Source organism: Paenibacillus sp. MER 180, from assembly GCF_023713665.1.
GTDB lineage: Bacteria > Bacillota > Bacilli > Paenibacillales > Paenibacillaceae > Paenibacillus_B > Paenibacillus_B suaedae.
Genome location: NZ_JAMAVT010000001.1, coordinates 1 through 461373 on the forward strand (window position 1 = coordinate 1; position 461373 = coordinate 461373).

A 461373-nucleotide genomic window follows, 5' to 3' on the forward strand; every position below is an offset into this window, starting at 1 on the left:
TTTCACGGGAGAGAGTTTCCGCTTCAAGCAAGCGATGGAACGGGTTCCTTTGTAGCTTTGCAGGTGGATGGCAAGTGCTTTGGCATTTTTGGCTGCAAAATTGAGCATTTTTCACTTGCAAAAAACAACCGGGTAGCGTTAAGAATTTTGTGTAAATTAAAATATCCTTCCCTTATAGAAGGCTGTGTTAGTCTCTAGTACTGTACATGGCTTGGAGTTCAGCCCGTGCTCGGTCAAAACCAATATGGCATTGAGTAGCAAATCATTGGTTGTAGCTCTCGAACTGCGATACCAGAAACTTCTCTAGTGCTTCTTCATGCGGAAACTGCTCTTTTCGCTTTGTACACTTCTTAGTTTGTTTGTTAAATGACTCAATTAGATTGGTTTTTCCAAATTGGCTATGGAAAGCTATACAACGTAAAGATGTATGGGCTATCACGCAGAGATTTAATTACCTTAGGATAAACGGCTTTCCACTTCTCACAAAAAGTCACTAGAGCAGCTTTCCCGGACCGCTCATCTTCTGCTCAGTACACAGCTTTGAAATCATCACAGATACTTGCTCGGGCAGATACACGTACTTTATGAGCAATATTACATGCTACGTGTACGCAGCATGATTGGTATTTGGCCTTTGGATATACTTGCTCAATTGCTGCCACAATGCCCTTCAATCCATCTGAGGCGAACAACAACTTCCTCTACACCATGCTCCGTCACTTCCAGCAACAGCTCATTCCATACATAGGCGATTCGGTTGGAGCAATGGTGTACGTTAATACTTCCTAAGAACCATCTTCACGAATACCAACTGCAATATACACAGCCTCTTTGGAGGCCGTTTCACGTTTAACTGCAATATATGTAGCGTCGATGTAGACGCAACCATATCGCTTAGCTAGTTCCCGCTTAGCGAAAGCGTCGACTTGCTCGACCATAGTCTTCGTCATATTTAATATGGTTTGTGGCTGATGGCCGTATCAGATCGCACCATTGTTTCAAGGAAGTAGAGCTTGTACTTCCTCGGTGTTGATGACTTACACCGTTACCTAGACGGAACCATGCCTGTTAAGCTAATTGATAACGTTAAGCACTACATGCGAATTATCAATCTATCCAGCTCTCATCATTGCAGTGATGGATTTGATGGGCGTTTTATACATCTATCACTTGTCACCGGATCAAACATGCTTCCTAATTTGACACTGAAGCACCATATTGAAACAGGCGCCGAGCAACTTCAATTTATTAACATATATATGACTCCCAAAAGGGCACACCAGAAGATAGCTCCTGTTATGAAGGAAATAATCCAGCCTCGTCCTACTTCAAGTTGTTCATCATCTTTTTCATGAAAGTGAGGCATAAAAACAACTCCCCAAATGTGAAATGTATTCACAGTGTGGGGAGAGTATCGCTATATCTATACATTTGATTGCGAAATAACCGCTTTACCCTATCAATAGGCATTTTTATTCATGAACCCGTTCCAAATCGTTCTCCAGATAATCTTAATATCAAATAATAAAGACCAATTTTCAATATAGAAGATATCGTAACGAATCCGTTCCTCTATAGATGTATCACCGCGTAGGCCATTGCTTTGAGCCCAGCCTGTAATTCCAGGACGCACATGATGTTTAACCATGTACTTCGGAATTTCTTCCTTAAATTGTTCTACGAAAAACGGTCGTTCCGGCCTAGGGCCAACAATACTCATATGACCAAAAAGTACATTAAAAAACTGCGGTAGTTCATCCAAGCTCGTCTTGCGGAGGAAGCTACCAAATTTCGTACGTCGAGGGTCATTTTCGGTTGTCCACACTGTATCCGATGTTTTATCTGAACTGACCTTCATGGAACGGAACTTATACATCATAAAATTACGCCGGTTGAGCCCGACACGCTCTTGCTTAAAAATTACTGGCCCTGGCGATGTTAACTTAATCCCTAAAACAACGAATATCATAACGGGAAGTGTCAATATTATTGCAAAGAGTGAAAAAGCAATATCGAAAGCTCGCTTGAATACCTGGTTACGCAGCATATCTAGCGGAATATCTCGCACGTTAATCATCGGCATTCCAGCAAAGTTATCGAAATACGGACGCGATGGCAAATAGTCGAAAAAGTCTGGGATGATAAGTGCACGGACACCAGCTTTTTCACAAAGATCAATAATATGTGGGAACTTATGATGGGCATCAAGTGGTAGTGCTAGTATGACCTCATCAATAAGACGATCGCTTAATAATTGTTCCAGATCACCCAATGCACCTAATATCGGTTTAAATCTTTTCGTTTCTAAGGTATCCCACTCTGCGTTATCATCAAGAAACCCAATGACTTCATAACCTAGTTCTGGATAACTTCGAAGGTTCTCATAAAACCGCTTGCCAAGCGTACCGGCCCCGAGAATTAGAATGAATTGTTTATTATAGCCCTTTTGTCGTATCGAACGCAGCATAACTTTAACCGAGTATCGATAAAATACCGTACCTAGCGTAGAGACCGTTACGAATATTGCCAGAAATTCACGGGAAATGTGAATCTGCTTAAAGAAAAACAACAATCCCAACAAAATGAACAGACTAATAACATGTGTCTGAATGATACGTATTAACTGGTCGGCGAATCTCTTTTTCCTGTGAAAATGATACAAAGAGGAAATGGCTCCTACGACAAGGACTGCTCCTGCATAGACTGCCCCCCAACCGACATATGTAGAGAACGGCAACGGAGTATCATTATCCAGCCAATTGCTCATAAATTTCAATATCCACGCGATGCCAAACGCCAACATCATCGCAATAACGTCAAAAATCATATAAATCTTCGACAAAAACTTTTGATTTTTGCGAATCATTGTGCAAACCTCTTTTTCAAAGGATGTAGTAACAGAACCATTATACTAGAAATGATCATGTAAGTTAAGGTGGAAGGGAATGATTGTTAATTATTTTTCATTTTCTGTCGAATTGCCGTCGTCCCTTTTGCTAATGCGTTAAGAAGAAGTGCAACTGACATTTTCAACCCCATCCCAGCATACATAAGCCCATTTACCCAGAAAGGGTACTTTTTACGAAAATGCTTGTTATAGAGTACAAAGAAGGCCCTATGAAATTCATACGTAATCTTAAATGGTTTATTACGACTACTGGCTCGTTTATAATGAATAATTTGCGTCTTTGGATAATAATAATTCACCCATCCCGCTTGCTTAATGCGGTAGCACCAATCGACATCTTCCCCGTACATAAAGAAATCCTCATCCAACATCCCCACTTGATCTATAACCTCTCGTCTTACCATCATAAATGCACCTATTAAGCAATCGATCGGATACTCCTCGTCGGGATCTAAATCTTCACGGTGATAGGCGTTGATCCGCGGATTCTTCGGAAAGAGCTTAGATAAGCGCGACACATAGTAAAATGTGGCCGATGGAGTAGGAAATCCTCTGCGGCATGCCTTGTCTAAGGAACCGTCAGGCAGTACTACTTTGCATCCAGATACACCTACAATTGTGTTGGCATCCATAAAGTTTATCATTATATCTAATGTATCACGATCGATTATTGTATCTGAATTCAGAAGGAGTACATACCTGCCTTTGGCGATTTGCATCCCCTGATTATTAGCCTTTGAGAATCCTAAGTTATCTTTGTTAGTAATTAACTTTACTTGAGGATACTGCTCTCTAATTACATGTACAGAGTCGTCATATGAAGCATTGTCTATAAGAATAACTTCGAATTGATAACTAGTTAATGATTTATAAACAGACTCCAGGCAGTTTAGTGTCAATTGCATTGTATTATAGTTAATGATAATAATGGTTAAGTCCATAATTCACCTACTTCATGGAGATACTCTCATTGTAACATATATAATAACTCCAAATAATGAAAAGACTGCCTAAGCATCTGATGCTCAGCCAGTCTATATGTTTAATCAATGTATTTTCCGAGGAATTTTACTAACGATTCCCTCCATGGAGGTAAATCCACAAAATTATTAGATTTAATCGACATGTGCTCCATTACAGAAAAACGAGGTCTTGGAGCAGGTCGAGGAAATTCTTCAGTAGTGCACGGATGGACTGTGATATTAATCGACTTCTCCTCAAAGATAGCACAAGCAAAATCGTACCAGGAGCACTGTCCTTGATTAGAGGCGTGATAAATACCGTATTTATCAGTGCCTATTAATTGTTCTATGAAGTACGCTAAATCCTCAGTATAGGTTGGTGATCCAACTTGATCAGATACAACCTTCAATTCATTTAACTCTTTCCCTAATTTTATCATGGTTTTAACGAAATTATTTCCATTTGAACCATATACCCAAGATGTTCTTACGATATAATATCGTGAACATAAAGACTGAGTTAAAATTTCCCCGGCTCTTTTGGATTTTCCATAGATAGTTACCGGATTAGTATTATCATATTCATGGTAGGGTTGTGTAGCCGTTCCATCAAACACATAATCTGTACTAACATAGCAGAATTTTATACCCATTTTTTCTGCAATAGCTGCTAAATTTCGTGTTCCATCTGCATTAACCCTATATGCTTCCACAATATCTTGCTCTGCTTTATCGACAGCTGTATACGCTGCACAATGAATGATTACATCTGGAGATAACAGTGTCACTACACTATGACATTGGTTCGAATCTGTAATGTCCATATCATCTCTGCTCATACCAAAAACTTCGTGCTCCTTCTGAACAAAGAAACGAGCAACGTCAGACCCTAATTGACCTTTAACACCTGTTACAAGAATCTTCATAACTAATTCCCCAAACGCATACCGTATTGCTTTTCATAATACGTTTGATACTGTCCAGATTGAATTCTCTCCCACCAAGCCTTATTGTCTAAGTACCATTTTATTGTTTCCTTTATTCCCGTTTCAAACGTATGTCTTGGATTCCATCCTAATTCCGTTGAAATCTTAGTAGCATCAATTCCGTATCGACGATCATGACCAAGACGATCTTCTACGTACTTGATCAAAGACTCTGGTTTATTTAACTCTTGGAGGATCGTTCTCACAATTTCAATATTAGTACGTTCATTATTACCACCAATATTGTAAACCTCGCCACTAACACCCTTATGAATGACAAGATCGATTGCACTGCAGTGATCTTCTACGTACAACCAGTCACGAACATTTAGTCCATCCCCATATACAGGCAGTTGCTTATCATTCAGAGCATTAGCAATCATAAGTGGAATCAATTTCTCTGGGAACTGATATGGTCCATAGTTATTAGAACAACGTGTTATATTAACCGCCATCCCAAATGTTTCATGATAAGCACGTACTAATAAGTCTCCCCCTGCTTTACTCGCGGAATATGGACTATTCGGAGTAAGTGGCGTTTCTTCTGTAAAGAGCCCCGTTTCTCCAAGAGTCCCGTATACTTCGTCGGTCGAAACTTGTACAAATTTGGTTATTGCGTACTTTTTGGCCATATCAAGAAGAACTTGAGTACCCAGCACATTCGTTTTCACAAAAATCTCAGGCTCCAAAATCGAGCGATCAACATGAGACTCAGCTGCAAAGTTGACAACAATGTCAGCCCCTTGCTTAAAGATAGCCTCCATAGCACTAGTATCTGCAATATCAGCTTTTACAAATGAATAATTACTATTCTCTTGTACACTTTGAAGATTTTCAAGGTTTCCGGCATAAGTCAGCGCGTCTACATTGACAATCTGATAATCAGGATATTTATTCAACATATACATGACGAAGTTACTTCCGATAAATCCAGCTCCGCCCGTTACAAGTAATTTCACCTTATATCCTCCTACTCAAAATTATTATCAGCATCAGCTAATGTAGGATGCTGCTTATCTTTATCTGATAAGATTGGGAATGACACTGGCCAATCAATCCCCAGCTGCGGATCATCCCAACATATTCCCCGGTCATACTCAGGTGCATATAGTGCATCTACTTTATACTGCACCTCAGTATTAGGGACAAGGGTACAATAACCATGAGCAAAGCCTTGGGGAACAAGCAACTGTCGCTTGTTATGCTCACTCAAAATAACACCAACCCATTTCCCATAGGTGCTGGAGTTCTTTCTAATATCAACAATAACATCATAAATAGCACCGGATGTCACTCTAAGAAGCTTGGTTTGTGCCTTGGGATTAAGCTGATAATGCAGTCCTCTTAATACACCAGCCTCCACTGAAAGAGCATGATTGTCTTGAATAAAAACCGTGTCTATTCCATGCTGAGCGAATACCTCACTGTTGTAACTCTCCATAAAAAATCCTCTAGTGTCTCCAAACACCTTAGGCTCAACTAATAAAGCACCGTTCAGCGATAAAGGAGTAACAATCATCAATATGCCTCCTTATAATTTTAATTTCCCAAACTCTTCGCTGAATGTTATTTCCTTCGCCAGTTCATTTGCGCGCTGGAGTGAAGCATGAGTACCAGCATCAGTCCACCAACCATTCAATACATCAAATGTTAACTCTTTGCGTTGAATATATGCATTATTAACATCTGTTATTTCCAATTCTCCGCGGCCTGATGGCTTCAGCGTCTTAATAATTTCGAATACCGCGCTATCAAACATATATATTCCTGTTACAGCAAAGTTACTCTTAGGCTGTTTAGGTTTCTCTTCGATGGATACAATGATATCGCCTTCTAATTCAGCAACACCATAGCGTTGAGGATCATGAACTTCCTGCAACAATATCTTTGCCCCATTCTTTTGAACACGGAAGTTTTCAACGTAATCAGTAATATCATCCTCAAACACATTATCGCCCAAAATAACGATCATCTGATCATTTCCTACAAAATGTTCAGCAAGATCGAGGGCTTGTGCAATTCCACCAGCTTCATCCTGTACTTTATAAGTAAAGCATACTCCCATATCACGACCACTGCCTAGCAAGTTAACAACTTCCCCCATATGCTCTTTACCGGTTACAATAAGTATATCCTGAATGCCTGCTTGCTTTAATTTATTTACAGAGTGGAAGATCATAGGATACTTTCCCACTGGCAGCAAATGCTTATTCGTCACCTTTGTTAGTGGATATAATCTTGATCCCGTACCGCCTGCTAATATAATACCTTTCATATCGACACTTCCTTATGTAATATTTTAAATATAGAATTTCTTAATACTCTCAATAACTTTATCAATATCATTACGGGAGATATTGTAGTATAACGGTAATCTTAACAGTTTTTCACTTTCAACTGTTGTATATCTATCTTCACCATGGAAATATCCGAATTTCATTCCAGCTTCAGAAGAATGCAAAGGAACGTAATGGAAAACAGATTGAATATTCTCATCCTTTAAATACTTCATTAATCTTGATCTTTCATCTAAAGAGCCGCATTTTATATAAAACATGTGCGCGTTATGAGTACAACCTTCAGGGATAGTAGGTAAATTTATATATCCTTTGCTCTCAAGCTCCCCTAGACCTAAATAATATCTATTCCAGCTCTCTAAACGATTATTATTAATTTCCTCTGCCTTTTCTAATTGAGCGTATAGAAATGCAGCATTAATCTCACTAGGTAAATAGGAAGAACCAATATCAACCCATGTATACTTATCTACTTGCCCTCTAAAAAACCTAGAACGATCTGTTCCCTTTTCACGTATAATTTCCGCTCGTTCTATGTAGTTCTCATGGTTGGCTAATAAAGCTCCGCCCTCGCCACAATTATAGTTTTTTGTTTCATGGAAACTGTAACAGCCGAGATGTCCAATTGCCCCCAAATGACGGCCCTTATATTGACTCATAACCCCTTGAGCAGCATCTTCAATGACAATCAAGTTATGCTTATTCGCTAGATCCATTATCTTATCCATCTCACAAGAGACGCCAGCATAATGAACGGGTACGATTGCTTTCGTTTTTGGAGTAATAGCGGCTTCTATTAACGATTCGTCTATATTCATGGTGTCGGGACGAATATCTACGAAAACAATCTTGGCACCTCTTAATACAAAAGCATTAGCAGTGGAAACAAAGGTGTATGAGGGCATTATTACCTCGTCACCTTCCTTAATGTCTGCTAACATAGCTGCCATCTCTAAAGCATGAGTACAGGAAGTAGTCAACAAAACCTTTGCTGAATCAAAATTTCTCTCCATCCACTCATTTGAGATTTTCGTAAAGTGACCGTCACCGGAAAATTTTCTTTCCATTATCGCTTGTTGAATAAATAAATGTTCATTGCCTGTTATTGCAGGAACATTAAATAATATCATACGATTTCTCTCCTTTTAACAACCACTGCCGGGTTCCCCATAGCTACAGAATAAGGTGGAATACTTCTCGTTACAATGGAGCCAGCACCAATTATACTGCCTTCCCCAACAACGACTCCAGGTAGAATAGTAGAGTTACCACCAATCCAAACGTTGTCTCCAATCACAACAGATTTCGCTGTATCTGGGAGGTTTAAATATTTATAATCGTGAGAAGCTGAGAATATAGTTACATTAGGCCCCAATGCAATATTATCGCCAAAAATAATTTCTGCTTCTTTAATATGATATGATCCGAACAATTGACATCCTCTATTTATCCATACGTTATTTCCTATCCTTATCTTGGATGGATATCTAAAATATGTTTTATAATCAATATTATTTTTCTTACCATACTTTTTAAACATCACTTTAAAAGTAAGCTGTCTTAATAAAGGAGGCATTACCTCAAGTAATATAAATAGGAAGTTGAATAAATAAGAGTATGAACTAAATAGAAACCTTTTCATAGGTTGAAAACTATCACTCCTACTACAATTATCATTGTTGATAAAGCTTTTTGTCTCGTTAAACGTTCTCTCAACATTAAAGCTGATAATATCAAAGTACATACAAAGTTCAATGCTATTACAATTGTTAAAGTTTTAAAATTGACATAATTTAGAAGGAGCACCGACATGATCGTAGATAAAAAAAATAAAGAATATCCTAAAATAGTTTCAACATTTAGAAAAGATACTATTGATCTCCCGTTTATTTTAAGAGCGCCTTTCTTGAGTAAGATTTGAGCAAAACTATTTACTAGAATTAAAGATACAATTAAAATAACACTCATGTTTCCTCACACTTTATATTTTGCACAACTATCCCTATCATGATTATTGACACTCCCAAAATATTTGTAAAAGTAATTTCCTCATTGAAAATTGCATAACTCAAAATAAGAATAAACAAATTATTAATTGCTGTTAATGGGTATGCCACTGATAGATCAATTTTCCTAAGAGTTAGCTGCCAAAATACAGACTGTATCAACAACGAGACAATAGATAGTAAATAGAACTTATTTACGATTAACTGAAAAATATTGTTACCTTGGTAATCTATTGCTGCAAACTTAGAAAACATAAATGATAATGACTGAAATAGTATACTCAACAAAAGAAATAAATAATTATTTTTAAATTTCACTTTCCTCCTGCCTTCCCCATATATAAAATGCAGAATCAGGCCCGTTATGAAATAATAAGTCCAGTATAGTTACATAGTGATCAAATGGGGGGTGAAATTGCTCATACTCTTTGTAGTTGGTGTAATCTTTATACACAAGTTCAATCCCCTCATTCTTAAATCTATCGTCATCTATGTAACTTTTTGCTGCTGGTCCTGAGATATAGGATGTTGCATCTGCCGCTTTAAGGAGGTTGATGAGTCTCTCTAACCTCTTACCTTCAGTATGGAACTCACGAGAATCCATGAACTCCGTGGTAATTCCTAAGAACTCACGAGATATATAAGTTATCAAATACTGATTAAGTTCAGATAAGCTCTCCCATTTCCGCTCTATATAAACATACTCAAGAAACTCATTATACTCTTTAAAGAATGGCGCCTTAGAATATAGCGCTGTAAGAGTCTTGTAGTGTTTAGACGTCCACTGCAAATTTTGAAAACCTGCTTCATGAATCAATGACTCACTTGAAGCACTTACAGGTATGGTAATCCACTGAGTTCCTTGGGGAGTTTTTACCTTGTTTCTATTTCTCCAATCATTTTTTGTATACTGTACATCATCGTAAAAAATAAAGAGATCCACATCATTAATGATATCGAAATAGCCTTTCCAAGGGATGTAGTTAGATTGAAGCACTGCAACTTTCTTTGTCATGACTTTATTCCTCTTCTATAGAATATTGTTCCCGCCTTAATAAAGGCATTATTCCCCACATCATTAGAGTCAATTATCGTCGTTCCCGCACCTATGAAGCAATGATCTCCCACTTTAGAGAATCCACACATTGTAGTCCTTGGAGAAAGGAAATTGTTATTCCCTACAACGCAATCATGATTAATAATTGAACCAGGCCATATAAATGTCAACTCACCAATTTGAGTATTCAAATCAATGATACTGCCTGTACATATTATGGTTCCAGCACCTAGTTTGACTGATTCATGAACGAACGCATTGGGATGAACTAATGATAGTACTTCATACCCTGAACGTATAACTTTTTGGTATACGTCCCAACGAGCATTTAAATTGTTATAGCCAATAGCAATAACAATTTTATATTCTTCACTTCTAAATGTCTTCTTGACTTCATCAAACGTACCAATTATGTGTTCACCAGTGTGGAAGTCATCAATGAATCCTGCAACATTATGCCCGCAAGTAATCGCGAGTTCTTTAACATAACTAGCAAATAACTGCGATCCGTAAATAATAACATTTTCCACTTAAACAACCCCAAGAATTAATTATATATTTTTTTCACTACTGTTATTGGTCTTTGCTTGGACTCGTTATAAATCTTAGAAATATAAATCCCCAATGTTCCTATTGAAAAGAGGATAATCCCACCCAAAAACCAAACAGACACCATCAAACTGGTCCAACCACCAATTATTGAATTAATAAATATTCTTCTGAAAATCAAGTAAATTGCATATACTATTGACATAGACGACAAAGTTAATCCAGTTAACATAATGATAGATAGCGGCTTACTACTAAATGAGGTAATAGCCTCCGTCATTAATGCTATCTTTCTAAGAAAATTATAAGATGATTTACCTTTGTATTTTTTTGTTATCTTATATTCTTTCTGCTTATAACCAACATGTTCAAATAAAGCAGCTAGAAACACATTCTTATCTTGTAGAGAAAGCAATGCATCTACATATCTGCGACTCATTAATCTAACTGTACATATATTTTCTTTGATTTTCGTATCTGAAAGGCTATTAAATATTTTATAAAATAAAGACCCTGCTACTTTTTTATAGTAAGAGCCATCTCTTATATCTTGTACACCATATATTACATCATACTCTCGGTCTTTTTCCCATTCTTGATAGAAGTCAACTAATAGCTCTGGCTCTTCTTCCAGGTCACAATCTATAAGATAGATAATCTCACCCGTAGCATAAGAGAGTCCGGTTAGTATTGCTTTGTGATGACCGAAATTCCTAGATAAATCAATTACCTTTACTGCAGAGTCTTTATCTCTAATCTTCAAAGCAGTATCAAGAGAATTATCTGGCGACCCATCATTAACCATGATTATTTCATGCTGCATATTCAATTGACTCAAAGCTTTCTTAATTCGTTCGTGAAACTCAACTAAGTAAGCTTCTGATCGATATAATGTTGTTACAATGGAAATCTGCATGTAAATCCCCCATCATCTACTCTACACTAATATTAGTTACATAAATCCCTAACTCACGTTCATCAGCATTTATATTTAGGTCCTTAGGTACAAAGGAATCACTTAGGGTAATATTCACCTCTACATCTTGATTTATAGGCAATGAATCTACTTTAATATTAAAGTCCCCTGATTCAAGTCGTCGTGTGTCTATGATGTTATTATTAATGCTAATAATTATATCAATCGTGCTGTACACTTCTGGAACTTGACCTTCAATTGTGATTCTTCCTTTTTCTCCTGATTCTAGTTTTAGTTTTGAATGTTTGGACATCCATCTTGCATTATTGTTCTCAGGCTCATACCAACCTTCCAAGTATTCCATACTTTCGACGTTAACAAATTTATTATACTCTTTGTATTCCGCAACATTACTTATATCGATCAAATAAAACATTTTGTCTTTTATAATAGTTGTATCAGGGTCAAGTTCATAATTTTTTATTACTTTCATAACTTCCTTATACTCACCTGAAACATTGTCGTAAGGCATAATGAAGTATTTCACATTGGCCCATTTTACATACTTCAAAAAGTTTTCTTTGGTTTTAATTATTTCAAAATTGCCATACCTAGAGTTAATATGAGGCACGTCTTCAAATCGACATGATAATTCATTTAATGTTTGTTCTTTACCGAATCCTAAGCAGTTATAGTTTTTGCCTTCCTTGATATACTGTTCAATTTCCCATAAGCCTTCCTGTTTAAAAAGAGTTTCCTTTCTTATTACCGATTCAAAGTCCGTTTTGGTCAAATCAGCATTAAAAACAGCGGTTCCCCAACTCCAAGAAAAATGAGAAACGAACATGAGCGAAGTTTGAACAATTAAAAAGAGAATTAAGGCTATTTGAAAGATCCTGATTTTACCAAAAATTGGATCAATTGTGTTTAGAAATACGATAGAACAAAGAATAATAGGGCCGATAAAATAATTTCCATCCCCACCTTCAGGTATAGTCGATACATAATAAATCACAGATAACATAATTGGTATCAAGCTAATAAATAGAAACAACGCTTCAGATTTAATATGATTTTTGAAAAGTACAATTACGATCACAGTGGCTAAAAATAAAAACACATACAGGTTACTAGGCCAAACCATTATGTAATGTGTATACTGTGCAGGATTAAAAATGATATTAGTCCAGTGTAGTACCATATCAAAGAAGCTTAGCTTAGTACTCAACAGCTCCATATCTGTTATGAAAGGATATTTCAGATCGAAGCCCATCATTCCCCACAAAGACCCTGCAACCGGATATATAGGATAGCCTGTTAACTTAAGTGTTCTGTAGCATACCAACAACCAAACCAAAATTGAAACAATCAATAGTATGCTACCCATCTTATGTTTTTTAACACTTACTAGGTCTATTAGTAGATGCTTATTCATTTTCTTGAAACAAATTATCGCAATAAGAAAACCAATATACAACAATGGGACATATAAATAGCTTGTTAGTTTTCCTCCGAATGAAATAAATGCTGCACATAGCGATAAAATAAAATAGAGACCTGATTTCTTATGTATCCATAAGAATAGATAATATCCCACTAATACAATAAAAAATGTCGTAAATATATCTGTCTTCGCAGTGGAAGCCATGTTACAGATGGCTGGTATACTAGCTAATAAACCAGTGTATAGTATTGACTTATTTTCGCTGAGGTTAACTGTTTTAAAAAATAGATAAATAAGTAAATATAGTAAAAACAAAAAAATAGTTGTACCAGCATAAATAAAACTGTGATCCCCCAAATTACTAATTGGTGCCAAGAACAATTCAAATAATTTAGGATAATAATGAACGTACATAGATAAACCTAATGAGTCAAAAAAAGAGTTCTGTCCAATCAATACCTGCTCGGGTCTCAATCCATACCATATTGAATCATAGTCTAATGCTGAATTCGATTTTGCAAATTGGATTAGTACAAGTATCCATATAAACAAAGAACCTATTTTCAAAAAATTTGATGCAGAATGGAACTTTACAAACAACTCATAAGATACCAAAGAGAACTGTCTATTGAAAATTATGCTAATAGATAATAAAACAAGAGTCAGGATTCTCAGATCCCAAAATGTCCCCTGACCAAGTATCGATAATAATAATGCACAAATTGACCAAATGGAGAAACCAACCATAAAGGAATTAATAATACTAAAGAGACATTTTTCTTTATATTGATTCAATTTAATTAATAAAGTCTTTCCAATAAAGAATATAATCTCTATATATAGGTAAACTGTTAGAACTGGAAGAAGTACTTGATGGAGCTTTAGATAAACAATAATTAATAAAATATTTACCCCTAATGCTACTTTTCGTTCTAGATTAACAACAGTGTTAAATACTATCATACAAAAAAGCAGTACAATTAGCTCTAATCCACCCTGAATGGTTTCCGGCTGTACGAAATGCCAACGATATACTCCGTATAAAATATTTTTTATAGAAAAAAAATTAAAGACTATAGATAAAAATAACAATGTAAAACTAGCAATAATGTATTTTTTCTTTATACTCAACATGACCCCTCTTCTTTCTCATCACAGTCAATCTTTTGTATTAATTGCTCTGTTCTCACTACATCATCTTCTGCTACGTATTCTCCAACTTGAACCTCGATTAAATGTAGATCTATCTTTCCAGGATTCTCGACTGAATGCTCGTCACCCATACGAATAAAAGTCGACTCGTTTGTACGCAGAAGAGATGTGTTTCCATTAACCGTAATAAGTGCTGTTCCACTAACAACGATCCAATGTTCATTACGATGGTAATGCATCTGCGTGTTTAACTTTTGTCCAGGTTTGATAACCACTTTTTTAATTTTATAGTTATCCTCATAGTCTAGAACTGTGTGGTTTCCCCACGGTCTATAAGCAGTCGTATGATTATCACATAGCGGAGAATGGTTCTGCTTTAATTGCTCTACGACCAATTTCACATCCTGTGACGATCCTTTTTTCGATATCAAAAGTGCATCTGGTGTATCCACGATAATGAGATCCTGTACATCTACGGTGGCTACATAGCGATCATTGGAAATGACTAAGTTATTGTTGGAGTTAACTTGATTATAACTAGCACCAAGTGTATTCCCTGATTCATCCTTCGGAAGTTCTTGATATAAAGCTTCAAAGCTACCTAGATCAGACCATCCTATTTGAGCAGGAATCATCTTAACACATTTACTCTTCTCCATAACTGCATAGTCAATGCTATCTGATGGAATCTGAATCATATCTTCTTTCTGAATACGTGTAACATATTCATATGTCTTCGCACTTTCAAAGGCCTGACGGCTTGATTCATATATTTCGGGAGCGTGATTTTTCAACTCATTAAGGAAAATACCTGCTTTGAAAAGAAACATGCCACTATTCCAATAGAAATTCCCTTGCTCTATGTAATGTTCTGCTGTGGTTAGATCAGGTTTCTCCTTAAATGAAACTACGTCGTATCCATTTGCCTCGATATATCCATATCCCGTTTCCGGGTATTCTGGGTGTATTCCGAAGGTAACGATAGCTCCTGTCTCGGCAATACTCGTAGCATCCTTAACGCATTTCGAATACTCTTGATGGTTCTTAACGATATGATCTGATGGAGTAACAAGCACAAGTTCTTCTTCATCAGCCATCATACAGGCTAAAGCAATAGCAGGAGCAGTATTTCGTCCAATTGGTTCCAAAAGGAACCTGGCACCTTGATAGCCAAGCTCCTCTACATGATCCAATGCTAAAAAATACTGCTCCTCATTAGAAACAATCAAAGTGTCCTTACACAATGTACGGTTACGTTCCAATGTCATTTGAAAAAGAGAACGCTCACCAATTAGCTTATTAAATTGTTTTGGATAAAGTGTGCGGGACAACGGCCATAATCGTGTTCCATTGCCACCGCATAGTACCACATTAATCATTACAATCTCCCTTAGTCGAAATCCATTGATATAACCGCTTTAGCTGCTTTCTCTGTAAAATGTTCCTCGATGTATTTACCCGAGTTTCCAGAAAGTTCATCCCATTTAGATTTATCTGAGTAAACATCAATCGTTGCAGCAGCAAACATATCTTCGTCATCTGTAATTCTTAAAGATGATCCTACTGCTTCTAGACCTTCTGCACCAATCGTTGTTGTTACAGTAGGTACTTGATGGTACATGGCCTCTACTACTTTTCCTTTTACGCCTGCACCAAACCTTAGAGGAACCACAACAACTCTACATTGATTATAGTAATTCGTTAATTGCTCGTCTGTCACATACCCCGTTACAATAATATCATCTGATTGTAGGGATTTAATGTCATCCGGTGGATTTGAACCAACAATATAGAATTTGATATCAGCATGGGCTTCCTTTATTTTGGGCCAAATTTGATTAATAAACCACATTACTCCATCATGATTAGGCTTATGGTTAAAGCCTCCTACGAACAATAAATGTTTTCTATTTTCAAAATCAGAAGCATGCTCATAACGTGTCGGATAGATGAATAATGGAATATTTCGAACAAGCTTACTCGGGAACTCTTGCTTTAAAACTCCCTGTTCATAGTCTCCGACCACATGAACTACATCGGATTTAGTAATTAATTCGAATTCTTTCTGTTTCCATTCTTCAGCTGATTTTAATAAAGCTGAATTCCCGGTTATTTCATAGTTGCGCATTTCTCTAATATAATGAAGATCGTGGCCAAAATATATGACTTTCGCTTTAGTATATTTTTTGAATACATCAATGTACTTTATAGAAATATGCGGCCTATTCAAATAAACATAATCAAAGTATTGGCCGTTGTTTTTAATCCACTGCATTATATTTTTGGCATACCAATTTCCATACAGAACTTCAATTCCAAGCTGTTGAAGTTCTGCAGTATAAGGTTCGTGTTGGTAGAAATTATCGCCGATAAATATGACTTTGTAGCCTAATGAAACAAACAGCTTGGAATAGAAATACGTACATCTACCCCCTGCATCCTTATCATAGTGCGGTACATAATGATCTACGATAACAATAACCTTTTTATGCTTGCTTCTGTCTCGGGCTAGAAATACATGTTCTGCATTATTAAAATGCTGTTCATACAATGTATCTGCCCACTTCTCCAAGAACTTTTCCTTATTTTTAAGCTGATAGCTCTTAATTCCACTACCGGTATCTGTCCCATGTGAAATTCCTTCAAAATGTACTACAACAGAACTTGGTTGAAATACAACCCTGTAGCCTAATCTCCTAACTTCAAATGCTAAGTCAGTATCCTCAAAATATGCAGGTACATATCTTTCGTCAAAGCCTCCAAGTTGATTCCAAAGCGACTTTCTTATCATAATAGCAGCGCCTGATATATAATCCGATTCTTTGACATAGTTGTATTCTGGCTTGTGTGGATCATCTAATCGACCATAGTTCCACCCACTCGCATCATTCCAAATGATTCCGCCAGCTTCTTGTTGCCTGCCATCAGGATAAACTAACTTTGAACCTGACAACCCAATCGTAAGATCATTTTCCATTAGATTTACTAACGAAGAGAGCCATTCAGGTTGAACGTTCGTATCATTATTCAAGAAGAAAATATATTTCCCCTTCGCATGTTCAGCAGCATTGTTGCAATTAAGCAAGAAGCCTCTGTTTTCTCCATCACGAACAACTGTTACATTTTCCACATATTCTTTTAAGTTAACCGTTTCATCCGTGGACATATCATCTGCTACAATTACTTCATAGGATATGTCTTTCGTGTTTTCCAAAATAGAAGTTAAACAAGCATAAGTATAATTCCATTGATTATAGACAGGAATTATGATCGAAACCATTGGATTAATTGGATTATCAAATATCAATTTCGAATAAATTTCGCCCTCAAATAATTGAAGGTTTTTAATTTCTCCGACCTGTGTATTTCGATCGATGTAAGTATCAATCCGTTGTTCTAACCTTGATAATTCTTCAGTTTTCGAATAATAGATCACTTTTTTGAGGTTCTCACGATTAAGCTTTGATAGCATTCTTTTAGGGTTTTTCAAGGCTTTTATTGAGAGTTTAGCTACTATTTTCCTTCTGCTGTTATTAGGTAACAAAATATCCCTTACTCGATATAATTTACAAAGAAACGACCATCCTGTTGAATCCAAAATTTGATGAAGTCTTCTTTCTTGAACAAGCAGAAGTTCGATATGACCTTTTTTATTATTTATTTCGGTTATATAATTGGATATTTCTCCATCCTTATCACTTGCTTCTTTTTGCGCTTCCACCAATTGGTTCTCAACGTCAATTAATTGAGAACGCTTTACCTTTAATTGATCTGTTATGTCAGATAATTCATGAACTAACCTTTGATTCTCCTCATTTTTTGATTGCAACTCTACTTGATGTTTAGCAATTCGATAATCGATAACTTTATTCTGAATATCTATTGTTGACTGTAGTGTATTGTTTTCTTCAAATTTCAACCTCAAAAATGAAATTTCCTCATCTAAAGTTTTAATATGTTCATTACGTTCAGCAACTTCATCTTGTAAGTCTAGTATCCGATCAGTCATTTGGTCATATCTACTTGGGTAAGGTGCCACTGAGGCTAATTTTATATTTTCTATTAGTGTTGAATTTGAACATACAGCAATCATATATTTTTCTAAGTAGTTATCATCTGTTGATTCTACACAGGCTTCCCAAGAATGCTGACAGTTGCCTTTAGGATTATCGTTAATAACTGAAAGCACTTCATATCTTTGCGAGAAGAGCTTCATTTCATTAAAATAAGTACCCAGAAACTCTCTGAATTCATTCTTATAAAATTCTTTTATATGAAATTGATTGTTATAGTTATATTTATCCGAATAGAGTTCTTTGTTAGGTGTTGATATTATTAAGAGGCCCTCTGGAACCAGAACTCTCTTAATTTCCTTCAAAAATTCATGCTGCACATGTTCATCTACATGCTCAATCGTTTCGAAAGATATGACTACATCGAATGAATCTAATTCAAACGGCATTGAATCAATCGAAGAGACCATATATATTAGATTTTTTTGTTTGTATTTCTGACTTGCTTCTATGATAGAGTTCTCATCAATATCTATGCCTACCACTTTATCAGCAGTAGAAGCCATCAAATATGAACCATACCCTTCCCCACAAGCAGCATCCAGTACACGTTTACCTTTAACTAGTTCTACGATCGTAAAATACCTTTGTAAGTGCTCAATTTTGATTTGGGGATCAGATACTTCAGGTAAATATCGTTCTCCTGTAAACTCCATTTTTTCACCTATCTTCTATAATACTTTTTCAAACTCTACATCATCCAAATATAAAATACCGCTCAGACTATAATCATTTAACGTTATGACTTGGCATACTAAGGCATCGTGCACCCAGCTATGCTGAATATGATTTTCTTGGGTACCTGAAGCTATTGCAGGAGATATCGTATATTGGCCATGATTTAGGTGTGGAAAAGTAAAACGGAAACCAAAAATATATTCTTCTCCCCCAGTAAGCGTAGGAATTCCTTGTCCCAAAACATAACTGTTAGTTTGGGTAATAATATTCCCCAATCTATCTCTTACTGAAAAACCTACAATAGCACTGTCTATCGATTGGAAAACCTTCACTTTTATTAGCAACTTAATAACCTGAAGAGGTTCTATAACTGTTGTCTTTAGGCCCGATAACTCATCATACATCGCTATCCCTGTTATTAATGCTTTATCATCTCCCATTACATCCAACTGTTCTGAGAAATCCTCCACTATTACGCTTCTTTCATTTTCTTCAGATTTGACAAGATTACTAAAAGTCAGGGTGGATAAATTAGCCCCTATCATAAAAGCTTGATATTTTTTGGATATCTCTAATGGGTTTCCGTCAGCAATTAATTGTCCTTCGTTGATCCAGATAACTCTATCACAATATTTATTAATAGCAGTCATATCATGAGTCACAAAAATCACAGTTGCTCTGGATTTCAGTTCTTCAATTTTACGATAACATTTCTGCTGAAACCGGATATCTCCAACACTCAAGGCTTCATCAACAATTAAGATATCTGGATCTACATTTATCGCTACAGCAAATGCTAGTCTTACGAACATCCCACTAGAGTATGTTTTTACTGGCTGGTATATAAAATCTCCTATATCAGCAAATTCAAGTATCTCTTCTAGTTTTTCATCCATTTGCTGCTTTGAAAAGCCTAATAGTGTTCCATTCAAATAGATATTTTCGATTCCAGTAAAGTCTGGATTAAAGCCAGCGCCCAATTCAAGCAGTGCCGATATTTTCCCACTAATTTGAATATCACCTGAAGTCGGCGTTAAAACTCCTGTGATCATTTTAAGTAATGTAGATTTCCCCGAGCCGTTTTTCCCTATAATTCCTATGCACTCATTTTTATTCACTGTTAATGATAGATCTTTAACAGCAATAAAATCTTTGTGGTAATTACGTTTAAAAGGATTAATTACTTCCTTAATTCTATCTGCATTTTTATCATAGATTTTATAAATCTTAGACAAATTACTTACTTTAATAGAGTAGTCGCTCATGTTTTGTAAACTCCTCACAAGACATCTGCAAAATGTGGCTTCATTTTTTTAAATAAATAGAAGCCTAACATTAACATTATTAATGCAAATGACCAGAAATAAATACCACCAGATAGTTCCCAAAACCATTTATGGTATATAAATGTGTTTCTATAACCTTCAGTTATATATATCATTGGATTCAATTTATAAATATATTGATATTGTTCAGGTATTAATGTAATTGGATAAAATATCGGCGTTAACCAAAAACCAAACTGTATCAGCATCGCTACCACTTGAGCTGTATCCTTCAAAAACACCATTAATGAGCTTGTGATCCAGGAGAGACCTAGGATCAGAACAAAACTTGCCAGTAAGTAATAAAAAACTTGAAGATAGTAAACCGAGAAACCATACCCATATATCAGGAACATCACTAAAAGAAATACAATAAAAAATAGATGCACGAACAAAGCAGCATATACTTTAGAAACGGGTAAAAATTCTGATTTAAAAACCATTTTTTTTATCAAGAAGTTATTTTCCATTATTGAGTTCGTTGAAGATTGAACTGCTTCAGCAAAAAAATTCCAAGGAATTATTGCACACGATAACCACAAAATAAACGGTACATCATCAATAGGGGTATTTCTAAAACCGACTTGGAAAACAAACCAAAATAGTAGTATGGTGATTAATGGTTGAATAAATGCCCATGTAATACCCAAAAAAGAACCAAAATAACGTTTTTTAAAATCATTTTTAGCTAAATTTAGAATCATTTTTTGATGTGTAATTATTTTTTCGATCATAAACCACTTCTCAACTTTCTTAATTTAAAATAGTAACCTGATATGATAATATTAAACGTACATTTACAGTAAAGGAGCGTAAAAATTGTCGACTTATGGATATAGCGGCTCGAAAGCCAAAAAAAACAACGAAAGCTCCAAAGCGCCTTGGTTGATGCTTGGAGTTATCATTTTATTTTTACTCTGGTCCTCGTTTAGAGTTGCATTATTTAATGCCCAAATCTCAGAATATGAGCACCCAATATATTTAACGGCGCTAATATCAGCTCTACTAGCCATCTTTGCTATTGCGATATCTTGGAAACAACTGAAATGGACTAGTCATAAAGATACTTTGTCTATTTTAGTGTTTATGTTGCCAGCAACTTACGCGTTATCGATGATTAACGCAGTTTCGCAGTATTTAGCAGTTAATATGCTGCTTATAATGTTCGTATACGGTATATTTTTTGTTGCTTCATCTATTATAGCGCAAGATGGTGCCCTTAATCGAATATTAAATCTATCTTTGATGATAATTTCTTACATTATTGTATTCTTCGGACTATTCCATTGGCTAGGTAATGGCCCAACTGTTACATTACTTGTGAAGTGGCTTGGTGTGCCTTTAACTGATTCTGGTGCATACTTCAATGCTGTTATGCTTGACTCTAACGGCGCACGATTAGCCTCCGTCTTCCAATATGCGAATACATATGCCGGATTTTTAATGGCATTTCTTCTAGCAGCATTGTTCTTTGTAGGAAAATCCCGTACATGGTGGGGAAAGTCTGGGCATGCCTTAATGCTGGTTCCAATACTTCTATCTATGCTCCTAACTTTGTCACGTGGTGGATTGCTTCTTCTACCTGTAGCATTCATAGTCGTCCTGGTCTTTTTAAAGCCGTATCGACAATTGATGTGGATTCTTCACTTGGCTGTAAGCGGAATTATCACTTTACTGATTCTTAATCCTGTTACAGAGATTGGATTAGCAGTTCAAAATGAGTTTTCATCTTCTGCATCATTCAAAGGATGGACATACGTTATTCTTGGGTCTGCTCTTTCAGCTGCGGTTTCTTATGTACTGGAACGTTGGGCTGCACCTTGGCTGGAAAATCTTACTTCAGGATTGTCTAAGAAAAAGTGGGGTACGTTGCTCATTCCTGTTGGCGGGGCCTTGCTTGCTGGAACACTATTGTTCATATTAATTGGCACTAATGCAAAAAGTATGCTGCCTGAAAATATCTCAACTCGATTAGAAACAATCAACTTGAAACAGCACAGCGTATTGGAACGGATAACCTTCTATAAGGATTCCATCAAAGTTCTCGCAGACTATCCACTGCTTGGCGCTGGCGGTGGAGCATGGTACGGACTATTTGAAAAGTACCAAGATTACTCCTATACTTCTCGCCAAGCACACAGCTATTTCATGCAGTACTTGGTTGAAACAGGTATTGTCGGTATACTGATTTTATTTGTTTTTCTTATCTATACCTATTGGAACTATATTCGTACTTATATTAAATCTGATGAAAATAAACGTGATTCTCACTTCTTGTATTTCATTATTGCAACAAGTATTTTGATTCACAGTTTAATGGACTTTAATATGAGTTATGTCTTTATCGGTATACTTGTCTTCATCTCTATTGGAGGAATGGCTGCATCTATTGATGCAAAACCGATTAAGATGTTCAAACCAACTTCACTTCGTATTACATTTGCGAGTATACTCGGAGTTGTTGGGATAGGATTATTCATTACTTCTCTTCTATTCGTACAAGCTTCAAGTGCATATTCCAATGCTGTACAAACAGTAAGAGAAACTCAAGACTTTAATAAAACCATGGTTCACTTAAAAAAGGCAATGGATTTACGTCCTACCCATCCTGAGTATGCTGCTTTTGAAGCTCACTTGTTCTTCGAAGTTTACAAACAGCAAAAGAATGACCAATTCTTTGATGAAGCTATACGAGTATTGAATAAGGCTATTCCAGCAAATCCATACCATAAACAACCGTTATTACAACAATTAATCGATGGTTATAAGATTAAAGGTATGGATGAGCAGATATATACTATCTATTCCGATAATGCGCCCAAGTTCCCATGGGATATGAACTGGTACAATGAGTATATGGATTACACTGTACGGGAAGGTTATAAAGCTTTCTCAACTGCGCCAGACAAAAAAGGCAAATATCTTGATGAAGTTATTGCCGCATATGAGCATGTAAAGGCAAATGTTGAACGCTTAAAAGCTTTGCCAAAAGAGATTACTCCGAACAAGGAATTCTATATGAAAACTCAAATGGCAATGAATGCAGGACGTGCTTACTTTATGAAGGGCGAACCTGGGCAAGCCGCAGAAGCGATGAAACCATATCTACAAGAGGATGTAACAGATCCTAACAATAAAGATTTAGCTCGCTGGTATGTAGCAGCAACCATTCAGCAGGGGCAAATCGATCAGGCTTGGTATGATAAGTTGATTGCTGTGAGTCCAGATGAAAAGGCTCAAATTGATCAAATCGCTGAACTTAAATTCAAAGCTGAATAATCAAATTGACTATAACAAAAAAGGAACGTTCCGATGCCGGGACGTTCCCTTTTTCTGTTACCTTTATTTATTCACATTCAACAATCATTCGCTTCATATAATCCAACAAGTCTCCCCGCAGCTCTGGACGCTGCAGTGCGTAATGCAGCGTCGTCTCAATAAAGCCGAGTTTCTCACCAACGTCATGCCGTTGACCATCAAAATGATAAGCTAACACACTTTGTTCTGCGCTTAGCTGTGCAATCGCATCCGTGAGCTGTATTTCTCCATTGACTCCAGCCTCCTGCTGTTCAAGCAGTTCAAATATACGCGGAGTCAGTATATATCGTCCCATGATGGCCCAATTCGATGGAGCCAACTCTTTGTCTGGCTTCTCTACTAGCTGTTCTGCGCGAATGAGTCGCTCTTCTACAGAAGAGCCTGCTACGAGTCCATAACGCGACACATGCTCCCAAGGGACTGGCTGTACGCCAACAATTGAGGATTCGTAACGATCATATACGTCGATCATTTGTTTCAAGCAAGGCACCTCGGCTTGAACAATATCATCTCCGAGCAGTACTGCGAACGGTTCATTTCCGATAAATTTTCGAGCACACCATATCGCGTGTCCTAACCCCCGTGGCTCTCTTTGCCGGATATAATGAATGTTGGCCATCTCGGAGGATTTCCGTACTTCCTCTAACAGCGCTAGCTTATCTTTCTCCAACAGGTTATGCTCGAGTTCAAAGTAATTATCAAAATGATCCTCGATAGCACGCTTTCCCCTACCTGTAACAATAATGATATCTTCGATGCCGGAGTCTACTGCCTCTTCCACAATGTACTGAATCGTCGGCTTATCGACAATCGGCAGCATTTCTTTTGGCATTGCTTTTGTTGCAGGCAAGAAGCGCGTACCCAGCCCCGCGGCTGGAATAATTGCCTTTCTAATCTTCATCTCAAGCCTCTCCAATCTCAATTGTTCATCTTTCTCCGTTCATACCTGATGCTATCTTTAGTATACATGAAAAGCTATCAATAAATATACTTCCCAAGGTATACGCCATTAGATATTATTATTCATTTAATTTATTCCTCCTATCCAAATACATACGTAACCGGATATAAAAATAAAAACACCCGCAACTTAAATTAATCTATTATTTCGAAAGGGAGTGTATCACTTACCAGCCAAAATATAATAGCTTCAAAGATTCATCGCTAAGGTTATAGGGGACTGTATTCGGAAGAAATAGACGCTTCCCTAACAAAAAGACCCGAACCCAGATTTCCATGCAGTTTCCTACATATTTCATCTGGTTCGAGTCCATTATTGTAGCTTTACGTTATTAAGTTAATAACAACTACTTACTTCACCAACTGCCCACGCGTTACGCCGAGCTGGTTCGTTGCCTTCAGCTTGCGCCATACTTCCGTGCCGCTGATTTCGCCGCGAAGCGCACGTCCGTAAAGGTCGATAACTTCCTGCACTTGTTCTGGCGTTTCCTCCAAGAACTCGACACGGTATGTGCCAACACCAAGCTCCAGGAAGTTAACCAAATACTCCGCGCCCGATTGCTCGATCGCGTTGTACACGGTATTGCGGCAGCCTTCGTCTACCCGAACAGGGTGAGACATGCCAATGCGATCACGCAGCGATACACGGTGCTCCTCGCATGGACGGCCGCAGTTCGTGTAATCTGTTCCTTCGCTCAGGAATGTGCAGTACACGCAGTGCTCGGTATGGAACATCGGCAAATGCTGATGGATAACAATCTCCAGCATCGACGTATCTGCGTGACGCAGCATATCGACCATTTGCTGAATGTTCAAGTCATATGAAGGCGTAATGCGATCCAATCCCGCTTCTTTGAACAGCTGTACCGTCTTATGGTTCGCCACGTTCAAGGAGAAGTCCCCGATCAGCTGCGGGAACATTTCGCCTTCTGGCTTGCTCGGGCAGATGGCCAGCTGCGGATCATTTGCAGCCTGCTCCATAACCTCTTGGCTAGGCATCCCTGATGACGCCCTCTTGCTCTCCCAATCCGCCTTCTCCAACTGGTAGTAATTCAGTGCACCCGTGTTGCGTACGAGCACTGCATCCGGCTTCAAGTTCAAGATGTTACGATGGTATCCGTTCTCGTTCGGCATATGAATGCGCGGCGTTACCAATGCAATCGGCTTGCCTGCTGCGCGGCATGCTTCAATAGCAGCCGGGAACTGCTTAATGAATTCAAAGTCAGCATAGATCAACGATACGTCTGTCTTCACAGCAGCCTGTACCTGCTCCAAGTTGCGGCACAACGCTGTCAACTGAGCACCGCCAAACGGTACAGGCGTCTGCTCCTTAACGGCATCTCCCATAGCCACGATATTGTGCTTCACGTATACCGGAGGCTTCGGACGCTCGCCTGCAAGCTCCTCCACGGCATGGCGGCGAATCGCATTCAATTCGCGCATCGGAACGATGACGTCACCTTCCAGCGCCGATTCCAATACCTCAAGCTGATACACTGTACCGCCCAGACGCCCGAGCTGCTCACGCAAGAGTGCCTCGTCCATCGGTCGCTTTTGTGCAACCTCAAGCGGAAGCTCTGAATCCACTTGAACGACTGTCCCCTTCTGCACATCCGTCCACCATGTGCGCAATGGTTCACCAGCACGACCTTCTACGCGCACATGCACAGGGAAGACACGGTATGGCTTGTCCGTCTCAAACGTGGCACGCATGCGCTTATCGAGCGCCTGGTCGCTCGTCTTCCAAATGCGATCCCCAACATGAACACGGCGCAAGTCCACATCATTACGTCCTGGCACGATGTCCACGATCCAGCCTTCCTCCGCTTCTCCCCCCAGCTTCACGCCTTGACGACGCAAATCGTAAATGCGTCCGCCTTCTTCCTTCTTCGTCGGATCACCGGCATCAAAGCCAATGCCGTCGCCGCGCTTCAGAGGTGCTTCCAGCTTACATACGACACCGTCACGCAGCACCTGCTGCACCGTACCAACATATACACCACGGCTCTTCGGGAACGTTCCGTCTACAAGCTGCTTGTTGTTCGTCCCCTTCAAGAAGCCGTGCGTGAAGCCGCGAGAGAAGCTTTGTTGAAGCTCGCGTACTTCTTCCTTCGAAGGGCCATTCCAGTTACCATCGAAATAGTCATCGATCGCTTTGCGGTACTTGCTCACCACGTTCGCCACATATTCCGGCTGCTTCATACGTCCTTCGATTTTGAAGGACGTAACACCCGCTTCAATCAACTCCGGCACAATATCAATCGCCGCCAAATCCTTCGGCGACAGCAAATACGTCACATCGCCCATCGGCTGGTGCTCCCCGTCAACCATCATGTCATACGGCAAACGGCAAGCCTGCGCGCATTCCCCTCGGTTCGCCGAGCGGCCGCCCCACATTTCAGACGTCAGGCATTGTCCTGAGTAGGACACGCACAACGCGCCATGCACGAAAACTTCCATCGGTACGTTGGCCTTCTCGCCGATTTTCTGAATTTGCTTCAGGTTGTTTTCGCGGCCAAGCACGACACGTTCCATCCCATATGGCTTCGTAAATTCAGCCGCTTCTGGCGACGTTATCGTCATTTGTGTTGAACCATGAATCGGGAAGTCAGGCGAAATTTCACGAATCATTTTTACCAAGCCCAAGTCCTGTACGATAACCGCGTCTACACCCGCATCGATACAAGCCTCGATAAGCCCCTTTGCATCCTCAAGCTCATTTTCAAACACCAATATATTAAACGTCAGAAATCCTTTAACCCCATAACTATGCAAAAACGCCATAATGTCCGGCAAATCATCCATCCGGAAATTGTTCGCACGCGCACGTGCATTGAACTTCTCTACTCCGAAAAAGATCGCATCCGCGCCATTTGCCACTGCGGCACGCATGCAATCCCAATCGCCAGCCGGCGCCAGCAGCTCAATATCTCCACGCTGTATCCCTTGCTTCATTGTCGACATGCTCATCCTCCAAGCTAATTTATCCATTGCCGCATGATGCGGTCATCTCTATCTACTTATTTAAATATGCTTCAATTAGTATAGCGATCTTTACGCCGAAACTCCAGCATAGGCTAGAACTTCCTGCTCACTATGCCGCATACCTACACGTAAGCTTGCTCGAAGCAGAGTCGCGTAAGGACATTTCCACCTACAACTAGACAACCAGCCTGCACACGTAAGAACAAGAAAAGCATCCCGCCATAGCTTGGCTAGGATGCTGTCTGCATCATGACTTCTTATTCGTCACTTGCTCCGTAAATTGAAAGGATTCCATCGTACGCTTGAAAGAGTCAAGCAGTTCTGGCGTTCGGGCCGTATCATCCACGGAGTACACGAGTGAGAACACCTTGCCTTCACGCGCTATTAACAGCAAATTCACGGTGAAGCTCAATTGACCGGCCTCGCTGAATACTTTCATCTCGACCGCATAAGCTTTATTGCCTTGAACCGTCGTCTTCTCTTGCTTCACGATCTCAACCTTAGTGTCGCCTTCCCCTTTATAGTAATCTTCCCATCTTGCAAGCGCCTCTTCTACTGTTCGCACTTGATCGACATACACGGAGAAATCACTATCCGGCCGTGAATAATAAGCAATCATGCCTTCGTCCAATTCAACATCATAGTTCTCTTCTCCCCAAGCATAGAACCCGCTCGTCCACCAATCCGGTACCTGCAAGGTAAATCCATAATTCGGAGCTTTGCGAGGTGAGCTGACAGACCAGTCCTTGTACCAGTCTTCCCCTTTCGGGAAGTCTTCGGGACTTTCAAGATCTTTCTTCACACTTCCATCAACCTTCACCGAGGAAAACAAGCGGTTTCCAAGAGAAATACCCTCTGAATTTTCCGGACAATGATAGATCATCAAATATTGCACACCTTGATCGACAACGAGCAAATGCATGCTCACCTTCCAGTTCTTCTCGTCGACTTTGCTTTTTATTTTAATGGATTTTGCCATTTTCCCATCTGCAAGTTTTACGTCCTGCTCAGGATCGACCTGCAAATACTCAGACTTGGTGGTCTTTTTCAAATAAGATAAATGATTTTTAGCAAACTGGTCGAGCGTCAAACCAGGTGCAGCAGTCGCAATATTGTAATTGACAGACTGTTCCCAATTTTTCGACCCATACGATTGGAAATACGTATCAGACGATGCCCAATCTACCGGCAAATCCATTGTCAGCCCTTTGCCCCACAACTCCGTATTGCGGTAGCCGTCCTTCACCGAGCTGATATTGGTTGCAGCACCAGCGGAAAAGCTCGGACGGAACGTATTTATGAACGGGACGTACTGCAGCATCTGCTTCGGTCGTTGCGCATTTGCATCAAATATACGGATGATATATCGCTTGCCGTTGGAGCTGAACACACGCGCTAAGTACATATCCTCTTCATTTATAAAGACAGATTGTGCATATGCAATCCCATCAACCTTGCCCGTGCTCGCTTCATACATTCCTGACTCATCGTCTAACTCTTCCGCTTGAAGATACTCCATTAATTGCTGTTCCGACGCTTGCCCCTTAAATGTATCTGCCCAATGCTCAAGCGGCTTCGATGCCCAATCCAGCGCATTGATTGTTACATAGACATGTTCTGTTGGATCCGTAAAAATAACAGCGAACTCCTCAGGAGATAAGCTTTCATGCGTCCAACCCTTAGGAAGAACCATATTCCATTGATAGTAGGAATCTCCGACACGTGCAGCCTTTGCACTCACATCTACAGCAGCACCTGCAAGATTCCCTGCCTGTTTCCAGCGCAATATTATTGATTTATCCTTATCCACCGAATAAGTTGCACCAAATGCTTGTGCCAGCTGCTTCAGCGGCACCATCGCTGTACCGCCAGTCATTTCCGGGGCTACTGCCAGATTGACAAGCTTGCCGTTCAGCATCGCCTGCTTCTGACCGATTCGCATCCGAATAGAGATAGCATCGCCTTCCAATATCACTGCATTATCCTTTTCCCACTTCAAGGCCGCTTCGAACACATTCGTGAAGATACTTAGCGGCACCATCGTTGTTCCTTGACGAACGTATGGCTTTACAATCGCTAACTTCTCACCGTTCCATGTCGCACTCGTACTGCCCACTTTCAATCGGAGCATCTCCTGCTGCCCAGCCGCGGCAGTTGCTGCCGCAATCGGAGACGGAGACACATTCCAAGCTGCCGCACCTGAAACAACAGCTGCTATTGTCATAATCGCTACACTCTTCCGCCAATGATGGCTCGAGAACGGATATCGAATCGTTTTCCCCATATGAAGCACTCTCCCCTTAGCTCTTCATCTATAAAACATACCCTTCAGTTTTTCATGCACTTCTACTTCTACTTTACTTATCAGCTTCTGCTGACTTCTCCTTAACAGCAGGCTTTACTGCTTCACTCAGCACTACCATCTTCGCAACAAGATTCCCCTTCGACTGCATCGTCAGTTTTACTTGCTGCCCTGGCAAAAATGACTTCAGTGCCTCATGCACATCGACAAGGGTCTTTACTGGCTTACCGTTAATGGCATACAGCACATCACCTTCCGTTATGCCTGCCTTCTTCGCCTGGGCGCTTACAACACTCGTAACCTTGATTGGAACATCTGTCGGCAATCCAACATACGCAGCCCAGCTCTCTTCCAGTTCAACGCCAATCGAGGCCCGCTTCACCTTGCTATATTTGAAAAAGTGCTGCACAATCAGGTTTACCGTGTCAGACGGTATCGCGAATCCCATGTTCTCAATCCCTACAGCAGCGAACTTCAACGTATTAATGCCAATCACTTCACCACGCATATTCACGAGTGGCCCCCCGCTATTGCCAGGATTAATAGCCGCATCCGTCTGAATCAGCTTGTAACTTGAATCAACAGCCCTGTCGATACCGCTAATAATCCCGGAAGTCGCAGAATTTCGCAGGGTAAAAGACACAGGTGTTCCAAGTGCAACGACCCCTTCGCCCACCTTAAGTGTTGGGTTCGGACGCACAAATGTGGCAGGCTTCATGTTTTGTGCATTGATTTTAATCAGGGCAATATCACTTTCCTCATCAGCGAACCATTTGCTTACCGGATAGGATTTCCCTTCCGGCGTTACGACTACTGGCTTCTGCAGAGCCAAAATGACATGCGCATTCGTAACAATCCAGCCATCCTTGCGCACAACGACTCCCGTTCCGTGAGACAGCCAGTTGTCTGAATCATCTTCTGCATCGATCTGACGGCCAATAATCGATACAACGGATGGGCTTACCTTTTCCACAATAGTAGGAATATCATTAGGCTTGTACTGATATGTATTCGACTTGCTATCATATGTACCTTTGCCGCCGGCTACCTGCTCAAGCGCCTCCGCTTCTACATATACCTTGTCCTTCACCTTTACGGCTCGAAATGACGCCTCAGCACCTGCCGCAGTTGGCAGAACAGATGCTCCAACCAGCAAGGAAATGATAAAAAGCACAACTCTGTTTCTTCCCATTCTTCTAGATAACTTCACTTCTGATGCATGATTTATATGTATTCTCTTCCCTTGCCCAACCATCCGGTTGCTCCTCCTCTTGCCCCCTATGAAATCAGGGCATTCCAATCTATGCTTCCATTCTCCTCCAACCTCAGATCATATGCAAGAAAAAAAGACTCCTTGATGTTATCCACCAAGGAGTCTGTCTGTAGGACATGTATGTATCGCCTTATGTGATATGTGAAGATCAATTGTTCAAAGGCTTGATGGCGATTACCAACCCTGCACCATTACCCAATCCGCATATAAAAATACAAGCAAGCTCACAACGGCGAAGCCGAGCGCAAATAGGTTGCGAGGACGCTGCTTGACTTGGCGTAGAACTGCCCAGATCAAGAGTAAAGTAAACGCAATCATAAATAGATCAAAATGCTGATAGGTGCTTTCGCTCTGTTGTGCTGCTTCGGCCAAAAACATGGTGTGACCTCCCTCTACACGTTCATTATACTCATATGCATCTATGTTATATTTACCCAGCAAAAGAATCAAGGCAAATTTTTCATATTTAACAAGATTGTCACCAATATTTCATGATTTATCCCTTGTCAATGAAACCCTGCATGATAGATGTCATTGAGTGAGAGATTAGATGGACATGTTTTCGCCACATCATTCCGTACCTGTGCCTTTCACTTTACTTGGCTTACTTCTCCCGATGCCATTCATAAGAGAAATTGAATGCATTCATCAGAAATTGTAATAGCACTTGTCTTCACCATGCATTGTCGCCTTGCTGGAAATATGTTACGATTACCTCACTAATAAAACATACTATTTATATCGGAATAAACAAGTTAAAGGAAATGAGGGACTGCCAATGGCTTATGATCCAATTTGGATGCAAGACCCTGCAAAGCTGAATAAATTCGAGTTTGTCAAAATGGAGAAAGACGGTCTTGATGTCATTCGCGATATTATCGAGACGTATGCGCAGCAAGGCTATGAATCCATCCCCGAAGATGACAAAGGTCGTTTCAAGTGGGCTGGTGTCTATGAGCAAAAGCCGAAGGACGGACATTTCATGATGCGCATCCGCATCAATTCCGGTATTATGTCCGCCGCACAAGCTCGGACCCTAGCCGATATCGCTGAGCTATACGGCCGAAGCCTGATGGACGTAACGACACGCCAAGCGATTCAGTACCACTGGCTGAGAGTCGAGTACTTCCCCGATATCTTCAATCGCCTTGAACAGGTTGGACTCTATTCTTATGAGGCTTGCGGCGACTGCCCGCGAACGATTGTCGGCAACCCGCTTGCTGGCATTGATCCCAATGAATTAATGGATACAACCGATCTCGTAAATGAAGTTAATGATTTTTTCCTCTTGAATCGAGACTTTTCCAACTTGCCGCGCAAATACAAAATGTCGATTTCCGCCAACATCTATAACAATGCGCATGCTGAAATAAATGACTTAGCCTTCACCCCTGCCGTCAAAATCATTGATGATGAAGAAGTGATTGGCTTCCACGCCCATGTCGGAGGTGGATTGTCCGCCAAGCCGCACTTGGCGCAAAAGCTTGATATGTTCGTACGCCCTGAGGAAGTGCTCAAGGTCGCCATCGGCGTAACGACACTATTCCGTGACAACGGATTCCGTGAGAAGCGCCATCATGCCCGTCTGAAGTTCCTTATTGCAGCTTGGGGTGTAGAGGCTTTCCAGAATCGCTTAGAAGAGCTGATTGGCAAGTTCCCTACTCGTGGCGAAGATAAAACCGTCGGCTGGCAAGCAGCTTACTTCGACGGCGTACATCCGCAGAAACAGAACGGTCTCTTCTATATTGGACTCAACGTTCCAATCGGCCGGTTGGATAGCCACGAATTCCGCCAGCTGGCTGACGCAGCTGAACAATACGGTGACGGATTACTGCGGACAACGATGTCCCAGAACATTGTTCTGACTGGCATACCTGAATATCATATTGATGAGGTTCTTACTTTACCCATGCTGCAGCGCATTACGCCACATCCTAAGCCATTCATGAGCCGGACGGTATCATGCACAGGCAACGAATTCTGCAACCTGGCGATCGTAGAAACGAAGGAACGCGCGAGGCGCGTAGCTGACTATTTGGATGAGCATATCACCGATCTGAATGAACAAATTCGCATTCACTTCATTGGCTGTCCGAACGCCTGCGGTCAGAAGCATGTCGCTGACATCGGCTTACAAGGCTCTCTCGTGAAGACGGAGCAAGGCATGGTCGATGCTTTCGATATCGCAGTCGGCGGCATACTCGGCCCGAATGCCCGTTTCAACACAACGTTGAAAGGGCGTGTAAAGGGCGACGACGTCCCATACGTCCTAGAACAGCTCCTTCGCTTCTATAAAGAGGAGCGCAAAGCGAATGAGACATTCCATCATTTCTTCCTCCGTGTCGGTGCAGACGCGTTCCAGCAGCGTCTGACCGAGATTCTAGCTGCTCCTATCGGCTAAGCCTAATGAGAGAGAATACATCCACCCCGCACCAGCCTCCCCTGTTATGAACAAGAGACCAACCTTAGCTAAGCGCTCTGGTTGGCCTCTTCATTTCACAGCATATGATTTTTTGTGAAAAGTTCCACATTAGTATATGATTTCGTCAAGCATGCACCATACTCTGCGATATACTGCAGCCTTTCGCACGATTAATTGCCTTAGCTAAACATGACTTGCCTAACATTACTTAGCGTAACATGATTCAGCCTAACATGAGATGTAAGTTGCCTTATGCCTCTTATTCTTCCTTCAGTTGAATCTCCTCGTAAGAACGAATCATTACATCTGCGGATTCAGGAGCTGTCTCGAATTGATTCGCCTCATCAATGAAGATTTGAAGACTTGAGCCAGCAGCGTATCCCATTTCCATATCCCCAACCGAATCTCCGATCACAGCTATCTCATGTGGTTCCAGTCCGATCTCTCGGCAGGCCAGCTCCACCATGTCCGGATAAGGCTTACCTTGCGCTACACAATCATCGCCAACGACCGCATCGAAATAATGGCGGATTCCCATCTTCTCCAAATGCTGCTCTGATGGCCCCTTATCATCTGCGGTCACAACCGCCATCTTGAGTCCATACTGACGGCAGAGTTCCAGAAACGGCACAACGCCTGTTACCGGAATAATATTAGCATGCTCTAGCAATTGCTCATTCGCCTGCTCAAATACCGCTGTTACCCGCTGCACAGCGCGGTTCCACGGCACTCCTTCTTTATAGAGCAAATAAGTCGCGATCGAAATCATTTGCGTCGGAGACCCCATCGCCAGCGGCCCTTGCCGATCATGCGAACGTATCGATCCATCTGGCTCGATGTGAACGCCTAAAATATATCCCGGATCTTCCGGCAAAGAGCCGCCTTCTTGCTTCAGCTCCTGTTGCAATCCTTTCATTACCGTCTCCGCCCACCAGCCCCATAGGCTAATGAACTGCAACAGCGTTCCATCCTTGTCGAACAAAATACCACGCACCTTCGTGCTGCAAGAACCTACTTGAAGCTGTACCATCTGCACCATCCTCTGCAAGATCATTATCGTTGCCCTACCATTTCGGCACACATAGCTCGGTCTCCTGCTGCGCTCCCTAACTGCTTCAACATTTCTGCCATATGGGATCGGGATGTTATAAGACAATTCCATTTGGCACGCATCCAAAACATATCTATAAACACATTCTGAAACACGAACACCAAAAAGCACGGTCGGCTGTTAATAGCCGTACCGTGCCTGTATCGTACATAAATGAAATTGAAATTACGCTGATTCTACACTTGCTGCGCTTCCCGATCCTTCTTCGTTAACTGCTTCGTACGGTCCGCATCGCGCTCCAAGATCGGCTTCAAGTACTTGCCTGTATAAGACGCAGGTACCGTGACGACTTGCTCCGGCGTTCCGTGTGCAACGATTGTTCCGCCGCCGCTGCCACCTTCTGGACCCAAGTCAATAATGTAGTCCGCTGTCTTAATGACATCCAGATTGTGCTCGATAACGAGCACCGATTCACCGGAATCGACAAGTCGATGCAGCACTTGCAGCAAGCGATCAATATCCGCAACATGGAGACCTGTAGTCGGCTCATCCAAAATGTAAATCGTCTTGCCAGTGCTCCGGCGATACAACTCAGCTGCCAGCTTCACGCGCTGCGCCTCACCGCCAGACAATGTTGTCGCAGGCTGTCCGAGTTTCATGTAGCCAAGGCCGACATCAAGCAATGTCTGAATCTTGCGATGGATACGAGGAACGTTCTGGAAGAACTCAACTGCATCCTCGATCGTCATTTCCAGCACATCTGCGATGTTTTTCCCTTTGTATTTCACTTCCAGCGTCTCACGATTGTAGCGCTTGCCCTTACATACCTCACAAGGTACATAGACGTCAGGCAGGAAGTGCATCTCAATCTTAATAATCCCGTCTCCACGACATGCTTCACAGCGTCCGCCCTTCACGTTGAAGCTGAAGCGTCCCTTCTTGTAGCCACGGATCTTCGCTTCATTCGTTGAAGAGAACAGGTCACGGATATCATCAAACACACCTGTATACGTGGCTGGATTCGAACGTGGCGTTCGTCCAATTGGGGATTGATCGATATCAATGACTTTATCGATATGCTCAAGTCCGCGAATTTCCTTGTGCTCACCTGGGCGTACCTTTGCCTTGTTCAAATCTCGCGCCAGCGTTTTGTACAAGATCTCGTTGACGAGTGTCGACTTGCCTGAGCCGGATACGCCAGTTACTGCGGTGAAGACGCCCAGTGGAATCTTTGCATGAACGCCGCGCAAATTGTTCTCCTTCGCACCGCGAACCTCCAGCCAGCGTCCATCCGTCTTGCGGCGTTCCTCAGGTACGGGGATAAACTTGCGACCACTCAAATAAGCCCCGGTAAGCGAGTTCTTATCCTTCATAATTTGCTTCGGCGTGCCTTCAGCTACAACCATACCGCCATGGATACCAGCGCCAGGACCGATATCGATAATATAATCGGCTGCAAGCATCGTATCCTCGTCATGTTCAACGACGATAAGCGTATTCCCGAGGTTGCGCATATGCTCCAACGTCTGGATTAAGCGATCATTATCTCGCTGATGCAGACCGATACTAGGCTCGTCCAAAATGTACAGAACCCCCATCAAGCTAGAGCCAATCTGCGTCGCTAAACGAATGCGCTGCGCCTCTCCGCCAGATAGCGTTCCCGCTGCACGGTTCAAGGTCAAATACTCAAGCCCGACGTTCACAAGGAAGCCGAGACGCGAATTAATCTCCTTCAGAATGAGGTGCGCAATCAACTGCTCTTTCTCTGATAGCTCTAAGCCGCTAAAGAAACGCTGCGCTTCTCCGATAGAGAGCGAGGTGACATAGGCCATGTTCTCGCTGCCTACTGTAACCGCCAAGCTTTCCTTGCGCAGACGATGCCCTTTGCAGGAACCGCAAGGCTTCGCACTCATAAACCCTTCAATATATTCACGGATGCCCTCGGATGCCGTCTCACGGTAGCGGCGCTCCAGATTATGAACGATACCTTCAAACGGCACAAAGGCTTCCTTCTTATGACCGAAATCATTCTCATATCGGAAGCGAACCTTTTCACCGCCCGTACCATTCATCAATTTGGACATCTGTTCCTTGTCCAACTGTGATACCGGAACATCCGTAGAAATTCCATAATGCTCGCATACCGCAGCCAAGAACTGCGGATAGTAGTTCGACGTGCTGCCTGCCCATGCTTCAAAAGCGCCATCCTCAATCGTACGCTCACGATCCGGCACCAGCAGTTCAGGATCAACAATCATCTTCATACCGAGTCCATCACATTCCGGACAAGCACCAAATGGACTATTGAAGGAGAACATGCGGGGAGCAAGCTCATCGATACTGAAGCCGCATTCTGGACAAGCCAGATTCGAGCTGAACACCAACTCTTCCTCGCCGATAATATCCACAATCAGCTTGCCGTCTGACAACTTCAACGCTGTCTCAATCGAATCGGCAAGTCGTGATTGTACATCTTCCTTCACGACAATTCGGTCTACAACAACCTCGATATTGTGCTTGCGATTCTTCTCCAGCTCAATCGTCTCGGACACATCACGCAATTCTCCATCCACACGAACCCGTACGAAGCCTTGTTTTTGAATATCTGCAAATACCGTCTTATGCTCCCCTTTGCGTCCAGAAATGACTGGGGCTAGCAATTGCAGCTTCGTACGCTCTGGGTACGACATGATACGATCCACCATCTGTTCCACGGTTTGCGACGTAATCTCTATACCGTGCTCTGGACAATGTGGATGGCCGACACGTGCGAACAATAGACGCAAATAGTCGTAGATTTCCGTAACCGTACCAACCGTTGAACGCGGATTGCGGCTTGTCGTCTTCTGATCGATTGAGATGGCTGGAGATAGCCCGTCGATGGAATCGACATCCGGCTTCTCCATTTGCCCGAGAAATTGACGCGCATAAGCGGATAGGGACTCCACATACCGGCGCTGCCCTTCGGCGTAAATCGTATCGAAGGCTAATGACGATTTGCCCGAGCCGCTAAGACCCGTAAGTACAACGAACTTGTCGCGCGGGATCGTCACATCGATATTTTTCAAGTTGTGGGCACGCGCCCCCTTAATCACAATATGTTCACTAGCCAATGGATTACCCCTCCTGCTCGTTCAGGTTCACTCGAACCACGTACGGCATCTAAAATTACTGCTCTATATTAGTCCATCGCCTTCAATTCCAACAAAGCATCACGCAGTTCGGCTGCCCGTTCGAATTGGAGGTTCTTCGCGGCATCTTTCATCTCCGCTTCCAATCGCTGAATGACCGACTGACGATCCTTCTTCGACATCTTCTCGACGGACTTGCTGATATCGTACCCTTCCTTCGACTCCGCTGTCTTCGTCGCCTCGATCACATCGCGCACTTTCTTGCGGATTGTCTGCGGCGTAATGCCGTGTTCCTCATTGAACGCCATCTGAATCTTGCGGCGCCGTTCTGTTTCCGTGATGGCTTTATGCATCGAATCCGTCATTTTATCCCCGTACATGATGACACGACCTGATGCATTCCGCGCCGCACGCCCAATCGTCTGAATGAGGGAGCGTTCTGCACGCAGGAAGCCTTCCTTATCTGCATCCAAAATCGCAACCAGCGATACTTCCGGCAGGTCGAGTCCTTCACGCAGCAAGTTGATGCCGACAAGCACATCGTACACGCCCAGCCGCAAATCACGCAGCAGCATCATCCGTTCCAAGGTTTTAATATCAGAATGCAAATAACGCACCTTAATGCCGATTTCCTTCAAATAATCGGTTAAGTCCTCGGACATCTTCTTCGTTAACGTCGTCACAAGGACACGCTCGTCTTTATCCAAGCGAATGCGAATTTCTTCAATTAAGTCGTCAATCTGCCCCTTCGTAGGCCGTACTTCAATAACTGGATCTAGAAGGCCCGTCGGACGAATAATTTGCTCTACCATCTTCGGAGTATGCTCAAGCTCGAACGGCCCCGGCGTCGCTGATACGAACACAGCCTGACCTACTTTCTGCTCGAACTCCTCAAACTTGAGCGGTCGATTATCCATCGCCGACGGCAAGCGGAATCCATGCTCAACGAGCACTTCCTTCCGCGCTCTGTCGCCGTTGTACATCGCACGTACCTGTGGGAGCGTAACATGAGACTCATCGACCACGACAAGGAAGTCGTCAGGGAAATAGTCAAGCAACGTATACGGTGTTGCACCGCGTTCACGGAATGTGAGCGGTCCGGAGTAGTTCTCGATCCCCGAACAGAAGCCCATCTCCTGCATCATCTCGATATCATAGCGAGTACGCTGCTCCAAACGCTGTGCTTCTAACAGCTTGCCCATACTGCGCAATTCTTCTAACCTTTCTTCCAATTCACGCTCTATATTGACGAGAGCCACCTTCATTGTCTCTTCTCGCGTTACGAAGTGAGACGCTGGGAAGATTGCGATATGTTCTCGTTCACCAATAATTTCACCAGTCAGCACATCAATTTCAGTAATTCGCTCGATTTCATCACCGAAAAGCTCCACACGAACTGCGTTCTCACCGTTCGAGGCTGGGAATATCTCAACAACATCGCCCCGCACGCGGAACGTGCCGCGTGTGAAGTTCATATCATTGCGCTGGTATTGAATGTCAACTAGCTTGCTAAGAATCGCGTTCCGCGGCTTCTCCATCCCCACCCGAAGCGACAATACGAGGTTGCCGTACTCCATCGGGGAACCCAAGCCATAGATGCACGATACACTCGCCACAATAATAACATCACGGCGTTCGAACAAGGAGCTGGTAGCAGAGTGACGAAGTTTGTCGATCTCTTCATTGATACTGGAATCCTTCTCAATATACGTATCGGAAGAAGGAATATAGGCTTCAGGCTGATAGTAATCGTAGTAGCTGACGAAATAAGACACAGCATTGTTCGGGAAGAATTCCTTGAATTCACTGCACAGCTGTGCAGCGAGTGTCTTATTGTGAGCAATAATTAACGTAGGACGATTCAACTGAGCTATCGTCTGGGCGATGGTGAAGGTCTTCCCTGTTCCTGTCGCTCCGAGCAGCGTCTGATACCGTTTCCCTTGATGGACGCCTTCAACCAATTGTTCAATCGCCTTAGGTTGATCTCCTTGAGGGGAGAACTCGGATACTAGCTCAAAAGGTCTGTCTTCCCTTTCAAAGTCCGTCACAACTTCACCACTTTCTACTTAATATCATGTACATTTTATATGATGAACTGTATCTGTCAGAGCTTAGAACTGCATCATGCAGCCGTACTCCGACCTGTACAGCAAAACGCTACTGTAATGAAAATAAATTCCTGCCTCATTCTCTGTTTATAGGCATTTCATCCTGCTTATTCGCGCAATAAACGCTCGTTCTGGGACACTCTAGGACTCCTGACTCAAAACTTTGGTACAGCTCCGCAAGCGCCCTCTTCCCCTAAACTTTACCCAATTTCCACCCGATAAACATATCAGGTACAGCATGGCGAAACAATGGGTTCGCTCAGGTCTGTTGCCATGATATAGTATGGATGCTGAAATCGTTGCAAAGAAGGATCCCGCATGAGGCGGACATCATCTTTACATATGAAAAATAAGAATGTTTGTTCCCTTTTCCATTATACTCTTTTCATCGATTGGATGCAAATGGGAAACAATGAACGGGAGAGAGGATTATCTATGGACAAAACAACTGTAATTGGCATTCTTGCCGGCTTAGCTGCACTCATCGGAGGCTTCCTGTGGGAAGGTGGACAGATGGGTGGCCTATGGGAGAAAACGGCTGCACTCATCGTCTTCGGTGGAACGATTGCCGCTGTCGTCATCAGCTTTCCAGGCAATCGGCTGCGCAGTATCCCGAACGCACTTAAGATGGCGTTCGGCCGCAAATCAACAAACGCACAGCAATTAATCGACGACATCGTCGCTATGAGTACTGTCGCTCGCAGAGAAGGTGTCCTCGCCTTGGAGAACGATGCTCACAAGCATGAGAACGGATATTTGCGTGATGGCATCATGATGATTGTAGACGGAACTGATCCCGAGCTCGTGAAGCAGATGATGGAGCTGGAGATGGACGCCATCGAAGAAAAACATGAAGGCTATGCAAAAATATTTGAAGCAGCTGGCGGTTATGCGCCAACAATGGGGATTATCGGAACCGTTATGGGTCTTATCCACGTCCTCGGCAATTTGTCAGATCCGTCTTCGCTCGGACCATCCATTGCCGTTGCCTTCACAGCCACCCTATACGGGGTTGCAACCGCGAATATCATTTACTTGCCGATTGGGAGTAAAATTAAAGCGCGCAGCATGGAAGAATTACGTGTCATGGAAATGATCGAATATGGAATTTTAGCGGTACAAGCCGGCGAGAACCCGCAAATTATTCGCAAAAAACTCGGCTCATTCCTGCTCGCCGAAGACTCCTTCGAACCGCTCAAGTTGGTTCCAGAAGCAAAGCGGGGGATGATTCATGAGACGCAGAAATAGAAAATCAGGAGCACGCGCTGAGAATCACGAGCGCTGGCTTATTACGTACGCGGATCTCATCACCCTGCTCATGATCTTCTTCGTCGTCATGTATGCCATGAGTAAGATTGATGTGGATAAATATGAGTCTCTGTCTGAAACACTGCAGGTATCCTTCCGCAATACGGATACGTCCTTAAAGGGCTCCACCATTCTGGATGGATCCTATGCAAAGCCAGGACAAACAGGAGACAAACAAACCAAGCAAGACGGAGCCGACGGCAAGGACAAGGAAGAAAAAGCCGTGGCAATAGGTACAATTACGAACAAGGATCTGGCCTTCCGCAAGCAAGAGGCAGAGCTGAAAAACTTCATGGGTGTCATCCAGCAATATATCGATGAGAACAAACTGGGCAGCCAAATCACCGTATCTGATACGCCAAAAGGAATCGCCATCCGAATGAGCGATCGACTGCTGTTCGATTTAAGTCGTGCAGAATTGAAGGATGATGCACTCCCTCCACTGAAGAAGCTTGCTACCTTACTTCCGAAGCTGAGTACATCCATTAGCATTGAGGGACACACGGATAACTTACCGTTCGCCCAAGGTGGCCGCTATAAGGATAACTGGGAGCTGTCCGCTGCACGAGCCCTATCCGTTCTTCGTTACTTCGTAGATGATAACAAGCTCGATGCCGCACAATTCCAAATTGCCGGCTATGGCGAAACTCGTCCACTTGTGGATAACGACACAGAGCAACATCGTCAACAAAATCGACGCGTAGAAATCATTGTTCTGCGGAAAATGGTGCAATAGACGTTCGTTAGCTGATTCAAGCGCATGGTTATCCAACAGTTATTCACAGGATAAACCGTACTTATCCACGTTATTCACGGACTTATCTACAGAATGTTAACAACTTGTCGACAAAATCATATATTTCAATCCTATTATCCACAATCCAAAAAATTAGATATATTTGAGTTCAAAAACAAAGGGATTAATCAGAGCAGCTGCACAACTGACTCTGATTAATCCCTTTTTGTTATATGCTTATTCCTGATTCACGTATACAAATCCCACTCAGTCCGCTGTATATCCCCAAGAACAATTGAGTAGATTAGATTCCCGAAAATTTTTATCCTTACTATGCTCGATTATCCACATCTGTAGGCATTGATGCATTCGACGTCTTCGCAGCCTCACCCATGTTGTCTGCAGACTGCACATCGCTCTCTGCTTGCTCGCGCAGCTTACGCTTTGCTCCGCGCTTGGAACGGATCCAAGGCACTAACAAGTATGAAAATAATGAAGGAGCCCGTGTAACTGCTACATATTCAACCCGATCATCGGGAGCAAGCAGCACGCCCAACTGATGGTGCTCACCAGCATAAATAGCCCGCTGCAAGAAACGAACCTCGCCTGATAAGTTATTCACTTCCAGCTTACAGAACGCGGAATTCATACGGAGTGCCTGATGCAGCTCCGCCTTCGTCCTTACCTTCACACCGTTCACCTTCACAATCACTTCACCTTGCATAATACCAAGCTCCGCTGCAGGACTGTTCGGCAGGACAGCCAAAATGCGGAGTCCACCAGCATCTTGGGTGAACACCGGACTATGTTCCGCTTCTTCTCTACGACTCAACCAGATTAAGCCCTCATGCATGCCGATGGCTGCAATTGCAGCCACAGGCACAAGCGGCGCCCACCAAGCAGCAGCTAATGAAATCGCAAGCAGCAGTGCCGCATACGCGAACAAACGCGTACTGCTTAGCGTTGCTTTCTGCTGTGGAAGCTTCGTAAATGTCAGCTCGGAGAAGCCAATCACGATCGGAAACGCAATGAGCGACCAGCCATGCTGCCACAGTTCTCCACCGAACAGCGGCGTCCAAGGCAAAGCTGCTCCCTCATCCGCTGGAAAGAGTAGAAGCAGCGGAACTGGCCACATGCTCTGCATGCGATAGGCACCAACGACGCGTCCACGCTTGCTCTCCATGAACATCGGTCCAGCCATACGAGCTGCCTGCTTGCGAATAAGGACAGCCTCAGCCGCATGCAGCAGTGCGACAAGCACCAGCAGCCCAGCAGCGTCCATCCCACGCACCGAAGCAACGGTATCCCCTAGCCATCCATCTGGATTCCATGCTGTCACCCATGTATTTAATACAAATTGTATAATGGCAAGCAAGCCTGCCGCATAAGCAAGACACAGAAATCGAACACGGATAAGCAACAGCACGAGAGCAATGATCCACAGCAGCACGATTACTTCCCGTGTTAGAGACACGCCGAGCCCAATTGCAGCAAACGTTACGAGGATGCCTGAAATCAAGCCACCGAGCCATGCATGCCAGGTATGGGTGATCCAGCTGTGCATTTTCACCGCGAACAGTCTTCGCTCCAGGATCACTTGCCTGCGATAATGCATGGCAATGAGTAGAATGGACAGCCAATAAAACGGCGAGATCAGCCATTGCAATACAGCCTCGCCTACCCGAATACTGATATCCACCAGCAGGTTCACATGATTCGCCCCTCTCCACCACCAATTAGACTACGTACTCTATCTATGCTGAACACGTACCCTCTAGGCTGCCCGCCTGCAGCCATTCTTGTCTTCAAGCTTACTAACCATCTTGCCTTCAAACCAAATACCTACTTTCTATAACCCTTTATAACCTTAATGGAGACGAACTTTAAACGAAATACTTACTCACGTATCCATTTACCCGAAAACCCATTCTTGCAATCAAAAGCAAAAGAAGGCCGAAGCCGAAGCTTACGACCTTCTTTATATTCGACAGCATTTAGCGGATTTCCTTCTTCAGTACATCAACCGCCTTATGCAGCTGTGCATCGTTCTTCGGATCCCGCATGGCCTTAACAATCGCCTGCTCAAGCTGTTCTCCCGTCTTCGCGTCAACCTTGCCCGTGACTGTCAGCTTGGATGCTTGCTGGAACTCCTTAACGGCAGCCTCTGTCTCTTTGGAGAAATAGCCATCCTTACGGCCTGGCTTGTAACCAAGTCCATCAAGCATAATCTGAACATTCTTGACATTCGCATCGTTCATATCAAATGCGAGCGTCTTATCCTTCGGAACAGGAGCGACATAATAGAAGTCAGGCTGCTGAATCGCAACATCCGGCTCAATGCCTTTCTGATGAATCCAATTGCCTTGCGGCGTTAACCACTTCGCAATTGTAATCTTGATCAGACCGCCATCTCCAGAATTATAGCTCGTCTGCACTGTTCCCTTGCCGAATGTATGCTCACCGATGAGTTTCGCTCCAGCAGATTCCTTCAACGCGCTTGCCATAATTTCAGAAGCACTGGCGCTGCCCTTATTCGTCAGCATAGTGACTGGATATGGCTTCAGCTTCGCAGTCCCCTTAGACAAGTAGCTGCTGCGCTCTTTGTTCCGATCCTCCACTTGAACAATGGACTTGCCTTCTGGAACGAACAGCTCTGTCATCTTCTGCACAATATCGAGCACCCCGCCCGGATTGTTACGCACATCGATAACAAGCCCCTTCATTCCCTGCTTCTCCAGCTTCTCAAGCTCTTCCTTGAAGCGATCGAACGTATTCAATGAGAATTGACGAATCTCAATATAACCAATACTTCCATCCAGCATCTTCGGATATACAGTCTCCATATCTACTTCATCTCGCACAACGACGAGCTCAAGTGGAGCTGTTTGCCCTGCCCGCTTGATAAGTATTTTGGCCTTCGTACCCTTCGGGCCGCGGATTTTCGCTACTGCCTCGTTTAGATTTTTGCCCTCCAGACTCTCGCCGTTTACGGAAATCAGCACGTCCTTCGGCTTGACGCCAGCCTTCTCAGCAGGTGATCCCTTAATCGGCGATACTACCGTCACTTCGCCGTTCTCCATCGTCACTTCCGCGCCAATCCCAGTAAAAGCACCTTCAATGCTATGATTGAATTGCTCCGCTTCCTCTTTCTCCATAAAGGAGGAGTAAGGATCATTAAGCGCGGCGATCATGCCATGAACAGCGCCATTTACAATCTTGTTGCGCTCAACGGCGGTAACGTATTTATTCTCGATAATGCCTAACGCCGAGTTCAGCTTCTGCATCTCGCTCGCTGATAAACCATTGCCTGTCGATGCAGCTTGTCCACCACTCGCAAATATCGGCAAGTCCATCACTGTAAACGTTAAGGCACTGCCTGTCAGCATAGCCGCTCCGACGAGCAGAGCAACGGTCCGCCCTTTGAATGACATAGAATCACCGCCTTTGTCTTCCCTATGTTCCTACGCTTACTTAGTCAACATTCATCTTAGTATATGTCGAAACTGCCATTTTTATTTCAAATAAGGTTCTGGATCAACCCGTTCTCCATCCACGCGAACTTCAAAGTGGAGGTGGTTGCCTGTTGCCCGGCCTGTTGCTCCTACCTCTGCAATCTTGTCGCCACGTGAAACTTGGTCACCCTTCGATACTTTAATTCCACCGTTGCGGATATGTCCATACAGGGACCACACGCCATTTCCATGATCGATGACGACACAGTTGCCGTATCCAGACCACCATTCAGCAATAAGAACTGTACCTGATTCAGCAGCATAGATATCTGTACCTCCCGGCGTGGCCATATCGAGACCGCTATGGAACGCTCCTTGTTTCCCAGTAATCGGATCCGTGCGCGAACCGAATCGTGAAGAAATATAATAATCGTCATGAAGAGGAACCGCAAATTTGCCGCCCGCGTACGCTGAGTTCGACGAATTCGAATTGCTTCTTGGCTTCTTCGGCTTTGGCTTCTCCTTCGGCTTCATCAGCTCATTCTTCTTACGGAGCAGCTCGGCACGCTTTTTCGCAAATTCAATGAGCAGTCTGTCCTGTTCCTCACTCGCGTCGTCTGACTCGTCAATTTGCTTATTATAGCTTGCAATCATGACTTCTTTTTCTTTTTCCTTCAGCATTAAGTCCTTCTTCGCATTATCGAGCTTCGCATACAGCAATTTTACTTGCTTCAGGTTCGTCTCGATCTCCTGCTTCTTCTGGACTACGAGCTGCTTGTCACGCTTATGCTCCGCCAATATTTCCTTATCCTGTTCAGCAATCGATTGCAGCGAATCGAACCGATCCAGGAAATCAGAGAAGCTTGTCGCACTAAACAATACATCTATGTAGGACACGACACCGTTCGTATACATCAATCGCACACGCGTATCGAGCAAATCCTCACGTTCATCAATTCGTTTGTTGACCTTCTGCAGTTCATCTGCTGACTCAGCCAAATTTAATTCTGTTTCATCTATTTGATGAGCGACATTCGCCATCTCATTAGCTTTCTTATCAATCTCAGACAGAAGATAGTCCATATCCTTCTGCGTCTTCCCAAGCAACTTCGTTGCTTCGGCCTTCGTGGACTTCGCTTCTTGCTGCTTATTCTCCGCTTGACGCATCTCGGTCTGAAGCTGCTTCAATTGCTGATTGACCTTGTCCAACTCAGATGCTTGTCCCGTTGAAGGCGGCGCCATCGAGAAGAGAATTGCAAAGCTTGCGATTAACATAATCCACTTCTTCAATCCAGTACTCCGTTTCAATCCGGTTCCTCCTATCTTCCCCGATTCGGGCCTGTCGTTCACGTTCTGCATATCGTCGATGCTATACTTTCAAAAATTTACGAATGGAAATCGTACTTCCCCATGTGCCAATCAAAATGCCTAGTCCCACTAGAGTGCTGCCAACAAGCAGCCATGCATCCTGCAGTGGAATAAGCTTGACCATCTGCAAGCCCAGCTCAAAATTCGTCACGAGCTGCTGATATCCGTAAAATAGCAGTCCAACGGTAATCAGTGACCCTACAATGCCAAGGAGAGCCCCTTCGACGAAGAACGGTCCTCGAATGAAGGAATTGGTTGCCCCAACAAGCTTCATAATGCTAAGCTCGCGCTGACGAGCCATAATCGTAACTTTAATCGTATTCGAAATAAGGAACATCGCTGTCACGGCTAGGCCGGCTACAATAAAAAGGCCGAAGTTGCGTACGGTTGCCGTTACCTTCAGCAAGGTATCGACCGTTCCTTTCCCGTAATTGACCTTCCACAGCGGCTTCGCGCTATTCGTATCATTAATGGCACTAATCTTCTTCGCGACCATGCCAATCATTGCTGGATCGTATACCTCAACCGTGAAGGAATCCGGAAGCGGATTCGTATCCTTCGTATACCCGTTAAGCAGTTCCTTGCCGTCCTCACCCAAGTTCTTCTCCAGCAGCTTCATGCCCTCTTCCTTGGAGATCGGGATAACCTTGCTTACCTCTGACATATTGCCGATATCTGTAGCAACTAGTTCCTTCTGCTCTTGTGTTGCATCAAGCTTCATATAAACTCGAATTTGAACCTTGTTATCAATTTGCTTCGTCATCTCGTTTACATTCAAGGACAATAACATGAACACACCTAATATAAACAACGAGATCACTATCGTACTAATCGATGCGAAAGACATCCATCCATTGCGGAAAATACTCTTGCTTCCTTCTCTGACATGGCGGGAAAGTGAATTAAAAATCATAGCCGTATTCCCCCCGTGCCTCGTCACGAACAATAAGTCCCTGCTCGATCGCAATAACCCGCTTGCGCATCGAGTTGACGATATCCTTGTTATGAGTAGCCATGACAATCGTCGTGCCGCGGAAATTAATTTCCTCAAGCAGCTTCATAATTCCCCATGATGTCTCTGGATCGAGGTTCCCCGTTGGCTCGTCAGCTACAATCACTGATGGATTATTCACGATTGCCCTTGCAATCGCGATTCGCTGCTGTTCTCCCCCAGACAGCTGTGCTGGCAGACTACCCATCTTATGCTTCAATCCAACCAGTTCCAGCACCTCAGGCACACGGCGCTTAATAACCTTCTTCGGTGCTTCGATAACCTCCATCGCGAAGGCTACATTCTCATAAGCAGTCAGCTTCGGCAAAAGCCGGAAGTCCTGGAACACGACACCGATATTGCGCCGAACGAACGGAATCTTGCGTTGCTTCAGCTTGCCGATATTGAATCCACTTACGAAAATTTGCCCCTTTGTAGGCACTTCTTCTCTATAGATCAATTTCATGAATGTCGATTTCCCTGCTCCCGACGGACCAACCAAATAGACGAATTCATCCTTATCGATTTGGACGGATATGCCGCGCAATGCGTGAGAGCCGTCTTGATACGTTTTCCATACATCTTGCATTTCTATCAAATGATCACACCCTAAGTTTAAAAGATCAGCTAATATACATTCGACATAAGTGCTCTAAATCCTTTAAAAGAAAGGAAATTTCAACATCTTTTTACGCATAGCACCACATTCAGCTATCATTCAGCGTTCTATAGCAGCTAACGCCGTCGGAAGCAGTCCCGCCCTTGCTGTAGTCCTCCCCTCCAACCAGCTAACGCAATTGTTCCCGTGTTCTCTACACTCATCAAGTCAAGTTTACTATGCAAGTCGCATATAGTATGAAAATGAATAAATCAAATCTTCTCGTCCTAAGGCTTCCTTCAAGCAAGGACGCTCTTCTTCATTTTTTCATAAGCAGGAGGCTATTGCAGTGAAAAAAATCCATGCACTATTTATAACCGTTGCCTCGCTCTTGTTGGTAGGTACTGCGATATGGGGCTTGGCTCACAGCTATGCATCACAGCCAACAATCCCTCCCAACGTACATCTGTCCACCTGGAATATCGGCTCTCAATCCATGGACGCCTTCCGCGAGCAATTAAAAGCAAAAATTGAGCAGTTGGAGCAAACGCCATTCGAATTCTCCTTCGACGGCACAAACGTTGAACCAGTCAAAACTACACTTGCTGATCTCGGCGTTACATATGATGCTGAGCCTATTTTACGCGCACTCGACAAGATGAAGGAAGGCTCTCTCTGGGAACGAATTCAAGCACGCTACTATTTCCCGACATCGTGGACACTTCAATTCCGCTGGAATAAGGACGTGTGGGCGAAGCGCTTGACTCCAGACTGGGAGGAAAAGACATTCAGCAAGCCCGTAAATGCACAGCGGGAAATTACAAAAGACGACACCGTTCGCTATACACCTGAAAAAACAGTCCTTCGCATCGACCGATTACAGCTGGAACAACTCATCCGCACCTCCATCCCCCACACGTGGAACGAAGGGCAATCCATTGCTCTACAGGTACCACTACAAAAAACAGCCCCACCAGTCACGATAGCATCGCTGAAAGCGGAGGGAATTGAACGAAAGATTATTGAGTTCTCAACCAGCTTCGTGCAAGCCAGCGACGGCCGCACCCATAATGTCAACGCAGCTGCCCAGACCATTCATGACATGGAGCTGAAGCCTGGTGAGGTTTTCGACTATGATAAAGTCATTGCTGAAACGGAAAAGAAATACGGCTTCAAGGAAGCTCCCGTCATCTTCAACGGCAAGCTTGTGCCCGGCATTGGCGGAGGCATTTGCCAAGTATCGAGCACCTTATACAATGCAGTACTTCGCACTGGTCTGGAAATCGTCGAGCGACGCAATCATTCATTACCTGTCTCTTATTTACCAATTGGGTTAGATGCCACCTTCTCTCAGGGCTATATTAATTTCCGCTTCAAAAACACAACCGGCAAGCATCTTATTATTCGAACTGCTGCTGAGAACGATCGGCTCATTATTAAATTTTTCGGCACAATGGATAAGGATGTATCCTATCGGATGGAGACCAAGACCTTGAAGGTACTGGAACCAACGATTAAATATGTGAAAAATCCAAATCTCCCTATCGGCAGCCATGAGACGATCCAGAAGGGGAAACAGGGCTATACGGTAGAGTCCTACCGGATCAAGCTCGTTAACGGCAAAGAGGTCGAACGCAAAAAAATGTTTGTGGATACGTATAGACCACAGCCGACACTTATAGCGGTCAATACAGGCGGATCGGATCAGTCTTCTTCGAAGAAGGATCAAAGCCCGATTTTAGAGGATGGTGTCAACGGGCCGGTATTCAACGATTAGCTAACTGGGGAAATATGCTGAGGTTCAATAGTAAGAGCCCTCCTTCAGCCATTGATGAGGAGGGCTCTTATTCGTGTAAGCATAAAACTATATTGCGGCAAACCAATGATGGACGTAAATCAATCACCATCTATGCAAAATTAGAAAATGCGGTGAGGCATCGGCCAAGCGCCACGTCCTCCTATAGAATGAAGTTGGATCCGGATGCAAGGCGAGATCATTCAATCTACGCCGCCATACCCAGCATTGAAAGGAGTTTCTCCCTTTCGAGGTACAGAACATTGCATTACGCATCCCGCTTCGTTCGCTGCTGCGGCATATCTGTAAGCTGATTGACCGATACGATGTCATGCCGTTTTTTGCGTGGTGGTGTCCAAAACTGTTCATTTCCTGGCAAATCATCGAACCAAGCAGCTTCATCGGGACAATCAAGCTCCATGAACGCTCCATAATTGCCCTCTCTTGATTGATGATACTTTAGAAAAGCCTTTCCGTTCTCAATCGCCAAAATTTCAATTTTGCCTGATGTATGACTCATGGATAGCCTGACCCGCTTACCAAGACCTGAGGTCTTCGCCTTGGCTGCTTCAACGAGTTGGTACGCCTCCTTTAATGGGAGGACGAATTCACTATTGCCAGCAACCGGCCGGTTAATAAAGAAATAATACGGGGTTACCCCAGCCCATGACAGCTTATCTAGCAGTTCTCCGAGTACATCCGCATCATCATTAATCCCCCGCAATACCGGCGTCTGATTGACTACGATAGCTCCAGCTTCGTGCAGTGCTTGGAATCCGCGCTTCGCTTCTTCTGTAATTTCTCGTGGATGATTAATATGGGCCATCACATAAATCCGGTGGTCAGGTGTTGAAAATTCACGAATCGTCTCCAGCAATAACTCATCTTCATAAATCCGCATCGGATTGAAAACGGGCAGCTTGGATCCCAATCGAATAATCTTAACATGAGGGATATCGCGCAGACGTTGTAAAATCATGCGCAGCTTCGGGGTGGCTAGAATCAGACTGTCTCCGCCGGTAAGCAGGACATTGTTAATCTCGGGATGTTCGGCAATGTAAGTGAGTCCGGGATTCACATCGGACATCGCTTCTTTGACATCGTTGCGGAATAGTCGCTTGCGGAAGCAGTATCGGCAATAGGCGCCGCATACTTCCGATACAATTAATAGTGCGGTAGATGAATACTTGTGCTGGCAGCCAGGAACTACGTAGTTCGTGTCCTCGTCTGAGGCGTCCCATCGTCCATACTCTTTCAGTTCCCCGGTATTCGGGATAACAAGCTTCCGAATCGGGTCATTGGGGTCGTTCCAATCAATGAGGTTCAAATAATAATCGTTGACGCGGAATACAAATTTCTCGGTAATCTGCTTGAGCCGTTTCCTTTCCGTCTCGGGCAACTGTGTGACCTTGTCGATATCGGTGACGTACTTCGGCTGAGGCATTAGCATTCCTCCTTATGAAGTTTGATCGTGCATATGCACATTGTTAATTATACACATATTTACATATTCAGGCAATGGAAGGGGTGAAGCCTACGAAGCGAAACCTCCCTTCAAATGCAAAAAAGCACAAGCGCGTCAGCGCCTCACAGGACGCTATTAACGCGCAGTGCTCATCGATAAGTTGAATTACATGATTTCATGTCGATGCTGAATACTATCGCTGATCATCCTATCCAACAGAAATCAGCCTGCCGTCAACTCTTCCCCTTATGCTAGCTTGATCCCACCGTTGGCTTCAATCCAGAGCGCCTTCTGTGCCAACGCTTGTTCTGCCCGCCCAATGGCGGCCTCCACCTGCACCGTTGCTGTTCCGCCGTATACGTTGCGTGCATTGACAACCTGCTCAGGTTGAAGGACAGCATAGATACGATCATCGAACAGTTCAGAGAATTGCTTAAACTCCTCCAGAGTCAGATCAAGCAGGTATTTGTTCTGTTCAATACAGTACAGCACCGTCTTGCCGATAACTTCATGCGCCTGACGGAATGGCAGTCCCTTGCCAACGAGGAAATCTGCAATGTCAGTTGCGTTAGAGAAGTCCTGACGCACTGCCTCCCGCATGCGGCTGCGATTCACCTTCATCGTAGCGATCATCGGTGCAAATAAGCGCAGTGCTCCGTCCAGCGTATGCACAGTGTCGAACATGCCTTCCTTGTCTTCCTGCATATCCTTGTTATAGGCTAGCGGCAGTGCCTTGAGTACCGTCAGCATGCCCACGAGATTACCGTATACCCGCCCTGTCTTTCCACGAACTAGTTCCGCGACGTCTGGATTTTTCTTCTGTGGCATAATACTGGAACCCGTGCAAAACGCATCGTCCAGCTCCACGAATTGAAATTCAGTGCTTGACCAGAGCACAAGCTCCTCACACAAGCGGGACAAGTGCATCATAATCAGGGAAGCGTTCGACAGGAATTCCACGATGAAATCCCGATCGCTCACTGCATCAAGACTGTTCTCATATACGCGGCTGAAGCCAAGCTGCTTCGCGGTGTAATGACGATCAATCGCAAATGTCGTCCCCGCGAGCGCACCCGCTCCAAGTGGAAGCATATCAATGCGCTTATAGCTGTCCGTCAAACGCTCGATATCGCGCTCGAACATTGCGACATACGCCATCAAATGATGAGCGAATAGAATCGGCTGTGCACGCTGCAAATGCGTATAGCCAGGCACGATTGTCTCTACGTTCTCCTTCGCCTGCGCAATAAGTGCTTCCTGCAGCTGCACAAGCAGCTCAACAAAGGTGACCACACGCTTGCGCAAGTACAAGTGCATATCGGTCGCCACTTGGTCGTTGCGGCTGCGTCCAGTATGCAGCTTGCCGCCCACCGGGCCAACAAGCTCAATGAGCGCTTTTTCAATATTCATGTGAATGTCCTCATCGGATACGGAGTAATCCAGCTCCCCACGGCGGATCATACTCGCGACCTGATGAAGTCCATCCGTAATCTGATCTACATCCTCCTGCGGCAATATACCGCAAGCCCCCAGCATCGCCACGTGAGCAAGGCTGCCATGTATATCCTCTTCTGCCATTGCTTTATCGAATGTAATCGAAGCTGTATATTGTTCAACGAGTTGATCCGTCTGTTTCGTAAACCGACCGCCCCATAGTTTGCTCACGCTGCTCTCCCCTTCCTGTGTTACACGCCCGCTTCTTGCAAGGAAGCCCCATGGACCTTCGTACCATGCACGCCGGCAGCGACCTTAAGACGCAAGGCATTCAAATGAATAAAGCCTGTTGCATCATTTTGATCGTATGCCTGAGATGGGTCTGCCTCCATCGTTGCGATATCTGGATTGTATAGACTCACCGGACTCTGTACGCCAGCGCCCATCACATTTCCCTTGTACAGCTTAAGCCGTACGCTACCCGTCACATGCTTCTGACTTTCGTTGACGAGTGCTTGAATCGCAAGCCGCTCCGGTGCGAACCAGAACCCATTGTATACTGCAGCACTGTACTTCGGAATAAGCGAGTCACGGATATGCATTACTTCGCGATCCATCGTCAACGATTCCATGATGCGGTGTGCCGTAAATAGAATCGTACCGCCCGGTGTCTCATAGACGCCGCGGCTCTTCATGCCGACGAAGCGGTTCTCTACCATATCGACACGACCAATGCCGTGCTTGCCGCCAAGCTCATTCAATGTCTCCATTACCTGCAGAGGGGAGAGCGCCTCTCCGTTAACCGCAGTACAATTACCTTGCTCAAATGTTAATTCGATGAGTTCAGACTCATTCGGCGCATCCTCTGGGGAGACACTCAGCACGTACATGCCTTTATTCCAATCTGCTGTTGCGTCAAACCAAGGATCCTCCAGCATGCCGCTCTCGAAGCTAATGTGGAGCAGATTGCGGTCCATCGAGTATGGTTTGGCCGCAGAAGCCTGCACCGGAATCCCATGCTTCTCCGCATAGGCGATCATCTCAGCGCGTCCTGGGAAGTCAGCGCGGAATTGCTCCGAGCGCCAAGGCGCGATGACTTGAATGTCCGGTGCCAGCGCCGCTGCCGTCAGTTCAAAGCGGACTTGGTCATTCCCTTTGCCAGTTGCACCATGCGCAATCGCCGTTGCGCCTTCCATACGAGCAATCTCAATCATCCGCTTCGCAATGAGCGGACGCGCAATGCTTGTGCCGAGCAGATATTGCCCTTCATACAGCGCACCTGCCTGGAACATTGGGAAGATGAAGTCCTGCGCAAACTCTGCGCGCAAATCGTCAATGTAGACTTTGGATGCACCTGTTGCGATTGCCTTTTCTTCAAGGCCGTCCAGTTCTTCCTTCTGTCCAATGTCCGCGGTAAACGTAATGATCTCTGCGTCATAGGTTTCCTTTAGCCATGTTAGAATGACGGATGTATCTAAGCCGCCTGAATAGGCCAGCACAATTTTGTTCTTTGCCACGATGACTCCCCCGTTCAATATGCTTCAATATGCTGTAGAGGCTACTCTCCCATCAAGGAAGCCATGATCGCCTTCTGCGCATGCAGACGATTCTCCGCTTGATCGAAAATAACAGAGTGGCCTCCATCAATAACACCTTCACTGACTTCTTCACCACGATGTGCAGGCAAGCAGTGCAGGAATATATAATCAGGCTTCGCATATCGAGCTAATTCTTCATTCACTTGGAAGTTGCGGAACGCTTGCTCACGCTTCAACTGCTCCGCCTCGAACCCCATGCTTGCCCATACGTCTGTATAGACCACATCGGCGTTCGCGATTGCTTCCTTCGGATCACTCGTAATGAGCACTTGAGATCCTGACTGCTGCGCCTGCTCGCGGCTTTGCTTCACAATGCCTTCATCCGGCATATATCCTTCGGGCGATGCGACAGCGACATGTATCCCCAGCTTGCTTGCTCCCATCAGCAGTGAATTCGCCATATTATTGCCATCCCCGATATAGGCCAGCTTCAAGCCTTGCAGCGTTCCTTTTTTCTCATATATCGTCTGGAAATCGGCCAGCGCTTGGCATGGATGATTCATATCCGTCAATCCATTAATAACCGGTATGGTAGCGCCGCGCGCCAAATCTATGACCGTGCGATGGGCAAACGTTCGGATCATAATGCCATCCACGTAGCGAGACAGCACCTGGGCGGTATCCCATATTGGCTCCCCGCGGCCAATTTGCAGATCATTTTTACTCAAAAACAATGCCTGGCCGCCGAGCTGGTACATCCCTACTTCGAATGATACACGCGTGCGGGTGGATGACTTCTCGAAGATCATGCCGAGTGTCTTCCCCTTCAGCGGCTGATACACCTCGCCTGCCTTCTGCTTCCGCTTCAGCTCAATCGCGAGATCGATCAAGTATTGCAATTCTTCCATTGTATAGTCAGCGAGCGCAATAAAATCGCGTCCGCGCAAATCAATAGTAGATGCTGTTGTTGCCATCAAGGCCACCTCCGTATATAGTCGCTGTCTTCCCATCCGATCTGTGCACACGCTCCGATTGCCATCTATGCCGTAGCAACAACCTCTGAACGCTTCACTAATACATCGTGGATAATTGCCACAGCCTCTTCGATTTCTTCGTCAGTTACGAACAGATTCGGAAGCAAACGAATCACATTCGGACCAGCGCTAATGAATAGCAAGCCTACCTGCTGTGCCTCCTTAATCACATCCGCCACAGGTTCCGCGCACTCGATACCAACAAGAAGCCCGAGACCTCGTATATCCTTCACTAGCGGTACATCGCTCAACTTCACCCGCAGCGCGTTAAGCAAGGTCGTCCCCTTCTCCGCCGCCCGCTGCGCAGCCTTCTCTTCCAGCATCGTCTCCAGTGTGCCTACTACAGCTGACATCGCGAGCGGGTTGCCGCCGAAGGTCGAGCCATGTGTGCCCGGACTGAACGCTGCCCGCAGATGCTCCTGCGCCAGCATAGCTCCTACTGGGAAGCCGCTCCCGAGCCCCTTGGCCACGGTAAAGATATCCGGCTGAAGGCCGTAATGCTCATGTGCGAACAATGCTCCTGTACGCCCCATTCCCGTTTGTACTTCATCCACGATGAGAAGAAGTCCGTGCTCCCTGCACAATGCAGCTACTTCTTGAGCGAATGATGCCTTGATCGGGAAGACGCCGCCTTCTGCCTGCACGATTTCAAGCATGATCGCTGCTGTATTGTCCGTTATCGCAGCTTTCAGCGCTTCACTATCGTTAAACGGTACATAACGGAATCCTGCTGGCAGCGGCGCGAATCCATCCTTCACCTTGTCTTGACCAGTTGCTGTCAGCGTTGCCAACGTGCGGCCGTGGAAGGATTGATGGAACGAAATGATTTCCGTCCGCCCTGTCTTAGCAACTGCTGCATGATAGCGTCGCGCCAGCTTAATAGCTGCCTCGTTCGCTTCCGCTCCACTATTGCAGAAGAATACAGCATCTGCACATGTATTTGCGGTCAGCAGTTCCGCCGCTTGCTCCTGCTGTGGGATATGGAACAGATTCGAAGCGTGCCATAACGTATCCAGCTGCTCTTGTACACGCGCCTTGACCCGCCCCGGCACATGTCCCAAGTTCGTTACGGCTATGCCGCTCATGAAATCCAAGTAGCATTTCCCCTCATTGTCCCATACGCGGCTTCCTTGCCCCTTGACCAGTGCAATTGGATAGCGGGCATACGTTGGGAACAAAGCGCTAGCTTCCTTCCCGGCATCTATATTCTTCGTCATCGTCTCCACCCCTTCGTTCAGTCTGGTACTCCGTTCACAGCCTCTCAGCTGCAGCATACTGCTATCTAAATCTTTACTTTTCGATTTATTCCATGTTTTAATAGGTCATCTATGACCTAACAATTCGAGTTCCGATCACTTCCCCGGCCATCAATCGGCGCAGCACATCAGGTTCAGATCCGTCAGCAATAACAACCTCCTGCACGCCGCCCTCCAGACATTTCATCGCAGCCTGCACCTTCGGGATCATCCCTCCGTAAATATCGCCACTCTCGATCATCGCCTCAACTTCCTCAGTCGTCACAACGGGAAGTACAACTTTCCCTTCTGGGCCGTTCCTCATAATGCCGGGTACATCCGTTACCACAATAAGCTGCTCTGATTCGAGATAAGCCGCTACAGCACCTGCTGCAGTATCAGCATTGATGTTATAGCGTTGGCCTGCACGATCCAGTCCAACTGGCGCAATGACTGGCATGTGATTCATGTCGACCAATCCAGCCAGCAAGGATGCATTGACATGGGTCACATCTCCGACAAAGCCTACTTGTGCCGCGTTAGGTACCGGCTCCGCCTGAATGAGTCCACCATCTGTTCCCGACAGCCCAATCGCCTTAGCCCCTACTTGTGTGAGGCGCCGTACGATTTGCTTGTTGATCTGTCCGGCAAGGATCATTTCGACGACGTCAAGCACAGCTTCATCAGTCCTACGAAGCCCGCCGATGAACTCGGACTCGATACCGAGCTTATCCAGCATGCCTGATATCGCAGGCCCACCGCCATGCACGATTACAGGAACTGTACCTTCCTCCTGAAGCTGATGAAGCTGTTCATAGAACGAATTCGGCAATGCTGCCAAGGTGCTTCCCCCGCACTTCATGACGAACAGCTTTACAGCTGTAGCCGCCGATGACTGCTCTATGCCCTGAGTTTCTGTCGTTGCCATACTCCCACGCCGCTCCTTCCCACTCTTGCTTTACACCGCTTAATGAAACTTTACACTTGCTTGCAGCTTATCTAGCCTCTCCGATTCTCTCTCTTATTTCCTATCCCAATACTGTGCGCAAAAAGAAATCCGCTGCTCGTAGCGCTGCTGTTGCTATGTCACTGCAGTCCAGTTACTGCAACAGATCACGACCTCCATTTGCCTCGCTCTATGTTCGGTACGCCGCATTGATGCGCACGTAATCATAAGTTAAGTCACAACCCCATGCCTTGGATTCGCCAGCTCCCATATGTAAATCAACGTGGAAGATGACTGTATCTCCCTTCAAATAGGCAAGCGCCGCCTCTTCATCAAATGCAACCGGTGTTGACTGCTGAAGCACAGTGATTGGCCCCATATGAATATCCAACGTATCGGGATTAACCGGCTGCCCCGCATAACCCACAGCTGCTATAACCCGGCCCCAGTTCGCATCTGCACCAAATACAGCTGATTTCACAAGACTTGATCCAACAATCGACTTGGCAATCGCAGATGCCGCCTCATCTGATACAGCTCCAGTGACACGCACCTCAATCAGCTTCGTCGCTCCTTCTCCATCGCGAGCGATCGCTTTAGCAAGCTGTTCACACACATAGTGGAATGCTGCTGCGAACGCTTGCCATGCTTCATGCTGCTCATGGAGAGATTCATTGCCTGCCATGCCGCTCGCCATTGCGATAAGCATATCGTTCGTGCTCGTATCCCCATCCACCGTTATCATATTGAATGTCTTGTTCGTTGTGGAACGAAGCAAGCCTGCCAGTGCCTCTTGGCCGATTGATGCATCAGTCGTTACGAATCCAAGCATCGTAGCCATGTTCGGATGAATCATTCCCGAGCCCTTGGCGCACCCCGCAACCGTAACTTGCTTGCCATCGACCATGACGACCGCACATGCTTCCTTCTTCACCAGATCTGTTGTCAAAATCGCTTGAGAGAACTGCTCCGCACCTTCTCCAAGCTCCGTCAACTTCTTAGGAAGCTCCACGATCCCTCTCTCCACGCAATCCATCTTCAGCGGCTCGCCGATGACTCCTGTGGATGCAACAGCCACGTAATGCGGTGCAATGCCAAGCTGCTCTGCAAATGCGCTGCGCATCCGGTAAGCATCCGCTTCCCCTTGCTTGCCTGTGCAGGCATTCGCATTTCCACTGTTCACAATAATGGCTTGCACCTTGCCCTCTTCCTTCAAACTTGCACGCGTTACGGCAAGCGGCGCTGCTTGGAATACATTCGTTGTATACACGGCAGCTGCTGCAGCAGGAACGTCGCATACGATAGCTCCCAAATCATTGCGTTCGGATTTCTTCAAGCCGCAATACAGCCCACTGGCCCGAAATCCATGAGGTGTTGTTACTGATCCATCGATAATGTTAAATAATTGCACCTCTGTGCTCAGAGCTTGCGTTTGCATCCCTATCAACCTTCTTCTTTATCAAAGTCGTACATCTTTTTCATTGAATAGCTTCATGCTATTCGTATTTATGTTCACGTTACGGGTACACCGGTGTGAGCATCAGTCCCGTCGTCTCGTCCCATCCCATCATATGATTCAAATTCTGTATCGCTTGGCCTGCCGCGCCCTTGACGACATTGTCGATAACGGAAATAATCGTTACCCGCTTCGTTCTCCGATCTACGGCAAAACCGATATCACAGAAGTTCGATCCGAACACTTCTTTCGTTGCCGGCCACTGCCCTTGTGGACGAATGCGAACGAATCGCCGTCCTGCATAATACTCTTGATAGTGAGATATAAAGTCCTCTTCGATGTATGTCCCTGCAAGCGTCGCATACATCGTGCACATAATGCCGCGAGTCATCGGCGTCAAGTGCGTGGTGAACGTCACCGTAACCGGCTGCTGTGCAACCTCGCTAAGAACCTGCTCGATTTCCGGGATATGCTGATGCTTGTTAACTTTGTAGGCCTTGAAGTTTTCATTAATCTCCGCATAATGAACACCTAAGTTTACGCCTCGACCAGCTCCGGATACGCCGGATTTCGCGTCAATAATGAGACTGTCAGGTTGAATCCATCCTGCTTGCAGTGCTGGAATGAGTCCGAGCAGCGTTGCCGTTGGGTAGCAGCCTGGATTGGAAATGAACTTACGCCCTTCTGCATATCCACGTTCCGGGTACAACTCACACAAGCCGTACTTGGCTTCCGCTAGCCACTCTTCCGGTGGAGCAGCGTGCTTATACCATGTCGTATATAGCTCGCCATCCTTAATGCGGAAATCCCCGGACAAATCGATAACGGCGAGTCCTGCCTCCAGCAGCTTCGGCACCAGCTGTCCGCTCACGCCGGAAGGAGTTGCTGTAAACACAACGTCTGCCTTCCTTCGCATCTCTTCCACATCCACTCCGTCCAATGTATCGCACATCACTTCATGCAAATGCGGGTATCCATCTGCAATGGGTGCTCCTGCGCTCGATGCTGAAATGACTGATGTGATCGTGACATTCGGATGATTCAATAACAGCCGGATAAGTTCGACACCGCCGTAGCCAGTGGAACCAACAATGGCTACTCGTACATGCTTCTCTTGATTCATTCCACTCTCTCCATTCCTCACTACTCTCGTATAAGCTCCTGAACGTATGCTTCGTTGTGATCGGTATAAACTCTGAGGTATTGCTACTGCCCTGAAATAACTGACACGTATAGGAAAATGATTCCTCATGAATAATATGTATCATTATACAACTGTATTTATATAAATACAACGACTTTCCCATGAAATTTCATTTTCTTTACGAAAAAGATAAAAGGATGGATCATGATACTAAGGGGAGATATCGTCCAAAACCCATGCTACATAGGGATAGCGGAGATAAATGATCTGACTTTGCAATGAGGATAACTCGAACGCAAATAAAAAAACGCAGCTCCCTCTACATACATGCGGGGCATGATATGCAGAATAGAACTGCGTTTTATGAATAAAATCGAACAGCTTATGCAACGAATGAATATCTTGTAGACCTTATTAGGCATAAGTGTGGCTTGCTCTTCTTGCTCTTTTTACGCTTGCACCTTGAATCCCTCGCCTAATACCTCATTCGTATCACTAATAATGACAAATGCCTGCGGATCCACTGAGCGGACGATCGCCTTCAGCTTATATACTTCGCTCTGACCGACGACGACCATGAGCACGGTACGTCCTTCGCCCGTGTAGCCGCCTTCGCCCTGCAGCTTCGTCAATCCGCGATCGAGATCATGCAGAATCGTATCCGTAATTTTATCGGCTTCATCACTAATAATGAATGCAACCTTCGTATAACCCAAGCCTACCTGAACCACATCGATCGTCTTGCTCGTTACGAACAAAGCGATGAGCGCATACATGGCGTTTTCAAAGGAAAGCATGAATCCGGCAAGCAAAATGATAACCCCGTCACAAATCGCGACAGACAGTGCAATATTGATTTTACCGAAAGTACTCAGCAACTGTGCGGTAATGGCATTGCCTCCGGTAGAGCCACGACCGCGGAATACGATACCTAGACCCAAGCCAATCCCTATTCCACCGAAAATAGCCGCAAGCAGCGGATTATCCGTAGCAGGCCCTAAATGTTGTGTGAGATAGATAAAGGTCGGCAAGGAAACGGAACCTACAAGTGTCCGAATCCCGAACTGCTTGCCTAGCAAGCATACCCCTAAAATGAAGAGCGGTATATTGAATGCATACTGCGTAATTGCAGGGTTCCACCCAAATTGACTCTCCAGCAAGATGGATAGACCCGAAATGCCCCCTGATGCGATCTTGTTCGGCAGCATTAATGTATTGAACGTAAGCGCCATAATAAAGGCTCCAAGGAAAAGCAGGGCGTAATCCATTACTGCCCGCATGGGATGATCATATGGAAGCAGTAAGCCATTGTTGTTACGCCGAGGTTTCCTCGATTGAGAAATAGATGAATCCGATGTATGGGGCATAATGTCTCTCCTTCGTAATACACAGTATGGTATAGCAGCTATGGTAACGTGGTACTCGGTGGTGTCACATAATTCTCTGGAGTGCTGCCGTTTTTCCAGCGTTGAACCATTTGGCGTTGGTGCAATACTTGGCAGTGCCGTAGTACTTGGCGGAGTCACACTACTTCACATTATCCCAGAACTCCGCGGTGAGCATTACTTGGCAAGAAATCTGTATCCTGTGCCATGAACCTATCTTATTATGTGCACTCTCTAGCATGGTAAAGCATTCAAGCACAACAAAAAACCTGCCCCGATCAAAGATCGGCGCAGGTTTTCGCAGTCGGTACCAACATATTTATGCTTCAGATGATGGTTGAATTAAGGTTCTCAAGTACGCGTCAATAAACGTATCCAAGTCGCCGTCCATCACGGCGCCGACATTTCCGGTTTCCACCTGCGTCCGGTGGTCCTTGACCATGCTGTACGGATGGAATACATAGGAGCGAATTTGGCTTCCCCATGCGATTTCCATCTGATCACCACGGATTTCTGCTAACTGCTTCTGTTGTTCCTCAATCTTGCGCTCATACAACTTGGAACGAAGATGAGTCATGGCACGCTCACGGTTCTTGATCTGCGAACGCTCCGTCTGACATGTCACGACGATGCCCGTTGGAATATGGGTAATCCGAACAGCAGAATCCGTCGTATTGATGTGCTGACCCCCCGCACCGCTCGCACGGTACGTATCAACTTTCAAATCCTCTGTACGGATTTCAATTTCCGCGTCGTCTGTAATCTCAGGCACGACGTCGCAGGATACAAATGAAGTATGTCTCCGGCCAGAGGAATCAAATGGCGAGATACGAACGAGACGATGCACACCCTTCTCCGTCTTCAAATAACCGTAAGCGTTATATCCTTTAACAAGCAGCGTCACGCTCTTAATGCCTGCTTCGTCGCCTGGCAGATAATCCAGTACCTCGACCTTGAAGCCGCGCTTCTCTGCCCAGCGTGTATACATGCGCAGAAGCATTTGGCCCCAGTCTTGAGACTCGGTACCGCCTGCACCTGGATGCAGCTCCAAAATGGCGTTCATTTTATCATAAGGCTCGCTCAGCAGAAGCTGAAGCTCGAAATTCTCAATACTGGCCAGGAGTTGTTCAACATTCGCTGTCAGTTCCTCAGCTAGTGATTCATCGTCTTCTTCCTCTGCCAGCTCGAGCATCATTTCATTGTCGTCATAATCCTGCTTCAGCTTCCCATACTGGTCGACAATGCTCTTGATTGCATTCATCTCAGAGATAAGTCCTTGCGCTTTGTCATTGTCATCCCAGAAGTCCGGTGCAGCCATCTTCTCCTCGAAGTTGGCAATCATCTCTTGCTTCAGATCGAAGTCAAAGAGACCCCCTAAGGTTTGTAAGTTTAGCTGCGATGCTGCGCATATTGTGACGTACACTTGCGTCGATCATCATAATACCACCTCGGCAAAATTGGTTAGGAAGGGAGCAGTGTCGCTTCCTTCTCCCGAACAACGGGCGGCTATACGGCCGCCCGTTCGGGTCTATCATGTGGAGAGCTGCGCATTGGCCTCTATCCACCATGAATATGCTGTTTATACTGTCTATGCAGCGGTGTATATCCGATGCAAGAGTATTCATGACTATAATCGGCATAAAACTCGTTCAACCAATTAGTCTTGCTTACCGTGACATTGCTTATATTTCTTGCCGCTTCCGCAAGGGCACTGGTCGTTGCGGCCAACCACTTCGCCCCTTACAACAGGACGCTTCTCAGCAGGCTCTGCATTCGTAGACATCTTGCTCTCTTCTATGACAGCTTGACGTTCTACATTCTGCTCTACTTGAGCCTTCATAATGTATGTGGACACTTCTTCTTGGATCGAAGCTACCATGCTGTTGAACATTTCGTAGCCCTCGAATTGGTATTCGCGCAGCGGATCCGTACCGCCGTACGCACGAAGGTGAATCCCTTGACGCAGATGATCCATCGCATCGATATGATCCATCCACTTGGAGTCTACGGCACGAAGCACGACAACCTTCTCGAATTCACGCACAAGTTCTGGCCCGATGCGCTCTTCGCGTTCTGTATATTTCTCCATAACCTTGCCGAACAGGAATTCCGTAATTTCTTCTTTTTCCTTGCCCCACAGGTCATCCTTCGTAATTGTACCCTCGTCAAGCATTTGACGATGCATGTAGTTCACGACTTCTTCCAGATCCCAGTTCTCTGGGATATCTTCTTCATTACAGTGCGCATCTACGACGCGCTCGATGCATGGCTTGATCATATCCAACACGATTTGGCGGATATTCTCGGAATCAAGCACTTCAAAGCGCTGCTTGTAGATGATACCGCGCTGTTGGTTCATAACGTCATCATACTGAAGGACGACTTTACGCAAGTCGAAGTTGTTGCCTTCTACTCGCTTCTGTGCAGATTCCACAGCACGCGTAATCAGCTTGGACTCGATAGGCTGATCCTCTTCAAATCCAAGACGCTCCATCATGCCAAGCACGTTATCCGCACCAAAGCGGCGCATCAATTCGTCTTCCAAGGACAGATAGAACTGCGAGGAACCTGGATCGCCCTGACGTCCAGCACGTCCACGAAGCTGGTTATCGATACGACGGCTCTCATGGCGCTCCGTACCGATAATGTGCAAGCCGCCTGTTTCCTGTACGCCTTCACCCAAGATAATGTCCGTACCGCGACCCGCCATGTTCGTGGCGATAGTTACTTGGTTTGGTTGACCTGCGCTAGAAATGATATTCGCTTCCTCCGCATGGTACTTCGCATTCAAGACTTGGTGCTTCACACCCTTGCGGCGGAGCATGTCAGACAAGCGCTCCGAGTTCTCGATCGACACCGTACCTACCAAGACTGGCTGACCATTTTTGTGGCGCTTCACGATTTCTTCTACAACCGCGTTATATTTCGCATTTTCCGACTTATAGACGACATCCGGAATGTCTTTGCGCTGGTTCGGCTTATTCGTCGGCACTTGGATAACTTCCAAGCCGTAAATGCTCTTAAATTCTTCTTCCTCTGTCTTCGCTGTACCCGTCATGCCGGCAAGCTTGCGATACATACGGAAGTAGTTCTGGAATGTAATTGTTGCGAGCGTCATGCTCTCATTTTGCACCTCAAGGCCTTCTTTCGCCTCGATTGCTTGGTGCAAGCCGTCGCTGTAGCGACGGCCAGCCATCATGCGGCCTGTGAACTCGTCGACAATAACAATCTCGCCGTCATTTACGACATAGTCAACATCCAGACGCATAATCGCGTGAGCCTTCAACGCTTGTTGAATATGGTGATTCAACGTTACGTTCTTTACATCGAACAGGTTCTCCACGCCGAGTGCTTTCTCCGCCTTAGCCACACCTGCTTCTGTAAGTGCAACTTGACGCGTCTTCACATCAATCGTGTAGTCCTCTTCACCTTTCAAGCGGCTAACGAACCGGTCTGCAACGAAGTACAGCTCTGTCGACTTAGCAGCTTGTCCAGAAATGATAAGCGGCGTACGCGCTTCGTCAACGAGGATGGAGTCCACTTCATCAATGATTGCAAAGTTCAGTGGACGCTGAACCATTTGCTCTTTATAAAGCACCATGTTGTCACGCAGGTAGTCGAACCCGTACTCGTTGTTCGTACCATACGTAATATCGCACGCATATGCTTCCTGCTTCATGTTGTGATCCATGCCAGACAGGTTCAAACCAACAGTCATGCCCAGGAAGTTATATACTTGAGCCATAATCTCGCTATCGCGGGATGCCAAGTAATCGTTGACAGTAACGACGTGAACGCCTTTCCCTTCCAACGCATTCAAATATACAGGAAGTGTTCCGACGAGTGTCTTACCTTCCCCTGTCTTCATCTCAGCGATCTTGCCTTCATGAAGCACCATACCACCGAGCAGCTGTACATCATAATGACGCATGCCCAGCGTACGCTTCGCAGCCTCACGCACTGTAGCAAAAGCTTCTGGCAAGAGCTGATCCACTGTGTCGCCCTTTGCAAGACGCTCACGGAATTCTACCGTCTTCGATTGTAATTGTTCATCGGATAATTTCTCGAATTCGGGTTCCAGACCGTTAATTACCTCAACCGTCTTCAAGAGCCGCTTAACTTCGCGTTCGTTGGCATCGCCGAATATTTTCTTTACAAGTCCTAGCATGCTTAACCCCTTTCACGCAAATCCGATCGTGATTTTATGGCCGTTCTCTATCCTTCATTCAAGCTTTTACACAAGAACGGTAACATCGACTCGTTTTGCAATAAATTGTAACAGTTTCAACAGGGTCCCGCAACCGCCGCTGGGCATGTTTTCGGCGATCTTTCATCACATTTTCACACGAATGTAGCGGCATACCGTGGGCTATCCTGCTTACAGCAACAAAAAGAAAATTTACACTATATTAATAGAAGGCATTTGAAAATGAGGTACAAATCGCACCTTCTTAAAACTCGTACTATTATATATACGTGAAAAGAGCCCATTCCGTTGTGGAAATAGGCTCAGTCCTTTTTTGGTAATCGGGTGAGCTCTCTGCCCTACATGGCAGCTGAGAACTCAATGTGCCCGTTCTTAGCCTTGTTCAATCAATCCGTAACGACCGTCATCGCGGCGATATACAACATTGACTTCCTTGCTCTCCGCATTCGAGAATACGAAGAAGTTGTGGCCAATCATATTCATCTGCAGGATTGCTTCTTCTACGTCCATCGGCTTCAGTGTGAATCGCTTCGTCCGTACGACTTCCAGCTCATCCTCTTCCTCCACCGCAACTGGTGCTGCTGTAGACTGTTCACGGAACAGCTGCTCTGCCGCCGCACCAACCTGACGGAACTTGCGGTTGGCTTTCGTTTTATGCTTGCGGATCTGCCGTTCCAACTTGTCTACGACGCCATCGATCGATGCATACATGTCCTTGCTTCGATGTTCGGCCCGCAGCAGCAAACCCGGTAATGGAATTGTTACCTCAATACTGTGTACATCCTTAATGACGCTGAGTGTAACGTTAGCGCCTGAAGCAGGGGGAGTTTCAAAATACCGTTCCAGTCGGCTCAATTTCTTCTCGACATAGTCAAGCAGTGCGTCTGTGACTTCAATGTTCTGACCTCGAACTTTATATTCCATATAGCACTCCTCCTTTGGATACCTTTATTATACCATAGCTATGATGGAGGAATCAAAAAAACGGTTACAATCCGTTTACAATTCCGTATCTTTATTTACCCTTATCCTTAGGTTATAAAACGGCTTATATGGTTGTCGATGAGCTGGAATCAGAACTCCGGGATAGGTACCGGCAAGTCTTGTTACATCATGTTCATGTGGTTTCACTTTACAGCTCATTAAAGCTCATTAAACAGCTATAAAAAGGATCTTGGACAACCACTGAACATAACAGTAGCAATTCGAAATAACAGACCATGAAAAACTAAAAACCCCTGGCACTGAGCCAGGGGTGTGTAGCTAATCGGAATCATATATAATTCGACTCACGTCGGTATGATTACAGTTTGATTACGTTAGCCGCTTGTGGACCGCGAGCGCCTTCCACGATATCAAATTCTACGGATTGACCTTCTTCCAAAGTCTTGAAGCCGTCAGTTTGGATAGCGGAGAAGTGTACGAATACGTCGTTGCCTTCTGCAGTTTCGATGAAGCCATAACCTTTTTCAGCGTTGAACCATTTTACTTTACCTTGCATGTCGATAACATTCCCTTCATCTTCAAATGCCGTGGAGTTTTTATCCTTCACAAGTTCGACTATATCACCGGATGGAAGCGTTGTCAATGAGGAAAGGGATATTTTTCTTATTATTCAATAATACAGTTCCTACACTTCTCATACTCTAATTATATTTATGACGTAAATAGTTTAAAATTCTTATTTTTCAATGGATAAATCACTCTCTGTTATCGTTTGAAGCAATTGAACAGCTAAATCGGAAGACGTGAATTGCTCTTGTTCTTTAAGTTGAAGCTTTTCAGTAATACTTGATTCATGAGCTATTGGCTGCGAAGCGGAAGGATTAGTTTGGAAAGCGACATCTTGCCATGGCCCAGCACCAAGATGATTGACAGCTCTTATGCGAAGTTGATATATGGAGTCTGGTGTCAAATTTACAAAATTCGCAGTTCGGGTCAAAAGCGTAAAGGATTGCCCATTGTTCTCGATTTCATACATAAACGCATGAGGGACAGCGTTCCAGCTTAATGTTGCGGTCTTGTCCGAGATTGCAGTTAGAGAGACCTGTGGAGCTTCCTTAGGGATAGCAATCGGTTCGGATGTATTATTGACCGTAACTTGAGGAACTTCAGCCTTCGAGTAGTAATAAGGATTTAAACCGGAATAAAAATCTACGACTTTTCCAGTATCCGCATTGATGACTAAATACGAAGTGGGGTCAAAATCTTCTGTGTAACGCGGAGTTTCTAGCCCGAATACATCGGTTCTTTTTATTACCCATTGTCCAGGGCTTGTTCCAGATTGAGAATAGCTCATTTCACTATTAATCATATGAACAGTTTTGACCTGTAAAAACAATGCTTTTGGGATAAGGCCTGTATATGGAGAGTTATAAGTCCCATCGACTGCCGCTACTATAGAACTCTTTCCATTATGATAACCAATTGACTGGGAGCGTCTGAAGGAACCACCGGACCACGAATTTTCAAGAACTCGTTGCCAGTTCATATTTCCTTGTTGCGAAATTTTCTCTCCGTTCACATAGAGATCTCCTGCATCATCTTTGATTAAGATAACAGAGGCGTCTGGCGCAATGTAAAGCACTTGTGCAGAGGCAGCATAGGCTTGTGTCAAGCCTAATGAGCCGGTTCCAACTAATACACATAAAGTAAACACAATAATTCTTGCAAAACTAGTTTTTAACTTCATATTAATCCTCCTATAGTATTGGATGATGCCAAATGTTCTGAGAGGTAATTTCTTACTATATTGTAATATAAAGATGCGCATCTAGTAATAGTTCAATGGTCACAAGTTAAGAGCCATCAGGAGTAAGATAATGATACGCACAAAAAATCCGCTACCATTTTAGGTAGCGGATTTTGCGGACGTGTTAATTAATTATAAGTATACTTCAATGTATTACTAGACTGCCCGTCAGGGTTTACCACTTTGATTTCGATCTCTCCTGTACCGGCTGGAGCTTTAGCACGCAAACGGTAACCTGATTCAACTACAACGGTTGTTGATTCATTTTCACCAAAGTAAACCTTTGCCCCGTCTACAAAATTATCTCCCGTAATGTAAACGTAATTGCCACCCGCCTGAGTGCCGGACTTAACATTCAAAGAATCAAGTTTTGGCGGTGGTCCAAGCGGTGGCTTTTCATATTTAAACATAGCTGTTGCACTTTCACCGTTTTTAAGTGTAACAACGATCGGAACCAGTCCTTCTTCTGTCGCTGGCGGAGTGACGATTCGTACTCTAGATGTACCATCGAATGTTGCAATCGGAACCGGAGCGCCATTTACAGTCACCGTCATATCTGTTTCAAAGTTAGAACCATAAATATAGACACTGGTTCCGCCTTTGAGAGGGCCTACTGCAGGCGAGATACTTGATATCGCAGGCTGAACCAATGTGTAGGTATAGGCTCCTGGCAATGTAGCAGTTCCTTTATCTGGATTAGTAACAGTGACATCTACACTACCAGTAGTTGAAGCAGCAGGTGCAAGTACACTCAATCTATAATTGCTCACTGACTTTACAACCGCTGACTGCTCTCCGAATTTAACAATAATCCCATCTTTAAAGTTATCACCGTTAATATACACATAATTTCCGCCTGTTGCCAATCCCTTATTTGGAGTAACTGAAGAGATGGATACAGGTTCCGGCTTTGGCTCCTCATACTGGAAACCAATGCTTTCTGCAGATTTTTGGCTATCTGCATTTACAACACTTACGTTTACTTTATCTGGAGTCGCCCAAACTGGAGTTTTTACTCGCAGTTGCGTTTCTCCAAGGTAAGTTGTTGCCAACTTCATCTCATTAAAGAACACCGTAGAAGCACCATCAAAATGTTCGCCAATGACAACTACGGTTGTACCGCCTTTCATAGTACCAGATGCAGGAGAAATAGAAAGTACCTTAGGTGCTGGAACTGGTACTGGTTCAGTATACGTGTATCCGTTATCTAAGACTGCTCCTTTATCATCCGGATTTACTACCTTAACATCAAATGTTCCGAAAACATCAGAACTTGGAACCTTAACAGCTATCCGGAAAGCACTTGAAACCGTTACTTGAGATGCCTCTTTATTATTAATAAAGACCTTCAAACCTGCAACGAAGTTTTCCCCATTGATATAAATCGTATTTCCTCCTGCCATTTCCCCTTTATTAGGAGCGACAGATGTAATTTTAGGTTCCGGATACTCAGGCATTTGGTACGTGTACGCTTTGGTTAGAGTGGATTCTTGCTGATCTGGGTTAAGAGCTTTAACATCTACCACTTCACCAAGCTTTCCAGCAGGAACCTTTAACTGTATACGATTCGCAGAAATATATGTAACCTGCGCTTCATTGGCACCGAAATAGATCTTAACATCCGGCGAGAAGTTTTCCCCTAATGCAAATATCGTTTCGCCACCTGCTGGAAGTCCGCTTGCTTGTGTGATTGAAACGAGTGATAATTTCGGTTTTTCTGGTTCTTTGTACGTAAACCCGCCAGGAATAGTTAACGTCATGCCTCCCGGATTCGTCAATACGATATCTACAGTACCCGCTTTTTCTACTTTCGGTGTATTGACCGTTAAATATTGCCCTGTAGAATTCGTTACGATTGTTGCTGGGCTGTCCCCAAACTTAACTGAAATTCCGCTAGTGAAATAGTTGCCCTTAAAAGCAACAAGCGTCCCACCGCTGATTAACCCTTCGTTAGGAGTGTAGGAAGTCACTTCCGGCTTAGCTGCATACTCATAGTCTATCATTGCTTTCTGAGCATCTGGATTCACCACAGAAACCTTAACCTTGCCTAACTTACCTGATGGAGCTGTTGCTTTAATAAGCTGTGCATTTTCTACTGTTACATTAGTAGCCTCAGTTTTATCAAAGTAAACTTTAGCACCCTGTTTAAACTTATCACCATTAATAGTCACTACTTCGCCACCATTGGGATGACCAGCAGGTTCAACAATCGAGGTGATTACCGGTGCCGGCAGTTTTACTTTAATTGTTTGGTTCAATATGTTTTTGGATCTGCTAGAGCCTGCATAATCCTTGTACGTCACAATCGACTCAGAGGTAGATACATCAAACATACCAGTTGCATCTTTGCTTTTTGCTCTTATTTTGTATGTAAACTTCAGGTTTTTATTTTTTAGTTCCTTGAAGCTCCATACCAACTTATTGTCAGTAACTGTCGGTTGTGGAATATTGTCAACATATGAATTTGGAACAATTTCAAATTTATCGTTTACGTAATCTGTAACCGTAATGTCATATGCACTTGCTATTCCGATCTCCTTGACAATTTCCGCGTAAATTTCTTTCAAACCTGTAGATCCCAATACAAAATGATGGTGATCGGAAGTTGTGGCCATTTGTCTCAACAATAAGTTCGGGCCACTTTTATCAGGATCTTCATTTTCATTCAATAGTGCGATGGTGTAAAAAACAATTCCGGCATCCTTCGCTTCATTTGCCTTTTTCAGAGCATATTCATAGGCTGTTCCAGATGGTTCAGTTGCATCTCCGTCTGTCATGATAACGATTACTGGCTGCGTATCCGGCCGAGGATTGCTTTGCAATTCTTTGATAGCAGCATCGATTGCGTCACCTGTAGCAGTTCCGCCGTTAGCCTTAAGCGTATCGATGTAGTCTTGCGCCTTTTTCCCATCCGTGGTCAATGGCAATTGACTTATGCTATTTTTAGAGCTATAATCAACAACCCCTACACGATGGGCGGATAAGTCCATTAGCTGTACAAAGCCTTTTGCCGCATCGATAGCATGCTGCATTTTGTTCTTCATACTTCCGGACTTATCAATAACTAACATGACGTCGTTAGGTTTTACTACATTTACGGGAGGTGTGCCTTGAATATTCAATTCAACAGTTGCTTCCTCCTCAGTAGTCATTTCCATAGGTGATACAGTTCTAGTAACTTGAAGATAGTCATTAACCGATGCCGCGCTCACAATATGAGACAAACTCATATTAGATACTGAGACCAAAGCAACTAGTAGTAGCACGAGCGCCTTTTTCATCTTTTTCACGCTAAAGTTCCCCTTTACTTAAACTTGTCCAACATTAATCCAGGTTCTGCAGAATTACTTTCATACTGCGTCTTAAGTCTTTTACCTCGTTGAATTTGTTCGATTTTCTTGCCTAAATTCAACTTTCGCAACGAGAGTATGGTTTGGATTTCCAACTCCATGTCGTAACATTTGGAATATGCCTCTTTTACAATCACCTCCTCAAAATCTGTAAGTTGGCCAAGCATCTGCAAGGAGGATACGAGGAACTGCTGTTTACTATAGTAAGCTTCATATTCTAATTCGTCTTCCTCGTCAATGCGAAGTTGATTTAAATATTCGGCCGTACTAGAAACCAGTTCTCGGGATAATTCCACTGAACTACTATACGTCATTTTTTGTTCACCATCTTCATTGCTTCGTGCCAAGTATCCCTTAGTTCCGTTATCATACCCAGTATTTCTTCCAAAGCTTCTTGATCCAAATGAATACTTACATACAAGAGTCTTTCTTGAAAATAAATATATAAGGACTCAAGCTGCTTTGAGATTTCATATTCCATGTTTAGCGTAGCTTGTAATTCATTAATAATATTAATAGCTTTTGATATTGCTTGGCTTTTGCCGTTCACATCATTCACCAGCATGAAATTGTGGGCTTGCTTAATAAAACGAATACATCCGTTATAAAGCATTAGAGTTAATTCTTCTGGCGTAGCTGTATTTATCTGAGTTTCATAGTATCGATTTAGAGCCTGCTGCACGCTGAATTACCTCTTTTCATCAATAATTGAACCAACCACAATTTCCTGCAAGCGTTGAACCAATTCCACTATTTTTTCAGGCGGAATTTCCCTGATTAACTCGTTAGTTTCCTTGTTATAGATTTTTACGATCATGGATCCCGATTTTTGATGGACTTTAAATTCAAATCTCTGAGGGGTACCTTCCAAAGTTTTATTGACTTTATTAATGGCATTAAGAACTGCTTTTTCTGCAACAGTCAATCCGCTTTGGGTCTTTTGTTTCGTTATCAGGATTTGTTCTTCGGGACCAATATGTCTAGGTACAAATTTCGAAGGAACTGCAGTATTGGAAAATAATGATCCTCTAACTCCAGCAACCTGCATACGTACGTCAACCTCCTAATTATTTCATGTTTTGCATGAGGAAATTAAGCTGACTGTTATTGTAGGCGAGTGCCTTTTCCATCGCAGCAAACTTCTTGTAATAGTCGTCTTCCTTTTTAGTTAACTTCATTTCTAATGATTTATAGTCCAACTCCATGTCACTATACTTCTTCCCAAGCTCTGTACTTGCATCTAAGTATGATCCGCCGAGTTTGCCAGATTTCTTGTTAATAGAAGTAATTGTATCGTTCAATTTACTATACAGTTGGTGAAGGAACCCGGCATCTTCCGTTTTCGTACTGGATTTCGTCAACAACTCAGTCACTGCTTCCGGAGATTCTTGAAGCGCTTTTGTCAACTTTTCTTCATCCAACACAATTTTTCCAGAATCCTCCATAAATTTAGCCTTGTTGCCTTCATACTTAGTTGTCCCAAATCCGATTTTAAATAGCGCATCATAATCGCTATTACTTACCGCATAACTTTTACTTAGCATTGTCCGTATACCGCTCATAAACGGCTCAAGCAGCGAATCATTTTTGAGCAAGCCTTGCTTCGTTTTCTTTTCCCAGTTTTTAACTTCGTCTTCGCTCAATTCTTTCTTTTGCTCCGAAGTCAATGGATCGTACCCTCTTAATTTATTCTCGCCTGTCATTTTATTAATAAGGCCAACCGCTTCATTATAAGCAGATACGAATTTTTTTACTTTGTCTACTACCCCTGAAACATCAGCAGTATTGGTAACCGTTACGCTATTAGGGGATTCTTGAAGTAATGTATACGTAACCCCATCTTGAGTAAACGTATTAGAATCTCTTGTTGAAGTGATTCCATTGATCTCTACTTCTGCGTCTACCCCTTCTGCAACTTTCGATAGATCGAAGCCCATTGAGGACAATAAATTCCCCGACTTATCCTCGAGTTTAATTTTGGCATTGCTCCCCATGTCCTTAGTCGTCATTGAAAATCTATCTGCTGCTGAATCATAACTAATATTGACTCCCGCTTTAGAACCGTTAATTTTATTCATAATTTGCTGTACGGAGTCATCTGCGCTATATTGAATAGAAACGCCATTAATGCTAATCTCGTAGTTACCACCCGAAGTTACATTCAAACCGTTCAAAAATTTACCTTTGTTCTCCAGTAAGCTCGTTTCAAGATTCAATTTATAAGACTGGTTATTTTGAAAACCTAAGCTGCTTAGCGCATTTACATCCACCAATTTGACCTGAGCAGATGTCAACGGTTTGATGTTGATAGCACTCCCATTCATCGAGACTTCTACTTTATTAACTCCGATTTCCGAATCGATTTTCTTCTGCAATTCCTTGCCAAGTTCATCAGGAGTATACGATTTTGCTTCTAGTTTAATTTTTTTGCGAGAGCCATTATAATCAATAATAAATTCGTCATTAGCCCCCGCCGAAACTGTCACATTTCCTCCTACTGCTGAACCTTGAAGACCTGTATTTGACACAGTTCCTTGAGAAGAAGTCGTGGCAGATTGAGCTAACTTATTCACTTTAATTGTGCTGTTCATTGCATTCTGTCCAGCACCACTAACTTTTACAATCGACTCATTGGAAGAATTCAACTTAAAGGAAGATAAATTCGCACTATACCTCATAGAGCTAACAGACTCTCTTAACGAGTATAATTTCGAGCTTACTTCACGGTACAAATCCATTCTAAATTGAAGCAAGTCCTTCTTCTGTCCCTTCTTAACAAGCGGCATTCTTTCAGCTTTCATGAGATCTTTAACCATCAGATCAATATCCATGCCTGAAGACATACCGTTAATGCGCATTGGCATTGCTATCCCTCCTCAATTTTAATTAGTCGTTCTGCAGCAGGCTTATATAAATATCGGATTTTTTCATAGTAATATTTAGCTCTATCCAGGTTATTAGCGAGCTCGTAATATATGCCCAGATTGTATGCAGCTAAATATGATCCTACTCCTGGTGTTGTCGAATACTTCGTAGTGTCACCTATTCGAAGAGCCTCAAGATAACTTGACTCCATCAGCTCTACATTGCCTGCTTCCATATAAAGCGTGCCGAGCTGAAAACTTATATCGGGATAATCCTTGTATTGTTCTTTACCGCTTCTAAGCATCATGATAGCGTCTTCAACAAGCCCCACTTTATGCAGAACCTTACTAAATTCAACTATCATGGCAGCATGATATAATGAAGGTGTATCAGCATGTTGCAATGCTTGCAAAAAAGCTCCACAAGCTTCCTCATAATGCTGAACAGCCGTTTCTAGTTTCCCTAATTGATACCATATGTATCCGTCTGCTTCATTTTTCAAAAGTTCTTTCTGGTATAAATCTTTATAGAACGTATATTTATTTTCGGAATAGTCGGTATGATTATAACCAAAATGATTGATAGCAATATCACTCATTCTAAACTTGGCCACTTGTGAATTTTTGTATAGTTTTTCATGAACTGCACCAAAAAAACGAAATTCCGCCTTATTGGGGAATAATCTAACCATTCTGTGAACCGTGTCTATTTGGTTACCGTCTATATTATTGATGACGATGGCTGCAGGTTCATCGGGAGTAGATGTAATATATCGTGTTATTTGCGTATAAGTATCTTCTAGAAAACATTCATCAGTGTCTATCACAAAAATGTGGGTACCCGTAGCTTGGGTAAGCGATTCATTCCGCGCCTCTGAAAAATTACTTGTCCATGGGTAATAAGAAAGTCGTACATTTGAATACTGCTTCGCTATATCAATGGTTCGATCTGTAGAGCCTGTGTCAACTAATATAACTTCACAAAAGCTTGGAATACTATCCAGACAACGTCCAATATGCTTTTCTACATTTTTGGCAATCATGCAAATACTAAGCTTCAATTCAATTCTCCCCACTTATTAAGAAAGGAGCCCACCTTGACAGTGGACTCCGACTGTAATTGTTCAGTCAACTTAGCGCAACAATTGCAATACGCCTTGTGGAGCTTGGTTAGCTTGTGCCAACATTGCAGTAGATGCTTGTTGCAAAATGTTGAATTTCGTGTAGCTCATCATCTCTTTAGCCATGTCTGTATCACGGATACGAGATTCTGCTGCTTGAAGGTTCTCAGCAGTCGTACCGATGTTGTTATACATATGCTCGAGACGGTTTTGGAACGCACCCAATGTAGAACGTGCAGAGTTTACTTTTCCGATTGCAGTATCAACAGCTTTCAATTCAGCTTTAGCAGTTGTTAAATCTGTCAAACCACCAAGGCCCAAAGCGGAAACATTAACTTTTGCAAGGTCAACTTCAATCATTTCTTTTTCATTTCCGCCCAATTGGATGTTGATTTTGCCGCCAGTACCATCCAACAATTTAATACCGTTGAATTCTGCAGTCTTTGCGATTTCTGTTGCTGCAGAAGTCAGTGCACCGTATTCAGCGTTCATGGACTCAAGGTCACTTGCGTTGTATGTCGTATTCGACGCTTGAACAGCAAGTTCTTTCATGCGTCCGAGCATATCGGAAATTTCGTTCATTGCGCCTTCAGCTGTTTGTACCAAAGAGATACCGTCTTGCGCGTTACGCATACCTTGGTTCATTGCACGAACTTGTGCACGCATTTTTTCAGAGATGGACAAGCCTGCTGCATCATCAGCTGCACGGTTAATGCGATAACCGGAAGAAAGCTTCTCACTGGACTTTCCTTGTTGAGTATTGTTGAAAGACAGGTTGCGATGAGAGTTCATTGCGTTAAGATTGTGGTTGATAATCATTGAATATTCCTCCCTGAGTATAATAGTTACATCCTTGTATGTAGGCCTTATGCCTTACATACAATATATCGGAAGGAATTCGAATAAGTTTATAGTTCTGTATAAAAAAATCATCTTTTTTTTGCTTTTTTCAACAATTGTATATCAAACATCTGTGCAGCAGCCTCTTGATTGCTGGTCACAATCTCTTCAACCAGTTCTTTTCTTAGCACCACGACATCTTTAGGAGCCTTGATTCCTATCTTCACTTGATCCCCTTCAACACTTGCAATATGAATCTCTATGTTCTGGTCGAGCATAATAGATTGTCCCTTTTTCCTTGTCAAAATCAGCATCGTTAATTTCCTTCCTCTGAAAAGTTCATCAGAAACGGGGATCTGCTGGAATATGTCTTCCCCCCCTGTATGACATGCTGCAGTGCTTTACCATTTACGACATTAAGAATTAAGGGTGCAGAATAATTTACAGTTGAATTAGAAAAAGGGGTTCTTAAGGTGACAATGTTAAGAACCAGAGCATCATTAGGTTCCTGCAATTCCAACTCAGTAATTACTTGTTCTGTCAACTCCACTTCATATTTTGTCATCCAGTCAAATGGATTAATAACAACGAATTGGATATCTTTCTCTTCCAATGATTGTAGTTGATAGAATGCTGTATCAGGAATCAAATTAAGACTAAACATGTCCAAACGTTCGAACCCAAGGATGCTGCCACGAAAAGAAAAATTAGATTGCATGAATGAAATCCCCCTACAAAAAAAGCTACAGCTTGCCGCTATAGCTTTCATTTAAACATATTTATCAACCAGATGCACATCAAACTTAATCCAGTTCTGTTGCCGCATATAGGTTTTTACTTCCCCCATGCTGTATGAAACCTCTGGTTTGTACGACTTGTATTGAATATCTGTATTCCCGGAAGTCCATGACATATCATTGCGAGATGGCTTATATTCGAGCTTCACATTATTATAAGAAGCTTCGCCTGTGTACTGAACCAAGGAAGTCTCTTGGAATCGTTGACTCGCGATTTCAGCTATTGCGTTGGAACCATCTGAAAACTTGGCTAAACGATTTCCTTCTTCCACGATACTCCCCAGGTTATTCAAATACTGTTGATCCATTTGACTGTAGACAAGCTTTAACCAATTCAAATGCTTCCCTTTACCTAGTGCCATCCATGCATCCGAACTATCGATATTAAGAGACCCGGGCTCCACATTATTAGTCATTTGTGTTTGTGCACGTTGAATCTCCAGCTCGCCTTTAGGAGATTGGACTTCCAATCTCCCTTGTGTAGTATTTAAACCAATTTGCGCGAATTGTTGTTCAATACGTATGCGAGGAATCATTACCGCAACACATCCATTTAATTTATCTCAAATAATCAAGCAGGCTAGTTTGAATAATTCTTGCACCCGTCGCAAGGGATGCTTGATATACACTTTCATCCTGTTTAACTTTTAGTATCGTTTCTGCCATATCAGCATCTTCCGTCTTGGCTTGCATATCTGTAAGATTAAGCTCAAGATCGGTTAAACGTGTCGAGATTAAGTCTATTCGGTTTATTTTTGCTCCGATAGTTGAACGTGCCTCATTGACTTTTACCAATCGGGACTTTAGGTTATCTAATTCACTACGAGCTGCGTCTTGATTCCCTGATCTCAAAGTATCTTGCAATTTTTGAAGTACAAGAAATAGATTATCTCCTGCTTTCGGTTCCCCAAACACTTCATTCCCCGTAATATTAATATTCAACCCTGCACCTTCGGCAAATCTATATTGAATACTCATATTATCTGTTTTTTGGATACTGGCAGTGGCTAAATCATATGGTCGGACATCCGTTAATTGACCATTGAAGATATATTTATCGTTCATTTGTGTGTTTCCTAGAGACACTACTTGCTCGTATATTTGTTTTAATTCAATAGCACATGCATTCATCGCCTCTTGCGGATTTGTTCCATTCACAGCTTGAGTTAGTAATTCATATGCCCGCTGGGACATGTCATTCACTTGTGTTAGAACTGTATCCGTATAATCTAACCATGATTTCGCAGTATCAGCATTACGCTGGTATTGATCATTTATGGACAGGTCGCTTCGGTAACGCAATGAATAAGTAATACCTACTGGATCATCAGATGCTTTGTTCAACTTCATCCCTGTCGACAACACATTCTGTCTATTGTCCATCCTTGTTAGATTGGAGTGCATATTCCGTACCATCTGTCTATGCATCATCCCTGGCGTAACACGTAAAGCCATATCCACATCCTCCTTATCTATCTACCTACTACACCCATGCTGTTGATAACTTTATCTAAATTTTGATCTATCGTTGTCATAAAACGAGCAGCCGCGCCGTAAGCATGTTGGAATTTAATAAGATTGGACATTTCCTCGTCCAAAGACACACCGCTTACAGATTGTCTACGCCCCTCCACTTGATCAACCAATAAACTATTATTCTCTTGTTGACGAAGAGCTTCTTTGCTTTCTACTCCAAGTTGTCCAAGGATCGATCTATAGTAGTCATCAATTGTCCCCTTAGTTATACCATTATTGCTTCCGATAGGATTGAATTTAAAGGGGTTTTCTTTTAGCTGCGACATCAACAAAGCAAGAGTGTTATTTCCTTTGACCGCAACATCACCTTCTGGTTTTGATTCAACTCTCATGGAAGATGCAATAAGATTCGGATCTTTTTCGATATTAGGGTTTAATCGAATGCTACCGGCAGTTATTGGCCCGCCATCCTTAGATGTGAAGAATACCTCCCCCTTTTGGGCAGGTTTCGTGAATGTATAACCTAACTGGTGCAGTCCATTCAAACCCTTAACCGTTACGGTTAAATCAGAAGTCAATTGGCGATTTGTACCTGAATAAGTGATGTCATTCAACACTGTACCTTCTGGAAGAATGCTTCCACTTGGAATTGTAATTGTGACCTCTCCATTAGCCATTGTGTTAGCTAATTCATTCAACTGACTAAGATAATCATTGACCAGAACATCACGTGATTTGATGGTACCGAACATCTCTCCGCTGCTTAGAGCATTGCCATTATAAGCGCCTTCCCAGTCTGCAGCTGTAGTCTGGGTCGATTCTCTTCCGTTGACTAGCTCTATTCCCCCACCAGTAACCACATAGCCATTCTCTTCTTCGCGGACTGTAACATTAACCATCTTTGATAATTCATCTATTAGAAGATCACGTTGATCACGTAAATCATTCGCATTATCCCCTAAGCCTTCAATACGATAAATTTCATAGTTTAATTGAGCAACTTGATCCGTTAGTGTATTCAAGTGATCGGCCTTGACCGTAACGCTTCTGGCCAAATCATTTTGCATGTCTGTCATTTTTTTGCTTGTTTCATTGAAAGCATCCATAAGAGCCATTGCATTCTCTCTTACAATTTTCCGAGAAGTAACATTTTCAGGATCCTTACTTAATTCAGACCATGATTTCCAAAAGTTATCCAACACTGTACGAATGCCAGAGTCAGATGGTTCATTAAATACTTTTTCCAACTTTGTTAATGTATCTGCCTGTATTTCCCATTCACCTAGAGAACGATTTGCATTCCAAAACTGTTCATCAAGAAATTTTTCACGAACACGCATTATGCTGTCATACTCAACACCCATACCCAGCTGACCAGGCATTCCTGATTTTGAGAAACCAGGAGCTTCGATTGGTCTAGAGGCAACCAAATTCACGACTTGTCTAGAGTATCCTGGTGTATTTGCATTTGAAATATTATGCCCTGTTGTATTCATCCATGCTGTATGAGCGTATAGACTCCGTTTAGCTAATTCTATTCCATGGAATGTAGATCTCATGGTACTCCTCCTCTAGCTATGCCTTCGTGTCAAATAATTTATTACGCTGATGTCCATATGCTTGTGCAGAATCAGCCCGATAGATACCGTCGTCTTCTGCTCCCATAAAAATGTTTATCGAGAAATCGATAAACTCTAGCGATTGTCTCAGCAAGTCTTGATTCTGATCATTTTTAACCTTAAGCTTATTAATAGTATTCGAGAGATTATCACGCAGGCTTACTATTTGTTCACGTTCTTCAGCATTAAACACTAACCGCGTGATTTCCGTCACCGTCAAATTCAACTGGGATCGTATGCCCTTCTCCAGTATGAACTCCTGTGCTGCCTGTAGCCGATCCTCATCCGCCTCCGCAACCCGCTTCAATAATCTGGATTCCTTCGTCATCAGCTGCGACAAGCCTTCCACGTCATTCTTGATAATCACTTGCTTCTTCTCTTCTGCAATATCAATCAGCTGTTTATGTAGATCATTCAGAAGCGATAGTGACTCCATGATTCGCTGTACACTCACACCTGTTCCTCCGCTCATTCGTTCTCTTTACGGAACAACGGAAGCAGCTTCTCTGCAATCTTGTCCGCTTCCACATGATAGGTTCCGGTGGATACCGCCTTCTTCAAATCTGCAATGCGCGCATTGCGTGCAGGATCGTTTACTCGGTTCTGTGCTTCTAGCATTTCCTGCGCTTCAGTCGAGATGATCAGCTCATCCTTACGGGAAGGCTTCTGTGATGCACGATTCATTGCCTGTTGTTTCTGAGAATATTGGATCGCGCCAAGACGCTGTGTTTCATTAATTTTCATCCCATTCACCTCGTTCCATAAGACAAACTTATATCGCTATCCATCATTGATGAAGCACCCATTACATCTTTCAATTGCCTGTTGACTGCTCCATTACTACTTCATTCCATCTTATCAATAAGAAAAGCCGATAACCTTTACTAAGATTATCGGCGCAGTGTCAAGAATTATTTAGATGTAATGTCATGAATATTATGAACTTAATCTAAAAAATCTCATTACAGAGAGGTTTGTTATTGACAAACTCCAAATTTGAATTAATCACGATCCCGTTTCGTATCAATGACCCGGTAGGCGCCATCCCCTATGCGAGGAGCTTCCTTCACCTCTTCTGCACCGACTACTGTCTGTGTTAACTCCTTCACAAGGCGACTTCGACAAGATTCGCACATATTCCCATCGCGAATCGGCTGGCTGCAAATTTCACATTCATAGGCCAAGTTCGGTGCTTGGTATGTAGAAATGCGTCCTTCTTTAATAAAACGCGTGATTTGACGAACGCTTACTCCTGTTGCTTCACTCAGCTCCTGCATCGTGGCTTGACGCGTTTCACGCAGATAAGCAACACAGCGTTCATACTCCTGTTCGATTTCTTTCAAGCAGTTTGGACAGAGATCACGGAACGCCTTGGCATAAAGTTTTCCGCAGCGCAGACAATTGCTCAGCTCCATGTCATTCGCCTCCTTCGATGCTTCATTTCTTCATCATATATCAATATTCGGCAGATGACGAGCAAATTTTTATTCATAAGCCTTGCACTCTTTACATACCAGCTGAAACAGCCTCTTAGAAGCTTGGGGACGCAGTTCATTCCCCAACCTTCCACACTGTAATTATCGCTTATCCCCTAGACAGGTTGTCGCACTGCGTCCCCCTTCTTTTATGCCCTCGCCCACGTATAGCTGACAATTGAGACCGGACAGTCAAGATCCCTGCATAAGGACGATAGCTTACGAGAGCAGGCTCTTAACGTACTCCCCGTTGTGTATACATCATCAATAAGAAGTAGACGCAATTCAGCCACAGGACTCCCTTCTCTTGCCTTTAAAGCACTCCAGACCTCCTGTAGGTTTCTCCCCGCCCATTGATGCAACTCGAACGCATTAGACATGCTGCACTCCCTACCTATTCGGGATTGCTTACTCTGCTTCTCTGCATCCTGTGCGCGCGTCAGAAGCTCTACGACCTGCCTTCCCCATTCTCTCCCCAGCGCCCGTGCAAATTGCTCTGCCTGATTGAATCCGCGAACTTGGATACGCTCCCGAGTAGATGGTACATATGTAATGAGATCTGGTAGAATCGCCTCCTGCTGACCCTGGAATAACGAAGGGATCCCACCACCTATAATGATTGGTCTCCGTTCCCACACGGTGGACAGCAGCGGTTCATAGGCAAGCTGCATCATCCTGACCATGAGCAGCTCATACACCCGATCCCCCTTGAATTTATACTGAGACAGCCATTGCTTCATTTGTTCGTCATATCGCACCACGCTTCGATTGGCTCTTAGACCGTCATTTCGCAAAGGATGACGCTGACAATCTGGACAGCGGATCGCTCGCCCGCAATATGCACAGCCTAATTCACGAATCCATGGGATTAAATTGACACATTTATAGCACACCAGAGACATAAGGCTCTGTTCGTAGGGATAAAGTGGACGTAGAGCTGTATCGTTCATCCGAATGGATCTTTTGCAAATGATACATGCCTGCTGACTCGGACTAAGCATCCCGCCATATACCTTCTCCAGCAAGTCACCCCATCTCATTCTTCTACCCAATCCGCTGTCTCCTGACCGCTCCTGACAACAAATATCCTTTTCTGGCTGCAATTCGATTCATGTCCCGAATTTGCCGAACTGCTGACCGCTGTGATCGATTCCACTGCGGGGAGCCAAACACGACCAATCCTGCAGGATCATCCTTCGAACGCCCTGCTCTGCCCGCCATCTGTACTAGTGAAGCTGCATCGAACAAGCGATCGTCTGCATCAAGAATGAATACATCACTCATCGGTACCGTTACACCTCGTTCCAGAATCGTTGTCGTGACGAGCACACGAATATTCCGTTCCCGAAATTGAATTACCTTATCCCCTCTACTCTCATCTGCCGCTGACGTACCATCGATATGAACACCGGGAATACGTTCGCGCAGCAAGCGCACAAGCGGGTCTACTTGACGAATACGAGAAAGGAACACAAACAGCTGGGCACCTCTACGTACCGAATGATTCATGCGCGCCAGCAGTAGTGCTGGCAGCCCATGTGCAGATAAGCACTGATCAACCGAAGGCATTGTGATTCTCATCGGGATAGGAAGTGGATGACGATGGAAACGCACTGGCACCCTCGCATGAGAGAGCTTGCCTCTTCGAACATCCCGCTGCATCGCATCTGGCGGTGTTGCGGATAAATAGACGAACACACCCCCAGGCCTACAAGCACGTTCAGCTGTACGCTGCAGCATCGGATCATTATGATACGGGAATGCATCCAGCTCATCGATAATAGCTAATTCGAAGGCCTCCTCGAAACGAATCAGTTGGTGGGTGGTTGCAATAGTAATGTCTCCCTCTCCCCACCGCTCCGAACTGCCTCCATACAACGTAACGACCTTCTGTGCAGGAAACGCCTTCTCTATCCTCGGCTTCAATTCCAGTACAACATCACGTCGCGGCGTAGCAATCAATACACGTCCACTATGCAGCAGCGTATCCTCTACGAGTGGAAAAATCATCTCCGTCTTACCAGCTCCAGTTACGGCCCATAATAAGAAGGCCCCCTTACGCAAATTGCCCCTTGTTCCCTGTACCGTACTTTTACGTCCAGAAATTTTCATCTCAGACTGCCTAGCAGCTCGGTTCCTTGTACGAACTCCATCAATATAATCCAACGCCTGTCTGCTCGCCTCTAACTGTGCTGGAGCAAGCCCCCACTTCTCCAGCTGCCCCTCCCGATTCGGAATAAGCGTTATGGCACTATCGTCACCTCGATGCAGTTTCCCAGCAATCAAAATAGCACAAGAACGGCAGCGCCCCACATTCAAGCATTGTGTACACGTCCAACATTGTACGGAATGACAAGTCGAGCAGGAAGAGCTGCTAAGTCCCTCCGAACTCCCACAACGACCACAACATATCGTGGCCGACGATTTATAGAGGGATCGCACCACTCGTCTCAGCGAAGAAATGCGGCTGCCATCAGGCAGTTTACCGCCGTCATCCTGACGGGTATATGACATACCTGCCCTCAGCTCCAGCCAGCCACGCAGCAAGCCCCACTGGATGAGCGAATATCTGCACGAAACCAAATGTTCTGCTCCCGCATCGCGTAGGAACTGAATCAATTCTTCATCCAAAAGCAATCGTCCACGAATTCCATAGGCGATACGATAGGCATCAGCATGCAGTACGGGATGAGCTTCTGCCTGTGAAACACTACCCTCCCCAAGGAGAGAAGCAGGCAGCCCAGATGGTTCCGCATTCCACTGTGTTGTTGCATAGGCTACGGATCGCTCTGCGACCCGATACACAGGCTTCTGCTTCTCCATGACAAGCAGATTGGAGGTCGGCTCCGAATATGGCGCCTCGATAATCGCAACAGCTAGATGCTCCTGCATCAGCCTCCGCTTAGCTTCTTCTTCAAACTCCTCCACACACGGGGAAAGAATATCAGCAAAATAACGAACCCAGCCCTGTTCTCCCCAACGCTCCATAGCTTCGCTTGGCATGAAATGTTCCAATACAGCGATGCCAACTTGAATCGGCAGCTGCTGATGCAAAACAACGAGTTTCGATCCACGGGGCAGACTCCCTTCCCCTGCTAACCAATAGCGCACATCTATGCGCCAATCTACAGTGATCCCCGAGTGCCATCCGTACTCCGTGCGCACGGCATAAATTCTTACTTGCATGACCATTCCCTCTCCTTCGCCATACGGCTCACCGGAGCATGCTTGCTGCTTGATATCTGGATGCGCATCTGCTCAAATTACGCAAAAAAAGCACACCCCACCCGTGGAATCGGGTGGCATGTGCTTCATGCCCAGCGCCTTATCGTATTTGTATAAAATTGTATACGAATCGACGGATTCTGACAACCCTAAACTTCAGTAAACTTCCCAAATTTAACTGTATTTGTAGTATTTTCGGTTCAATATATTCCATATTTCCCCGAACAACACCGCTTACAAGGCACTTCGAGCCTTGAAGGGAATTTTCCGCCAATCCTCTGTACTCCGTGGCTCAATTACAATTAATGTCTCTTCCGCTGCTCGCTGCTTCAAGCCCTGCAGTGTTGCCTCCAGCTCATTCCTTTGAATCACAAGTAAGTTCCAGCTCACATCGTAGACGCTCATTACACGTGAAGCAATCGGAAACGTAGCGTCCGTGGAACCGCTATCGACAAACGTGAAATGCAGCTTGCGTCCTTTCAGCCAAGCAAACCAACTATACGCACGAATCACCCATTCGATATGGCGTTCATCATTTTCCGTCACAAGCACGACATGCATCCAAGGCGCAGGTCTAGCGCCGCGTACGAGCTGCCTCCATTGATGAGCCAGATGAACGGCTGCTACCGCGAGTCCGAAGCATCCCACAATCCAACATAGCATTGCGATCATGCGGCCACCTCCTTACTACCAAGTGTATGCCGCAATAGATGCCGAGGTGACGGACAAACGCCAGCTAGCCTTGTGATTCAGTTCTAGGGACGGTGTGCTATAAGGTTACCCAACCGTTCTTAATGGAATTGATGACCGCTTGGGTTCGATCATCAACCTCCATTTTCTGCAGGATGCTGCTGACATGATTCTTAACGGTTTTCTCACTAATAAATAGGAATTCACCAATCATTTTGTTGCTCTTGCCTTCCGCCATCAAGCGAAGCACTTCGGCTTCACGTCTTGTCAGTGGATTATCTTCTGCAGCAATGAACTTCACGCCTGCATCTCTCGATTGACTGCTCACAATTCCGTTACCATCAAGCAGTGTCATCCGTCGAAGCTGCTGGATAAGCTTGCCCGTTACCTTCGGATGGATGTAAGCGTACCCTGTCACAACCGAACGAATAGCATTAATTAAAGACTCCGCTTCCATGTCTTTCAACAGGTATCCGGAAGCCCCTTTCCGCAGCGTTTCGAATACGTAGCTCTCATCATCGTGTATCGAAAGGATGATCACCTTCACATCCGGAAAAATATCACGCAATCGTTCTGTAGCAATCACGCCATTCTCAATAGGCATATTAATATCCATTAGAACAACGTCCGGCACTTCCTTATTGCAAAATTCCAGCACCTGAATGCCATCGCCGCATTCGCCAATGACCTCCAGATCGTCCTCCATATTCAATATACGCTTCAAGCCCTCACGAAAGAGCTGGTGATCGTCAGCAAGGAGTACTTTTATTGTTTCTATGTCCTTCTTACGATTCTCCATAAGGTTGCTTACTCCTCTCTCTTCTCCACATTCGTCGGAATTTGTATCACGATGCGAGTTCCACGGTTCTCCGCCGAATGAATTTCCATACGGCCTTCGAGCAGCTCCACCCGCTCCTGCATGCCCAGCAGGCCAAAATGAGCGTGCTCTTTCGATTTTTCTTCCAGAGACTCTACCTTGAAACCAAAGCCATTGTCACGAACGATTACACGTACTTCCTCTTCGTCATACGTCAATTCACATGTAACGTAAGATGGATGCGCATGCTTCGCTGCATTGGTGAAAGCCTCCTGAACCAACCGGTAAATAGCTGCTTCCATCGCAGAACGCAGCCGACGTTCCTGCCCTCTAACCTCGAATGAAGTCTTAATTCTGTGCTTATCTTCATAGTCATGTATAAATTTGCGCAGAGTCGGTACAAGCCCTAAATCATCCAATGCCATTGGACGTAAATTGAAGATCACCTTGCGGATCTCTTCTAAGCCGAAACGAACCTGCGATTTTAAATCTACTATTTCGTTCTGCACCATTTCAAATTCCTGCTTATTTAGCATTCTTTCTACAATTTCCGTCCTAAGCACTAGATTAGCAAGAGACTGTGCAGGGCCGTCATGAATTTCACGTGCGATCCGCTTCCGTTCTTCTTCCTGTGCCAGAATGATCTTCAATCCGAGCAGCTGCCGAGTTTTGGCGGATTCCAAAATACGTGTTACCTGACTCAAATCACCGGATAAATATTCAAGCGCAACGCTCATCTGAGAGCCAATTGTCTCTGCTCGTTCCACAGAGCCCTCAATCGCGCGCAATCGTTTCTGAATATCGTCCCGCCGTGTCTTCAGGTAACCTTCCTTCTCCCGATACATCATCAGCTCAAGCTGCATCTGCGTCGCCTTTTCATAGGCCTGCTTGATATCTTCCTCGGTGTACCGGACAAAATCACGGCTCACATCTGTCAAACGCAGACGAGCTAGACGATAGTTCCGCTCCAGCTCGTCCACCTTATCACAAATTTCAGCAGTCTGATCCATAACCATCTGCAGTTCTGCGTTCATAGCAATCGCTTCATTCCGAGACGAATCCAATATTTCGTAAATCTGATATTTGCTCTCTTCCATCACTTTGATGGCGTTCTTAATGACGCGATCAATGACATCGACTTGATTATCCACTAACGTTCGGTCTCCTCGTTCATAAAAGGATGAATGGAATTTCATCCTTAATGATACCACATCAATGGATAGTAATGGACTTCGTATTTTGCTCCCATTTTACAGTTAGGCCTAATTGTTCCGATACGAAGCGAAGCGGGACTAAAGTCCGTCCTTGTCGAATAATAGGTGCGACATCCGATGCAAGTCGAGAGCCGTTGCGAACGAATGCTTTTTGGTTCACGATCATTTCAAGGAAACGTTCGCCGCGCATTACAGTAACCGTCTGTGCTGGGCCATTCCAGAGCGCCTCGCCCCCAAATGCATCAAGCACAACTCGTACCGGAACGTAGGTAGAACCATTCAACACGATTGGTGCCACGTCCAGCTTCTTCACAGCACCATTCACCTTGGAAGACTTGCTGTTCACAGTCAAATCCATTGTAGCTGTAGGGAAAATATCCGATGAACCAGCAGGGAGCTGTGCGATCAAGTTATCAAACGCCACTGTTCCTTCTGTTGCACGTTCGTCCTGATCTTCCTTGAAGTTGACCAAATACAATCGTTTCAGCTTAGCTGGATAAGAAACTCCCAGTGACGATAGATCAACTTCTACCGTCTTCCAACCTTCCCAATTGATCGATTCTACTACATTTACATAGTGAATTTTCTTATTCGCGTCATGGATCTCTAGTCGCAAATTGGTAAAGCTCTTGTCTCCATAGACGTCGAACTTCAGACCGCTAGTGCCATTAGGAAGTTCCATGCCTGTAGAACCATTCAATTCTGCATAGGCAAACTTATCAGCGCTGCCGCCTGCATTCATATCATAGGACAGCTTCAATACTTTGTCATTCGCACCGCGGCCGCCAAATCCGCCTTCGATGCTGACTTGCCCCTTCGTGCTGCCCTTCGGCAATCCAGAGAAGGAGACACCCATATTTGTTTGATTGAAATTCTCTATTAATTTCTCCGATCCAAGTGTCAGAGGTATCATTGTTCTCAAGCCATCATAGCTTGCAATGGCATAGCCAATCTTCGTTCCTTCTGGAACCGAATTCACTTTAAGCACGCCATCCTCAACCTTACCATTGAAGCCGCGAATCTCCCATTTCACAGCAGATGAAGGTACTGTCGCCTGATTGCCATTCAGCAAGGTAGCCTTCACGGGAACAGGAACACTTGCGCCGGCACTTAGTGGAGCTGAGCCGGTAGCGATTTGCAGGCTGGATAAGTCCTTCGCTCCGATGATCGTTACCTCTGCAGTCGTTTTCGCTCCTCCGGATGTAGCTACAATGGTAGCCTTGCCTGAGGATTGAGCGACGAAGGCATCCTTATCCCACTTCATCTTGCCGTCCGCAGAGCTCCATTTCACATCCAAGTTAGAAGCATCTACCGGATTGTAATGCTCATCATAGGCCTTCATGCTGTATGTTGCACGCTGCCCGATAAATAGCGTTTTTTCTCCACTTAGGGTCATGCCCTTCACTTTGCCTGCTGGAGCTGTCGTGAACACACCGAGACCGTTGACAACAGAACGAACATTGTTACCTCCTTCTTTGGTTTCATGTGTCAGCTTCGTATCGAAATCGCCTAATGGCCGATTCGTCATCGTTGTGGAACCACCGCCGTCCAGGTTTACCGCTTTCCAGATACCTGCCTGTACAAGCGCCTGCTGGAATTCCTTCAATGTAAAGCCCGAGCTTACACTGTTCGATTCAGCTGTTACGATGTAAGCGTAACGACCATCCTTCGAGTAGCCGACTGCTGTACGAGCTGTTACACCACTGCCGCTAATGCCACTCGTATCACGCGTGAAGCTGGATGCCTTGCCGTTCTCAACGAGCAGCGTATGACCGCTTATCATCATTTGGAAGGAGGACGGATCTACGGATTGGCCTGTCGACTGAGACAACAGTTTGTAATCAATCTTGAGAGATGTGCCTACCTGCATTGTGCGGCGCATGAATTCCGCAGCCTGCCCGTGTCCACGCAAAATAACGCCATCCTCAGGAACTTCCATTGGTAGCGCACCCATATCAGAGATTTGCTCTACGACCCCATTGCGTACAAGTACTTCTGTAGGCGTTGTGGTCGTATCATTCGGCCGCTTCATTCCTTTCCAAGCACTTGTATAGACATACATTGCATTTATATGGCTATGCTGCTTCCCAGGCTCTTTATCGTACTTCATCTTATTGATGCCGGACAGCGGGAACGATTGGCCATCCGCCAAGGCCACATTTCCTGTGAAGCGATACTGATCAATGGTAGGCGTACCACTCTTCGTGACGGCAAAGGCATACATGCCTGTCAGCTCCGCAGGGCTTGTAATCATCTCTCCCTTTGAAATGGAACCTCCCATTGGAACTTGGTCGGAGCCCATCATCCAATAGTCCCCGTTTACACCTGCAACTGCCCCAGTTTCCTTCGTCATCTTCGTGACTGGGTTCCCGGTAGCTGTCTTGCCGTCCTTTCCTGTCATGACATCCAGCTTAATATAGGGATTGCTTAAGTCGGCCTCAATCACGTTCATTCGAGTCTTATACGTTTTCGTGCCCCGCTGCAGCGCGTATTGATAGGTAACCAATCTAGCACCTGAGGTAAGAATCTCTTCACTGAGCTTTTGCAATGAATTCAACGGTGCTGCATACGTATTCCCACTAGTCGATTCTACTGGTGCATCCGCATAAACATAGTTTCCCCATCCAAATGCAGGCTGAATAAACAGTGCGCCGGATAGCACAACTGCTGCCGCCTTTTTCCCCATCCGTCTTGAGTTGATGTGGCGGACAGTTTGATTTGATTTGCCCATGTGTCTCTCTCCCATTTCGTCCTATTATGTATAAATGTCAATATGTTCGCGTGTCAACTCTACTATTATATAGACTACCAAAATCGACAAAAAGTTGCGATTTTGTTACGTATTTGGTGGATTTTACGATATAATGCCTGATCAAAGCCATGATGAAAACAAAAGAAGCCCTGCCTTCCGGGCTATTCGCCGTTAGTAGACAGGACTTCCTTCTTGTTATTTATTAATCCAACGTAATATAATCTACTTTTTTCAATAATCGAACTAGTAGAATGGCTGCCTGTGCACGTGTTGCTGAACCCTTAGGCTGGAAGCGGTTCGTGCTAACCCCTTGAATGAGTCCATCCTGTACGGCCTGTGCCACGATTGTTGCGCCTGCACGTGTAAATTCCTTATTGTCCTTGAATGACTTCAGCACATCTGTCGATGCAGCGGACATCCGATATCCTGCCGCTTGTGCAGCACGAACCATCATAAGCGTAATCTGCTCGCGTGTCACAAATTGCTTCGGCTTGAATGTTCCATCTGGGAAGCCCGTAATTACACCTGCACGGATGGCCGCACCAATGTAGGCTCCGGTCATATCTCCTTGATTCACATCGCGGAAACGTTTGACAGCTTCACTATCTGGTTCAAGACCTAGCGCTCGAGCAATTGAGACAGCAAATTCCTCACGCGTAATCGGCTTGTTCGGCTCGAACTTGGTGGTGCTGCGTCCACTCATAATCATTTTGGATACGAGGGCAGTCACATCCGCTTGTACCCAATGTCCCTGCAAATCGATGAAGGATTGCTTCCCTACCGTAAAGAGAATAATCTTTGTGCCCACCATGTTTGTAATGGCTACGGTATCTAATCCTGCACGAGACACCTTGGTTGGCAAGTATCCTAATTTCGAATAATTCTTCATCCACTCTACTAATGCTGCCCGGCTGGCAGTTACTGACTGGGAAGATTTCATTTTTACAACGGTATCGATATTCAGCGCGCTACCCGCACCACTGTTAACTACATTGAACAGCGAGAATTGATAAGCCTTCACCATTGCTGTTGCTTGTGCACTTGCAAGCTCGTTCGTAATCGTCGCTGTTTCATTGACCGGATCGATTTCAAAGAGAAGCGAAGAATTCGTGATTGATCCTTGCGTTCTTTGGATGATCTTGCTCATAGTATCGCGATTAAGCGATATTCCGTATACAGCTTCCTTATACTTCACGGTAAACCAGATCGCATCGGTTCGCGAATATGCCTTTTCAAAGGCGGCTAACGGTACCACGACCCGCGCGCCTGCTTCTGTGGATGGCACTTCAAATCGAAGCTGCTTATCCGAATCCAAAGATTGGCCAGCAAACTCAAATGCCGTCTTCACCTTAGTAGTATCAAGCGTATAACGATTGACCGTTACTCCGCTGCTTGTCCGGTCAGTAGTAATTTGAGCTGTATTCTGAAGCAGAACATACGCATAGTCTCCGAAGGAGCTGTCCTTGTCGCTTTTTACAAAGTAGCTATCCAGCGACCCTGCTGTTGTTCCACCTGTACCCGTTGCCCCTACTTTCAAGTTGGAGAATGTCTTGATTTCGATTCCGGCCTCTGATTGAAGTGGTTTGGAACCTGTATTGTAGGTCACACTTAAGTTGCTTCCATCTGTTGGCGGGTACATTAACTCGATCGTCACTTGCGTTCCGCTGACTGTTACTTGTTTAATACTCATCGCCTGATTGCCTGACGTGACCAGAAACTGCGGATAATAGGACGCCGACATCGATTCAAGCCGCTTGTTAAACGTCAAGATGATCGAAGGGGACTTCCAGGTTGCCGATTGGACAGTCGCAGCTTCACTATCTGTCGAATTTGAAGCAGATACAAGGTTCAAGTTGGAAGCATAGTTGTAATTCCAATCGCGCAGCGGCGGATTCCCTCTCACATACGATACGGTTACATTATCTGTTTTCAGTACCGCCGATTGCAAAGTCAGTTCCACCCGGTTTTCCTTAATCTCGACCTTCGTGACGTAACGTGCCTTCTCATTCACGAGTACCGAGAACTGGTTCTTCATCGGAATGTTGTTCTTATCCATCGGTTTGTTGTACTTCAGAATCATCTTCGTTCCAAGCACCGTTACCTCTTTCAGTTCCGGCGGCTTATTGTCATAACTGTTACGAACGAAAAATTCCTCGATCGTCCCTACCTTGCTACCACGGGTATCCTCTAGTGGATAATCGCCTGGCGTGTAGCTGACCTTGACAACATCTCCGTTCGATACCGAACGGTTTAATGACAATGTCACGGTAGACGAGCTGCTGTTATGCGATAATTTATCAATTCCTACAGTGGAATCATTGTATGTGACGGTAAATTGACCGTCTGCATAGGAAGAAACGCTTTTCAGAGAATCTGTAAAATATAAATATAAAGTAGATCCGGAAATGTACCCATCACGCAACTTCGTCAGCGTCGTATCTACCTTATTCTCAACGGCACGGGAGCTAAAGCTGGAAGCTACGTTACCTACCGTATCACGTACCATGCGGAAGCGTGCCGCATAGCTAATCTTGACGTCTTGACCTACTGCAACGCCACTCTCCAGTGACACATAGACATAATTGCTAGAGGTATACGCGCTGCTGACACGCCGCTCCTCGTTATTCACTAGTACGGTGAATTCGTTGGAAGGCGGATTCGCGTTGTTATCTAGCGTCTTGTTATATCGAATTTGAATTAACGAGTTGTTGTACATCGTCACATCTTCTACTGTTGGTGGATTCCGATCCGTAATTGCCGTAGAAAATGCCCATTCAGACAAACCTGCAAATTCATTGCCGGCTGCATCCTTAACGGCTCCCCTTGCAATGCTGACCGTATACACGGTATTTTCCTGCAAATTAGAGGCAGGGTAAATCCACAGCTCCTTCGAGTTGCGTACGTTCACACTGGCCGATTCTGAATAGGAATAGGATTTACGCCGCAAATCCACACCTTTACCCGTATACACGATCGGTTTACTGAAGGTTATAATTAACGTCTTGTTCGCCGGTACAGACACACTGCCTGACGAAGGATCGAAGCTGACAATCGTAGGCGCGGTTGTATCCGTTGATTGAGTACGGAACGCCCATTCTACACCGTCCATCAGATTGCCAGCAGCATCCCGGAATGCTCCCTTCGGTATGGAGACCGTATAGGTACGATTTGATTCCAGAGACAGAACATTGGTAGACTGAATAACCGCAGAGCCGCCTCCCATTATCGCTGAGGTAACAGGGAGCACAATATCCTGGCGTCCATCTGATTTAATCACAATATTGCCTGTCACTTGATAGACCGACTTATCGAATGTAAGTTCTAAGCGCGTCTGCGGGGGCACAGCTGTCCCATCCAGCGAGCGCTTTGTTATTTTGGGTGGATTTGTATCCACACCTGCCTTTGTAGTAAAGTTCCAATACGTCTTGCCCGAAAAGCCTGCTACTGGCGTTCCATCATCCAAATCGAGAAATGCACCTGCATCCATCGTGACATAGTACGCTGTTCCAGCTTCTAATCCATCCAATTTCGTCGTTGCTGTAAGTCCATTCACTACGAAATCCTTCGCAACGATTGTCTTCACGACACTGTTGTCACTGAACTTATTGATCTTGATGCTGCCTTGGCCCGCTTGGACAGGACGGCTAAACGTAATTTGCGCATCTGCAGGCAAAGCAATTCCTTGGCCTTGTGGCGAGAAGGATGCCGCTTCCTGCTGGGATTTAGTTGAAAATGCCCATTCTGCAGGTGTGGACAGTTCTTTAGAAGCTTCACCCAAAAAGAGCTTTCCATCTACTCTCACAACATATCTTGTTCCAGCTTCAAAAGGCTGCAGCCCTTCCAACTGAAACGTTATATTATCAGTTGTTGCTATTTTTCCGATTCCATTCGCACTTGATTCAGCAAAGCGCTGCTGTGCACCCGTTTTTTCGTTCGTTACCGTAATGTACCCATTCGTCATGGATACTTTTTCGTTGAACGTAAATTGTATGCTTGATGGATTGATTGAGACTTCCTGCGCACCGTTAGCTGGCAATGAGCTGACTATCGCAGGAGGGGTAGCTGCGTGCACTTCGGGCACTCCTCCCCATCCGAACACTCCTAAAAAAAGGACAAAGGCCATTGTAGCCGCAATCCATTTCTTCATTCTATATGCTCCTTTCATTCCGAAGACAGTTGTACTCTATTTGTCGGTAAAAAGGAGGAAATAGTTTAGATTCATCACCGCTAGCACGCAAAAAAGACCTCCTCCTAAGCCTGACAGCCCAGAAAGAGGTCTTGTATAAGCGCTGAAATAATAAAGGGTTAGATTACAAACCCGCTTGCTCACGCAGCGCATCTGCTTTGTCTGTACGTTCCCAAGGCAAATCCAAATCTGTACGGCCAAAGTGTCCGTAAGCAGCAGTCTGCTTGTAGATTGGTTTGCGCAGATCAAGCATTTTAATAATGCCTGCAGGACGAAGATCAAAATGAGATTGAATCAGTTCAACAATCTTCTCTTCATTCACTTTGCCTGTTCCGTAAGTATCCACGTTAATGGATACTGGTGTAGCTACACCAATGGCATAAGCCAATTGGATTTCGCATTTGTCAGCCAAGCCAGCTGCTACGATGTTCTTCGCAACATAGCGCGCTGCATAAGCTGCAGAACGGTCAACCTTCGTTGGATCCTTACCGGAGAACGCTCCGCCGCCATGGCGTGCATATCCGCCGTACGTATCCACGATGATTTTACGGCCAGTCAAGCCTGCATCACCTTGTGGTCCGCCGATTACGAAGCGGCCAGTTGGGTTAATGTAGTACTTCGTCTTATCGTCGAGCCATTCACTAGGAACGACCGGAGTAATAACCAACTCTCTGATATCACGTTGGATTTGCTCCAATGTTGTATCTTCCGCATGCTGTGTCGACACGACAATCGTATCTACACGAACTGGCTTATCTCCATCATATTCAATCGTCACTTGTGTCTTACCATCTGGACGAAGGTAAGGCAATGTGCCGTCTTTGCGTACTTCGGACAAACGACGAGCAATACGGTGTGACAATGCGATCGGAAGCGGCATGAGTTCTGGCGTTTCGTTCGTTGCAAAGCCGAACATCAAGCCTTGGTCGCCTGCACCGATATTCTCGGTTTCTTGCCTGGCATCTTCTGTACGTGTTTCAATGCCAGCGTTAACCCCCTGAGCGATGTCTGGAGATTGTTCGTTAAGCGAGGTCAATACTGCACAGGTATTATAATCAAAGCCATACTTCGCGCGTGTATACCCGATATCTTTGATCGTGTTGCGTACGATAGATGGAATGTCAACATAATCTGCCTTTGTGCTGATTTCTCCTATGACGAGAACTAATCCCGTGGCTACGGATACTTCACATGCAACCCGAGCATTCGGGTCGTTCGCCAAAAAGGCGTCCAATACCGCGTCCGAAATCTGGTCGCATATTTTATCCGGGTGTCCTTCAGTAACGGACTCGGACGTAAACAAGTGGCGTCCTTTCAATGACATAGGACTCGACCTCCTAACCTATAATATGGCTCTCCCATGAGCAGCCTAAACAAAAAATGAACCTTTCCCGAATGGAAAAGGTTGTTATAGCAGCCTTCGAAAAATCATATTACTTTATTTGTCCGGTCCTGTCAATGAAAGCGTCAAAAGTTGGATTACCTATTTTTGCTGCAATGCTGTAGCAACGAGACGTTTTGTTATTTCGCCACCTACCGAACCAGCATCACGTGAAGATAAGGTACCCCAATCTGCATGACTAGTCGTATGTTGAACCGGAACGCTGCCGAGTTCGGAGGCGAACTCTGTATCCATTCCAATATGTGCTCCGTGATGAGAAACCGGAAGTCCGAATTCGGCTGCTATCTCATATTTCATGCGGTATAAAGCGTCTCTGCTGGCTGGCACTAACGTTTTTTTGCTCACGGTAATATCCTCCCTCGTTATATATGCATCAGTGATACTTATTGTGCCTCTTTCGGAAGGATACACCCGCAGGAAATGTTGCCCGCCCTGCCAGCTCATGTTAATTATTCTGCCTTTTGTACTACTGAATAACCACCGCGAACCATAACAATCAATCCATTCTCCTGCTGCGGATCTGGCATGACACCACGTCCATCACGAGGGAACAACAACAAATGGTTCGTCGCAACCGCTTGTCCACTCTTGATATCTGTGCCTGCCGTTACATCCGGCACTCCATTCTCATCCGGGCTTGTAATGACTGCTTTCCCGTTCCGGACAATGACTTCAGTTCCAGCTTTGGCAACAAGCTTCTGGCCACTTTTAACCGTTACGACTTTAAGTTCCGTATTGCTCGTTGTATCACCCTCAGGCTGATCCTTCTTCGGGTTATCTTTGTCCTTGCTCGTAGTATCATTACCTGTATTGCCTTTCTTCAATTCAGCTTGGATAAGGGATTTAACTTGTTGATCCACATAACTCTTCGTTACAAGTGGATCTGAAGATGTTCCCGGCGTTGTATCTGCTGCGAATGCATTCACGCCCAAAATAGAACCTGCCACAATTCCCCCTGTTATTAATGTTGTAGATAAAATAACCTTCGTAAATTTGTTCATTTTTTCCTCCTCCTACTTCTTATGCCAAAAACTCCCCTCTGCGAGGGGAGTTTTCTTTATTGTTTTAGTCCGCTGTTTTTGCGTTTCTAATGTTGTACGCACTACCATGGCTAGCTAGCTTGATCTTCTCTTTATCGAACACATCATAAAGGGTTAGCTGGAAGCCACCGTTCTCGATCTTCTCAAAGAATGCATCCGAAATAGAGGTTGAGAATGACTTATTCTTGCCTTCTGTAAATTCTTTAACAAAGTCAATCTCTTTTTCAAACCTCTTGCCACTTGAATCTACAATTTCAATGACTAACTTATGACCGTAGTCTCCCATGTTGTATTCCAATTGGCGAGCCATATCGTAAGAGAACTCGATAGACAAGTTCGATGATCTGTTAGCAGTCACGTAGAAATTGTATAAAGTCAACGAATAAGGGAATAGATCAAGATTTATAAAGTCTCGTTGAACCGTAGGCTGTACGACTTTCAAATCCATTGCTACTGCATTGATATATCCATCAGACTCACCCTTTGGAGGTGTCAGTTTATTCTCGGTAATTCCCTCACCGATAATAAGCTGCAAATCTGTTTTATTAACCGTTTTCGGTACTTTCACCCATGCCGTTACGACATTCAATCCTTGCGGACTCGTAGGGCCCTGCACTTGGGAAAGATTCGCTTTATAGTAACGTCCATCATCTGATCGATAGTATGCTACCATTTGAGATAAAATCGTTTGGCGCTCTTCCTGGCTCTTCATAACAAGATCCGTATAAATGATTTGTTCAACGGCACCTTCATACACCTTGCTGTTCTTTACTTCAATATCCGCTTTGCGTCCTTGAGTAGTAAGATTGTATACTTTACCAAATTCAACGACAGGCAACTTGCTTAACTTGCCTCCATTCGTGAACTGAATGATTGGGGCACTATCCGTTTCTCCTATTTTTTCCATAAGCGCCGTCTGGACTTGAGAGAAGTCCATATAACTTGGTACCTTCGTTACGATGTATACATCGACGACTTCCCTCGCTCCGATGATTAAAGCGCCATTCGAACTTATTACCTGAGTTTTACCAGATACACCAGCAGTATCTAATTTAAAGACACCTTCTAAAGCTGGCAACTGAATTGTTTTCGTTTCTTTGTTTTTAATTTTTAATTTTGCTGACAGTACATCCCCGTCTAACCAAGGTAGACGCTGTAGAGATTCTATTGTGATTCCAAGGTTGCCTTTGCTATGCTGCACATCGTATTCAATTCCCGTTTGATTGCGCATGGATTGAAGATCAGGCAATTTATAAGTTCCTTCTGGGAACTTAAAATTCGAGTCCTTTTGATTCGTTTCGGGCTTAGTTGGATCCTTTTGTTCGGAATCTCCAGGCTTATTGAGTTGAAGCTTTAATTGTTCAAGAGGTACGTCAGTAGTTACCATCGCACTCAATGTGATTGGTCGTTTCTCCATCGCTTTCAATGTCAAATTATCGAGTGATTTTGTTGGGATTGGTACAGAGAGTCCGTTTGGCCCTTTTAAAACAAATTCATATTTTGGTATCGTCACTGGACGATTTGATAAATTTTCAAATTGGAAAGTCAATGTAATATCATTATCTTCAAAACTTTGATTTGCCCAACCGTTCAAAATTTTTGTGCTGACCTTTGCCTTGTCGATCGTTATTACTTGCTCTTTATTCGCTGGAATAACAGAAGTGGCTGCATTCGAAGCTGGCAACTTTAAGGTTGCTACAGGCAGATTAATTTTTGCAGTCTCATCCTCTGTCAGTAGTTGAAGCTCCAAGTTTTTGATAACGACACTCTTAGGAATTGCCGTCATGAAATTCAATGTCTTTTTCTCGCTAGGCTGCAGCTTATACTCCTTACTTGCGCTATCTGGTACAAGAGGGTAACTGCTTCCGCTTGCTGTTTTAATTACGTATTTGTAAGTTGGATTCTCCAACGCTTTAAATCCTAAATTTTCTACATTTACTGCAACATTTACATAATTCATGTCTTCATTAAGCATCGAGGTTACTCGATCAATGCTTGTTTTTATAGGAATGTCATTCATTCGTACTGTGCTGCTTTTTCCAACTACAGTCGATGCAGTCATCCATGTAGGAATTTGAAAAGAACCCAATCTGTTTTCAAAACCAGCTTTGCTAAAATCCCACTTTATGATATCAAAAAATAAATCATTAATGGTAAGACCCTTCGCTACTTTTGCATAATAGGTAACACTCATCTCAGACAAACCTGGTACTGTTTTTTTCTCTTTATCCTTTGTAGTCAATACACTAGAATACACCGTACCACCTTTTGTCCGAACCTTCGTCCAGTAATCAATAAGCGGCAAGCTGCGCTGATCATTATTATAATAAGTTAACGTATACGTCAAAATATTACTTTCATCTTGTTTATACATGTTTACATCTGTCAGCTTAACTGCACTTTTAGCAGTCAAGCGAATTGGCTTTAACTCACTAAGCGTATGTACTGGCGTCGGTTTAGCCGCAGGTTTTGTTTGCTTGCTGGTGCTTTGTTGTTTAGAAGCTTTTGTATCTGCAGCATAAATATTTGCCGTTGGGAAGGCTGACGCCCCTAAAATGAGGGACAACGATAACATTGTCGCAATGGCGGTTGTTCTTTTCAATCTACTTTCCTCCTATGCGTAGAATCTACATATATAGTATAACGCATAATGATAAGAGAAAGTTGCGATTTTCAGCAAGTTGGAGGGTTACATTGTTGTAAGCTTTATATAAAAAAAGAAAGCCCCGAAGGGCTTTCTTTAAAGGTTATTACTTAGTTGCAGGAACAAATTCTACTTGTGCATCGAAACCTTTCAATGCTACTGGTTCCTTAGCAGTTAGTGTGCGAGCATCAACGATGTGCTTGTTTACGTTATTTTTCGAATCGGACAAAATAACATTAACAATATCATCTTTCTTAAGCTCAGCCTTAGCATCAGTAAACTTAAAGCTAACGATCAATTCTTTAGAGTTATTAGGGTTAACTTTAACGTCTACTACCTGAGTTACTTCCTTATCATTTACAAGTACTTCAAATGCATTATTAATGTTCTTTGTTTCAAGAACACTAATATTAGTGTCTGCAGTAATGGATGCTTCATAAGTTGCACCTGTTACAGATTTAACAGACATGGAGTTAAGAAGCACTTCTGGTCTAACAGCGTCGAAGTTTTTAATAGGTGTTTCTCCTGCTTTAACACGAACATCCAAAATGTCGGCAGTAGTTGCATTTTTTACAACATGCAGCTTAGCATCGGCAAGGCTGGATGGAAGAATGCGGTTGCCTGTATAGTTCAATGTAAGCACTGTGCCATCATTGCTCAACGTTCCGTCAGTAGCGTAAAGTTTAGAATCGCTACCTCCAATCGTGATGTAGAAGTCATCAGTGTTTAAGTAGTTGATTTTCCCAGCAAATTGAACTTTTACTTTTTCACGGGATTCAACTTTTACATCATCAACCTTAATGCTGTTGTCATACTTCTCTTCCAAAGTACCACTATACTTCAAAGTATAGTTATCATTTTGTTTAAGGTAGTCACCTTTAACATTTTTCACTTGGCTTACAGAAAGTTCGTATACTTTCTTAGCGTCTTTTTTGTCGTCGTCAGTAACAAGTTTTCCAGCCTTCGAAGTGATGCGAACTGTATCACCATTTACCATAGCGATATCGTAGTCAGTGATTGATTTATTATTAAAGATATACTTTTCTTTAATCAATACACTTCCGTCACCATCAGTTCTCATATCTTCCTTGTACTGAACGTAAAGGTTTTGTTCGCCACCACTCTCAGTGAACCAAGAACGTACGATTCCAGTTTGAGCAGTTTGCTTAGCTGTAAATGTTTTTGTGTATGGTGCCATTGTGTTTTGCAATGCAGCCACATCACGCACACCAGTAACTTCCAAGATGTAATCAGTTTGATTGGACAACTTACCATTCAAGTTGATTGTTACTTTATTGTCTTTTTCAACATAAGAAGGTTTAGAAGTTGGATGACCATCACGATCTACACCTTTGAAGTCTTTAATGATGTTTCCATCACTGTCTTTCAAAGTGTAGTTCTTGCTGTTTTCTGCAGATTCTTTCTCAAGTTTTTTATTAAACTCAAGAACCAATTGATGGTTGTTCAATGTGCCAGCTTCTTTAAGCTCGAAGCTCACAACTTCTGGACGAGTTTGATCCAATGTAGGGTTTATTTTGATTTCGCGGTCAGCTTTGTTTCCGCTGTAGTCAGTTGCACCTTTTACATAGATCGTGTTGTCGCCATTGTACATCTTATTGTTGAATTCAACTTTAACTTTGTTGTCTTTGTACGTAATTTTACCAGTGTTGCCAGAAGTGTTATGGTAAACTTTTTCGATAGACTTTACTGTTTCGTTAAATTCAATCTCAAGCTCGTTCAAATCGTTAGTTTTAGCAGATACGATTTCAGGTGCTGCTGTATCTTCAGCAATCGTGAACTCTTTGTCTGCTGGGATGCTCTTCAGGCCAGAGAAGTCAGTGATGTTGCTTGCAGTCACTTTGTGAGTGCCAACAGACAACTCTTTCTTAACGATTACTACATTTGGATACATGTAGTCAACGCTACCTGCTACCATAGCACCGTCAACTTTGTAGTTGCTGGAAGCAACTGCATCGCCGCGTTTAACTGGCTCAGAGAATACGATCTTGAATGCTTTCGTACCCAAGCCAACAACTTCTTTGATTTCAGGTGTTTTTACGTCAACTGGAGTGAATTTCTTTGTTTCGTTGAACGTTTTAGAAGAATCTTCGTTCTTAACGTTTTTGATTTTCACTTCAGTTTCTTTTTGGTTCTTCAAGTCGGAACCATTTTCCTCAAGCAAGATTGTAACGGAGTTTTTGTCATCAGACATTGTTACGCTATCAATCTTCATATCTTTAACTTCATAGTTGTTTTTGTTCTCAGCTGTCTTCTTGTCAAGAGAACCGTCAAATGCTACAACAACTTCTTTCAAGTTTTCAGCTGTAACGGATTTGATGCTTTGAGCAGAAGTAATAGTGTAAGTCACTTTAGTAGTGATCTTGAACTCTTTACCTGCTTTGTCTTTGTAAGTGAATGTTACTTCAGTTTCTTTGTTAGCTTCAAGAGCTTTTTCCAAAGTTACTGTCGCAACTTCTTTGTCGGACATAGTGAATTCAACTGTTTTGGAGTCCTTTACTTTGTAGGAAACTACTTTAGGACCTTTAGTCAATTCGTCAGCTGCATATGCTGCTTCTACCAATTGAGTGCGAGTTGCGTTCGCTTTAGGGTTTGCATCTTTGGAGAACAAACCAGCGTCAACTGCTGCTTGGAAGTAGCCTTTAGCCCATGAAGAAGCGTTGTTTTGAGCGTCTTTAACTTCTTCAAGTTTCAAAGCGTTAACCAAAGTTTTAGCTGCTTCTTCAACTGTGATTTTGCCGTTGAAGTCGAACAACTTCTTCTCCAAATCTTTACCTTGCATCAAGCCTTCTTTTGTTACAGCTTCGATGAATGGAGCTGCCCAGTTTTTAGCACCATAGTTTTTATCTTTGTAAGAATATTCACCATGGATTTCTTTCAGACCGAACAATTTCACGAGTACTTTCGCGAATTCTGCACGAGTCATGTCTTTATCAAGGCCAGCGGATCCATCTGGATAACCGTTGAATACACCTTGAGTTTTCAATGCATCAAATTTCTCTTGAGTTGTTTTAGCTGCGTCAGCACCGAAAGCTACGTTTGCGAACATAGAGAACGCCATAGCAACGGAAAGCAGAAGGGCCAATCTTTTCTTCATAACCTTTTTTTCTCCTCCTCTAAATTGCTTCGTTTGTTTAGTTTGTTGCGTAGAAGTTTGATAGTTCATTTCCCTCATTCGCCGATTCACCCCCTTCCTCAGAGTGAGCGAAATGTAATCTAAAAAGAAGTCTGCAACATAAGGACATGCCACAGAAACTAGTAATCGATTAGGAACAAATGAAAATAAATAGAAATGCTCATACCACTCTAGACATTATACAATGTCAACTGCCTAGCGTAAAGTATATTTTTGTGAAATACAGGGAACAATAATTAAATTAACCACTGTATTCGAGCTTCATCATATTAAACGCACAGGTTTCGAAAAAGTTGCGCTCTACGGAAAATTATTTTTAAATTTTTTCGCAGATTTCAGACAATGTCTTGCTCATTACATTCAATAACGCATATACACGGATATGCTATACATATTGCAATACTTGAATTCATCTATATGTATGCATGAACGAATACATCTCCTAGTATAGCGCCAAGCTAAGAAGGAGTCACTGGCTAATGTTTTCCACTGAATGACAGATCACCCATGAATATGATCATAGGTAGATTCATTACATGTTTACCAGATCAATGATCCTAATAAAACGAATATCTTCTATTATATAAAGGAAGAGAGCCGAGCAAAATCGGCTCTCTCCTTATTACCCGAAGATGTACACGCTGAATCTATGTTACATCTTCGGCAGCTTCTTCAAATCAATCATAGCACGCGCCATAATGAGAGCAGCGTCGCCACGGAGCATATTCGCAGATGGCTGGAATACATAACCCTTCTTCGGATCAGATGGGTCAATCGGAACTCCTGTAATGAAGCCTTTCTTCGCGATAGCAAGTACCGCTGGCTGTGCATAGTAATCTATCTTGTCCGCATCTTGGAAATACTTCAACAGATCCTTGCGAACTTTATCACGCTTCGTCTCAAGCTTCATGTTCAAAGCTTTCGCAAGCATTACCGCTGCATCCTGACGGATAATAGAGTAATCTCCACCAAATTCATTCGGAGAAACACCACGAACGATACCATCACGTGCAGCCGTCTCCACATAGCGGAAGTCCCACAGCTGATTCACATTAATCGTATTCATCTTATCAGCCGCCGGTACAACGACGTCATTGAAATGTTTCTTACCGTCATAATTCAATGGCATCTCTTTCGCACGAACAATCATACGAGTGAATTCGCCACGAGATACATACATATCTGTACCAAACATGGAGAATGGATCAAATGGATTCATAACGCCTTTTGCAAATATCGTTTCAATGAAATCACGTGCATATGGATGCTGTACCACATCATGATAAGAGTAAGACATCTTACCAACAACATAGTATCCAAAGCGCGTAATTGGAACGGTTACGGTATGTTTCTTCGAATCTACAACACCGCCAATGTTCTCCCATTGCTGTAATTCCGAATCAAAACGGAACACACTCACAGTGCGACCACCATCATCGGTTACGTTTTTATCATAGCTCAGTGTTAATTTACCTGGTTTAGACATGATAAGCTCATTACGCAAGTCGCGCTTATAGAACATCTCAATTGGCGAACCTGGATATTGATAAGGCTCAACACCATACTTAATTGGGTCATAAACAGACTCTGTCTTGATGTCATCCGCTTGACCTGGATCCATCCAAATAACTGGACCAGCCTTAATAAAGCGTTCAGGGAAGCTTGCTTCAAAAATGTTCTTTGCTTCTATCTTCGCCAAGTCATAGTTCGCTGGCTGATACTCAAACTCACGGCGATCTACTTCACCATCGAATGAATTCGCAATCGCGAACAGTAGATTATGGCCACTAAAAACTTGGTTTTTGAAGTTTTGCGGCACATTATAGTCGCGTCTTACGAGATTCGCACCTTTTTCGAAGGTCAAGTTTACTATTCCTTCAAATACCTTATGTGATTTTTTCATTGGCTCCATATACTGAGCCCCTGGAATTGACGTAGGTACGTACTTCACCGTAATCGTATTTTTGAAGGTATCCTTGCCTCTTGAAATGGCAATTTCAATCTTATTATCTTTATTTGCTTTAAGTCCTACGACAAATGCACGATAGGCATTTTCATAAGGCTTTTGTGTCTTGTCATAGCTTGGGTAGTAAATAATTTTTTCTGCTGGAATTTTATTAATAACTACCTTTTCTGCACCTGGCGAGTCAATAATGACTTCAACAAAGTTTTGGTTAACCACTCGCTTTTCAAGCGCTGGCTTCAAAATCGTGTAAGGCACATCTACCGGCACAACTTCCAAACGGTATGTTGCACGAGGGCCACCTTCGCCACTGTTAAATACAGTCATGTTCATTGCGACAGGAGTTCCATCACCCGGAAGATTTATACCCTTAATAATAAAGCTGAAGAATTGTTTATCATTATCGTAGTAAACAGAGATTCCGTTAACTACTGCACTCGAATTGTACGTATCCCCATTTTTGTCGGTGAACATATTCTCCAGTGTCCACTCGATTTTACCTAATGGGTTTTTGTCGTTTTTCAATACAGGCGATTGAATGACTAATTTATAATTTTGAAGCTCATTTTTTGTAGTACCACTGCCCCGCAAGCTAGTAAGCTTTCCTTCAATTTCAGCTTTATTTTTCCCGAGATCAACAAAGTCGAATGTACCGTATACATTCATCTGCGCTTCACGGGTCAGATAAACTCCGCCTTTTTTCTCAAAGCGAGGGTCATTTGGCTTCGGATCTGGATATGTTGTGCTGTATGGATAGATTCCGTCTGTCTCAGGTGCTGGAATAACCGGCAAGTTAGTCGGAATGAGCGTTACCGTGATTGTGTTCTCGTAATGCGATTTTTGGGAACGGAAAACAAATTTGATTTTGTTGTCTCCCATATACAACGCATTAAAGGCGTCTTTCTGGTTTACTAATTTGAACTTACTTTTGTTTGTTCCGCTTATTGGAGCCAGTTCCAAGGTTGTATTATTAATACTGAAAAATACCGTTTGATCTTTCCCTGAGTATTTAAGCTCTTCTTCGTTGGCAATATTGTAGATTTGACCCGCCAAGTCCTGCAATTCTTTCATGACTTGATCTTGACGATTAGCATCTGTTGTGTCCGTATAAATTTTTTGGCCGTCAAATGCTCCGTCGTATTTTACATATGGCCCGTACAAAAGTGTAACCGTTGCCGTATATGTTTCATTGGAGCCATCCAAACGAAACACAATCGTCTGTTTCCCTGTGCTTGGCAACTTATCAATCAGGTAAACAACCCGACTCATGGATGTCGGTACCCCGTTAATATTTTGGATTGTAACATCCTCGGCAACTTTCTTAGGATCTAAATTGTAAGAAGTAGTAGGTTGCTTGTTGCCTAATGCATCTGTTACAGATTCAATTGAAATTCTAGGACTGCTTCCATTAGGCACTAAAAATTGAATCGCAGCCGGCATGGAGAATAACTGCGCACCGTCCAGCTTACCGCCTTGCAGCGCCACAACTTCCCCTGGCGTCATTGTGTTGTTATATCCACTCAAATAATTAGCTGCGTAGATATATGGTTGGTTCGCATCCTTCAACAATACGGAAAATCCGGACATACTCTGCAGTGATGGAGTAGATAAGGCATAGTTCGTTGAAGTCAAAGTAATGTTGGTACGAACATCTTTTGTGACTGCACCTGCTATTTCAAATGAGTACTCCACAAATTTCGGATTCGAGGAAACTTCAACCACATTCGTTGCATTTCCGTTTGTTTTATTACCGCTGCCCGTTTCAATCATTTCATATGCGACACCAACGCTAGTCGGCTTCGCCTTGGTTGCATCGTAAGGGATAAGAACGCGACCATAAATTACACCATCAGTTGAGGCAGTAATCGTAGGACTTTGCGATAAATCATATTTCGTTGCTCCGCCATTTTCCTTCATGTGTACATCGTGGAACGTTACATCACCATTGAAGAATGCTACTTCTCTTGTTGTTTCAACCGATTGTGTACCGTTAAATACTTTAATCTTAACTAAGTTCCGTCCTTGCTCAATGGCAATTGGAGAAGCAAAGAACGTCCAGTCATTGCTTTTGGATACACCGAAAGACCAGCTGCGCCCGTTCACTTCGATTTGTACCTTATCTGCATTCGGTGCTTTACCCGAGATGCTGACGTTCACTGATTTTTTTCCTTGAGAAGCATCCGAGTAAACAATTGTCGACTCATCTTCTTTCAAGTTGTAGACATTCCCATCCAAGGATACGGACATGTCGTACATCGTTGGACCATTACGGTACTCGATGAAGATGGAGTCATACACATCCGACATGCCTTGCAAGCCTTTGAATGTAACTTGGTTCAATCCAGGATACAACTGCAAATTATACAATTGGATTTTCGAACCATTGATCATAATGTTGGCCGTTTGGCCTTCACGTTTGTCGTTTTGATCCACTAAATATTTATCCGTCGCGTTTGGATCAGGATTTTTATTTAGCTTGTACACGCTATAAGATATTGAATTTCCGTTAACGCCATTCAATGTTCCTTCTAGCGTCACACGTTCACTATTTGTTATACGTGCAGATGTAGGAGAATACTGTTCATTCGGAAATACGAAGTGGTTGGCGCTTGCTGCGAATGCCGTCGATACTGCTGTACCGAGAGATGCCGGGATAAGCGTAACGACAAGCGCGAGCGTCAACAGTATGGATACCAGTTTCTTCAACGCTAATAGCCTCCTTATTATAGAACCGTAGTTGAGTTGCCTCCATCGGCTCGTTCTTACTTGTTATTTCTGTTATCGGCTAATTTCGTTCTAAATTTTAGTCAAAACTCCGAAGTTAGTATTGATAACAGACAAAGAGAAGAGAAAGGACACTTACTTGGTGCTCACAGAAGTGGAACTCTCAGTAAGACTTTAGTGAAAAGGCACACATTGAGGGCAATTATTGAGCACTTACAGATGATAAAAAAAGATTTAACAGACCTACTTACAAGATACTTGTAGAGGTTCTTTTTGAGGTGTTTTAAAAGGGGAATAGCGAAGTAGTTGAATTGAATAGATTCGCACCGCACTTCAATGGTCAACTAAAGAAGTTCATAACGATCCTATATGAGGTTGTTAAGAAAGAGGAAGAATAACACTATAGAAGATAGGGTTCTAATGGTTGATATAGAACCAACAGCCCGACATAGAAGTACATATCATATTGAAATGCATATTGGACACTATAGACGAGTATAAAAAAACCTTTGCCCCGAGTAGTTCAGGACAAGCCTGATCCACTCAAGTGCAAAGGTTCTGTTTACAACATATATTATAATTGCGTTCTTACTTCATCAAAGTCCCCATAAAAGAACTATCGCTAATGTTATTTCGAACGTGATTCAGCGTGTACCTTCATGCGCAAGCGGTGCAGGATGTTCAGCATCGGCTTTCTGGTCTTACTTACGATACCAATCACCTCAGCCCCAAGCTGGAGCGATACGAGCAACACACAGATGACAACGAGTGTTACCCAGTTCGCATCATGCGATGCGGCTACGGATTGGATAACCGCCAGCAATCCGAAGAATGCAGCAATCCCGTAAATGATGAGCACTGTCTTGCGATGGCTGAAGCCCAGTTCGCGCAGGCAATGGTGCAAGTGACCTTTGTCTGGTGCGAAGATCGGCTTCTTCTGCAGCCAGCGGCGTACAATCGCGAAGAATGTATCGGACAGCGGCACACCAATAATAAGCAATGGTGTAATGAACGACATGATTGCAATCTGCTTGAAGCCCAGCATGGACAAGACAGCCAAGCTGAAGCCTAAGAACAAGGAACCGGAATCCCCCATAAAGATCTTAGCTGGGTGGAAGTTAAAGAACAGGAATCCAATAATACTTCCAAGCAAGATCGCGCAGAGCAAGATGATTACCGGATTGCCCATAAAGATCGCCATGACGAGGATGGTAGCAATGGCAATAGCGGAAACACCAGCAGCCAGTCCATCCAAGCCATCAATCAAATTAATTGCATTCGTCACACCAACGATCCAGAAGATCGTAAGCGGAATTGCAACCCATGTTTCAATGAATAAATATTTATCGCCAAACGGCACATTTACAAAGTCTACAGTTAGATCAAATCCGAAAACCACGACACATGCAGCTACAATCTGACCGAGCAGTTTCGCTTTCGCAGACAACTCAACACGATCATCTAGTGCACCAATCAGAATAATGATGGAGCCTCCGGCAAGCATTGCCTTCACAAGATTCGCATCTCGCGATGAACCAAGCAGTGTATCAGGAATAAATAACATAAGCCCAAGCAGCGTCAGTACGAACGCCGCAAAAATAGCCAAACCACCCATGCGGGGCATGATGCGCGTATGCACTTTCCGCGCATTCGGTACGTCAACCGCACCTACTTTGATCGCAAACTTCTTCACTAAAGGCGTTAATCCTGTGGCAAGCAGCAGAGCTGCCAGGCAGCCACCAATTGCGTATACGGTCATCATCGGTAGTTTCAACCCCCATTTATGTTACCGGATCGAATTATACTCCGTTCAAAATGGAAACACCAATGCCGGATTTATGTGAAAACTTACGAAAATGAAAGATTAAGCGTCATTTTACTGCACTTTTGTGGGCTTATCTTTATCCCGCATCACTTTCCAAGCAAATTTAGGCAATGCCATCATTCGCATGAAGCGTTTCGGTTCCTTGACTAAGCGATACAGCCATTCAATACGCAGCTTCTGTACCCACATTGGTGCCCGCTTGGCCTTGCCTGAAATAACATCAAAGCTTCCCCCAACACCCATCATAAAGGGAACTTGCAGCTGTTGGCGATATTTTGCAATCCAAGGATCTTGTGTGTCGGCTCCGCGAGCAACGAACAATAAGTCAGGATTCGCCGCACGAACTTGTGCAATAACCTCTTCATCTTCATCACTTTTGAAAAAGCCATCTCGGTATCCGACAATGGAGATGGACGGATACTGTTCTTGTAACCGTTCTGCTGCCGCTTGAACCACCTCTGGAGCTGCACCCAAGAGATACACCTTCCACTTGCGCGGTTCACCCATCTTCAGCATCTCATGCAGCAGATCGAAGCCCGTTACTCGTTCAACGACAGGATCACCGAACTTATTAGCTGCCCAGACAATGCCTGTTCCATCTGGAACAACCAAGTCCGCCTGCTTCATGACGGCCATATTCTTATCATTCTCCAAGGCGGCCATCACCATGATGGGATTCGCTGTAATCACCTGAATGGAGCGCCCAGCGTCAATATGATCAACAAGAAGCTTTACGGTATCTTCCATATTCAACTTGGAAAAGGGAATGCCGTAAATCGAAACCTTAGGTACATCCTTCATTTCTAACATATCACAAACCACCTTACGCCTTATGACGCAGCCATTGCACAATTTGTTGCGCCGGCTGTTCTGCTTCTTGCTTCAATAAAGTTATTGCTTTTTGATGTTTCTCGCGCCAGCCATCTACATCATCGAGCAAGCAGCACATATGAGATGCAGCACGAGCAGCATCTAGCTTGGCTGTTGTGCCAATCGCCTCTTCCTGCAGTCGATGCAGGAATTGGTCGATCTTCGGATCATAAGAAATACCCGCAAGCGGCACCTCTTGGGAGGCCGCATAAATGAGAGAATGCAATCGCATTCCGACTAACACCCTGCATTGACTTACTTCCTGCAGCATGGACTGAGGATGCTCAAGCGGAGCGCATAAGCTCATCACTGTGCCAGCTTCAGAAGCAGCAGCTGATGGGTCGCCGCACAATCCATCTACTTCGGAAACCTCATCCTCAAGCTTCTTCATGACATAACGGGATGCCTCTTCATCACTTGCTCCATGGAACGGCAAAAACCGCAAATGGACTTTCCGCATCCGACTAAGCTGAAGCAGCATATCAGCGATCGCATCCATATCGGATCGATCTTGATTCCAGAATCGAAGGGAAACCCCAACATAGGGGCAGCCTGCCGCATCGAACCCTGTCCCATAATCGAGTGCGGGCTGCCCAGGCTTAGATGACGGCAACCGAAGACCCATTACTGGATCAGGTACAACATGGATCGCATCTTGCCCTACTCCCATTCGCATCAAGAGCTCTGCAGACTCCCGATCACGTACAGACACATAAGCAGCTCGGTTAAATACGTGACGAATGTACGGATAGAAAGACTGGCTGTTTACCGGACCAACTCCTTGCGAATAAATGAACGTCGGCTTACGGAACCACTGTGCCAGTTTCAGCACACCTAAGTAATAAGGAATCGTCTTCGAACTGGTCGCATCCTGCAGCAAGCTTCCGCCGCCGCTAATCAACCCATCGCTGCTGCGAATCGCGGCCAGCAAGGCTCCGGGCTTCATTCGATGCACTGCTTCTACCCCATACAACCGAGTCGTTGTCTCTGGATCACCAGACAATACGACAGGCTCGATTGCCATGCCAGCTTCTTCGCCAGCACGTTCCAAGGCGGTCAGTATCGACAACAGAACCGCCTCGTCACCACTATTATTGAATCCGTAATATCCGGACAGTACTATTCTTGTAGCTTTGGACGCCATGCATCCCAACACCTTTCAATGATAGTCCATACGAAAATGCCAATAATTCCGATAACCAGTCCAAGGCCAAGACCCAGGAGTGTGCGAATTGTCGACATGATGATCGGCGTATGGATATGAGCGAACGTATCAACCATAGACAACTGGCCAATAACAGCGATGATGAACGCATATAGAGCTATCCGATAACGGTATGCTGCAAATGCCGCAATCAAGAACAACGGGTGCGCCATCAAGAACTCTTTATTTCGCGGACGAACACCCAACGTATTCTCAAGCAAGGAACGGAATGATTTCTCCAAGGAAGATACGTTTCCAGCGTTCCCCGTACGCGATAGGTAGTACATTCCAACTACGCCCGCGATGCCAGCAGCCACGACCATCAATACCGTAACCGGCATCTTAAGCCAACGATTGGCTTCCTTCACAACAGAATCTCCACGGTAGAGGAAGATATACAATGCGGTAAGGCCAATCGGCAGGAAGTGCAGCAGACTGACTCCACGGAATTGAGTTATTACAAGGCTGTACGTAATGTTGTTAAGCAATGCAATCACGAACGGAATAGCCATCAGCGACAACACCGTCGTGCGCAAGAACAATCCAACCGATTTGCCAAAGCGAGCCTTGAAGCTTGTAACCGGAGGACTCATGTCCACTCTTCGAACAGCGAGCACCATCGCAATCGTTGGCGCACTTATCGCCACCCCAAGGGCAAGCACTTGCTCGAAGAAGGCTGGCTTCAATACGTACATTCCTGCGCTTCCAATCAAGCCCAGAACGAAGGCAGGAAGCATCACAGCCGGCACAAAATAAGAAAGCATCAGCGCGATTAATGCTACGCCGCCAATAACTACGATGATCTTCGCAATTTTCTGCCATGAAGCGTCAAATACCGTAAATGGCTCAGCTGTGCCCATTATAAATCCGTTTTTCTCAATCGATGCAATTGCATCTCCAGGCTCTTTCAGTGTGTGAATCAGATTATCAATGGAAGTCACAATCTCAGACTTCTTCATATCTTTTTTCACACCTGCGTTCAAATAAATCATCCGAATATTGCGATCCTTCGTAGCAAGCGAGAAGCGATCAGCTAATACATCGATTTCATTGAATGACTCCTGATCGTTAATCGAATGAAGTCGAACTACATTATATTTCGTCAAATAAGCAAGCTTGTTCATCCCCTGCTGCGGCTTCTTCAAGCCTTCAATGGCAGCAATACCGATGTTGTGCTTATTTAATAAATCAGCAAAGCCTGTCAAACTTTTTTTCTCTGCATCATCATTAAAGCCTTTAACTGCATCGCCATCAAAGAGAATACGCGTTACGCCCAATGAATTGTAGTATTGCAGCAGCTCATCCATTTGCTCTTGATCATATTCCGAGCTGTCGGACAAACGCGGCATAATTGTATATCCTTTATCCACAAGCTTCTGAATTGTGATTGGATCCTGTGGCATTGACTTCATTACTGCGGATTCAACCGGAGTTTCCAAGATCAAACCATTGTGGCCTTCATACTGCCACGTACGAACCTCTACACCTAAACGAAGGAAAGTCTTCTCAATCATAGGAGAAAGCTTCTGTTCGTTCTCAGATGACGTGAACAAAAGATATGTATAATTTTCATTCAGAGGCGGAAGCTTCTTCTGCAGCGCTGCTGCATCGCTAGAGTTGTAAATCAACAATCTTCGTGCGGACTTCATATCCGACAAATTGCTTTCGAACAACGCCATCGTGTGAACGCCTGCATCTTTTAAGCGTCCCAACTGCTCATCAATAAACTCATTTGGCTTGGGCATCAGCGTAGACATATCGACCAAATTTCGATAATTGAATACAATTTCAACCTTATTTGCCGACTGTTCTGTCTGTACGCGCTGCACTGCTACAGGAATAGCAGCTACCAGTCCGACAATGACCACAAGCCATAGCCACTTTTTCATTTGTCGGTTCCATTTCTCTACCTGTTGAAACACTTGTTTCCCTCCTTAAGCCATTCCGAATACATCATCATGTGGAATATCACAATGCTTCTACCGTGCATCATTCGATGAGTTCCGAGTCCATTCGACACCGATGGCACACAGCTAATGTTCAGCTCCGGTTATCCTTAGAATAACCGAACTCTCTGCATTCATTGCAAATGATTCCGCCTGTGCTGTATTCTACTCGCGGTCCGACAATGCGAACATCAATTCACCTTCAGCAACGACCTTATCGCCAACCTTGGCTGTTGCCTGTCCCTTGCCGATCGTTCCCTTTAAGCGTGTGATATCTACTGTAAGTGTAAGCGTATCGCCAGGCACGACTTGCCCACGAAAACGGAAATTGTCGATTCCAGCAAAGAAAGCAAGTTTCCCCTGATTTTGCTCCAATTTCAAAATAGCTACTGCACCAACCTGTGCGAGCGCTTCAACAATGAGAACTCCCGGCATAACCGGATAACCAGGGAAGTGACCTGCAAAATGCGGCTCGTTCATCGTAACATTCTTAATTCCGACGGCACTCTTGCCTTCTTCTACTTCAAGAATACGGTCAACGAGCAGAAAAGGGTAACGGTGTGGAATAATTTCCTGAATTTGCTCAACTGTCAACATAAATACAAACTCCTCTCTTCCTCTGTCGTATAAGACGACAGCTATGCGTCAATACTAAGATCATCCTTCATGACTGCAGGCCTGAAGGTTGAGATAAGGGGCTTCCCGCAGCTTCGGCTGTTCGGGGAGCTCTCTTCTTAGAATCAGAATGCGCAACTTCCATGCAAGTCATTCTGTCTTAGCAAGACAAGTAAAGACAAGTAACTTGAACGTAAAACAAATGACGAATCGTCATCAAGGTAAAAATAAGACATTTCTTTCGTTGTCCCACAAGAGACATGCCTGCATCATACCCGATGCTCAGCTTCTGCCTCTTCCTTGCGATTGATTCGAATAAACAAGAGCGCATACATAAAGGATGTAAGGAATGAGAATACGATAACCACCCATAAGAGCTCAACTGCATAAGTCCATTGGAAGTAGACGAACAGGATCGCGATATAATAGAAGACTGTCGTCAATTTCCCCATCCAATTCGCAGGCACTGTCTTCTTTCCCTTGAAATGAAATAAAGCGGAACATGCAATCATCCCTGCATCTCGAATCAGCATCGCTACAGCAGCCATCCATGGCATATCTCCAGACCATAGCAAAGAAAACATGACGGTCAACATCATAAGCTTATCTGCCAATGGATCCAACATCATGCCGATATTCGTTACTAAATTATGTTTGCGCGCGATATACCCGTCCAGAATATCGGTCAGTCCAGCGAGCAACCAAACTCCGAATGCGGCGTACCGCTCACCTATGAAGAACAAAGCCACATATACGGGGATGAGAACGAATCGAATCATCGTCAACATATTCGGTAAATTCAACCTCAAAACCCCCAGTTCCCCCCATTTTCATTGTTCCTCCAACTCATTATACATGCCCGAAAACAAAAATGAAACTTTATCAAATCGTATAGCTCCCTATAGCCCTCAAGGGAGGAGCGATGACGGACAAAGTCCTTTCGGCCACCAAACAAGCAAAAAATCCCCACAAAGTGGGGACTCCGCTATCCGAACACAAGTTGGAACAAGTGTGTCCATGTATTTATATTCAGTGCATCTGTAAAAGAGCCCTTACCTAACACGACAAATCCGGCAACCATTCCGCCGAATGTGGCAAGCACGCATAACAGTGGGACAATGGCCAGTCGAAAAATCCACTTCCCTGCCTTCGAACGACGAACCGGCTTCTGCTGAGGTGGCTGAGGTTCTTCCTGCTCCACCTCAGACGCTGGCTTAGCAGCATCCTTACCCTTGCGCAGACGCTGCTTGCGCCGCTCTTCGAATACTGGCTGCTGAGCAGGCTTGCCCACTACCGGCAATTCCTCATGAACGTCGGATTCGGCCTCCGTCTTCGTCTCCACATCCTCTGGTTCCGAGCCGGAATGAGAGCGGTGCAGACGCGCTAACGATATATCCTGTTGCAGCGGCTCGTACTCATAATCGAGCAGCTTCTTGTCTTTCCCTTCTTGGTCACTCATTATCTCACCTGCTTCGTTTACGCGCGAAGGTTATTCGCAAGCCCCCACATCGCGTCTCCGGAAGTCAAGGCCCGAGCGGACATCTGATACGCTCGCTGCGCTTGAATCAAGTCATTCATCTCGTCGATCAGCGATACATTCGATTGCTCAATCATGCCTTGCCGAACGTGAACCGCTTGGTTTTGTGTAAGATCAAGATCCTCCACAATAGCATTGCGGTTCGTATTTGGGGCCATTACGTAATAGTTGTTCTCTGTCTGAATAAGGAGTTCTGGGCTGATCGGCTTTACTACCTTCAGCGTAGCGATCGGATTCGGAACAACCGTCAAGCCGTTCTTCGTCGCGAATACTTGCCCCTTGTCATTAACCTGTATCTCTTGATCCAGTCCAATTCGGATCTCAGCGCCGTCTTTGTCCAGCACCTTATCCCCTTGAGCCGTCACAAGCACCTTTTCCTTCGTATTCGGATCAATCGTGTAATGAAAAGCGCCTTCTCGAATCCAAGCAGATTGACCATTGTCCAGTTCGAGCTCGAATAGCGCGTTGCCTTCCAACGCAAAATCCGTGCTTACACCTGTTTGCTTCAATGCCCCTTGCGTGAAGTCTCGACTTAATGCAGTCAAATAAGATCCATAGCCAAGCGTATATCCCATCGGGGTCGCTCTTCCTGGTTGGCGGTAATCTTTATCATGCTGTCTTACATTCGTAAGCACATCAGCGAATGTCGCTGACTTCCGCTTATAACCGTTCGTATTTAAGTTCGCCATATTGTCCGCGACGATATCCAGCTTGTGCTGAATGCCATTCATCGAAGAGGCTGCAGAAATCATAGACTGGTTCATATCGTTCCTCCTATTCTAAGCGCTTAGACGCGCCCTACCTCATTGACCGTCTTTTCCAGCGTCTTATCAAAGAATTGAACGACTTTCTGATTCGCCTCATAGGCACGGAAGGCCGTCATCATATCCGTCATCGATTGCGTAGGATCTACATTAGAACGCTCCAAATAGCCTTGCTGTACTTGAATTTGCTGCTGATCCCCAGCGGTCCACGCGACTGCCGCTGCTTGACCACCACCTGCCGCATCCAATCGGAAGCGGCCATTACCCGTTCTAATGAGTTGATTCGGATTGTCGATCCGGGAAATGAGCAGATCTGCCCCTGCAATCGCAGCGTTCGTACGCGCATCATACATCCGACCTGTCCCATCCAGCTTGATATCATCTATCGATACATTTGCCGGCAATACAATTGGAGCTTGATTCCGGTTCAGCACAAGTGCTCCGTCTGCCGCCGTCAGCTCATGGCGGGCATTCAAGCGAAAATGACCATCACGCGTAAACCGCAACTCATCGCCTTCCCGAACCGTAAAGAATGCTTCCGGCTTATAAACAATATTGCCTTGCGCATCCCGTCCCTTGCCTGAAGCATCAAAGACCACTCCCAGGACACCCAAATCCGCCAACAGCGCAAAGTCGCCTGATTGATTCGTCTGCATCAGATCGCCTTGGCTGAACAGCATACGGCTCTCTTCCGCGAATACCCCTGTATTCAAGCGGCCAATGGTACGACCTGCCCCTTGATCTCCGCCCTGTAAGGACAGCATCATCTCAGGAAATGAACGCACTGCCCCTGTTACTGACTTGAACCCGGGCGTATTGATATTCGTTATATTATTCGTAACCGTATCATGCCGCCGTTGTTGGGTCATCATGCCCGAGGCAGCTGTATATAAACCTCTAATCATGTCGTTTCCTCCCGATCTGTCAAAGCATATACAATGTATATCGGATTAAACGAATGATTTCTTAACGACCTTGTCCAAATTATCCAGCATGATTCCGGTACCTTTGACGACGCAGTGCATTGGATCCTCTGCAATAAGCACAGGAACCTTCAATTCGTCAGCCATCAGCTCGTCCAATCCATCAAGAAGCGCCCCGCCGCCAGTCAAAATGACGCCGCGATCGATAATATCCGCCGACAATTCTGGCGGTGTCCGTTCCAATACCGACTTCGCAGCAGCGACAATCGAAGAAATTGGATCCCACAAAGCTTCTCGAACTTCATCGGATGTGATCGTTACGGTATATGGGAGGCCCGAAACCATGTCACGTCCGCGGATGTCCATTTCCCGTTGTCCACCTTCACGCACCGTCCCGATGTTAATCTTAATATCTTCAGACGTACGCTCTCCGATTAGCAACTTATACTTGGATTTTATATATTTCATGATGGAGCTGTCGAACTTGTCCCCAGCAATTTTAATAGAAGAGGCGGTAACGATGTCTCCCATGGACAATACCGCCACGTCCGTCGTTCCGCCGCCGATGTCAACGACCATGTTGCCGCTCGGTTGGAAGATATCCATACCCGCGCCAATTGCCGCCGCCTTCGGTTCTTCTTCCAGGAAAACATCTTTGGCACCGCTCTTCTCAGCCGCTTCGCGAATTGCCTTCTGTTCTACTGAAGTAATATTTGTCGGCGCGCAAATCAAGATGCGTGGGTGCGAGTACCATTTGCGACCGCCGACTCGTGAAATAAAGTGCTTCAGCATTGCTTCCGTAACTTCGAAGTCAGCGATGACTCCGTCTCTAAGCGGGCGGATGGGTACGATATTGCCCGGTGTCCGACCAACCATTCTGTGGGCTTCTTCACCCACGGCGAGGACTCGCTTTGAATCGCTTTCGATTGCTACAACCGAAGGCTCGTTCAAGACGACCCCCTTCCCCTTGACATGGATGAGAACGTTTGCCGTTCCCAAGTCAATTCCAATATCCTTGCTAAGCATAAGTTCGAGAGCCTCCACATTCATTTTTCATGTCTAAATCGAGAAATTACGACCGTTTTCTGCAAAATATTTACTCATCGTTTACCATATCATACTTTCTCTGCTACGTTCAATGACAGATTGGAGGGCAGCTCACATTTTAAAAAGTTATTGGAATGGGGTGGTGGTTTAGGATTTACCGGCCGTCATCACCTCACGTTTTTTTGAAGTCGTCTTCTTATATTTGATCTTCGTTGCTTCTCCACCACGCAAGTGACGAACGGACTTATGGTATTCGAGAATGTGCTTCACCTGATCAGCCAGATCGGGGTTAATCTCAGGCAGCCGTTCGGTCAAATCTTTGTGCACCGTGCTTTTAGACACGCCGAACTCTTTAGCGATAGTACGAACCGTATGCTTCGTTTCGACGATGCAGCGGCCGATTTTGATGGTCCGTTCTTTGATGTAGTCGTGCACGTTCCCGCCTCCCTACTCGGTTTAATTGGTACATTATATGAGTGGGTCGCACACTTATGCGTTGTAACCGAGCCTGACAAGCTTGGCTTAACCGATATTTTTGCCAAGGCTCTCATCGGACAAGTCGAACAACAAGGCAATCCAAGCAAAGTTAAAACAGGAAAAAAAGCTTAGTCAAGCGGAATTCCGCTTCTTGGTAATCCGTGAATTCGATCATTCATCATTGGAGTGGCGAGAGCAAAAAAATATTAGAAAAAGTTCGTTTCAATTCCGCTATTCCTCCTACAAATAAAAAACGGACGAATGCCCTTAAGACATACGCCCGATGTTGTTACCATGTTTAACTGAATTAGTTTTTAACCAGAACCGTTGTCGGATTTACTGGCTTATTCTCATTGTACACCTCAAAGTGAACATGAACGCCCAGTTCCTTCTCCAATTCACTGCGACCTGCTGTAGCTAGCGCGTCGCCCTTCTTCACAACATCGCCTTGCTTCACTTTCACATCAGCCAAGCTCTGATATACTGTCTTCATGCCATTGCCATGATCCACTTCGACAACAAATCCATTCGTCGCATGCTGTTCAGCACGTGTTACTTTACCGCTCATTGCAGCTACTACATCAAATGCCTGCTTGTCCTTGCGCGCCAAGTCGATACCTACATTCGGAGTAAAGGTTTGCTTGTACTGCACCATTGCTGCCGCTTGCTCTTCCTTCGAAGCCTTCTCGTCATAGTACGGCATGACGACATCTACATCACCAGAATTCGCCACTGGCCAACCGAGTGTTTCGTTGGTTGCAACTACTTCGACTGCGTCCTCTTTGGTTCCAGCTGTTGTACCTGCAGTTGATTCGCCTTGCTTGATTGTTTGCCCTGCTTGCGTCGCATCCTTGTTTGGGTCGAGCGGTTTGTGATTCAAGTCTTGATAGACCCAGACTAGAGTTAGGATAATTGCTGCTGCGGCCATGTACAAAGCGGGGAATACCCATTTCTTCGACAACAGCTTTCTCCATGAGGATGTGTGAACCGCTTGAGCCCCTTGCATCGATTTGGAGGCTTCAGACGGATTTGCTGTGCTTGTCGTAGATGTATTCATCGTTGTTTTGTTTTTTGAGTTTTGATTTTGGTTTTGTTCACTCATTTGTGATCACCTCAGTAACCATTGTTACCGAGGCTAGTACTTTTATACGTAGAAATGCTAATTTTTAAGATATGAAGCTACCAATGCTTCTGCCAGAAGTCTAGCTCCTTATATAACAAGGGTTTCCCCTGCCTCTCTGCATAATTGATCTGCGTCTTGCTGAACTATCCTTTTAGTTTAGCCGATGCTAACTTCGAAGCTTTGTCCACCTTCACACCTTTATAATAGTACGTTACGATTTGTTCGGCAGTAGCCCCTTCCTTGGCCATTCCTTGCGCACCGTACTGGCTCATGCCAACACCATGCCCGAAACCGTACGTAGTAATGACTAGTTTTCCATCCACCATGCTCCAATCGAATGCACTCGATCGCAGCCCTAGCTTCTCTCGAATTTCGCGACCTGTGAACTGTTCTGTACCGACTTGAACTTGACCAACTCTCTTACCGGGGGTACGGGATAAGATCCGGAGCTGATTCCGAATGGCTTGCGCGGATCCGGACTTATTTGATGTCCCGCCACCGGATTGCAGCTTCAATGCTTGCGCGGATACACCTAGTTCTGATAGAAGCGTATCTACCTTATATGTAGTGCTCTCCGCAAATCGCGGCGCTACCCGTTCATCCCAAGGGCTTGCCACACTTTTCAAGTAAGCGACCGGGTTTCCCCAATAATCCTCGGCATTCTCGGTATATCCATTACTTGTGGAGAAAAATGCAGCCATAATCGGTTTGCCTTCATACGTAATGATCTGATCCTCTGTTTCCTCTACGGCCCGGCTCAGCTTCGCCGCCGCTTCCTTCGGCAGCCGCTCCATCTCCACGAGCGGCTTATAGGCTTGATGGGCGACGGTATCGGTTACGTCGGCCCCCTCAGGTGCGCCGCTTGTATCCTGCGCCAGCAGGCGGCGCATAATGTACGTACGGGCGGCCATCGCCTGCGCCTTGAGCGCTTCGAGCTCGAAGCTGCTCGGCATCTCTGCTGCGAGGACGCCGCGCACGTACTGCTCCAGCGCGACGCTCTCAACTTGGCGCGTGCCGCTCAGGTACACGCGCACCGTGGGCTGCGCCGCCGCTGTGCTGGGCGGCGGCGACACCTTCGGCGCTTGCGGCGCCGCGCGCTCGCTACGGGCGCTCGTGCTTACCCCCTGCTGGTGCTCTTGCACCAGCAGGAGCGGCACGAGCAGCGCGAGCGCAATAAGCGCGCCAGCCCATAGGGCGGTGCGCGCTAGCAGCGGCAGGGGGCGTCTTCGCAGGCCCCAGCGGCCCCTGCCGCCAAGGCGCAGGCGCGGCTTCAGCCAGCGTGCGAGCCGCCGCGCCTGCGCAGATAACATCGGTTGCGTTGCCATTGGTCTCACTCCTCTTTCTATTTTAACGATTCCTCTCACTTTCTTATCTAGCATTTCACGAAAAGAACAGAATCAATCCTCCTCTTTCTCTACCCTATGCTTTTTTAAGAGAAGACAGAACCACATACCCTCGTATCCCTTCCTGATTACGTGTAGAAGGTTTCTAGGTTCGATACGGATAACTACCAGCAACTCGTCATCTACACATGCGAATACATTCGAAAAATCGTATACGTACCAGGAAATCTTCATACAAAACAGCACATACTCAAAACATCTGCACCTAAAATCATATACACGCAAAAAAGCCGCCTCTTCACGAGGCGGCTTTATATCTAGCCGGTACACCTTTTCTATCGATGCAATTGTCTATATGATCCGGGTGGAAGCTCCTTCTCCAGCTTTAGCTCACGATAGGCTTACGCCCAAGTTGGCTGTGCTCGAAAAGTCCCTTCTTCCTTCTCTTCTTTCACGCCTTGTGGCTCTTCATTCATCTTAACGCGGTAGATATCTGCTCCGAGCGATGACAGCTTCTCTGCTAAGTGCACATAACCACGATCAATATGATGAACGCCTCCGACTTCTGTTGTGCCTTCCGCAATCAACCCTGCACAGATCAATGCAGCTCCAGCACGCAAGTCAGTTGCCGTTACCTTAGCACCTCTTAGCTTAGCCGGGCCTGTTACGACAGAAGTACGGCCTTCAACCTTGATGTTTGCATTCATCAGGTTGAATTCATCCACATGCATGAAGCGGTTTTCGAATACCGTTTCGGTTACTACAGATGTGCCTTCTGCTGCAAGCAGCAATGCCATCATTTGCGACTGCATGTCTGTCGGGAATCCAGGGTATGGAAGCGTCTTTACGTCGACAGCCTTCAACGGCTGTTCCGCACGGACGCGGATACCATTCTCATCCGGATCAATCGTAATGCCCATCTCTTCCATCTTAGCAATAACAGGACCAAGATGATCTGCAATCGCACCTTCCACATACACATCTCCGCCTGTCATCGCTGCAGCAACCATATAAGTTCCTGCTTCGACGCGGTCAGGGATAACCGTATGCTCAGCACCATGCAGATGATCCACACCTTCAATGCGGATAACGCCTGTTCCTGCACCGCGAACGACTGCGCCCATCTTGTTCAGATAGTTCGCCAAGTCGACGATTTCCGGCTCACGAGCAGCATTTTCAATAATTGTTGTACCTTCGGCCAATGTAGCGGCCATCATAATATTTTCCGTCGCACCGACACTCGCATAGTCCAAGTAAATCTTGGTACCCTTCAGTCGGCCGTTCACTTTCGCTTCAATATATCCTTGTCCAAGACCGATAACCGCACCCATAGCTTCAAAGCCTTTCAAATGCTGATCAATCGGACGACTCCCAATAGCGCATCCACCAGGCAGAGAAATACGCGCCTGTCCTGCGCGAGCCAACAATGGGCCCATGACGAGGAATGATGCTCGCATCTTACGTACCAACTCATATGGGGCTTCAAAAGAATGAAGGTTCTCCGCATTCACACGAATGGTTTCGTCGGCATATGTAAGGCTTGCACCTAATTTTTCTAGTACATTGTGTATCGTTTTCACATCGTCAAGTGGAGGTGCATCGCAAATTACGCTAACGCCTTTTTCTCCCAGTAACGAAGCAGCGATGATCGGAAGTACAGAGTTCTTCGCGCCACTAACACGCACAGTACCCGTCAATCGGTTGCCTCCGCGGACGATAAATTTACTCATCATGTTTCCCTCCGCGCTTTATTTCGCCCCATTATCCGTATATCTGTAAAAAATGGTACGTTCTTTTGATTTCCAAATTACATCATACCACTGCTTTACAGCTATGGACAAGCGATATTTTTCGACAGACCCTTCCACATTTTCCTTGGGGCTATCATCCAGTGTTGACATCTTCATTCGATGTTATTCGACAAGTGCTTGAACCCTTGCCGGACGGGGTTTAATCAAGAGGAAATTACGGTATTAACCCCGTCGGTGTACCGCCGTCCAATTCCTCTTAACCATTATTGATGGTTTCAAAACAAAAAACGCAGTGATTGTGTCCAGCTCCAATAATCGACAAAAAACTGTGCCACTGCCCGGCCAACCAAAATGGCTAAAATCAAATGAACCATTTTGCCTTGTGGGCTCTGCGGATGCCGAATGAACAAATCGATCTTTACATTTTGCAGTGCCCACCACGCGAGTGCAATGCACATCAGTGTAATGATCATTTGAATCGCGCCACTCCAGCCTACAGACGAGGTGACCTGTGTCCATGTTTCATTTCCGCCCACTTAGACTCCTCCTTACGATTTCCTATCCAAGGCAACGAGGAGCATCGCTGCGAACTCAGCCCGAGTCGCATCGCGATCCGGCTCGAACGTATTGCCTTCATAACCATGCACGTACCCTTGTCGCTTCATCTCAGCCAGCATAGGGGCTGCCCAATGGACAGCAGGAACATCCGCAAATGGCCCCGTGCTTATCGCTCCAGCCTTCAGATGAAGTGCATTGCCGATCATTACCGCCATCTGCGAACGCTTCACCTTCTGGTTGGGCGCGAAGCGCTGGCCACCAACACCCCCCGCAATACCGGCATTGGCAACTCGTGATACCGCAGAATACGCCCAATGCTTCGAAGTGACATCCTTGAATGAAGTTGTCTGCTTTCCCTTCGCATTCAACTTAAACGCATTGGCGAGAATGGACGCAGCCTCTGCACGAGTGATCGGCCGATCCGGGCCAAATTCCGCTTCAGGATAACCGTTAATCCAGCCTGACTTGACTGCTCGGACGATTGAATCCTTAGCCCAATGCTCCCCTATGTCTCGGAACCCAGCCACAAGTGGATCTGCCTGCACAGATAAGGAATAGAACTGTGTATCGAACTTATCGCTTGTCGTGAGTCGAACGTAGTACGTGCCCGGCTCCAGCTCAGCGCCCAATTCTACAGCGGATTCACCCAACCGGTTGCGTGCTGAGGCAAGCACCTTCTGCTCTCTCGACAGAACGGACATCGTCACCACACGATTCGAAGGCACATTGCCTATCCGAAAGTGCCCATACGCCTGCTCCTTCACTTTCCATTGGAACCAATCCACATCATTATCCTCATGAAAGACACCTTTATATTCCGTTCCTTCACTCATTGTGATCGCTTCGTATACTTTATCATTCGGCTCATTCGGATCCGTAAACTGAGTCAGGTATTCAATATGCAGCTTATACTCTCCCGCCACTGCTTCAGGACGAGCCGTTACTGCATTCTGCACCAATATATAATACTTGCCCGCAGGCAAGTCAGACAGAACTACCGATTCAGCTTGGCCTTCCTTCTGTTCATCCACCCATCGCGTTTCCATCTGTGAACCGCGAATCTCTATCGCAGGGTCAATACGCACGGTGTCTGTGTCTAGTTTCAACCGAAGTGTTGCCTTGGTCGGCAGTTGAATCGTATACCAATCCAAGTCGGAAGCATGACTGAATGTCCCTACAATATCCTGCGTCCGTGCAGGCAGGGCATATGCTTGAAACTGCTTGTCATTCGGTTCGAACGGATCCTCATAAATGAGAAAGCGTGACGACAGTTTGTAAGATATGGCTGCGCCAGCTTCTTCCGCATAGAATCGAAACACATTCTTCCCTTTTTTAACTGGAACGGTGAGCGGCTTGCTAATAGGGTGACTATACGCGGTACCCGAACGACTATCTGCTAAGAAATGTGTGATTCCGATTTTGCTAGTTCCTTGAATTCGCTGCACGTTCAACTCTAGTGTTCCATCGTAGGGTGCATCTACGACGAACCAGTTATTCTTCTTCTTCCCGTTCAATTCTGCTGCTAAGGAAGTGTCAATCGGGAACATCCTTGCCTTATCACGAGTTGTATTCGTCCCAAATGGATCCTTCTCTACCGGATTCAAGAGCGCTTGATCGGCACGCAGCATCCCGTATCCGCTAAGCTGGTCCCAGCCTTGGGCTTCGATATCTTTCGCCGTCTTCCGCAAATGCTGACGAATTTGATATGGCTTCAGTTCAGGATATTGGCTCCACAGCAATGCCGCCACTCCAGCTACTTGGGGAGCCGCCATCGAGGTGCCTTCCTCAGCAGCATAGCCACCACCTAATGCTGTGGTAAATACATGCCACGGTGCAACGAGATCCACTTCTGGCCCCGTATTCGAACGCGGCTCTACCCGCTGCTGTCTTGTGTTTCCACCGATGGCGAGCACCGTAGGATAAGCAGCTGGATATTTGACCGCGATTTTCTCTCCAAAGCGTTTGCCATCATTTCCAGTAGCTGCAATGAGTAGAACACCTTTCTGCTCGGCGTAATTCACAATCTCTTCCATGTACTTTGAATATCGGTACAGTCCAACCGACATGACAACGATTTTGGCACCGTGATCGACAGCGTATAGAATGCCCGCACCTAATTTATCCTCATCGCCATAGCCTCTAGCGTCAAGTGCCTTAATAGGCATGATCTTGGCTGACCATAGAATTCCGGTTGTCCCCTTGTTATTATTGCCTACTGCTGCGATGACGCCGGCAACGCTAGTACCATGACCGTTATCATCTTGTGGGATACCTGTATCTAGCAGGTTAACCCCCTTCACGATATTCGGCTTCAAATCGGGATGGTTAAAGTCAACTCCCGTATCAACCAGCGCAATTGTAGTAGACAAATTGCTCCTTGTCTTCGTCCATGCCGCTTCAATTCCGATTTGCTGCAAATAGTGCTGCTGCCCGTATAAAGTATCATTCGGCTTTATCACCGATTGCAGCGTTCGAACCGTATGATTCGGCTGGATGTATTCGATATCGTCCGAGCGCTTGGCATCGCGAAGCCAATCTTCCGACTTCTCTTCTTCCTTAGGTCGAACAACCATAATTCCTACTGATTCCTGTTCTGATTCTACTATACTTCGACGCAATAATACGTCATCCTGTGCCCCTTGTTTCCACTTAATAATCCATGAGGTTGCTTCCTCCTCATGGTTCTCATTCCTGACAAGACTCGCAGATGGCGATAGCTGCTCATTCGTCCAGCTTCGCTGCGTCGCCTCCTCCAACCTTACCTCGTATATCGGCGAGATCGCTTGGCGCATGCCTGACGCTTCTATCAGCAGCATGCTTGATAGTACAATGATGGTGCCAGTCACGACGACGCGAGGCAATCGTTTCATAATGAATCCCTTCCTATTCTTGTTCCGAAGGCCTGTGCTAGAGGGTGTTAAAACATGATTCCACGAGAAGATGACCAAATTCGTCGCCGAATCCAATTCTTCCGACCTCTACCTTGCTCTTTATTCACGTCAATGAATGGTAAAGACAAGCAATCAACGTTTCTCCCATCCATTCAATCACAATATACCTTTACACGTTAAACGTTATAAAGTTTCGCCATGGAGACATGCTTTCCTGTTCGTATTGATCAATTTGAGTCCTGAGTCCTACATTTACAAAAAAAAGAATCGAGGTCTCTCGTGAGAGACCTCGATTCTCCGCTAGCACATACTAGCCTATACGCCATTCCATGCTCCAACTAACCTGTGTTCCGATTACATGCGGATCAGCAAATCTACTCCAATTGAGAACACATGTTGAATGACCTTCACGACGAAACCAGGGAGCACACCGAGCAGCAGTACAATCAATACGCATAAGGCGATGACTGCTCGTTGAGTAATCGATATACGAACTTCATCCTCATTGCCAGCACGCATATACATCTGGCGTATGAAGCCGAAGTAGAAGTAGAAGGAGATTACGCCTGTTACCATCATGAGCACAGAGAGCCATACCGCATGGCTGGCAGCTGCTCCAAAAATGATGTACAGCTTACCCATGAATCCGGCTGTAACTGGGATTCCTGCAAGTGACAGCACAAGTACGGTCATCGCTACAGCTAGCCACGGAGAACGATAATACAGGCCGGCATATCCCTTCATTTCATCATGGCCTGCAGCGCGCTCCATAACCGTATGGACGGCAAACGCACCGATCGTCGTAAATAAATAGGCCAACAAGTAGAATAGGAACTCCGAGAAGTTCGATGAATGCCACGATCCATCCAACATATCGAGCCCAATCGGCACAAGCAGGTAACCTGCATTCGCAATACCAGACAAGGCTAGGAGCCGCTTGACATTCGACTGCTTGAGCGCCATTGTTGTCCCGATCACCATAGACACCGCTGCTAGCACGAGAAGAATCGTTGCGAAGTCGTGATAGATGAGCATATCCCTATTGGCACCCAGACCAAAATACAAACTATAGAATATGCGGAACAAAATTGCCAAGCTCGCACCTTTGGATACAACTGCCAAGAAGGCAGCGACAGGTGTTGGCGCACCCGCATATACATCAGGTGACCAGGCATGGAATGGTGCTGCTGCAACCTTAAAACCGAAGCCCACCAGCATGAGTAGAAAGCTGACATAGATGAGCGGTTCGAAGGAATGAACTTGATCCGCCAAGCCTCTTGCAATCGCACCAAGCTGCGTACTTCCTGTCATGCCGTATACAAAGGACATCCCGTATAAAATAAATGCAGACGCTACACTTCCCAGTACCGCGTATTTGAATGCACCTTCTGATGACTTCCGGTCATTCTTCTTCAACCCAACGAGAATGTAGGAAGTAATGCTCAACAATTCCAGACCAACATAAAGCGTAATTAGATCTCCTGATGAAGCCATGATCATCGCGCCAAGTGCAGCTGGAAGCAGCAAGTAATAATATTCGCCGCGATGCGGAATCTCCTTATCTCTTATATTGCCAATACTCATTAGCAGTATGAGTGCCGTACCGGTAAGAAATACAATTTTGAGCAGCAGGGCAAAATCATCAACGCGATAGCTTTGATTGAGCAGCTGCATAGATCGAGCCGCTTCCTCGTTAAGTAATGTTCGTTGATACAACTTCCATACGACGAAGCCAAGCGAAATTAGAACGCCCAGCAGGGACAGCCCCCCGATAATATCCCGGTTCACACGACGGGGCAGCGCCAAATCAATGAGCGAGATCACAATCGCTGCAATAACAAGCGTCAGCTCAGGTGCCAGCAGTGCGAGATCGCCCAATTGCAGCAGTTTAACTGTAGTCGCTTCCATGGGCCTACCCCCTCACCTTGAATAATTCAATGACATGCTCGACGCCATTATCAATCGGAGCCGTAACGAATGATGGGAACAATCCGATTAAAATAATGCATGCCGTCAGCACCATGATCGGCACAGCTTCGACAAGTCTGGCATCCTTCAAGCTTGCATAACGATCGTCTCTTGGCCCATAAGAGATTGCCAGTACCCCACGAAGCACATAGACACTGCTTAATATAATCCCAAGTGCAGCAAGAATGGCTGCCCATTTCATCGTTCCGAACAGACCAAGCAGAGACAGAAGCTCTGCTACGAATCCCGACAAGCCTGGCAAGCCTAACGACGCCAAGCCTGACAGCAATAAGATGCCGCACAAGAATGGCATGCCCTTCGCTAATCCACCCAGTTCGCCAATTCTTGTTGTTCCTGTACGCTCCAATAATGCGCCTACCAGCAGGAAGAACAACGCAGAGATAAATCCATGCGAGACCATCTGCACAACAGCACCTTGAAGCCCAATGTCATTCATCGCTGCGATACCAAGCAGAACGAAGCCCATATGACTAATACTAGAATAAGCTAAGATAAGTCTAAATTCTGTCTGCACAAAGGCGAGTATGGCCCCATACAGCACATTAATAACACCCAGTACTGCTAGTAGTACAGCCCAAGATGCGGTCTCCTTCGGAAGCAATGCTGTTCCAAACTGAATAAGACCGTAAGCACCCATCTTCAGCAATATTCCTGAGTGCAGCATCACCACAGGTGCCGGAGCTTCAGCATGCACACGCAGCATCCATGTGTGGAATGGGAAGATCGGGAGCTTCACACCAAAGGCTACAATGAGCAAGAAAAAGACAAACGTCCGCATGCTGTCAGACAAATATACGCCGCTCTGCTCTTGATATATAAAAGAAGTCGCATCATTAATGTTCTTCATAATGACATCAAGATTGCCCGTATATACGTAATGGCCATTCGCCGCCATGTCCGGGTTAGGTGCAAAGCCTGCTGTCACCGTAAGTACAATGAAGGCAACTAAGAGAAGCGCAGAACCGAGCCCATTGTACAGCAGAAATTGATTCGCAGCCTTCTCGCGATGCATATAGCCCCAGATACCAATAAGGAAGTAAGTCGGTACCAGCGTCCATTCGAAGAACATGAAAAATAAGAACAAATCACGTGCCATAAAGACACCCAGCATTCCAACTTCAAGCAGCAGGAAAAGAATAAAATACGACTTCCAGCGTTTCTTCACATACAAGGAAGCAAACGCCGCCATCGAAGCTATGATCGTGGTCATTACCACGAGCGGCAACGATAGGGAATCTATCGACAAATGATATTGAATCGTAAATGCCCATGAGCTTAGCCCTTCAATCAATTCTGAATTGAGCGGAATCGATATCCATGACCATTGCTCTGCTATGGTTTTGCCTTGCTCGAGTGCATCGTAATTGCCATAAATGATAAGCGCCAGTAGAAGAGGCACGAATGTCGTTACAATGCCTGTCACCTGAATCGCACGTGTACGCCCCTGCGGAATGCACAGAAGCACAATGACTCCAAGAAGCGGAGAGAAGGTCAGCAGCGTTAGCAGCGGCATCGAAGAAAGTATATTCAGCATCTACCAGAACCTCCTTCCAAGTGCCAGCACGAGCAGAATCAATCCGACAAAGCCAAACAGGGATACCAGGCCATAAGTTTGCAGTTGACCGTTCTGCACACGCAGCGATGTTCGGCCAACACTGACTGTAAACCATGCTACCAAGCGTACCAGACCATCTATTACCCATTTATCGATTGCCTTCAGCAGTTGCCCAATACCCGTTAGGCTACGAACAAATACGATTTGATATAGTTCATCAATATAATATTTGTTGGCAAGCAGACGATAGACAGGTGCTGCCGTATGTTCGAGCGTATCTTGACGCTTGCTACCAGGTCCGTACATGACATATCCAAGTCCAATACCCAATACACCGATAAGCGCCGATACAATCATCACCATGATATTTGCGTGCTCACCTACTTCTTCGCCTGTGAGCCAGGTGCCGAAGCTGCCCCCGAACGGAGTGTTGACGAATCCTGCAACCACAGCCAGTACACTGAGCACGATCAATGGCACTGTCATAGACAATGGCGATTCATGCGCACTGGAAGCCTCGCTGTCTGCTGATGGAGCCCCCGTAAATACGAGAAAGAACAAACGCGCCATATAAAAAGCGGTAAAGAATGCAGCAACTGCACCAATAATAAATAAGAGCCAATTATTCTGATCCCAAGCCGCTGTCAAGATCGCATCCTTAGACCAGAAGCCGGACAGAGGTGGAATACCAGACAGTGCCAGTGCGCCAATACCGAATGTCCAAGCTGTAACCTTCATATTGCGGCCAACGCCGCCCATCTTGAATATATCTTGTGTATGTACAGCATGAATGACGCTTCCCGCTCCGAGGAACAGAAGCGCTTTAAAGAAGGCGTGCGTAATCAGGTGGAACACCCCTGCGGTCACAGCCCCAAGACCAAGCGCCATCATCATGTAGCCGAGCTGACTAACCGTTGAGTATGCAAGGATGCGCTTCAAATCGCGCTGTGCGATTGCAATCGTCGCTGCAAAGATCGCAGTAAATCCTCCAACACTCGCGACAATCGTCATTGCCGTAGGCGACATGTGGAAAATATCAAACGTACGTGCAACGAGATATACCCCTGCCGCAACCATCGTAGCCGCATGGATGAGTGCTGAGATCGGTGTCGGCCCTTCCATGGCATCTGGGAGCCAGGTATGCAGCGGGAATTGACCCGACTTGCCAACCGCTCCTACGAATATGAGAGATGCAATCCATGTCGTCAGTCCGGCAGATATACCGCTCTGTGCCAGTGCATCTGCATTGCTGAACACATTGCTGATCGATCCGAAGTCAAGCGCATGACCCGGCATGTACCAGAACAGAAGCAGCAGTGCTATAAATAAACCAACGTCTCCGATCCGTGTGACAATGAAGGCCTTCTTAGCCGCAGCACGTGCTGCAGGACGCTCATACCAGAATCCAACGAGGAGGAATGAGCATACCCCTACAAGCTCCCAAAAGATATAGAGCTGGAGTAAGTTTGGAGACAGCACAAGTCCAAGCATCGAGCTGGTAAAGAGCGCAATATAGGCGTAGAACACCGTTTGCCGCTCATCACCATGCATGTAGCCTTTGGAATATACATTTACTAGTAAGCTGACCAGCGTGACAATGACGAGCATTAGCGCGTTCAAGTTCGTCACATCGAATCCGAACTCCAGGCGGATGTCACCGAAGCGAATCCAATCAAAGCTCCGGGTATAGTCCTCCATCGTTCCGGACACCCGCTCCCACAAGAGGAGCGCAGATAGAATGAACGCAGCAAGAGAGCTGATGACACCGAGCAGAACGGCTGCGCCTTTCATCTGGCGGCCAAATGCCGTCAGTATGAGGAACGCGAGCAGCGGAATGACCGGGATAGCCCATGCGAATTGCGAAAAGACGGATTCCATTGTCGTATCCTCCCTACCGATTATCTCTTCAAGTCGTCAAATTCGTCCACGTTGGCCGTTCCGCGATTCCGGTACAACGCGATAAGGATGGCGACACCAATTGCCGCTTCTGCAGCTGCAATCGCAATTGTAAAAAGAGAGAAAATTTGCCCCTTCAGGCTCGGTACGACCCCGTATTTCGAAAAGGCAATCAAGTTCAAGTTCGCCGCATTGAGCATCAACTCAATGGACAGCAGCACAATAACTGCATTGCGCTTTGTTAATACACCATATAAACCAATACAAAACAATATAGCAGCAAGTGTTAAAAAGGAAGCAAGCATCGTACTCATCCTTCATCCGCCTCCTTCTTAGCCAGCACAATTGCTCCGATAAAGGCCACCGTCAACAGAACAGACAGCAGCTCGAACGGAATGACATGCTCTGTGAACAGTTGCTTCCCGATATTCAGCGTATTATCCTGAACCAATGCAGCGTCTTGATGTACAGGAAACTCAGAGCTGCGAATAGAGAAGAATAGCACTCCAAACAGGGCAATACAGCCTATCGCGGCTAACGCTTCCTTCCACGGCTTGACCAATGCCTCATCCTGCTTATCGTGCTTGGTCATCATAATTCCGAAAATCATGAGTATCGATATCGCGCCTGTATAAACAAGTACCTGTACAAAAGCAACAAATTCAGCATCCAACAGCACGTACATCCCTGCCAACCCTAGGAAGGAGAAGGCAACAGAGACGACCATATGTACAACCTTCGTAAAGTTAAGCATCAATACCGCGCCGGAAATAATGCAGATCGCCAACACGAAGAAGACTATCGTCCCCCCCGTCCAATCCAAAGAGAAGTTAAACACTTTTCTTCGCGCCCCCCTTCGGCATGGCGGAGTTGTTCTCTTGACGAACATTGACATTATTGTCGTTCAGCCAGTTCAAATTTTTGAACAAGTCATCGCGACTGTATGTCGCCAGTTCAAAATTGTTGGTCATGACAATCGCTTCGGTCGGACATACTTCCGTACAAAGATCGCACAAAATGCAAATCTCAAAGTTAATATCGTACGTGTCGATCACTTTGCCCTTCTTCTCTGGATCTGGATTCGGTTTGCCTGTCAACGTAATGCATTCCGTTGGACAGATACGGGCACATTGATTGCATACGATGCACTTATCCGGATCGAAATGCTGTATGCCGCGAAAACGGTCAGGCATTTCAAGCGGAACATCTGGGTATTTGTAGGTGACCTTCTTCGACGTCATCGCCTTGAATGTAACGCCTAGACCCTTCAACAGTCCTTTCACGGATCTCACCCCTAGCCTATTTGTTGAAAATTTCGATGTAAAACGCCGTCAAGAAGACGTTAAGCAGGGCAAGCGGCAGCAGCACCTTCCACCCAAAGCCCATCAATTGGTCTACGCGTATACGTGGCATCGTTGCACGCAGCCAGAATAGGAAGAAGACGCAGAATGAAAATTTCAGGATGAACCACAGCAGCCCCGGAATGAAATCGAGGAACGGAAGCGGTGGATGCCAACCGCCTAGGAACAAGACCGTCGTCAGTGCCGAGAGTGCGAATACATACACGTATTCCGCCAACATGAAGAAGGCGAATCGGAAGCCGCTATATTCAACATGATAACCCGCAACAAGCTCTGATTCTGCTTCTGGCAAATCAAATGGGGTACGATTCAACTCAGATACCCCCGCGATAATGAAGACAATGAATCCGATAATTTGCGGGATAAAGTTCCATTCCCAAAAATAGTTGCCTTGCCCTTCTACAATGGTACGCAAGCTGAGCGATCCGTTCAACATGATTATACCCGCGACTGAGATAACGAGCGGAATTTCATAGCTAATCATTTGCGCCGCTGAGCGCATTCCGCCAAGCAGAGAGTATTTGTTGTTGGACGCCCACCCTCCTAAAATAATACCAATGGTAGAGATGCTGGACAATGCGGCATAATATAACAATCCTACATTTAGATCAGCAAAGCCTAGATTAGCGGCATAAGGAATCGTCGCAATGACCGCAAATGCCGGTACATACGTGATGACTGGAGCCAAGATGAATAGTGCTTTATCAGCCTTGCGAGGTATTGTGTCTTCCTTGAGTAGTAGTTTCAATATATCAGCAACCGTCTGCAGCAGTCCCAGAGGACCTACCCGTGTAGGACCATGACGCAGCTGCATCCAGCCGATGACCTTGCGTTCGAAGTAAATCGCATAGGTTACGAAGCCAAGGACGACGAAAAGAAGAACAACTCCCCATGCAATAAAAATTAGACCATTCTGCCACGTGAGCGTCTGATTCAACAAGTCCCCCACTATGCATCCACCTCCCCGACGACGATATCGATCCCGCCCAGTATAGTAATCATATTCGTCATCGTTTCGCCTACGAGCAGCTTCGGCAGTATTTGCAAATTAACGAAGGACGGCCGACGGAACTTCAACCGGAACGGCTCCGCCTTGCCCTTGGATACGATATAGCAGCCAATCTCTCCGCGCGGAGATTCAATACGAGCGTATACTTCACCAGCAGGCGGACGTATGACGCGCGGCACTTTGCCCATTGTCTCTCCCTCGCTCGGGAATTGCTCCACAGCCTGCTCCAAAATGCGTAAGCTTTGCCGTATCTCTTCAACACGAATTAAATACCGTTCATAGCAGTCCCCACGGGTTCCAAGTGGAACATCGAATTCGAATCGATCGTACAGGCTGTAAGGCTCCTGCTTCCTCAAATCCCAATTCACTCCCGTGCAGCGTAGATTGGCACCGCTAAGTCCATATGCGATTGCCGTTTCCGCATCATAAGTACCGATTCCTTTAATGCGGGTCAGGAAAATTTCGTTGCCGCTTACGAGCTTGTTGTATTCATCCAGCCTTTTGCGCATGTATGGAACAAACTCGCGGACTTTGTCGATCCAGCCTGGAGGCGCATCCCACTTGACGCCGCCGACCCGCATGTAGTTGTATGTCAGTCGTGCCCCGCATAGTTCGTTGAACAAATCGATAATGATCTCCCGGTCGCGGAACGCAAATAAGAACGGGCTCATCGCCCCAATATCAAGCAAATACGTCCCCCACCATACCAAATGGCTTGCTACGCGTTGCAATTCCATAACGATAAGTCGGAGAAACTCTGCTCTCTCCGGAACTTCCAGCTGCATCAGCTTCTCAACGGCATGCACGAGTACATAGTTGTTCGTCATGGCGGACACATAATCCATACGATCGGTATAAGGAATAATTTGCGTATAGTTCAAGTTTTCCGCAAGCTTCTCCGTTCCGCGGTGCAAATATCCCATTACCGGGGTCGCTTCCTTGATCACCTCGCCATCAATCTTGACGACGATGCGGAATACACCGTGAGTACTCGGGTGCTGCGGTCCAACATTAAGCAATAGTTCTTCTGTACGAATCACAGGGTTACACCTCCGAATCTAACGGCACGTAGTCTTTGCGAAGCGGATGTCCAACCCAGTCATCCGGCATCATGATGCGACGCAAGTCGGGATGTCCCGGAAACGAAATGCCCAACAAGTCGTAAACTTCGCGCTCATTCCAGTTCGCAGTAGGCCATATAGGCGTTACCGATGCGATGGAAGGCACCTCGCGATCTGTCTTTACACGAACAGCAACCTCTGCTTTCGTGCTTAAATTGATAAGATGATAGATTACTTCTAAATGAGTTTCCTGGTCAATGCCGGATAAATTACGCAAATAGTCACACGACCAATCTTTATGTTCACGAAGCAGCTGAGCTGCTACCAGCCAATGTTCATTTTTCACCGTTACCGTTGGCAAATGATCATTGACTTCATTGATAGCCGCCTCTTCAACCGCATCCTCTGCGACTTCGGCCTTAAGCAGGACTATGAGCTGATCAAGAACTGGCTGTTTGGGTGAGGGCTCTTTCGGCTTTGGCGGTTCTTCATCTGCCTTAACCCGAGGCGCTCGTGCGGGCCGTTCTGGCTTCTCCGCAGCATCCCCTGCACCGTCTTCCTTCGCACGCGCTCTTGGTGGACGAGCTGCTGCATCGGCTGTAGTCGATGTTTCACCACCGCCTTCTGCTGCCTTCGCCCGCGCCGCGCGCGCCTCAGCAGCCGCTTGAATTCGCGCAGCCTTCTCCTCTTCCGTCAAAGGGGCACGCTTCGGCTTCTCCGTTTCCGCTGTTACGGAAACCTCCTTCGTCGCATCCGCATGCTCCTGGGATTCAGCAGATGCAGGAGCCACTGGATCATCTTGTAGTGCTTCCGCTTCCTTCTGCTCTTCTACTGTCCCTTCGACCGTCTCTAGCTTCTGCGCTGGCACTTCAGGGACGGTCTCCACATCTGATGCCTCCCGAACTGGCACTTGCGGTTCATCCGCTTTCACTTCGGACTTTTCTCCTGCTGCGGTCTTGATTCCTTCACTTGCTGTTGCTTCATCTAAATCCGGTTTTGAACCTAGATTCGATTCTGGTTTCGACTCTGGAATCGAATTAGATTCCGTATTTGATTCTTGCTTCGATCGTTGCTCAGAGGATTGTTCTTCAGCTGTCTTGTCCTTCTCTTGTTCCTCGCTCATCGATTCGTCACCCGCTTTCCGGTTTTCGCCTCATAGCGGATTTTCTCTTGCAGCTTGTTGATGCCGTAGATAAGGGCCGCAGGATTAGGCGGGCAGCCTGGAATATAAACATCAACAGGCACTATCTGATCCACGCCCTTGACGACTGAATACGACTTCACGTACGGCCCTCCAGCCGTCGCGCATGATCCCATTGCGATGACCCATTTCGGCTCCGGCATTTGATCATACAGACGCTTCAAGAGCGGCCCCATCTTCTTCGTGACTGTACCAGATACGATCATAACATCCGATTGTCTTGGAGACGTTCGAAAGATAACACCGAAGCGATCCAAGTCGTAGTGCGACGCTCCCGTCCCCATCATCTCGATTGCGCAGCAGGCAAGACCGAACGTAAGCGGCCATAATGAATTACTGCGAGCCCATGCCTTCAACTGTTCAAGCGTGCCAAAGAACACATTGCGTTCCAACTCCTGCCGTTCTTCCGGCGTAATTGATTCTAAAGTGAGTCCCATTGAAGCACCTTCTTTTTCCAGGCGTAAATTAATCCAACCAACAGCAATCCGACGAAAATCAACATTTCGACAAGTGCAAACAATCCAAGCTGATTGTATGCAACCGCCCATGGATACAAGAAAACGGTTTCGACATCAAAAATGACAAACATGAGCGCAAACAAATAGTACCGTACGTTGAATCGGACTTGTCCGACACCAACAGGTTCGTTACCGCTTTCATAAGTTGTTTGCTTCATATCTGTCGGCTTCTTTGGTCTAAGCCATCTCCCTACCGTCAGTGCGACAACCGGCAATAAAATACCGAGTGCAATAAAAATGGCCACAATGACGTAATTGTTGATGTACTGTTCCAAAAGTCATCCCCTCCGCCGCAGCAACTGCCATTTTGCAAAAAAATAGAGAATTTTGTAATAAACCCGCCACAATTATAACAAAACCTACCAACTCCGTCTATGCAATTAATACCACCTTTTGGACAGTTTTATGAAAAGTTGTTCGGTTTTGGTTATATACATATTCACATAAGGAGAACGATAGAAGATCAGCTGGTGAATGTTTTATGAACTTCTGGGAGCTCGAGCAGCTCTGGAGCCTCAGGAGAGTAACCAATCAGCTGATATGCTTCTTTCCTCTCACTGAATGCGACCACTGGCTGAGCTATGGAATTATATCTTGTAAAAACCAAAAATGCACTCCTTATAGACATTCATTAGATATGACACAGAGCTGTCTACCCAATGACTACTATAAAGAGTGCACTTCAGATTAGCAGATCCAAGAAGCGGCTCAGCTTACTTCAACTATCGCGTGCATGCTGCTGTCGCTGTTCCATTATCTATCGTTTGGTTTATTTCAATGTAATGCCAAATTCCGAGCCCGGTGTACCAGCAAAGACGATTGTGCCATTCTTAGGCAGCGTCACTTCGTTTTTGCCGCTGACAACTGTAAAGTTAACTGGTAGGCCTTGCTCGTTATAGACCACGAATCCACCCTTCGCCGGTAGCGCAACAGTCATCGTCTTGCCCACGGCTACATCCGGAACTGTATACCATCTAGCGTGCCCGTTCGCTTGCAGCGTGGCAGTTGAGCTTTTTCCTGCATAGAGGGGATTAACGTTCGCACCGCTGATATACAATTTGCCGGCTTCCTCCATGTATTCGACTCCGTCTTGCCTGAAGAATATAGATTCCGCCAGATCCCGACCGCCTAGCATGCCCGGAATATTAAGCTCGCTTGCGGCCGTGTTTGGACCTGTAATTTTTTTGTCCCCCAGATAACCCGGCAGTTCATCAGTAAGGGCTATTTGTATCGTCGGTTTCATCAAGAAATACAGAATGGAGGTATATTTCTCGTTTACTTGATAGAACGTAATGCCTTTTCGCTTCTCCCAAGTCTCAGCAGTCTCCTTAGAGAGCTTGTTCTCTTCCAATTTTTCTGCTGCATAGTGCGACAGTACAAACTGTCCCAGACCTGGCATTGTCATATATTCTCTCACCCAGATGTATGTGCGGCCATTCTTCTCGGTTACAAAACTGACCTTGGAAGTTCCATTCTCATTGATGAAGCTTCCATCCGATGTGTACACATACTTTTCTTTCGAATGATCAATGAGAGTCATTAACGGCAAAGTCAGTTCACCGTCCTTCTTGATCTCAACCTTCACTTGCTGATTTCTAGTACCATAATAACCAGCCTGATTCGCCACCTCAGCAGGCATTCCCGCCTTTACCGGCTTGCCGAAGGATTTCTCCGGTTTTATCGTTTTAATTGCCCCCTTCTCCTTCAGCGCTTGCAGCAGCAAGTCGTTCGCCAGCATCTCATTAGTCATGCTAGAACCGCCAGAAGTCAACACTGCTGCTGCCATCTTCAGTTCTGGAAGCACGACGAGGGAAGCATGATACAGCATCGTATCGCCGCCTTTAGCTAATCCCTTCAATCCATATTCATTGAATGGGAACAGCTTCACGCTGTCCCAGCCAAGTCCGTAGTTGAAACTATTGTCTGTATCTTCTGGCCATAAACCTTTCTTGTATTCCTCATTTGCCATCGCCTGCACCGCTTTATCAGATAGGATACCCTTCGTCTCACCTGTAAAGAGTTGCGAGAATCGCACCAAATCTTCCGCCGTGGAGTATATCCCCCCTGTACCAATCATATTCACAGTTTCATTAGGAAGCTGACCTGGGTAGAAAGGGAAATAGAGCCCCGCCAACTTGTCTTGTTCCAGTACGTCCTGCGATGTCTTCGTATGGCTCAACTTCAATGGTTCCGTAAAATTGTTATGTATAAATGCTGTAAAGCTCATGCCGCTAACTCTCTCTACCAGAATCTCAGCCAATGTGAAGCCATCGTTACAGTAAACAGAAAACGCGCCTGGGTTCGCTTTTAAGCTTTGTGTTGATAATTGTTTCAACAGCGTATCATGCGAGTAAGTGTCATTATCCTCGAACAGGAAGGCGTTGCCCATGCTGGTGCCTTGCAGGCCGGAGGAATGGTTTAGCAGCATGCGCGGAGTAATCTGCTTGTACCGTTCATCCTTCATTGTGAAGTCGGTGATATAGTTAATCAAGGGCGCATCGAGGTCAATCTTTCCCTCGTCTGCCAGCTTCATGACGGCTGCGGCCGTGAACACTTTGCTCGTTGAGCCGATGCCATACATCGTATCCTTGGTCAACGGCTCCTTCCCTTCTCTATCGTTGATGCCAGCCTGGCCGGACACCGTAATCTTGCCGTTGTCAATCAGTGCATATTGTACACTGACTGTCCCCATTTTAGTGAGAAGAGCAGCTTTCTCCGCCGCGATCTGTTCTAGTCTCTGAGTGACTGCTGCGACATTACTATTGCCTGTTGGGGACGCCATTACTGCTGACGGCACAATCATCGACAGCGCAAGGGTTAGTGCAAGTATCCTAGGGAATCTTTTTCTCATTACAAATTCCTCCTTATTGCGAATCTGTAATTAGTACGATTTTCCTTTTCGATTCGTTCATTTCAAAAGTAAAAACAGAGAAACAACAAAACCCCTTTCTGATCCTCAGATCAAAAAAGGGGCCAATAAATGCCCGCATTCCACGGGCCAGCTTCGACGTCTTCCAGTACAAGTTACATTCAACTTATATTCAACTTATATTCAACTTATATTCAACTTATATTAAACTCATATAGCTCATTTTCAATTCAGCTCAGCCCTAACCTAGATTCACTCTATTGAGCAGTGACCATCCATTTAGCTGGGCGTGGAAATGAGGGCAAAAAAAAGAGAGCTGCGATCCGGCCACAGCTCACGGAGGATGAGGAAACTACCTACAATTAACCAACCTACTGAAAATCAAAAGAACCAAGAAGAAGGATATTTCACTTGATGTGACGGTCCAAGAAGCAGCCTTCCCGAACGTTCACTTGATGAGGTTAATTGATAACCTTCATTTGAGAATGATTATCAATATTAACTGTCTTTATTATAATCAGACCCCGTACATGCGTCAAGCAATAAAATGATATTTTCCAAAATTTATTTTCCGATGAATGACGGGTTATGTGAAAAATGGTTTTGAACTCTGCTACATATTCGGTTTACAATATCCATACATCGGATCATACAACAAGGGGTTGAACGATAATATGACACAACCGATGATTTGGATCGTCGGCGCCGGCTGCGGCATCGGACTTGGCATTGCCAAGTCATTTGGACAACGTGGTTACCTTCCCGTTCTCATTACGCGTGAATCGAATACGCTAGAGCAAATGAAAGACATCTTGCATGATATGAATATTGAAGCGACAGGGGCTGTCGCACTTACTAGCGACGAAGCTGCTCTTCGTCAAGCACTGTCAGCACTTAAAACAGAGTACGGCACGCCTGAGGCCGTCGTATACAACGCCTCTGCCCATGCACCTGGACTTCCCTCTGAAGTACAGCCTTCTGATATGATCGAAGACTTCAAGGTTAACGTAGTAGGTGCGCTGACGACTGCTCAATGTATTCTTCCGGGCATGAAAACGAGCGGTACAGGTTCATACCTGCTGACGGGTGGTGGACAAGCACTGCAGCCGACAGCATCACTGGCATCTCTCGGTGTCGGGAAATCTGGTCTGCGCAGCCTTGCCCTCAGCCTACATGATGAGTTCAAGCAATACGGTCTCTATGCTGGCACATTGACCGTCTGCGGCTTCGTCCAGCCAAATACCTCCTTTGACCCACAATTGGTCGGAGAAGCCTTCTACAGCATGCATACGAAGCGCTCTGAGGCTGAGGTTATGTTGAAGCCATAATCAAGTTCATATGAATGATGAAAAAATAATCCTTATGAAAAAAGAGCTGTTCCAAAACCTGAGGGGTTCTGGAACAGCTCTTCTTCGATTTATATCATGATTACCATTCTTTTTGCGAGACTTTAATCCGCGTCACGGCACGTTGGAGCGACAATTCCGCACGACGGAAGTCCAGGGAATCCTGCTTGCTCCGTGCAGCCATCGCCAGACGTTGCTCCGCCCGGGCTTTCGCTGCCTTGGCACGTTCCACATCGATGTCTTCCGGCATTTCCGCGCTTTCTGCAAGCACTACGACTTTGTCCTTACGTACTTCGACAAATCCGCCATGAACCGCAATCCAATGCTCCTTGCCGCCTTCCTTGATCTTCATTGGACCAATGCGAAGCGGCGTAACCATCGGAATATGGTTCGCCAAAATACCGAGATCTCCTTCGACGCCCTTGACGCTAATCATGTCCACCTGCTGTTCGAACACTTTGTGCTCTGGTGTAACGATTTCCAACAAAAAGGTGCTCAACTGCGGTTTCCTCCTTCCGTTCTGCCCACCGCCATGCACTGGACAGCCCGTTTCACGTCAAGCCGCTTACAGCGTCTTTGCTTTTTCCACAGCATCTTCAATCGTACCAACGAAATAGAAAGCTGCTTCTGGAAGGTCATCATGCTTGCCGTCCAAAATTTCCTTGAAGCTGCGTACCGTTTCTTTAATAGGCACGTATTTGCCCTTGATGCCCGTAAACTGTTCTGCCACATGGAGTGCTTGCGATAAAAAGCGCTGAATTTTGCGCGCACGAGCAACCGTCAGCTTGTCTTCTTCGGATAACTCATCCATACCAAGAATTGCAATAATATCTTGCAGTTCTTTATAGCGCTGCAAAATACGTTTAACGCCTTGTGCAACTTGGTAGTGCTCTTCGCCGACAATTTCAGGTGTCAAAATCCGGGATGAAGATGCAAGCGGATCAACCGCAGGGAAGATACCCATCTCGGAAATTTTACGCTCCAAGTTCGTCGTTGCATCCAAGTGAGCAAACGTCGTAGCTGGAGCCGGGTCTGTGTAGTCATCCGCAGGAACGTAGATCGCCTGGATGGATGTAACAGAACCTTTTTTCGTTGAAGTAATACGTTCTTGCAATTGACCCATTTCTGTAGCCAATGTAGGTTGGTAACCTACCGCGGAAGGCATGCGGCCAAGCAAGGCGGATACTTCGGAACCCGCTTGTGTAAAGCGGAAGATGTTATCGATGAACAAGAGAACGTCCTTGCCTTCTTCATCACGGAAATGTTCAGCCATTGTCAGACCCGTCAAGGCAACGCGCAAACGTGCTCCTGGCGGCTCATTCATCTGACCGAATACCATCGCCGTTTTGCTGATAACGCCGGAATCCTTCATTTCATGGTACAAGTCGTTACCTTCGCGCGTACGCTCGCCGACACCCGCAAATACGGAAATACCGCCGTGCTCCTGCGCGATGTTGTTGATCAGCTCCTGGATCGTTACCGTCTTACCTACGCCGGCACCGCCGAACAGACCGATCTTACCGCCCTTCACATAAGGAGCCAACAAGTCGATTACTTTGATCCCTGTTTCGAGAATTTCAGCTTGCGTGGAAAGCTCGTCAAACTTAGGAGCTTCTTTATGAATCGGGCTAACTGTTTCTTTCACAACCTCGCCCGCATTATCAATTGCTTCTCCAAGCACGTTGAATACACGACCCAACGTCACTTCGCCTACCGGTACTGTAATTGGAGCGCCAAGATCTGACGCTTCCATGCCGCGAATCAAGCCGTCTGTAGAAGACATCGCAACGCAGCGAACTACGTTGTCACCCAAGTGAACCGATGCTTCCAACGTCAAGTTGATGTCAGGCGCGCCGGCAGTTGTCGACTTCTGCTCAATCTTGATCGCGTTCAAAATTTCAGGCAGTTGTCCACGTTCGAACTCAATGTCGACAACCGGACCCATTACGCTAATCACGCGTCCTTTACTCATCTCGTTCCCTCCTACTGTCAAACATGCATTTCCGATTAAGCCTGAGCGTTTGCCCCTGCTACAATTTCCGAAATTTCCTGCGTAATCGCCGCTTGGCGTGCACGGTTGTACACGAGCGTCAGCGAGTTGATCATCTTCGTTGCGTTCTTCGTCGCACTGCCCATCGCGGTCATCTGCGCGCCGAACTCACTTGCCTTCGCATCGAGGAGCGCACTATAAATAAGTGTCTCCGCATACTTCGGCAGCAACTGCCCGAGCACTTCTTCAGCAGAAGGCTCATATTCATACGATGTTACTGGACCGTTAAACGCTTCATCATCAAGCGGCAAGAGTTTTTTCTCTACCGGCACCTGTGTGATTGCGTTCACGAATTCGTTATAGAACAGAATCAGTTCATCATACTTGTGCTCTTCGAAATATTTCACGGCGTTGTATGCGATAGACTTAATATCTGCAAATGTAGGCGTGTCCGGCAACTCCGTAACAGCCTCCACGATATTAAATCCTCTTCTGCGGAAGTAATCACGACCCTTGCGTCCGATGACGAATAATACGATATCATCCTTCGTCAGCTTGTTTTCCTGCATCGTCACCATGACCTTACGAAGCACGTTGGCATTGTAGCCGCCCTTCAAGCCACCGTCGGATGTGATAACGAGATATCCCGTCTTCTTCACAGGACGCTTCTCTAGCATCGGGTGGGAAATCCCTTGCGTACCAGCCGCAATGCTGGAGACGACCTCCTTCAGCTTATCCGCATAAGGACGAGCTGCCTCAGCCTTCGATTGTGCGCGGCGCAGCTTCGCCGCACCAACCATCTCCATCGCCTTCGTGATCTGCTTCGTGCTCTGCACGCTCTTGATCTGGCGCTTAATCTCGAGAATTCCTTTAGCCACTTCCATCTCACCTGCCTTTAGCGCTTTGCGCAGGGCAAAGCGGACTTCTTCGAATGCGCACCGGGAGCCCTGAGGCTTCCCAGTTGCAGTCAACTTCTATCTATTACACGGACACGGCGAAGCTCTTTTTGAATTTCGTTACCGCTTCAACCAGTGCGTCTTCGTTTTCTTTTACCAAGTCTTTCGTATCGCTGATCGATTGGTAGATGCTATCTTGGTTACTTGCCAAGTAAGCATGGAATTCATTCTCGAAGCGTTGAATATCTGCAACTGGAATTTCATCCAGGTGCCCTCTCGTCGCTATATACAAGCTGACAACTTGCTTCTCTACTGGAAGCGGCTGGTTGACACCTTGCTTCAGAATTTCCATCAAGCGCTCACCACGGTTCAAGCGGGCAAGCGTTGACTTATCCAAATCGGATCCGAATTGGGAGAAGGCTTGCAATTCACGATATTGTGCCAAGTCGAGACGAAGTGTACCTGCTACCTTCTTCATCGCCTTGATCTGTGCGGAACCACCAACACGGGATACGGAAATACCTACGTTAATCGCTGGACGTTGACCGGAATAGAACAGGTCAGCTTCCAAGAAAATTTGTCCATCGGTAATCGAGATTACGTTCGTCGGAATGTAAGCCGATACGTCAGATGCTTGTGTTTCGATAAATGGCAATGCAGTCAAAGAACCGCCGCCATTCTCGTCGCTCAGCTTCGCAGCGCGCTCCAGCAAGCGGGAGTGCAAGTAGAATACGTCACCAGGATATGCCTCACGGCCTGGAGGACGGCGAAGGAGCAAGGACAATTCGCGGTAAGCCGCAGCTTGCTTCGACAAGTCATCATAGATTACGAGCACGTGCTCGCCTTTGTACATGAAGTACTCGCCCATGGAGACGCCTGCATATGGAGCCAAGAACAGAAGCGGTGCTGGCTCGGATGCCGATGCTGTAACCACGATTGTGTACTCCAATGCGCCATGACGACGAAGTGTTTCTACAACTTGTGCAACTGTAGATTGCTTTTGGCCGATTGCGACGTAAATACATTTCACGCCGTTGCCTTTTTGGTTAATGATCGTATCGATTGCGATCGTTGTCTTACCTGTTTGACGGTCACCGATGATCAGCTCACGCTGACCGCGGCCGATTGGAACCATGGAGTCAATCGCTTTAATACCCGTTTGCATCGGCTCATGTACCGATTTACGGTCGATAACGCCTGGTGCATTGGATTCGACTGGACGGAATTCCGTCGTAGCGATTGGGCCTTTGCCGTCTACTGGCTGGCCGAGCGGATTGACAACGCGTCCAAGCAGCGCTTCACCGACTGGAACTTCCATGATGCGGCCTGTACGCTTTACTTGGTCACCTTCGCGAATGTCTTTGTAAGGTCCAAGAATTACGATACCAACGTTATTCTCCTCCAAGTTGAGGGCCATACCCATAACGCCGTTAGAGAATTCGAGCAACTCGCCGGACATACATTGCTCTAGTCCGTGTACACGGGCAATACCGTCACCAACATTAATGACTGTACCGACTTCCGCCACTTCGATCTCCGATTTATATTGTTCGATTTGACTTTTAATCAGTGTACTGATTTCATCAGGTCTGATGCTCAACTCGCTTCACCCCATTCTTCCGTGCTAAATAGTAAATGAGTGTTCAAAAACGGACTTCTTGAACAGTCTCGATAAGAACTAACGTGCTTGCGATTTCAATGATCTATTTAGGCGTTCCAACTTGCCGGACAAGCTGCCGTCATACAGGTGATCCCGAATGCGGACTTGCAAGCCTCCGATTACGGCTGCGTCAACAACGTTATGAACGCGAATCGTCTTGCCTAGTTTCTGACCGAATTCAGCAGCGACAGCTTCCTTCTCCGATTCATCAAGCGGATAAGCGGATGTCACTGTTGCATCCAGGATGCCGAGTGCTTCGCCAGCAATGCGAACATAGCTGTCCGCGATCTCGCGCAGTGCATCAATGCGCCCACGTTCGATAAGCAGCTGAACCATGTTCAACACGATATCAGATACGTGACCGTCCAGTACTTTGCTAAGTACTGCTGACTTCTCGGCATGACCAATATTCGGCGACGTCAGAATAAGGTACAATTCATGATTGGCTTTCACCAATTCCGCAGTATCTTTCAACTGCTGTTCCGTTTCTGAGACCAGTTGACGCTCCTGAGCAAGTTCGAACAACGCTTTGGCATAACGCTTGGCGATTACGATGTTCTGGCTCATTGTTTGCCTCCTACCTCTTTCAGGTATTGGCCGACCAATTGCTCTTGATCTTTCTCGTCAACTTGCTTCTCCAAGATCTTCGATGCGATTGCCACGGACATGTTGCCCACTTCTTCGCGAAGAGCGGCAACTGCCTTGTTCTTCTCGCTCTCGATATCGCGAGCTGCTTCTTCCTTCAGACGAACAGCCTCGCTCTTCGCGCCGCCGATAATCTCGTCTGCTTGACGAACGCTCGTTTGTTTCGCTTGTTCGATGATGTCATACGCATCTTTGCGCGCTGTAGCAAGAGCTTCCTTCTGTTCTTCTACGTATACTTGTGCCTGTGAACGGCTATTCGCCGCTTCATCCAATTGCTGCTGCACGAGCTCGCGGCGTTTCTCCATCACGTCGAACAATGGTCCGAACGCGTACTTTTGAAGTAAGAAATATAGGATTAAGAAAGCAAGGATCGCCCACACGAAATTTTCCCAAACAAAACTCACTACAGTCACTCCTTTCCGTTAACATGACGTGCTAACAAAACGAAGGCGCGGATGGCATCGGCCTTCCCCGCCAAACCGTTTGTCTATTCATTAAGAGAACATTGCCAAGAAAGCGATAACTGTAGCGGCGAGTGGAATAACCTCGACGATACCAACACCGATAAACATTGTCGTTTGCAACATGTTACGTGCTTCTGGTTGACGAGCAATCGACTCAACTGTGCGGCTAACGATCATACCGTTACCAAGACCTGCGCCCAAAGCGCCCAAACCTACTGCAATTGCTGCTGCGATCAAATTCATTAGAAAAGTCCTCCTCAAAATTCATGTATTATTGAATTGCTTTGTTTATATGTCTCACCCGAAGTTGCCCATACGAGTATGGGTCTCGGCAGAGTTTGTTAATGTTCTTCATGTACAGATGCCTGCGCGATGTATACCATTGTCAACATCGTGAAGATGAAGGCTTGGAGCGCGCCGATAAATATACTGAAGCCTTGCCATGCCGCGAGGAACGGTAGACCGAATACCCCTGCTCCAATGAGCGTGGATATCAGTACCTCACCCGCGAAGATGTTCGCGTACAACCGGATACCAAGCGCAATTGGCTTCGCCAAGTTCTCCACGATATTCAATGGAAGGAAGATTGGGAATGGCTCGATATAGTGCTTCAAGTAGTGCTTCCGATTGTTCTTGAGGCCTAGGAAGTTCACGATAATGAAGACCAAGAACGCCAGACCGAATGTTACGGATACGTCAGCCGTTGGCGACTTATACCACAACAAGTGGACGTGTTCAGGTTTACCCTTAGCTGCAAGCTCATCGAATGCCGCCTGACTAGTTGCTACAATCTCGTGACCGAAGATAGACACCGGATGGTGCGCTTCGGTAATCACTGCGAACGGCAATCCTAGTACGTTAGATACGAAAATAAACAAGATAAGCGTCATCCCTAATGAGATGAATGCCTTCCCCTTCTTCAGTGGCATCGCACTACCGATAATGCCGTGCACGAATTCGACAACCCACTCCAAGAAGTTCTGCATCTTGGAAGGCTTTTCAACCGAAAGATTGCGAACAGCGAGCCGGGCAATAATAAAGGTAATGATTCCGCTGAGAAGTAGCGTGAAGATGATGGACAAATCCAGGTGCAGTCCCATAACCTCGATAATCGGTGCTGAGTGCATAAATGTGTTCACCCCTTTCCAATAGACTGCTTACGCTTTCTTTTTGCTTGCCCAAATTATACTAACGAAAATCGACAATAACTGAGTAATGAAAAATCCGACAATTGTCGCCACAAGGGATATGTGCTGTTCGAACTTAATGGCGAACATGACTGCCAAGAGTACAATGCACATCCGAGTTACAAATCCAAAGCTGTACCGCCTCTTCTCTTGACTAGCAGCCATCTCTGCAATCTGTCTAACTTTGATAGACAAATAGTGAGCATAGGCCAGCCCTGCCGCAGTTCCCAGTGTCAGTCCAGCCGTATATGTCCGGTATTCCGGCGCTACAGCCCAACCGAGGATGAACGCAGACAACAAGAGAAGCGTTACTCTCGTAACGGCACGAACCATGGAAGCCATATCATTCATTTTGTTCCCCCATGAACTTCTTTACTAAGTAGATGATATTGACGATGCCAAGGCATAGCCCGACGATACTCCCTACTCCAAGCCAGAGCTTGGACCCATTAGACGCATTCGCGATCCACTTCCCCGCGTAAAAGCCTAAGAGTATGTACAAGGCAAGCAAGACACCCGCTCCACTAATAGAGAGGGCGACCAGCCATGGGCGATCGTTACGATTCGACATTTTCACAGCCTATAATTCCCATTCATTTTACTTAAGATTACGAGTCTTTGTCAATTGATAAAAACCGCGTAACAACAAGGATGAAAACGATATACATTCGCTTTCAAGCTTTGAAAATCCGCGTAAACCGTACAGTATCACTGTATGCTGGTGCCTTCCCTCATAGAAGAGTGTCATCTATCAATTTGTGAACTTTGTGTGAAATGGCTCCGGACGCTCTTCTTGAACCCCAAAACTGTGAAGAATCGCACTGACGATCCTTTGGGACGCTTTGCCATCCCCATAAGGGTTTGCAGCCTTGCTCATACGTGCATATGTCGCTTCGTCCGACAACAGCGCCTTCGCACGCGCATACACTTTCTCTTCATCCGTGCCGACCAACTCCAGTGTTCCTGCATCAATGCCTTCCGGTCGTTCGGTAGTTTCGCGGAGGACAAGCACAGGAATGCCAAATGACGGTGCTTCCTCCTGAAGACCGCCTGAATCGGTAAGGATGAGGTGCGTGTGCGGATAGAAGTTGTGGAGGTCAACCACATCAAGCGGTTCTATCAGCTTAATGCGCGGGTGATCTCCCAGCATCTCATGAGCCGGTTCACGTACAGCCGGACTTGGATGTACCGGATATACGATAGCGATGTCTTCAAATTCGTCTGCAATACGGCGAACAGCACGGAAAATGTTGCGATGCGGCTCACCTTGTGATTCGCGGCGATGTGCAGTCATCAATACTAGACGTTTGCCTTGCGCCCAATCGAGCACCTCATGCTTGTAGTCAGATCGTACTGTATATTGAAACACATCTGTAACCGTGTTGCCTGTGACAAATATCGATGCATCTTGCTTATTTTCTTTACGCAAATTGCTTGCCGACCAATCGGTAGGCGCAAAGTGCAAATCAGCCAAAACGCCTGTCAATTGGCGATTCATTTCTTCCGGGAACGGAGAAAGCTTATTCCATGTACGAAGTCCCGCTTCAACGTGCCCTACCTTAATCTGCTGCATGAATGCTGCGTAGCTGGCGAGGAACGTCGTCAATGTGTCACCATGTACAAGCACAATATCTGGCTTCGCTTCACGCAATACAGGCTCCAATCCTTGAAGGACACGCACGGAAATATCATTCAGCGTCTGACGCGCCTGCATAATGTCCAGATCATAGTCTGGCTTAATATTGAACACATCGAGCACCTGGTCCAACATCTGACGATGTTGGGCCGTGACGCATACGATGGATTCGATGTGTTCCGGATGCTTCTGTAATTCCAGAATAAGCGGCGCCATCTTAATTGCTTCTGGACGAACACCGAATACCGTCATTACTTTCACTTTGGACATAGTCTTATCCTCCGTCTTTCTTCTTGCATAATAGTCAATACATTATTGGCTCTAAAATCATTTTTTTGACCTCAAAAAGATCGCTTTTCAGCACCGAGAAGGTTGCAAGAACTCGAAGCCGAGCTTCCGAAGCGAGTTTTGCCGAGCAAAACTTGTAAGGAGCAGCAGAGTGCAGACAAAGACTACATGAGCAGATAAAATGTTTCCGCAGGAAACATACTTCGTAAGCATAAGTTCTTCGAGAGTGAATGCAAGATTCGATGCCGAATTGCCTCTTGAGTTGCTTCGTGATCAAAAGCGAATTCTTCTACTTTGTGCCGAACAAGCGGTCGCCGGCGTCACCCAAACCTGGAACAATATAGCCGTGATCGTCCAGACGCTCGTCCAATGCCGCCAAATAAATGTCGATGTCCGGATGTGCTTCTTGAACAGCCTTGACACCTTCCGGCGCTGCAATGAGACACATCAATTTAATTTGCGTGCAGCTGCGCTTCTTCAGCACATCAATAGCCGCAATCGCCGATCCGCCTGTAGCAAGCATTGGATCAATAACGATCAATTGACGCTCAGTCACGTCTGTAGGAAGCTTCGTATAGTACTCAACCGGTTGAAGCGTCTCAGGATCGCGGAACAAGCCCACATGTCCGATCTTCGCACCTGGAATCAGCTTTACAACGCCTTCTACCATACCTAGTCCAGCACGCAAAATAGGGATTAGTCCCAGCATGCGGCCAGCGATCATTTTGCTCTCTGTTTCGGCAACTGGCGTTTCGACTGTCACCGTTTGCAATGGCAGTTCACGTGTAATCTCATACGCCATCAAAGTTGCTACTTCGTCCACGAGCTCGCGGAAGTCCTTCGTCGTTGTCTTTTTGTCTCGAATCAATGTCAATTTGTGTTGAATCAGTGGATGATCGCAAATGACCAGTTTACCCATATTTCGTGTCCCTCCGCCTTTTACTCTCGTTGCTTTTAATCTCAATACGTGATGATTTGAACTGATATTCCTACTTTGAACAGCCGTACATGCCAAGCTTATCCGGCTTCATCTAAGCTAAACAGGCTCTATTATAACATTCCGAGCCTATCACTGCACGTTTTGCAGGCACTTTTGAGGTATTTTTCACATTTCCGACAACTCGGTGCAAAAGGATCACACTGTACTATTTCTAAGCATGTTGAAGACAGCTTATACATGGTCATGCAGCAAACATCGGAAATTGTCGAGATTCTACTCTGCTGAGGCTCTCGCACACTACCTAGGCATCCTGTACTGAAATCGAGAGTTCTCCCTGCCTATTTACGCAAAAAAGAGCAGGTGATCATCTTCAAGAGTGATTACCTGCTCTGTCAATTAAATATGCAATAAAAGAGTCCTACCCGCCAAAAGGGCGTGTCTTCCACCTAATTAATATTTCAATGTAGAGTACAACGGGAACTGAGCTGTCAGATCGCTGACCATACCGCGTGCTTTGTTTAATACAGCCTCATCCTGTGGCTGCTTCAATGTCATAGCAATGACTTGGCCAATAACGCGCATTGCTGCTTCATCCATGCCTCGGGATGTCGCCGCTGGTGTTCCGATACGAATACCGCTCGTTATGAACGGGCTTGTCGGATCGAATGGAATGGCGTTCTTGTTCACGGTAATGCCAACGGAATCCAATACTTTCTCCGCATCTTTACCCGTGATATTGATATTGCGCGTATCAATCAGCATCAGATGGTTGTCTGTACCGCCAGATACAATACTCAAACCTTCCTCAACCAGCGTACTTGCCAATACTTGCGCGTTCTTGATCACTTGCTCAGCATACTGCTTGAACGATGGCTGCAGTGCTTCGCCCAATGCAACAGCCTTAGAAGCCACCACATGCATAAGCGGGCCGCCTTGTGTGCCTGGGAATACAGCCTTGTCGATCGCTTGTGCCCAAGCTTGACGGCACATAATCATACCTCCGCGCGGACCGCGCAGTGTCTTATGTGTTGTCGTCGTAACGAAATGAGCGTGCGGTACTGGGCTTGGATGAAGTCCTGCGGCAACCAATCCTGCGATATGCGCCATGTCTACCATGAACAGAGCGCCTACATCGTTCGCAATTTGGCCGAGTGCTTCAAAATCGATAATACGTGGATAAGCGCTTGCGCCTGCCACGATCATTTTCGGACGATGCTTAAATGCTGCCTTGCGCACTTTATCATAATCAATACGGAACGTATCTTCTTCCACACCGTAAGCCACAAAGTTGTACAGCAAACCAGATGCATTCACAGGGCTTCCGTGAGTCAAGTGTCCACCATGCGCCAAATCCATGCCAAGCACGGTATCTCCTGGCTTCAATGCTGCCAAGTACACAGCCATGTTCGCTTGCGCACCGGAGTGCGGCTGTACATTAACATGCTCAGCGCCGAAGAGTTCCTTCGCACGGTTGCGGGCAATATCCTCAACAATATCCACATGCTCGCAGCCGCCATAGTAGCGTTTGCCTGGATAACCTTCCGCGTATTTGTTCGTCAGAACCGTCCCCATCGCTTCCATAACCGCCTCACTGACGATGTTTTCAGAAGCAATCAGCTCGATATTGTTGCGCTGACGCTGCAACTCCAAGTCCATTGCTTTCAACACTTCAGGATCTGCTTGTCGTAAATGATCTACCATTGGCATAGCCCTCCCACATTTTCATTCCCTTATTGCAATGTATGACAACGCATCTGCGTTAAGGTTCTATCGTAGCGGTAATATAAGTGCAGCAGCGGTTCACCCGCTCCACTGCAAATAATTGTGAACAGCCGACATTCAAGCGCTGCTCCTATTCACATGAAGACAATCCATCCTCAGTTGGAAGCTGATAGACTGCCCGCTCCCCACCTATAAGCTTCGGCCGCGTCTTCGCCATATTGACACGCGCCTTGCCAATATATCGTACTTCTGTACGCAGAGGAACAGCTACCCGGCGCAAATGCATGCCAATAAGCGTCTCGCCGATATCGATGCCAGCATGGGCACATATCTCTTCTGCGAGACAAGCATCAGTCAGCTGGCGATACGCATAAGCGGCCATCGAGCCTCCCGCCTTCCGTACCGGAACTGCCGATACTTCCACCAGCCGGAGCCGCTCCAATGTGTGGCGTTCAACGACAAGTGCGCGGTTCAAATGCTCACAGCATTGGAATGCAATCTCGAGGCCATAGCTTGAGCGGAGCACGTCGAGACCGGCAAATATCGCCTGTGCGGTATCCGTTGCGCCCGAAGTTCCAATGCGCGCACCTGCTACCTCGCTTGTACTGCAGCCAATGACGACTAGCTGCCCAGGCTTGAGCCCTGCCTCGCGAACGAGGGCATGTGCAGCTGCCTCTGCCTGCTCGCGAACCTGCCCCATTTTCAAGAATGACGATGCTGGACCTTGATGTTCGTTCTTCTCGATCTCATTCATACTGCCCATTCACCTCCACTCGCTACGCTTGCGAGTGATATTTATGTTCTACGTCTGCGACTTTGCGAAGACGTCCGATATGGCGCTCTCCTTGGCTGAATTCTGTACCCAGCCATACGCGTACAATCTCTTCAGCAAGCCCAGGTCCAATGACACGCTCGCCCATAGCAAGTACATTCGTATCATTATGCTCTCTCGTTGCCTTAGCAGAGAATAAATCATGAACAAGCCCACAGCGGACGCCTGGCACCTTATTCGCTGCGATGGACATCCCAATCCCGGTACCACATATGAGCACGCCTCGATCTGCTTCGCCTGAGGCAACCATCTCTGCAACAGGTACCGCATAATCCGGATAATCTACTGATGTTGTACAATCACAGCCTACATCAACGACGTCATGACCGAGCTCCTTGATGACTTGTACAATCCCTTCCTTAAGTCGTACGCCAGCATGGTCTGCACCAATGGCAATTTTCATTGTCGTACCCTCCATCCGTTGTCTTCAATTGTGCTCTCCGTCCATGTTACCATGCTCGGTATGCTACGGGTCTATTATAACGAATTTCCCGCAAATTAGACGAGCCAATTGCACGTTACTCCCAGTGTAACATGTCTCATTGATTGAAAAAAAGAGCATAGCACGGCTCTCTATCCGTACACTGCTCTTCTGCCCAGGCGACCGGCCGTATGCTCCGATGCTCCACCGTGGTTCCCCACTTCCGTCGCCAGTTACATCGGATCCTCTCCATATAGAACGATCATAATGGATGTCGCAACCAATTGCAACCGTTATTTTCCTGCCCATTCATACACAGCATCCTACTGCTGCATTTGGCAGTGCCATAAACCCAACACTTAAACCGTCTATGGCCGAAGCTTATCAAGCAACCTAGTCAGCGCAGCCTGAATCTCCGCCGCTGTCATCCGATACTGCTCCAAAGAACCGCCATACGGGTCTGCCACATCCTGATTCGGCATAAGCCGCTGCAATTCAGCAAGCTGTACCAGCTCGTCTTCCGTTGGAGCTTGTCCCATAGCAAGCTTCAATTGAAGATCCGCAGCCAATGATTGCAGCTGTTGATATTGCTCCTGCTCTGAATCCGGATTGCTCACATATTCCTTAAGCGCAAATGTCTTGCTCGTTGCACCCGGGAACTGTTGAAGCACATGACGCTTGTGGCTAGTCGTCAATGTCAATATAAGATCTGCCCAATGCACACGCTCTTCATCCAGTGCAGCCGATCGAAAATCTCGATGATTGGCAATATTCTGCTCCTCCAGTACAGTGGAAGCGTGCTGTGACATCGGTGTGCCGTCCCATGCTGCTACACCTGCTGACTGAACATGAATGTCCAAGCCGCGTTCCTCTGCCATATGCTTCAGCATAGCCTCTGCGATTGGACTTCGGCATGTATTGCCTGTACATACAAATAAAATGCGTATCATATGACCCCCTCCCTTCATACCATGAAACCTATCTATAGGGTCGCGCATCTTCATCAATCTCATTCCTGCTTGCTTTGAATTCGCTCCAAAGCTTAGAAAGCTTAGAAAGGCAGTAAAAACAATACCCCAAAGGTAAGCAGGATCGCCCCACCTGCAGCCTCCCCGTACTCACCGAAATGCTTGCCTGCGTGGTGGCCAAGCAGTAAGCCAAAGATCGACATCGCACCGCCGAACAATCCAAAGGCAATGATCGTCATCAACCAATCAGAGCCGAACATGCCGAGCGATATTCCAACGGAAAAGGAGTCTACACTCACACTGAGTGCGAACAGCAGCATCCCCCATACCGTTGAAGTATTAATCATTTGCGAGGATTCACCCTTCAATGAGCTGTATATCATATGCCCCCCTAGCATAATAAGAAGGCCTCCCGCTGCCCATGTGGTTACTTCACCGAGCAGCAAGCTCATATACATGCCTGTTGCAACACCCGCCAGCGGCATCAGTACATGGAACAATGCGATAACTCCGCTAATGCGAACTGCATCTCTTCGCCGTACCCCTCTCATACCGATACCTAGACACAGTGAAAAGGCATCTGAGCCCAATGCTGCCGCCATCAAAAAAATCGTGATCCATTGGCCGATTGGTGCTGCCGTTTCCCACATTGCCCCCACTCCTCGTCCCATAGCGTCTGTATCCAACGTATGCGGACAAGGATAGTTTCATGACAGGCAGCAAGGAGATAACAAGGCTTGTCTCTTATAAGCTACATTACCCAAACAAGGTTCATTCACACCAAATGATACGATGACCTGCAGCCTTCATCATACGGTTCATCACTGCAAGACCGATGCCTTCTGTAGTGCAAGCTTCTGCCAGTATATAAGTTGCGCCCGCTTCATCGAAATGCCGCAGTGCGTCATATAACAGTGCAGCTGCCTCTTCTAATGCATGCACACTGCCAATCGTTGCTACAATATCAGCTCGGTATTGTTCTGCATGCTCTGTGAAGGCAAGTACACCCGTTGTCTCCCCACGCTGCTGCGCTTCATGCAACATACGCTTCATGCATTCGGTCACTTGTTCCGCAGACTTCCCTTGCACGATATGCAGCTGACCTTGGGGAGCATAATGGGTATATTTCATTCCAGGTGAGCGAGGCGCGTTCATCTGGATGTCTTTCGCTTGCCCCATATGCCCCGAAGCAGCTTGAGGAGATACCGACTCATCGCTAATCATGCCGCTCGCTGCTGCCGAAGGATCTGCTTCCTTGTTCACCAGCGGCGTAGACAAGGAATCTCGATCCCCCAGCGCAGATTCTGGAGTTTGTGGAACCTGCGCATGGATCATTCCCCCATTGGGATCGACCGCTGGATCAATCGTTACCTCGGAGGCCACCTCTTGCAGCATCGCTGTTGTTATCCCACCCGGGCGGAGGACATGCACACGACTGCCTATTAATTCTACAACAGTAGACTCTACCCCTACGCCTGTCGCACCGCCATCGACAATACCGTCGATAAGACCGTCCAAATCCTCCCGTACATGCTCCGCACGCGTCGGACTAGGACGTCCTGAACGGTTGGCGCTTGGAGCTGCCACGGGACATCCAGAAGCACGTATAAGAGCCAAAGCTGTATCGTGACCCGGCATCCGTACACCAACCGTATCCAGTCCCGCCGTCACGCGAGGGGATACAGCCCCCATTCGCACTGGCAGCACGATCGTCAACGGACCCGGCCAAAAGCGTTCCATAAGACGAGCAGCGATATCACTATAAGGCAGGACAAGCTCATCAAGCTGATTCCGTTCAGCAATATGAACGATTAGCGGGTTGTCGGATGGACGCCCCTTGGCAGCAAATATACGTTCAACTGCCTTCGTATCACGGGCATCCGCGCCAAGCCCATATACCGTCTCCGTTGGAAAGGCAACGGTGCCGCCGGCAGCTAGAATTGCCGCCCCCTCTGTTATTCCATGCTGCTTTTCGAGCGGCATATGTTCGTCTACCGACCACCACTTCGTGTGCAAACGTTGAGCGCTTCCTTCCGTCACGGCAGTCGCGCTGTCCTTCTGTTCCCGTTCATGTCGAGTATTCATTGAGTACATCCCTTACTTCGATATAGAGTGTATGCTCTCCCGCCCCGATGTCGACATCGACACTAAAAAAAAGAAAAGGCGGAAGCAACGCAAGAAAGATGCCAAAGGAGCTTCGGCATCTTCATAAATTGAAGTTTCACACGTATTCGTACTTAATTCAAATCTATAAATAACTGTTGCTTATTTTAGTTGTACCATAATGGCGGCAACACGTCCAGACGAGTGGAAGGCACACCTAGTGCATACAACTACTCGATTAGATTACCCAAATATTGCACTGAAAATGGAACCAATCAAACGAAACAATGCCTCTAGAGCCTCCCACAGGAAGAACTTCACTTCTGTCTCGCCCGATTCCATCGCGGCATGGGCTTGAGCCTTCCCGTCTGCAGCCTGAGCATCTCCCTCAGCTGATAGAGCGCCCTTGTCTTGTTCTCCACTCTTAGATGGCGCAGCTGACTTGGACTTCGCATCACCAGCTTGTGCTTGAGCCGTACTCCCATCGACGAAGCAGAGCGGCGGGAACAGGACACACCACCAATTCTGTCCGCTTCCCTCGCCTAATGTAACGAGCAATGCTTCATACATCCCGGCAGGATATACTTCGCCTCCATACCACTTGGCCGGGAAGGATACTTCTCCAAGCTTCACCTTGACTCCATACGCCAGTCCTTTTTCGTTTAACACTTGCTCTGCCGTCTGCTTCAGTTCGTCCAAATGCCCTGCTATCAGCTCGCGTGCCTTTTCACGAGTATCCGGCTTCTTTTCTGTCTTAAGCCAGCCGTTAATCTGCTCCACAATCCGATCCCGAACCATGCGCTTCACACGCTGATCGTTATCAACGTCTGAGTTGGCCAATATTCGCAGCCGAATCGCATCCTCAGGAATATGATCCTGCTTCTCTATCTTTTGCTTCTGAATATTTTGATTATCAATGGCCTCCGCATGGCCATTTTCCCAACGCATCAAAGCTCCCGCTGCCAGTACGGCAATCGCGAGACCGAGTACGAACACGCGTAAGTTCATGTTCATCCTGCTCCTTGTGAGGTTGGGCGCGCCTCTTGTCTATCAGTATGTCCGCGAGCAGGATCCTTAAACCTATCAATAATGTTTTTTTTGATAGATAGATTCGTCAGAGTCTTAGGTGAAACTGGTGGTTATCATGCGGCCTATGAACCGATACCCCACTTTTTAATGCATAAAAAAGGACTGTCCTAGTCGCAGATATGTTCTGCGTCATGGAACAGTCCTTATAGAGTTAAATTTCTCCTAAGCCTCGAACACCAATCACATGGCGCTCAATACCAGCCAGGTCAGGCACAATGATCAGCTTCTCATCATAACCAGCTTGCGCGAGCATTGCCGCCACATCTTGCGCTTGTCCTTGACCCACTTCAAAGCCAATCATTCGAGGAGCCTTGCCAAGCTCGGACAGCATGGTGACAAGCCGTCGATACGGCTCCAAACCATCCGCTCCACCATCCAGTGCCGTACGCGGCTCATAGTCGCGCACCTCACGCATCAGATCCGCGATATCACCAGCCGGAATATAAGGTGGATTGGATACGAGAATGTCCAATTCACTACCAGCGAACGGCGCCAGCAGATCCCCCTGTTTCCACGACATCCGCTCTGCAACGCCAAGCCGCTCCGCATTTCGCTTCGCGACAGCAAGCGCCCCTGGCGAGATATCGCCAGCCGTGATATGCCAATGTGGACGCTCATGTGCCAATGTACAAGCAATTGCACCGCTGCCGGTACCAATATCCACAACATGAAGTGGTTCATCTTGCGACCAGATCCGGTCAGCTTCAGTCAGTATCGCCTCCACGAGGAGCTCTGTCTCCGGTCTTGGGATAAGCACATCCGACGTCACTTCGAACGGCAAACCATAGAAGTAAGCATCCCCAATAATATATTGGGTCGGCTCACCCGCAGATCGCCGTGTCACTGCCGATTCAAAAGCATGGATTGCATCTTCAGGCATCAGCTCTGTCAATGCAACTAAGTAAGCGACTCGCTCCATACCCAGCACATGCCGCAGCAGCAGTTCGGCATGATGTGCAGCATCATCGACTCCATTCTCTGCTAAAAAAGAAGAAGCCTGTACCCAGGCTTCTCTTATTGTTGCAGGCCATGCGAGGCGATATGGAGCTCTGTCTGCCGCATTTAGCTGACCACGCTCCTCATTCCGTCCGCAAGGCTCACTCATGCTTGATTCTCCCTTTCCAGCAGCTCTGCTTGTTCAGTCAGCGTAAGCGTTTGGATGAGTTCCTCCACATCGCCGTTCATAATTTGATCAAGCTTATGCAGAGTCAAGCCGATACGATGATCTGTCACACGGCTCTGCGGATAGTTGTACGTCCGAATCCGTTCACTGCGATCACCCGTTCCGACCTTACTCTTGCGCTCGCCAGCGTACTTGGCTTCTTCCTCTTGCCGCTTAATTTCATAGATGCGGGCACGCAAGACTTGCAATGCCTTCGCCTTATTATCGTTCTGAGACTTCCCGTCCTGACACGTAGCCATGATCCCTGTCGGAATATGTGTAACACGTACCGCCGACTTCGTTGTGTTGACGGACTGGCCGCCCGCGCCAGAAGAGCAGAATGTATCAACACGAATATCTTTATCGAAGATCTCGACTTCTACTTCATCTACCTCTGGCATTACAGCTACAGTCGAAGTTGACGTATGAATACGTCCGCCTGATTCAGTTGCCGGTATGCGTTGAACGCGGTGCGCGCCGCTCTCATACTTCAGCTTGCTGTAAGCACCCTTACCGGATACCGAGAAGATAACTTCTTTGAATCCGCCCAGATCGCTCATGTTCGCTTCCATCAGCTCTGTACGCCATCCTTGTGAATCCGCATAGCGCGTGTACATGCGGTATAAATCAGCAGCGAAGAGCGCAGCTTCATCACCGCCTGCCGCACCGCGAATTTCCACGATCACGTTCTTGTCATCATTCGGATCCTTCGGCAGCAGCAAAATACGAATACGTTCCTCAAGTTCCGTTTGACGCGCACTCAGTTCCTCGATTTCCATCTTCACCATTTCGCGCATCTCATCGTCAAGCTTCTCTTGCATCATTACCTTCGCCGCATCCAGTTCGCTAAGTACATTTTTAAATTCCATAAATGCTTCATAAGCTGGCTGCAGATCGGATTGCTCCTTCGAATACTCACGAAGCTTCTTCGGCTCGTTCGCCACATCCGGGTCACATAGCAATTCACTCAACTTCTCATAGCGATCCGCAAGGGATTGCAGTCTATCTAACATCATACACGCTCACCTCTCTTCTCCAATTCGATACTACCACGTATATTCATGAACCTTGATTTGCGCAATCATGGTTCGTGCTTCAATATAATGAATGATTACGGCATTCCACCATAACCATTTCCACAACCATTCCCTCGCTCAACCTACATTACAATGCGAAGATGATCTCACTGCATTAGCTAAGCAAGCGAAGAAGCAGAAGCGCTATACGTTGAAGCGGAAATGCATAACATCGCCGTCTTGAACAACGTATTCCTTACCTTCCAATCTTAGCTTACCCTGTTCCTTCACCGCATTCATAGAACCGCCAGCAACTAGATCATTATAAGAGACCACTTCGGCACGAATGAAGCCGCGCTCGAAGTCGGAGTGGATAACACCTGCCGCTTGCGGGGCCTTCATCCCTTTGCGAATCGTCCAAGCGCGTACTTCTTGTACACCAGCAGTAAAGTACGTATACAGACCAAGCAAGCGATAGGCAGCCTTAATCAAGCGGTTCAGACCGGACTCATCCAGTCCAAGCTCTTCAAGGAACATTTCCTTATCTTCGCCCTCAAGCTCAGCAATTTCTGCTTCTACCTTTGCGCTAATCGGCACAACTTCCGCATTCTCAGCTGCGGCAAAGTCACGTACCTGCTGTACATATGGATTGCTATCCGCATCCTTTACGCCATCTTCGCTTACGTTCGCCGCATACAATACTGGCTTCATCGTGAGCAAGTGCATGTCGCGTACAAGCACCTTTTCTTCGTCGCTCAGTTCCAAGCTGCGTGCTGGCTTATCATCGTACAACGCCTCTTTCAAGCGCTCCAATACAGCAGCCTCTGCCGCATACTTCTTGTCGCCGCTCTTCATGTTCTTCTTTGTGCGATCAAGACGCTTCTCAACCGATTCCAAATCCGCCAGAACGAGCTCCAAATTGATCGTTTGAATATCGCTAACTGGGTCAACCTTTCCGTCAACATGCGTAATATTTTCGTCTTCGAAGCAGCGCACAACGTGTACGATTGCATCTACTTCACGAATGTGAGCCAAGAACTTGTTCCCAAGCCCTTCGCCCTTGCTCGCACCACGTACCAGGCCGGCAATATCAACAAATTCAAACGCTGTTGGAACTGTACGGTTCGGAACAACCAGCTCCGTCAGCTTATCCAAGCGCTCATCTGGAACCTCAACCACGCCGACATTCGGATCGATCGTACAGAACGGATAGTTCGCCGATTCAGCCCCTGCTTGTGTAATCGCATTGAACAACGTCGATTTGCCGACGTTAGGCAGCCCAACAATACCTGCTTTTAATGCCATTTATAAGTACAACTCCTTAGACCGTATATTTGAATAACCATTGTTTCGAACATTACCTTACTATAAACCTAGTCTATCAATTATGTTTCATGTATCGTTAAGATGCGTGTAAAAAACACGCAAAAATTCCTTAACCATTATAACCAACAACGCAAAAAAAACCTAGTCATCGACTAGATTTTTTCCGTATTGTCAACTTTTGCTCACTTCAGGAGAGCAGAAAAGCACTAAAGACTTCTGCGATCTTAGCAATTTTTATTGTTCGGAATAATAAATCCTTACTCAAGAGCTGCTTGTCTGAAGCCAAGTACGTATCCATCCACTTGCAGCCAGATATTAATTTTTTTGGAGGTAGCGTTGTCTGATATTTATCTATGTCAACCGTTTCCTTTACCTTGCCTTGGCTCTCCTCGGATAAGGAGACTGTGCACCGAACATACTATTGCTGTAGCTGGATCCAATATTCAATTTTCATCATTTTTGAGTAAAGTGAGGGGTACAACTATGGAGAATAAATCGCATCGTGGCAATTATAAAGGCACTACGGCAATGAAAGCGAAAAATCAAGATATGGCGTTCGTAAATGACACTATTGAAGGAGCAAAATCCGTAACACCTTTCTCCGAGAAAAAGAAAAAGACGGACTAGTTCCGTCTTGCCAGCTTCAATGTCCAATTGTGTATTCACATCATAACTTGTCCAATCGATCTACCTGTTTCACCGAAGGTAGGCTTAACCTAGCAAGGGTTCTCTTATGTGATGAATCGATACAGCGAACGAATCGTCATACCCGCTCCGTAGCGTTCTGCATTCGGCATATCGACTTGATTTTGCAAGCATACCTTAATGACACGTGCAGCTGCAGGATGGATCGATACCGTTCCATCTTCCTGCTTCTGCATAACGCTACCGTCTTGACCTGGCGTCTGGAATAAAGAATACAGCATCCCATCTGCGACAAGCATCGGGCTGTTCCAGTTCCATTGCAGCCACTCCTCATCCCACTGAACCGTTGACTCACCTATCTCCCATACTACCTGCCGTGAGCGGCGCTGATGAGCAGATATCGTCTTCTCCAGTGCTTCTTTCCAAAAAGCAGCTCGTTCGTCCAAGGTTGTCCCCTTACTTAAGGAGCGACATGCAGCTTGCGCACATACCGACGCAATAGCGCCGTCCGCCCACGGAAACTGAATGCGATCCATACGAGGCAGCGTACACCCCGATATGAGCTTGCTCATCTCCAGAAGACCGAGTGACTCAGGAGCGGTAACAGCTACGCATACAGCGCGAATCGCTTCGTGAAGCTCATCGTCTTGATGCTGTCCGAACGCTATGGATGGGTTGAATGGCTTACCGATACGGTGCCGATAATCTGCCAAAGCAAGCAAGCCATTAAGTCGCACACGTGCTGTAAGGCCATGGAAGGAAGCCTCCTGCAGCGTATCCTCAACAGCCTCATCTGTCCATTGGAGCAAATGCAGCACATAAATCACCTGCACTGCTGTTCGATCATCTTCGTGAATGAGAGACGTCCAATCTGCATAGCGCTCGCGAAGTACGTGAAGCCAGCTCTGCTCCACCTGAGAGGCAATATCTCTAGTCTCCGCATCATCAGCATGTCGATATCGAGAGGGTGTCACCCCAAATGGGAGATGGCTGTCTATCACCGTTCGCAGTACTTGCGCAATCCCATTCAAGATGGATGCCTTCGCAACCGACTTATATCGTACGGTCAAAATATCCAAGAGCGGCTCGATTAGCGCACTAGTTGCTTCATGGACACCATGCTCCATGCACAACTGCTCGAATAATGCTTGAGCCGCCTCCGCCGATTGCTCCATCGATCCGTTCTCCATGACACAGAGCAATTCCGGCACATTGTCTTCTGAGCCGAACGAATATACCGATCCTGCCCCATTAGCCAAGCCCATTTTCTCTACGCCTCCATAAGCCGCCCGAGTTACAGGGGCTGTGGTTTTAATTTCCATTATATCATCTCATGTCAACTTTGGAATGGTTTTATCGAAATATGTCGAAAAAAAGAATACAATAGCCGAAACAGCCCGCAGCCGTGCAAGTGTGTGTTAAGAAATCATATTCAAAGATGATTCAAATCATCACTGATTGGTGAATGATAAGTAGCATGACATTCTCCCCCTTTAGATGAATAGGCAATACAAAACAACGCCCCGGAAGGCTCATCCAGCCATCTGGGGCGTTGTTCGGCATCTCCAATTTAAACCAAGCCGATCGACGACAAGAAAATCAATATTATGAGCACAGGAGCTATAATGCGCATCGTGAACAGCCATATACTTCTCCATACGGGAGGGAGACCCGTCTCTTCTCCGGACTGCTTCCATGCGTATCCGACAAGCAGCGTTACGAACAAACCGCCCAGTGGCAGCATTACATTCGAGGTCAGGAAATCTATCCATTGGAAGAAGTTACGGCCGCCCAGCGTCGCTCCCTCAAGAACCCCTCCTGCTGCCAGCGTGCACGGAAGACCGATGATGTACATGGCAGCAATCACATAAAAGGTTGCCTTGCCGCGCCCCAAGTTGTAGCGGCGCATGATATAGGCTACAGGCACTTCCGCAAGAGCCAAACAAGACGTAACTGCAGCAATTGCCAGGAGCAAGAAGAACAAGCCGCCGAACAATGCCCCATAAGGCATCGAGGCGAATGCTGCAGGGAGAGCAACGAAAACAAGTCCCGGCCCTGAATCCGGTTCAATTCCAAATGTAAATATCGTTGGGAAGATGATCAACCCTGCAATAAGCGCATAGATTAAATCACCCGCTCCTACTGCAATAGTTGCTAGTGGCAGCGATTGATGCTTGTCTACGTATGCACCATACGTCAGCATGGCCCCCATACCAAGCGACAAGGAGAAAAATGCAAGCCCCAATGCCATCAGTGCGGAATGGAAGGTCAATTGTGAGAAGTCAGGCTTCAGGAAATAAGAGATTCCTTCAGCAGCGCCGTCCAGCGTAAGCGTACGCACCATCATAACCAATAGAATGATGAGCAGGCCTGGAATAACAATCTTATTGAACTTCTCAATACCACCAGATATCCCTCTGGCAATGATGAATCCGGTTAAGGCAAACACGACGATCTGCCAGACAATCGGCATCATCCCTCCGGTAAAGACCTTGAAGTGTTCCGCATAATCGCCGCTTTGGAACAAGATTCCGGATACCGACTCAAATGCATAATGGAGCGTCCATCCCGCAATCGTGCTGTAATACGTCATAATCAGGAAGGCAGCCAATACGGCGATGAAGCCCAGTACGCCCCATCCTCTTTTGCGTGATAAAGTGGTGAAAGCAGAGACTGCGTCACCGCGTCCGCCACGTCCAACAGCCAGTTCGCCAAGCAATACTGGCAAGCCAACAATTAAGAGACAGGCGATGAATAATAGGAAGAATGCTCCTCCTCCATTTTGCCCCGTAACGTATGGGAACTTCCACATGTTGCCCAGCCCGACTGAACTCCCGATAGCGGCCAATATAAATCCTGCAGAGCTGAATTGCTCCGACTTATTTCCCTTCTGAGGATCCTGCTGTGATTGCTTATTTGACATAAATGGGTATGCCACTCCTTCTTTCCTGCTGTATTTTCTAGGGTGCCCCAAGGACTGAGATAAACTCCATTTTATTCAAAAATGCGCTCCGAATCGAATGTAATATTTCTCAAATCCTCCAGCCTACCTCAAGCATAGCAATCTCCATGCAGCATCCATATGAAAAAAGGCACCCCTTGTGCTGTGTGAGCAGCCAAAGAGCGCCTTAGATCGAGCTATTCACATCCGTGCAGCCAAGAGTGGCTCTTACTTAATTCCTGAGTGCATGAAGCTGCTAATAAATTTGCGCTGGAACAGCAAAAATCCAAGAATCAGCGGCCCTACAACAAGCAATGTTGCCGCACTTACTTCTGCCCACTGCGCCCCCGTCTCGAAAGACTGAGCAAACATAGCAAGCCCTACGGTAAGCGGACGATTCTCTACGGAGTTCGTCACAATCAGCGGCCACAGGAAGTTATTCCACTGATAGCTAACAGATACAACCGCAAATGAGATATATACAGGGGCAGACAACGGCACGAAGATGCGCCACAAAATGCCCAGGCGAGAGCAGCCTTCCACCATCGCTGCTTCTTCCAATTCAAGCGGCAGCTGCTTAAATGTCTGGCGGAGCAGAAATATCCCGAACGCTGATGCGAAGTACGGCAGCATGATGCCCAGCTTCGTATCTAGCAAACCAAACTCCTTCAATACATGGTAGTTCGAGAAAATAAGAACATCCGCTGGTACCATAAGTTGTACCAAGAACAGCATAAATACAGCGTCTTTCCCGAAGAAGCGCAGGCGTGCAAATGCGTAAGCAGCCAGTGTTAGGCTGAGAAGCTGCGCAAGCAGCACTCCTCCTGCAATCGTGAAGGTGTTCAAATAATACTGGGCAAATGGAGCACCTTCCCATACCTTTGCAAAGTTAGCTAACGTCCACTCCCATGACCAGAATGAATTCATGCCCGCATCCTTGGGACGGAACGCCGTCCATAACATCCAGATGAGCGGCACAAACCATACGATGCTGACCACGAGCATAATCGCATGCCAGAGCCACTGCTTCATCCGTCGCTTCGTCCGTTCGATCTTCAAGGCTCGATCCGATAAAGGCGGCCTACGGCCTACGGCGCCTGTACTAAATTCTGTGTTGATCCCAACTGATTTGTCCATAAGGCGCCTCCTTTATTGATAATGGATCTTGCGATCCCAGCCGAAAAATTGTAGTGATGATAGTACCAAGAGCAGTGCGATCATAATGACAGTCATGGTCGCCGCCATTCCTTGATCGTAGAAGCTGAAGGCTGTGTCATAAATGTGATACAGAAGCAGGCTGCTCGCATTGTCTGGACCGCCCTTGGTCATAATCCACAAATGATCCACAAGCTTGAATGCATTCGTCAGCGCTACAACTGCTACAAACAGCGTAGTAGGCATCGTCAATGGGATTGTAATCCGTGTCGTTACCTTCCAAGTACCAATGCCGTCTACCGAGGCCGATTCATATAAGTCCTTCGGAATATTCTGAAGTCCGGCCAAGTAGAAGATCATGAAGTATCCTGCTTCCTTCCAGATCATCATGACGATCATAGCCCACATGACCGTATCGGGATGCCCCAACATATTCATGTCCGCCGACTGTCCAACCCACTTCGCCAGTTGAGCCAACAAACCATACTGAGGTGTGTATATAAACAGCCAAATATTCGCTACCGCGATCATTGGAATCATATTCGGATAGAAAAATGCCACACGAGAGAATGAACGTCCCGCTAGTGCCTTATCAGCGAACAGCGCCATAATGAAAGCAAGCGCCATGGAAGTAGGCACTGTGCCAATCGCAAACCATATATTATTGCTGAATACTTTCTGGAATACAGGGTCTTGGAACAGTGCGGTAAAATTATCAAGCCCTACAAATATCGGCTCTGGTGTAGCCAGGTCGGATTGATACATACTGAGCCAGGCTGTCTTCAGCATTGGATAATAGGTGAAGAGCATGAGGAACAACAGGGACGGGAGCAGCAGCGCCCATGCCAATGTATTGCGGGATAGACGTTCTTTCCATTTGGCGGTCATCATCCTGACCTCCTTCTCCAATGAATTCTAGTAAGTTCATGATGTATATAAATCGGCAGGGCCTAAGCCCTGCCGATACAGCACGCACATAAGGCATGCGATTGCATCTGAGCGTGTATTACTTGTTGAACGGCTTCAGTGCGCGATCAGCCTCTTCCTGCGCCTTCTTCAATGCAGATGCCGGATCCGTCGTGCCTGTCAGCACCGCTTGCACTTGATCCGTCAATGCTTTGGAGACTTTACCATTGTTGTGCGTAGACAATTCCGCGTAGGCGTGCTCCAATTGATCACGTGCAACAACTGCTTGCGGGAACTCAGCTGCATATTTCTTCATCACATCTGTGTCGTACGCTGACTTGCGAACGCCAACATAGCCCGTATCAATACTCCATTGAGCAGCTTGCTCCGGCTCTGTCATGAACTTGATGAATTCCCAGGCTGCTGCTTGTTTCTTCGAATCGATGTCCTTGAAGATATACAAGTTGCCGCCGCCTGTAGGTGAACCGTACTGCTTGTTCATCGGCAGGAATGCAACACCGAAGTCGAATTTAGCGTTATTCTTCACATTCGTCAGGTTGCCCGTAGTATGAATCATCATAGCAGTCTTCTGCTCTAAGAAGTCTGTAGGAACCGTTGCCCATTCTACAATACCTTCCGGCATTACCTTATGCTTCTTCGACAGGTCTTGCCAATACTGCAATGCTTCTACATTCTCTGGTGTATCGAAGAATACTTTCTTGCCGTCTTGGGACATGAGGTTGCCTTTTGGATCAGCCATGTTCTGCAGGGAGAACAGTTGGAACATCCAATAAGCAAATCCGGATCCTGGCACCTCGATGCCTTGGCGACCGTCTTTTTTCAGCTTCGTTGCATATTCTGTAAGCTCAGCCCAAGTCTTCGGCGGTTGATCCGGGTTTAGGCCAACTTCTTTGAAAGCATCCTTGTTGTAATAAAGAACGATAGTACTGCGTTGGAAAGGGATACTGTATGTCTTGTTCTCAACTTGCGAGTTCGCCATGAAAGCCGGGTAGAAATCATCAAGGAAACCGTTGCCTTCCTTCGCGATAAAGTCATCAAGCGGAAGGATTGCGTTCGTATCCAGCATGCTGAACAGTTCCGTAGACAGCATAACCGCTACATCCGGCGGCTGCTTGGCTTGGATGCCAGCCTGAATCTTCGTCGTCGTATCTGCATAGCTGCCTGTATAAACTGGCTTCACTGTGATGTTCGGGTGCTTCGCGGTGAACTTCGCCGTCATACCCTCAACCACTTTCGTCAGTGGACCACCAACTGCGATAGGAAAATAGAATGTTAACTCCACATTCTCATCCTTCGATGTGGTTGCGTTATCGGCTGGAGCTGTTGTCGCCCCCTCCTGCGTCGTACCTTTCTCTGGCGTCTGTGTTCCTCCTGCTGTCCCTGACTGGCCACAGCCGACCAGCAGCGTAAAGCACATAAACAGAAGTAGCATCCACTTAGAGCGCATTTGCATATCCCGTGTTCTCCCCTTTTTCAATATCGTCCTTATTGAGATGGTATGTCTCACACCACCCTTTCATACCATAACCTTGCTCTAGCAAGAGAGTGTTAATTCCATATAAATGTTTTGTTAATGATAGATTCTCAAGTAGATTCCTACGATTCTATTGATTCCATGATCCGGTATCAAAAAAAGAAAACACCCTCCCGGGTGTCCCAAATAGTCATGCACAGCATCATGCATGCTCTATCCTAGAGGAACCCAAGAGGGTGTATATACATTACGATTCCTTCGTTACGAATTCGTTAAAATGGATACCAAAATGTCCCGAACCCTTGCACTCGCCATATAATCGCTGCAGCAAGCACGAGTATGCTGACGATGACCACGATATAATCCTCACGATGCCATTTCGTCGACGAGAACCACGTACGCTTCGAATGCTTCCCGAAGCCGCGCAAATCCATTGCATTGGATATCGTCTCAATGCGATGCAGCGAGGAGAGTACGAGCGGTGTCGTGATGGATACAAAATGCTTAAGCCGCTGCACAATCGTGCCCTCGCCCTTGCCGAATCCAAGTCCACGCGCCTGCATGGCATTCGAGATATGCCGGAATTCCGCCTGCAAATCTGGAATATAGCGGAATGCGATACTGAACGCATAGGCGATTTTGTAAGGAATGCCGATTCGATTCAAGCTGCTCGCCATCCGTGTCGGATGCGTCGTATAGATGAACAAGACGGTTATCGGCATAAGAGACATATACTTCATGGACAATGTAAATACATAGATAACAGTCTCCAGCGTTAATACGTTGTAGCCCATATCGAGAAGCACAGTAGTCGTACCTGTCAATGTACTGCCATAAGCCGGTGTAATTAATAAACTGAATAAAGAATTGAATATATTAAATACGATCATCAGCCAGACGAGCAGCCGAATTCGCTTCCATGGCAACTGCGCATTGATAAGAAGGACAAGACCAATCCCAAACAGGGGCACGAAAATTCGTAAATCCTGAAATAAAAATACGATTACGGTCCACACAGCCAGCACAAGCATCTTCGCTGCTCCATCCATACGATGGAACAGCGTATCCCGTTCAATATAGAGCATACCTGACTTACTCATGATGCTTCACCCGCTTCTCGTGGTCGATGAATTTACGCACAAGCGCCTCCGGCTCGCACACGCCAGTCAGACGGGCAAGCGTGCCAAGTGAAGTCTCCTTCACATTGGCTCGTTCAATCGCCTCCATATGGGTCAGCACATGAGCGGTATCGCCAATTGCAATCAGTTCCCCATTGCATAATACAGCTGCACGCTCCGTATATTCCAAAGCTAAGTGCATATCATGGGTAATGAACAGGAAGGACATGCCGCTGTTCGCCAGCTCAGAAATAAAACTCATAAACTCCGTATAGTGCTTATGATCTTGACCTGCTGTCGGCTCGTCCAGAATCATAAGACTCGGCTTCATGGCTAAAATCGAAGCAATGGTCACCCGCTTCTTCTGACCATAACTGAGCGCAGATACCGGCCATTCCCGATATCCGTATAGACCGCATATACGCAGTGTCTCCTCAACGCGCGCCATGACCTCTTCTTCCTTCATGCCTCGCATACGCAGTCCGAAGGCCACTTCTTCACGAATCATAGGTTGTGTAATCATGTGGTTCGGGTTCTGCATCACATAGCCGATATGTCCGCCCCTTTTTCGAATCGACCACGAGCGGATATCTTCCCCATTTAGCTTGATCGTGCCCGCCGTCGGCGCAGCTATTCCCGTCAACAAATGCGATAGCGTGGACTTGCCTGCGCCATTGTTCCCGAGCAGTGCAATTCGCTCGCCAGCACCAATCGTCAGCGATACTCCCCGAATCACTTCCCGTTCGCCATCATAAGAGAAGCGAACATTATCCATCTCCAGCATCGAAGTCCGTTCTGTCTGGCGAGTGGCATCCCCTTCCCCAGCGACCCAATTGGAAAGGCATTCCCTTGCCTCATCATTGTTGCTAATCGCAAGTAGAGAAGAAGGCTTGTCCTCAGGCTTGCATACATAGCCAGCATATTTCAGCGCAGAGACATATAAAGGCTCTCTTAATCCATGCTGCTGCATGATAGAAGAAGCCAGCATCTCATCGGGCGTTCCAATCTGAACAATACGACCTTCTGACATGAGGACAATGCGATCAACATGCTGCTCCAGTACATCCTCAATCCGATGCTCAATAATAATAATCGTCTTATTTGTCTCGCTATGGATATGATCCATCAACTCGATGGCCTGCTTGCCGCTTGCCGGATCCAGGTTCGCAAGCGGCTCATCGAACAGCAAAATATCCGCATCCATCGACAGCACACCAGCCAGCGACACACGCTGCTTCTGACCGCCCGACAGTTCATGCGGACTATGATCGATATAAGGAAGCATGTCCACGACTTCCAATGCCTTCGTTACCTTAGGCTTCATATCCGCCGTTTTCATGCAATCATTTTCAAAAGCGAACGCTACGTCTTCCCCGACCGACAGACCAATGAACTGTCCATCCTGATCCTGCAGAATCGTCCCAACGCTGCGGCTAATCTCAAAAATGCTAAGCTCTGAGGGACGCTTCCCCTTAAGCGTGTACTCTCCCGTTATCGTTCCACTGTACGTAAAAGGAATTAGCCCATTCATACAATGGGCCAAAGTCGATTTGCCGCAGCCGCTTGGGCCGGCAATTAATATTTTTTCTCCTGGGTAAATATCCAGGTTCACATTTCGCAATGTCGGTTCGGACAAACTGCGGTATTGAAAGCTAAAATCTCGAAACGAGATAAGCGGTTCTTTCATTGAATCTGTAGCTCCTGTCTTCAAACTTGAGCGCTGCATTATTTCTGCACTCGCAGATTCGAGTTGTTGCGATTCATTTGAAGCAGTGCCAGCACAGCCAACAATCCAAGCACCAAGTGAACGCCAATATTCGCCAGCGTGGAAGCCGTGAACTGTACCCACATCTTATCTGCCGGCTCTCCGAACAAATACACATCTAAAATACTGGACACACCAAAGCCAACAGCAAGCGCAAGCGATCCGGTTATCGCCAATGCTACAATGCTGCCCTTCGAGGAGCGTCCTTCCTTAATGTTGAATGACGAATTCAAATACACAAGTCCCATCCCAAAGCCGGAAATAGCCGACCCGAGCACCCATGTCCACCAGATTGTTCCGCCGCCCCAAGTCAAATCAGTAATGATATGCCCGATGGCTCCACTCAAAAATCCAACGATCGGCCCAAACATGGCACCGAAGATGGTCAGAATGGCAATTGCCGGACGCAATCCGGTCTGCGGCACTAACGGAATAGTGACTGTGCTTAGCAAGCCGTACAATGCTGCCCCGATGCCGATGGCGACTACCGTTTTGGTGTTAAAGTCGAAAATTGATTGCTTCATCCTTATGCAACCCTTCCTTCTCACTCAAAATAGGTATCGACGCTCGCCCGTTCGAGAGGTGGCCTCATCACGATTTATTAAATCCGAACGTTAGATTGTGATTCCAATCATAATATAAAGGATTTTCCATAGTATGGATACAGGTTTTTATTTCCAAAACCGAGTTTTTCTAGCCTTTTGCACCGAAAACTAGGGATTATTGGGAGGAAACCATATATTTTATCTATAAAAGCAATAGATATAACGATATTATTCCGTTTATCCCGAATTATGCCGATCAGATATTCAATCCACGGTGACGATTACAGCAGCCGAACCAAACGTTCGGTATGACGCAGTTCTTGTATCGTACGCACCCCAATGCCGAACATGGCAATCCGCAGCTCAGCTTCCACCTGAGCCAGAACCTGATCAACCGCTTCTTCGGAATCTGCTGCTGCAGCAAGCAGTGAGCGCCCGAAACCAGCCACGTCGGCACCAAGAGCAATCGACTTGGCCGCATCGACTCCTGTATGTAATCCGCCGCTCGCGATAACAGGCTGATTCGGCAGTGCTTTGCGTACCTGCTGCACACTGACTGCGGTCGGAATGCCCCAATCGGCAAAGGCCTCCGCGGCACGCTGCATGACAGCATCGCGAGCACGCAGTTTCTCAACCTGGCTCCATGAGGTTCCACCCGCCCCTGCAACATCGATGAAGGCTACGCCTGCTTCCACAAGCTGCTTCGCTGTATCCGGCGCAATGCCCCAGCCAACCTCTTTCACGCCGACCGGCACGTCCAACTCGCGGCATAGCTGCTCGATACGGCGAAGCAGACCGGAGAAATTGACATCCCCCTCCGGCTGGAACACTTCCTGCATCGCATTCAAATGCAAAATAAGCCCGTCCGCCTCGACGAGCTCTACCGCACGGCGGCACTGCTCAATTCCCATCCCAACATTAAGCTGAACGGCACCAATATTGGAGTATAACGGAATGGTAGGGGCTAGGTCGCGGATGCGGAACGTACCCGCGACCTCGGGATTCTCCACCGCAGCGCGTACGGAGCCTACACCCATCGCCCAGCCCCGGGCTTCCGCCACGACAGCCAGCCTGCGATTGATTGGCGCCGCATGACTGCTTCCTCCAGTCATAGAGCTAATCAGCAGCGGTGTGCGAACTTCCTTGCCAAGCCATTCTGTCTTCAATTCGATCTCCCGAAAATCAACTTCGGGCAGTGCCTGATGGACGAAGCGATATTGCTCCAGCCCTGTTGTTATCCCTACTCCGTTCACTGGTTGTTCGAGACATATTCGAATATGCTCTGTCTTGCGCTGCTCGGTCAACGATGCCGAATCTGACTGACGTTCCCGCATCGGCGCACCTCCTTACCTGATCGTATGTGCAGTATATGGCTTGTCAGTTACAGTTTGCATACTTACTTCATCACCTGTTCAATCACAGCTGTTGTACTACTTCCTGATTTCCCTAAGTCTTGCGCCTATTCGATTAAGCTGTTTGATTAAGCTCCCCGATTAAGCCTCTTCCTTCGATTCTTCCTCACCGAAAATTTGCCGCTTCAATCGCTCTCCCGTTGGCGTAACCGCAAGCCCTCCGCGCGCCGTCTCCCGCATCGTCGATGGCATCGTCTGCCCAATGCGGAACATCGCCTCAATCACCTCATCGCACGGGATGACACTCTCTACACCCGCCAGTGCCATATCTGCTGCGACCATGGCAATCGCTGCGCCCATGGCATTTCGTTTCACACACGGCACTTCCACGAGACCTGCAACAGGATCGCATACAAGCCCCAGCATGTTCTTCAGCGCAATTGCCATCGCATGCGCGGATTGCTTAGGGCTTCCCCCTGCCAATTCAGCAATTGCTGCCGCAGCCATCCCAGCTGCTGATCCGACCTCTGCTTGACAGCCGCCAGCTGCTCCGCTGATCGATGCATTGTTCGCAACGACAAGTCCGAACGCACCAGATGTGAACAAGAATTCTACCATCTGCTCGCGGGTAGGATTTAATTTGTCCTTCAATGCGAACAAGGTTCCTGGAACAACTCCAGCCGAACCCGCGGTCGGCGTGGCACAGATAAGCCCCATCGCAGCATTGACTTCATTCGTTGCGACCGCCTTGCTCACGGCATCCAGCAGCGTGTCCCCACAGAGGGACTGTCCAGATTGAATATATTGTTGAAGCTTTACCGCATCGCCGCCGGTCAGCCCAGAATGGGAACGAACGCCTGCTAAGCCGCGCTCAACTGCCTGCTCCATCACATCCAAGTTCCGCGTCATCTGCTCGATCACCTTCTCACGCGAGCATTGACGCACTTCCATTTCCTGCTCAATCATCACATCGGAGATTTTACACTGTCGTTCTTCAGTAATTGCGATTAATTCTGCCACATTGCGAAACATAACTGCTCCTCCTTCCTTCTATCGTATTTAGTCTTCCATTCGAAGCACACGATTTACTCCAGGGAGCTCTCGAATTTGCTGAAGGATTGGTTCGGCAATTGCCTCATCCGTCTCAATGACCATGAGCGCCATCTTCCCCTTCTCCTTGCGGCTTACTTCCATATGACCGATATTCACCTGTTCTCCGCTCAATATATTGGTCACACCTGCAATGACTCCATATCGGTCATGGTTCATAACGAGTATCGCAGGACACTGTCCAGAGAGCTTCAGACGGAACCCGTCAAGTTCTGTAATTTCAACCTTCCCGCCACCGATTGAAATTCCTGCAACCTCCATCTCATCGTGCTCGTCCGTCATCCGGATGCGGGCAGTGTTGGGATGCTCCGGTACAGCTTCCTCAGGTGTGATGATAACCTCCATCCCTGCCTCTTCTGCATATTTCAATGAGTCCGGCAATCTTGCATCGTTCGTATCGTAATCGAGCACACCCGCAACAATGGCAACATCTGTCGCATGCCCCCGGTAAGTCTCAGCGAATGAGCCGTATAGGGAGATATGAACCCGCTTCGGCTGTCTGCCGAAAATACTTCGTGCCAATCTACCAATCTTCGCTGCTCCCGCTGTATGCGAGCTGGATGGCCCCACCATGATTGGTCCGATAATGTCAAATACACTGCGATATTTCATCGCGCTTCCCCCTTCGTCGACATCCCCTTCTCATCATGCACACACTTGGTCACGATCTATCATTACATAGCTATTAGCGCACGAACAGCGTAGGATTGAGATGCAATAAGATCCGCTCCTGCTTCTCACCTATCTGCTAATGCGCTGCAATGCTGTCGTTATCATTCCGTGCTAGGATTAGGTTCCACTACCTTCTATATTGTACGCAATCACGGCAGCTTTCTCTACGGCTAAAACCATCCAATACCAGCTTATTCAAAACTCATCCTAGCAGGGCTATCGCCGGATGACAACCCTGCTTCGGAACAACAAAGGATCAGAATGTGGACACGAATTTGTTTATGATAATTTCTCTACATGCTGCCCTCACTTGGATGCCATCGTGTAACTGTTCATGTCATGCGAAAACAATAGGGTCGAAGCCTACAGGATTCGATCTCCAAGCAGGGTACCAATCAACTCCAGCGCGAGCCGTGCCGTGCGATTGTCTGTATCCAGCGAAGGATTCACCTCGACGAATTCAGCGGAAGTCACAATACCAGACTCATGCAGAAGTTCGAGCGCAAGATGGGCTTCCCGATAGCTTACCCCACCCCGTACCGGTGTACCCGTTCCCGGAGCCTCAACAGGATCCACACTATCTACATCGAAACTCAAATGAACCCCGTCTGTGCCATCACTGGCAATTCGGATGGCCTCCTTCATCACATGCAGCATGCCATAGCGATCAATATCATGCATCGTAAAACATGCAATTCCTTGCTCACGAATATAGGAGCGCTCGCCAGGATCTAAATCTCGGGAGCCAACAAGCACAATGTTCTTCGGATTTAGCGACTTGCCAGGCCAATTCCATTGACCTTCGGTCAAACTTGCTCGTCCCAGCGCCACAGCCAGCGACATTCCATGCACATTGCCTGACGGACTAGTCTCTTCTGTATTCAAGTCTGCATGTGCATCGAACCAGATCACACCTAATTGCTGATATTGCTGTGTCAGGCCTGCCAAGGTTCCAATGGCGATACTATGATCTCCGCCCAGCACCAGAGGGAAGCGTCCCGACTCTATAGATGCCTGTACCTGCTCGGACAAGGCGTCGCTCATCGCAATGACTTCATCAACATACTTGGCCTTGCGTACCGGGGCTGCGGTTGCTGCTGCCTCCGAATGTACAGCGGCAGCCGTACAGCCCACACGGCGTTCCTCGCCCACAGTAATCCCTAATTGATTGAGATGCCGCACCAGTCCAATCTGCATCAGGCATTCCGGTCCCAACTCCGCACCACGCCGTCCTGCCCCTAGACCGAATGGTACTTGAATAATAGATAATGGCATGTTCATCTGTCTGTCCTGTGCTGTCATACTGATCGCTCCCTTCGATATGACAATCCTGGAATATCCGTTCGAACTTCTACTTATTCACTGCGTCTATGATCACATCTATTACCTTCTCTAACTAAATAGGCATGACTTAAACCTTCTATTGAGTAAGCAGATTGCGATGTTGTCACCCTCTTGTTGTTCAAGCAATAATCGCCCCTGAGACCAGCACACTGCGAATACGCTCTACTGCCCAATCCAGCTGTTCTTCCGTGATGACCAGCGGCGGCGCAAAGCGAATGACCGTGCCATGCGTCTCCTTACAGAGCAGACCAAGACGCATAAGAGCCTCACAGTAGAGCCTGGCCCCCTCCGTTAGCTCCATGCCAATCAGCAGGCCACGACCACGAATTTCCTTCACAATCGGGCTGGATATGCTGGCAAGCTGCTTCTGGAAATATGCCCCGAGCCGTTCGGCGCGCTCTGCCAACTCTTCTTCGTCAAGTACGGTAAGCGCCGCTGAGGCCACCGCACAAGCTAGCGGATTGCCGCCGAAGGTTGAGCCATGCGAACCTGGCTCAAAGACGGATAAGATCGCTTCGTTTGCTGCTACAGCAGAAATCGGAAGCACACCTCCACCAAGTGCCTTGCCCATAATGTACATGTCCGGTATCACCTGCTCCCAATCGCAGGCGAAGCGCTTGCCGGTTCGTCCGAATCCCGTCTGAATTTCATCTGCAATGAACAGCACATGATGACGGGTGCAAATCTCTCGCACCTTGCGCAAATACCCATCTGGCGGCATTACAATTCCGTTCTCTCCTTGAATAGGTTCTACGAGGAATGCAGCCGTGTTCGGCGTAATTGCACCTTCCAGTGCCTCGGCATCGCCGTATGGAATGATCGTGAAGCCTGGTGTAAAGGGGCCGAAGTCTTCTTTGTATTCTTCACTGGAAGAGAATGAGGTAACGGTAATGGTACGACCATGAAAGTTGCCACTGCATACGATAATATCCGCTTGGTCGCGTGGAATGCTCTTATGGCGATATGCCCAGCGTCGTGCCGCCTTGAGAGCAGTCTCAACTGCTTCAGCGCCCGTATTCATAGGCAGTATCTTGGACTTGCCTGTATATGCTGCCAACTGTTCGCTCAGACGAGATAACGGTTCGCTATGGAAGGCGCGTGAGCACAGCGTCAATTGGTTCGCCTGATTCACAAGAGCTTCGATCAGCTTCGGATGGCGATGACCATGGTTCAAGGCAGAGTAAGCGCTTAACATATCCATGTATTGGCGCCCTTCTGGATCTTCAACCCACACTCCTTCTGCCTTCTCGATTACGACAGGAAGCGGATGATAATTCCTCGCTCCGAATCGTTCCGCTGTCTGTATAATTTCCTCTGACCGTTTCATGTTCCGTCCTCCTCTGTCCTCAAAATCGATACTTCCCTACATCCTATTCCACAAGGGGTGTACACTCTCCTTTTCTCATACAGAAAAAGTTCCCATCATATTCCTTCTACGGAACATTTGGGAACCCTCCTGTACACAGCCCATTTACGAATATCTTACTTTCAAATCGCCGATTTCTCGGTGTCCTGCTTGCGCTTGGACGTCGAGCCAACGGTATGAGCCATTCCATACAAAAGGATAGCTAGCGATAGCGCGCTGAAAATCAGTACCATGTAAGGCAAGCCTATCGTATCCAGACTGAACCCTGCCGCAAGAAGCACCACTTGAAACATGACCCGATCCAGCATCGTCCTGAATGAGAAGAAGCGGCCATGCAGTTCTTTCGGAATCGACTTCTGAAAATACGTAGACAACAAGGGGAAGAAGAATCCAGCTGCAAAGCCAAAGAGTCCGAAAGCCACAAGCGTCATCCATTTCACATGAGCGAAGAACAGCAGCCCTTGCGCAGCTGCAATAATGAAGGACAGTGCGAACAATTGCTTTAATAGATCGCGCTGACCGGATAAGCGTTTCACGAAGAATGCAGCCAGTATGAAGGCAACGCCTTCAGCTGCGTAGAGCCAGCCCTTAATTTGCGTATCCTGATGCATTTCGCTAATATTAATGACCATCAAGTTGAAGCTCCCAATAAAGAATCCTGGAATAATCGATAGACAGAGCGCCATAAGAGCAACTGGCATCCCTTTGAGCATCGGGACAATTTCCTTAAATCCGCCGCCTTGCTTGTCTTTACGCTTCTGGCTGCGGTCTTCCTTAGCCCCCTCATCAATATCAAGGAAGTACGTGGAGACAAGCAGAAGTCCATAGGCGACGAGCGATGCCGTGTACAAGGCAGACAAGCTCATGACAGACAGCATCATACCGGCTGCCACCGTTCCGATAATACGGGCAATCGTAGATGCGTTCATATGGACTCCGTTCAATGCGATAAGATCTTTATCTTGAACGATAAGTGGAATGACCGATTGAAGCGCCGGAAAATAAAATGCCGCGGATATTTGCAGACACACTGCAAATAGAATCATCCACCAGACCGAGCCTTGTGCAATGGCGAGAAACATGAAGCAAACACTTATCATCCGTCCGATACCCGCCCAGATAAGGACACTCTTCTTGCGATGCGAATCGATCACTTTCCCTGCATATGGCCCAATGAGCACACCTGCGAGAAGGCCAGTGAATAATATCAATGACTTCATAAAGTCTGATGGCACATAATGCTGCATAAATTCCAAATTCGCGATAATGGACGTCCAAAGCCCCAGGCCGGCAATAAATTCGCCACAGAGCACAATCCATACGTTACGATTGCTCCACAAATGAATGTCCCTCCGATGATCATATGTCATAATTAATAGTCCAAGCATATCAGTTGGAAAAAGAAGGGGCAATAAGGGTGCAAAAAAAGCCGTCTGGCAACGCCAAACAGCTTCTTAGATTTCCCCGTCCACATCTTTCTAAAGTTCCGTATTTCCTTTATACAGCACTTGATTGCAGCATTGTGTTCGCTGCGCACTCATCCTTGCGTTCACAACGTTCACCGCAGATGCGCCCTTTGCCGCGCGGCACGCACATCGGTGTACCAAACAGCGGATCATCGCATACGATGCATTCCATGCAGAATACGTCCCTCACCATGTCGACCGTCAGCACATCTTCTGGAGCTCCCTGTGAATGAATGCCCTTATTGCGCACAGCTATAATATGATCCGCATACCGGCAAGCCAAGTTCAAATCATGAAGAACCATCACGATGGTACGGCCCTCATTCCGGTTCAAATCATACAATAAATCCAGTATCTCGATCTGATGGCTCAAGTCCAAATACGTTGTCGGCTCATCGAGCAGAACGATATCCGTATTCTGCGCAAGCGTCATGGCGATCCACGCCCGTTGTCGTTGACCGCCGGACAAGGCATCTACTGGCCGATCAGCCAATTCCTCAAGGCCTGTCACCTTGAGCGCATGGCGTACAAGCCGCTCATCCTCTTCCGACCACTGCTTCAGCCAGGTCTGGTATGGATAACGTCCTTGCTTCACAAGCTGATGAACCGTCAACCCTTCTGGCGCTGTTGGACCCTGAGGCAAGATCGCCATCTTACGCGCAACTTCCCTCGTTCTGGAACGATGAATATCTTTACCATCCAGCAGAACCGTACCAAGCGTAGGCTTCAGCAAGCGGGCAAGGGAGCGAAGCAGCGTCGACTTGCCGCATCCGTTGCTGCCAATCAGCACCGTAATCTTGCCTTCAGGTATACTAACCGTTAAATCTTCTATAATAGAGGTTTCCCCGTACGATAACGTAAGAGAGCGTGTGTTCAATACAGACATGATCGTTCCTCCCGCATTCCATAGATAATGAAAATCGTTCTCAAAAGGAGTTCTACCTAATCATGCCACAAACCACACATAGAGTCAATCTATTCCAACTACCACTGTAGTCCACTTAGGCCTACAGCAGTGGTGAGAATAGACGTGCGGCCGATTCAAGAAAGCGCGTGAACACTTTTTTGCGTGCGAACTGTTCTTCTACGATCGGTGCGGCCGACTGTAGATCAAGCTCGAACTCCTCTACGAGCTGCTGAACACTCTCTGTACGCATCAGCAGTGCATTCACTTCGAAGTTCAAGTGGAAGCTGCGCATATCCATATTGGCCGTTCCGATCGTCGCCATCTTTCCGTCCACAATAATGAGCTTCGAGTGCAGGAAGCCCTTCTCATATTCATAGATGCGAACCCCCGCCTCCATGAGTCCCGGGAAATAGGAGTGCGATGCCAGGAACGGCAGCCACTTATCCGGCTTAGCCGGGAACAACAGCTTCACATCCACACCAGACAACGCTGCTACACGCAAGGCTGTAAAGATATCCTCATCCGGAATAAAGTAAGGCGTTGCGATCCAGATTGATTTCTTGGCCGAAGTCAGCATCGAGAAGAATACATTTTTCATCGTTTTGAATTCTTGATCGGGGCCGCTTGCGATCATCTGGACCGCGCCTGAGGCCGACTCCGTAGGCTGTGGAGTCAAGTATTCTGGATCGTACAACTTGCATCCTGTCGTATGGCACCAATCTTGTAGGAAAATGATCTGCATCGTCTTCACCGCTTCGCCTCGGACGATCATATGAGTATCGCGCCAGAAGCCATACGTCTTGCTGCGGCTTAAATACTCATCTCCTACATTCAATCCGCCGATAAAAGCGACGTTGCCGTCCACGACAACAATTTTGCGATGGTTCCGGTAATTCACCCGATTCGAGAACAGCGGGAATTTCACAGCACCAAACACCGCCACCTCGACCCCGGCATTGCGCAAATCCGCCAAGAATGTCTTCGGCAGATGCATGCTTCCTACCGCATCCACCATAAAGCGAACCTTAACCCCAGCAGTTGCCTTATCAATCAGTATTCGCTTAAGCGATCGTCCGATGTCGTCATCTCGATAGATATAATACTCCATATGAATATGATGCTGCGCCTGGTTCAATTCCGTAATGAGCGCAGAGAACGTCTCTTCCCCATTGTTCAAAATCCGCGTATCGGAGCCGAAGGATATCGGGCTCTTACTAAGTCGGCTCGTCAGTCGCAGAAGCTGGCGCTCATCAGGATTGAAGGTAGCGAATACCTGCTCCCTTCGTGTCAGCGATTCATTATCAATGAAGGCATACCCCTGCCGATCCTGGACAGCCTTGCGGGCATAACGGCGCCGCTTGCGATAATTTTGACCAAATAGCATATAGAAAATAAATCCGACTACAGGAACGAGTGCCAGCACCAGAATCCATGCAACCGTGCTGGAAGGATGCCGATTTTCCATAAAAATAATAACGGCAAGCGTAATGACCGCGAGTGTCGTCATAATACTTAAGGATGTAGCGATGGTATGCCCGAACGTATCGTTTATGTATAGACCTAGCGTCATCAATAAGATCAGAAACAAACCTACCTGCAATGCTCTCCTCATCCGCATGCTCCCCCATCTCTAAATATCTGTATCTAACATGCTTCTATCCTTATACAGCATCCTACTATATAATCCTGCAATATGTCTTAATCAAGAGGTGAAGGAAGAACAATCCATATTGAATTACTATACCCGAATTCTCCGCTTTCAAATATGTCATTGACAACGATTTCAACCGTGTGACATAATTTCGTCGAACGAACGATAGGTAGTTATGGAACAGCGAAGAATGGAGGGTTTCCCTTTGACTGCCAACCGCATTCAACTTATCGCTCTATCCCATTTTGCCAAATATGGCTATGCCGGGACTTCCTTGTCCAAAGTTGCCGAGGAAGTCGGCATTAAGAAGCCATCTATTTATGCGCATTATAAGAGCAAGGAAGATCTGTTTTTGCACGTGCTGCAATCTGTATTTGTCGATGAGTTAAACTGGATCACGGACTTTTTCCACAAGCATGAGCATTTGCCGCTCTACGATCAGTTGAAGCTGCTGCTTGACTCCTACCGTCACCGGTACAGCCAGTATGATGTGCTCAAATTTATGCTGCGGGTCGCCTTTTTCCCGCCTCCATCGCTTCAAGAGCCTGTCCTTGAACGCATGCACTCCTTCATCGAGCGGCTGGAGAAGGGGCTCATCCCCCGCATGGCACAGGCGCTGCGCTCACAAGAAATTCACGGTGTTCATCCCGAGCAGGCAGCCAAGGCATTCATCTCGATATTGGACGGGCTGTTCGTACAGCTTCTGTACGGAGGCGTAAGCCGATTCGAGAGCAATCTTGAAGCCGCTTGGACGATCTATTGGCGCGGCATTACGTGCAAGTCCGTATAGAGAAGAAGGGACCTTTGTGTGGAAAGGTCCCTTGTCATATGCATAGATCTCGATTTCGTTCTATCTTACTGCATCAATATCGATACAGAATGTGCAACTATGCGATCTTCATCTGTTCTGCCCATGCGGCTTCTTTAGCGATGAACTCTCTTAGCAGCATTCCAATTGCCTTATAAATTGGATGTTCAGCATGCTGTGCCAAGTCCTCTGCGAAGCGTGGCGCCCAGCTCTTCAGATGATCCAGCACGAATTCGCGCTGGCCATTCATATAACGCTCATAACGCTCCTTCGAGGCCACATTGTTCATCATCTTCTCGATGAGAACAGCCATGAATTCCAATTCTATGGAAATATGGTCGTCAGGCTCTCCGTTCATCTTCTTGAAATATAAACTGAATTCAGCATACATTTGCCGCACATCATGAGCGTATGACTTAGGCAACATTTGCTCGCTCGCACGATACATGGTCTCGCAAGGCGCTACAGGCAGCTGGCCTGAAGAGCCGAACAAGCGCAAATACTCGTCTCGCAGCGAGGAGTATACGGCGTACATTTCGTTAATCGACATGTTCGTGAGCATACTGCACAGCTTCTGGGCTCCTTCGGAACTGGATGACAACAACTTAAGCTCCTGCCCGTTCCGCCATGCCATGATGACATCTAGTGTTGGAACTTCTCCCAGGAAATCAGCCAGCAATTGATAAGCTGCCTTGCGCGTCTCCATTCGCTCCACGGTATCACCACTCCACTGTTCCAGCTGTTCTGCCGTTAACAACATCGTCCGTCCCCTCCATATGATGATTTCCAGCTTCCATCCATATTGTCCCATAACCGGACGATCAATTGCTGTGACGAATTGTGAACAACATGGCTGCTGAAAGCGTTATATGTGACACTTATGTGAATTCGAACTCAATTGCCCGGTAAATTGATACGATTCAACTGCATACATACTTTGTTCGTAAAACCGATTTATTTAGATACTAAAATACTGGTAAATTTTATTGTAACAAACGTCATAGCAAAGAGACAGTTCCAATTGTTGCCTCACTTTACAGTTGATCTTCACATTTTCCAGGGAAGAAATCAGAGGAGAAACCATGAAAAAAACACTTAATAAAGGCTTTCTATTTGATCTTATTGTCGTAGCCTCCCTAGCATTGATTATCATCATTATTTTCCTACTTGGAACAGGTAAAGAAAGGGAGACTCGCAGCCTGATTTCGAAGCTGGAAAATATAAAGCCAAAAACGACGATCGATTTGTCACAGAACGGTTATCAAATTATTGAAGGAAAAATGACAGCTGCGGCTCCAACAGGAGATTCCGATTACGTTCAGCCTGCATTTGCGCTGCTGCAAAGAGAAACTTACGTCCCCAACAAAAGGAGAAACAGAAACTATCCTAGTACTCCCGATGAGATTAACTACTGGCTCGCAAAAGATGCAGCCGTAGCTGGTTACCCGATTCGTTCTAATGAATGGCTGCTGCTGACTGGACATCTTATATTAAGACCAGCGATGGTGCATGGAGCGGAGATTCAGGAAGAAATATACCTGATATGCAATGACGGAATTTTTTCAAAAGAAAATAGATGTGCCTATCGAGGCATTCGGCCTGGCAGAAGCTCAATTATTGCCGTCCACGTGCAGGAGGGACAGCTCGTCCCGCTCAAGGAGAACAAAACCCTTCTCGTCTCTACCGATCAAGCTACTCTGCTAGCACAGTTAGAAGAGGATGCTGATCAAACTCGATCGTGGTATGTGGGGGCAGGTGTTTTCGCAATAATTTTCCTCTACGCCATTGGCAAGCATATCCTTTCGCCGAATAAGGAGGATTAAGAGAGATCAGGGCCATACTGCGAAGAATCAGAACTTCGCTACGCAGCTGCATTTCAACCAAGCATCATGTTAGACATACGTATGGTACACAAAGGAGTACATATGATGAATGCGAGTCCTATAGCATACAAAAAAGCAAATCATGCGCTCAATATATACGCCACCCAGATCGACTGCGGGCCTGTGCGCTATCGTGTCCATTACTGGGGCTTCATGCCCCAACATTACCATAACACGCTGCATCGACATTCTTTTTTTGAAATGTGCTACGTCATGGAAGGGAGCGGAGAATATATCGACGATGGCAAGCATTATCCGCTATCCTCAGGAACCTCCTTCTGTTCCCGACCTGGCATCTGGCATCAGATTCGCAGTGACGAGGGTCTTGCGCTATGTTACGTCGCCTTCGACATCATCGAATCAGATTCGGCAGATGCTTACGCTCGTGCCTATCAAGTACTGGCGCAAGATGCCGTCCCTGTTATTCCTTCAGCTGAGAAGTCAGCAACAGCAGCGCTGTGGGGCGCCTTGCTGTACATGTTCGATAACGCGAATGGGCAGGGACAAGCCGCTTACCCGATTGCGGTACTGCAATCGACAGCTGGGGCACTGCTGTATTCGATGCTGCCGCTATTTGCGCCGCATACCTACCAGCTCCCGGAAGTGTCCATAGGCGCCGCGAACATGTCTATCGGCACGAATGATCTGTTCCGCAGAGCCTGTCTGTACTTAGCGGATAACCTTAGTGAACCGCTGTCGCTTGAGATCGTAGCACAGCATTTGCACATTTCTCCCCGTCATCTATCCCGACTGTTCATGCAGCATGGCGGTCAGACGTTCGTCCATTATGTACAAGAACGGCGCATCCAATTGGCGAAGGAGCTTCTACTCGATACTGATGCAGCCATTAAGCATATCGCTGCGCAGTGTGGCTTCGAGTCGGTGCATTATTTTACAAGAGTATTCACTCAGTTGCTTGGAGTATCTCCTGCACGTTACCGTCGCCGTGATCTCCACCGCGCTCGTCCCGATACAGATCCGAGTCAACGTCCCAACGTATAATGATGTCCGTATTTTACAAAAACAAAGCCAACCAGTCCAAATACAACCTTCCCACCATTTCTTACAATGAGGGCATACAGGAGAGAAGACAGGGGGACACAATCTCTGCTCTTCGCTGCCATGTCACTGACCTTCTGAAGCCGGAATGGAGCGGAAGGTTTCTTTCATTACTTGTTACTAGCTGAAATGGAATTGGAGGCCTTACATGATGAACATCGAACAGCATATCGCACGCGCGGTAACCCCATCCCCGAAGCGGACTTGGACCATTTATGCGATACACCACTCCCATACGGACATCGGATATACGGAACGCCAGGAGAAGATCGAGCGTTATCACGTCGAATTTATTCGGCAGGCGCTGAACATCGTGCAGCAAGCATCGAACGGAACGAAGCCGGAATGGAGGGGATTTCGTTGGACCTGCGAGACATTCTGGGCAGTGGAACGATTCTTGGAGCACGCTTCGGAGGGTGAACGCGAGCAATTCGCGGAGGCTGTGCGCAGCGGCAGCATCGAGCTGTCCGGTACGTATTTGAATATGACGGAGCTGCCGGACTATTCCTTATTGCATAGCATTCATCGTAAAGCACAGACATACGCAGAGTCGATCGGGCAACATGTGGACTCAGCGATGACTGCTGACATTAACGGCTATGGATGGGGGTATGCCCAGAGCCTCCTCTACAATGGCATCAAGCATTTATTCAGCTGCATCCACACCCACCACGGCATGTTCGCACTTGGCCGCAAGCAGACTCCCTTCTGGTGGCAGGCGCCGAATGGCGAGAGATTGCTCGTCTGGAACGGAGAGCACTACATGTTCGGCAACGAACTTGGCTTATGTCCCGATGCACTCGGCAAATATATGATCCAAGACGAATTCGATAACCAGTTAATCGATGCGCATCATGACGAGATTGCCCGCATCCGTATGCACCGTTATGTATGCCGGCTTGAGGAAGAAGGGTATCCCTATGACTTTGTACCGGTCATGCTGTCTGGTCTAGGTACAGACAATGCCGCACCCAACGGCCGAATTATGGAGTTCATTCGTAATTGGAACGATCAATACGGCGATTCGATACGCATCGAGATGACGACGCTTCATGATTTCTTTGCTAGATTGAAGCAGGAAGATGTTGACCAATTGCCGGTCTATACAGGAGATTGGCCGGATTGGTGGTCTGACGGCGTCAGCTCAACTGCCATGCATACACAGCTGTTCCGTGACGCACAGCGCACACTGCGCAAGGTGAAGCGCCTCGATCCTAAGGCTAGCATCGTGGACATCTCGAAGCTGAATCAAGTCGAGCAAGCACTTGTCATGTATGCGGAACATACATGGGGCTACCACTCCTCCATCTATGAGCCATGGCACCCGAACGTACAGCTGCTCGAAGTACGCAAGCAGGCCTATGCAGCCGAGGCCAGCCGCCTTGCGCACCAAGCGCTGGATCAGGTGCTGTTCGCGCAAGGTGCTGCACCTCTATATCCTGAGCGTCCATTCCGCTATCGCATTGTGAACACGGAGCATGCACCCGCTGCCAAGCTTGTCACCCTATCCTTAGACGGATGGGAGCCTGCTCTATTCGAAGGTGGATTGGAAGTCGTACATGAGGGAACCGGGAATGTGCTTCCGCACCAGTCCCCTCACCCACAGTCCGTTGTCGTTCAAGTCACGCTCGCTCCAGGTGAAGAGTGCTTCCTGAACCTTCGTAAGGCACCAGCTCGCCCTACAAATCTGACAACATCCAATACCCGCCTGATGGGAAGTGATCGAGTCTATGATATGGAGGACTTGCATGCAGAAGAGTCTGCACATGGTCCTATTCGTATTGCTCAGCATTCGATTGAATCACCCTATGTACGGATTGAATGGAAAGAAAACGAGGGCATTATCTCTTGGATCGATAAACAAACGGGATGCGAAATGCTGGCAGCCAATCGCGAGCACGGTGCATTCACACCCATTTACGAGGTCACTCCGGCTGCTGATTCAAGCGATCAGAGCCAAGTCTGGGCTGTTCGCAGCCGGATGGGACGCAATCGCAAGGGTATAAACGTAGAGCGAAGCACCGGTCGCCTCGTCCGTGCACGTCCAATCGAGAATGGTCCGTTATATGCGACAATAGAGCTGACTTACGTGATCGAAGGAATGAGCTATTACGCACTATTCCTGAAGGTACATGCTGCATCGAATCGGGTCGAGATATCTGTTCGGCTTCACAAAGACAGCGTATGGCTTCCCGAGAACGTATATGTCGCACTGCCGTTCACGACTGGCGAACATCACAAAGATACCTTGTATGTAGAGAAAGCAGGAGCCATCGTACGTCCATGGATCGATCAGCTGCCAGGCACGTGCCTGGATTATACGTGCATTCAAGAAGGTCTGGCATGGTGCAATCATACGCATGCATCGCATCCTAATTCAGCTGATCCTAGCGATAAACCTCCAGTGACAGACTATACAGGTTCACAGTCCGAAGAGCTTACACTGCTTCTCGCTATGCCCGATACACCGCTGCTGCAACTGGGATCGCTTGAGCATGGCCGCAGACTTGTTCATACCCAGCAGTCGCTGGACGCTAAGCCGTCTACCTATGCTTGGTTAATGACGAACTATTGGGAAACGAATTTCAAAGCCACACTTGGAGGTTTCTACGAATTCTGTTATGCTGTGGAATTGCGTCATGATATAAGCGCAGCGCAATTGTCCAATGAAATTTCCACGCTTGCCACATCGTTTACTGTCGCTCGCATGAGTTAAGGCTGCCGTATCTTTCAAAGTGCAGTATCATCCGCCCCCTGATATCCACTCCCATCAAGGCATCAGGGGATTTACCCTTCATTAGCCATCACACACAACCTTGTCTCCTTAATAAAAAAAGACCCAAACGGGCTCCATTCTCTCCCATTCAGGCCTTCTTGGCATATTGTAAACTTACTCATGTACACGCTGATGCTGCAATTCAAATGCACACTGTACGGGTACTATGAATGTACGAGTACGTTGTACGGGTACTATGAATGTACGAGTACGTTGTACGGGTACTATGAAAGTACGAGTACGTTGTACGGGGGTACGATTCGTTCGTTCAACGTGCGGGTTCTACGTTTGCTTACCAGCAGGCTTGACTATCGGATCAACCTTCTGCCTTCGCAATTTCTGCATCGAGATCGCGGCTCGTCAGGTCAGCGTTCATGAACGCTTCGGTCTCAGGGAAATGCATATGCACCTCTGACGGCTTGCCTATCTGCACGATGCCTGATTTAAGCTGCAAGTCCAGCACATGCCCGCCGCCTGTGCGCGCATCATCAACGAAGTGATGGTGATAGCCCGCTACAGCTATTCCTTGAGCAAATGCCGGCATGCGGAACGCTGCTACAGTCCCCTTTTTCTTCTCCAATGTGAATGTTGGCTGAGATTCGATTGCCTCCAAGAACGGGCGGAATGGCGGCTTCTGCTTCGCAACGGTACGTGTTACTACACATTCGAACTCCCCGTCAATACGAATCGCATAGAACAGGTTCAGGCTCGGGAGCAGGCTGTCTATCAGCTGCTCTAGCTGGCTGCGGCTCATTGGCTGGTTCACACGGAATGTCTTGACTGGCTGGAAGAACGTTACGGAAGCAAATGGAGTTCCGTCTTCCGGCTTCACGGGCGTTACACTGCTGTCGGAGCGCAGGCGATAATAGTCTCCATCGAAGGCGATTAATTCCCCATCCAATTCATTGAATGTGCCTATACCGAAGTCGCCATGCTGCTTCAGCTCAGCCATTGTCATGCTTCCCTCGAATACACCGTCGAGCAGGGCGCTCATGGTAGATGTCTGGAAAATGGCGCTCGGCTTCTCTGAGCGGTGTTCCGCTTCTCGTTCCGTTGTTGTATATGAGTCCGATGGACGTAATGTTTCGTTGACTGGATGTTCCAATACGGCATTCATCTTATCTGTTCCTCCTTGTTGCAAGCTGTACTTTTCTTGCGCTGCCAGATGCATTCTTAGTGGAATTGGTCTGGGAGCAGCGTATCTCCAAGCGCGATATTATCACTGTAATCGACCGGAATGTCGATAACGACAGGCCCTTCTGCTTCAAGCGCCTTCCTCAGTGTCGGTACCAGTTCGGCAGGATCCGTGACACGGTAGCCAGTAGCTCCGTAGCTCTCTGCATACTGCACCATGTCCGGCTGGCCGAATTCGACACCTGCAGTCCGGCCATATTTCATTTGCTGCTGGAACGCAACCATATCGTACGTGCCGTCATTCCAGACGAGATGGACAATTGGCAGCTTCAAGCGTACGGCTGTTTCAAGCTCCATCGCAGAGAACAAGAAGCCCCCATCCCCTGATACGGATACCACCTTCTCATTCGGACGAACCAAGGCAGCAGCAATGGCCCAAGGCAAGGCGACGCCAAGTGTCTGCATGCCATTGCTGAACAGCAGGCGGCGCGGCTCATAAGAGCGGAAGTAACGCGCCATCCATATATAATGAGAGCCCACGTCACACGTTACCGTAACGTTGTCATCGATGACGCTGCGCAGACCATGAATAATTTGCAAGGGATGAACCGTTCCCGGCTTCACCTTCTGCGGCGGCTCGCACGCCTCTACCAGCTTCGCAAGCAAGGAATCGCACAGCACCTTCGCTTCTGGCGTCCGCTGCAAGCCGGCCAAGTGCTTCGTCAATTCCTGCACGGTACGATCGATGCTTCCGAGCAGCTCCATCTCAGGCTGGTAATCATGATCAATGTCGGCTTGGACATCATCGAGATGAATGATGTGGCGCTTGCCATCATGATTCCAGAACTTCGGATCGTATTCCACAGGATCGTACCCGATGGTCAGCACAACATCCGATTGTTCAATCAGCTCATCCCCCGGCTGATTGCGGAACAATCCGATACGGCCGAAGAAGTGAGCCTCCAATTCGCGAGAGATAGCACCTGCTGCTTGGAAGGTCTCTACAACCGGAATGTTGGTATGTGCGACCAACTGCCGAATCGCATAGACTGCTTCCGGCGAGCTTGCCCGCATCCCAAGGAGAATGACCGGGATGCGCGCACTGCGCAATGCTTCAGCCGCCTCGGCTATTCCTTCGGAAGGAGCCGCTCCGAGCCGTGGCGAAGGCAGCGGGCCAATCGCCGATACCTCTACCGGGCTAGTAATTACATCCTGCGGCAGGCTGACGAAGGCTGCACCCTGACGCGGCGAGGTCGCTGCACGGAAGGCATTCGTCAGCACCTCCGGCAGGTTGTCCGGATGCTGCACTTCTGCGCTGTACTTCGTTACCGGCTGGAACAGTGCTGCATTATCCATGGATTGGTGTGTCCGCTTCAAGCGATCTGCACGAGATACAGCGCCACCTAAGGCAACCACCGGATCACCTTCCGCCGTTGCGGTAACAAGACCTGTTGCCAAGTTGGATGCCCCTGGTCCAGATGTCACCAGGCACACCCCAGGTTTGCCTGTTAATCGCCCTACCGCGGCAGCCATGAACGCTGCGTTCTGTTCATGCCGACACACAATTAAAGAGGGGCCACGATCAACAAGTGCGTCAAAAACGCTGTCAACCTTAGCCCCTGGAATTCCAAATATATGAGTGACGCCTTGACGATTCAGGCAGTCTACGACAATGTCTGCTCCACGCATAGTGAATGATTGTGAATGGGTAACGGAATCAACTCGATGGTTTTCAACGCGTTCGCTTGCTTGATGGTTCGTGCGAGTCTTCGTATTGTTCATGACGGTCATTCCTTTCCTCATGGCGATAATTGGCATAATACTAGTACAGTATAAAACACATGTTGTGAAAACACATGAAAATAATCAGTCTGTATTATATATAATACTCCTTTTTTAGATTTTGTCTATTCGCATTTTTCAATCGGCCATGGTACATTCGAGAATAGAAGCCTGGCTAATGATCCTAGACTACCTTATACTACCGAACGAAAGGATAGATTTTCGATGAATGATAAATGGAACAAGCTCCATTCCGCCATGGAGCAAAGCGGCATTGACGTGATGCTGATTACCGATCCGAAGCATGTCTATTATTTGACTGGCTTTGCTTGTGATCCACATGAGCGCTTCCTTGGAATCGTAGTCCCTCAACAGGGCGAACCAACACTGATTGTACCTGTACTGGACGGGGACAAAGCAGCCGCTGTATCTGTGGTGCAACAGATTGCTACCCATACAGATACAGACAACCCTTATGACATCCTGAAGCAGCATCTGCCACAGCAGGCAGCTCGCTTCGCGATCGAGAAGGGACATATGTCCGTACAGCGCTATGAAGCATTAACGAGTGCCACAGCAGCGAAAAGCTTCGTAGATGCGGGCCCAATCCTGCAGGCGATGCGTGTCATCAAGTCGGAAGAAGAAGTCGTTCGTATGAAAGAAGCAGTTCGACTTGTCGAAGCTGTTCTGCTGGAAGGCGTAAGCCGAGTTAAAGTGGGCATGAGTGAAATCGAAATGGTGGCAGAGCTTGAATATTTGATGAAGAAGCTTGGTTCAGACGGCCCATCCTTCAGCACGATGGTGCTGGCTGGAGAGAATGCAGCACTCCCCCACGGAGTACCAGGTTCCCGCAAAATAAAGGAAGGCGAGCTTCTCTTGTTCGATATGGGCGTATACGCGAACGGGTATGCCTCTGACATTACGCGCACATTCGCCGTAGGTGAAGTGAATGATACTTGCAAGGAAATTTACAATACGGTGCTCGCGGCGAACATGGCAGCCATTGAAGCTGTGAAGCCAGGTGTTACGTTCGGCAGCCTTGATCGCACAGCACGCAAGGTCATTGCGGACAAAGGCTACGGCGATTATTTCACCCATCGTCTCGGTCATGGCCTCGGCATCGATGTCCATGAGTACCCATCTGTACATGAGCGCAACGAGGATGTGCTTGAGCCGGGCATGCTGTTCACGATTGAACCGGGCATCTATGTGCCGAAGGTGGCTGGCGTGCGCATCGAAGATGATGTCATCGTAACCGCAGACGGTGTTGAGGTATTGACTTCTTATCCGAAGAAACTAACGATCATCGGCGGGTAACGCATTTCTGTTCTAACCGATTCCATACACAACTTGGAGAAGCATTGTATGTACCTTACAAACCTCCAAAAACAAACACCCACCCTCCTGCTCATCTCAGGCATGGAGGGTGGGTGTTCTTCTGCATATTCGATTAACCTCAACATTGTCCCAAATTTGAACAAAGACTACCATCGATTATCCATCAATCATTCATCACTCATGATTCATATTCTCGTTACCATCGACAGATTCCCGGTTCGGGACATCCTTTAGGCGGTAGCTGAGCATGACGAACACGTATTCATCCTTGGTCGTCTGCTCTCGCAATTGTTCATCATTAGCAATCGAGGACTCGTCTGGATTGAAAGGTGGCGGCGTGTAATTAGCTGAGGTTGCTTGCTGTACATAATACGCTTTCTCCGCCCATTCCATCGGCGTCATGGACGAATAGGCAATCTTTGCTTCCGCAAGCAAGTCCTCTCCGTACTGACCTTTTCGCATTCCGTCCTCGATTACATCTATACCTTGATGGGTAATGCGCAGAAGCTCTTGTACAATCAGACTGGAATGCTCCTGTGATAATTCCTTCCCCAACGTATAGCTACGCTTCTCTTGATTTGCAAGATAATACTTCTCGATTAGATTCCCCTGCTGCTTCGTCTCAACGAGCTCCAGCAGCCCAGCCTCCTCCAGCTTTTTCACATGGTAATACAGTCTGGATGGCTTCTCATCCATTATCTCTGCCATCTGCTTCACCGTAATCGGCTCGTCTTGCGCAAACCGCAATATTTGCATCCGGCGTGGATCCAGCATGATCTTCAACAGCTCGACATCGTTAATTACTCGCTGCTCTTGCAAGCTGTCCCCTCCCTTAGTCTGAAGAAGACATCGCCAGGTCTCCTCCCGTCATTTTCGCTTCGTTCGTAGTCCGAAGTGCTTGGTTATATTTTAACAGAGGGAAAATGACAACGACAATAATAAGCAGCAATCCGGCAAGCGCGGTGGCCAGCAATACGCCGAACATAGAAGCGAATAACCCACCTATGCCTATGCCAAGAACCGTGCCAGCTTGCGACACAGAATCGAATACTCCCGATCCGCGGCCTCTCATTTCATCTGGCATAATGGTAATAAACAAACTGCTGAGCGGCACATTCGTGCAGGCCATTGATACACCAAGACCAATCGACCATACATATACGCTGAGAACCCCGCTCGCTTGGTACAGCGAGTGCAATGGAACAATGAGCAAGCAGAACAGGCCGATAACCCCTACTGCCCCGAGCAGCAGAACATTGGAAGCCATTCGCTTCATGAGATGAGGTGCAGCGAGCGCCCCTAATATGCTTCCCACGGCTACCATACTGGAGATGAAACCAAAGTGCTCGGCCGGGATGCGGAAGGTTTGCAGCAAAGCCGCATTCAAGTTTGTATTAATAACACCCATGACAAGCATGATCGGCACAAGCAGCAGAAGGAGTGCAAATAATCCATCGTGGCGGTAAATCGTGCGCAGCCCCGCCTTCAAGGATTTCCAGTACGGTTCCTTCTCAGCAGCTGACTGCTTGCGCACCCCGCGTTCATCTTGGATATCTTCATGGGTTCGATCAGGAGTAGGTATTGCTTTGGACATCGCATAAATAAACAAAGCAGACAGCATAAACGTAAGTCCATTAAAAAGGAATAGCCGGTCAAAATGACCTAGTGGAATTAACAGCCCCGCAATCGATGGCCCCACCAGCCTCATAGCCATATAAGTAGCCTGCGAGAAGGAAACGGCCTGCGGGATATTCTCTTTCCCAATAAGACTGGGCACAATAGCGGAACGCGCAGGCTCAAAAAACACGGTGCCGATGTTTTGCAGCAATACTAAAGCATAAATTCCGTATAAATTGTGCTGGGATGCGATAAGAAGGACAACAATGATCGCACGGTAGATATCAGCGGCCATCATGATGTGGCTGCGCTGGAAGCGATCAGCGATCGGGCCTACGAATGTTCCAAGGAGCATGCTTGGCAGTACATTAGCGAGTACGACAAGACTAATAGCCAGCGGATCGCTTGATAAATGAGCGACAAGAAAGATAACAACGAGCCGTGTAATACCGTCACCAAGCTCAGAAATGATTTGGGCAAGCCATAGAAATCGGAATGCGCGATTGTTTATGAGCAGCTTCATAAGGAACCCTCCACTAAGGTTATTTTTATCGTTAAAATTTATTTTAGCGATAAAAATGTTTTTGTAAAGGGGTTATTTTCCTGTTCGCAAAATAAATATGAATTGCTGTGCAAGCTCATCTGACAACAAAAAAGACGCTTGCGAGTCTTCGCAAGCGTCTTCCCTATGATCATACGTATTATTTTTGGATACCGAGCGAGAAGATCTCAGCACTACTCAAGGCAACACTTACTTCACGGTTATTCGTGGAAGCAATGTTCTCTTGAACTTCTTCCATGATATTGCTGCGGTAGAAGCCTTTCGCAGCTTCTGGAAGCGATACGTTCAGAGCAGCTTCTTCATGCTTGAAGTTGAACCAGCGGCCGACCATGTCGCCTGTCTCTTCTGCCATCTTCAAGGAGGAGAACGCTACGCCTTCGCCGTTCCATGCCAGGAATGCATGGTTCACTGGGAACTTGCCTTCCTGCACTTCTACTTGGCGTACAACCCAAGGCACTTGGAACGAATGTGCTTCCGCGTAAGCGCCAGAAGCAACTACGTCGCCAGCATGCGGGATGATTGCATATTCAGCCGTATGAACGCCGATGCACTGCGCTTCTGGTGTCGGGAAGTAGCCCCAGTCGCCAAGCTCGCCGGAAGAGCGAAGCAGCGTAACTGCAATCGTGTTCTTGTTGTCTTGCGATACTTCGTATTCGAACAAGCCTTTGTTCGCAACCGTCAAGCCCAGCTTGCCGTCGCTTACGCTGACAAATGTGTGCTGATGCTGATCGTTGCTTGGGTTCTCCCATTCCTTCGCTGGAATGTTGTTGCGGCGTGCCGCTTCGAAGATCGATTCCGCCAAGTGTGTTTCGGACTCAAAGCCGCTTGGGAACAACGCTCTTACGCGGTGATCCTTGGACTTGTTGTCCATCGTTACATGAACATCGACGCGCTTCGCACCACGATCGAGCGTATAGCGAGTAATGATGCGGAATGTAACCAATTCAGTCGAGCGCTGTGCCTTGCGAAGGTTGAAGTCCACAATGTCGCGGCGCTCTTCTTCCAATTTATCGTCAGCGGATACCGGAATGCTCCAGTTATGCGCCACTTCGATTACCGCACGGTATGGCGTATTTTCTACAACCTTGCGCTCTGCCTTCAGCCCTGCCGTCGTAAGCGGCTTGGAGCCTGCAGGCATGCGGAACATGTACTCGTTCCCGATGTCGCCTGCATCTTCATATACGTTCAGGCCAGCATGCGTATGGCCAGTCGACTTGTCTGTCAATGTAAGCGAGCCATCTTCCGCAACGACTGCCTTCAAGCGATCATTTTCAAGTGTGAACTCGCCTGTCACAAGGCTAGCCTCTTGCTCCTTCGATGCACCTGTCACCCAAGCAAGCGTCTTATAACCGAATGCAGGGATGTCTTGTACTTGCAAGCGCACCTTCACTGCACGCGCCATATATGGCTGACGGAACTTATCCTTCGGCAAGTCATAGCCGAAGACTACGCCCGCATCTTCCCATTCGCAATCCAGCACGTTGCCGTCTGCGTCGACAACTGCGCCTGGTACGATTGGATCCTTCTTCATTTCCGCTGCCAGCTTCATCGGATGAGCTTCGCGGAAGTAGCGGCGAGACAATTCGATTGTCACTTCCACTACGCCGTCGCGATTGTATCCTGTCGAGTTGAATACGGTAAATGGCACAGCTTGCTTGCCGCTATATACGGATGTATCAATCTGCTTCAGCAGGCTGTCTACCGTTTCATTAATAATTGTCTCTGTTGTATGCTTCGACTTCTCGAAGCGTGTCACCATTTCACGGTGCACTTCGTCCACGCTGCAGCCGCAAATGCTATCATGCGGATGGTTCTGCATCAATGTCTTCCACGCATACACGAACAGGTGGTGTGGGTATGGCTTGCCTGCTTGGTGCGCAATTGCCGCAAGCGGCTCTGCTACCTTCTCAAGCAGCGTCTGGTTCTCTGCGTTCATTTGCTTCAAGTACACACGGGAGGACGCTGTATTAACGAGCGTATACCAGCCGTCTGTACGTTGGCTGCGCAATTCGCCGTGTACTGTCTGAAGGTTCTCAGGCAGCTCCTTGCGAAGCTCATCTACATAATCGTTGAAGTTGGAATGAACGAAGTCCACATCCGGGAACAGCTTCTTCGCCACTTCAATCGCTTTGGACAGATCCGTTTGAATCGGCTGGTGGTCACACCCGTTCATGAACAACAAGTGGCGTGTAGATGCGAATTTCTCCGCATTCGGAATTTGCTTGTCCCAATAAGCGACTGCCTGCGGCTCATCAACAGGTACTTCCATTCCGTTACAGTACCAGTTCGCGAACAAAATGCCGATGACGCGCGAGCCGTCTGGGGATTCCCAGATCATCTCGGAGAACGGCGATTCATATGCTGCATCTTCCGATACTTGGTTGTTGAATCCAGTTGGCTTAACACCGCGGCCGAATACAGCCACATCAATGCCGGATTGCTTCAAAATCTGCGGCGCTTGGCCCATATTACCGAATGAATCCGGGAAGTAGCCAACCTTGGAAATGTTGCCGCCATACTGCTTCGCATCGCGATGACCGATTTGCATATTGCGCACATTCGCCTCGCTGCTTGTCAAGAACTCATCCTGCAGGATGTACCAAGGGCCGATATGAATGCGGCCTTCTTGAATGTACTTCGTCAGCTTCTCCTTCATTTCAGGGCGAACCTGCAAGTAGTCTTCCAACATGATCGTTTGTCCGTCCAGATGGAAGCTCTTGAAGCCTGGATCGTTATCGAGTGTATCAAGGAGCGTATCCATCAATTCAATCAATAAAGTGTGATGATACTCGTAAGGCATATACCATTCGCGATCCCAGTGTGTATGAGAAATGATATGGGCTGTCTTTTTTGTCATGTTGTTTCCCTCTCTTCCATGATGTGTGTGATAGAGGTGCCAGTATTCCTAATGATCTGACATTGCTGCATGAGCAATTGGCTTGCTTATTGCTTATTCCCCTTTAAGCCAATGTTCGCGGAAAATCAGTTCTGAGAACAAGCTGTTCGACCAAGCGAACCATTCACGTGTGAACTGTGCAGGATCATCCACATGGAAGCCTTCATGCATGTAACCTGTGCCTGCATCTGTCGTTGTGAGTAGCTCGATCAGGGAAGCAATCTCTTCCTGCGAGTTTGCTGTCAAGCCTTGCATCGACAAGGCAATATGCCAAATGTATTGATCCGGCGTATGCGGACTGCCGATACCCTTCGCTGCTTTACCGGAGTAGAAGTAAGGATTCTCTTCACTCAGAATGAAGCGGCGTGTATTTTGATAGATTGGATCGTCTGCCGTTGTATAACCAAGGTACGGAATCGCGAGCAAGCTAGGCACGTTCGCATCGTCCATCAGGTTATAGTTGCCGAAGCCATCTGTTTCATAAGCATAGATTTTGCCGTATTTCGGGTGGTGGAAGATGCCGTACGCTTGAATGCCTTCGTCGATTTCTTCCATCAGTGCGCGAGCCTTCGCGGCAAACGGCGCATCTTCATAGACCGTTGTTGCGATTTCTTCCAAGTACCGCAGCACAACAACCGCGAACATGTTGGAAGGAACCAAATAGCCAAAGGTGCACGCATCGTCACTTGGACGGAATGCAGACCATGTCATGCCTGTATAGTTGACCGGCATACCCATGCCATTGTTCTTGAGCGTATCTGTCTTGCGGCAATCCATCCGCTCGAAGCGGTAAGGCGATTGCGCAAAGTGACGCTGTTCCGTCGTCCACAGATCCATGATGATATGGGCAACCGTCTTATATTCACCGTCAAATAGGGAAGTGTCCCCTGTCTCTTTCCAATACAAATAGGACAATTGAAGCGGATAGCAGAGGGAGTCAATCTCATACTTGCGTTCCCATACCCAGCCGTTCAGCTTCGTTTGGTCACGGTGATGAATTTCATCCAGTGCTACTTCTTGTTCATTAAATGCATTTGCATAAGGGTCGATTTGAATATATTTCAGCTGCTTGCGCACTAATCCGGCAATGACGCGTCGCACATCCGCATCGTCCTTCGCAAGCGGCATGTATTGGCGTACCTGAGCGCTGGAATCGCGCAGCCACATGGCTGGAATATCTCCAGTAAAGACGTAGGATGTACCGTCTTCATGCAGCTTAGTTGTTGTTTGCAGCGTATTCGGGAAGCAGTTCAGGAACTGCTCCATCAATTTCGGGTTATAGGCCAATTTCGTCTTTGCTTCTTCCATCACGCGAAGCACGGCTTGTGGTAGACGTTCCATGTCGGCTCTCTCCTTTTCACTTATGATCACAACGCAAGTGAATTATTTGTATTATAGCAAATAAGATAATTAATATATCAATTATATTGTAATGATTAGGATGTGAAAAAACAACCAATTATTTGTCCAAAATAGTACACAATCAGGTGAAGCGAAGCGCTCCACCTGATTGGATACAAAGGGCTATTCATTTCGCTCTGCACGTTGTTGTCGCCATGCTCTAGTTGTCAAATCTGCTGCTGGGCGAAATTCAATCATGCCCCGATATTGATTACTTCTTGGATGCTTTCCACTCATCCAATTGTTTTTGCATTTCAGCCATTACTTTGTCCAAGCCAGCTTGCTTGAACTTCTCTACTGCTTTAGGAACGTAAACTTTAGGGTCTACAGAACCTGTATACAGAGATGCATAGAACTCTTCTTTTACGTTTGTCAAAGCCGTAATCTCAGTTTTCACGCTGTCAGCGTTGAAGTGGAAGCCGAGAAGCGGCGCATTTTTCGCGGAATCGTTGAATTTCGCGAATTGTTCCCATTTGTCTTTAGGGTCAGAAGGCAACTTATCCAGGATGAAGAAGTTACCAAGTGTAAATGCTGGCATATCGTAGCCTTCTGTCTTAGCAGGCAAGTATTCTACTGTGCTATCATCGATACGTTTGTAGTGGACATCTTCGATACCGTTATTCACCAGGTTGCGCAAGTATTTGTCAGAGTTGAGCAAATTCAAGAATTCCATTGCTTTCTCTGGGTACTTGGAGTTCGCGGAAATACCGTGCATGGAACCCATTACAGACCAGTTATACACATAAGGCTCTGTATAAGGCGTTGATACAACTGGATATCCAAGCGTTTGAGACCATTGGTTGTCTGCGAACGGTTGAGTGTCCGGCATGTCAACGAACCATTTGCCCGTTTTCATTTCATCGCCGTTTTGTGCTGTAGCTGCGTCTTTCTTTACGTAACCTTTTTTGTAGTATTCATGCATCGTCTCGAAGTTCTTCATCATGTCTGGTTGTTCCAGAATGTTAACGAGTTTCAAGTCGTTCGTATCCGTCAATGCTACACCGATTGGCAAGTTTTCGTTAACCAAGTCGTAAGGAACACCGAACTTGAATTGCTTGTCAGCAGACACTGGATACAATCCAGGCTCGCCAGCTTTTACTTTTGCAAGAACTGGCTCCAAATCGTCCAAAGTCTTGATGGAGTTGATGTCGATGTTGTACTTATCAACATATTTCTTGTTGAAGCGGAATACTTTTTGAGCTGGTAGCTCTTTATTTACAGGAATCGCGTATGTTTTACCTTCGATTTTAGCACCTTCCAAGAAGGATGGATGAACGTTCTTTTTAATATCTTGACCGTATTTGTCTAGCAGCTCATCCAGTTCATAGAACGCGCCTTTTTTCGCGTTCTGTACATAATCAAATGCCCAAGAGGACGTGAAAGCGATGTCAAAAGGTTCCCCAGAAGCGGCGATTACCTGCATCTTTTGGTTGTAATCGCCCCAGTCGAACATTTTCATTTTGATTGTAGCGCCGATTTTTTCTTTCGTGTACTCGCTGACTTTCTCCATTACCTTGTCAACGTCTTTTTGCGGAGTACCGATCGTGTACCAGATCAGTTCTACTGGCTTTTCGTCTTTTTTGTCTCCTGCTGTGCCAGCCGCTTCATCTTTTTTATTTCCGCAACCTGCGAGAACCAAAGATGCGACCATGATGAGGCAGAATGTCATCATCAGCATTTTTTTTGCCTTAGCCATTTTGTTACCTCCCCTTTTTGTACCACGCTGAATGTTTATATTATTTCCAGAGGCGGCAATGATCATCGCCGCCATCCGGGAATAACCATAGGGTAAAGAGTTATTCTTTTACCGCACCAATCGTCAAGCCTTGAACGAAGTAGCGTTGGAAGAATGGATAAGCACATGCGATTGGCAATGTTGCCAGTACGACAAGCGCCATCCGAGTTGCTTCCTGCGGCAATGTCCGCAGCATTTCGAGCGATTGACCGGAAGAATTCAATTGTGCGTTCGACAGCAAGAACTGCATACTGTTCTCAATGCGCATCAACATGGACTGCAATGGTACGAGCGACGGATTGTCGATATAGAGCAAAGCGTTGAACCAGTCGTTCCAGAAGCCGAGTGTCGCGAACAAACCGATTGTGGCAATCCCCGGTAATGAGATTGGAAGTACAATCGTAATGAATGCCCGCAATTCACCAGCACCATCAATTTTAGCAGATTCTATAATCGCGTCTGGTACCGTCGTATTATAGAAAGTACGCATGATGAGTACGTAGAACGCGTTCATGATGAGCGGCAAGATAAGCGCCCAGATCGAATCCTTCAACCCCAACACTTGCGTAATGACCATGTACGTTGGTACGAGACCACCGTTGAACAGCATTGTAAAGAATGCGATGAAGGAGAAGAATCCCCGGTACTCGAAGTTTTTGCGAGATATCGCATAAGCATACAAGCTGATAACAACCAAGCTAATCAACGTACCAATTAACGTAATAAATATCGTAATACCGTAGGAATTGAGCAACTGATCCCCAGCCTTGAAAATGTACTCATAAGCCGAGAAGCTCCATTTTTCAGGAAACAGTGTGTATCCCTTACGTGCCAATGATTCTTCATCCGTTAACGAGATGACGATAACGAAAAGGAACGGATAGACACAGAGTAGAGCGAATCCACCGGCGATAATATTGAATAAAATGTTAGTACCTCTGGACAACTCATGAACGTCGCGATGTTTAGTCTTACGCAAAGTCATTCCCCCCTAGCCTAGAACAACGCATTGTCTTTGTTGAATTTTCGAACGATCCAGTTCGAGGTCATGACAAGAATGAATCCGACTAATGATTGATACAAGCCAGCTGCCGTACTCATTGAAATTTCCCCTGTCGCCTTCAAACCGCGATATACGTAGGTATCGATTACGTTCGTTACCGCATACAATGGACCGGAGTCACGCGGAATTTGATAGAACAAACCGAAGTCTGCATAGAAGATACGTCCCACGGCGAGCAGCGTCAAAATCGTAATGAGCGGTGTAATCGCTGGAAGCGTAATGTGGCGAATTTGCTGCCACTTGTTCGCGCCGTCAATCATCGCTGCTTCATAATACGTCTTGTCGATACCAACAATGGCTGCCAAGTATACAACACTGGAGTAACCGACACCCTTCCAAATATTCAGGAAGACGAGAATGTAAGGCCAATACGTCGTATCGGAGTACCAGGATACAGGGTCTTTGCCCATCCAAGTAAGGAATTGGTTCATTACCCCTTTATCTACACTCAAGAAGCTGAATGTAAAGTAACCGACGATAACCCAAGACAAGAAGTGAGGCAGGAACATCCCGGTTTGATACAATTTTGCCAACCGTTTATTCACAATTTCGCTCAAGATGATTGCCATTGCTACGGCACATACAAGACCGATAACGATGAAAACTACGTTGTATAGTATCGTGTTTCTTGTGATGACATAAGCATCATTCGTTTTGAAAAGGTATTCAAAATTTTTAAAACCTACCCATTCGCTTTGCTGCAAGCTGGCAAGGAAGCCGTCTCGGCTGAAACGATAGTCCTTGAAAGCGATCACAGTTCCGAACATCGGCAGGTAGGAGAAGAACAAAAACCACAAGGCTCCCGGAAGAACCATTAGCAGAAAGATTCGATTGCGGTTTAAGCTCCGAAAGGCATTTTTGATGAATTGCATCCCATCATCCCCCGTTGCTATGTTGTACTTATAGGGTAACTCAACTGATGCGCTTCCAATAGTCAATAAACTTTAGATTTGGTGTACAAAATAAAGAAAGGGCTTACACAGCGTCACTTCGCCATGGATGCCCTTTCCAATGCTGGTTATTATGCCAATTCATTCGCTGCACTATGGATCTCTCGATACTCTTTTGGAGAAATGCCAACATACTTTTTGAACTGCTTGTAGAAGTAGCTTTTATCCCAGTAACCAACCTTGGCTGCAATATCCGTCATCCGATAATTTGTTCCTGTCAGCATTTCCTTCGCCTTGTTAATCCGTGTCTTATTCAAAAAATCAGAGAACGTCGACTGGACTTCCTTCTGGAATAACTGCCCCAGATATACAGGGTTAATATTATACACTTGGCTGAGTGTCTTAAGTGAAAGTTCTTCCGCGTAGCGTTCTTGGATATCATGCAGCACCTGTCTGACGACAGGACTCATGTCCTCCGGTTCACTCATCAATTCAATCACATGTGCCGCCACTTGTAGAACATGATCCTTCAAGGCATCAAGCGTCTGAATATGATACACGTCATCGAACCAATCGCGTTCATCATTCAATTGCAGCACCGCTGACCCCTTCACAGACTGTTTCCATGCGATGAGCAGCTCTACAGCGAAGTTCCGCATATCGCGCGGCGTGACACCGTCCGTATCCGACAAACGCTCGAAATCTGCTTCAAGCTGTTCGCGCAGCCCTTCCTTATTTCGTGCATAGAGCAGCTTCACGTAAGGTTCCGTCTCCGGCTGTACCGAAGAAGGACGCGAGGATCGATAACTCTCAATTTCATCACAATCTATAATACTGTCATCTACTCGAACGAGATGGTATGGCTGCACCTGCTTCGCATGATCGAAGCTAACAGAGGCTTTGGCATACCCCTCCTGCACGCTGCCGACAGTGACTTCCAGCACCGATTGCAGATTCTGCTCCGTCTCTGCCTTCCATTGCACCAGCTTCTCTATCGCTTCCTGCTTGTCCTCGCGATTATATAAGCCAAGAACAATCGCCGTTTCTCCGTCCCACTCGCGCACGCAAAATCCACCGAACTTCTCATCCAACAGATGCTTCGCCTGAGAAGCAACCTCATCCTGCTTCATATAGTCCATTTCATTGTCCTTCCGAACCTCAGGACGAACAAGAACGACCATATAATAAGGATGCACGAAATGAATATCCAACAGATCCGCACGCTGCTGCAGCTCCTCCATATGAATGCGGTCACGCAGCCAGCGGAACAGCACGTTGTCGCGCAGGATGTCCCGATTGTGCAGCTCCACCATATGATGCATGCGGGATTGATCCAGCTTCTGAACTGTATTCTCCAGCGTAGAGCGGAATTCATCAATGTTGATTGGCTTCAACAAGTAGTTCTCAACCCCGTGCTTAATGCCTTCCTTCACGTAGACGAATTCATTGTACCCGCTCAAAATAATAAAACGTGTATGCGGATGCGCCTGCTTCACCTTCTCAATCAACTGCAAGCCTGTCATCTTCGGCATCATAATATCAGTCACAACCAAATCGACAGGGTGATCTTTCAGAATGTCCCAGGCGGCCTCTCCATTCTCCGCTTGCCCAACAATACGGAGACCGTAATCATTCCACTCTAATATAGATTGCAATCCTTCAATAATAAACGGCTCATCATCGACTAAGAATACATCGTACATCTATATCCCCCCAACCCTAGTCACACGAAAGTTTGTCTGCTTTCCATTATGAAGTGGTACTAGAAGTGTTCACCACGCTATTATTGCAGCGGCACCCGAACGGTTGCCGTCGTACCTACATGCAAGGTACTGTCTATCGTCAATCCATATTCATTCCCATACAGAATGCGGAGGCGCTCCTGCACATTCTTCAGACCAAGCGAACCGTGATCCTGGATTTGCGGCTGCTCCAGATCATTCTGAATCTCCTGCAGCCGTTCTGGTTCAATCCCCTTGCCATTATCGCTCACCCGAATGATCAGATCTCCCTGGTGCTGCGTAACCTCAATGCGGATATGATTATCCTTCCGATCCAAGACAATGCCATGTACGAGATAATTCTCGATGAGTGGCTGAACCGACAGCTTCATCGTATTATAGCCGCCAAGCCGCTCATCCATATGAATGGTGAATTGCAGCTTGTCTCGATATCGTATCCGGGTCAGCTCCAAGTATCGGCGGCAGTTCTCAATCTCTTCGTTCACGGTAATGATCGTCTTGTCCTTGACCATATGACGGAACATCGCTGCCAGGCTGTAGATCATTTCCCCGACATCATGAGCGCCCTTGGATACTGCCCGCATCCGGATAACCTCTAACGTGTTATATAGGAAGTGCGGCTTAATTTGCGCCTGCAGCGCTATCAGTTCCGCGTGTTTCTGCTTCAATTCGGACTTATACACCTTATTAATGTACTGCTTCAAATCCTCACACATCTGATTGAAACTACCCGCGATGAGACCGAGCTCATCTTCACGCGTAACGGGCAACCTTGCGTTCAAATTGCCTTCCTGCACTTTCTTCATCGCCATCACAATCGTCTGCGTACGGCGGGATAAATGGAGTACCGATAAATAGGTCACCATCAGAACGGCAAATATACAGAGTATCGTCACAATGCCAATCGTATTCTTCAGTCCAGACAAATGATCGGTAATGGCTGCCTCCGGCAATGCGCCTACGACATACAGTCCCAGCTTATTCGTCTGAGAGACCGTTATATAGGAGGACTTCCCATCTACCTGAATCGACTGCGGCTTATTGCGCTCGAGCTTGGACAGTTCCTCAACATCGGCCCATGTCGACGTCCCCTGTGATTGGGAAGCCGGATAGATGATCTCGCCTTTTTGATCCAGTACAATCCATTGCTCACCTCGAAGGGAATACCCAATCTGACGCCCAATTCCGTTCGCATTGAAATCAATCGTAATGTGTCCTGCTGTCAGCAAAGATTCTGGACTGCTCACTCGATTCGTGAAGCTGATAAGCGGCAGCTTCTCCGACTCTGACTTAATCACATTGGTCTTTGTAGGAATAGGAATAGAAGCCTGAGCCTGCTTCTCTAATCGCTTGGATCCATCTTGGTCAAGCATATCGACCAAGCGATCCGAGTGGCGCAGTAACGGTATATCTTGTATATCGGCTGAAGTTTCTTCCTTTTTACTCTGATTCGTATAAGAAGAGACGCGTTCACCATAGCGATTCATCTTCCACTGCGTATTCATCTGCGGATCTTGGCTCCAGTCATAGAGCCCGCCCTTCACTCCATCACTTGTATACATATAAGCGAACTGCTTCGTAGGGCTGATGAGATTAATATTTTGCAAATCGGGATCCTTCCAGAACTGGAGCATGAAGAATTCCTGCATCTTGCGCACATAGAACATGTTGCTCGAGCTGTAGGCATCCAAGCGATAGCGGATATATTGTTCATATCCCTCATTCAGCAAGTAGACGGTATCCTGGATGAGCAGATTATCCTGATACACCTGCTGGACGATCGCCTGGGCTAGATCATTCTTCTGATCAATGTATCGGTTAATGGTATCTACCGTGCGCTGCTGCTCCATGAGTGCGTTGCTGACATCCTTGCGCGCAAAGAACTCATAGGCAAACACAGATACCGTCACTAAGGAAGCAACTGCAATGAGTGAATATATCGCAATTAATTTATTGAATAATTTCTTCTTAAAGTGCTTCTGATACATCTGGTGAAACGGTTTCAACAAGGCCTATACCCCCCATCCCTTGTCGGCACACGAGCACGGTAGCGGTTCGGTACCGCTTTCTTTTTCCTGTACTTCACATTCACAGCTAAGGATGATCACCCTATTCAGCTGCATGTCTTCAAGCTTTATAATATCATAATCAATATATTGAACATAACTCAAAGTGTGAATCTATTGTTGCATGAGATGGATCTTCGTCCTACCTCTATGATTACATATATACGGCACAAACGATATCTTTTAGAATTATTAATATATTCCAATTGAGTATGTATGAAGAAACCCAGCATCCTATAGAGGGTGCTGGGTTTTATTGCGGCTTCATTCATTCGTTCGCAAGCCGATCAGCAAAATACATTTCAATCTCTTTGTTCACCAGTCTTAGCAGTGTACAAGTAGTCCGCACTGCACTGAATACTTCGTCGCGTTCTTCCTTCTGAAGTCCAGCTGCTGTTATGTGAAATGTAACGTACAGGAGCTTGCCCTGATCACTCACTTCATCCACCGCATCGACTTGAAGGGACTGTAAATCCCATGCTTTCTCCGTTGCATAACTGCGAATCGATTCCGCAACCGCGAATGCTAAGCTCATCATCCATAGGTCGAAGGGCCTATTTAATGTAGCAGATCCAGACGAATCTGCCTGTTGCCTGATCATGATTTGATTATTGCCGCAACTACCGATCCATTCATGTGGTTTCATTTCCTTTACATGGACTTGCAAGACTGTCACCTCTCCTCTGCTCTATTTCACTATTACAGCGTTCTCCGCGCCAGGACTGAGTTTGCTGCACCTGTTTTCAGTCGAATTTCGAATAAATTGCAACAGAAATAACATCTACTTACATTTCCATTATTATTTCTTTCACAATTTGTATTCAGTTCAAATTCCTCAAATCCCTTGCTGTATAAGGGTTAACACTTCGGTTACAGTTTAGTTACAGTTTTGTCATTTTTAATACTTCCAGACTATTGCCAGCTTTTTTAAAATTATGTTAGTCTGGTTTTGTCGATTTTTTAGTAATCAATTTACATTTTAACAGCTGAGGAGGAGATGTAGTGAAAACCGCCATACGGACTGCTCTTGCAGCAAGCGCAGTCATCGGATGCTTGCTGTTTGCAGATAGCACACTAGGTACGAAGGCTTTTGCTGCCGACGCGCCTAAGCAAGCCACGATCCACGTCAACGGTAATGCCTTACAATTTACCGATATTATTCCCATTATTGATGAAAATCAAAATATGTATGTCCCAGTCCGCGCCTTCGCGGAGCAAATGGGTTACTCCCTGTCTTGGTCCGCTGTCAACTCCAGCGTGAACAACATTGAATTCTCGAATGGTACGACGACTGTCCGTTTCCGTACAGACAGCGCTTCTGCCGATGTGAATGGCGAGACGATCGACATGGGTGGCAAGCCTTGGACATACAGAGATAATACATATATTCCGTTTCGTTTTTTGATGAACGCTTTTGATTTGGATTTTGAGTGGACACCCGATTATTTGAGGAGTATTCCTCGCGTCGATCGCGTTCCGCAAAAGAAGTCTGTCACGACCGCTTCTGTACAAAGCGCAGCTTCTCGCATCATCAACACCGGACGCAGTTACCTCGGCGTACCGTATGTATGGGGTGGATCAACGCCTAGCGGCTTCGACTGTTCTGGATATATTCAATATATATTCCGTAAGAACGGCGTATCGCTGCCAAGGACATCCCGAGAGATGTATAATGTCGGATATCGCGTAAGCAATCCAATACCTGGCGATCTCGTATTCTTCGCGAACAATGGCAGCACAATCTCTCACGTTGGTGTCTATATCGGCAATAACCAATACTTGAATGCTTCCTCAGGCAGTGCATACCAAGTCGTAGTGACCAGCATGTCATCTTCATGGTCCAAGCGCACGTATGTCGGTGCCAAGCGCGTTCTATAGTCATCCTACGAGACATTCTTCAGCCCGCAGCTTTTGCGGGCTTTTTATTTTCCCGCTGCCAATCTCAATATGTGCAATCGTCCGTATTCTGAAGATACAGTGCGTTCAAGTATTCATTTAATATGAAAACGGTGTCATTATGGCGAATTTAGCACATTGTCCACGCTTACACAATCTGCTACTCTCGAATCAAACTCACTTCCCATACCATCTCACAGATGAAATACCGAGTTTCAAGTTCATTATTCCCAAGATACGAAAGCAAGCTCATCACCTTTCGCATAAGGAGGAACAGCATGAAACTATCTATTGGCGGATTTTCGTTCAATAATTTGCGAGTTGAGGGCAAGATGGATATTTTCGCGTATATTGCAACTGTCCATAAACGGTACCAATTGCAGTCCATTGATTTCTGGAACGCCTTTTTTGCAGATACGACACGCCCGCTATGGCAGGTTGTGGATGATGATATGCTGCAGCGAATTCGTGACGCACTTACGGAACGAGAGATGGCTCTCGTGAATATTGCGGTTGATCGAGCCCACATCTGGGATCCCGATCCAGAAATACGCGAGGCACTGCATCAGAATGCACTTGCCCATCTGCGCGCAGCCGAAATCATGGGGGCACAGTCTGTACGTATTGATGCTGTTCACCATGGAGATGATGTGCTCAGCGATGAGGCATTTGAATACATCACGATGCGATACCGTGAGTACGCACAGCGCGCTGCTGAGGGAGGGTACTGGGTTGGGCCTGAGAATCATACCGGCTGTGCGCTGCAACCTGACACGCTGGTTCGCATATCTGAAGCAGTAAATCACCCGAACTACGGAATTCTGCTTCATCTTGGGCGATGGAAGCCTACGGGAGATTCCTTCTCACTTCGCATGACGTCATCGGACACATTAGACGCTTATGCCGCGGAAGGCGACCTGCAGGCTGCGCCATGGGTACGACATACCCATGTTGATTATCGCTTGATTGAATCACCGCAGGCCAAGGAACGATTGGCATCATTGAAGAACGCTGGTTATGACGGGTATTGGGCAATTGAGTACAATGCGCCACATGAACAGCTAACTGCTATGGAAGAGGCTATCGGGAAGCTGAAGGGTCATCTGGCTTCATTGCCCGCCTAACAGGGAGAGCTCCGTGTAATTCCTGTTACGCTGCGCCCCCGCAACAGCGCTCCCGCATGCAGATGCAGCCTAGCTGCTTAGAACAGAGTACCAAGGGGGAGAACGATGGAATCAAAACGTATTGCCATCATTGGCGTCGGACAAATCGGCAAGCATCATCTGGATGAATACGCCCGCGTCAGCGGTGCAGAAATCGTTGCTGTGTGCGATGTGAATGAAGCAGAAGCTCGGAAAGTAGCCGAGCAGTATCAAGTCCCGCATGTGTATACGGACTTCCGCGAGCTGCTGAAGCGTGCTGATATCGAGGCTGTTGATGTATGCCTGCACAACAACTTCCATGCGCCAATCACCATAGCAGCATTGGAAGCAGGCAAGCATGTATATTGCGAGAAGCCGATTGCCGGTTCTTATTATGACGGTGCAGCCATGCTTGAAGCTGCTAAGGCAACCGGACGCATGCTGCATATCCAGCTGGCTACCTTATATAACGCGGAGACGAAGGCCGCAAAGACGCTAATTGAGGATGGGCAGCTAGGCAAGCTGTACCACGCTCGTTCAACGGGCTTCCGCCGTCGTGGACGCCCTTATGTTGACGGCTATGGCACTCCGTCCTTCACGCAGAAATCCATCGCTTCTGGAGGCGCCCTATACGATATGGGCGTATACCATATCTCTCAGCTGCTTTACTTGCTTGGTATGCCTCGGGTAACACGGATTAGCGGACAGACCTATCAAGAGATGGAGATGCTCCAGGAACGCCGGGAAACTAGCAAATTCGACGTTGAAGAGCTCGGCCTCGGCCTCGTAAAATTCGAGGGAGGCTTAACGCTCGATATCATCGAAGCGTGGGCGATCTACTTGGATGGTTTCGAAGGAAGCAGCATAGTGGGCTCCAAGGGCGGACTTCGCATGCCATACCAAACGAGCCAAGGACAGCACCCGTTCAGCTTCCATCATACTGTGTCAGATATGGATATCAATGCAACAGTGGACGTCCAAGCGATGAATCGTCGCAGACACCTTCTTAATCCGAATGAATGGGCTTATGATTCTTCCCAAGGTCATTGGATTGCAGCGCTGAACGGGATTGTACCGCTGCTTCCTACCGCAGAGCTGGCACTGAATACGATGCTGATCAGCCAGGGTATCTATATGTCCAGTGCGCTAGGACGCGAAGTTACTACCGATGAGATTATCGCTGAATCGGTATCTACCGCAGTTCGTCTATAGGAATAGGGATCGGATAATAGGTTGCATAAATGGCAGAAAGGCAGGATCGGTAGTGAACTGCACCCCAATTGTTAGACACCATCTAGCGATTGGAGGTGCAGTTCATAGCGCTGTTCCTGCCTTTCCTGTTCATTCCGTATACATGATGAAGATGCTACTCCATTCCCTCTCAGGACTCCGACATCATCTCACGCATCATCTTTCACGTACAAGCAGCTTATGATTTCACATTACTCCATACATTAAGGGCAAATACCAAAGCCGCCAGCACTGAAATCACTCCGCCCCCGGTCAACAAGACCGTCGCCGCTGCTACCTCATTAACCGCTAATGCTAATCCAACGAGGAAAATTGGAAGTCCGATGTTGTGCAGCCAGAAATGCACGTTGCCAAGCGAACTATCCCCCGCCTTTGGGAACTTCACGTATACAAGTCCGCTGATGGCGAGCGATACCCATCCCAGCAAGCCGATATGCGCATGAAGTGACGCATATTGAAATTGCTTCGTTGCGCCTGCAATCAGTCCTGCAAGTACGCCGATAACGAAATAAAAAGCAGCCACCTTAATAAATCGCGCTCCTACAGCCATCCTCATCCCCATCCTTTACGTAATCTCGTGATTATACGTATGAATGAAGAAAATCTATTATTCCACACCTCTTGATAAGTTCATTCTGCCTGTCTTTACATCTGATTCCATTACTAGATAGAATCCTTACCCCTTACATAAAAGAAAAAGACCGGACTCTCCGCAGAGAATCCGGTCTTGTGGGCAGCTCCATCAATGAGCTGTTGCAATGCAACTTAAGCCTAGCGGCTAGCCAATAGTCAGCACTTCATGACTGGCTGCAAGTTCGACGAACGTACCCATGCCAGAGATTTGTCCTGCTGCCAGCTTGTCTGCAATTCCATAATGATCAGCACATGTCTTGCAAGCAAGCACTGGCACACCGAGCTTCTCCAACTCAGCAAGCTGCAAGGATGCGAGCGATTGAGAAGTCAGCGCGAGCACCCCGCGATTCATGCAGAACACTGCGGCTGGAAGCTGTTCCTGCTGCTTCACAAGTGTCAGGAATGTCTCCAGAATCGTTGCTCCAAGGCCATTCTCAGCAGCACCAATTGTATCTGATGTTAATAATACGACTTTGCCTTTCATCGAAAGACCTCCTTCATCTTCACGCCTGCTAGATGCACTGTTCACTATCGATCATACAGCACAGCAGCAGGTGTCTATCGCGTCAAGATGCGGCGCTATAGGGGACACAAGGTCACCCCCGTTATTTCTTACTGCTTCGGTAATGCGAACGAGCTCTTCAAGGATACCGTCAAGTTGAACACAGGCTTGCCTGGTTCTGAGCTTCTCGGATCCACATTGAAGTACCCGTGACGGAAGAATTGGAACTTGTCATGCGGCTCCACATCCTTCATATTCGGCTCGATGAAGCCTTGCTCCACCACGAGAGAGTTCGGGTTAATGCGCTCCAAGAAGGATGCGGACTCGTCCTCTTCCTCTTGCTCATCAAGAATGAGCGGCTCGTACAATCGGAACTCAGCCGGAACTGCATGTGTAGCATCCACCCAGTGAAGGGTCCCTTTCACCTTACGGCCAGTAAACCCGCTTCCGCTCTTCGTCTCAGGGTCGTACGTACAATGGATCTCTACTACATTGCCGTTCTCATCCTTCACGAAGTCGTTGCATTTGATGAAGTAAGCATGCTTCAAGCGCACTTCATTGCCTGGGAACAGGCGGAAGTACTTGTTCGGCGGATTCTCCATGAAGTCATCTTGCTCAATGTAAATCTCGCGAGAAAATGGGATCTGACGAACGCCCATTTCCGGGTTCTCCGGATTTACTTCCGCATCCAGCCATTCTACTTGTCCCTCCGGATAGTTCGTAATGACGACCTTAAGCGGCTTCAATACGCCCATTGTCCGTGGCGCCTTCAGCTTCAAGTCTTCACGCAGGAAGTGCTCCAAATATTTAAAATCAATAACACCGCTCGACTTCGTTACCCCGATCTCGCGACAGAACGTACGGATCGACTCTGGTGTAAATCCACGGCGGCGAAGACCGGATACAGTCGGCATGCGCGGATCGTCCCAACCGTCTACAACATTCTCGTCTACGAGCAGCTTCAGCTTGCGCTTACTCATCACGGTATTCGTCAAGTTCAAGCGCCCGAATTCATACTGATGCGGTGTCTTCTCCATCTCGCTTTGCTCGACGACCCAGTCATACAACGGACGTTGATCCTCGAACTCAACCGTACAGATCGAGTGCGTTACGCCTTCAATTGCATCCTCAAGCGGATGTGCGAATGCATACATCGGATAGATGCACCAAGCATCGCCTGTATTATGATGGGTAGCGTGTGCGATACGGTAAATAACCGGGTCACGCAAGTTAATGTTCGGTGACGACATGTTGATTTTGGCACGAAGCACCTTCTCGCCGTTGCCAAATTCGCCAGCCCGCATACGAGCGAACAGATCAAGATTCTCTTCTACTGAACGCCCCCGGTACGGGCTGTTCTGTCCAGGCTCTGTGAGCGTACCGCGTGTCTCGCGAATTTGATCCGCAGACAGATCGTCTACGTACGCAAGCCCCTTCTTAATCAGCAATACTGCACGATTGTACATCTCTTCGAAGTAGTCAGACGCGAAAAAGAGTCCGTCCCACTTAAAGCCGAGCCACTCCACATCTTTCTTAATGGACTCGACGTATTCAGTATCTTCCTTCAGCGGATTCGTATCATCGAAGCGCAGATGCGCACGGCCTTTAAACTCACGTGCCAGCTCGAAGTTCAAGCATATCGACTTCGCGTGTCCGATATGCAAGTAGCCGTTCGGCTCAGGCGGAAACCGTGTAACGATATCGTTTACGCGGCCTTCCTTCAAGTCATCAACAATGATGTTGCGTATAAAGTTGGAGCTATGATTTGGATTCGGATTGTCCACCAGTCATCAACCTTTCTTTGCCCTAACACACTTTGTTAATAAATATACCCGTATCGTCCAGCGAGTTCAACACCGATTGTCCACTCCTCGCGTACTGCGAGTGCAAACTTGAACCCTCGAACACTTCTATCATCCAAGTACTATCCGATTACACCAGAAGATCGAACAGCGTCTTGTCTTTGTTCACCTCAATGTATTGGATGCCCCTCTTGTTCATCCGCTCAATGAGCGGCTCATAATCTTCCTTATACTTCAGCTCAATGCCGACAAGCGCAGACCCATTGTCCTTGTTATGCTTCTTATTATACTCGAAGCGCGTAATATCATCGTTCGGACCGAGCACATCCTGCAAGAACTCACGGAGAGCTCCTGCCCGCTGCGGGAAGTTCACCGTGAAGTAGTATTTCAGGCCTTCATAAATGAGAGAACGCTCTTTAATTTCCTGCATGCGATCAATATCGTTGTTGCCTCCGCTAATAACACATACGATATTTTTACCGCGAATCTGTTCTCGATACAGATCCAAGGCTGCAATCGGCAGGGAGCCCGCGGGTTCAACTACAATCGCATTCTCGTTATACAACTGAAGAATTGTCGTACAGGCCTTGCCTTCCGGTACCTGAATCACATCATCCAGCAGATTCGAGCAAATTTCATAAGGCAATTGTCCAACCCGCTTGACCGCAGCGCCATCGACGAACTTATCGATCGTATCCAGCGTAAGTACTTCCTTGCGTTCCAATGCAGCAGTCATCGACGCTGCTCCCTCTGGCTCCACACCGATGATGCGAGTTGTTGGACTAACGGTCTTCACATAGGTGCTTACCCCCGCCGCCAAGCCGCCACCGCCAATCGTTACGAACACATAGTCTGCCGCGCCTTCCAGCGACTCCATAATCTCCATGCCTACCGTTCCGTTGCCCGCCACGATATAAGGATCATCGAACGGATGGATGAACGTACTGCCCTTCTCGTCACAGATGTTCATAGCTGCCTCGTACGCATCGTCATACGTATCCCCAGTCAGCACGACATTGACATATGATCCACCGAAACGCTTCACCTGCGTTACTTTCTGGCTTGGCGTCGTGCTCGGCATTACGATCGTGCCTTGAATTTGCAGTGCTTGGCAGGAATAGGCGACTCCCTGCGCATGGTTGCCTGCGCTTGCACAGACAATACCGCGCTCAAGCTCCTCCTCCGTCAGGTGGCGAATCATGTTATAGGCGCCGCGAATCTTGAATGAGCGGACAATCTGCAAATCCTCACGCTTCAAGTACACGTTGCAGTCATACTTAGCGGACAATATGGGGTCACGCTGAAGCGGTGTCCGAACGATGACTTCTTTGAGCACGTGATGTGCACGAACGATATGTTCCATAGTAACTGCAGGTGCTGCTTGGGTCGTTTCCATTGTCGGTTCCTCGCTTTCGATCGAATATACGTATTTTGTACACAGTGATAATGAAAGTACAACCTCTACAAATAGAAAAAACTCATCCCTAAGAAGGGACGAGTTTGAGCTCGTGGTACCACCCTTGTTCTGCAGCTGTACATCGCTCCCTCTTCGGAAATCGACCTGTTCTGCTGCAGCGCTTGGCCGCGTATTCATCGCGAATCCGGGTAACGGTGGAACTGCCGTCCTTGCTTACTCACACATCTGTGCCCCGCAACCCCAAAGAATAGGAGGCGCACAGTTCGCATTCAGCAGGGAATCTCGGAGAGGATATTCGGCCATGTCAGCCATCGACTCGCACCACCCGTCGACTCTCTTCAGACTGCTTCATAGCGTACTCGTTCTCGTCATCAATTGTTGACCTGTCTTACAACTATTATCCCTATATTATGAACACGCGGCGTACCCAATGTCAATGGGCCGCCGCAGTTGTTCCGATATTCTATTCGAGCAAGATTCGTGTATGTCTGTTACGGACAAATAGAATCAGCATCTCTCGTATTGAAAAGCATTAGCCTTCCGTACCTGTCGTCCGCTGAAGCGAATCATTCGGTGATGGCTTGCGCGTAAGCAAGATTGGAAGCATCACGAGAATACCCAATATGAAGAGCACGGTTGCTACCTCATATATAAATACAATAGAAGTAAGCTGCTTAATACCTCCTGATAATGACATCGTCAGTACCATGGCACCCGTGAACATCGGGCTAAGAATACCATTAACGCGACCGATGAAATCACCTTCAGTATTTTGCAAAATCATCGTGTTAATCCCGATTTGAATGCAAGGCAAGAACAATCCACTGATGAACTGAGCAACCAGCGTCAGCCACAACTGCGTAGAGAGGCCTGCCATCAGCATGCCTCCGCTGCTCATCAGCATCCCGACAGCCAGCATGTGCTGCGGAAGCAGCTTCTTCGAAATGCCCATGGCTAGCGCACCGCCAATAAGCATTGCACCGCCGTTAACCATCACCAAGTAACTAAGATTCTCCTTCGGCAACCCAAGCCGTTCAGTTACAAGGAAGGCACCCATCGGTTGAATCAATCCAATTGCCAATCCAGCAAAAGCAAAACAACCGCCAAGCGGCTTCAATAGGCGACTCTTCATGACATAGCGGAAGCCTGCCGCCAGTTCCTGCGCCACATTCGTTTGCTTATGCTTCTCTTTGTCCTCTGCATGATCAGCAGGAAGGAACAGCAGTGCTACTGCTGACAGAATGAACGCAATCCCTGTAATCACAAGCGACACTTGTATCCCATAATGTTGGAAGATGGTCGTGCCGATTGCCGGACCTAGAACCATGAACAAGGCGACCATCGTCTGGAATATCGACATGCCGGCCTGCAGCATCTCCTCTGGTACGTGCTGCTTGAACAGCTTCATGGATGAAGGCTGCGAGAATTGAGACAAAATAGCTGAAATAAAGGTCGTGAAGAAAACGGCATGCCAATCTCCTAAGACGATCGTCCACATCACGGCGAACACAGACAAAGCACTTAGGAAGTCACACCATATCATGGTCCGCTTTGGACGCCACCGGTCTGCGAATGTTCCTCCGATAAAGGAAAAAATAAAGATAGGCGCAAACTCAGCTACGGATACCATTGAGACGGCGAACGGATCTCCATTCGTCATTTCCATGACAAACAAAAGGACAGCAAAGTTCCGTACCCATACCCCAATTTGCATAAATAGACCCGCAACCATAATCGCTTGGACAAAGCGATTGCGGAACAAACTAAAGACGGACTTGTTCTCGCCCGACTGTACATTCCCAGATTGTGCATGAGTCATAGACAACTCTCCCTCCACATATAACAAATAGCAGTTCATTTATCTCTAATTTGACATGAACTTTATTAGTGTATAGTAATCAGGCAAAGATCACATCAGTTCGAAGACGGATATTATTAGTAATTTTTGTAAAGAACACATCGTACGTTAAAAATACAAAGAGGTTGAGCGCTACAGGAAATGATTGTACGTTGCCATGGTAAAGTGGTAATGTTTTAATTAGGTATCATAGTGACGCAAACGTAAAGTTGAAATAAAGGTGGCATCAGACGATGAATGCAGTACTACTATCATTGGCAATATTATTCGGATTAAGTATGCTTCGCGTACATGTTGTACTTGCGATGCTGACAGCTACTGTTGTAGGCGGGCTAGCAGGAGGCCTTAGCATATCTCGCGTACTCGATGTCTTCGGAGAAGGACTGAAAGACAATGCCGGAATTGCTCTAAGCTACGCACTGCTGGGGGCATTCGCCGCTGGCTTGACGGAAACAGGATTGCCGGACAAGCTGGTGCGCGGCGCGGTAAGCTTAGTACAGGGAAAGGATAGCACGAAGGCTCCTCGTGCCGCTGCACGGTATCTCGTGTTGGCCGCCATTGCACTCATTGCTTGCATGTCGCAAAATGCTGTTCCCGTGCATATCGCCTTCATTCCCGTGCTCATTCCACCGCTGCTCGTGCTGTTCAATTCACTGCACATCGATCGGAGAGCCGTTGCATGCGCGCTTACATTCGGTCTTATTACACCATACATGCTTCTGCCTGTTGGATTCGGGGCAATCTTCCACGACACCGTAGCAGGCAATATAACCAAGAATGGCCTTGCAGTCGATGCATCACTGCTCCCACGAGCCATGCTGATTCCGGCTGTTGGTATGGTGATCGGACTTATTGTCTCACTTGCAATCTCTTATCGCAAGCCACGTCAATACACAACAATAGAAGGAACAACGCAGTCTGGATCTTCTCCCATTCCAGGTCAAGACGGAGTGACAAACAAGTGGGCAGCTTGGTCAGGACTCGCTGCTATCGCGGCAATGCTGACGGTACAGCTCAGCACGGGATCTATGATCTATGGGGCGGCAGCCGGATTGGCAATCCTCATCCTATCACGTGTCATTCCATGGAGCAGAGCAGATCGTGTCCTAACAGACGGCATGCGGTCGATGGCCTATATTGGCTTCGTCATGATGTCAGCCTCTGGCTTCGGCGCTGTACTGCGAGATACGGGACATATTGAGACACTTGTGCGGGCTTCAGTGGAGGCAGTTGGCGACAACCGAGCAATAGCTGCGCTGTTAATGCTTGCGATCGGTCTGCTTGTTACACTTGGCATCGGTTCCTCATTCTCCACCATTCCGATTATCGCCACTGTATTCGTGCCGCTGTGCATCGGACTAGGATTCAGCCCGCTAGCCACTGTTGCCCTTATCGGAACAGCAGGTGCACTGGGTGATGCTGGTTCACCTGCCTCGGACAGTACACTTGGTCCTACGGCCGGCTTGAACGCAGATGGGCAGCACGATCATATTTGGGATACCTGCGTGCCAACTTTCCTCCATTACAATGTGCCGCTGCTTGTCGCAGGCTTCATTGCTGCAATGGTGTTGTAATTGATTGTAAAACATCATGCGGCAGGCTGCTGCATGGTACCACCACCTCATAAAAGCAAGGGATTGTCTGTGCTTCGTCGGAGCATTGACTCGTATGGACAATCCCCTGTTAAGTACCCATAAATACGCCATCTACATAAATCAGCGAATTCCTATCTACAATCATCTATCCTTATTGACTAAGCTAAGCAGCATGCTTGCTGCATCAACATGTGTCCTTTCTACCTTTATACCCCGTAACAGCGCTGCGCATTCGCACGCAGCAGCCTCGAAGCTTCCAATATGTCCATACCTTGCAGCGCAGCCCACTCGATGGCAACATCGCGCGCCATAATGGGCATCGTATGTCGGCCTGTATATGTCCCTTCGAATGGCCACGGCCCATCCGTTTCCGTCATCACCTGCTCCACTGGATACTGTCTGGCCAACGCGCGGATCTCATCTTCATAATGGATATCTGGCGTAAATGAGATGAAATAACCGTTGTCAGCCATGCGGGATATCGTCTTCCCATCTCCTTTGAACCAGTGAAAATGCGCGCGACGCACACTATATCGCTCAAGTAAATCAACGACAATCGGTGCGTCATCGTATACGGCGTGAAGCACAATTGGCAAATCCCATGCAGCAGCCCGCTCTACAAACAATTCAAGCAGCTCTATATAGGGCAAGCGGTCAAATGAGTCGCCGCGCTTCTGCGACTCCTCCCGCATATAATACGGCAAACCAACCTCACCAATGGCAATCATGCTCTTCTTATGCAGCTCAAGCCAAGCCAGCAGCCCTTCCTGCTCGTCAGCACTTGGAAGTGCTTGCTCAGGATGGAATCCGTATGCAGGGAGTACCTTGCCGGGATAACGATTCGCCCATTGCTCGGTGTGGTGGCAAGAGGCAAGATTCATAGACACCGCAATCACATAATCCAAGTATGGATGGTTTAGTGACGCTTCCAGTTCTGCGACTGCTGCTTGCTTATATCCATCAATATGCATATGTGCATCCACAACATGCACTTCATATTCGTTCATTGTGTTCAACCCCCATCTCAAAAAACGCCGCAGGCGTCACGTCTTAGACGAGTATCCTGCGGCGATTCACTTCAAAGGCTACGGCCTTGCTTTCTTTACATTTCTCCGGCTCTCAATTTACTTGCCTCATTCGAATTTCCGCCACGACCCTGACCTTGATCCCCTCGAATCATCCGAGCATTCCCCATAAGCGCAATACACACAAGCGCACATGCTACTGGGATGAGGGCCCATTGGAAGGTGCTAGCAATCGAGTCCGCGAGAGCTGTTGTCAGACCTCGGGCCACTTCAGGTGGAAGATCGCCCATCTGCCCGCTCATTAGTGTCTCGGGTTTAAGCTCCATCGCTGCACTGCCCGCAGGCATTACCTCCTGTAAACGCCCTTGGAACATATGCGACTGGATCGTACCGAACAAGGTGATACCAATCGTCATCCCAAGCGAGCGTGAGAAGGAAGCGGTCGAGTTCGCTGCGCCACGCTGATGAAACTCCATGCCGTGCATAGAGGACATGCTGAGCAAGGAGAAGGAGAAGCCGACACCAAGTCCCGTTAAGACCATATACAGCGTCAACAACGTACGCGGTGTATCTGTCGAAATCGTACTGAGCGCGAACATACCGCCGATGAAGAAAATACCGGATACGATCATCAAACTGCGGTAGCTGCGCTTCGCAACCATAATACCAGCAATCGAACTCGTCACAACGGAACCGATCATCATCGGTGTCAAGACGAGACCACTATCTGTTGCCGAGCCTCCATATACCCACTGGACAAACAGCGGGATATATACGGTAGCAATCACGAACGACACCCCGTAGAAGAAGCCGACACCCTGGCTTGCCGCAAACAAGCGGCGCTTGAACAGATTGAACGAAATAATCGGTTCCTGCACCCGTGTCTCAATGATCAAGAAGGCGATCAAGAACACAAGGAATATCGCAAATAGACTTATAATAACTGTTGAATCCCAAGCGTACTCTTTGCCTCCAAGCTCAAGCGCGAACATAAAGCTGACGATTGCAACGACGAGTGTAATGGCTCCGCCCCAGTCAATGCGCTGCTTCTTGGTCGTAGTCTTCTCCTTATAGAACTGCATAATGAACCATAGGGAGATAAGGCCAAGCGGCAAGTTGATGTAGAATACCCACTCCCAACCGATATATTGGGTAATGTATGCGCCAAGCAGAGGGCCCGCCACACTCGATACTCCGAACACCGCACCAAATAGCCCCGTCATCTTACCCCGCTTCTCAGGCGGGAACACATCGAAAATAATCGTAAACGCGATCGGCATGACGGCACCGCCGCCAATCCCTTGAATCGCACGGTAAATTGCAAGCTGAATCATGCTGTCCGCTGTTCCGCACAGCGCACTGCCGACCAAGAAGACGAGCAAACCAAACACATAGAACCGTTTGCGGCCATACATGTCGGACAGCTTTCCGAAAATCGGCATCCCTGCCATTGTCGCTACCATGTAGGCTGACGTCACCCACACGTACAAATTAAAGCCGCCCATCTCGCCTACAATCGTTGGCATCGCCGTTGCAACAATCGTATTGTCCATGGCTGCCATCAGGATACCAAGCAGCAGGCCGGCAACGACCATCCGCAGATTGCTTTCTTTCGTAATCATTTGAATTCATTCCTCCTCAGGACACACCGTCATCTCTATACAGCAATGCACAGAGTTGCGGCTATCCATGTCTAACGAGATTTAATTATAATCTTTGCCTCTAACTTTTTCCACCAGAAAATGAACAGCGGGTCATTCCAGGCAGCGGGCAGGATACATATATAAGATTTGAGATGGATAGATAATAAGGGATTAGAAAGGGCTGCATCTCATCTCTATATTCTCCCCAAAAAAAGCTGCCTCTTATTAAGAGACAGCTTCACGCTTCAACGTATAGGAGATGAAGATTGTATACTACGCAGCAGATCGGACAGTTCGCGCTTCATGCGGACGAACTCGGCCTCAGAAGCCAGCGCTTCCGTTCGCGGCCGCGCGAACGGAACAGTAACTCGCTCTAACACTTGCGCGGGGCGGTTGGATAGTACATATATCGTATCTGACAGCAGCAGCGCTTCCTCAATGCTGTGTGTAATGAACAGCACCGAGCGGCGATTGCGTTCCCACAGGTCAATGAGCCAGCGCTGCATATCACTGCGTGTTAGCGCGTCAAGTGCACTGAACGGCTCATCAAGCAGCATCAGCTCATGGGGGCTCATCATTGCGCGTAGGAAGGCGACACGCTGCTGCATGCCACCGGACAGCTCATGCGGATACGAGCGTTCATAACCCGTCAATCCAACATTGCTTAGCCAGCGGCGCGCTTGCTCCCGCGCCTCCTTCTTCGGCTTGCCTGCAATTTCTGGAGCGAGGATAACATTGTCCTCCACCGTTCTCCATGGGAACAACGCGGGCTGCTGCGGCATATAGCTGATATGGCCTGTCTGACCAACCACGTTCTGCCCATGGACGAGAATATCCCCTTCTGATGGACGAAGCAGACCGCCAATGAGATGGAACAGTGTGCTCTTCCCCGATCCGGATGGGCCAATAATTGAGACGAACTCTCCTGCTTGCACCGTAATGGATACTTGATCGAGCACATGAAGCCGTCCCGCTCGACCGTCAAATGACATGCTGACATCACGCAGCTCAAGAGCGGCCTGCTTCTGTACTGCCTCATGCTGATGCACATGATCAGCATCTCGCTGGGCAACTGGCTGTTGTTCGTTTGTTGTGATCATCTTTAACGCTCCCCCTTCACCCCTGTTTATTGTCACGGCGCCAATGAATGAGCAGCCGTTCCAATGCACATACGAGGCCGAACATGGCCAAGCTCAATAGAATGACAACTGCGATTGCCACGAACATGCGATCCGTGCGATAGGCTGCTTTTTGCAGTACCATGTAGTAGCCGATCCCTTTGTCCGTCCCGAGCCACTCGGAAATAATCGCACTCATCACGCTATACGTCCCTGCTATTTTCAAGCCTGAGAAGACAGATGGAAGTGCATGGGGCAGCTCCAGCTTCCAGAACAGCTGCGACCGGCTCGCGCCCGCCATACGCATATAATTCATCATCGTGCGGTCTGTCTGGGCAAGACCATCCAGGGTAGCCACGCATACGGGGAAGAAGCATACCAGCGTAATGGTGACAATCTTCGGCATGAGACCGAAGCCGAACCAGATCATCAGCAGCGGCAGCAGCGCAATCGTCGGGATATTCTGACTGACTATGACAAGCGGATAGATCGCCCGCTTCAGCCACGGCATCGGATGAAGCGAACAAGCCAGCAGCAGGCCGACAGCGGTGCCTACACAGAAACCAATGAGCGTCAATTGAACAGAAGCCCATGTATGCATAAGCAGACCGCCACCATTGCTTACGGCCTCTTGTACAATATCGAGCGGACTGGGCAGCATCCACTTCTCAATGCCTGACACCATTACTCCTGCCTGCCATATGGCGAGGAATATGATAAATGCAATGATCGGAGGACCGATCTTCGCGATTCGACGTCCACTCATGGCCGGTACTTCACCGTCAATTCATCCATCGTAATGCCGGAAGGCTTATACACAATCTTTACTTGCGACAATACATTGATGCTTCCCATCTCAATCATGGCCTTGTTCATATCCTCAATAATACGGAAGAGTTCACTAAGTTCGCCTTCCATCGTTGTCTCCAGTGGATTTACCTGATATTTCACACCCGATGCTTGAATGACTTCGATTGCACGATCTACATAGGGAATTACGTCTTCCCCATTTTTCGTCTTCGGAATGATCTGAATGCTTACTAAACTGTTCGCCATCTTGCTTCTCCTCCTCTTTCTCAATCCTCATGTAATGATCAACTTGTAACGGTCTTGGTGACGATTATCTCGTATCGATATCCTATAACGATATACACAGGTAACGATATACAGCAAAAGGGCGCATATGCGCCCATTGCCTATTCCTATAACCGTATAGGCTTATGAAGCTGGCAAGAAGTCATTCGTAAACGCCTTGTCTACATCGATGCTCTTATCCATTAATTTGTTCTCCACGAGCCAATTCATGTAATTTGCCCATACGTCACGCTTTTGCTCGCCCCAGCGAGGTGCATCGTCTTTATACTTCGGACTGAGCCATTTCTGGCTTGCGATAACCAGGTCTTTGTTCAAATCCGGCACAGCTTTAAGCAGCAGGTTGGCTGCATCTTCCGGATTGTCAATCGCATATTGATAGCCCTTGGACGTAGCACGCATGAATGCCTTAATCAATTCAGGATCTTCCTTGATCAGCTTCTCGCTTGTCGAAAGAACCGGCGTATAATAGTCGAGTTCCTTCGCATATTGATTGACGTACAGCATATCAATCGGCTCACCGCGAAGCTCTGCTTCAATACCTGTCCAAGCGTAAAAGATCCACGCGAAATCAATATCCTTCTTCACGGCTGTAAAGTAATCGGCATTGCCCATGTTGACGCTCTTCAGCTTGCTATAGTCGCCGCCGTCCTTTTCCATAATCGTGCGGATAATCATCTCCTCAACCGGAGAACCCCAGCCGCCATACGTTTTGCCTTCAAAGTCCTTAGGTGACTTGATGTTCTTGTCCTTCGGCGCGGCAAAGCCTGATGTATTATGCTGAATGATCGCACCAATCGACACGATCGGAACATTTTGTTGTCGAGCCATCGTAATACTTTCCTGAACACTAACACCGAATTGCGCTTCTCCCGATGCGATCATCGCATCTGATGCGCCAGTACTCGGCTGCAATATCTCGACATTCAGACCTTCTTCCTCATAGTAGCCCTTCTCCTTGGCTACATACAAGCCGGTATGATTCGTATTTGGCGTCCAATCAAGCACAATCTTAACATCGCGCTTCTCCTTCGCTTTATCCGTTCCTTGCTCCTGTGCCGTGTTCCCCTCTGTCTGGCTCCCTTGTCCTGCTTCCTGACCCTTGCCGCCGCAAGCAGCGAGCGCAAATGTCATCATGATAACGAGCGCCAGCATCAACCCTCGTGTAAAGCGTGTCCGTTGCATATGATGAATCCCCCTTCTCTTCCTTCCCTCACTAGTGGAGAGCCGATCATGAATTTAGAAAGTGCTTCGATAACGCCTGCCGCATTCACCAGTTGGACGATCCGCTCGATCGTATATGTATGGATGAGCAAGTTCCCGTCCCGCCGTCCTGCAACACGATTCAGATCCACAAAAAAAAGCGCCCCCTCTGGGACGCTTTGTGTGCCGTTCTACGCGTATATGCGAATGTGCATCATACGATGAATCACGTCAATAAGGTCATCCGGCATTCGTTCATCCGTACAGCAATTATGTCCATTCTGCCCAAAGCAGCGCACATTCATGCAGAGCATGACGAATAAGCAAGCAACCTAATTATAACAATAATGACGCGGTTCAACGTCTTTCCTACGCTGGCATTACCCAGATCAGGTGTAAGGGTCGGTATCTTAATGGGATACAATCTCAGCCGGCCAAATTCCAGCACCCCTAGCGTGCATATGCAGTTATCGAAGCTACCATATTACACGGGTAATTATAGTCCTCATCCATCAGAAAGTCCAGTGACAAACAGAAATTGCAAAGTGTCCGCTGATCATTGGGGCAATGCTTATATCTCCCATCAACTTCGTTATTCGTATGCTTTATGACAGCAGATTGCTCATATTCACTAGATTCCTGTCGAAAAAAGTTCCATGTGAAACAAGGGACAATCTTCCATTTTAACTCAAAATAATTACCTCATTGATTTCTTGGCGTAGAGGATGTCTGTATGATACGATCGCCAAAATCGTGATTGCATTCGGCCTGCTGCTTGGCTGCTTCGTGCTGCTGTGGCTGGAGCATTCCCTGCCTCATATGGATTTGGAGAATCCGAATCAACGAATTCGCATCAATATCGAACAGAAATCATTCCTTATCATTGCGGCCATCACCCTTGATTGACGGACTGGTTCTAGGCATAATGCTTCTAGACAAAATGCTTCTAGACAATGGTGACCATACTAGAGTACATATACAAAAGACCCCAACACCATATCGGTATCGGGGTCTTCTTTATATAATGAAGTTAGAGCCGCTTTACTAAGTCAACCAATGTGCGCTCCCTACTTCGCTTGCTGCCCTTCCACATCTCCACGAACAGGGAAGCTTCTAGCCCAATATAGAACTGGTGTCGACAACACCGAGATGATGAGCTTAATGACATAAGTAGTAATAAAGATTTGGAACCATACATCCCAAGGCACCATGCCAGCAAACGCAATCGTACAAAATACGAGCGAATCCGCCATTTGGCTAATTCCTGTACTACCATTGCTTCGAATCCACAATTGGCCTGCCTTCGGGTATCGTTCCTTCACCCAACTAAAGAGCTTCACATCTAAGAACTGACTGACGAAATACGCGGTCAAGCTTGCTACGACAAGGCGCGGCATCAAATCAAAAATATTCGACAGCGATGCTTGTGCCGTACGCGCCATATCAGAAGCCTCAGGCGTAAAGCGAAGAGCCATCTGCATAATAATCGTCGTCATAATCAACGTGAAGAATCCGAACCACACTGCGCGCTTCGCTTCCTTACGGCCGAACTTTTCATTCAACAGATCCGTTGTCAAGAACAGCGTTGCATTCGCCGTGTTGCCAAGTGTCATGACAATGCCGAACATCTCAATCGTCTTGCCAACTTGGATATTAGCGATGACCGTCATTACACCAATCCAAGCATATAGTCCCGACTTGCCAAATGCCCGGTAGCAAATCAAGAAGAAGGCAAAGTTCGCAAGGACGAACAGAATGCCCCAAGTAAAGTTGAACATATAATAAAATTCCTCCCTAGTTTTGATTACGCGGGATGGTTACGAACCGCGGCGCTTAGGCGCAAGCCATAACTTTACCATATGCATATCGTTCATGCCAATAGAAAAATATCACTGAACAGCGATGCAATTATCCCTTATATTAAGTGGAAGCAATTATTTTACATGGATGGATGAACGTTACCGATGCCCCTCTCGTATATTGTGAGCGATATGGAGGGAATATATTGTCATACATAGCCGCATCGTCAATGCCAGCTAATAAACAGTCGTGGAAAAAGTTTGGTTTAGTTAAAGATTTACCCTTTATGTGTGATATATATCACATTAAATAGAGGGAGTTAATGTTAAAATGACATTGTAAATCGGTTAGTTATAATTTTCACAAAGTAATTTTGAACTAAAGAAAAGGTGGGGACTCTTTATGAAAAAGAAACTTGTACTGTTACTATCCGCAGTATTGGTAGTAGGTATGTTGGCTGGTTGTGGAGATAAGAAAGAAGAAGCTGCAAAACAACCTGAAACAAACACATCAACAGAAGCGAATAAAGACGCTGCTCAAGTAACATTGAAAGACGGCGACTTCCATGCAGAATCTCCTGATTTCGATGAGAAATCCGGTTGGAAAGAAACAATGGACATCACAGTTAAAGACGGCAAAATCACAGCTGTAAACTGGGATGGCGTTCATAAAGATGGCGGAGATTCCAAGAAAAAGCAATCTCAAGACGGCAAATACGGTATGAAAGCTGGCGGTGCTTCTTCCGAATGGCACGAGCAAGCTGAAAAAATGGAGCAAGAACTTATCGCTAAGCAAGATCCAGCTGCGATCGCTGTAAACAACGAAGGTAAAACAGACGCTGTATCCGGCGTATCCATCCACGTTGGCAGCTTCGTGAAACTTGCTCAAGAAGCACTGGCTAACGCGAAGTAAGATAAGTCTACTCCTTCCTTGATCACATAGAGATAACACGGAAGCTCCGCAGTAGGAAAGCAAAATGGGCACAAGCAGCGTATGAATGCTTGAGAGCCATATATCGCTTTTTTATTCGCGGAGCTCCCTTGTTCGCATTAGATAGTTCAATTTTTAAATATCGACAAATAAGCATTACAACGGGGTGAAACCATGAAAGAGATCGTTGTATTGGGCGGCGGTTATGGTGGCGTACTGACAGCGAAAAAGCTGGCGAAGCGTCTGAAGAAAGACAAAGACATTCGCATTACGCTCATCGACCGTAAACCTTTCCATACGATGATGACGGAGCTGCACGAGGTTGCAGCATGCCGCGTCGAAGAAGAAGCAATCAAAATGGACCTGAAGCAAATCTTTGCAGGTCTGAAAGTAGACGTTGTGCTGGATGAGATCGAGAACATTGATTTCAACGGACAGAAGCTGCATGGCAGAAAGAAATCCTACAATTACGACCATCTTGTTATCGGTACAGGTTGTAAGCCATCCTTCTTCGGTATCGAGGGTGCAGAAGAGAATTCCTTCTCCCTCTGGTCGTTCGAGGATGCAGTTAAACTGAAACAACAAATTCGTCAAATGTTCATGGACGGGACGAAGATTTCAGATCCAGAGCTGCGCAAGCAAATGCTTACATTCGTCGTTGTTGGCGCCGGCTTCACTGGTGTCGAAATGGTCGGCGAATTGGCGGAATATCGCGAAGAGCTGTGCCATGAGTTCCATGTGGACGAATCTGAGGTTCGCCTCGTCGTAGCAGATATGGCTCCGAAAATCCTGCCAATCCTGCCGCAAAAGCTCATTGACAAAGCGGACAAGTATCTCCGCAAAATGAAAGTTGAAATTATCACAGGTGCGAAGATTTCCGGCGTTACGCCGAATTCCGTTGTCCTTGGCGATAATGAAATCAAATCGAGCACGGTTATCTGGACTGCTGGTGTCGAAGGTTCTGACCTTGTAGGCAACCTCGATGTTCAGCAGCAAGGACGCAAGCGCATTTTGACAAATGACAAATTGCAGTCCGTTGATCACAAAAATGTGTATGTTGTCGGCGACAACATCTTCTATATTCCCGAAGGCGAAGAGCGTCCTGTACCGCAAATGGTTGAGAACGCCGAGCACTCTGCTGGTCTTATCGCACATAATATCGTGGCTGACTTGAAGAATGGCACACATAAGTCGTATAAGCCAACCTTCCACGGTACGATGGTATGTATCGGTGGACGCTACGGGGTAGCCGCTATCGGCACGCCGAAGAAAATGTTCCACTTCACTGGCTTCATGGCCATGTTCTTCAAGCATATGATTAATATTGTGTACTTCTTGCAAGTACTTGGCTTCCATAAGATCTGGTCTTACATGATGCACGAATTCTTCCATGTGAAGAATCGCCGCAGCTTCGTCGGTGGACATTTTGCTAAGCGTTCCCCGAATTTCTGGCTTGTTCCGCTTCGGATCTATATCGGTTTCATGTGGTTATCCCAAGGTTGGGAGAAGGCATCGAAATTGCTGAAGGATCCTTCGCAGATGTTCCTCATCCCGCCTAAGGCGATGGATGGTGTGACTGCAGCTTCTCAAGCGGTTGATGCAGTTCATACAACGGTTGACGCACAAACAGCAGCATCCGCTGTTGAAGGTGCAAGTACGGCTATCAAGGCGATTCCAGTGCCTGATTTCGTCAAGGGCATTGTCGATTGGTCGATGGATTTGATGTTCTATACAAACGATGGCGGCTATACAGCAATGGCTTACATCTTCCAAGGCTGCATGGTTGCAGCTGAGGTTATCTTCGGTATTATGTTGATCTTGGGCTTGTTCACAGCGATCGCATCGATCGGAACTGTTGCGATGGGCGTCATGATCTACACGTCCGGTATGGCTCCTTATGAAATGTTCTGGTACTTCTTCGGCGGCATCGCGCTTATCGGCGGTTCCGGCAGCACGTTCGGTCTGGACTACTACCTGTATCCACGCCTGAAGCGCATTTGGAAGAAGATTCCGTTCGTGAAGCGCTGGTACCTGTATACGGATTAATTGCTCAACAAGAATAGATGGTATGGTGTACTGGAAAAGTAATGTGTACTTCGTGTCACATTACTTTCCTTATTTCTGAGGGAAGCGGGGGGTTCCCATGAATCGGCAACTATTGAATCAAACAAGTGACCTTCTGGCACAGCATCTCCCGCCGATCACCGGCATTCAATTGGCGGCTGGAACGGATGAACATCTGCTGCTCGACATGGCTCGCATGCTGAATGCGTACGATATGCAGCAGCAGGAACGTCAAGTGCTGCTCGGCTGCTACTGGCTGCTTCGTCAGGCACTGCGTACACATCAACATGTCCCGCAGGATGAACAGCTCGCGGGCAAGGCTGTGTTGGACGGTGATTTCCTGCTCAGCCTGTACTATCAATTCGCCGTTCGCCACGGAATGACGCAGCTCATTATAGACTTGGCAACGACGAACAAGCGCATCCAGATTCGCCGTGTCGAGGGCACTGCCTCGGATATGATGCTTCATCAACGAATGGGCCGTTTCGTGTCCACTCATTATAAGCAGGTGGCTTCCTATGGCATCATTTAACGGTACGCTGAGCGATCAGCTGAACATCTCCCTAAGGCGAATTAATCGGGATTTGGAACGCGTTATTCTGCACGATCCGGATGTCCCCTCCCGATCCATTGTCGCGAAGAGCGTGTTGGATCTCATCCGTGCAGGAGGCAAGCGTCTTAGACCTATGATGACAATCGTAGGCAGCCGCTTCGGCACAGACGTGGAATCCGAAGATGTCTACCGACTTGCCTCTGCTGCCGAGCTTATTCATGTAGCGTCACTTATTCACGACGACATCCTGGATCAGTCTGATACGCGCCGAGGCCAGCCAGCGCTGCACTGCAAGACAGGCATTTATGACGCGGTTCACATTGGCAACTACATTATGTGCCGTGTCATCGAATTGCTAACAGCTAGCGGCAAGGATCATGAGCCTTACGCACATGATCTGGCGTCGATTACAACGACGCAGCTGTGTCTAGGTGAATATCAGCAGCTGGAGTTAAAATACAATTTCGACCTGTCGCTTGATGCGTATTGGGAGAAGACGCGCAACAAGACGGCACTCTTGATGGCAACTTGCCTGCAGCTAGGTGCGAAGGCAGCAGGCGCTGATGAACACGTAATCGATCAGTTGTATGCATTCGGCGATCAGCTCGGGATGGCATTCCAAGTCAGAGATGACATTCTCGACTTCACCCAATCTTCGGAATCACTCGGCAAGCCTGCCGGGGTCGATCTGCGGAACGGACATGCAACGCTGCCGGTCATTTTGGCCATGCGTGACGCATCGATCGCAGCGAAAATACATGAGTTGAAGGCAGATTCACCAGATGATGCATTCGATGAAGCCCTTGCGCTTATTCATCGCAGTGGTACATTGGATGAAGCACTTCAAATGAGTCATGAGTTCATGAAGCAGGCTTGGAATATAACGGAGCAGCTGTCTTCTTATCCTGCCCACCGGGATTTGAAGGCATTGTGGCATTATTTCGAAGCCCGCACCTACTAGTAAACTTTTGATCACGAAGCAATATCAGAGGAGTAATTCGGCGTCGAATCTTGCACTCACCCTCGAAGAGCTTATGCTTTCGAAGTATGTTTCCTGTGGAAACATTTCAGGTGCTCATGTAGTTTCGACTACACTGCGCTCCTCCCTAAAAGTTTTGCAGAGCAAAACTCGCTTCGAAAGCGTACGCTTCGGGTTCCTGCAACCTTCTCGGTGCTGAAAAGTTTGCCTCACGTTAAATGGCCGAATCCTTGTTCAAATAAGGGTTTGGCTATTTTTTTAGTATCAATTGTTTACAAATTGTACCGTTTACTCTTTTGTGCGTTAGGGCAAGGTGGTATTATAAATATGTACAGGCTGCTTGTCTGTCACTTACACCATAGATGAAGGAGGTTGAGGTACGACGATGAAGCCTCGCCAATTCGTAATAGAAGCAGTCATGCTGGCGGTCTATGGTCAACTGTCTGTGCCGACGCGTCCAGTCGAATATATAATTCCATACACGACGATACTCGAGCTGTACGAAATGCGTCTGGAAGGTGACCAGGTCATGCCTGATCCCGAGGAAGACGTATATGCCAAGCAGCAAATTGAGGAGCTCATCTCCTACTTCGAGAGCGAGCTGAACAAGAAGAAGATCGAACGTGCACTGACAGCCCCTTGGCGCCACAGTCCACCGCTTATTTTGCAGGGCAACGTATCCTGCATTGTCGTCAATGCGATGGATAACGCCCGCTATGGCGAGACATTTGACCCCGTCGAAACGGAACTTATCCTTACCGCTATACGTGAACAGGCTCCCTTACTTACTGATCAGTTCGAATATGTAGATCGCCTGATTACGAACGAAATCCCGATTCCCATTTACGATATCGATGATTTTGAATATGCAATGGAGCACGAAGAAGTGTCCGGTGATTCCAGTACGAAATAACAAGAAACCTGCCCCTATTGTTAAGGAGGCGGGTTTCTTGTTTTATGTGGCTCTACAATTCGGAGCAAATGGCCACAGCATTTGAGAATATGAAGTGCTTAACCGTCCTGCTCACCTGTTCAACGATTTTCTTCTGAGTATCCGATTCCCCCATACTCCAGGTATCTTCATCCCATTCCCACTTACATACACTTGCTTCTCTCTGCTTTGAAGCGTATTCCAGTTACCATCCAAAACACCCAATTAACAGCATCAAAAAAAGAGTGATGAATACCTCAGTCATGTGGAATAGTAATATTGGAAGAAGCATATTTATTTTTACTTATATTGCTATCTGTGGATGGTTGCTGTAAAACTGCAACAAGTATTATAATTAATTTAGACTCATTATTATACAAATTACTGCAGCAGGATATCGACATCAAAGGAGAGTTGTTATGCCCAATTATGATAAGAAGAAGATAATAGAAAGTGTCCCACAACAAGGGTTTTTTGGACATCCTAAGGGCCTTTTCACCCTCTTTTTCACTGAGTTCTGGGAGCGTTTTTCCTACTATGGGATGAGGGCAATCCTTGTATTTTTTATGTATTATGAGGTGACGCAGGGCGGACTTGGGTTACCGGAAGACATCGCGCTTGCCATCATGTCCATTTATGGATCACTCGTATATATGTCAGGAATCATTGGAGGTTGGTTGGCTGACCGAATATTCGGTACGTCGAAAGCGGTTTTTTATGGCGGAGTCTTGATTATGTGCGGGCATATCGTGCTGGCCATACCGGGAAATACCGCGCTTTTCTTTGTATCTATGATCTTGATTGTATTAGGTACAGGACTGTTGAAACCCAATGTATCCAGTTTAGTGGGAGATATTTATAAGGAAGAGGATATCCGCCGAGATGCGGGCTTCAGTATTTTTTATATGGGGATTAACCTAGGAAGCTTTCTCGCTCCTCTGGTTGTAGGAACAGTTGGGATGAATAATTTCCATCTTGGCTTTGGTCTTGCCGCTGTCGGGATGCTGCTAGGTCTAATTGTTTTCGTAGTAACTCGTCCTAAAAATTTGGGTATTGCCGGTACAGTCGTCGTTAACCCGCTGTCACCTGCCGAGAAGAAAAAGGTATTTACCATTCTTGGTGTAAGCATTATTGTTCTCGCTGCCTTGATTACGATTGCGATACTATTAGGCGCACTTACGTTTGACACCTTTATCAAACTTGTTGGCGTGTTGGGAATAATGATTCCAACCTTGTATTTTGTCGTGATGTACCGCAGTCCGAAAACAACACCCGTTGAGCGTTCCCGAATCATTGCGTACATTCCTTTGTTTATTGCTGCGATTATGTTCTGGGCCATTCAGGAGCAAGGATCTACGATTCTGGCTAACTATGCGGACAAGCGTACCCAATTGGACTTCGCGGGTATTCATCTTTCACCGGCTTGGTTTCAATCGTTGAATCCACTATTTATCATCCTATTCGCACCTGTATTTGCGTGGCTGTGGGTTAAGCTCGGCAATCGCCAACCGACTGTACCGCAGAAGTTCTCTCTGGGCTTGCTGTTTGCTGGTTTGTCCTTTTTGATTATTTTACTGCCGGCTTACTTTGGCGGTGCTGGTTCGCTCGTTAACCCATTGTGGCTCGTCCTCAGCTACTTCGTCGTTGTACTCGGAGAGTTGTGCTTGTCGCCAGTTGGCCTCTCGGCTACCACGAAGCTTGCACCTGCGGCCTTCTCGGCTCAGACCATGAGCTTATGGTTCCTGTCCAACGCCGCTGCTCAAGCCATTAACGCACAGATTGTGAAGTTCTATACGCCCGAAACTGAGATGCTATACTTCGGAGTTATTGGTGGGGTGGCCCTCGTGCTGAGTCTGGTGCTTTATTTGCTGTCTCCTAAGATTCAGGGCTACATGAAAGGTGTAAAGTAAGCAGAGCAGCTCCACTGTCACTATCGTGTAACTAGTCATTACGAATGCCAAATAAGTAAGCGCTGCTAGCTAGTACGAAGAAGTATTTAGTTATATACCGATAAAAAAGTTGAACCCGCCTTCATTCATGAGGCGGGTTTTTTGTAGTAAATGTAGGATCGAACCAGTGTATCCTTCTTCAGTAGGACATTACAAAACCATCCTTACGAAAGACTATATTCAGAGAAGATGCTGATCTCTCGATCAATTTAGTAGGGTTGCTCAGCTTATATTAAGAGTAGGAATATGTAAGCTCATACATCATCGGGCATTAATTTAGCCGAGATAAGTTTTGGTTTTGTAAACCACCATCGACTTTCATACATAATAAAATAGTTTTTATTCACCTTCAACGTGTGAACAATTTCATCAGTACTGTCTATTACAATTCGCTCTTCTTCCCTATTTATAAATACTAGTGATTTCTTATTTTGATCTATTTCGATAAGAGTTGCAACAGCGCCTGTTGTGTCTGTGCTCAGTAAAAATGGCATTATAACAAAAAGGAAAAAGCACAGAACAAATAATACAAAAAAATTCCTTCTGATAAAATAACCTCCTAAATATTTACAATATACATTATACTAAAAAATCGGCATACACAATTTTACAAATTAGGAGGGGTTTTATTGAAATTCTTATCGCGTCAATATGTTTTATCAGTTGTTGCAACAGTCCTTTTGTTCAGTTCATTTTTTTCGTCGAATGTAAAAGCACAATCACAAGTAGAAGCACTTAAAACATTTACGCTCAACAATGTTAGTGTTCAACAATTTGAGGATGGGTATATCAAAGGAATTACTGCGCCTCAAGAGCTATCTGTAGATCAAAAAGACGCAATTCTCAAACTTTTAAATTTCACTGATGAAGATATTATTGATTTGCCTGATTCATTAAAAAATCAACTCCTCAAAGAAGGCGGCGTTAAAGTTAAATAACATATCTTTGGACACACGCCTGTTGATTATCCAATAAAATACAATTTTAAAATAGCAAAAAGGCCGCTCATTCGGTAAAATGTTTGTACCCCTACAAACTTCCGAAACGAGGCGACCTCATGAAAAAGTTCTACCATGTTGCAGTCATTACTTCAATCCGTACTGTCCGAAGAAGAAGTCATGAAGGTAGCTTAATTGGTAGGATACCATGAGACAGCTCGTAAATTTTCGGTCTACACCCTACTACAATACTGGACACAAGCTGCTTTTGAACAATGGAATGGCTTTCGAGACGGTGCTAACCGTGCCATTACCTGTGGACTTACCCAAGTCGATTATTCGACTTTTTCAAAGAAAGCTAAGGCTGTTCCTTTCGCGATGTTCAAAAGATTATTTCATCTTGTGCTTCAAAAATGCAATCGGCGGGCTAAACGTCAATTGAAGCTCCCAAAGGAATTATTGCTTATCGATTCAACTACGGTCACCGTTGGTAAGACTCGTCTGCCTTGGGCTCCATTTCATGGAGAACGAGCTGGGATTAAGCTGCACATTGCCTTCCACACTGCCAGTGGTCAGCCACAGAATGTGATAGAGACAGTTGGCTCCCGTCATGATGGGCCTGTTGGCGAGGAACTTGCGGATTCGGCATATATTATCGTGCAAGATCGTGCGTACGGAAAAATCGAACGATTTGATCGCTATAAAACGGAAGGTCAATCCTTTGTCATTCGACTGAAAGAGAATGTACAGATCGTATTTCCACATTCCTTGCGTCGTCAGAAAACAAACGATTCCTCTGTTACCAAAGACATCACTTGTTTACTCGGAACAACTCAATGTCGATCCCAAGAGCGGCATAGAGTCGTTATGTTTCAAGATGGGCATGGACATGAAATTCGGGTAGTTAAGGATCTAAGAACGATCTCTGCAGAACAAATCGCTGGCAGATCGAGCTTTTCTTTCGTTGGATAAAGCAGCATCTGAACGTTCCAACTTTATTTGGTACGACGGAAAATGCGGTATATGGACAGCTTTATTCGGCATTGATTGTCTATGTGTTATTGAAATTTCTCTATGATACAGGCAGTTCAGTGGTGCCACGTCATGCCACCCTTGCTTTTGCGAAGTTTTCGCGAATTTTACTACATGACCAACTGCCTGAGATTTGGCTTGTTAAGCTTTCACTTTTTAGGGAGAAGTCTGCCCATTTCTATACAGCATTATAAACAAGAACTTGTATCAATACGATTGTCATAAAAGAGACAGCACCAACAATTTTAGCAGGATGTGTAAGCTTGTAATTATGGAAAGGAGCAATTCGATTGGCAATGAACCCAAACAAAAGAGTGCCTACAAACAAAAATAAGCTGCTTAGTATCATATGATTCATTGAATTCGCAATGCTAAGTGTATGATTGATAAACAGAACCCACAGGTAACCAAGAAAAGCATGGATAACGATCGAAAGCATTCCTTCTTTGATATTCATACACACCTCTCCTTTTTGACTATATCAATTTGTTTACCTAGAACAAGTAAAAGCAGATGATCTACATCTGCTTTTACTTGCTCCAATACTACTTACAAAATTGATGCATGAAGGGTTACTACTCCTCAACAGGACATCTGGTATTCCATCGTCCCTCTGCACAAATTTTGTATGGTGGAACATAACACCCTATCACAGTAGCTCCAGCACAAATAATTCTTCCAAAAGGAATTTTATCAGCAAACACACAAGCTCCGCCAACAATTGCTGCACATGTACCTTCATAAGTATCTCCGTATTCCTCGTATCTTGTACAAGTCCAACAATAACGATCTACCAAAGTTACATCACTATCATATGATTTTTTTAGTTTTTCAGCTTTATCTGTTAATGACGTAAGGTAACTTCTCAAATTTTCATTTTCGTTAACTTGGTAAGAAGCTTGAATATCACCTGCATGATCCCTTACATATATTTTTCCGTCTGAATACGATTTGCTATAATCGATGATCAGAGTATCAACTTGCTTTTTCTTTACATCATAAGTGAAAGTCAATAGAGAAGCCAATTGAATCGTTTCTTGCACATCATAACCATACTCAAATTCAAATTGAGCAATATATCCGTAAGGCTTATTATTCTCATTTCTAAGATAGTTCACTAATTTCGGTTCACTTTTAATTAAGTCATTTTTGTATTTTACATAATTGTTATCATTCGTTACCATTTGCAAAAAATCTTCTTTACTTAGTAATTCATCACTCGCAATCGCAAATGAATCTGCACTGATAAAGAAACTGCTTAGCACAAACACAGTTAGTAACATTACGATCGTTGTTTTAGTTATGTTTTTCAAATAAAGTCTCCTCCATTATTTTATGATCGTTCAATCTATTTATATACCTTGTTGTCATAAATTTAAGAATAGGAAACTGAAAAAAAATTCTCTCGTTATTTTTCCGAATCATTATCAAGTCTAAAAGCTAATAGCTTGAATGTCATACATGAATTTATAAAATCTAGATTTTTGTGTTAATAGTGATAATTTGGAAAGTGTTTGTTTTCAAGTAAAAATTCATGGGGAAAAAAATTATGGATTATTTCTGGAGAGTTATTACTGGCACAGAATTTGAGTTTTTGAATTCAATCATAAGTTCATCCAGTATCCCCCTTTCTATGACACTAGTAATGAGATGCAAAAATATAAATTATGTTAATATATTGAGCCTATTAATAACATGACATATTTTAACTCATATGTCAATTTCAATGAAACAACTTCTTAATATAAGTGATAAACGCTTCAAAAACCATAAAGTCGGGACTATCAATAAATAAAAAAGGACCCGTTTCAAGGCCCTCCTCTATTTATCCTATTTAGTGCAAGAAAAAATCAGCCATCGTACAGAACAGAATGGTCATGCTGATGACTTGATTCAAGTTGTACGACGCGACATTCATCCGTTTGCGGCTGGATGGCTTGATGATGTTGTGTTCCAGCATCAGCAATATGACCGCGATACCGATGCCGATTAAGTAAACGGTGCCTAATCCGCGAATGACATACAGTACGAGCAGCAGCACGACCATGATCGTATGCAATGAACGCGCGATGAAGAGCGAATCTTCATAGCCAAAGATGCTCGGCACCGACCATAATCCGGTCTTGCGGTCGAACTCAATATCCTGCGTCGCATAAATGATATCGAATCCCGCAATCCACAACATGACGATTGTGCCCAAAATAAACGGCGTCACGGCGAACTTCCCAGTCACGGCGAACCAAGCACCAATAGGAGCTGATGCAATCGTAAAGCCCAAGTACAGGTGGCACAGCCAGGTGAACCGCTTCGTAAACGAGTACGAGCAGATAAGTACAATCGCCACAGGCGACAGCCATAGGCAGAGTGAGTTCAGCATCCCAGCCGCTGCGATAAAGATCGCAAAGTTGATGATGACGAACAGCGTCACTTCACGCCCATGCAGCAGCTTCTGCGGCATATGCCTATGCGCCGTGCGCGGATTCGCTGCATCGAATGGCAGATCGGCCAAGCGATTGAACGCATTCGCTCCGTTGCGGGCTGCTACGAGCGCAATGAGCGACCAGAGCATGACATGGAAGGAGGGAACCCCTCCTGCTGCCCATACCATCGAGATGATGGCGAACGGCAGTGAGAACAGCGTATGGGAGAACATAACCAGTTCTCCGAACATGCGCGTTTTGCGAATAACCTTTTGAATAATAACCATAGCTTACATACACCCCATGAGTGTTCAAATATCTATATCTATTGTCCTTAACAGGCACAATTCCAACCTGCTAGATGCGATCATGTTGCCCTGCTATGAGCTCTCTATTCAACAGAGTCAAATGGACGTTTCCGAATCGAGGCGAAGCAGCCTATTGAACCGCCTCCGCCAATACTGCATCCAGTTCCTTCAGCATCCCCTCAATATCTTGCTCGTTCATCACGAGCGGCGGCTGGAAGGCTAGCACGTTGCGGCCAATGCCGTTTTTCCCAATAATATAGCCGCGATCCTTCATCGCTTCCAATACGTGATCCGTAAGTGCCGCGCTATCTTGTTCGTCTGTACCGTGCAGCTCCGCACCAAGCATCATGCCCTTGCCGCGTACATCAACGAGTACCGCATGCTTCGCCTGCAGTGCCTGCAAGCCTGACTTCAACTGATTCCCGAGCCGTTCTGCACGGCCTACCAAGTCTTCCTGCTCAATATAATCGAGTACAGCCAGCGCAGTAACAGAAGATACCGGATTACCGCCAAATGTCGATGCCGACGCACGGTTGAAGCTTGCCGCGATCTCATCTGTTGTCGCAAATGCACCGATTGGCACACCGTTGCCTAGTGCTTTTGCCATCGAAATAATATCTGGCACAACGCCGTAATGCTCCATGGCAAATATACGGCCTGTACGACCGAAGCCGGTTTGGATCTCGTCGGCTATCATCAATACGCCATGCTCCTCAAGAAGCGCCTTCACCTCGCGGAAATACCAATCTGGCGGTGCAATCATGCCTCCATTGCCTTGAATCGGTTCCACGAGCATCGCTGCAAATGTATCTCCCTTCTCCTCCAGCACCTGCTTCAGCGCCTCAATCGAGCGGCGTGCCGCCGTCTCATCGTCTGTCTCTGGATCGTATGGACGCGGGATGAAGGTCACTCCGCTGTCCAAATAATCATCAGCACGCCACATCGGGATGCCCGTTACGCCCATCGTCAGGAATGTGCGCCCGTGCAGGCCATACTCCAGCGCAATGAAATTGCGGCGCTTCGTATGAAGTCTGGCAAGCAGCATCGCACCCTCATTCGCTTCCGAGCCGCTGTTGCAGAAGAAGGTACGCTTCAGATCACCCGGCAGGATGCCGTTCGCGAGCCGCTCCGCCAAATCGACCATCGGCTGCGTCAAGTAAATCGTTGTCGTATGCTGCAGCGTCTCCAGCTGCTTGATCGTCGCTCCCGTAATCGCTGGATTGCAGTGACCGCTCGCCACGACTGATACCCCTGCGAAGAAATCAGTATATTGTGTGCCCTTCTCGTCGTACAAATACTGCATCGAGCCGCGTACAATTTGCGGTGGATTGCGATAGAAGTGATGCGTGCACGGGAAGAAATATTGCTTCCGCTTCTCTATGATACCTTCTGGTCCGATATAGGTCGTTTGCTCCTTGCTCACGTCATTGCCACCCTTTCTCTTCTTGAACTGGAGAAACGGCAGACTGTAACTTGGCCATTCAAGTCAAGCCCTGCCGCTTCTTGTTCTCTCTACTCCATTACTGCCTTTATTCTCTTATTTATCCATCATTACTTTATCTCTATTCATGATATCATGCGTACTTCCAACTCATCCGTTCATCCGAGATTAGGAAAGAGAAGAAGCGCATTTTCTACCACAGGTACAGAACCGATATAGAAAAACTATTTAGGACACCGTAATAGCAAAATAAGAAGCCTAAGCCCGCCGCTATAGATCTATTAAGAATGCAAACTAAGCATGAACTGGCTGCAAATCAATCGACAGCGCTTCGCCGAATTGCAGAGACCCTAGTGTGTAGCCTGCATATTCCGGCTTCATGCCGGCATACAATTCACCACAGAGCGACAAGTCCTGCAGCGCTGTACGGTACGTGCCTACGATGCTGCGCAGCTGCTCAGTTGTGTACGACTTGCCCTCGATACGGAAGTGGTTCACGCCCGCTTCATGCAGTTCCTTCAAGAACGGCAAGTAACACAGTTCTTTGGCCAATGCCAAGTGGTTGCGTCCGCTCCAATCGCGGTACACCGGATTCTCGCCCTTGTCTGTCATCAGCACCAGGTGCTGATTGTCGACGTACTTGTTGTCCTCCTGCATGATCGGCTCTATCGCGACTGTATTTTCATACAGATCCAATTCCAGATACATGGCGATTGGCGAGCCGTGAACGATCATCTCGACCGGCACCTTCTCCGTCTCTTGCAGCAGATTCGCTAGGTCGTTCAGCGGAAGCTCTAGAGACGCATGTACGCGCTCCAAACCGAAGTGTTCATGGTACAGCTTCGCCGACATATGATTATATACGTTTAGATTGAAATCGCCAACCATCGGTAGAGCGATGTCACGGAACTTATGCATAGCTCCGATATTGGTGACGAGCAAACCATCAAGCCCATATTGCCCGCCCCGCAGGAAGTGATTGTATTGCTCCATGTGCAGTTCATTCATCATGCGCGGCATACCAAGAATGATTTGCGAAGAGCCCTTCATCTCAACCAGCATCTCAATATCATGGCGTGTGAATGGCATATCTGGCTGGAATACGTCTCCTGTCAAATAGACAATGTCTGCACCCGCTTCGAGCACCGTCTTCGCCTGCTCCACATTGTTGACATGTACAGACAATTGCGGCTGCTTCATCTTCTCCGGCTGTCGAACTCCCGCCAAGGCATCACGAACCTGTTCCAGTCGCTCTGGCTTCACTTCACGCTCAGCTGTTGGTGTACTGAATACTTTACCTGTGCTATAAAATTTCCCCGTTCCTTCATAGCGCGTGTTGATATAGTCAAGTCCTGGCTTGCCGAACGCGTAGGCTGTCGAGAAGTCGCGCTTGCGGTTCTCATACAGCGTGTCGCTGTTCTCCTTCCGATCGTAGCCAAGCGGATCCGCAATGTAGCGATCGATTGCATCGCCATAGCTGTTGACAATCATCTTCAGGAACTCCAAATCCCGCATCCGTCCCTCTAGCTTGAATGAAGTAATGCCCGACTTGATCAGCTCTGGAATATGCTCATACATGTACATATCCTTCGCCGCAAGCGGATATTCCGTTGGATATACATTGCCGTCCTTCTTCACCCGGTAATCCCAGCGGCATGGCTTCATGCAGCGTCCACGATTCGCACTATTGCCATACAACATCGAGCTGTAGAAGCAGTTGGCTCCGTGTACCGTACACATATCCCCATGGACGAAATATTCAAATTCCATGCCTGTCTTCGCTTGCAGCAGCTCCGCAGTATGCAGATCCATTTCACGGGACGCGACAACACGTGTAACGCCCATTTCCTTCAATGCCTCGATCATTTCTAAGTTGTGCACATTCATCATGACAGAGGAATGAACGGGTACATTCGATAAATTCATTTCTTGGATGAGTGGGAATACGGCCAAATCTTGTGCAATAATCGCGTCTGGACCTACTTCGTTCAAGAACGTCAGGTAACGCTTCGCTTCGTCCAAATCGCCTTCATTGAGCAAGTTGTTCACAGTAATATAGGCGCGCTTGCCGCGTTCATGCGCCATGTTCACGGCTTCACGTACTTCTTCATAGCTAAGATTGTAGCCCTTGCGCATCATCCGCATGTTCAGAGACGGTCCCCCGAAGTATACAGCGTCGCAGTTCATATCAATGACAGCTTTGAAGATGTCAAACGTTCCGGCAGGTGCCAACAATTCAATTTCTTTCCCATTAAAATATCTAGCCACAGTCGCTCTCCCCCAAGTCCATTCGTTTCAAGTAGTAGTCACTTCTAAGGTATCGCCTTGCGTTCTTTCGAATAACCAAATATTTATATTCTAAATATAACATATTTAAACTGTTATTGTGACAATTTTCACAATATATACAATAAATACGCGCAATCCGCTGCCGCTCCTCTCTTTCTTAGAGGAAAGCAACGGATTGCGCACCGATCTACCATAGTAGAATAAGCACTAACATTCCAATAAATAACGCCATGAACCAGGTATCAGCCTGCTTCCATTTCAATTGACGCAGCGACGTACGCGGTGCATTCAGTACATAGCCACGCGCCTCCATCGCCTGTACCAGTTCCTCCGCACGGCGGAAGGCACTCACGATGACTGGCACCATTAGTGTCATAACCAGCTTGCCCTTCTGCGTGAAGGACAAATCCGCGTAATCCGCTCCACGCGAAGCCTGCGCCTTCATTACCTTCTCCGCTTCCTCGAATATGGTTGGAATGAAGCGCAGCGATATCCCTATCATCATCGACCAGCGCTGCGGAGAGCCTCCTACGAATCGAATTGGCTTGAGCACGCGCTCAAGTCCTAAATTCAGCTCAACCGGAGCTGTCGTGAACGTTAATATCGCAGTCAGTGTCACGAGCAGTGCCATTCTCCATACGGCATATGCCCCATAAGTTACGCCGCCTGTCGTAATCTTCAAGCCGCCTACTTGGACAAGTGCACTGCCGCTTGAATCAAATAGAAGATAGAAAATAAACATGAAGGCCATAATGAGCCACAGCGGCCGGGAGGCGCGGAAGTAGCGGTACAGCGAGATACGCGAGCTTATCATCATGAGCAGCGCGAACACCGTAAGCGCCGCAAGCTCAGCGAACTGCTCTGCAAGAATGACCGCGATTAGATAGATGACCATCGCAGTCAGCTTGGCGCGCGGATCAAGACGATGAATCCATGAATCGGCTGCCACGTAGCGGCCGAGCATCATTTTCGCCTGCATAAGGCTACTCCTCCTTCTCCTCCAATGAATCGGCCTGCTGCTCCAACTGCTTGCCTGCAAAATGTGATCTTCCTTCGAGCCCTACGCCTGCAATCGTGGCAGCGAGCCATTCCGTCCATCCCTCTACCGAGCAAGGAAGCTGATCCATTGGCACACCTGATCGCTCCATAACAAGTGCTGCTAGACGCATCGTTGCAGGCAGAAGAATTCCTGCCTCCTCTAGTCGTTCCGGCTGCGCCATGAGCTGCGAACGCGTGCCTTGAAAGGTTACTTGCCCATCCTTCATTAAGGCGAACGAATCTGCATAGGCAAACAGCTCATCCAGACGATGCGTTACCATAATGATCGTCTTTCCCTCTTCCTTACAGAGCTTATGCAGCAGCTCAATGAGCTCTGCTCTGCTCACCGGATCAAGGGTAGCCGTCGGCTCATCAAGTACGACAATCTCGGGATTCGAGGCGAGAACGGTCGCAATCGCTACCTTGCGAATCTGTCCGCCGCTTAGCTCAAATGGACTAACCTGCAGCAGCGATTCAGGCATACCTACCTGCATCATTGCCCTGCGAGCGGATGCCTTCGCCTCCTCCTCACTCTGTCCGAACTGCAAGGGGCCGAACAAGACATCCCGCTCCACTGTTTCCTCGAACAGCTGCTGCTCCGGAAATTGAAAGACAAGCCCAACACGGCGCCTAAGCTCCTTCAAGCCGCGCTCTGGCGTGCCTCCTTGGAAGGTGAACTCTAATACCTTCAAGCTTCCGGAAGTCGGCTGTAAGATCCCGTTCAAATGCTGAAGCAAGGTTGACTTGCCCGAGCCGGTTGAACCGAGAAGCGCGATGAATTGTCCTTGCTCGAACGTGACATTCAATTCATCTAGTGCGGAGACACCGTGCGCCCCTTGCCCTTGATAGCGATACGTGACCCGTTCCGCAGTTATGATCGCCATAGTGCATTCACCAGCTCTCTCTCGTCATTCGTATCCGGCACATCTATGCCTCTTGCTTGCAGCGCCTTCGCCAACTGGAGGGTAAATGGCGCCTGCAAGCGGCACTCCTTCATGAGTGCTTCGTCTGCGAACAGCTCAGAGGGCGTTAGATCCGCCGCTATCGTTCCGTCCTTAACGACAATAACCCGATCCGAAGCGAGTATTTCCTCCGCATCATGCGTAACCGATAGAATCGTGTAGCGCCCAGATGCATGCAAGCTCTGAAGCTGAGCGGTCAGCTCCCGCTTCGAACGCTCATCCAGCATCGAGGTCGCTTCATCAAATATCAAAATGTCCGGATTCAGTACCATCATACCTGCGATCGCCACACGCTGCTTCTGTCCCCCCGACAGTTCTGCGGGATGCCGATCGAGCCATTCCCGCACACGGTACTCATCTGCTACCTGCTCAAGTCGGGGTTCCATGTCAGCAAGCGGCAATTGGCGGTTCTCCATGCCGAACGCAATATCATCCCGGACCGTTGTGGCGAAGAACTGATTGTCTGGGTTCTGGAACAGAAAGCCGACTTGGCGGCGAATATCTGCAACGCTCTCTTCATTGAGGTGCTCCCCGTTGACATAAATTTGCCCAGCATGCGGAGTAAACAATCCATTGATAAGCTTTAACAGTGTCGACTTGCCCGAGCCGTTAGGCCCGATTACAGATATCCATTGCCCCCGCGGAACTTGAAGCGATATCCCATGGAATAGCGGAGAGCGGTGCGGATATTGGAAATGGATGTTCTCCATAAACACTGCATTTTCATATGCAGAACTGGCATGGGCAGTACCAACATCATTGGCAGTGCCCGCAACAGTAGCAGTAACATTAGCGGCACTATCAGCACTTGTCTCCTTGCCATGCGCCACCCCAATTTGCGGAGCAAGCGAGTCGAACAGCGGCAGCTTCGCCAGTGCTGCGACAATGTATTTCACCGCGATGCCGATAAAGATGCCTGTTACAACACCCGTAATAAGCAAGACCGGCAAGTAGTAGAAAATATTTGCCGTACCAAACACAATATACGCCGCAGTCAGCTGACCGGCGTTGTGCGCGGCGCCGCCTACGACGCTAATACCTATCAGGCTGACGTTATCGCGGCCAATTTTCAAGATGGCGTACATCACCATGAAGCTGAACAAAGATCCTAAGAAGCTAAATAGGAAGGCAGAGAAGGTTCCCAGCATGAGCGTCATGAGCAGCGTCTTCAAGATGACGAGCGTCAATGCGTCCCTTCCGTTCAAGAAGTATAAGCATGCCAAGATCATAACATTGGCTAATCCGAGCTTCGCCCCCGGGATAGGCAGAATCGTCTGCACCGGGAGCATGGCCTCTACGAAGCCGAGAACAACAGCAACAGCGCTGAATATGGCGATAATGACCGCCTTCTTCAACGCTTCGGACTGTTTGGACACGGCAATACGATTCTCATTATTGTACGACGGCATCGATGTCACTCTCCTGGCCAGCATCGCCCTCGCTGAACAGCTCGACAAGCACGCGATGAGGCAAGCATACGATTGTATCATTCGGTCTCGATACGAAGCCGAACGACAGGCATACCTTGTCGGAGCAATCGGCATCAATCATTTCGATCCCCTTATCATGCACCTTCAATAGGTTGAAGCCATGATCGGTTTCGACGCGAATAGTTTGTTCTTCCTCTGTTAATTCCACTTGTTTATAAGGTTTCCCATCTACGGAAATATGAGCGACCACCTTGGAATTGTGCAAATTTTCACTTTCGTTTTGAAAGAACCACTTCGGCACAAGAAATGCGAGCGCCGCGACAATAATGACTCCGATGAGAATCAGATCTCCACGTTTCATCTTGTTGACTCCTCGGGTTACATTTTAATTTTGAAGCTATTTTTATTATACCTCTTCGTGAAAGAAGGTTCAATGTTCGTCCATGTCATAACCGTGAACTTCAGCGGAATATACACGTGATAGACCGCATTTCTGTGATATGCTTGATTTGCAACTTTTTGGGGAACTGCTATAATAAAATGCTTGGTTACGAGCCTATTTCCTTAATACAAGGATGTTCAAATCCTGTCTATTTCATTACACATATATATGGAGGAATCGCCTTATGATACGTTCACGCAGCCTGCTTCGCAGTGCCATCGTTCTGTTCTCTGCTTGCGCCCTTATTTTGAGTGGTTGCGGCAGCAGTAAAGATGCATCTGGAACTAGCGATACTGCAAGCCAGAAATCCGCCATTAAGCAGCAATCCTACTTTATCTTTGATACGATCGTTACCGTTAAGATTTATGATGAGCGAGCGGATCAAAAACAATTCAAAGATATCGAGAACCTGTTAAAAGAAATCGACTCCCGCCTGAACCGTACGAAGGACACGAGCGAGCTAGCGAAGATCCATGCTGCATCCGGCAAGCAAGCTGTCGCGGTTACGCCAGAATCCTATGATCTGATTGCCAAGTCGCTCGATTACGCGAAGCGTACCGAAGGGCGATTCGATCCAACCGTCGGCCCAATCGTGGACTTATGGAATATTGGCCATGAGAATGCGAAAGTGCCGAATGCGAAGAAACTCGCAGAAACCTTAAAGCTGGTTGATTATAAGGATGTTACGCTCAACCCGGACAAGCATGAAATTAAGCTGAACCGTGAAGGAATGGAGCTGGATATGGGCAGTATCGGCAAAGGCTACGCTGCAGACCGTATTGCTGACTACTTGCGCACGAACGGCTTCCCTAGCGCCATTATTGACCTTGGCGGCAATATTTTTGCCGTTGGACCGAAGCCTGGCGGTTCCGACTGGACCATTGGCGTCCAAGACCCAGATGAATCTCGCGGCAACCAAATCGGCAAGATGAGGGTAACTGATAAGACGATTGTTACATCTGGCGTCTATGAGCGTTACTTTGTGGAGAACGGAAAACATTACCACCACATTCTTGACCCTGCTAACGGGTATCCGGTTGACAATGGTCTTAGCAGTGTAACGATTGTGACGAACAACTCGACAGATGCCGATGCGCTGTCTACTTCTTTATTCGCACTCGGTGTAGAGAAGGGGTTGAAGTTCGTCGAGGCAGATCCGAATATTGAGGCCATCTTCATTACTGCGGATCATAAGGTGTACGTTACATCAGGCATTAAGAAAATTTTCGAGCTGACGAACGATAAGTACAAGATCGTCAACTAAATCGAATCTAGTAAATAAGTTCTAACAAATGAGCGCCCACTTCCATGGAAGTCCATGCTTCACGCAGACTGCCAGCGATAGTGGGCTTTCTTGATTACCTGCCCCTTTTTACGCTGTTGCCCATCATTCACTTGTACTCCTCACCACTTTATCAAAACAGCATATGTTAGGTAGCAACAGGTTTACCCTATTTTCATAATCGCATGGTGCAGAGAGGAAATCATGCATGAAGAAAACTTCTCAATTCAGACGTATCATCCAATCACCGGAACTGGATTTCATCATGGAAGCTCATAATGGATTATCGGCTAAAATTGTGGAAGAAAGCGGCTTTAAGGGAATATGGGCCAGTGGGTTATCCATATCTGCTTCTTTAGGCGTACGGGATAATAATGAAGCATCATGGACTCAAGTCCTAGACGTCTTGGAATTTATGAGCGATGCTACAACCATCCCTATACTGGTAGACGGAGATACGGGGTACGGGAACTTCAATAATGCCAGACGTTTTGTGCAGAAACTGGAGCAGCGCCAAATTGCTGGGGTATGCATTGAAGATAAGTTGTTTCCAAAGACGAATTCCTTCCTTGACGATAACGCCCAATCATTGGCACACATCGAGGAATTCAGCGGCAAAATTAAGGCCATGAAAGATACACAGCAGGACGATGATTTTACAGTCGTAGCTAGAGTAGAGGCCTTTATTGCGGGGCTGGGACTTAAAGAAGCGTTAACACGAGCAGAGGCCTATCGTCGGGCTGGAGCAGACGCGATTCTCATGCATAGCAAACGTTCAGATATTAGCGAAATTGAAGCCTTTATGAACGAATGGGCAGACCGGCATCCCGTCATTATCGTGCCTACGAAGTATTATTCGACCCCAACGCAGCGGTTTCGGGAAATGGGAGTTCATGCCGTTATCTGGGCGAACCATAATTTACGGGCATCCATTGATGCCATGCAGAGAGTATCGCAGAAAATCTATCAAGACAGCAGTATCGCTGAAGCCGAGAGCAGCGTCGCCTCGTTGGATGAAGTTTTTCGCCTGCAGAACACCAACGAGCTGAATCAAGCTGAGGAGAAGTACCTCCCTCCCCCATCACGGACAATAGGTGATCTCAAATGATCATAACCGAGCAATTTGGAGCAGAACTGAAGAAATTGAATTTCTCCTTTTATAGCGGGGTGCCTTGTTCCTATTTGAAAAATCTGATCAATTACGCAATCAATGACTGCAATTATATCGCAGCAGCGAATGAGGGAGATGCCATCGCGATTGCCTCCGGCGCCTGTCTAGGCGGAAGGAGATCCGTTGTCCTCATGCAGAATTCAGGGCTAGCCAATGCCGTATCACCACTGGTGTCCTTGAATTATCCATTTCACATCCCCTTGCTTGGCCTCGTAAGTCTGCGCGGTGAACCAGGCGTGCCGGATGAACCGCAGCATGAATTGATGGGATGCATCACGACTCAGCTTCTGGAACTCATGGATATCGAATGGCAATACTTATCCCCTGATATCGATCAAGCCAAGGAGCAATTGCAGCAAGCCGTCCAGGTACTGGATCAGAATAGATCCTTCTTTTTTGTCGTTAAAAAAAATACGTTCAGTAAAGTGCAGCTTCATAAGCATGAATTTACAACCAATCGGAACCTGTTCAAGACAAAGAAAGAAAAGGGCGACCAGCTGCCATCCCGACTGGAAGCCTTATCCGTCATCAACGCCAGCAAAGATAAGACGACTGTCCAGATTGCAACAACGGGAAAAACAGGACGCGAGTTATATGAGATCGGCGATAGCAACAGTAACTTATACCTTGTAGGCTCGATGGGATGTGTCAGCTCCTTGGGTTTAGGCATGGCGCTCACTCAGCAGAAGCATGACATTATCGTCATTGATGGGGATGGCTCACTTCTTATGCGGATGGGAAGTCTGGCTACCAATGGATTTTACGGAACGCCTAATATGCTCCATATCTTACTGGATAATAACGCACATGATTCTACAGGGGGACAGCGTACTGTATCGAACCATGTGGACTTCGTAGATATAGCTGCTGCATGCGGATACGGCAACTCGCTCTACCTTCATGGCTTGAATGAGTTGGATCATCACATCTTAGATTGGAAACGTACAAAAGGATTAACCTTTCTTTATATAAAGATAGCCCAAGGTTCAAAAGAGACCCTCGGACGACCTCACATTAAGCCCCATGAAGTAACAGCACGTTTGAAGAAATACCTTGGATGTTATCCGCGCCTTTTAATGAAGGGAGAGTAATGATGCGACCCGTCATGCGCAACATACTGCTTAACCCTGGGCCGGCTACCACGACGGACACTGTGAAATATGCACAAGTGGTGCCCGACATTTGCCCACGCGAGGAAGAATTCGGCCTGTTGATGGAGAGCATTACCGACGAACTAACCCAGCTTGTAGCAACAAGCCCCGCATATACGTCTGTCTTATTTGGGGGATCTGGAACCGCTGCAGTAGAATCCATCATCAGCTCTGTCGTCGGAGACGATACCATCATAATTATCAATAACGGAGCTTATGGGCGCCGAATGTGCGAAATTGCGCACACCTACGGCATTTCTAACTTGGAATACTCATCTCCGCCCGATCAGGCGATTGATATCGGTAAGCTAGAGCAGCTTATCCTAAGCTGTTCTGGAACGGTGTCGCATCTTGCTGCAGTTCATATGGAAACGACAACAGGTCTTCTCAATGATGTATATGCAATCGGGCAGCTTTGCAAGTCCCATGGCATTGATTTTATCGTTGATGCCATGAGCTCCTTTGGCGCGATTCCGATCCAGATGGATGAGATGAACATCAGCTATTTGGCAGCAAGCTCTAACAAATGTCTCCAGGGGATGCCTGGTGTAGGCTTTGTTATCGGAAATACAAATAAAATCGCTTCGCTCCAAGACAGAAAACCACGAAATTATTATTTGAATCTATTTCAGCAGCATCAATATTTTGCAAAGACCCGTCAAATGAGATTTACGCCGCCCGTCCAAACCCTATACGCGCTTCATCAGGCGATTGAGGAATTGAAGCAGGAAGGTGTGCATACACGATACAACCGATATCGGCAGTCATGGGAAACATTAGTTGTAGGCCTTGAAAGGCTAGGATTAACTTATATCGTGGATAGGGAGCATCACTCAAGGCTCGTCACCTCCATTCTTGAGCCGGAATGTGTGCGATACGATTTTCAACAGATGCACGACTATCTATACGCGGCCGGCTTCACGATATATCCAGGCAAGCTGGATAACCGAGGTACATTCCGTATTGCAAATATAGGCGATATTTCACACCAAGACATCACTGCATTCCTGCATGCTTTGGAAAATTATCTGCAAATAATTGACTTCTTGTGAAAGGATTGTGATGGGCAATGAGCGGTGCGGATAAAATGAGGAAAAACAGCTTCATGAAAAAGGAGCCTCTTCTGCGAGGGCACATCCCTATAACATCAAGGGCAACTACACAGCGCATCAATGAACTGTTAGATCAGCATAAAGACATTATTATGAAACCCAATAACGGCAGCGGCGGTAAAAGTGTATATCGTGTTACTGACCTCGGAAACAATCGATACCGAATCCATCATGAATCATCGCGAACCAATGTTCACTCACGCAAGGAGGTATTTCGCCGTCTCCGTATTCAGCAAAAATCGCGGCTTTACCTGGTGCAGCCCCGAATCAAATTAGCGCAAATAAAGGGAAGACCTTTTGATTTAAGGGTCATTGTTCAGCGAAAGAGATATTCGAATACATGGCAAGTAACCGGCAAAGCAGCAAAAATAGCAGGTAGAGGTTATATCGTAACCAACATAACGAGAAGTGGAGGATATCTCCAGCATGTGGATAAAGCTCTTAGCAATAGTTCACTACCGGATTCGGTGAAACGTTCCCTAATTCCCGCAATCAATCAACTGGCGATTGCTGCCGCCACCCGCTTAAATAAATTATATCGGCATCAGCGAATTTTCGGTATTGATATGGGGGTCGATCGTTCAGGGCAATTATGGATTATTGAAGCGAATCGGCGGCCGTCCATGTCACACTTCATAAAGTTGGGGGATAGCGCTATGTACCGGCGAATCCAATCCTTTAAGCGATAGAGTATGTTAAAAACCCCGATCCCTCACCCAATATTTCCATCTCAATGCTTCCTCACCATAGGAGATCCGAGCCGTATACGGCCCGGGTCTCAATACTAGATCCTTGGTTTTGGTCAGTACCCTCCCTGCCAATGCCCTGAAAAAACCTGAGGAAAAGCAGACAATGGACTTAGCAGCGTTACGACTGTGACGAATAGCTCTACTGATGCCGATGCACTCTCCACTTCCTTGTTCGCTCTTGGCGTGGACAAGGGGATGAAATCCGATGAAGACTCACCACATGCTGATCAAGGCCATGCCGGCTGCTACTACCGCCGATGTCGCAATTCTCGTCCAGCCCTGCTGTTCCTTCAACACAACGATGCCTAGCAATGTCCCGATCACAATGCTGAATTCACGAATGGGCGCCAAGTGCGCAAGCGGACCAAGCGTCATCGCGAACAAGAACAGCAAATAGGAGCCTGGCGAGACGACGGAGCCAAGCACAATCGTGCGCCAATTGATGCGCCATTCCTCGCGCAGCCGCTTCGTTCTTAGGACAGAAGGCGCTAAGAATAGGAGTGCACCTAAGTTCGAAATTTGAATCAGACCCAAGGGGCTGAAGAACTGCACCACCATCTTATCCGTCAGCGTATAGCTGGCCGTACACAATCCTACCGTCGTCGTAATTGCCAAGGTAAGCCACCATGTCCTGTCACGCGGCTCCTTCGAGGAGAACATGCCGCTTAGTGCGAATAAGCCTCCAACAATGAGCAGCCAGCCGAGCCAGCCAACAAGAGACAGGCTCTCTTGGTATATCACCACACTAACAATTGGCACAATGAGTGCGGCCGTTCCGCGCATCATCGGGTATACCTTGGACAGTTCCCCAATCTGATAGGCTTTGGAAACGAGCCAGAGGTATATCCCTTGCAGCAGTAAGGACACAACAAGCAGCAAGCCATTCGTCCAAGTCCAGTGCATGATCACAAGATCATGGATGAAGAACGGCATGAACACGACGGTTGCCAACCCATGTAAGCAAAATAAAAAGGATTCCTTATGAATGCTCCGCTTCGCGAACATATTCCAAGCTGCATGCGCGAAGGCTGAAGCAATAACTAGCAGGAGGGCGTATATAGCCAATCTAGCATCTCCTTTGCAGCAGATATCTTCCATCATCCGATTTCACACAGTATAAAAGGTGAAGCTCCATCATGCCTAGCACCACAACAACAAGAAAACCCGGGTCGTAACCGACCGGGCCCCCTCGCTGTTGTATACAGCAGCCTATTACCATAGTTCGCTGTAGCAGCATCGTGCTTGCCATCGAACCGTGCACATGTCTCCTGCAAGCACGATAAGGTATTTACATCCCATTGACTTCGCTGCCTGACGATATTAGATTGCCGAGAACACGGTACCCGTCACCATGCGATGGAAGAACGGCTGATGCGCTATGCGATCCCCCGCCACTGGATCTTCACTGTAGAATGGCAGACGTTCTGCATCAAGCTCCTCCAAGCGATCTACGCGGCCTTCCACGAAGTCGAGAATCCGATCTTCCGCCGACTGCAGCCGTGCAAGCACGGTACCATAGCGGCTGTCGAGCACTTCCCAGCCGAATGGCTTGCTTGTCGCCATCCATAATGCACGATGCGCCTTGCGCGCTTCATCGACCAGCGGACGAACGGACGGAATGACATCAGCGGCAATGCGGCGAAGCTCATCCTTATCACCATTCTGGTACGCGCGCGTGACCTGCACGCCAAGCATCGACTTTGCGCCAACAGCCTTGGACAACTTCGCATACATATCAAACACGAGCGCATGATCGCCTGCGGTATTGTCACGTGCAGCCACAAGGCGTTCAGCAAGCTCACTGTAATGCTTCGGCAGCTGCGACTCCAGCTCCTCTGTCAAATAGATATCAAACAACCCAATTAGCGTATCTTGGAACAACAGGAACTTCGAACCGTTCGAACCGTGCATGTTGTTCTTCGCTACACCCGGTGTCTCATCCAAGTAAGTAAGCTGCCAGTAATCATCGAAGCTCTGTCCGGTGCACAGCTGGAAGCGTTCCTTCATCTTTGCTTCATCGACTTCCCCTTCGGTGTAGCCATGCTCAGCGAACAATTGCAAGCCTGGCAGAATTGTCATATGATTCGTCTCCTGCCCGTTGTCGCCCCATGCTGTCGCGAACACTTCCTTAATGCCCTTCGACTTGCAGGCAAGCAGCGCTGGATTCGTATTCTGCCACGTCTTCCCGTAGTTCGGACTCATCGCGCCCCATACCCATACGCCGCCAGCGAATACCGGATCAGAGCCCAGTTGGCGATGCTTCTCGATAAATTCCTCATAGAAGCCTTGATCATCATGGTAGTAATCCCAGTAGACGAATTGTACGCCCTTCGGAATTTGATCAACAACTTCATTCGAGAAGTTAATGTCGAGATCATAGTAGTGGCCGCCGTTTTTCATAAGCAGGTGGAAGTACATATCACTCCACATCATCGGCGTAAGGCCATGTTTGCTCGTAATTTCCAATACGCGCGCCAAATGCTCGTTCATAATATCGAACCGTTCGCGGAAGCCATGCTTGTGCATATATTTGCCCAGACCAAGCCCGAACGCCTCATCCATCCCGATGTGAATGCGCTTGGAACGCAGCGGCTTCGTTGACGCTACAATCATATCCTCAATGAATCGATAGGTCTCCTCTTCTCCTACAAGAAGAACGTCCTCCGTATCCTTCATCTCATTCGCATAGTCCCACTTCAGCGCCTGCGCCAAGTGACCAAGCGTCTGAATGCATGCCACTACCTCAATTCCGAACAACGCGGCATACTGGTCAATCTCATAGAGTTCCTCCGCGGTATAGCGTCCGCGCATGTAGCCGAAATACGGACGGCCTGGCACCTCATACGTATCTTCGGTATATATCATTGCGCCGTTCAAGCCCATTAACGCCATTGAGCGCAGCGTCTGCTTCATCATATGTACATTCGGAACTGCGTTCCGAGATGCATCAATCATCGTTCCGTTATACGTGAATTGCGGATGCTCTATAATATCGAATGGCTGCCCCTTGCGCAGCTGCTCAACGAACAAGCCCAGTGCACGGAAGAAATGAATATCCGACTCATAGCGGATCAAGCCTTCTATACCATCCCATGCAGCACGAAGCGGCCCCTCTCCCTGCTCTACGCGAACTGTAGTGCCTTCTGTCCCCACTTCCACCTTCAATAATGACTTCAATTCGAGAATCCCTGGTAATACATGTTCGATACTGCCCGTAAAATGCAACTTCACAGCCAGATCCCTCCCCACGAGTTAGTTGGATACGCTTACAGATACAGCGAGGTATCGGTATCTTTTTATAGAATGCGAAATGCGGAAATAAATTTGTCACCCGTAGTTTACCACATCTATCCCCTGCGAAAGTGACAAGCCCGTGAATTCCTATGAAAAAAACGTCATATCGATGACGCAAAAAAGGCCCAGCCTCGATGGACTAGACCTTACCTATCTTCTTTTTCAACATCACTTGGCATTTGCCAATCCCAATACCCTCTAATGGACAGGCGCACTTGCACTTCCTGACGATGCCACCTTGCTTGCATTGCCCACTTCTTGCACATTCGTTGATGCGTTTGATACACCTGCCGCAGCTGCCTGCTTCTGCTCTTGCTGCGAACGCAAATATACCATATAGTAAGCCCCTGCAACGAACACGACTCCTCCAACCAAGTTGCCTAGCCATACCGGTACGAAGTTCGTCATATATTGTCCCCAGCTAAAATGCCCCTCAAAGATCGCAGCCGGAATTACGAACATATTCGCTACAACGTGCTGGAAGCCAATCGCAACGAACGCCATCGTCGGGAACCATATCCCCATGATTTTCCCGCTGAAGCTCTTCGCTCCATAGGAGAGCCATACCGCAAGTGCAACTAACCAGTTGCAGCCAATCCCACTTACAAAGGCTTGAATGAAACTATCGTCCAGCTTATGCGCAGCCACATCTACTGTCTTCTGCAAATAAACGCCGGAGCCAGTCAAACCGACCACATGACCGAAGAAGTATGCCACGAACACCGCACCTAAGAAGTTGGCAATCGTAATGACGACAATATTGCGAATGGCCTCTGATGTGGTTATGCGTCCCTTCATCCGAGCAAGTGGCACAGCCATCATATTCCCTGTCAACAGCTCACCGCCTGCTAACAAGACTAGAATAAGACCAACCGGGAACAGCGACGCTCCGATTAAGCCATTGATGCTTCCCCATTCCGCAGGTGCTCCAGCTGTTACACGTATATATAAGAGATAACCAAGCGCAATAAATGCGCCGGCAAGGAATCCTAGAATCATCATGGCGGACAATGGGTTCTTCGCCTTACTTGTTCCGGTATCTACTGTCGCTTCCGCAATTTGCTGCGGCTTCAAATAACCTGACATCGACATGACCTCCTGCTTATGCTTATTCGGATGCAAGCCCCATCATTTCCAAGGCCACACCCCATCCGCACCTACTCAGATACGAATAATTCCAGTTGGAATGTCAGCTGAACAGGTTGCAAATTCATTGTAACGGAGCCCTAATTCCGATGTTGTGCATTTTATCACAAAGTATCTTTCAAATATTGTCCATTTTGCGTATAACCCCCTGCATGACCGATCTACGCAAAAAAGCCAGTAAGTCTCACGATCGACTCACTGGCCATAAGCTGTATATGTTGTTGACCTGCAATGTGAAATTATGCCTCGCGCTTTGCAACAATGCTCCGTGCAATGTGCACACCTGCAGCACCCGCTTGTGCGAGCCCACGTGTAATGCCCGCGCCATCCCCACCGCAGTACAAGCCATCAATTTCGGATTCCAATGTCGTATCCAGCTTCGGACGAGCGGAGTAGAATTTCGCCTCAACCCCATAGAATAACGTGTGCTCAGAAGCGATACCTGGTGTTACGCGATCAAGCGCTTCAACCATTTCGATAAGACTTTTCATCGTATTATACGGAAGCACAAGACCCAAATCTCCAGCAACAGCTTCTTTCAAGGTAGGCTCCAAGAAGCCCTCTTGAATGCGCTTCTCTGTGGAGCGGCGGCCGCGAATGATATCCCCGTACTTCTGAACGATAATCCCGCCTCCGGACAAATCATTCGCACGCTTGCAGATTTCACGAGCGTACTCATTTGGCTTGTCGAACGGTTCCGTGAACTTGTGCGAGACAAGCAATGCAAAGTTCGTATTCGCAGAGCCAAGCTTCGGATCCTTGTAGGAGTGCCCGTTGGCACACATGATCCCACTGTGGTTCTCAACCACGACATGGCCGGATGGATTGCTGCAGAAGGTACGCACTTGTGTGCCGACAGACGTGTTGAACACGAATTTCCCTTCATACAGGTGCTCGTTGATTTCGCGCATGACGATATCCGATGTCTCTACCCGCACTCCAACGTCCACTTGGTTGTTGTACATTTTCAAGCGGCGCTTCTTCAATATCTCCGTCAGCCACGCAGAACCGTCACGTCCTGGTACGATGACCACTTGATCCGCTTCATGCTTCTCGCCGCTCTTCAGTTCAATCCCCTTCACAATATGGCGTCCATCCTGCTTCTCAGTAATCAGATCCGCTACTTCGGTCTTATAGGCCATATCGATACGAGTCTTCAAATATTCATAAATGGATTTCAAAATCTCCAAGTTCTGCTCAGTGCCCAGATGTCGAACTTGTGCGCGCAGCAGCTTCAAGCCAGCAGAATATCCAAGCTGCTCAATACGGCGAACCGTTTCTGTCGTTGGATCGGTAATGTCCGTCGTCGCTCCGTGCTCCAAGTTGATTGCATCTACATATTTAATCAAGTCCAGTACTTGCGAAGCTGGCAAGAAATCTGTCAGCCAACCCCCGAACTCTGTAGTTACGTTAAATTTCCCATCACTATATGCCCCTGCTCCACCGAAGCCGTTCGTAATCGAACAAGCTGGAAGACAGCCAGCAAAGTCCTTCTTCCCTGCCGCTGGAGGACACTTCTGAATCTTCTCCTCCAAAATCGGACAGTTGCGGCGATAAATATCATGTCCCTTATCTACAAGCAAAACCTTCAATTGCGGTGCCTTCAAAGATAATTCATAACAAGTGAAAATACCGGCCGGACCTGCTCCTACAACAATTACATCATATTTACTCATTGTTTCCTCCTCGATGCTCACGATGTCTCGGTCTATTTCTCTTCTATCCGATGAGCCTGCACCTATTTTGGGCAAAAAAATATCCCGTTACGTTCAGGTATGCCAAAGCATACCTACTCGTAGTCAGGAATTTACGGCTCCTGGTAGAGACCCCTAGACCTTATCTCTGGGATATACGAACAGGATAAACAAAAAAAATGGCCAATCAATCCTTGCCACCCACTTCTGTGGGAGCAACCTTATTGTATCGGAATTTGGCGAACAAGTCAACGCCGTTTGCGCCCAATGTTCGTGAATTATTTTTAATTATTATTTCAATCCATTATAGTAGATAGTTAAAAAGGTAAAATCCGAACATTAATACGTATCCTCTTTGAGGAGTTTCTTACCATAGAAGAGTAAATACATCGTTAGTCAGGTTAGCATCTACCCAAATCTAGGTTCTCGATATATCATTTACCTATATGATCTAACTCACACCAATGAATGGGCATACGGATTGGAGGTTCGCGTATGAACACGCAGGAACCCCCCTACGGGGAAGGACTTATTATTGATAAGTTATATGTGACGAAGGGCAATTCCACACTTTTAGATGCGCTGAGCGTACAAATACATCCCGGACAATGCATTGCAGTGCAAAGCAACCATATTACGGGACAGTTAATTATCGATTTGCTTATGAATCGCGCTAAGCCCTCTGCCGGCAGTGTAACCTGGCGTGGAGTGCCACTCTCCTCTGCCTCACTCGCCACCAAGATCGGCTGGATTCGGCAGGGCGATCCCCTCTACGAGCGATTAACACCGAAGGATGCCCTTATCTTCTATATGAAGATGTATGGAGCCTACCATAAAGATCGACTTGAGCAGCTATTGAAGCTAACCGGTCTGCATGAGTGCGTGAATACGCCGCTTGGCAAATGTACGTTATCTGAGCAGCGCCGATTCCACTTGGCGAGAGCCGCCGCTCATCGCCCGGAACTAATCGTCATCGAGGATCCCGAATTCCATATGGACTTGGAGAGCAGCTACCTGCTTCGGCAATGGATCAACACCATGTGCGAAGAAGGCGCTTCAATCTTCATGACCGTGCCTTCCTTAGAAAGCGCGCTTACGATGACCAATCATGTCGTTCGCTTAACACCATCGGGCTTCAAGTCCGTTGTCATTGAGGATGAGGTGCCTGTAACAGGAACACTTCAGGAAGTCGAGATATTAGAAGCGCATGGGCATACAAGCGATGCTGAAGAGCAGGTGTTCGTGGCGGAAGCCGAAGATGGTGGACAAGAAGGCACCGGAACGACGGAGTCTCTGAATGAAGATGTTAGCAGCCAGCCATCAACCAAGGACAAGAAGTCCACAATACAAGCAGCTGAGAACGAAGAGGATGAGCCTGAATCCGCTTCAGCTGGAGCTGGACAACGCTTCGTCCCTCAAATCAGCTTCGATAAGATTCCAGCGCGCATCGAAGACAAAATCGTGCTTATCGATCCACTGGAACTGAATTATATTGAAAGCCAAGACGGGGCTTCCCAGCTTCATATGCATTCGGGTTCCCTCCCCTGTACAATGACGCTGACGGAACTGGAGCGTAAGCTTAAGGCATTCGGATTTTTCCGCTGCCACCGTTCTTACTTGGTCAACCTGCAGCGTGTACGCGAGGTCATTATTTGGTCGCGCAACAGCTACAGCCTTGTGCTCGATGATGAGAATAAGAGCAAGGTACCACTCTCCAAGAATAAATATGAAGAAATGAAGGCCATTATGGGGATCGGATAATTCATCATCTGCGCCATTCATCAGAAAAAGCTGTATTATCCACTCTCTCATTGGTTCCATTCCCCCCGCGAAATGCTCCATTCAACCTCTGGAGCACTCTATTCGCGGGGTTTTTGAGGTGATGATCACCCTTTTGCGATACGATAAGGATGTCGACAGGGACGGCAACGCGGCAATGAGCCGACTCAGCCGCAAGCGAATAATAGCGGCACCGGCATTCACATCGTACACAATATCATTTATATAAAGCGAGGGTGACTCACATGGAACCAATTATCGAAGTGAGAGCAATGACCAAGACATTCGGCAATAAGCAAGCCATCAAGCCAATTGACTTCACAATTGAACGCGGTGAAATCTTCGGATTTCTGGGACCTAGCGGCTCCGGCAAGACGACAACCGTTAAGATACTGACTGGTCAACTGCTTCCTACGTCAGGCACAGCCCGCATATTTGGCGTAGACATCGCAAAGATGAAGGATTCGGAACGCCAGCAGCATCTGTCTCGCATCGGCATATTAACGGATAACAGTACCTTGTACGATCGGCTCACCATTGAAGACAACCTTGTATTGTTCTGCAAGCTGTATAATGTGCCAACGAGCCGAGTACAGGAAGCGCTGGAGCAGGTTAACTTAACGAATGAACGCAAAACGGCTGTTAAACAGTTGTCCAAAGGGATGAAGCAGCGGGTAACACTCGCACGCGCCTTGCTCCATAAGCCCGATATTTTGTTCTTAGATGAACCGACATCTGCTCTTGATCCAACAAATACGAAACGAATTCATGAGGCTTTACGCGAACTTAACCGCATGGGCACAACCATTTTCCTGACGACACATGACATGGAAGAAGCAGAATCGCTGTGCGATCGCATTGCATTCCTCCATAATGGATGCATTGCTGCCATGGATACACCTCAGCAGCTGCGGCTAGCCCATATGGATCATGGCATTACGGTTGTTACAACAGATGGAACCCACACCGTTGAGCGCGACGAGAGTGGAGCCAAGCGCATTCATGACTGGATGACTTCCGGCAAGCTAGTATCGATCCATTCGAACGAACCGACATTAAGCGATATTTTCATTAAAGTGACTGGAGGCGTATTACAATGACATTTTCGATAAATCGTGTATCTGCAATGATTCAGAAGGAATGGAAAGACGCTCTGAAGAATCAAATGCTTTTAATCACTGCCGCTTTGCCGCTTATTTTCGCTTTTATGTTCAGCAAAGGAGAAGCCAGTGATGGCGCCACTCTTCTCATGATGCCAGTTAATATGGCGCTGCTCATGACCTGTTTATTTGTTCAATCTATGATCGTTGCGGAAGAGAAGGAGAAGCATACGCTGCGCGTACTGATGCTGTCCCCTGCCAAGCCGATCGAAGTATTGCTGGGCAAGAGCGCAATCTCCGTATTCTTAACCGTATGTGCGCTTGTCGCAACATTTCTGATTGCAAATACACCAGCTCTTCCGCTTGTCGGTCTTGTTATGCTGATTGTACCAAGTCTGATCATGTATGTAGCATTCGGAACTCTTACCGGTTTGCTTTCCCGTACGATGATGGAAACTTCTTTTGTAGGTATGCCGCTGATGATCGTCTTCTTGATGGGGCCAATGTTCAAGTCTATCTTTAATAGCACCCTGGTAAATACGATTGTGGATTACTTGCCAACATCTCAATTGTCAGCAGCAGCCGAGAAACTATGGGATGGACAAGGAGTATCATCCATTTTAATCCATACTGGCATCATCTCCATCTGGATGGCTGCAGCGATTATCATTACATTGATTGTATATCGCAGCAAGCGTTACGACGCATAATGAGCTTGTCCGACAGGAACACCATTATTTCCCGAGAAATATACGGCGGCTTTCTACTCAAGCTGCAACACGAACAGCACAGCCCTGGAAGAGTACACGCTCTCGGCTGTGCTGTCTTTGTGTAATGCAGGTATTACTTGGATTGCTCTTCTACAGATTGACCCTCCTGTTTGCGTTCGAACAAGTCACTAAGACCCCATCTGCTCTTCTCCGCGGTCGATTCATCGATGCCAAAATGCTTCACAGCCCTCACGCACGGCTCAGAAAGCAGCTTCTCCAGCAGCTTATCGATATGCCATGTACGGCATTTCAATGTTACCTGCAGCAGCACACAGCAATGGCTATCTAGTTCACTTGAGTCCTCTACTAGTGGATAGACCGTTGCTCTAGCCTCTAATCCTCGTTCCACAGGTTCAATGGAAATGTCCGATATGGCAATGTTCTGTTCCTTCAGAATAAATAGAACCTTCCCGATATGGCGCGGTCCGTCCGCAATAACAAGTGCAAGCTGTCTTACGGAAGCAGATTTCGAGAAGCGCGAGAACTTCTTCTCCAGCTTATTCAACATGAATAAGCTGAAGAATGCTGTAAATGCGGTCAGTAGCGCTCCGTAGTAGAAGCCTGCTCCAACCGCCAAGCCTATCGCGGCAACTACCCATAAAGAGGCTGCAGTCGTCAGTCCTGATACGGTCATGCCCGTCCTAAGTATCGTTCCCGCACCAAGAAATCCGATCCCACTAATCACTTGAGCTGCTAGCCGGGCAGGATCCATGCGTACATTCGTTTCATAAATAAAGCTTGAAAAGCCATAGCTCGACAACATCATAATGAGCGCAGAACCAAGACAAACGAGAATATGCGTACGGAATCCAGCCGCATGCTCCCCAAATTCGCGCTCCAATCCGATTGCACCGCCCAACACAACGGCAATAATGACACGCAGGGTAAGCTCCAGCATGCCGATTTGCCATACTTCTGGATGAACGCCTAATTCCATAATTCGTATCAGCCTCATTCGTAGATGCCCTGTTCCAACCGCAGATCAAATAGTGGAGTATGAGTATGGGCACATTAATATTATTTTTTGTAAGCGCTTCCTATAAGGGATCTGTTAACTCCTCTCACCCCCGCACTACATCTGGATGCAGCTTCTCAAGCAATATCCATGTTGAACATCATCGTCTCTTCGAATAAACCTTAGAGTTCCTGCTCCATATAAGTAAGGCGGAAAAATCGAGTATATAATCTGGATTATATGCGCTTGTCTCCAAAGTAGAACGAATCGTTTATTATTCTTCATTCGATAACATGACACTTGAAGCTATGAAGCGGTTCATACATTCGCAGTCCTATTGTTGCGTATTTTCTCGTCTATTAAATTCCTGTTTCTCCCATGTTAGAATAATATTGATCATAAATTATCGAAAAATGAGAGAAGGTGTCTTATTGGATGGTACAAATATTGTCCATAGGTGAACTCATCCACACGTACAGACACAAGCAAGGCATGGCGTTGTCCCAATTAACAACATTGACAGGTATACATAAAGCTACCATATCCAAAATCGAAAACGGCGAGGTCAGGCGACCCGAATATGCGACTATCCAGCCGCTGGCCCGTGCGTTGAACGTTCCGTTAAAAGAGTTCATCGAACTATACGTCACTGTTGAGAGGCGGGCAGAACCCCTCCTACGTGTGCTGAAAGATGTGCTCCAACAGGGGGAGAACGCCGCGCTTGTGCGTACCGTTGGAGCCGCATTTCTGGCATCGACAAGCGACGATAGCTACACTCTAGTCGAACAGTTACATGACTTCAGCACCACTGTGGAACTGAAGACGATGCGATTGACTCTGTATCAACTGAATCGTAGACTATTCTCGCGACCATGGCATTATGCCATTCTTAGCGAGAGGGTTATATCAGGTCTACCTGATTGAACGAGACGATTTTACCCGACTTCGGAACGTTTATGAAAGCGGTAAGCATATTGTGCAATATGCGAACTTCTTAGGCATCGAAGATAGAATCACTTTGTACTACAAATTGGCTGTTCATGCGTTCAATTTATTTTTATACCGGCAAAGCATTGATCTCAGTCTTCATGTTCTTCAAGAAGCAGATGCAGACAATTGGTATTACATCAATGCACTTGGCGTATTGCAGGATTCATATTTCTATATTGAGGACTATGATAAGTCTGAATACTACTCACATCTTTACACGCAATATAATTACCCCCACATCAAGGTAAATTCAGTCCTTATGGGAGCATTGCTAAACGCCAAAAAAGGAAACTCTGCTGTTTCCATCGAACAGCTTACTTCCTTTCTGGAAACGTGCAATCAGGATGATGCTCTTCATGCTATTAATCAATTAATGTTATTATATTTGCAGGACAACCAATTAGATAAAGCGGAACAATTGCTTGCATACCCAATATGTCTACAATCCATCAGCACAAATAACCCCAACATCATCTCGCAGCTAGCCGAATATTATTATCACCGAGCTGAATACTTTATTACCATTGGCGACCTTGATCAAGGAATATCCGAATGCCTGGAAGGTGCGTTCCATTTCTCGAGAGTGAATGATACGGATCAAGAAAAAGAATGCATCAATCAAATCGTGTGTAGTCACCTGCAACAAAACGTTACCCTGTCTATTCGCACCTTAGAAAAAATGAAGACGTATTACAAACGCAGCGCAGCTAAAGAACATAAATTGGAGGGGTTCATATGAAACGTTTAAAGGCAATGCTATACAGCAGTCTCTTTTGCTCTGTCCTCATTGAGATGATCCAGTTGTCGGGGAATGTTGGAGGGACACATCCATGGTAAGAGCACTCGAAAGTGCTCTTTTTTCTTTTTTAGTTGCCTTTTATTGGATTTATTCAAAAACCAACAACCCATTGTATACTTGTTTGTAAATATAAGGAACAAATAGTGATGGGATGGTAAGTATCGAGTGGATAAATTTGCGCATTTTAGCGTAGGCGACCTAACACCTGTTTAACTGTATATCGTACTAAAAGTAGAATGCAATACACGATAAAGACATTTACCGCATATAAATCAAGCCTCCATGAACATTCTACTGCATTTCTCCATAAAAAAACTTCACTTGCATGACTTAACGGCTCCTTTGGACCATAAAAAACAAAGGGAACCGGAAACCCCAATTGTTTTCCATTATTTTCAATTAGTAATAAAAGAAAAGGCAAGATCAAGCTAACAACTAAAATAAATTTACTATTCCGCATTCTACAATCTCCTTAATTAGAAATTTATCTCACACACCATTGAAATTTACATATAAAACAAAAAAATTAGGAGGGTATTACATGTCTAAAAAACTTACTTCATTGTTTTTTTCACTAGTTCTGATTTTTTCACTGGCAAGTTCTGCGTTTGCGGAAGAAGGGAAAAACGTTTTAACGTTCGACCAGAAAGAGCAATTGAAGGCTATTGAAGAAAAGTATGACGGCGATGTTGAAATTTTCTTTCCTGATTCAGAATCCTTAAACTCTACTGATTCTTCGGAAAGAATGAAATTCAATTCCGTGGAAGAACTCGAAGCATTTATTGATATTTTAAAATCTGAACAAACAAATGAAGACTTTAATACTTTGGGGTCATCTCCATTATATACTGGACATGTCAAATGGTATGCAGCTTTATTGGGAGGAACGTTTTCTTGGAAAAACATCGAGTATAAGTATGATGTCAGTTTTGATAGAAAAGGTAATGGGTACATGAGCAGAATTTATGATGTTAGCTCTTATTTAACTGGCATCCAAATTGGACTTTCCTATACTCAATTAAAAGATAGATCGTGGGTAAGTGGTGATACTGCTCACCTTATTGTTGATGGTACGTATTTAGTAGGAGCAGACATTTTTGGTGTCCCTATTGGAGTTAAAGTTGAGACTACTTGGGAAAAAACTGACACAAAGGATATGCCAAGTCAAGCTTAGCTAGATTCTTTCGAGACGGAGTAATACAAATGTAATACACGCCGTTAAATTTGTTTGCAATAATGTATTACAAATGTGTTTTGAAAAAAAGTTTTTCAACCGGTGTGCTACGGCGCAAAGAAGCCCAGGTATTTTAATCCTTGGGCTTCTTGCAATTACGGCTCCGATTCGTCCTGCAGCCGTAATTCCCGTCTTTATCGATAGCATAGCGTAGTCGTAGCAAGAAATCAACTTGGCTTAATCTACTTGATATTCACGGCAGTTTTCATCGAGCATGATCTTGGCCGTGGATCTATCCGGATTAACTCGTGTAATGAACTCGTCGCCTTCCTGGCGATAATTATACGGAATACCTGCAGCTCGTGCTTTTACTATAGCCTATGCAGCTCAGCGCTTCTGCTCTACTGCTCCGCTGTTCGTTATTTCAAATATGTTTCCATTCCCCCCTCCTATTGCGCCTTTTAACCGACAAAAGGTACTTTTCAACCGGAATATAAGGAATGGACGTATAGATGCCTATAGAATAAGGGTATCAAATCAATCGAGGGGACGTTGAAACAAATGATGAAGAAGCAAAATGAAAAGAACACTTGGACTTGGAGCGCATTGAAATCGAAGAGAGCATTTTGGTTATATTCCGGAATCGCATTAGGTGCGGTTTTGGGTCATCTTACTAATAATCTGGGTACATTCGTGGCTGTTGGCTTATGTACCGGTGAGGCCATGTGGAAGACGTATCAGAGACAAGTTAGCACACAGCATGCAGAAGGATAAGCTGTACATAAATGAAGCGAGACTGCCGAACACGGCGAACGGTCTCGCTTTTTTAGTGTTATCAGCCCTGCTTAACCGCCTTATTTCTGAAATAAGCGCGCTTGCAGGCTCGGATCTGCCTTCGTAGGACGGAAGGCAATATAATGATATTCCGCCACGTGATGTACAAAGAAAGGATCCTGCTCGATATAAGAGCGAGCTTCCTCCTCTGTCTGCGCATCAACGACGATAATTCCGCCTGTACGAGGCTCCTTCGGCCCGGATAGCAGAAATACACCTCTCGAATAATGCTCGTCCAAAAAAGCACGATGGGCATCCAAATGTACATCCACATCGCTCATCGGCTTCGTATAGCTTAGCTCTACAACATACATGCTTGTACTCCTCCCTGATCTGCTTCATACACAGAAGCAGCCGATGCATCAAGTATTTCGCACGAACCGAATGAAGTCAAGAACTGCTCTGTTGACTCCTAGATACACCTCGCAATGAATGACTTAGAAGAGATTATCAAAACATAGAAAATACAGGTGTGCTGCACCTTATTTTATTGTCACTTTTTGCTAACCATTCAACTCTTGGAATTCAACTCTATTTGTATTAAAGTAAACGATGTTGCATAAATATACCGCACTCCAAGGAGACTTATTTATACATGATAGCTAAGAAAGACAACAATCAGCAAGATCCCTTGCATTCCCAGCAATTGAATATGGGTGGACTGCTGCATTTCGCAATTCCATCCTTGCTCGGATTGCTTCTCTTCGTCATTCCGATTCCATGGAATGGTGAAGTGACCGTACCTATTGCATTTCTGGCCAAGCTCATCGGACAATGGCTTGCGCCGTGGCTCCCGCTTGCCGCCACAGTCATCATTGTATTGGCGTGGCTGGGGACGGCTTATACTTACTTGCGGAAGCCGGCTAATCTGCTGCAACTGCCGTTATGGAAGGCACTGTTCGCCATCTCTCCCTTCTGGTTCGCCGCACGGACGGTGGGCATGATATTTGCCATCATCACCTATTTCCAGATTGGACCTGAATGGATATGGTCGGAGCATACTGGAGGCATGCTGCTTACGAGCTTGATTCCAGGCTTGTTCGTCGTATTTATGCTCGCTGGCCTGCTCCTGCCGCTATTGGTTGATTTCGGACTGCTTGAATTTTTCGGTACGCTTATGACCAAGATTATGCGGCCTATCTTCACCTTGCCGGGCCGCTCCTCCATCAACTGCATGGCATCATGGCTTGGCGACGGTACAATCGGAGTCATGATGACAAGCAAACAGTACGAGGCTGGGTACTATACGAAGCGTGAAGCTGCCGTAATCGGCACAACATTCACAGCTGTATCTATAACTTTCAGCTTCATCGTTTTAAGCAACGTGAACCTGGCGCATATGTTTCTTCCGTTCTATGTGACGGTCACATTAGCTGGCATGATCGCAGCCATCATTATGCCGCGCATACCGCCGTTGTCGCGCAAGCCAGACACGTATGCGCCAGGCGCAACCCCAGCAGAGGATGAATCGATCCCATCTGCATGGAGCCCTTGGCAATGGGGACTTCGTCAAGCGGTAAGCAAGGCACGACAACATGAAGGAGCCGGTTCCTTCATGCGGGAAGGCTGTAAAAATACGATTGACCTATGGATTGGCGTAATTCCCGTTGTTATGGCCATCGGCACCATCGCCGTAGCCATTGCAGAGTATACCCCAATCTTCCAATGGCTCGGCGCACCGTTCATCCCGATTTTGCAGCTGCTGGGACTCCCCGAAGCAGCAGCGGCTTCGCAGACGATATTGGTTGGATTCGCGGACATGTTTCTGCCTACGGTGCTGGGTTCCGGCATCGAAAGTGAGATGACCAGGTTCGTCATTGCCGCTCTATCCGTCACGCAGCTCATCTATATGTCTGAGGTAGGTGGATTGCTGTTAGGCTCCAAGCTGCCTGTTAATATGAAGGATCTATTTATTATTTTCCTGCTCCGCACCTTAATTACACTGCCGATTATCGCAATCGCTGCACATCTACTGTTCTGATTGTGAAAATCTAAGATATGGCCCTGTCTTGCGAGATATTTTCTAATTTTCTCCAAGATCAGGGCCATTTTCTATATTGCAACAATGATCAAAAACGATTATCGTTACATCATTCCATCCTTATGACAATCGTTCACCTTAGAAATAGATTTCCTCTCACCCTTGAAACTTCATCTCATTAGAATTATGAACCACCGGCTGAGCCGACAAGGCAGCTCTTTCGCCTGATTTCCAATGTCGATCACTGCTCTGCTATGGATTCGCCTTAGGAAAGGAGTTCTTCCATGGACAACAAATCATCTTCATCATCTATTGCAGCATCCTCGCAGGGACATTCGCCGTCACGAACGGAGTCCCCAAGCTTGGAGCCAAAAGCACATCTTCAAGCGGACACCATATTCCGTATTCTGCTTGCGATCAGCTTCGTACACTTATTCAACGACTCGATTCAGGCTGTTATTCCAGCAATCTTCCCTATCCTCAAGTCATCGATGAATCTTACATACGCCCAGATCGGTTGGATCTCCTTTGCGATTAACGTGACTGCCTCCCTGCTTCAGCCTGTGGTTGGGTATGCTGCGGATCGCAGACCAACACCTGCACTGCTCCCAATTGGCATGTGCTTCACCTTCGCTGGTGTATTGCTGCTTGCCTATGCACCGAATTATATTCTGGTGCTGCTTGCCGTTGTGCTCGTCGGCTTCGGATCAGCCGCCTTCCATCCAGAAGGGATGAGAGTAGCCCATATGGCTGCCGGCGCCCGCAAAGGGCTGGCCCAATCCATCTTCCAAGTTGGCGGCAATGCAGGGCAATCCCTTGCACCGATGCTGACCAAGTGGATATTCATCCCCTTCGGGCAATCAGGCGCGCTCGTATTTACATTCGTTGCAGGGGCAGGTATCGCGGTACAAACCTATATTGCACGCTGGTATCGAGCGATGCTCGATAGCGGCTATGCATTCAAGAAGCGGCACCAGGCACGCACGATGGATCCATCGAAGCGCAGCCGTATTCAATCCGCTACGATTATTTTAGTTGTACTCGTCTTCGCGCGTTCTTGGTACACTGCCGCCATTGGCAGCTATTATTCGTTTTACTTGATGGAAGCCTATCATTTGACGCTCGATGATGCGCAAATTTATATTTTCTTATTCCTCGGAGCAGGGGCAGTGGGAACATTCTTCGGTGGCCCGCTTGCTGATCGTTTTGGAAGACGCAATCTCATTCTAGCATCGATGCTCGGCACAGCTCCCCTTGCCCTTGTACTGCCTTATCTGCCGCTGTTCTGGGCCGGTGTTGTGCTCGCGATTACAGGATTCATCCTCCTATCCAGCTTCTCCGTTACCGTCATATACGCGCAGCTGCTGCATCCCGGCAACATCGGAACCGTATCGGGGCTAATTACGGGATTTGCCTTCGGAATGGGCGGGATTGGCGCATTGGCACTTGGTTATTTCATTGATACATGGGGGATTGAAGCTGTAATGATCGTGTGTGGATTCCTCCCCTTAATCGGCCTCCTGACTTGGATGCTGCCAAGCGACAACACGCTCCATCAATGGGCAAAAGAAATATCGTAGCATGTCGTTGTCAGCTCCAATGAACAACAACACACCTCTTATGTCCCGATGCTATCCGGCACTTGATCGAACAGGTGCTGGGTAGCATCGGCTATTCGTGCAAATTCACCCTTGAACCTTCCCCTACAGCATATCGAATTAAATAATTATTAGAAAATGGAAGCCCGCTTCCCCTTGCCCCAGACGCGATGTAGGTCTACAATATTGTCAACTTCACTTGAGGGATTATTGCCATTCATTGCAGTCTAAGAGACGATGTCCTCCCATAGATAAGTGAAGGAATGAACCCGAAACCGGACACATAACGATGAGGACTGATAAGGTATACACGTCAATCCATCATTTCAACAATCATGGATTTGCAATACAATACAGACAACAATGGAGTACATCATGGAGGTGATGGAGGATGCCACAAGTAGACAATGAGGAACGAGAACAAGCCACGGTGAATGAACAGCCGAGTGAGACCGCTGAAGAGCAAGCCACAGCTGAGGAAGTAGAGGCTAGAGTCCGTCTCCAAGAGGCGATTCATCACGTGAATGAATTATATCAGAAGCAGAGATACAAAGAAGCATTGGAGGAAGCGATGCGTCTGCAGCAGCAGTATCCAGAGCACCCGACCGTCATGGCGCTGACAGCAGTCGTCCATAAGCCTGTCGCACCCGATCAAGCGCTCTATTGGGCCTCTGAAGCGTTGAAACGCGATACAAGACTGCCTGACGCCTGGCGCGTGCGCATGTCCATCTATTACGAGCGTCAAGAATGGCCAGCCTTCGAGACTGCTGCGAGGCAGCTTGCTGCGGTAACCGAGGAAGATCCTACGCCTCATCTGCTGCTTGCACAGTACCAGCTGCGCAAAGGCGCGCTGGATCAAGCGCTCCTGTCGCTGGAACGCAGCATTGATATCGAGCCTGCCGGCATTGCTTACGCTACCTATAGCTATGTGCTGGCGCAATTGAAGCGTTATCCAGAATCCCGAGAAGCAGAACGCCAAGCATTAGCATGGCAGGAGAGACATTCCTACACGCTTATGCAGCTTGCTTGGGCAGCGGATCAGCGCGGTGAGCCCGAACGCGCCATGCAATTCATGCAAGATGCCATACGTCTCAATCCTGAAGATAATCAGGTAAGAGTAGAATATATGGATGCCCTGCAGAAATCTCACCCTTGGTTCCGCTTCGTATGGTGGCCTGCGCAGATGCTGCAGAAGCTGTCTCCATGGATTCTAGTCATATTATGGGCTGCATTTGCAATTATTCAACCAACATTGCTTATCGCATTTATCGTGCTTCATGTATCGACATATTGGATTAGCCGCGGATTCGTAAATTGGAAAGTATATGGCAAGTTATGGGTGTCGTGAACGACACCCCACTCTCCTCAAAATCTCGACAGCATGCCATCCCATCATCTAAGCACATAAGATAACATCCGAACAACGCTCCACACTTCAGTACAAGCTCATAACTCAAGCAGCTCGATTTGAAGCGTCAGTCCGAATGCAACCCGTTTCCTCATATCCCTTTGACTCGGTAAGCACTCTCCCAGCGCTTCTCCACAGCGTCACCTTCTCTTCACTCTCCCATTCAGCTCTATCACATCTCAAGCCCTTTTGAACTCACTTAGCCGACTGCTCAACTGCCCTTGCAATGCTCTTTATAAAATAGGAAAATGTTCGTAAATGAAAATCGACCATTTACATCCACTCTGGGGAACGATATACTAGTGAACGTTTTGGAAAATGATCGACTCGAATGATGATCCAACGTACGCAAGATATTGTTACAGGATTCGATCCTTCCTCACTACTTATTTATGGCTAAAGGAGACGTTCACATGACTTCATGGAGAAAACGGACGATGCATTGGACGCCTGCCCGTGTGCTGGTTCTTGGTTTTTTGTCCATTATAACAATCGGGACATGCATCTTGATGCTGCCGATATCATTGGCAGCTGGACACTCCCTTTCCTTCATTGATGCCTTGTTCACCGCTACTTCGGCGGTATGCGTAACCGGTCTGGTTGTTGTTGATATTGGGACAACCTACTCTGCATTTGGACAAGGCGTAATTATTTCACTCGTACAAATCGGCGGCATCGGCTTCATGTCCGTGGCCCTGCTCTTCTATCTCATGCTCGGCAAGCGCATTTCCTTGCGGGAACGACTTATTTTGCAGGAGTCGATCAACGCAAATAGCATGGAAGGCATTGTACGGACCATTCGCCGCGTAATTATATTTGTTTTTATCATCCAGGGAACGGGAACCATTATACTGACATTGCGCTGGGCATTCGACATGCCGCTGCTGCAATCCTTCTATTACGGACTTTTCCATTCGATCTCCCTGTTCAACAACGGGGGATTCGATCTGTTCGGTTCCAGCTTCCAATTGCATGTTGATGATTTCGTAACGAATGTAGTTGCCACCTTCCTCGTGCTATCTGGCGGACTTGGCTTCATCGTACTTGCAGAATTGTATGAATTTCCAAAATCGCGACGTTTGACGCTGCACTCGAAGGTGGTATTGTCCATGACCGGTATTCTGGTCGTCGCAGGAGCTATCTTCATCTTCATCTTCGAGTTCCAAAATGCATACACGCTAGGATCGCTCAATTGGGACGGCAAAATATACGCTTCCTTCTTCCAGTCCATCTCCGCTCGTTCATCGGGAACGACAACGGTAGATGTGTCTCATATGAAGCAGGTCACACAGTTCGGTCTTATTATTCTTATGTTCATCGGCGCCTCTCCAGGCTCTGCAGGCGGCGGAATTAAGACGACGACGTTCGCTATCCTCTTGGCCGCCGTATATGCGATGCTGCGCGGACGCGAGGATGCGGTGCTGTTCCGTCATCGGCTTGCTAAGGATCAGATCATCAAGGCGTTGACGATTATCTTCCTTGCCATCTTCATGGTACTCGGTGTATCCATGCTGCTGGCGATAACGGAAGATCAGCCGTTTATTACCTTGCTCTTCGAGACAGTGTCCGCTGTAGCAACCGTAGGGTTGTCTATGGGGCTTACACCTGAAATGTCGGCATTCGGCAAGTTCGTCATCTGTGCCACCATGTTCATCGGCCGGATTGGTCCAATGACACTCGCCTATGCGCTCGGCAACCGCAAGGAACAGTCTCTGTATCGTTACCCAGAGGGCAAAATCATGATCGGATAGAATAACACAGCAAAAGGCAGCAAGCATCGCTTGCTGCCTTCTTTATTTCTCTGTATATATGACTACTATCGAATTACGCCAGACGTACTTCAGATTGAACCATAAGCACACAAGGTTCTACTAGGCCGTCTGTTCCCCGCCAGAACCCACCACAGTGGATTCCGCCACACCCTTCTTCTTGCCGCTTGGGATGACCAAATTCAGAATCAATGCCGCCAGCGCCCCGACAGTAATACCGGAGGACAATACGTATACCGCGAAATCAGGCAGCCCCGTCAAGGCGCCCTCAGGAAGTACAGTTACAGCCATCGTAAGCAGGATTGGCACGCCGATAATCATCATTGCACGCTCATCCAAGTCAACGAATTGAATGACCTTCAATCCATTCACGACAATGGCTACACAGACAACACCGAATATGCCGTTAATAACCGGCTCTGGAATGCACGTAATCGCTGCAGACAGCTTCGGCATCAGACCCAGCGCTATCAAGATACCGCCGCCTGCCATAATTGCCATCCGGCTTCCTACGCCTGTAACCGCGATCAGTCCTGCATTGGAAGAATAGCCTGTCATTGGCGTTCCACCGAACAATGCCCCAACGAAGCAGCCTAGCCCTTCCCCAGCCGCTGCACGGTTCAAGCGCTCATCCGTGAGCTCCTTGCCTGTAATGGAAGAAATAACGAACCACGTTCCTGTTGTTTCAATCAGAATGATGAAGTAGACGAACATCATCGTCATAATCGCACTGAGATTGAATTCAGGCGCACCGAATGGGAAAAAGCTAGGAATCGAAAATGCGTCAGCCTCTGCTACCCGTGAGAAATCAACCTTGCCAAACATGGATGCAAACAGCGTACCCGCGACAATAGCCACAATGACCGAAATAAGACGCGATACCGTACCCAGCTTCTTCGACTGGCGTCCAAGAAGCATACAAACAATAAGAATCCCCGCCGATACAGCAGCGATGAGAATATTCGTCCACAAGTCTCCTTCTGCACGATAAATATTGTTCATTCCCGTTGGCATCAAGGAAATACCGACAATTAGTATTACGGTTCCCCCTACCAGCGGCGGAATCATACGGCGTACAGCCTTCGCGAACCATTTCATCGGCATGCCGAGCAGCATCATGAGCAATGCCCCCGGTATTAAGCTCCCTGTCATGGCCCCTAATCCAAGCTTGCTTCCAATCGCCCCCATTGCGCCAATAGGCACATAGGACGGCCCCTGCACGACTGGCAGTCGCAAGCCGAAGCCCGTTTGGATTAAGGTCGCAATTCCTGTTCCGATAAAGCACATTTGAATAAAGAATGATGTGTCTGTTGCATTCAGTGACAGCAAGCCTGCAATAATGATCGGTGCGATGTACAAATCCATAGCCAACACGTGCTGGAGTCCTAATAGAAAGGCCTTCCCGGCGCCAATCTTATCATCTACCCCAACGACAAGCGTGTTCGACTTCGCTGATTGTTCCATGTGTGCTCGTTTCCCCCCACGTATGCTGTAACGTTCGTTATGATTTTGATCACACCCTGATTATAGAGGGAACATTTCGTTTTGTATAGACAAATTACGAATGTTTATTATTTATTTTTATTTATTGTTCGTGTTTTATGTTGACTCCCTCCGATATATTTCCTAAAATAATAGTATAAGAAGCAATAATACGAAGATTTCATGTATTACACCCAATAGATTAAGAACATTACATTCGGATTCAGCTATGGATACCCGGATCATTAAAAAGGAGACTGTCTACATCATGATCGTAAATGATGCCGTATTGCGTAATGAATGGATTGTTGCTTGCCGTGCACAGGATGTGCAGGAGAAGCCGCTGCAGGTGCTGATAATGGGAGAACGTGTCGTCATTTTTCGGACAGAAGAAGGCGTGCATGCGTTCAAGGATTTGTGTGTGCATCGCGGGGCTGCACTGTCGCTAGGCTGCGTGAAGGATGGGAAGCTTGTCTGTCCGTATCATGCATGGGAGTTCGAGGGCTCCGGCGCTTGTTCACGCATTCCACAGCTGCCAACGGATCAAGCCATTCCGAAGAAGGCGCATGCGATTACGTACGGTTGTGAGGAGCGTTATGGTCTTATATGGGTCAATCTCGGGAACACGGATACACCATGGTTCCCATTTGAAGAGTTCGGTGCCGAGGGCTGGCGCAATGTAATATGGGGGCCGCAATCCGTAGAAGCCAAGCCGCCGCGCATTGTAGAGAACTTCCTAGATGTGGGTCATCTCGCTGTCGTCCATGAGGGCTACTTAGGCGTAGAAACGCACACAGAGATTGGGGATTACCGGGTTCATCGTGTACCGGAGGGCATCCGTTCCGAGGAAATTGAAGTATTTCAGCCCGATCCAGACGGTTCCGGTCAAGCGAAGAATGTCTATTATACGTACGAGATTGCCCGTCCGCTTACAGTGAAGTTCACGAAGCGGGATAAGGAGACGCGTCATCTCATGTCCATTCTGCTTACGGTGCAGCCGAAGGATGCAACGACCTCTGTGGCTTACGGGGTTCTGTCCTTCAATTATGATCCAGGCCTATCGGACGAAGATATCGTAAAGTTCCAAGACATGATTTTCGCGCAGGACAAGCCAATCGTAGAAAATCAGAAACCAGAGGATCTGCCGCTTGATTTGCAAGTCGAGCTGTCACTGAAATGCGACCGTGTCAGCATCGCCTACCGCCAATATCTGAAAGAGCTTGGTGTTGTGTGGGGAACGGCGTAACGTAACCGGAATGTTGAGATGTCTATCCTATCATTCCTTGTTACGGTTAACTCTTGTTGCAGGGAAATAGAGAAAAGCCTGGGAGTGGGGTTCCCAGGCTTTTAGCGTTACATACAATCGCAGCATTTCTGCTGTGACAAACATTAGCTTAGATTTATGGATATGGATTAGCTCAAGCTCCCAGGTACAGACTTGGACAAGCGTCCTGTCTTGATGGATGTCGGCTTCGCTGCTGGACGAATCACTTTCACTTTCTTACTCACCTCCTTGCGATCAATGGATGTTCAGCATATGGAAGACCCGCTGTCAGAATGACAAGGCCTAGATCGTTATAGTTACTGAATAGCTGACAAGTGCTCCACAGATTGAAGCCAAATCGTACGCAGCACCTGCTTAATCTGCCGCTTCTCATAGGAGCATGGCCGCTCGCCCGACCGCATCCGATATAAGGGGCAGTGGTTGCCCTGACAGGCTGGGCGGAAGAAGCAGGATTGACAGTTCTCATCTGTTTCTTCACCGGAAGTGGTCCAGACGGCCATTTTGTCCATATCGAGCTCTAGTGTCCCATCCTCATGAATACGCCCCAGTTGATTGTTTGCTTGTTCAAGCGCAACCGAGCACTTGTACAGATTGCCATCTGATCCGACAATCATCGAGTTCGGCTTCGCCGCATAGCAGACCGCCCCTGTCGGCAGCAAAATGTCCTTAATGAAGGAGCTTACTTGCAGTCCTGCCTGGATGGCTTCTTCATTCAATGCCCATATCTCCTTATCCTTAGTGCGGACATCACATACCGGGAGCGTCAGATCATTCTCTCCCCCCATGCAGCCGACTGGACGGAAGTAGACGGAGAACCGCTTGTCATCGCCGAACAAGTCATGCAGCATAGGAATGAATGCATGAACCGCATCCAGATTGCTGTTGTCAAAGTTCACGCGAATGTTAATCTCGAATGGGCGCTTCACCTGCTTAAGCGAGAGCAAATTCGCGATGATTCGCTCATAAGTATCTCCGCCCCCAAATAATCCTCTTCGCGCATTGTGCACTTCAGCAGGGCCATCAATCGTAACCATATACCGATCAATATGTAAATCTAGCAGTTGTTCGAATAGCTCCCGTGTTAAGTAATATCCATTCGTGGATATTTCCGCTTGATAAGCGACATCGTATTTGTCGCAAACATCGATGAACGCGCTCGACAGCTGCTCGATTACATGCGGAGCAAGCAGCGGCTCTCCTCCATGCCAGCTGATGGTCAAGAAGTTGAGCGTCTTGGCCCGCTGCTCCATATAGGCAATTAATCCCTCTACGACTTCGTTCCGCATATTGCCCCGTGGGAAGTATTCGTAACAGTAGTTGCAGCGGAAGTTGCACGCTTCTGTTACAAGCAGCACCAAATGCATCGCATCAAGCTGGTGCATCGCCTGATGAAGGAACTGTGCGCGCCGCATCTCGTCCGTGTCAGCCGGAACAAGGAAGCCATGCTCCAATAAATCGCGATAGACGGCATTTTTCGGTTCCACCTCAGCCTGTCCCGGCCGCAGCCAAGACAGCACTCGTGTCTGTTCTTCCGCAGAGAACGAAGCAATTGCTCCAGAATAGCTGTTATATAGTACGAGCCCTCCATCATCAACCTTCGTCTGCGCATTGAACCTTGAAGGACGCCATGTCACCATAGGCTGACTAGAAGAAGCCTTGTCAGCTGCATATTGGCCATTACAATGAGTGGTTGAAGTTGAAGCTCCTTGTGAACAGGTATAGGCGCCCTCATTGTTTCCTGAATTCGGCTCTTGCTTCGCGCAAGCCGCACCCTGATAAGGCTGCTGCATGTTAGATGAGGAAGCTTGCCGAGAAGTATGCTGTGAGTCTTGTTGTGCCATGTCGTAATCCCATCCTTTTTCCTGTTAGCACACGTGCTTCTAGTCCTTCCATGATGACGCACACCACGCAGCAGGACAATGACGCCCGTCACGTTCTCGTGGATAGATATTCAAATCCAGCTATCATCCGTCCGTTTAACACAATGCAAAAAAGCTGCACCCAACCTTACTCCATGAAGGCGGGTACAGCCTCTAATTTACCTTAACCTCAACAATTGTTACTGCTCCACTCTCTCTGCCATCAGCTTCTTATACTGCATCATCATAGCCAAGCGCCATGGCAGCAGCATGCCGAATGCCAGGATGAAGAACATGGACGCACTCTGTGAGATCGACACATACTGCTCCACAACATCGTGCAGAATGAGCCGCAGTACGAGCAATCCAACAATGACGACAATGAACATATTCGATCGCTTCAAATATACTTCCTCGCCTATTCGTTCGAACCGGGATGTGCGAATAAGCGGATAGGCGAAGATCAATGCCCCTGCGAGAAAAGCTCCGATCGCCCATAGCCACGGAATACGCATCGCAGGGACGATGAACATACCGAATCCAGTTGCCATACCGATGGGTGGCATAATTATCTTCTTCATTGAGGTCGGCTTGTTCGCCGCACGCAGACGCAGTATGATTACCCCCGTCCCCGCACACAAGGACACAATCAGTGACATCAACTGTGATGACACGAGTGCATGTGACATGCAACATCACCTCCACTAAGTACAAGCCTATAGTTATCGTTATTACTGCTCACTATTCATTAGACCCGCTGGTCATTTCCTGTAAGATCTATTATATCGAATTTTACATTCACATACCAATAGCCAGCGAGGGATCTTAACATTGCATGCTATATCTTATCCGGAGCCGGTCTGGTGCGCCGGGTTGCAATCGCCTCCAGGGGATTATCCGGCCAATAATGTTTGGGATAGCGCCCCTTCAAATCCTTCTTCACGTCAAAATAAGTCGTCGCCCAGAAGCTGGCCAAATCCTGCGTTACCTGTACAGGCCTCTGTGCTGGCGAGAGCAAATGCATCGTCAGTGCTACTCGTCCGCCCGCAATGCGCGGCGTATCATGCAGGCCGAATACTTCCTGCAGCCGTACAGCCAGCAGCGGACGATCAGGATCCTGATAATCGACCGCAATGCGCGAACCGCTGGGCACTGCAATATGTGTCGGCGCCTCCTTATCAAGCTGCTGGCGCTGTTCCCACGTCAGCATCGACTCGAAGACCGTCGTAAGGCTTAGCTTGCCAAGATCATCACGGCTGCGCATACCATATATATGCGGGCCAAGCCACTCCTCCAAGGTGGCTAAGAGGGCTTCTTCACTGGCATCCGGCCATTCCTCAGGCAGGTGCCGGTGCATGAATTGGAGCCTCGCCTGCCACTGGCGCGCCGGCTTCGTCCATGGCAGGAGGGCAAGCCCCTCTTGGACGATGCCTTCCAGCAAGGCATGCTGCACCGCATCTGCATCAGGTGCGCTGTGCGGCATATCCTTAAGCGTGAGCGCCCCTAGACGAACGCGTTCCCGAGCTCGAACCGACTGGGTCGTCCGATCCCAAGCAATCAGGTCTTCCCGTGTAAACTCGCTCGCGAAGTAACGCTCCAGCACCGCCCTGCCAAGTGACACTGCAAGCACAATCCGACCATCGGTGCCAGCATCGTCAAGCTGTACCGCCACAATATAAGGCGACTGTGCCAGCAGGGTTCCGCTTGCAGCAGCTTGCGTAAAGGCCGCGCCGCGTCCATTGCGCAGCAAGTAGCGCCCATCTGAACGACGCTCGGCAATCCGATCCGGATAAGCGAAGGCAGCAAGCAAGCTCCATGCATCCTCGTCGGCCAAATCCGCATTGCGCTGTACTTGTTGCTTATCATCCTGTCCCATACGGAAGGCCAGTCTGTACTGCTTCGCCTGCTCATGAATCCGTCGCAGCACACTCTCATCGACATCCCCTTGACAAGAATGACGTGATGGTGAATGTGTTCCTAGCGTCAACAGTTCCATGCGCAGTCCTAAATCGGGGTTCAACGCTGCAGGTGTCTGTCCCGCTTGCCCGAATCCCCCCCTTGAGTTAGCACTGCTACCACTATGGCGAATGACATCCCGCTCCTCCAGCAGCGCAGCAAGCGTACATGCTGCTTCTCCCAGTCCAAGCTCCATCCCCTTCACGATCATATGTGCGAAGCGAGGATGAAGCCCCAACTTGGCCAGCGTACGACCATGCGAAGTCAGTGTGCCAGACTCGGACAGCGCTCCGAGCTGAACGAGCAGTTCTTCCGCTTGTTGAAGTGCTGCAGGAGGCGGTGGAGTCAGCCACTTCAGATCAGATGCCTCCGTCCCCCATGCAGCCAGCTCCAATGCTAACGAGGCGAGATCAGCCGCAAGTATCTCCGGCACATGATGTGCAGGGAGCTGTCTCTCTTCTTTTCTCGTCCACAATCGGTAACAGACCCCAGGTCCAAGACGCCCCGCGCGACCACGGCGCTGATCGGCTGAAGCACGTGACACCGGAACCGTCTCCAGCCGCGTAAGGCCTGTACGTGGAGAGAAGCGCGGCACACGCATCTGACCGCTGTCGATCACGATCCTTACTCCTTCCACGGTTAAGCTCGTCTCTGCTATGGCAGTAGCCAGCACGATCTTGCGCATCCCATTCGTTGAGGGGCTAATCGCAGCATCCTGTGCAGCCGCCGACAGCTGTCCATATAACGGGGCAATATATGCACGTTCAATCCACCCGTTCTTCGTCAACTCCTGCTCCAGAGCAGTCTGCACGCGCCGAATCTCCCCCGCTCCAGGAAGGAATACCATGATGTCTCCTTCATGACGATGAAGCGCCAGCATAATCGTCCTTACGATACGCGGCTCAAGTAGAGTATCTTCACGCCGTTCAGCATATATCGTCTCGACCGGATAACTGCGACCCTTGCTGACCACTATTGGCGCTCCTCCCAGCATGGCCGCGACTGGTTCTGCCTCAAGCGTCGCCGACATCACGAGGATACGGAGATCCTCGCGCAAGACAGATTGTGATTCGGCGGTGAGGGCCAAGCCGACATCTGCATGCAAATGCCGCTCATGGAACTCATCGAATATAACGAGTCCTACCCCTTCCAAGGAAGGATCCTCTTGGAGCATGCGAGTCAGAATTCCCTCCGTAATGACCTCAATGCGCGTCTTTTCACTTATGCACGTATCCAAACGCACACGATATCCTACTGTCTCACCGGCCTGCTCACCCAGTGCACGAGCCATGTAGCGTGCAGCAGAACGCGCTGCAATACGCCGCGGCTCCAGCATGAGAATCCGCAGTCCTTGGAGCCATGACTCATCCAGCAGCGACAGCGGTACACGGGTCGTCTTCCCCGCACCTGGCTCAGCTACCAATACCGCCCCTGTATGGCTGCTCAGCGCCGATTTCAATTCTGGCAATACATCATCTATCGGTAAATGATTCCCACTCATTTCCATCCTCCATACGATAAAAAAGCTGTCTCATCCATCATAGACGAGACAGCTTCCCTACATCAAGATTATCGAAATTACACTTCATTGATTCCGATCATCAATTATTATATACGCTCTTGCCGTTAGCCTTCATCGTCTGCACTGGTTCTACTCCGCTCATGCTTATGGAGAAGGTCTGCTTATGGCGGCGCTTCAGCAAGCTCAAGCCGAACACGGCTGATACAATGATCACGCTGATGACAATGAGCGAGGACGACACTGGCAGCGCATCCGTCAACACTCCTCCAGCGATTGGTCCAAGCATCATCCCCGCCGCATGAATCATATTGAATAGGGCGTATGCCACCCCATAATCACCGCCCGATGAATCGCCATCCACGATGGCACCTAGTGTTGGCAATGTCGGCGACAGCGTAAACCCTACTGCTGCCCCTACCAAGCAGCCTGCCATCATCAATAGAGTCACATTGCCTGCAAATGCGATTAATGGCAACGTAAGCGCCAAACCAACAAGCCCAATTAGCATGAGTCGGAAAGGATTATGCTTGGCTGTAAGTGTTCCCGCTATTGGAGCGATCATTCCATAGCTCAGTGTCATGACACCGAACAGCATGCCAAGCGCAAGCGGAGACATCTGGAATTGCTCAGTAACATAGACCGGAAGGAGCGGCTCCAGCATTGTCAATGTCGTCTCAGCAAGCAGGATAATCGAAGCAACGAACAGAATCGTCCGCTGCCGCAGCAGGGAGAACGTGCCTCCTCCTTCGGCCTGACGCTCCTCTCTGACAGGTTCGCGCAGTGCAAACACGACAATGATCGAAATAACTGCCGTCAATGCTGCTGCGAACCAGAATGGCGTATGGTGATCGCCAATCTCAAACAACCAGCCTCCAATTGGAGCACCGAGCAGGGAGCCCGATGATATCCCTGTCATGGCGAAGCCCATTGCCGCTCCACGTACCGGCCCAGAGAACAGATCAGCCAGCAGCGCCATTGCTGCTGTCCATGACGCAGCCGCAGCTAAGCCTTGCAGGAAGCGAGCCGTAATGAGCATTGCCGTCGTTTGCGAGAATACGAACAGCATGGTAGATATCATCATGAACACAAGACCCGTTAAGATCGTCTTGCGTCTGCCAAATTTATCTGCAACCCGCCCGAAAAAAGGCGTGGTAATGAACAGAGCTGCTGCATAACTGCCGAACAGAATACCAAGTGTGGTCGAAGACATCGCATACTCGGTTGTAAAATACGGCACGACTGGAATGAACAAACTGTACAATAACATGTCAATAAATAAAATACCGATAACGAGCACGAGGCCAATCCACTGTGCGCGACTAATCTGCCTCATGAAAGACATAATCCCACTCCTAAAACTAATTTGTTTTTATAAGTTTTCTTAGGCAAAAGACTGAGGCTAATGGTTCAGTCGATATAACCTGATGATTCCAACATGAACGACCTCATGTCCCCAGTGTGAAGCATGAGCCTTGAATTAGCGATAAGATAAATCCCCTTGCATGGATTATCTCTGTTCCTCAGATTGATCTCTAGCAACAAGCCCATACAGCATAATATCTGCAATCGACTTTAATGCATCCGGCAGCGAAATGTTCTGCTTAGCAAAAAATCGCTGATCCAAGGTTGAATTGAACGCATCCGTAATTACCTTCACGATAAAGGCCGCATTATGCCTTAATATGATGCCTTCCTCCATCCCCTGCTCCAGCAAGATTCGCAGCATCTCCCAATCATCCCGGAGAGCCTTATCAATCTTTGACCACTGCTCAGGGTATACGCGCTTCATTTGCTCCAAGATTCGGTTGTCATACAGCTCAAAGTGATTCGGAAGCACGGTCATTACCGCTTTCAATTTATCCAGAAGCGACAAGGTGTCATTCTTCATGATTTCTTCAGTCTTCGCATCACTTTCGTGCATCGTCTGTTCTATGATCGTATCTAGCAGTTCCGCTTTTGAAGAGAAATGCTCATACAAAGTGCGCTTGCTCATCCCAAGACGACGCGCCAAATCATCCATCGTGAATTTGATCCCTTTGTCTTGCAATTCCTCTATAAATGCCTTCATAATCCGTTCGCGCATGAAATTCCCTCCATTCACGCCGACATAAAACTATAAAAACAAAAGTAGTTTTCTTAGTTGATGTCATCATTATACCTTACCTTTTTGACAACAAGCAAGGCCTCGCACCCCTCTTTTTTACACAGAAAAGCAAAGAAAACACACTCCGCACGATAAGAAGTGTGTCTGCTCAAGCCCAATTTGATAGGTAACACAAAAAGAGCCTGCCCGTCTTATGACGGAACAGGCCTTAAGGTAGGAGCAGGAGCCTTCCCATGAACTGAAATCACCTTGCTGTGGACCAATGCATATGTTGGAGTACATCTTACCAGCTACATGACTTATCGAATCGGCTTAATTGCAGATACCGCTTCAACTTTCCGTGCTGTCATCTGGATGCCCTGCGGAGATTGCGGCTTCGCATCACTCTGAATGACCTTGATTGGGCTGCTGACCTTATTCATCTGGTTGCAGAAGCACATCATCTGTCACCTCCATTCCCTATATCCGTTTCTAGCATATGCAGTCTCTCACTAGATGGATTGGACATGTCGACATCTGCCAAGCGGAAAGGAGAATGTATGATGATCACCTGGATTGAGCTGTTCATATTAGCGCTGGCTTCCTTTCGCCTGACCCATCTGCTCGTCTATGACGACATTATGGAATGGCTGCGCAAGCCTTTTTTGTCTGTTACGTATGTAACCGATGAGAATGGCAATGTGTCGCGAATTACGGAACCAAGAGGCAAGGGGCTTCGCTATTGGCTGGGCTCACTAATAAGCTGCCATTGGTGTACAGGCATTTGGTGTGCCACCTTGCTGACAGCACTGCAGTTCTACGCCCCCGTCACCTATCCATTTATCGTATTATTAGCTGTCGCTGGCATTGCCGCGCTAATCGAGACCTACTTGCTGCGAAAGATGTAATGTTGCACGCTTGCTAGGCAAGCACACAAAAAAGGAGCCCAAGCTTAGCTTGAGCTCCTGTCCTATTCATAAAACGATCATTATCGTTTGTTCTTGCCCAGTCTTGCGATCATCGGCAAGATCAAGCCTAAACCAAGCAATATGAATGGCGTAATGACGTTCAACAATAGCTGGAAGTACCATTCTGACGTAAATGCTTCAACTTTAGGGAACATCCCCATAATACAAGCGAATGCCGTAAAGACGAAACACCACAAGCCGATCATGAAGCCAATCTTGCGATTTTTCACAAATTTATAATCGGATTGGAACTTGTCCCCTAGCTTCATGAGCGCCATGAAGGCTGCAAATACCCATAGGTAACGAAGCGGCATTACGATCGAGTTCAGATCAAGCAGCCAGTTGAAGAGCGAGTTCATGTTACCAATTCCGATCGCAGGAATAACAATCAGAATCCCTACAAGTACAGCTGTCATAATGTATCCATTGACTGGCGTGTTGCGCTCGTTCGTCTTCATCAGTTTCTGAGGCACGAACTTCTTGTCCGCATCAAGCAGCAATACTTTCAGCGGTGCATCGATAGAGAAGGCCAACGCCGAAATTTGCGCAAGTGTGTTCGCAATCGCATACAGCACGAGGAATGTATTGCCGATTCCATAATATTCACCAAGCATCTTGAACGCATAATACTGTCCGTTCATCTTCAAATCTGCTGGAATGTTGTTCGAATCGAACATCATGCCCATCGCGAACGAACCGAGCAAGGCACATACAGCAACCATCCCCGCCAGAATCAGCATCCCACGAGGGAATTCCTTCGAAGGATTGTTCGTATTGTTGACGTATGGTGAGATTTTCTCCGCTCCACCTACGGCAAATACGAGCATGGACAATGTTGTGAAGTATGCGAAGTTGAAGTCCGGAATAAACGAGCTGACCGACATATCTGCCGTCGCAATCGTCGCGCCCGTCAGTGCAGGTGCTGTCACCGCAAGCACAATGTACAGAAGCGACATAATGAAGATGGACATCCCTGCAATCGTACCGATTTTCTTCAAGGAATTGAGCCCGCGGGAAGCTACCCACAGAAATACGAGAAATACGGCTAAGCAGATAAGCTGCAGCGTCAATGTGGAGAACTGATTAATAAAGTTCCCACTGCCTGTTACTGTCCAGCCGAGTGCGATCAGGATCCCTTGCGGCTTCTGAGCCAGATATGGGATGTGAACAACCCAGTACGTCCAAGCAGCCAAATAAGCGACTGTAGGTCCCATCGTTTCTTTTACCCAGGAACTAACGCCGCCTTGATCATTTTTAAATGTTGAACCCATTTGTCCAACCATGAGTGCGTAAGGCACGAAATACAGCGCGATAATAAGTATCCAAGATGTTACAACCGTTAACCCTTGGTTTGCATAGTTATTAACAACGTTGCCAAACCCCCACACGGAGACGAAAGCTATCAAGGCAATGTTATACCATCGAAGCTTTTTGTTATCGTCGTTGCGGTTCATGTTGCAAAAGCTCCTCTCACTACTTGTGGAAATGTATTACAATTATGTGTGAAGACACTTTATTAGTATACAATTATCAAGATATGGATTCATAAAGAAACTTCTTCATTTGTTGGATCATATTGGGGCATCCACATTACCTATAAATTGCCCAGTTCGTGTACACTTTATGCCACTACGACCACTCCTAGCCTATCAGACGACTTACAACAAATAGGGGTTTGATCCGAATTCAAAAATATAAAAAAGCCCCGGAGCTGAGTTCCGAGGCTTTTCCTTACGATATTGGATTCCTGCCAACAACCTTAGTGGGCCGGGAAGAAAGCCATTTGAATAGCGAAGATTACGCCAAATACATATAGAATCGGATGTACTTCTTTCCCTTTGCCGCTAAATAGCTTCATAAGCGGATACGTAATGAAGCCGATCGCAATCCCTGTAGCAATGCTGGATGTAAGCGGCATACTGATCAGGATTGCAAATGCCGGGAAAGCTTCATCGAAATGCTTCCATTCAATACGCGCCAATCCATCCATCATGAAGCAGCCAACAATAATAAGCACTGGAGCTGTAATCGCTGGCAAGGATGAAATCCCTGCGAGAACCGGCGAGAAGAATAGGGACAGGAAGAACAACCCCGCTACAACAACGGAGGTCAATCCTGTACGTCCACCAGCAGCAACACCTGCCGAAGATTCAATGTACGCACTGGATGGTGTCGTTCCCATCAAAGAACCTGCTGTTGTCGCAAGCGCATCCGCCATCAATGCCTGTTTCGCACGCGGAAATTGATTGTTCTTCATTAGACCTGCCTGCTCCGCTACCCCAATCATCGTACCCGTTGTATCGAAGATCGTAACGAGCAAGAAGGCAAATACAACTGTGTATAGGCCATGAGAGAATACACCCGCTATATCCACATCGAACAGCACTGGTGCTGTTGGAAGCGCAATAAAGCCGTCAAACTTCATCAAGCCCATGAAGTAACCGATAATCGCCGTAGCTGCCATACCGATGAACAAGGCACCCTGTATCTTACGGGCCATCAGGATAAGCGTGATGAACAATCCCGCCAAGGTTAGCACCGTTACCGGTTTATGCAAATCCCCGAAAGCAACCATGGTTGCCTCATTCGGCACGACAATACCGGAGGATTTCAAGCCGATAAAAGCGATAAAGAGGCCAATGCCTGCCGTAATCCCAAACTTCAACGAACTGGGAATTGACTCAATAAGCGTTTCACGCAGCTTCGTAAACGTCAGCAACAAGAAGATAATACCTGCCAGGAACACTGCTCCAAATACAGCCTGATAGCTCACACCCTGTGAAGCTACTACAGAAGCAAAGTATGCATTCATCCCCATTCCTGGTGCTACAGCAATTGGGTGATTCGCGAACAAAGCCATATATAACGTACCGATAATTGCCGAGATTACCGTTGCGGTAAACACTTGCTGGAATGGAACTCCAGCACTCGACAATATCGCTGGATTCACGACAACGATATATACCATCGTTAAGAACGTTGTAATGCCCGCCGTCACTTCTGTGCGCGCGTTCGTTCCGTTTTCTTTCAATTTAAACCATTTTTCCATTGGATCAAGCTGCTCCTTTCATAAGCAACAAAACTAACACTTAGGCATCTTATTAGAAAGGCGATTCTTTGTCAATAAATTTGTACATTTATTCGTTTTTAGGTCACATATATTCCAATATAACACAGAAAATTAGCCAGATAACCCAGCTAAATACGAACATTATGCTTATCAACCAATTTCATCACAAGCCGAGTAAGCCCATCTTTACCAATTGTGACTAAATGAAACAACGATCTATATAAGTGTTCCCTTCCTTGCGAGAGAGATTCTTCAATGCTTGCCTGCTCCCCTTATGGATAGTATGTCTACAATTGGAGTCCTCACATTCTTCAAACACCGTTTTTCCGGGGCATTCCGACAATGTCCGCTTAGAGTCATCAGTACTATTCATCCACCGAACCGCTCCATTCACCCCAGAAGCTGCTCTATTCAAGCAGAATATACGGCAATTGCCTTCCATTTAGGATATGCTTGGATCATCAACGACACGAGAGGAGCCCGGGAGTTTATGAACAAGACTATAACGAAGATGGGTCTGCAATTCTTGCTTGCTTGCGGAGTATCAATACTTGTCGTATACGTCATCAAACATATGGCTTAAATCAATCTATTCCTGCTACAATCATATTCACCGGTATTTCCCGGAAAATAATATCAGTTTACATACTCATCACTATAAATCGTAAGGAGACATCATTTTATGAAATCATTTTCGACGACTTGGAAACGAAAAAGCATTCCTGTATTGTTTGCATCCGTCATTGCGTTAGGCTCAATGCTTAGTTGGCAGTCAACTGTACATGGTCAAGCCGCAACAGCAGCAACTAGCATGCAAAGCACAACAATTGCCGGAACATCTTCAACAAAATTTACAGAGGATTGGCACAAATGGATTAAAAATAATGCTTATACATTAGATACCATTACCCCAGAGAGCACGAAAGACGGGGCCGTCACAGGCGAGCGTTTCAAAGACTTGGACATGCTGAAACCGCTTTTGTCGGATAAACGCATCGTATACTTGGGCGAAAGTTCTCATGGTGTAGGCGAATTCAATTCCGCCAAGACACGATTAATTCAATTTCTCCATCAGGAGCTTGGGTTCAATGTCGTCGCCTTCGAATCACCGCTCGGCAATGCAGCAACCGCGTTCGGCAATGTAAAGACAAGCGAGGCGGAGCAATTGATGAAGAAATCCGTATTTCCACAATGGTGGGCTAAAGAAACGACTCCATTGTTCCAATACATCCAAGATTCACAGTCAACGGAAACGCCGATTAAGCTTGCTGGATTTGACATGCAATCCTTGGGACCATTTCTCAACGGAGAGATCCTGAAGGATGAAAAGCTGGCAACGCAATTTGCTGAAACCGAGAAGAAGCTGTTCCGCTGGACCAATTCCGAAGACCTTGCTGCTTACTCCGCAGTGAAGCCGGAATTGCAAAAGCTGTACAAAGACGTTAAGACAAAGGTTGCAGCCAACGAAGCTCAGTTGAAGGCCCTGTACCCGGACAATCCGCATATCGTTGCAATGGTGAACCGAACCCTGGATGACCGCCTTCGCGTCGTAGATGAGTACATCGAGCTGTCGATCAAGTCGAATATTGCTGCGCAGACTGGCGACTATGCAGTAGCGACGAAGATGATGGAATGGCGGGATAAGGCGATGGCCGACAATCTGCTCTGGCTGGCAACTGAAATCTATCCAATGGAAAAGATTATCGTCTGGGGACACAATGCCCATATCAGCAAAGCTGAATCTAAAATGGAGCAATCATTCATGCCTGTCGCAGGGCGATTCATGGGTGAACTTATGCAGGAATCGATGTTCGGTCCTTATAGCTACACAATCGGTCTATATGCAGGAAGCGGAACAACACATGACAATATGGGAGACCCTCTTGAGGTTCAGCCGCTACCGCCTAGCTCCATCGAATCCATTATGAAGGCAGCCAATCAGCCCTATTCCTTTGTCGATATGCGATATGCAATGAAGGGCTCTGGAACATCATGGATGGACGAGCCGCGTACCGCACTGTACTTCGGATTGCTGCCAGAGGTATTCGTACCTCGCGAGCAATACGACGGGATTCTCTACATCGACAAGGTACAGCCGCCAACACCGATTAAGTAACAACTGCTTGCACCGATAGATGTTTCAAAAGATTGAATGAAACCGCAGCCGGCAAGCGAACGATGGCAACACAATGAATCGCAGCTGCGATACCTAACACTTGGAGGACAATCCGATGAAATCAAAAAAAGGCACATGGAAACGCCAAAGCTTATCTCTAGCTCTCGCTTCCGTTATCGCACTTGGCACAATGCTCTCCTTCGGAGCCCCTATACATGCTCAGGCTTCATCTGATAAGCAGGGAGATCAGCTGGAGCAAGCACGTACCAGCCCACAAACACGTGAAGATTGGAAGAACTGGCTGAGCGACAACGCAGTCTCGCTGAATTCGATCAATCCTGAACAGACTGAATCAGACGCACGAATCGCACCCAAGAAATTTGCCGATTTAGAGGCCTTAAAGCCATTACTGCAAGACAAGCGAATCGTCTATTTAGGCGAGAGTTCACATGGGGCAGCTCAATACAACTCCGCCAAAACACGTCTCATTCAATATTTACATCAGGAGCTTGGGTTCAATGTCATCGCCTTCGAGACGAACTTAGGCAATGCAGCCGGCGCTTATGGCAATGTAAGCTCGCAAAAGCCGATTGCGACAATGAAGGATTCCATATTCCGCATCTGGCAAGCACAAGAGACCGTGCCACTGTATCAATACATTCAAGATACGAAGCGTACCGATAAGCCGCTCATGCTGGCCGGCTACGATATGCAGCCGCAGGGCGTCATGTTCGCTGCCGATTGGATGGGCGATGCGAAGCTTGCCAAGCAGTTCCAGGAGATTGAACTAGCACTGGACGAATGGGAAATGAGCTCGGATCTGGAGGGGTATCAGAAGGTAAAACCAAGCTACTTGAAGCTGTATGAGCAAATAAAAGCGACCATTCCAAAGCGTGAACAGGCGCTGCGCAAGCAGTTCCCGGACAACCCGCATATCGTACAGCTTGTACAACGCGCAATCGACAACCGAATTCAAATTGTTCGTGAATACATGGAACTGACAATTAAGTCTACTCTATATATGGAGGGCAAAAACCTCGATTATATGTCCATGATCCAATCGTGGGAGTATCGCGACCAGATGATGGCTGATAACTTAGTATGGCTTGCTGACAACGTCTATAAAAATGAAAAAATCATCGTATGGGCACACAACGGACATATTAGCAAGGCACATTCCAAAGAGTTCGGCATAGCATTGCCGCTTCGCAATATGGGCGAGATTATGCAGACAACCAAGTATAAAGACCAAGGATACGTGATGGGCTTATTCCTAGGCAAAGGACAGAACGCGCATGTCACACGTGAAATCTATGACGTACTTCCGCCTATGCCGCATTCTATAGAGGAACTTATGACAAGCATCGGCAAGCCTTACTCGTTCATCGATATGAGCCATGCTCCAGCCGTTCCAGGCACTACATGGATGTCGCAGCCAATGACGTCATACGTAACAGGCATCTCGCCAATAAGCAGCATTCCGAGCGAGCAATATGATGGCATCTTGTTCATCAACGACGTCACACCTCCAACATATTTGGAGAAATAAGTAGTTATCAAGCTCCGAAACTTCATCATTAAGAAGCTTGCAGCTAGGTACGCTGATAAGCAATCACGTCCCAGCTTATGCAGCATTGTAAATGCATAAAAAAATTAGGATAGAGGGATTCAACTGCTTCTGAATCCCCTATCCTTCATTAATCCACTGCTACTAATCGATTGCGGCCAGACTGCTTCGCCCGGTACAGCTTCTGATCCGCCTTGGCAACCAGCGTATTCGGTTCTGAGTCCTGAATATCCTCAATGCTGCAGGATGCAACACCAAGCGAGCAGGTCACAACTAGACTCACCTCTGAGCCAGCGTGCGGTACTTTAAGCGACTCTACATGAAGACGAATTTGCTCACCGATGGCCACAGCCTGACGAAGATCCGTCATTGGCAATATCACGCCGAACTCTTCCCCACCGTATCTGGCAACAACGGCAAGCGGCGTTGTAACCGTATTCTGAACTGCCTGCGCTACTCGTCGCAAGCATTCATCCCCAGCTAGATGACCATACGTATCGTTATATTTTTTGAAATAATCGACATCGAGCATAATTAGTGATAGTGGACTCTTCTGCTTCTTAACCCGCTCCCATTCCTGATTCATCATCCGATCGAAGTATCTGCGATTGTAAACCCCGGTCAACCCATCGGTATAGGAGAAATCAGTTAGGAGCCGATTCGCCATCTGCAGCTTTTTATTTGCTTCCTTCATCTGCTCTTCCGCTACAATCCGTTCAGTTACATCATGGAAGTACACCGACACCCCGTTGCGAGACGGAAATACGCGATTCTCCAGCCATCTGCCATGCAGCTGATCAAACTCCGTAATCTCCGCCGGTTCTCCCCGCTCCATGACTTGGTGGCACACCTCGTACAGCTTGGTCTGCTTCAAGTGGGGATTAATATCCCAAATGGACCGTCCTTTTACAACTTCGAAGGAGAACTCCAGATACTTCTCCGCTTCCTTATTCATATACGTATAGCACCACTGCTTGTCTACTGCAAGAAAAGCATCGGTAATGCTATCAAGAATAATTGCAATTTGTTCCTGCGAATTGTGGAGCGCCCGTTGAGAATGATGGAGCTTCACATTGAGCTGATTCATCTGATAAAAGAAGACAAATAGAACAACTGTTGCCGACAGCAACGAGTTCACGCATGCCGCGTACCAGCCAAGCGTGTATCTATCGTTGGCCAGCAAAGTGATCGACACATCCAAAAAGAATGTGAAAACAGACAAAAGAAGCCATAAGTGCAGCAGGCTCCTTCCTCGAGTTACCACATACAAATACATACAAGCCACAAGACTAATTACCCATACAATAGGGCCTATCCCTGTTGAAAGGAGAAGACCATGGCTGCTATCCGAGATAAGCGTAGGCAGCCATTCATGCTGACCTGCCAATATATACGTAATCATCCCGACAACCAGCACTACAACAATAAACATCACAGTTGAAGCAGCCGTCTTATTCTTGTGCTCTGATCGCGAATAGGACTCCTTCTGGATACTGAACGTATACAGCAGTATCCCTGCTGGAAATCCCGCATGCCAACATCCCCAGAACCATACCGAAGCCCGAGTCCCTGCGTACAGAACCCCCTTATCACTGAATATGCCTGGGAAAGTCAGAAGATGCGGAATCATAATTAGCCCTGTAAAAAAAAACGTCCCCGATAAAATCAAGATTGGCTTATAACCAGTTGCACGATATTGAATATAAAGCAAATGCGAAGTCATGAAATCACCAAACATGTTCCATGCAATAAAGATCGGGAAAAAGGGAGTTACCCCCCATAGCGGCGTTGATGCATACGGTATAACCACAAGAGTGCTAACCAGCGTGACGAAGCCAATAGTCAAGGCTATCCATTTCTGTTTAGGCACAGTCGGTATACTAAATAAGCTTGCCAGTGGATCTCGTATGCGATGCATTGATGCTCTCAACCTTTCCGCCTATCACTTGTTTCAATCCGAATCATGGTGTGATTAGTAACATAGTATCATATATCTACAGGAAGACAGGCTCAAATTCTAACAATTACAAGACATGAAGATACCTTAGCCCCAAGTAACTGCCACATTTGTGTCCTTTTTACTATATAACGAAATCAGCCTGCTGTTGAAACAAAAGCAACTATATCACCATGGGCAAAAGGGCTGCCCAATTCGAGACAGCCCTCCTATTATAACCGCCTTACACGATTATTGTATTTAAATGTAACATGCTCTATCGAGAACGACGTCCGCCGCCACGACCGGATGAACGACCTCCACCTTGGCTCGAACGGCCGCCGGATTGGCTGCCAGACTTGCCGCGGCTCTCTTGGCGACCAGCGCCTTGGCTTGACTGCGACCGGGAACTACGGCCCTGGCCTCGTCCATCGCGCGCACTGCTGCGTCCGCCATGGCCTTCATTTCTCGCTTCACGCCGTCCGCCACGGCCACCCGCATCACTGCCTTGATTGCCGCGAGCAGCACCGCGTCCACCTCGAGCTGCACCTTGAACGCGTGCATCCTTCGCGCCGCTTCGTGTTCCACGACTATTGCCGCGTCCGCCACGTTCGGAACTGCGTTCATTGTCTGCCTTCTTGCCACGACCAGTCCGAACGTCGCCAGCATTCTCAGTCTGCTCCCCATCTTGATTGCGACGTTCCAGCTTCTGTCCGATGCCGCGCTCAATCAACTCAACAGCCATGCGATCTCTAGGCGACGCGAATGTGATGGCAATCCCTTGCGCACCTGCGCGGCCTGTACGGCCAATGCGGTGGATATAGCTCTCTGCATCCTGAGGGACATCATAGTTGAACACATGTGTAATACCCTCTACATCCAGCCCTCGTGCCGCAACATCCGTCGCGACAAGCAGTTGCATCTTCACCTTACGGAAGCGTTCCATAACCTGTTCCCGCTTCGACTGCGACAAGTCGCCATGAAGCTCGTCCGAATCATAGCCCATTTCAAGCAATTCTTCATTCAGCTTGCTTGCTCTGCGCTTCGTCCGGCAGAAAATAATGGCTTGATAAGGGCGATGCTCATCAATAAGTTTGCACAGAGTCGCCTGCTTGGCACGATCTGTCGTTTGCACGACAATCTGCTTCACGTTCTTCACGGTAATACGCTCGCTCTGCACATGGATATCAATCGGACTGCGCATAAATCGCTCCGCCAAGCGCCTTACATTTACTGGCATAGTAGCAGAGAACAGCAGCGTCTGGCGATTCGTTGGAATCTGGCGAATAATTTCCTCCACTTCCCCTAAGAAGCCCATATGAAGCATTTGATCCGCCTCATCCAATACCAATGTCTTCACTTTCGACAGCGAGATTGTCCCGCGTCTCAGATGATCAAGCAATCGACCTGGCGTTCCGATGACAAGCTGACGCCCGCCCTGAAGCTTGCGCATTTGGCGTTCTACATCTTGACCACCGTATACGGCAAGCACGTTCACTCCTTCATAAGCCCCAATAAGCTTCTTCGCTTCTGCCGTAATTTGCAGAGCCAGCTCTCGCGTAGGCGCAACAATCAACGCCTGAACATGTGTTGAACCTGCATCAATGCGCTGAATAATTGGCAGCAGGAAAGCCAGTGTCTTGCCTGTTCCCGTCTGTGCCTGGGATACAACATCTTCTCCCGACAGTACGACCGGAATCGTCTCAGCCTGAACCGGTGTTGGCACCGCAATCCCATGTTGATTCAATGTGTGCACCAATTGCTTCGTTACTCCCAATTGTGCAAATCCTCGTTGATTTAAGCCCGTCAGACAGGCCACCCCATTTCTGTATAATTCAATCTAGTCCTTATCTTGTGATGATGTATGGAAAATCGACTTCACTCTGCCTACTTGTCCATCCTGCAGACGTACCTTGATGCCATGCGGATGAGATGGAGAATTCGTCAGAATATCCTTCACGATACCTCTTGTCGTCTTGCCCGTACGCTGATTCTGCTTCAGCACAATATCCACCTCAAGACCAGCAAATATATGCTTTCGCTGCTGTCCATTCTGTTCCATGAAGACACTGCTCCTTGCTCATTCTATCCTTAACTGCTGACTTGCAGCAAAACCGACTACGCCAACATTTTCATGTATGTGAACGACAGTGGTATCCACATATTATACACGGAAACGTCCCTATGGTATAATGGACCATCAATATCGATTCCATCGTATAAATTCAGGAGGTAACATGCTGACGTTTGAACAGAAACTAGCGGTTATCGAATCGTTCCCAGAGCTTGAGCGTAATAATGTATCACTGGGACGGGTGAACTTCCACTATGAAGACAGCATTGTGGAGAAGAAGATTGTCGTCTATCACCTGCATCCGAACGGCAACGGATTCGTCTATGCCGGCTATGTATCGGGTTATGATACAGATGCCAAAGGCATGGTCAACATCCGTGAATACTCGGAAGAGGAGCTTCGCAAGCTCATTCGCGCCTCCATTGATTCCATGTCGCCTGCTTCACAAGAGGCTGACGTCGAGATGGAAGACACTGCTGAAGAGAGCAGCAGAGAGCCCTATATCAATGACAACAACGAGACACTATGGCTCGAGTATGACTTTGAGTTGTGGAACATCTATGCGGGCGAGAGCCTGGAAATGACATTCGAGACGCGTGAGGAAGCAGAGGAGTACTTGCAAGAGGAAGGCTTCTCACCAGCAAATTCATAGCAGCCAGCGAAGGGGGGGGGAAGAAGTGCCGTACAGACTCAGGCAGCATCTTTCCCCTAACTTTATGATTTCTTGCATATTCAGCATACTATATGCCTCCTTGCACTTCATGCATATCCAACCATGGATATCACTACCATACCCACTCCACGCTTCACCTCTATGTCAAACAGACAGGGGGAACGACGCTATCAAGCAAGCAATTTACTCATACATATAGAGTAGCCACCATGCGCAATCCCCATCAATCCTCCCGCCTAATGCATGAGGCAGAAGACTGGGCGTCAAGGAGCGGATCAACATTCAAGCGCTCGATGTGACTGATTCGAATAGCATTGCCGCCACTGCACAATATATCCTTGATATGTATGGGAGCATTCGTCTTCTCGTGAACAATGCTGGATTTGCAATAGGCGGAAATAAACTAGGACAAGGAGAGCAGCCTATTCCCTCAATCGCCCCAACATGCCCGATACGTATGCGAACAAGTACAAGTTATAAGAATGAAAATCAATTGTATTATCATAAAACGTTCATTTGAGAAATAAGCGAGGTATGGATACAATACATCATACTCATTCCTGTATGAGAATTTTACTTAAACAAAAAGGATGGTTCCTTATGACTCACCACGACTACCACCATCTCAACCATGTGAAGGAACAAGTCACTTCTAAGCGTACATTGTGGATTACATTAGCCTTGACCTTATTCTTTACCATTGTTGAAATTGTGGGCGGGCTTCTGTCCAACTCACTTGCTCTCTTATCCGACTCTGCTCATATGATATCGGATGTTATCGCGTTAGGTCTCAGTATGACCGCCATTTACATGGCAACTCGGGAACCCAACCAGCGATATACGTTTGGCTACCTCCGTTTCGAAATTATTGCATCCTTCCTGAATGGACTGGCTCTGATTGTGATTGCAATTGGAATCGTTGTCGAGGGTGTTAAGCGGATGGTTCATCCGCAAGATGTTGATCTGCGGCTAATGCTGATTATCGCTACGATCGGCTTGATCGTAAACATTGTCCTGACGCTTGTATTGAGTCATAGCACGAAGGAAGAGGACAACCTGAATGTAAAGAGTGCCTTGTGGCACTTTATCGGCGACTTGCTCAGCTCTGTAGGCGTTATTGTATCGGCGATTCTCATCTATTTCACAGGACTGTACGTCTTGGATCCATTGATCAGTATGGTGATTGGGGCCATCATTTGCATTGGCGGCGCGAAAATCATTCGCGAATCCATCCTCATATTAATGGAAGCTGTCCCTGACAAATACGATCTGGAGGAAATACGTGCGGAAATGAACCAGGTGGAAGGAGTAGAAGATGTCCATGAGCTTCATCTGTGGGCGGTATCCACCGATCACTATTCATTGACAGCCCATGTCTTCATCCGTGAGGATATTCAGCCATTCTGCGTCATTCTGGCTATCAATCATATGCTTAAGGCGAAGTACGGCATTGAGCACACCACGATTCAAATTGAGCATCCTGCGATGCATGATCATGGTGAATATGGCAAGCAATTTTTGCAACAAGCGGGGAGCGCAGAAGCTAACCCAGTGTAAGAGATGAGCCTCGTTAGTACCACAGTCTCCATAATGGAAAGCAGCCTGCCGAGTGACTGCTCAGCAAGCTGCTTTCTTTGTTAGGATATCAGGGATATAATCAGCATCAACCGACTTCTTGCTCGCCTATATGACTTACATGATAAATATACGACCCAGGAATTGATTTCATCTGTTCGATCACACCATGATAGGTAGCGTAATCGATCATGTACACATAGGCCCCTGGTAAATCCAGTTCTTCCGCACATTTGTCTGTAAATTCGGAGAGCCACTCTGCCTCTTGGCCAGCAGCCTCCTGCGGTACATCAACAACTACCCCATACAGGTACACCCCATATTGATCAGGGAAATGCTCCAATTTCTTCTGAACCAGATACGCTTCTTGGATGATGGGGATAGAAGCAAGCTTCTCTCTGGCATCCTCCAGCTCTTGCTCACTCAGCCCGTGATGGATATAGGTGTTGTCTTGAAAGGTTAGATGCGTACGTTCCTCAATCGCATCCTTGTTGTCTTCCATCCATTCCATCGCGCGTTCCGCATAAGAATCAGCTTCCTCATATCGCCCCATGTGAACCAGATAATTATAGATCCACCGGCACATCTGATTCGTGCGGAACATATCCAGCTTCATCACTCGTTCAAGCAGATGGATTCCGCCTTCATCTAAATACTGCAAGCGGATGCGTCCTTCTTCTTGCAGCGGCTCAATCTGATCCACATACTCCTCATTAATTCGTTCTAGAAGAGGAAGAGCCTCTTCGCCGCCATACAGCAATTCCGTTGTATGCGCATAGCGGCACCCCTGGTCGAAGCTCAGCTTGCCTTGCTGCTGAAGCTCTTGCTTCAGCTCTTCATGCTCCGCCCGTACCGGCGCATACTCATGGTATCGCTCCTGCCAGCTTGCTGCAATTTGCATCATCCAACGATTGTCCACTTCTTCCAGCAACAATTTGTACAAGCTGCCTAGAAAATATTCTGCCGCCGTAGAGCCGCTTAATGGTTCCCAAGAAGGAACATGAGGTGCATCAGGAGACTGCTGAATTGCGTGCAACCGATCCGACAAGGACGGATGCGTATCCGTGAGCCCCGTTCGTTCTGCTAGCGCCGCCTGTCCCCATTGCCGCACCGTACGTTCTGGAAGGTCCTTTTTCAAGAAATGTTCCAACGATACGTAAATACGAGGAGGTTCCGATACGCGCTGCGCAGCCCGATACTGCTTCGGCCAAAATACTTCCGACAAATAAGCGCCCAGCACATGAACCTTATACAAGGAGGAGGCCGTTACCTCCGCGCCAGCCAGCTGCACTGAGGCGCGGTCTGCACTATATTCGTTTGCCCGCCGCAGTACGAATGTATATGCGGAGTAGTACGGATAGAACTTGTTAAAGAATTTCTTGAACAACCCTGTACCGAACTGATTTTTCTCCTCCAGCTTCCCTACAATCGTTCCCCATGTCTTCACGACCCGGTATACCCAGCCTGAGAACCGGCTGTCACCGCCAGACAAATGCCCAAGCTCATGCGCGATCGTCGAACGGAACTCTTCTGGCGTAGAGGCCATCATGTAAGGCAATCCAACAATCAATATGTTTTTGTGCCAACCGAACATACCTAAGCGAGGATGCTGCAGCATCGCAGCATTGAATTGTTCATCCACGATGATGCTGTCCACACGGGGAGCCTTCAATTCACGCGCCATTCGATCGACCTCTGCATACAGTTCCGGCACTTCCGAACGCAACAATACGCGCCCTTCCGGCTGCTCGAAGCGAACCCACAATGAACGTAGAATAATAAGAGCAAGCGGAATAAGAATAATGAATAGCTTCACTTCACCCGCATTGACTCGTCCAGTGGAGATGGAATACCAGATGAGACCGCCTACTAAACCAAGCAGAATTGCTAAAATGAGATAAATATAGCTGAATCCAAGCACTGTTAATCCAAGTACGCGCAGCTTGTATCCTTGCGGAGAGCGCTTCGCGGACTTCTCCAGACGTTCGATGAGAGCTGCGAACTTCTCGTAATCGACTTCCATTCTGTTATGCACCTGCTTCTTATGTAGTCATACATACGATATCTATCATGCTGCTTCCTTCAACCCTTCACATCCAGCGTACTGAAGCCGCAGACTGATCCGCACGTTCCATATCCCGAATATACCGAAGCAGCTCTTGCTGGCGCTCCGTCAGGAGGCGCCTTCGCATGACAAGCTCTGATTGGAACTTGCTTAACCGCTGCTTCATCTCATCAGCAGAGATGCCAACCCAATCCTGAAGCCTCGCAAGCTGCTGCTGAACATACTGCTCATTGCGCTCTAGCAGTTCTGCTAACTGACCAATCTGCTTGTGCGCTTGGCGCAAATCATTCAATTCGACCAGGATACGGTCGTTCATCATATTCCCTCCTTTGCTTCTCGACCTTCCATTCATTTCATTAAGCCAAATCAGCCGCCTTGAACTCATTGGCCTTGCGATCAATATAGCCTGCAAGCTCCTGCACTGCAGTCGCATACCATTCCGTCATCTGCGTAAGTTCTTGCGTGGTGTTCTCTGCTATCGATACGATGCGCTTGCTCTGACTCGTATGAGTCAACTTCGTAATACTGCCAACTGCCGAGCCCGCCTGATCATGGAATTGTCCAACATGCTGCTCTAGCGTTCGCGCCACGCTGCTGAGCTCTTCGGGGCGAAGCGCAATCAGCTTGCCTCCACCTAGTCCCCCCATGGCCGCGCTTAACGCAGCTTGAAGAAGCCCCCCGCCTAATGACATCCCCGCAAGAAGAACGGAATCGCCTTCAAGCAGCGCACGCGGCGAAATCGTCAATTTTTCCCCTGTCGCCCGATTGATCAGCTCATTCTTGATATCGCCATCCTTATCGAACTTGTATTGATCCAAGGAATGAAAATTTTTATCGCCGGATATGGTATCAATAAACCGTTTGATTCGTCCCTTAATACCCTTGTATTCGCTATTCGCGGTCTTAAAATCTTCGCCAAGATAATACGTCGAGCCAACATGGCTATCATACTCTTTGAGCGGTCCCGCTCCTATCGAATCGCTCGGGTGCACATAATTGATAATTTTGTCGTCAAACTCTCCATTTTTGGCCTTTTCCGCTAATTTGTCAGGCAGCAGATTCGTTACGCTTGGTGCACTGTACGTTACCGCACCAACACTATTTTTAGCGCCAGCATACTGCGCCAAGCCGCCGCCAAGGGAGTGTCCGGTCAACGTAACCTCATATTCGGGGTACTCCTCCTTCACCTGCCTCACGAGCACATCAGCTTGCCGGAACTGATTATGCTTGTAGTCATGTATATCTTGCTCCATATTTTTCCTCGGGTCTAGGTACGAGAGAATTATATTTTCCCTGGAACTGAATCGTTCCTCCAAATCCTTCGCCTTGCCGAGAACAACATCATTTAAATCCGTCTTGAAATCAGGTAGTGAACGATCAATGCTTGATGACCCTTCTGTACCTCGAAATCCAACAACTACTTGCTTCGTATCCTTATTGCGGAACACGACTGCATCGAATCCAGATTCAGAATCATGCAGCATCGTGCCCTTCGGCTCAACAACCTCCCACGAGCCACTTGCGCCATCATATGCGCCAGGTGGAACCTTATCATAAGCTGAACTGGACATTTTCCAATAATCTTCATCTGATATGCGTGTTTTTTGGGCCATAGGATTCTCCTGTCTTTTCATTTTTTGGTATCTATCATACAATATTATAAAAATAGTTCCTGTAGGAGTGAAGACGTTATGCAAAAAAATGTCCGCTATACAGGTTTTTTGATTCTCATTTTTGCAATCTTAATAGGATGTGAAGCCGCTATGAACCCTGAACAAAAGCAAGCAGCTGTTCAACAAGCAATGGCAACAGGAACTGAATATTTTAAGGACAAATACGGTTTGGAGACGGAATGGACAGAGCATCAATTCCAGCCTGAGCATGCCTCCAGTCACATTGCGTTATACGGGCATGTCAAGAACAAGCCTGAGGACAACATTTACATTCTTATCAACTACAAGACGTTTGAAGTGATCAGTTCGGTGCACCCAAAGGAAGAAATTACAGACAAAAAATAAGCAGATTCAGGCACGAATTTTACTGCTGTACACGTGAAAGGAGCTATCCCAAGTTTAGGACAGCTCCTTTTTTTGATAATTTTCTTATTTTAACACTGACGAATCATTCCCGGAACATGGAGAAGATGTCCTTTGACAGACAATAGGACTTGAGTGGTTCTATTACTTATCATTTTTGGTAAAATGTATGTAGTATGTAATGTACAATTTTATGAATTCAAGGAGGTAATGAATGCCGAAATCAGGGAAATATATTATGATAATCGCAGGCATACTGATCATAGGTCTAATAGGTGTTTTTCTTTATCACATAAACAACGAGAGAACTTTTCCATTTAATGAATTGCTTCGAGAGCATTTTAAGGAAAAAGAAATTGAGTCTATTTTTATACAAAAGTTTGTATCAGCAGCGGACTATAGCGATACTCTCTTTACTGATAAAAAAGATATAGAATTCTTCATGCAATCACTTCCTGAAATCCAAATAAGGAGTGACTCTTCTTCTCATGGTTTTCCTGAATATCCAACATACGAAATTCTTATTAAAGGAAAAAACGAAAAGCTATTTTTGGCCTTTATTATTTCCAGTAGGGATATCTTAATGCATGATTACGAAAAAAAGGAGAACTACTCATACAAAATTGAAAATGAATTCAGGCTTGATAAGTTAGAATTTCTTGACCCATTTTTAGTTAAGCTGAAGTGATAATAGGAAAAGAGGATTCAAGTTTCCTCCTGCTACAAGGTACAAAGCGAATTCGTACGTAAGCTCACGTTTACAATGCCACGGACATACTGCTCCATTCCAATTCCTCTTGGTAGAAAGGCTGTACCAGATTGCGCAGATCACCTTTAAAAACAAGCTCCAGCATCTCGGAGCTGCGGAAATCATCAGGCTCTACAGCTGCCGCAGGCTTACCGACGACGTTCAGACCGCATTCCTCGAATAGCGAAGCGACGAATTGAGAACAGAAAAATGCCTTCTCCCGCTCAACCTGCAGCTTGAATGGAATGCCTAGCACACCAAGCAAGTTATACGAATATTTAGCTTCATTGAACATCATGGTGATGATGCGGGCACGAATCATATGGTATTGCGCAGCATTCACCATACAACGGTACATGGCGCATATCGTCGGCTTACCGTCAGCACGCAGTAGATCACGCTCTACCTCTTCACGCATGAAGCCTGCTGTTAACGGATTTCGGGAAGGCTTCTGTCCGAAGCTATATACTTCCCGCAATGCCGGATCGAATGCTACGGATACGTGATTAAGCGGTGCCTTAGTGTACATTCGAATGAGCTTAGAAAACAGTGTTCCTGTATCAGTCAGTACGATATAAATCGGATACCTCTTCGCATCACCCTGTCCTGTGCCCTTCCCCGCATTGATTATGCTGTCCATCCATTCACCCATGCTACATTCGCCCCTATCGCTCTCTGTATTGCTGCTACTTCCATTTTATATATTGAACATATACCCAGACACGTGCTGGCGACGGGTTCTGAACTGGACTTTCGTCGGGTGATCACATCCAACCTGCTTTTGCCTCTCTGATTCTTGAGCAGCAGCCACTCATTAATAGCGGCTCCTTCCACACTGTATGGCCGTCCATTCCATTATTCGTCATATGCATTTCCTAGATCCCTCCATGTACACAAAAAGAAGCCTAATTCCTAAGAATTAGACTCCTTCACCGTTCCGGATATACCATTGTGTTCAACATCTCAACGCAGCTTGGCAGCTGGTCCGCAGCTCTCCCGCACGATCAGCTCTGTTGGTATCATAACCTTCTTGCCAATGATCCGCTGCTTCTCCAACCGCTCCATCATGAGCTCCAGCGCCGTATCACCGATACAGTCACTATGCAGTCTGACCGTGGTAAGCGCAGGGGTCATGAATTGAGCAACCGCAATATCATTGAAGCCAACCACACTAATATCCTCCGGTACTCGCAAGCCATGCTCCTGAATGGCTCGAATCGCTCCGATCGCCATAGAGTCATTTGCCGCAAGGACGGCGGTACAGCCGCGTACAGATGCAATTAGCTCCTTCGTCAAACGGTAGCCATCCTCGGCTGAGAAGGTTCCGACACGCACCAAGGATGAATCGAAGATTCCCGCCTCCTTCATCCACCTCTCGTAAGCGATCTCGCGCCGATCCGCTGTTGAGGCTCCATCCAGCACATCTCTTCCGCCGACATACGCAATTCGCTCATGTCCTAATGCACGAATATGCACCAGTGCCTGCTCTACAGCATCATGCAGATCGACCGTCACAATATCCGACTTGCGATCCCAAGGGACATCATCCACATATACGATTGGAGAGGAGGAGCGCTGGAGTTCATGCAGCTGACCTGACCCAATCGGCCCAACCACGATGAACCCCGATGCAGCAGAAGCAGGAAGGGAGCGTTCTCCCTTCTTGCCTACCTCTACAAGCTGCACGCCTCGCTCCCGAGCTGCTTCTTCTATCGCAAGCCGCACCGTTAAATAATACGGATCATTCAGCTCCTCACTCTTGTCATAGGTCATGACAATTCCGATCGTGTTCTGACTCGCCCTGATTTGCACAGGAGCAGGCGGTTCCGCTATCGGCACGGGCATCGAAGGCTCCGGCGCAGCCATCTCCATCGTCCGCTTCTTCCGCTTGTACTTGTTATAGCCGAGCTCTTCAGTCGTTTCCATAATGCGGCGCCGCGTCTCGTCTGATACCGACAATGTCTCATCGAAGTTCAGCACGCGAGACACCGTGGATATCGACACACCAGCCCGCTCCGCAATTTGTTTCAGGGTAGCCATTTCGCCCTCCAATCGTGATGCGTCGCCAGCAATCCGTCATTCCGTCATTCTTTCATTTCCTTACGATTGTACTGTATTCTTGCCCAAAAGCATAGAGGAAAGCCTCGCGATTGCTAGTTGCGGCGCAGCGTTTCCTTCGCCTTCATCACATCTGAGATTTCCTTATTCGAATAGACAGACAGCTTCAGATTCAACTCGAACGGCTCAAATCCACTGCGATACTGACTCAGCTGGCGCTGTCCGCAGGAATTCGATCCTAGGCCGTTCTGCTTCGCATCGAGATGCAGCACAATGTAATCCCGCTTCTTCAAATCAACCGTATGCTTGGCAGCATCCAAATCCTTAACTTCATAATAAGAAGCACTAAAGTCCATCTTTGGATACGCAACTGCCATGATCCCTACCCCATAACGATCCGCCAAGCGAACCCAGCGGCAGTCCGTATGATTGCCATTTTCCTGTGGATGCACGTAATTCGTGAACATTTCATCCACCGTCCGCTCATAGACGCCGAATTGATTTGCCTGCTTCGAATCTACATACGACTCTCCAGGACCTCTGCCATACCATTTGCCATTCTCACAAGCAGCACGCACACGAAGCTCCACGCCAATGCGCGGAATCATCTCCGGCGCCTGTTCCTTCACGCCACCCGGCTCGCCGCTCACATCGAGCAGCACATCGCCATTCGGGTAGATACAATAATCATAGCGGGAACGGTAATGCCAAGCGGCGTTCGTCGTCCCATTCAAGACAGACACCGTCACACGGACAACATCGCCTTCCTGTGCATAGGTGACTCCTTCTACAATTTCATGCATCAAATGCATAAATGTCTTATTCCGGTAATCGTCCACGATATACATATCATTATCGATCGGCGCGCGCCAGAACTGCAGCTTCGGACCCTCTTCCACAACCATAGTGCCATGATGTGTCCATGAGGTCATGCGGCCCTTGACTGTATCGAATCGAATGCTGAATTCTTCCCCGCGGACGATGAGCTCACAGTGTCCCTCTTCCATCGTAAGCGTGCCGCTCGGCTCGATGTACAGCATCTCAGCGGCAATCGGCAGGAGGAATTGCGCCGTCGCCAATTCATGTCCTGCTTGTGCCCAGGCACAATCACTCTTCAACGTATAAGAAAGATTCACATAGTAGTCCGTTCCCGGTTCAGGTGAGAAATCGAGCGAGTACCCCAGCTCCACTTCCTTGCTTGTACGCGCAGCGATGCCAGTAATGTCCGCTTCGCCTGTCTGCAAAATGCAGTCATCCTTCACAATCGAGTATCGAAGTGCCAATTGATCTAGCGATGCAAAATCGTACTTGTTGCTGACACGGATCAAGCCGCGCTGCAAATCAACCTCATGCGTATGAACAGGCTCAATGACCTTCTTATATTCCAGCAATCCCGGTGAAGGGGTACGATCAGGCATGACAAGTCCGTCAATACAGAAGGCTCCATTCGTCGGATCGTCACCGAAGTCTCCGCCATAACGGTAATAGACACGGCCCTGCTCATCAATCTTCTGGATGCCGTGATCACACCATTCCCAGACGAATCCGCCTTGCAGCTTATCATGTGCGTAGAATAGATCTTGATACTCCTGCATGTTGCCTGGGCCATTGCCCATCGCATGGGCGTATTCGCACAAAATATGCGGCTTTGTAGAGTTCTCAATAATATACTGCATCGTCTTCCGCTCCGGATGATCCAGCCACGTATACATCGTCGAGCACACGTCCGCAATATCCGTATCTCTGTCCCCTTCATAGTGAACAAGGCGTGTCGGATCCATTTCCTTCGCACGGAGACCCATCGCTCTGAAGTTTCGGCCATAGCCTGATTCGTTGCCGAGCGACCACATAATAATACAAGGATGATTCTTATCCCGCTCAATCATGCGCTCGATACGATCGACGTATGCTTTCTCCCATGCCGGATCATCCGTAATCCAATTAAAGTTTCCTGTCAGCTCGAAGCCGTGGCACTCCAGATCCGTCTCATCGATCACATACATGCCATACACATTGCACAGCTCATATAAGCAAGGCGAATTCGGATAATGCGCCGTACGGATCGCATTAATATTGTACTGCTTCATGAAGCGGATATCCTTCTCGATATCATCGCGCGATACGACACGCCCTGTAATCGGATGCGCATCATGACGGTTAACACCCTTCAGCTTAATGGCAACCCCATTGACGGTGAATGTGTCCCCCTTCAATTCAACGGCACGGAAGCCCACCTGCTGGGGAATGACCTCAATGACCTCATCCACATCTGTTAAAGCGAAGAGAAGGGTATATAGATACGGCGTCTCCGCACTCCATAATTTCGGAGCTGCAATTGGGACAGCAGTCGCGACGCGTTCGCCCGCAGGCATATCGCCGCAGGCTACCTGTTGTCCAGCTGCATCAAGCAGCTCGTAAGACAGCGTGTGTCCCTGCTTCGCACCACGAATATCTGCGCTTAGGCGCAGGATCGCATTCGTATAAGCAGAATCCAGCTCTGTAACCACTGTAAAGTCTTCAATCCCCACAAGCGGCTGGGCATACAATTCGACATCACGGAATATACCGCTCAGCCACCACATGTCCTGATCTTCAATGTACGTTCCATCCGACCATTGATACACGCGGACACACACTTCATTCTGCCCTGCTTCTACATAGCTTGTAATATCAAATTCACTCAGCAGTCTTGCACCCTTGCTGTAACCGACTTCATGCCCGTTCACCCATACATGGAATGCGGAATCAACGCCATGGAATCGTAAAATTACCTGCTGATTGCCCAGCCATTGCGGGCTAATCGCAAAGCTGCGCTTATATATTCCTGTCGGGTTGTCTGTCGGCACATAAGGCGGATTAATCGGGAAGTTGTACCATAGATCCGAGTAATGCATATTTCCATAACCCTCAAGCTGCCAGTTGCTCGGTACCGTAATGTCGTCCCAGTTCGAGCAATCAAATGATGGCCGCTCGAATCCCGGCGGGGAATACTCAGGCGCTTCCAAATAAGCGAACTTCCATGTACCATTCAAGCTCTTCCATTGATGCGCATACTTCGGCTCGTCCAGCAAGGCTAGTTGTCGATTCGGATAGGAGCGAAAGTACGCTCTCCCTTTCATACGGTTACAATTTGTAACGCTCACATTTTCCCACTGCTTCATCACACGCATAGTACGGCCTCCTGCCCACGGGGATTCCTCACACGAACGACATCCATTTCCATCCGTCTAACCATTCGTTCTGTCTGAGATGTAGGATGAATCACATCTTCACTTCCTAATAAAATTTTACCTGACCTTAGTAAAATTCTCAATCGTTTTAGTAAAATATTTTACTGATCATTTAATTTTTTACTAACCATTACATGATGTTAGTAAAACTTTTAGTAAATACATGTTTTCCCTGTAAAATGGGTAATATCAACAAAAAGAAGAGCGAAGACGTTTTGTCTCCGCTCTCGCAACCTTGATTTTACTATTGTTTTACCTAAATTTTACTCAACTTCGACTGTCTGCCATCGACTTTCCTTCACGTCTTCGCGACCATACGGACCACGCCATGTCCACCCAGAAATAAATGACGAACATCGGGCATGCCATATTCCAGATTGCTGAAATTTGCACGTAGCCAGCCTCTAGCAAGGGATGCAGTCCGTACACAACCGCTAGCGATAAAAACATCCAGCATAGTGAAAAGGATAGACAAACATGACCTTGAAGCTGTATCCGATATGAAGAATAGTCCCACCATTTGCGATAAAATACCTTCTCCAGCATTAAGCCGCTCACATATTCAACAGCCGTCGGAATGACGAAGCTCAGCAGCAGAATGAGGATCCAATTGCCCCCTTTTTCGACATAAGGAAGCAAGAGAAGAGGAGCAACTCCATACATAGGTTTGAATGGCCCTTGCAGGAATCCCTCCTTCCAGAAACGGCCCGTTATTAACTTACTGTATATGTTCTCAAGCAGCCACCCTCCGAACGAGTAGACCATAAAATAAAAAACGGCAGCCAATGCATCATTGGCTGCCGCTCCTGTAACTTGCAACGGAATTGGCACATGTGCCACCATAACGCATAACCTCCTTATGCCTGCATCAGCGGCATATCTCAAGCTACCCGTAGTATGGATGTATTCCGCACCACTTATTCCCTGTTTCCCCGATTATTCAACAATAATGAGGCTAGCGTGCGACTGTCCCGGAAGGGAGAAAGTCATCGCCAGAGAGTGGAATGCCTTCACTTTCTGTCCTTCCTTCAAATCCTCCACCTTCACAGCAACACCTTGCTTGTCCATAATGTATGTTTCCTTCGAGATATTCAAAATGACGTCATTATTGATATTGCCATCATTATCTACATCGACATGAACTCGCGCGTTCACATCGCCATCTGTTTTTGTTACTGTCAGCACTTTGCCTTCCTTAACCACCGTTTCACCTTTAACAACGATTTTTTCGGCACCAACCGTACCCGGGAATGTCATCAACATAATTGGTCCATATTGAACCTCTACAACTGCGCCTTCTTTCAGGGCATCCTTGCTGAGCGGCTGACCCTTTTCATTTACGATAACCGTGTTGTCTTGTACATTAATATGCAAATATTGTTGACCACGGAGAACAAATTTACTTCCGTTCCCCGACTCAATAATTCCTTGTGATGTCACATGCTCTTCTGGCAATGTCGAGCCCTCCTCTACAGGGTGAGATGATACGACATGACCTTGAATGGCTTCAGCAGCTACTGCTCCAGCGAAGGGGACGCTAAGTACCGCCATAATCGATGCAATTGCCAAGCCTTTGTTCCATTTTTTCATTGTAAATTCCTCCTCTAATCTCATGTTGTTGTGGCACACCTATGTACCTGCTTCTTGATGCCTTACGATTATTCGGTTTGTCTTCATAGACGGAGGAAGTATGCATAATGTTGCATAAAAAATAATTTGAATATGTATTCAATCATATATGTGTCTTGCTCATGTCCAGACCTGCCCTTACTAGATTTACCGCTAGCATATAAAAAGGTGCCAGAGGGAGAGCACACGATCCCTCCTTTGGCACCTTTGTTCCTTATTATCTGTTCGTTCTTACTGTTCACCAATACGACGTTGAATAAATGAATCCACCGCCGTCTTAAGCACTGCGACAACCGGGACGGCAATGAACATGCCCAAAATGCCGAACATAGCGCCTCCAATAATAATCGCAAAGATAATCCAAATGGGACCTATGCCCACTTTATTACCCACAATTTTCGGACCGATATAATAACCGTCGAACTGTTGGACGATGAAAATAAACAACGTAATCCATAGCGTCTGTTCTGGTGATACAAACAACGTAATGATACCGACGAACAACATCCCCATAAATGGGCCGAAGTACGGGATCACATTCGTTATGGCCACGAGCAGAGCGGACAACAGCGCATATGGCGCTTGAATAATTAGGAGTCCAATGATTACGATGCTGCCTACGACCGTTGCATCCAAAATGACCCCTACAAAATATTGCGAGAAAATCATGTCCATTTTTCTTACGAAATCAATGACGCCTTCAGCCCGTTCCTTCTTAAGCAGGCCGTGCAAAGTGCGCTTCGCGCCTGTCCCGATCTTCTCCTTGTCCTTCAGCAAGTAGATCGAGACGATAAAGCCGATAACGAGATTCAACAGCGCAGACGTAAAGGTAAACAAGCTGGACAGCAAATTGTTCAGCATCAGCTTCAAGAAGTCGCTAATTTGACTGGAGACGGAGCTGAAATGCTCGCTAATGCTGCTCGAGATTCCGGATTGAATGAACCATTCCTTACTCATGACATTGGCCTGCAGCCATATTTTCGTACTCTCCATATAAATCGGCATATCAGCCAGCAATGTGCTTACACTTTCTATAACCCGCGGTGTAATGACCGTAATCAGCAGCACAATAATGCCGAAAAACAAGGTATACACGGCTATAATACTAATAAATCGCTTCGATTTTGTCCTGGCCAACAGCCTCTTCTCCAATAGATTGACAAGTGGGCGAAGAAGGTAGGCAATGAAACAAGCAATAAAAAACGGTGTAAGCATAGACAATAGGGCTACGACTCCCTTGAGCACATAACCGATATTATCGATGAGCTTGTACACTATCACTGCAATGGTGAATAGCCCCAAGTAGCGCAGTGTTCTTCGATTCTTAAGCATGGCATCCCCCTGATTGCTAATTCGTACACGTATAACTTAGTATAGCGATTTTCTCAAGAAATGAAATAAATATGAAAAAAGCATTTTCTCATCGACATCATCGATGAGAAAATGCTTCTTATTTCGGTCTTATTGAGCTGCCTTGCTGCGACGGAACAATACGCGGTCAAGCGAGTAGTCCGCCCCTCCGCTTACTACTAAGTACAACGACATGGCTGCAAGCGCAATATCCAATTCATAGCCGCCTACGAAGCCCATTTGCAGCTTCACCGTGAAGATAGCCATAAGCATAATGACGGTAAACGCCGCCCCAATCCATCTTGTACCCAGACCAACGATGAGCAGAAGGCCTCCAATCAATTCAACAGCCGCGACAACGTATCCCATGAATCCCGGAATACCCAGACTTTCGAAGAAGCCTGCTGTATTGTCGAGACCCCCTTGGAACTTCTCTAGGCCGTGAATGAAGAAAATAATCCCTAGCGCAAGCCTGATGAACAATGTACCTAATCCTTGATTTACTGACATAATAAAACGCCTCCTATTATCATAATATGTGTTAGTATTGTTGATTCATAAACCTTCAATTAAAACTACACATTGTAGTGTAAAACTCTAAAAAAAATTATGGCATAGCAGCAAAGAACAATAAACATAATGCAAGCAATACTTGCAGTGACACAATAGCCCGCGTAAACGGCAGCTTCATTGGAATATCTGTATCTGGCTCCAACAGCTGACGAATCCGGTAATTAATCGATGTATCTGCGAATGAGACATACGCAAATGGCATGCGCGGCGCCTTGCCTTGCTTCAACATCTTGAGCAGTGCGCTTCCTAAGTGTGCCGATGTTCCGAGACGTCCAATGGCGTAATGATCAGCCAGCACTTCACGGATGATGTTATACTGCTGCTTCGACCATCTCATAATTGGCATGTACCACATGACCGAAGCGAGAAGAGACAGAATGAACATCCGCAATGGATCTCGGTGCATCTGATGGAAAGCCTCATGATGGACAACTGCTTCCAGCTCATCATCATCAAGCAGTTCCATTAAGCCGGTCGATACGACCACGATTGGCAACCATAGCCCCATCGTGAACGCGATCGGGGAAGCATGCTCGACAATCATCATTCGCTGCTTGCCTTCATAGAACCGACTATTCATCTGAAGCGTCAGCTCCTGACTGCGATACGCATGCAGCTTCCAGTATGCTTTGCGAGACAGCCACATCTGCCGGATGAACAGGATCAGTACGCTAATAAGCGTACAGAACACATAGGCATCAAGCACGTACACGAACTTGGACAATCCGTAGTTCTGCATGAGCGTGGAGCACGCCTCGACGAGATTGAAGTGCAGTTCCCATCCGGCAAGCACCTTCATCGCATATAGTACCATTTGACAGAACAACACGGCTGCAATTAGAAGCATCGAACTGAAAATGAACGTAGATCGATTTTTCCACATTGTCTATTTATCCTTTTTCAATTGCTTGATTTTTTGTTCCAATTTGTCCAGCAGCCCCTCATCTACATCCTCCAAGGCATCCAGCATGTGATTCACGACAAGCGGACCGAATTCATCCATCAGCTCATGCGTTAATTCCTTGGACTGCGTATCGAGGAAGGCATCCCGACACAATACTGGGCGGAATAAGGAAGAACGCCCCTCCGTGCGCTTGACCAGGACTCCCTTATCCACGAGTCGGTTCATGACCGTCATGACGGTGTTGAAGTTGACGCACTTCTCTGCCTCAAGCTTCTTCTGCACGTCCTTAATCGTCATTTCAGAACCTTCCCACAGGACAGACATAACCTTGGCCTCCAGCGGCCCGAAGAACCGGTTCAATCCACTCTCGTGGAATTTGAAGTTATGAATTTTCATCGTGGAATTCCTCCCACTACAAATTGTAGTGTGATCGCAAACCTATGTCAAGTATGTCCATAATTAGGCATTAGAAATTTATAAAATTGGCGACACCAATCGTGCGATGGATTCTACAAATCGGTGACGAATTGACCGCTTCTGGTACGTATTCCAATTTAACGCGATAGACTCCTTCATATCCTGCTCGAACAACTTGTCGAGCTCTCCCGCTACCGCTTTGTCATAGAGGAAGGCATTAACTTCGAAGTTCAGGCTGAAGCTGCGATGATCCAGATTCGCCGTACCAACCGTAGCAGCCCATCCATCTACAACCATCGTCTTGGCATGCAGGAAGCCCTTCTCATACCAATAGCACTTGGCACCAGCACGAAGCAATTCACCAAGATACGCATTTGATGCCCATTGCACCAACTGACTGTCTCCCTTCTTCGGAATCATGATGCGTACATCAACCCCAGATTGTACGGCAACCTTTAACGCGATGAGCACACTATCATCCGGCACAAGATACGGTGTCTGTACATAGATGCGATCCTTGGCTTCGAATATGAGCTTAAGCAATGCATTACGAATTTGCTGCTTATCGGAGTCCGGACCGCTGGATACAATTTGAACGGCCGTATTCCCTGTATGAACTGGTGTTGGAAAGTATCTTTCATTAAAGGCCAGATACTGTTCAGACGCGATGGACCAATCAAGCAAGAACTGGCCCTGAAGGCGATGAACAGCCCCTCCTTGCAGCTCAAGATGAGTATCACGCCAATGTCCAATCTTCGGATCGAGTCCGACGTACTCATCACCGATATTAAATCCGCCAACAAACCCAACTTTGCCATCCATAACCGCGATTTTTCGGTGATTGCGATAGTTGACACGCAAATTAAGATACGGGATCCGCGATGGGAAGAAGCGGAATACTTCTCCGCCTGCTTCACGCAGAGCTGCAAGATCCCTATCCTTCAAGGCAGGCGATCCAATATCGTCATACAGCAGCCTTACCTCGACACCATTCGCAGCGCGCTCCGTCAACGCGTCAATGATTCTGCGTCCGGTCGAATCCCCAGCAAGCTTGTAATACAGCAAATGGACATGATCTTCAGCATTCTGAATTCGGTCAACTAGCCGATCCATCATCTCGTCCCCGTCTGCAATGACATTCACCTTGTTGTCCTGTGTTAAGGGAGAGTAGCTGCTTACCAAGTTCATATAAATAAGCGGCTCATAGTACTTCACGCCATCATCCTGATATTCGAAGGTTCCCTCCCGAATTCGCCGCACTTGAGCTGCAATTTCATCTCGAACAAGACGTTCATTCCGAGGCTTGATTCGATAGACCCTCCGTCGAGCCAGATTCTGACCGAACAAAATATAGAATAGGAATCCGATGAATGGGAGCAGCAAGAGAAGCATTAACCATGCCCACGTTCCCCCTACATTGCGTCTCTCTAGAAAAATAACGATTGCCGCAAATAGCAAATTAATAATCGGTATCCATATCGCCGCCAGCTCCAATAGATGTGTCCACATAGATAAGCCGCTCCTGTTCCTTAAGATGACTCCATTGTACCATGAGAGAGGTGCATGCTCAGTCATTCATGTACTTAGCGTTCAGGAGGAGATGTTCGTCCACTGCTTGGCCGAAGAGCAGCTGGATCATCATCCATGGGCACTTCACTTCCGCCTCCTTTATCCATGGAGGTGGATCCATTTTCTATCGCAGTCCCTTGCTCTTTGCATGATTCATTCTGAGGAGCACTCTCTTCTTGCTGTGTCTTCGCCTGAGCGTTGGATCGGTACATATCAACTAACAGCAGGAGCAAGGGCAGGACAAGCCCGGGCAGAAGCGCATAGGTCGCCCAATGATCGAGCAGCTTGCTAAGATAGGACGAATTCGGGATGAATAAGATCGACCAACTGACCGTGATCATCCCTAGCGGAATGATGAGGAAGCGGTGTTCAGCTAGCTTCAAGGATTGGGCGAGGCCTACCGCGGTCGCATACAGAAGCAGCGCCATTCGGAAGTAGGTCGTCAAAAACCAAATGACCGCCATCACCGCCTCGATCCGCTCCAAAAAATTACCGATGCTGATTTTTTTGGCCAGCGCATAGGTCGGATACATATGCCGTGCCGTACTATCGGCTCCAAGGGTCAATATAGACAATAACGTTGTAATGATCAGGAACGCCCCGCCAATTATGCATCCCCACAGCAAAGCATTTGCCACTTTGCCTTGGTTCTTAACTGAAGGAAGAATCAGCAGCAAGATTGCCATGTCGAGGAAAGGGAAGCTGAAGAAGGTCAATCCCCCGCGAATGATCGGCACAAATCCACGTTCAAGAACCGGCAGGAGCTGCTTCACTTCAACTTGCGGCATTACAAACAAAATAAAGCAAATAAATAGAAGCAGCACCCACGGGAAAAATATTTCAGCTCCTCGCGCAAACACTTCGATTCCAAGATAGGCACCGAAAATGATGATGAACATAAAAACAATATGAGTCGCCACAGCCGGTGTCTCCGGCATAATCTGCATCGTTATGAAATCGCCGATATCCCGCAGGGTAAGCGCCGCTGTAGTAAGTGCAAATCCGATAATGAAGCAAAGCGAAGCTGCCTTGCCGAGCACCTTGCCAAGAATCAACTCACAATATCCTGCTATCGATTGTCCCGGGTATCTTCGGCATAGGGCGGAGTACAGGGGGATGACGAGCAGGCCGAGCCCTAGGGATAATAGAGCGGACAGCCACCCATCCTGCCGGACTTCTTCCGCTAGGCTCGATGGGATAATCAAGATCGCGCTTCCGATAATAAATAGTGCCGTCAAGATTGTCAGCTGACGAATACTTATGATAGATTGATCCTTCATCCGCCCTATCACCTCCCTTGATGCAGCATCTCACTAGCTAGCTTGTCGTTCTTTACTACAGGAATCGCCTCAAAGGCTTAAACATCATCATGATCCAATCCATAGGATTCGGTATCCTCAATTTCATCCCGAGGATTATACCAAACCCGGCAGCGATGAGCAGCATGATCAGCAGCACCCAGCGTTCCTTGGATAATTGCTGCCGCTTCATACGAGAGGATTCAGACAGGAAGGTGATCGCCGCGATTACAATTGAGCCAATACTGATCCACATCTCTCCTACTCCTTCACGTCACGTAAGAATGAGTTGCCAATTGTCCCTGTCCGTACAATTTTCAGATCCACTTGGATTTTGACTGGGAGCTCCTTGAACAATTCCTCCCACCGCTCCTTATGCTGATTCCAGTAGCCTGGATAGGCCCGGTGGACAGCTTCGCCGAATCCAAATATATCTGCACCTACTGCCTGCGCTCGCTGCAGTGATTTGGTTGAATGGCTAATCATCACTTGTTCTGCCGCCTGCTCCAATTGATGTAAGGTAGACTGCTGGCTAGTATCCATTTCGCATTCAACATCCGCAACATTAGCCTCTGTTCGTATGAAGACGTTGATTTCTGGTCGATTATTCGTAACCTTTGCCTTCACCTTGGTCTTGGAATGAATGACCTCCACCCCCGCCTTCCCCCCAGACTTGCAGGGAATTTGAACGTAGGTGTTCTCCAAATTATCGGTCAGGTTGCTGTATCCCTTGCTCTCCGCCTCATTCATCCACCCCACGAGCTTGTCTCCCTTGAAGATAGCTATGCCTGAATACTTTAATAGCGCCTGGGTCTCGATCAGCTCCACGTTCTCCTTCTTCTTTCCCGCCTCACTATCCCCCTGAATCAATATCCCTGTCAGCACTGCTTCCTTCCCGTAACTGGTTATATTCGTTATCAAATCATCCAGCCGAACACCAACCGTCGGTGCCCAGGTCTTATCCGACACCTCTAGCGACTTATACATTTTATTAGCAGGTATTTTATCGAGCGGTGTATTGAAATTCAAAATATCTCTTGCCGTAGTTCCCTTAGCAACTACGAGATAAAAATCAGTACGCAGCTCTTGATCACGTGATAGGAAATCAAGCGGCTTGCTGATGCCCTCACGCGCCATCTCCTCTCCAAAAACAAAAATTCGCAGATGCGAGAAATACACCTTGCGAGGTGTAATCGTGGTCATGCGTCGTATCGCTTGGAACACCGTATTTCCTTTTGCACTATAGAGCGTTACAGGAGCCCTGTTGCCGCTCGGTTTGCGTGCCGATACCTCGCTGGGATCGACAACCTGCACAAATACCTCATACTGCCCATTGTCTGCTCTATCAATTCCCATCCCTACCGCTATGGCCAAATCATTCATCTCACGCCGATTCCAACAGCCGGAGACGAGCAGACCAAGCAGCAGAAGCAGCAGGCAGCTGATGAGAGCGGATCTCCGCTTCATGACTGTCGCCCCCTTTTTTACTTGATGATGTTGTTATTTTGTTGGCGGCTTGGGCTTAGCTTGTGCCGGAGGCTGCTGCCGATTCTTATTGTTCGGACTCATATAGCTTGGTCTTGTCCGCATTGCCCACTGCGGCAACCGAAAGATCGTATCTTTCTGATCTTTGATAATGATAGGTGCCAGCGGACTCATATAAGGGACGCCAAAAGAGCGCAGGCTGCACAAGTGGAGCACAATGGCGATCAGTCCGATGCAGACCCCGAACAACCCAAAAGATGCAGCGAGCAGCATGAGTGGAAAACGCAGCATCCGGAACGCATTCGACATGCTGTATGCTGGAAATACGAAGCTGCAAATCGCCGTCGTCGACACAACGATGACCATCGCAGCAGAGACGATACCCGCATCGACCGCAGCTTGTCCAATGACGAGCGTTCCCACAACTGACACTGCTGGCCCAATCATTCTTGGCATTCGGATTCCTGCTTCCCGAAGCAGCTCGAATAGAATCTCCATCATAATCGCCTCGATGACAGCAGGGAAAGGGATCCCTTCCCGCTGTGCCGCCAAGCTGATCAGCAGCTGCGTTGGAAGCATCTCCTGGTGGAATGTCGTAATTGCAACATATAGTGATGGCCCTAACAGTGCGATGAAGATACCGATATAGCGAAGGATACGAACTAGACTGCTAATATCTGAACGAAAGAAGTAATCCTCAGCCGCATGGAGGAAAGATACGAATAGCGCAGGAACTACAAGTACGGACGGTGTGCCATCTACGAGAATCGCAATCTTCCCTTCCAGCAGCTCTGCTGCAATGACATCTGGACGTTCTGTATTGTATACCGTCGGGAAGGGAGTAAACGTCTTATCCTGAATCAATTCTTCGATGTATCCACTCTCCAGAATGCCGTCAATATCGATTCGAGCCATACGGTCTCGTACCTCTTGTACGACCTTGTCATTGGCGATCCCTTGAATGAACATAATTGCGACATTCGTTTGTGTGAGACGACCGAACGACTTCGTCTCCACGCGTAAATCCTGATGCTTGATCCTTCTCCGAACCAGTGATGTATTCGTTCGTAGTGTCTCAGAGAACGCCTCACGAGAACCTCGAACAGATGGTTCTGTTGTTGCCTCTACTACACCGCGATCCTTCCATCCCTGTGTGCTGGCTGACAACCCCGTCGTATAGCCATCTAAGAGCAGTACCGTATTACCGGACAACACCTCTTGGAATACATCCTCGAAGCAGGCTACAGACTGAATATCCCCTACTGCAAGCACTCGCTCTTGCAATAGCTTAATCATATCTGTAGACCCACCCGTCCCAGGCTGTGAGCCTGATTGCGAGCTTTGTTGCGCACCTTGGTGTGAGCCCTGTTGCCAGCTTTGTTGCGGGCCTTGCTGCATGCCTTGTTGCGCGCCTTGCTGCGCGCCCTGTTGCGAGCCTTGTTGCGGGCTCTGGTGCGGGCCTTGTAGCGAGCCTTGTTGCGGGCTCTGTTGCGGGCCTTGTTGCGGGCCTTGTTGCGGGCCTTGCTGCGAGCCTTGTTGCGGGCTCTGGTGCGAGCCTTGCTGCGAGCTTTGTTGCGAGCTCTGGTGCGAACCTTGTTGCGGGCCTTGCTGCGCGCCCTGTTGCCAGCTTTGTTGCGTGCCGCCTTGCTGCGAGCTTTGTTGCGAGCTCTGGTGCGAACCTTGTTGCGGGCCTTGTTGCGGGCCCTGTTGCCAGCTTTGTTGCGGGCCTTGCTGCATGCCTTGCTGCGAGCCTTGTAGCGAGCCTTGTTGCCAGCTTTGTTGCGGGCCTTGCTGCGAGCTTTGTTGCGAGCTCTGGTGCGAGCCTTGTTGCGGGCCTTGCTGCGCGCCCTGTTGCCAGCTTTGTTGCGGGCCTTGCTGCATGCCTTGCTGCGAGCCTTGTTGCGGGCTCTGTTGCGTGCCTTGTTGCGGGCCTTGTTGCCAGCTTTGTTGCGAACTCTGGTGCGAGCTCTGTTGCGTGCCTTGTTGCGGGCCTTGCTGCGAGCTTTGTAGCGAGCCTTGTTGCCAGCTTTGTTGCGGGCCTTGCTGCGAGCTTTGTTGCGAGCTCTGGTGCGAACCTTGTTGCGGGCCTTGCTGCGCGCCCTGTTGCCAGCTTTGTTGCGGGCCTTGCTGCATGCCTTGCTGCGAGCCTTGTTGCGGGCTCTGTTGCGGGCCTTGTTGCGGGCCTTGTTGCCAGCTTTGTTGCGAACTCTGGTGCGAGCTCTGTTGCGGGCCTTGTAGCGAGCCTTGTTGCGGGCTCTGTTGCGTGCCTTGTTGCGGGCCTTGTTGCGAGCTTTGTTGTAAGTTAAATTGGGAACTTAATTGATCTCCGTTCGAGGAGGCGGTAGAAGGTGCAGATACAGACCATGCAGATCCGCCCGAGCCTCCCAGCTGATCCGGCCTACTGTTCGTGGCCATGGCACCTTGTGATGCAGCTGAATCTGCTTGCTGTGTGGAATTATCACCTTGCAATATTTGACTATCGTTCAAGAGCGACTCCATCATAAAATCAGTTATAATCGCCTGGTCGGCTAGTCCATCCGTATATACTAATGCGATTCTTTGCTCGCCCTTGCCCCCAACTCGCAATTCACGAATCACAATATCAGAGCTATTGCCGAGCTTCGTCCGAATATAATCCAGATTGCGTTGTAAGCTTGCTTGCAGCTGATCCATAGACGTCCTTCCTCGCTTCTGCAGTTGATCGCATGCCTGCTTTTTGTGCTGCTGGCCTTCCGCCGACAGCCATAGATTCTGCTTTCCAGTATTGCCGTGCATTCAGCCAGTTAAACCGCCAGTCGATTCATACCCGCCCCCTTAGTCGACAGGCCTTCCCCTCAGTGATACTATGGGAGTAATATATGCTACCAAGATTATGCCAGCACGCTGGAAAGATGCATGCCGGCTCATACAGGAGGGACAGCCAACATGGCGACACGAACCAGAGGAATGACGCTCGTATATACAGGTGATGGCAAAGGGAAGACGACAGCAGCAGTCGGGCTATGCGTCAGAGCGGTTGGACATGGCTTCAAGGTACTGATGCTCCAGTTCATCAAGAGTCCCAAGCGCTCTTACGGAGAACAGGCTTCGCTGGAGAAGCTGGGTGTTGAAGTAAGACAGCTGGGGATCGGATTTACTTGGCTGAAGACACCGGAGGAGCATCGTGAAGCATTCAAGCAGGCATGGGCGATTGCGAAGCAGGAGATCCAGTCTGGTGATTATGATCTCATCGTACTGGATGAATTGAACAACGCACTTGCAATTACAAGCTTCCCGATTGATGATGTTCTGCCAAGGGCTGAGGTCGTCGAAGTGATTAAAAATCGTCGCGAGCATCTGAATATCGTGATAACAGGACGTTCAGCTTGTCCGGAAATCATGGAAATTGCAGATCTCGTATCGGAAATTCAGCCCGTGAAGCATTACTACGAAGAAGGCATTCCTGCCGTGCTGGGACTTGAATTTTAATTCATTCTATCTATCTCTCGATTATTCCCTTCATCAAGGCTGCATGTCCCTACGATCTCTACCTGGAGACAAGCAGCCTTATTCTATTACCTGCGTCCCTCTTAGCAAACCGCGGCAACACTCCGATGACCCTGACTTACTTTCCATCATTCCTCATTGCACAATTTGCCTATTTTTTTATTGAAATGAGGGTAATTATCCCTCTTTTTTCCATACCATATAGATTGTTACTTCAACCTTTTACCACTTTACTATAATATAGAAAAAAAAGATGAAACAGCTTCTTTCCATCGCAGACAGGAGGATCGTTTATGGGAAAAACTATCGCAATCATCGGAAGCAGCGGAGGCAACCTATACAACTTAGGAGGCAAAGACCCCCTTAAGCTGCTTCAGGAACTTGTCATCCAATTGGAGAGTGCTGGGATTGGCTGTGGGGCGATTCAGTTCGTTGGCGCAGACGCATCAATGGACAACGCCAAAGGCTCTACGCAGGCTGCCCTGTATGGCTGGGATGAGTCGCTCCAGACTCCGAAGCGACTTGCAGAAGGATCACTAGATGAGATCAATCAGGTTGCCACGCAATTGGATCAAGATATTGCGGCGCAGATTCGCCAGGGTCGTATTGGCGCACTCATTATGATGAGTGCAGATCCTACCCGCACCAACGCATATGCCGTGGAAGCAGCGATAGATATGAATCTGCCGATCACAGGAACTGGCGGCACGTCCATGGCTCTCACCAGTGCCAAGGGAGCGAATGTGCTGGCCGTGTCTGGCACGACCGGAACGACGAATCGTACAAGAGCAGTCACGTTCGTGACCACACTATGTCAGCATTGGGGATTGACCTATCGGCCAATTATCGGCGCAACTGCTGATGCCACATCTGGCAGAACTGGAGAAGGCTCGCCCTGGAGACGCATTAGCATACGCGGCATTATGCTCGCCTCTCTGCCCGGCTTTATTGCGATGGCACTGCTGCTTGCCTTAAGTAAAATCCCTGCACTGGCCGGACTTAGCGAGATATTCGACATTATGATCAAGGCGCTCCCTGTCATACTGGCAGCTATTGCAGCGAAGCAAATCTCGGATCTTGATGAGGTATCCATCGTCTCAGGTATCATCGCTGGAGTCATGTCTGTCGAGGGCGGCATTATTGGAGGAATCATTGGGGGAATTGGGGCTGGACTGCTCGGGCACGCCCTCTTTCGTAAATGTGTGCAGTGGCGCTTCCCTGCTACAACTGTCAACATTGTCGCCGGCGGACTCTCCGGCTTAATTTCTGGGCTTATTGTCTATTTCATGATTGCTCCAATCGCCCTGCAAGCCGGTGAAGGTATTCGCTGGCTGCTGGAAGCAGCTGTATCTACAAGCTCAATACTAGCCGGACTGCTCGCTGGACTGCTCATATGGCCTGCCATTCTAGGCGGTGTATATCATGCAGCCATCCTGCCCATTGTCCTGCTCGAAATGGAGCGGACCGGTAATAGCTTCCTTGGAGCTGTAGACATGGCTGGACTTGTCATGGTGTCTGCCGGTATCACGTTAGCGAATATAATTGCCCCTCGCGATAAGGGAGAAGCAGCCGTCGCCGTACCTGGCTTTCTGATTAATATCGGGTTCGGCACATTCGTAGAAGCAGCGTATCCCTTCATGTTCTCGAACAAATTCATCTTCGGCGGTGCTATCGTATCCGCAGGGCTGGGCGGCTTATTGGTCGGAATGTTCGAAGTACAAGGCACCGCATACGTTCCTTCGTTCATGGCGCCTCTGTTATCCAATAACATGACTGGATTCATCGTTGCGATGGTCGGGAGCCTCTTATCTGCCTTCATGATTACATTGACCGTCAACCAACTGTCACGCAGATCCAAGCGGCTTGAGCATGTGACCAAGCAAGAGGTACATACCGACAATCTTGCCGGATAAGCCAAGCATTCATATCACAACCTTCAACCCATCACCAAACTAAAAAGCGCTGGAGACTTCGCGAACCATTCCGCTTGCTCCAGCGCTTCTGTATGTGGACATACATATAAATAAAAATTACATGATATGAGTTCAACTGTGCACAAGATACAAGTCTATGACGTTACCGCTTGCGAATCATGAACAAGTAGCTCAGTACCGCGCCAAGTCCGCAGCATGCAATAACAACACCCATCGGAACGGCTGTATGGCTGCCGGCAATGCCGACAAGCGGAGCAGCAAGCGAGCCTGCAATGAAGGACATCAAGCCCAGCATAGCCGATGCGCTGCCCGCTCTCTCCCCTTGGCCCTGCATCGCTAGAGAGAAGCCTGCCGTATTGACCACCCCTGTACTCGATACAACAATGAACAGGGCGATGACAACTGCAATTAACGGTGCCTGCAGCAGTATCGCAGCTAAGAGCAGCAAACCACCGCTAACGGTTTGAACAATTCCTGCAATGAAGAGCCGCTTCTCATGGAAGCGAGACGCCAAGCGGCCCGTAATTTGTGTCGCAATGATGAGCCCAAGGCCATTGAGTGCAAAAAACAGGCTGTATGCTTGCGGGGATGCGCCGTAAATTTCCTGCAGCACAAAGGGTGATCCCGATATATAACCGAACATCGCAGCGAAAACGAAGCCTTGTGTGCAGGCATATCCCATGAATTCACGATCAGACAGCAGTGTATGGAAGGTTGCCATCGTCGTGCGCAGACCGCCGGTAGAACGGCGCTCAGGCTGAAGTGTCTCCGGCAAACCGAACCATGCGGCGATCATCATAAGCAGACCGAGCAAGCCGAGCACGATAAACACCCCATGCCAAGTCGTAAACTTAAGCAGCTGCCCTCCAGCAATTGGCGCTAATATTGGAGCCAACCCGTTAATAAGCATGAGCAGGGAGAAGAACTTCGTCAGTTCACTGCCCGAATACATGTCGCGCACCATGGCACGGGCAATGACAATGCCTCCAGACCCAGCCATGCCCTGAATGAAGCGGAGGGCAATCAGGCCCCCTATGGACGGAACAACAGCACATAGAACAGAAGCTATCACGTAAATGGCGAGTGAGAGGATCAGCGGCTTCCGGCGCCCTCTTGCGTCACTGAGAGGTCCCAGCATCAACTGACCAAGAGCTAAGCCCATGAGACAGGCAGTTAAGCTCAATTGCGCGAAGGAAGTGCTCGTCTGCAAGTCACTCGCCAACATCGGCAAAGAAGGCAGATACATATCAATCGACAACGGACCAATCGCTGTCATCGATCCAAGAATAACGGCCATGGACAGCCTCTGCTTCCGAGTAGGTGCAGACATGGCTGAAGCCGTATTACTGTGTTGCACAGGTATACTCATAGATGGTTTTTCAATTCCTTTCTTCAATCGTAATCACGGCTGCAACCAACAATACAAGATATGTCAATTTCAACCTACATACATGTAACCATTATAGTTACAACATTACAGCGAATCAACCCTAAATCCTGTAAAGCTCTCTGTTCCGTATTGATAGGCAAATAACAACAGCCCCCACTTCATGTAAGAAATGAGGGCCGCCGCTCGCTTGACCTGCCACGAGGCAAGAAGCGCATCTATTCATGATGATATCGATTAATTGCGAATGAGATAATCGAATGCACCCAATGCTGCTGTAGCACCAGATCCCATCGAGATGATGATCTGCTTGTATGGGCTATTCGTGCAATCGCCGGCTGCAAATACACCAGGTATGCTTGTTGCACCATGGCTGTCTACTACGATTTCACCCATGCGAGTGCGCTCAACGGTATCAGCTAACCAGTCTGTGTTCGGCACAAGACCGATTTGTACGAATACACCTTGCAGCTCAACATGCTTCGTCTCCCCCGTAGCGCGATCGATATAGGAGATGCCGTCAACCTTATCTGTACCGGTAATTTCTGACGTTTGCACGTTCTTCAATACCGTTACATTCGGTAGGCTGTACAAGCGGTCTTGCAATACAGCGTCGGCTTTCAGTTCTGGAGCGAACTCAAGTACCGTCACATGTTTCACAATACCTGCAAGGTCAATTGCGGCCTCAATACCAGAGTTCCCGCCGCCAACGACTGCAACATCTTTGCCTGTGAACAGAGGCCCGTCACAGTGTGGACAGTAAGCTACCCCTTTGTTCTTGAACTCTGCTTCACCAGGGACGCCGATGTTCCGCCAACGGGCACCTGTCGATACGATTACGGTCTTACTTTTCAGTACAGCACCGTTTTCGAGTTCAATTTCGATAAGGTCCTTCTTCTCCAAGCGTTTTGCACGCTGAAGCTTCATGACATCGATATTGTACTCTTTCACTTGATTTTCAATATTCGCTACGAGCTGAGGACCTTCCGTGTATTTCACACTGATGAAGTTCTCAATGCCAAGCGTATCATTGACCTGACCGCCGAAGCGCTCTGCAACGATACCCGTGCGGATCCCTTTGCGTGCTGCATAAATCGCCGCACTCGCACCGGAAGGCCCGCCGCCGATAACAAGAACATCGAATGGATCTTTATTATCGAACTCGGATGCATCTGGAGCTGTACCGAGCTTAGCCAGAATTTCTTCAACGGTCATACGTCCGCCGCCGAAGAATTCGCCGTTCAGGTATACGCTAGGGACAGACATAACATCCTTGCTCTCTACCTCTTCCTTGAATACGGCACCGTCAATCATCGTGTGCGAAATGCCAGGGTTAAGAATGCTCATCAAGTTCAGCGCCTGCACAACATCCGGACAGTTATGGCAGCTCAGGCTGATATAAGTTTCAAACTTATATTCGCCGCGAATGCTTTTAATTTGATCAATCACACTCTGCTCTACCTTAGGAGCTCTACCGCTCACTTGCAGCAAAGCCAATACCAAAGAGGTAAACTCATGACCGAGCGGAGTACCGGCAAAAGTAACGCCTGTATCTTCACCTACACGGTTCACACTAAAGCTTGGAGTGCGGGACAACTGTATCTTCTCCACAGTAATCCGAGACGACATGCCAGCGAGTTCCTCCACCAAGGACAGCATCTCCGAAGACGCATCATCAGAGCCAGCGCTGACCTTGAGAACAATATCTCCCTCAAGAAGCTGGAGATATTGTTCGAGTTGTGCTTTGATATCTTGATCTAATGCCATTGTAAGGACACTCCTTAGATTTTACCCACGAGGTCAAGGCTTGGCTTCAATGTTTTGCCGCCTTCTTGCCATTTCGCTGGGCAAACTTCACCTGGATTGTTGCGGACATATTGTGCCGCTTTGATCTTGTTGATAAGAGCACTTGCATCACGACCGATGCCGCCAGCGTTGATTTCAGCTGCTTGAATGATTCCATCTGGGTCGATAATGAACGTACCGCGGTCTGCAAGACCTGCTTCTTCGATCAATACGTCGAAGTTGCGGGATACGATATGGGATGGGTCGCCGATCATAATATATTCAACCTTGCCGATAGCCTGGGAGCTTTCATGCCAAGCTTTGTGCGTGAAGTGTGTATCTGTGGATACGGAGTACACTTCAACACCCAATTTCTTCAGCTCTGCATATTGGTTTTGCAAGTCTTCGAGCTCAGTAGGGCAGACAAATGTGAAGTCAGCTGGATAGAAGCACACTACGCTCCATTTACCTTTGAAGTTCTCTTCTGTAACTTCGATGAATTGACCTTTTTGGAATGCATTTGCTTTGAATGGCAGTACTTCTTTTCCGATAAGTGACATAGTTACTATCTCCTCTACTTTGATTTATGGTTTATTTAGAGCATGTCGGTAGCAACACACTCGGTAACACACTTTATAATAATTATTATTAACTAAACGATTCAATCTGTCAAGCTATTTTATAATAATTATAATATGAAAATGATATTCTTTCTCAATTGGGTCGTAATTCAGACATACCTTCTTCATTATGCTGTTAAATAAGGCGAAGTATTCATTTCTCATTCTCAGGTGAATGCCGAGCTGCAGTTCAATGCTACTTATTTATTACCCTATTTGAACCGTTAGCAATCTCCTTCATTAAGAAATTCGATCACCCTGTCCATCTTCCTTCCTGTTTACGAAAAACATCGGGAACGATAGCAAAGAAAGTACTCATATTGAAAAAATAGCACCAGAGTCTCACCCTGATGCTACCCTGACTTTTTCTAATTCTTCTATATAGAAGCATAAAACACAAAACCTCAAACGCTATGAAAATTACAGTAACCCTTTGCCTGGGCGATCTAAATGATACAAGTTGCGGTAGCGCGGATATTGCTCCATAAGCTCGGCATGCGTACCATGCATTTCCACCTGGCCATTTTCGATAAATACGATCTCATCCATCTGCTCAACACCAACAAGATGGTGGGTAATCCAGATGAGCGATTTGCCCTTCATCGTCTCGAACATGGTCGCCAGCAGCTCCCGCTCCGTCTTCGGATCGAGACCGACTGTCGGCTCATCGAGGATGACGACTGGCGTACGCTGAAGCAGTACGCGCGCCAGCGCGATGCGCTGCCGTTCACCACCTGAGAAGCGCTGTCCGGTCTCCATCATTGCCGTATCGTATCCTTTCGGAAGGGAAGCGATCAGTGTATCCAGCTTAACCTGTTCCGCTACCTGACGAATCTCTTCATCCGAAGCACTGCGCCGGCCTAGACGAATATTGTTCGCCACTGTCGTATCGAATAGATGTGGACGTTGATTTAGCACAGACAGAATCTCTGGGATATGCTCACCATACTCGTCAGCACGAACATTGTTGATCATGACGCTGCCAGACTCCGGCATAAGCGCACCTTGAATTAAGGTAGACAATGTGGACTTACCGGCACCGCTGCGTCCGATAAGCGCAATCTTCTTGCCTTGTGGCACATCAAGTGATACCCCATCAATCGTTAAGGAGGCCGATCCTGCATGCCGGAAGCTGACTTGATCCAAGCGGATATGGGTAGACTCGCGCGCTTGCTGCAGCAGTTCTGGCTTCACATTCGCTGCGCTGCCGACAGTTTGTTCCACAGGCGCCTCTCCCATGCCCGACAGACGTTCTAACGAATCTTCATACTGAGGAAGCTTCTCTACTGCTTCCGATACCGGCAGGAAAGCTTCCATTAGAGGGAATACAACAAGGCCGAACGCCGCAATCATGACGGCAGGCATATTTCCATCAGCCGCTTGACCGCCAGCCCAGTACACCATCGTAATGACCGTCAAGCCGACGACAGACTGGGCAATGAGTGTCCGCCACCGCGCCCACATCCGTAAATCTCGGTCTATACGGGCCACTCGCGCCTCATCCGCTTCATACGAATCGACGAATTGGGGAGCTCGGCCGCTAATGACCCAATCGCTCATACCAAGTACCGCATCCGTCAGCTTCCGATATAGCCCGCTGCGCTCCTGCTTCATTAGGCGGTGCTTCCGACGTGTGAACCATAGCGATATCCATGGCAGAATGAAGACGAGTACGGCAATATATAGTGCCATCAGCAGTGCGAACGGGAGATCGAACCAGCCGAGGGCTGCGATCCCTGCCGCATACATTACAATCGCGACAATGCTCGGAAAAATAGTACGTACATAGACATTTTGCAAATGTTCAATATCATCTGCCAGCACGCCAAGCACATCCCCTGTGCGGAATCGGGAGCGAATGAATAAAGCTTGCGGCTCCAAAATCCGGTACAGGCGAACACGCATCTTCGATAAGATGCGAAGCACGGCATCATGACCTACAAGCCGCTCTACATAATGCACGACGGCTCTGCCAATACCAAATGTGCGCACAAGCACAATCGGTACATACACCATGAGGATGTTCTCCGGACGTGCAGCTGATTTGGATATCAAGAATCCAGAGGTGAACATGAGCGCACTCGCGCACAGTACTGTCAGCATGCCGAGGAAAATAATGAGCGCGAAGCGACCGCAGTAGCGCCGCAAATAAGGGCGCAGCCATTGATTCTGTTCACGTGTCATGATATCCCCTCCTGCTGCGAAATCAACATGCTGTAATACACGCCTTGGCGTTCAAGCAGCTCCTGGTGCGTACCTGCCTCTGCTACCTTTCCATGATCCATGACGATAATCCAATCCATATCTTCCATCCAATGCAGGCGATGCGTCGCAAGGAAGACCAGCTTGCCTTCGAACAGCGATAGCATCGTCTGCTTCAGCTCATATTCTGTCTCAATATCCAGATGGGCCGTAGGCTCATCCAGCATCATAATCGGTCTGTCGCTCAGGAATGCACGAGCAAGCGCCACACGCTGCTCCTGTCCGCCGCTAAGAGAGCGGCCTCCATTGCCAATAAGCTCATCCCGACCATTTGGCAGCTCAGCAGTCAATGTAGACAAACCAGCGGCTGCAAGGGCGCGATCCACTTCTTCATCAGAAGCTTCAGGCGCATAGAATCGGATATTGTCCGCGAGCGACACGTTGAAAAGATACGGATGCTGAGGAATATAAGTCGTCAGCTGACGCCAAGCTTCCTCATCAAGCGATGACACATCCACGCCGTTCAAGGTGAACTGTCCTGATGTCGGACGAAGGAAACCGCCAAGCACATCAATGAGCGTAGACTTGCCTGCCCCGCTCTCGCCGACTATGCCGACTTTCAGAAGCCCCGTCACCTCACACGTCACATCCTTCAGTGAAGACGGTCCATCCGCTTCATGCTTCACACCTATACCGGACAAGGCGATTGTGCTGTCCTTCGTCCAAGTAAGAGAGGACGGAAGCTGTAAGGCATTTTCCCCTACTTCAGTTTCATGTTTAATGATCGCATCAATTGCTTTTCCAGCTTCTTTCCCGTTCAATGTTGCATGATAATCCGCGCCAACCATGCGAACAGGCAGGAAATACTCAGGGGCTAAAATCAGCACCGTAAGCCCCGTCACCAATGTCATTTCTCCATTAATAAGACGGAGACCCAGGCCGACTGCTACAGAGGCCACGGATAACATCGTAAAGAAGTCAAGGGCGAAGGAGGAGAGAAAAGCAACACGAAGCGTACGCATTGTCGCAGAGCGGTATTTGTCACTCACTTGCCCAATCGTATCACTGTGCTTGCGGCTCTGCCCCAGAAAGCGAAGCGTCTCCAAGCCTCGCAGCGCATCGACAAAGTGGTTCGATAAAATGCGGTACGACTCCCATTGTCGATCCATCTGCTTGCGCGCAGCAAGCCCAACCAGTATCAGAAATACAATCAAAATCGGCAGCGTCACAATCAAAATAATACCGGACGCCGTATCTAGCGTGAGCACATAGAGTAGGATGAGAATTGGCGTAATGCCCGTACCCATCATCCGAGGAAGAATCAGTTCCACATACGTGCGGAATTGGGAAACCCCTTCAAGCACAAGAGTTACGAGATTGCCCGTACCTTCTGACTTGGCAAAGCGAGGTCCATACTGGAACAACTTATCCATCAACTGACGCCGCAAGTTTACCCCTGTCTTCTCGGCGAAGTTGTAGGCTACCTTCTGCATAAGCAAGGTCGTCACTTGACGGACGGTAAACGCAAGCAGGAACAGACCCATATTTGCGGCTTGTTCCTGCAACGGCGCGCCGGCAAACAGGGCGGAGATAACCTCCGCCAGCTTGATTGCCAGACCTATGATGGATAGTGTTTGCACAAGAGTAAGGACGGCAATGATGAACATCGTCGGCCTTGCTCCATCATACTTGAGCAAATTTTTATCCATTAGTATTCTAAATGCTCCTTCTCGTGAAGCCGTTTATGGAAGACGAAATAACTCCAAATTTGATATCCTAGAACGAATGGCAGCAAGGTTAGAGCTACAATCGTCATAACTTTCAATGAGTATTGCCCAGAAGCTGCGTTATGAATCGTTAAGTCGAATGCCTTATCAATCGAGCTAATCATAACACGCGGGAATAATCCGATAAAGACAGACGCGATCGATAGAATGATAACTCCGCCCGTCATGCCGAATGCCCAGCCATCGCGCTTCTTCGCCATGAAGTAACCAGCGAGCACATAAACAATAACCCCAACTACAGCAACAGCTGTTAAGATCCCACCGCGAACCTCAAATACATCCGTCTTGAAGTACGTCATAGCACCGAAAGCAACAAACAATACCGCCAAAGGCACTAGCAGCATCTTCGCTTGCTTACGTGCGCGCTCCTGCAAGGAGCCAATTGTGCGCAGCGTTGTGAACATCAAGCCATGCACGAGGCACAGTACCGTAACGGTTACCCCGCCAAGCAATGTATACACATTCACCATATCGAACAGTCCAGCCTTCATTTCCATCTGGCCGTCAATTGGCAAGCCTTGAATCAGCCCTGCGAATACTACCCCGAACAAGAATGGAGGAAGCAGACTTCCTAAGAAAATCGCCCAATCCCAGGACTTCTTCCAGCGTTCTGTCTCTTTCTTGCCGCGGAATTCGAATGCGACACCGCGTCCAATCAATGCAAGCAGCAAAACGACAAACGGCGTGTAATATCCGCTAAACAGCGTAGCATACCAGTTCGGGAACGCAGCGAACATCGCCCCGCCGGCCGTAAGCAGCCATACTTCATTGGCATCCCAGAACGGACCGATCGAGTTGATTAATACGCGTTTCTCTCCATCTGTACGGGCCAAGAACTTTGTCGACATGCCGACACCGAAGTCGAAGCCTTCCAAGAAGAAGAATCCGACAAATAACACTCCAACTAGTAGAAACCACAATTCATTAAGAGATAACATGTTGTCCCTCCTGATCAAACGGGTCATTCGAATGTTCTGCCTTCAACACTTCATTCGGACCCTTTTTGATGACACGAACGAACAAATACACAAGCACGATAGCAAGTACGGTGTAAATTGTCGAGAATGCGATAAGCGAGAATAGCACTTGACCGCCCGACACGCTCGGCGAAATACTGTCTTCTGTCCGCATGAGACCGAATACCGTCCATGGCTGACGACCAATTTCCGTCATAATCCAACCTGCTGTATTCGCAATGAACGGCAATGAGATTGCATAGAGCATGAAACGCATAAACCACTTATTCGGATTGCCCAGCTTCTTGCGTGCTGCCAAGAACCAGCCATACATGCCAAGCAGAATCATCAATGTTCCGGCAAGAACCATGATGCGGAAGCTCCAGAATGTTGTCTTCACCGGTGGAATGTAATCGCCTGGGCCATACAGTTGTTCATATTCCGCTTGCAATTCCTTCATCCCGCGGACTTCGCCGGAGAACTTACTATAAGATAGGAAGCTAAGCAAGTATGGAACTTTGAATTCCATGCTGTTCTCTTGCTTGTCTGTATTGATTGCTGCAAATACCGTCCACGGCGCAGGGTCGCCACTTGTTTCCCATAAGCCTTCACTTGCCGCCATCTTCATTGGTTGGGTATGCATCAAATATTGTGCCTGCTGGTGACCGAAAACCGCAACCAGAATAGAAGAGACCGTAGCTACGATAACACCAATCTTGAACGATTTTTGGAAGAAAGAAACGTCCTGCTTCTTCAGCAGTTTATAAGCACTCACCCCAGTGATGAGGAACGCTCCTGTTGCAAATGCACCGAAAATCGTATGCGGGAATTCAACAAGCAGCTGACCATTTGTCAGCAGCGCGAAGAAATCGTTCATTTCCGCACGGCCATTGTTAATCTCGAATCCGACCGGACGCTGCATGAAGGAGTTCGCCGCCAAGATCCACAAGGCGGACAACGTTGTACCGATGGCTACAAGCCAAATGCACAAGCAGTGCACCTTCTTCGATAAGCGATCCCATCCAAATATCCATAATCCGATAAACGTTGATTCCATAAAGAATGCCAGCAATGCTTCAATCGCAAGCGGCGCACCGAACACGTCTCCGACGAAGCGAGAATAGTTCGACCAGTTCATCCCGAACTGGAATTCCTGAATAATACCTGTGACAACACCGACACCGAAGTTAATGAGGAACAGCTTCCCCCAGAACTTCGTCATCTTCTTGTACTCTTCATTTCCCTTGACGACATACATCGTCTCCATCATTGCGATGAGCAATGCTAGACCAATCGATACCGGTACGAAGAAGAAGTGAAAAATCGTCGTCGATGCAAACTGAATGCGCGATAATAAGATCGTATCCCACATATCGTTGTCCTTCCACCTTTCTATTTATACTCTCAATTCCTATGCTGAATAGGCTGTAATGCCTGCGTCGAACACGGGATCAATGACGTTGATTACATGTTCCAGTTGTATTCTGTCAGATACAGAAACGCTGCAATGTGATATTAATCACAATTTTAAAGCAATTACTTGATCAAAATAAGAACATTGTGTCGAATTTCACAAATATGTCGAAAAAAAGTGAAAAAAAGAAGAAAAAAGACATTGTGCCTTCTTTCCTCTTTACAAGCAGCCCGCAGTGTGCTGCACCTTTTTACCAAAAGTTATTCTGAAATTTGTCACGAATTTGGGCATGTCACATTGCTGTCACAACAATGTATTTCACTGCATCTATTTTTATTTATACAGGTCGATCGTATCAATCTTGCGAATCGTCAAGTAACCAATCACTACACCGAGCGCAGCAAAAGCAAATGGCACTGCAATAATGGACCACAGAGTAAATCCGCCAGTCGACGAGCCTAGAAAGCCTGCAATTAGAATGGAGCTCGTAATGGTCGCCGCCGCTGAATATTTGCGCATGCCGAACCATAATGGAATCAGACTTAAGCAGCTGGCTGCTAAAGAGTTGATAACACTAGTTGTCACTTGATGCGCGACCATACTTATTGTCGCCGTGCCAGGTACAGTGTGCGCATAAGAATTGTATAAGAGGAATCCACTGATTAGTACAATATTTGATAGAATAATGGCAATGAAGGTGTACAAGACCACAATGATCAGCTTAGCTGTCATGAGCTTTTTCCGTGGAATCGGGTACATGAACATGACCGTTATAGACTTGCTCTTGAACTCATCAATAACCATTCGGCTTAGCAATACCGAGGCCGTAATAATGAAGGCTACCTTCACAAACGTATCGATGATACTGAATACCTCGGATATATCATGGAACGCGATATCGCTTGTATCTCCATAGATTCCAAGCAGAATAAAGAGGAAAATCCCGATCGTGACATACATGGCCGTACGTATATAGGTAGCAAACCGGAATTTCTTCAGTTCCAGTCGAATGAGCTTATTCACGAGCAGCCCCTCCATTCAACAGCTTCATAAAGTAATCCTCCAAGGAATGATGCTTCTTATGGACAGACTCAACCATGACATCGTTCATAACAAATGCCTTCGTAATATCTTGCTGAGACACCCCCGATTGATAGATACGGATGATCCGATTGTCTGTAATGCGGAAATTCGAAATATGCATGACTTCTTCAAGCACATAGGCTGCCTTGCTCGCATTATCAGTGATGACCTCAATGAATTCAGACTGCTGCGCCCGGACCCGCTCCATTGGCACTTCCTCCAACAGCACCCCATGGTTAATGACACCGATCGTGTCCGCAACCAACTCCATTTCCCCTAAGATGTGGCTGGAGATCAAGAGCGTAATGCCGAACTCGCGTGACAGCTTCTTGAATAGGTCACGTATCTCCTTAATCCCAATTGGGTCAAGACCATTGATCGGCTCATCCAGGAGCAACAGCTCTGGCTTGATCGATATGGCCCGCGCGATGCCTAGACGCTGCTTCATCCCGAGGGAGAAGTCCTTCACCTGCTTGCGTTCAATGCCGTTCAGCCCTACCAGTTCCAATGCTTCCCCAATCGCCTGCTTATTATGGTAGCCCATGTAATCGCAATGAAGCTCCAGATTCTCTTGCGCAGTAAGGCGATCATAGAAGATCGGCTGCTCAATAATCGTTCCCATGCGAGATAGCAAGGAATAGGATGAGGGCGTCATCTTCTCGCCGAACATCTCAATCTCACCGCTCGTTGGCTGCACGAGATTTGTCATCATTTTCATAATCGTCGTCTTCCCCGCGCCATTGGGGCCAAGGAATCCGTATATCTCGCCCTTCTTAATATTCATGCTCACATTCGATACGACATCTTTGCCCTGATAATTCTTCGTCAAACGATGCGTCCGTATAAGGAAGGTCATTTCATTTACCCCTCTCATCTCTTCTGATATCCTCATTGTATCGATGAGCTATTTCTTATTTCTTACCTAATCCTTACGAATTCCTTACGTTCTTTCCGTCTTGACATACAAATAAGGTCCGCAGAGTGCCATACTGGTTACAGCACAGCAAATCTCTTCGAACCTTGTAACCCTTCCTTCGACGATAATAGACCTGAACCGTCTATTCATTCTCAGCCAGCACCAATCGGTTTCTCGTAGAATACCTCAAGATATTCGCAGGAGCTTAATTGTAAAAGTCGTTTTCTTATACGGCTTACTATGAAGTTCTATCGAACCGCCCATTGATTCAGCGAGCCGCTTCGTGATCGTTAACCCCAATCCGCTGCCTTCGTAATTTTTGTTGCGGGAATCCTCCAATGTATACATGCGCTCAAATACACGGTCTTGGTGCTGTTCAGGAATCCCCTTGCCACGATCCCATACATCTACGAATAGATGCGTATCATCACTGCGCAGGGCTATGCCCAGCACACGGCCATCAGCCCCATACTCTATGGCATTGGAAATGAGATTGTTCAGCATGCGATCCAGTGCGTCTTCATTTCCCCTCGCATAGAGAGAGGCTTCCGGAATCTGAATATCAACCTCGACCCCCTTCTTTGTAAGCCGCTCATAAAATTGGAGAATATTCTTGCGGCATAGCTCGCTCATATCGACTCGAGTCAGCTCGACATGCTTGTCCCCAGATTCCAGCTTCGCTAAATCAAAAAAGGTATGTATAAGCTCGATCACTTCTACCGTCTTGCCATGCACCCGTGTGAGCAGGCGATTCCGTTCTTCGTCACTAATGCGCTCACTGCTCAGATTCAGCGTCTCCAAGTAACCAAGTACAACAGTAAGCGGGGTCTTCAGATCATGAGAGATGTTCGATATCATCTTCCTCATCGCGATCTCCGTCTTCGCGTAATTCGCCAGTGCCTTCTCATGATCGACCAGTAATTCATTTATTTGCTCAATGACCCCAATAATCTGCTTATCATCCGTAAACAGCAGAAGCTTCTCGGCAGATTGTGTCCGATGAATATGTTCCAACTTCTTTTGAATTTCTGTTAATTGCTTATTTCGTCTTGAATGATTCACATGCTGCGTGTAGACTACGATCAACAGGATTACCATACATATAGATAAAAGGCCCGTTATCATCATTGCTCAACCTTCCCACTTGTAGCCAATCCCCCACAAGGTCTTAATATGGATAGGATTCGACGGATCGTCCTCAATCTTCTCCCGCAGCCGGCGAATGTGAACGTTAATGACATTTTCATCGCCATAGTATTCATCGTTCCATACAAATCCATATATTTGTGCTTTTGTGAACACACGATTCGGGTTGGTTACGAATAACTTTAAAATATCGAATTCTTTGGAAGTGAGTTTCATAGTTTCTTCTTGCTTCTGTACAAGATAATTATCAAGATCGATTAGCAGTTGACCTGCCTGAATGACGTTCTGTTCGGGCATCGGCTTCACCGTATCGATCTGAACGTACTTCGTAGCGCGTCTAATTGCCGCCTTGATTCTCGCAGAGATCTCTATCATCGAGAAGGGCTTCGCGATATAATCATCTGCGCCGAAGCCAAGTCCGAGTGCCTTGTCTACATCGCTGTCCTTCGCGGACATAATGAGAATAGGGATTGCGCTCCGCTCTCGAACAAGCTTAATCATCTCAAACCCATCCAGCTTCGGCATCATCAGATCGACAATCATCATATCGTATGTGTCAGAGGTGAACTTGGCCATGCCTTCTTCACCATTGGTTGCGGTCACTACATAAAATCCTTCCCTACTCAAATAATCCGATACCATTTCTACAATAGAAGCGTCATCTTCTACGATCAACAGCTTATGCTGCATGCCAGACTCACACCTTTCTCAGACCTTCTCGTTCATTATAGAACAATTACTTAATTTTGGGTCAAATCCCATTGGAAAAGGTAAGTAATAAAAAAAGCTGAAAATCCCCATAAATAGGACCAATAGCGGATAGAACTGGAATAGAGTCCGGACAGCATGCCCGACTCAGGTCTAGGATATAACCGAACTGAGGGCCATTTTCATGAATGAGGAGTTAGGATACGATATTAGTACCAGATAACAAGGAAACGATTGGCAGCTCAGCGCAATCGAATATATAGACGAAGACTCAACTACGGCGAAGGAGTGTTATGAACATGTTCGAACGGATGGAAGCACCGTCCACACCGGGCAGGGCGAAGGTGCTTGTACTATCAGGCTCGATTGGCCACGGCCATATGCAGACTGCACAAGCAATTAAAGAAACGGCTGAACGCTGGTACGGTACAGAAGCAGATGTACACGTTGTTGATTATATGGAGCAGGTATCTCCTCACTTGCACAGTGTCGGCACGTATTGCTTCGTACAATGGGTGAAGCTGTTCCCTAGCATGTACGGGTACTTGTTCAATATGACTCGCAAGGATCGCAAGCTTGCACAATTATTGAAGGGAGTTCGCTTCACAAGCTTGCGCCCGCTGATAAAGCTCGTAGAGCAGATGAAGCCAACTGTCATTGTCAGTACGTTCCCTGCTGCCAGTGCAGCAGTATCGAAGCTGAAGGAGCGCGGCATGATTGATTGCCCAGCTGTCACGGTCATTACTGACCATACAGATCACAGCTTCTGGCTGCATCCCTATACAGATTTATATTTAGCTGGCTCTGAAGATGCCAGGACGCAATTGATTGAGCAGGGTGTTCCTCAATCCCGCATTCAGGTGACGGGAATTCCGGTTCGTCCAGCCTTCTATGAATCCTATTCGAAGACAGAACTGCGCAAGAAGTACGGACTTGATTCCTCCAAGCTGACCGTTCTTCTGATGGGTGGTGGCTGCGGTTTGATGGATCCATCCATGTTGGATGTCATTGAGCAAGCTGGATGGGCACAGGATATGCAATTTATCATCATTTGTGGCAGCAACGATAAGCTTCGTTCACAATTAGAACGCTGGGCCGAATCCAGCCCGCTGCATGTTCGTATTGAAGGCTATGTGAAGCCTGTGCACGAATATATGGCGATGTCCGACCTAATGATTACGAAATCCGGCGGTGTTACTACCTCCGAGGCAGTTGTCCAACAGCTGCCACTGCTCGTCTATAAGCCACTTCCTGGTCAAGAACAGGATAACATTCGCTACTTGCTGCGCAGTGGGGTTGCCTGCTGTGCGGAGGATGCAGAAGAATTGGTTGCGCAGTTGTCGATCTTCTCCCGACATCCGGAGACACTGCAATGGATGCGAGAGCGCGCGCAAGAAGAGGCTCCACGTTCCCCATTCCATGCGATGGATGCGATCGTGAATGCCCAGAGATACTCCTTATCGCGACGCCACACAATGGACCAATGGCTGAACGAGACAATTGTGTAACTTTTCAATTTGCTTTCTTCACCTACCGCATAGGGCTATTCGCTTTATACTACGTATAAAGCAGAATAGCTCTTTTTTTAGAGCCATGCACCTGGCATTTTGCTTTATACTGCACGATCACATATCATATGAGTAACCATCAGATTCTATCTTTCACGAAATTTGTTAGGAGTCATATAGAGACAGTGTAATAATATGATCTAGTAAAAAAGAAGGGAGTGTGATTTGATCCAATAAAAATAGACCTCACCGCTCTTACACACCCATTTTGATAGCCTCCATCGTAGACAAGCCCATTCCTTTGGCCACTTTGTAGGTTTCCTGCACTTTTGTCACGAACTTCACAGTTCCACCGGCAATTGCAGCAAGAGCTCTTTCCACTTCAACGAAATTCGGATCGGCTCAAACAGGAGTGATTTAAATTGAAAAAAACTACAGTCAATTACATTCTGTTGGCGGTCATCGTAGCATTTGCCATTTTCGCTTACCTTTTCAATCCCAATCCACTCATAAAAGACATTGCCGTTTCGAGCGCCATTTTATATTTCTTTATTTTGATAATCCTTCTAAAGAGAAAGGACGATAGGCAACAACCAGACGAAGCGCAAAAATCGAAGGGAATTTATTCGGAATTTTACAACGGCGTTTACATCGGTTTCGGCATCGTTCTGGGCATTAATTTTTTCATCCAACTATTTACCGATGATGAAACCATGAAAATGACTTCAAGGGTGTTCACCTATACCTATGCCGCTATTTTAGGCATCATCTACTTGATAAAGCGGAACAAGTAACAGGAGCCACAATTCAATAAATCCCACTTATGTGGACATGATTTTCCCTTCAACCGGTTATAGTATCAAGGAATGCCTAACAAGGAGGGATCTGTTCAATGGAAGACACCAAGCAATTCGTGGATAAACTGCATGAAGACCAGCAGAAGGCGAAGCGCAACCAGCAGCGCCATGGCGAAGGCAACCCGGGTTCAAGCTTGCCGGGAAAGCAGCACAGCACTAACAAATAAAAAAAAGAAAAGCCGCGCAAAAGATCCCGAAGCCGCATTCAATCGCGGTAAGGAATCCTGCACGGCTTGTTTACTATATAGGGGAATCATTCATCCTGCATACTCTAACTTTATCTACAACGCCAAACAGAAGGACGGGCGCATGCGTTGACTTAGACGAATGTGCAGCAGTACGATAGACAGGGGGTTTCCGAAATTCGACAGACTAAATGAACAAGCAAAGAAAGCCTAACGTGGAGCCTTATTTACATTGAATCATGATCCGAGGTGGAACCATTTGTAATTCAAGAGCAAGTCACGCTAACGTTACAACGAACAGAACTTCCGAACCCAGCTACGTAAAACTACGCCGCAGAGATGTCCGCCAAGCTGCCGTCGTCCTTGCGCAAGGCTTTATGGATGACCCGCTATATGAGCATATGCTTCCGGAGCGGACAACCCGCCTTGAGGTGCTCATCATCTTCTTCCGCAACTATATTGCCATGCTGTATGAGGAAGCCGACCTGTATGCAACGTCCGAACGGCTTGAAGCCGTTGCCCTCGTGTTCCGCTCTGAGCGGACAGGAGTGTCCCGGTTCTCACATGCACAGTACTTGTACCGAATTGCTTGTGCAATTATCAAATCAATCCCCATGTGCCGTTATATCAGCTTCCATCAATTTCTACGTGGACTGTCAACGCTTAACTCCATGAGCTCCGCCTGGATATCCGAACTGAACGAGCAGGATTATATCCATTTGGACATGCTTGTCGTGCAGCCGCAATGCCGCGGCCAGGGTTTCGTCAGCCAATTGATGAGGCCCTTGCTCTCTGAGTGCGATGCGCGTGGCATTCCTTGCACGCTGGAGACACATAACCCGAGCAACATTTCCTTGTATGGACATTATGGATTCGAAGTGGTGGATACAATCCCAATGCCCGGGAATAGCGTATCCCAACAATACTGCATGGTGTATCGTCCCGACAAATAGATAATTCACACTTTTTACATGTATTTACATTTACTAAGCCGCATATGATCAATTATCCCTGAGCATAGGTTAAAATAACCTATGCTCTAATTTATATACGAACAGGAGGACATATGTACATCGATATATTGTTGCTTCATCATCTCATGATTAAGCCCAAGCACGGCTATGAGGTAAAGAAGCAGTTGGAGCGTCTGTTCGCTGACACCATCCGTGTCAACAACAATATGCTCTATCCCTCCCTTCGCAAGTTCGAACAGATGGGGGCCATTACAAAAGAAGTGGACGCCCGGCCTGGGAAGCCTTCCCGCCACATGTATGCCATTACTGAGTTAGGAAAAAAAATGTTCCATAAGCTGCTGCGGGAATTCCCTCCGGAATTTGCAGCTCATGAGAATGAATTCATTGTTCGCGTTAGTTTGTTCGATTATTTGCAGCTTCCCGAACAGCAGGCGATTTTGAACGCCCGAACCGATTATCTTCGCAGCCAACTCGAAATCATTACCCAAGGACAGTCACTCACCGAAGGCAAACCTTTCGCCATGAGCACGTTTCAATTCCTGATCAAGAAGCTTCGAGACGAACTGAACTGGATCGAAACTCTTAACGACCAGCTATACAATTACGGAGGAGGTAAATCAATTGAAAACAAAGGGTGAAATTTTTATTCATGAGATTACTGGGTTCAAAACGAAAGAGCAGTTGTGGAATCCGTATGCCTGGTTCCAGCATATGCGTGAAAAGAACCCTGTCTATTACGACGCAGAGCAGGATGTGTGGAATGTATTCCGCTATGAGGATGCAAAACGAGTTCTCTCGGATCATCAACTCTTCTCCAGCGTACGCGACCGTAGTATCGTCCCCGTTCCGAGGGATAACAGCGGTATCAGCCTGACCCTCTCGGATCCTCCGATACATCGGAAGCGCCGTGCGCTTATTGCCAAAGCATTCGTTCCACGCAGCTTGGATCAGTGGAAGCCGAAAATTCAAGCAATCGTCGATGGATTACTTGACAACATGCAATCACAGAGCACGGTGGACATTGTGAAGGCATACGCTGTCCCGCTGCCTGTGACCGTAATTGCCAACCTGCTTGGCGTGCCGTCACGGGATTGGGAACAGATCAAACACTGGTCCAACATTTTGTTCATGGGCCATCATCGGGGGAGCATTGAGCAGCAGAAGCTTCAAAAAGACACTGCCATTAAAGAATTCTCAGCATATTTACTCCCCCTTGTTTTGGAGAAACGAGCACACCCTCAAGATGACATCTTGTCCGACCTGACCATGGCAGAATACGAAGGAAGCCGATTGACCGATGAGGAAATCGCAAGAACTGGTATCGGCCTCTTGGGTGCCGGAAATGAAACGACAACTACACTCATTACGAATAGTTTCTATAGTCTGCTCTATGATCAACCGTCTGCTTATAAAGAGCTGCTCCAACATCCTGAGCTTGCCCCGCAAGCGATCGACGAAACACTGCGCCACCGGTTCCACATCTCCATTGATCGTACAATCACGCAGGATACGAATGTGTTCGGCCCGCCTATGAAGAAGGGGCAGATCGTGATCGCTTGGATGAGTTCCGCGAATCGGGACGACAGACAATTTGCCCATCCAGAGAAATTTGATATTCATCGCATAGGCAACGACAAGCATTTGACCTTCGGCAGCGGCCATCATTTCTGTCTTGGCGCACCACTTGCCCGGCTGGAGGCAGAATATGCGATAACATCCTTCGTCAAGCGGTTCCCTTTCGCTTCCGCATCGGAGACCTTCTACCTTGACGAGCATATGCCTGATCACAGCCACAAACTCTCCAGCCTACCGATCCGAATTCATGGATAGTCCATTTCCATCTCCAACTCCACCTTTCCGCAACAAGAGAAATCTATCGCCGTATTTTTAGCAAATTCGACAAATTTTTTAAATGAACTTACAGAAGTCAATACGCCCCGTTGCATTTCTATCAACCTTTCGATATGCTAAAGATAACTATCTTCATCTATGAAAAGGAATGTTTCGACATGCAGGATTGGATTGACTATTGTTTTGACAAACAAGGCGCTCGTCTAACCTACCCGTTCGGTGACGAAATTCCCGTATTTCGTGTAGGCGGCAAAATGTTTGCTTTGTTCCGTGAAACGGACGGTTCTCCAAGTGTTACGTTGAAGTGTGACCCCTTCCGTGCCGAGTCCCTGCGCGAGCAATTCGCCGAGATCACACCGGGTTATCACATGAACAAGCGACATTGGAACACGGTGGCGCTCAATGGCAGCTTAAGTGATCAAGATATTCAGATGCTCATTGACCACTCTTATGATCTCGTCTTTAAGTCTCTGACGAGAGAAGAGAAAGCCATCATTACCGCAAATCAATTGATGGGGCGAGTGTAGGTGATCATTCGCCTTTACGGTTCGGAGGACGTCAAGGTTCTACATGGATGACGTCTTTTTGCGGACAAATAAGACAAGGGATGTGCCAAGCGGCACATCCCTTGTCTTATTTTCAAGAGAATAAGATTGCTAATCCCAACACAAGGATACGAGCAGCATTCATCAGAATGAAGTTCTTCACGGCCAGTACAAAGGTATGTTCCTTCGTCTGCTTCGTTATGAATTTCTTCATATTTCTTCGTACAGGAATGAACGTCGCCACAATAAGCAGCAACAGCAAGGGGTGCACCCCGATGGCAAAGAGGACAATGACGTCCAGGTACGCCGCCACATACAACCATTGGAACAACATCAGTGCGCTCGGCTTCCCGATATATACGGGCAGTGTATACCGCTTGTTCGCCAGATCATCCTCAATGTCGCAAATATTATTGGCCAACATAATATTCGCTATGCTCAGAACAGCTGGAATCGATATCGCGAACACCAATAGCACTTCTATTAGATTGATATCGAGATGAGCCATCCGGAAGTCAATCGCCAGTGATACAAGTTGTTCCTTGTCTACATGTATGTATGTAGAAATGAAAATGATAACGAACCCCATAAACAATCCGGAGAACAACTCGCCAAGCGGCATTCGTGATATCGCAATCGGACCCAGCGAATAGAGGAAACCTACAAGGAATGACAAGCCTCCTAACCCAAGAATAAGAATATCCGTCTGCAGCACCAAGGCAACCCCAGAACTTATGGCCGTTACAAGAAGCGTCGCAATGACCCCGACTACCGTTGACTCCTTAAGTCCATAGGATACAATCGCATTGTGTACTTCATAACCATATCCGTGTGTTTTAATCGCCTTTTTGTAATCAATATAATTATTAATGGCCGTGGTCGCCATGTCGAAAGACAATAATGAGGCGAACATAAGTAGAAATGGAACTAGCCGAAATTCATGAAATCGATATAGCGCGTATAACGTTCCGATGAAGAACGGTATCATGCTCGCTACTTTCGTTTGGATTTCAGCTAACCTAAAAAATTGCCCAACCTTCACCTCGTTACCCCCATGTTTCGCAAATAAATTGGTGTACCGCCACTGTTCTCGAACCCACATAAAAATATATCAAAATCCGCCTTCCTCGGATAGCGGATGATATATTCTACCTCATAAAGTGTCGTATTCTAGCGAAAACCCGCGAATTCACGAGTAATTAGAGCTAAAAACACTCTATCCTACTTAAAATTAGAATTATTTCCTAACAATCGTTATGAATGGTTATTCTGTGCTGTTCGTAAACGATGCATTACAAAACGGAGCGAGCGTGCGCTAGAACGAGAAATTCGGATCTCCCTATTGCTTATATACCACGGTTCATACCAACTTGCACATTCACTTCTGTTGTACACAAATCCTTTAAAATTGAGGAATAATGTGGGTTTTACCCCCTTTGAAGGGCGCACAATTGTGACAGTATTGGTACACTTGATGGTCTTAGAGGCAATTATGAACAAATTTCAAAAACGGCGATTTTGGCGGAAATTCAATGATATTTATCACTTTTTCGGCTTTTGGGCTTAATTTGGGCAGGAAAACTTGATCCTTATATGGATATCTATGTCAACTAAGGATCACTATGTCATTTGTAATTCAGAGTGCTTCCTAATAAGATATAGCATGGTTACAATATCCCGATTTCCTACTATATATAAAGCCAACCAACAGAGAAAGGGGTACCTTGATGAAAAAGAAAGGGTTGTTATTCACCTTATTCGCAGCTCTTCTTGTCCTCTTGACCGGTTGTGATTCATTAGATGTTTTGAATCCGAAAGGTCCTCAGGCCAAGACGCAGTCCGACGTCATTATTTTCTCCATGATTATGATGGCAGGAATTTTGTTCGTCGTGTACGCACTTTATATTTTCATGTTAACGAAGTATCGCGCTTCAAAATCAGCACCTGATTATGAGCCTCCTCATGAGGAAGGAAGCAAGTGGCTGGAGATTACGTGGACGTTAATTCCGGTCATTATTGTAACCGTGCTATCTGTTGTGACGATTCGCTCTACTGTTGCAGTAGAATCGCCTCCAGAAGGCTATGACAATCAGAAGCCACTCGTTATCTATGCCGCATCTTCGAACTTCAAATGGCATTTCAGCTATCCAGAAGAAGGCATTGAAACGGTGAACTATCTGAATATCCCTACGGATCGCCCAATCGAGTTCCGTCTCTATTCTTACGGACCGATTACAAGCTTCTGGGTACCGCAGCTTGGCGGTCAGAAGTACGCGATGAGCGACATGGTGACGACGCTTCACCTTGCAGCTGATCATGAAGGTTCATTTATGGGTAAAAACTCGAACTTCAGCGGTAAAGGCTTTGCACACATGCAATTCGAAGTGCTCGCAATGTCCCCTACCAAGTACACAGAGTGGGTAAAAGAAGTGAAGGGTACCGCTTCTGAATTGACAGAAGAGGAATTCAACTCCTTGCTGAAGACCGAATTTGTGGGACGGAAATCTTATTCCTCCACACACTTGACATTCAGACCAGCACCAGAGGGCGAACATGGCGGCCACAATCATGGTGGATCGTCTCATGACGACTCTCATAAGGAATCGGATAAAGAAATGGACCACTCGAAAACGGATCACTCGAAAATGGAACATTCCAACGATGAACACCAAGAGATGGATCATTCTCAACATGGCAACTAGATTGAACAAGAAAGGAGTAATTTGAGACTATGAAATGGGACGAATTTTTCGTTACCGGCGAACCGATGATTTATGGCGCTATGGCCAGCATCGTGCTCGTGACGATAGCCATCATCTTCAGCTTGACCTATTTCAAAAAATGGGGCTATCTGTGGCGGGAATGGCTGACAACCGTTGACCATAAGAAAATCGGTATCATGTACATCCTGAGTGCCCTGGTCATGCTGTTCCGCGGCGGTATGGACGCTCTGATGATGCGTACGCAGCTGGCTGCACCTGATATGAAGTTCTTGGATGCCCAGCACTATAATGAAGTATTTACAACGCACGGCGTTATTATGATTCTCTTTATGGCGATGCCATTTATTATCGGCTTGATGAACGTAGTTATACCGCTCCAAATCGGGGCACGCGACGTCGCATTCCCTCGCCTGAACGCAGTCAGCTTCTGGCTGTTCTTCTGGGGAGCAATGCTGTTCAACATCTCGTTCGTTATCGGGGGCTCCCCGGATGCGGGCTGGACATCTTACTTCCCGCTTGCAGGTCCTGAGCTTGCACCGAAGATCGGGAATAACTTCTATGCGATCGCTTTGCAGATTGCAGGTCTTGGTACTTTGATGACAGGTGTCAACTTCATCGTTACGATCTTGAGAATGCGCGCACCTGGCATGACATTGATGAAAATGCCAATGTTCACGTGGTCGGTTCTGATCACGAACGTTATCATTTTGTTCGCATTCCCTGTATTGACTGTAGCGCTTGCGCTTATGACATTCGACCGCATGTTCGGTTCTCAGTTCTTCTCGATGGCCAACGGCGGTATGGATATGCTCTGGGCCAACCTGTTCTGGGTATGGGGACATCCTGAGGTATATATCGTTATCTTGCCGGCCTTCGGTATATATAGTGAAATTATCTCAACGTTCTCTCGCAAGAACTTGTACGGTTACAAATCGATGGTTGTCAGTATGGTTGCCATCTCGCTCTTGTCCTTCCTCGTGTGGGCGCATCACTTCTACACGATGGGTCACGGCGCAATGGTTAACGGATTCTTCTCCGTTAGTACGATGGCGATCTCGATTCCGACCGGGGTTAAGATATTTAACTGGCTGTTCACCCTGCGAAAGGGTAAGATACAGTTCACAACACCGATGCTGTACTCCCTTGCCTTCATTCCAATCTTCACGATTGGTGGCGTAACGGGCGTTATGCTTGCAATGGCAAGTGCTGACTATCAGTATCACAATACGATGTTCTTGGTTGCTCACTTCCACTACGTATTGATTCCAGGTACCGTATTTGCGGTTATCGCAGGTATGTACTACTGGTTCCCTAAATTGTTCGGCTTCCGCCTGAACGAGCGTCTTGGTAAGATCAGCTTCTGGTTCATCGCTATCTTCTTCAACGTGACATTCCTGCCATTGTTCTTCTTGGGACTGAAAGGTATGACACGCCGTATGTACACGTACTCTGCAGAGACTGGCTTCGGCCCTCTCAACTTGCTTGCAACAATCGGTTCTGTCGGTCTTGCTATCGGCTTTGCGATTCTCGTGTACAACATTTACTGGAGCTTCCGCTACCAGCCAAGAGATACAACGAGCGATCCGTGGGATGCACGCTCGCTTGAATGGGCAACGCACAGTCCGGTGCCTGAATATAACTTTGCTATCGTTCCAAAGGTGAAGAGCCTTGATGCCTTCTGGCTCTGGAAAAAGAACAAGCAACCATTGTTCGAAGGCGAGCTTGAAGAAATTCATATGCCGAACAATAACGGCCAGCCGTTCATTCTCGGTGTAATCTTCTTCTTCTGGGGATTCTTCATGGTATTTATGTGGTGGACACCTGCCATTATCACAAGCTTCCTCATTCTGATTATGCTTGCAGTACGTTCCTTTGAACGGGATCATGGCCGCCATATCTCGGTGAAGGAAATCAAAAAGACGGAACAACAATTGCGGGGTGATAGAGCATGAAGATCGATAATACGCTGCCGCTAGAATATCAGACAGAGGAGAACCGTAACCGAATCTTCGGCTTCTGGCTGTTCCTCGGCGCGGAGATTGTACTCTTCGCGACTTTGTTCGCCGTTTACTTTACACTGTGGACTCGTACGGGCAACGGCCCGTCTGCAAAAGAAATCTTTGAAATCAAGCCTGTATTGCTGGAGACATTCCTGCTCTTAACGAGTAGCTTCACTTGCGGACTTGCGATTCACAGTATGCGCATGAAGCTGAAGAAGCCAGCCATGGTCTTCTTCGGAATCACGCTGCTGCTCGGCTTAGGCTTCCTGGGCGTTGAGATTTTCGAATTCGTCACTTACGTGCATGAAGGTGCAACACTGCAAACTTCTGCCTTCCTATCCAGCTTGTTCGTCTTGCTTGGAACACACGGTGCGCACGTAACGATGGGTCTTCTGTGGGGATCCGGATTGATGATGCAAATCAAGCGTGAAGGATTTACACATGATACAGCGAACAAGTCGTTCATCTTCTCGCTGTACTGGCACTTCCTTGACGTAGTATGGATCTTTATCTTCAGCTTCGTATACTTGAAAGGAATGATGTGATATGAAACAACTATTCCCGATACGTCATGTAATGGGTTATGTCTTCTCTCTCGTCCTTTCTGTCGTTGCGTTAGCCGTCATTGTATGGGATATGTCATTCACAACAGGACTTACAATCTTGATCATCTGCGCAGCTATCCAGGCTGCCGTGCAATTGTTCCTGTTCATGCATATCGATGAAGATAAGACAACGAAAACAGCCAACTATACGAATATTCTGTACGCATTATTCGTAGCTCTCGTAACATTGTTCGGTACATTGTTCACGATGATCTGGGGTTACTTGTAAGAAGAACGAAGAGGCTATCCTTGAAGTCGCAAGACTTCGGGATAGCCTCTTTTTATATGTGCTGTATTCTGGTTGTCATCGTATAAGTACAACCTAACCGTTCAACATAAGAGCATCCACGTCCTAGAGTGGTTGCTTGGACCTTATGACTAGTATGGAACGTTGGTGCCTGTATGAAGAATAAATTCGTTATGCAGCGACCATGCCTTTTGCTTGCATTGCGGAGCGTGATTGCTCGTCAGCTGGATGATAGCCCTTTTCCATCAATTCTTTGATATACATTTTGTTGTAGATAAAAGAGAAGATAATTCCCGGAATCCACGCTCCAATCCCCAACGTGAATAATCCGAATAGAAACGAGCAAATAAACATAATGCACGCCCACTTCAAATCGCCTCTGAACAGTGCTGGGAAAAACGCGAAGAAGAGGGTTGTCCAACTGAAGCCCAGCTTTGCATTCTTTAATCCACCTGCAGCATTTTTCAAGGTAATCATCATCTTTACAATTTCCCCTTTCCATGATTTACATATAAAAGGAATAATTATAGGTAAAAAGTATGATTTTGTCGATATTTTGTTTTTTACATAAAACTTTATCGATTATTGCGCTAAATAAGAAAAATTAGGTACCAAGATGTATAGAAGCAGCATCTGGCTGCAAATCGAAGATGCTTTCGTACTATCACTTCCCCTACATCGATAATTAGAACTATAACGTTACTAATTCTGGAGTTCACTGTTTGTCGTTGTTCTGATCAGTGAAGAGGCTATCCTGAAGGTAACAAGAACTCAGGATAGCCTCATCATTGTAATAATCTACTTCTTTGCCAAGAAGGCATCGATTTGACGCTGCAGCTCCTGCTGAATCCGCTTGAGGGAAGGCCCTGCCTCAGCCTCGAACTTCTTCAGTGTCTCCTCAGGATCGAGGACGCCATTAAACAACGCAGGATAGTACTTCGCTTCGACCGTATTATATTGGCTAAGGTCATTCTGTACAGCAGAGGAATCAAATTCAAATCCCGTCAGAATATCCTTCGTGAAGCTGTCTGCATCGCGGAGTACAGCATCGAAGTGTTCGTACGTTTTGTCTGCTTCCACATCTGTCCGCTCATCGATTGGATTCCATACCCATACATAGCCGAATTGCGAATACCCCTTCGTATCGAGCAATTTGAATTCTTTGTCGCCAAGAGCTTCCCAATGTTTCCCTTGTATCCCGTAGGACAGCAGATCATAATTTTCCTTCTGATTCGCCCAATCCATAAACATGACAGCGCGTTCCTTATTTTTGCTTACCTTCGGAACGGCGAGGAAGTTCCACTGCTTGAAGTTCGAGATATTTGCCCCTTTGGTCGGATCGAAGAAGGTCACGGTCTCCAGATCACCGTTCGGAACATTGCTCTTGAACTGTTGATCGAAGGAGAGTCCTGTACCGAACGATCCCTTCGTCACGATAGCGGCTTTCCCGCTCATGAAAGGCTGAATGAAATCCTTCGCAGTCAAAATATCCTTGTATACGAGGCCATCTTTATACATCTGTCTGGCCTCCTTCAACCATGCCATAATCGGTTCCTTATCCTCGAACAGATTGAATACCTTGCCATCATTATTTTTGTAGTATAAGGTCAGACTGCTTCCGAGTGCATGGGTAAACCGCGCATGCGTAATGTAATCATGAAGACTGCGCTGGCCGACAATCGAATACGTCTGCTGCCCGGTAGTTCCTGCCGCCGTAAACGGCGCAATGCCCGGCTCCTTATCCTTCACCTTGTAAGCAAAATCAATTAACTCCTTATAGGTCTTGATAGGCGACACACCCAGCTTCTCACGAATATCCTTGCGCACGACATAAGCGTTGCCCGCCATGTAGACTAATCCAAGCGGCACTGCCATGATTTTGCCGTCATACTTGTTCGCATCCCACATTTGCTGTGGACGCTTCTCTAACACGTTCTTGCCATACTGCTTGAGCAGATCATCTAGCGGCTCATAGTAGCCGTCTGCAATCATTTGATTGATATGCAGCCATGGTGCATCGAAGATCAGATCGATATTTTCACCAGAAGCAAGGGTCACCTGTGTCTTCTGTCCCAAGTCAGCCCACGGCACGAATACGATGTCCAGCTTGACGTTAATCGTATCCTTCATCCGCTTTTCTGCTTCAGCAATGACAAGATCCATATCTGGCGGACGGTCTCCCGGGATCATAATCTTCAATGTAACCGGTTCCAATTTACTGCCTGACGACTCGCTCCCCTTCGAGGCATCCGTGCTGGACGATCCTTCCGTCCCTTTCGAGCAGCCCACAATCAGAGACAAGGACAATAGCAACACAAGCGAGATCTTCCACCAGCGTTTCATTTTCATTTCTTCGTCCCCCCTACAACAAGATATGAATTAGCCTTTCACGGATCCTAATGTCATGCCTTTAATGAAATATTTCTGTACAAATGGATATACGAACACAATCGGCCCAATTGTGATGCAGACAATAGCAAGCTGCATGCCGTAGGTTGGGACGACAATATTGTATTCCGTCCTGCTCCCGGCTACGTATGCCATGGCATTCAAGTTAGACATCAGCTGCCTGATCATCATCTGCAGCGGATGAAGCTTATAGTTATCAATAAATAGCAGCGACAAGTACCAGTCATTCCAATATTGCAGCGCATAGAACAGAGCAACCGTTGCAATGACCGGCAAGGAAATCGGCCATATGACACGGAAGAAGATACGAATGTCATTGGCCCCATCCACAGTGGCTGCTTCGTTCAACTCATAAGGCAGAGACCGATAATAGGACACAAGGATGAAGGCATAGAACGGGTTAAGCAGGTATGGCAGGACAAGAGCCCATAAAGAGTCTTTCAGATTAAGCCAGTTTGCAATGAGCATGTAGAATCCTACAAGTCCTGCGCCGAACAGCATCGTGAAGAAGGTCAGGAAGGACAGAATATTCCGATATTTCACCTTCGGATGACTCAGCACGTATGCATAGGAAGCTGTAAGGAGAACGCCAAGCACCGTTCCGGTAATGGTGACAAATAACGTGACACCATAGCTCCGGAAGACCTGCTCTCCGGACAAGAGCATGGCGTACGCATCTAAGCTGAAGGACGTGGGGAACAACTGATATCCAGCAGTCTGGATATAGGATTCGTTCGCAAAGGAATTGATCAACACAATCCAAAACGGGATGAAGCAAATCAGGGCAAAACCAATTAGAAAACCATATACAATGACAAGAAACAATCGTTCACGCATGTTCATCACACCTTAGAACAATCTAGAATCTGGGTCAACCTTCCGTGTCAACCAATTGAAAAAAACAACGGCGATGAGTCCCATAAGAGACTGATAGAGGATAATCGCAGAGGACATGCTGAAGTTGCCCATCTGCCGCAGCGCGCGATATGCATACGTATCAATGACATCCGTCGTTGGGAATAATACGCCAACATCTCCAATAATGGCGTATATCATACCAAAATCCCCGTAGAATATTCGGCCGATGCCAATCAGCGTCATAATGATGATGATCGGACGCAATAGCGGAAGCGTGATATACATGATTTGCTGGAAGCGGCTCGCCCCTTCCATTTTGGCACATTCATAATATTCAGAAGAAATACTCGTAATCGATGCCAGAAAGATAATGGAGTTGTATCCCGCTACCTTCCATACGTACACGAAGGTTAGAATATACGGCCATACTCCAGGGGATAGATACCAATCCACCCCTTCAAAGCCAAGCGCCGTCAATGCCTGATTCATCATTCCTTCTGTTGAGCTGAACATCGTCTGCACCATCATGCTGACAACGAGCCAAGAAATGAAGTAGGGCAGAAAGACAAATGATTGCGCGGTCTTCTTGAACCACTTGCCTGTGACCTCATTCAACAGAATGGCGAGCACAACTGCTGTCCCAAGACCGAACACAAGAAATAATCCGTTCAGAAATACGGTGTTCCATGTGACGCGCAGCCAGTCATTGCCTTGAAAGAAGAACTCGAAGTTCTGGAAGCCTATCCACTCACTGCCGAACAGTCCATCGGCAAGCCGGTATCTCTGGAAAGCCAGCAAGTGCCCCAGCATTGGCATATAAGCAAAGAGAAGCAGAAACAGCAGCCCTGGCAGAGCGAGTAAGTATAGGTATCGATTCTCCCTTATCTCATAAACAAATCCATGGCCTCCTCTTTTTGTACGTCGCAAAGCCTCCCCTCCTCACTATTCACGATCTATGTGTGGAACCATTGAGTAATAGGGTCATCGTAGCAGTTCACCTATGGATCTCACTAGTTCTCATTGGCCGAATCAGGTTCTGCTGTGGTATATGTCAGGGTTCTTATTTTGCCGATTTGGCTTCTATTTGCGTTTACGGCTCATTCCCTCCGCTAACCACTTGCCTCTTGCACCTGCTCCAGTCGGTACTGTGCTGGTGTCATCCCTGTTGATTTTTTGAAGGCGGTGAAGAAGTGGCTCTTGGTCTGGAAGCCTGCCTGCTGTGAAATATCTGCAACACTCAAATCGGAATGCAGCAGCAATTCCTTCACCATTTCGATACGCCTATTGAGTATGTACTGAGACATGGAGTATCCATAATGATCGAGAAATAGCTGGCGCACGTATTTGGCGGAGAGTGCAATATGGTCTGCGATATCATCGACGGACAGTGCTGGATCGTGAATATGATATTGAATATATTCGACCACCTCTTGAACGATCTTCCCCTTGCGATTCAAGCTCTTCTGATTACCAAGCAGCGACATGATACGGACTATCTCTTCCTTCATCCACATATGGATATCCTCCAGCTTCGTGAACCTCTTCAGGCGCTGCTCCATCCCCTCCACATTATCAATGGAAGTCAGCTTGCTGAAGGATTTGACGAAAGAGAAGAATAATAGCCGCAGCTGGAACTGACATTCTGAATACCTCATCGTCTGCAATCTTGCAAATAATTGCTCCAGGAGGTTCAAGGATTGCTCTTCCTTGCCGCTCCGAATAGACTGGATGAGCTGATCCAGCAATATATCATCCGGCTGACAGTGCAAATCTGCGTATCGTTCATACTCCTGCTCCGTATAAATACGATCCTCGCCGCTAACGAACTTGAACAATGTCACCTCACATAGCTCATCATAGACAACACGCATATCATCGCGAACATGCTTGGCTGCACTATAAGCAACAGTGATGTTCATCTGCACATGCTCCTTAGCCTGACGACGGAGCTCCGTTAATTGCTCCATCACATCATCTGCAGGTTCGGCAACTCCAATCAGAAGCAGCAGGTGATCACCGCCAAAGTCGACTACTTCGATCGTTCGGCTCTCGCTGCCTAGAAGTTCTTCCGCAATATTGCCAACTGCATACTTGAGCAGCTTCCGGGACATAAAGTCATATTGCTCCGCAATGTCATAGAAGCCATCAATCTTCACGACAGACAGCCTTATCCATTCGTGTTGAAGAATCCTCGATTCACGAGCAAGCGCTGCCCGCGTGCTGTCTCCCAATCTGCCCTGAAGAATCCATTGACGCAGGTATTCCGTCTTGATAAGGGGGGAATGATCGCGCAGCAGCGTGACACTCTGCTGAATCGCATCGTAATCACTGACAGCATGAACTCCAAGCTTCCCGTGAACCTGATTCGCCAGTCTTCGGAAGGGCTTGAAGAAGAGATGTGAATTCCAAAATACAACGATGAGCAGGACAACTAGCAGAAGTACCGAGTACAGCACGATCGTCTGCTGAAAAGTCGTCGCCTGCTGCCGGAATTGCTTCATTCCCGAGAGCGAATATAGGGTCCAGCCTTGCGCTTCTAAGTCGATATAGTTGATGTACAGTCTCTCCCCCTCGGTCTTGAGTTCGAGAGCACCATGTTTATCATTCGATCTGGACTGAATAACCTCAGGCATAATTGACTCGTTGATTGCGCCAAGCACCTGTCTCCCCGACCGGTCTAATAACGCGACTTGATAATCCGGATCAGCGTCTCCCGCGATGAGGTACTGCTCCATTGCACGCTTATTCAACAATACTACGAGATAGCCATACTGCTCCTTACGGATATAGGAGGACGGAAGCAATAAGCCTATGTAGGATTTGTTTCCTACTTCATGATGAAAATATTGCAATAGAGTGGGAGCCCCTTGCTTCACTTTCTCGAGAATCGTATGGTCGGAGAATTCCTGAAAGTCGATCAGCCCTACATTGAAATCAATCACTTTTTCTCTGCGCATATTCAATAAGTAAGCGCCTTCAAAAAAGGGTTCTTTCGATAGGTACTTGGATAGGGTTTGGAGTGCTGCTGCATCCTGCAGTGGATCATCTTGATTCGAATACATCCAGTTCTGAATGGTCTGATCCCCATACATAGTCAGGCCATACCCTTTCAGCTTCGACAGAATAAATTCCGTCCGCTCCCTCGTCTCCTCAATTCTCTCCCGATTCATCGTACCTAACTGCACAGTGGCATAATCTGAGAAACGCTGAACAAGAAACAAGGAGAACGGAATAATGATGAGGGTGATAAATATGCCACTCCATACAAAAATGCGCAAATACGTAGATTTGAACATAACCGTAAACTGCCCCCTCCTCGACGATCTGAACAGACAGTTGTCTGAAAACTTATGAGTACTATCTTAGCCGAACCTCCCCGCAATTGCCTAGTTCTCGATCTTCCGTCAAGTTCTCTTTCGCCCAATTTCCATGTGTCCAAGCTATATTCTCGCCTATTGATCGTGGTCGAATCCTTGACCTGTTGCCTTCCCCTTTCCAGATTCGTCCTGTAATATAGGATGTATATACCTATTTGGAGGGAGATCCTTGAAGATCCTAAAGTGGTTAAACTATGTTTTGGCCGCCGCCGTATTGTTGACAGCCGCCGTCTTCCTCTTCCGTCCCAAAATTGGTTTAGAGTCCGATATTACCATCCGGATTAACCATGCAGAGGCAGAACTAAACGGTAAACCCATATTTCAGTCGGGACGCATATACGTGCCGATGTTTTCACTTGGCCATTATTTATCCTTTTTCACCTGGATGGATAGTTCCAACGATTCCTTTCGCGTGCTTGTTCCCGGACAAGAGGTCATAATGAAGGTAGGGGAATCTCAAGTCAAATCCTTCGGTAAAACGATACAGCTTGAGGGAGCCCCGATTATACATAACAACGCGCTGTATGTTCCGCTTCAGCTGTTCTCTTCCGTATTGCAAGTACCGATGTCTTGGGAAAGCAGGACTGGCACCGTGGATATTACGTATAACACGCCGTATATATTCGCAAAAGAGAAGGGTGCTGCATTTTGGTTTCGCAAAAGTATAGGTGACCTGTATATGAGTACAGGCAATAAGCCATTTTTACTTAAAAATATAAACTTGGAAACTTCGGATACCAGCATATTGACTGCATCCCAGATCAGTAATGACAGCTATATGCTGCAAATCGAAGATGACTCTACTAGGAGATATGTTATCTATAAAGCGATCATCCATCATCATGAAGTTGCGACTTCGTCCATAGTCGGTTACGAGAGAAACGGAACTAATCTTAAAAGCATTGAAAAAGCCGGAGACTTATGGATCATGATCGACAACAGCACCTTAAAGCTCGCCGATACGGACGGAACAATCAAGACATCCTATTCTGCACAGGAGATTTTCGGAGAGAACGATACGTTTACGGTGGAGGAAGCCTTCGACGATTACTTGCTCGTGCGCCCATCCACACAGAAAATCCAGTATCTCTTCAATAGGAGGACCAAAGAATCGATAGCTTTATACAAGCACCTCCTGACTGGCGAAGAAAAAGCATCGATCGACTCCGCATTGACCAATGGATTGAACAAGCAGGGCGACAGTCTTTACTTTGAGAGTATAAAGGGAGATATGCTCTATTTTACTCGGCGGATCGCTGGCGCGACTCCGAGCTCTTATACATATCAACTGAAGCAGTAGGACAAGAGCCTCAGGACTGACCTCATTTGGGTCAGGCATCCCAGTGAACCTGCTTCCCGGTCATGATATTACACAGGCACAATCCGTTCTAACGGATATGGGAGGGTTCTCAAGAAGCGCTTCGTTCACAGCTCCTGGAGGAGAACAGGGGATTAGTATGGCGGTCGTCAATGCGCTCTCATCCAACCTTTCTGTGGAGATTCGCCGTGAAGGAAGAGTATTCCGCCAAGATTATAAGCGGGGTATTCCACAAGGAAGATTACGGACAATCGGTATTACTCAAGATACAGGAACGAGCATTACATTCCTGCCAGACAATAAGCTTTTCCGCTTGGCAATTGAATACGACATACTAGCTGCACGCTTTAGGCATGAGGCTGGCCAAGAATCCATTTACACATCTTGTACTGTTGCAGTCTATAAAGGAATCTTGGCCCCCCCCGTTGGGCTGCTGTCAGCGATCCGGTTAATCAAGCAGCTTCAAACCGACCACGCAGCCAATGATCCCTAATATGCATAACAGGCGAAATGGGCGCTTTGATTCCCGGTATACCAGCATCCCCACCAATGCCGAACCTACCGTACCGACACCTGTCCATACCGCATAAGCGGTCGATAGCGGTATCATCTGCATGGCTCCGATAAGCAATTTAAAGCTGAGGAGGAAAGCGGCAATCATCATCATATTATTTGGCCAATTGTTCTTCTCAGCAACCCGTTTAATACCGATGACACCGATGACTTCAAGCAGCCCTGCCGCAATTAATGCTATCCACGCCATCTCAGTTCCCCTCCTTCCCACTCGTCAGCTTCAAGCCCATTATGAACAGCAGAAGCAGCAGTATGATTCCGATTTTGAGCGGATTAAACGTATTAGACATAACCGCTTCTACAACGACCGTTCCAACAGTCCCAATACCTGCAAATACGGCGTACGTTGTCCCGATTGGGATGACCGCAGCAGCACGGATAATAAGGTCAAAACTAAGCAGCAGCGCTACAAGAACAACTAGCGGTGGAATCTGCTCGTACTTGAAGCCGCTTGCCCACACGATCTCTAAGGTTCCTCCTACCACAATGTACAGCCACGCACGATTGACTGAGATTACCTTGCTCTTCTTGGCAGCAGCTTCCGCCTCCGCGGGCTTTAATGGAGGGCTCTCATTCATTGCACTCTCTCCCTTTCTTCTTATGGCGTTCTACTTGTGACCTTCTACTACTTCAATTGCCTCTTCTTCTTGCCACAACAGTTTCCTATATATACCATTATATAATTATCCTCTACTACGATTATCTCGAAATTAAGTAACTAAATTTTCAATAAATGCGGTGAAATATAGCCCGATCGAGTCTTGTCTGCTTTTTCGCATCCACATACAATGACCTAGTATTGCAACCTAGCCCCTGTTTTTAGAGGAGGAACATCATAGTATGAAAACAAACAACAGACTTAGCCATATGTTTTGGCGATGGCATTTCTATGCGGGGTTGTTCATTGCCCCCCTGCTGATTACGTTATCGCTTAGCGGAATTGGATATCTGTTCAAATCGGAAATTGAGGATATCGCATACAAATCACTTTACTTTGGACAGAGCACCAACACCCAGACCTTAACAACAAGTCAAGCGATTGCCGCTGCGGAGCAAGCGTACCCGGGGGAACGAGTGACGAAGGTCAGTTACTTCGATGATGAATCGCGCAACACCAGATTCTCCATGCGTGATGAAGCTGGTCAAGAAAGATATGTATTTGTAGATCGTAACAAACAACTCGTTGGAAGCATCCTTGCCGACGATACTTTTGGCAATATAACTCGGAATTTGCATAGTTCATTGCTAGTGGGTGGAACCGCCGTTAACTACTTGGTGGAACTAGCGGCGTGCTGGGCAGTATTTCTGATCATCTCTGGCCTATATATGGGTTGGAAAAAGAGAGCGTCTGCCACTGGAACGAAGCGTGAGAAGGCGAAATCAAGGCATACCGTTTTCGGTATTATATTCACCATACCGTTGCTTATTCTTATCGTTACAGGGCTGCCTTGGTCTGGCTTCATGGGTAATCAGATCTATCAACTGGCGGCAAGCAATGAATCGATCGGGTATCCGAAGCTGTATGTGAGCCCGCCGCAATCCGAAGCGCAGGAGCTGCCATGGGCTACTAGAAAGGAGAAAGCTCCGCAATCCTCATCCGGCTATCTGCCACTCTCTGTAGACGATATCGAGCATATGCTCCATCATTACGGAGTGACCAAGCCTTTCGTCTTGAGCCTGCCAGCAGATGAGAAAGACGTCTACACGGCATCTAAATCCGCAGGATCAGGCATTACCGGAATGGATGTTATCAAGCCTAGCGAGGAAATAACAGCTTACTTCGATCAATATAGCGGCACACAGATTCATAAGATCGACTACCGTGATTACGGACTTATCGCCCAGTGGTTCACTTATGGGATTCCTTTGCATGAAGGGCATCTATTCGGTTGGCCGAACCAGATCCTATGCCTGCTGACGGTAATTGCACTGCTTGCCATTGTATACTGGGGAGTTAAAATGTGGTGGATGCGCAGACCTCGCGGAAGACTTGCAGTACCTCCAAGACAGCCGTACACGAAATCAATGATCGGCTTCTATGTCATTTTAATCATTCTCGGTCTGCTCATGCCGCTGCTTGGCATGTCCCTGCTTGTGATTGCACTTATTGAATTGGTACGCTTCCTGTTATTCCGAGGAAAATCAGCGAAATCCGTAACCGGTTAATTGAAAATTAGAAAAGGGGGCAGGCCTCGGCCTTCCCCTTTCTTTGCTCTACCCGGTTACAATAAAATAATCGTCCTGCCGCACACGTATGATATAATCCCCACAAACCTAATGTAAAGGAAGTGGTATTTCATGACTCTCTCTATAATGGGGGTTATGGCTCTATTATTATTCTACGCCTCATTGACAATAGGCGTTATTATCCTAATCAGCAAACGAGCAAATAACCCCAATCGTAAACTCGCTCTCCTCACGCTAACCATTACATGTGCGATTTTGCTCAATGAATTGATATCCAAGTTCTTATATGGACAGCGAATTAATCTATTTACAATATTTTTATTAATCATCTTAGCTGCCTCTTGTTCTATACAATTCAGAAAGAAAAATTAAGGGAGAGCGTACTTCATCATCACCTTATCCCTTGACTCGCCTACGCATCACCTGATGCAGAACTTCTGAAAAAATGATTCCGATCGCGATAGCGCCCGATATCATCGACGCCTTGAAGGCAAGTTGAATCGCCTGATCGTACTGATCTTCTACAATATTTCGCATCGCATCATATGCTATGCCACCGGGTACAAGCGGAATGACACCGGCAACGTTGAACACAATAATCGGGGTGCGATACAGCTTAGCGAACAAATGACTCATCATCGCAATGACGAATGATGCGGCCAAGCTCGCAGGAATAGGGCCAATATTATTGTCCGTGCACAGAATATATACGAACCAGCCTGCCATGCCGACAAATCCACATTGAAGCATCAGCTTAGGCGGACTGTTGAATAGAATTCCGAACGCAGCCGAAGCAACGAAGCTCACAATGAGCTGCTCAATCATAACCAAGTGCCTCCCTCAGTCTATATGTCCATCGTGTTGAGTTCTAAATCCACTACTTAATTGCGATCCTAGGCAAATGACAAGACACAAGCGACTCCTGCTCCAATCGCGAAGGCAGTCAAAAATGCTTCCGCTCCCTTCGAGATCCCAGATACTAAGTGTCCCGCCATCAAATCACGAACTGCATTCGTAATGAGCAGCCCAGGAACAAGCGGCATCACCGATCCGATGATGATCTTATCGAGATCACGACCTAGACCATACTGAACACAGAAATAGGATACCGTTCCGACTACAATCGATGCTAGAAATTCAGAGAAAAACTTAATCCGCGATAAGCGATGGAAATACAGAAAGAGTGAAAATCCAAGCCCGCCAGCAAGCAGCGAGGGAATGAACTCAGGCCATCCGCCCCGGAACATAATCGTAAAGCAGCCGCTCGACAGCATCGCAGCAGCAATCTGCAGCCATATGGGGTAAGCCAGATTGGAGACCTCAATTTTTTTCAGCAAACGATGAGCCTCTGTATAGGACAAGCTGCCGCTGCTGATCTTCCGTGAAATATCATTGACGAGCGTCACCTTCTTCAGATCCGTCGACCGCTCAGAGATTCGGTACAAGCGTGTAATTGGTGCTGAACCATCTATTGCGAAAATAATACCTGTAGGTGTCACGAAGCTGTGGCAATTCTCGTATCCATAGGAAGCAGCAATACGTATCATGGTATCTTCCACCCGACTCGTCTCTCCGCCGCTCTGCAGCATAATCTTCCCGGCTAATAAGCACAGCTGTGTAATTTCATAGCTCTCATTTGCTTGTAGGCTCATCCGATGTCTCCCCTATGAATGGCATGAATTTCCCATATTGTAACCGACAGTACAATCTTTAGTCTATGCCTGCTGATTATGCGTCTATTCGCGAGATTTGTGGTTGGATCCCTTACGGTTGAACGACACCCCAAAAAGGCCCATTGAGTCTTCAATGAGCCTTACCATGCCGTTGAGCTCAAGCAGCGGACTCAAGCCTCAACGCCTAGTTTTGTTAAGCGCCTCCGTTATCACCTCGCGGTAGCACGTAAACGGGACAGCGTGGGTGCTGCAGCGATTACTCCGTTGCTCGATGGATTCTTCGAAACTGCTGGCAGTATCGTCTCGAATGTCGTCTGATACGTATTGCTGTATGCCGCGATTTGCCCTCCATGAGCCTCGATAATACTTTTCGTTATCGCCAGCCCGAGCCCCGTACCGCCTGTCTCCTTGGAACGAGACTGCTCCACACGATAGAATCGGTCGAAGATGAATGGCAGATCCCGCTCCGGTATCGGATCCCCGTAATTGATAATGCGAATAACCGCCTGTTCGTCCAGCGACTGGATCTCAATATCGATATATCGCCCCTTGCGGCCATATTGAATTGCGTTTGACAATAAATTCTCATAAGCTCGAACGAGCCTGTCGCCATCTGCCAGTACCTTGAGCGTGTCCTTCTCTACATGCAGCCTGCATTCCAAGCCTGCCTTCTCCAGACTCGGTACGAATTCCTCCACTAATTGACGGATGAAGCTCGTAATGTGCAGTTCCTGTACTTGAAGCGGAAGTCCGTTATTGATGCGTGTGTACTCGAACAAATCATCGATTAGTTTTTTCAAGTCGAGCGCTTTTTCATAGGCAATGTTGACATAATAACGAATCTCCACCTCGTCATGATAACGATCCTTCTCAATAAGCTCAAGGAAGCCGAGGATCGATGTTAGCGGTGTGCGCAAATCATGCGATACCCCTGTAATGAGATCGCTCTTTGTTTTCTCCGCCTTCCGTTCTTCCTCAATCGATTGGCTTAACTGTCGACTCATTTGGTTAATGCTCTCCGCGACATTGCCCAGCATTTGAGCTGATCTTACTGGTATTTCATGCTGGAGCTCACCCGTGGCGATTTCACCCAGTCCATGAGTAATCTCTTGTAGGTAGCTGCCCAACTCAGTCGCTACACCATTGATCCTTTGTGCAATATCGCCTAGTTCGTCCGACGAATCTATTTGGATATTCACAGCGAAGTTCCCGTTCGCCATCTCCTGTAGCCCATTCGAGATATTCGTGAATTGACTTACTATAGGGCGACTCAGCTGATAGTAGCTAAATATAAATAATAGGCATCCCGACATGACAAACACGGGCTGGGAGCCGATATTATTGATCACCCATTTCAGCGCTATATTATACGGACTGTGCTGCAGCAAGTAAGAGGCCAGCAGCTGTCCGAGCAGTAAAAAAATACCCGTGGCACCGATACTCGCAATAAATGTAATCAGGAATTTCCATCGAATCGAATTCAGCCATTTCTTCGTCATGTTTCGCTTCTCCATATCCGTTCTTATCCCATTTTATAGCCGATGCCCCAGACCGTCTTGATATATTGCGGGTTTTGGCGATCCTTCTCGATTTTTTCCCTTATCTTACGAATATGTACCATTACCGTGTTTTTAGATTCCATGAAGGGCTCGTTCCACACTTCCTCGTATATCTTCTCCATGCTGAGCACGATCCCACGATTGACCGCAAGCAGCTTCAATATGGCGAACTCCCGCGGCGTTAGCTTTACCGGAATATCATCTACCATAACCGTGTAGGTCGCTGTATTGATCACCATATCGTCAATGAAGATTTCATGTTCAGTATGCGGATTTTCCTCTTTCCGGAGCTGTTTCGTTCTCCGCAACAGAGATTTGATTCGCGCCATCAGCACGAGCGGATTGAACGGCTTCGTCTCATAATCATCGGCGCCAATGCTGAGCCCTGTAATTTTATCTATATCCTGATCCTTCGCGGATAGCATAATAATAGGTGTATTGCGTTCCTCCCGAATCTTCATGCATGCCTGAATGCCATCCATATGAGGCATCATCACATCCAGAATAATCAGCTGCACCTCATGCTTCTCCAGTAGATCCAAAGCCTCGATTCCATTGGATGCCTGAAGCAGCTCGTACCCTTCATTCTTCAAATAAATTTGCAGCAGTTCAATAATTTCCTTCTCATCATCAACGACAAGAATCGTTTCCTTGCCCATGTGACTATCTCCCTTTCCATGTATGCTAATCAAACGCTTCTGCTTGAAGGAGCGTCTTCCCTTGGTACATATTAATTCGACTTCCAACTACTTACTCCTCTTCTAGCAGCGGGATGAATACGAACCCCTTACGCGTTACAATTCAGCTTACGTAAGCGATATTATGCGATATATAATAGGACGCCCAGTTAGGGGGATTGTTCCTGCCGTTAAGTGAATGTTAAGAAATTAAGAATTTGATAAGGATTGGCCCTCAACCAGAGACAAGAGACATCTGAATATGCCGTATTGCTGCACAGCCCTAACAAGACAGCAGGAAATATCATAACGCGGGAAGCTTATCCCGCTACACTAGAACAAGAGCTAACGATGTCATGAAGGGGGATTTATGTATGCAGCAAATCCAAGGCTATTTTTCTTATATCGAGGGAACGCGTTTTGAGGCGGGGTACCAGCAAGGAGAGTTTGCGAAGAGGCATCCTCACTTTCTGCAAGGCATATTATTGAACGAGCCGTTACCTGAGGATCAATGGAAAGAGGCGGCCGCACTACTTGAACAATATTGTCCAGGAATAACGGAGGAGATTGACGGATTCTGTGCGGCATTAGAAGTGCCGCCGTCGCTGATTTCTTATTATGCCAACTCTGCGCTTCATTCAGGATGCAGCCATTGTGCTATCCTTCCAGCTAAAACCGAGAATGGGCACACGTACATGCTCCGCAATTACGATCTCTCCCCCAATGTGGATGATATGAGGCTATGCTCTACATCCATTGAGAAGGCGTATAAGCATACTGGCTTTTCCGTATTTCTGTTCGGCAGAACGGAAGGCATGAATGAGCATGGACTATGCGTCACCTTCTCTGCTTGCGGTATGCCTGTAGGCAATGCACCCGGTATGAGACCCCCTAGAGCTAGCGGCTTGCAATTCTGGGCAGTCGTGCGCGCTTTACTAGAACAGTGCCGCAACGTCAGCGAAGCCCTGCATCTCGTGAAGGAGATGCCGATTGCATCCAACATGAATCTCATCATCTGCGACCCGCATGGTCATGCAGCATTGGTTGAAACCTTCGACGGACACAAAGCAATTCGCGAGGTAGGAGATACAAGCCAAACTCCTTATATCGCAGCCACGAACCATCCGCTGTTCGCGGATATTGAGCAATTGGAGCCCGGCAAATTGAATCATTCGGTCGTCCGCCAGCACATCTTGCAGCAGTTCCTGGAGCGGCCTGATTCTGTAACGATGGAGGATCTGCAATCCTTAGTTTCAACTGAATACCCGCAAGGCTTGGCTGTTCATAATTACAACCAGTGGTTCGGCACATTGCGTTCCATGCTGTTCGACTTGGATGATCGAACGATCAATATATGCTTTGGTTCTCCAATTGATAATCCATGGTATACTGTGCCCGTAGGCGGGAAAATGCCAGTAGATCATGTGCAGATATCGATACGTCATCATGATTATGCACCTGATTTTTGGCAAATGAAATAAGTGGTGATCCGGTTATGCAAACCTATAAGGAACAAATTGAACAAGCGATTCGATTCATCGAATCACATCTGACAGAGCGGCTGGATGCAGAGCGTGTAGCCGCCTCTGTCCATTTGTCATACTATCATTTTCATCGTATCTTCGCTGCAATGACAGGGGAGAAACTCGGTGACTACATTCGCAAGCGTAGACTAACCGAAGCTGCCGTAGTCTTACTGTCGAGTGAGCGATCTATATTGGACATTGCCTTAGAGTTTCAATTTGAGTCCCAAGAGGCCTTCTCCCGCTCATTCAAGCAGGTCTTCGGCACAACGCCCGGCAGTTTCCGTAAGCGCAGCAGACGTCCCATCTTCCTCGAGAAGGATACACTGTTGGGCGAGCGCCTGCAGCATCGGCTTGATTCCATTAGCCTTGTCCCCAGCATCACGGAAATCGATGATATTCATGTCGTAGGGGTTAGCGGGGCTGTCTCTCCCGATCACAATACGATACCGGAACTGTGGAAGGAACTACTTCAACGTCGTCATGAAATCCGCGCTCTGACATCGGAACTCACAAGCTACGGAATATGTCCACCCCAACAAGATGTCAGGTTCCGAGACATCACGGAGCATTCGACTTTTGGGCATATGGCTGGATTCGCCGTGGAGCGTATTGCTGACATTCCGCACGGCATGCGGTCGTACACCATATCTGCCGGTACCTATGCTGTCTTCAAGCATCAGGGTACTACCCAGCAGCTCCGGAGCACCTACGATTACATCTGGGGAACATGGCTGAACAACACACCGCTTCGCCTCGATGATCGGGCAGACTTCGAGGTATATGGACGTGACTTCTATGGTCCGCACCATCCACAGTCGACGATATGGATTCACATCCCCATTCAAAAATAGGGAGGGTTCATGAGAAGTTGGAATGGCACCCCCTCCCTTCTTAAACATGTTCCAAGGGGACGCTGCCACAAATAGGGTAAAGTCCTGCTATTCGTGGTAAGATGAAAGGAGATTGATACGCTACTATTCAGAGGTGAAATGTCGTGAAACAAGAACTAATTGAACGCTTTACATCCTATGTTAAAGTGAATACCCAATCCAATGACGACAGCGAAACTTGCCCTTCCACACCTGGACAGCTCGACTTGGCTCGCCTGCTCGTGGATGAGCTGAAGGCACTCGGCATGGAAGAAGTGACAATGGACGAGAACGGCTACGTCATGGCTACGCTTCCTGCCAATACAGACAAGGACATTCCTACAATCGGCTTCCTCTCCCATGTGGACACAGCTACCGAACTATCGGGCGAAGGCGTGAATCCTCAACTGGTTGAGAACTACGACGGCAAGGACATCGTGCTGAATGAAGCACAGGGCGTTGTTCTCTCGCCACAGGACTTCCCTGAACTACATAATTACATCGGGCATACGCTCGTTACAACAGATGGCACAACGCTGCTCGGCGCAGACGATAAAGCTGGCATTACTGAAATTATGACAGCGATGGCGTACTTGATTCGCAATCCAGAAATCAAGCACGGGAAGGTTCGCGTTGCCTTCACTCCGGACGAGGAAATCGGCAGAGGCCCTCATCGCTTCGATGTAGAAGCCTTCAATGCTCGTTATGCGTACACGGTAGACGGAGGCCCGCTTGGCGAGTTGGAATATGAGAGCTTCAATGCGGCTCAAGCTACCTTGACCTTCAAGGGCAAGAACGTCCACCCGGGTACGGCCAAGAACAAAATGGTCAATGCAGCGAAAATCGCAATAGAATTCAATAGCCGCTTGCCTGTAGAGGAAGCTCCTGAATCGACAGAAGGCTATGAAGGCTTCTACCATCTGTCCTCCATTAGCGGCGATGTAGAGATGACGAAAATGCGCTACATTATTCGTGATTTCGATCGAGACAACTTTAACGCTCGCAAGCAGAACATGGAGAACATCGTGAAGAGCTTGCAGGAGAAGTATGGAGCTGAACGCATCAGCATTGAGCTGAAGGATCAGTATTACAATATGCGTGAAAAAATCGAACCTGTGAAGCACATAGTCGACATTGCCTACAAAGCGATGAAGAACGTTGGCGTAGAGCCTGATATCAAGCCGATCCGCGGTGGTACAGACGGTTCACAATTGTCTTATATGGGACTGCCTACACCGAACATTTTCACAGGCGGAGAGAACTATCATGGACGCTATGAATATGTGTCTGTCGATAATATGCAGAAGGCTACAGAGGTCATTGTTGAAATTGTGAAGCTGTTCGAACAGCAAGGCGCTGAATAATTGCTTCACGCGTTCTGTCTAAAATAGAGGAACGGAAGAAGGCTGTCCAAGTTGGGAGATTCCCCATTCTGTTGGACAGCCTTTCTTTATGGTAGTACGGAAATAAACGCTTAGACTGGCGATCGTATGGGGACGATCCTCCTTGTGCACGTAGGTCTGATGCACAAAAATTCTAGCTCCGTTATTAGCTATGTTATTCACTATGCATATGGGAATCTGCCTCATCCCATGGAACTCGATACGCCTGTCCCTTGGCACAGAAGATGGAAGAGGATGTATAGGCCGGATCTGCGTCCTTGTCGTAGCTCTTGCGTGCAATCACCTCATCCGCATTATGACACACATCGTATCCGCCGAATAGAAGCTGAATCATCCCTTTGCCCTGTGTATAGGCGGCAAGCTCCGTGCTGTAGTTCATGAAAGTGGAGACGGGAACCTTCCCTGTGATGACCGCCTTACTGCCGATAAATGCAGGGGGTTCAAGTGCACCATGCGCCTTCTGCACATCCGCCATTACCTTGCCCATATCATCCGTATCCACCGTTATTTTGAAGTCGTAATACGGTTCCAACAGTACGTTATCCGCCTGCTCCAACCCTTGACGCAGCGCACGGAAAGAAGCCTCTCGGAAATCCCCGCCACTCGTATGGCGGTTATGTGCTCGTCCTGTCAGCAGTGTAATCCGCACGTCCGTTAGCGGCGACCCCGTCAGCAGCCCATGGTGATCCCGTTCCAGCAAATGCTGCATAATTAAATTCTGATAATTGACGCCAAGCTCATCGGGATGACAATCGTTGAACACCTGAATGCCGCTGTCTCGCTCTCCAGGCTCCATACGCAAGCGTGCCTCTGCATAGTGCCCAAGCGGTTCAAAGTGTCCGCATCCATTCACGGTAGAGCGTATCGTTTCTTTATAGAGAATTTCAGGATCCGCAAATGATACCGTAATGCCGAATCGTTCCTTCACGATCCGCGCTAACACTTCCAGTTGAATAGCACCCATGACATGAATGTGAATCTCCTGAACATGCTCATCCCACTGCACACGAAGAGCAGGATCTTCCGCATCCAACCGGTGGAAGCAAGCCAGCACCTCCTTCACGTGCAACTCGGCTGGGAAGATAACCTTAGACTTGAGTGTAGGTACAATATGATAGATAGCAGTGTCCTTATAGGTGCCGACACCCACTCCTGCAGAAGCAGCCGTAAGCCCCGTAACCGCACATAGCTGTCCTGCTTCTACTCGCTCGACATTCTGCGCCTTCTGCCCATTATAGATACGAATCGATGTAATCTTCTCAAGGATGGTATCCGCTTCTGTTCCATATCGGATTTCATCCCGAACAGACAACGTCCCGCTCGTGACCTTCATATGGGTCGTACGAGTTCCCTGATCATCATAGCGGACTTTATACACCAGTCCCGCCATTTCCCCCGTCGTGCAATATTCAGTCTGTACGAATTGATGGATAAGCTCCAAAGCCTGCTGCACGCCTACATCCTGAAGCGCCGAACCGCATACGCAAGGGAACCATCTGCGCTCGGCAAGCATATGCCGCATCTCCCTCAGCCATACTGCTTGCTCATAGCCTCCCTCCATATAGAGCTCGAACAACTGATCATTCCGCTCAGCCATGAAGGCAATGATCTCTTCACTCAGCCCTTGATCCGGATCAAAAGATGTCATGTTGATGATATCTGGGGTCAAATTCTCGTGGATGTCTGCGATGACCTGATCTACATCCGCACCCACTCGATCTATTTTGTTCAAGAAGAAGACTGTTGGCACTCCCCGCTCCTGCAGCAGCTTCCATACCGTTTCGGTGTGCCCTTGAATACCTTCCACACTGCTTACAATGATGACGGCGACATCCATGACTTGTATCGCCCGCTCCATTTCTGCTGAAAAATCGACATGGCCAGGTGTATCGATAAGTGTATAGTTGTTACCTCTATACGTCATCACGGCTTGATCCGCAAATATCGTGATGCCGCGTTCCTTCTCAATCTCATGGCTATCTAGAAATGCATCCTTGTTATCTACCCTTCCCCGTTGCTGTATGCTTCGCGTATGATACAGCACTTGCTCGGCAAAGGTCGTTTTCCCTGCGTCCACATGGGCGAACAGGCCCAATGTAATATTCATAAAGACACCTCATTGCTGCAATAAATGTCTGTCCCCTGCGTCTGTTATGCCCATTTCTGCTTATGTCCCTTTCCTGTTGTCTATGATAGCATAGACTTACCTACTTCATGAGAGGCGGATAGAAACAATGATCGAAGACAACAATCAATTCGTACCACAACCAAATCAAAATGAACGAATCATCAGCTTGGAAGGCGCATGCAATGTGCGTGACCTAGGGGGATATTCAACAAAAGAAGGACGTACAATCCAATGGGGGCGCTTCTATCGCGGCGATGGCCAGCACAAGCTGACCGAGCGCGACCAAGCGCTATTGCTGGGACGCGGAATTCATACGGTTATCGACTTGCGTCACGCGCAAGAGGTGAGCGTCGCCAAGGATGCATTTGCTGATTCCGACAACGTTGCCTATCATAATGTCGATCTCCTGAATCCAGCGACAACGAACCAACCTCAAATTAATAGTCTAGGCCAACTGTACATCAGTATGCTGGACAATAGCCAAGGTGCATTCCTACGAATATTCGAAATTCTTGCATTTCCTTCTGACGAAGCTGCTCTCTTCCACTGTACAGCTGGGAAAGATCGAACAGGTATGGTTGCTGCCTTGCTGCTGGATCTGGCAGGTGTACCGCATACAATCATTATTGAGGATTATGCGATGACAGCTGAATGTCTCCTCCCTATTATGGACGAGCTGCGCGCCGGCCGACCGGAAGGAATGCCCGCAGACTTATATGAACGGTTCCTTGGATGCGATCCTAGCAACATGGAGATGATGCTTCAATATCTGCATGCAGCATATGGAGGATCAGAGCGTTATTTAGCGGCAATTGGATTGACCGAAAGTCAAATCATAGCCTTGAAGCAGAAACTGCTTGAGGCATAGAACAATAGTTAAGAACAGGACTAACCCCACTCGGATTAGTCCTGTTTGCGTGTGAGGATGAAGTCAATCCCAGAGAACGTATTGCACCTAGCCATAAGTGTGGTATAAACTCATTTTAAAGGGTATTTACCCCATTTATTGATGGCACATGATTATCATCTCTTTGTATAGGAGGTATTGCGAATTATGGCAGGTGCTATTGGAGTTGGTAGGATAGCAGCCATTTTATTTTTTTCTTACTCTCATCCTAATTGATACTTAATAGTTCCAATATCTCTTATAGCAAATGTATATCAGTGACATAAATAGAACTTGTTGATCAATCAGGGCAAACCCACATCGGCTAGCCCCTATGATCCATTGCCTTCTTCTGCTGAGTCAGGAGGATCGAGGCGTACATCTTTCGCTTCTCAACGGCTATCGTTCTGACAGATTCCAGCTGTTCAATCTGCGCGTTAAGTCGCGTAAGATGACGATCAAGCATGTCCATTCGTTTGTGCAAGGTATCCTCTATATCATGCGGCAGACGCTCGCCAGACAATAGGCATCCATCCTCAGCAAACGCTGCAATATCTTCCAGCTTCATGCCCGTTTGCTTCAATCCATAGATGAATTGAATGAATCTCAAATCCTGATCGCTATACTGTCTCACACCTTCCGGTTTCCCACCTTGACGCTGCGGACTAGGGAGGAGGCCAATCTGTTCATAATATCGAAGTGTATAGGCAGATACCCCGGTTATTCGTGCTGCTTCCCCAATGGAGTACATCCCTTTATTAGCTCCTTCCCAACGACTTAATTACGTATTTTCCACAAGAATGATTTTCCCCACAGAATGGGCTCCTGTCAACAGCTCCTGCGCGTGAGCTGCCTCTTGCAGTGGAATCCGATGAGAGATAAGAGGATGGATCTCACCCGCTTCCAGCAGGGACATGACGGCTTGCACATCTTCACGGAACCAATCCAATCGTTCCTTCTTCAGCGTAGTAATACTATACATGTGCACAGGGTTCCCGCTCTCCGTTGTCCCGCAGGCAGCGGCCCCCGTCCAATCCTTCACCCAATTGTTTGTATGTCCTTTCTCCAGTACGGATGTATAGCCGTAACCGACAAAGCGTCCCTTCGTACTCAACGTCCGCATGGAACGCTCCCAATTGGAGCCCCCAATCGGATCGAACACGGCATCCATTCCTTCAGGAGCGATGCTAGCAAGTACCTCAACAAAGTCATCTGCATGATAGTCTATCGGAATCGCACCATACCCTGCAACAACCTGATGCTTCGCTGCCGAGGCTGTTCCGTACATCTCCAGTTTCGCCAATCGCCCCAAGTCCAGCAACGCCGTCCCTACACCACCGCTCGCGCCATGGATAAGGATTCGTTCCCCCTCCGATACATTCGCGATGCGGTGCAGCATCTGATATGCCGTCACATAATTCAGCATACAAGCTGCCGCCTCTGAAGCATCTACTTCCGCAGGGATCAGAACAACCTCCTCCATTCGGGCATACACATGCGATGCATATCCGCCTGTTCCGTTAAAAAATACAGCAACGCGATCCCCTACTGCATAGTCGTTCACGTCAGCTCCAACTGCATCAACGATCCCAACCGCATCATATCCAGGAACAAAAGGTACCTCAGGCGACATCGGATACAGACCTTCCCTGCGCATAATATCTGCAAGCGCAACGCCAGCACTTTGTACCTTCACGCGAACTTCGCCCGCTTCGGGTGTACGCAGCGGTTCTTGCACCGCCTTCAATACCTCAGAGCCTCCATACTCAGTTACCGTCATCTTGGTGTTCCACACAAGCCATCTCTCCTTTAGCTGCTTCTTCGTCGATGGCTGTATTGTATTCCTTCGAGTTCACTCGAAGTCAATACCATAAAATAAGCACAGGAACCCGAATCCTGTGCTTCACCTTAACATATACATGTCTTTCGCTTAGCGCCAAGCTTGCCTGCGGCTTCCACTTTGCGAATATAGGCCGCCGCTTCCGGTACTTTGCAAGCTGTCTCGCCCATATTGACCTTCACTTTGCCAATAGCCTCTGCCACCCGCATTGCCTCATTATGCAGGGCCAATACATACGAACCTACTACAATGACAAATTGATTCATTGCATACCGCACCCGATTGCGTTCCTGATGAACCGTCGATTCGACGATTGCGAGCATTCTCCTCAATTCTTCGTTATCCAGCTTCTCGTCAGGCGTAATCGAAATATAGTGCAGATAGGTGCTCCAGCCGCATGTCGCGATCAGCTCTTCGCTGGATGCCATCCACTCGCGCGCTAATTCGAGAGCATACGGACTTTCCGCAGCTACACCAGCTACCGTACATTCTACAATCATATGCCAGTGTGCCTTTTGGATCCATGATTGCAGAAGCTCCTTGGTCATTGCAGATGGATCGACTGTCAGCCCTGCCAAATACATCGCATCGCTATTCCCTGTATCGAAAAGCGCACGCGCAAGCTGCTGATCTTTCTTAACTTCTTTAATCAGCTTCTTCAGATCGCCAATCTTTACACCGAACAGCGGCTCCTGCGCCCCATGTCGGAGGAACGTTTTCTTTGTTTGCTCTGTGCCCATCGCTTCCAGCTTAGCCATGACTTCTTCCAGTGTCACCGTCATTCCTCCTGCTCCTATCTACAACGATATATGATCCAACTTATCCGGGTTCAATATAATATAAACATTGCTTATGCGATCTTGCTCAGCCGTTAACTCACAGCAGCATACCGCCTTCACAACTCCTTGATCACAATACACCATGTTCATTTCACCGTTCACGCTAGTGAAAGATACTTGCCAGCTGAAACGCATTGCCCTGAACGCCTTCGGAGAGGTGAGCAGCGTCACTACTCGGCTTCTACCCACAATAGGACGCTTAGCAGAACGTGGATGAGATCCGCCATCCATAATAAGCTCGGCATCCTCGGATAGCAAGGCCAGCAGCGCCTCTACATCATAGTGCTGAAAGGCCGAAACGAACTTCGTGACAAGCGCATTTCTTGCATCCGCATCTTCCACGGAAGGATATGGCTTGCGAGCATGTTCCTTAGCGCGGCTCATTATTTTACGACAATTCGGAGCAGACTTGCCAACGATGTCCGAAATTTCTTCGTACTCGTATTCGAACACTTCCCTTAACAAAAATACAGCCCGTTCGGTAGGCGTTAACCGCTCAAGCATAACTAGATAGGCATACGACAACGAATCTGCCCGCTCAGCTGCTTGATCAGGCTGATCCGCAGACTCAATAAGGGGTTCTGGCAGCCACTCGCCTATATAGTTTTCCCTTGTTCGGCGGGGGGATTGAAGTACATTGATGCAGCGATTCGTCATCCACTTGGCTATATAAGCTTTCATATGCCGAACCTCACTCAAGTCCCTGCCTACCATATCCGCGAATAAATCCTGCATGGCATCCTCCGCATCGGATACGACGCCAAGCATCCGATATGCAATTGAAAAGGCCAATTTTCGATAGTCGCGGTATAGTTCATCAATTGTATTGTCGACATGCCCGCTTTCCGAATGAAGCATCACAGTTCCCGCCCCCTCCTTTTTCACCCATTTTATCACTCTCAGCATGTGTGAATCCATTTACTAACAAAGAAAAGAAGAGGGCATTCGCCCCCCTCCTTCATTGATCGAAACAGTCCGGATGCATTCCCATTGAAATCGCAATTCGATTCCAACTGTTAATCGTTGCAATTGCCATGACCAGATCAACATATTCTTTCTCGCTAAAATATTCCCGCACTCTCTCGTATACCGAATCGGGCACGCCTGCATTCGCAACGGTCGTCACGTATTCCGTCAATTCAAGAGCGGCCTTCTCTTTATCCGTGAACAACGATGTCTCACGCCAGACACTCATCAGCCTAATACGTCGATCATGATCTCCCATTTTCAATAAATCACTCGTATGTTTGTCAATACAATAAGAGCACCCGTTGATTTGGGAGGCCCGAATTTTAATAAGCTCATGAAGGACCTTATCTTCCATACTACTGCTTGCATATTTGTCCATCGCCAACATCGCCTGAAATGCCGGAGTGTTCTCTTTTCGATAATTAAAGCGCAATTTCATTCCATTCACCTCATCTTGGATTTGGTTACATAAGCTAAGACAGATAAGGTGCTCATTTTGTGACACGTCATAATCAATTTTTTCAATTTCCATATGAGGTAAAAAAGTATCACCCCGAATTCCCCCCGCTAGTAAGCAGTTTGTAGTAAAATGGAGAATGGCTTTATTTGCATCTCATCTCATGATCGGATGTGAATTGCCGCACACAACAAATCCATATAGTTCGATCGGGTTCGCACTATTAACTATGAAGGATTGAAGGGGTAAGAAAGATGAAGCAAACGTTACGCAAGCTGTTCACCAACTACTGGAGCCCTTACGTTGCGATCGGCATCGCAGGCGTACTCAGCGCGCTGTACTTCGGCATTACCAACACGGTATGGGCCGTCACCGGCGAGTTTACGCGTTTTGGAGGACACATCCTCCAGCTGTTCGGTGTCGATATCTCCGATTGGGCTTACTTCAAATTGATACAAATGAAGGGTTCGACATTCGAGCGCACGGACGGCTGGATCGTCTGGGGCATGTTCATCGGCGCGCTCATTATGATTCTGTTCAGCAACAACTTCAAGATCCGCATGCCGAAGCAGAAGCGCCGCTTAGTACAGGGCCTGATCGGCGGCATTATCGCAGGTGCAGGCGCACGGCTCGCGCTTGGCTGCAACTTGGCTGCCTTCTTCACAGGCGTGCCGCAATTCTCGTTCCATGCTTGGATCTTCATGGTGGCAACGGCCATCGGTACCTATGCAGGGGTGAAAATTGTTAGCACCAAGTGGTGGAAAGGCAAGCCGATCCTGCAAAAAGGGAATGCCGCGCCTACCATTCAACAAACAAGAAAAGTTCAGCCTTATATCGGCGGGCTTGTTGCACTGGCTTATACAGGACTTATCGTGTACTTCTTCCTAGCAGGCAAGACGATGCTCGGCGTAGCCGCCATCTTCGGGGCTGCCTTCGGCATCTTGATCGAAAGAGGACAGATCTGCTTCACCTCCGCTTTCCGCGATCTATGGATTAGCGGACGCGCAACGATGACCAAGGCTATTATTGGCGGGATGGCAATCAGCTCTGTCCTAACGCTCATCGTTATTCTCGTGAACGGCGTCGATCCGATTACGAAAATGGCAGCACCTAGCACATTCATCGGCGGCATCCTGTTCGGCATTGGCATCGTTCTTGCAGGCGGCTGCGAGACAGGGATGATGTACCGCCTCATGGAAGGACAAGTGATCTTCCTGCCTGTATTTATCGGCAACATTATTGGCGCTACTGCTCTTGCGTACGCTTGGGATCATCTTGGCGTATTCGACCTGCTCGTGAAGAGTGGCGCAAAGATTAATCTTATTTCTGTGATGGGCCCAGCTTGGGCGCTAATTGTCACACTTGTATTGCTTGCAATCGGTTATGCTGTAGCTAGCTACTGGCAAAAAAATTACCGCTTCGGCGTTGGATTCAAAAAAGGAGATGCAAAATCATGACGATTGATTTCACATTGGATCTTAGAGGAGAACCTTGCCCATATCCCGTTATCTACACGTTAGAGACATTGCAGGACATGGAGAAAGGACAAGTGTTGCAAGTGATTGCCGACTGTCCAGCCGCCTTCAAGAACGTACCGGAAGAAGTGGTGAAGCACGGCTACACGCTCGCGCAAGACCCTGTTAAGAATGGACAGGAACTCATTTTCTATATTCAAAAATAAAAAAGTCTGACAAAAGGAGCTGCTCGGCAAGTGTTTGATCTACTTCGCCTAAGCAGCTCCTTTTGATTTTTATCTTATAGTCATAACACCGAGCATGGGGAATCCACAGCGTACCTGATTGATTCATCTGATCGATCGAAGTAGCTTACCTGGGCTGTCATTCCAATTGGCATGCAAATCGTCCATAAACCAAATAAACCACCCTGTTAACCGCCTTAGCGGAAAACAGAGTGGTTCTATAAGATGCAACAATCTCTATGATTAAGCCTTGGACTGCGTCCACATATTCTCGATTTCCTCCAGCGATTTCCCCTTTGTCTCGGGTACGACGCGCCAACTAAAGAGGACGGTGACCAACGCCAGTATGCCGAATATCCAGAACGTAATGGCTGGCCCTGCGGAACTAAGCAGCGGCGGGAACGACTGGGACACGATATAGTCTGCTACCCACAGCATCATGGATGCAATCGCCGTAGCCTTGCCACGAATATGGTTCGGGAAGATTTCAGACATCACGACCCAAACTACTGGACCAAGCGATATCGCAAAGGCAGCAACGTACACCAGAATACAGATAAGCACCAGCATTCCAGAGGTATGACCTGTATGGAACGCAAACCCGATCACAAGCAAGCATACCGCCATCAGGGATGATCCGACGATCAATAATGCTTTACGGCCGACCTTATCGATCAACCACAATGCCAGTATCGTGAACACGAAGTTAATGAATCCGACCAGAATCGTCTGTATCAGTGCGCCATTCGTTCCAGCACCTGCTTGTTTGAAGATTTCCGGCGCGTAATACATAACCGCATTAATCCCTGTTACTTGCTGAAGTACTGCCAGTACGACACCTACGATGAGCGCCAAGCGAAGACCTGGCTTGAACAAGTCCGCAAGAGATCCCTTCTCCTGCTTGAACGACTCCTTAATGTCCAATACTTCCTTGCGTGCCATCTCGTCGCCGTGAATTTTGCACAGGATTGGCAGAGACTCTGCTGCCCGCCCCTGGGTAATCAACCATCTTGGACTCTCTGGTACGAAGAACAGGAGAACCAAAAACAGTACGCCCGGGATAACACCTACACCGAACATCCAGCGCCATGCATTCTCCACGCCCCAAGCGTGATCACCAGCTCCGGCGATGCCCAAGTTAACAAAATAGACGAGGAAAATACCTGTTACAACCGCCAGCTGATTCAATGCAACAAGACGGCCTCGATACTTCGCAGGCGCGATCTCCGCATTATAAAGCGGACAAAGTGTAGACGTAATTCCGATTCCGAGACCACCAACTATACGGGCAACGATATATCCCGAAAATGTCGCTGGAATTGCAGAACCTGCTGTACCGACAATGAACAACAGCGCAGCTGCGATAAGTACCTTTTTTCGGCCGAACTTGTCAGCCAGTATGCCTGTGCTTGCCGCCCCGACGATACATCCTACAATTAAGCTGGATACTGCCCAGCCGACTTGAAATTCGGACAGACCGAACTTCTCTTTCATGAAACCGATTGCACCAGAGACAACAGCAGTGTCAAATCCAAACAGCAAGCCTCCGAGTGCGGCTACAATCGATACGAGCGTAACATATTTCATATTTATTTGATTGTGTTCGCCTTGTTGCGTACTCATAATTTTATACCCCTTTGAGTAAAATCAATGAAGACTGGAGCTTCATTATAACATTCAGCTTGTCCGATCATGTCGATGAAACCCTTCACTTCTTTGCGGATCATCAGCATAATATCGTTCCCTGCTCGCACGGATTCCAAACATTGGCCACAAACTAGCACATTCTTGTCTTGGAGGACAAAAAAGTCCATGCCGACATATGGGCATGGACTTAGTTCTCCGTACTTCGATATTCGGTTGGCGTTACGCCCGTTACCTTCTTGAACACACGGCTGAAGTAGTTCGGATCTTTGTAGCCGACCATATAGCACACTTCCTTCAGGCTGAATTGCCCATCCAAGATGAGTGCCTTCGCTTTATCAATTCGCAGCCGCGTGACATAATCAATGAACGTTTCTCCTGTCTGCTGCTTGAATACTTTGCTGAAATAATGCGGATTCAAGTGGACATGGTCCGCTACTTCCTCCAAAGACAATTCTTCCTGATATCGCTCTACGATGTATGCAGCAGCACGATCGACCACATTCCATGTCTGCTGTTCACGTTCCTCACGGATGCGCTTAATTGCTTGCTCTACATACGCTCCCTCAGCAGATGTTCCTCGTTCAACCCGATCATCAGGTAGCCAAGAAGCATTACTTGCAGGCAGTTGCAGTTCCTCGAATCGGCATAGACTCCCCCACGAACTTGGATACGTCGAGGCAAACACTGCTTCATAATAGGAACGCCGTATTCCTTCAACGTGCCGCTGAAGCGTCCCAACTCCGACCGTAACTTCAAGACCGCATTGTCTGCGCAAAGCTGCGATAAACTCTGATCCGATGCCCTGCACTTCCTCTTGCATAGAACCAGCCTCTGCGGTTCCCCTGCCCAAAATAAAAACAGCCATATGCTCATGCACAATCGGACTGACGATCCAGCTGTGTCTCTCCTTTACCTGCTCCTTCAATATACTCTTCGATACGTCGACCGCGAACTGCTTCTCGTCTTCGTATGATTGGCCCACAGCAGACTTCATTCCATTCATCGCAACCACTAGCGCATAGCCTCGATCGAGCGACAGCTCCAAAATATCAGCAAGCTGCAAGGCGTCTGCCTTATGAACTTGATCCGCCATTAAGGCAAGGGCAAGCTCCGTCTCAGCCATGGGAAGCAGTTGATAAAATTTATCCCGAATGGCAAGTTGCTCGTCACGCTTCCTGCACTCATCCCGAATCTCGTCAACTAGACGCTGCAGTGCAGCTACAATTTGATCTCGCTTTGCGGGCTTCACCAAGTATTCCTTCACTCCAAGAGAAAGTGCCTGCTGCGCGTAATCGAAATATTCATACGCAGTAACGAGCACCATTTTGACGAGTGGATGGCGTTCCTTAATCTCCTTCAGGGCATCCAATCCTTGTATGCCTGGCATTCGGACATCCATCATGACGATATGAGGACGATGCTCGTCGGCCTTCTGAATTGCTGTACGACCATTGTCCGCGTGGATAATTTCGAAAGTATCCGGCATCATTTTCGTAATAATCCACTCCAAGCCCTCCCGCTCCAATGCCTCATCATCCGCAATTAGCAATCGATACATGTTCTCCCTCCTTTCTGATTCATCTTCCGGTTCATATCAATCCTAACTCTCACTATCTAAAAACCGCTTCCGGAGCGCTCGCCATTTCGAAAAAAGCGATAACTCCAATATTCCAAAAAGAATGTCTCCCATTATCAAGGAGTCATTGTTCTGTCATTATCAGATACTTCCTTGTGATTCTCCTTGTCCGGTATTCGAATCAATACGGTTGTGCCCTCTCCGGGCTCGCTCTGAATATCCACCAGATCGGTTCTGCCATAGTACAGTTCTAATCGTCTAAATACATTGTACGTTCCAAGTCCTGTAGATTGTCCCCCTGATCGGGAATCTGCTGGTTCTGCATCCATGCGAAGCAGGGCGCTGCGCATCTCTTCCGTCATGCCGCTGCCATTGTCTGCAATCGAGATTCGCACCTCGCTCGGTACACGTTCAATGGACAAGGTTACAACCGCTCCTGCTTCCATGCCTTCAATGCCATGAACAAATACATTTTCCAAAATCGGCTGCAGGGTAAGCACAGGAACGAGCACGTCCAAGGCTGCTTCATCAATGTGGGTAACAAACTGGATTCGATCACGGAATCTAGCCTGCTGAATCGTGAAATACTCCTTCGCTTGCTCCACTTCATCTCGGAGCGGTACAGGCTGGTCCAGCTTGCGCAGATTATAGCGGAGCAAGTTAGACATCGACACAGTTAAATCGCTAGTTCGTTCCGCACCTTCTAACAAGGCAAGCTTGGCAAGCACATTAAGCGAATTGAACAGAAAGTGCGGGTTCATTTGATTTTGCAGCGCCTTGAGCTCCAATTCCTTCACGAGCCGATCCTTCTCCAAGTTTGCCTTATCCTTTTCAATCAACTGCAGAAGATCATCCTGCATGCGCCCGAACGCCTCAGACAGCATACGAATTTCACTGCTGCCCTCCACTTGTGGAGGCTTCGTCTGCAAGTTGCCGCGGGAAATCGCTCTCGCTGCATGAACCAGCTTCTTAATTGGCTCGGTAATGCCTAGCGATAGCCAATAGGCAAGCATGATACTAAGCAGCGTATTGATAATAAAAAGTCCGATTCCCCATCGATTCATCGCTTCCGTATGCGTGAAGATCTGCCGGTAGAAGGGCTGATAATAACGAAGCTCCGCATCAATCAATTGATGCCCTTCTTCTCGGATGAACCCTGCCGTCGCTTCCAGTTCCTCATACAGCGGCACATAACGCAGAGAGCTCGTTTCCCCCCACGCCTCTAGCACGGCTGCTTCCTCTTCGATATACGTGTTCAGCAGATTGCGATAATTACGCACGTCTGCTCCGGCGGATGGAGCATTAGTTTTTTGCTCCGTCAATTGATCTCTCATCAACTTCAGACTATGAGCCTCACGAAGATACTCTTCGCGCGATCGATCGCTTTGATCTAACAAATAGATGTTCAAGGCACGCAGATTGCTGTCGGTTTGGGTTGCAATTTGCCTGTACATCAATACCCGCTCCAGCATGACATTATAGCTTTGCTGTACGGTTCTTCCGCTCTGGAAGACGAAAAAGGAGACGCCATTGCTCAAGACGAGCAGCGCCGGAATGAAAATCAATAGCTTTTTCCGTATATTCATCATTGTTCCAAAACCTTAGTACTTGTATATTGAGTTGCTGCGTACGGCTCGCCCGCAAATATTTGCTGCAGAATGGATACTGCTTCGGCGCCAATCTCCCTTGGCTGCTGCACGAGCGTTGCCACGATGTCTCCGTGAGCAATCGCACGCCTAGTTGCCTCTACATCATCGAAGCCAAATACGTTAATCTTCCCCTTATTCGCAGCTTGCAATCCCTCCACGATCCCTGCGGCATCCCACGCACTAAACCCGATAATCGTTCGTATATCCGGATGCTCGCTCAGCATAAGCTTCGTCTGCTTCGCTGCCTCGATGCGAGAAATATTCGATGAACGCACGTCTACGATCTCATAGCCTGAAGCTTTATCGATGATGGATCTGAATCCCTCCAGCCGCTTCCGTTGATTGTCAGCCAGTTCGCTGCCTAAGATGATGCCTATTTTCCCTTTGTATGCTGAGCCATGAACGACCAATTCACCCATTTGTACACCAGCCGCCCGATTATCTGTTCCGACATAAGCGAACCGTCTGCTGTCCGGTGCATCGGAATCCACCGTTATAACCGGAATGCCTTGATCCATTGCTCTGCCTACGAGTTCATCGTACCGTGGCTCATTGATTCCCTGTGTCAAAATGGCATCCGGCTTGGAGGCAATGGCTTTGGCCAGCAGCCTCAAATGCTCCGACGGGTTAATGCGTATGGGGCCTGTATATTCGATTTCCATATCCCGCTGTGCAGCTGCTTCCTTCGCCCCCTGCTCCACCGTGCGCCAGAAGGGATTATCCAGCTCTTGGGCAATGAGCACCACATGCTTAAGCGATTGCTGCTGCCCTGCGTCTGTACCCGTCTCCAGCTGCCCAACTAGACGCTCGATTGCAAGTGTGGAAGACAAGAATCGAACAATCACATAACCGAATATAGCTGCAAGGACGATCAGGCCTATTATCCACTTTCGCTTTGCCATGATGCCCCCTTGATGTCTGCATTGAAATATAGGCTCTATTATACTGATCTCACTGTGAAAATGAAAATGAGGCTCATCACTACATTACCCGCTGCTTTATTGGCAGCTTCTAGCCGCTCCACTCCCTCCACAATGTAGTCTGTTATTTCACTTTCAGCGTTTATTCAGCTAATGCTCAGTTTGTACTCAGTGTGCTTTAATGGATCATTCATCTATGGTAAGTACCCTAAGTTCAGCGGGCACAACGATTGAATGCCCTACAGAACCGGTAAAGGTGGATAGAGAAGATGAAGAAATGGGTGTATGTGGCAGGGATTCTGCTTGTAGCAGGTGCAGCCACCGCTGTGTATTTGACCCAGCGGCCGGCAGAGCAGCCTTCAGCTGCTAATTTGCCAACAAGAACCGTACAAGCAAGTAAGGGGAACATGGAAACAAAGGTATCCGGATCTGGATCCGTTAGCGTGTCGGAGGTGAACAACGTCAAGGCTGGCTATAAAGGTACGATCAGCAAAATCAACTTCAAAGTAGGTGATCAAGTTAAAAAAGGCCAGACGCTTGTAGCATTCAAGAAGATAGACAACTCAGAGCGAATCAAGCAAACGGAGTTGTCGCTTAAAAAGCAGCAACTGCAAATGCAGCAGCTTCAGAAGCAGTACAAGGAGGCACCTGAGGAGAACCGGGAGTCCATTCAGGTGAACATGGAATCCCTCGACTTGGAAATCGAGCAAAATGAATCTACTCTCGCCAGCCTCCAGGCCGAAGAAGCAGAGAATCACGATGTAGTTGCTCCAGCTGCAGGGACAATTAAGGAGAGCCAGATTGAAACAGGCAATGATGTGAATGAAAATACCGTAGTCGCGGTCATCGCCGACTATACCAAACTTGAATTTACCATGTCAGCTGACGAACTCGATATTCCATCCATTAAATCAGGACAGGAAGCACAAGTTACGCTCAACGCTTTCCCGAACCAACATTTTTCTGGGAAAATAACCTCCATAGGAAAAGAGGGAAAAAGCAACAATGGTGTCGCTACTTATGAGGTCGGCATCAGCTTAACCAAGCCGGATGGCGTCCTCGCTGGCATGTCCGGTCAAGCGGAAGTCGTCACCCAGTCTAAGAAGGATGTCGTGCTCGTTCCCGTCGAGGCGGTTATCTCGATGGGCAGCAAGCATTTTGTACGTGTGCCTAGCGATGCTGAGAGTCCCCCAACCACGACGAACGATGGCAAGGATACTACTCGCGGACAAGACAACGCCGAAGGCGCAGATAAGCAAGATAGCAAGGCGATCAATCAGCGGAATGCAGGCAATGGGAATGGCAACGGCGGTTGGTCCAGAGCCAATCGCAGTGAATCAGGCCAAGGGAATACAAGAAACAATGGACGTGTGAGTATGGGACAAGCAATGGGCGGCACACTTAAGGAAGTCGTCGTTGGGATTAGCAACGACACTTATGCCGAGATCACATCCGGGCTTCAAGCTGGTGATGCTGTCCTGATTGCCACCCCACAAGGCAAGGTAGGCAGCGGTAGCAGTACCACCGAGCAAAGACAGCGCCAGAATGGAATGGGCTTTGGCGGAGGTGGGTTCCCTGGGGGAGCGAGCTTCCAGGGTGGCTCGATGGGAAGCAGAGGCGGTCGCCAATGAAGCAGCTTGCCAATACTGCCAATGTCATGGCAAACATGTCTAATAATCAAAGCATCATCTCCATTTGTAACGTTAAGAAGTCGTATCGGATGGGATCGGAAGAGGTCAATATTCTCCAAGGCGTCAATCTCGATATTCAGCATGGAGATTTTGTAGCTATTATCGGCCCTTCGGGTTCAGGGAAGTCGACGTTGATGAACGTCATTGGCTGTCTGGATACGCCAAGTGAAGGAAGTTATATGCTGGATGGAGTAGAAGTAAGCCGCCTGAGCGACAACAAGCTCGCAGACATTCGCAATCGCAAAATCGGATTTATCTTTCAAAGCTTTCACCTGCTCCCTAAGCTGACCGCCATTGAAAATGTAGAACTGCCGCTTATCTACCGCGGGCTAGGCACTAGAGAGAGACGAGAGGCAGCACTGCAAGCACTGCAGCAGGTTGGCTTGGAGGACAGGATTGCCCATCGGCCAAGCGAGCTGTCCGGCGGGCAGCAGCAGCGAGTAGCCATCGCTCGCGCATTGGCCGCACACCCTCCCATCCTGCTTGCAGATGAACCAACTGGAGCATTGGATACGAAGACGGGACACGAAGTGCTCGAACTGATCGATAAGCTCAATCAAGAAGGACATACGATCGTGCTCATCACTCACGACATGGAGGTCGCTGCTCATGCGAAGAGGGTTGTCTTCATGAATGACGGCATCCTGACGGAAGAGAGGGGGAATGGGCGTGAAACTGTCGCAAGGATTCAAAATGTCGTGGCACAGTATACGATCCAATAAGCTGCGTACTTTCCTATCTATGCTGGGGATATTAATCGGCGTAGCAACCGTTATTTCCTTGATGGCGATGGGTCAAGGCTCTTCCAATGCAGTCGAGCAATCGCTGCAAAGCTTGGGAACGAATCAGTTGTCCGTGAACATTATGGGTCGAGGCAGCCAAACGACGTTGACTCTGGATGATGCTATTCATCTAGCCGATGACATACCAGATATCGAGGGCCTAGCTCCCGTTGTATCTGGGAGTGCGACCGTCAAAAATGGCACGACTGAATCCGCATCCGTAACCGTGGAGGGCATTACGCCGGAATATGAGCAGGTGAAGGACTTCAGAAATCAGAGCGGCCGCTATATCGTGCCGCTTGACGTCACAGGCTATTCCCGAGTGGCCCTGCTTGGCGTAGATACGGCAGCTGAATTATTCAAGGGAGCAGATCCAATCGGGCAAACGATACTGCTCGATGGCGCACGATTCAAAGTCGTGGGCGTTCTGGAGTCCAAGGGAAGCTCGCTTGGCGGATCGAATGACGAGAAGGTTCTCATCCCTATTACAACGGCGCAGCGCCTATTCCAATCTGCTGGCGTACGATCCATTGGCATTAAAGTCGCAAATGAAGATCAAATGAGTACCGTCGCAGCCGAGCTGGAGACGAAGCTGACGAAGCTGTTCCGTGGCAATACGAACAGCTTCAATATTTTCAACCAGCAGGATGTTAAGGAGACGATGAGCTCAATCACGAAGACGCTGTCTACAATGATGGCAGGTGTCGCCTGCATATCCCTCATTATCGGGGGAATTGGAATTATGAATATTATGCTGGTATCAGTCACGGAGCGTACACGGGAAATCGGCATTCGCAAATCGCTCGGCGCCAAGAAGCGAGATATACTGCTGCAATTTCTAATTGAATCCGTCGTTCTCAGCGGACTGGGCGGATTGACTGGTATTGGGCTCGCCTATGGCGCCTGTTCTGCCATGACCCATTTCTTGTCCGTTGCTACCGCCATCCAAGTCGATATCGTCATCTACGCATTTGCTTTCTCCGCTATCATCGGCATCGTGTTCGGCATATTTCCTGCCAACAAAGCAGCCTCCTTGAAGCCTGTAGAAGCTTTGAGGCATGATTGATGCTGGATGATGAGCAGCATCACATACATCCCAATCAACAAAAAAGACAGCCTGATTCCCCTAAGGAATACGGGCTGTCTCTATTTCAAGGTTGTGAAGTAGGCAAGATAGAAATGCTGCTACGGTCTCGCCCAGACAACGTGCAACATATCGAGCCAGTAACTCTCTTCCCGTTCAATCTTGATGTCCGCGCCGCGAATCATATCCATGATGCTCCGTGTATGATGGCAGCCCGTAAAGCGATATAGCAATGGATTGAGCGTCTTCTGCACCGCTGATACAGCCGCCTTCGAGCTGATCCCGTGCTCCATCAGCAGCAGCTTGCCGTCAGGCTTGCACCAGCGGCGCATGTTGCGCAGCACCAGCATAGGATTCTGGTAGCTGCACATGGATAGCGTGGAGATAACCGTATCGAAAGATTGCTCAGGGAAATTCAATTCTTCCGTATCCGAGCATATGAAATTGACATTCAACCGGTAATGTTTCGCCGCCTTCCTCGCCTTATCCAGCATTTCCTCGCTGAAATCGGTAGTTGTAATGTTCACACCTAATGGGTAGTAAGGGAAGTTAGCTCCCGCTCCAACTGCAATTTCAAGCACGTCCCCTGCTGCGCTGCTGATTAGTTTCTCTCTCCATTTTCGCTGCTTCGGATCTTCGCGGCGCTTATCGTATTGAGCAGCTTGCTTATCAAAGATACGAACTAATTTTGTCTTCTCCAACTGATTGCCCCTCCGTTGCTCCGTATCGCTTGCGAACATGCTTGTCCGCCAAGCGAGGTCGATGTCGTGTAGAAGACAATACGAGGAACACCTTCAGTCGTTTCACTATTTTTCCATTACGCATCGGCGTGATGACGCCTCTTCACAATGTCCATTTGATAGAGTCGCAGTTCGCTTCCGATGGGCATCCGACTTGCTCTGCCGCTTGTTCCATAGCATCTGCTTATCCGCAATATCCACCAGTTCATCCAGACTCATACCTTGACTTGGGAATGTTGAGCAGCCTATGGAGATAGACAACGGTGTCTGTTGGCAACTCGTCGGAAGCTGAATGTGGGATAGCAAGGTATGCTGAACATTATGAACTTCCTTATCATCCGCACAAGGAACCATAATAACGAACTCATCTCCGCCCCAGCGCGCAACCCGCTTGCCGCGAATTTTCATTTGCAGTAGCTGACTGCTTACCTTCTTCAGCATCGTGTCACCGACATGATGACCATAACTATCGTTAATCGTCTTAAAGTTATCGATGTCGATGAAATAGACAGCCACTTTGTGATTGGCTTTGATTGATTTCTTGGACATTGCGCGGAACAGGCGCAATGCTGCTGGGCGGGTGTGCGTCCTCGTTAACGGATCCGTATCACGTTCGTATCGTAATCGATCGATGTACTTGCCAACTTGCCACGAGAATAACAGGGCCAAAGCTGACATGACCACGACCAAATAATGATTTAGACCATTTAGCGACAAATACATATGCAGCGGCAAGGCCGCTAGCACAGTCATTGCAGTCAACAACACTCTGCCTTTTCGTTTCTCCATACTCCACCTCGGAATCTCATTAGCCAACATTATATTCCAGCTTACTGAACATTTACTGAACAATCTTCAAGAGAGGGCCAATCGAAAGGCACACTCGCCTGTGACCACTCCTATTTCTTCGAATACACTGACGATAGACATTCTTTGAGTGAGATGTATAAGGACAGGGGGACATCATAGAAGTGGCTCGTCGATTATCTAAGTTTCAATTTCATACGATTACGAGGCAATATGGGTTGCATCTAAGGAGAGTTAAATCATATTGTTCCCTGTATAAATCCACGGCAGCATACCGAGCGTCTACAGAGGAAGGGATATTCGCCATTAAACCCTTTTATAAATCCAAGGTGATAACCAAGCTGACGACGAAGCAGCAAATTATCAGAATTTCGGCTTACGTGAAGATGCTTCAGGAACAGAGCTATCCTCATCTCCCCCGTTGGCTGTCCACATTGTCCGGGAGAATGTGGGTTAGCCGCCGTGGCAGGCCGTACTACATGATGGAATGGGTAGAGGGGAGTCGACCACAGCATGCTCAGGACTTCGAGCAGTTGGGCAGAGCCTTGGCTGTACTTCATACTTGCTGCCAAGAAATGCTCCCTCCAACACCTCTCGTTACGCATAAAGTAATACAGCATCTATTCCAGCAAGACGCTGCATATCGCCGCCAGCTTCCGGCACTGCGCAGAAGCAGAAGCAGGGCATCATGGTTCAAGACATACGGCACGCAATGTACAGAGCTTGCTGCAGAAGCACAAGGCATCATCAACAACATGGAAGTACAACAGCTCCTAAATGAGGAAACCTATCATCCCACATTAATTCATGGTGATATCACTTCGCCGAATGTTATTATGAGCCCGAACGGACTTTATTTCATCGACTGGGATCAAGTAAGAATCGATTCTGCTTATTATGAGATTACGAAAACATTGTTCAACACTACTCATTTCAACCTTGCCCACATTGAGGCCCTATTGCAGGGATATGGGCAAGTGAAGCCCTGGACACCACCTGAACGATTGTTACTGAGCGCCCTATACCGTTTCCCGCTTGAAGCATGGATCGCAGCAAGGACAGTATCGGCAAGCCGTTCAATCCTTCTGCAGCGCATATTAACGCGCACCTGGAACGAGCGGATGGCTGCCATTCAATGGATAGATGAATGGGCTAGAAGCACTGACAACGGGGAACAGGATGGAGAATAATAAAAAATCCATCCACCTGACTACGGTGGATGGATTTGATCCATGGCCGGATGCCCCTAAGGCTTTCTGATCCCTTTATACATCGTACTCCATCTGCTTTCTTGCTTGCGTAATGAATTCCAGCGGTGTGGTTACCGTCTCAGGGGAATATTCCAAAGCACCCACGGTAAGATTCAGCTCGATCTTGTACTTGCCAGCCAATTCTACGTCATTGAAGGAGGCAACTTTCTCCTTCAACCGCTCGATGACCACATTGGCGCCGTCACGGTCAGTGAACAACAGCAGGCCCCATGTCGGATTATCCGTATTCAGCATGTATAGCGAGTCATTCATACGTATGCTTGTCTCACTAAGCTTGGACACACCATAGATCATTTCCGACATTTGCTCTTCGCTAACCATTCGCTTCAGCTCGTCCCAATATCTCACTTGCACGACAAGCAGCGTCAGCGGAATATGATAACGCGTAGATAGAGCCATAAATACCTTGGCATCTTTTTGGAACGAGCGGCTATTTTTCAAGTCCGTGCTTTCGTCCATCGTCGCCAGAGATGTATTTATCCGTTTCAGCTGTTCGTTCTCCGTCTGCAATCTTCGATTGCCAAGTGTAAGCATTACACTAACTACGGTAAAGGCTGGCGTCATGATAAGCCAAAAATAATTATGAGCCCCAACGACCCCACCTTCCACGACAGTCTGATACAACGTAAACGTCCCGTATCCGAACAGGAACACAATATTCAGAACTAACCCCGTCGTCAAACTCGTAAAGTACGTAACGATCGCGATAAGAAAGGCCACATTCAACAAAATCATGTTCATGATGTAGCGAGTCGGCTCACCCACCGTAAACGCAATGCATACAAAACTCAGCAAAAACCATAGCAAGAAGGCGCCGTCCGACAGAAGACTACTTTGATTCCGTTTCATCGCCAGCCCCCCGTTTCTTGCGGTATTTGCGAATCATGAAAATGAGGGATACGAGCACGAGCAAGCCGATAAGCATTGCGGCCACCATGAAGCCCAGAACGTCCCCACGCTGCAGAACCTGCTCCACAATCGAGGAAGATTGCTGTTCCGCCTGCTTCTTGAAGCGGAAGGCGTGGATGTCGCCGTCCTTGTTCGTGGCTACGCCATCTCCATATATTCTCCACTTCGCATTATCACTGGCGAGCAGTTTAGAGGCCAAATAATCATATTCGGTGCTCGGTCCACTAATAGCAAGCAAGCCTCGGCCTGCTTCAAACGGAGATTCGATGATCTGAAGCGTACCTAAACGCTTGCCGTAATCCGCGTCCACGCTCATCTTTTCATTGGAGGCAAACCCTTCTCCGTTTGCTCCATATTTAAAATACAATTTATCATTATTATCCCGAATGACTTTATTATTGTTATAGCTGCCAATTGCAATCACGTTATGGGCCTTCAAGTCAGAAGCAGCTGCGCTATCCTCAAAGAACCGGACTTCGCCTGCATTGCCCTCCGCATATTGGCCAAGAAGATTGAACACATTCGCCAGCGACTGATACGTATACATATCTGGATTTTTCGGCATCACAACCGCAACTTGATTGAAGCTGCCGTCACGAAGGAATGGGTTCGGATAGCTGTCGAACAGCAGCTCTGTCTTATCCTTCGTTTTCAGCTGTAGTACCGAATCCTTCGTAATGAATGCCCAGGGCATCTCATCCTGCGGCTCCATGCACACAACATTCCGAAGCTCCAAATCAAATGCAACCGTGACTGTAAAATTACCCGTTACATCTAAATTTTTCGGAATCGGCAGGGTTAATGTATCTTTGTTGGCTAAATCCATATTCAGCTTCTTGCTGCCGATTGGCGTGTTGTTAATGAGCACCGTAACCATGGAGCGATCAAAATCAAGATTGGTCGCATACCGCATGTCCAGGTGGATTTTGCTCGCCTCGGCAATCGTGCGGTTGGCTGGAAGCGATATGAAGTATGATTTCTCTTGATGCATCCAGCCTTTCAGCTTATCGCCATTGTCCGTAAGCTTCATATCCCTGCTAATGGTGACTTCAGGCGTTGCAACATCCGTATTGCCCGATACCATTTTCGTATCCCCGTCCAACTGTTTGACCAGCTCTTGATTCGCCAACAATCGTCCTGCCTTCACCAGCATGGCAGGATCCTGAGAAGTAACGACAAGAGTAGGCTGTGTACCCGTACGAATCACACGGATCACCGCAGCTTGCGCGATATCTACATTGCCCAGCTCACTCTTCCAAGCCGCCGGCAGTTGATCGTATAATGCCACAGCCACAACTGCTGTTTTCCCCTTCAAGGCATCAGCATCGAATGCATACATCGGGATTTGTTTTTGCTTCAGTCTATTTTGCTTCGCGAAACCTGATAATGCATATACGGCAGCCTCCAGTTCAGCTGGCTTGCTATTCTTCGGGATCGCTATCGCGTTACGTTCATCACTAACCGTATCCATGCCTATAAAATGACGGTTAAAATCGCGAATGCTCGGCTTAATCGCCTCACTCGTATATCGAATGGAGGCGCCTGATGTCGCAAACAGCTGCAACCAGTTGTCACGCTTCTCCGACGGCATACAAATTTGATTTGCATCAGTAGTGACAATATAGCCTTCGATCGTCAGCGTGTTATTCCCTTTCACCAGCAATTCCTTCGGGACGGATATCGTAAGCCGCCGTTTCGGATCATCGCTGACGTCAGGACGGAAGGAGTGAAACTTTTTCCCGTTCATTGACAGCGTCACACTTGACCGTTCTCTTTTTGTCAAAGGCGACGCCTTATAATCTACATGAATCTTAACTTCATCAACCTTCCAATACTCCTCAGTCTGGAAGTTGAACTGTCTGGAGGACATAATCCCGGACAAGGATGTGTCCGCACTTGAAAATGTCTCTTCATACGTACTCAGCTGAGCAGATCCCAATGCGGGAGCCACAGCTGCCGAGGCCTGTCCAAGCTGTCCGAATAACAAGGACAAGCAAGTCATGCCGACTACGATCCACCGTTTATTCACAAGCTTCTCTCCTGTCTTTTCTTCATAAAATGAGTATTCCGTAATCGAACAAGTTCCTATATAAATGCCTGATCAAATGGTCGAAATACTGCGTGATCAAAATGGTCGATTTTCAGCACCGAGAAGGTTGCTTGAACTCGAAGAAGGAGCAGCAGAATGTAGGCTAGACTACATGAGCAGCGGACTTCGAGAGTGATTGCAAGATTCGATGCCGAGTTACTTCCTGAAATGCTACGTGATCAAAGTCGACCCGACCTTCTAAAAGCGTTCTGTTTTGTACCACTTGACTTCTCGCTTGAATAATAAATCCTTCACATAGTTATAAAGCCCATAAGCGGCCACTACCATCCACATCTGGCAATACGATACATACATCAGCATAATGATCCACAGATTGGAGAGCACCATCTCCCCTTTTTCCGTGATCAACGTAATATAGGTACCTAAGATGAACAGCGTGATGGCCAGCAGCCATAAGAAGGAACTGAAGCCAGCTATCGTCGTATGTACGTAGCCTAAGGCATGTAAAATGAGCAAGATGTCGGACATGACCAATGAGGTAAGCAGCAAAAAGTAAATCGATAAAAAATATAGGATATCAAAACGGATATTTCGTGCCTTGCGGTCAAAAAGCAGCGGAATGTTTTTGATGATGACGTAAATATTACCCTTCGCCCAGCGTGTTCGCTGCTTGAACCATACCTTTACCGTCTGCGGCTCTTGCTCCCATGTTACAGATTTCGGCTGGAACTTAATTCGATAACCCATCATGTAAATGCGAAAGCTAATTTCCGTATCCTCTGCAATCGCCTTCACGTCCCAGCCTCCGATGCTTTCCACGATGCTCCGCCGCATAATGAAGTTCGTCCCCGGAATCGTGCACAGCTTGAACAGCTTCCATCGCCCTGCCTGAGCCATCCATTGGAACGACAGCGTCTCGATGTTAATAAAGCGCGTAAGCAGGTTCGTGTTGCGGTTGCGAGTACGGAACTTGCCGATTACCGCACCTAGTGTATCGTCGTTCGTAATCTCTGCTACCAGATAGCGTAGAGCCGTCTTCTCTGGCGTATTGTCTGCGTCGTAGATGGCAATCAATTCACCTCGGCTCTGCTTGAATCCGATATTGAGCGCGTTAGATTTGCCTTTGCCGCCTGTCACCGCATCCGTGTTGATGATAATCAGGTTGCGGCCGTCATGCTTGCGCTGCAAATCGCCCAGCAGCTCGCTGCTGTTATCCGATGAATTATCATTGATAACGATAATCTCGTACCGATCATGAGGATAATCCAGCGCCAATAGCGACTCCACCGTCTTCGTGATGACCTTCCCTTCATTATGGGCGGGCACCATGATGGAGACGAATGGCGCCTCGCCCTTAATTTCCGGCACTTCCTCGTTCTCGATCTTGATGTAATACAAGTATCCTGCAATGATCAGGACGACGTTGACGAGCAAGAGCGACCAAATACAGATAACCGCTATGAGCATTAAAATATCTGCAGTCGTCATGGCTATCTCCTTATTTGTAATATTTGCGCTTGTACAGTCGCTTACCCACGATGAGGAAACCTGTGAATGCAATAAGCGTCAGTACGATAATGACAATAAAAATTTTGTTCTGTACATTGAACAACGTCTCAAAGCTCTTCACTTCTTTTTCCTTATATACATAATCCGAGCTTACCTTCTTGATCACGACATCCAAGTTTACACCCTGTCCGTTAATGGTCACACTACCGCTCCGAGACATAATGATGCTGTTGGGGGTACGAACGGTATGGGAGGCGTGTTTATAATCAGAAAAACTTATCCAGCTGCTCTGCAATCGCTCTACGATGTCGTCCAGCTTCTCCTCTGTATCGGGAAAGTCAAAGGTTAACGCGGTATTCATAGGCATTGCAGGCATGAAAGTCCCGGAATGACCGAATTGCTCTAAAAATCCAGGCTGCATGCTGAATGCGGAGAACGGGAATGCCTTGGACTCATTCGTCTGAATTCTGTACTTCAACGTCTTATTTGGAAACAACACGACCGAGTCCGTAAAGCTCATGCCCTCTTCTGCATATCTTTGGTCATACGTCCAGTAGAAGTCCGCTCCAAGTCCCAATGGTGCAATCCCATAGTCTGCAAGCACGTCAATGAACCCTTCCATCTTTCCCTTTAATGTCGTATCGCTTAGATTGACCGTTGAGGCTACGACTGGTGCATTTGCAATAATGCTTCCGTTGCGGGATTGAACATACTTCAGTGTTTCCATATATCGCTTCATGGCCGGATAATCGGTATTCATGAACACCGGCTGCACACTTGCGATGAACGGAATCCCCGCCTCGTACATCCGGTCGGCAAGCCGCTCCAGCAGCTGCAGGTCGGAGAACGGATATACTTCCTTGAAAATAACGTAGCTGCGCGCCTCTCCTGCTTTGCCCAGCCAGTCCTTCAACAAATGCGACATTGCCAGTTCACTGATATTGCCCCGCTCGAAATAAGCTGCATAACCGTAGCGGCCGTTTTGCACTCCGTAAGGGAACTCAGACGGAGCGCCTGCTGGGCTCAGGCTCCCGTAACGGGTGCCTACAGCATGTTCGATAATGGTCACTTGCTCGGTACGAATTGCCTCTTGAACCAGGCGATCAATAGCGATTCGAATTGGGCCAGGCACTCCAGTGTGAACGCGAAGCTCTAAGCTTGCGGTCACCGCTGCTGGGACTCTCGTACCGATGTGCAAGTAGTCACCTCGATACTGTTCGACATCCTGAAGGAAATCCTGATTCGATTCCTTCAGATCAGTCAGATTATGAATCCCTATCACCTTGGCATAAGCGTCCATCTGTCCTTGCTGATAATGGTCAGAACGAACGAGCGTAACCTGCACGCCATAGGATGCCAGCAGGCGCTGCATTGCCTCGACATTTCCCTCTCTCGTTGTCCCTTTGTCCAAGCTGTCGTAGATGAGCAGCACCTTAGAGGCCGCTTGCTCTGCCGCGTGAATGGTCATTGGCATCCCACATCCAAGCAGTAGCAGCAATGCAAGCATGCATACAATTAATTTTCTTTGGATCACGTTACATCACCACCTTGGCCCCCTCATGAGCATGAGTGCCGGTATCAGAAGTAAGCAGTGCAGAATCATCATCCTGCCTGCTCCATAAGCGTCTGCGTATAGCGTCAGACACCGTTACAAACGTGACAAGGTCGAACACCGCTGTAAATACAAATTCATGCTTCGCCAAATCGGCATCCCCCGCACCAATAATGGACACCGCGATTCCCGACAATCCCATCAAAATCATGATGAAGACAAAGGAGAATCGGATCATGCGCCGTATTTGCTTGGCCCTTGCAGCCGCAACAAAGGAAGGCATGTACAATCCAGCAACAAGCACAATCCACAAAATTACGAAGCCGAACGTTTTCGGCGCCATTTTTGCCTTCAACATGCTGTAGCCAGAGAAAAACGTCGTCTGCGCGCGGAATGGCTTTCCAACCGATATTTCGTAATTTCCCATTGCGGGAGGACGGATTTTGAATGCGCTCTTGGCCGCCAAATCCAGCATGTCGATAGCTTTAGAAGGATGAGTTACATAATAGCCAAGAATCGATACAAATCCGTATTTGTTATAGAACTGATTTTCTAGAATTTCAGAATCTACATCTACTGTGGTGTACAGCTCGTAATAAATACTTTTGTTCAGTATGGCGTACTGCTTGTCCATATTGAATTGTTCCAATGTAGATTCCGGATCATCGGATCCCATCAATATCCCCCGCGTCATCGCATGATACTGGTTGATGTTCACGAACTCCTTCGGTATAAGCGTGTAAGTGCCAATACCAGCCAGAAGCAAAAGCACGAGCGTTGAAGACATTAATGCCCGGAACGTTCTTTCTTTCCGAATAAACATGAGGAAGATGCCAAATATGCCGAGAATGATGCCAAGAGGCGCATTCTGTTGCTTACTGGTAGTCAATAGCAGTCCGCTGGCCAAAAGCACACCCATCATGACATAGTCATTGTATCGATTGCGATAGATGAGCAGCCCCGAGGCGAACACAAATATCAGCATAATAAACACGATGCTCTCCCCAAAGAAGGAGTTAAAGTATGCGGTATATGCGGTATCACCGAATAGAAATATCGCGATGATCGAAATTGGGTATGCGTACTTGGAAGCTACCTTCCACGTTAAGCTCTCCACGAGCAAATATACGGCAACGGTATACAGCACCACAAAAATAGCAGCTTGGAAGCGGATATCGAATACATCTGGATTAAATAATTGATTGAGCCAAATAGCCGCTTTGATGAATATGGACTGGGAAGAGAATAAGGTTGCCGCATTCTCATTGTAGTATTGGAATATTCCATATTCCTTAATAAAATATCCAAAATACTGACTGTAGTAATCGGGTGCATTGAAGTACAGGCCATTGCTGTAGAGAATTCGGAAATAGTCGCCGTTATCTGCCATTCCGATATAAGGGGGGACAAATAATGCAATACAAGTAATTGTGAATACTCCCACGGCAGCAAGCAGTGCCGGCGAGACATATCGGCGCAGGGACTCAAGCCTCTGCCCGATTTTCAGCTTCCACCATGTGCCCGCCATCGGGTAGGCCTCCTTTTCCTATATTCAACTCAAAAAAAATGAGTCTATAGTCTTAAAATTAAATTGCGCGAGATGAGTCTCAAGAAAGTATAATCGCTATTACATTCGACAGGTGATATCCTTTTACCTAGGTGATTCGAGGGATATTTTGTATTTTCTGAAAACAATAATTTCACCGTAGCACCTATTATACATGCCTATAGACATCCTGTCAGTGGTGTCAACTTTCCATAATTGGCTCTATTACGCCTTTACACGTAATTACTGACCATAATATATACCCTAACTCCCATCTTACCAATCGGCACTGAATATATTCTCAATTTCGACTACAATCGCATAGTTCCAAAGTCCTGTTGTTTCTTTTTTATTGCTTTCTGATATCATATAGCTATCGACATACACGAACATGCGTTCACTTTATATATACTCATCTCACATAAAGAAAGGAGAGCCGTAACTATGAATATGGAATCGGGAAATGATCAGCTAGCCCAGCGAATACTCGGTTTATTTGACGATACTCCACTCAAATCCAGCCGTGTCCGCCCCTTATTCGATACCAGACAACTCCTTGACGTAGAAATCACCTGCTTCCCGGTTTCATCAGGCAACGAGCAGGCCTTTTTGGCCGTTGAAATGAGGGTCGGGCCGCAGCGACTATATATCGTAAAGCATATTCGCGAATTGCTGCGATGCATCGACCGCGGGGAATGCTATGTATTTTCAAGGCACTTCTCCTATGATCCGTCACTGCACTGCTTTCATCCCGAGCATTTTGCCGTTATCCAACAGTTGATCGCGATTTACCGCAACGAAAATGTATACCGTAACATGCCGCATTCCGCCATTCTTGCCAAGCAGGGCAACGACGAACGGATGCTGCTCATCCCTCCTTACTCGTGGGACGCCCTACTTCCTGCCCTTCAACAAGCTCCTTCTGTGCTCCTTGCGCATGACGGATCGACATTTGAGGGACTGTCAGTTATAGATGAGCCTCTCCCAATACAGTTCAGGCTAGATGAGGCGGATAAAGATGCCTACTGCATTGATGTACAAGGATTAGAGCAAGTGACGGTGCTGGAGAGCTACGGGACAGTCATTGCTAATGGAGCCTTTATTTCGACCCCGATTGAGCAATGCAAGCGGCTCATAGACCTCAAGAAAACGTTGGATAGTAGTCGCCAGCAACGGATTCTTATATCACCTAATCAGATTGGCCCAATCATGGACAAGGTGGTTCCGGGGCTGCAGAAGCTAGGCAACGTACGTGTTGCGCAAGCGATAGCAGATCGAGTCGTGCAGCCGGAACTGCAGGCGAAGCTGTATCTTGATCGCATTCGAGATCGACTGCTTGCGGGGCTGGAATTCCACTACGGAGATATCTCCATTAATCCACTGGATCCCAATCGACATAAGCATTCAGAGAATCGGATTCTGATGCGGAATACGGAAAAAGAGCAGCGGATACTAGAAATTATGGAGCAGTCGCCCTTTGTGAAGACGGAAGGCGGATACTTCTTGGAGGACGAGGATGCCGAATATAATTTCATGTATCATGTCGTTCCCCAACTGCAACGAATCCTGCACATCTATGCGACTTCAGCTGTGAAGGAAAGATTGTTCATCCCGAACGCTCCTCCCAAAATCTCAGTCAATGTGGACGAACGTATCGATTGGCTTGAATTCAAGTTTGAGATGGATGGAATATCGGAAGCAGAAATTCGAAGGCTGCTCAAAGCAATCGAAGAAAAAAGGCGCTACTATCGAATGGCAAACGGCGCGCTCATGCCGCTCGAAAGCGAACAGTTCCAAGAGATTATTCGCTTCATGAATGAGGTGGGGCTTCGTCAGGGAGAGGCTTCAGGAGCAGAGTTCCGTATCCCGGTTATGCGCGGGCTGCATCTTATCGACTCCCAAGGAGAGCGGCAAGCCGTACGATTCGGCAGATCCTTCCGTAAGCTGCTGGAGAATTTGCGCAACCCGGATCATTTGGAATTCCCCGTCCCGGACAGTCTGGTTCATGTGCTTCGGGAATATCAGGCATATGGGTTCCAGTGGCTAAAGACACTTGCCCACTACCACTTCGGCGGTATTCTGGCGGATGATATGGGCCTTGGCAAGACCTTGCAAAGCATCGCCTTCATGGTGTCTGTTCTGCCGGACATTCAAAAGCGGCAGCTCCCTGCGCTCGTCGTCTGTCCAGCGTCGCTCATGTATAATTGGCGCAACGAATTCACGCGCTTCGCTCCATCGGTTCGCACCATCATTGCTGACGGGAATAAGACGGAACGCATCCGCAAGCTGAACCGTCTTGAGCAAGTCGATGTTATTATTACGTCCTACCCGCTACTGCGCAGAGATGTTGAATGGTACGCCAAGCACTCTTTCCACACGCTCATTCTGGATGAAGCGCAAGCGTTCAAAAATTACACGACTCAGACAGCCCAGTCTGTAAAGGCTCTCCAAGCCGAGTACTGCTTCGCGCTTACCGGAACGCCAGTGGAGAATTCGCTAGAGGAGCTATGGTCCATTTACGATGCTGTATTTCCCGGATTGTTCCCAGGGAGAAAAGAGTTCAGCGATCTTCCGCGTGACGTCATAGCGAAGCGCTCCCGCCCGTTCCTTCTGCGAAGATTGAAGACAGATGTACTGCAGGAACTGCCTGAGAAGATCGAATCCCTTCAAGCATCAGAGCTGCTGCCCGACCAGAAGAAGCTGTATATCGCTTATTTAGCTAAGCTGCAGAAGGATGCCTTGAAGCATCTGGATGAAGATGGGTTCCAGAAGAGTCGAATCAAGATTTTGGCTGGGATTACACGGCTTCGCCAGCTCTGCTGCCACCCTGGCTTGTTCATGGAAGACTATACAGGAAGCTCAGCAAAGTTCGAACAGCTGCTGGAGATAATCGCAGAAGCAAGAGAGGCTGGCAGAAGACCGCTTATCTTCTCCCAGTTCACGGAGATGCTCGCACTGATCAAGCGTGAGCTGGCGGAACAAGGAGTGTCCTACTTCTACTTGGATGGGCAGACGCCGAGCGCTGAGCGAGTAGAGCTGTGCAGCCGATTCAATGCAGGTGAGCGCGACTTATTCTTGGCATCCTTGAAGGCAGGAGGCACGGGATTGAACTTGACCGGGGCAGATACCGTTATTCTGTATGATCTCTGGTGGAATCCTGCCGTGGAGCAGCAAGCAGCCGATCGTGCCCATCGTATTGGGCAGAAGCAGGTTGTACAGGTCATTCGTCTTGTGGCGCAAGGAACGGTTGAGGACAAGATGTATGAGATTCAACAGCGGAAGAAGAACTTAATCGAAGAGGTCATCCAGCCGGGAGAAGAGGCAATATCCGCCCTAACTGAGCAGGATATCCGTGATATCTTGAATCTATAGAGGCAGCTGCTCGAATCTATGAGCCATCAGTTCGGTTCTATAGAAGCACCCGCTCGTGATATAAAACGAATTAGCCCCCAGCTGCGTACAGCGGCTAGGGGCTCTCTTTCGCTCATTCATGCTCTTTCCCTCATATTTCGTGCAAAGCTGCAATGCCTATTCGTTTATCCGATCTGCAAAGACTGCCATTGCATCGCGCATGAACACGGCAAGGCCCTCACCGAATTTGTCGATATTTTTGGTGAATCGAGCATCATCTACATACATTTGCCCCAGTCCCTTGAATGCTTCAGGAGAGTAGTTGCCCATTGTATTCAAGAAATCATACCACTGCTTGATTCCAGCCTGCGCTTCTTCTGAATCCGGTGCAGTACTGCGCAGTTCTGCCAGTTGGAAGTATATCGCATTCATCTTCTCTCCCATGGAGGTCTGCTCCTCCTTCGTCATGTTCCCAACCTTAGCATTGGACGCATCAACAGCCTTATCTCCCCACCGCTTGCGTGCTTCTTGCTCATATGGATTATGACTGAAATCGAAGCCTTGAAACTTCTCTTTGTTCGTCATTTGAATTTCCCCTTTTCGATGTTGTATTGTCTTATCCAGCGTCTCCAGCATGACATCCAGGCGCCTGCGCTTCTCTTGCAGCATGCTGCGGTGCAGCTCGAGTGCTTCGGTCTGATCGAAGGTTGGACTGTGAATAATGTCTGTAATCTTTTTCAATGGGAAGCCCAGCTCTCGAAAGAACAAGATTTGCTGAAGCATGGCCAGATCCTCATCTGAATACTGTCTGTAGCCCGCATCCGTAACTTGAGCTGGGGACAGAAGTCCGATTTCGTCATAATGGTGCAAGGTACGCACGCTAATGCCGACGATGTCCGCCACTTCTTTTACTCTCATGATCGCCATGTAACCTCCCTTCAACAACTACTATAAAGTATCACGTAACGTGAGGGTCAACTTGCTTTTATTGTTTTTCAAGCTTAATTCCCTCTTTTTTGCCGTTCCAACCATGGGAGCTGGAAGTTTGGAGTGCTTGAAGTGGATACATACCTAAAATGTCCAGTCATCAAAAAACGTGATTCAAAAAAAGGTCGAGTCAGGACTCTCTTTGTCCTCAACTCGACCTTCTTGCTTTATGTCAACTCTCTCAGTTCGCTGCATGAAGCGGCATCGCAAAGCTCTCCGCTACGGTTCGCCGATGTCCTCGGTTATTTTTTACGTACCGTAATCGTCCATGATGCATCGTCAATTTGTTCGTAGTTCGTTATCGTATGCCCAGCTTCGGCGGCCCAACGAGGAATGCTCTCCGTAGCTTGCGTGCAGTCGAAATCAATGACCAGCTCATCGCCACTGTTCAGTGACTGGATCGCCTCCTTCGCTTCGATTAACGGAAATGGACATACCATGCCCAGTACGGCTAATTTCGTTTTCATGTCATTCTCCTCCTATACGGTCTTTGCATGATAAGAAGTGCTTAGGTTACGACTTGCCTTAGTACGCGGCCGTACATATACGAAATACGAGGCCGTCCATGTACCCAAAATCATGAAAATGAGCGATACCCATCCTTGCCAAGTCATCATGGCCGTCATAACGAGCCCATTGCCAATTGAGCATCCTCCTGCCCAACTCGCTCCAAAGCCCATGAGAAGTCCCCCACCGAAGCTGGATATAGCTGTCTTTGCATCCGGTGCCCGGAAGCGAAACTCGCGGCTTCCCTTCGCTGCCAGGAAAGAGCCCGAAAAGATGCCAAGCACCAAGAAAACACCCCAGTTTACATACTTGGAACTATCGCCCGTCACCAGGTATTGCAACAGATTGGCTGATGGAGTCGTTATGCCAAGACCTGACATCCGTCCTGTCGCTTCGCTCAGCGGCCATGCGAGCAGCGCAATGATTCCTACAAGAGCAGCTGTAGCAAATGGATGCCAACGCTTTTCGAACAATAGATGATTGAGTCCTTTCCGTTTCGCTGGCAAGGTTGGAATCGCAACAGCAGGTTTACGCAGCTGCTTGCTAACAAGCCATAATGTCACGAGAGCGAGCACGACGATGAACGGCCATACGGACAATCCGAATGTATCCGGGATGGAATTATTCGAGGCGGCGAACGCCTTTAGCCCATTGTTGACTGGCAGCAGCGCACCTGACTTCATAATGGCGCTCATCGCGATATATCCGAATAAGGCAATCCAACTCCCGATCAAGCCTTCCCCAGCACGATACCATGTTCCTGTCGCACAGCCTCCCGCCAAAATAATGCCGATGCCGAATATGAATGAGCCTACGATCGTGCTCAGCCATTGAAACGAGCCTGCCGTGAACTCCACCAAGCCAAGCTGAATGAGCGCAAATACGCCGATACTCTGAACCGTAATGGCAATGAGCAGCGCATAAAACATCCGATTATCCTTCGCTAAATACATATCACGAAATCCACCTGTCAGGCAGAATCGGCCGCGCTGCATGACAAACCCGAGCAGTATCCCGCATAACAATCCAGTAATGATCATTTGTGCCAAATCGTATATCCCCCTTATTTATACCTAGTAATACAATAGGATTTATAAGTGATAATGATTCTATCATAATGTATGGCAGAGTCAATACCAAATATGACACAGACGCAAAAAAGAGAGGTATTTACCCCTCTCTTATCTAATGAAATATGCTATTCTTGGCTTTTCCCTACATTTCGCTCCAGAAGATTTCCGTCTCATAATCGAAGGACACCACGCCATCTTGCTCGTTGCGTTCAAATATTCGGTGCAGTTCCGCCCTCATAGGTTCATAATTTGGGTGCCCAGGCTCTGGTGCGTACGAGGAGGACAGCAGTCTTCCGGCGAGCTCCTCTTCATTGAGCAATTGACTCATCGTGTACCTTGCCACCGTCATTTGATTCGGAGCGAAGAAGGCTGACAGCGCTTCTTCTGAAATGTTCTTGTGCTGCACCCTCTCATAATCCGTGCCATACCGCTGCAGCAGCTGCTCGTATTCCTCCAAAAATGGAGTGCCCTGAAGCAATCGTGAATTCCAAATCAGGACAACCTTACCGCCAGGCTTCAGGATACGATGAAATTCAGTCCTGGCTGCGGTGCGGTCGAACCAATGAAATGCCTGTGCACATACGATATGAGCAACGGAATGATCAGGCAGTCCTGTTTCCTCCGCTGCTCCGTCGACTGCACGATAGTTCGCATTTCCGCCAAGCTCCTTCACAGCTGACTCCCGCATCGGCTCATTTGGCTCAACTGCTACAACACGGCTTCCTTGGGCGAGCAGCAGCTTTGAAAACTTTCCTGTTCCTGCCCCAATATCAGCAATGTCGTCACCTGCATGGAACCCCACTGTATCATACAAATACGACACTGCCTCCGCCGGATAACTTGGTCGGTACTTCACATACGCATCGACTCGAGTTGAAAATCGTTCCTTATTATCCATAACGTTCACACTCCTGTAGATATGAAATATGAGCACAAGCCAAAGTTCACTTAGTTCCACCTGACGGAATCAAGTTCCATTTTATTGTATGGTTTTATTATACAGCATAAGGTAGCAGTCTTGCATCACCATTTACATCTGATTCCAGTAATAAGAAGAGCACCCCTGCTAGGGTGCTCAGATTGTCACATTCAGCTATGCAGTTGTTCGCTCTTATTAAGCAGCCTGCTTCACTTGCTTCTGCTTCTTCATTCTTCCTGCTGCCAATACACCGACAATGATGACAACGATGAGACCCCATTTCAGAACGGGGTTTGCTGTAAAGAATCCCTTCACCATTGGCTCATCTACAATCATCTTCGCTGCTGTCCAGGCCAAGACACCTGCACCAATATAGATAATGATCGGGAACCGCTCCACCCATTTAATAATAAGCGTGCTCCCCCATACCACGATAGGAACACTAATGAGCAAACCGAGTACGACGAGAATAAAATCACCATGCGCAGCACCCGCTACTGCGAGCACGTTATCCAGTCCCATAACCGTGTCTGCAATAATGATCGTCTTAATGGCTGCCCACAAGCTTCCCGCAGACCCGACATCATGACTCTTCTCTTCCACAAGCAGCTTATACGCAATCCAGACGAGCAACACGCCGCCGGCTAAGAGCAAGCCTGGTATTTTCAACAGCCATACCACAGCAAGCGTCAACAAGGAACGAAGTGCAATCGCTCCAAAAGTACCCCAGAATATGACCTTCTTCTGCTGTTCCTTCGGCAAGTTCCGAGCGGTTAACCCAATAACAATTGCATTATCCCCGGCCAGTACTAAATCAATAACCACAATCGCCATCAACGCGGACCAGAACTCTGGTGTAAAGAAATCCATAGTACCCTCTCCTCTTATCATGTCATGTATATCTTTTCTTCAATTGAGCACAATTATGAGAAATTTCCCTGGACAACCCCCCTAAAAAACAAAAATGACCTTTACCGATCACGGTAAAGGCCATAAATAAAGACCTTTACCCTGTCGGTAAAGGTCTCGCTAACAATCGAAGTTGCCAACAAAGCCGGAGGATTATCCTCGTAATGACGACTTTATTGTAACAGCTACTCCCCTTTATAGATCCTATGTTAATCGAAGAAGGTGCAAGGGGTCAAGGTATAATTATCTAGTTGTCACGCCAAACAAATGATGTCGATATCTCAACCAAATTAACCGAAAATTTCCTCGTTGTATAGACTTAAAAGAACTGATCTTAAATCGAATATTTTCTTCATCAATTGAGGCTCATAATTAGTGTACTTTGCCTCGAGAACCATTGTACTAAACAGGTAAAACAGCTCTCCTGCAAATGATTTTGAAATGACCTCATGTTTTCTTAGTAGGAACTTGTATTCGTTCAATTTACCTAGAAGAATATCGAATTCACCCTCATTACATTTTTTCTCCATCTTAAGATCGACCAGAATGCTCTTTATTAATGCTCCAACATCTTTTTCCAAAGATTTTAATGAATCTAATGTCATCTAACATACCCCGTTATTGCAAATTGTAGAATGAACATGTGCATCAATACTCATTATTTCGTTAGGTCATTTAATCCATGAAATGTTTCGACATGATGTCCTTGCAGATCTGCGGTATTTCATATTCGATAAAGTTCGGATTCGTGCTTTTGCTCAACATTATCAGCTCTTCCTTCAATCCCACAATAGTTTCTGTTTTTAACTCTTCTACAATACCCAACAAGCAAATTTCAATCCAATCATACTCTTTACATCGCAGAATGACCTTGAGCTGCGGCAACAGAAGCTTATCCAACGGAAGTAGAATCTCGATAATCTTAGGTGCAACAGGCCAGTTGATATCCTGAATCCACTCTAGCAATTCCGGTATTATCCTTTGGAGTTCTTCCGGTTTTAGTGACTTCAACCGATCTATTGAATCATAGTCACATTTATCGGTCGGCAAGTATTGTTTTACATCATCCAAGACCATTCAACCTCCTTCTGCACTATGATTTAGAGTACAGCGCATGAATATTTACATATCCTCCAGTTTCCCGTCATTCGTTGTCAGCAATCCGTACTTTGTTTTCACCCGCAGCAGTATCTTGATCCAGATCGCTGAGAAAATCGAAATGAAAAATACATTCGACAGCGCATGTGCAAGATCAAAATAAAAGCTAGCAACATAAGCGGATGCGAATACCTTCCAGTTCAAATGATCATACATGCCAATCAGAAACCATAGATTCATAATCCAACCGAATAGGAATCCCCATGAGAATCCGAATATGTTCTTGCCCCACAAGCTCTTCATGAATCGTGTATTTCGCAGCAGGCCTGCCGTAAATCCAATCATCCCCCAACAGAACATCTGCCACGGTGTCCACGGCCCTTGCCCGAGGAACATATTCGACACGACTGCCGCGATACTGCCTACGAGGAACCCTACCTCTGGTCCAAATACGAGTGCAGACATCATAATGACGAAGGATGTCGGCTGCACGCTAGGCAGTGGCGCGAACGGCACGCGGCTCACAGCCGCAATGGCGCCAAGCATTGCAATCAGCAGAATCTCCTCTGCCTTCATCGACTTCCGCTCGAAGCGAATGAAGAACGGCAGCATCGCTAGCCCGATCATCATAAAGCTCAGGGGCAAGTAGTACTTGTCCCTCCATAACACAACTGCCATTACGACTACGGCAGCTGCCATACTTCCCGCGTAGATCGTGCGTTTTAATTTCCCCATTGTTCCCATACATCCTTCACCGTGATCGCTTCGGGCAGGACATCTCCCACTGTGCGATGAATCGTTGTTGTATAGAAGTAGTTGCTCTGCAAGAAGGAGCGTGTATCTTCAACTGCGGCCATGGCGCCATTGAATAACAAGCCGCATCTTGATGCATAGCTGGCCGCGAACTCGATATCATGACTGACCATGACAATTGTGGTACCCGCTGCGCGTATCATTTCAAGCAATTCAGCCAACCGGTGCTTGGAAATAGGATCGAGTCCCTTCGTCGGCTCATCCAGCAGCAGCAGCCTTGGTTCGGCCAACAAGACAAGCATGAGCGCTATTTTCTGCTGCTGCCCCCCGCTTATATCGAACGGATGCTTATCCATAATCGACTCAACTTCAAAGCGTTCTGCGAGTTCATTCAGCTTCTCGATGCTGCTATGCTCGCCTAACCGCCTTAGCCGATCCATCAATTGCTCCCTCACCGTGTCTCTAGTGAAATAGAGCATCGGATTCTGCGCGACATACCCGATCATCCGACTCCGCTCTACTGTAGACTTCCGCAGCAAGGACTTGCCCGCATACAAGATGTCTCCTCGTTGAGGCTTATGTGCACCCGCAATTTGCTGCAGCAAGGTGGACTTCCCAGATCCGTTGGCGCCAAGCAGGGCGAAGAATTCACCCTCTTGAATCGATAGAGACAATCGCTTCAGGACGAGGGGCGCATTTTTGCCATAGCTAAAATACAGCTCTTTGCATGTTAACAACGGCTCTACTTGCTGCCCACCAACCTTCACTGATTCAGACAGGCTCTTCCCAGCAGCTTGCCGTTGTTCTTGCTTGCCAGCAAGCCATCTTCTTCCCTCTTTCACACTCATAGGCACTGCTCGGGCATCACTGACTTTCTCTATTCCCAAATAAAGCTGACTGATAGATGGAAGATACGGCAAAAATAATGCATCTTCATCCTTCCATATTTGCTTCATCACCTGATCAGGAGTGCCAAGATATGCGATCTTCCCCTGATTCAGCATGACAAGCTGCGTCGCATGGGGAACAACTTCTTCAATTCGGTGCTCGCTGATTATAATCGTAAGGGAGAATTCTTCATTAATTCGGGAGAGCAATTGGATGAACTCTTTGGCTGCGATCGGATCAAGCTGAGCAGTAGGCTCATCCAGCAGCAGTACCCTCGGTCTTAATGTCATTACGGACGCCAAATTGACGAGCTGCTTTTGCCCGCCGGATAACTCATGTATCGGGAGATGGAGCCATTCCTCCATGCCAAAGAACTGTACGAGTTCCCCCACTCTTCGCTGCATTTGCGCGGTTGAATAGCCGAGATTCTCCATGCCAAAGGTCAATTCCTGCCACACCGTATTCATGACAATCTGATTGTCTGGATCTTGAAATACCATCCCGATTTCTTCAATGGATCGTCGCTCATCAAGCTGATCTAGAGCAGTTCCTCTATAATAAATACTGCCACTCCGATTGCCTTCCGGCCTTACTTCCCGTTTAAGCTGGCGAAGTAGTGTAGTTTTGCCTGATCCTGATGAGCCACACAACAGCACGAATTCTCCCTCTTCAATGATGATGGTGATATTATCAAGCGTTTTCTCTGAACAATTGGGATACTGAAAACTTACATCTTCGATCTGATAGTGCGCCATAACAGCTCTTCCTTTCCGTTCATTACGATCGGGATGAAGATAAATACCAAGTAACATGCTGCATGCAGCCATAGCTGTGGCGACCACTCCAACGACTGCAGCCGTGGATACACTTGGAACCGATTAACGCCGAATAAGCCGCCAATCACAATATTAGCTCCCGTCACGACCATGATCCATGATACAAGGACATCCCTACTATCCATCTTGTAGGATATTGCACTCGTTCTCTTCCCAACGCCATATCCTCTCGCACGCATAGAGCTAGCTGTTTGAAGCGCTTCTTCCAGCGACCAGCTAATTAATGTATGCAGGGTCTCCATGCCTTCGCGCATAAGGTGCTTCTTGCTGGCTTTTGGATGCAGGTAACCAAGAACACGTTGAACCGTCATAATCTGCTTCAGCCGTCTCGTCAGCAGCGGCACAAAACGGAGAGTTACCGTAATGATAAAGGCCGTTCGCGGGGCGATTGGCGTTAATAGATACAAAAATTTCTCTGGCGTGATAACGAGATTGTAAGCCACAAATGCCAGCAGTATATTCAGCAGTGATAATGCGAATAGAGCACCATATATAATCGATTCCAATGTAATCGGGCGGTCGAATACATACCATAGAATCGTAGCTCCACGACTAGAGAAGAAGGGATTGAGCAAGAAAATAATAATAGCCATAATCAAGTATCCCTTAATTCCCTTCTTGAGCGATCTCCCTCCATCCAAGGATAGATTCAATAGAATGATACTAAGTAAAGTAAGAACTGAATATACAGGATGCGTGAACATCATGCATGAGAGCAGCAGTACGGCAAAATAGGCGAAACATAATCGCGGATGTAATGTGGAGAAGCCGTGTATCATATTAGCTCTCCCCATCCCATAGTCCGTCGTCAGTACCCGCTCCTAAGTCCTTGCCTAGATCCTCCGTATACAGCCATTGAATATGGTCTCCAGGATGAATCGGCCATACGCCTGCGCTACGGTTCGGAAATTTACTATTAATGCTGTACATCCAGCCGCTCCCTGATCCCTTGTCGAACTCATATAAATTATCAATACCTTTTACATAAGCAGTTGCACCGGAACCGCTGAAGTCCATTTGAATCTTCTTAGCACGCGTCGCTTTTTTCAATACATCCATTACGGTTTCCGAATCGCCAATTTCGATTTCCTCTGTGCTCATGATCGTACCAACATCCGTGGATCCCACAATCGTAAGCTGCACGGTAGTAGTCTGTGGAGGCTTTGAATCTGGCTGAGAAGCAACTCCTTTGTTCGGTGTAGACTTTCCATCTTGCTTATTGCTGCCCTTGCTCTCCTTTTCGCCTGCATTCCCCTTGCTCTCTTTTGCAGAAGGAGACGTGCCAAAAGGTTTTTTATCCTTTGGAGTTACATCCGATTTCACAGAAGACTCCGTTGCTTTACTTACGATGCTTTTTCCCTGCGTTGTTTCAGTAACCTGATTTTTCTGTTGGCCTTCCTCCTTCGCCGATTCTTTACTTGTAGTAGACGGATCAGAGCGTGTGTCCTTGTGATCTGGGTTATCCGTGTCTCCTGTTTTGCTTCCTATGTCCTGCACTGTATCAGACTTGGGATCAGCTGTTGCTTGAGGCAACGATTCTGGATTCCCTTGATCCTGCTTCTGTTCGGATAGATTAGCAGTCTCACTTGCCAGATCCTTAGAGGCTTGGCTCGGGTGCTCTTGCTCTTGTGCCGTTGTATGACCAGCCAGCCTCTCATCCTTCGGCTGACTGCCATTTCCGCCATATATCCATACCGTGGCAATTACAATGGCCAGTACTGCCAGTCCAGCTAACCATTTCTGTTTGTTGCGCTTTATCCACGCAAACCATTCGGACATGTCCTCACCTCTATGCCATGCATACTCGTTAATGATGCAAGCTTGCTATCATGTAGTTCCGCTCATACGGAAAGAAGGAGATTGCTCTCCTTCTTTCTGATCGTGCAAATTATTGAATGCCGTGCAGTCTTACCATGACAACAGCAGCCATTTCCCTTGTCACATGAAGCTGTGGTTTAAAGTAACCGTCCTCACCCGACATCAGACCTGCTTGATAGGCATATTTGACGTAGGGCAATGCCCACTCAGCTACTTGCTGTTGATCTTTCGGTCCTGCCGATGAATCTGCATCCTTCGGAAGACCCTTCATTCGTACGAGCATAGCTGCCATCTCTTGTCTCGAAATCGCCTGGTTCGGTGCAAATTTATTTGCCGAAACACCCGAAATCAGACCTTTTTCTTTCGCAGTGGCAACATATCCTGCATACCAAGACGAAGCACTTACATCGGTAAATCCTGAATCTGTGCCTTGTGGCTGTAAACCAGCATATTTCACGATCAATGCCGCGAACTCAGCCCGACTTAATTCCCGCTTCGGTTCAAATTGGGATGCGTCCTTATCTTTACCCGTACCCTGCATAAACCCGAGTTCCGTTGCTTTATGGACTGCTTCTTTTGCCCAAGCAGAAATGGAGGCATCGTCTGTGTACGTTATTTTCTCATCCTTTGGCTTCTGCGTGCCCGTCGATGCGGCGTCCGTCATCACATACAGGCTTGTTCGATTCGTCAACACGCGATCATAGGCTGTCAGCGCAAGCAATGCTTGCTGTGTTGCCATATAATTGCTCGCTTCGCCTCGTGAATGCGCAAATCCGCCGTCTGTATTGAAATACGTACGCAGTGCTTTCAGCAAATCCCCATCCTTCTTCACGAATCGCTTGTCTTCCAAGTCAATTCCAAGACCGGACAGCGCAATAATCACCTGCGAGATGCTCTCACTCGTTTCAACACCCCATGCTTTAAATCCGCCGTTAGCGAGTTGTTGCGAAGACAACCAAGACAATGCCTTATCTGTGGCTGCTTTGATCTCTTTGCGATCTTGATATTTCGCCAATGCCTGCAATGACATAGCAGTCATATCGATGTCGCTCACAGCATTAGACTCTTTGCTAAGCGGGAACCCGCCGTCTGAATTTTGTTGAGCAAGTAATTGCTGAATCAGCTTATCCCTTGTCCAGAGTGCATCGTTTGGAACGACTGTTTTGTTCGCATCCAAGGCTAATAAAGCAAACACAAGACCGTTCGTACCTTGATTTGTCATGCGCCCATTATTATAGATTTTCTCTAAGAGGTTGAAGCCTGCTATATTACTTGGATCCTTGCCGATTGCCGTAACAGCCAAAGCCATGCGTTCATAGTCAGTAACTAATCGGAATTCTCCTTTTTTCTCTTTTACATAGTTTTCTAGAATCGCGTAATACGTAGAAGGAACTTGCTTACCTGAACGAGCCAGCGCCATGACGTCCCAATCATTAAAGTTGTCTTGAACGGTGAATTTGCGGTTGCTTAGTATCCATGCTGAAGCACCGTCAATAAGGCTCTTAAGCTTAGCAGACTCTTCTACCTGCTTCGGTGTAAGCGCGCCACCGCCCGTTCCTGCCCCCCCTGGGTGAACTGGCAATCCAGGTTTTCCTGGGGTTTCCTTGTTTCCTTCGAATTTATTACCAACATCTTCTCCTAAATTTGTCGTGTACTGCCAACGAAGGACATCGCCATTCTTCAAGTTGTAGATTCCCGCACTATAGTTCGGGAACTTACCGTTGACGGAGTACATCCAACCACTCAAGCTCCCATTATCGAACTCTGCCAACCCATCGATTGCCTGAATATAGAGGTTAGCCCCTGAGCCGGTGGATTCAATGGAAATTCCTCGTTTCTCAGCAATGCGTTCAAGCGCTGTATACGCTGTATCTCCATCCTGCAGTTCGACGCGAACCGGTGCAATGATATCCCCTTTGCCTACGGTACGCTTTTCAACTGATAGCGTGATTGTATTAGTGGCTGGAGGGACTACGACGCCACCATTGCCCGCATCATCTTTGACTTTAGAGCGATAAGTTACGAACTCAGTAAAGTGCGTCGTTTTAACAATTAAATGTCCGTCTTGAACGTATGAATAAACCTCGTCTTTTCGTGCCGATGAATCATTATATTTCGGAATAGGAGCAAACGCCCCACTTGCATTAACAAATCCAGCTTCTTGATTTGCCTGACCCTTAAAGGTAAGAGTGACATGCTGACTGAATTGAATATGCTGATCACCGCCGACTTTTACACGGGAATCAATTTGAGAAGTCTCTTTGTTTTTCAATGAAAGTTCAGCATTTATTTTGGCTAGTAACGCACTCTCGTTCGTCTCCAAACTCCGCGGCATTTCCAATTCATTATTCCAAGGAGAAGTAACTTCAGTACCGCTATCAATATTCAAGTTGGCAATTGTATGATTCGCGAGAATTTTAGGAAGTTCTGCCGCTCTGAATTCCAATGACAACTTTTGTGAAGAGAGCATCTCCTGCTCCGTCCCCAAGAGAACTTCCTTCGTGTGTTCATCTAACTTTATATGAGAATCTCCTGTTGGTAAGGCACCAATATCAAGCCCTAAATTACAGGTGTAACTCCACTGAAGGACATCCCCATCAACCAGCTTATGCTTGTCTGCACTGTGAGCATAGAACTTTTGGTTAACGGAGTACATCCACCCACTGTTAGGTCCTTTATCGAACTCACCTAAGTCAGCAATAGACTGTACATAAAGTGATTCCCCTGATCCTACGTATTGTAAAGGTACCCCTGTCACATCTAACAATCTTTTCAATACGGTAAATGCTGTATCATCCTTGAATAGGGGTACAGAAATAGGACTAATAATCTCCCCTTCCCCAATAGAACGTTTCTCTACAGAAATTGTTACCGCGCCAGTTACCAGTGGATCAACGACTCCTCCTCCATTGCCGTTATCTCCGCCAGGCGTATCCTTTATTTTTGCGATATATGCTAGAAACTCACCGAATTGCTTCGTCTTAATGACTAGGTCGCCTACACTATTGGCATAGGAATAGAACTCATCATGTCTAACGGATTCATCAGTGTATTTAGGTATGATTACGATTGTTCCGTTCGCTTCCATGAGTGCTGCTTCTTTATTGCCTTGCCCCTTCAAAGTAAGAGTTGCATGCTTATCAACATGAATATCTTGATCTCCGCCAACCTTAACACGGGAATCAATTCCTGTTGCCTCTTTATTATAAGTGGACAAGCCTCCATTCAGCCCGGAAAGTAAAATATCATCACTTCCACTTAAAATTCTAGGCAATTCCAGCTTTCGATCCCATGAAGAAATTACAAATGTGTTCGGTTCAATTTCTAAATATGTACTGCTTGTAACGGAAGCTACATGGGGCAGCTCATCTTTCGAAAATACAAGTGTTACTTTGTTTTCTGAAAGAGGTTCCTGTTCCGATCCCACACTTACATTTGTTTCATTCTCACCGACTACAATTGTCTTGTCCCCAGATGGATTAGGATCGGGTACCGAGCCAATATCCTTGCCCATATCGGTTGTGTACTGCCAGCGAAGAACGTCCCCACCCTTCAATGTATATATCCCCGCGCTATAATTCGGGAATGCTCCATTCACGGAATACATCCAGCCGCTTAACGGTCCCTTATCAAATTCCCAAAGTGGATCGATGCCTTTGATATAAACCGATTTGCCTGAACCACTGTAGTCAAAGTCAATGTTTCGATCATCGAGCTCTCTTTTTAAAGCTGTGAAGGCTGTATCTCCTTCATACAATGGTATTGTTACTGGTGCAAGGATATCCCCTTGACCAACGGATCTTATTTCAACGGACAATGTCGCTGTTCCAATCGATTTAGGCAATTCCAAGCTAACTGCCAATCCATTGCTTTCCTCTTGTCCCGTTACGGCAGCTCCAAGAGCTTGAACCGTAAGTCCGCCAGTAACAGCACGGCCTTCAAAAACGAGCTTTGCTTTTTGACTATTAAGAAGTGAGATTGTTTTTAGTTTCAGTTCAGTCGTTCCTGGCTTTACTAGCCAACTGTCAATCTGCGACGCTTGAGGCGTAAATGAATCTCCCGCAAGCTGTACTTCGACCGTTGGATTTACAGCGCCCTGTTGAATAGAAGAGACTGTAGAAATCATCGGCTGACGACCATAATAGAAATAGAGGTCATCGCCATTTTTTATCTCATATGCACCTGCTCCTACAGAAGGAGCACTTCCATTCACTTTGTATTTCCAACCATCGCTACCGCCAAGTTTCCCTTCATTTTGACCAGCAACGGATGTTAGTCTTGCTTGATCCCCATTCCCCAAAGTAAGGTAGGGAATTGATGGATTGGCTTGATCCAGCGCTAGCTTTAGTGCATCCAATGCGGTGAGCTTTTTGTTGTTTGCATCCAAGGAAATTTGGTTAGGTTGATAAATGAAATCGTCAATCCCTTTGACACTAACCTGCACATTAACATGTGATTGATCCGATGGAAGCTTCACTTCCGCGAGGCGACTCCATACCGATTTTCCATGCTTGATGTCGAGCAACGCAACAAGAGCCTGCTCGGTAGCCATCCTATTTGCAGAAGAATCTGTTAATTTCCATTTGAACGATCCATCATTTTGTTGGAAGCGTGCATACGCATCGATAACTGTTCCGTTAGGCTCTTTCCACTTTGCTGACAAGACATCGTCGCCTGCAGCAACCAATCCCGATACGGATGTAGATAAGCTATTGGAATTATCTCCGGATCCCCATGTACCAACGGAATCAAACCCTCCATTGTCCAATTGGCGTTTTTTCAACAATTCCTTAGCTCGTTCAATTGCCGCATCTACCGCGCTCTGTCCTTGGTATTGACCGAGTGCAAGCAGCGCCATACCAGTAATGTCAGTATCTCCTGAGCTGCCGGTAGCTGACAGTCCATAACCTCCGTCTGCGTACTGTGCTTTAAGCAGATAATCGAGCGCTTTTTGCTTGGATGCGGCATTCCATGACCCCATATCCTGACCAAGCTTCTCACCGGCGCTTAAGGCAAGCATTGCCCAAATGTGTTTATTAACTCCACCGATAGCACCCGTTGCTGGATCTTGCTGTGCTGCCAGCTCCGCCCACAGATTCCGGTTCGTTTCCCAAGCGTGAGCCGGATTCTTTCCTAATGCAAGCAAGCCATAAATATATCGAATATGATCGGTGCCTCCTGCATTTGGTCGAAGTCTTGGCTCTTTTGTTTCCCATGTAGGTAATCTCCAAGTTCCATCATGCAAATCTTGACCCGCACTCCACAGAGCAACAAGCTCCCACCATGAATCACTTACAGCATCTTGATTAGAAGCATCCTTATAATAGTCCTTATAGTATTGAACCGTATGTTCAATCATGTTATTTAACTGAGTATTGCCCTGCCCGCTCGCCGCTCTTATGACTTGTGGCTGTACAAGAGATAACAACAATACGATACTTAGTAATGCAGACAAGCTCTTCTTCAACATTCTGTTCGTAATCATCTTCAATGTCTGATCTCCTTAATATGTCGATATGAAGGCAATAAAAAAACACCTTTCCATGTTAGAAAGATGTTAGGTAACCACTTCGATGCAGCTAAATACACTAGTAATCTCCTACTAGCAGCACGAATAAACATCCCCCTCCCATCCTCGTGAGAAATATAGAGCACTTATATGGCAGGTCTCCTGGCTTCGCATCATCGCTCGACAATCTACCTTCCCGTTAGCTCAGTTAACAGTGGATAAAAGCCTTGATTGTCAGCTCTGCGTTACAGTGGCGGGACCGCGTCGAACTCGCATCGACTTCCCTATTAAGCTGAGCATGCACAGCACCATATAAACTATTTCTATGTAATTGCGATAAGAATACGTGGTTTTATTGTAGCAAAATTTAGCATGACGGACAAAGAACTTTCTCATAGACAGCACGAAAAAAAGCGACCTACCCATTGGTAGGTACGCTTTTTGTAAACTACAAAATATTTTTAGCTCATAGCTGCCTGATCGGCACCAGCACCGCTTTCTTTCTTAATCTGCTTGCTGCGAAGCTGGCCACAAGCAGCATCAATGTCTGTGCCATGCTCCAACCGCACGCTGCAGCTAATGTTATGTTTCTTCATGACATCATAGAAGCCACGAATCGACTCCTGCTCGCTGCGCTGATACTGGCTGTGCTCATCAACTGGATTGTACGGAATTAAGTTCACATTGACCTCGTCCTGCATCTTCCATTCTTGAATCAGCTGCACCAACTCAAGTGCGTGCTCCTGCTGATCGTTCACGTCCTTCAGCAAAATATATTCCAGCGTCACCCGTTGGTTCGTCGTGTTGATGAAGTACCGAATCGCCTCCATCACCTTCGCAATCGGAATCGCGCGGTTAATTTTCATAATGCGCGTGCGCAGCTCATCATTCGGCGCATGCAAGGAAAGTGCCAAGTTCACCCGCAGATTAATATCTGCAAAGTCTTTGATCTTATTCGCCAAGCCGCTTGTTGATACCGTAATTCGTCTCGCTCCAATTGCCAGACCTTTGTGGTCAGTAACAACCCGCAAGAAATCAACGATATTCTCAAAGTTATCGAATGGCTCTCCGATACCCATCACGACGATATGGCTGACCAGATCACCCTCACCCACTGCATCCAAATGGTGCTGAACCTTCATGATCTGCTCCACAATCTCGCCGCTCGACAAGTCGCGGCTCTTCGCCAGCAGTCCGCTCGCACAGAAGCTGCAGCCGATGTTGCAGCCAACCTGAGTCGTCACACATACCGACAGCCCGAATTTGTGTCTCATCAACACCGTCTCAATCAAGTTGCCATCCTGCAGCTTGAACAAGAACTTGATTGTGCCGTCAGCCGATTGCTGCTTCACATGCTCGTTAAGCGTATGAATAACGAAGTGTTCGGACAGCAGTGCTACGCTGGCTTCATTTACTTCTGTCATATCAGCGAAATCCTTGACCCGCTTGCGATATAGATAATCCCACACTTGGGATGCCCGTGACTTCTTATGCCCCCGCTCCTCTAACCAAGCGGCCAACTGATCCAATGTTAATCCATAGATGGATTGCTTATTCATCTAGTGCCCTCTTTTCAACACGTCAAAATTCTGTCTTACTTGCTTATAAATGCTCTACCTACAAGTGTCATTCCTTCTATAAATCACTGAACTTCCTCTATAATCTGATTATTATTGTCCCAGAACTTCTGAAATATAACAAGAGTCTTTCCCGTTATAGTCAATAAGTGATTGTTTTCATAAGGGATGTCGAATGCCATCAGATATAATTAGCTTAAATGGAAAAGGGGCGCCAGTTGCGGCGCCCTCTCTTCTATTATTTAGAACCCATAATTATATATAACATAACCATTCTGCTCTCTATATTATTTATTCTACTTTCGTTCCATGCGAACGAGATTGCCGAAGTTATCGAACTTGGCTACGATAGACGCATTACCTTTTCTGCTAAACGTGTAGTCGCCCCAGTCCTTATTAACCTTCACCTCGTAGGAAGATAAGTCTACGCCCCACAATTTCTTCGCGATAGGCTTAGCGATCGCAACACCTTGCTCTTTTGTCAATGATTTGCGCTTCTGATTATCCGTTGTAGGCTTAACATTTATGGATATAAGCTTGCCCGTTTTTGCTTCAATTGTGGCAGCAGCCTCGACCACGAACGCCCGGTTATTCTCGTCTATCATCACAGCCCCATTTTTCCTGAAATCACCTTTAACCTCTATTTTCCTTGCTAGCTTCCATTCTTCTCTTCCTTCATATTTTTCGTATTCAATGTTCGTAAATGGTTGAACCTTATCGATTCCCATACTTTTTACAGCCTGCTCTGCCACGCTTATGATTTTGCGCTCCACATCCGCTGCCTTGTATGTAAAGCGGAAATTTAATGGCTTATTTGTCTTTGTATCGATTTGAACGAATTGATTGTCTTTCGCTCCGAAAGTCATCGATTCTGTTTTATTGTCTGCGATATTGTTCTGGAAAAAGTGAGCTTCCGTAAAGACCAGCTCCGCATTTTTGCGAAATTGCTCCGCTGCTGACTGTGCTGCCTTCAGGTACGATGCGTACTCATCAGTTACCTCATCCATTTTGAAGCTCAGCGATATGGTAAGTACCTTGCCGGAAACTGCATCGACCGATACAACGGCACTCCGATCCTTGGATTGGATGATCCAATTCTCTTTTTTCTTTTTATCTACAAAATAACTATCCTTGAACGCTTCCTCCAATTGAAATGCTTTTCCGTTTCCGTATTGCTCAATCGCCTTCTCAGCCGACTCTGTCAACTTTTGATCTACATCGCTATACTGAACAATTCCCGTCCCTCCGTTATTCCCGCCGGCCTGTTCCGCCATAGCCGGAGTTGCAGCGAACAAGCTGCATACGAGTGAAAGCGCCAATAATGTATTCATTTTCATTGAAAAATACCCTCCTCGTATAAGTCCGTTTAATCTTGTATTCCCTCAATCGGAATCAGCTCCAACTTCCAGAACTCACCCTTTGCATTGACGGTTCCTTTCATCGTCATCGTACCTTTTTTCGTGAATGTATATTCATTGAGCTTGACGCTCACATCGTAGCCTTCCATATCGATGCCGAATACCTGCTTAACGGTCGAAATGACCTTACTGATAGCCTGTTCTGGCGCATAAAGCAAAGTTGCGTATTTCTTCCGTGCAGCTTGCTCATCGCCAGGATAATCATCTTTATAGCTTTGCTGAACCGACCAGACTCGGCTCGTCCGTACCCCCACTCTGGCAAAGAGATTCCTATCACGTCCAATCTCCCATACATGTTCCGTTGGAGTCATTCTCTGCATCATGGTTGTGGATCGCAATGCCTTGCCTTCCGCAAAAAGTGGATACGCCTTCTCCGCTGCAGCCTTGGCCTTTTCATTGAAGCTTCCATTTTCATACCGCAGTTCTGCCGCCTCCACCTGGCCCGTTACCGCATCAATCGTAATGGAAGCTTGGTCATTATGGAACGACCAGCTATTAAGTTCCTTAGATCTCACACGGACAGCCTTCGCGAATGCGATCGGTTGTTCAGGCTTCATTTGCCGCAAGGTATCTTCAACCGTCTGACGCAGTTTGTCATTCAATTCATGGTATGGAACGGCACGTTGTACAGTAATGGGCTCTGCCGCTTCTTTGAGCATTATGACAAAACTCTCGCCGTTATCCTTGGCATATAGGAACCACCGATCGCTGTAATCTGCGACGCCATACAGTTCGGCTGGCTTGTTTGGAGCGAGATCATGCATTGCCTGTTCCGCCTTGCTTACGATTTCAGGCTTTAACTCCGCTACTGTCATCTCATATATCGGTTCATCGTAACCTGGAGGGAGCGGTTCAGCCGACGGCACGAGCGGAATGCTCCAACTGATTGGTGTCTTCTTCGTCCAACTTTCCAAGGATACGTTCAGGCTGCCAGGGATCTCAGACTGACCTTCGAAAAAGAACAGCGTACGATTGCGATACTTTCCTTGCGAATCCTGCTCCAGTTCTGTCGCCGACTCCGCTCTAATTTCCTTCCCCTGCTTGTCCATCATGCGCCATTCCAGATCTAGCGTGTCAGAACCAAGCTGCTGTTCAGCCTCCAGTATCCACCCCTTGCCTTGAAAGGCTTTGTAGCCGTCCTTCATCTGCTCAGGGACTTCTTCTGTCTTCATTCGTGCCTTGAAAACAATGCTCTTCCCCTTCACCTCCTTCCTTAACGGCTCCTTCATCAACGCCGCTGGATCGAGTGCTATAGAATCCCCTTTAGAGAATCGTTCCTGTGTATAGATTGCTGTCATTTCCAAGGTCAAATCCTTTGTCTCCTCAAAAGGAACGAACGCATGGCGGTACCTCATATGCCCCAACGTTCCTTGACCATGCAAGGACTGTTGAAGAACATTCTTATTTCCGATGGCTAATTCTCTGCGCACCAAACCATCATATGCAGCCACTATATCTCCTTTCCCATCTTTAATTTCATACCGGAACATTGGATCTGTTTTCTGAACGCTTCTCCATGCCTGTGTCTCATTGACTTGCAGCAATAGCTCTGATTTACTTGGCCCATGACGAAGCTGGTTAACATCTACGCTGAACCCCATCTGTGATTCATATCGCTTGTTAAGTGGCACGATAGTTGTAGAAGCCTTCGCCTTCATCAGATCAATAGGTACGTCCAAGTGCCATTTCCCCCGCGTCTTGCCGATCTGATTGATATCGAAGCGCACCGTAATCTGGTTTGGCAGATCTGACATATCTGAAATCTCTTGGCCGGGCACAAGATCGTCTAGCGATAGGATTAGAATTCGATCGTTCCCTGCATGGGTCTGCTGCAACCGAAGCGGAAGCACCTTCCCCTCGCTGTCCACGATCTCGTATCGGTTCACGTACGGATCATCTTCGGATCCGTTCGGGATGAACGTATCGAACAGCCGATCCGAATCCATGGACTTCCCGCCCTGTTCGATGCCGTACAGAATTGAAATGCGCAATACATCGTGAATCGCTTCTTTCACCTTCAACGTAATTCCCTGATCGGTTACTTGCTTGTTGATCGGCACCGCAAACCCCTCGTCCGCCGCCTTCTTCAAGCCTTCATCCGTTTTGTTCAACGAGAACCATGATTTCACGACTTCAGCAAATGTAGGAGAGGTAGCTGCACCCAGCGCGACGGCCAGAACAAGTCCTGCAGCGGTGATTCCCGCCACCTTCGCAATCTTCATGACGCCGCCCGTTTGCCGAAGCTCTCGCTTCGCTTGCCGCACACCCATGATGCTTCGCTCGCGCAGCTCCTCTGGTATATCGATTTTCTCTATTTCCTCTATAATTCGATTGCGCTGGCTCATGAGATTTCACCTCTCTTCAAACTCTTCCGAAGCTTGCCCAATCCCCGGTATAGTATCGTTTTCGCGGAACCCAAGGGAAGCTCCAGCATGTCCGAGATGTCCTGGAACGTATACCCCTGATAAAACTTGAGCAGGATGACGCTCTTCTCTTGGCCATCCAATTCGTCGAGCAACTCCTGCAAAGTTACGGCCAAGGGAATATCCTCCTCGCAGGAGCTTTCTATTTGCTGCTCGGCATACTCGGGCGAAAACGGAATGATTTTATTGCGCTGCTTCAATATATAAAGAGAGCGATTAATCGCGATTTTGAGAATCCACGTTTTAAAATACTGCGGCTCCCGCAGGCTGCCGATCGATTTAAAAGCTTGATACGCAGTTTCTTGTACGATGTCGAGCGCATCCTCCTTATTCTTCACGTACATGTAAGCCATTCGATAGATGGCTTCCTCGTGCTGCTGGAATAGCTCCAGGAATGCCTTGTCGCTTCCCTTCTGCGCTTTCTTCACGAGCTTATGTATATCCATGTGGCATCGTTATCTCCCTTCCCTCTCATATCATTAGAGCACGGAAGAGAAATTTTGGCTTTGAATGAATAAAAAAAAGCCATCCCATAGGATGACTTAAAGCAGCTATAACGGACGAGAATCCAGTTATAACGCGGTTCTCTACTTAAAAAGGATTCACGCTTGTGGATCCTTGTCTGTATTAATCAAACTGTAGAATTGATTCTTCGCTAATTAATGTGCCATTGTTTTGCCCTTCACATATGTCGCGCATCGTCCCCGGTCGATCGAAGTTGAACACATGGATGGGCAGACGGAAGTCCCTTGCCAAAATAAATGCGGATTGATCCATCACCCTCAAATTATGCTGGATCACATCGTTATAATGGAGAGAAGCGAATTTCCTCGCATCCTTGTTCGTTCTCGGATCCGCCTCAAGCACACCGTCAACGCCTTGCTTCGCCACGAGCAGAGCGTCGCAATTCACCTCGATTGCCCGCTGTACGGAGGGATAATCGGTAGTGACGTACGGCTGGCCGTTGCCCCCGGCAAATATGACGATATACCCCTTCTCCAAATGGTGAATCGCTCGCAAGCGAATATACGGCTCCGCAACAGAAGTAACCGGCACGGCGGTCATGACGCGAACCTCCTTATCGGTCTTCGCCTTCAGTACGCCTCGCAGCATAAGACTGTTGATTACGGTCGCCAACGTCCCGATATTATCGGCCTCTGCGCGCTCAATCCCCCAACTTTCCGCCATATTTCCACGAAATATATTTCCTCCCCCAATGACGATCGACACCTCGACACCCAGCTCCACGACGGACATCACTTCACTAGCAATATGCTCTAGTCTGTCAGGAGCAAAGCCGAATTCACTGCTTCCTGCAACAGCACCGCCGCTAAGTTTAATCATAACTCGCTTGTATCTCGTCATCCCCACACCTCCGTAGAAATTGGCAAAATAAAAAAAACACTAAAGCAGCGAATGCCTTAGTGTTCTTATGGGATGGAAATATGAAATTGAACTCGCGAATGAACGGTTCGTCTTCGGCTTCCAATTCATACTCCCACTCCTTATCATCGTGATTTCCATCTATTGTAAACACTCTGCATGGAAAAATCAACATGATCTAGATCACACGATCATTGCTCCCTCCATCATAAGAGCGCAAAAAGATCCTCTGAATTTATTTCCATAACCCCCCTTTACAATGATTGGAAAGTCGTGCTATCTTATAATCAACAATGAATACTCAACGTTGACTATTGAAAAAGGAGATCATGACATGACCCGCTTAATGGTACTCGGATTATTGATGATGAGATCGATGTCCGGCTATGAAATTCAATCGTTTTTGCAGCAGTCGAGGACTGACCAGTGGGCGGGAATCCTCCCTGGCTCCATTTATCATGCGCTAAAGAAAATGGAGGGCGAAGCTCTCGTTCACGTGGAAAATGTAGAACAGACAGGGAATCGCACAAAAGCCACGTACGGCATTACCCCAGAAGGCAGAACGGAATTCCTTCGCTTGCTAAAGGAGTCATTCGCACTATCTTCCGTTCAACTGCCAACCACGCTGTATACAGCGGTTTCCTTCCTGCACTTATTGCCTAAAGAGGAAACGACTACAGCCATTGACGCGCAGATTCAGCTACTGAAGCAGGAGCTAGCTGATATGAAGGCCGGCCAAGTCGAGAAGGAGAAGGCGGCTTCGATTCAAGAATACATCTTGCTAACGTTCGAAAATATGTATGAGCATTACGAAGTTCAGCTGCGGTTCCTCCGAAAATTGCGAGAAAGCGTAGAGCGAATGCCCATAGATCCCGCCTCCGATTCTCTAACAAAGGAAACTCCAAGTAAGTTCTAATGGCAAAGAAAATGACAGGAACGGTTGCAAAGTGATATTTTCAACTATCATATGGAGGGATTGATGTATGTTGAAGCCAACCATTGAAATGGTAAGAGCAACAGAGCTGGCGGATGAACCTATAGCCATTCGCGTCAACGGACTGCAGGCCGGAAGTCGGTATAAGGTAGCTGCTGCAATGCCCGACGATATGGAGCGGAAGTGGCTTTCTGAAGCTGTATTTACAGCCGACATCCATGGGGCGATCGATACGTCAAAGCAAGCACCGGAATCGGGAACATACCAAGGCGTAGATGCTGGCGGCGTGCTCTGGTCGATGCAACTGCAAATGGATACAGGTGAGCTTTCTTACGATAATCCGAATTCCATTCCCTATTTCATGAAAATGAACATATCGCCGCAAACGATCACCATATCGCTGTACGACGACAGTCATTTGCTTGATCAAACCACCTTCACCACCAAGTACGTATCCGATCAGGTTCAAGTAGAAGAAATCAACGAAGGCTTCGTCGGGAAGTACTTCTTCCCTGGCCAGTGTTCGAATCTGCCTGCCGTCATTGTCGTCGGCGGATCGGGAGGCGGTTTCTTCTGGTCGGAACAAGTTGCGGCATTGCTTGCAGCAAGAGGGATTGCAGCGGTAGCCGTCGCTTACTTCGATTTTTACGGACATTATGGTCTATCAAGAGAATTGACTAACATTCCGTTGGAGACATTTGCGGAGTGCATTCGATGGCTTCAGGATCGGAAGGAAATCGATGAGAATCGCATCGGCGCAGCCGGCATCTCCAAGGGAGGAGAACTGGTGCTGTTGCTTGGCGCCACGTTCCCAGAGGAACTGAAGGCGGTAGTTGCATTCGCACCATCGCTGTATGTGCTGCAAGGAATTCGTATCGGCTCTTCTGAGAAGAGCTCTTCTTGGTCGTATCAAGGCAAGCCACTCGATTTCCTCCCGTATCCAGATGATTACGAGACTGCCATGAATTTCGATAAATCCAAGCTGAGAGATATTCATAATCGGGCATTTGAGAATACAGAAGCAAAGCAAAAATCGCAAATCCCCGTTGAGCGAATGAAATGCCATCTGCTGCTTATCTCCGGTGATAAAGACGAATTAGGAACAACGTCGGAAATGTCCGCGGAGGCCTTGCAAATCTTACAGCGCGAATCGTATCCTTATGAGACGTTCCACCTTCGTTATCCGAATGGCGGCCACTCTTTTCACATCCCGAACCTGCCACCGGTCAGCTTATCCCCGCAAGTCGAGCTCCGGGATGTAGCGCACGCTGAACGCGACGCCTGGACGAAGATGATGGAGTTCTGGCAGCAGTACTTATAGAACGCGGAGTTTCCTCAGCTCGAAAAAAACGCATAAAGGTAAAAATGACACTAAAATAGTGTCATTTTTGCGTTGGTGATTGGATAGCTTTTAGCCCACGATGGCTAAAAGCTTCTATCTGATTCAGTCGAACCGCTCCTTGCATTGTTCATGCGAACAGCCCTCATGGGCAATACCCAGCCCCTGCTTGATTTGATCCATTCGCATTTTTCCCCACTCATACATCATTTCCACGAGAGGCAGCAGCGTCATGCCAAGCTCTGTCATGGAATACTCAACCTTGGGCGGCACCTCTGGATATACCTCCCGATGCACAATTCCATCCTCCATCAGCTCGCGCAGCTGGTTGGTCAGTATTTTATGAGATACCTTCGGGAACAAACGTTGGAGATCACTGAAGCGATGCGGCCCTTCAACACCCAAGTGCCAGATAATGACGACCTTCCACTTTCCACTGATAATGGACAACGTCAACTCCTTCTCACAGTTAAAATCACCGTTCACGATTTTCTTCTTTATTTCTTCTCGCAATGTATCTGACATCGATTTCAAAACTCCTCATTTCTTCAATAAGTAACCTATAGGTAACCTCCGCACAAAAAAGTGCATTCTTCACAGCATAGAAAGGTGTCGGTACAATAAGACACATCTTACAGTGATGATCGCAATATTAAATCCACTTCATATTCAGAAGTGATTCCGTACATGCTGCAGCATGTACCTGGCACCAACTTAACTGTGTACCACGAATAGGAGGCCATATTTTATGATTAAAAAAGCTTTATTTATTATACCACCTGAACGATTTAATGAAGACGAGCTGTTCCAGCCAAAAGCTGCCTTGGAGCAGGCAGGAGTGAACGTCACCATTGCCAGCACCACAACCGGTGAGATCACAGGCGACTTCCAAGGGAAAGCCACGGCAGAAGTCATCTTCTCCGATGTGTCTGCTGCCGACTATGACGTCGTAGCTGTAATCGGTGGCTCTGGAACGAATGATTATCTATGGGATAACATGGAGCTCCAGCAATACTTGAAGCAGGCGCATCAGGATCGCGTGCTTGTATCTGGCATTTGCGCAGGCGCTGTTACGGTTGCCCGTACTGGACTGCTTGCAGACAGAGAAGCAACATGCTACCCGCTTGATATCCAAATTGATCAATTGAAAGCGAATCATGTTACGTATATCGCCCAGCATGTGGTTGCCCATGATGACATTATTACCGCCGACGGCCCGGATGGCGCCGCACAATTCGGTGCAAGCTTGGTACAAGCGCTCGACTAATCAACTAGCTGTATGCTTTACGCAAACAATAAGAAGCCTTCGGATCAGATTGAACTGCCGAAGGCTTCCCTTCTTATGTATTATAGGCACGCTTGCCTGATAGCTTCAATGCTTCGGTTCTTCGGTGCATCATAAATGCATTAATGATTGCCCCTGTTGTGCTTACCCTCTATTAAATCTAATGTCTGTCACTTTGCCGCTGTCCACAAACCCAATTTGCTGGTATACATTATTGGAGTCGGGATTAGTCAAGTCCGCATACAGCATCGGCTGCAGGGACTCTCTATGCAGCAGCTCACATACCTCCGCTACAAGGGCACTTGCATAGCCCTGTTTCCGTGATGCAGGCGGCGTATAGACCACATTAATCCGTCCATGGCGTGGCGATCGGTGCGCAATATTTGCCATCGATGCCGGCCGACCATCGACCATCCAGAAATATAGATTCCCTTGACCAATCAATCCTTCAGCCGCAGACAATTGGCTCTCAGGCGTGACGGTTACTCCATATGCACTTTCCGAGAATCCTGCCAAAAACGAAGCCACGATACCCGTACGATTTCCCAAAGCCTTTTCCATTGTTCCGCCTACATGCTGTGGCTTGAGCACTTTCGGACAGCAATACGATTCCATCCCCATGTGGGTGTCATAGTGCAGCTGTTTTGCATTCGCATACAGATTGGCAAATCGTTCCACTGTGTGCTGCAATCCCGTAATGCCAGGCAATTCAGGCAATTCATGCGATTCAAGCACTTCCGCAAGCTCTCTCAAGCGCTCATCACGTTCCGAATCCGTTATCTCCTTCGACATCCAAAGCCACCCATTATGTCCAGGAGACTGTGCAAATATCAAGGTGCCATCCTTCGACTTGAGACAAGTTGCCCCATCCAGCTCGCAAATGCGGTACAGCAGATTGAACGGCACCTCGTCCCGTTGAAAATAAGGGTTATTTACCAAGTCATCCGCTGTGCTCCATGATTCCAACATGCCATCCCCCCTGAAATTTTAACTGATTGTACGCCTATGAAATGTATCCGTCAATCCTTTTGAATAGTGGTATCTTTATCTTTAATAGCAGGGTTGAATCGATGAATAATGCGTAATAATGATTAATAAGATTTAACTAAGTTTAAGTTTCTTAAAGAAATATTATCAGAATAATTGATACATGGTAAGTAATGGGATATGATGGAGGTGTGAGGTGATGCTAATGTCGATAACATATGCGGAGAAGAAAATATTTGATATGAAATGCCGTGAAATCGCCGTCGAATTACTAGAAATGAACACTTACGAAAATAGTGTACTGCTATTTAAAGTTCTCGCACATGCATTAAAGAATAATGAACCTATTATTGATTCCTTCGATGAGTCTATTTTCGACAACACAGAGGTTTTTCAAGAGAAATTCTCCGTATTGCTGCACCACGCTCTTTTACAGGCGTGTAATTCCAATTCTGCCACTGACTCACCTGAACCCATCTCGCCTCCAACAAGGTATGCCAAAGAATATACGACCAAAGAGCTGGCTACATTTTTTGGGGTTAGCATGGTCACTATTCATAATTGGATCAAACAGAAACGCTTCGAAGGTGTAGATCTGGCTGGAGATAACAAACGCAATCATATTTCCGCAGACACGATATATATAACACCAGCTGGGAAAAGACTACTTGTCTGCGATATTGTACATATGTGGGAGAGCGAGCAACAACTCGTGACCTCAGCTCCCGAAGAAAATTCTCTATCCTACTACTCTCGTCAAATTGAAATATATGAAACGAAGTATAAAGGGAAATTCGAACAAACGCTCGGCGCAAGAAGTAATTTATCACCTGAAGAACAATCCGACGCTCAAGTTTGGAAACACTTTTTGGGGAGGATGAACTTTGAGCCTAGGAATTCCGAGGAGTAACTATTTTTTTATCGAACAAAACTTCTCAGATATTATTTTGGAGATTCGAAATGTTGTAGGTGTCCCATATAGCGATAAACGCACAATCCGTAAAGTAATTCTTTTTCATGATTTATCGAAAATGTACTGTACCGAAATAATAAACGATGCTGGGAATGACATCGAATTATTGGTATGACTGGTATGCCCATAATCAGCAGTTGATTATAAAATTCCATGCCCACTATCACCCAAATGGAACACCGAAGGAAATAACGGTTCATGATCCCTTCCATATTCAAACGCAGTACCACCGTACCTCTAATCAACATTTCCGTGAGTTGGTGCAAATTCTAGAGTTTGTTCGCCTCAGGCAGTTAAGTCTTAATCATATCCCTTAGATATAATCCTGCAAAATAGAATCCACACACTTATAATAAGCTGAAAGATTGATGTCCCAATATAGAACAAAAAGAGACACCCGTAGCTTGCAGCAACAAGCCTTGGTGCGTCCCTTCGTTATTATTATGAATTCATCATCTGCTTCACAAGCTCACGGTTGCGTTCCTTGAACACATCGTTGTGGGAAGATACCATTCCCCAGCTGTTTGCATCCGGCTGTATGAATTGCTTTGCCTTGTTCACCGCGTTGGCCGCATCCTGGAAGGCGCCTGCGATCAAGTGAAGCTTCCCGTCATGATGCAAAATATCCCCTGCTGCGTACAGCCCAGGAATCGAAGATTCACTGCTGGCATTGCCCGCCACATAGAAATCCTCTACCTGCTCAATCTTCAAAGCACTGTTGCCAATGAGGCTCGAATCCCGCTCATAGCCATGGTTAATAATCACTTCGTCAATCGGCAAAATTTCGATCTCGCCTGTCGCTTGATTCGTCAGTTCTACTCGTTCAATCGTCTCATGGTTGTCCGCTGCAATCAGCTTTGTAATGGACGTATTGAAGAAGCAGTCAATGGAGCTATTCATGAGCTGCGTAATCGTTGCCTCATGCCCAGACAAAGACTCCTTATCCTTCCGGTACGTCAAATACACTTTCTTTGCGACCGGCTCCAACTCGTTCGCCCAGTCAATTGCAGAGCTGCCGCCGCCCGAAATGACCACGACCTTATTCCTAAACTTCCTGAGCGATTTCACCGTATAATTCAAATTCGTTACTTCGAAGCGCTCTGCGCCCTCAATATCAAGCTTGGTCGGGTTCAAAATTCCCCCGCCGACTGCCACGATGACCGTCTTGGAGTAATGCTTCTGACCGGAGGCTGCCTCCAGAACAAAAACACCATCCTCATTGCGAGCAATCGATTCGATTTTCTCATTAAGTACAACCTCTGGATCGAACGTCAAACCCTGCGCCACCATTTGCTTGATTAGCTGCGCTCCAGTGACAGGTGTTAGTCCGCCAACATCCCAGATCATTTTCTCTGGATATACATGCACCTTGCCGCCAAGCTGTGGCTGATATTCGATCAGCTTTGTTTTCATTTCTCGAAGTCCACTATAAAAAGCAGAGTACAGCCCTGCTGGGCCCCCTCCAATTACCGTTACATCAAATAATTGTTCCTGATCCATGTTCTCTTCACTCCTCAGAAACTTGTTGGTATTGATTATCATTATCAATGATATCCGATTCATCACCCTTTTACAATAAAAATTACTATTGACATCCGATATGCAGGAATTTATATTATGGAAAGAAATGATCTTGATAATCATTATCAATTAATGTCGATAACGCTCGTTCGTCTTCATAAATGGAGGTTGAAGCATGGCTCGCCTATATACAGATGATTTAAGCATTGGTTACGGTGAACGCTTAATTGTCAAAAATCTAAGTGTACCTATTCCCGATAAAAAGATCACAACGATCATTGGCTCCAATGGCTGCGGTAAATCTACACTGCTCAAAGCAATTACTCGCATTATTCCCCACCAATCCGGGAATGTCATCCTCGACGGTGAGAACATTGCCAGAGAAAATACGAAGCTGCTGGCCAAGAAGATGGCTATTCTGCCCCAAACCCCGGAAAGTGCAAGCGGGTTAACGGTTGGCGAGCTTGTCTCTTATGGGCGATTCCCTTATCAGCGCGGCTTCGGACGCTTAACGAAGAGGGATATCGAGGTCATCGACTGGGCATTGGAAGTGACAGGAACGATTGATTTCAAATATCGCCCTGTAGACGCCCTCTCCGGTGGTCAGCGCCAGCGTGTCTGGATTGCCATGGCACTTGCTCAAGAGACAGAAATCATTTTCCTCGATGAACCGACAACGTATTTGGACATGGCTCATCAGCTTGAAGTATTGGAGCTGCTGCAGCGCCTGAATGATGAGCAGGAGCGTACCATTGTCATGGTTCTCCATGATCTGAACCAAGCAGCACGATTCGCCGACTACATCATCGCAATGAAGAACGGCGAGATCGTTAAGGCTGGCGATTGTGAAGAGGTTATGACCTCAGATGTACTGAAAAAGGTGTTTCAAATCGATGCTGAAATCGGACGGGATCCTCGAACGAACAAGCCGATGTGTATCACATATAACTTAATTAAAGGAGCAACAGCATCATGAAGAAGTGGTTCATCCCCTTTATGCTCATATTCGTGCTCGCAATTAGCGCCTGCACAAGCCCTGCTGCCGAGCCGAAGAAAGATGCAGCAGAGAACAAAGAAAGCAAATCTGACACGATTACATATCAGGCAGAAAATGGGCCAGTGAAGGTGCCTGCTGATCCGAAGCGTGTTGTCGTATTATCTTCCTTCGCAGGGAATGTCATGGCACTGAACGTGAATCTAGTCGGTGTAGATACATGGGCGAAGCAGAACCCTCGCTTTGAATCGAAATTGAAAGATGTTGCTGAAGTGTCTGATGAGAACCTGGAGAAAATTATTGAACTCAATCCGGATTTGATCATTGGTTTGTCGGGCATTAAAAATATTGACAAGCTGAACCAAATTGCCCCTACCGTTACATTCACTTACGGCAAGGTCGATTATTTAACACAGCATCTGGAGATCGGCAAGCTTTTGAACAAAGAAGCTGAAGCGAAGGCTTGGATCGACGACTTCAAGAAGCGCGCTGAACAAGCTGGCAAAGACATTAAAGCCAAAATCGGTGAAAATGCAACTGTCTCGGTTATCGAGAATTTCAATAAGCAATTGTATGTGTACGGCAACAACTGGGGCCGTGGAACGGAAATTCTGTACCAAGAGATGAAGCTGAACATGCCGGAAAAAGTCAAAGAAAAAGCGTTGGGACCTGGCTACTTCGCACTCTCTACTGAGGTTCTTCCGCAATTCGCAGGCGACTATGTCATTCTCAGTAGAAACATAGTTGGCGATAACTCATTCCAAGAAACGGAATCGTATAAAAATATCCCTGCCGTGAAGAACAATCGCGTGTTCGAGGTTAATATGAATGAATTCTATTTCAATGACCCGCTCACATTGGACTTCCAATTGGAGACATTCATTAAAGATTTCGCGGCAAGCAAGTAACGTCTGGAGAAGGAATTCTTATTTTTAAGAATTCCTTTTCCTGTATTCTAAGCACCATTATGAGAAAGGGACATTATGCATGGTGAACTCGAATCAACGTACGATTCCGTTTATAGGCAAATTAATTGTCGGAATCCTCTTATGTGCAGGAATGTTCGTCGTGGCAATGGTATTCGGCGCCGCTGACACTTCGCTGCGCGATGTGTGGCTTGCCCTTACGTCGAATGCTGCAAGTGACAACATTTCCGTTTTACGAGATATCCGTCTTCCACGCGAAATAGGCGCGATGGTCGTCGGTGCCGCCCTAGCTGTAGCAGGTGCGATTATGCAGGGCATGACACGCAATCCGCTTGCTGATCCTGGCCTGCTCGGGCTTACTGCTGGTGCCAATGCAGCGCTGGCCATTACACTGGCATTGATTCCTGGCGCCAACTATTATGCGATTACGATTGCTTGCTTCATTGGTGCAGCGGTTGGTGCATTTATCGTATTCGGCATCGGTGCAATGAAGAAGGGGGGATTCTCCCCGCTTCGTATCGTGCTGGCTGGTGCTGCCGTCACTGCTTTCCTTGTCGCGGTAGCGGAAGGAACAGGGCTTTATTTTAAGATATCTCGGGAAATTTCCTTATGGACTGCAGGCGGCCTTATCGGTACCAATTGGAGTCAGCTTCAAATTATCGTTCCTGTGGTCCTCGGCGGCATCTTGATTGCCATTGGCTTCTCTAGACAGCTGACCATCCTAAGCCTGAATGAAGAGGTCGCTGTGGGATTAGGCCAGAAAACACTCATGGTGAAGATCATCCTATTTATCGTCATCGTTCTGCTTGCCGGCGCATCTGTAGCACTTGTTGGCAATATGGCCTTTATCGGACTCATGATTCCTCATATTGTACGAGCTATGGTAGGCACGGATTATCGATTTATATTGCCAATGTCCATCTTTACGGGCGCTACCTTCATGCTGCTTGCCGATACGCTTGGACGAACAATCAATAGCCCGTACGAGACACCTGTAGCAGCCATCGTTGCCATGCTGGGTCTGCCCTTCTTCCTGTTCATTGTACATAAAGGAGGCAAAGCATTCTCATGATCTTACCCTCTCTGTTGAGAAAGCAGCGGCTTATTCTCGTATTGCTGCTCGGGCTTATTCTGCTAACCATCATCGTCGGAATGGGTCTCGGATACTCATCATTGTCCTATGATCGGCTGCTCCCTACCCTGCTTGGGCAGGGGACGTTCAAGGAGGATTTCGTGCTGTTCTCTATCCGAATGCCTCGCATCCTGATTACACTTCTATCCGGCATGGCTCTGGCTTTATCAGGAGCCATTCTGCAGGGTGTGACTCGCAATGATCTCGCCGATCCCGGAATACTTGGAATTAATGCTGGGGCCGGTGTATCTATTTCGGTGTTCTTCCTGTTCGTTCCCATAGACATGGGCTCATTCGCATACATGCTGCCTCTTGTCGCCTTTATCGGGGCTGTGCTTACAGCAGCTCTTATCTATCTATTTTCGTATCAACGGACTTCAGGGCTGCAGCCTGTACGGCTGGTGCTGACTGGTGTCGGTTTCTCCATGGCATTGTCAGGAACGATGATCGTACTTATCTCCTCGTCGGAACGAGCCAAGGTTGATTTCATCTCGAAGTGGCTTGCGGGGAATGTCTGGGGTGCAGATTGGCCATTTATCTGGGCGATACTGCCTTGGTTGGTTGTATTGATCCCCTATACCTTATATAAAGCGAATCGTCTGAACCTGCTGGCACTCAATGAGCCTGTCGCAATCGGAGTAGGCGTATCCATCGAGAAGGAACGACTGACATTGCTGATTGCTGCCGTTGCACTAGCTGCCGCAGCCGTCTCCGTGACTGGCGGAATCGCCTTCATTGGATTGATGGCGCCGCATATTGCCAGAGCATTGGTCGGCCCAAGGCACCAGCTGTTCCTTCCGGTAGCGATACTGCTAGGCGGCTGGATGCTGCTGGTGGCGGATACGATTGGACGCAACGTGTTGGAGCCTGATGGTATTCCGGTCGGCATCGTCGTCGCACTGATTGGTGCACCGTATTTCGTCTATTTATTATTGAAAAAGTAGTATACGTGTTATGCCCCTCCTACTCCTTCAACGAGTTAGAGGGGCTTTTTATATATCCAAGTACCGTGCATGAAGAACAGAATATCTAATCTTCCGTCTTGGCTTATTCCTATTCGAACTATCGGGTGATTGATGCGGCGGATGAACTCATAGCTGTTCCATGTACTTTTTAGGCGTAAACGAACTGAATTCCTTGAACTCCTTAATGAAATGATTCTGGTCGTAATACCCCAGCTCCGTCATCTCCTCCATTACCCCCTCATAGTTCGAACGCAGCAATGAATCCAATACATACTGAAAGCGCACGATACGGCTGAACAGCTTCGGGGACATGCCTACATATTCCTGGAATACCTTCGCAATATATCGTGACGAATACCCTGTATGCTGCGATAAATCGGACATACTTCGCGATCCGCTGCTGCTAATGATTTGCTCCGTTACATGCTTCAGCCAGGGCGGTGTCTCGTCCTCCCCTTGGATAAGCTGGCGATAGAACGATTCGAATATCGCGATTCTTGCCGGCATATTGTTCGCTGCCGCAATTTGCTCCAGCAGTATGGAGGAATTGCGGATCACATCAGCTAGTGGGATCTCGCGATCAGTGAACTCATGGGCGGGATAGCGAAGCACATGCCTGCCATAGCCGGGGAAGAAGCGAATCGCAAACACATCACAGTTCCCTTGGCGGAACCCGCCTTGCTTGCTTGAAGTCACTGTTCCGCATACGTTAGCGCTTGGGCGATCCTGATCACAGCAAATCATAATATCAATACTTCCATCCGGCAGTATCATCATCGAATGGCTGCTTGCTTCATTCAGTGAAAACGTATAATACTGAATCCCCATCGGTTTGGGGTAAGCCGACAGCCGATTATCGAAATAGTTCATCTGCTTCTGCTCAAAGGATGGCTGGTGAGGGAAATATCCTATGCTGTCAGGCAGTTCACTCATGACAACGATCACCCCCATAATAATTTATATTTTTCCCATCGGATTAATCTTATTAAAATCAAAACTTCGGTGTGCTGTCAATCCTCGTCTCCCATTCCCTCCTCGTTATCCCTCACATCTGAAGCCCTCGTCCTCATCGACAATTTTAGATCTGTTCCGATTTTTACTATATTTACACCCCATTATCCCGTATGATGGCAAACAAATAATCATATAGAATTACTCGGATATAGAAATCGAGGGAGGAACGCCGAATATGAACAAGAAGAAAAGAATACTCTGGGCACTGACCTTCACAGCTGCAGTGGCACTCACCGTGATCGCCACAGGATGCAGCAAGGCAGCCGATCAAGCATCATCTACCAGCGAGCAGAAGGTCAAGACCTTGCTAGTCGGCACGAGCGGCGGACCGAAGCCTTATGTGTATGTGGATCAGAACAACAACCTAGATGGCTACGACATTGCTGTCTTGAAGGAAATTGACAAGCTGCTGCCGCAATATGACATTCAGTTTGAGAAAACTGAGTTCCCAAGCATATTCGCTGGCATCGACTCTGGACGATATCAAATTGGCGCCAATAACATCACCAAGAAGCCGGAACGCGAAGAGAAATATCTGTTCGGCAACGAATACTACTACTTCAATCGCACCGTGGTAGTGGTGAAGAAAGGCCGTACAGACATTGCATCCATTAATGATCTTTCAGGAAAAACGATCCCAATCAGCCCTGGCGGTGGATTCGAGCAGTTGTTTGTCGAACAATTCAACAAGGAGCATCCGGACAAAGAGATCAAACCTGCTTACACCGATCAAGATCAGATCAAAACCTATCAAGACATTGCCAATGGTGCAGCCGATTTCACCTTTGCGGAGAAAGTCATGCTGAGAGACATTGAGAAGGAATACGGCATTGCGCTCGATACCGTAGAGCTTCCTAAGGAAGAAATCGAAAAGATTCAAAACCCGAAAGCCTATTTCATATTCAGCAAAACAGGCGACGGCCCTGCCATTCGTGATGCATTCGATGGTGCGCTGCGCACTCTGCTGGACAATGGCAAGCTGAAGGAGCTGTCCATTCAATATTTAGGAGCCGACTATACGAGATAATTAAGCCCGGCTCCATTCCAAATATCCATAAAGAAGTGATGTGCGATGCCCAATTTATTTGATGTAGAACTCGTGTTCAGTCAAATTCCTGAACTGCTTGCCTACTTGCCGATCACGCTAGGAATCGCCTTTGCATCCATGCTCCTTAGCCTGCTGATCGGTCTCGCAACGGCGCTTATCAAGATTAAGCAAATTCCCGTGCTCCGCTCTCTCGCGGCATTCTATGTCTCCTTCATGAGAGGGACACCGATTATCGTTCAGCTCTATCTGGCCTTCTATGCGGTTCCGATGGCTATGCAGTATATCAATTATTATTACGGGACGGACTACAATACGAACCATATTCCACCGATGATCTTCGTGCTCGTCACCTTTGCCTTGAATGAAGGAGCCTACAACTCAGAGAGTATTCGGGCTGCAATCCAATCTGTCGATAAGGGTGGCATTGAAGCCGGATATTCTATGGGAATGACGACAACGCAGGTTCTGCGCCGCATCATTTTGCCCGAAGCGCTCGTCGTTGCACTGCCAACCCTCGGCAATTCTCTGATCGGGTTGATTAAGGGCACTTCACTTGCCTTTGTATGCTCGGTTGTGGAGATGACAGCCGCAGGCAAGCTGATGGCTTCCCGCAATTTCCGCTTCTTCGAAGTGTATGTGTCGCTTGCAATCATTTACTGGCTCGTGACAATTGTGTTAGAGCGCCTAATTGCGCGCTGGGAGAAGCGGCTGAAGGTTAACGAGAGGAGGGTGGCTGCTGATGATCCGAATCCAAGGCTTACACAAAACATTCGGTAAACATGTCGTGCTGCACCATGTGGATCTGACGGTTGAAGAAGGTCAGGTTGTCGCCATCATCGGCCCTTCAGGCTCAGGCAAGTCTACACTGCTTCGCTGCCTGAACTTCCTGGAGACACCGCAAGCGGGCTCAATTGCACTAGGCGACTACGAGCTTAATATGTCCAAGGCGACGAAGCGCGACATTCTGTACTTGCGCCGCAATACCGCAATGGTATTTCAGCAGTTCCATTTACTGAAGTACAAGACAGCTCTTGAAAATGTTATGGAAGGTCTCGTGACGGTACAAGGAATGAAGACACAGCAAGCCCATGACATCGCAAGCAGCTACTTGGATCGAGTCGGACTTCAGGATCGGAAAGACTACTACCCTCGCGAGCTATCAGGCGGTCAGCAGCAGCGTGTGGGCATTGCCCGGGCACTCGCCCTTCAACCGAAGGTAATTCTGCTCGATGAACCAACCTCTGCACTTGATCCGGAGATGGTCGGCGAAGTGCTTGCCGTTATTCGGTCAGCTGCCAAGGAAGGACGGACGATGATTATCGTGTCTCATGAGATGGGGTTTGTTCAGGAAATTGCAGATAAAGTGATCTTCTTCGATCAGGGTTCGATCGTGGAAGAAGGAACACCGAAGGAAATCTTCAGAGCTGCGAAGCACGAGCGGACGAAGCAGTTCCTCTCCCGTGTCAGCCGACCTGCCGATTATGTGATTTAACGCTAAGAGATATAAAAAAGGAAGGTGTGTGAATCATGTCCACCGCTACAACGACTTCGGCGCCTGTATTATTTCTTGCACATGGATCGCCGCTCATCGCCATTCAGGAGAATGACTATACCCGTTTTTTAGCCCAATTTGCCAAGGATTTGCCTGTAAAGCCAACTGCCTTCGTCGTATTCACTGCGCATTGGGAGGTCGAATCCAGCACGCGAATAACGTACACGGACGATACCTACCACACCATTCATGACTTCGGTCCGTGGTGGATGGATGAGATGTTTGCTGTGCAGTATCCTGCTAAGGGAAATAAAGAGCTGGCTATCCGCATCCACAATCTATTCAGCCAACACGATATCCAGAGTGATCTGGATGCCGAGCGAGGGCTTGACCATGGAACATGGTCCTTGCTCAAGCAGTTCGATCCGAACGCTTCCACTCCTGTCGTACAGTTGTCAGTGAATCCGAATCTGAGCGCCAAAGATCAATTCTTGATTGGCCGTGCCATTCGGGAGCTGCAGCATGAAGGTGTGCTCATTATCGGAAGCGGAGTGACCGTTCATAATCTGAGCCTGCATAGTGACGTAACAGAATCGTGGGCGCTGGAATTCGACGATTGGCTGATCGACAACATTGAACGCAAGAACTATGATGCTCTATTCAACTATGCCGAAGACGCTCCCCACGCGAAGCTTGCTGTGCCTACACCGGAGCATTTCGTTCCGATCCTGATCGCACTAGGAAGCGGAGAACCAGAACGCGAGGCTAAGGTCATCTACCGTGAATATGCGGGACTGCTCAGCTATTTGTGCTATCAATTTTGAGCTAGGCCTGAGGGTATCTGCAGACGGCCTTGTTTACACGCCATATTGACCATATTGAATAATTTAAAACGAAATGGAGGCGATGAAGATGGCGGATTGGTCGCGAGTACTGCCATTTACCCCTGAATCAGCGGAGCTTATCCCTGAAGAAATCGGCATATTCGTTTTCCTGACGAAGCAGTTGGATAATCGGATGTACAAAGTCATCTACGTGGAACAGACTACGAATTTGCGTGCACGCTATCTCGATTACGTGAATGGAGAAGAGCCGTATCTGCTTGAACATGCCGTAAACTATCGATATGTTGTCGAGCCCAAGCAAGAAGCGCGTGATGCGGAAGAGAAGCTTGTGCTTACAGAAGGTTCCCCCACATTGAACTTGATTAGAAGCGGTTCTCTATCCATCATCTAATCACGCCTATTCACCCTCGTATCATCCTCCGTCGAACAAAGGCCTGCTCTCATGGGTAGGCCTTCTCGCGTATGGGAAGAGGGCATCCTCCTTCCCCAAAACATCCCTTTCAAGGTACTGAAACCGATATGCGATGACGAACAAGCACAATTGCATGCAATCCACTTCCTCTATCCAACATGACAAAGGCTGCCCTCTATGACTAGAAGACAGCCCTATTCCCCAATTCTAGCTATTTCCTAAATTGCTTACCCCTTAACGCTTCCTGCTGTCACACCTTCAATAATTTGCTTTTGCAGAACACCATAGATGACAATGACAGGCACGACGCTGATCGTAATGGCCGCAGTGAGTGCCCCATAGTTCATATTGAACTTGTCGGCAAAGGATACGACTGCAACCGGCAGCGTACGCAGCTCCTGATCGGACAAAAACAGGTTCGCCATAATGTACTCGTTCCAGTGGCTGATGAAGTTCAAAATAAAGACCGTGACGAGAGTTGGCATCGTCAATGGGATAATGATACGGCGCAGCAATCCGTAAGTGGACAGTCCATCCATGACCCCTGCCTCTTCAAGCTCTGTCGGAATCGACTTGAGGAAGGCAGCGATGACGAACGTCGTTAACGGGATGCCGAATGCCGCATAAGGTATCATCAGGGCGAACGGCGTGTTGTAGATGCCGAAGTCCTTAATCATCATATACAGCGGTATAAGCAGCGATGCGGGTGGAATGAGGATCGACAGTAGCAGGAGCCCCATTACGAGCTTGCTTAGAGACGGGAACCTCATCCGTGTAACTGCATACGCAATCGCTGTAGAGAGAAGTATGGTCGCGGTCGTCGCGATCACGCTAATGTATAAGCTGTTCACGAAATACCGACCTATATGTGCACTCGACAAGGCATTATCATAATTGTCCCAGCTTAGTCTAGCTGGCAATCCCCAAGGATTATTGAAGATCTCTGTATTGTCCTTGAAGGAAGAGAGCACAACGAACAATAAAGGGAAAATAACGATGACTACGTAGATGAGAAGCACGACATGAGACAGAATACGCTTGGATCGATAAGCCCTCATTAGTATTCCGCCTCCTTCGACGTCTTCTTGTTAATGATATGGTAAATGAGCGAGAGAATTGCGGTAAATACCGTAATGATGATCGCAATGGCATTCGCATAACCGAAGTCGCCAAGTGCATATGCCTGCTGATACATGTACGTCGCCATAACTTCAGAGCTGCCGAATGGACCGCCATTAGTCATGATGAGTACAATATCCAGCGCCTTCATGGCACCTGTGATGGAGAGTAGCATCGTTACTACAATAACAGGGCGAATAAGCGGAATGGTTAGCAGCCATGCCTTGCGCCAGCCGACCGCACCGTCTATTTCTCCGGCCTCCAACATCTCCTTCGGAATCGCGAATATGCCCGCCAACACAAGGACAATATAGAATCCTGTCCATTGCCAAGCATTGGTCACGAGTACGGACAGCATTGCGGTATTCTCATCGCCCAGCCACAATCTTGTCCATGTATCGAGGCCGACTGCCTTCAAGATTTGATTGAGCAGACCTGCATCGGGTGAATAAATGAACTGCCAAATAACCGCAATCGAAGCGGTTGAGAGAATACTCGGCATAAATACAGTCAGCTTGTAGAAATCAAGCATCCGTCTTACACCACTGACCAATATGGAGACGAACACAATCATTGGTACCTGAATGAATACGGAGAAAGACACAAAATAAATATTGTTCTTGAACGCGATCCAAAACTTCTCATCAGACAATGCCTTGGCGAAGTTATCGAATCCGTTAAAGACTGGCTCCGTAATGCCGTCCCAACTCGTTACGGAATATTGAAGCGACTTGAATAGAGGCACTAAATAGAACGTAATGTAAAGTGCCAGTGCCGGAACTACAAACAGAAAGAAAGCGACACGATTCCGGAGTATCTTGTTCATGATTCACATCTCCCATTATCCGGTGAGCGTGGGGCCATAACCGGGACAAAATGATAGGAAAACACCTGCTGGAGTCCGTTCATAGATGAAGACTGCCTGATCAGCTGCTATTTCTTCCTAGTCAGAACTGTAATGCCTAACGAACCAGCATGTACGCATCAACCCTGATAAGAAAGGGGAACCACAGCGCTGCTGCGGCCCCCAACTATGCAATACGACGAGATTATTTCCCTTCTTTATTGCCCTTTTCTTGTGCTTGCTGCATACGCTCAGCTGCCTTCTCAGGCGTAAGCTTGCCGCCAAGAACCTCTTGTACCGTTTGCTCCAATGTTACCTTCACACTCTTCTGTACGAGCGCATCAAATGCCGGGAATGCACCCTTCGCCGATCCTTGAGATTCGCCGAGCGCCTTCACCAATTCCGTACCACCCTCGACACCGCTCACACCCTTCATAGCAGGGATACGGCTGGATTCAACGAGGCTGCGCTTTTGTTCCTCTATCGTGTATAAATTTTTAATGAATGCTTTAACAGCCTTCAGCTCATTGTCCTTCAGCGTAGCAGAGAAGCCATAGCCGTTTGACCAGCCACCATTGATCAAGCCGTCGCCAGGGCCGCCTACATCAGGCATACGGAAGAATCCAGCTACATCCTTCACCGTAGAAGTATCTCCTGTAATTGCATTCGCTGCCCAGCTGCCATCGAACAGCATCGCAGCCTTGCCAGTGTAGAAATTCGCTTGACCTTGTGGATACTTGAGACCAAGTACGTTCGGGTCAATGTAGCCTTTATTTTTGAAGTCTTGAACACGCTTAAATGTCTCGATGATTGCTGGATCTGTCCACTTTGTCTTTCCGGATGCAAAGCCTTCTTGCAGCTCTGCCCCGCCCAAGCCGACGAACAGAGAATTCACAAGCATGTTGGCTGCCCAGCCATCTCCTGCGCCTGAGCCCAACGCGATTGGTGTAATACCTTTTGCTTTCAAGGCTTCACACACTTTGATCAAGTCATCCCATGTCTTAGGCACTTCTACGCCCGCATCCTTGAACAGTTTTTGGTTGTAGAAGAAGCCTTCAATATAACCAGCCTCAGGGAGGCCATAAATTTTACCGTCCACTGTAAATTCCCTTAAGTTGAAGAATGCATCCTTCAAGCCCAGTTCATCCAAAATCCCAGTCAAATCAAGCAAACGTCCAGCCTTAGAGTACTTCACTGTGTCATCGCCACCGAACAGGTTGAAGATCGGAGGCTGTGTACCGGCAGACATCTCCGCCTTCAGCTTCACGTCACGGTTAACTGTATCCTCTACCCCGTCCAACTTGAACTTCAAGCCAGGAACATCCTGTTCTGTCTTCGCCACAACATCCTCCAGCTGCTTCAGCGTCGCCTTCGCAGTGTCACGAACGTTGATGTGACGAATGACCATAGAGAATTCTTCAACCTTCTCCTCTTTAGCATGTTCTTGCTTCGCAGGCTCCTGCGGTGTTGTCGTTGTTGCCTGCTCCTTCGCTGGTTCAGCCGGTTTTCCCGCATCTTTACTGCCGCAACCAGACAAAGCCATCATGCCCATCAAGGCGATAATCATTAACAACATCAAGTTTTTTTTCATCTCATAACACTCCCGCATGTTCAAATTTGTCCAAGCCTAAAAAAATGGCACTATCCTACCATTCAAGCTTCTGCGTATCTTGGAGTTAGCGAAATGAGGCTGTATCTTGTTGACTGTTGTTGGTATAACCCTCTTTTGAATTGTTACGGTGGATGTTACACAGTCATTGTGGCAGCGATCACCTCCTTGCCAGAGTCAAAAGTGGAATGAAATATGATCATGATGTAGGCGAATGCTACCGAGAAGATATAAAAGTGTGGTCTGGCAATAATTAAAGCGCTTACGAAATGAATGAAGAGTCGATTAATTAAAGCGCTTACGAAACTAGGTGAGAAGATGATTGCGTTACACGGTGATAAGAAAATGGAAAATGTCTGTTCGGGTAAAAGTAAATTTGGATGTGAGTATAGGAATGGATAAGCGGTAGTACCGAGACTACTCGTGGCTGGTGATGCAGGCTCGATAACTACTAGGTCTAATTGCTTACATTGTAGAGGGATACAGGATGCCACTACAAGGGTGAATTCCTCTACTTGAGGGATAAATTTAACGAAAATGGAGCCTATATTAGCTGTAAATGAGCAAAGCACTTCCCATATGCATAAGAATGAACTGCTTATGTCAGCCTACTCTCTCCACAGAAGTATACGAAATAAGCCATCCCTAGAGAGGAATGGCTTAAAAAAACATACAGATCTATTAATCTCGGTTAGCGATCTTGGCAAGCAAACGAATAATCTCAATGTACAGCCATACAAGCGTCACGAGCAATCCGAATGCACCATACCACTCCATATGCTTTGGAGCGCCATGTTCCGCACCTTCTTCAATCAAATTAAAGTCAAGAATGAAGTTCAATGCTGCAATGATGATGATAACGACAGATATTCCAATGCCTATAAGCGAGCTCTCATGCAAATAAGGAATGGTAATACCGAAAAATCCTAAAATAAAGCTGAATAAGTAGACAAGGGCAACCCCTGCTGTCGCCGTAATGACACCTTTACGGAATCCGTCTGTCGCCTTGATTAGTCCAAGTCTGTACACCAGCAGCATGCCCATGAATACGCACATTGTCAGCAATACTGCCTGAAGGGTGATTCCTCCTTGCCATGCTTCGAACCTTGCAGATATAGCACCTAAGAAAAGTCCCTTGGCTATCGCATAGATCGGCGTAAGGAACGGGGCCGTTGTCGGAACAAAGCTGATAATAAGTGCTAGAATCGCGCCGCCTATTACTCCACCTATTAAATATGGATTCATATTGTATCCATTCGCGAACATGGTCCACGATATGACTGCCGCTCCAACAAGCAGCGCCAGCGCCATGAACGATTTATTGACGGTACCGCCGATCGTCATTCGTTCTTGATTCTCATAGTTACCCTGATTTGCAAACGTTTCTTCATTAAGCGTTGGATTTCCGCTACGTCCGATCAATGAGTATACCTCCTAATTATTGGTTCCATCTATTGTATCATATGCATGTCATTCAGCCTATATGGTTAATTGAATGATTCATGTAAACCTCTTAAAGTCCTAACCGCGAAAGATAATTCTACTTATTCTTCTACACGTATGGATACACAAAAAAAGTGCAGAAATGATTTCTGCACCTTGAAGTCCTTGTACTCTTATAAGCAACCCATGTTACCTGCTTGCTGTTGCCTCCATTCGATTAGCCTCTTGTATCTCTGTAATGCGCTCAAGCAGCTGCATAATTGAACTGCCCAGCACTCTTGCAAGACGGACGGGGACTGCATTTCCAATCTGCGTATATTGCTGAGATAATGTGCCCGCTACATGATACTCCTTCGGGAATTCCTGCAGGGCAATGTATTCCTCAATGCTTATCGGACGATCCTCATACGGGTGTCCAAGATTCGTACTCTTCTGAATGGGCGAGGTCAGCAGCGTTGGGGCTGGCCTATCGACCCATAGGCGTCGATAGAAGCCTACCTTGCCTCCGCCTGATTCATAGGCGCCGCCCATAGCCAGTTCTACGAACTCCTCGGGCAAGCTTCGCCAGTTGCCCCCACCCTGCGGAATCATGTGCATGTAATACAATCTTTCCGGTGAATACCGAGGGTAATGGTGCTCTTCTACGTTCAAGTCGCGCAAAACATCTCCAAGCGTCACCCATCTCGGCAGCCCTTCGCCGCCCTCAGCATCGTGTGTCTTGGCAGGAAACGCATACGTTGTACTCAAGTCCTTGCGTACGCCGACAAAGAATACCCGCTCCCTCGACTGAGGAACCCCGTAATCAGCTGCTTTCAGCAGTTCATAGGTCACATTGTATTCATGGAAATGCTGGAGCAAATGTGTGAGCGCACTGCCGGGCATCTCCTCCGGCTCAAGCGGAGCATGCTCCTCTCCCCGCTGGCGCAGCGGTCTATGTTTCAAAGAAGCTGACAGCAGTCCGCGCACATTTTCCAATAGAAATACCTTGGGGCGTGTCTCCTCCACCAGCTGCGCGAACTTCAACATCGCATTGCCGCGCGGATCTTCAAATGCCTGCCTTTTGCCCGCTGTGCTGAATGATTGACAAGGACTGCCGCCGAACATGAGATCAATGTCCTGCCCCTCATCCAAGCCCGCCTCTCGATAGATGCGTTCCCGAGAATAGTCCGAAATATCGCCCTCGACCACATTCATATCCGGATAATTTGCCCGAAGCGTCTCGCAAAATACAGATTCTATTTCAAGTGATAGTTTAATATCGAAGCCTGCCTGGTGAATGCCTGTATCGAGTCCACCAGCACCTGCAAAAAAGGAAATTGCCGTTGCCATAATTGCCACCTCAACCTGTTGTTCTACCTAGCATTATAGCATTTCTCTCTTCATAGGTCCATGATGATATCCATCTTGAGCTTGTTTATTATCTGGCAGTTTCCGTAGCTTTCCTGGCCTTGCTCTGGTCAATCACCACATTCCCCTTCCAGCTTCCCATCACTTTGCCGATCCGATTGACATCTACCTTCATTGAAATGGACGTAGGGAGCTTAGAGTCATTCGTAAGGAAGGCAATCATCCCCTCTGGCTTATCATGCTCCGCAACTCCAGTCTGAAGCTCTTTCCCATTCTCATCGACCAAATAGAAAGGAAGGTGATTCTCTCCGTCGGTCTGAATAAAGCTGAGAATGTTGAAGCCCTCCTGTCCCGGCACATTGAAGGTCGGATTGTCTGTCTGCTTGCCGTTCTTCGTACCTTCTTCCCGAATATCCAGTTCAGTCGTATCGAACTCATACGGGACAAGCTCCCCGTCCTGATTTTCAATACGATAATGAATCAGCACCTTTTTCTCTTCTACATACATCTCCTTAAAATGAATCGTAACGCCCTGATCCGTAATCTTCTGATCAATGGGAATCGAAAGTCCCTCCGATACGGAACGCTTCACACCGCTGTCCACCAAACCGTTGACATCACTCTTGGCAAAGAATGAGTTGGTTAACGCATAACCTGCTGTCGGGACAAGCATCGCTGCTGCTAGGCTGAACATTAAAATACGCTTTTTCATTTTCAATCTCTCCTTTTCTTCCTTCTCTCCATGAAATTGCACAAACGACTTCCGTACCTGTTCATCCACCTCTTCGGGCACGTGAATATGTTCAAAATGGCGCTTTATTGCCTCGTTAATCTCTTTTGAAGTAGACATGCTCGATCACCCCTTCCCGCTCCAGTTGAGTTCCGAATCTCCGCCGCAGTTGCTTCAAGGCCAAATGGTTCCTGGACTTCACTGTTCCTACTGGTATACTAAGCAACTCTGCTATATCTTCATTGGTGTAATGGCAGTAGTACCGGTAAATAACAACGACTCGAAGCTTATATGGCATCTTATTAATAAGCGTCAACAGCTCACTCTGCCGCTCTTGCTCTATAAGGAGCTCATCTGGAGGATCTGGCGATCGCTTCTCATCCAATATTCGGTTGCGCTCCAGAAGGCGGAACCTTCTCCATATTTGCCGGCGCCAATCCTGTACCTGCCTGATGACGATACCGTTCAACCAAAACAGGAACGGGCGAGTACGATCATAGCTGGGTAGCGCCTGCCACAGCTTGCAATAAATATTGCTAACGATGTCGTTCACATCCTCCCGATTCGAGACCAGCATAGATACGGTTCCGTACACCTTCTGCTTCGTTACGCTATATATCACTTCAAAAGCTTCTATATCGCCTTCAATCAATCGATCAATCCATCTATTCCACTCTTGTTCATTCATGTGAGAGGGCCCCCTGAAATTGTATACACCCTATATTCGCTCCGTCGCCCAAAATGGTTCACTCTTTTTTTCAACCTGTCTAAAAAAAAGAAAACCCTCTCTAGTATTAGAGAAGGTTGCCGTCTATACGCTACAGCATAACTCATGCCTCATCGAAAATAAAAATACACCTATGTGTGTGTTAAATCTGCCCACAATTGCAGCATCATACCTAACATGTCCGGAGCGACTAATTCGCACAGGTATGACATATGCCTAAGTTAATCATAGAACTGGGGAGATGTGTTCGATGAATCAAGCCTCGCCTATCGTTGGATCGCTTCATAAACCGAACTTCCTCGTGCTTCTCGTGGATGAAGAGCGCTACCCTCCTGTGTATGAAAATAAGGAAATACGAGAGTGGCGCAAAAACAACCTGATTGCACAGGGATTCCTTCGATCGCATGGTCTGGAGTTCCACCGCCACTATATCGGAAGCTCTGCCTGCTCTCCGAGCCGGGCTACCTTATTTACCGGACAATACCCATCTCTTCATGGCGTCTCTCAGACGAACGGTGTTGCTAAGGGTACTTTCGATTCGGATATGTTCTGGATGGATCGCAATACCGTACCCACATTGGGGGATTATTTCCGTGCAGCAGGATACCAAACGTATTACAAAGGAAAATGGCATGTATCTTATGAGGATATTGTCATTCCAGGAACCCATTCCGGCCTAGCGAGCTACGACCCGGTAACAGGTATTCCGAATGAACAGCTTGAACAATTGTATGCAGACGCTAATCGGCTTGAGAATTATGGCTTCTCTGGCTGGATTGGACCCGAGCCGCACGGCAAAAACCCACGCAACTCCGGCTCCTCTGCCGGTGTTGGACTGAGCGGACGGGATGTAGTCTACGGTTCAGAAGCGGTGCAGCTCCTTGAAGCACTCCACCAACAGAAGCAGGAAGACCCGCATGCTCCGCCTTGGCTAGTTGTTGCATCATTCGTCAATCCACATGACATTGTGCTGTATGGAGCATTTACGGCGCATATGCCTACGTTCCGCTTCGATGTGGGACCGATTCCTGATGTTGCCCCTCCGCCTACTTTTTATGAATCGCTGCTCACGAAGCCGCGCTGCCAGGCTAGCTATCGGGATATCTATCCTCAGGCGCTGCAGCCGATTCTCGACCAGCCCTTCTATCGCAAGTTGTACTATCAGCTGCAAAAGAATGCCGACCAGCAGCTGCTCAAGGTATTGGATGCATTGAACCGTTCTTCTTTTTATGACAATACGATTATTATATTTACCTCGGATCATGGAGATCTATTGGGTTCACACGGTGACCTCCATCAGAAATGGTACTGCGCCTATGAGGAGATGATCCATGTCCCTCTCGTCATTCATCATCCGCAATTGTTCCCACAGCACCAACATATCCACTCCCTTACGAGCCATGTAGATCTTATTCCCACCATGCTGGGGTTGGCCAATGCCGATATTGATGCCATCCATAAGCAGCTGCAGACGAGTTTCAGTGAAGCTCAGCCGCTAGTCGGACGCAACCTGTCCTCCGCAATTCTGGATCAACAGCATGCGATCCCGGAAGGGCCAATCTATTTCATGACCGATGATGACGTAACACGGGGACAGCATCAAGTGAATGTGCTTGGGCAGCCATATTCAGCTGTCATTCAGCCCAACCATGTCGAAACGGTAATGGATACTCTTGACAATAATGGCAAGCTAGAAATATGGAAGCTGTCTCGCTACTTCGATAATCCGCAGTTTTGGAGCGATCCGGGCGTTCAAGACGTTACCTCACAGCTTACAGGAATGACGGAAGGTACGGATGGTCAGCTGCCCCAAGCCTGCTGGGCCACACACGTCAAAACAGTCCCGCTGGCGGATGAATATGAGCTGTACAATATTACTGAGGATCCATTGGAAATCTATAATCTCGTTTATCCGACCTATTCCACACCCTACACCCAGCACATTCAAGCTTGGATGACACAGCTTCTGGATGAGCAGCGGAAGCAGAAGCGGCTAAACCCATCCAATTCGTCGTAATGGATACTCTCGTCATAAATCCCTCACAGTGGCAATGCAAGCCTCTCCACCAGTAAAGGCGCGCTGCGGAGAAGCAGCTGAACATGATCGGCTGCAATCACATGCTTCTCCCCTTCTAACGCCAAGGCACTATGCACCATCACATTGCCATCCCCTGCGTCGCTATTCACCGTACTCCATATGGCACTCTTCTCGATTTTGTTGTCAGAACTGTCTGCCGTATGGAGATACTGTGCCGTCCGACTTCCAATTCCCGCAATAATTGTTACACGAATATGTCGTCTGAATATCAAACAGGCGTATGCATCCAGCTCATGAAGAAAGTCATTTTGAATAGGCATCAACGGGTAGGGGATCAGTCTCATTGAGGCATGACCATTTACGAGCAAATAATCCCCATACTGACAGCTAGGCACCACTTCAACCAAGCTCGGGAAGGCTGCACGAATGGCTGCAATAGGGTTGCCGGGACAACCACGGCTTACATAATGGAGATATTCATACATCGCCAAAGATACGGCATTGTGAGGGGAAGCGGCATTATACTCCAGGGTACCACCCATCCAATAGCAATAGTTCACAGGAGAGCCGGCATTAGGCGTGCCCAGCATAATAAGCTGATCCACGTCGTTTCTGTAATAACCGCTTTGCACGTAAGCGCGTGCGACAAGGCCACCCATGCTGTGGCATACCAGATTCACCTGATCGGCCCCGGTCTTGAGTTTCGCCTCTTGAATCATTGGGGCTAAATACGTATAAGCTGAAAAAGAAATACGCTGCCTCCAATCATAATAGGCAATAAATAAGTCTCGATCCCGCACATAGCCGATCCGCTTAAAAAGCTCGAGAAAAGGCTCGTATATGTCCCCAGCAAGCCCAAAGCTCCATCCTCCCGTCCCTGGCAATATCACATCGCTCATGGAGCCGAACACTCCCGGAACCAAGACGAGAGGCGTTCGCATTCCGTCCATTCCCTTTGTCTGCATGCTGCACCTGCTTAACTCAATGTACTAGATGCCTCCATATGTATGTGCCCACTATCAGGGTTATTTCCAGAGCGAGTTTTTCGTTCGAAATGAGACTGCATGAGCTGCGGCCACGCTTACGTTATCTCTTTATCGTTCCGATCAGGATTCACCCAAGACGTCGCCAACACATCCTGTAGGATACGGATCACGAACTCCAATTCTCCGCTTTCGTACTTTTGCAAAAACTGCGTCGCGCTTCGCTCAATCTGCTGGTGCATTGCATGATGGAGATTAAATAACTCTTTGCCGAGAGGCGTAGTACGATATAGAATTTCTTTCTTGTTGTTGGGGAGGAACTCAGTCTGCAGCAGCTTGCGCCCGACTAATCTACGCGTAATTTTGGATACGCTGCCCTTCAGGATACCGAACTGCTTCGAGATGGTTATGCCGTTTACAGGCTCTAGACGGCCAATCGCATCTATGACATGAAGCTCCATGACTGTCATCTCCTTCAGTATCTTAGCTAATTCCGGATTCGTGCAATGCTGCTGAAGCCAACGGCTTTCATCATCATCCTCTGCCTGCATTTGCTTCCCTACTTGCTCAACGAGTACCATAACCTGCTCAATCAGCGGGCGCTTATCCTCTTCTTCTGATCCTTGATTATGATTTATTTCCATTCCAATCACCTATGTTTCATTCTTTTCTTCAGTATAGCAATATACAAAACACAAATAAAGTTTCCAAGAAACAATATTGACAAAGAAAGGCAGGTTCCGCTATTATTGTTTCCAGGAAACTATAATGTTTAATGAGGAGCGATTTTCTATGAAGGCCATTTGTATTCACGCTTACGGGGGGCCAGAAGTCATGCAGCTTCAAGAAACTCCAACACCAGTTCCGGAATCAGGTGAAGTGCTTGTCCGCATTCATGCAGCTTCCGTCAATTTCCTTGATGTTCAACATCGTCGAGGCGAACTCGTACATCAAGCGTTTTACCAAGAGAAGGGCGGACTTTCGACTTTCCTTCCATTGACGCTTGGAAGCCAGGGTGTCGGGACAATCGAACAGCTTGGATCTGACTGTCCTCCTCATCTTACGGTAGGAGATCGGGTTCTCCTCTTTGGCGGCACTGGTACGTATGCTACACACGCCGTCACGAAGGCAGACCGCGTTATGCCAATACCAAGCGAACTAAACGACGATCAGGCTGGAGCCGGTCTTACCCAAGGCTTCCTTGCCTACGCCTTCACTCACAGAGCCTATCCTGTCAATCCAGGCGATTGGTGCCTTGTTCAAGCCGCTGCGGGTGGCCTGGGGCTTCTGCTCGTGCAAATGATAAAGCTGCGGGGCGGCCGTGTTATTGCGGTTACCTCAACAGCGGTGAAAGGTGAAATTGCCCGACAATACGGAGCGGATGAAGTCATCGTGTCATCCGAATCGAATATAGCTGAGGAAGCTAGGAGAATTACCGACGGAAGGGGTGTGCACGTTGTATATGACGGCGTCGGCAAAGATACATTCGAGGCCAACTTAGATAGTCTTGGTCTTGGCGGCTACCTCATTATTTACGGGCAAGCAAGCGGCTTCATACCGCCTGTAGACCTTATGATGCTGCAAGAAAAGGGATCCCTGTTCATTACTCGCACGAACGGCTTGCCCTATCGTCAGCATTGGCCCGAATTCATGAGCTTGCTGATTAAGTGGTTGCAGGAAGGGAAACTCGATATCCCAATTGATCGCAAATACTCGCTATCGGAAGCCGCCGAAGCTCACTCCCGCTTCGAACAACGCCAATCCGCAGGAAGAATATTGCTGGTTCCTTAAACTTATTTGTATAACCTGTTCGCATTCCGTTTGCGCAATAAAGACTCCGCCATGTGTCACGATCGTACTTCCGAAGCACCAATCTGGAAGTAGGCGAATATCCTGCCTGTAAGTTTACAAAGTTACAGGAGGATCTTGTCATGATTCCTATGATTCCTTATTACAGCTACGAAACACAATGTCGCCAAGTCCCCCTTACCTTCCCGCCGCAGCATCAGAATGTGCAGCCAGGACTTGAATATTTGATGCACCCTCAGCCAATATCCGATAATCCAGGTTACAAGGGTAGCGGCAAACTGGCGGGCAAGGTAGCAATTATTACTGGTGGTGACAGCGGCATCGGACGTGCTGTTGCCATCGGCTTTGCCAAAGAAGGGGCAGACGTTGCGATCGCCTATCTATACGAACGTATAGATGCAGAGGCAACCCGCCAAATGGTTGAAAGCTATGGAGCGCGATGCTTGCTGCTTGAAGTTGATCTCCGTCAGCCAGCATTCTGCCAAGAGGTCGTCCGCAGAACAATCGAACACTATGGTCGGCTCGATGTGCTTGTGCTGAACCAGGGCGTTCAGTTCCCTCAGGAAAGTCTGCTCTGCATTTCTGACGAACTGCTGGAAAATACGTTCCGCACGAACATATTCCCAATGTTTTATTTGACCAGAGCTGCCCTCCCTCATCTACAGCCGGGAAGCTCCATCATCTCAACCGCTTCTGTAACCGCATATGCAGGCGCTCCATTGTTAGTTGATTATTCCTCTACCAAAGGAGCCGTCGTATCCTTTACACGTTCATTGTCACTGCAGCTTGTTAATAAAGGCATACGCGTCAACGCTGTCGCTCCGGGCCCGATATGGACGCCGCTTACCGTATCCAGTTACTCAGCTGACTATGTCTCAACCTTTGGACGTGACACCCCAATGAGACGTGCCGGTCAGCCATTTGAACTTGCACCGACTTATATTTATTTAGCTTCCGATGATTCCTCCTATGTCACAGGTCAGGTGCTTCATGTAAATGGAGGTATCATGACTGAAAGCTGAGCATATAGAACAACGTTGACAGCGTGACACACTCGTCGCTCAGCGATGTCCAATTCAACCCATACAAATTGAATAGCGGACACAATAAAACCCACCTGTGACCATCTAGGTGGGTTTATCCTTTTGGCGTTGCTCGCTTATATCTTTTTTACAAACTCAGACTTCAGCTTCATTGCGCCAAAACCATCGATTTTGCAATCAATATCATGATCGCCGTCAACAAGGCGAATATTTTTCACCTTAGTTCCGATTTTGATTACGGAAGAGCTCCCCTTTACCTTCAAATCCTTAATGACGGATACCGTGTCGCCGTCGTTCAATATATTGCCGTTCGAATCGCGAATAACCTTGTCATCTTCCGAATGGCTAGCATCTGCATTCGCAGACCACTCGTGCCCGCATTCCGGGCATACCAGCATATTGCGATCCTCATACGTATATTCCGATTGGCAGGAAGGGCAGTTAGGCAAATTAGACATTATTCATATCCCCATTCATTTTATATTTTCAAATCAGTAAGCTCTAAGTATATGGGATAGATGGCAAGGATTCCACTATATATGGGATTTGTTCGGAATCTGTAAAATATGCATGCCTATTGTATCAGCTCTGTAGAAGACGTAGATTGAGGCGATCCCTACTCGAAAATCGAACGATAATCCCAATTTTATATACGAAAGTCAAATTAATTAAAGCGCATACATGCTACCATGGGAGTACTTATTGCGCAAGTCACTAGAACTAATTCGGCCTAGTTCCTTACTGGCCCCATACCTTGGAGGGATTCGATATGAGTAAAACGATTGTTGCCATTATCGGCTGCGGGACGATTGCGAACAGTGCCCACATCCCGTCTTATATGGCGAATTCAGAGGTGGAGATTAAGTATTTCTGCGATATTCGCAAGGAACGGGCAGAGCAAGCTGTCGAGAAGTACGAGTGTGGGGAAGCAATTGAGGACTATCATATCATTCTCGATGATCCGGAAGTCGTAGCTGTGTCCATCTGTACACCGAACTACTGCCATGCCTCCATCGCGATTGATTGCATGCGTGCAGGCAAGCATGTGCTGTGCGAGAAGCCAGCTGCCAGAACGTATGCAGAGGCATTGGAGATGCAGAAGGTACAGCATGAGACAGGCATGACACTTAACATCGGGGTCGTAAATCGGTTCAATACAGGCGTGAATATTATTAAAAAGATGATTGCCGACGGCGATCTGGGCGAACTGTACCATGTTTACGTCAGCTTCCGCTCCCAGCGTTCGATCCCTGGTCTTGGCGGGGACTTCACGAACAAGGCTGTTGCCGGCGGCGGCGCACTCATCGATTGGGGCGTACATTTCCTTGATATCGTAATGTACTGCACGGGCGATCCAGATCCGCAGACCGTAACCGGCCAGGCTTATAGCAAGCTGGGCAAGGATATGGAGAACTACTCCTACATCAACATGTGGGCAGGGCCTCCGAATTATACAGGCACGTACGATGTAGATGACTTTGTAACGGCAATGATCCGCACTTCCGGCCCTTCCATTACAGTCAATGGCGCTTGGGCGCAGAACATTGGCGTGGATGAAATGTACATCGACTTCCTCGGCGACAAGGCCGGCATCCGCCTGCAGTACGGCGCAGACTTCACGATCTACAGCGCCAAGCACGGGGCTCTGATGGAGAGCACGCCGAAGTTCAATAAGACAGATATGTTCCAGAACGAGATTGACAGCTTCATCTCCTGCATCCAATCCGGCGAGAAACTTCCTTCCCATATTGACACGGTCATTCTGACTGCCAAGATGCTGCAAGCTATTTACGATTCATCCGAGCAAAGAAAGGAAATTTCGTTCGCGAAGGAAGGTTCATTCGCATGAAGAAGATCGGATTTATCGATTATTACTTAGACGAATGGCATGCCAATAATTATCCAGCATGGATTCGCAATGCCTCTGGTGGAACCATGGAGGTCGCCTACGCCTATGGCCTGAAGGATTCGGAACATGGACTCAGCAATGCTGCATGGGCGGAGAAGCATGGTGTTCAGCTATTGGACAGCATTGAGCAAGTTGTCGTGCAGAGTGATTACCTAATCGTGCTTGCCCCTGACCATCCAGAGCAGCACGAAATCCTTGCTGAGCTGCCGCTGGCTTCTGGCAAGCCGACGTATATTGATAAGACGTTCGCCCCTGATCGGGCTGCGGCCATTCGCTTGTTCGAACATGCTGCTAAGCACGGCACGCCGCTGTACTCCTCATCGGCCTTGCGTTATGCAGCGGAATATACCGAAACAGATCGTGATGGGATTGAAGTAATAGCCAGCTTGGGGCCTGGTGCATTTCATAACTATTCCATCCATCAGATCGAACCGATTGTTTCGCTGATGGGTGCAGACGCGCTGCGAGTAATGTCTATCGGAACGAAGACAGCCCCTGCGCTGCTGATTGAATTCGGGGATGGCAGGCAAGCAACAATTCGCCATCTTGGCGACGAATGCCCATTTACGATGGCGGTGAAATATCGCTCTGGCAGCAGCCGCATCTTGAAGGCGGAATCGGACTTCTTCCAGCTGTTCGCCCGCGACTTGGTTGCTTTCTTCGCGTCTGGTCATGCGACCGTTCCGCCTGAGCAGACGATTGCGATTATTTCCATTATTGAAAATGGAATGAAAGCATTGCAGCAGCCGTATGAATGGATTGAGCTCCCGTGCGCTGCTATCCATTCGTAATGCAGGTGAAGAGTGGAATGGACAATTTGCATTTCATGAACCAATTCGTTATAAAGGAACAATAATAATTGAGCCGCAATAGCTTGGTTCAACAAGAGGCAGATGCAGTGCAGCAAGAAGCGGCATAAGAGGAGGTATTGTGATGTTTTCATTTCGTTCGTTTCGCAATTTCGGATTATCTGGTTCCCATACGGATCGCTTACCTCCTCCCATCTTGCTGTCATCGATCACGAATACATCGCCCAAGCAGAAGCTTCATCCCTGCTCACCACTTGCGAAGCGACATTCCCCTGCCCTTGTAGGGCCTACGATTCAGGTAGATCCGACTTTCCGCTATTATCAAGATCGCTCTGCAGCCAGCATTGCCGATGAGATTATCCAGAATGGCTTTGTGGGCGTCCATTATTTCGTCGTGAACGAAAACAACGTCAATCGCGAACTCATTGAGGCATTCAAACAAAGAGGGTTGTACGTATGGGCGCTTGTACTCGGCAACGGATCTTACTCCGTTGAGGGTTTCCCGCCGGAATGGCCAAGCTGGCAGATGGAACTGCTGAAGCCTGTGAATGACGGTTACTACCGATTCTCCCCGCATAGTAAGGACTATGTCCAATGGAAGAAGCGGAAGCTCGCTCAATTGGTACGCGATTATCCATTTGACGGGATCGAGGTGGCAGAACCGTATCTCCCTGAATGGGACGGAATTAAGCGTGGTGTATACGGAGATGTCGGCCCCCTTGCCCAAGCGGCATTCAAGGAACAGTACGGGCACCCACGCATACCGAACTTCACCAATCCACGCGATCCAGACTATTATCTGACCAATAAGGCGCTATATCAGGATTGGATCGATTTTCGCGTCAAAGCGGTGAATAGCTTCCTGAATGAGGTCATGAACGGAGAAGGAGGCGTGCGAGAAGCCAGATGCGACATCCTAGTGGCTACTTGGTCGCTGGCGATAGACGCCGGACCTGACTCTGTTGCCAAACTGCGCGAGCTGCAAGGACTCGATGCTGCAGCGATGATCTCGGCCGTTCAGCCTGACCTTCACTTCCTGCAGACGCATTGGCCAGATTGGATGAAACCGCAGAGCAAGCTGCCGCCACAGTATATTCGCAGCTACCAGAACTTCGTGGATCAGATACGTGCCGTCCATCCGAACGTCCCACTAGGTGTGCAAGCCGATATTGGCTCTACCCTGTCAATGGTGAAGGATCGCAGCTGGCTTCAAGAATTCGGCGAGGTAGCACAGGACATGGGGTTCTCTACTTGGACTGCCTATGAATATCATCTCGGCAAGTATATGTACGACGAAGCCCCTGTTCCGACTGCGGTCGCCAGACCACAGCGAGACAAGGTCGTGATTTCGTTCCAAAAGCGGATTGATGAAGCTTCCGCCAAGCGTCCCGGCAGTGTGAGCGTCGTGACGGGCAAGGCAGAGCTCCCCCTCCCACCAGAACTTATTTCTGTCGACGGCAATATGCTTATCATCCAATCGGATCAACTGCCACAGTCAACATTCTTCCTGCGAATTCAACAGATTGCGGATACACCTGCCTATTGGCTGTATAACAAGGATAAGCCCGCCAATGTGATGAAGGGTGTTACGATTGTGACGGTACAATAAAAAACAAAAAAAGCAATCCACTTGCCCCGAGGCCATTCGGACGGCTGTTGATTGCTTTTTGTGGTGTTCAGCTTATTGACGGATATCCCGCACTTCTTAGATGTGAGAGCTGTCTTCATTCCCTTCTTCGTCCTCAACATATTCGAGAATATCGCCTGGCTGACAGTCCAAAATCTTGCATAGTGCATCGAGTGTAGAGAAGCGCACCGCCTTCGCCTTATTCGTCTTCAATATCGACAGGTTAGCCATCGTGATGCCCAATTGCTTCGAGAGCTCGGTTGAGCTCATCTTTCGCTTGGCCATCATTACATCCAGATTCACGATAATTGCCACAACTATAACCTCGCTTTATATCGTTTGATCGTTTTCCTCCTTGATTGTCGCAGCCTCCTCAAACAACTGAGCCAAGGTTAAGCTCAATAACCCACCTGTTAGCGCAATGAACGTTACGACTACCATCGGGACGATAGTCGCCGCATATAAGAATAGATCGTAAGCGTATATCAAAAATACGGAACAACCATTGAACAAGACAATCTCAATAAATGCACAGACTGCAATGACTTTCAATGCCTTTGCGGTATGATGGGTGAACGGATTGCCCCCTAACGCTATTTTACTAAGTTTCTTGAGCTGAAATAAAGCCATTACAAACGGCACCGCGCATAAATAGATACTGCACGTTATCACGGTCACCATGTCCTGATCGAGAATAGAATAGGCACTCTTTAAAAAGGCAGTCAGCAGTAAAGGAGTCGCCAAAAGCGCGAGCAAGGTTAACACAATACCGCATGCCACAATGATGTTCACAACTCTTGAACTCATGGATGTTTTCATTTCCCCAGCCTCAACTTCCGTTTTCTATGGATTTGAGACCCATTGTAGATCAATATTTATTGTTAGTCAATAAATATTGACCCCTTAACAATAATTGCAACGTCTTGCAGACTTGTTACAGATAAGCTGAACACCCTTCCACATCAGTTCTGGCGAAGTTCCTTTTCCAAAAACTGATATATATTTGCGGCTGCACACCTTAACGGATGTTCCCCTGATCTACTGAGCATGCCGGACAGCATATCCACTTCGATTCCGCCTATCGCTCGTACAGTTATTCCTTCAGGTATCGGGTTCACCATTATTTCTGGGACTAAAGCAATTCCTAGCCCCCTTTGTACGTAATGCTGTAGTGCCATCATGCTGCCAATCTCCATGGTGTCCATAGATATCTGTCCGGCTTCCTGCAGGATGAAATCAAGCTTTTTGCGATACGGACAAGTCGCTGCCGTGATCAATAAGCGATGCCCCTCGATATCTGCCAGTTGAATGGCATTGTGTGCAGTTAGCGAATGATTTTCTGGCAATAACAGAACAAACTTCTCTACGAATAATGGTTCGAAGTGAAGATCGGTGCCTACTTCTGGAGACGAACAAATCGCAAAATCAATTTCACCGCGAAGCAGCTTCTCCGCTAATACAGGCGTGCTCGCAATTTCCATAGCAATACGAATCCTCGGATAGTTGTTCTTGAATTGTGCGATCTGAATAGGCAGCCGATGGCTAGCCGTCGGTTCCGTTACGCCAATGCGGACTGATCCCGCTTCCCCGTTGTTCATATCCGCAATATTGATCTGCAGCTGTTCCATGCGATGTACAATATCCAGACTCTGCTCAAAGAACATTCTGCCTGCCTCTGTCAGTTGAATCGTTTTTCCTCGGTCGAAAAGCTGTGCGCCTATCTCTTTCTCCAGCTTCTGTATTTGCATCGTAATGGTAGATTGTGCGTAGTTCATTTCCTCTGCCGCACGGTTAAAGCTGCCGTATTTAACGATACACTGGAATGTTTTTAATGTTTTGATATCCATTAGCGTACTCCTCCTTATAAATTCAATATTATTGAATCATATCTTCATATCGTTCAATTATACAAATAGACAGGCAGCCGATACAATGGACATAGGATGAACAAGGAGAGGGGAATACGTATGAACTTGAAGCATAAAGTGGCAGTCGTAACGGGCGGAGGCACCGGAATTGGCAGGGCTGTCGCTCTTGCTCTATCAAAGCGTGGAGCAGCGGTTGCCATTAACTACTCGCGTTCCGAGGCCGATGCAGAAGAAACCGTACAACTTATTCGTGCAAGTGGCGGACGCGCCATAGCGGTTCAAGCCGATATTTCACAAGATGATGAAGTTAGAACAATGATAGATAAGATTGTGCAGGCCTTCGGGACGATAGATTTATTGGTGAACAACGCAGGCATTACAAAGCATATTCCGATGGAGGATCTCGACGCTGCAACGGAGGACGTATGGGATGAGATGTTCGACGTGAATGTGAAGGGGATGTTCTACTGTGCGCGAGCCGTCACACCATATATGAAGGAGAAGCAGTGCGGCGCGATTGTCAACGTCGGCAGTATAGCTGGACAGACGGGACTCGGCTCTTCCCTTCCCTATGCGGTATCCAAGGCGGCAGTCCATGGCTTGACTAAATCCTTAGCACGAGCGCTTGCACCCAGCATTCGGGTCAATTGCGTCGTTCCGGGGGCGGTAGCGACAAGATGGTGGCTCGGTCAGGAAGAACGGATGCAGCGTCTGGCTCCGAATCTGTTGCTGCAGCGGATCTCCACGCCAGGAGATATTGCTCAGTTAATCTGCTCCGCCTTGGAGCAAGAAGCGATGACGGGGCAAATCATCACGGTAGACAGCGGACAAACCCTATAATCTGTGAAACGTAGTCAAGGTTACGAGGGGCACGCGAATATACTTGCAATAAGATAAATATCCTCCTGCACTTCTTCTGCGGGAGGATATTTGCATCTTACAGCTAACTGACTAGCATGCTTGATGGAATGGCATTCTCTTCAGACGATCCCCATTTACAAGATGCAAAGGAGTGAACGGCATTGGATATTCAGTGGAAAGCAGCCGATATTGGGAAATGGACTCATTCAGGCATTATCTACTTCACATCCAAAATGGAAATGCTCGAAGACTTGCCCTGCAAAATGTACAGGCTGTACAAGCAGCATAGTCTGACCTATCATTGCCATGACTATTTTCAAATTTGGTATGTGGCGAAAGGAGCTTTCCGGCATACCGTAAGCAATCGGAGATTCGAGATTGAACAGGGTGATATTTTTGTCATCCCCCCATTTACCTTGCACAGTATTGATATTCCCTCTGACCAGAACATTGAGATCTACGGCTGTGAGTTTATGCCTTCTTTTATTAACGAGCGCTTCGAGGAGAAGCCGATGGAACCTCTCTTTTTTGATGTTGCCTATCTGGAATATTTCCTCAGCCGTGATGATAGCGCACAATCGAAAATTACGCTCGAACACATTACGGAAATGCGTGTCCGTCATGTGCTCAAAGAAATGCTTGCTGAATATGAGCGGCGATCCCCCTTTTTCCAAATCGTACTGAAATCCAACCTGCTCCTCCTCCTCTCGATGCTCATCCGGGAAATTAACAAGGATCTTGTGCAGGAAGGATACGAGAAAACCGAGAAATATCGGTCGATTATGACAGGGGTCATCGATTATATCCATGCAGCCTATCATGAGGACCTCCATTTGGACACGCTCTGCTCGCTCGCGAAATTGTCCCGCTCCACCTTTTGCAGCATATTCAAGGCATGGACAGGCAAGACGTTCAATCGTTATCTAGCGGATCTTCGCATATTTCATGCCCTTACGATGTTGAAGCAGCCCGAACTGTCCGTTACCGATGTCTGCTATGCGATCGGATTCAACGAACTTTCTTATTTCTGCCGCATCTTCAAGAAATACACCGGCATTTCCCCTACCTCCTACCGCAAGCAAGCGATCCAGCAGGAGCCAGGCACGCCACGCATACGATAATCCCACTTTTGCACACGAAAATGAAATCAAAATAAAGCGCATACATGCTACCATAGGAATACTCCAAGCCCAGAAGGGAGGGAAATTGACGGCGATATTTGAACACTTCCGGGTGCTTCAGGCAGCATGCCCTACGCACACGCTCTGCGTAATCGGAAGTATACATTTCTGAATGATGGAGGGGGAAACGTCATGATAAGAAAGCCGTTGATGTGGTGTCTTGCATTCATTCTCGCGTTCTCTATGCTTGCAGGTTGTTCTGGGGGCAGCACCTCCAGCGAAGAAGGATCGTCTGGCAATCCGTCCTCCAAAGAGAAGGTAGAACTGAGCTTCTGGTATGGATGGACTGGGCCGGAGGCAGCAGCGCTGGAGAAGCTGATTGCCAAGTGGAACTCCGCCAATCCGGATATTCAGGTGAAGGGGTTGTCCCAGAGTGATTATCAGAAGCAGCTGACCGCCATCACGGGAGGCAATCCTCCCGATATCGCGTCCCAGTTTGGGCAAAATGTAGTGCCCTGGGGACTTCGCGGTGCCATGATGCCACTTGATGATTACATCACTAAAGACGGCGTCGATATGAAAGACTTCGTTCCCGCTGCTATAAGCACTTCCCAGCACGACGGTAAAACGTATGCCATACCGATTGCCATGCACGTAACGATGCTGTTTTATAACAAAGATATTTTGAAGGAGGCTGGCTTCAACGGACCGCCGGAGACGATCAGCCAACTTAAGGAGTACATTAAGGCACTTAGCATTGTGGAAAGTGGCGGCCGCCTGCAACGGCTCGGATTATGGCCGGGAATGGACACGTACACCTTCGCGAATGCGTACAATGGCTCGTTCTACGATGAGGCTGCGAAGCAGGTAACACCCGACAATGCTGGGGTCAAAGCTGCACTCGAACTATCCAAGGGCATCTGGAATCAGTACGGCTCAGCTAACTTGGATCGGTTCTCTTCCGGTCTCGGACAGTATATGTCTGCTCAGAATCCGTTCTTCTCCGGCAAGTATGCCATGACGATTGACGGCGAATGGCTGCCAACCTTCATTAAGCAGTTCGCTCCTACTCTCAACTACGGCATCGCCCCTATTCCTTACGACGAGAATCACCCTGAGCTGAAGAAACCGGGCAATGTAACGACAAGCGTATTCTACATCCCGAAGGGTGTGAAGCATCCCGAAGCTTCTTGGAAGTTCTTGAAGTGGATGACAGAGCCGCAGCAGATGGCCGAATTCACGGCAGCGATTGGGAATTTGCCGACGAAGCTGTCTGCGCTGAAGAATCCCGCCTATAATGGCGTGCCTGGATTTAAGGAGTTCTTGGATTACTCCACGAGCCAGAACTTGCGCTCTTTCCCTGCCACTTCCTTCGCCAACGAGTATATTGCGGAGTTCGCCGTACAGGTTGATGCCATTCTGAGGGGTACCGTAAGCATGGAAGAAGGATTGAAGAAGGTGAAAGACAAGATTCAGCCGCTTGTGAAATAAAAGCTGTGTAGAATTATGGCCTTCGCCTGTGCTTTCACTTTGCTGCAGCACCAGCGATGCTGGGTTAAATCACCGCTACATACTGACCGTCAGAGCACACAGCAGCACGTCCATAAGTCTGTAATTGATGTTGTGCCTGTCAGATATCCGCAATCCTGATCGCATCCGGTTGCTTGCAGCAAAGCCAGAGCCGATTCACGTATTGTCGACGAAAGGAGGACACTCAAGATGAAAGTCTCCTCATCCATTTCCCAATCTAAGCAGAAGAGAAGCTGGTCGAAGAAGGAGCGGCATACTTTCCTCCTCGGTCTAGTGTTCGCTGCCCCTTGGATTATCGGATTTCTAGCTTTTACGGTATATCCGTTCTTCAGTTCTTTATATTTCAGCCTGACAGAGTATGATCTGTTCAGCTCGCCCAAGTGGGTTGGATTGAATAACTATAAGCAAATATTTGAGGACGAGAGCTTCTATCGTTCACTTCGCAACACCTTGTTCATGACCTTCATTGCCGTGCCTATTACGCTTATTGTCTCTCTGTTGATTGCCCTGCTGCTGAATACGAAGGTGAAGGGAATTAACTATTATCGGACGATCTTCTATTTGCCTTCCGTCATTCCGATCGTCGCCAGCGCCCTCTTGTGGACGTGGATGCTGAACCCGGATTTTGGCCTAATCAATACCCTTCTACGCTCCTTAGGTCTTCCTGATCCTGCTTGGCTGCTGGATCCCCAATATACGAAGCCCTCATTAATTCTCATGAGCTTATGGGGAACCGGTGCAGGAGCTCTCATCTTCCTCGCTGCCTTGCAGGGCGTTCCGAAGCAATATTACGAAGCCGCTCAAGTTGATGGGGCGAACTGGTGGCATCGATTTTGGAACATCACCATGCCTGGACTGTCACCTATCATCCTCTTCCAGCTCATTATGGGTTTGATCGGATCATTTCAGATCTTCACGGAATCGTACATCCTGGCGGGCGGGAAGGTAGACGGGGGTCAGTCGCTCGGCGGGCCGGATCAATCCCTGCTGTTCTATGCGGTTAACCTGTATCAAGAAGCATTCGTGTACTTGAAAATGGGCTATGCCTCTGCTCTTGCCTGGATTCTATTCATCCTTGTCCTGTTCATTACATTCGTGCTCATGAAGACCTCGGCACGCTGGGTCTATTACGGAGGTGACTGACGTGGCCGCGAAGCTTCGAAAATCGATTTTGCCGCATGCCGTGCTTATTCTATTCTCGTTTCTGTTTCTATTTCCGTTTTTATGGCTGGTCATGACCTCCCTAAAAACACCGGATGAGATCTTCCAGCTTCCGCCTAACCTACTGCCGGACACTTTCCAATGGTCCAACTATGCAGCCGCACTAGAAACAATCCCCTTCGCCCGGTATATGACCAACACACTCATCATCTGTGCCGTCAATATTGTCGGACAATTATTCGCAGCGCCGCTTGTTGCCTATTCTATATCAAGAATACCGTGGAAAGGGCGCGAAATCA

Annotated in this window: 387 protein-coding genes, 2 pseudogenes, 4 riboswitches and 1 other annotated feature (1 of these 394 only partly in view); of the genes and pseudogenes, 104 read left to right on the forward strand and 285 right to left on the reverse strand. The window is 47.2% G+C overall.

Going from position 1 to position 461373, the window contains the following annotated elements:
- On the forward strand, positions 1–198 hold a 198-nt coding region (locus tag M3661_RS00005), incomplete at its 5' end, for a hypothetical protein (protein WP_251481146.1).
- A 64-nt stretch (positions 199–262) separates the two neighbouring features.
- Here the strand turns inward: M3661_RS00005 and M3661_RS30635 are convergent.
- The 20 genes and pseudogenes from M3661_RS30635 to M3661_RS00090 form a co-directional block, all read right to left on the reverse strand.
- On the reverse strand, positions 263–439 hold the full coding sequence (locus tag M3661_RS30635; protein ID WP_397376475.1) for a transposase: 177 nt from the start codon (positions 437–439) through the stop codon (positions 263–265).
- Between the two features lie 88 nt (positions 440–527).
- A pseudogene (locus tag M3661_RS30640) lies at positions 528–950 on the reverse strand (transposase).
- 509 nt (positions 951–1459) lie between these two features.
- Entirely contained in the window at positions 1460–2866 is a 1407-nt protein-coding gene (locus M3661_RS00015) for an undecaprenyl-phosphate glucose phosphotransferase (RefSeq protein ID WP_251481148.1), read from the reverse strand.
- A gap of 86 nt (positions 2867–2952) precedes the next feature.
- A complete protein-coding gene (locus tag M3661_RS00020; RefSeq protein ID WP_251481150.1) occupies positions 2953–3849 on the reverse strand; it encodes a glycosyltransferase family 2 protein in 897 nt (298 codons plus the stop codon).
- A gap of 101 nt (positions 3850–3950) precedes the next feature.
- Entirely contained in the window at positions 3951–4796 is an 846-nt protein-coding gene (gene rfbD / locus M3661_RS00025) for a dTDP-4-dehydrorhamnose reductase (RefSeq protein ID WP_251481152.1), read from the reverse strand.
- A 2-nt stretch (positions 4797–4798) separates the two neighbouring features.
- Positions 4799–5815: a dTDP-glucose 4,6-dehydratase gene (rfbB, locus tag M3661_RS00030; RefSeq protein ID WP_251481154.1), complete on the reverse strand. Its 1017-nt coding sequence runs from the start codon at positions 5813–5815 to the stop codon at positions 4799–4801.
- An 11-nt stretch (positions 5816–5826) separates the two neighbouring features.
- Positions 5827–6375 (reverse strand): dTDP-4-dehydrorhamnose 3,5-epimerase, encoded by a 549-nt coding sequence (gene rfbC / locus M3661_RS00035; RefSeq protein WP_251481156.1) that lies wholly within the window; start codon positions 6373–6375, stop codon positions 5827–5829.
- A gap of 12 nt (positions 6376–6387) precedes the next feature.
- A complete protein-coding gene (locus M3661_RS00040; RefSeq protein ID WP_251481158.1) occupies positions 6388–7131 on the reverse strand; it encodes a sugar phosphate nucleotidyltransferase in 744 nt (247 codons plus the stop codon).
- Positions 7132–7155: 24 nt separating this feature from the next.
- Positions 7156–8283, reverse strand: a complete 1128-nt coding sequence (gene rffA, locus M3661_RS00045; RefSeq protein WP_251481160.1) for a dTDP-4-amino-4,6-dideoxygalactose transaminase — start codon at positions 8281–8283, stop codon at positions 7156–7158.
- Positions 8280–8897: an acyltransferase gene (locus tag M3661_RS00050; protein ID WP_251481162.1), complete on the reverse strand. Its 618-nt coding sequence runs from the start codon at positions 8895–8897 to the stop codon at positions 8280–8282. Before M3661_RS00050 ends, rffA begins: the two co-directional genes overlap by 4 nt.
- On the reverse strand, positions 8792–9121 hold the full coding sequence (locus M3661_RS30645; protein WP_397376476.1) for an EamA family transporter: 330 nt from the start codon (positions 9119–9121) through the stop codon (positions 8792–8794). Before M3661_RS30645 ends, M3661_RS00050 begins: the two co-directional genes overlap by 106 nt.
- A complete protein-coding gene (locus tag M3661_RS30650) occupies positions 9118–9414 on the reverse strand; it encodes an EamA family transporter (protein ID WP_397376482.1) in 297 nt (98 codons plus the stop codon). The genes M3661_RS30645 and M3661_RS30650 overlap by 4 nt, the downstream gene beginning before the upstream one ends.
- 52 nt (positions 9415–9466) lie before the next feature.
- Positions 9467–10174 (reverse strand): WbqC family protein, encoded by a 708-nt coding sequence (locus M3661_RS00055; protein ID WP_251481164.1) that lies wholly within the window; start codon positions 10172–10174, stop codon positions 9467–9469.
- A complete protein-coding gene (locus M3661_RS30490) occupies positions 10171–10746 on the reverse strand; it encodes a PglD-related sugar-binding protein (protein ID WP_251481165.1) in 576 nt (191 codons plus the stop codon). The genes M3661_RS00055 and M3661_RS30490 overlap by 4 nt, the downstream gene beginning before the upstream one ends.
- Positions 10747–10763: 17 nt before the next feature.
- The gene (locus M3661_RS00065) at positions 10764–11681 is read right to left on the reverse strand and encodes a glycosyltransferase family 2 protein (RefSeq protein WP_251481166.1); all 918 of its coding nucleotides are present in this window, start codon (positions 11679–11681) and stop codon (positions 10764–10766) included.
- 16 nt (positions 11682–11697) lie between these two features.
- Entirely contained in the window at positions 11698–14259 is a 2562-nt protein-coding gene (locus M3661_RS00070) for a hypothetical protein (protein WP_251481168.1), read from the reverse strand.
- Positions 14253–15656 carry a mannose-1-phosphate guanylyltransferase/mannose-6-phosphate isomerase gene (locus M3661_RS00075; protein WP_251481170.1) on the reverse strand — a complete coding sequence of 468 codons (1404 nt, stop codon included), beginning with the start codon at positions 15654–15656 and terminating at the stop codon, positions 14253–14255. The genes M3661_RS00070 and M3661_RS00075 overlap by 7 nt, the downstream gene beginning before the upstream one ends.
- Positions 15657–15667: 11 nt before the next feature.
- Positions 15668–19006, reverse strand: a complete 3339-nt coding sequence (locus M3661_RS00080; protein ID WP_251481173.1) for a glycosyltransferase — start codon at positions 19004–19006, stop codon at positions 15668–15670.
- A gap of 15 nt (positions 19007–19021) precedes the next feature.
- A complete protein-coding gene (locus M3661_RS00085; RefSeq protein WP_251481175.1) occupies positions 19022–20293 on the reverse strand; it encodes an ABC transporter ATP-binding protein in 1272 nt (423 codons plus the stop codon).
- Positions 20294–20307: 14 nt separating this feature from the next.
- On the reverse strand, positions 20308–21087 hold the full coding sequence (locus M3661_RS00090) for an ABC transporter permease (protein ID WP_251481177.1): 780 nt from the start codon (positions 21085–21087) through the stop codon (positions 20308–20310).
- Positions 21088–21172: 85 nt separating this feature from the next.
- Here M3661_RS00090 and M3661_RS00095 point away from each other — a divergent pair, with 85 nt between their 5' ends.
- Positions 21173–23632: an O-antigen ligase family protein gene (locus tag M3661_RS00095; protein WP_251481179.1), complete on the forward strand. Its 2460-nt coding sequence runs from the start codon at positions 21173–21175 to the stop codon at positions 23630–23632.
- A gap of 67 nt (positions 23633–23699) precedes the next feature.
- Here M3661_RS00095 and galU read toward each other — a convergent pair whose 3' ends face one another.
- The 5 genes from galU to M3661_RS00120 all read right to left on the reverse strand — a co-directional run bounded on the left by galU (position 23700) and on the right by M3661_RS00120 (position 31569).
- Complete coding sequence (gene galU / locus M3661_RS00100) at positions 23700–24572, reverse strand: UTP--glucose-1-phosphate uridylyltransferase GalU (RefSeq protein WP_251481181.1); 873 nt, start codon at positions 24570–24572, stop codon at positions 23700–23702.
- 410 nt (positions 24573–24982) lie between these two features.
- Positions 24983–27595: a U32 family peptidase gene (locus M3661_RS00105; RefSeq protein WP_397376477.1), complete on the reverse strand. Its 2613-nt coding sequence runs from the start codon at positions 27593–27595 to the stop codon at positions 24983–24985.
- 268 nt (positions 27596–27863) lie between these two features.
- Positions 27864–29900 (reverse strand): copper amine oxidase N-terminal domain-containing protein, encoded by a 2037-nt coding sequence (locus M3661_RS00110; RefSeq protein WP_251481184.1) that lies wholly within the window; start codon positions 29898–29900, stop codon positions 27864–27866.
- Positions 29901–29973: 73 nt separating this feature from the next.
- Complete coding sequence (locus M3661_RS00115) at positions 29974–31173, reverse strand: S1C family serine protease (RefSeq protein WP_251481186.1); 1200 nt, start codon at positions 31171–31173, stop codon at positions 29974–29976.
- A gap of 192 nt (positions 31174–31365) precedes the next feature.
- Complete coding sequence (locus M3661_RS00120) at positions 31366–31569, reverse strand: DUF2759 family protein (protein WP_021257086.1); 204 nt, start codon at positions 31567–31569, stop codon at positions 31366–31368.
- Positions 31570–31969: 400 nt separating this feature from the next.
- On the opposite strand from M3661_RS00120, the gene M3661_RS00125 reads away from it, so the two are divergent.
- The gene (locus tag M3661_RS00125; protein ID WP_251481189.1) at positions 31970–33592 is read left to right on the forward strand and encodes a nitrite/sulfite reductase; all 1623 of its coding nucleotides are present in this window, start codon (positions 31970–31972) and stop codon (positions 33590–33592) included.
- A 280-nt stretch (positions 33593–33872) separates the two neighbouring features.
- On the opposite strand, the gene M3661_RS00130 is transcribed toward M3661_RS00125, so the two are convergent.
- The 3 genes from M3661_RS00130 to uvrB form a co-directional block, all read right to left on the reverse strand.
- Complete coding sequence (locus M3661_RS00130; RefSeq protein WP_251481192.1) at positions 33873–34775, reverse strand: HAD family hydrolase; 903 nt, start codon at positions 34773–34775, stop codon at positions 33873–33875.
- Positions 34776–34900: 125 nt separating this feature from the next.
- Positions 34901–37777 (reverse strand): excinuclease ABC subunit UvrA, encoded by a 2877-nt coding sequence (gene uvrA, locus M3661_RS00135; protein ID WP_065293034.1) that lies wholly within the window; start codon positions 37775–37777, stop codon positions 34901–34903.
- A gap of 68 nt (positions 37778–37845) precedes the next feature.
- Complete coding sequence (gene uvrB / locus M3661_RS00140; RefSeq protein WP_072729023.1) at positions 37846–39843, reverse strand: excinuclease ABC subunit UvrB; 1998 nt, start codon at positions 39841–39843, stop codon at positions 37846–37848.
- Between the two features lie 495 nt (positions 39844–40338).
- On the opposite strand from uvrB, the gene M3661_RS00145 reads away from it, so the two are divergent.
- On the forward strand, positions 40339–41151 hold the full coding sequence (locus M3661_RS00145; RefSeq protein WP_065293033.1) for a flagellar motor protein: 813 nt from the start codon (positions 40339–40341) through the stop codon (positions 41149–41151).
- Positions 41135–41947 carry a flagellar motor protein MotB gene (locus tag M3661_RS00150; protein WP_065293032.1) on the forward strand — a complete coding sequence of 271 codons (813 nt, stop codon included), beginning with the start codon at positions 41135–41137 and terminating at the stop codon, positions 41945–41947. The genes M3661_RS00145 and M3661_RS00150 overlap by 17 nt, the downstream gene beginning before the upstream one ends.
- 331 nt (positions 41948–42278) lie before the next feature.
- Here M3661_RS00150 and M3661_RS00155 read toward each other — a convergent pair whose 3' ends face one another.
- From M3661_RS00155 to ftsE, 5 genes are all read right to left on the reverse strand, one after another.
- Complete coding sequence (locus M3661_RS00155) at positions 42279–43658, reverse strand: PDZ domain-containing protein (RefSeq protein WP_065293031.1); 1380 nt, start codon at positions 43656–43658, stop codon at positions 42279–42281.
- A 283-nt stretch (positions 43659–43941) separates the two neighbouring features.
- Positions 43942–45378: a S41 family peptidase gene (locus tag M3661_RS00160; protein WP_251481194.1), complete on the reverse strand. Its 1437-nt coding sequence runs from the start codon at positions 45376–45378 to the stop codon at positions 43942–43944.
- An 81-nt stretch (positions 45379–45459) separates the two neighbouring features.
- On the reverse strand, positions 45460–46707 hold the full coding sequence (locus M3661_RS00165) for a murein hydrolase activator EnvC family protein (protein ID WP_251481196.1): 1248 nt from the start codon (positions 46705–46707) through the stop codon (positions 45460–45462).
- A gap of 61 nt (positions 46708–46768) precedes the next feature.
- Entirely contained in the window at positions 46769–47680 is a 912-nt protein-coding gene (gene ftsX / locus M3661_RS00170) for a permease-like cell division protein FtsX (RefSeq protein WP_065293029.1), read from the reverse strand.
- A complete protein-coding gene (gene ftsE / locus M3661_RS00175; protein WP_021258837.1) occupies positions 47670–48356 on the reverse strand; it encodes a cell division ATP-binding protein FtsE in 687 nt (228 codons plus the stop codon). The genes ftsX and ftsE overlap by 11 nt, the downstream gene beginning before the upstream one ends.
- 349 nt (positions 48357–48705) lie before the next feature.
- On the opposite strand from ftsE, the gene M3661_RS00180 reads away from it, so the two are divergent.
- Positions 48706–50133 carry a VanW family protein gene (locus M3661_RS00180; RefSeq protein ID WP_065293028.1) on the forward strand — a complete coding sequence of 476 codons (1428 nt, stop codon included), beginning with the start codon at positions 48706–48708 and terminating at the stop codon, positions 50131–50133.
- A gap of 286 nt (positions 50134–50419) precedes the next feature.
- On the opposite strand, the gene M3661_RS00185 is transcribed toward M3661_RS00180, so the two are convergent.
- The 53 genes from M3661_RS00185 to spoIIID form a co-directional block, all read right to left on the reverse strand.
- Positions 50420–51595: a KamA family radical SAM protein gene (locus M3661_RS00185; RefSeq protein WP_065293027.1), complete on the reverse strand. Its 1176-nt coding sequence runs from the start codon at positions 51593–51595 to the stop codon at positions 50420–50422.
- A gap of 267 nt (positions 51596–51862) precedes the next feature.
- The gene (argH, locus tag M3661_RS00190; protein ID WP_065293026.1) at positions 51863–53281 is read right to left on the reverse strand and encodes an argininosuccinate lyase; all 1419 of its coding nucleotides are present in this window, start codon (positions 53279–53281) and stop codon (positions 51863–51865) included.
- A 20-nt stretch (positions 53282–53301) separates the two neighbouring features.
- Entirely contained in the window at positions 53302–54567 is a 1266-nt protein-coding gene (locus M3661_RS00195) for an argininosuccinate synthase (RefSeq protein ID WP_065293025.1), read from the reverse strand.
- A 41-nt stretch (positions 54568–54608) separates the two neighbouring features.
- Positions 54609–55562 carry an ornithine carbamoyltransferase gene (argF, locus tag M3661_RS00200; protein WP_065293024.1) on the reverse strand — a complete coding sequence of 318 codons (954 nt, stop codon included), beginning with the start codon at positions 55560–55562 and terminating at the stop codon, positions 54609–54611.
- Between the two features lie 65 nt (positions 55563–55627).
- Positions 55628–56839: an acetylornithine transaminase gene (locus M3661_RS00205; protein ID WP_251481198.1), complete on the reverse strand. Its 1212-nt coding sequence runs from the start codon at positions 56837–56839 to the stop codon at positions 55628–55630.
- Positions 56840–56948: 109 nt separating this feature from the next.
- Complete coding sequence (gene argB / locus M3661_RS00210) at positions 56949–57785, reverse strand: acetylglutamate kinase (protein ID WP_251481200.1); 837 nt, start codon at positions 57783–57785, stop codon at positions 56949–56951.
- Between the two features lie 208 nt (positions 57786–57993).
- Positions 57994–59241, reverse strand: coding sequence for a bifunctional glutamate N-acetyltransferase/amino-acid acetyltransferase ArgJ (gene argJ / locus M3661_RS00215; RefSeq protein WP_251481201.1), 1248 nt, complete (start codon positions 59239–59241; stop codon positions 57994–57996).
- 79 nt (positions 59242–59320) lie between these two features.
- Positions 59321–60382 (reverse strand): N-acetyl-gamma-glutamyl-phosphate reductase, encoded by a 1062-nt coding sequence (argC, locus tag M3661_RS00220; RefSeq protein ID WP_251481203.1) that lies wholly within the window; start codon positions 60380–60382, stop codon positions 59321–59323.
- A gap of 470 nt (positions 60383–60852) precedes the next feature.
- A complete protein-coding gene (locus M3661_RS00225) occupies positions 60853–61770 on the reverse strand; it encodes a YitT family protein (protein ID WP_021257108.1) in 918 nt (305 codons plus the stop codon).
- 337 nt (positions 61771–62107) lie between these two features.
- Positions 62108–63224, reverse strand: a protein-coding gene (prfB, locus tag M3661_RS00230) for a peptide chain release factor 2 (RefSeq protein WP_139295337.1) whose coding sequence is annotated in 2 segments (ribosomal slippage) — positions 62108–63151 and positions 63153–63224 — 1116 coding nt in all. Because the reading frame shifts where the segments join, the coding sequence is not laid out codon by codon here.
- 221 nt (positions 63225–63445) lie between these two features.
- Positions 63446–65956, reverse strand: coding sequence for a preprotein translocase subunit SecA (gene secA, locus M3661_RS00235; protein ID WP_251481205.1), 2511 nt, complete (start codon positions 65954–65956; stop codon positions 63446–63448).
- Between the two features lie 411 nt (positions 65957–66367).
- A complete protein-coding gene (hpf, locus tag M3661_RS00240) occupies positions 66368–66919 on the reverse strand; it encodes a ribosome hibernation-promoting factor, HPF/YfiA family (RefSeq protein ID WP_021257112.1) in 552 nt (183 codons plus the stop codon).
- A 379-nt stretch (positions 66920–67298) separates the two neighbouring features.
- Positions 67299–67496 (reverse strand): cold shock domain-containing protein, encoded by a 198-nt coding sequence (locus tag M3661_RS00245; RefSeq protein WP_021257113.1) that lies wholly within the window; start codon positions 67494–67496, stop codon positions 67299–67301.
- Positions 67497–67676: 180 nt separating this feature from the next.
- Complete coding sequence (locus tag M3661_RS00250; protein ID WP_251481221.1) at positions 67677–68687, reverse strand: fibronectin type III domain-containing protein; 1011 nt, start codon at positions 68685–68687, stop codon at positions 67677–67679.
- Positions 68688–68875: 188 nt separating this feature from the next.
- Positions 68876–72028: an IPT/TIG domain-containing protein gene (locus M3661_RS00255; protein WP_251482084.1), complete on the reverse strand. Its 3153-nt coding sequence runs from the start codon at positions 72026–72028 to the stop codon at positions 68876–68878.
- A 23-nt stretch (positions 72029–72051) separates the two neighbouring features.
- Positions 72052–72411 carry a hypothetical protein gene (locus M3661_RS00260; RefSeq protein ID WP_251481229.1) on the reverse strand — a complete coding sequence of 120 codons (360 nt, stop codon included), beginning with the start codon at positions 72409–72411 and terminating at the stop codon, positions 72052–72054.
- The gene (fliS, locus tag M3661_RS00265) at positions 72408–72779 is read right to left on the reverse strand and encodes a flagellar export chaperone FliS (protein WP_251481231.1); all 372 of its coding nucleotides are present in this window, start codon (positions 72777–72779) and stop codon (positions 72408–72410) included. The genes M3661_RS00260 and fliS overlap by 4 nt, the downstream gene beginning before the upstream one ends.
- Positions 72780–72785: 6 nt before the next feature.
- Positions 72786–73145: a flagellar protein FlaG gene (locus M3661_RS00270; RefSeq protein ID WP_251481233.1), complete on the reverse strand. Its 360-nt coding sequence runs from the start codon at positions 73143–73145 to the stop codon at positions 72786–72788.
- Positions 73146–73164: 19 nt separating this feature from the next.
- On the reverse strand, positions 73165–74961 hold the full coding sequence (gene fliD / locus M3661_RS00275) for a flagellar filament capping protein FliD (RefSeq protein ID WP_251481236.1): 1797 nt from the start codon (positions 74959–74961) through the stop codon (positions 73165–73167).
- Positions 74962–74963: 2 nt separating this feature from the next.
- On the reverse strand, positions 74964–76022 hold the full coding sequence (locus M3661_RS00280) for a glycosyltransferase (RefSeq protein WP_251481238.1): 1059 nt from the start codon (positions 76020–76022) through the stop codon (positions 74964–74966).
- Between the two features lie 72 nt (positions 76023–76094).
- Positions 76095–76901, reverse strand: a complete 807-nt coding sequence (locus M3661_RS00285) for a flagellin N-terminal helical domain-containing protein (RefSeq protein WP_251481241.1) — start codon at positions 76899–76901, stop codon at positions 76095–76097.
- 110 nt (positions 76902–77011) lie between these two features.
- Entirely contained in the window at positions 77012–77236 is a 225-nt protein-coding gene (csrA, locus tag M3661_RS00290; protein WP_251481243.1) for a carbon storage regulator CsrA, read from the reverse strand.
- 2 nt (positions 77237–77238) lie between these two features.
- Complete coding sequence (gene fliW, locus M3661_RS00295) at positions 77239–77640, reverse strand: flagellar assembly protein FliW (RefSeq protein ID WP_251481245.1); 402 nt, start codon at positions 77638–77640, stop codon at positions 77239–77241.
- A 51-nt stretch (positions 77641–77691) separates the two neighbouring features.
- On the reverse strand, positions 77692–78255 hold the full coding sequence (locus M3661_RS00300) for a DUF6470 family protein (protein ID WP_251481247.1): 564 nt from the start codon (positions 78253–78255) through the stop codon (positions 77692–77694).
- A gap of 22 nt (positions 78256–78277) precedes the next feature.
- Entirely contained in the window at positions 78278–79174 is an 897-nt protein-coding gene (gene flgL / locus M3661_RS00305) for a flagellar hook-associated protein FlgL (protein WP_251481249.1), read from the reverse strand.
- Between the two features lie 17 nt (positions 79175–79191).
- Positions 79192–80754 carry a flagellar hook-associated protein FlgK gene (flgK, locus tag M3661_RS00310; protein WP_251481252.1) on the reverse strand — a complete coding sequence of 521 codons (1563 nt, stop codon included), beginning with the start codon at positions 80752–80754 and terminating at the stop codon, positions 79192–79194.
- Between the two features lie 16 nt (positions 80755–80770).
- The gene (locus tag M3661_RS00315; RefSeq protein ID WP_251481254.1) at positions 80771–81268 is read right to left on the reverse strand and encodes a flagellar protein FlgN; all 498 of its coding nucleotides are present in this window, start codon (positions 81266–81268) and stop codon (positions 80771–80773) included.
- Positions 81269–81282: 14 nt separating this feature from the next.
- Positions 81283–81558, reverse strand: coding sequence for a flagellar biosynthesis anti-sigma factor FlgM (gene flgM / locus M3661_RS00320; protein ID WP_065291410.1), 276 nt, complete (start codon positions 81556–81558; stop codon positions 81283–81285).
- A gap of 257 nt (positions 81559–81815) precedes the next feature.
- Positions 81816–82229 carry a TIGR03826 family flagellar region protein gene (locus M3661_RS00325; protein WP_251481256.1) on the reverse strand — a complete coding sequence of 138 codons (414 nt, stop codon included), beginning with the start codon at positions 82227–82229 and terminating at the stop codon, positions 81816–81818.
- Positions 82230–82438: 209 nt separating this feature from the next.
- A complete protein-coding gene (locus M3661_RS00330) occupies positions 82439–83341 on the reverse strand; it encodes a ComF family protein (RefSeq protein ID WP_251481258.1) in 903 nt (300 codons plus the stop codon).
- Positions 83334–85475, reverse strand: coding sequence for a helicase-related protein (locus tag M3661_RS00335; protein WP_251481260.1), 2142 nt, complete (start codon positions 85473–85475; stop codon positions 83334–83336). The genes M3661_RS00330 and M3661_RS00335 overlap by 8 nt, the downstream gene beginning before the upstream one ends.
- Before the next feature lie 273 nt (positions 85476–85748).
- Positions 85749–86186, reverse strand: coding sequence for a glycosyltransferase (locus M3661_RS00340; protein WP_065291414.1), 438 nt, complete (start codon positions 86184–86186; stop codon positions 85749–85751).
- Between the two features lie 97 nt (positions 86187–86283).
- Positions 86284–87003 (reverse strand): response regulator, encoded by a 720-nt coding sequence (locus M3661_RS00345; RefSeq protein WP_021257133.1) that lies wholly within the window; start codon positions 87001–87003, stop codon positions 86284–86286.
- A gap of 8 nt (positions 87004–87011) precedes the next feature.
- On the reverse strand, positions 87012–88172 hold the full coding sequence (locus tag M3661_RS00350) for a sensor histidine kinase (protein WP_065291415.1): 1161 nt from the start codon (positions 88170–88172) through the stop codon (positions 87012–87014).
- 61 nt (positions 88173–88233) lie between these two features.
- Positions 88234–90966: a stalk domain-containing protein gene (locus M3661_RS00355; RefSeq protein ID WP_251481263.1), complete on the reverse strand. Its 2733-nt coding sequence runs from the start codon at positions 90964–90966 to the stop codon at positions 88234–88236.
- Between the two features lie 223 nt (positions 90967–91189).
- Positions 91190–95134, reverse strand: coding sequence for an Ig-like domain-containing protein (locus tag M3661_RS00360; protein ID WP_251481265.1), 3945 nt, complete (start codon positions 95132–95134; stop codon positions 91190–91192).
- A gap of 163 nt (positions 95135–95297) precedes the next feature.
- Positions 95298–96497, reverse strand: a complete 1200-nt coding sequence (gene metK / locus M3661_RS00365) for a methionine adenosyltransferase (RefSeq protein WP_251481268.1) — start codon at positions 96495–96497, stop codon at positions 95298–95300.
- 159 nt (positions 96498–96656) lie between these two features.
- Positions 96657–96920, reverse strand: a complete 264-nt coding sequence (locus tag M3661_RS00370) for an alpha/beta-type small acid-soluble spore protein (RefSeq protein ID WP_311279511.1) — start codon at positions 96918–96920, stop codon at positions 96657–96659.
- 104 nt (positions 96921–97024) lie between these two features.
- A complete protein-coding gene (locus tag M3661_RS00375; protein ID WP_251481270.1) occupies positions 97025–97576 on the reverse strand; it encodes a hypothetical protein in 552 nt (183 codons plus the stop codon).
- 64 nt (positions 97577–97640) lie between these two features.
- On the reverse strand, positions 97641–100217 hold the full coding sequence (locus tag M3661_RS00380; protein WP_251481272.1) for a hypothetical protein: 2577 nt from the start codon (positions 100215–100217) through the stop codon (positions 97641–97643).
- Positions 100218–100365: 148 nt separating this feature from the next.
- Positions 100366–103452, reverse strand: coding sequence for an Ig-like domain-containing domain (locus tag M3661_RS00385; RefSeq protein WP_251481274.1), 3087 nt, complete (start codon positions 103450–103452; stop codon positions 100366–100368).
- 613 nt (positions 103453–104065) lie between these two features.
- Positions 104066–108082, reverse strand: a complete 4017-nt coding sequence (locus tag M3661_RS00390) for an S-layer homology domain-containing protein (protein WP_251481276.1) — start codon at positions 108080–108082, stop codon at positions 104066–104068.
- A 646-nt stretch (positions 108083–108728) separates the two neighbouring features.
- Positions 108729–109862: an MraY family glycosyltransferase gene (locus M3661_RS00395; protein ID WP_251481278.1), complete on the reverse strand. Its 1134-nt coding sequence runs from the start codon at positions 109860–109862 to the stop codon at positions 108729–108731.
- Positions 109863–109976: 114 nt separating this feature from the next.
- Positions 109977–110735, reverse strand: coding sequence for a WecB/TagA/CpsF family glycosyltransferase (locus M3661_RS00400; protein WP_251481280.1), 759 nt, complete (start codon positions 110733–110735; stop codon positions 109977–109979).
- Between the two features lie 13 nt (positions 110736–110748).
- Positions 110749–111939 (reverse strand): polysaccharide pyruvyl transferase CsaB, encoded by a 1191-nt coding sequence (gene csaB, locus M3661_RS00405; protein ID WP_251481282.1) that lies wholly within the window; start codon positions 111937–111939, stop codon positions 110749–110751.
- Positions 111915–113921 (reverse strand): DUF5693 family protein, encoded by a 2007-nt coding sequence (locus M3661_RS00410; protein ID WP_251481289.1) that lies wholly within the window; start codon positions 113919–113921, stop codon positions 111915–111917. The genes csaB and M3661_RS00410 overlap by 25 nt, the downstream gene beginning before the upstream one ends.
- 189 nt (positions 113922–114110) lie before the next feature.
- The gene (gene fabZ / locus M3661_RS00415; protein ID WP_065291425.1) at positions 114111–114542 is read right to left on the reverse strand and encodes a 3-hydroxyacyl-ACP dehydratase FabZ; all 432 of its coding nucleotides are present in this window, start codon (positions 114540–114542) and stop codon (positions 114111–114113) included.
- Positions 114543–114829: 287 nt separating this feature from the next.
- Positions 114830–115363: a CDP-alcohol phosphatidyltransferase family protein gene (locus tag M3661_RS00420; protein ID WP_021257148.1), complete on the reverse strand. Its 534-nt coding sequence runs from the start codon at positions 115361–115363 to the stop codon at positions 114830–114832.
- 182 nt (positions 115364–115545) lie between these two features.
- Positions 115546–116019, reverse strand: coding sequence for a DNA-directed RNA polymerase subunit beta (locus M3661_RS00425; RefSeq protein WP_083545107.1), 474 nt, complete (start codon positions 116017–116019; stop codon positions 115546–115548).
- A 17-nt stretch (positions 116020–116036) separates the two neighbouring features.
- Positions 116037–116861, reverse strand: a complete 825-nt coding sequence (locus M3661_RS00430; RefSeq protein WP_142544833.1) for a flagellar hook-basal body protein — start codon at positions 116859–116861, stop codon at positions 116037–116039.
- Between the two features lie 23 nt (positions 116862–116884).
- Positions 116885–117766 carry a flagellar hook-basal body protein gene (locus tag M3661_RS00435; RefSeq protein WP_251481291.1) on the reverse strand — a complete coding sequence of 294 codons (882 nt, stop codon included), beginning with the start codon at positions 117764–117766 and terminating at the stop codon, positions 116885–116887.
- Positions 117767–117811: 45 nt separating this feature from the next.
- Positions 117812–118810 carry a rod shape-determining protein gene (mreB, locus tag M3661_RS00440; protein ID WP_021257152.1) on the reverse strand — a complete coding sequence of 333 codons (999 nt, stop codon included), beginning with the start codon at positions 118808–118810 and terminating at the stop codon, positions 117812–117814.
- A gap of 168 nt (positions 118811–118978) precedes the next feature.
- The gene (gene spoIIID, locus M3661_RS00445; RefSeq protein ID WP_021257153.1) at positions 118979–119266 is read right to left on the reverse strand and encodes a sporulation transcriptional regulator SpoIIID; all 288 of its coding nucleotides are present in this window, start codon (positions 119264–119266) and stop codon (positions 118979–118981) included.
- Here spoIIID and M3661_RS00450 point away from each other — a divergent pair.
- Complete coding sequence (locus M3661_RS00450; protein WP_251482140.1) at positions 119204–119440, forward strand: hypothetical protein; 237 nt, start codon at positions 119204–119206, stop codon at positions 119438–119440. The two genes, spoIIID and M3661_RS00450, sit on opposite strands and share 63 nt — an antisense overlap.
- 175 nt (positions 119441–119615) lie before the next feature.
- Here M3661_RS00450 and M3661_RS00455 read toward each other — a convergent pair whose 3' ends face one another.
- From M3661_RS00455 to M3661_RS00535, 17 genes are all read right to left on the reverse strand, one after another.
- Positions 119616–120410 (reverse strand): M23 family metallopeptidase, encoded by a 795-nt coding sequence (locus M3661_RS00455; protein WP_021257155.1) that lies wholly within the window; start codon positions 120408–120410, stop codon positions 119616–119618.
- Between the two features lie 164 nt (positions 120411–120574).
- Positions 120575–121756 (reverse strand): stage II sporulation protein D, encoded by a 1182-nt coding sequence (gene spoIID, locus M3661_RS00460; protein ID WP_251481293.1) that lies wholly within the window; start codon positions 121754–121756, stop codon positions 120575–120577.
- Between the two features lie 419 nt (positions 121757–122175).
- A complete protein-coding gene (gene murA / locus M3661_RS00465; RefSeq protein ID WP_021257158.1) occupies positions 122176–123504 on the reverse strand; it encodes a UDP-N-acetylglucosamine 1-carboxyvinyltransferase in 1329 nt (442 codons plus the stop codon).
- Between the two features lie 296 nt (positions 123505–123800).
- Complete coding sequence (locus M3661_RS00470) at positions 123801–124061, reverse strand: DUF1146 family protein (RefSeq protein WP_021257159.1); 261 nt, start codon at positions 124059–124061, stop codon at positions 123801–123803.
- 12 nt (positions 124062–124073) lie between these two features.
- The gene (locus M3661_RS00475) at positions 124074–126953 is read right to left on the reverse strand and encodes a S8 family serine peptidase (protein WP_251481296.1); all 2880 of its coding nucleotides are present in this window, start codon (positions 126951–126953) and stop codon (positions 124074–124076) included.
- 375 nt (positions 126954–127328) lie between these two features.
- Entirely contained in the window at positions 127329–128882 is a 1554-nt protein-coding gene (locus M3661_RS00480) for an NADH-quinone oxidoreductase subunit N (RefSeq protein ID WP_251481299.1), read from the reverse strand.
- Positions 128883–128886: 4 nt separating this feature from the next.
- The gene (locus tag M3661_RS00485) at positions 128887–130497 is read right to left on the reverse strand and encodes a complex I subunit 4 family protein (protein WP_065291432.1); all 1611 of its coding nucleotides are present in this window, start codon (positions 130495–130497) and stop codon (positions 128887–128889) included.
- Complete coding sequence (nuoL, locus tag M3661_RS00490; protein ID WP_251481301.1) at positions 130498–132396, reverse strand: NADH-quinone oxidoreductase subunit L; 1899 nt, start codon at positions 132394–132396, stop codon at positions 130498–130500.
- 20 nt (positions 132397–132416) lie between these two features.
- Positions 132417–132728, reverse strand: a complete 312-nt coding sequence (gene nuoK / locus M3661_RS00495; protein WP_021257164.1) for an NADH-quinone oxidoreductase subunit NuoK — start codon at positions 132726–132728, stop codon at positions 132417–132419.
- Positions 132725–133252, reverse strand: a complete 528-nt coding sequence (locus M3661_RS00500) for an NADH-quinone oxidoreductase subunit J (protein ID WP_065291434.1) — start codon at positions 133250–133252, stop codon at positions 132725–132727. The genes nuoK and M3661_RS00500 overlap by 4 nt, the downstream gene beginning before the upstream one ends.
- Positions 133245–133697 (reverse strand): NADH-quinone oxidoreductase subunit NuoI, encoded by a 453-nt coding sequence (gene nuoI / locus M3661_RS00505; RefSeq protein WP_021258897.1) that lies wholly within the window; start codon positions 133695–133697, stop codon positions 133245–133247. The genes M3661_RS00500 and nuoI overlap by 8 nt, the downstream gene beginning before the upstream one ends.
- A 16-nt stretch (positions 133698–133713) precedes the next feature.
- Complete coding sequence (nuoH, locus tag M3661_RS00510) at positions 133714–134724, reverse strand: NADH-quinone oxidoreductase subunit NuoH (RefSeq protein WP_021257167.1); 1011 nt, start codon at positions 134722–134724, stop codon at positions 133714–133716.
- Positions 134724–135824 (reverse strand): NADH-quinone oxidoreductase subunit D, encoded by a 1101-nt coding sequence (locus M3661_RS00515; protein ID WP_021258898.1) that lies wholly within the window; start codon positions 135822–135824, stop codon positions 134724–134726. The genes nuoH and M3661_RS00515 overlap by 1 nt, the downstream gene beginning before the upstream one ends.
- 4 nt (positions 135825–135828) lie before the next feature.
- Positions 135829–136968, reverse strand: coding sequence for an NADH-quinone oxidoreductase subunit C (locus M3661_RS00520; RefSeq protein ID WP_251481303.1), 1140 nt, complete (start codon positions 136966–136968; stop codon positions 135829–135831).
- Positions 136965–137483 carry a NuoB/complex I 20 kDa subunit family protein gene (locus M3661_RS00525; protein ID WP_021257170.1) on the reverse strand — a complete coding sequence of 173 codons (519 nt, stop codon included), beginning with the start codon at positions 137481–137483 and terminating at the stop codon, positions 136965–136967. The genes M3661_RS00520 and M3661_RS00525 overlap by 4 nt, the downstream gene beginning before the upstream one ends.
- On the reverse strand, positions 137468–137839 hold the full coding sequence (locus M3661_RS00530; protein WP_005544817.1) for an NADH-quinone oxidoreductase subunit A: 372 nt from the start codon (positions 137837–137839) through the stop codon (positions 137468–137470). The genes M3661_RS00525 and M3661_RS00530 overlap by 16 nt, the downstream gene beginning before the upstream one ends.
- Before the next feature lie 494 nt (positions 137840–138333).
- On the reverse strand, positions 138334–140415 hold the full coding sequence (locus M3661_RS00535; protein WP_251481306.1) for a serine hydrolase domain-containing protein: 2082 nt from the start codon (positions 140413–140415) through the stop codon (positions 138334–138336).
- Between the two features lie 692 nt (positions 140416–141107).
- Here M3661_RS00535 and M3661_RS00540 point away from each other — a divergent pair.
- On the forward strand, positions 141108–141761 hold the full coding sequence (locus tag M3661_RS00540; protein WP_251481308.1) for an SDR family NAD(P)-dependent oxidoreductase: 654 nt from the start codon (positions 141108–141110) through the stop codon (positions 141759–141761).
- Between the two features lie 100 nt (positions 141762–141861).
- Here the strand turns inward: M3661_RS00540 and M3661_RS00545 are convergent, their stop codons facing one another.
- From M3661_RS00545 to ychF, 22 genes are all read right to left on the reverse strand, one after another.
- The gene (locus M3661_RS00545) at positions 141862–142278 is read right to left on the reverse strand and encodes a F0F1 ATP synthase subunit epsilon (RefSeq protein ID WP_005544821.1); all 417 of its coding nucleotides are present in this window, start codon (positions 142276–142278) and stop codon (positions 141862–141864) included.
- Between the two features lie 66 nt (positions 142279–142344).
- Positions 142345–143751, reverse strand: coding sequence for a F0F1 ATP synthase subunit beta (gene atpD, locus M3661_RS00550; protein ID WP_065291437.1), 1407 nt, complete (start codon positions 143749–143751; stop codon positions 142345–142347).
- Between the two features lie 35 nt (positions 143752–143786).
- Positions 143787–144647, reverse strand: a complete 861-nt coding sequence (gene atpG / locus M3661_RS00555; protein ID WP_028533393.1) for an ATP synthase F1 subunit gamma — start codon at positions 144645–144647, stop codon at positions 143787–143789.
- A 103-nt stretch (positions 144648–144750) separates the two neighbouring features.
- Positions 144751–146265 (reverse strand): F0F1 ATP synthase subunit alpha, encoded by a 1515-nt coding sequence (gene atpA, locus M3661_RS00560; protein WP_021257175.1) that lies wholly within the window; start codon positions 146263–146265, stop codon positions 144751–144753.
- A gap of 78 nt (positions 146266–146343) precedes the next feature.
- Positions 146344–146892, reverse strand: coding sequence for a F0F1 ATP synthase subunit delta (locus tag M3661_RS00565; protein WP_065291438.1), 549 nt, complete (start codon positions 146890–146892; stop codon positions 146344–146346).
- Positions 146889–147374 (reverse strand): F0F1 ATP synthase subunit B, encoded by a 486-nt coding sequence (atpF, locus tag M3661_RS00570; protein WP_005544831.1) that lies wholly within the window; start codon positions 147372–147374, stop codon positions 146889–146891. The genes M3661_RS00565 and atpF overlap by 4 nt, the downstream gene beginning before the upstream one ends.
- Positions 147375–147464: 90 nt before the next feature.
- The gene (gene atpE / locus M3661_RS00575) at positions 147465–147677 is read right to left on the reverse strand and encodes a F0F1 ATP synthase subunit C (protein WP_021257177.1); all 213 of its coding nucleotides are present in this window, start codon (positions 147675–147677) and stop codon (positions 147465–147467) included.
- A 98-nt stretch (positions 147678–147775) separates the two neighbouring features.
- Complete coding sequence (atpB, locus tag M3661_RS00580) at positions 147776–148561, reverse strand: F0F1 ATP synthase subunit A (RefSeq protein ID WP_065291439.1); 786 nt, start codon at positions 148559–148561, stop codon at positions 147776–147778.
- Positions 148562–148591: 30 nt separating this feature from the next.
- Positions 148592–148972: an ATP synthase subunit I gene (locus tag M3661_RS00585; protein ID WP_021258910.1), complete on the reverse strand. Its 381-nt coding sequence runs from the start codon at positions 148970–148972 to the stop codon at positions 148592–148594.
- Positions 148965–149198 (reverse strand): AtpZ/AtpI family protein, encoded by a 234-nt coding sequence (locus M3661_RS00590; RefSeq protein ID WP_044353145.1) that lies wholly within the window; start codon positions 149196–149198, stop codon positions 148965–148967. Before M3661_RS00590 ends, M3661_RS00585 begins: the two co-directional genes overlap by 8 nt.
- A gap of 174 nt (positions 149199–149372) precedes the next feature.
- Positions 149373–150527, reverse strand: a complete 1155-nt coding sequence (gene wecB, locus M3661_RS00595; RefSeq protein ID WP_065291441.1) for a non-hydrolyzing UDP-N-acetylglucosamine 2-epimerase — start codon at positions 150525–150527, stop codon at positions 149373–149375.
- A gap of 307 nt (positions 150528–150834) precedes the next feature.
- Positions 150835–151464, reverse strand: coding sequence for a uracil phosphoribosyltransferase (gene upp / locus M3661_RS00600; protein ID WP_005544846.1), 630 nt, complete (start codon positions 151462–151464; stop codon positions 150835–150837).
- A gap of 471 nt (positions 151465–151935) precedes the next feature.
- On the reverse strand, positions 151936–153186 hold the full coding sequence (locus tag M3661_RS00605; RefSeq protein WP_044353147.1) for a serine hydroxymethyltransferase: 1251 nt from the start codon (positions 153184–153186) through the stop codon (positions 151936–151938).
- A 151-nt stretch (positions 153187–153337) separates the two neighbouring features.
- The gene (locus M3661_RS00610; protein WP_065292971.1) at positions 153338–153907 is read right to left on the reverse strand and encodes a TIGR01440 family protein; all 570 of its coding nucleotides are present in this window, start codon (positions 153905–153907) and stop codon (positions 153338–153340) included.
- A 76-nt stretch (positions 153908–153983) separates the two neighbouring features.
- A complete protein-coding gene (gene rpiB, locus M3661_RS00615) occupies positions 153984–154442 on the reverse strand; it encodes a ribose 5-phosphate isomerase B (protein ID WP_065292953.1) in 459 nt (152 codons plus the stop codon).
- Positions 154443–154626: 184 nt separating this feature from the next.
- Positions 154627–154707, reverse strand: a riboswitch (ZMP/ZTP riboswitch).
- 121 nt (positions 154708–154828) lie between these two features.
- Complete coding sequence (locus M3661_RS00620; protein WP_251481310.1) at positions 154829–155410, reverse strand: low molecular weight protein arginine phosphatase; 582 nt, start codon at positions 155408–155410, stop codon at positions 154829–154831.
- 101 nt (positions 155411–155511) lie between these two features.
- A complete protein-coding gene (locus M3661_RS00625) occupies positions 155512–156078 on the reverse strand; it encodes a manganese efflux pump MntP (protein WP_251481312.1) in 567 nt (188 codons plus the stop codon).
- Between the two features lie 121 nt (positions 156079–156199).
- A complete protein-coding gene (locus tag M3661_RS00630) occupies positions 156200–157522 on the reverse strand; it encodes an L-threonylcarbamoyladenylate synthase (RefSeq protein ID WP_397376478.1) in 1323 nt (440 codons plus the stop codon).
- A gap of 252 nt (positions 157523–157774) precedes the next feature.
- Positions 157775–158539: a stage II sporulation protein R gene (gene spoIIR / locus M3661_RS00635; RefSeq protein WP_251481314.1), complete on the reverse strand. Its 765-nt coding sequence runs from the start codon at positions 158537–158539 to the stop codon at positions 157775–157777.
- A gap of 232 nt (positions 158540–158771) precedes the next feature.
- Positions 158772–159725, reverse strand: a complete 954-nt coding sequence (prmC, locus tag M3661_RS00640) for a peptide chain release factor N(5)-glutamine methyltransferase (RefSeq protein WP_251481316.1) — start codon at positions 159723–159725, stop codon at positions 158772–158774.
- Positions 159722–160795, reverse strand: coding sequence for a peptide chain release factor 1 (gene prfA, locus M3661_RS00645; RefSeq protein WP_021257190.1), 1074 nt, complete (start codon positions 160793–160795; stop codon positions 159722–159724). Before prfA ends, prmC begins: the two co-directional genes overlap by 4 nt.
- 207 nt (positions 160796–161002) lie before the next feature.
- Positions 161003–162103, reverse strand: coding sequence for a redox-regulated ATPase YchF (gene ychF / locus M3661_RS00650; RefSeq protein WP_065292957.1), 1101 nt, complete (start codon positions 162101–162103; stop codon positions 161003–161005).
- Between the two features lie 504 nt (positions 162104–162607).
- On the opposite strand from ychF, the gene M3661_RS00655 reads away from it, so the two are divergent.
- Entirely contained in the window at positions 162608–162751 is a 144-nt protein-coding gene (locus M3661_RS00655; RefSeq protein ID WP_021257192.1) for a hypothetical protein, read from the forward strand.
- 104 nt (positions 162752–162855) lie between these two features.
- Here M3661_RS00655 and M3661_RS00660 read toward each other — a convergent pair whose 3' ends face one another.
- The 16 genes from M3661_RS00660 to cls (M3661_RS00735) all read right to left on the reverse strand — a co-directional run bounded on the left by M3661_RS00660 (position 162856) and on the right by cls (M3661_RS00735) (position 182523).
- Positions 162856–164091: a hypothetical protein gene (locus M3661_RS00660; protein ID WP_251481318.1), complete on the reverse strand. Its 1236-nt coding sequence runs from the start codon at positions 164089–164091 to the stop codon at positions 162856–162858.
- Positions 164092–164339: 248 nt separating this feature from the next.
- The gene (locus tag M3661_RS00665; protein ID WP_065292959.1) at positions 164340–165692 is read right to left on the reverse strand and encodes a sodium-dependent transporter; all 1353 of its coding nucleotides are present in this window, start codon (positions 165690–165692) and stop codon (positions 164340–164342) included.
- 246 nt (positions 165693–165938) lie between these two features.
- Positions 165939–166742, reverse strand: coding sequence for a carbohydrate ABC transporter permease (locus M3661_RS00670; RefSeq protein WP_251482094.1), 804 nt, complete (start codon positions 166740–166742; stop codon positions 165939–165941).
- A 117-nt stretch (positions 166743–166859) separates the two neighbouring features.
- Positions 166860–167753 (reverse strand): carbohydrate ABC transporter permease, encoded by an 894-nt coding sequence (locus tag M3661_RS00675; protein WP_028533385.1) that lies wholly within the window; start codon positions 167751–167753, stop codon positions 166860–166862.
- A gap of 118 nt (positions 167754–167871) precedes the next feature.
- Positions 167872–169245, reverse strand: coding sequence for an ABC transporter substrate-binding protein (locus tag M3661_RS00680; protein WP_251481320.1), 1374 nt, complete (start codon positions 169243–169245; stop codon positions 167872–167874).
- 293 nt (positions 169246–169538) lie between these two features.
- Complete coding sequence (locus tag M3661_RS00685) at positions 169539–170366, reverse strand: energy-coupling factor transporter transmembrane component T family protein (protein ID WP_065292961.1); 828 nt, start codon at positions 170364–170366, stop codon at positions 169539–169541.
- On the reverse strand, positions 170359–172071 hold the full coding sequence (locus M3661_RS00690) for an ABC transporter ATP-binding protein (RefSeq protein ID WP_251481323.1): 1713 nt from the start codon (positions 172069–172071) through the stop codon (positions 170359–170361). The genes M3661_RS00685 and M3661_RS00690 overlap by 8 nt, the downstream gene beginning before the upstream one ends.
- A gap of 38 nt (positions 172072–172109) precedes the next feature.
- On the reverse strand, positions 172110–172673 hold the full coding sequence (locus tag M3661_RS00695; protein ID WP_021257200.1) for an ECF-type riboflavin transporter substrate-binding protein: 564 nt from the start codon (positions 172671–172673) through the stop codon (positions 172110–172112).
- 302 nt (positions 172674–172975) lie between these two features.
- The gene (gene fni / locus M3661_RS00700; RefSeq protein WP_251481325.1) at positions 172976–174028 is read right to left on the reverse strand and encodes a type 2 isopentenyl-diphosphate Delta-isomerase; all 1053 of its coding nucleotides are present in this window, start codon (positions 174026–174028) and stop codon (positions 172976–172978) included.
- A 159-nt stretch (positions 174029–174187) separates the two neighbouring features.
- Positions 174188–175078, reverse strand: coding sequence for an L-serine ammonia-lyase, iron-sulfur-dependent, subunit alpha (sdaAA, locus tag M3661_RS00705; protein WP_251481327.1), 891 nt, complete (start codon positions 175076–175078; stop codon positions 174188–174190).
- Between the two features lie 27 nt (positions 175079–175105).
- Positions 175106–175768, reverse strand: coding sequence for an L-serine ammonia-lyase, iron-sulfur-dependent subunit beta (sdaAB, locus tag M3661_RS00710; RefSeq protein ID WP_065292965.1), 663 nt, complete (start codon positions 175766–175768; stop codon positions 175106–175108).
- Positions 175769–176191: 423 nt separating this feature from the next.
- The gene (gene rocF / locus M3661_RS00715; protein WP_174809426.1) at positions 176192–177130 is read right to left on the reverse strand and encodes an arginase; all 939 of its coding nucleotides are present in this window, start codon (positions 177128–177130) and stop codon (positions 176192–176194) included.
- A gap of 160 nt (positions 177131–177290) precedes the next feature.
- Positions 177291–178499 (reverse strand): ornithine--oxo-acid transaminase, encoded by a 1209-nt coding sequence (locus tag M3661_RS00720; protein WP_251481329.1) that lies wholly within the window; start codon positions 178497–178499, stop codon positions 177291–177293.
- A 161-nt stretch (positions 178500–178660) separates the two neighbouring features.
- A complete protein-coding gene (locus M3661_RS00725; protein ID WP_251481331.1) occupies positions 178661–179878 on the reverse strand; it encodes an MFS transporter in 1218 nt (405 codons plus the stop codon).
- Positions 179879–180035: 157 nt separating this feature from the next.
- Positions 180036–180890: an ABC transporter ATP-binding protein gene (locus tag M3661_RS00730; RefSeq protein ID WP_021257207.1), complete on the reverse strand. Its 855-nt coding sequence runs from the start codon at positions 180888–180890 to the stop codon at positions 180036–180038.
- Between the two features lie 121 nt (positions 180891–181011).
- Positions 181012–182523: a cardiolipin synthase gene (cls, locus tag M3661_RS00735; protein ID WP_065292968.1), complete on the reverse strand. Its 1512-nt coding sequence runs from the start codon at positions 182521–182523 to the stop codon at positions 181012–181014.
- Between the two features lie 244 nt (positions 182524–182767).
- Here cls (M3661_RS00735) and M3661_RS00740 point away from each other — a divergent pair, with 244 nt between their 5' ends.
- Positions 182768–183352 (forward strand): TetR/AcrR family transcriptional regulator, encoded by a 585-nt coding sequence (locus tag M3661_RS00740; RefSeq protein ID WP_021257209.1) that lies wholly within the window; start codon positions 182768–182770, stop codon positions 183350–183352.
- Positions 183353–183449: 97 nt separating this feature from the next.
- Here M3661_RS00740 and M3661_RS00745 read toward each other — a convergent pair whose 3' ends face one another.
- Positions 183450–184130, reverse strand: coding sequence for a TorD/DmsD family molecular chaperone (locus tag M3661_RS00745; protein ID WP_021257210.1), 681 nt, complete (start codon positions 184128–184130; stop codon positions 183450–183452).
- Positions 184131–184452: 322 nt separating this feature from the next.
- On the opposite strand from M3661_RS00745, the gene M3661_RS00750 reads away from it, so the two are divergent.
- The 3 genes from M3661_RS00750 (at position 184453) to M3661_RS00760 (ending at position 189028) form a co-directional block, all read left to right on the forward strand.
- Positions 184453–185193, forward strand: coding sequence for a hypothetical protein (locus M3661_RS00750; RefSeq protein ID WP_251481334.1), 741 nt, complete (start codon positions 184453–184455; stop codon positions 185191–185193).
- Between the two features lie 102 nt (positions 185194–185295).
- Complete coding sequence (locus tag M3661_RS00755; RefSeq protein ID WP_251481336.1) at positions 185296–186255, forward strand: AraC family transcriptional regulator; 960 nt, start codon at positions 185296–185298, stop codon at positions 186253–186255.
- Positions 186256–186460: 205 nt separating this feature from the next.
- Positions 186461–189028 carry a glycoside hydrolase family 38 N-terminal domain-containing protein gene (locus tag M3661_RS00760; RefSeq protein ID WP_251481339.1) on the forward strand — a complete coding sequence of 856 codons (2568 nt, stop codon included), beginning with the start codon at positions 186461–186463 and terminating at the stop codon, positions 189026–189028.
- Between the two features lie 376 nt (positions 189029–189404).
- Here M3661_RS00760 and budA read toward each other — a convergent pair whose 3' ends face one another.
- Both budA and alsS read right to left on the reverse strand, forming a co-directional pair.
- Complete coding sequence (budA, locus tag M3661_RS00765; RefSeq protein WP_083189557.1) at positions 189405–190205, reverse strand: acetolactate decarboxylase; 801 nt, start codon at positions 190203–190205, stop codon at positions 189405–189407.
- 56 nt (positions 190206–190261) lie between these two features.
- Positions 190262–191911, reverse strand: coding sequence for an acetolactate synthase AlsS (alsS, locus tag M3661_RS00770; RefSeq protein WP_251482099.1), 1650 nt, complete (start codon positions 191909–191911; stop codon positions 190262–190264).
- Between the two features lie 318 nt (positions 191912–192229).
- Here alsS and M3661_RS00775 point away from each other — a divergent pair, with 318 nt between their 5' ends.
- A complete protein-coding gene (locus tag M3661_RS00775) occupies positions 192230–193321 on the forward strand; it encodes a M24 family metallopeptidase (protein WP_251481341.1) in 1092 nt (363 codons plus the stop codon).
- A 195-nt stretch (positions 193322–193516) separates the two neighbouring features.
- On the opposite strand, the gene M3661_RS00780 is transcribed toward M3661_RS00775, so the two are convergent.
- From M3661_RS00780 to M3661_RS00825, 10 genes are all read right to left on the reverse strand, one after another.
- Entirely contained in the window at positions 193517–194161 is a 645-nt protein-coding gene (locus tag M3661_RS00780; protein WP_028533377.1) for an ArsR/SmtB family transcription factor, read from the reverse strand.
- A gap of 13 nt (positions 194162–194174) precedes the next feature.
- Positions 194175–195482 carry an MFS transporter gene (locus M3661_RS00785; protein ID WP_251481344.1) on the reverse strand — a complete coding sequence of 436 codons (1308 nt, stop codon included), beginning with the start codon at positions 195480–195482 and terminating at the stop codon, positions 194175–194177.
- Between the two features lie 178 nt (positions 195483–195660).
- Positions 195661–198378, reverse strand: a complete 2718-nt coding sequence (locus tag M3661_RS00790) for an alpha-mannosidase (RefSeq protein WP_065293758.1) — start codon at positions 198376–198378, stop codon at positions 195661–195663.
- A 93-nt stretch (positions 198379–198471) separates the two neighbouring features.
- A complete protein-coding gene (locus M3661_RS00795) occupies positions 198472–199758 on the reverse strand; it encodes a glycoside hydrolase family 125 protein (RefSeq protein ID WP_021257221.1) in 1287 nt (428 codons plus the stop codon).
- A 271-nt stretch (positions 199759–200029) separates the two neighbouring features.
- Positions 200030–201514, reverse strand: a complete 1485-nt coding sequence (locus M3661_RS00800) for an ABC transporter substrate-binding protein (protein ID WP_065293759.1) — start codon at positions 201512–201514, stop codon at positions 200030–200032.
- A gap of 100 nt (positions 201515–201614) precedes the next feature.
- Positions 201615–202538: a carbohydrate ABC transporter permease gene (locus M3661_RS00805; protein WP_036619227.1), complete on the reverse strand. Its 924-nt coding sequence runs from the start codon at positions 202536–202538 to the stop codon at positions 201615–201617.
- 11 nt (positions 202539–202549) lie between these two features.
- Positions 202550–203488, reverse strand: coding sequence for an ABC transporter permease (locus tag M3661_RS00810; protein ID WP_065293760.1), 939 nt, complete (start codon positions 203486–203488; stop codon positions 202550–202552).
- Between the two features lie 149 nt (positions 203489–203637).
- Positions 203638–205209 carry a response regulator transcription factor gene (locus tag M3661_RS00815; RefSeq protein WP_021257225.1) on the reverse strand — a complete coding sequence of 524 codons (1572 nt, stop codon included), beginning with the start codon at positions 205207–205209 and terminating at the stop codon, positions 203638–203640.
- 80 nt (positions 205210–205289) lie between these two features.
- On the reverse strand, positions 205290–207257 hold the full coding sequence (locus M3661_RS00820) for a sensor histidine kinase (RefSeq protein ID WP_251481345.1): 1968 nt from the start codon (positions 207255–207257) through the stop codon (positions 205290–205292).
- Between the two features lie 325 nt (positions 207258–207582).
- Positions 207583–207981 (reverse strand): OsmC family protein, encoded by a 399-nt coding sequence (locus tag M3661_RS00825; RefSeq protein WP_251481348.1) that lies wholly within the window; start codon positions 207979–207981, stop codon positions 207583–207585.
- A 335-nt stretch (positions 207982–208316) separates the two neighbouring features.
- Between M3661_RS00825 and M3661_RS00830 the strand changes: the two genes are divergently transcribed.
- The 3 genes from M3661_RS00830 to M3661_RS00840 all read left to right on the forward strand — a co-directional run bounded on the left by M3661_RS00830 (position 208317) and on the right by M3661_RS00840 (position 211564).
- Complete coding sequence (locus tag M3661_RS00830) at positions 208317–209192, forward strand: C40 family peptidase (protein ID WP_065293763.1); 876 nt, start codon at positions 208317–208319, stop codon at positions 209190–209192.
- A 296-nt stretch (positions 209193–209488) separates the two neighbouring features.
- Complete coding sequence (locus M3661_RS00835; RefSeq protein ID WP_065293764.1) at positions 209489–210334, forward strand: sugar phosphate isomerase/epimerase family protein; 846 nt, start codon at positions 209489–209491, stop codon at positions 210332–210334.
- A gap of 105 nt (positions 210335–210439) precedes the next feature.
- Entirely contained in the window at positions 210440–211564 is a 1125-nt protein-coding gene (locus M3661_RS00840; RefSeq protein WP_251481350.1) for a Gfo/Idh/MocA family protein, read from the forward strand.
- 217 nt (positions 211565–211781) lie between these two features.
- Here the strand turns inward: M3661_RS00840 and M3661_RS00845 are convergent, their stop codons facing one another.
- From M3661_RS00845 to M3661_RS00865, 5 genes are all read right to left on the reverse strand, one after another.
- Positions 211782–212153, reverse strand: a complete 372-nt coding sequence (locus tag M3661_RS00845; protein ID WP_065293892.1) for a cytochrome-c oxidase — start codon at positions 212151–212153, stop codon at positions 211782–211784.
- 228 nt (positions 212154–212381) lie between these two features.
- A complete protein-coding gene (locus M3661_RS00850) occupies positions 212382–212720 on the reverse strand; it encodes a DsrE family protein (RefSeq protein ID WP_021257232.1) in 339 nt (112 codons plus the stop codon).
- Between the two features lie 128 nt (positions 212721–212848).
- Positions 212849–214522 (reverse strand): glutamine--tRNA ligase/YqeY domain fusion protein, encoded by a 1674-nt coding sequence (locus M3661_RS00855; RefSeq protein WP_251481353.1) that lies wholly within the window; start codon positions 214520–214522, stop codon positions 212849–212851.
- A 148-nt stretch (positions 214523–214670) separates the two neighbouring features.
- Positions 214671–215936 carry a threonine ammonia-lyase IlvA gene (ilvA, locus tag M3661_RS00860; RefSeq protein ID WP_021257234.1) on the reverse strand — a complete coding sequence of 422 codons (1266 nt, stop codon included), beginning with the start codon at positions 215934–215936 and terminating at the stop codon, positions 214671–214673.
- Positions 215937–216027: 91 nt separating this feature from the next.
- Positions 216028–216338: a binding site (T-box leader), on the reverse strand.
- A gap of 151 nt (positions 216339–216489) precedes the next feature.
- Positions 216490–217776, reverse strand: a complete 1287-nt coding sequence (locus M3661_RS00865; RefSeq protein ID WP_021257235.1) for an MFS transporter — start codon at positions 217774–217776, stop codon at positions 216490–216492.
- 272 nt (positions 217777–218048) lie between these two features.
- Here M3661_RS00865 and M3661_RS00870 point away from each other — a divergent pair, with 272 nt between their 5' ends.
- Positions 218049–219389, forward strand: coding sequence for a Na+/H+ antiporter family protein (locus M3661_RS00870; protein ID WP_251481356.1), 1341 nt, complete (start codon positions 218049–218051; stop codon positions 219387–219389).
- Positions 219390–219616: 227 nt separating this feature from the next.
- Here the strand turns inward: M3661_RS00870 and M3661_RS00875 are convergent, their stop codons facing one another.
- From M3661_RS00875 to M3661_RS00905, 7 genes are all read right to left on the reverse strand, one after another.
- A complete protein-coding gene (locus M3661_RS00875; protein WP_251481359.1) occupies positions 219617–220417 on the reverse strand; it encodes a TatD family hydrolase in 801 nt (266 codons plus the stop codon).
- Positions 220418–220512: 95 nt separating this feature from the next.
- Complete coding sequence (locus tag M3661_RS00880) at positions 220513–222057, reverse strand: MDR family MFS transporter (protein WP_065293888.1); 1545 nt, start codon at positions 222055–222057, stop codon at positions 220513–220515.
- A 266-nt stretch (positions 222058–222323) separates the two neighbouring features.
- Positions 222324–223178 (reverse strand): ABC transporter ATP-binding protein, encoded by an 855-nt coding sequence (locus M3661_RS00885; protein WP_065293887.1) that lies wholly within the window; start codon positions 223176–223178, stop codon positions 222324–222326.
- Between the two features lie 16 nt (positions 223179–223194).
- Positions 223195–223962: an ABC transporter permease gene (locus tag M3661_RS00890; protein ID WP_065293886.1), complete on the reverse strand. Its 768-nt coding sequence runs from the start codon at positions 223960–223962 to the stop codon at positions 223195–223197.
- Complete coding sequence (locus M3661_RS00895) at positions 223959–224252, reverse strand: thiamine-binding protein (protein ID WP_065293885.1); 294 nt, start codon at positions 224250–224252, stop codon at positions 223959–223961. Before M3661_RS00895 ends, M3661_RS00890 begins: the two co-directional genes overlap by 4 nt.
- Positions 224253–224414: 162 nt before the next feature.
- Positions 224415–225473, reverse strand: coding sequence for an ABC transporter substrate-binding protein (locus M3661_RS00900; RefSeq protein ID WP_251481361.1), 1059 nt, complete (start codon positions 225471–225473; stop codon positions 224415–224417).
- A complete protein-coding gene (locus M3661_RS00905) occupies positions 225443–225643 on the reverse strand; it encodes a hypothetical protein (RefSeq protein ID WP_065293883.1) in 201 nt (66 codons plus the stop codon). Before M3661_RS00905 ends, M3661_RS00900 begins: the two co-directional genes overlap by 31 nt.
- Before the next feature lie 196 nt (positions 225644–225839).
- Positions 225840–225953: riboswitch (TPP riboswitch) on the reverse strand.
- Positions 225954–226244: 291 nt separating this feature from the next.
- On the opposite strand from M3661_RS00905, the gene M3661_RS00910 reads away from it, so the two are divergent.
- Positions 226245–226397 carry a hypothetical protein gene (locus M3661_RS00910; RefSeq protein ID WP_175400626.1) on the forward strand — a complete coding sequence of 51 codons (153 nt, stop codon included), beginning with the start codon at positions 226245–226247 and terminating at the stop codon, positions 226395–226397.
- A 161-nt stretch (positions 226398–226558) separates the two neighbouring features.
- Here the strand turns inward: M3661_RS00910 and M3661_RS00915 are convergent, their stop codons facing one another.
- Positions 226559–227269: a queuosine precursor transporter gene (locus M3661_RS00915; protein WP_251481365.1), complete on the reverse strand. Its 711-nt coding sequence runs from the start codon at positions 227267–227269 to the stop codon at positions 226559–226561.
- Positions 227270–227693: 424 nt separating this feature from the next.
- Here M3661_RS00915 and M3661_RS00920 point away from each other — a divergent pair, with 424 nt between their 5' ends.
- From M3661_RS00920 to M3661_RS30655, 9 genes are all read left to right on the forward strand, one after another.
- Positions 227694–228203, forward strand: coding sequence for an FMN-binding protein (locus tag M3661_RS00920; protein WP_072729114.1), 510 nt, complete (start codon positions 227694–227696; stop codon positions 228201–228203).
- Positions 228204–228395: 192 nt separating this feature from the next.
- The gene (locus M3661_RS00925) at positions 228396–230267 is read left to right on the forward strand and encodes an FAD-dependent oxidoreductase (RefSeq protein ID WP_028533364.1); all 1872 of its coding nucleotides are present in this window, start codon (positions 228396–228398) and stop codon (positions 230265–230267) included.
- Positions 230268–230364: 97 nt separating this feature from the next.
- Positions 230365–230817, forward strand: a complete 453-nt coding sequence (locus M3661_RS00930) for a hypothetical protein (RefSeq protein WP_021257251.1) — start codon at positions 230365–230367, stop codon at positions 230815–230817.
- Positions 230804–231799: a polyprenyl synthetase family protein gene (locus M3661_RS00935; protein WP_251481368.1), complete on the forward strand. Its 996-nt coding sequence runs from the start codon at positions 230804–230806 to the stop codon at positions 231797–231799. The genes M3661_RS00930 and M3661_RS00935 overlap by 14 nt, the downstream gene beginning before the upstream one ends.
- A gap of 403 nt (positions 231800–232202) precedes the next feature.
- Positions 232203–232730 carry a hypothetical protein gene (locus M3661_RS00940; protein ID WP_021257253.1) on the forward strand — a complete coding sequence of 176 codons (528 nt, stop codon included), beginning with the start codon at positions 232203–232205 and terminating at the stop codon, positions 232728–232730.
- Between the two features lie 437 nt (positions 232731–233167).
- Positions 233168–234658, forward strand: coding sequence for a peptide MFS transporter (locus tag M3661_RS00945; RefSeq protein WP_251481370.1), 1491 nt, complete (start codon positions 233168–233170; stop codon positions 234656–234658).
- Positions 234659–235326: 668 nt separating this feature from the next.
- Positions 235327–235635 (forward strand): hypothetical protein, encoded by a 309-nt coding sequence (locus tag M3661_RS00950; protein WP_251481373.1) that lies wholly within the window; start codon positions 235327–235329, stop codon positions 235633–235635.
- A gap of 195 nt (positions 235636–235830) precedes the next feature.
- Complete coding sequence (locus M3661_RS00955; protein WP_251481377.1) at positions 235831–236607, forward strand: IS4 family transposase; 777 nt, start codon at positions 235831–235833, stop codon at positions 236605–236607.
- A gap of 8 nt (positions 236608–236615) precedes the next feature.
- On the forward strand, positions 236616–236861 hold the full coding sequence (locus M3661_RS30655; protein ID WP_397376483.1) for a hypothetical protein: 246 nt from the start codon (positions 236616–236618) through the stop codon (positions 236859–236861).
- Here the strand turns inward: M3661_RS30655 and M3661_RS00965 are convergent.
- From M3661_RS00965 to M3661_RS01005, 9 genes are all read right to left on the reverse strand, one after another.
- On the reverse strand, positions 236846–237124 hold the full coding sequence (locus M3661_RS00965; protein WP_090514464.1) for a hypothetical protein: 279 nt from the start codon (positions 237122–237124) through the stop codon (positions 236846–236848). The two genes, M3661_RS30655 and M3661_RS00965, sit on opposite strands and share 16 nt — an antisense overlap.
- Before the next feature lie 118 nt (positions 237125–237242).
- The gene (locus M3661_RS00970) at positions 237243–237980 is read right to left on the reverse strand and encodes a hypothetical protein (protein ID WP_251481380.1); all 738 of its coding nucleotides are present in this window, start codon (positions 237978–237980) and stop codon (positions 237243–237245) included.
- Between the two features lie 521 nt (positions 237981–238501).
- On the reverse strand, positions 238502–239374 hold the full coding sequence (locus tag M3661_RS00975; protein WP_251481382.1) for a UbiA-like polyprenyltransferase: 873 nt from the start codon (positions 239372–239374) through the stop codon (positions 238502–238504).
- Positions 239375–239525: 151 nt separating this feature from the next.
- A complete protein-coding gene (locus M3661_RS00980; protein WP_251481384.1) occupies positions 239526–240818 on the reverse strand; it encodes an aspartate aminotransferase family protein in 1293 nt (430 codons plus the stop codon).
- Between the two features lie 312 nt (positions 240819–241130).
- Positions 241131–243104, reverse strand: a complete 1974-nt coding sequence (locus M3661_RS00985) for a peptidase U32 family protein (RefSeq protein WP_251481386.1) — start codon at positions 243102–243104, stop codon at positions 241131–241133.
- 208 nt (positions 243105–243312) lie between these two features.
- The gene (locus tag M3661_RS00990; RefSeq protein ID WP_251481388.1) at positions 243313–244104 is read right to left on the reverse strand and encodes an energy-coupling factor transporter transmembrane component T family protein; all 792 of its coding nucleotides are present in this window, start codon (positions 244102–244104) and stop codon (positions 243313–243315) included.
- Between the two features lie 4 nt (positions 244105–244108).
- Complete coding sequence (locus M3661_RS00995) at positions 244109–245047, reverse strand: ATP-binding cassette domain-containing protein (RefSeq protein ID WP_251481391.1); 939 nt, start codon at positions 245045–245047, stop codon at positions 244109–244111.
- Positions 245035–246534: an energy-coupling factor transporter ATPase gene (locus M3661_RS01000; protein ID WP_251481394.1), complete on the reverse strand. Its 1500-nt coding sequence runs from the start codon at positions 246532–246534 to the stop codon at positions 245035–245037. The genes M3661_RS00995 and M3661_RS01000 overlap by 13 nt, the downstream gene beginning before the upstream one ends.
- The gene (locus M3661_RS01005) at positions 246518–246916 is read right to left on the reverse strand and encodes a NusG domain II-containing protein (protein ID WP_021257263.1); all 399 of its coding nucleotides are present in this window, start codon (positions 246914–246916) and stop codon (positions 246518–246520) included. Before M3661_RS01005 ends, M3661_RS01000 begins: the two co-directional genes overlap by 17 nt.
- Before the next feature lie 265 nt (positions 246917–247181).
- Between M3661_RS01005 and M3661_RS01010 the strand changes: the two genes are divergently transcribed.
- The 6 genes and pseudogenes from M3661_RS01010 to M3661_RS30495 form a co-directional block, all read left to right on the forward strand.
- The gene (locus M3661_RS01010) at positions 247182–248261 is read left to right on the forward strand and encodes an FAD:protein FMN transferase (protein ID WP_251481398.1); all 1080 of its coding nucleotides are present in this window, start codon (positions 247182–247184) and stop codon (positions 248259–248261) included.
- 226 nt (positions 248262–248487) lie between these two features.
- Positions 248488–249387: a phosphoenolpyruvate mutase gene (gene aepX / locus M3661_RS01015; RefSeq protein ID WP_251481401.1), complete on the forward strand. Its 900-nt coding sequence runs from the start codon at positions 248488–248490 to the stop codon at positions 249385–249387.
- Positions 249384–250541, forward strand: a complete 1158-nt coding sequence (gene aepY / locus M3661_RS01020; RefSeq protein ID WP_251481403.1) for a phosphonopyruvate decarboxylase — start codon at positions 249384–249386, stop codon at positions 250539–250541. The genes aepX and aepY overlap by 4 nt, the downstream gene beginning before the upstream one ends.
- Positions 250541–251653, forward strand: coding sequence for a 2-aminoethylphosphonate aminotransferase (locus M3661_RS01025; RefSeq protein WP_251481405.1), 1113 nt, complete (start codon positions 250541–250543; stop codon positions 251651–251653). The genes aepY and M3661_RS01025 overlap by 1 nt, the downstream gene beginning before the upstream one ends.
- 35 nt (positions 251654–251688) lie before the next feature.
- Positions 251689–252402 (forward strand): YheC/YheD family protein, encoded by a 714-nt coding sequence (locus M3661_RS01030; RefSeq protein WP_285852733.1) that lies wholly within the window; start codon positions 251689–251691, stop codon positions 252400–252402.
- A 168-nt stretch (positions 252403–252570) separates the two neighbouring features.
- Positions 252571–252771: pseudogene (locus tag M3661_RS30495) on the forward strand (hypothetical protein); the annotation flags it as partial.
- On the opposite strand, the gene M3661_RS01040 reads toward M3661_RS30495, so the two are convergent.
- From M3661_RS01040 to M3661_RS01055, 4 genes are all read right to left on the reverse strand, one after another.
- On the reverse strand, positions 252676–253527 hold the full coding sequence (locus M3661_RS01040; protein WP_251481409.1) for a DMT family transporter: 852 nt from the start codon (positions 253525–253527) through the stop codon (positions 252676–252678). The pseudogene M3661_RS30495 and the gene M3661_RS01040 overlap by 96 nt on opposite strands.
- 255 nt (positions 253528–253782) lie before the next feature.
- Positions 253783–255693, reverse strand: coding sequence for a beta-N-acetylhexosaminidase (locus tag M3661_RS01045; RefSeq protein WP_251481418.1), 1911 nt, complete (start codon positions 255691–255693; stop codon positions 253783–253785).
- A gap of 261 nt (positions 255694–255954) precedes the next feature.
- The gene (locus tag M3661_RS01050) at positions 255955–256842 is read right to left on the reverse strand and encodes a formate/nitrite transporter family protein (protein WP_251481426.1); all 888 of its coding nucleotides are present in this window, start codon (positions 256840–256842) and stop codon (positions 255955–255957) included.
- A gap of 299 nt (positions 256843–257141) precedes the next feature.
- Positions 257142–258578: an NAD(P)/FAD-dependent oxidoreductase gene (locus tag M3661_RS01055; RefSeq protein ID WP_251481430.1), complete on the reverse strand. Its 1437-nt coding sequence runs from the start codon at positions 258576–258578 to the stop codon at positions 257142–257144.
- 100 nt (positions 258579–258678) lie between these two features.
- A riboswitch (purine riboswitch) is annotated at positions 258679–258777 on the reverse strand.
- A 314-nt stretch (positions 258778–259091) separates the two neighbouring features.
- On the opposite strand from M3661_RS01055, the gene M3661_RS01060 reads away from it, so the two are divergent.
- The 3 genes from M3661_RS01060 to M3661_RS01070 all read left to right on the forward strand — a co-directional run bounded on the left by M3661_RS01060 (position 259092) and on the right by M3661_RS01070 (position 262185).
- Complete coding sequence (locus tag M3661_RS01060) at positions 259092–260357, forward strand: LytTR family transcriptional regulator DNA-binding domain-containing protein (RefSeq protein ID WP_251481433.1); 1266 nt, start codon at positions 259092–259094, stop codon at positions 260355–260357.
- 263 nt (positions 260358–260620) lie between these two features.
- Positions 260621–261475 (forward strand): ABC transporter ATP-binding protein, encoded by an 855-nt coding sequence (locus tag M3661_RS01065; protein ID WP_251481437.1) that lies wholly within the window; start codon positions 260621–260623, stop codon positions 261473–261475.
- Entirely contained in the window at positions 261472–262185 is a 714-nt protein-coding gene (locus tag M3661_RS01070; RefSeq protein ID WP_251481442.1) for an ABC transporter permease, read from the forward strand. Before M3661_RS01065 ends, M3661_RS01070 begins: the two co-directional genes overlap by 4 nt.
- Before the next feature lie 133 nt (positions 262186–262318).
- Here the strand turns inward: M3661_RS01070 and M3661_RS01075 are convergent, their stop codons facing one another.
- Positions 262319–263200, reverse strand: a complete 882-nt coding sequence (locus tag M3661_RS01075; protein WP_397376479.1) for an MgtC/SapB family protein — start codon at positions 263198–263200, stop codon at positions 262319–262321.
- Positions 263201–263635: 435 nt separating this feature from the next.
- On the opposite strand from M3661_RS01075, the gene M3661_RS01080 reads away from it, so the two are divergent.
- The 4 genes from M3661_RS01080 to M3661_RS01095 all read left to right on the forward strand — a co-directional run bounded on the left by M3661_RS01080 (position 263636) and on the right by M3661_RS01095 (position 266937).
- Positions 263636–264124 (forward strand): helix-turn-helix domain-containing protein, encoded by a 489-nt coding sequence (locus tag M3661_RS01080; RefSeq protein WP_251481445.1) that lies wholly within the window; start codon positions 263636–263638, stop codon positions 264122–264124.
- Positions 264125–264176: 52 nt separating this feature from the next.
- Entirely contained in the window at positions 264177–264929 is a 753-nt protein-coding gene (locus tag M3661_RS01085) for a hypothetical protein (protein ID WP_251481448.1), read from the forward strand.
- A gap of 601 nt (positions 264930–265530) precedes the next feature.
- Positions 265531–266163 carry a hypothetical protein gene (locus M3661_RS01090; protein WP_251481451.1) on the forward strand — a complete coding sequence of 211 codons (633 nt, stop codon included), beginning with the start codon at positions 265531–265533 and terminating at the stop codon, positions 266161–266163.
- Between the two features lie 561 nt (positions 266164–266724).
- Positions 266725–266937, forward strand: coding sequence for a hypothetical protein (locus M3661_RS01095; protein WP_021257275.1), 213 nt, complete (start codon positions 266725–266727; stop codon positions 266935–266937).
- Between the two features lie 80 nt (positions 266938–267017).
- Here the strand turns inward: M3661_RS01095 and M3661_RS01100 are convergent, their stop codons facing one another.
- Entirely contained in the window at positions 267018–267311 is a 294-nt protein-coding gene (locus tag M3661_RS01100) for a YciI family protein (RefSeq protein WP_251481454.1), read from the reverse strand.
- 281 nt (positions 267312–267592) lie between these two features.
- Between M3661_RS01100 and M3661_RS01105 the strand changes: the two genes are divergently transcribed.
- From M3661_RS01105 to M3661_RS01120, 4 genes are all read left to right on the forward strand, one after another.
- On the forward strand, positions 267593–268978 hold the full coding sequence (locus tag M3661_RS01105) for a YjiH family protein (RefSeq protein WP_251481458.1): 1386 nt from the start codon (positions 267593–267595) through the stop codon (positions 268976–268978).
- A gap of 284 nt (positions 268979–269262) precedes the next feature.
- Positions 269263–270558, forward strand: a complete 1296-nt coding sequence (locus M3661_RS01110; RefSeq protein WP_021257278.1) for an MFS transporter — start codon at positions 269263–269265, stop codon at positions 270556–270558.
- A 409-nt stretch (positions 270559–270967) separates the two neighbouring features.
- Positions 270968–271924, forward strand: coding sequence for a tetratricopeptide repeat protein (locus tag M3661_RS01115; RefSeq protein ID WP_251481460.1), 957 nt, complete (start codon positions 270968–270970; stop codon positions 271922–271924).
- Positions 271925–272397: 473 nt separating this feature from the next.
- Positions 272398–273735 carry a TrkH family potassium uptake protein gene (locus tag M3661_RS01120; protein WP_065291481.1) on the forward strand — a complete coding sequence of 446 codons (1338 nt, stop codon included), beginning with the start codon at positions 272398–272400 and terminating at the stop codon, positions 273733–273735.
- A 120-nt stretch (positions 273736–273855) separates the two neighbouring features.
- On the opposite strand, the gene M3661_RS01125 is transcribed toward M3661_RS01120, so the two are convergent.
- Positions 273856–275217 carry a nucleobase:cation symporter-2 family protein gene (locus tag M3661_RS01125; RefSeq protein WP_251481464.1) on the reverse strand — a complete coding sequence of 454 codons (1362 nt, stop codon included), beginning with the start codon at positions 275215–275217 and terminating at the stop codon, positions 273856–273858.
- Positions 275218–275503: 286 nt separating this feature from the next.
- Here M3661_RS01125 and M3661_RS01130 point away from each other — a divergent pair, with 286 nt between their 5' ends.
- Entirely contained in the window at positions 275504–276481 is a 978-nt protein-coding gene (locus tag M3661_RS01130; RefSeq protein ID WP_251481466.1) for an aromatic ring-hydroxylating oxygenase subunit alpha, read from the forward strand.
- A 335-nt stretch (positions 276482–276816) separates the two neighbouring features.
- Here M3661_RS01130 and M3661_RS01135 read toward each other — a convergent pair whose 3' ends face one another.
- The 6 genes from M3661_RS01135 to M3661_RS01160 all read right to left on the reverse strand — a co-directional run bounded on the left by M3661_RS01135 (position 276817) and on the right by M3661_RS01160 (position 284404).
- Positions 276817–278157, reverse strand: a complete 1341-nt coding sequence (locus tag M3661_RS01135) for a radical SAM/SPASM domain-containing protein (protein WP_251482102.1) — start codon at positions 278155–278157, stop codon at positions 276817–276819.
- Between the two features lie 422 nt (positions 278158–278579).
- Complete coding sequence (locus M3661_RS01140; protein ID WP_251481470.1) at positions 278580–279068, reverse strand: CcdC family protein; 489 nt, start codon at positions 279066–279068, stop codon at positions 278580–278582.
- A gap of 149 nt (positions 279069–279217) precedes the next feature.
- A complete protein-coding gene (gene hrpB, locus M3661_RS01145; RefSeq protein WP_251481473.1) occupies positions 279218–281836 on the reverse strand; it encodes an ATP-dependent helicase HrpB in 2619 nt (872 codons plus the stop codon).
- Positions 281837–281936: 100 nt separating this feature from the next.
- Positions 281937–283199: an MFS transporter gene (locus M3661_RS01150; protein WP_251481477.1), complete on the reverse strand. Its 1263-nt coding sequence runs from the start codon at positions 283197–283199 to the stop codon at positions 281937–281939.
- A gap of 165 nt (positions 283200–283364) precedes the next feature.
- Positions 283365–283940 carry a TetR/AcrR family transcriptional regulator gene (locus M3661_RS01155; RefSeq protein ID WP_021257287.1) on the reverse strand — a complete coding sequence of 192 codons (576 nt, stop codon included), beginning with the start codon at positions 283938–283940 and terminating at the stop codon, positions 283365–283367.
- Between the two features lie 320 nt (positions 283941–284260).
- Positions 284261–284404, reverse strand: a complete 144-nt coding sequence (locus M3661_RS01160; protein WP_155987347.1) for a hypothetical protein — start codon at positions 284402–284404, stop codon at positions 284261–284263.
- Positions 284405–284503: 99 nt separating this feature from the next.
- Between M3661_RS01160 and M3661_RS01165 the strand changes: the two genes are divergently transcribed.
- On the forward strand, positions 284504–284848 hold the full coding sequence (locus tag M3661_RS01165) for a DUF1360 domain-containing protein (protein WP_021257289.1): 345 nt from the start codon (positions 284504–284506) through the stop codon (positions 284846–284848).
- A gap of 80 nt (positions 284849–284928) precedes the next feature.
- Here M3661_RS01165 and M3661_RS01170 read toward each other — a convergent pair whose 3' ends face one another.
- A complete protein-coding gene (locus M3661_RS01170) occupies positions 284929–286362 on the reverse strand; it encodes an amino acid permease (RefSeq protein WP_251481481.1) in 1434 nt (477 codons plus the stop codon).
- 305 nt (positions 286363–286667) lie between these two features.
- The gene (locus M3661_RS01175) at positions 286668–287957 is read right to left on the reverse strand and encodes an NCS2 family permease (protein WP_142544902.1); all 1290 of its coding nucleotides are present in this window, start codon (positions 287955–287957) and stop codon (positions 286668–286670) included.
- A gap of 703 nt (positions 287958–288660) precedes the next feature.
- On the opposite strand from M3661_RS01175, the gene M3661_RS01180 reads away from it, so the two are divergent.
- Together M3661_RS01180 and M3661_RS01185 are read left to right on the forward strand one after the other, a co-directional pair.
- Positions 288661–290094 (forward strand): erythromycin esterase family protein, encoded by a 1434-nt coding sequence (locus M3661_RS01180; RefSeq protein WP_251481486.1) that lies wholly within the window; start codon positions 288661–288663, stop codon positions 290092–290094.
- 115 nt (positions 290095–290209) lie between these two features.
- Entirely contained in the window at positions 290210–291643 is a 1434-nt protein-coding gene (locus M3661_RS01185; RefSeq protein WP_251481489.1) for an erythromycin esterase family protein, read from the forward strand.
- A 148-nt stretch (positions 291644–291791) separates the two neighbouring features.
- On the opposite strand, the gene M3661_RS01190 is transcribed toward M3661_RS01185, so the two are convergent.
- The 3 genes from M3661_RS01190 to M3661_RS01200 all read right to left on the reverse strand — a co-directional run bounded on the left by M3661_RS01190 (position 291792) and on the right by M3661_RS01200 (position 295659).
- Entirely contained in the window at positions 291792–293579 is a 1788-nt protein-coding gene (locus M3661_RS01190) for a diguanylate cyclase (protein WP_251481493.1), read from the reverse strand.
- A gap of 295 nt (positions 293580–293874) precedes the next feature.
- Positions 293875–295374 (reverse strand): DEAD/DEAH box helicase, encoded by a 1500-nt coding sequence (locus tag M3661_RS01195; RefSeq protein ID WP_251481496.1) that lies wholly within the window; start codon positions 295372–295374, stop codon positions 293875–293877.
- A 63-nt stretch (positions 295375–295437) separates the two neighbouring features.
- Complete coding sequence (locus M3661_RS01200) at positions 295438–295659, reverse strand: YwbE family protein (RefSeq protein ID WP_251481499.1); 222 nt, start codon at positions 295657–295659, stop codon at positions 295438–295440.
- Between the two features lie 175 nt (positions 295660–295834).
- Between M3661_RS01200 and M3661_RS01205 the strand changes: the two genes are divergently transcribed.
- Together M3661_RS01205 and M3661_RS01210 are read left to right on the forward strand one after the other, a co-directional pair.
- Positions 295835–296323, forward strand: coding sequence for a hypothetical protein (locus tag M3661_RS01205; RefSeq protein ID WP_065291467.1), 489 nt, complete (start codon positions 295835–295837; stop codon positions 296321–296323).
- 621 nt (positions 296324–296944) lie between these two features.
- Positions 296945–297901 (forward strand): cation diffusion facilitator family transporter, encoded by a 957-nt coding sequence (locus M3661_RS01210; RefSeq protein WP_065291465.1) that lies wholly within the window; start codon positions 296945–296947, stop codon positions 297899–297901.
- Positions 297902–298007: 106 nt separating this feature from the next.
- On the opposite strand, the gene M3661_RS01215 is transcribed toward M3661_RS01210, so the two are convergent.
- From M3661_RS01215 to M3661_RS01225, 3 genes are all read right to left on the reverse strand, one after another.
- Entirely contained in the window at positions 298008–299942 is a 1935-nt protein-coding gene (locus tag M3661_RS01215) for a M48 family metallopeptidase (protein ID WP_251481502.1), read from the reverse strand.
- A gap of 67 nt (positions 299943–300009) precedes the next feature.
- On the reverse strand, positions 300010–300300 hold the full coding sequence (locus M3661_RS01220) for a hypothetical protein (RefSeq protein ID WP_065291463.1): 291 nt from the start codon (positions 300298–300300) through the stop codon (positions 300010–300012).
- Between the two features lie 40 nt (positions 300301–300340).
- The gene (locus tag M3661_RS01225; RefSeq protein WP_251481505.1) at positions 300341–301597 is read right to left on the reverse strand and encodes a Tle-like phospholipase domain-containing protein; all 1257 of its coding nucleotides are present in this window, start codon (positions 301595–301597) and stop codon (positions 300341–300343) included.
- 78 nt (positions 301598–301675) lie between these two features.
- Here M3661_RS01225 and M3661_RS01230 point away from each other — a divergent pair, with 78 nt between their 5' ends.
- Positions 301676–302002: a hypothetical protein gene (locus M3661_RS01230; RefSeq protein WP_251481508.1), complete on the forward strand. Its 327-nt coding sequence runs from the start codon at positions 301676–301678 to the stop codon at positions 302000–302002.
- Between the two features lie 232 nt (positions 302003–302234).
- Positions 302235–302708 carry a hypothetical protein gene (locus tag M3661_RS01235; RefSeq protein WP_251481511.1) on the forward strand — a complete coding sequence of 158 codons (474 nt, stop codon included), beginning with the start codon at positions 302235–302237 and terminating at the stop codon, positions 302706–302708.
- Between the two features lie 70 nt (positions 302709–302778).
- Here the strand turns inward: M3661_RS01235 and M3661_RS01240 are convergent, their stop codons facing one another.
- The 14 genes from M3661_RS01240 to M3661_RS01305 all read right to left on the reverse strand — a co-directional run bounded on the left by M3661_RS01240 (position 302779) and on the right by M3661_RS01305 (position 320056).
- On the reverse strand, positions 302779–303420 hold the full coding sequence (locus M3661_RS01240; protein ID WP_251481516.1) for a hypothetical protein: 642 nt from the start codon (positions 303418–303420) through the stop codon (positions 302779–302781).
- A gap of 311 nt (positions 303421–303731) precedes the next feature.
- Positions 303732–304808 carry a LacI family DNA-binding transcriptional regulator gene (locus M3661_RS01245; protein WP_251481519.1) on the reverse strand — a complete coding sequence of 359 codons (1077 nt, stop codon included), beginning with the start codon at positions 304806–304808 and terminating at the stop codon, positions 303732–303734.
- A 113-nt stretch (positions 304809–304921) separates the two neighbouring features.
- A complete protein-coding gene (ebgA, locus tag M3661_RS01250; RefSeq protein ID WP_251481522.1) occupies positions 304922–307996 on the reverse strand; it encodes a beta-galactosidase subunit alpha in 3075 nt (1024 codons plus the stop codon).
- 327 nt (positions 307997–308323) lie between these two features.
- Positions 308324–308899 (reverse strand): putative ABC transporter permease, encoded by a 576-nt coding sequence (locus M3661_RS01255; protein ID WP_065291459.1) that lies wholly within the window; start codon positions 308897–308899, stop codon positions 308324–308326.
- Positions 308900–308992: 93 nt separating this feature from the next.
- Positions 308993–309646: a hypothetical protein gene (locus tag M3661_RS01260; protein WP_251481525.1), complete on the reverse strand. Its 654-nt coding sequence runs from the start codon at positions 309644–309646 to the stop codon at positions 308993–308995.
- Positions 309647–309916: 270 nt separating this feature from the next.
- A complete protein-coding gene (locus M3661_RS01265; protein ID WP_251481530.1) occupies positions 309917–311017 on the reverse strand; it encodes an AI-2E family transporter in 1101 nt (366 codons plus the stop codon).
- A 129-nt stretch (positions 311018–311146) separates the two neighbouring features.
- A complete protein-coding gene (locus tag M3661_RS01270; RefSeq protein WP_021257314.1) occupies positions 311147–311545 on the reverse strand; it encodes a DoxX family protein in 399 nt (132 codons plus the stop codon).
- 97 nt (positions 311546–311642) lie between these two features.
- Positions 311643–312491: a M56 family metallopeptidase gene (locus tag M3661_RS01275; protein WP_065291456.1), complete on the reverse strand. Its 849-nt coding sequence runs from the start codon at positions 312489–312491 to the stop codon at positions 311643–311645.
- 3 nt (positions 312492–312494) lie between these two features.
- Complete coding sequence (locus tag M3661_RS01280) at positions 312495–312908, reverse strand: BlaI/MecI/CopY family transcriptional regulator (protein ID WP_021257316.1); 414 nt, start codon at positions 312906–312908, stop codon at positions 312495–312497.
- A gap of 78 nt (positions 312909–312986) precedes the next feature.
- Positions 312987–314438 carry a cardiolipin synthase gene (gene cls / locus M3661_RS01285; protein WP_065291455.1) on the reverse strand — a complete coding sequence of 484 codons (1452 nt, stop codon included), beginning with the start codon at positions 314436–314438 and terminating at the stop codon, positions 312987–312989.
- Positions 314439–314512: 74 nt separating this feature from the next.
- Positions 314513–315778, reverse strand: coding sequence for a GerAB/ArcD/ProY family transporter (locus M3661_RS01290; protein WP_251481535.1), 1266 nt, complete (start codon positions 315776–315778; stop codon positions 314513–314515).
- A gap of 55 nt (positions 315779–315833) precedes the next feature.
- Positions 315834–316052, reverse strand: a complete 219-nt coding sequence (locus M3661_RS01295) for a hypothetical protein (RefSeq protein WP_065291453.1) — start codon at positions 316050–316052, stop codon at positions 315834–315836.
- A gap of 5 nt (positions 316053–316057) precedes the next feature.
- Complete coding sequence (locus M3661_RS01300) at positions 316058–317263, reverse strand: Ger(x)C family spore germination protein (RefSeq protein ID WP_251481538.1); 1206 nt, start codon at positions 317261–317263, stop codon at positions 316058–316060.
- Positions 317264–317296: 33 nt separating this feature from the next.
- Complete coding sequence (locus M3661_RS01305; protein ID WP_251481541.1) at positions 317297–320056, reverse strand: spore germination protein; 2760 nt, start codon at positions 320054–320056, stop codon at positions 317297–317299.
- A 150-nt stretch (positions 320057–320206) separates the two neighbouring features.
- Here M3661_RS01305 and M3661_RS01310 point away from each other — a divergent pair, with 150 nt between their 5' ends.
- Both M3661_RS01310 and M3661_RS01315 read left to right on the forward strand, forming a co-directional pair.
- Complete coding sequence (locus M3661_RS01310) at positions 320207–320749, forward strand: cob(I)yrinic acid a,c-diamide adenosyltransferase (RefSeq protein ID WP_065292351.1); 543 nt, start codon at positions 320207–320209, stop codon at positions 320747–320749.
- A gap of 311 nt (positions 320750–321060) precedes the next feature.
- Positions 321061–322680 (forward strand): PTS sugar transporter, encoded by a 1620-nt coding sequence (locus M3661_RS01315; RefSeq protein WP_251481544.1) that lies wholly within the window; start codon positions 321061–321063, stop codon positions 322678–322680.
- Positions 322681–322843: 163 nt separating this feature from the next.
- Here the strand turns inward: M3661_RS01315 and M3661_RS01320 are convergent, their stop codons facing one another.
- The 11 genes from M3661_RS01320 to M3661_RS01370 all read right to left on the reverse strand — a co-directional run bounded on the left by M3661_RS01320 (position 322844) and on the right by M3661_RS01370 (position 336687).
- Positions 322844–324070, reverse strand: a complete 1227-nt coding sequence (locus M3661_RS01320) for a multidrug effflux MFS transporter (RefSeq protein ID WP_397376480.1) — start codon at positions 324068–324070, stop codon at positions 322844–322846.
- Between the two features lie 255 nt (positions 324071–324325).
- Entirely contained in the window at positions 324326–325855 is a 1530-nt protein-coding gene (gene ahpF / locus M3661_RS01325) for an alkyl hydroperoxide reductase subunit F (protein WP_251481548.1), read from the reverse strand.
- Between the two features lie 14 nt (positions 325856–325869).
- Positions 325870–326433: an alkyl hydroperoxide reductase subunit C gene (gene ahpC / locus M3661_RS01330; protein ID WP_021257326.1), complete on the reverse strand. Its 564-nt coding sequence runs from the start codon at positions 326431–326433 to the stop codon at positions 325870–325872.
- A gap of 480 nt (positions 326434–326913) precedes the next feature.
- Positions 326914–328677: a thiol reductant ABC exporter subunit CydC gene (cydC, locus tag M3661_RS01335; RefSeq protein WP_251481552.1), complete on the reverse strand. Its 1764-nt coding sequence runs from the start codon at positions 328675–328677 to the stop codon at positions 326914–326916.
- Positions 328674–330404 (reverse strand): thiol reductant ABC exporter subunit CydD, encoded by a 1731-nt coding sequence (cydD, locus tag M3661_RS01340; protein WP_251481555.1) that lies wholly within the window; start codon positions 330402–330404, stop codon positions 328674–328676. Before cydD ends, cydC begins: the two co-directional genes overlap by 4 nt.
- Complete coding sequence (gene cydB, locus M3661_RS01345; RefSeq protein ID WP_251481558.1) at positions 330404–331420, reverse strand: cytochrome d ubiquinol oxidase subunit II; 1017 nt, start codon at positions 331418–331420, stop codon at positions 330404–330406. The genes cydD and cydB overlap by 1 nt, the downstream gene beginning before the upstream one ends.
- Positions 331407–332810 carry a cytochrome ubiquinol oxidase subunit I gene (locus tag M3661_RS01350; RefSeq protein WP_021257330.1) on the reverse strand — a complete coding sequence of 468 codons (1404 nt, stop codon included), beginning with the start codon at positions 332808–332810 and terminating at the stop codon, positions 331407–331409. Before M3661_RS01350 ends, cydB begins: the two co-directional genes overlap by 14 nt.
- Before the next feature lie 375 nt (positions 332811–333185).
- Positions 333186–333875 carry an ABC transporter permease gene (locus M3661_RS01355; protein ID WP_251481561.1) on the reverse strand — a complete coding sequence of 230 codons (690 nt, stop codon included), beginning with the start codon at positions 333873–333875 and terminating at the stop codon, positions 333186–333188.
- Positions 333868–334791, reverse strand: coding sequence for an ABC transporter ATP-binding protein (locus M3661_RS01360; protein WP_065292345.1), 924 nt, complete (start codon positions 334789–334791; stop codon positions 333868–333870). The genes M3661_RS01355 and M3661_RS01360 overlap by 8 nt, the downstream gene beginning before the upstream one ends.
- Before the next feature lie 246 nt (positions 334792–335037).
- Positions 335038–335973: a sensor histidine kinase gene (locus M3661_RS01365; protein WP_251482109.1), complete on the reverse strand. Its 936-nt coding sequence runs from the start codon at positions 335971–335973 to the stop codon at positions 335038–335040.
- A gap of 9 nt (positions 335974–335982) precedes the next feature.
- On the reverse strand, positions 335983–336687 hold the full coding sequence (locus M3661_RS01370; RefSeq protein WP_142544928.1) for a response regulator transcription factor: 705 nt from the start codon (positions 336685–336687) through the stop codon (positions 335983–335985).
- A gap of 317 nt (positions 336688–337004) precedes the next feature.
- Here M3661_RS01370 and M3661_RS01375 point away from each other — a divergent pair, with 317 nt between their 5' ends.
- From M3661_RS01375 to M3661_RS01405, 7 genes are all read left to right on the forward strand, one after another.
- Positions 337005–338213 carry an MGDG synthase family glycosyltransferase gene (locus tag M3661_RS01375; protein WP_251481564.1) on the forward strand — a complete coding sequence of 403 codons (1209 nt, stop codon included), beginning with the start codon at positions 337005–337007 and terminating at the stop codon, positions 338211–338213.
- 422 nt (positions 338214–338635) lie between these two features.
- Entirely contained in the window at positions 338636–339007 is a 372-nt protein-coding gene (locus tag M3661_RS01380; protein ID WP_251481568.1) for a hypothetical protein, read from the forward strand.
- Positions 339008–339105: 98 nt separating this feature from the next.
- Complete coding sequence (locus M3661_RS01385; protein ID WP_021257338.1) at positions 339106–339237, forward strand: DUF4023 family protein; 132 nt, start codon at positions 339106–339108, stop codon at positions 339235–339237.
- Between the two features lie 257 nt (positions 339238–339494).
- Entirely contained in the window at positions 339495–340208 is a 714-nt protein-coding gene (locus M3661_RS01390) for a GNAT family N-acetyltransferase (RefSeq protein ID WP_251481571.1), read from the forward strand.
- A 113-nt stretch (positions 340209–340321) separates the two neighbouring features.
- On the forward strand, positions 340322–340867 hold the full coding sequence (locus M3661_RS01395; protein ID WP_065292338.1) for a PadR family transcriptional regulator: 546 nt from the start codon (positions 340322–340324) through the stop codon (positions 340865–340867).
- Positions 340851–342059, forward strand: coding sequence for a cytochrome P450 (locus M3661_RS01400; protein WP_251481574.1), 1209 nt, complete (start codon positions 340851–340853; stop codon positions 342057–342059). Before M3661_RS01395 ends, M3661_RS01400 begins: the two co-directional genes overlap by 17 nt.
- 179 nt (positions 342060–342238) lie before the next feature.
- Positions 342239–342607: an MmcQ/YjbR family DNA-binding protein gene (locus M3661_RS01405; RefSeq protein WP_065292355.1), complete on the forward strand. Its 369-nt coding sequence runs from the start codon at positions 342239–342241 to the stop codon at positions 342605–342607.
- Positions 342608–342719: 112 nt separating this feature from the next.
- Here M3661_RS01405 and M3661_RS01410 read toward each other — a convergent pair whose 3' ends face one another.
- Positions 342720–343667 carry a prenyltransferase gene (locus M3661_RS01410; RefSeq protein ID WP_251481577.1) on the reverse strand — a complete coding sequence of 316 codons (948 nt, stop codon included), beginning with the start codon at positions 343665–343667 and terminating at the stop codon, positions 342720–342722.
- A 685-nt stretch (positions 343668–344352) separates the two neighbouring features.
- On the opposite strand from M3661_RS01410, the gene qoxA reads away from it, so the two are divergent.
- The 4 genes from qoxA to qoxD are packed head-to-tail and all read left to right on the forward strand — an operon-like array spanning position 344353 to position 348182.
- A complete protein-coding gene (gene qoxA / locus M3661_RS01415) occupies positions 344353–345327 on the forward strand; it encodes a cytochrome aa3 quinol oxidase subunit II (RefSeq protein ID WP_251481579.1) in 975 nt (324 codons plus the stop codon).
- 29 nt (positions 345328–345356) lie between these two features.
- The gene (gene qoxB, locus M3661_RS01420) at positions 345357–347300 is read left to right on the forward strand and encodes a cytochrome aa3 quinol oxidase subunit I (protein WP_021257345.1); all 1944 of its coding nucleotides are present in this window, start codon (positions 345357–345359) and stop codon (positions 347298–347300) included.
- Positions 347297–347893 (forward strand): cytochrome aa3 quinol oxidase subunit III, encoded by a 597-nt coding sequence (qoxC, locus tag M3661_RS01425; protein WP_021257346.1) that lies wholly within the window; start codon positions 347297–347299, stop codon positions 347891–347893. The genes qoxB and qoxC overlap by 4 nt, the downstream gene beginning before the upstream one ends.
- A gap of 1 nt (position 347894) precedes the next feature.
- Positions 347895–348182 (forward strand): cytochrome aa3 quinol oxidase subunit IV, encoded by a 288-nt coding sequence (gene qoxD / locus M3661_RS01430; RefSeq protein ID WP_005545125.1) that lies wholly within the window; start codon positions 347895–347897, stop codon positions 348180–348182.
- Between the two features lie 189 nt (positions 348183–348371).
- On the opposite strand, the gene M3661_RS01435 is transcribed toward qoxD, so the two are convergent.
- From M3661_RS01435 to M3661_RS01455, 5 genes are all read right to left on the reverse strand, one after another.
- Positions 348372–348680 carry a hypothetical protein gene (locus tag M3661_RS01435; protein ID WP_065292333.1) on the reverse strand — a complete coding sequence of 103 codons (309 nt, stop codon included), beginning with the start codon at positions 348678–348680 and terminating at the stop codon, positions 348372–348374.
- A gap of 318 nt (positions 348681–348998) precedes the next feature.
- Entirely contained in the window at positions 348999–350549 is a 1551-nt protein-coding gene (locus M3661_RS01440) for an extracellular solute-binding protein (protein ID WP_251481581.1), read from the reverse strand.
- 30 nt (positions 350550–350579) lie between these two features.
- Entirely contained in the window at positions 350580–351446 is an 867-nt protein-coding gene (locus tag M3661_RS01445) for a carbohydrate ABC transporter permease (RefSeq protein WP_251481583.1), read from the reverse strand.
- 12 nt (positions 351447–351458) lie between these two features.
- The gene (locus M3661_RS01450) at positions 351459–352394 is read right to left on the reverse strand and encodes an ABC transporter permease (RefSeq protein ID WP_251481585.1); all 936 of its coding nucleotides are present in this window, start codon (positions 352392–352394) and stop codon (positions 351459–351461) included.
- 182 nt (positions 352395–352576) lie between these two features.
- Positions 352577–354763, reverse strand: coding sequence for a helix-turn-helix transcriptional regulator (locus M3661_RS01455; RefSeq protein WP_065292330.1), 2187 nt, complete (start codon positions 354761–354763; stop codon positions 352577–352579).
- 250 nt (positions 354764–355013) lie between these two features.
- On the opposite strand from M3661_RS01455, the gene M3661_RS01460 reads away from it, so the two are divergent.
- The gene (locus tag M3661_RS01460; protein WP_251481587.1) at positions 355014–356144 is read left to right on the forward strand and encodes a stalk domain-containing protein; all 1131 of its coding nucleotides are present in this window, start codon (positions 355014–355016) and stop codon (positions 356142–356144) included.
- Positions 356145–356301: 157 nt separating this feature from the next.
- The gene (locus M3661_RS01465) at positions 356302–356655 is read left to right on the forward strand and encodes a hypothetical protein (protein ID WP_251481589.1); all 354 of its coding nucleotides are present in this window, start codon (positions 356302–356304) and stop codon (positions 356653–356655) included.
- Here the strand turns inward: M3661_RS01465 and M3661_RS01470 are convergent.
- Together M3661_RS01470 and M3661_RS01475 are read right to left on the reverse strand one after the other, a co-directional pair.
- Positions 356611–356925: a DMT family transporter gene (locus tag M3661_RS01470; protein WP_065292327.1), complete on the reverse strand. Its 315-nt coding sequence runs from the start codon at positions 356923–356925 to the stop codon at positions 356611–356613. The two genes, M3661_RS01465 and M3661_RS01470, sit on opposite strands and share 45 nt — an antisense overlap.
- Before the next feature lies 1 nt (position 356926).
- Entirely contained in the window at positions 356927–357313 is a 387-nt protein-coding gene (locus tag M3661_RS01475; protein ID WP_251481590.1) for a DMT family transporter, read from the reverse strand.
- A 262-nt stretch (positions 357314–357575) separates the two neighbouring features.
- On the opposite strand from M3661_RS01475, the gene M3661_RS01480 reads away from it, so the two are divergent.
- Positions 357576–358901 (forward strand): PepSY-associated TM helix domain-containing protein, encoded by a 1326-nt coding sequence (locus M3661_RS01480; protein WP_251481592.1) that lies wholly within the window; start codon positions 357576–357578, stop codon positions 358899–358901.
- Between the two features lie 417 nt (positions 358902–359318).
- Here the strand turns inward: M3661_RS01480 and M3661_RS01485 are convergent, their stop codons facing one another.
- The 4 genes from M3661_RS01485 to M3661_RS01500 all read right to left on the reverse strand — a co-directional run bounded on the left by M3661_RS01485 (position 359319) and on the right by M3661_RS01500 (position 362813).
- Positions 359319–359747, reverse strand: a complete 429-nt coding sequence (locus tag M3661_RS01485; RefSeq protein ID WP_021257356.1) for a threonine/serine exporter family protein — start codon at positions 359745–359747, stop codon at positions 359319–359321.
- Positions 359748–359815: 68 nt separating this feature from the next.
- Positions 359816–360574 carry a threonine/serine exporter family protein gene (locus M3661_RS01490; protein ID WP_065292324.1) on the reverse strand — a complete coding sequence of 253 codons (759 nt, stop codon included), beginning with the start codon at positions 360572–360574 and terminating at the stop codon, positions 359816–359818.
- A 230-nt stretch (positions 360575–360804) separates the two neighbouring features.
- Positions 360805–362094 (reverse strand): sensor histidine kinase, encoded by a 1290-nt coding sequence (locus tag M3661_RS01495; RefSeq protein ID WP_251481593.1) that lies wholly within the window; start codon positions 362092–362094, stop codon positions 360805–360807.
- 23 nt (positions 362095–362117) lie between these two features.
- Positions 362118–362813, reverse strand: a complete 696-nt coding sequence (locus M3661_RS01500) for a response regulator transcription factor (RefSeq protein WP_065292353.1) — start codon at positions 362811–362813, stop codon at positions 362118–362120.
- A gap of 392 nt (positions 362814–363205) precedes the next feature.
- On the opposite strand from M3661_RS01500, the gene M3661_RS01505 reads away from it, so the two are divergent.
- From M3661_RS01505 to pepT, 3 genes are all read left to right on the forward strand, one after another.
- On the forward strand, positions 363206–364312 hold the full coding sequence (locus M3661_RS01505; protein ID WP_065292323.1) for a C45 family autoproteolytic acyltransferase/hydrolase: 1107 nt from the start codon (positions 363206–363208) through the stop codon (positions 364310–364312).
- A 14-nt stretch (positions 364313–364326) separates the two neighbouring features.
- Positions 364327–365208, forward strand: a complete 882-nt coding sequence (locus M3661_RS01510) for an AraC family transcriptional regulator (protein WP_251481594.1) — start codon at positions 364327–364329, stop codon at positions 365206–365208.
- Positions 365209–365351: 143 nt separating this feature from the next.
- Positions 365352–366590: a peptidase T gene (gene pepT / locus M3661_RS01515; RefSeq protein ID WP_251481595.1), complete on the forward strand. Its 1239-nt coding sequence runs from the start codon at positions 365352–365354 to the stop codon at positions 366588–366590.
- A 193-nt stretch (positions 366591–366783) separates the two neighbouring features.
- Here the strand turns inward: pepT and M3661_RS01520 are convergent, their stop codons facing one another.
- A complete protein-coding gene (locus M3661_RS01520) occupies positions 366784–368736 on the reverse strand; it encodes a GTP-binding protein (protein WP_251481596.1) in 1953 nt (650 codons plus the stop codon).
- A 127-nt stretch (positions 368737–368863) separates the two neighbouring features.
- On the opposite strand from M3661_RS01520, the gene M3661_RS01525 reads away from it, so the two are divergent.
- Positions 368864–369625, forward strand: a complete 762-nt coding sequence (locus M3661_RS01525) for a tyrosine-protein phosphatase (RefSeq protein ID WP_251481597.1) — start codon at positions 368864–368866, stop codon at positions 369623–369625.
- Positions 369626–369968: 343 nt separating this feature from the next.
- On the opposite strand, the gene M3661_RS01530 is transcribed toward M3661_RS01525, so the two are convergent.
- The 5 genes from M3661_RS01530 to M3661_RS01550 form a co-directional block, all read right to left on the reverse strand.
- Positions 369969–370394, reverse strand: a complete 426-nt coding sequence (locus M3661_RS01530; RefSeq protein ID WP_251481598.1) for a MerR family transcriptional regulator — start codon at positions 370392–370394, stop codon at positions 369969–369971.
- A 30-nt stretch (positions 370395–370424) separates the two neighbouring features.
- Positions 370425–371438, reverse strand: a complete 1014-nt coding sequence (locus tag M3661_RS01535; RefSeq protein WP_251481600.1) for a medium chain dehydrogenase/reductase family protein — start codon at positions 371436–371438, stop codon at positions 370425–370427.
- Between the two features lie 113 nt (positions 371439–371551).
- Complete coding sequence (locus M3661_RS01540) at positions 371552–372259, reverse strand: DNA alkylation repair protein (RefSeq protein WP_251481602.1); 708 nt, start codon at positions 372257–372259, stop codon at positions 371552–371554.
- 21 nt (positions 372260–372280) lie between these two features.
- Entirely contained in the window at positions 372281–373180 is a 900-nt protein-coding gene (gene sigJ, locus M3661_RS01545) for an RNA polymerase sigma factor SigJ (protein ID WP_251482114.1), read from the reverse strand.
- Positions 373181–373280: 100 nt separating this feature from the next.
- Positions 373281–373730 carry a carboxymuconolactone decarboxylase family protein gene (locus tag M3661_RS01550; protein ID WP_251481605.1) on the reverse strand — a complete coding sequence of 150 codons (450 nt, stop codon included), beginning with the start codon at positions 373728–373730 and terminating at the stop codon, positions 373281–373283.
- 272 nt (positions 373731–374002) lie between these two features.
- Here M3661_RS01550 and yedE point away from each other — a divergent pair, with 272 nt between their 5' ends.
- Positions 374003–375205 (forward strand): selenium metabolism membrane protein YedE/FdhT, encoded by a 1203-nt coding sequence (yedE, locus tag M3661_RS01555; RefSeq protein WP_251481607.1) that lies wholly within the window; start codon positions 374003–374005, stop codon positions 375203–375205.
- Positions 375202–375429: a sulfurtransferase-like selenium metabolism protein YedF gene (yedF, locus tag M3661_RS01560; protein ID WP_021260862.1), complete on the forward strand. Its 228-nt coding sequence runs from the start codon at positions 375202–375204 to the stop codon at positions 375427–375429. Before yedE ends, yedF begins: the two co-directional genes overlap by 4 nt.
- A gap of 261 nt (positions 375430–375690) precedes the next feature.
- Here yedF and M3661_RS01565 read toward each other — a convergent pair whose 3' ends face one another.
- The 4 genes from M3661_RS01565 to M3661_RS01580 form a co-directional block, all read right to left on the reverse strand.
- Positions 375691–377070: a sugar porter family MFS transporter gene (locus M3661_RS01565; protein WP_251481610.1), complete on the reverse strand. Its 1380-nt coding sequence runs from the start codon at positions 377068–377070 to the stop codon at positions 375691–375693.
- 211 nt (positions 377071–377281) lie between these two features.
- Positions 377282–378652, reverse strand: coding sequence for a response regulator transcription factor (locus tag M3661_RS01570; RefSeq protein WP_251481613.1), 1371 nt, complete (start codon positions 378650–378652; stop codon positions 377282–377284).
- Between the two features lie 134 nt (positions 378653–378786).
- A complete protein-coding gene (locus tag M3661_RS01575) occupies positions 378787–380259 on the reverse strand; it encodes a sensor histidine kinase (RefSeq protein WP_251481616.1) in 1473 nt (490 codons plus the stop codon).
- A complete protein-coding gene (locus M3661_RS01580; protein WP_251481619.1) occupies positions 380256–381221 on the reverse strand; it encodes a substrate-binding domain-containing protein in 966 nt (321 codons plus the stop codon). The genes M3661_RS01575 and M3661_RS01580 overlap by 4 nt, the downstream gene beginning before the upstream one ends.
- A gap of 287 nt (positions 381222–381508) precedes the next feature.
- Between M3661_RS01580 and M3661_RS01585 the strand changes: the two genes are divergently transcribed.
- The 3 genes from M3661_RS01585 to M3661_RS01595 are packed head-to-tail and all read left to right on the forward strand — an operon-like array spanning position 381509 to position 384778.
- Positions 381509–382870 carry an efflux RND transporter periplasmic adaptor subunit gene (locus M3661_RS01585; protein WP_251481623.1) on the forward strand — a complete coding sequence of 454 codons (1362 nt, stop codon included), beginning with the start codon at positions 381509–381511 and terminating at the stop codon, positions 382868–382870.
- A complete protein-coding gene (locus M3661_RS01590) occupies positions 382867–383652 on the forward strand; it encodes an ABC transporter ATP-binding protein (protein ID WP_285852709.1) in 786 nt (261 codons plus the stop codon). The genes M3661_RS01585 and M3661_RS01590 overlap by 4 nt, the downstream gene beginning before the upstream one ends.
- Positions 383594–384778, forward strand: a complete 1185-nt coding sequence (locus tag M3661_RS01595; protein ID WP_251481626.1) for an ABC transporter permease — start codon at positions 383594–383596, stop codon at positions 384776–384778. Before M3661_RS01590 ends, M3661_RS01595 begins: the two co-directional genes overlap by 59 nt.
- Positions 384779–384897: 119 nt before the next feature.
- Here M3661_RS01595 and M3661_RS01600 read toward each other — a convergent pair whose 3' ends face one another.
- Both M3661_RS01600 and M3661_RS01605 read right to left on the reverse strand, forming a co-directional pair.
- On the reverse strand, positions 384898–385497 hold the full coding sequence (locus tag M3661_RS01600) for a class I SAM-dependent methyltransferase (RefSeq protein WP_251481629.1): 600 nt from the start codon (positions 385495–385497) through the stop codon (positions 384898–384900).
- 105 nt (positions 385498–385602) lie between these two features.
- A complete protein-coding gene (locus M3661_RS01605) occupies positions 385603–386325 on the reverse strand; it encodes a GGDEF domain-containing protein (protein WP_251481632.1) in 723 nt (240 codons plus the stop codon).
- 182 nt (positions 386326–386507) lie between these two features.
- Between M3661_RS01605 and M3661_RS01610 the strand changes: the two genes are divergently transcribed.
- On the forward strand, positions 386508–387533 hold the full coding sequence (locus tag M3661_RS01610) for a phosphotransferase (RefSeq protein WP_251481634.1): 1026 nt from the start codon (positions 386508–386510) through the stop codon (positions 387531–387533).
- Positions 387534–387608: 75 nt separating this feature from the next.
- Here M3661_RS01610 and M3661_RS01615 read toward each other — a convergent pair whose 3' ends face one another.
- The 5 genes from M3661_RS01615 to wsfD form a co-directional block, all read right to left on the reverse strand.
- Positions 387609–388463: a diguanylate cyclase domain-containing protein gene (locus M3661_RS01615; protein ID WP_251481636.1), complete on the reverse strand. Its 855-nt coding sequence runs from the start codon at positions 388461–388463 to the stop codon at positions 387609–387611.
- Positions 388444–390552 carry a cellulose biosynthesis cyclic di-GMP-binding regulatory protein BcsB gene (locus M3661_RS01620; protein ID WP_251481638.1) on the reverse strand — a complete coding sequence of 703 codons (2109 nt, stop codon included), beginning with the start codon at positions 390550–390552 and terminating at the stop codon, positions 388444–388446. The genes M3661_RS01615 and M3661_RS01620 overlap by 20 nt, the downstream gene beginning before the upstream one ends.
- A gap of 258 nt (positions 390553–390810) precedes the next feature.
- Positions 390811–392061 carry a glycosyltransferase family 2 protein gene (locus M3661_RS01625; RefSeq protein ID WP_251481640.1) on the reverse strand — a complete coding sequence of 417 codons (1251 nt, stop codon included), beginning with the start codon at positions 392059–392061 and terminating at the stop codon, positions 390811–390813.
- A 10-nt stretch (positions 392062–392071) separates the two neighbouring features.
- Positions 392072–393616 (reverse strand): hypothetical protein, encoded by a 1545-nt coding sequence (locus M3661_RS01630; RefSeq protein WP_251481643.1) that lies wholly within the window; start codon positions 393614–393616, stop codon positions 392072–392074.
- Position 393617: 1 nt separating this feature from the next.
- Positions 393618–395162, reverse strand: a complete 1545-nt coding sequence (wsfD, locus tag M3661_RS01635; protein ID WP_251481648.1) for a glycan biosynthesis hexose transferase WsfD — start codon at positions 395160–395162, stop codon at positions 393618–393620.
- 462 nt (positions 395163–395624) lie between these two features.
- On the opposite strand from wsfD, the gene M3661_RS01640 reads away from it, so the two are divergent.
- Positions 395625–398552: a DEAD/DEAH box helicase gene (locus M3661_RS01640; RefSeq protein ID WP_251481651.1), complete on the forward strand. Its 2928-nt coding sequence runs from the start codon at positions 395625–395627 to the stop codon at positions 398550–398552.
- A gap of 156 nt (positions 398553–398708) precedes the next feature.
- On the opposite strand, the gene M3661_RS01645 is transcribed toward M3661_RS01640, so the two are convergent.
- From M3661_RS01645 to pyrH, 17 genes are all read right to left on the reverse strand, one after another.
- Complete coding sequence (locus tag M3661_RS01645; RefSeq protein ID WP_251482120.1) at positions 398709–399449, reverse strand: MerR family transcriptional regulator; 741 nt, start codon at positions 399447–399449, stop codon at positions 398709–398711.
- A gap of 311 nt (positions 399450–399760) precedes the next feature.
- Complete coding sequence (locus M3661_RS01650) at positions 399761–399985, reverse strand: sulfurtransferase TusA family protein (protein ID WP_021257395.1); 225 nt, start codon at positions 399983–399985, stop codon at positions 399761–399763.
- 12 nt (positions 399986–399997) lie between these two features.
- Entirely contained in the window at positions 399998–401065 is a 1068-nt protein-coding gene (locus tag M3661_RS01655) for a YeeE/YedE family protein (protein ID WP_285852738.1), read from the reverse strand.
- Between the two features lie 175 nt (positions 401066–401240).
- Entirely contained in the window at positions 401241–401996 is a 756-nt protein-coding gene (locus M3661_RS01660) for a class I SAM-dependent methyltransferase (RefSeq protein WP_251481658.1), read from the reverse strand.
- A gap of 216 nt (positions 401997–402212) precedes the next feature.
- Positions 402213–402887: a TerC family protein gene (locus M3661_RS01665; protein ID WP_021260842.1), complete on the reverse strand. Its 675-nt coding sequence runs from the start codon at positions 402885–402887 to the stop codon at positions 402213–402215.
- A 329-nt stretch (positions 402888–403216) separates the two neighbouring features.
- Complete coding sequence (locus tag M3661_RS01670) at positions 403217–403531, reverse strand: hypothetical protein (RefSeq protein ID WP_251481661.1); 315 nt, start codon at positions 403529–403531, stop codon at positions 403217–403219.
- A 70-nt stretch (positions 403532–403601) separates the two neighbouring features.
- A complete protein-coding gene (locus M3661_RS01675; RefSeq protein ID WP_251481664.1) occupies positions 403602–403997 on the reverse strand; it encodes a DUF5071 domain-containing protein in 396 nt (131 codons plus the stop codon).
- Between the two features lie 51 nt (positions 403998–404048).
- Entirely contained in the window at positions 404049–404723 is a 675-nt protein-coding gene (locus M3661_RS01680; RefSeq protein ID WP_251482123.1) for an ECF transporter S component, read from the reverse strand.
- Between the two features lie 23 nt (positions 404724–404746).
- On the reverse strand, positions 404747–406420 hold the full coding sequence (locus M3661_RS01685) for an ABC transporter ATP-binding protein (RefSeq protein WP_251481667.1): 1674 nt from the start codon (positions 406418–406420) through the stop codon (positions 404747–404749).
- Entirely contained in the window at positions 406393–407280 is an 888-nt protein-coding gene (locus tag M3661_RS01690; RefSeq protein ID WP_251481670.1) for an energy-coupling factor transporter transmembrane component T, read from the reverse strand. The genes M3661_RS01685 and M3661_RS01690 overlap by 28 nt, the downstream gene beginning before the upstream one ends.
- Before the next feature lies 1 nt (position 407281).
- A complete protein-coding gene (locus M3661_RS01695; RefSeq protein ID WP_251481674.1) occupies positions 407282–408280 on the reverse strand; it encodes a DUF4430 domain-containing protein in 999 nt (332 codons plus the stop codon).
- A 109-nt stretch (positions 408281–408389) separates the two neighbouring features.
- The gene (locus tag M3661_RS01700) at positions 408390–413804 is read right to left on the reverse strand and encodes a DUF4430 domain-containing protein (RefSeq protein WP_251481678.1); all 5415 of its coding nucleotides are present in this window, start codon (positions 413802–413804) and stop codon (positions 408390–408392) included.
- Between the two features lie 159 nt (positions 413805–413963).
- A riboswitch (cobalamin riboswitch) is annotated at positions 413964–414156 on the reverse strand.
- Positions 414157–414289: 133 nt separating this feature from the next.
- Positions 414290–415387, reverse strand: coding sequence for a dual-specificity RNA methyltransferase RlmN (gene rlmN / locus M3661_RS01705; RefSeq protein WP_174809590.1), 1098 nt, complete (start codon positions 415385–415387; stop codon positions 414290–414292).
- Between the two features lie 314 nt (positions 415388–415701).
- Positions 415702–416742: a hypothetical protein gene (locus M3661_RS01710; RefSeq protein ID WP_251481682.1), complete on the reverse strand. Its 1041-nt coding sequence runs from the start codon at positions 416740–416742 to the stop codon at positions 415702–415704.
- A 29-nt stretch (positions 416743–416771) separates the two neighbouring features.
- Positions 416772–419168 (reverse strand): DUF4179 domain-containing protein, encoded by a 2397-nt coding sequence (locus M3661_RS01715; protein WP_251481686.1) that lies wholly within the window; start codon positions 419166–419168, stop codon positions 416772–416774.
- Positions 419165–419692, reverse strand: a complete 528-nt coding sequence (locus M3661_RS01720; protein ID WP_251481690.1) for a sigma-70 family RNA polymerase sigma factor — start codon at positions 419690–419692, stop codon at positions 419165–419167. Before M3661_RS01720 ends, M3661_RS01715 begins: the two co-directional genes overlap by 4 nt.
- Positions 419693–419873: 181 nt before the next feature.
- A complete protein-coding gene (gene pyrH, locus M3661_RS01725; protein ID WP_065291025.1) occupies positions 419874–420611 on the reverse strand; it encodes a UMP kinase in 738 nt (245 codons plus the stop codon).
- Positions 420612–420963: 352 nt separating this feature from the next.
- On the opposite strand from pyrH, the gene M3661_RS01730 reads away from it, so the two are divergent.
- Together M3661_RS01730 and M3661_RS01735 are read left to right on the forward strand one after the other, a co-directional pair.
- Positions 420964–421545, forward strand: coding sequence for a PadR family transcriptional regulator (locus tag M3661_RS01730; RefSeq protein WP_251481695.1), 582 nt, complete (start codon positions 420964–420966; stop codon positions 421543–421545).
- A 67-nt stretch (positions 421546–421612) separates the two neighbouring features.
- Positions 421613–422884, forward strand: a complete 1272-nt coding sequence (locus tag M3661_RS01735) for an acyl-CoA thioesterase/bile acid-CoA:amino acid N-acyltransferase family protein (RefSeq protein WP_251481711.1) — start codon at positions 421613–421615, stop codon at positions 422882–422884.
- Positions 422885–423007: 123 nt separating this feature from the next.
- On the opposite strand, the gene M3661_RS01740 is transcribed toward M3661_RS01735, so the two are convergent.
- Complete coding sequence (locus M3661_RS01740) at positions 423008–423427, reverse strand: winged helix-turn-helix transcriptional regulator (RefSeq protein ID WP_251481714.1); 420 nt, start codon at positions 423425–423427, stop codon at positions 423008–423010.
- Between the two features lie 223 nt (positions 423428–423650).
- Here M3661_RS01740 and M3661_RS01745 point away from each other — a divergent pair, with 223 nt between their 5' ends.
- The gene (locus tag M3661_RS01745) at positions 423651–424169 is read left to right on the forward strand and encodes a DJ-1/PfpI family protein (protein WP_251481716.1); all 519 of its coding nucleotides are present in this window, start codon (positions 423651–423653) and stop codon (positions 424167–424169) included.
- Between the two features lie 162 nt (positions 424170–424331).
- Here the strand turns inward: M3661_RS01745 and M3661_RS01750 are convergent, their stop codons facing one another.
- On the reverse strand, positions 424332–425156 hold the full coding sequence (locus tag M3661_RS01750) for a GNAT family N-acetyltransferase (protein WP_251481719.1): 825 nt from the start codon (positions 425154–425156) through the stop codon (positions 424332–424334).
- A gap of 217 nt (positions 425157–425373) precedes the next feature.
- Here M3661_RS01750 and M3661_RS01755 point away from each other — a divergent pair, with 217 nt between their 5' ends.
- Positions 425374–426084, forward strand: a complete 711-nt coding sequence (locus tag M3661_RS01755; protein ID WP_251481723.1) for a helix-turn-helix domain-containing protein — start codon at positions 425374–425376, stop codon at positions 426082–426084.
- A 504-nt stretch (positions 426085–426588) separates the two neighbouring features.
- On the opposite strand, the gene M3661_RS01760 is transcribed toward M3661_RS01755, so the two are convergent.
- Positions 426589–427647 carry an NAD(P)/FAD-dependent oxidoreductase gene (locus tag M3661_RS01760; protein ID WP_251481726.1) on the reverse strand — a complete coding sequence of 353 codons (1059 nt, stop codon included), beginning with the start codon at positions 427645–427647 and terminating at the stop codon, positions 426589–426591.
- A gap of 196 nt (positions 427648–427843) precedes the next feature.
- Between M3661_RS01760 and M3661_RS01765 the strand changes: the two genes are divergently transcribed.
- The 4 genes from M3661_RS01765 (at position 427844) to M3661_RS01780 (ending at position 431664) form a co-directional block, all read left to right on the forward strand.
- Entirely contained in the window at positions 427844–428644 is an 801-nt protein-coding gene (locus M3661_RS01765) for an ABC transporter ATP-binding protein (protein ID WP_065291000.1), read from the forward strand.
- Positions 428641–429570, forward strand: a complete 930-nt coding sequence (locus tag M3661_RS01770; protein ID WP_065290999.1) for an iron-hydroxamate ABC transporter substrate-binding protein — start codon at positions 428641–428643, stop codon at positions 429568–429570. The genes M3661_RS01765 and M3661_RS01770 overlap by 4 nt, the downstream gene beginning before the upstream one ends.
- Positions 429571–429649: 79 nt before the next feature.
- Entirely contained in the window at positions 429650–430660 is a 1011-nt protein-coding gene (locus M3661_RS01775; protein WP_065290998.1) for a FecCD family ABC transporter permease, read from the forward strand.
- Positions 430657–431664 (forward strand): FecCD family ABC transporter permease, encoded by a 1008-nt coding sequence (locus M3661_RS01780; protein WP_065290997.1) that lies wholly within the window; start codon positions 430657–430659, stop codon positions 431662–431664. The genes M3661_RS01775 and M3661_RS01780 overlap by 4 nt, the downstream gene beginning before the upstream one ends.
- A gap of 147 nt (positions 431665–431811) precedes the next feature.
- Here M3661_RS01780 and M3661_RS01785 read toward each other — a convergent pair whose 3' ends face one another.
- Positions 431812–432618, reverse strand: coding sequence for a helix-turn-helix domain-containing protein (locus tag M3661_RS01785; protein ID WP_251481729.1), 807 nt, complete (start codon positions 432616–432618; stop codon positions 431812–431814).
- Positions 432619–432874: 256 nt separating this feature from the next.
- On the opposite strand from M3661_RS01785, the gene M3661_RS01790 reads away from it, so the two are divergent.
- The 5 genes from M3661_RS01790 (at position 432875) to M3661_RS01810 (ending at position 436475) form a co-directional block, all read left to right on the forward strand.
- On the forward strand, positions 432875–433726 hold the full coding sequence (locus M3661_RS01790) for a transporter substrate-binding domain-containing protein (RefSeq protein WP_251481734.1): 852 nt from the start codon (positions 432875–432877) through the stop codon (positions 433724–433726).
- 45 nt (positions 433727–433771) lie between these two features.
- Positions 433772–434524, forward strand: coding sequence for an amino acid ABC transporter permease (locus tag M3661_RS01795; RefSeq protein ID WP_251481738.1), 753 nt, complete (start codon positions 433772–433774; stop codon positions 434522–434524).
- The gene (locus M3661_RS01800) at positions 434487–435239 is read left to right on the forward strand and encodes an amino acid ABC transporter ATP-binding protein (protein ID WP_251481742.1); all 753 of its coding nucleotides are present in this window, start codon (positions 434487–434489) and stop codon (positions 435237–435239) included. Before M3661_RS01795 ends, M3661_RS01800 begins: the two co-directional genes overlap by 38 nt.
- Positions 435240–435274: 35 nt before the next feature.
- Positions 435275–436063 carry a DODA-type extradiol aromatic ring-opening family dioxygenase gene (locus M3661_RS01805; protein WP_251481746.1) on the forward strand — a complete coding sequence of 263 codons (789 nt, stop codon included), beginning with the start codon at positions 435275–435277 and terminating at the stop codon, positions 436061–436063.
- Between the two features lie 88 nt (positions 436064–436151).
- Positions 436152–436475: a hypothetical protein gene (locus M3661_RS01810; protein WP_065290992.1), complete on the forward strand. Its 324-nt coding sequence runs from the start codon at positions 436152–436154 to the stop codon at positions 436473–436475.
- A gap of 248 nt (positions 436476–436723) precedes the next feature.
- Here the strand turns inward: M3661_RS01810 and M3661_RS01815 are convergent, their stop codons facing one another.
- The 7 genes from M3661_RS01815 to M3661_RS01845 all read right to left on the reverse strand — a co-directional run bounded on the left by M3661_RS01815 (position 436724) and on the right by M3661_RS01845 (position 444276).
- Positions 436724–437554, reverse strand: a complete 831-nt coding sequence (locus M3661_RS01815) for a carbohydrate ABC transporter permease (protein WP_251481749.1) — start codon at positions 437552–437554, stop codon at positions 436724–436726.
- The gene (locus M3661_RS01820) at positions 437554–438441 is read right to left on the reverse strand and encodes a carbohydrate ABC transporter permease (RefSeq protein WP_251481752.1); all 888 of its coding nucleotides are present in this window, start codon (positions 438439–438441) and stop codon (positions 437554–437556) included. Before M3661_RS01820 ends, M3661_RS01815 begins: the two co-directional genes overlap by 1 nt.
- A gap of 223 nt (positions 438442–438664) precedes the next feature.
- Positions 438665–440050: an extracellular solute-binding protein gene (locus tag M3661_RS01825; protein WP_251481756.1), complete on the reverse strand. Its 1386-nt coding sequence runs from the start codon at positions 440048–440050 to the stop codon at positions 438665–438667.
- A gap of 699 nt (positions 440051–440749) precedes the next feature.
- Positions 440750–441490: a Bax inhibitor-1/YccA family protein gene (locus M3661_RS01830; protein ID WP_251481761.1), complete on the reverse strand. Its 741-nt coding sequence runs from the start codon at positions 441488–441490 to the stop codon at positions 440750–440752.
- Positions 441491–441700: 210 nt separating this feature from the next.
- A complete protein-coding gene (locus M3661_RS01835) occupies positions 441701–442840 on the reverse strand; it encodes a DNA cytosine methyltransferase (RefSeq protein WP_065290987.1) in 1140 nt (379 codons plus the stop codon).
- Between the two features lie 88 nt (positions 442841–442928).
- A complete protein-coding gene (locus tag M3661_RS01840; RefSeq protein ID WP_251481765.1) occupies positions 442929–443708 on the reverse strand; it encodes a DUF4179 domain-containing protein in 780 nt (259 codons plus the stop codon).
- Positions 443686–444276, reverse strand: coding sequence for a sigma-70 family RNA polymerase sigma factor (locus M3661_RS01845; protein WP_251481769.1), 591 nt, complete (start codon positions 444274–444276; stop codon positions 443686–443688). The genes M3661_RS01840 and M3661_RS01845 overlap by 23 nt, the downstream gene beginning before the upstream one ends.
- Positions 444277–444565: 289 nt before the next feature.
- Between M3661_RS01845 and M3661_RS01850 the strand changes: the two genes are divergently transcribed.
- Positions 444566–446332 carry a sulfatase family protein gene (locus tag M3661_RS01850; protein ID WP_251481773.1) on the forward strand — a complete coding sequence of 589 codons (1767 nt, stop codon included), beginning with the start codon at positions 444566–444568 and terminating at the stop codon, positions 446330–446332.
- Positions 446333–446355: 23 nt separating this feature from the next.
- Here the strand turns inward: M3661_RS01850 and M3661_RS01855 are convergent, their stop codons facing one another.
- On the reverse strand, positions 446356–447318 hold the full coding sequence (locus tag M3661_RS01855; RefSeq protein ID WP_251481777.1) for an esterase/lipase family protein: 963 nt from the start codon (positions 447316–447318) through the stop codon (positions 446356–446358).
- A gap of 116 nt (positions 447319–447434) precedes the next feature.
- Positions 447435–447980, reverse strand: a complete 546-nt coding sequence (locus tag M3661_RS01860; RefSeq protein ID WP_251481782.1) for a MarR family winged helix-turn-helix transcriptional regulator — start codon at positions 447978–447980, stop codon at positions 447435–447437.
- Positions 447981–448128: 148 nt separating this feature from the next.
- Between M3661_RS01860 and M3661_RS01865 the strand changes: the two genes are divergently transcribed.
- Together M3661_RS01865 and M3661_RS01870 are read left to right on the forward strand one after the other, a co-directional pair.
- Entirely contained in the window at positions 448129–449127 is a 999-nt protein-coding gene (locus M3661_RS01865; protein WP_251481785.1) for a quinone oxidoreductase family protein, read from the forward strand.
- Between the two features lie 140 nt (positions 449128–449267).
- The gene (locus M3661_RS01870) at positions 449268–450167 is read left to right on the forward strand and encodes an SDR family oxidoreductase (protein WP_251481789.1); all 900 of its coding nucleotides are present in this window, start codon (positions 449268–449270) and stop codon (positions 450165–450167) included.
- A 137-nt stretch (positions 450168–450304) separates the two neighbouring features.
- On the opposite strand, the gene M3661_RS01875 is transcribed toward M3661_RS01870, so the two are convergent.
- On the reverse strand, positions 450305–450646 hold the full coding sequence (locus tag M3661_RS01875; RefSeq protein WP_021257426.1) for a zinc ribbon domain-containing protein YjdM: 342 nt from the start codon (positions 450644–450646) through the stop codon (positions 450305–450307).
- A gap of 311 nt (positions 450647–450957) precedes the next feature.
- Between M3661_RS01875 and M3661_RS01880 the strand changes: the two genes are divergently transcribed.
- The 3 genes from M3661_RS01880 (at position 450958) to M3661_RS01890 (ending at position 454515) form a co-directional block, all read left to right on the forward strand.
- Positions 450958–452037, forward strand: a complete 1080-nt coding sequence (locus M3661_RS01880) for a Gfo/Idh/MocA family protein (RefSeq protein ID WP_251481793.1) — start codon at positions 450958–450960, stop codon at positions 452035–452037.
- Positions 452034–452888 carry a Gfo/Idh/MocA family oxidoreductase gene (locus M3661_RS01885; protein WP_251481796.1) on the forward strand — a complete coding sequence of 285 codons (855 nt, stop codon included), beginning with the start codon at positions 452034–452036 and terminating at the stop codon, positions 452886–452888. The genes M3661_RS01880 and M3661_RS01885 overlap by 4 nt, the downstream gene beginning before the upstream one ends.
- 142 nt (positions 452889–453030) lie before the next feature.
- Positions 453031–454515, forward strand: coding sequence for an N-acyl-D-glucosamine 2-epimerase (locus tag M3661_RS01890; protein ID WP_251481799.1), 1485 nt, complete (start codon positions 453031–453033; stop codon positions 454513–454515).
- A gap of 96 nt (positions 454516–454611) precedes the next feature.
- Here the strand turns inward: M3661_RS01890 and M3661_RS01895 are convergent, their stop codons facing one another.
- The 3 genes from M3661_RS01895 to M3661_RS01905 all read right to left on the reverse strand — a co-directional run bounded on the left by M3661_RS01895 (position 454612) and on the right by M3661_RS01905 (position 456380).
- Complete coding sequence (locus tag M3661_RS01895) at positions 454612–454848, reverse strand: helix-turn-helix domain-containing protein (RefSeq protein WP_251481802.1); 237 nt, start codon at positions 454846–454848, stop codon at positions 454612–454614.
- Between the two features lie 15 nt (positions 454849–454863).
- Positions 454864–455352, reverse strand: a complete 489-nt coding sequence (locus M3661_RS01900) for a DUF2975 domain-containing protein (protein ID WP_065290980.1) — start codon at positions 455350–455352, stop codon at positions 454864–454866.
- A 143-nt stretch (positions 455353–455495) separates the two neighbouring features.
- Positions 455496–456380, reverse strand: a complete 885-nt coding sequence (locus M3661_RS01905) for a LysR family transcriptional regulator (protein ID WP_251481805.1) — start codon at positions 456378–456380, stop codon at positions 455496–455498.
- A 120-nt stretch (positions 456381–456500) separates the two neighbouring features.
- Between M3661_RS01905 and M3661_RS01910 the strand changes: the two genes are divergently transcribed.
- The 5 genes from M3661_RS01910 to M3661_RS01930 form a co-directional block, all read left to right on the forward strand.
- Positions 456501–457241, forward strand: coding sequence for an SDR family NAD(P)-dependent oxidoreductase (locus tag M3661_RS01910; RefSeq protein ID WP_251481809.1), 741 nt, complete (start codon positions 456501–456503; stop codon positions 457239–457241).
- A gap of 182 nt (positions 457242–457423) precedes the next feature.
- Entirely contained in the window at positions 457424–458383 is a 960-nt protein-coding gene (locus tag M3661_RS01915; protein WP_251481814.1) for a helix-turn-helix domain-containing protein, read from the forward strand.
- A 192-nt stretch (positions 458384–458575) separates the two neighbouring features.
- Positions 458576–459874: an ABC transporter substrate-binding protein gene (locus M3661_RS01920; protein ID WP_251481818.1), complete on the forward strand. Its 1299-nt coding sequence runs from the start codon at positions 458576–458578 to the stop codon at positions 459872–459874.
- Between the two features lie 228 nt (positions 459875–460102).
- The gene (locus tag M3661_RS01925) at positions 460103–461056 is read left to right on the forward strand and encodes a carbohydrate ABC transporter permease (protein WP_251481821.1); all 954 of its coding nucleotides are present in this window, start codon (positions 460103–460105) and stop codon (positions 461054–461056) included.
- A 1-nt stretch (position 461057) separates the two neighbouring features.
- A protein-coding gene (locus M3661_RS01930; RefSeq protein WP_251481823.1) for a carbohydrate ABC transporter permease crosses the window boundary here: on the forward strand, positions 461058–461373 show its beginning. Its footprint extends 512 nt past the window's final position; 316 of the gene's 828 nt are visible here — the first part of the coding sequence; it begins with the start codon at positions 461058–461060; its stop codon lies off the right edge, out of view.

Excerpts from the sequence above, each read along its gene's own strand:
- M3661_RS00015 (WP_251481148.1), bottom strand. The coding sequence starts at position 2,866 with ATGATTCGCAAAAATCAAAAGTTTTTGTCGAAGATTTATATGATTTTT.
- M3661_RS00020 (WP_251481150.1), bottom strand. The coding sequence starts at position 3,849 with ATGGACTTAACCATTATTATCATTAACTATAATACAATGCAATTGACA.
- rfbD (WP_251481152.1), bottom strand. The coding sequence starts at position 4,796 with ATGAAGATTCTTGTAACAGGTGTTAAAGGTCAATTAGGGTCTGACGTT.
- rfbC (WP_251481156.1), bottom strand. The coding sequence starts at position 6,375 with ATGATTGTTACTCCTTTATCGCTGAACGGTGCTTTATTAGTTGAGCCT.
- M3661_RS00040 (WP_251481158.1), bottom strand. The coding sequence starts at position 7,131 with ATGAAAGGTATTATATTAGCAGGCGGTACGGGATCAAGATTATATCCA.
- rffA (WP_251481160.1), bottom strand. The coding sequence starts at position 8,283 with ATGATATTATTTAATGTTCCTGCAATAACAGGCAATGAACATTTATTT.
- M3661_RS00050 (WP_251481162.1), bottom strand. The coding sequence starts at position 8,897 with ATGTACTTTGATATTATCAGCTTTAATGTTGAGAGAACGTTTAACGAG.
- M3661_RS30645 (WP_397376476.1), bottom strand. The coding sequence starts at position 9,121 with ATGAGTGTTATTTTAATTGTATCTTTAATTCTAGTAAATAGTTTTGCT.
- M3661_RS30650 (WP_397376482.1), bottom strand. The coding sequence starts at position 9,414 with ATGTTTTCTAAGTTTGCAGCAATAGATTACCAAGGTAACAATATTTTT.
- M3661_RS00055 (WP_251481164.1), bottom strand. The coding sequence starts at position 10,174 with ATGACAAAGAAAGTTGCAGTGCTTCAATCTAACTACATCCCTTGGAAA.
- M3661_RS00065 (WP_251481166.1), bottom strand. The coding sequence starts at position 11,681 with ATGCAGATTTCCATTGTAACAACATTATATCGATCAGAAGCTTACTTA.
- M3661_RS00070 (WP_251481168.1), bottom strand. The coding sequence starts at position 14,259 with ATGTTGAGTATAAAGAAAAAATACATTATTGCTAGTTTTACATTGTTA.
- M3661_RS00075 (WP_251481170.1), bottom strand. The coding sequence starts at position 15,656 with ATGATTAATGTGGTACTATGCGGTGGCAATGGAACACGATTATGGCCG.
- M3661_RS00080 (WP_251481173.1), bottom strand. The coding sequence starts at position 19,006 with ATGGAGTTTACAGGAGAACGATATTTACCTGAAGTATCTGATCCCCAA.
- M3661_RS00085 (WP_251481175.1), bottom strand. The coding sequence starts at position 20,293 with ATGAGCGACTACTCTATTAAAGTAAGTAATTTGTCTAAGATTTATAAA.
- M3661_RS00090 (WP_251481177.1), bottom strand. The coding sequence starts at position 21,087 with ATGATCGAAAAAATAATTACACATCAAAAAATGATTCTAAATTTAGCT.
- galU (WP_251481181.1), bottom strand. The coding sequence starts at position 24,572 with ATGAAGATTAGAAAGGCAATTATTCCAGCCGCGGGGCTGGGTACGCGC.
- M3661_RS00105 (WP_397376477.1), bottom strand. The coding sequence starts at position 27,595 with ATGTCGACAATGAAGCAAGGGATACAGCGTGGAGATATTGAGCTGCTG.
- M3661_RS00110 (WP_251481184.1), bottom strand. The coding sequence starts at position 29,900 with ATGGGGAAAACGATTCGATATCCGTTCTCGAGCCATCATTGGCGGAAG.
- M3661_RS00115 (WP_251481186.1), bottom strand. The coding sequence starts at position 31,173 with ATGGTTGGGCAAGGGAAGAGAATACATATAAATCATGCATCAGAAGTG.
- M3661_RS00120 (WP_021257086.1), bottom strand. The coding sequence starts at position 31,569 with ATGTTTTTGGCCGAAGCAGCACAACAGAGCGAAAGCACCTATCAGCAT.
- M3661_RS00125 (WP_251481189.1), top strand. The coding sequence starts at position 31,970 with ATGGCTTATGATCCAATTTGGATGCAAGACCCTGCAAAGCTGAATAAA.
- M3661_RS00130 (WP_251481192.1), bottom strand. The coding sequence starts at position 34,775 with ATGGAATTGTCTTATAACATCCCGATCCCATATGGCAGAAATGTTGAA.
- M3661_RS00145 (WP_065293033.1), top strand. The coding sequence starts at position 40,339 with ATGGACAAAACAACTGTAATTGGCATTCTTGCCGGCTTAGCTGCACTC.
- M3661_RS00150 (WP_065293032.1), top strand. The coding sequence starts at position 41,135 with ATGAGACGCAGAAATAGAAAATCAGGAGCACGCGCTGAGAATCACGAG.
- M3661_RS00160 (WP_251481194.1), bottom strand. The coding sequence starts at position 45,378 with ATGTCATTCAAAGGGCGGACCGTTGCTCTGCTCGTCGGAGCGGCTATG.
- ftsX (WP_065293029.1), bottom strand. The coding sequence starts at position 47,680 with ATGATTTTTAATTCACTTTCCCGCCATGTCAGAGAAGGAAGCAAGAGT.
- M3661_RS00185 (WP_065293027.1), bottom strand. The coding sequence starts at position 51,595 with ATGCCTCAGCCGAAGTACGTCACCGATATCGACAAGGTCACACAGTTG.
- argF (WP_065293024.1), bottom strand. The coding sequence starts at position 55,562 with ATGGCAACAACAGCATCTACTATTGATTTGCGCGGACGCGATTTTATT.
- M3661_RS00205 (WP_251481198.1), bottom strand. The coding sequence starts at position 56,839 with ATGACGAAGAATATAGATGCCGGGAAGGAAGCTAGCGCTTTGTTCCCA.
- argB (WP_251481200.1), bottom strand. The coding sequence starts at position 57,785 with ATGGCAACGACAGAAACTCAGGGCATAGAGCAGTCATCGGCGGCTACA.
- argJ (WP_251481201.1), bottom strand. The coding sequence starts at position 59,241 with ATGCAAACGCAAGCTCTGAGCACAGAGGTGCAATTATTTAACATTATC.
- argC (WP_251481203.1), bottom strand. The coding sequence starts at position 60,382 with ATGAATCAAGAGAAGCATGTACGAGTAGCCATTGTTGGTTCCACTGGC.
- M3661_RS00225 (WP_021257108.1), bottom strand. The coding sequence starts at position 61,770 with ATGCCCCATACATCGGATTCATCTATTTCTCAATCGAGGAAACCTCGG.
- secA (WP_251481205.1), bottom strand. The coding sequence starts at position 65,956 with ATGCTAGGACTTGTAAAGAAAATATTCGGCGATGCCAACGAACGCGAA.
- hpf (WP_021257112.1), bottom strand. The coding sequence starts at position 66,919 with ATGGAATATAAAGTTCGAGGTCAGAACATTGAAGTCACAGACGCACTG.
- M3661_RS00245 (WP_021257113.1), bottom strand. The coding sequence starts at position 67,496 with ATGCAAGGTAAAGTAAAATGGTTCAACGCTGAAAAAGGTTATGGCTTC.
- M3661_RS00250 (WP_251481221.1), bottom strand. The coding sequence starts at position 68,687 with ATGAAGTTAAAAACTAGTTTTGCAAGAATTATTGTGTTTACTTTATGT.
- M3661_RS00255 (WP_251482084.1), bottom strand. The coding sequence starts at position 72,028 with ATGAAAAAGGCGCTCGTGCTACTACTAGTTGCTTTGGTCTCAGTATCT.
- M3661_RS00260 (WP_251481229.1), bottom strand. The coding sequence starts at position 72,411 with ATGACGTATAGTAGTTCAGTGGAATTATCCCGAGAACTGGTTTCTAGT.
- M3661_RS00270 (WP_251481233.1), bottom strand. The coding sequence starts at position 73,145 with ATGCAGGTTGCTGGAGTTAGAGGATCATTATTTTCCAATACTGCAGTT.
- fliD (WP_251481236.1), bottom strand. The coding sequence starts at position 74,961 with ATGCCAATGCGCATTAACGGTATGTCTTCAGGCATGGATATTGATCTG.
- M3661_RS00285 (WP_251481241.1), bottom strand. The coding sequence starts at position 76,901 with ATGATTATCAACCACAATCTTAACGCAATGAACTCTCATCGCAACCTG.
- csrA (WP_251481243.1), bottom strand. The coding sequence starts at position 77,236 with ATGCTGATTTTGACAAGGAAAAAGGGACAATCTATTATGCTCGACCAG.
- fliW (WP_251481245.1), bottom strand. The coding sequence starts at position 77,640 with ATGCAATCTAATTTTTCTTTTCGTGGCAGCATCCTTGGGTTCGAACGT.
- M3661_RS00300 (WP_251481247.1), bottom strand. The coding sequence starts at position 78,255 with ATGATTCCTCGCATACGTATTGAACAACAATTCGCGCAAATTGGTTTA.
- flgL (WP_251481249.1), bottom strand. The coding sequence starts at position 79,174 with ATGGCTTTACGTGTTACGCCAGGGATGATGCATAGACAGATGGTACGG.
- flgK (WP_251481252.1), bottom strand. The coding sequence starts at position 80,754 with ATGAGATCTACATTCCATGGAATAGAATTAGCTAAACGGAGTCTATAC.
- flgM (WP_065291410.1), bottom strand. The coding sequence starts at position 81,558 with ATGAAAATTAATGAAACACAGCGTCTTGGCGCGATCCAATATTCTCAG.
- M3661_RS00325 (WP_251481256.1), bottom strand. The coding sequence starts at position 82,229 with ATGGAGCTGAGCAATTGTCTGCGCTGCGGAAAACTTTATGCCAAGGCG.
- M3661_RS00335 (WP_251481260.1), bottom strand. The coding sequence starts at position 85,475 with ATGCAAGTAAGAATTTATGCCGTGCGCACGGAGTACGGATGGCACTCG.
- M3661_RS00340 (WP_065291414.1), bottom strand. The coding sequence starts at position 86,186 with ATGATCGCAATGCTATGTTGGATTGTGGGATGCTTCGGACTCGCGGTA.
- M3661_RS00345 (WP_021257133.1), bottom strand. The coding sequence starts at position 87,003 with ATGGAGAATCGTAAGAAGGACATAGAAACAATAAAAGTACTCCTTGCT.
- M3661_RS00355 (WP_251481263.1), bottom strand. The coding sequence starts at position 90,966 with ATGGGCAAATCAAATCAAACTGTCCGCCACATCAACTCAAGACGGATG.
- M3661_RS00360 (WP_251481265.1), bottom strand. The coding sequence starts at position 95,134 with ATGAAGAAATGGATTGCGGCTACAATGGCCTTTGTCCTTTTTTTAGGA.
- metK (WP_251481268.1), bottom strand. The coding sequence starts at position 96,497 with ATGTCATTGAAAGGACGCCACTTGTTTACGTCCGAGTCCGTTACTGAA.
- M3661_RS00375 (WP_251481270.1), bottom strand. The coding sequence starts at position 97,576 with ATGAACAAATTTACGAAGGTTATTTTATCTACAACATTAATAACAGGG.
- M3661_RS00385 (WP_251481274.1), bottom strand. The coding sequence starts at position 103,452 with ATGAGGGAAATGAACTATCAAACTTCTACGCAACAAACTAAACAAACG.
- M3661_RS00395 (WP_251481278.1), bottom strand. The coding sequence starts at position 109,862 with ATGATGACCGTATACGCAATTGGTGGCTGCCTGGCAGCTCTGCTGCTT.
- M3661_RS00400 (WP_251481280.1), bottom strand. The coding sequence starts at position 110,735 with ATGTTAGAAATGAAGGATGTACCTAAGGTTTCGATTTACGGCATTCCC.
- csaB (WP_251481282.1), bottom strand. The coding sequence starts at position 111,939 with ATGGCGTCCAAAGCTACAAGAATAGTACTGTCCGGATATTACGGATTC.
- fabZ (WP_065291425.1), bottom strand. The coding sequence starts at position 114,542 with ATGTTGACAGTTGAGCAAATTCAGGAAATTATTCCACACCGTTACCCT.
- M3661_RS00425 (WP_083545107.1), bottom strand. The coding sequence starts at position 116,019 with ATGAGTGACCAAGAAGGGAAAGACAAGAAGCTGCTCGATTATGAGTAC.
- M3661_RS00430 (WP_142544833.1), bottom strand. The coding sequence starts at position 116,861 with ATGAACCAGTCTATGATTTCTGCAGCCTCTTCGATGAATGGCATTCAG.
- M3661_RS00435 (WP_251481291.1), bottom strand. The coding sequence starts at position 117,766 with ATGATTAGAGGTTTATATACAGCTGCCTCGGGCATGATGACCCAACAA.
- mreB (WP_021257152.1), bottom strand. The coding sequence starts at position 118,810 with ATGCTTAGCAAGGATATTGGAATTGACTTGGGAACGGCAAACGTTCTC.
- M3661_RS00450 (WP_251482140.1), top strand. The coding sequence starts at position 119,204 with ATGCTTCGTTTCGACGATGCAGCGGCCGATTTTGATGGTCCGTTCTTT.
- M3661_RS00455 (WP_021257155.1), bottom strand. The coding sequence starts at position 120,410 with ATGAGTGAACAAAACCAAAATCAAAACTCAAAAAACAAAACAACGATG.
- spoIID (WP_251481293.1), bottom strand. The coding sequence starts at position 121,756 with ATGGCAACGCAACCGATGTTATCTGCGCAGGCGCGGCGGCTCGCACGC.
- murA (WP_021257158.1), bottom strand. The coding sequence starts at position 123,504 with ATGAGTAAATTTATCGTCCGCGGAGGCAACCGATTGACGGGTACTGTG.
- M3661_RS00475 (WP_251481296.1), bottom strand. The coding sequence starts at position 126,953 with ATGAAACGATTGCCTCGCGTCGTCGTGACTGGCACCATCATTGTACTA.
- M3661_RS00480 (WP_251481299.1), bottom strand. The coding sequence starts at position 128,882 with ATGGAAGCGACTACAGTTAAACTGCTGCAATTGGGCGATCTCGCACTG.
- M3661_RS00485 (WP_065291432.1), bottom strand. The coding sequence starts at position 130,497 with ATGCTGAATATACTTTCTTCGATGCCGCTGCTAACGCTGCTGACCTTC.
- nuoL (WP_251481301.1), bottom strand. The coding sequence starts at position 132,396 with ATGGAATCCGTCTTTTCGCAATTCGCATGGGCTATCCCGGTCATTCCG.
- nuoK (WP_021257164.1), bottom strand. The coding sequence starts at position 132,728 with ATGAGTACGATGCTTGCTTCCTTTTTAACACTTGCTGCTATATTGTTT.
- M3661_RS00520 (WP_251481303.1), bottom strand. The coding sequence starts at position 136,968 with ATGAGCGAGGAACAAGAGAAGGACAAGACAGCTGAAGAACAATCCTCT.
- M3661_RS00525 (WP_021257170.1), bottom strand. The coding sequence starts at position 137,483 with ATGGGACTCACTTTAGAATCAATTACGCCGGAAGAACGGCAGGAGTTG.
- M3661_RS00535 (WP_251481306.1), bottom strand. The coding sequence starts at position 140,415 with ATGAGAAAAAGATTCCCTAGGATACTTGCACTAACCCTTGCGCTGTCG.
- M3661_RS00540 (WP_251481308.1), top strand. The coding sequence starts at position 141,108 with ATGACACAACCGATGATTTGGATCGTCGGCGCCGGCTGCGGCATCGGA.
- atpD (WP_065291437.1), bottom strand. The coding sequence starts at position 143,751 with ATGAGTAAAGGACGCGTGATTAGCGTAATGGGTCCGGTTGTCGACATT.
- M3661_RS00565 (WP_065291438.1), bottom strand. The coding sequence starts at position 146,892 with ATGAGCCAGAACATCGTAATCGCCAAGCGTTATGCCAAAGCGTTGTTC.
- atpE (WP_021257177.1), bottom strand. The coding sequence starts at position 147,677 with ATGAATTTGATCGCAGCAGCAATTGCAGTAGGTTTGGGCGCTTTGGGC.
- atpB (WP_065291439.1), bottom strand. The coding sequence starts at position 148,561 with ATGCACTCAGCACCGATTATCGAGGTTATGGGACTGCACCTGGATTTG.
- M3661_RS00585 (WP_021258910.1), bottom strand. The coding sequence starts at position 148,972 with ATGAATGATATGGCTTCCATGGTTCGTGCCGTTACGAGAGTAACGCTT.
- wecB (WP_065291441.1), bottom strand. The coding sequence starts at position 150,527 with ATGTCCAAAGTGAAAGTAATGACGGTATTCGGTGTTCGTCCAGAAGCA.
- upp (WP_005544846.1), bottom strand. The coding sequence starts at position 151,464 with ATGGGTAAACTGGTCATTTGCGATCATCCACTGATTCAACACAAATTG.
- M3661_RS00605 (WP_044353147.1), bottom strand. The coding sequence starts at position 153,186 with ATGGTAGATCATTTACGACAAGCAGATCCTGAAGTGTTGAAAGCAATG.
- M3661_RS00610 (WP_065292971.1), bottom strand. The coding sequence starts at position 153,907 with ATGGGGCAGGTTCGCGAGCAGGCAGAGGCAGCTGCACATGCCCTCGTT.
- rpiB (WP_065292953.1), bottom strand. The coding sequence starts at position 154,442 with ATGAAAATTGCCATTGGTGCAGACCATGCTGGCGTACGACTTAAGGAA.
- M3661_RS00620 (WP_251481310.1), bottom strand. The coding sequence starts at position 155,410 with ATGATACGCATTTTATTTGTATGTACAGGCAATACATGCCGAAGTCCA.
- M3661_RS00625 (WP_251481312.1), bottom strand. The coding sequence starts at position 156,078 with ATGTGGGAAACGGCAGCACCAATCGGCCAATGGATCACGATTTTTTTG.
- M3661_RS00630 (WP_397376478.1), bottom strand. The coding sequence starts at position 157,522 with ATGTACTCAATGAATACTCGACATGAACGGGAACAGAAGGACAGCGCG.
- spoIIR (WP_251481314.1), bottom strand. The coding sequence starts at position 158,539 with ATGAACTTACGCGTGTTCGTACTCGGTCTCGCGATTGCCGTACTGGCA.
- prmC (WP_251481316.1), bottom strand. The coding sequence starts at position 159,725 with ATGAGTGAGCCTTGCGGACGGAATGAGGAGCGTGGTCAGCTAAATGCG.
- prfA (WP_021257190.1), bottom strand. The coding sequence starts at position 160,795 with ATGTTAGATAGACTGCAATCCCTTGCGGATCGCTATGAGAAGTTGAGT.
- ychF (WP_065292957.1), bottom strand. The coding sequence starts at position 162,103 with ATGGCATTAAAAGCAGGTATTGTTGGGCTGCCTAACGTCGGCAAATCG.
- M3661_RS00655 (WP_021257192.1), top strand. The coding sequence starts at position 162,608 with ATGGAGAATAAATCGCATCGTGGCAATTATAAAGGCACTACGGCAATG.
- M3661_RS00660 (WP_251481318.1), bottom strand. The coding sequence starts at position 164,091 with ATGGAAATTAAAACCACAGCCCCTGTAACTCGGGCGGCTTATGGAGGC.
- M3661_RS00665 (WP_065292959.1), bottom strand. The coding sequence starts at position 165,692 with ATGTCAAATAAGCAATCACAGCAGGATCCTCAGAAGGGAAATAAGTCG.
- M3661_RS00670 (WP_251482094.1), bottom strand. The coding sequence starts at position 166,742 with ATGAAGCAGTGGCTCTGGCATGCGATTATGCTCGTGGTCAGCATCGTA.
- M3661_RS00675 (WP_028533385.1), bottom strand. The coding sequence starts at position 167,753 with ATGACCGCCAAATGGAAAGAACGTCTATCCCGCAATACATTGGCATGG.
- M3661_RS00680 (WP_251481320.1), bottom strand. The coding sequence starts at position 169,245 with ATGCAAATGCGCTCTAAGTGGATGCTACTTCTGTTTATGTGCTTTACG.
- M3661_RS00685 (WP_065292961.1), bottom strand. The coding sequence starts at position 170,366 with ATGAGTAAGTCAGGTATGCTCTATATTGAACGGGATACGCTGTTCCAT.
- M3661_RS00690 (WP_251481323.1), bottom strand. The coding sequence starts at position 172,071 with ATGAAAGAACCGCTTATCTCGTTTCGAGATTTTAGCTTTCAATACCGC.
- M3661_RS00695 (WP_021257200.1), bottom strand. The coding sequence starts at position 172,673 with ATGAAGCAATCAATTTTCGACTTTAACACCAAAACGGTAGTCGCCATC.
- fni (WP_251481325.1), bottom strand. The coding sequence starts at position 174,028 with ATGCGGGAACGTCAGTCAGATTCGGCATCGTTGACCGAGCAGCGCAAG.
- sdaAA (WP_251481327.1), bottom strand. The coding sequence starts at position 175,078 with ATGTTTCGCAATGTGGCAGAATTAATCGCAATTACTGAAGAACGACAG.
- sdaAB (WP_065292965.1), bottom strand. The coding sequence starts at position 175,768 with ATGAAATATCGCAGTGTATTTGACATTATCGGACCAATCATGGTGGGG.
- rocF (WP_174809426.1), bottom strand. The coding sequence starts at position 177,130 with ATGACAGCACAGGACAGACAGATGAACATGCCATTATCTATTATTCAA.
- M3661_RS00720 (WP_251481329.1), bottom strand. The coding sequence starts at position 178,499 with ATGAAACGGTCAGAGGAAATTATACAGACAGCGGAACGATTCGGAGCG.
- M3661_RS00730 (WP_021257207.1), bottom strand. The coding sequence starts at position 180,890 with ATGTCTGTATTGAACACACGCTCTCTTACGTTATCGTACGGGGAAACC.
- cls (WP_065292968.1), bottom strand. The coding sequence starts at position 182,523 with ATGAGGAGAGCATTGCAGGTAGGTTTGTTTCTGATCTTATTGATGACG.
- M3661_RS00745 (WP_021257210.1), bottom strand. The coding sequence starts at position 184,130 with ATGTTGTTAACGGCAGAACAGCTGGAACAGTGGAGTGGTGATACCGTG.
- M3661_RS00750 (WP_251481334.1), top strand. The coding sequence starts at position 184,453 with ATGAAAAAAACACTTAATAAAGGCTTTCTATTTGATCTTATTGTCGTA.
- M3661_RS00755 (WP_251481336.1), top strand. The coding sequence starts at position 185,296 with ATGATGAATGCGAGTCCTATAGCATACAAAAAAGCAAATCATGCGCTC.
- M3661_RS00760 (WP_251481339.1), top strand. The coding sequence starts at position 186,461 with ATGATGAACATCGAACAGCATATCGCACGCGCGGTAACCCCATCCCCG.
- budA (WP_083189557.1), bottom strand. The coding sequence starts at position 190,205 with ATGAATGCCGTATTGGAACATCCAGTCAACGAAACATTACGTCCATCG.
- alsS (WP_251482099.1), bottom strand. The coding sequence starts at position 191,911 with ATGCGTGGAGCAGACATTGTCGTAGACTGCCTGAATCGTCAAGGCGTC.
- M3661_RS00775 (WP_251481341.1), top strand. The coding sequence starts at position 192,230 with ATGAATGATAAATGGAACAAGCTCCATTCCGCCATGGAGCAAAGCGGC.
- M3661_RS00785 (WP_251481344.1), bottom strand. The coding sequence starts at position 195,482 with ATGAAGCTGCTCATAAACAATCGCGCATTCCGATTTCTATGGCTTGCC.
- M3661_RS00790 (WP_065293758.1), bottom strand. The coding sequence starts at position 198,378 with ATGACAAAAAAGACAGCCCATATCATTTCTCATACACACTGGGATCGC.
- M3661_RS00795 (WP_021257221.1), bottom strand. The coding sequence starts at position 199,758 with ATGGAACGTCTACCACAAGCCGTGCTTCGCGTGATGGAAGAAGCAAAG.
- M3661_RS00800 (WP_065293759.1), bottom strand. The coding sequence starts at position 201,514 with ATGGCTAAGGCAAAAAAAATGCTGATGATGACATTCTGCCTCATCATG.
- M3661_RS00805 (WP_036619227.1), bottom strand. The coding sequence starts at position 202,538 with ATGACTTTGCGTAAGACTAAACATCGCGACGTTCATGAGTTGTCCAGA.
- M3661_RS00810 (WP_065293760.1), bottom strand. The coding sequence starts at position 203,488 with ATGCAATTCATCAAAAATGCCTTTCGGAGCTTAAACCGCAATCGAATC.
- M3661_RS00815 (WP_021257225.1), bottom strand. The coding sequence starts at position 205,209 with ATGTACGATGTATTCTTAGTCGATGATGAGCCGTTTATTATTGAAGGA.
- M3661_RS00835 (WP_065293764.1), top strand. The coding sequence starts at position 209,489 with ATGAAACTATCTATTGGCGGATTTTCGTTCAATAATTTGCGAGTTGAG.
- M3661_RS00840 (WP_251481350.1), top strand. The coding sequence starts at position 210,440 with ATGGAATCAAAACGTATTGCCATCATTGGCGTCGGACAAATCGGCAAG.
- M3661_RS00845 (WP_065293892.1), bottom strand. The coding sequence starts at position 212,153 with ATGGCTGTAGGAGCGCGATTTATTAAGGTGGCTGCTTTTTATTTCGTT.
- M3661_RS00850 (WP_021257232.1), bottom strand. The coding sequence starts at position 212,720 with ATGAAAGGCAAAGTCGTATTATTAACATCAGATACAATTGGTGCTGCT.
- ilvA (WP_021257234.1), bottom strand. The coding sequence starts at position 215,936 with ATGGAAACGACCCAAGCAGCACCTGCAGTTACTATGGAACATATCGTT.
- M3661_RS00865 (WP_021257235.1), bottom strand. The coding sequence starts at position 217,776 with ATGACTCATGCACAATCTGGGAATGTACAGTCGGGCGAGAACAAGTCC.
- M3661_RS00870 (WP_251481356.1), top strand. The coding sequence starts at position 218,049 with ATGAATGCAGTACTACTATCATTGGCAATATTATTCGGATTAAGTATG.
- M3661_RS00875 (WP_251481359.1), bottom strand. The coding sequence starts at position 220,417 with ATGAACGAATATGAAGTGCATGTTGTGGATGCACATATGCATATTGAT.
- M3661_RS00880 (WP_065293888.1), bottom strand. The coding sequence starts at position 222,057 with ATGATTACGAAAGAAAGCAATCTGCGGATGGTCGTTGCCGGCCTGCTG.
- M3661_RS00885 (WP_065293887.1), bottom strand. The coding sequence starts at position 223,178 with ATGATCACAACAAACGAACAACAGCCAGTTGCCCAGCGAGATGCTGAT.
- M3661_RS00890 (WP_065293886.1), bottom strand. The coding sequence starts at position 223,962 with ATGAGTGGACGTCGAATCGCGAAGATCGGTCCTCCGATCATTGCATTT.
- M3661_RS00895 (WP_065293885.1), bottom strand. The coding sequence starts at position 224,252 with ATGGCGAACAGTTTAGTAAGCATTCAGATCATTCCGAAGACGAAAAAT.
- M3661_RS00900 (WP_251481361.1), bottom strand. The coding sequence starts at position 225,473 with ATGCAACGGACACGCTTTACACGAGGGTTGATGCTGGCGCTCGTTATC.
- M3661_RS00915 (WP_251481365.1), bottom strand. The coding sequence starts at position 227,269 with ATGTTCAACTTTACTTGGGGCATTCTGTTCGTCCTTGCGAACTTTGCC.
- M3661_RS00920 (WP_072729114.1), top strand. The coding sequence starts at position 227,694 with ATGAAAAAGAAACTTGTACTGTTACTATCCGCAGTATTGGTAGTAGGT.
- M3661_RS00925 (WP_028533364.1), top strand. The coding sequence starts at position 228,396 with ATGAAAGAGATCGTTGTATTGGGCGGCGGTTATGGTGGCGTACTGACA.
- M3661_RS00930 (WP_021257251.1), top strand. The coding sequence starts at position 230,365 with ATGAATCGGCAACTATTGAATCAAACAAGTGACCTTCTGGCACAGCAT.
- M3661_RS00935 (WP_251481368.1), top strand. The coding sequence starts at position 230,804 with ATGGCATCATTTAACGGTACGCTGAGCGATCAGCTGAACATCTCCCTA.
- M3661_RS00940 (WP_021257253.1), top strand. The coding sequence starts at position 232,203 with ATGAAGCCTCGCCAATTCGTAATAGAAGCAGTCATGCTGGCGGTCTAT.
- M3661_RS00945 (WP_251481370.1), top strand. The coding sequence starts at position 233,168 with ATGCCCAATTATGATAAGAAGAAGATAATAGAAAGTGTCCCACAACAA.
- M3661_RS00965 (WP_090514464.1), bottom strand. The coding sequence starts at position 237,124 with ATGAATATCAAAGAAGGAATGCTTTCGATCGTTATCCATGCTTTTCTT.
- M3661_RS00975 (WP_251481382.1), bottom strand. The coding sequence starts at position 239,374 with ATGGTTATTATTCAAAAGGTTATTCGCAAAACGCGCATGTTCGGAGAA.
- M3661_RS00990 (WP_251481388.1), bottom strand. The coding sequence starts at position 244,104 with ATGCAGGCGAAAATGATGCTCGGCCGCTACGTGGCAGCCGATTCATGG.
- M3661_RS00995 (WP_251481391.1), bottom strand. The coding sequence starts at position 245,047 with ATGGCGATCATAACTGCGGAACGGGTCACGTATCGCTATCAAGGGCAA.
- M3661_RS01000 (WP_251481394.1), bottom strand. The coding sequence starts at position 246,534 with ATGCCGTCGTACAATAATGAGAATCGTATTGCCGTGTCCAAACAGTCC.
- M3661_RS01005 (WP_021257263.1), bottom strand. The coding sequence starts at position 246,916 with ATGAAACGTGGAGATCTGATTCTCATCGGAGTCATTATTGTCGCGGCG.
- M3661_RS01010 (WP_251481398.1), top strand. The coding sequence starts at position 247,182 with ATGATACGTTCACGCAGCCTGCTTCGCAGTGCCATCGTTCTGTTCTCT.
- aepX (WP_251481401.1), top strand. The coding sequence starts at position 248,488 with ATGAAGAAAACTTCTCAATTCAGACGTATCATCCAATCACCGGAACTG.
- aepY (WP_251481403.1), top strand. The coding sequence starts at position 249,384 with ATGATCATAACCGAGCAATTTGGAGCAGAACTGAAGAAATTGAATTTC.
- M3661_RS01025 (WP_251481405.1), top strand. The coding sequence starts at position 250,541 with ATGATGCGACCCGTCATGCGCAACATACTGCTTAACCCTGGGCCGGCT.
- M3661_RS01030 (WP_285852733.1), top strand. The coding sequence starts at position 251,689 with ATGAGGAAAAACAGCTTCATGAAAAAGGAGCCTCTTCTGCGAGGGCAC.
- M3661_RS01050 (WP_251481426.1), bottom strand. The coding sequence starts at position 256,842 with ATGTCAGGTTATTTGAAGCCGCAGCAAATTGCGGAAGCGACAGTAGAT.
- M3661_RS01055 (WP_251481430.1), bottom strand. The coding sequence starts at position 258,578 with ATGAGTAAATATGATGTAATTGTTGTAGGAGCAGGTCCGGCCGGTATT.
- M3661_RS01060 (WP_251481433.1), top strand. The coding sequence starts at position 259,092 with ATGAACACGCAGGAACCCCCCTACGGGGAAGGACTTATTATTGATAAG.
- M3661_RS01065 (WP_251481437.1), top strand. The coding sequence starts at position 260,621 with ATGGAACCAATTATCGAAGTGAGAGCAATGACCAAGACATTCGGCAAT.
- M3661_RS01070 (WP_251481442.1), top strand. The coding sequence starts at position 261,472 with ATGACATTTTCGATAAATCGTGTATCTGCAATGATTCAGAAGGAATGG.
- M3661_RS01075 (WP_397376479.1), bottom strand. The coding sequence starts at position 263,200 with ATGAGGCTGATACGAATTATGGAATTAGGCGTTCATCCAGAAGTATGG.
- M3661_RS01080 (WP_251481445.1), top strand. The coding sequence starts at position 263,636 with ATGGTACAAATATTGTCCATAGGTGAACTCATCCACACGTACAGACAC.
- M3661_RS01090 (WP_251481451.1), top strand. The coding sequence starts at position 265,531 with ATGTCTAAAAAACTTACTTCATTGTTTTTTTCACTAGTTCTGATTTTT.
- M3661_RS01095 (WP_021257275.1), top strand. The coding sequence starts at position 266,725 with ATGATGAAGAAGCAAAATGAAAAGAACACTTGGACTTGGAGCGCATTG.
- M3661_RS01100 (WP_251481454.1), bottom strand. The coding sequence starts at position 267,311 with ATGTATGTTGTAGAGCTAAGCTATACGAAGCCGATGAGCGATGTGGAT.
- M3661_RS01105 (WP_251481458.1), top strand. The coding sequence starts at position 267,593 with ATGATAGCTAAGAAAGACAACAATCAGCAAGATCCCTTGCATTCCCAG.
- M3661_RS01110 (WP_021257278.1), top strand. The coding sequence starts at position 269,263 with ATGGACAACAAATCATCTTCATCATCTATTGCAGCATCCTCGCAGGGA.
- M3661_RS01115 (WP_251481460.1), top strand. The coding sequence starts at position 270,968 with ATGCCACAAGTAGACAATGAGGAACGAGAACAAGCCACGGTGAATGAA.
- M3661_RS01120 (WP_065291481.1), top strand. The coding sequence starts at position 272,398 with ATGACTTCATGGAGAAAACGGACGATGCATTGGACGCCTGCCCGTGTG.
- M3661_RS01125 (WP_251481464.1), bottom strand. The coding sequence starts at position 275,217 with ATGGAACAATCAGCGAAGTCGAACACGCTTGTCGTTGGGGTAGATGAT.
- M3661_RS01130 (WP_251481466.1), top strand. The coding sequence starts at position 275,504 with ATGATCGTAAATGATGCCGTATTGCGTAATGAATGGATTGTTGCTTGC.
- M3661_RS01135 (WP_251482102.1), bottom strand. The coding sequence starts at position 278,157 with ATGGTGACATGGCGTCCTTCAAGGTTCAATGCGCAGACGAAGGTTGAT.
- M3661_RS01140 (WP_251481470.1), bottom strand. The coding sequence starts at position 279,068 with ATGTCACATGCACTCGTGTCATCACAGTTGATGTCACTGATTGTGTCC.
- hrpB (WP_251481473.1), bottom strand. The coding sequence starts at position 281,836 with ATGAGTGGGAATCATTTACCGATAGATGATGTATTGCCAGAATTGAAA.
- M3661_RS01150 (WP_251481477.1), bottom strand. The coding sequence starts at position 283,199 with ATGTCTTTCATGAGGCAGATTAGTCGCGCACAGTGGATTGGCCTCGTG.
- M3661_RS01155 (WP_021257287.1), bottom strand. The coding sequence starts at position 283,940 with ATGCGCGAACGGATTATGAAGGCATTTATAGAGGAATTGCAAGACAAA.
- M3661_RS01160 (WP_155987347.1), bottom strand. The coding sequence starts at position 284,404 with ATGATGTGCTTCTGCAACCAGATGAATAAGGTCAGCAGCCCAATCAAG.
- M3661_RS01165 (WP_021257289.1), top strand. The coding sequence starts at position 284,504 with ATGATCACCTGGATTGAGCTGTTCATATTAGCGCTGGCTTCCTTTCGC.
- M3661_RS01170 (WP_251481481.1), bottom strand. The coding sequence starts at position 286,362 with ATGAACCGCAACGACGATAACAAAAAGCTTCGATGGTATAACATTGCC.
- M3661_RS01175 (WP_142544902.1), bottom strand. The coding sequence starts at position 287,957 with ATGGAAAAATGGTTTAAATTGAAAGAAAACGGAACGAACGCGCGCACA.
- M3661_RS01180 (WP_251481486.1), top strand. The coding sequence starts at position 288,661 with ATGAAATCATTTTCGACGACTTGGAAACGAAAAAGCATTCCTGTATTG.
- M3661_RS01185 (WP_251481489.1), top strand. The coding sequence starts at position 290,210 with ATGAAATCAAAAAAAGGCACATGGAAACGCCAAAGCTTATCTCTAGCT.
- M3661_RS01190 (WP_251481493.1), bottom strand. The coding sequence starts at position 293,579 with ATGCATCGCATACGAGATCCACTGGCAAGCTTATTTAGTATACCGACT.
- M3661_RS01200 (WP_251481499.1), bottom strand. The coding sequence starts at position 295,659 with ATGGAACAGAATGGACAGCAGCGAAAGCATATATTTGCTGGTCTTGAG.
- M3661_RS01205 (WP_065291467.1), top strand. The coding sequence starts at position 295,835 with ATGCTGACGTTTGAACAGAAACTAGCGGTTATCGAATCGTTCCCAGAG.
- M3661_RS01210 (WP_065291465.1), top strand. The coding sequence starts at position 296,945 with ATGACTCACCACGACTACCACCATCTCAACCATGTGAAGGAACAAGTC.
- M3661_RS01215 (WP_251481502.1), bottom strand. The coding sequence starts at position 299,942 with ATGGAAGTCGATTACGAGAAGTTCGCAGCTCTCATCGAACGTCTGGAG.
- M3661_RS01220 (WP_065291463.1), bottom strand. The coding sequence starts at position 300,300 with ATGAACGACCGTATCCTGGTCGAATTGAATGATTTGCGCCAAGCGCAC.
- M3661_RS01225 (WP_251481505.1), bottom strand. The coding sequence starts at position 301,597 with ATGGCCCAAAAAACACGCATATCAGATGAAGATTATTGGAAAATGTCC.
- M3661_RS01230 (WP_251481508.1), top strand. The coding sequence starts at position 301,676 with ATGCAAAAAAATGTCCGCTATACAGGTTTTTTGATTCTCATTTTTGCA.
- M3661_RS01235 (WP_251481511.1), top strand. The coding sequence starts at position 302,235 with ATGCCGAAATCAGGGAAATATATTATGATAATCGCAGGCATACTGATC.
- M3661_RS01240 (WP_251481516.1), bottom strand. The coding sequence starts at position 303,420 with ATGGGTGAATGGATGGACAGCATAATCAATGCGGGGAAGGGCACAGGA.
- M3661_RS01245 (WP_251481519.1), bottom strand. The coding sequence starts at position 304,808 with ATGGCTACCCTGAAACAAATTGCGGAGCGGGCTGGTGTGTCGATATCC.
- ebgA (WP_251481522.1), bottom strand. The coding sequence starts at position 307,996 with ATGCGTGTGATGAAGCAGTGGGAAAATGTGAGCGTTACAAATTGTAAC.
- M3661_RS01255 (WP_065291459.1), bottom strand. The coding sequence starts at position 308,899 with ATGGTGGCACATGTGCCAATTCCGTTGCAAGTTACAGGAGCGGCAGCC.
- M3661_RS01260 (WP_251481525.1), bottom strand. The coding sequence starts at position 309,646 with ATGAAAAAATGGAACAAAGGCTTGGCAATTGCATCGATTATGGCGGTA.
- M3661_RS01265 (WP_251481530.1), bottom strand. The coding sequence starts at position 311,017 with ATGCTTAAGAATCGAAGAACACTGCGCTACTTGGGGCTATTCACCATT.
- M3661_RS01270 (WP_021257314.1), bottom strand. The coding sequence starts at position 311,545 with ATGTCAGTAAATCAAGGATTAGGTACATTGTTCATCAGGCTTGCGCTA.
- M3661_RS01275 (WP_065291456.1), bottom strand. The coding sequence starts at position 312,491 with ATGTGGAAAAATCGATCTACGTTCATTTTCAGTTCGATGCTTCTAATT.
- M3661_RS01280 (WP_021257316.1), bottom strand. The coding sequence starts at position 312,908 with ATGAAAATTCATAACTTCAAATTCCACGAGAGTGGATTGAACCGGTTC.
- cls (WP_065291455.1), bottom strand. The coding sequence starts at position 314,438 with ATGTGGACACATCTATTGGAGCTGGCGGCGATATGGATACCGATTATT.
- M3661_RS01290 (WP_251481535.1), bottom strand. The coding sequence starts at position 315,778 with ATGAAGGATCAATCTATCATAAGTATTCGTCAGCTGACAATCTTGACG.
- M3661_RS01295 (WP_065291453.1), bottom strand. The coding sequence starts at position 316,052 with ATGTGGATCAGTATTGGCTCAATTGTAATCGCGGCGATCACCTTCCTG.
- M3661_RS01300 (WP_251481538.1), bottom strand. The coding sequence starts at position 317,263 with ATGAAGCGGAGATCCGCTCTCATCAGCTGCCTGCTGCTTCTGCTGCTT.
- M3661_RS01305 (WP_251481541.1), bottom strand. The coding sequence starts at position 320,056 with ATGCACGGCAATACTGGAAAGCAGAATCTATGGCTGTCGGCGGAAGGC.
- M3661_RS01310 (WP_065292351.1), top strand. The coding sequence starts at position 320,207 with ATGGCGACACGAACCAGAGGAATGACGCTCGTATATACAGGTGATGGC.
- M3661_RS01315 (WP_251481544.1), top strand. The coding sequence starts at position 321,061 with ATGGGAAAAACTATCGCAATCATCGGAAGCAGCGGAGGCAACCTATAC.
- M3661_RS01320 (WP_397376480.1), bottom strand. The coding sequence starts at position 324,070 with ATGAGTATACCTGTGCAACACAGTAATACGGCTTCAGCCATGTCTGCA.
- ahpF (WP_251481548.1), bottom strand. The coding sequence starts at position 325,855 with ATGGCATTAGATCAAGATATCAAAGCACAACTCGAACAATATCTCCAG.
- ahpC (WP_021257326.1), bottom strand. The coding sequence starts at position 326,433 with ATGTCACTTATCGGAAAAGAAGTACTGCCATTCAAAGCAAATGCATTC.
- cydC (WP_251481552.1), bottom strand. The coding sequence starts at position 328,677 with ATGACACGTGAACAGAATCAATGGCTGCGCCCTTATTTGCGGCGCTAC.
- cydD (WP_251481555.1), bottom strand. The coding sequence starts at position 330,404 with ATGGATAAAAATTTGCTCAAGTATGATGGAGCAAGGCCGACGATGTTC.
- cydB (WP_251481558.1), bottom strand. The coding sequence starts at position 331,420 with ATGTTATCTCTTAATGAATTGTGGTTTCTACTAGTTGGAGTGTTATTT.
- M3661_RS01350 (WP_021257330.1), bottom strand. The coding sequence starts at position 332,810 with ATGTGGGATACGATCTTATTATCGCGCATTCAGTTTGCATCGACGACG.
- M3661_RS01360 (WP_065292345.1), bottom strand. The coding sequence starts at position 334,791 with ATGACCTTCCTTATACGGACGCATCGTTTGACGAAGAATTATCAGGGC.
- M3661_RS01370 (WP_142544928.1), bottom strand. The coding sequence starts at position 336,687 with ATGCAGCATAAGCTGTTGATCGTAGAAGATGACGCTTCTATTGTAGAA.
- M3661_RS01375 (WP_251481564.1), top strand. The coding sequence starts at position 337,005 with ATGTTCGAACGGATGGAAGCACCGTCCACACCGGGCAGGGCGAAGGTG.
- M3661_RS01385 (WP_021257338.1), top strand. The coding sequence starts at position 339,106 with ATGGAAGACACCAAGCAATTCGTGGATAAACTGCATGAAGACCAGCAG.
- M3661_RS01390 (WP_251481571.1), top strand. The coding sequence starts at position 339,495 with ATGATCCGAGGTGGAACCATTTGTAATTCAAGAGCAAGTCACGCTAAC.
- M3661_RS01395 (WP_065292338.1), top strand. The coding sequence starts at position 340,322 with ATGTACATCGATATATTGTTGCTTCATCATCTCATGATTAAGCCCAAG.
- M3661_RS01405 (WP_065292355.1), top strand. The coding sequence starts at position 342,239 with ATGCAGGATTGGATTGACTATTGTTTTGACAAACAAGGCGCTCGTCTA.
- qoxA (WP_251481579.1), top strand. The coding sequence starts at position 344,353 with ATGAAAAAGAAAGGGTTGTTATTCACCTTATTCGCAGCTCTTCTTGTC.
- qoxB (WP_021257345.1), top strand. The coding sequence starts at position 345,357 with ATGAAATGGGACGAATTTTTCGTTACCGGCGAACCGATGATTTATGGC.
- qoxC (WP_021257346.1), top strand. The coding sequence starts at position 347,297 with ATGAAGATCGATAATACGCTGCCGCTAGAATATCAGACAGAGGAGAAC.
- qoxD (WP_005545125.1), top strand. The coding sequence starts at position 347,895 with ATGAAACAACTATTCCCGATACGTCATGTAATGGGTTATGTCTTCTCT.
- M3661_RS01435 (WP_065292333.1), bottom strand. The coding sequence starts at position 348,680 with ATGATGATTACCTTGAAAAATGCTGCAGGTGGATTAAAGAATGCAAAG.
- M3661_RS01440 (WP_251481581.1), bottom strand. The coding sequence starts at position 350,549 with ATGAAAATGAAACGCTGGTGGAAGATCTCGCTTGTGTTGCTATTGTCC.
- M3661_RS01445 (WP_251481583.1), bottom strand. The coding sequence starts at position 351,446 with ATGCGTGAACGATTGTTTCTTGTCATTGTATATGGTTTTCTAATTGGT.
- M3661_RS01455 (WP_065292330.1), bottom strand. The coding sequence starts at position 354,763 with ATGTTCAAATCTACGTATTTGCGCATTTTTGTATGGAGTGGCATATTT.
- M3661_RS01465 (WP_251481589.1), top strand. The coding sequence starts at position 356,302 with ATGGCGGTCGTCAATGCGCTCTCATCCAACCTTTCTGTGGAGATTCGC.
- M3661_RS01470 (WP_065292327.1), bottom strand. The coding sequence starts at position 356,925 with ATGGCGTGGATAGCATTAATTGCGGCAGGGCTGCTTGAAGTCATCGGT.
- M3661_RS01475 (WP_251481590.1), bottom strand. The coding sequence starts at position 357,313 with ATGAATGAGAGCCCTCCATTAAAGCCCGCGGAGGCGGAAGCTGCTGCC.
- M3661_RS01480 (WP_251481592.1), top strand. The coding sequence starts at position 357,576 with ATGAAAACAAACAACAGACTTAGCCATATGTTTTGGCGATGGCATTTC.
- M3661_RS01485 (WP_021257356.1), bottom strand. The coding sequence starts at position 359,747 with ATGATTGAGCAGCTCATTGTGAGCTTCGTTGCTTCGGCTGCGTTCGGA.
- M3661_RS01490 (WP_065292324.1), bottom strand. The coding sequence starts at position 360,574 with ATGAGCCTACAAGCAAATGAGAGCTATGAAATTACACAGCTGTGCTTA.
- M3661_RS01495 (WP_251481593.1), bottom strand. The coding sequence starts at position 362,094 with ATGACGAAGAAATGGCTGAATTCGATTCGATGGAAATTCCTGATTACA.
- M3661_RS01500 (WP_065292353.1), bottom strand. The coding sequence starts at position 362,813 with ATGGGCAAGGAAACGATTCTTGTCGTTGATGATGAGAAGGAAATTATT.
- M3661_RS01505 (WP_065292323.1), top strand. The coding sequence starts at position 363,206 with ATGCAGCAAATCCAAGGCTATTTTTCTTATATCGAGGGAACGCGTTTT.
- M3661_RS01510 (WP_251481594.1), top strand. The coding sequence starts at position 364,327 with ATGCAAACCTATAAGGAACAAATTGAACAAGCGATTCGATTCATCGAA.
- M3661_RS01520 (WP_251481596.1), bottom strand. The coding sequence starts at position 368,736 with ATGAATATTACATTGGGCCTGTTCGCCCATGTGGACGCAGGGAAAACG.
- M3661_RS01525 (WP_251481597.1), top strand. The coding sequence starts at position 368,864 with ATGATCGAAGACAACAATCAATTCGTACCACAACCAAATCAAAATGAA.
- M3661_RS01530 (WP_251481598.1), bottom strand. The coding sequence starts at position 370,394 with ATGTACTCCATTGGGGAAGCAGCACGAATAACCGGGGTATCTGCCTAT.
- sigJ (WP_251482114.1), bottom strand. The coding sequence starts at position 373,180 with ATGCTTCATTCGGAAAGCGGGCATGTCGACAATACAATTGATGAACTA.
- M3661_RS01550 (WP_251481605.1), bottom strand. The coding sequence starts at position 373,730 with ATGAAATTGCGCTTTAATTATCGAAAAGAGAACACTCCGGCATTTCAG.
- yedE (WP_251481607.1), top strand. The coding sequence starts at position 374,003 with ATGAAGCAAACGTTACGCAAGCTGTTCACCAACTACTGGAGCCCTTAC.
- yedF (WP_021260862.1), top strand. The coding sequence starts at position 375,202 with ATGACGATTGATTTCACATTGGATCTTAGAGGAGAACCTTGCCCATAT.
- M3661_RS01565 (WP_251481610.1), bottom strand. The coding sequence starts at position 377,070 with ATGAGTACGCAACAAGGCGAACACAATCAAATAAATATGAAATATGTT.
- M3661_RS01570 (WP_251481613.1), bottom strand. The coding sequence starts at position 378,652 with ATGTATCGATTGCTAATTGCGGATGATGAGGCATTGGAGCGGGAGGGC.
- M3661_RS01575 (WP_251481616.1), bottom strand. The coding sequence starts at position 380,259 with ATGATGAATATACGGAAAAAGCTATTGATTTTCATTCCGGCGCTGCTC.
- M3661_RS01580 (WP_251481619.1), bottom strand. The coding sequence starts at position 381,221 with ATGGCAAAGCGAAAGTGGATAATAGGCCTGATCGTCCTTGCAGCTATA.
- M3661_RS01585 (WP_251481623.1), top strand. The coding sequence starts at position 381,509 with ATGAAGAAATGGGTGTATGTGGCAGGGATTCTGCTTGTAGCAGGTGCA.
- M3661_RS01590 (WP_285852709.1), top strand. The coding sequence starts at position 382,867 with ATGAAGCAGCTTGCCAATACTGCCAATGTCATGGCAAACATGTCTAAT.
- M3661_RS01595 (WP_251481626.1), top strand. The coding sequence starts at position 383,594 with ATGGGCGTGAAACTGTCGCAAGGATTCAAAATGTCGTGGCACAGTATA.
- M3661_RS01605 (WP_251481632.1), bottom strand. The coding sequence starts at position 386,325 with ATGGAGAAACGAAAAGGCAGAGTGTTGTTGACTGCAATGACTGTGCTA.
- M3661_RS01615 (WP_251481636.1), bottom strand. The coding sequence starts at position 388,463 with ATGAAACGGAATCAAAGTAGTCTTCTGTCGGACGGCGCCTTCTTGCTA.
- M3661_RS01625 (WP_251481640.1), bottom strand. The coding sequence starts at position 392,061 with ATGACGACTGCAGATATTTTAATGCTCATAGCGGTTATCTGTATTTGG.
- wsfD (WP_251481648.1), bottom strand. The coding sequence starts at position 395,162 with ATGGCGGGCACATGGTGGAAGCTGAAAATCGGGCAGAGGCTTGAGTCC.
- M3661_RS01640 (WP_251481651.1), top strand. The coding sequence starts at position 395,625 with ATGAATATGGAATCGGGAAATGATCAGCTAGCCCAGCGAATACTCGGT.
- M3661_RS01645 (WP_251482120.1), bottom strand. The coding sequence starts at position 399,449 with ATGAGAGTAAAAGAAGTGGCGGACATCGTCGGCATTAGCGTGCGTACC.
- M3661_RS01650 (WP_021257395.1), bottom strand. The coding sequence starts at position 399,985 with ATGAAAACGAAATTAGCCGTACTGGGCATGGTATGTCCATTTCCGTTA.
- M3661_RS01655 (WP_285852738.1), bottom strand. The coding sequence starts at position 401,065 with ATGATCATTACTGGATTGTTATGCGGGATACTGCTCGGGTTTGTCATG.
- M3661_RS01660 (WP_251481658.1), bottom strand. The coding sequence starts at position 401,996 with ATGGATAATAAGGAACGATTTTCAACTCGAGTCGATGCGTATGTGAAG.
- M3661_RS01665 (WP_021260842.1), bottom strand. The coding sequence starts at position 402,887 with ATGGATTTCTTTACACCAGAGTTCTGGTCCGCGTTGATGGCGATTGTG.
- M3661_RS01670 (WP_251481661.1), bottom strand. The coding sequence starts at position 403,531 with ATGACATTAGATTCATTAAAATCTTTGGAAAAAGATGTTGGAGCATTA.
- M3661_RS01680 (WP_251482123.1), bottom strand. The coding sequence starts at position 404,723 with ATGGCAGCTGCCGTAGTCGTAATGGCAGTTGTGTTATGGAGGGACAAG.
- M3661_RS01685 (WP_251481667.1), bottom strand. The coding sequence starts at position 406,420 with ATGGCGCACTATCAGATCGAAGATGTAAGTTTTCAGTATCCCAATTGT.
- M3661_RS01690 (WP_251481670.1), bottom strand. The coding sequence starts at position 407,280 with ATGATACACGGCTTCTCCACATTACATCCGCGATTATGTTTCGCCTAT.
- M3661_RS01695 (WP_251481674.1), bottom strand. The coding sequence starts at position 408,280 with ATGTCCGAATGGTTTGCGTGGATAAAGCGCAACAAACAGAAATGGTTA.
- M3661_RS01700 (WP_251481678.1), bottom strand. The coding sequence starts at position 413,804 with ATGATTACGAACAGAATGTTGAAGAAGAGCTTGTCTGCATTACTAAGT.
- rlmN (WP_174809590.1), bottom strand. The coding sequence starts at position 415,387 with ATGAATAAGCAATCCATCTATGGATTAACATTGGATCAGTTGGCCGCT.
- M3661_RS01710 (WP_251481682.1), bottom strand. The coding sequence starts at position 416,742 with ATGAAAATGAATACATTATTGGCGCTTTCACTCGTATGCAGCTTGTTC.
- M3661_RS01715 (WP_251481686.1), bottom strand. The coding sequence starts at position 419,168 with ATGAGCCAGCGCAATCGAATTATAGAGGAAATAGAGAAAATCGATATA.
- M3661_RS01720 (WP_251481690.1), bottom strand. The coding sequence starts at position 419,692 with ATGGATATACATAAGCTCGTGAAGAAAGCGCAGAAGGGAAGCGACAAG.
- pyrH (WP_065291025.1), bottom strand. The coding sequence starts at position 420,611 with ATGACGAGATACAAGCGAGTTATGATTAAACTTAGCGGCGGTGCTGTT.
- M3661_RS01730 (WP_251481695.1), top strand. The coding sequence starts at position 420,964 with ATGACCCGCTTAATGGTACTCGGATTATTGATGATGAGATCGATGTCC.
- M3661_RS01735 (WP_251481711.1), top strand. The coding sequence starts at position 421,613 with ATGTTGAAGCCAACCATTGAAATGGTAAGAGCAACAGAGCTGGCGGAT.
- M3661_RS01740 (WP_251481714.1), bottom strand. The coding sequence starts at position 423,427 with ATGTCAGATACATTGCGAGAAGAAATAAAGAAGAAAATCGTGAACGGT.
- M3661_RS01745 (WP_251481716.1), top strand. The coding sequence starts at position 423,651 with ATGATTAAAAAAGCTTTATTTATTATACCACCTGAACGATTTAATGAA.
- M3661_RS01750 (WP_251481719.1), bottom strand. The coding sequence starts at position 425,156 with ATGTTGGAATCATGGAGCACAGCGGATGACTTGGTAAATAACCCTTAT.
- M3661_RS01755 (WP_251481723.1), top strand. The coding sequence starts at position 425,374 with ATGCTAATGTCGATAACATATGCGGAGAAGAAAATATTTGATATGAAA.
- M3661_RS01760 (WP_251481726.1), bottom strand. The coding sequence starts at position 427,647 with ATGGATCAGGAACAATTATTTGATGTAACGGTAATTGGAGGGGGCCCA.
- M3661_RS01765 (WP_065291000.1), top strand. The coding sequence starts at position 427,844 with ATGGCTCGCCTATATACAGATGATTTAAGCATTGGTTACGGTGAACGC.
- M3661_RS01770 (WP_065290999.1), top strand. The coding sequence starts at position 428,641 with ATGAAGAAGTGGTTCATCCCCTTTATGCTCATATTCGTGCTCGCAATT.
- M3661_RS01775 (WP_065290998.1), top strand. The coding sequence starts at position 429,650 with ATGGTGAACTCGAATCAACGTACGATTCCGTTTATAGGCAAATTAATT.
- M3661_RS01780 (WP_065290997.1), top strand. The coding sequence starts at position 430,657 with ATGATCTTACCCTCTCTGTTGAGAAAGCAGCGGCTTATTCTCGTATTG.
- M3661_RS01785 (WP_251481729.1), bottom strand. The coding sequence starts at position 432,618 with ATGAGTGAACTGCCTGACAGCATAGGATATTTCCCTCACCAGCCATCC.
- M3661_RS01790 (WP_251481734.1), top strand. The coding sequence starts at position 432,875 with ATGAACAAGAAGAAAAGAATACTCTGGGCACTGACCTTCACAGCTGCA.
- M3661_RS01795 (WP_251481738.1), top strand. The coding sequence starts at position 433,772 with ATGCCCAATTTATTTGATGTAGAACTCGTGTTCAGTCAAATTCCTGAA.
- M3661_RS01800 (WP_251481742.1), top strand. The coding sequence starts at position 434,487 with ATGATCCGAATCCAAGGCTTACACAAAACATTCGGTAAACATGTCGTG.
- M3661_RS01805 (WP_251481746.1), top strand. The coding sequence starts at position 435,275 with ATGTCCACCGCTACAACGACTTCGGCGCCTGTATTATTTCTTGCACAT.
- M3661_RS01810 (WP_065290992.1), top strand. The coding sequence starts at position 436,152 with ATGGCGGATTGGTCGCGAGTACTGCCATTTACCCCTGAATCAGCGGAG.
- M3661_RS01815 (WP_251481749.1), bottom strand. The coding sequence starts at position 437,554 with ATGAGGGCTTATCGATCCAAGCGTATTCTGTCTCATGTCGTGCTTCTC.
- M3661_RS01820 (WP_251481752.1), bottom strand. The coding sequence starts at position 438,441 with ATGAACAAGATACTCCGGAATCGTGTCGCTTTCTTTCTGTTTGTAGTT.
- M3661_RS01825 (WP_251481756.1), bottom strand. The coding sequence starts at position 440,050 with ATGAAAAAAAACTTGATGTTGTTAATGATTATCGCCTTGATGGGCATG.
- M3661_RS01835 (WP_065290987.1), bottom strand. The coding sequence starts at position 442,840 with ATGGCAACGGCAATTTCCTTTTTTGCAGGTGCTGGTGGACTCGATACA.
- M3661_RS01840 (WP_251481765.1), bottom strand. The coding sequence starts at position 443,708 with ATGTCTACTTCAAAAGAGATTAACGAGGCAATAAAGCGCCATTTTGAA.
- M3661_RS01845 (WP_251481769.1), bottom strand. The coding sequence starts at position 444,276 with ATGAATGAACAAGAGTGGAATAGATGGATTGATCGATTGATTGAAGGC.
- M3661_RS01850 (WP_251481773.1), top strand. The coding sequence starts at position 444,566 with ATGAATCAAGCCTCGCCTATCGTTGGATCGCTTCATAAACCGAACTTC.
- M3661_RS01855 (WP_251481777.1), bottom strand. The coding sequence starts at position 447,318 with ATGCAGACAAAGGGAATGGACGGAATGCGAACGCCTCTCGTCTTGGTT.
- M3661_RS01860 (WP_251481782.1), bottom strand. The coding sequence starts at position 447,980 with ATGGAAATAAATCATAATCAAGGATCAGAAGAAGAGGATAAGCGCCCG.
- M3661_RS01865 (WP_251481785.1), top strand. The coding sequence starts at position 448,129 with ATGAAGGCCATTTGTATTCACGCTTACGGGGGGCCAGAAGTCATGCAG.
- M3661_RS01870 (WP_251481789.1), top strand. The coding sequence starts at position 449,268 with ATGATTCCTATGATTCCTTATTACAGCTACGAAACACAATGTCGCCAA.
- M3661_RS01875 (WP_021257426.1), bottom strand. The coding sequence starts at position 450,646 with ATGTCTAATTTGCCTAACTGCCCTTCCTGCCAATCGGAATATACGTAT.
- M3661_RS01880 (WP_251481793.1), top strand. The coding sequence starts at position 450,958 with ATGAGTAAAACGATTGTTGCCATTATCGGCTGCGGGACGATTGCGAAC.
- M3661_RS01885 (WP_251481796.1), top strand. The coding sequence starts at position 452,034 with ATGAAGAAGATCGGATTTATCGATTATTACTTAGACGAATGGCATGCC.
- M3661_RS01890 (WP_251481799.1), top strand. The coding sequence starts at position 453,031 with ATGTTTTCATTTCGTTCGTTTCGCAATTTCGGATTATCTGGTTCCCAT.
- M3661_RS01900 (WP_065290980.1), bottom strand. The coding sequence starts at position 455,352 with ATGAAAACATCCATGAGTTCAAGAGTTGTGAACATCATTGTGGCATGC.
- M3661_RS01905 (WP_251481805.1), bottom strand. The coding sequence starts at position 456,380 with ATGGATATCAAAACATTAAAAACATTCCAGTGTATCGTTAAATACGGC.
- M3661_RS01910 (WP_251481809.1), top strand. The coding sequence starts at position 456,501 with ATGAACTTGAAGCATAAAGTGGCAGTCGTAACGGGCGGAGGCACCGGA.
- M3661_RS01920 (WP_251481818.1), top strand. The coding sequence starts at position 458,576 with ATGATAAGAAAGCCGTTGATGTGGTGTCTTGCATTCATTCTCGCGTTC.
- M3661_RS01925 (WP_251481821.1), top strand. The coding sequence starts at position 460,103 with ATGAAAGTCTCCTCATCCATTTCCCAATCTAAGCAGAAGAGAAGCTGG.